Origin of the sequence: Achromobacter sp. D10 (assembly GCF_035282245.1) — a bacterium.
GTDB classification, from domain to species: Bacteria; Pseudomonadota; Gammaproteobacteria; order Burkholderiales; family Burkholderiaceae_B; genus Achromobacter; species Achromobacter insolitus.
The window spans coordinates 112,931-562,402 of the sequence record NZ_JAYJLE010000001.1 but is presented as its reverse complement, the minus strand read 5'-3'; the positions used below and the strand labels follow the sequence as shown (position 1 = coordinate 562,402).

Genomic DNA, 449,472 nt, shown 5'->3' with positions numbered 1-449,472 from the left:
TACGCCGCAGGCAGTTCGTCTGGCGCCATCGGCAGACGCAGCGTGAAGACCGATCCGACGCCCAGCTCGCTGCTGACCTCGACGGATCCGCCGTGGCGTTCGGCCACGGTGCGCACGAAAGCCAATCCCAAGCCAGCCCCGCCAACGTCGCCGCGGGTTTCGACGCCCACCCGCGAGAACGGTTCGAACAGTCGGGCCAGATCTTGCGCTGCGATGCCCTGACCCTGGTCACGGATGTTGACTCGCCAGAAGCCGGGCTCCTCATCGATGCCGCATTCGATCCGGGTATGTGCCGGACTGTATTTGATCGCGTTGTCGATCAGGTTGCACAGCGTGCGCATGAGCAAGGTCTGATCGCCGCGGACATAGGCAGCGGGCAACGGCAACGCCAAGCCCAGCTCGATGCCGCGCTTTTGCGCCGAGGCCCAGAACTCATCCACCGCGTCCTGCAGCAGGCTGCCCAGATCCAGTTCCACCGCACTGATCGTCATTGATTCCGCGCGGGTCAGGTGCACGAAATCGTCGACCAGGCGCAGCGTCCGGTTGGCCAGGGCGGCGATACGGTCCAGGGTTTCGCTCTGTCCTTCGGATGACGCGCTTTCCTGCTTCATCTCAACCAGCGCGAGGATGGAGCTTTGCGGAGCACGCATGTCGTGCGATATGAAGCGCAGCGTTTCTTCGCGCTGGCGCTCCGCCTGGCGAATGCGGGAAATATCAGTCAGCGTTGCGACGGTACCGGCGAAGTTGCCCTCGGCGGTGTGGATGGGGGCGCATTTCAGGATCAGGTCGCGCCCAGCGTGGTCGCGGACTTCCAGGTCCGCGCTCCATGGCGATGACGGCGCTACCTGTTCCTGCCCGCTGAGCGCTTCGGCCACACGCTGGCGCGCGGCGGGGTCGGAGATGGTCTTTTCAAGCAGATGGGTGGCAGGGCGCCCGACACGGGGAGGGCGCATGCCCAGCCGCTGGAAATACATGACGGCGGCCTGGTTGCGGAACTGCATGCGGCCGTCCTGATCGAAAACGAGCGTGGCGTCCGGCATGCCGTCCAGACCGTCCGCCAGGAAGCGGCGCAGGTTGCGCACGCGGGCCAATGCCCGGCGCAGCTCCGCAACGCGGCTTTCCAGCGAGGCGCTGGGGCCCGTGCCCTGGGCGCCGGCCTCGTTCAGCACCGGTGGGTACTCTCGTTGGAGTCGGCGCAGCTCATTGTCCATGTAGCGCAACGCGGCTTCCTGGCTGCGCCAGCTCCAGAGTGGATAACACAGCGCCACGCCCAGCAGCGCGGCAACCGGCGCGAACCAGACGTGGGCATAGGCCAGTAGCAGAAGGGCTGTCAGCAGGATGGCGATGAACAGGGCCAGGCTGACGAGCAGTGCCCGTTTGGGCGACAGGCGCCACAGGGCGAGGCAGGCCAATAGCACGGGCAGGGCCGCGAACAGGGCATTGCACCAGGCGGGCGGCAACCGGTAGGCGATGTCGTCCCGCGCCGCGTGCAGCAGGTTGGCGATGATCTCCACGCCCGACATGCCGCTGACGTCGTGCGACACCGGCGTTGGATAAGCATCGCCCAGGCCCGTGGCCCAGGCGCCGACCAGCACGTACTTGCCGCGCAGGTCCTCGGGCGCCAGGTCGCCGCGCAGCACCGACAGGTACGACACCGTGCGCGTGTGGGCGGTGGGGCCGGCATAGGGGATCAGGATGCTGCCGCCAGGCGAGGCGCGCTTGAGCAGCTTCTGCGCGGCCTCCGCTTCGCCGCCGACATCCAGCATGGCCATGGCCAGATGATTCCAGCGGCGGTCGCCTAGCTGTGCGGTCAGCGTGGCCTCGCGCACGACGCCGTCCGGGTCGATGCGCGCGTTGATGAAGCCCTTCGCGGCCGCAGCTTGCGCTATGCCGGGGATGGGTTCATTGACGGAGGAGGGATGATCGAGCCGGTCCAGCACTACCGGTAGCACCGTACGGCCATGACGCCGGATGCTTTCGGCCAGAAAGCGGTCGTCGTTCGGATTGGCCATGTCCGGTTCGGCGAAGATCAGGTCCAGCGCCACGGCGCGGGCGTCCCGCAAGCGGTCCAGCAGCGCCGCATGAACGGCGCGTCGCCAGGGCCAGTGGCCCAGCGCCTTGACGCTATCGTCGTCGATCGCGACGATCAGGATATCGGGGTCGGCGCCGCGGCCCGTCATCGAGAGCGCGCGATCGTACAGAATCTGGTCGAAGCGGCCCAGGCCATTGAATGAACCCAGGATGGCGGCAAACACCGCCAGCGCCACCGTCAGCCACAGTCCTGAGCGCGAGGTCCGGTCCTGCAGGTCGGTGGCGTCAGGCATGGGGAGGGGGCTAATAGTCGGTCAGCGTGATCAGGCCGCCTGTGCCGCTGGCAACGCCAGAACCATCGGATGTCAGGAGCATGTTGGCGCCTTCGAATGTGGCGATGGCGTCGCGGCCGTTCAGGCCCAGGTCGTCCACTGCGCGCACGGACACGTAATACGTGCCGGGGCCAGGCGCGGTAAAGCGGATGTCGTTGTTGGGGAAGCTCGTTGACGACACGGGCAAAGCGCCTTCGGCGTCGCGCGATACGCGCACCAGATAGCTGCGCGCGCCAGATACCGGCGAGACGTCGGCAGTCCAGGCGCCACCGCCCGCACGCGTGGGCGTGCCCAGTTGGGGCGCGTCCAGCAGTGCGCGCATGCCCGACACCACGCCGTCTGAACCGACGGCGGCGCCATAGCCCTTGGCCACCGCGACCGGTTTGGCCGGGCTGGCGCCGGGGGCGTGCGGCTGCAGGCGCACGCTGCCTTCGAGTACCTCGCTATGCACGCCTTGTGCGCCGCTCTGCACGCGGAAGCGCGTGCCGCGCACGCCTGTGACTGCTACGGGAGTACGGACTTCGAAGCGGCCCACGCCTTGTCCGGCGGGCGCCACCGATGATTCGACGCCGCCGCGCCGCACGAGCACCACGGAGTCCGTCAGGGCCGTGCCTTCGAACTGGCGCAGGCGTGCCATTTCAACCGAGCCGTCAGCCGGCAGCGTCAGCTTGGAGCCGTCAGCCAGTTCCAGCGTGACGAAGCCATTGGCGGCAGTGCCGACGGTGCTGCCTTCGGACACGGTATCGCCAGTCCGCAGCGACTTGCCATCGACATTGGCCTGGCCGCTGACGTGCACGACGCGCGCTTCGGCGGGCCGTACGGGAATCATGGACAGGGGAATGCGCAGTTCAAGTCCGATAGGCAGCGTTTCCGGCGTGACGACTTTGTTCAAGGTCTGCAGCTGGTTCCAGTTGGTCTGCTTCTGCGTGTACCGGGTGGCCAGGTCGATCAGCGTATCGCCTGGGCGCACGCGGTAGATGAAGTCGTCTCCGAGCGCGCCCGCGGGCTGGCTGCGCGCGGGCGCCATCAGCGTCAGGAAGGAAATCAGGGCAAGCAAAGAAAGCGCGCGGTAGCGGCTCATGGCTATCGGTTCTCCAGGGATGCGCGCGTAGGCGCTTACTGCGGGTTGGGTGCGATGTCTTCCGGCGAGCTGATCAGCTCCAGCCGATAGCCCAGCGCATACGAGGATGTAAGCCGCACGCCATGTTCGGGACGCAACTGGAGCTTTTGCCGAATGTTCGACAAGTGGGTGTCCAGGGTGCGGGAGGTGGCGGGAATTTCCCGGTTCCATACGCATTCGGCCAGCACATCGCGCGACATCAGGCGGCCGACATTGCGGAAAAACAGCAAGGCGAGTTCGAACTCTTTCGGGGCGAGCGGCACCACGGCGGAATTCAGGGTGATCGTGCGCGCGGCGGGCTCGATGCGATAGCGCGCCACGTCGAAGACATCGTCCGCGGGCTCGGCGATCTGGCTGCGGCGCAGCAATGCCGCTACCCGCGCGAGCAACTCCAGGGGGCGCAAGGGCTTGACGATGTAATCGTCGGCGCCGGCGCGCAGTCCTTCCACCAGATCGTCCTCGCTGGAACGGTTGGTCAGGAAGATGACCGGAATGCGGGGACCGATATTGGCGCGCAACCACCGCACCACATCGTCACCGTCGATGTCGGGCAGATGCCAGTCCAGCAGCACCAGGTCGAAATGCTCAGTGCGCAGCGCGGCCAGGAGGTCCCGACTTTGCTGGTAACTACTGCAGGCATATCCGGCGGTGGTCAGAACTTGCTGGATCCGAAGCGCTTGATCCAGGTCGTCTTCCAGCGACGCGATTTTCATCAGACGTGTTCTCGCGAAGGTTTGCTACGCAAGCGCGCGCTATGGCGCCCTACTGCAAGATGGGTGAGGAATATATAGGTGTAAACGAATGATAACTCGGGAGGTGGCCCGGCTGGCTACGTTATGGCAAGAACTGTCAAACATTGCAAAGTTGACGAATCTTGACTGGAGTTGTTGCGTAACAACGCGCCACACTGTCTCAATCGTTCTCCTTCTCCGACATGTTTCGGGGACGGAGCCGGTCGAGGTTGTTGGTCGGATGGAACAGATATGAATCAATTGCGCATACTTATGATGTCACCGGACGAGGCCGCTCGCGGCGCGGCCGTGTCTGCATTGCTGCAAGCTGGTATTTCTGCACGCGGTTGCTCGACGTCTCTCGAATTATTTGGATTGCTCAACGGCGGCGGCTACGACGTCGTGGTCCTGGATGTCGGGACCCTGGGCGAAATCGGTTACGCCCTGGTGGCCCGCCTGCACGGCTCGTCGTCCATGGGCATTGTGGTCACCGGCCGCGGCATGTCGGTGGATAGCCGCCTGCGCTGCCTGCAGAGCGGCGCCGACGCCTGTCTGCCGGATCCGCAGGATCCGCGTGAACTGGCCTGCATCCTGCTGTCCCTGGCGCGCCGCCTGCCCACCGGGCAGGACGCGTCCCTGGCCGAGGCGGCACAGACGGGTCAATGGGAGCTGCGCGACCAAGGCTGGACCCTGGCCGCGCCTTCGGGGGCGACCATTTCGCTGTCAGCCAACGAGCGCCTGATCGTGCGATCGCTGCTGGAAGTCGCGGGCAAGGCCGTGGGCCGCTCGGAATTGGGCGATGAGCTCAAGGTGGAAGGGGGCGGAGTGCGCGCCAGCGGTTCCCGCAGTATCGACGTGATCGTCAGCCGGCTGCGGCGCAAGGCCGAGCTGGCCGGCGTGATGTTGCCTATCCGCACGGTCTACGGCAGCGGCTACCTGTTCGCCGACCAGTAGGCGGGCGAGTACACTGGTTGCCATGCGCCGACGCATGCGGCATCCATTCCCTGGTCGGGAACCGCGGGGCCGGCGACGGGCCGGTTGCGCCGGCCGGCATGGCCCCGATTTTTCGCTTATATGGCCCTAATTTTCACGTCTGGCGTCCAACTGACGCTCTTCTGCGTGCAACGGCCATCTTGCCGGGCTTACAATTTTCTTTGACAGCAGCCCTTGATTTCAGTTATGCTAAAGGGCTTACTGCTTTATTTCGCGCGCAAAAACTGGCCGCAATAGGGAAGGAAGCACGGTGTCTTGAAACGGGGTGCGTCACGAGCCTTTCGTTTCACGGCATACGGCTTCGCGATAAAGGGATCATGTCCCGGCATCGTCTCCCCACGGCATCCAGCTTTGTGCGTTTTGTCATAGTTTGTTGGCAAGCCCGCTCTTTTACGTATACGAACGTTTGAGGCGGTTTTGCGCGAACTGCCTTCTCCGAAAGTCACTGCTTGAGGAGACGAGTACGTAAGTACTTACCCAGTGGTACGTAAAAGGGATTTCAAAGGTCATGCCTACCATTAGCCAACTCGTGCGCAAGCCGCGCGAAGTCAGCATCATCAAAAGCAAGAGCCCCGCGCTCGAAAACTGCCCGCAACGCCGCGGCGTGTGCACTCGCGTGTACACCACCACCCCCAAGAAGCCGAACTCCGCTCTGCGTAAGGTTGCCAAAGTGCGTCTGACCAACGGTTACGAAGTCATTTCGTACATCGGCGGTGAAGGCCACAACCTGCAAGAGCACTCGGTGGTTCTGGTGCGTGGCGGTCGTGTGAAGGACTTGCCCGGTGTGCGTTATCACATCGTGCGCGGTTCCCTCGACCTGCAAGGCGTCAAGGATCGTAAGCAAGCCCGCTCGAAGTACGGCGCGAAGCGCCCGAAGAAGGCTTAATAACGAGTCAGCAGTACCCCCCGCGTGGCGGAAGTCCGTCACCAGGGAAGTGCGACCGCGCCATCCAGATGATGGGAGGTGCGCGGCACGTAAGGGGTCGTCTCCATGGACGGCCATGGCCGTGTAATGAAACACGGTTCAACTGAACAGACACAAGGAAGCAACAATGCCCCGTCGTCGCGAAGTACCCAAGCGCGAGATTCTGCCCGATCCCAAGTTCGGCAGCGTCGAACTCGCCAAGTTCATGAACGTCGTCATGCTGGACGGCAAGAAGGCCGTCGCCGAGCGCATCGTCTATGGTGCCCTCGAGCAAGTGCAAACCAAGACCGGCAAAGAGCCGATCGAAGTTTTCAGCCTGGCGATCAACAACATCAAGCCGATCGTCGAAGTGAAGAGCCGCCGCGTTGGCGGTGCCAACTACCAAGTGCCGGTTGAAGTGCGCCCCGTGCGCCGCCTGGCCCTGGCTATGCGTTGGCTCCGTGAAGCCGCCAAGAAGCGTGGCGAGAAGTCGATGGATCTGCGTCTTGCTGGCGAACTGATCGACGCCTCCGAAGGTCGTGGCGCCGCGATGAAGAAGCGCGAAGACACGCACAAGATGGCAGAGGCCAACAAGGCCTTCAGCCATTTCCGCTGGTAATTTAAGGACTAACCCACCATGGCCCGCAAAACCCCGATCGAGCGCTATCGCAACATTGGTATCTCTGCGCACATCGATGCAGGGAAAACCACCACGACCGAACGTATCCTGTTCTACACCGGCGTCAATCACAAGATTGGCGAAGTGCATGATGGCGCAGCCACCATGGACTGGATGGAACAAGAGCAAGAGCGTGGCATCACCATTACGTCGGCTGCTACGACGGCGTTTTGGCGTGGCATGGCTAAGAACTATCCGGAACACCGCATCAACATCATCGACACCCCGGGACACGTGGACTTCACCATCGAGGTGGAACGTTCGATGCGCGTCCTGGACGGTGCTTGCATGGTCTACTGCGCGGTGGGCGGTGTTCAGCCCCAGTCCGAAACCGTGTGGCGTCAAGCCAACAAGTACGGCGTGCCGCGTCTGGCCTTCGTCAACAAGATGGACCGCACCGGCGCCAACTTCTTCAAGGTCTATGACCAGTTGAAGAACCGTCTGCGCGCGAATCCCGTTCCCGTGGTGATCCCCATCGGCGCCGAAGACACGTTCAAGGGCGTGATCGATCTGGTCAAGATGAAAGCGATCATCTGGGACGAAGCCAGCCAGGGCATCAAGTTCGACTACGAAGACATTCCGGCCGAACTGCAAGGCGCGGCTGAAGAATGGCGCGAAAAGCTGGTCGAAGCCGCTGCCGAGTCGTCCGAGGAACTGATGAACAAGTACCTCGAAACCGGCGCGCTGGACGAAGCCGAGATCAACCTGGCCATCCGCCAGCGTACGATCGCCGGCGAAATCCAGCCGATGCTGTGCGGCACCGCCTTCAAGAACAAGGGCGTGCAGCGCATGCTCGACGCCGTCATCGACTACCTGCCGTCGCCCGTGGACATTCCGCCGGTCGAAGGCACCGATGACAACGGCAACGAAGTCAAGCGCCAAGCCGACGACAGCGAGAAGTTCTCGGCCCTGGCGTTCAAGCTGATGACGGACCCGTTCGTCGGCCAGCTGACCTTCGTCCGCGTGTACTCGGGCGTCCTGAAGTCGGGCGACACCGTGTTCAACCCGGTCAAGGGCAAGAAGGAGCGTATCGGCCGCATTCTGCAGATGCACGCGAACAACCGCGAGGAAATCAAGGAAGTTCTGGCAGGCGACATCGCCGCCGTCGTGGGTCTGAAGGACGTGACCACCGGCGAAACGCTGTGCGATGTCGATTCGCACGTGACGCTGGAGCGCATGGAATTCCCCGAGCCCGTGATTTCGCAGGCCGTGGAACCCAAGTCCAAGGCTGACCAGGAAAAGATGGGCCTGGCGCTGTCGCGCCTGGCGCAGGAAGATCCGTCGTTCCGCGTGCGTAGCGACGAAGAATCCGGCCAGACCATCATTTCCGGCATGGGCGAGCTGCACCTGGAAATTCTGGTTGACCGCATGAAGCGCGAATTCGGCGTGGAAGCGAACGTCGGCAAGCCGCAGGTGGCTTACCGCGAAACCATCCGCAAGACCTGCGAAGAAGTCGAAGGCAAGTTCGTCAAGCAGTCGGGCGGTCGCGGTCAGTACGGTCACGTGGTTCTGAAGGTCGAACCGCTGGAGCCGGGCGGTGGCTACGAATTCGTGGACGCCATCAAGGGCGGTGTGGTTCCTCGCGAATTCATCCCCGCGGTGGACAAGGGCATCCAGGAAACGCTGCCGTCGGGCATCCTGGCCGGCTACCCGGTCGTGGACGTCAAGGTCACGCTGTTCTTCGGTTCGTACCACGATGTGGACTCGAACGAAAACGCGTTCAAGATGGCCGGTTCGATGGCCTTCAAGGAAGGCATGCGCAAGGCCAGCCCCGTGCTGCTCGAGCCCATGATGGCCGTTGAAGTCGAAACGCCTGAAGACTACGCTGGTACCGTGATGGGCGATCTGTCCTCGCGTCGCGGCATGGTTCAGGGCATGGACGACATGGTTGGCGGTGGCAAGACCATCAAGGCCGAAGTTCCGCTGGCCGAGATGTTCGGTTACGCCACGAACCTGCGTTCGCTGACGCAAGGCCGTGCGACGTACACGATGGAATTCAAGCATTACTCCGAGGCTCCCAAGAACGTCGCTGACGAAGTCATCGCCGCTCGGGCCAAGTAAATAACCCTCGCCGCGTCCGCCCAAAAGGCGGCGCGGCAAATATCGAAATTTCCTTGAAAGTCAAAGGATAGAGATCATGGCAAAAGGCAAGTTTGAACGTACCAAGCCGCACGTGAACGTCGGCACCATCGGCCACGTTGACCACGGCAAGACCACCCTGACGGCGGCCATCACGACCGTTCTGTCGACCAAGTTCGGCGGCGAAGCCAAGGGCTACGACCAGATCGATGCAGCTCCTGAAGAAAAGGCACGCGGCATCACCATCAACACCGCGCACGTCGAGTACGAAACGGAAACGCGTCACTACGCGCACGTTGACTGCCCGGGCCACGCTGACTACGTCAAGAACATGATCACGGGCGCCGCCCAGATGGACGGCGCGATCCTGGTCGTGTCGGCCGCTGACGGTCCGATGCCGCAAACCCGCGAACACATCCTGCTGTCGCGCCAGGTTGGCGTGCCGTACATCATCGTCTTCCTGAACAAGGCTGACATGGTTGACGACGCCGAGCTGCTCGAGCTGGTGGAAATGGAAGTTCGCGAACTGCTGTCGAAGTACGACTTCCCGGGCGACGACACCCCGATCGTGAAGGGTTCGGCCAAGCTGGCGCTGGAAGGCGACAAGGGCGAACTGGGCGAACAGGCCATCCTGTCGCTGGCCCAAGCTCTGGACACCTACATCCCGACGCCTGAGCGCGCGGTTGACGGCGCGTTCCTGATGCCCGTCGAAGACGTGTTCTCGATCTCGGGTCGCGGCACCGTGGTGACCGGCCGTATCGAACGCGGCGTGATCAAGGTCGGCGAAGAAATCGAAATCGTCGGTATCGCTCCGACGGTCAAGACGACCTGCACCGGCGTGGAAATGTTCCGCAAGCTGCTGGACCAAGGTCAAGCCGGCGACAACGTGGGCATCCTGCTGCGCGGCACCAAGCGTGAAGACGTCCAGCGCGGCCAAGTTCTGGCCAAGCCGGGCTCGATCACCCCGCACACGGACTTCACGTCCGAGGTGTACATCCTGTCCAAGGAAGAAGGCGGCCGCCACACCCCGTTCTTCAACGGCTATCGTCCCCAGTTCTACTTCCGCACGACGGACGTGACGGGCACGATCGACCTGCCGGCCGACAAGGAAATGGTTCTGCCGGGCGACAACGTGACGATGACCGTCAAGCTGCTGGCCCCCATCGCCATGGAAGAAGGTCTGCGTTTCGCCATCCGTGAAGGCGGTCGTACCGTCGGCGCCGGCGTCGTCGCCAAGATCCTGAAGTAATCCGGATCACTTAAGCAGCACACAACCAGCGAGGGCGGCCTCGTCGCCCTCGCCTCTCGTTCTTTAGGAAACGCCATGAAAAACCAAAAGATCCGTATCCGCTTGAAAGCCTTCGATTACAAGCTGATCGATCAGTCGGCCGCTGAAATCGTCGATACCGCCAAGCGTACCGGCGCTGTTGTCCGCGGTCCGGTGCCGCTGCCCACGCGTATCCGTCGCTACGACGTCCTGCGTTCGCCGCACGTCAACAAGACGTCGCGTGACCAGTTCGAAATCCGCACGCACCAGCGCCTGATGGACATCGTTGATCCCACCGACAAGACCGTTGACGCTCTGATGCGTCTGGACCTGCCGGCTGGCGTCGACGTCGAAATCGCGCTGCAGTAAAGCGTATCGGGCCTGCTACCTTCGCCGGCAGGCACGAAAAAATGGCCGCATTCCTTGTGAGTGCGGCCATTTGTTTTTATGTACGTCCTCGGCATCTTTCCTGCGCCAAGTCGGCCCGCGAGGCGGATGAGCCGGGAACGGCGCACATCACTTCAGAATAAGTTAGCAGGCGCTCACTGTCGTCTTTGGCTTCACCTTGCGGGGCCGGTCGCCTTGTGGCGCGCAAAGTGTCGCGAAATCGCCTTGCTCAACGATGCCAAAGCGCGCTAAGTGCTTGTGCTGCCTGAAAAAAACGTGCTAATATGCGAAGCTTGCCATTTTGTGGCAAGAACAACTATGGAAAAGAGAAAGGCAAGTCTCTGGGCTGGCAGTCACTGCATACCAGGGATACGTGCTCAATACGTGCCCGAATCTTGACCAGGTTGAACATAGTCGTAGGGCAAAGGCCGTTACCTTTTGCCTGATTAGCCCCGACCAATCGCAGTCGGGAATGGAGAAAACGATGTCGAATTCGACACCCACGCCCGCCGCTCACCGGCTGGGGCTGGTGGGTCGCAAGGTCGGCATGACCCGCATTTTTACCGAGGAAGGTGAATCCATCCCGGTGACCGTGCTGGACGTGTCGAACAACCGCGTGACCCAGGTTAAGTCGCTGGAAACCGACGGCTACGCCGCGATCCAAGTGGCTTATGGCACTCGTCGTGCCTCGCGTGTGGCGCAGCCGCAAACGGGCCACTACGCCAAAGCCGGCGCTGAAGCCGGTAGCATCCTCAAAGAATTCCGCCTTGATCCCGCCCGTGCCGCCGAGTTTTCGGCCGGTGCCGTGATCGCCGTGGAATCGGTGTTCGAAGCCGGCCAACAGGTCGACGTCACGGGCACCACCATTGGTAAAGGCTTTGCCGGTACCATCAAGCGCCACAATTTCGGTTCGCAACGCGCGTCGCACGGTAACTCCCGTTCGCACCGCGTCCCGGGCTCGATTGGTCAAGCTCAAGATCCGGGCCGTATTTTCCCGGGTAAGCGCATGGCCGGTCACCTGGGTGATGTCACCCGCACCGTTCAAAACCTCGACATCGTTCGCGTTGACGTCGAGCGCGGCCTGCTGCTGGTCAAGGGCGCTGTCCCCGGCCACGCTGGTGCCGATATCGTCGTGCGCCCGGCCATCAAGGCCCCGGCCAAGAAGGGAGCGTAAGTAAATGGATCTCAAGCTCCTGAACGACCAAGGTCAGGCCGCTGCTACGTTCAGCGCTCCCGACACCATCTTCGGCCGTGACTTCAACGAAGCGCTGATTCATCAGATCGTGGTGGCTTTCCAAGCCAACGCCCGTTCCGGCAACCGCGCTCAGAAGGATCGCACTGAAGTCAAGCACTCGACCAAGAAGCCCTGGCGCCAGAAGGGTACCGGCCGCGCTCGCGCCGGTATGACTTCGTCGCCGCTGTGGCGTGGCGGTGGTCGGATTTTCCCGAACTCGCCCGAAGAGAACTTCAGCCAGAAGGTCAACAAGAAGATGTACCGCGCCGGGATCCGTTCGATCCTGTCGCAGCTCGCTCGCGAAGACCGCATCGCCGTCGTCGAATCGTTTGATCTGGAATCGCCCAAGACCAAGGCTGCCGCTGCAAAGCTGAAGAGCCTGGGCCTGGACTCGGTCCTGATCATCACCGACAGCGTTGATGAAAATGTTTACCTCGCCACCCGCAACCTGCCGCACGTTGCTGTTGTCGAGCCCCGTTATGCCGATCCGTTGTCGCTGGTCCACTACAAGAAAGTGCTGATCACCAAGCCGGCCATCGCTCAACTCGAGGAGATGCTGGGATGAACGCTGAACGCTTGATGCAAGTCATTCTGGCCCCGATCGTGACCGAAAAGGCCACCTTCGTTGCCGAGAAGAATCAGCAAGTCGCTTTCCGTGTCGTGGCTGACGCTACCAAGCCGGAAATCAAGGCTGCCGTCGAACTGCTCTTCAAGGTGCAGGTCGAGTCCGTGCAGGTCCTCAACCGTAAGGGCAAAGTCAAGCGCTTTGGCCGATTCGTTGGCCGTCGTCGCAATGAGCGCAAGGCTTACGTTTCGCTCAAGGACGGCCAGGAAATCGACTTTGCGGAGGTGAAGTAAATGGCCCTCGTAAAAGTTAAGCCGACTTCGGCTGGCCGCCGTGGCATGGTGAAGGTTGTTAGCCCGAACCTGCACAAGGGTGAGCCCTACGCGCCGCTGCTCGAAAAGAAGACTCGTGGTTCTGGCCGTAACAACAACGGTCACATCACGATCCGCCACCGTGGCGGTGGTCACAAGCAGCACTACCGTGTCGTCGACTTCCGTCGCGACAAGGATGGCATTCCGGCAAAGGTCGAGCGCCTGGAGTATGACCCCAACCGTACGGCGCACATCGCTCTGCTGTGCTACGCCGACGGCGAACGTCGCTACATCATCGCTCCCCGCGGTCTGGAAGTTGGTGCCACGCTGCTGTCGGGCGCTGAAGCCCCGATCCGCGCCGGCAACACGCTGCCGATCCGCAGCATCCCGGTGGGTACGACGATTCACTGCGTCGAAATGCTGCCTGGCAAGGGTGCCCAGATGGTCCGCTCGGCCGGCGCTTCCGCCGTCCTGCTGGCTCGCGAAGGCATCTACGCTCAAGTGCGTCTGCGCTCCGGTGAAGTCCGCCGTGTGCACATCGAATGCCGCGCCACCATCGGTGAAGTCGGTAACGAAGAACACAGCCTGCGCCAAATCGGCAAGGCCGGTGCAATGCGTTGGCGTGGTGTCCGCCCGACGGTCCGTGGCGTTGCCATGAACCCGGTGGATCACCCGCACGGTGGTGGTGAAGGCCGCACCGGTGAAGCACGCGAACCGGTCAGCCCGTGGGGCACTCCGGCGAAGGGTTACAAGACCCGTCGCAACAAGCGGACGAACAATATGATCGTCCAACGGCGCAAGCGCAAGTAAGAGGCGAACACTATGTCACGTTCGATCAAGAAAGGCCCGTTTGTCGATGCTCACCTGATCAAAAAGGTGGACACGGCCGTCGCGGGCAAAGACAAGAAGCCGATCAAGACCTGGTCGCGTCGCTCCACGATCCTGCCCGAGTTCATCGGTCTGACGATCGCTGTGCACAACGGCAAGCAGCACGTTCCCGTGTACATCAACGAGAACATGGTCGGTCACAAGCTGGGCGAGTTCGCGCTGACCCGTACGTTCAAGGGTCACGCCGCGGACAAGAAGGCGAAGAGGTAAGCGATGGAAACTACTGCCATTATCCGTGGGGTTCACATCTCCGCTCAAAAGACCCGTCTGGTTGCGGACCTGATCCGCGGCCAGAAGGTCGGCCGTGCGCTGGAAATCCTCACCTTCTCGCCGAAGAAGGCGGCCGCCATCCTGAAGAAGGCTGTCGAATCCGCCATCGCCAACGCCGAGCACAACGACGGCGCCGACATCGACGAACTGAAAGTCACCACGATTTTCGTGGACAAGGCTCAGTCGATGAAGCGCTTCTCCGCTCGCGCCAAGGGCCGCGGCAACCGTATCGAGAAGCAGACCTGCCACATCACGGTCAAGGTCGGAGCTTAAGGAGTCACGATGGGTCAGAAAATTCACCCCACTGGGTTCCGTCTCGCGGTCACCCGTAATTGGTCCTCGCGTTGGTTCGCCGACGACAAGGCCTTCGGCTCGATGCTGGCCGAAGACATTCGCGTTCGCGAGTACCTGAAGAAGAAGCTCAAGAGCGCCTCCGTCGGTCGCGTGATCATCGAGCGTCCCGCCAAGAATGCACGCATCACCGTCTACTCGGCTCGTCCGGGCGTGGTGATCGGCAAGCGCGGCGAAGACATCGAAAGCCTGAAGGCTGATCTGCAGCGTCTGATGGGCGTGCCCGTGCACGTCAACATCGAAGAAATCCGCAAGCCGGAAACCGATGCTCAACTGATCGCCGACTCGATCTCGCAACAGCTCGAGAAGCGCATCATGTTCCGTCGCGCCATGAAGCGCGCGATGCAGAACGCCATGCGTCTGGGTGCCCAAGGCATCAAGATCATGAGCTCGGGCCGTCTGAACGGTATCGAAATTGCTCGCACCGAGTGGTATCGCGAAGGCCGTGTGCCGCTGCACACCCTGAAGGCCAACATTGACTACGGCACCTCCGAAGCCCACACGACCTATGGCGTGATCGGCATCAAGGTCTGGGTCTACAAGGGCGACATGCTGGCCAACGGCGAATTGCCGCCGGAAACCGCTGCCCCGCGCGAAGAAGAACGTCGTCCGCGCCGCGCTCCGCGTGGTGATCGTCCGGACGGTGCTCGCACCGGTCGTCCGGGTGGTCGTGGTCGTGGTGGTCCCCGCAAGGCGGACGCTGCTCCGGCGCCTGAAGGAGAATAACCATGCTGCAACCCTCTCGCAGAAAGTATCGCAAAGAGCAGAAGGGCCGCAACACCGGTCTGGCGACCCGTGGTACCCACGTGTCGTTCGGCGAATTCGGTCTGAAGGCCACCGGCCGTGGCCGTCTGACCGCTCGCCAGATCGAAGCTGCTCGTCGTGCCATCAATCGTCACATCAAGCGTGGCGGCCGTATCTGGATTCGCATTTTCCCGGATAAGCCCATCTCGCAGAAGCCTGCCGAAGTCCGTATGGGTAACGGTAAGGGCAACCCGGAGTACTGGGTTGCTGAAATCCAGCCCGGCAAGGTGCTCTACGAAATGGAAGGGGTTAGCGAAGAGCTCGCGCGTGAAGCTTTCCGCCTGGCCGCTGCCAAGCTGCCGATTTCGACCACGTTCGTCGCGCGTCATATCGGTGCTTAAGGAGTACTAACATGAAAGCTAGCGAACTCCGTTCGAAAGATGCCGCCGAGCTCGGCAAAGAGCTCGAAAGCCTGCTGAAGGCACAATTCGGTCTGCGCATGCAGAAGGCCACGCAGCAACTGGCCAACACCAGCCAGCTGCGCAACGTGCGTCGCGATATCGCGCGCGTTCGTACCTTGCTGACCGAGAAGGCAGGGAAATAAAGATGAGCGAAACTCAAAACACCCAAGTGGCCAAGCGCCAGCGCACGCTGGTTGGCAAGGTCGTCAGCAACAAGATGGACAAGACTGTCGTCGTGCTCGTTGAGCGCCGCGTCAAGCACCCCATCTTTGGCAAGATCATCATGCGTTCCGCGAAGTACAAGGCGCACGACGAATCGAACCAGTACAACGAAGGCGATACGGTTGAAATCGCTGAAGGCCGTCCCATCTCGCGCTCGAAGTCGTGGCGCGTGGTGCGTCTGGTTGAAGCCGCACGTATCATCTAAGTAGTACATCGGAACGGCGCGCCGTTCTGATATAAGACGGCAAGGGATCAAACCCTTGCCGTTTTTTTTGCCTCTTTTTTCGCCTTACGAACCCAGGGATCAGGACATCATGCGCGGTTTCATGGATGCGGCCCGGATCGGCCTATGGCTCGCAGGCTGCGGGTGGGGCGCGGCGTTGCCATGGGCGGCGCAGGCGCAACAGGTCCAGACCGTGGCACCGGCCTCAGGGTCGATCCCGCCGTCAACCGAAGCCTCTGCCGGGGCGTTGATCTCCCCGAACGCTACCATCGCGGATCCGCGTGGGTCCGACGCCTCGACCAAGGATCCCGCAGCGCTTGGCCGCGCATTGCTCAATGCGGGGCCGGACGCACGTGTGCGCCTGGACGGGCTGTCGCGCGATCATGCCGCGATCTTTGGGACCGAAGATCAGAATGAGCAGGCATTGATGGAGCAGGAGCGCGCGATCCAGGCGGGACGGGAGCAGATGCGCGTGCTGGAAAAGCTGCTGACGGAGAAGCCGCCGGCGGTTGATCCGCATCCGCCGGCGATGATTCCCCTGAATCACGGTGCCCCCATGGCCATGCCCGGCCTGGCGCCGGTGCCTTCCGGTTCGCAATTGGACCGGGGCGGCATGGATACGCGCCGCAGCCTGGACGACATGCAGCGGCGCGTTGACGGATTGCGACGCGAGGCGGATGCGCTGAGCCAGCGGGGACGCTGAGAAAGTCCTGCCTCAGTGCCGGCGGGCCAGCTCCCGTAACCGTCCCGCGATGCCGGTTGGAAAGTAGTACACGGACACTACGAACAGGATCCCCAGCCACAATAGCCACCGGTCCGGCTCGAACAGCAGCGCCAATGGCGCCACCCCCGCTACCGCATCGTGGATCACATGCAGGCCGTCCTGGAGATAGCTTTGCGCGAAGACGAAGAGGCTGGCGCCCACCACGGCGCCATACATGGTGCCCATGCCGCCGATGACCAGCATCAGCAGGATATTGAGCATGATCTCGAAGGACAGCGAGGTATCCGGACCGTTGTAACGTAGCCAGAGCGCATACATGGCGCCCGCCAGCGTGGCGAACGCGGCAGCCAGCAGATTGGACAAGCTGCGGTAAAGCACGGTGCGATAGCCGATGGCTTCAGCGCGGAACGGATTCTCGCGTATGGCTTGCAGCACGCGGCCGAAGGGCGAATTCACGATCCGCAGCAGCAGCAGGAACAACACCAGGCAGACCGCCGCGATCAGGTAATAGGTGATGACGCGCCCGTCCACCGTGACGCCGAAGATCGGTTCGGAGAAGGGCCGGAAGGCCGGCCGCAGCATTTGCGGCACCTTGAAATTCAGGCCGTCCTCGCCGCCTGTCAGGTCGGACAGCTGGGACACCAGCGTCTGGAACGCCGCGGCCACGGCCAAGGTGATCATGGCGTAGAAGATGGCGCGCACGCGCAGGCTGGCCAGGCCGATCAGCAGCGCGAACGCCAGCGACACCACCAAGCCGCCACCGAGGCCCGCGAACACCGCGGTCCAGCCTGGCTCCATGCGTATGCTGGCAATCGCCACACCATAGGCGCCAATGCCGAAGAACATGGTGTGCGCGAAGCTGACGATGCCGGTGTATCCCAGCAGCAGGTCATAGCTGGCGACCAGGATCACGAATACCAGGATCTTCGCGGCCACGGCCAGGGACTTGGGACCAGGGAAGAGGAAGGGCGCGGCAGCCAGCAGGGCGACGATGAGGATCAGCGCCGCGGCCAGCAGCGCGCTGCGGGGGAGATCGCCGGAAAGCAGGCGTACGGACATGTCGGCGGTTCCTAGCGATTCGTGACCGGGTACACGCCCTGCGGGCGCCAGAGCAGGATGGCGACCATCAGCGCGATGTTCGAGAACAGGGCGGCCTTGGGCAGGAGGAAACCGGTGTAGTTGGCCATCAGGCCGACCAGCAGTGCGCCGATCAGACAGCCCACGGTCGAGCCCAGCCCACCGATCATGATGACAATGAAGATCAGCACGTTCACCTGCGCGCCCAGTTGCGGCACGACGGATTGCTGGTACATGCCCCACAACACGCCGCCCAGTCCCGCCAGCATCGAACCGGCGACGAAGACGCCTACGAAAAGATGGCGGATACGGTAGCCCAGGCTCTCCACCATTTCGCGGTCCTCGACTCCGGCACGGATCAAAAGGCCCAGCTTGGTTCGGTTGAGCAGCCATAGCATGCCGCCCAGGACCAGCAAGCCGGTCAGCAGTGCGACGATGCGGAATTTCTCGATGGCGGCGTCGCCCAGCAGGAATGCGCCGCGCAGCGCTTCGGGCAGCGGCAGGGAAATCGTTTGCGGACCCCACAGCATCTTGATGATCTCTTCGCCGATGATCATCCCGCCCATGGTGATGAGGATCTGCTTCAGATGCTGGCCATAGACAGGCCGCACGATCACGCGTTCGAACGCCAGGCCCACCGCGCCGGCAACCAGCATGCCGACGATCATGGCCGGCAGCACCGCGCCCAGGTTTATCCAGAGACTGCCAGACTGCGTCCAGTCGGCCATGGAGCCCAGTACGGTCGCGGCCATGTAGGCGCCGATGGCAATGAACAGTCCGTGGCCGAAGTTCAATACGTCCATCAGGCCGAACACAAGCGTCATGCCCGAAGCGACGATGAAGATGATCATGCCCATCGCCAGCCCCGCGAGCGTCAGGGTGACCCAGGTAGAGAAAGAGCCCACCAGGGGCAAGGCCAGCGCGGCCAGGGCCAGTACCAGCAGGACAGGGCGCAGGTCCGCGCGCACCCGCGGCAAGGGCGTATCGATTTCGAGCGTGCTCATTGATGGCTTCCCAGCGACAGGCCCAGCAGGCGCGTCTGTAGTTCGTCGTCCTCGGCCAGCTGCGCCATGTGGCCGGCATGGACCACGCGGCCGTTGTCCATCACGGCGACGTGATCGCCCACCAGGCGCGCGAAGTTGAAGTTCTGCTCGACCAGCAGGATGGTGGTGGACGCCTGTTTCAGTTCGAGAAAGGCGTCGATCATGTTCTGGATGATGGCGGGCGCCAGGCCCTTGCTGGGCTCATCCACCAGCAGCAGCCGGCGCGGCTCGATGATGGCGCGCGCCACCGCCAGCATCTGCTTCTGTCCGCCTGATAGTTTGCCGGCCGGATGCAGCCAGAACTTCTTCAGTGCGGGAAAGAAGCCGAAGATCCATTCCAGCCGCGCCGTGTCCAGCTGGCTGGCGTTCCTGGCCTGCCGAGCCGCGAGCAGGATGTTCTCTTTTACGGACAGGTCGGCGAAGATGCCCATATTCTCCGGCACATAGGCCATGCCCATGCGTGCCATGTCGGGCGGCGACATGCGCGTGCCAGGCCCGCCGACGGCTGCGCCGTCGAAGCTCACCTTGCCTTGCGAGGCGCGCCACAATCCCATGATCGTACGCAGCGTGGTGGTCTTGCCGGCGCCGTTGCGGCCCAGCAGCATGGTCACCGCAGCGGGCGGGACGGCGAGGTCCACGCCGTGGAGTATGTGATACGCGCCGATGTGCGTGTGCACGTCCTTCAGTTCGAGCAACGCTTGCGTCATGCCGCCTTCTCCGCCGGACTTATGCCCAGATAGGCCTGTTGCACGATAGGCGAGGCGATCACCGCGGCAGGGTCGCCGTCGGCCATCAGTTGGCCGTTATGCAGAACGACGATGCGGTCTGCCAGCTCGCGCACCACATCCATCTTGTGTTCAACAAGCAGAATCGTTTTGCTTGGGTCGTTCTTGATGTCGCGGATCAGCTCCAGTACGACGGGCACGTCGTCCACGCTCATGCCTGCCGTTGGCTCGTCGAACATGAATACCTGCGGTTCCAGGGCGATTAGCATGGCGATTTCCAGTTTGCGCTGGTCGCCGTGCGGCAGGTCGGCGGCGGACTGGTCGCGACGCGCGGACAGGCGGGTGCGTTCCAGCAGTGCATCAGCACGCGCGATCAGGTCGCGGTCGTCGTTCCAGGTGCGCCAGAACCGGATCTGGCGCCAGCTCATACCTTGCTGGCGCGATTGCAACGCCAGCCGCACGTTTTCATGCACGCTCAGGCGCGGGAACAGCTGAGTCAACTGAAAGGCACGACCCAGGCCCGCATGCATGCGCGCGGGCGCGGCCAGCGGCGTCAGGTCGCGCCCGTTCAGGTGCACCGTCCCCGCGCTGGCGCGCAGCTGGCCGGAGATCAGGTTGAAGTAGGTGGTCTTGCCCGCGCCGTTCGGGCCGACAATGGCGGTCAATGTGCCAGGCGCATAGCGGCAGCTGACGGCATTGACAGCCACGTGCCCGCCGAAACGGATCGTGAGCGATTGGGTCTCCAGCATGGATCGGCCGCGGTCTCAGCGTTTGTTCTGGATCGGCACCGACATCTGGTCCGGCGTGATTTCCTTCACCAGATCTTGCACGGCCCAAGGCACGGACGGATCGTTCTTGATCCGGAAGTGGTACATGGACTGCATGGCCTGGTGGTCCTCGGGACGGAAGGTCATTTTGCCCTTCGGCGTATCGAAGCTCATGCCTTCCATGGCTTTGATCAGAGTGTCGGTGTCGGAATTGCCATTGGTCTTGGCCAGCGCGGTTGCGATCGCGATCCCCGAAGCCATGCCGCCCGCCGTGAAGAAGTCTGGCGGCTGACCATAGCGCTTCTGATGTTCCGCCACCAGCCAGTCGTTGATCGGGTTCTTGGGGATGCCGTAGTAGTAATAGGTGGCGCCTTCCATGCCGGCCAGCGACTTCAGCGGCGTCATGGCGGCCAGCGTATTGCCGCCCGTGGCGATCTCGATGCCGAAGCGTTTGGGGTCCAGGTCGGCGATCTTGAACGGATTGCCTGCGCCGGCCCAGAGAATGAAGATGATCTTGCGGCCCGGCTTGTCCTTCAGCGCATCGAACAGGCGCTGCGCGCCGGCAGTGAAGTCGGTCGCGTTGGCGGGCAGGTATTCCTCATGCACGATCTTGGCGTTCTTTAGCGCGCCCTTGAAGGCCTTGACCCCGTCGCGACCGAAGGCATAGTCCTGCGCCAGCATGGCGATCGAGGTGCCTGCCTGGTCGAAGGCGACCGCGTTGGCGATGGCGTCTTGCGAAGAGTTGCGGCCGGTGCGGAAGATGTACTTGTTCCACTTGTCGCCGGTGATCGAATCCGCCACGGCGGGTTCAACCAGGAGGATCTTCTCGTATTCCTCGGCGATCGGCAGCATGGCTAGCGCGACGCCCGATGAGGTGGGACCCACCGCGATATCGGCGTTGTCGTCGGCATAGGCGGAGGCCAGCTGTGCACGCGCCACGTCGGGCTTGCCCTGGTTGTCCTTTTCAATGACGCGGATCTTGCGGCCTGCCACCGTCATGGTGCTTTGCGTCGCGTACTCCAATCCCAGCATCAGGCCGTTTTGAGTCTGTTTGGCATAGGCTTCCAGCGGGCCGGTCTTGTCATAGACGTGGGCAACGACGAAATCTTTCGCTGCTATCGCAGAGTTCATGCAGAGGCCGGCGAGCGCGGCGAGCAGGACGCGTTTCATGGGAGTCTCCTGTTATTGGTGGCGGACAGCAGCCGTGTGGTCCGGCGTGGCAAGGAAATGTCGGATGGCGTCGATCTGGGGCGCGACGTTCAGGGCGGGGGCGTGGCCGCAGCCGGGGAAGTCGATGCGCTGGGCGCGCGGTCCGCGGCGGGTCATGGCATCGGCGACCTCGGGCAGCAGCAGGTCCGAATCGACGCCGCGCAGCAATAGCAGTGGCATGTTCAGCGAGTCGTAACCGCTCCAGCGATCGTAGTCGTCCGGATGGTTGCTGAACTGGCCGACGATGGCCGGGTCATAGTGCAGCGTAACGCGGCCGTCCGGCAGCCGGCGCACCGAGGTTTCGGCCATCCGGCGCCATTGTTCGTCGCTCTGCCATCCATAGGGCTTGTAGGCGATGCGCAGCCAGGCTTCCAGTTCCGTTACGGTATCGAAGGCCGGCGGCGCGCCCACATACGCGACGATGCGGTCGATGGCGGGTTGCGGAAGCTCGGGCCCGATATCGTTCACGACCAGGTGGGAAATCCGGTTGCGCAAGGTGGTGGCGGCGGCGTGCATGCCGGTGGCCCCGCCCATGGAGGTGCCGACCCAGCGCACGCGTTCCAGCGACAGGCCGTCCACCAGGGCGCGGGCAAGCGTGGCGTAGAAGTCCAGCCGGTACTCGGCGACAGGGTCGGAGCTCCATTGCGAGAGACCGCGGCCAATCGTATCCGGACAGATGACGCGATAGTCGTCTGCAAGCGCCTGTGCCAGGTCGTCGAAGTCCCTGCCCGTGCGGGCCAGGCCGTGCCACATGATGACGGCGGGCGCGTGAGGGGCGCCCCATTCGGTGTAGTGCAGCTCGCGGCCTGCGCAGCGCAGATAGCGCGAAGCGGGCGCGTGGCGGCTGGCCGATGCGGACGCAGGTGCCATGGGTCTCCTCCCGGGTTGTCCAGGTTGTGTGCTTATCGGGCTGAATATAGACTTGCGCCAAGTGCGCCTTCAAGACGCCGGACACCCCGGAGCAGGGTGAGTCAAGAATATGTAGACGCAGGATCACGAGCGCCCGCCTGCGGCGCGGGCGTCCAAGGAGACCGAGCCATGTCCGATACGGAATTCGCCATTTCGGCCAGCGCTGGCGCTGACCGGCGCGACGAATGGCGCGCGGCCCTGTCGGACGCGTTCGGACCGTTCGAGGTGCATGGCGGCCGGCCCGACAATTTCGCCGGCCATGTGCGCTACGCGCGCCGGGGCAGCCTGCAGTTCAACGATCTGCATTACCAGGGGCAGAAGCTGGAACGGACCGCCGGCAACGTGTCGCGTCTGGACCAGGAGTTCTATACCTTCGGCCTGCCATTGGCCGGACCGCTGGCCGTGCAGCAGCAAGGCCGGGAGTTCCAGGTCGAGCCTGGCTGCGTCTATCTGATGAACCAGAGCCTGCCCTATCAGGCGACGGCGCAGGGCGCGGCCGGCTATCGCAGCCTGAGCGTATCGTTCCCGCGCAGCGCGCTGCTGCAGCGTGATTCCCGCATCGGTGCTTTCTACAAGTTGCGGGTCGATGACGGCTCGCCTCGCGGCGCCTTGCTGGCCAGTTACATGGACCATCTGTTCAAGGGCGTGGATGGCTGGTCGGATGTGGAGGTGGCGGAACTCGGCGAGCGCCTGATCGACCTGATCGTGCTGTTCCTGGTGCAGTCAGGGCAGGGGCATGCATCGGAGTCGGACAGCAGCGTCACGCTGGCGCACCGCCAGCGCGTGCTGGCCTACATCCGCCAGCATCTGGCGGATCCGGCGTTGTCGCCGCAGCAGGTGGCGCAAGGCTGCGGCATTTCGGTGGCCTATCTGCACCGTATCCTGCGCGCGGGCGGGCTGTCGGCCGAATCCTTTATTTTTGACCAGCGGCTCGACAAGTGCCGTGAACTGCTCTTGAACCCGCAGCACAGGCATCGCAGCATCGCCGAGTTGGCCTATCAGGTGGGTTTTTCCCATCCCTCGCATTTCAGCCGTTTGTTCAAGCGCCGCTTCGGCATGACGCCGCGCGACTTGCGGGCGAGTTCCTGATCGAACCGCCAAGTCTGCCTGTGCCGCGCGGCAGGGCAAAAAAAAGCCCCGCGGAAAACCGCGGGGCTTTTTCGTGGCGAAAGCGCCAGGTCAGATGTGCGTGATGAACTTCGTGACCAGGTAGCCGTCGAACGTTTCCAGGCCGCCTTCGCTGCCGATGCCGCTGTCCTTGATGCCGCCGAAGGGCGTCTCGGCCAGGGCGCTGCCGAAATGGTTGATGTTGACCATGCCCGCTTCCAGGCCGTTGGAGACCTTGGTGGCGGTCTGCAGCGAGTTGGTGAACACGTAGGACGACAGGCCGAACGGCAGGCTGTTGGCGCGCTTGAGCACTTCATCGGTATCCGTGAAGCGGACCACCGGCGCGACCGGGCCGAAGGGTTCTTCGGTCATCAGCATCGAGTTGTCGGGCAGGTCGGTCACGACCGTGGGGGCGAAGAAGAAGCCCTTGCGGTCCAGCGGGCCGCCGCCGACCACGACCTTGCCGCCATGCTTCTTGGCATCGTCGATGAAAGCGCTCATGGCCGGAACGCGGCGCTCGTGCGCCAGCGGGCCCATGTCGGTGCCGGCTTCCAGGCCGTCGCCTACCTTGATGTTCTTCAGCACTTCGGAGAAGCGCGCGAGGAACTGTTCGTAGGCGCCGTTCTGCACGTAGAAGCGGGTGGGCGACACGCAGACCTGACCGGCGTTGCGGATCTTGAACTTGGCCAGCATGGTGGCGGCGCGGTCGATGTCGGCGTCATCGAACACCAGCACGGGCGAGTGGCCGCCCAGTTCCATGGTGACGCGCTTCATGTGGGCGCCAGCCAGCGCGGCCAGTTGCTTGCCCACCGGCACGGAGCCCGTGAACGACACTTTGCGCACGATCGGCGAACGGATCAGGTAGTCCGAAATCTTGGCGGGTTCGCCCCAGACGATGTTCAGGCAGCCCTTGGGCAGGCCGGCGTCATGGAACATGCGGGCGATTGCCATCACGGCGCTCGGCGAATCTTCCGGACCCTTCAGCACCACGGTGCAGCCTGCGCCGATGGCGGCGGCGATCTTGCGGATGGCCTGGTTGTAGGGGAAATTCCAGGGCGTGAACGCGGCGCAGACGCCGATGGGTTCGCGGACCACGATCTGGCGCACGTCAGGATTGCGCGGCGGGACCACACGGCCGTAGATGCGGCGGCATTCCTCGGCGTGCCAGTCGGCGTGCTCGGCGCAGGAGGTGACCTCGCCTACGGCTTCGGCCAGCGGCTTGCCCTGGTCCAGCGTCATGTTGCGGCCGATTTCCTGGGCGCGCTCGCGCGACAGCGTCGCGACCTTGCGCAGGATGGCCGAACGGTCCATGGGAGAGGATTTCTTCCACGACTCGAACGCGCGCTGGGCGGCGGCTAGCGCGCGATCCAGATCCGCTTCGGTGGCGTGGGGCAGCTGGCCGAGAACTTCCAGCGTGGCCGGGTTGATGACGTCCTGGGTGCGCCTGCCCTCTCCGGCGACGAATTCGCCGTCGATATACAGCGCCAACTGTTCATACATGCCTGTCTTCCCTTGCGAAATAGGAGTGGATAGCGATCACTGTCGCCCACGCCAGTCTAAACCAGCTTGTCCGCGGCGGGGAGGGCCAATGCCGGACGGCGCATTGGAGCCAATATGTGGGCGTCAAGTCTTGCGTGGCGGCCGCTGCATCGACAAAATGGTGCATCTTTGGCTGTCCATCCGGCTACTTATTGTGCAACCCATCGATGCGCGTCCGCCCGGCAAGCCCAGTTTTTACTCGCGCACCTTTTTTCGCTTCATAGACTGGTTGCGCAACCGCATCGCCCAGGCGTCGCTGGTCGGCGACCGGCCGATCTTCGACAACGGCCAGTTCCCATGGGTGACCGTCCTGGAGGCCCAGGCGCCCGCCATCAGGGCGGAACTGTCGAATCTGCTCGCTGAACGCCAGCACCTGCCCGCCTTCCACGAAATCTCCCCCGACGTGGGTCAGATTACCTCGGACGACCAATGGAAGACCTTCGTGTTCATGGGCTACGGCTTGCGCTCTGAACGCAATTTGGCGCGTTGCCCCGCGACCGCCCGCGCGTTGCAGGGGATTCCGGGCCTGCGCACGGCGTTCTTTTCCATCCTGGAGGCAGGCAAGCGCATTCCGCTGCACACGGGTCCGTACAATGGTGTCTTACGCCTGCACCTCGGCCTGGTGGTGCCGGAACCGGCTGAACAATGCTGGATCGAAGTGGGGGGCGAACGCTACAGCTGGCGCGAAGGGCGGGCGGTGGTGTTCGACGACCTGTACCCTCACCAGGTCCATAACGATACATCCGGCCTGCGCGCGGTCCTTTTCGTGGACTTCGAGCGACCCTGCCGGGCACCGATCAAGTGGCTGAACCGCCTGGTGCTCATGGCCGCGCCGTTTACGGACGAAATCCGCCGCGGCAAGGCCAATCACGACGCCTGGGAGAAGGGCTACTACCGCCAGAAATAGGGGGCGGATGGTTCGCGCTCCCCTCTTGACAGCGAAGCGTGGCTTTTGTGCGTTATCCACACAAAGTGCTTGCGCTCAAAAATTAACCACGTTAGAATTATCAGCTTTCCCAGATTGTCGATCGAGTTGGCCCGCGCCTTTGCAGGTTAACCCGACGTGTTGGGGGAATACCCGCAGGATTTCAACCCAGGGTCGTTGCGTTGCCAACCAGTTGCAGGCGTAGGGCGAAAGCGCTAGGCGTGCCAACACTAAAGCAGGGCGGCAGACCTGACGGGACCAAAACTGGCAGGAATTGCAGTGTTCCCTTGTTGGGAAAACCGTATTTCCAGTTAAGTTGGAACAGGAAAAATCATGATCCAAATGCAGACCACGCTGGATGTGGCCGATAACACTGGTGCGCGTCATGTCATGTGCATTAAGGTGCTCGGTGGCTCCAAGCGCCGTTATGCCGGTATCGGCGACATCATCAAGGTGAGCGTCAAAGATGCGGCTCCGCGCGGACGCGTCAAGAAAGGCGAAATTTACAATGCCGTGGTGGTTCGTACCGCCAAGGGCGTGCGCCGTAAAGACGGTTCGCTGATTCGTTTCGGTGGCAATGCCGCCGTGTTGCTCAACGCCAAGCTGGAGCCTATCGGCACCCGCATCTTCGGACCCGTGACGCGTGAACTGCGTACCGAGAAGTTCATGAAGATCGTGTCGCTGGCCCCGGAAGTGCTGTAAGGAGCCCTACGATGAACAACATTCGTAAAGGCGACGAAGTCATCGTCCTGACCGGCCGCGACAAGAAGCGTCGCGGTACCGTGCTGGCCCGCGTTGATGCCGACCACGTCCTGGTCGAAGGCGTCAACGTCGTCAAGAAGCACGTGAAAGCCAACCCGATGGCTAACAACCCGGGCGGGATTGTCGAAAAGACCATGCCGATTCACATCTCGAACGTCGCGCTGTTCAACCCGGCCACCGGCCGTGGCGATCGCGTGGGCGTGCAAGAAGTCGAAGGCCGCAAGGTTCGCGTGTTCCGTTCCAATGGTGCCGTTGTCGGCGCCAAGGCGTAAGGGGCGATAGACATGTCTCGTTTGCAAGATTTCTACAAGAACAAGGTCGCTGCCGACCTGCAGGCCAAGTTTGGCTACAAGAGCACGATGGAAGTGCCGCGCATCACCAAGATCACCCTGAACATGGGTGTGTCGGAAGCGGTGTCGGACAAGAAAGTCATCGAGCACGCTGTTGGCGACCTGACCAAGATCGCCGGGCAAAAGCCCGTCGTGACGAAGACCAAGAAGGCTATCGCCGGGTTCAAGATCCGCGAAAACTACCCGATCGGTTGCATGGTCACGCTGCGTGGTCAACGCATGTACGAATTCCTGGATCGCCTGGTGGCGGTTGCGCTGCCTCGCGTGCGCGACTTCCGCGGTATCTCGGGTCGTGCGTTCGACGGCCGTGGCAACTACAACATCGGGGTGAAAGAGCAGATCATTTTCCCCGAAATCGAGTACGACAAGATCGACGCGCTGCGTGGGCTGAACATCAGCATCACCACCACCGCGAAGACCGACGAAGAAGCCAAGGCGCTGTTGACGGCCTTCAGCTTCCCGTTCCGTAACTAAGGGGCTGATGACGTGGCTAAACTTTCCCTCATCAATCGCGACATCAAGCGTGCCAAGCTGGCTGACAAGTTCGCCGCCAAGCGCGCTGAGTTGAAGGCGATCATCGACGATCAGTCGAAGACCGACGAAGAACGTTACCAAGCTCGGCTCAAGCTGCAACAGCTGCCGCGCAATGCCAACCCGACGCGTCAACGTAACCGTTGCGTGGTCACCGGTCGTCCGCGCGGTGTGTTCCGCAAGTTCGGCCTGACGCGCCACAAACTGCGTGAAATGGCGATGAAGGGTGAAATCCCCGGCATCACCAAGGCCAGCTGGTAGGAGAAACAATATGAGCATGAGCGATCCCATCGCCGATATGCTGACCCGCATTCGCAATGCGCAGCAAGTGGACAAAGTTACGGTGAGCATGCCCTCCTCGAAGCTGAAGGCGGCCATTGCCGCTGTGCTGAAGGACGAAGGCTACATCGACAGCTTTGAAATCAAGGGCACCCAGGCCAAGCCTGAGCTCGAGATCACCCTGAAGTACTACGCTGGTCGTCCGGTCATCGAGCGCATCGAGCGCGTTTCGCGCCCCGGTCTGCGTATCTACAAGGGCCGTACCAGCATTCCTCAGGTCATGAACGGCCTGGGCGTGGCTATCGTTTCGACCTCGCGCGGCGTCATGACCGACCGTAAGGCTCGCGCCAACGGCGTCGGCGGCGAAGTGCTGTGCTACGTGGCCTAAGGAGAAATTCTAATGTCACGTATCGCTAAGTATCCGGTCGAACTGCCCAAGGGTGTTGAAGCCAACATCCAGCAGGATCAGATCACCGTCAAGGGCCCGCTGGGCACCTTGACCCAAGCCCTGACCGGCGACGTCACGATTGCGTTGGACAACGGCAAGCTCACGTTTGTTGCCGCCAACGACAGCCGTCACGCCAACGCCATGTCGGGTACCGTGCGCGCTCTGGTGGCCAATATGGTCACGGGCGTGAGCAAGGGCTTCGAGCGCAAGCTGACCCTGGTCGGCGTGGGTTACCGCGCTTCGATCCAAGGCGACGCCGTTAAGCTGCAGCTCGGTTTCTCGCACGACGTTTTGCACAAGTTGCCGGCTGGTATCAAGGCCGAGTGCCCGACCCAGACGGAAATCGTCATCAAGGGCGCCAACAAGCAAGTCGTCGGTCAGATGGCCGCTGAAATCCGTTCGTACCGCGAACCCGAACCCTACAAGGGCAAGGGCGTGCGTTACTCGGACGAACGCGTCGTCATCAAAGAAACCAAGAAGAAATAACGGCGCACGCAAGGACGAATCATGGACAAAAAAGTTTCCCGTTTGCGTCGTGCGGTTCCGACCCGCCGGAAGATCAACGAGCTGCGCGTTCATCGCCTCTCGATTTTCCGCTCGAACCAGCACATCTACGCCAACATCATTTCGCCGGAAGGCGATCGCGTTCTGGTCAGCGCCTCGACGGTCGAAGCCGAAGTGCGCGCGCAACTGGCCGGCCAAACCGGTCAGGGCGGCAACAAAGCCGCTGCGTCGCTGGTCGGCAAGCGCGTGGCCGAAAAGGCCAAGGCTGCCGGTATCGAACTGGTCGCTTTCGATCGCTCGGGCTTTCGTTACCATGGCCGCGTGAAAGCGCTGGCCGATGCCGCGCGTGAAGCCGGCCTGAAGTTCTAAGCGAGGATCTGTCAAATGGCTAAAGTACAAGGCAAGAACGCCGCGGAAAAAGAGAACGATGACGGCCTCCGCGAAAAGATGATCGCGGTCAACCGCGTGAGCAAAGTGGTCAAGGGTGGTCGCACCATGAGCTTTGCCGCGCTGACCGTGGTTGGCGATGGCGATGGCCGCATCGGCATGGGTAAGGGCAAGGCGCGTGAAGTGCCGGTGTCCGTTCAGAAGGCTATGGAACAAGCCCGTCGCGGCATGTTCAAGGTCGCTCTGAAGAACGGCACGCTGCACCACACCGTGGTTGGCAAGCATGGCGCCGCTACCGTGCTGATTTCGCCCGCTGCTGAAGGTACCGGCGTCATCGCCGGCGGCCCGATGCGCGCTATTTTCGAAGTGATGGGTGTGCGTAACGTGGTTGCCAAGAGCCTGGGCTCGAGCAACCCCTACAACATGGTTCGCGCCACGTTGAATGGCCTGCGCGCTTCCCTGACCCCGGCTGATGTTGCTGCCAAGCGCGGCAAGTCCGTCGAAGAAATCCTGGGGTAAATCATGGCTCAGAAGCAGATCAAAGTGACCCTCGTGCGCTCGGTGATCGGTACCAAGCAATCGCACCGTGATACGGTTCGCGGTTTGGGCTTGGGCCGCATCAACAGCAGCCGCGTGCTGGTCGATACGCCCGAGGTGCGTGGGATGATCCGTAAGGTGGATTATCTCATTTCCGTCTCGGAAGCCTAAGGAATCACCATGTCGGATATGCAACTCAATACGCTGAAGCCCGCTGAGGGCAGCAAGCACGCCAAGCGCCGCGTCGGCCGTGGCATCGGTTCGGGTCTGGGTAAGACCGCCGGCCGTGGTCACAAGGGTCAGAAGTCGCGCTCGGGCGGTTTCCATAAGGTTGGCTTCGAAGGCGGTCAAATGCCGCTGCAGCGTCGTCTGCCCAAGCGTGGTTTCACCCCGCTCGGCCAGCACCTGTTTGCCGAAGTCCGTCTGTCGGACCTGCAAGCCCTGCCCATCGACGAAGTCGACGTGCAAGTGCTGAAGGCCGCTGGCGTGATTGGCCAGGCGGTTCGTTTCGCCAAGGTCATCAAGTCGGGTGAACTCTCGCGCAAGGTCGTGCTCAAGGGCATTACCGCGACGGCCGGCGCTCGCGCCGCCATCGAAGCCGCGGGCGGCTCGCTTGCTTGATCACGAGGTGACGAGTGGCTAACGCGCAGGCATTGGGCAAAACCGGAGCACGGTACGGCGATCTGAAGCGCCGCCTCGTGTTCCTGGTGCTCGCCCTGGTGGTTTACCGTTTGGGTACACACATCCCCGTGCCGGGCATCAACCCGGATGCGCTGGCGGACTTGTTCCGTCAGAACCAGGGCGGGATCCTGGGCCTGTTCAACATGTTCTCGGGCGGGGCGCTCTCGCGCTTCTCGATTTTTGCCCTGGGGATCATGCCGTACATTTCGGCATCCATCATCATGCAGCTGATGTCTGTGGTGGTGCCGTCGCTGGAATCGCTCAAGAAAGAGGGCGAAGCCGGCCGTCGGAAGATCACCCAATACACCCGCTACGGCACAGTCGTGCTGGCGCTGGTGCAGGCTGTGGGCATTTCGGTAGCGTTGGAGTCCCAGCAGGGACTGGTGATCGATCCGGGCATGCTGTTCCGCTTCACGACCGTCGTGACCTTGGTCACTGGCACCATGTTCGTCATGTGGCTGGGTGAGCAAATCACGGAACGTGGTCTGGGCAACGGGATTTCCATCCTGATCTTCGCAGGTATCGTTGCGGGTCTGCCCGCGGCGCTGGCTGCACTGTTGGACCTGGTCCGCACCAACTCGATGTCCGTGCTTTCGGCACTGTTCATCGTGGCTCTGGTGGTGCTGGTTACCGCTTTTGTGGTGTTCGTTGAACGCGGACAGCGCAAGATCACGGTGAACTACGCCAAGCGTCAGGTCGGCAACAAGGTCTACGGTGGTCAAAGCTCGCACTTGCCGCTGAAGCTGAACATGGCTGGGGTGATTCCGCCGATCTTCGCGTCGTCGATCATTCTGTTCCCGGCCACGATCACGAGCTGGTTCTCCAGCAGTGAGAACATGCGCTGGCTTAGCGACCTGGCTGCGGCCCTCTCGCCTCGTCAACCGCTCTACATCACGCTGTACTCGGTCGCGATTATTTTCTTCTGCTTTTTCTACACGGCTCTGGTGTTCAACAGCCGCGAAACGGCGGACAACCTGAAGAAGAGTGGTGCGTTTGTTCCGGGCATCCGTCCGGGCGAACAAACGGCGCGCTACATCGACAAGATCCTGATGCGTTTGACGCTCGCAGGTGCCATCTACATCACGTTGGTGTGCCTGTTGCCGGAATTCTTGGTGATGCGCTGGAACGTCCCCTTCTACTTCGGTGGTACGTCTCTGTTGATTATTGTGGTGGTGACGATGGATTTCATGGCGCAGGTTCAGGCCTACATGATGTCTCACCAGTACGACTCGCTGCTCAAGAAGGCTAACTTCAAGGGTGCGGGTTTGCCGATGCGGTAAGCAAAAGAATGTCCAAGGACGACGTCATTCAGATGCAAGGTGAGGTTCTTGAGAACCTCCCGAACGCGACATTTCGCGTCAAGCTCGAAAACGGCCACGTGGTGTTGGGCCATATTTCCGGCAAGATGCGTATGCATTACATCCGGATCCTGCCGGGTGACAAGGTCACAGTGGAGCTCACGCCCTATGACCTGACGCGAGCCAGGATAGTTTTCCGCTCCAAATGAGCGGAACCGGATTACGGAAAATTAGGAGTCAACCATGAAAGTAATGGCATCGGTTAAGCGGATCTGCCGCAACTGCAAAGTTATCAAACGTCACGGCGTGGTGCGCGTTATCTGCACCGACCCGCGTCACAAGCAGCGTCAAGGCTAACTCGGGTTAGCGACTACGCAACGGATTTATTCAAGGAACAGTCATGGCCCGTATTGCTGGCATTAACATTCCGCCGCATCAGCACGCCGAGATCGGCCTGACCGCCATTTTTGGCATCGGTCGTACGCGCGCTCGCAAGATCTGCGAAGCGGCAAACGTCCCGTTTGACAAAAAGGTCAAGGATCTGAGCGACGCTGAACTGGAACGCGTCCGCGAACACGTTGGTGTGTTCACGGTCGAAGGTGACCTGCGTCGTGAAGTGCAGCTCTCGATCAAGCGTTTGATCGACCTGGGAACCTACCGCGGCATGCGCCACAAGCGCGGCCTGCCCGTGCGCGGCCAGCGCACTCGCACCAACGCCCGCACCCGCAAGGGCCCGCGTCGTGCTGCTGCGTCCCTGAAGAAATAATCGAGGAACTGGATTATGGCGAAAGCTTCCACCAGCGGCGCTTCGCGCGTGCGCAAAAAGGTCAAGAAGAACGTCTCGGACGGCATCGCGCACGTTCACGCTTCGTTCAACAACACCATCATCACCATCACCGACCGTCAGGGCAACGCACTGTCGTGGGCCACGTCGGGCGGTGCGGGCTTCAAGGGTTCGCGCAAGTCGACCCCGTTCGCCGCGCAGGTTGCCGCTGAAACGGCTGGCCGCGTCGCGCTGGAGTACGGCATCAAGACGCTGGAAGTGCGTATCAAGGGCCCCGGCCCCGGCCGCGAGTCGTCGGTCCGCGCTCTGAACGCGCTGGGCATCAAGATTTCGAGCATCGCCGACATCACGCCCGTTCCGCACAACGGCTGCCGTCCGCCGAAGCGTCGTCGTATCTAAAGGGAATCCACATGGCACGTTATATTGGACCCAAATGCAAGCTCTCGCGCCGCGAGGGTACCGATCTGTTCCTGAAGAGCGCCCGCCGCTCGCTGGATTCCAAGTGCAAGCTGGATTCCAAGCCTGGCCAACACGGCCGCACTTCGGGTGCTCGCACTTCCGACTACGGCCTGCAGCTGCGCGAAAAGCAAAAGCTCAAGCGCATGTACGGCGTGCTGGAAAAGCAATTCCGCAAGTACTTCGCTGAAGCCGAGCGTCGCCGTGGCAACACCGGCGAAACGCTGATCCAGCTGCTGGAATCGCGTCTGGACAACGTCGTCTACCGCATGGGCTTCGGCTCGACGCGCGCCGAAGCTCGCCAGCTGGTGAGCCACCGCGCCATCGAACTGAACGGCCACACGGCTGACATCGCTTCGATGCTGGTCAAGGCTGGCGACGTGATCTCGATCCGCGAAAAGGCCAAGAAGCAAGGCCGTATCAAGGAATCGCTCGATCTGGCCACCAGCATCGGCATCCCCCAGTGGGTGGAAGTCGACACGACCAAGATGACCGGTACGTTCAAGTCGGCCCCCGATCGCGCTGACGTCGCTCGCGACATCAACGAATCGATGGTCGTCGAACTGTACTCGCGTTAATCAGGCCTGCCGGCGCTACCTTCGCAATGCGCCGGCGAGCTGGTCTCGCGACCCGTTTGCACGTCCCGCAGCAGCCCGCTTTCCGCTTTTTGGCGGGGCGGGCTTTGCGGTAAGTATCGGCCGGTGTTTTTTGCACCGTCCGCGTTTCAAGTTTCACCCTGTCCATCAGCCTTATCGGTGTAACGAGCCGAGGGTATTGAAAAGGAACACAGTAAATGTCCACTCAAGGTTTCCTGAAGCCGCGCTCCATTGAAGTCGAACCGGTCGGCACGCACCATGCCAAGATCGTGATGGAGCCGTTCGAGCGTGGCTACGGTCATACGCTGGGCAACGCCCTGCGCCGCATCCTGCTGTCTTCGATGACCGGCTATGCGCCGACCGAAGTCCAGATGACGGGCGTGGTGCATGAATACTCGACCATCCCGGGCGTTCGCGAAGATGTCGTCGACATCCTGCTGAACCTGAAGGGCGTGGTCTTCAAGCTGCACAACCGCGACGAAGTGACCCTGGTTCTGCGCAAGACCGGCGCGGGCACCGTGCTGGCCAGCGACATCGAGCTGCCGCACGACGTCGAGATCATCAACCCCGGCCACGCCATCTGCAACCTGACGGATGCAGGCAAGCTGGAAATGCAGATCAAGGTTGAAAAGGGCCGCGGCTATGTGCCGGGCAACGTGCGCGCGCTGTCGGAAGACCGCACCCACACCATCGGCCGCATCGTCCTGGACGCCTCGTTCAGCCCGGTTCGCCGTGTGAGCTACGCTGTTGAAAGCGCCCGCGTGGAACAGCGCACCGACCTGGACAAGCTGGTCCTGGACATCGAAACCAACGGCGTGATCTCGCCCGAGGAAGCGGTGCGCCAGTCGGCTCGCATCCTGATGGACCAGATCTCGGTCTTCGCCGCCCTGGAAGGCGCTGGCGATTCCTACGAAGCCCCGGTCCGCGGCACGCCGCAGATCGATCCGGTGCTGCTGCGCCCGGTCGACGACCTGGAGCTGACCGTGCGTTCGGCCAACTGCCTGAAGGCCGAAAACATCTACTACATCGGCGACCTGATCCAGCGTACCGAGAACGAACTGCTCAAGACCCCGAACCTGGGTCGCAAGTCGCTCAACGAGATCAAGGAAGTGCTGGCCGCACGCGGCCTGACGCTGGGCATGAAGCTCGAAAACTGGCCCCCCCTGGGCCTGGAGCGTCCCTAAGTCTTGAAAAGGGGGCCATCCCTGGAAGGGGGGCTCCCGCTGCCAGCCGGCCTCGTGCCGGCCGGTTTGCGAAATCGTCGTAAAATGCACCGTTTTCTACCGGACCGCGGCCTGATTGCAGGTTGATAGAAGAGCCGGATAACCCGATGGCGGAAACGCCGTCTTTAGATTCAAAGGAAACTTATCATGCGTCACGGTAATGGCTTGCGTAAGCTCAACCGCACCAGCAGTCACCGTCTTGCCATGTTCCGCAACATGGCCGTTTCGTTGATCACCCACGAAGCGATCAAGACCACGCTGCCGAAGGCGAAAGAATTGCGCCGCGTCATCGAACCCCTGATCACGCTGGGCAAGGAGCCCACGCTCGCGAACAAGCGTCTGGCTTTTGCCCGTCTGCGCGATCGCGATGCGGTGGTGAAGCTGTTCGCCGAAATCGGCCCGCGCTACGCGGCCCGCAACGGCGGCTACACCCGCGTGCTGAAGATGGGCTTCCGTCAAGGCGACAACGCTCCCATGGCTTTCATGGAACTGGTTGACCGTCCGGAAGTCGATGAAGCCGCTGAGGACAGCGCCGAGTAATCTCGGTAGCTCGATAAGCGACAAGGGCGGGTCTTCGGACCCGCCCTTGTTTTTTTGGCCGGCCGCCTAGGATCACGAGGCGTGCAGTTCGCCCCGCAATTGCGCGGCAGTCTCGGCCAGCGCCTCTGCTGCAGGCTGGGGCGGCATGGTGAAAGTCAGGTTCTGTTGCTCGATGTACTGGGTGGACGTGACGTCTTGCGGATGATGCATGGGGATGACGTGCGCATGCGCGTGCGCCACGTGGATGCCCGTGAAGCCGAAGCCCACGCGTTCCACGTCATACAGGCGCTTCATGTGGCGCCCGAGCTTCTGCCCCAGATTGAGGATACTGCCCGCCAGATCGGCCGGCATGTCCTCGTAATAGGGATAGTGCTGCTTGGGGATGATGAGCGTGTGTCCGGGGCGCACAGGGTGGATATCGAGAAACGCCAGCAGGCGGTCATCTTCGTGGACCACGTGCGCGGGGATTTCGTGGCGTGCGATACGGCAGAACAGACAGTTATCGGACATGCGTGCCTCGTTGGTAGCGGGTTGCATGGCGGCGCGTGCGGGCCCGGCGAATCCGGACGATGGCCGCAATACCGATAAAATACCCCGAGTTACGTCCCATACGGGTATCCCGAGGAGCCTTCATGTTGCGAGATGACGACGTTGTGCTGGTCATCAGCAATGCGCCCGACCTGCTGTTGGCCAAGCGGATTGCGCATGTCCTGGTCGAAGACGGTCTTGCCGCGTGCGTGAACCTTGGCGCGCCCGGCCTGTCCATCTACATGTGGAAAGGAGAAGTCGAAGGGGCGGAGGAAATCCCCATCCACATCAAGACCACATACGCGCGCCACCAGGCTGTAGTGCAGGCCTTGGCGCAGATGCATCCCTACGATGTGCCCGAGATCATTGTGCTGCCTGTCATCGGCGGCGCGGCGCCCTATCTGGACTGGGTGCGCGAACAGACGGCCGTCACGCAGAACAAGAGAGACTGATGTTGCAACTAGCCGGTATCGGCGCGCTTCGGCGCGAGTCCTGCGCGTCGCGCGCCTTCTTCAGGCAGTGGCTGGCCTTGCTGGCCATGATGCTGCTGTTGTTGGGCTGGCAAACGGCCGCGCGTGCCGAGGCCGAGTTTCTTGAGCCCGAGAAGGCCTTCATATTCAGCGCGGAGATGGTGGCGCCTGAAACGCTGGAATTGCGCTATCGCGTGGCGCCCGGCTACTACATGTACCGGGAACGCTTCGGTATCACCATCAGCCCCATCGGCGCCGCAACTCTGGGCGACGCGATCTATCCCAAGGGCGAGGTCAAGTACGACCCGACCTTCGAGAAGGACATGGAGGTGTTCCACCAGGACGTGGTGATCCGCGTGCCGGTGGCTGCGGGCGGACAGCCCTTCACTTTGACCGTGACGGCACAGGGCTGCGCTGACGCGGGGTTGTGTTATCCACCCATGGACAGTAGCGTGAAACTCACGCCGGTAGCCGGTGGCTATGCCCTCGCCGGACCGGGCGGTGCCGCAGCAGCCGCCACCGGCGCGTCCAGCGCGTCCGGTGGATTCGGCGCGCTGGTCAATGCCGGCGATACTGGACTGGCCGACGCCCTGGGCGGCCTCGGCTGGGTCAAGACCGCGGGTGTGTTCCTGGTGCTGGGCCTGCTACTGGCCTTCACGCCTTGCGTGCTGCCTATGATTCCCATCCTGTCGTCCATTGTGTTGGGCGGCGCCGCGCAGGCCAAGCCGTCCCGCGGCCGCGGCTTGGCGCTGGCCGCCACCTACGTGCTGGGCATGTCTGTTGTCTACACCGCGCTGGGCGTGGCGGCGGGATTGAGCGGGGCCGGGCTGGCCGCCTGGCTGCAGACGCCGTGGATCCTGAGCTTGTTTGCGATCCTGCTGGCGGTGCTGGCACTGGCGATGTTCGATGCCTTCACGTTCCAGATGCCCGCCGGCATCCAGGGCTGGCTATCGCAGCGCTCTGCCCGTATTCCGGGCGGACGCTACACGGGCGCGCTGGTGATGGGCGCCTTGTCTGCGCTGATCGTTGGACCTTGCGTGGCTGCTCCGCTCGCGGGCGCGTTGTTGTATATCTCGCAGACGGGCGATGTGGTGCTGGGTGGATCGGCCCTATTCGCGATGGCATGGGGCATGGGTGTGCCGCTATTGATCGTAGGCGCATCCTCCGGCGCTTTGCTGCCGAAGGCCGGACCCTGGATGGATGGCGTGAAGCGCCTGTTCGGCATGTTGTTGCTGGCCACGGCCTGGTGGATGCTGATTCCGGTGGTGCCGACCTGGGTGCAGATGACGGGTTGGGCATTCCTGGCCGTTGTTGCTGCGGTGATGCTGCGGGCGTTCGATGCCTTGCCGGAAGGCGCAGGTTCGGCGCGCATGTTCGGCAAGGGCGTGGGTCTGTTGCTGGCGCTGGCGGCGGCTGCCTGGCTCATTGGCGCGGCAAGCGGCGGACGCGATGTGTTGCAACCGCTGTCGCATCTGGCCGCGCGCACCGACGCACCTGCAGGCGTGGCAGCCAACAGCGGCGAAGTGCACTTTACCCGCGTGCGCAACAATGCCGAACTGGATGCCTTGCTGGCGCAAAGCCGCCAGCCGGTCATGCTGGATTTCTACGCGGACTGGTGCGTGTCGTGCCGCGAGATGGAGCGGTTTACGTTTACTGATCCCGGCGTCGCTCAACGCATGGCAGGCATGCTGCTGGTACAGGCCGACGTGACCGCGAACAATGCCGATGACCGCGCGCTGCTCAAGCGTTTCCGCCTGTTCGGGCCGCCGGGAATCATGTTTTTCGAACCAGGCGGCAAGGAGCTGCCTGACGCGCGCGTGGTCGGTTTCCAGGACGCCAAGCGCTTTACTGAATCGCTCGACAAGGTGCTGTTGCGCTGATGCGCGGCGGCCTTGCCGCAAGTTGCCCGCCGTGCCCAAAGGCCGCTCCACGGACCCGTCCGTGGAGCGGCCTTTTGCCGTTTGGGGCTGTTTGGTGGATTGGCTTCAGCCCTGGCGCGTCGCGCGTACGTCGCGGTTCTGCCAGCCCAGTTCCGCCGATATGGCATCGGCGCAGCGCTTGAGGTCGTCGATGAGCGGACTGGTCCAGCGCACATCGAACACGCCGGCCGCGCCGATAGCGGTGATCACCAGCACCACGTTGCCGTTGGAGTCGAACACCGGTGCGCTCAGGCCATTGATGCCCGGAATGGGATCGCCGACGGCGCGGGCAATGCCGCGCTGACGGACTTCACGCAGGGTCCGCTCGAATTTTTCCGTCTTGCCCAATGAGGGCACCGAGCCCAGGCGCAGATGGTCTTCGTGCAGCAGGCTTTCTATTTTCTTTGGCGGTAGCAACGCGGCGAATACCTTGCCGGTCGCTGTGTTGGTCAGCGACATGACGGTGCCGGTGCGCATGTTGACGTGGATGGGATAGTTGGATTCGTGCAGATGCACGATGACCGGCCCCAGGTTGCCAAGCACGGCGATGGCGATGGTCTGCCCGGTTCTTTCCGCGAACTCGCGCGTCATGGGCACGGCGATCTTGATGGGGTCCAGCCGATGCAGCGCTGCCAGGCCCAGCTGCAGCGCGAGCGGACCCAGCTCGTATTCGCCGGTGTTGGGGTCTTGCCGTACCAGGCCCAGGTTGCCATAGCTGACGAGATAAGCATGGGCGTTGGCGCCCGACATGCCCGCCGCCTTGGCCAGCGCGCCCAGCGGCAGCGCGGACGAGTGTTCCAGCAACGCCAGCAGGATCTTGCCGCCGACTTCGATGGACTGGATACCGCGCCTGCGGGGCGGCGGAGCTGGGGTGTGGTCGGCATTGCGCTTGCCGGAGCTGGGTCTGGTGGCCATTTTCTTTTATCGAATGAGATTGCCTATGTTAGTACTTTCGCTAATCGTGAACCATATTGACATTATCAAATGCCTTATCTACAGTCGAAAGAATAAGAAGGCCGCCTCGATCCCGCGATCGGGAGCAGGCCGTCAAAGGGTATGGAGACAACGTGGAAGATTCTCGTCAATACGATTGCGACGTGTTGGTGGTCGGGTCGGGCGCGTCGGGCATGGCCGCGGCAATCACTGCGGCCACTGCGGGCCTGAAGGTCCTTATCGTTGAAAAAGAGCCGCGCTTCGGCGGCTCCACCGCGCGCTCGGGGGGCTGGCTCTGGATTCCGGGCACGTCGCTGGCCAAGATGCAGGGCATACATGAAACCCCGGACGAGGGGCGGGCCTATCTGCGCCATGAGGCCGGCGACAGCTACAACGCTGAACGGGTCGACGCGTTTCTCGAGCATGGTCCGCGCGCTGTGGATTTCTTTACGTCGAATACCGAAGTCCAGTTCGACATGCCCTTGGTGTTTCCCGACTATCACGCGGAAGCGCCAGGCGGAAAGCAGGGTGGGCGTTCGATGGTGGCGAGGCCTTATGACGGCCGCAAGCTTGGCGCCCATATCCGCGACCTGGCGCCGGCGCTGCCCGAGCTGACGGTATTCGGCATGATGCTGGGTTCAGGCAAGGAAATCGTGCATTTCATGCGGGCCACGCGCTCCCTGGCTTCGGCCTGGTACGTGGCCAAGCGCCTGTCCCGGCATTTCCTGGATGTGCTCAAGCATGGCCGCGGGATGACTTTGACCAACGGCAATGCGCTGGCCGGCCGCCTGGCCGCGTCGGCATTCAAACTGGGCGTGCCTCTATGGCTGAATGCGCCGGCCAAGTCGCTCATCATCGAGGACGGCACCGTCCATGGCGCGGTGGTGCAGCGTGACGGAGCGACGGTGCGCGTGCGTGCCGCGCGTGCCGTGGTGCTGGCTTCCGGGGGCTTTCCCTATGACATCGAGCGGCGCAAACGCCTGTACGCGCATGCGCCCAACGGCACGGAACACTATTCGCCGTCGCCAGCGGGAAACACCGGGGACGGGCTACGCCTGGCTGAGAGCGCGGGCGGACAGGTCAACACCGATTTGCCCAATGCCGCCGCGTGGGTGCCGGTGTCCGTGGTGACGCGCAAGGATGGCAGTCCGGGCTACATGCCGCACTTCATCGATCGCGCCAAGCCGGGGGTCATCGCCGTCACGCGCAACGGAAAGCGCTTTACCAACGAAGGCAGCTCGTACCATGACTTCGTGCAAGAGATGGTGCGCGCATGTGAAGGGCAGGGCGAGACCTGCGCCTGGCTGATCTGCGACCACAAGACCTTGCGCAAATACGGCCTGGGGAGCGCTGCGCCATTTCCGCTGCCGATCAAGCGCTATCTGGATACCGGCTATCTGACGCGCGGCGCATCGGTCGCGGAACTGGCGCAGAAAACAGGTATCGACGCCGGCAGCTTGCGCCAGACGGTCGAGGCATTCAATCGGGAGGCGGTGCTGGGGCGCGATCCACAGTTCGGCAAGGGCAGCAAAGCCTACAACCGATATCAAGGCGACGCGCTGCACGGTCCGAATCCCTGCGTCGCGCCGATAGTGAAGGGGCCGTATTACGCGATCAAGGTCATGATCGGCGACATTGGTACGTTCGCGGGCCTGAAGGTCGATGGCGAGGGTCGCGTCTTGAATGAACAAGGCGTAGTCGTTCGCGGCCTGTACGCCGTGGGCAATGATGCTTGCAGCATTATGGGCGGCAACTATCCCGGCGCGGGCATCACACTGGGCCCGGCGCTGACCTTTGGCTATATCGCGGGGCAAAGCATTGCTGCCGCCGGCCAGGCTCGGGCGGACGTACCCGCGACGGGCGCTCCCGCGCAGGCCGCCGCATGAGCGCCGCGCCGGCAGGACTGCTGCGGGGCAAGCTAGCCTTGGTAACAGGCGCGGGCCAAGGCAATGGACGGGCATTGGCGCTGGGGCTGGCGGCCGCCGGCGCGCGCGTGGTCGCGACAGACGTGCAGGCCGATAAGGCGAGGCATACCGCGGACGCCATCATCGCCGCGGGCGGGGAGGCCTGGAGCCACGTGCTGGACGTGACGGACTCCGAGGCTTGCGCGGCCGTGGCGGCGCAAGTGCAGCTGGAAGTCGGCCCTATCGACGTACTGGTCAACAACGCGGGCATCCTCATCCGCGAGGGCATCGACAGCCCGCGCGCAGCCGAGAACTGGAAGCGGGTGCTGGACGTGAACCTGAACGGCAGCTTCAACATGATCCATGCCTTTCTGGGGGCGCTGCGTGCCACGCGCGGTGTCATCATCAACGTGGGCTCCATCGCGTCGTTCGCCGGCGTGGGCGCCACGCTGGGGTATTCGCCGTCCAAGGGTGGCGTGAAGATGATGACGCAGGCCATGGCGCGCGACCTTGCGCCCGACGGCATACGAGTCAACGCCATCGCTCCGGGCGTCATCGAAACGCCGATGACGCAGTACACGCGGGACGATCCCGGCCGCCTCGCGAATTTCATGCAGCGCATACCGCTGGGCCGGGTGGGACAGCCCGAAGACTTGGTGGGCCCCGCCGTGTTCCTGGCTTCGCCGATGGCGGAGTACGTGACAGGCGTATCCCTGCCTGTGGATGGCGGCTACCTCGCGGTATAGCCGCAGCCTCCGCGCGCCTGGGGCCGGACGAAGAATCATCGACGTGCAGCACATCTGAAAAACACAGGAGACAACGATGAAAGCAACGGGGATTTTCTCCACCTTGTCCAAGGCGGCCGCCTTATGCGCGCTGGCCCTTGGCGCGCAGGCCTACGCCCAGGACATCAAGATCGGCTTTAACGGCGATCTGTCGGCTTCGCCTTCCGCGCAAAGCGGGCAGGCGGCCGTGCTGGGGCTGCGCACGGCCATCGACGACATCAATGCCGCCGGGGGCCTGTTGGGCCGCAAGGTGGTGCTGGTGGTGCGCGATGACCTTTCGCAGCCGCCCAAGTCGATCCAGAACATGGCGGACTTGATCGATAACGAGAAGGTGGTGGCCATCGTGGGCCCGACCAACTCGGGCAACGCATTGGCCTGGAAGCACATTCCGAACCAGAAGAAGATCCCCGTCATGGGCGCCATCGGCTCCGGCACGGACATCACCAAGCCCATGCGGGCCGGGGCGGACAATTACATGTTCCGCGTCGGCATGGTGGACCGCGAACAGGTGGACGGCGTGATCGGCTACTTGAAGAAGAACCCCAAGGTCAAGAACGTGGGCTTCATGATCGAGACCACCGGCTATGGTCAGAGCGCGCTCAAGGACCTGGAGGAAGTGGGCGCGGCGCAGGGCGTCAAGGCCGTGGCGGTCGAAAAGTTCGGCGTGGCCGACACCGACATGACTTCGCAGCTGAACAAGCTGAAAGCGGCCGGCGTGGACACGGTGGTGATCTGGGCGCAGAGCACGCCGATCGCTCACGTGTTCCGGAGCATGGAGAAGATCAATTGGTTTCCGCTGACGCTGACCTCGTGGGCGGCGGACAACATCGCCTTCTACGATACCGCGGGTAAGACGCTGTCCGAAAAGCCTTTCTTCCTGCGGACCATCACCGACAACCGCACGCCCGCGCAGCAAAAGCTGTATGACCGCGTGTCGGCCAAGATGACTTCGCCCACCGCCTTCGGCTTCCTGGCCCACGCCTACGATGGCATGAACCTGTTGGGCATGGCGATCAAGCAGGCGAACTCCACCGATGGCGACAAAGTGCGTCTGGCACTGGAGAACCTGCAGGGTACCTACGAAGGCGCGATGAAAACCTATACCAAACCGTTCTCGGCCACGGTGCATGACGCGCTGCTGGTCAGCGACTACAAGTGGGCGCATTGGCAGGACGGCAAGCTGGTTCCCTACGCGGACGACGTGACTGTCGCCGTGGCCAAGTAGAAGCAGGAACGCGACAGGGATAAGGGGCCGTCATGTTGGCGACATTGTTGCAGGCGCTCGTCAGCGGGCTAGCCGTGGGGGGCGCGTATGCGCTGGTGGCGCTGGGCTTCAGCATCACGTTCACGACCACCCGTACGCTCAACTTCGGGCATGGGGAGTTCGTGTCCGTGGGTGCGTTCATCGGGGTAGGCGCCTTGTTCCTGTTTGCGGGCAAGCCGATCACCACCGCAGCCTTCACGGGCCTTGCGCTGAACGGCTGGGAATATCTACTGGCCGGGTTGGCGGCAGTCGTAGTGATGGGCTTGCTGGGCGTGCTGCTCTACGTGTTCGGCGTGCGGCCGTTCGCCTCGCGTCCGGGCATGGCATGGGTCATGAGTACGCTCGGGTTCGGCATCCTGCTGCAGAGTGCCGCGTTCGCGGTGTGGGGGCCCGCGCCCGTCACGGTGCCGGCGCCTTTCGGCGACGAGGTGATCCGCGTGTTCGGCGCAGGCGTGCGCAGCCAGGAATTGCTGCTGCTCGCGGTGGCCGTGGCCGTGATGGTGCTGTTCGACCGCGTCATGAACCGGACCGTTCTGGGCAAGGCAATGCGAGCCGTGGCGGCGAACCCCGCCGTGGCCAATCTGATGGGCATCAATGTGAATGCGGTGATGACCGGTGCTTTCTTCGCCAGTTCGGCGCTGGCCGGGCTTGCGGGCTTCCTGGTCGCGCCGATCACGTCGGCTTCGATTTTCATGGGCCTGGCCATCGGTCTTAAAGGCTTTTCGGGCGCGATGATAGGCGGCCTGTCTAATCCGCGCGGCTGCGTGTTGGGCGGCTTCGTGCTGGGGTTGCTGGAGTCCTATGTGAACCTCTGGCAGTCGCAATGGCGCGAAGTGGCGATCTTCGGCCTGGTGATCCTGGTGCTGGCGGTCAAGCCCACTGGCCTGTTCGGCAAGCGCCTGGTGGAGAAGGTATGACGCGGCACGGGCAGACCCTGATTACCGTAGCGTTGGCGGCAGCGCTCGCGGCCTTCGCCGCGCTCGTGGACAACGATTACTACCTTCGCATCGTGTTCATGGCTTGCGTGTATTACTTGTGCGCTGCGGGTGTGAACGTGTTGGTGGGCTATGCGGGCCAGAAGTCGCTGGGACAGGCGGGCCTGTTTGCGGCTGGCGCCTATACCGCAGCTCTGCTGACCTCGCGCTGGCAGGTGGATCCGTGGCTGGCGCTGGCTGCGGCACCGGTGGTGGCGGGCGTGTTCGGTGTGCTGATCGCGTTGCCGTCGTTACGCGTCAAGGGGCCGTATCTGGCCATGGTGACGCTGGCGTTCGGCATCGTCATGGAGAAGATCGTCACCGAATGGGTGGACGTATTCGGCGGCCCGTCGGGTCTGTTCGGCATCATGCCGCTGACCTGGGGAGGGAATGCGTTCACCAACCAGCAGTGGGTGTGGTTCGCGTTGGTGCTGTGCGTGGCGACGCAGCTATTGCTGCGCAACGTGCTGGAAGGGCGCTTCGGCCGGGCGCTGCTGTCGGTGCAGGCCGACGAGATCGCGTCGTCTTCCGTCGGGGTGCGGGTGTATCGCGCCAAGGTCATCGCGTTTGTCGTGGCGGCCGTGACCTGCGGCATTGCCGGTGCGCTGGTGGCGCAACAGAACCAGTACATCAACTCGGATTTCATTGGCTTCAACCTGTCGATCTTCATTCTGTTGCTGGTGTTGTTCGGTGGGGCGGGCTCGAAGGCGGGGCCGGCCGTGGGGGCGATAGCGCTTACCATCATCGATGCGATGCTGGCGCGCTGGCCATCGGTGCAGCACTTCTTTTATGGCGCGTTGTTGCTCTTCGCGCTGTACTTCATGCCGGGTGGCGTGATGGGATTGTTTGCGCGGCGTGCACGCCGCGTCGCGGATGCGCGGCCGCAAGGCGGGGGCGAGGCGGAACCCGCCATGACCAAGCCGGCCGCCCCGGCGCAGGAGGACTTGCTGCTGGTGGTCGAGAGCTTGAGCAAGGCGTATGGCGGCGTAAAGCCGGCGCAGGACATTTCGTTCTGCTTGCGCCGTGGCCACGTGCATGCGCTGATCGGACCGAACGGCGCGGGCAAGAGCACGCTGATCAATATGCTCAGCGGCGTGGTGCTGCCGGACGCGGGCGTGGTCCGCTTCCTGGGCACGGACATCGCGGGCGAGCGGCCGCACGCCATTTGCAAGATGGGTATCGGCCGCAGCTTCCAGAACCTGCGCTTGTTCGGCGACCTGTCGGTGCTGGACAACGTATTGCTGGGTCGCCATAGCCGCATGAAAAACGGTTTCTGGGCGTCGCTGCTGGGACTGCGCGGCGCCCGCGCGGAGGAACGTCGCGCGCGTGAGCACGCATACCGGCTGGTGCGCATGGTGGGCCTGGAGCATCTGGCGGATACGCCAGCGGGCAGCCTGCCTTATGGCCTGCAAAGGCGGGTGGAGCTGGCGCGCGCCTTGGCGACGGAACCGACCTTGCTGCTGCTGGACGAACCGGCGGCGGGCTTGAACCCCCAGGAGACCGCGGAACTCGGGCAGCTGTTGGTGCGCATTGGCGCGTCCTGCGGCATTACGCTGCTGATGGTCGAGCATCACATGGATCTGGTAATGGCAATTTCCGACCACGTGATAGTGCTGGACTACGGCATCAAGATCGCCGAAGGGAAGCCGGCGCAAGTGCAGGCGGACAAACGGGTGATCGAGGCGTATCTCGGGACCGGCATGGCCTGAGCGCCAGGTCATTAGGTATGAACAGGCCGTAGACGATGCTGAAACTAGAATCCGTGCAAATTTCGTATGGCGCCATCCAGGCGGTGCGCGACGTGTCTCTGGAGATCCGCGCGGGCGAGATCGTGACCATCATCGGCGCCAATGGCGCGGGAAAAAGCACCTTGCTTAAGGGGGTGGCAGGGTTGGAGCCCTTGCAGGGTGGGCGCGTGACCTTTGACGGGCGCGACATTACACAGGTGGCGGCGCATCAGCGCGTGGGCCTGGGCCTGGCGCTGTCGCCGGAAGGGCGGGGGGTGTTTGCGGACCAGACGGTCTACGACAACCTGGTGCTGGGCGGCTACATCCGGCGTCGGGACCCGGCGGCGGTGGCCGAAGGCGTGGAGCGCGGATATCGGCTGTTCCCAAGGCTGCGCGAACGGCGCGATCAGCTGGCAGGCACGCTGTCCGGCGGCGAGCAGCAGATGCTGGCGATGGCGCGCGCCCTGATGAGCGAGCCGCGACTCCTGTGCCTGGACGAGCCTTCGCTGGGCCTGGCGCCCCTGATCGTGCAGGACATCTTTGCCGCGATCTGCAAGCTGCGCGACGACGGCCTGACCATCGTGCTGGTGGAGCAAATGGCCAACCAGGCGCTGGGTGTGGCCGATCGGGCGTATGTGCTGGAAACCGGGCGCATTACGTTGAGCGGCTCGGGCGCTGAACTGCTGCGCGATCCGAACGTCCGGGCGGCCTACCTCGGCGCGCATTGAGTCCCGGACCCAGGCGCGATACCATGTCCACGGCGCCGCGTGGGCGGCGCATCCAATCCTCCCTCCAGGCCGGCGCCCGTGACGTCCCCGACAGTTGATGCAAGCCAGGACCGCACAGGTCTTATCTATCTTCAATTGATGTTCGTCATGGCCACATGGGGCCTGAACATCGTGTCGGTCAAGTACCTGACGCTGCATATGGATGTGCAGGCGCTGGCCGCCGTGCGCATCGTCATCGCGTTCATTACCGTCACCCTCATCATCAAGGCGCGCCGTGGCCGCATCCCCCGGCTGGGCGGCGCGGAGCTCGGCTGGGTGGCGTTGGCGGGCTTCCTGGTCGTGTACGCGCACCAAATGGCGCTGGTAACGGGCCTGCGGGTGTCCTCGGCCGCCAACGGTACGCTCATCATGGCGACCAGTCCTTTGCTGTCGGCGTTGCTGGCGGCGATCTTCTATCGCGAGAAACTGACGTTGGTGCGCATTTCCGGCGCCTTGCTGGGTCTCTTGGGCGTAGGCATGGTGGTCGTCGGCAGCGGCGCGCGGATCGGCCTGACGGGCTGGGGCGACGCCATCGTGTTCGTGGCCGTGCTGGTGTTCGTGTGCGGCGGTCTGGTGATCCAGCGCATGTCGCGCAGCATGGATCCGTTGGGCATGCTCTGGTACATGTACCTGGCCGGCGGGTTGATGCTGGTGGTGCATGCGGCCCTGACGCCGGCGTCCTACCAGGGTGATACCTGGCAGATGACGTGGTGGCCGTGGCTGGTGCTGCTGTTCTCGGCCGTGATCGCCTCCGGGGTCAGCAACATTGTCTGGAATGCCGGGATCGCCCGCCTGGGCATCAGCCGCGCCGCCTTGTTCGTGAACTGGCTGCCGATCTTCGGCCTGCTGTTTGCGGCGCTGTTCCTTGACGAGCACGTCACGCTGACGCACGTCGCGGGGTTGGCCTGCGTGCTGGCCGGAACCTGGCTGGGATTACGCCGGGGGGCGCCCGTGGCGGGCCGCAATGCGGCCGCGAAGACTTGATCCACGCTACGCATCGCGGGTGGCCCGTGCCGGCCCGACCCGCGACGCCGCGAACGTTTAGCGCTGGCTCTTCAACAGCTTCGCGGCTTCGATCGCGAAGTAGGTCAGGATGCCATCGGCGCCAGCGCGTTTGAATGCCAGCAGGGCTTCCATCATGACCTTGTCGTGGTCCAGCCAGCCATTGGCGGCAGCGGCCTTGATCATGGCGTATTCGCCGCTGACCTGGTAGGCGAAGGTGGGCACGCGGAACGTGTCCTTGACCCGACGCAGCACGTCCAGGTAGGGCATGCCCGGCTTGACCATGACCATGTCGGCGCCTTCCTGCAGGTCGGCCGCGACTTCGCGCAGGGCTTCGTCGAGGTTGCCCGGGTCCATCTGGTAGGCCATCTTGTTGGACTTGCCCAGGTTGGTGGCCGAGCCCACGGCGTCGCGGAAGGGGCCATAGAAGGCGCTGGCGTATTTGGCTGAGTAAGCCATGATCTGCGTGTGGATATGGCCGTTGGCCTCCAGCGCGCGGCGCACGGCGCCGATGCGACCGTCCATCATGTCGCTGGGGGCGACCATGTCGACGCCGGCGGCGGCTTGAGTGAGCGCCTGCTTGACCAGGATCTCGACGGTGGCTTCGTTGATGACGTAGCCGTTGTCGTCGATGACGCCGTCCTGGCCGTGGCTGGTGTAGGGATCCAGCGCCACGTCGCACAGGATGCCAAGCTCGGGCACATGGGCCTTCAGTTCGCGCACTACGCGGGGGATCAGGCCGTCGGGATTGGTGGCTTCGATGCCGTCGGGCGTCTTGAGCGAGGGATCGATGGCGGGAAAGAGCGCCAGCACGGGAATGCCCAGGTCGACGCATTCCTGCGCCACGGGCAGTAGCGTATCCAGCGAATAGCGCACCACGCTCGGCAGGGACGGCACGGCTTGCTGCAGGCCGGTTCCTTCGGCCACGAACACGGGGTAGATCAGATCGTTGACCGTCAGGGCGTTCTCGCGCACCAGGCGGCGGGTGAAGTCGTCGCGGCGCAGGCGGCGCGGGCGGGATACCGGGAATTCAGGGGAGATGATCTGCGGGTTCATGGTACGACCTTGGGAGAAATCCAGTTTTCTATGTGCGCGCCAGCCTCTTCCAGGCCGATGCGTTCCGGCGCAGAGAAGGGGATGGTGTGCAGGGCGCCAATATCGGCCAGATCCTTGCGCACGGAAAACACCGTGCGCACGCGCTGGCCATAGGGCAGCTTGTCGGCTTTGGTCAGGAGGGCCAGTACCGGGCGTCCGGTGGGCGCGATGAAATTGGCGAGGCGGCGGTCCAGTTCGGTGACGCCGCGGCGGATGTCGATGAGCAGCACGATGCCGGCCAGCGATTCGCGGTCGCGCAGGTAGCCGCCCAGGATGTCGGCCCACTTTTCCTTTTCGTCGCGGGCCACGGAGGCGTAGCCGTAGCCGGGCAGGTCGACGAGATAGCCGATGTGGCCTTCCGGGTCCAGCGGGTCGGGCAGGCTGAACATATTGATCAGGCGCGTGCGGCCTGGCGTCTTGCTCGAAAAGGCAAGGCGGCGCTGGTTGCACAGCACGTTGATGGCCGTGGACTTGCCGGCGTTGGAGCGGCCGACGAAGCAGACCTCGGGAGCGCCGGCGGCCGGCAGCTGGTCGAGGCGAGCCGCGGAAGTGAGGAAAGAGGCGCGATGTAGGAGGGACACGGGTGGCTTTGGATACGGTTGGTTTCGAGCCCTATTGTATAATCCGGCGTTTGCAACAGTGGTCCCCGTGCGCGGAGCCGTCTTTTTTGCTTACTGTTTAGCTTGCTGAACGCTTTATCCGGCAAGTTCGCAGCAACATCGCAGGCAGGAAGGCAAAACAGGTTCGATACGGTATTCCAGGGTGTGCGGGCAGGCGTGGGCGCCTTTTTGCGCCTTGATCGATGCGATCGTCGAGGTCTTCATGAAGCGTGTGCTGTCCCGGATGTTGGTTGCGAGCGGGCTGTTGCTCGGCGCCTCCGCCTTATCTACTACGAGTTTCGCCGCCGAAGGCGCTGCGGGCCCGGTAAAACCTGATGCCGCCAAGGGCGGACAGCTGTTTGACCAGGGTGATGCGGCCAGAGGCATCATCGCCTGTGCGTCCTGTCATGGCGCGGCGGGCAATAGCACCATCCCGGTGAATCCCAACCTGGCCGCGCAGTCCCATGAGTACTTGGCCAAGCAGTTGGCGGACTTCCAGGTCAAGCCCGGCGCCAAGTTGCCGGTGCGCAACGGTGCCGGCGGCAATCCCACCCCGATGACGGCCATGGCGCAGAACCTGACGCCCGCCGACATGCAGAACATCGCGCTGTACCTGGCGCAACAGCCGCTCAAGGAGCCCGCCACGGCCGGCCAGGAGAAGCTTGTTGATCTGGGTCAAAAGATCTGGCGCGGCGGCTTGCCGGATCGCAAGGTTCCGGCATGCGCCTCGTGCCATTCTGCCAATGGCGCTGGCATCCCCAGCCAGTACCCCCGGCTGTCGGGCCAGTTCCCCATGTATATCGAAGAACAGCTGAAGCTGTTCCGCAGTGGCGACCGTAAGAACGACGTGATGTTCGCCATCGCGGACCGCATGTCGGACGCCGACATCAAGGCCGTGTCGGACTACGCCGCCGGCCTGCGGTAGGCGCAAGCCCGCCACGCGCGCGGCTGGTCCGCGTTCTGCAAACTTAGCGCAGCGGAACCTCGTTCCGCCGCGCGCTGTCTATGAGGGGGGTAGCCGATAGCGCGGCCCCCCTTTTTTCATGAATTCGACCCGTACACACTCCCGTCCCTCCTTGCGCAGCTTGCCCGGCGATTTCTTCGAATTGCTGGGTTCGATGCGTTTTGCCGTCAGCCTGCTGATGTTCATCTGCGTGGCGAGCCTGGTAGGAACGGTGTTGCAGCAGAACCGCTCGTCCAACAATTACATCGATCAGTTCGGTCCGTTTTGGTTCGAGGTGTTCGACAAGTTCTCGATCTGGCATGTCTACAACAGCTGGTGGTTCCTGCTGATCATGGGGTTCCTGGTCGTGTCGACTTCGGTCTGCCTGATCCGCAACGCGCCCAAGATGCTGCGCGATGCGCGCTCGTTCCGCGAACATGTGCGCGCCAGCAGCCTGCGCGCCTTCCCGCACCGGGTGGAAACCGACGAGCCCACCGACGTGCCACAGACGGCCGCTGGCCTGAAGTCCCTGCTGGGCCGGCTGGGCTATGCCGTGCGCGAACGCCAGGATGCGGACGGGGTGCTGCTGGCGGCCAAGAAAGGCAGCGCCAACCGGCTGGGCTACGTGTTTGCCCACGCGGCCATGGTCATCATCTGTATTGGGGGCCTGCTGGACAGCGAACTGCCGGTGCGCTTGCAGGTCATGTTCGGCGGTAAGAAGCCCATCGTCGAAAACATGCTGATTTCGGAAGTCCCGGAAAGCGGCCGCCTGTCGGTCGACAATCCGAGCTTCCGCGCCAGTGTGCTGGTGCCTGAGGGCGGGCAGGCCAGCACGGCGGTCGTGATGGTGGGCGACGGCGCGCTGGTCCAGCCGATGCCCTTCACGCTCAAGCTCAAGAAATTCGTGGTGGACTATTACTCCACCGGCATGCCCAGCCGTTTCGCCAGCGAGGTGGAGGTCACTGATCCGGATACGGGCAAGACCTTCGATTCCACCATCGAGGTCAACGAGCCGCTGCGCTTCAAGGGCATGACCGTCTACCAGTCCAGTTTCGACGACGGCGGCAGTACGGTAACGCTGAAAGGCTATCCGCTAGTAGGATCTGAAATCGCTACTTTCGCAGTGGACGGCACCGTGGGCAAGAGCAGCGAAGTAACTGCTCACACCGCGCGCGGGGCGCGCAGCATGGGCGTCGAAATCACGGCGCTGCGCCCCATCAACGTAGAGGATCTCACCGGCGGCGCTCCCAAGGGCGGCAATCAGAGCTTTGCCGAGCATGTCGCTTCCGTCTCCGGCAGCGCCGCAGGCAAGAAGAACGAAAACCTGCGTAATGTCGGTCCCAGTGTCGAATACAAGCTGATCGACGACGCCGGCCAGGCCCATGAATTCCAGAACTACATGCTGCCTGTGGAGCTGGATGGTGCCAGCGTGTTCCTGGCGGGCGTGCGCAACAATGCCTCCGAACCCTTCCGCTATCTACGCATTCCGGCGGACGACGATAGTTCGATTGCCGAATTCATGCGGCTGCGGGCCACCCTGGCCGATCCGGCGGCGCGCCAGGAAGCCGCGCGCCGCTTCGCCGAGCGCAACAGCCCGTCGGGGACGGATCGTCAACCCCTGCAGACGGCCGCGGAGCGCGCGTTGGAAACCTTTGCCTCCGGCGGCTTGCAAGCCGTGGCCTCGTTCCTGCAGGCCAATACGCCGCCGCAAGACCTGGAACGGGCTGCCGACGTCGTGATCCGCCTGATCGGCGCCAGCATGAACGAATTGCGTGCCATCGAGCGCGAGCGCGCCGGCCTGCCCGCCGTGGCGACCGAGGGCCCGGAGGGCGAGCGCGCCGCCGTGTGGTCGCGCCTGGCGGTGGCGGCGCTGTCCGACCTGACCGTCTATCCGGCGCCCGTGTTCCTGTCGCTGGCCGATTTCAAGCACGTGCAAGCCAGCGTATTCCAGGTGAGCCGCACGCCCGGCAAGAACACCGTCTACCTGGGCAGCCTGCTGCTGGTCCTGGGCGTGTTCTCGATGTTCTATATTCGAGACCGCCGCATCTGGATCTGGATCAAGCCGCAAAACGGCGGCAGCAGCGTCCTGGCGGCCATGACGTCCCAGAAGCGTACACTCGACTTCAACCAGGAGTTTGAACGCTTCAAGCAGGCGCTGCTGCGCCAGAAGAGGTCTTAAGGTTTCCTATGTCCACTACGACCACTACGCATCCCTCGTCGCCGCAATCGCTGGCCGCCGCGCCGGATCAGCTCTGGCAGGACGCCCTGTCCGAAACCGGTGACGGCCGCGCGCAGCGCGGCAGGCCCGACTGGACCGACGTTGTCTTCTTCCTGTTGCTGGCAGTGGGCGCGGGCTTCGCCCTGAACCGCTACAGCAACGCGATGGACTATTACGAGAAGATCATCCTGTGCGGCACCGTGCCGGTGCTGGCCTGGATGGGCTGGCTGTGGCGCCCGCTGCGCCGCCTGATGGTTGCCTGTGCCATCGCGGCCGGACTGGCGCTGATGCTGTACGGCAATGATCTGGCCCGGGCCGAGCAGGTTTTCTTCCTGAAATACCTGTTCTCGTCGCAATCGGCCATTCTCTGGATGTGCGCGCTGTTTGCACTGGCCATGGCCTGCTACTGGATCGGCTTCTTCAGCCCCACCGCCGCGTGGCTCGGCACGGCCCTGACCTGGGGCGCGGTGTTTGCCGGCGTTACCGGTCTGCTGGTGCGGTGGCGCGAAGGGCACTTGATGGGGCCGGACCTGGGCCACATCCCGGTCAGTAACCTGTATGAAGTGTTCGTGCTCTTTGCGCTGATCACGGCACTGTTCTATCTCTATTACGAACGCAAGTACGCGACGCGCGCGCTGGGCGGCTTCGTGTTGCTGGTGGTCACGTCGGCGGTGGTTTTCCTGCTGTGGTATTCGTTCACGCGCGACGCCGGGCAGATCCAGCCGTTGGTGCCGGCGCTCAAGAGCTGGTGGATGAAACTGCACGTTCCGGCCAACTTCATCGGCTACGGCACTTTCTCGCTGGCGGCGATGGTGGGCTTTGCCTATCTGATCAAGCAGCACGGGCAGACCACGTCGTGGGCCAAGCTGGCGCCGTTGTTCGTGCTGGGCGTGCTGCTGTGCGCCGAGCCCATGGTGTTTCGCACCGACGGCCTGTCGGCCACCTGGATGCTGTATTTCGGTGTGGGCGCGGTGATCGTCGGCGCGATCCTGCTGGGGCGCCGCCGCATCGCCGCGGCACTGCCCTCGCTGGAAGTGCTGGACGACATCATGTATCGCGCCATCGCGATCGGCTTCGCGTTTTTCACCGTCGCTACGATCCTGGGCGCGCTGTGGGCGGCTGACGCCTGGGGTGCGTACTGGCAATGGGATCCGAAGGAAACCTGGGCGCTGATCGTCTGGCTCAACTACGCGGCCTGGCTGCACATGCGCCTGATCAAGGGCTTGCGCGGCACCATGGCGGCCTACTGGGCACTGATGGGCCTGCTTATCACGGGCTTTGCCTTCCTGGGCGTGAACATGTTCCTGTCGGGGCTGCACTCCTACGGCGAACTGTAGTTGCGCACAGCCTGTTCAGGTCGTCAGGACCACCATGACGGGCTGTGGCGAATAGGCCTTGAAGCCGGGCGCATTGATGGTGTTCTGCAGGGTCAGGCTGGTCATGCGAACGATGGGCGCGCCGCGTACCAGCATGGTGAACGCGCCCGTCATGTAGCGTGACTGGCCCATGAAGGTCTGCGAAATCAGTCCGCCGCCCACGCCGGCAGTATCGCCCAGCGTCACGGGTATCAGCGTTGCCATGTTGTGCACGGGCGCCGCCATCAACCATACGTTCCAGACCACGGGAATGCCCATGGCCGAGGTTGCCGTGTCGATATGCGGGATCGGCGGCACGGGGGTCTTGCAGACGTCTGGAACGCCCACGGCCAGGCTGGGCAACTGGCAGACAGCGAGCATGTTTATCTCCTTGCGCAAAAAGGGGGCGGCGATGCCGCGCGAGGTCAGGTGGGGGCGCGCCCGGCCGACCAGAGTTCGGCCTCAAGCAGGGGGGCGTCGTTTTCGATAATGCCGTGGCGCTGCGTCCAGCGCGTGCCTTGGGTCAATGCGCGATGCATGCGCGTGCGTTGGAAGGTGGCGTCGCGCAGGTCGGCCTGGCCCAGGTCGGCCAGCGAAAAGTCGGCGTCGGTCAGGTTGGCGCCGCGGAAATCGGTGTTGGCGCAACGCGCGCGCTGAAAAATGCACAGCGACAGGCTGGCGCCGCGCAGGGACGCGTCGTCCAGGGTCGCCTCGGCCCAGATGGAGCCGTCGAAGCGGCCGCCCTGCAGGTCGGCGCCGCTCAGATCCGCTTGCGGGAACAGCGCCTGTTGCGCGGAGGCGCCGGCAAACCGCGCGCCGCGCAACGATGCACCCTTGAATCCGGCCTGCCGCAGATCTGCATTGCGGAAGTCCGCCGCATCCAGCTGACAGTCGGCGAAATGGCAGAGCGGGTACGCTTGCGAGGCAAAGTCCTGCGCCGCCAGATTGCATTCGATGAACATGGTGCTCTCCGCGTTGGCGCCTGCCAGCACGACGCTGCGCAGGTCCAACTGGTGAAACAGGGTGAAGCTCATCCACGCCCGAGATAGGTCGGCGCGCGCCAAGGCGCTGCGCGAGAATACCGAGCGCTCCAGGCGCGCAGCTCGAAAGCAGGCTTCTTCGAGCGCGGTGGAGTTGAAGGATGCTTCCCTCAGCTCGGCCTGATCCAGACTGGCCCGGCTCAGATCGCATTCGGTGAAGCTGATGCCATGGGCATGGCTGCCATCCAGCACGGCGCCGCGGGCCTGGCAGCGGAACAACCGCGCCGTGTCCAGGTTGGCGCCCGCGGCGTCCAGGCCGGTCAGCACGCAGTTGAGGAATTGACTGTCCTGCAACTGGCAATCGCTTAGCTTGGCGCCGCTCAAATCCACCTGGTCGAAAAATGCGCCCGCGAGATCCAGTCCGCGCAAGTCTTGGCCGGCCAGGCTGACGTGCGCTATCGGTTCGCCATGGCGTACCTGGTCCAGCAATTGATCCCGCTTCATGAGGCGTTCTCCGGCTGCCGGGCAGGCCAGAGCTTGGCGCCCTGGACGTAGGCGTCGTGCAGCCCGGTGCTGCCGTCCATCTGCGCTTGCGCGACATCCGCGCGAAAGAGGTTGGCGCCCGTCAGGTCGGCGCGCAGCAAGACGGCCTTGCCGAGCAAGCTGTTGATCAAGTTGGCGTTGCGCAGGCGCGCGCCCGAGAAATCGGTGCGCACGAAGTGCGTGTCGGGGGCGGCCGCGCCGGTAAGGTCGGCCTCCCGCAAGCGGCAGTTCGAGAAGTCGCTCGCCGCGAGCTGCGCGCCGCGCATGTCTGCCCGATCGAGCATTGCGCCGCGCATGCTGCCCACTTTGAACTGCATGCCACGCAGGCATGCCCCGGCAAGCTCGACGCGGCCGGCGAAGGCACAGCCATCGAGCGTGGCGTTCTCCAGGCTGAAGCGGCCGGAAAACTCCACATCCATGAAGCTCACGCGCTGCAGGTCCGCGCGGGAAAAGTCGGCGTTCGCGATTGTTCCCTGCATGAACACGCATTGATTCAACCGCGCGTCGTGAAAGCGGCAGTCTTCGAAGACTGCCGTCATCGCGGCCCATTGTTCGAACGATGCGCCGCGCAGATCGCAGCCTCGCAGGCGTGCCTGGTTCAATCGTCCGAGCCGCCACGTGCTGCCGGCAAAGCTGCATGCCTCGCAGCTTGCATGGTCCCAGATGGTCTCCGCAATCCGGCTTTCGCTGAAGTCCGTCTGGAAGCATTGCGTGCGTCCCAGGTTGGCGCGCGACATATTGGCGCCGCGCAGGCTGGCGCGCGTCAGGTCGGCGCCCGCCAGCACGGCATCGGTAAGGTTGCTGCCATCCAGCCGCGCGTCCACAAGCCTGGCGCCCGCCAGAATGGCGCGCTGGAAGTCGGCGCCGGAAAGGTCCAGGCCGCTCAGGTCCGCGCCGGTCAGGTTCATGTCCCGGCAGTCCCGGTTGCCCTTCAGCCGCGCTTCCAGCTTCATGCGGGTGCGCCGCGCACGCAGCGGTGGCATGGGCGGGGGCGGCGCGAACTGGTGCGCCGATTGCTGATAGGCCTGATGCACTTGCGGGGCCAGCGTTTCGCTGAGCGGAGGCGGCGCGCCGTCGCCATTCTGCCCGGCTCGCTTGGCCTGTGTATGAGGATTGGCGTCAAAGTCGGCAATGTGCCGCTTCACCACGCGGGGATCGAAACCCGCCGGAAGTTTGCCGTCATTGTCCAGCTTGCGCAGCGCGTCGATGTCGACACCCGAGACTTCGGCCATGGATGGCAGGTTGGGATCGGCCAGCGCCCTGGCGGCGGTGCCTCCGGACAGGCGCTTGGCCTCCTCCAGTTCCTGTTGCATGCGCTGGATCGTGTTGGGCAGGTCGGACAGCCGTGGCGCTTGAGGCGGCGGTTCTAGCGGCGCCATGTACAAGTCGGGATCCAGGCCCTGGGCGAGCAGGGATTCGCGCTCTCGGGCATGCCGCCGCGCGGCGCCGGCATAAAGGTTGCGCTGCGAGGGGCGCTGGGCAACGGCTTCCATTGCGGCTTGCGGCAGTTCGCCGCAGATGTCTTCCGGCACCAGCTGAGCGTCATGCAGGGCGTAGACGGCGCCGAGATCGGGATCAAGGCGCTGTTCCAGCACCCTTTGATAGTGCGCCGCATCGCGCGCCTGGCCCGCATGTTCCAGTGCCGGCATCATGTAGAGGATGTCGGCTGCATCGTCTTCGAGCACCGGCAGCGCGCCGTGCCAGATCAGCGCGAGCTGATTGCGCTCGGGAAAGAACCAGGCCGTGGTGAGGCGCAATGCGACTTCTTCAAGTGCGCTGCCATCCGCTTGGCGGCTGACGAAACAACGGGCGTGCCAATCGGGCAGACGGCCGCGTTGCAGCGGCTGGTCGGGATGCATGTTCCACAATTCGTATTCCATGCCGCCAGCCAGCGCCGCGTTGGGAGCGCCCCATTGATCGGGGGGCGCGGCATTGAAGAAGCGCCAGTCCATGTCGGACGCGAACCCCGGGAAGTCATGCTCCAGCCATTGCTGGCCATACTGGCGGCCTAGCCGCGCAGCTCGTTGCGGGCTGTCCATGGGCAAGGCCGTGAAGCCGGCGGGAGCCACGCGCTGAGCGGGCGAAGCAATGCGCTCATGCGGGCTTTCGATATTGGGTAGCCGGCGCACGCGCACGCCGTTGATGTCTTCGTCCTGCGCGCCAATGCCTAGCGGATTGTCGGTGCAGCTCGGGCCGCCGTAAGCATGCCGCCAGTCCAGGCGCATGCGATCGAAGGGCTGCGGGTCGGAGGCCTTGCCGTCTACCCAGTAGCGGTCGCCGAATACCAGCAGCGACTTGTCGATTGCGCCGACCTTCAGGCGTACCGCACAGGCGCCGGGGTGGGCCGGATCATGCGGATAAGCGTGGCCCGAGACGAGCACTTCCGGACAAAGCTTGGGCGTGGCCAGGTCCAGCAGACCGCCGGCCTCGGCTCCAGCCAGTTTCCAGAGCTCCTGGTCCATGAGCAGCATGGGCGTGCGGCCAATGTCGACCAGCGCGAACACCGCCACGCCCAACACGTCGCGGCGTTGCCAGCGGTAGGGACGAGTCAGCACTCCCAGGCGGAACGGCTTGATGGTCTTCATGGCTATCCCGTGGCCTGGTCCACGGCGACTTCACGGCTTGCCGGATCGACGCGCACCTGGATGGTCTTGCCTGCGCTGAAATCGGCAAGGTGCAGCGGCGATAGCGGGACGCTGAGCGTGGGTGAGAGAGCGGGCGTGGCGCTGGTTGCAGCGACTTCCAGGTCCAGTTCGACGATGAAGTAGAGCGTATCGCCGATGCGGCGCCGCGTGTCGCGCGCAGCGGTCACGAGCGCCGTGCTGGCGACGCCGTGGGCGCGCACGGCATCCTGCCGCTGCACGTCCCGGCGTCCCGCCGCGCGCCGCTGGCGCTCGCGCCACAACATATACGCTGCCTGCGCCAGGGATAGCAGCAAGCCCAGCCATACCCACTTTGCCCAGCTTGGCCATGCATCGAAGAAGTCGGACATGAGGGTCTCAGATGATGCTCCAGAGGCCAACCATCGACGCACCCAGGCCGACCTTTTCCGCGGCGACGGCGTCGAACTGATAACTGGCGCCCGTGGTGCGGTAGGACACCATCTGGCCGATGCTGCTGACCATGGCGTAGTTGGTGAAGGAGATGTTCAGCATGACCGTCGTGCGGAACAAGGCCAGGCGGTGCATGCCGAACTCCGCTTTGGCCACCGCGAGGCCTATGGAGAACGGCGTGGCCTGCAGCCAGCTTTCCTTGGAAAGATCCTTGACGTTGGCCGCGTCCATCACGACGTCGGCGGGTGTCTTCAACGTTATGTTGCCGTCCGCTTTGACCAGCACGGTGGATCCCACGGACTCCATGTCTATCTTGCCCTTGGCCTTGAGATCCATGGTGGAGGTTTCGGATTCCACCCACATCGCGGTCTTGGCCTTGACGTCCATGTTCGCGTCGGTCGAAAGCAGTTCGACCTTGCCCTTGGCCTTTTCGGTCAGCGCGCCCGTCTTCACGTGGTGCAGCGAATCGCCCTCGTTCACGTAGACCTGTTCGCCGTTCTTCAGCGTTTCCTTGAAGAGGCCGGTGATCTCGCGTTCCTCGCCCTTGGCTGCGACCGTGGTCTTCAAGCCGTTGTCGAACTTCTCATCCATCAGGCCGTCTTTCACATTGACGGTGCGAGATGCCTTGACGGTGTATTCCTCGTGTCCCTTGACGAAGACGTCGCGCCGCTTTTCCACGCGCAGATTGTCGGTGCCGGTGACCTTGATGTCGCGGTTGCCGCCAATCTTGGTAGTGTCGTTGTCGCCGATGGTGGTGGTGCGGTTCTCGTCCGTCGAGTGGAATTCGTTGGCTTCCACTTCGGTGCACAGTTCACGCTCAGCGTGCAGCCAGATGCGTTCACTGCCGCTTTTGTCTTCGAACATGAGCGCATTCGCCGTCGCGGGCGTGCCGCTCTTGGAACGGCTCAGAAAGCCGCTTTGCGTGGCGTTGTCCGGCAGATCCCAAGGTGGCAGATTGTTGGCATTGAAGACACGACCGATCACGATAGGGCGGTCCGGCTGGCCACCGATGAAGTCGACGATCACTTCGTCGCGCACGCGCGGCAGCTGGATGCCGCCAAATCCGCCACCAGCCCACGGGCTGGAAACCCGCACCCAGCACGAGCTGTTCTCATCCTTCTTGCCATAGCGGTCCCAATGGAACTGCACTTTGACGCGCCCCATCTTGTCGGTCCAGATTTCTTCGCCTTCCTTGCCCACCACGGTCGCGGTCTGCGGGCCATGGGTGCGGGGGATGGGGGTAACGCGTGGCGCGCGGAATTGCGTGCTGGATGGCAGCACCACGAACTCCAGGTCGAAATCTCCCGGATCGGGCTGGCCGCTGGCGTAGCCTGTTTCACGGATCCTGTAGTAGGTGCTGACGACGAGATACTCGCGGTTCTCGGCCTGGCGCGGATGATTGCGCAGCGTGAAGAGGTGTCCCGTGGCCAGCCCGCGGGCATTGGAGCCGCCCGTGTTTTGTTCCTTCCTGCATTGCAGGTCCTCGAGCCGCACGCGCGTGTAATGCTCCGCGTCATCGGGGTTGGTGTAGCCGCCTTGCCATTCATACATCTCCAGGTCGCCGTGGTCATGCGCGCCGGGATTGTTGCGGCGCGCTTCCAGGCTGGCCGCGGGCGTGAGCGGGTGGTAGTCGGTGGTGGCGAATGCGCCGGGCGTGATCTGTTCGGCCACTTCCCACTTGTAGACATGGTCTTCGCGCGGGATGGTGATGCGGTCGGGCCCGTAGTAGGGGATCTGCTCGTAGCCGGCGACAGGTTCGTGCTGCGTGATGTCGTCGGTGAGTACCAGCGTGTGCTTGCCTTTATCGTGCTTGAACCAGAAGTAGATGCCTTCATGCTCCATCAAGCGGCTGATGAAGGCATAGTCGGTCTCCTGATACTGAACGCAGTATTCCCAGTTGCGGTAGCTGTCCACCAGCTTGAACTCGACGGGGTAGTTATAGTCCTTCAGCACTTCACGAATGACGTCGGGCACGTTCTTGTTCTGGAATATCTTGTTGTCCGAGGTCTGGGTCAGGTACCAGAGCCAGGGCCGCACCGTGGCGCGGTAGATCGTGTAGCGCGAGGTGTTGTTCTCGCGGCCCACCAGCACGCAGCGCGTAATGTGTCCGCCGAGATAGCGCGGCTTGGCGGCGCCCGTTTCGATCTCCAGCGTCAGCGGCTTTCCCAGCAGGGATTTCATGTCCAGTGAATAGGACTCCGAGACCAATTCGATCTCCAGCTCGAACAGCTGCGAAAGGCTTTCGGCGCCATGCATGGCGCGGAACTTCAGAGCCTCGGGCGGCAGGGGCGTATGCGCCTTGACGACACGTTCGCTCGGCACGTTGCGGTCCATCTCACCGTCTCCTTATGAGAATGCTTCGCCTGTTGCTGCGTGTGCTGCTTTGGATTTCCGCGCGGGCGCGCAGGGCGCGTCGCGATGACTGCAATGGGATGAAAGGCCACGCGATGGGGCCGCTTGCAAAGGGTGGGCAAGGGCTCGTCACGAGCGGGTCTGCCACCGGGGAATTCTGTCTCTGAGTCTGTAGCGCGCCGGTCTGCCGCCAGCGTGAGCGCCGATTTTAGGCAGCGCGCAAAGCGCGCGAGAAGCGCAATCACATGCTTTTGTGTTTTTTACGCTTCGGTAACAGTCCTTCCGTGTCGCGGCCGATTCCGTAAGGTCTGTGTCTAAAAATCAATGCAGCAGGGAGACAAGTGTTCAATTGTTTACTCGGGTGTTAGCTATCTGTAAGAAAAATCTGGAGTTGTTAGGTTGCCGTTGCATGCGGAAAGACATGCCTAGAATTCACCCTTCCGTGAAGCAGCGCGGAGCGTAGTGGTTGTATCCAGGCAGCATCCCAGCAGGCATTTAAGTGATGACTATGGAATTCGCCGACATCCTCAATACACTCGATTCACGTCTGCCCTGCGGGGAAGACCTCGAATACGACGCCGACTTCCTGCAGCTGCAGCAAGCCGCGGCGGGCCGCGACGAACAGCAGTTCGGCTCGACCATCATTGCCGCGCAGCCGCCTGACTGGCGCGAGGTGGAACGCCTGGCGCGCGCGCTGCTGGAGCGCACCCGTGATCTGCGCATCATCGCCCTATTGACCTCGGCCTGGACCGAAATCCGCGGCCTGCCAGGCTACAGCGATGGTCTCGCGCTGGCCGTGGACACCCTGGAGCGCTATTGGGAGCCAGTGCATCCCCGGTTGGACAGCGTCGGCGAAAACGACCCCATGCCCCGCATGAACGCGCTGGCCGCCTTTGGCGACATGCAAGGCTGCGCGCGCAGCGTGCGCTCGGCCAGCCTGGTCAGTGGCGTGCACGGACAACTGAGCCTGCGCGATACCGAAGCTTTGCTCGATGGCAGCCGCCAGGATGCCGATGCCTATCCGGGCGGACGGCCTCGCCTGGTGGAACGCTTGCGCCAGGCCTGGGCGCAAGGCAACACGGATGTGCACGCGTTGCAGTCCGCGGCCGAAGCGCTGCGGCGCATGCAGAAGCTCGTGACGGACAAACTGGGTGCGTCGTGGACGCCGGATTACGCCGCCATGCTGCGCACCCTGGATCTCGTGTTGGACGCGACGCGGGCCTCGCACCCTGCACAGCCCGCGGAACCCCTCGCGGACGAAGCTCGGGCGGAAGACCCGCCCGCAGCGGGCGCGCAGGCCGCTGCAACGGCGGGCGGACCGGGGCGCAGGCAGGACCTGCCCATCCAGTCACGCGACGAGGCCGTGGCGATGCTGTCCAAGGTGTGCGCGTACTTCGAGGCCAATGAGCCCGGCCATCCAGCGCCATATCTCATCCGCCGCGCCCAGCAGCTCATACCGATGAGCTTTCACGACATCATCAGGAATCTGGCGCCCCAAGGCCTGGAGCAGTTCGAGGCGTGGTTGCCGCGGGCGGAAGCAAACCGGCAGGAACCCTGAGGCGGGCCAGCCGCCGCACCAACAAGAGGAGACGACACCATGGCGACCAGCCTGAAGGGAAGCGGCCAGAAGTTCATCGCAAGAAACCGCGCGCCGCGGGTGCAGATCGAGTACGACGTGGAGATCTACGGCGCGGAGCGCAAGATTCAGCTGCCGTTCGTGATGGGCGTGCTGGCGGATCTGGCCGGCAAGTCCGAAACGCCGCAGCCGGACGTGGGCGAGCGCAAGTTCCTGGACATCGATATCGATAACTTCGATGAACGCATGCGCTCCATCCAGCCGCGCGCGGCGTTCCAGGTACCCAACACGCTGACCGGCGAAGGCAATCTGAACGTGGATATCACGTTCGAGAGCATCGACGATTTTTCTCCCGCCACCGTTGCCAGAAAGGTCGGGGCGCTGAATGAACTGCTCAGCGCGCGCACACAGCTGGCCAATCTGCTGACCTACATGGACGGCAAGACCGGGGCCGAGGAACTGATCGGCAGCGTGCTCAAGAATCCGGCGCTGATGAACGCGCTGGCGGCCGCGCCGAAGCCGCAAGAGGAAACGCGGGCATCCGACGCCCCGGATCCGGCCGCCTGATATCCGCTCGAATCGATTTTCGGAGAATGCCATGACCGCAGTGGCCAAACGCGCCGACGCGCGCGCTGTCGAGACCTTGCAGGCGGATGACTTGTCCGCCCTGCTGAAGAAGGAATTCAAGCCCAAGACCGAGCAGGCGCAGGAGGCAGTGGAACATGCCGTGCGCACGCTGGCGCACCAGGCGCTGGAGAACAGCGGCGTCGGCCTGTCCTCGGACGCCTATCGCACCATCCAGGCCATCATCGCCGAGATCGATCGAAAGATGTCGGAGCAGATCAATCGCGTGATGCATCACCCCGATTTCCAGCAGTTGGAGGGGGCGTGGCGCGGCCTGCATTACCTCGTCACCAACACAGAAACCGACGAACTCCTGAAGATCCGCGTGATGTGCATGTCCAAGGCGGAACTGGGCCGCACGCTTAAACGGCACAAGGGCGTGGGCTGGGACCAGAGCCCCATCTTCAAGCGTGTGTATGAGGAAGAGTACGGCCAGTTCGGCGGAGAGCCCATCGGCTGCCTGGTCGGCGATTATTACTTCGATCACAGCCCGCCCGACGTAGAGCTGCTGGGAGAAATTGCCAAGATATCTTCGGCTGCGCATTGCCCCTTCATTGCGGGCGCTTCGCCCAACGTGATGCAGATGGATTCCTGGCAGGAGCTCGCCAACCCGCGCGACTTGACCAAGATATTCACCAACACCGAGTACGCGGCTTGGCGCAGCCTGCGGGAGTCGGAAGATTCCCGCTACATCGGTTTGGCGATGCCGCGATTCCTGGCCCGGCTGCCTTATGGCGCGCGGACCAATCCTGTGGACGAGTTCGACTTCGAGGAAGACACCGACGGCGCGAACCACGATCGCTACACCTGGACCAATTCCGCGTATGCCATGGCGGCCAACGTGAACCGCTCGTTCAAGCTGTACGGTTGGTGCACCTCGATCCGTGGCGTGGAGTCGGGCGGCGCCGTGGAGAACCTGCCGTGCCATAGCTTTCCCACGGATGACGGTGGCGTGGACCTGAAGTGTCCGACCGAGATCGCCATCAGCGACCGGCGCGAAGCCGAGCTGGCCAAGAACGGTTTCATGCCGCTGGTGCACCGGAAGAACTCCGATTTTGCCGCCTTCATCGGCGCGCAGTCGCTGCAAAAACCGCATGACTATTACGAGGCTGATGCCTCGGCCAACGCCAAGCTCGCCGCGCGCCTGCCCTACCTGTTTGCATGCTGCCGCTTCGCCCACTACCTGAAGTGCATCGTGCGCGACAAGATCGGTTCGTTCCGCGAGCGCGACGACATGGAGCGCTGGTTGAACGACTGGATCATGAATTACGTCGACGGCGATCCGGTGAACTCTTCCCAGGAAACCAAGGCGCGCAAGCCGCTGGCCGCCGCCGAGGTGCAGGTGCAGGAGATCGAGGACAACCCGGGCTATTACTCCGCCAAATTTTTCTTGCGGCCGCACTATCAGCTGGAAGGGCTGACGGTGTCGCTGCGGCTGGTTTCCAAGCTGCCCTCGCTCAAACAGAACGAAGGCTGAGTGGAGCTGACAAGTCGGGGTGCGACCGCGCCCCATAACTCCAGGAGACAGATGTGGCAGTGGACATGTTCATGAAAATCGATGGAGCCAATGGCGAATCCAAGGACGCCAACCACAAAGACTGGACCGACATTGTGTCCTTCTCGTGGGGAGCCACTCAGCCAGGCAACCTGGCCAGCGGCGGCGGCCTGGGCGCGGGCAAGGCCAGCTTCAACGACCTGCACGTGGTGGCGCGGATCGACAAGGCTGCGCCGGCCGTGATGAAGCACTGCGCCAGCGGCAAGCATCTCAGCAAGATCGAGTTGTCCATGTGCAAGGCGGGCGGCGAGCAGATCGAGTATTCCAAGATCACGCTGGAGGACGTGCTGGTGTCGTCGGTGCAGATTTCCGGCGACCGCAGCGCCGAAGGCGTGGTGGTGAACTTTGCCTTCCAGGCGGCCAAGGTCAAGCAGCAGTACTGGGAGCAGACCGACAAGGGCGGCAAGGGCGCCGAAAGCCTGGTGGCCTGGGACATCAAGCAGAACAAGGAAGTGGGCTAGGACGGGGCGCCCATGTCCATCGCTGCCGTTCCTTTCGGCGCATTGAGCCTGGCCGGCCAGTTGGACGAGCTGCAGGCGCAGGTGCGCCGGCAGCCCGCCGACGCGGACCTGCGCGCCCAGCTGTTCCAGCTGCTGGCGGTGCAAGGCGATTGGGCGCGCGCGGCCGAGCAACTCAACGTCTGCGGGCATCTCAATGCGCAGGCCCGTCCGACGCAGGTGCTCTACGCCAGCGCCATCGCGGCGGAACGCGAGCGCGAATCCGTGCTTGGCGGACAGGCTGAACCCGCTCTGCTGGACGAACCGTGCGATTGGTTGCGAGCCATGATATCGGCGCTGCGCCTGGATGGGACGTCGCCGGCTCAAGCCGCGGAACTGCGTGGCAAGGCCTTTGAGGACGCCAGTGCGCGGGGGGGTGCGCTGGAGGTGGCTACGCAGGAAGCCGCGCAGCCGTTCCAGTGGATCTGCGATGCGGACAGCCGCCTCGGGCCGGTATTCGAGTTCCTGGCCGGAGGACGTTACGTCTGGCTGCCCTTCGCCGCACTCAAGCGCGTCCGTTTGCTCGCGCCCGAGGGCCTGTGCGACTTGATCTGGGCGCAAGCCGAGATCGAGCTGGATGACGGGCGGGTGCGGCAGGGGCTGGTGCCGGCGCGCTATCCGGCGGCGCCGGGCGCCCGCATGGCCGAACTGCCGGACTCGGCCAAGCTGGGCAGGACGACCGACTGGCGCGCCTTGCATGGCGACACCTATGCGGGCGTGGGGCAGAAAATGTGGCTGACCGATGCCGCGGAAACTGCACTGCTCGAGGTCCGTAGCCTGGAGCTGGCGTAATGGGCCACGCTGATCGTCCCGGCGCTTGGGAGCCGCTGTCGCGTGGCCAGCGCGCCGCGCGGGACCGCCTGCAGCCGTCGCTGCTGGATCGCCTGATGGACAACGATCCCGCCAAGCGCGAGGAGCCGCGGGAAAACGCCATGCTGACGCATGAGGCGCTGCGCGCGGCCGTGCTGCGGGACCTGCGCTGGCTACTCAATACCGTCAACTTGCAGGCGTCCCAGGACCTGTCGGCGCATCGGCCCGTGGCCACCTCGACGCTCAATTTCGGTGTGCGCGCCATGGCGGGCAAGCGCATGTCGGAGATCGACTGGATCGATGTCGAAGAGTCGATCCGCGAAGCGATATCCGCCTTCGAGCCGCGCATCCTGGATTCATCGGTCGAAGTGCGTTGCGTGTCGGATGCGGGCACGCTGGAGCATCACAACGTACTGAGCCTGGAAATACGCGGCATGCTGTGGTGCGTGCCGCAGCCGCTCGAGTTCCTGTTCCGCACGGATATCGACCTGGAGAGCGGCCACATGGATCTGCGCGATCTGGGTGGTGCCTGATGGACGACCGTTTGCTGGATTATTACAACCGGGAGCTGGTCTATCTGCGGGAACTGGGCGCGGAGTTTGCTCAGGCTCATCCCAAGGTGGCGGGCCGATTGGGCATGAACGCCACTGAAGTGGCCGATCCTTACGTCGAGCGCTTGCTCGAGGGCTTCAGCTTTCTGACCGCCCGCATCCACATGAAGATGGATGCCGAGTTTCCGCGTTTTTCGCAGCGGCTGCTGGAGGTGGTGTATCCCAATTACCTGGCGCCCACGCCGGCCATGGCCATCGTGCAGTTCTCCCCCAGCATGAACGAGGGAACACTGGCGGGAGGGTTCGAGCTGCCTCGCGGTACGCTGCTGCGCGGCCGCGTGGCGCGTGGCGAGCAGACGCCCTGCGACTTTACGACTGGCCACGCCGTGCGCCTGTGGCCCCTGCAGGTCACGCAGGCGGAGTTCACTGCGGCGCCGCAGGATCTGCCGCTGGCGCGATTGGGCCTCACGGGGCGGGCCGCGCGCGTGCTGAGCGCGCTGCGCATCCGGATAGAGGTCTGCGGGGGGCAGCGGCTGGAGGACCTGGACCTGGATCAGCTGGTCTTCCACTTGAATGGGCAGGACCTGCAGATGCAGCGCCTATTGGAAGTCGTGATGGGCCACACCGTGGCGGTACTGGGTCACGACACCGCGCGCCCAGTCGGCTGGATCAATAGGCTGGCCGCAAGCGCGGTGCGCCACGAAGGCTTTGCCGATGACCAGGCTCTGTTGCCGGGCGATGCCCGGGTGTTCCAGGGTTATCGCCTGCTGCAGGAGTATTTCGCGTTCGCGCAGCGCTATCTTTTCTTCAGCGTTAACGGGTTGAAGCAAGGCTTGCGCACTCCTGCGATGCCGCAGGGCGCGCAGCGCGAGACCCGCGCGTTCGACCTGACCCTCCTGTTTTCGATGGCGGCGCCGGAACTGGAAGGTGCGATATCGGCCGCCAACCTGGCGCTGCATTGCGCTCCGGTGATTAACCTGTTCGCCAAGCGGGCGGACCGGGTGGCGGTAACGCCCCGGACCGCCGAGTACCACGTGGTAATCGACCGCAGCCGTCCGCTGGACTACGAGGTCTACGGCGTGACGCGCGTCGCGGGACATGCTTCCGCCCAGCGCCAGGAGCAGGAGTTCCGGCCGTTCTACGGGTCGCTGGGCAGCGATCCGGACGAACATGGCGCATATTTTTCCATGCGCCGCGAACCGCGGCTGGTGTCCGACACGGCGCAACGCAACGGTACTCGTAGCAGCTACCTGGGCAGCGAGGTGTTCCTGTCGTTGGTGGACAGGCAGGAGGCACCGTTCTCCGGCGATCTGCGCCACTTGACCTTGGAAACCTTGTGCACGAACCGGGACCTGGCGCTGCTGTTGCCGCTGGGCGGTGATACCGACATGACCTTGCGCGTGTCGGCGCCGGTACGCGCGGTAAAGGTGCTGCATGGGCCTACGCGGCCGCGCGCGGCGCTGGCGGAGAATGCCGCTACCTGGCATCTGATCAGCCACCTGGGGCTGAATTACCTCAGCCTGACCGATCTGGATGCGGAGCAGGGGGCCCAGACCTTGCGCGAAATGCTGCACGTCTACGGCCACTTGGCGGAACCCGCGGTGCGCCGTCATATCTCCGGGCTTCGGCATGTCAGTGCGACGCCCGTGCATCACCGCCTGCCCGTGCCCGGCCCCATCGTTCATGGGCGGGGCGTTCGCATCGCCTTGCAGGTGGACGAGGCCGCTTTTTCGGGCATCAGCCCCTATCTGTTTGGCGCCGTGCTGGAGCAGTTTTTCGCGCGCCATGTATCGATCAACTTGATGTCGGAGCTGGTCCTTTCGACCTTGCAGCGTGGCGAGATAGCCCGCTACCGACCCCGCATGGGGCGTCGGCCCGTGGTCTAGGCCAGCGTTCGCCAAGCACAGGAGCGCATGATGAAGTCCGCCGCACGTTTGAACCGCATGGCCTACGATCCCGTCCATTTGCTGGGCGAGCTGCTGCACCGCGAACCCGACGGCAGCTATGCCGTTGCCTGCGACGGCCGGGTCTGGACCGTGCAGAGAGCGGCCAGCTGCCTGTTGGAGCCTCAGCCCGGGGACGAGGTGCTGATCAGCGGCCCGGATCCCGCGCGGATCTACCTGATCGCCGTAACCGTGCAAGCCGACGCGACGCGCAGCACGATGCAAGCCGAGGGCGACCTGATATTGCGTTCATGCACGGGGGACGTGCTGCTGGAGGGCGGGCGCGCCGTGCGAGTGCGCACACCCGACTATGCGATAGAGGCGGAAGACGAACGCCATACTTGCGGACGCATTCGCATGGTGGCGAAGCAATTGCATGCCACTGTGGGCGAGATGCGACTGGTGGGCCGCAGTTACGAAGCCGTGCTGGACCGCCTGACCGTGATGGCGCGGCTGTCGCTGCGCAGCGTCAGCGAGATGGATCAGGTGCGCGCCGGTGCGATCGATTTCCAGGCCGATCACACGGCGCGGCTGCACGCGGCCTATACGGTGGTGACGGGCGGGGACCTGGTCAAGGTGGACGCCAAGCAGATCCACATGGGGTAGGACGGTGGATATCGCCCAACCCGCCCCTCCTGCCGTCCGCCCGCCCGCTACGCCATCCGACGTGCTGGCGCGGTGGTGGCGCGCGGTGGAGCGCGAACCGCACGCCCACGATCTGTTCCATGCCTTGCGCTGGATAGACGCGCTGTCCGGGGCGCGTAAGCCCCTGGGACGCGACACGGTGGCGCGCCACGAACCCGTCCGGCTGCGGCAGGAGCCGTCGATGGCGTTTGCGCCGTCCACCGTGGCAAGCGCGCGCGCCGCCGAAGGCGGACGGCCCGCGGAGCTGTCGATATACAGTTTCGGCCTGTTCGGCCCGAATGGCCCCTTGCCCCTGCACCTGACCGAGCACGCCCGCGAGCGCATGGCGCATCATGGGGACCGCACGCTGTCGGCATTCGCGGACGTGTTCCATCACCGGCTCATCCTGCTGTTCTACCGCGCCTGGGCAGACGCCCAGAGCACGGTCAGCCTGGACCGAAAGGACGAGCGCTTCACGCGTTACGTGGCCAGCCTGTTGCATATGGGCGAGCCGTCGATGCGGCGCCGCGACGCCGTGCTGGACCATGCCAAGTACTTCATGGCGGGCCATCTGACGCGACAGACCCGAAATCCCGAAGGCCTCAAACACATCCTGCAGTCGTTCTTCGGCCTGCCGGTACGTATCCGCGAGTTCGTGCCGCAGTGGATCCGGCTGGAGCCCGAGCAGCGCTTGGGCCTGGGCGGTTGCTCGGGGCTGGGGCGCGACACGGTACTGGGGGTGGCGGTGCGCGATGCCCAGCACAAGTTCCGCATTGAAATTGGTCCCCTGGCGCTTGAGGATTACCAGAGCTTCCTCCCTGGGGGCACGCGCGCCCGTCAGCTGACACATTGGGTCCGGCACTACATCGGCATGGAGCTGGCCTGGGACCTGAGGCCGGTTTTGCGCGCGCAGGATGCGCGCGGATTGACCCTGGGCGCGCAGCGTCCGCTGGGCCTGGCCTCGTGGCTGGGAAAGCGGCGGCCGGAGCAAGGTGCGGCGCGCGATCTCCTGCTGGACTATGAAAGCCGCGGCAGCGCCCCGCAACGTGGCCGTCCTCGGGCCTCCACCTCAACGACTGCGCGCGCCTGACGCGCCCAATTGCCATGTCGGATATCGGCCGCATCGACCTCTTCGGAAAACTCAATCCACTGCTCTACCAGACGCTGGAGGGCGCCACTGCGTTCTGCAAGCTGCGCGGCAATCCCTATGTCGAGCTGGTGCATTGGATGCATCAGATCCTGCACGCGCAGGACAGCGACCTGCATCGGATCGCTCGCCGCTTCGAACTTGATATGGGTAGATTGCAGGCCGATCTGACGGCGGAACTGGACCGCCTGCCGGCGGGGGCGGGCTCGGTCTCCGACCTGTCCGAACATATTGATCACGCGGTCGAGAGAGCCTGGGTGCTGGGATCGCTGCGCTATGGCTCGGCGCGCATCCGCAGCGCGCATCTCCTGGCGGGCCTGACCCGCACCTATGCGCTGCGCCATGTGCTGGTGGGCATGTCCGGGCAGTTCTCGAAGATTGCGCCGGATACGCTGCTGGAACAACTGGAAGAGATCGTGCAGGGATCCCCGGAGGGCACGGGCCAAACAGAGCCCGCTTCCGCCGCGGCCGGGCCGCCGGACGAGGGCGGGTCTGCGCTTGGGCGATTCGCCGTGGACCTGACCGCCAGGGCGCGCGAGGGCGCGATCGATCCGGTGTCGGGGCGCGACGAGGAAATCCGCCAGCTCATCGACGTGCTGATGCGGCGCCGCCAGAACAATCCGCTGCTGGCCGGAGAAGCCGGTGTGGGCAAGACGGCCGTCGTGGAAGGCCTGGCGCTGCGCTTGGCAGCGGGCGAGGTGCCGCCGCAACTGCGCGACGTCGCGCTGTATCTGCTCGATATAGGCCTGTTGCAGGCGGGCGCGGGTGTGAAGGGCGAGTTCGAGCAACGGTTGCGCAGCGTTATCGACGAGGTGCAGGCCAGCGAGAGGCCCATCGTATTGTTCATCGATGAAATCCACACGCTGGTGGGCGCCGGTGGCGCCGCGGGGACGGGCGACGCGGCCAACCTGTTGAAGCCTGCGCTAGCGCGCGGCGAGCTACGCACCATCGGGGCCACGACCTGGTCGGAATACAAGAAGTACATCGAGAAGGATCCTGCGCTCAGCCGCCGCTTCCAGGTCATACAGGTGCACGAACCCGATGAGGCGCGCGCCTTCGGCATGTTGCGCGGGCTTGCCGAAACGCTACAGGCGCATCATGGCGTGCTGGTGCTGGATGAAGCCATCGTAGCGGCGGTTACGTTGTCGCACCGGTACATTCCCGCGCGGCAACTGCCGGACAAGGCTGTCGCGCTGCTGGACACCGCTTGCGCGCGCGTGGCGGTAAGCCAGCATGCCGTGCCGCCCAGCCTGGAGGACGCGCGCAGGCGAGTGCAGGCGCTGGAGCTGGCCAGGGGCATCGCGGAGCGCGAGCTGCGCCTGGGCGAAGGCGACGCGCAACGGGTCCAGCGGCTGATTGACGAGCAGTCCGACGCCGCGGACTACGAGCGGGTGTTGGCGGTGCGCTGGGAGTCGGAGCGCGCTCTGGCCGGGCGCGTGCTGACGTTGCGCCAGACGCTGGATCTTGCCTCTTCCGACGCGCAGGACGACCAGCGCCGCGCGCTGGCGCAGGCGCGCGAAGCGCTGGCCGCCAGCCAGGATGAGACGGCGATGGTGCATTGCGCGGTCGATGCCGCCGCGGTGGCAGCGGTGGTGGCCGACTGGACGGGCATACCCGTGGGGCGCATGCTGCGCGACGAGGCGCGCGCGGTGCTGGACCTGGCGGACACTCTGGAGAGGCGGGTGATCGGACAGCGTGACGCGCTGGAGGCCGTGGCGCGGCGGATTCAGACTTCACGCGCCGGATTGACAGACCCCGGCAAACCGGTGGGCGTCTTCCTGCTCTGCGGTCCGAGCGGTGTCGGCAAGACGGAGACCGCGTTGGCGCTGGCCGAGGCGTTGTACGGCGGTGAACAGAACCTGATCACCATCAACATGAGCGAGTTCCAGGAGTCGCACACGGTATCCACCCTGAAAGGGGCGCCGCCGGGTTACGTCGGTTATGGCGAGGGCGGTGTGCTGACCGAGGCGGTGCGCAGGCGACCGTACAGCGTGGTGCTGCTGGACGAGGTGGAGAAGGCGCACGCCGACGTGCACGAGATTTTCTTCCAGGTCTTCGACAAGGGCTGGATGGAGGACGGCGAGGGGCGCTATATCGACTTCCGCAATGCGGTCATCATCCTTACGTCTAACGTGGGCGCGGATCGTATTGCGGCGTTGTGCCGCGATCCCGAGTTGTTGCCCGACGCCGCCGCGCTGGCCACGGCCCTGCGCGAGCCGCTGTTGCAGGCCTTTCCCGCGGCGCTGCTGGGCCGGCTGGTGGCGGTGCCTTACCTGCCGCTGCCGGACGCCATGCTGGCGCGCATCGTGGACCTGCAGTTCGAACGCGTGCGCCGCCGCCTCCTTGAGCATCACGGCATTGTGCTGGAGGTGACGCCCGAGGCGATCGCGCTGGTTGTTGCGCGCTGCGCGGAGGTGGAATCGGGCGCCCGCATGGTGGATGCCGTGCTGACCAACACGGTGCTGCCCCGCATCAGCCGGGAGCTGCTGGGCGCGTCGATGCAGGATCGCAGGCTCGCCCGCGTAGGCCTGTCAGCCGCGGAGGGAGAGTTCCGTTATGACTACGCCTGAGACGTCAGCCGGTCTTGTCGCCCGGATCCGGCTTGATGGACGCTGGTCGCATGTAGCCGCCAATTTCCCGCAGGTGATCGGGCGCGCTGTGGCGTTCGCCGGCGTCGCGCGGGCCGCCCAAGGCGTCATCAACGGGATGGGTGCGGTGTTCGGCCAGCGCGTCGTGGGCGGGCAGGGTGGACGGCGTGCCGTCAGAGAAGATGCTGGGCGTGCCGTCTCCCGGCCCGTCGAACAGCGCCAGCGGGTCGGTGGCCGCGCGCGACACCATACCGTCGCCGGGGGGCAGGTGGCGCAGGGGATCCTCCGGGTTGCGCGCCTGCGCGGAGTCCAGATCGAAGGGGTGTGTGGAGACGTCCGGCGCGCTGCCGACGGGCAGGGTACCTGGGCCGATCAGGTCGCTGAAGATGTCTTCGTCGGCCACGGCGGCCAACGAAGCCGGAGCGGCCGGTTCTGCCGCGTGCGGGACCGTTTCGGCACGCAGCCGGTAGTCGCCGATTTCGAGCTCGTCGCCCGGATTCAGCGGGACCTCCTGCTCCCGCGCGAGCGCCCGCCCATTGACGCTGACGGTGCTCATGTCGCTCAGGTTCAGGAGAAAGCCCGCGTCCATGTCGTTGACGCGGATTGCCGCCTGCACGCGGCAGATGCCGCCCGTGGGATCGGCCAGGGTGAGCTGGTTGTCGAAACTGCGGCCTATCGTGCCGCCCGGCGCGGTGAACACGACATGGATAGGTTCGAAGGCCGGATCGCCGGCATGCTGGAACACGGTGAGCTTCACGCCTGTCTCCTGGGCGCCTGCGGCGCGTTAACGGGTCTGGGACGCCTGCGCTGCCTGGAACGCCGGTCCCCACTGGGGGTGCCCGGCCTCATTCGGCGCGAGTTGGAACGAGGGCTGCAACTGCAGGATGCGCACGAAGCTGTCCTCGCACAGCTGACGGTAGTTGGTGACGCAGTAGCTGAAAGCCTGGAGTTTGAGAGCTTCGACCCGCACAGCCGTGGGCGCGGTGGCAAGCGCGTCGGAGGTGGCCACGGTGCGCACGACGGCGCCGAAGCGGCTGGCGGCATATTCGTCGCGGACCTGCTGCAAAGCCTCCACGGCTTGCGGCGAGGGCGTGGAAGCGCAGGCGGCAAGCAGCGCGAGCGTGGACATCAAGCACATGCGTACGGGCTGTTTCATGGCGCGGGCGTGTCGTTTGGGGTGAGTAGGCCTGGTCATTCCGCCGATGATAGCGGCCTGCCGCGCCACGTATGCGTCGCGGCGTAACAGACGTGTGTACTTTTATTTCCGAGGTCTTATGAGCAGTCCATGCCTACGAAGGATTCCCATAGCGAGGCGCCGCAGCGCCGCCATCGTTGCGGGTGTGATGGCGGCGGTGATGCTCGCGGCATGTTCTTCGACCGCCAAGCGCGTGCCTGTGCCGTACGCGATCGAGTTGCGCGCGGATCCGAAAGTTAACCAGAACGCCAGCGGCAGGCCGTCGCCTGTGCAGGTGACGATCTATGAACTGAAGTCCGCCAGCATCTTCGAATCGCGTGATTTCTTTACTTTGCAGGGTGACGCGCACGCGGCGCTGGGCGCGGAATTGCTCAACGTCGACCAGGTGATTCTCAAGCCCGGCGAGACCAAGGTGGTGCAGTACCCCGGCAACGCCGAGGCGCGCGTGGTGGGGGTGGTGGCAGCCTATCGCGAACTGGAGCAAAGCAAGTGGCGGCTGCTGGTGCCGCTGCCCGAAGCGCAGAACACCAACATGTACAAGGTCTGGCAATTTTCGCCCAATGAGGAGACGGTGAAAGTCGCGGTCAAGCGCGATGGACTGGAAGAGGTGGATCGCAGCCGATCGTGGTGGCCTTTTTAGACGCAAAGAGAACCGGACATGGTGAGCAGAGATAAAGTGATCTGGTCGGAGGGCATGTTCCTGCGGCCGCAGCATTTCCAGCAATTTGAACGCCACATGCTGCATGCCGCGCAACAGCGTGCGGCGTCGCTACAGGGCTTTTTCTGGGGATTCGGCCAGCTGTCGCTGGACCGCGACGCGCTGGCGATCGGCAAAGTGGCGCTGAGCCAGGCGCAAGGCGTCATGCCCGATGGCACGCCCTTCGATTTCTCGCACCCCGACACGGCGCCCGCGGCGTTCGAAGTGCCAGTGCAAACCCGTGGCGCTCGCGTCATGTTGGCCTTGCCGCGCATGCGCGCGGGCGCCAGCGATGTGATCTACGAGGGTGAAGAAGATACGCTGGCGCGCTATCTGGTGCACGAGGCCGAGGTGGAGGACAGCGGCTCCGTTGCATTGGAACCCGTCTTGATGCAGCTGGGCCGGTTGCGGCTGCGGCTGATGCTGGAGGACGAGCTGACCGATGACTGGATCGGATTGGGCGTGGCGCGAGTCCTGGAGCGACGTTCGGATAACCGGGTGGTATTGGACGAAGCGTATGTGGCGCCGTGGCTGGCCGCGGGCGAGCACCCCGTTCTGCGCGGTTTCGTCGATGAGCTGCAGGGCTTGCTCGACGCCCGCAGCGAGGCGCTCGCTGCACGCCTGTCGCAGCCCGGCCGTGGAGGCGTGTCCGAAGTATCCGACTTCATGCTGCTGGAGACCGTCAATCGCTACATGGGATCCATCTGGCATGCGCGGCAAAGTCCCTCATTGCATCCGGAGAGGTTATTCCACGATTGGCTGATGCTGGCCTGCGACCTCGCTACCTTTACTGCGGTCACGCGGCGGCCAGGTGTGTTGCCCGGGTATGCGCATGACGATCTGCAGGGCAGCTTTACGCCCTTGATGAACGAGCTGCGCCGATCGCTGTCGGCGGTGCTGGAGCAGCGCGCCTTGCAGATTCCCCTGCAGGACCGGGGCCAGGGCGTGCGCGTGGCGCAGGTCCAGGATGCGGAGCTGTTGCAGTCGGCTGGCTTCGTGCTGGCGGTGCATGCGGACCTGGCGGTGGAGACGGTACGCGCGCGCTTTCCGGCGCAGGTCAAGATCGGGCCCGTGGAACGCATCCGGGATCTGGTGCACCTGCAATTGCCCGGCGTTGCGGTCCGCGCGCTGCCGGTGGCGCCGCGGCAGATTCCCTACAGCGCAGGACACGTTTACTTTGAATTGGATAAGAGCGGCGAATTCTGGAAGCAGCTGGAGCGCACCGGTGCGCTCGCGTTGCATCTGGCGGGCGATTTCCCCGGGCTGACGATGGAGTTCTGGGCGCTGCGCGATTGAGCGCGGCCAACCAGGCGGAGACAATTATGCATGCTTCGGATCACACGCTGGCCGGGCCTCCGGGCGGCATGGGCGAAGGCGCCGCCGGTTCGGCGGGCAGGCTGCGTCCTCACGATTACGTCATCAGCGGTACCAATCCGCTGGTGGCCGCGGCAAACCCGCTGCTGGACCTGATTCCGCAGATCCGCGCCACGGCGACCCACCCGTCGCCCGCGATGCTGCGCGAGCATCTGTTGGACGAGGTGCGTCAGTTCGAACTGCGCGCGCAGCAGGCTGGCATATCGAACGAGACCATACTCGGTGCGCGCTATTGCCTGTGCACGGCGCTGGACGAAGCCGCCGCGCTCACACCTTGGGGCGGCGGTGGCGTGTGGTCCGCGCACAGCCTGCTCGTCACCTTCCACAACGAGACCTGGGGCGGGGAGAAATTTTTCCAGCTGCTGGCCAAGCTGTCGCAGAATCCGGGGCAGCATCTGGACCTGTTGGAACTGTTGTACTACTGCCTGCTGTTGGGCTTTGAAGGCCGTTACCGCGTGATCGACAACGGCCGCTCTCAACTGGAAACGTTGCGCCAGCGGCTGCTCAGGATCTTGCGCGGCGCGCGCGGCGATTATCCCTTGGCGCTGTCGCCCCATTGGCGCGACGAACCGGCGCAGACGCCGTTGCGCAGGCTGCCGGTGCCGCTGTGGGTGTTCGGCGCGCTGGCCGCCGTCCTGGCGCTGGCGCTGTATTGGGGTTTGGGCTGGCGCCTGGGCGGCCAATCCGACGAGGTATTCGCGTCCATCGCAAAACTCCGGCCGCCCACCGTGCAGATCGCGCCGACCGCAGCCAAGCGGCCGGCGCCCGCGCCTCGGCTGGCTGTGTTCCTGGCGCCGGAAATCCGGGACCAACTGGTCAGCGTGCGCGACGAGGTTGACCGCAGCGTGGTGGTGCTGCGCGGGGACGGTGTGTTCGAGTCGGGCGCCAGCTCCGTGCGCGACCAATACCTGCCGGTGCTGTCACGCGTTGCCGACGCTTTGCGTGAGACCCAGGGCAGCATCCTGGTGCGCGGCTATACCGATAACACGCCGATGCGCAGCGCACGTTTCCCGTCGAATTGGCATCTGTCACAGGCGCGTGCGGACGCTGTCAAGGACATGCTGGAGCAACGCCTGGGGCAGACCGCGAGGGTGCGGGCAGAGGGCCGCGGCGACGCCGATCCGGTCGCGCCCAACGATACGGCCGCAGGTCGCGCGCTGAACCGGAGAGTGGAGATTACGGTGCTCGTGCCGCCGGTGGCTCACGAGCAGGGAGGACAGGAATGATCTACAGGCTGTTCGGATGGTTTTTCAGCCGCCGCGTGTGGAACTTCCTGGGCCTGGTGGCCCTGGCGGTGCTGATCTGGATTGCTGGCCCGCTGATCGCGATAGGCACGGTGCGTCCGCTGGAAAGCGAGACGGTGCGCATTGCGGTGATCGTGGCGATGTTCGCGATCTGGCTGCTGCGGCTCTTGTGGCGCAAGTGGCGCGAAGGGCGCTTGAATGCGCAGCTACTGAGTCAGCTGCGCCGTCCGAAGCCGAAAGCGGACAAGCCGCTGGACGAGGCTGCCGGCAATGACGAGATCCGCCAGTTGGAGGCACGATTCCACGAGGCGGTGGAACTGCTGCGCAAGACCCGCTTCGAAAACCGGGGCAAACGCGGCGCGTTGGACCGGTTTTCCAAGCAATACCTGTATCAGCTGCCTTGGTACGTGATCATTGGCGCGCCGGGCGCGGGCAAGACCACCGCGCTCGTCAATTCGGGACTCAATTTCCCGTTGGCGGAGCGCTATGGCAAGGTTGCCTTGCGTGGGGTGGGCGGCACGCGCAATTGCGATTGGTGGTTTACGGATGATGCCGTGCTGCTGGACACTGCGGGACGCTACACCACGCACGAAAGCGATCCGACTGGCGACGAAGAAGAATGGCGCGGCTTTCTCGGCCTGCTGTCCAAGTATCGCGGCCGGCAGCCCATCAATGGAGCGATGCTTACCGTCAGCGTCGAGGACCTGCTGTCGGCGTCCGACGCGGAACGGGCGCAGCACGCCGCGGTATTGCGGCGCCGGCTGCAGGAACTGCGCGAGCAGCTGGGCATCGCGTTTCCGGTCTATGTGCTGGTGACAAAGACCGACCTGCTGTCGGGCTTCGAAGAATACTTTGCGTCGTTCACGCGCGAAGAGCTGGCGCAGATCTGGGGCTTTACGCTGCCGTATGCGCGGGCGCAGGATCCGGGCTTTGATCTGTACGAGGCCTTTCATGAAGAATATGCCTTGTTGCAGCGGCGTCTGGACGACGCCTTGCCCGAGGTGGTGGCCGCGGAACCCGATCCGGCGAGGCGCGCGCTCGCCTACATGTTGCCGCAGCAGTTTGCCGGCCTGCAGGCCATCCTTGGCCACTTCCTGAGCGATGTGTTTGCCACCTCGAAGTTCGAGGCGCGCGTCATTCCTCGCGGGGTCTACTTCACCAGCGGCACGCAGGGCGGAGAGACCTTCGACCAGGTGACCGGCCACTTGAAGCGCTATCTGCGCATAGACGGCGGCGCCGCGCCCGCGGTCAGCGTTCCGGGGGAAGGAGAGGGCCGCAGCTACTTCCTGAAAAACCTGCTGCAGGACGTCATCTTTCGCGAAGCGGGCCTGGCGAGTCGCAACCTGCGCTGGGAGCGCCGCTACCGGCAGCTGCATTGGGCCGGCTACGGCCTGGTAACTGCGGCCTTCGTTGCCTTGATCGCGGGTTGGGCGATGAGCTATCGCAATAACGCCGACTATGTGGAAGAAGTGGCGCGCCGCGTGCCGGCCGTGGAAAAGCTGAGCCGCGATATCAAGATCACGCGCACAGGGGACCTGCTTGGCCTGATGCCCTTCCTGGACAGCCTGTGGTATCTGCCGCAGCATGAGGGCTTCGATATCGATAATCCGCCGCTAAGCTATCGCTATGGGCTCTACCAGGGCATGAAGCTCAAGGCGGCCGCACAGGGCGTGTATGGCAATACGCTGGACCAGGTGCTGCTGCCGCAAGTGGCGCGGCGCGTCGAGACCGCGCTTCGCGACGCTTCGGCCAGCGACCTCGAGTATTCCTACGAGGCACTGCGTGCCTATCTCATGCTGTACGAGGCCGACCGATACGATGCGGAGTTCATGCATGCGTGGCTGCTGTCGGACATGCAGGCCACCCTGCCCGAAGGCTACACACGGCGCCAGTATGAGCAGTTGTCGCTGCATTTGCGCAACCTGACGCAGAGCCACGTGCTGGCTTCGCCCTTTCCCAAGGATGATGCGTTGGTGGCGCAGGCGCGCGAGAAGCTGGCGCGCTATACCCTTGCCCAACGCGCCTATAGCCGCTTGCGCCGCACTCTGGCCAATGCGGATGCGGTGCCCGAGAACACGGTGGTCACGCTGGGCGGCGCCCAGGCGAGCGCCGTGTTCGTGCGCAAGAGCGGCAAGCCGCTGAGCCAGGGAATCCCGGCGCTCTACAGCTATCGCGGCTACTGGGATGTGTTCAACAAGCGTGTGACCGGCGTGGCCGAGGTGCTGCGGTCGGACGATGCATGGATATTGAATATCCCGTTGCGCGGCCCGCTGGACCAGGGCGCGCAACGCCAGCTGGTGGCCGATATCAAGCGGCTGTACATGAACGACTACGTTGCGCAATGGGACGGCTACCTGAATGACCTGCAGCTTGCGCCAAGCAAGTCCCTGCTGCAGAACATCCAGATGGCGCGGACCTTGTCAGCGCCGGAATCACCTTTGGTGCAGCTGGTGCGCGGCGTCGCTCGCGAAACCTCCTTGCTGCGCGATACCGGCAAGGATGACCGGTCGCTGGTGGACCAGGCGCGAGACCGCGTCAGCAGCACGCGCGAGGCGCTGGAACAGATGTTCGGACCCACGGGACCGGGCGCGGCGTTGCGGGCCGACGCATCCGACGAGAAGCTGGAGCGCATCGTGGACCAGCACTTCGAGCCATATCGCCGTTTGGCGCAGGGCGAGGGCGGATCGGGCGGCACCTCCACGCCGATCGCCGCCACCACGGGACTCATTAACGAGCTCTATACCTACCTGACGGCGGCGGACGCGGCCCTGCGCAGCGGCAGCCCCGCACCCAGCTCGGATGCGGTGACCAAGCTGCGCGCCGAGGCGGGACGCTTGCCGGGGCCCTTGCGCGACGTGCTCAACTCGCTGTCCGTGAACGCGTCCGGCGAAGTGTCCGACGTCGCCCGGGCACGCATGGGCGAGACCGTATCCGCCACCATCGGCATGTTCTGCGGTCAGTCCGTGGCGGGACGCTATCCGTTCTCCAGCCGGTCCGCGCGGGACGTGGCGCCTAACGATATGGCCCGGCTGTTCGGCCCCAATGGTCTGATGGACGATTTCTTCCAGAAGAACCTCGCAAACCAGATCGACGTGTCTGGCCAGCGCTGGCGCTTCAAGCCCGGCATAGACGGCAAGTCGGGAGAAAACTCCACCACGCTGGACGCCTTCCAGCGCGCGGGCGTCATCCGCGACGTGTACTTCATGGCGGGCAACCCCATGCCGTCGTACCGGGTGGCCATCAGGCCGGTGGAAATGGACGCGGGCATTACCCAATTCGTGATGGACGTAGACGGACAGGCCGTGCGATATGCGCACGGCCCCCAGGTGGCGACCACGGTGCAATGGCCCGGCCCGCGCGGCAGCAACCAGGTGCGCATCGAACTCACGCCGCAAGAAGGCGCCGCAGGCATGACCACGTCCGGCCCCTGGGCGTTGAACCGCATGCTGGACCGCGCCCAACTGCGGCGCGGGCCGACACCGGAAGTCACGCTGGCCACCTTCGACCTGGGCGGACGCAAGGTGGTGCTGGAAATTACCGCCAGCAGCGTCAAGAGCCCCTTTCATCTGGCCGAGATGCAGGCCTTTGCCTGCCCGGGCGCGTCGTGAACAGGACATGGACATGGAGCTAGGATTGGAGCGTGGGCGTGTGGGCTGGTACGGCAAGATTCCGGCGGCGGGCGACTTCGTGCACCGCCGCCTGCCGCGCGAACTGATCACGTGGTGGGACCGCTGGCTGCAGTTCGGGCTGGCGGCGCTGAAGCAGGCGCCGGACGTCAACGCCGCGCGCGGCTTCGCGTCGGCGCCCATCTGGAATTTCGCGATTCCAGCCGGTCCCGGCGCGGGCGTTGCGCAGTTGGGCTGCATCACGCCCAGCCGCGACCGCGTAGGCCGAGGTTATCCCCTGTGCGTGGTCATGGCCCTGCCGCCCGCGCAATACCACAGCAGCATCCTGGACGGCGCCAGCGACTACTACCGGCAAGTGGGCACCAGCATGCTGGCGGCGGTGCGCCATGGGTGCCCGGCGGAACAGTTCGACCGCAGCCTCCAGCAAGTGCGTACGCCCGCAGTGGCGCCAGGCGCGCCCGCACCACGCGGAGGCAACGACATCATGGACATCCTGAGCGCTGGCCGGGAGCAGGATTCCGTGCCACTGGCGCGCCGCGCGCTGGGCGCCTGGCCTGATCTGCCTTTCTGCTTCAACCCCAGTTCGCACACCAGTTACTGGTGGACCAATCAGGCGGACGGCGCAGCCTTGCAGACCTATGTCCACGGCGGGGCGCTGAACGCCACGCTGTTCGCCAGGTTGTTCTCTTCCTTGCCTACCTGGCATCCCTGAAGCCGCCGGAGGAACGCGCATGCTTCGAACTTCCGCTGTGCCGCCAGAGCCGGGCCTGGCCCGCTCGCCAGCCGCCATGGATGCGGCCCGCCTGGACGAAATCCTGCGCCTGCCGCCCGGGCCACGGCGCGAAGAGAAGATCCTGCGGGTGATGGCCGACCTGACCTTGTCCCTGGCAGCCTGGCACGGGGCCGGCCGGACGCACGGCGGCATATGCCCCGATGCCGTGGTCGATGACACGCACGGATCCGCCAACCTGCGGCCGCCGGCGGCAGCGCCCGATGATGAAGACGCCATCCGGCACCCTGGTTACGCCGCATTCGAGCAGTACACGGATGATCCAGCCTATGCCTGCGGCCCATGGACCGACGTGTATGGATTGGCTGCGCTGACGTATTTCCTGGCGACCGGGTCGGCTCCGCCTGACGCGCTGGCACGCCGCGTGCGCGACGACTACCTGCCGTTGGGCGTATGGGAACCGGGTGCCTATGGTCAGCAGTTCTGTGCTGCGGTCGACGACGGGCTGGCGATGGCGGCACAGGCGCGGCCGCAGACGGTGGCAGAACTGGCGGCGGCAATGGGAGCGTCTTTGCCGCCCGCGGAGGAGTCAGGCCAGGAGTCGGACATGGCCATGCCTACCCTGATAGCGGACGCGCGCGCGGACGAGCCTGCCGCTATGCCACCGCCCGCCGTGCGCCTGACGGCAATGCGGTCGGAACATCCGGCGCGGGCGCGGCGCGTCCTGCCTCTGGCCTTGGCGGTCGTCCTTTTGCTTGCAGCGGGCACGTATGCCTGGCTGAAGCCGGCCCAGGCGCCCGTCGAACTGGCTGGCTCGCCGCAGGCGCAGGCCCGGCCGGAACCTCAGCCTGAACCTCAAGCCCCGGCCCAACCACAGCCGCCGTCCCCCCCGCAGCCCGCGCCGCAGACCGCCCCAGCCCCCGCCGCGGTCGAGCCGGATCCGCCGCCGCAATCAGTCTCCGTCCAACCGGGTGCGCTGCCTGACGAACCAAAACCAGCGACCACCACCGAGCCGCAGGCTGGCGTGGCTCCTGCGGCGTCGGAACCGCCCGCGCCCGCGACCCAGCCGCCACCCCCCGCCGCACCGGTATTGGTGCGTGTGGCGGTGCGTCCCTGGGGCGAGGTGTTGGTCAATGGCCGTTCGCGCGGTGTGAGTCCGCCCTTGCGCGAACTGTCGCTGGCGCCGGGCCGCTATCAGGTGATCGTGCGCAATGCGTCGGCGGGAGACCATCGCATGACGTTGACCGTGGCGCCGGGCCGGCCGGCATCCATCACGCATGAATTCAACTGAGGGACGAGATATCTCGCCCGTATGCGGTTCATGGGTGACGGCGCGGATCGCGGCGGCCGGTCAGGGCAGGGTGGATTCGCCCTTGAGCAGGTCGTCCAGCGTTTCGCGCTGGCGCACAACGTAGTATTTGTCGCCGTCGACCATGGCTTCGGCCGCGCGCGGGCGCGCGTTGTAGTTACTGGCCATGGCCATGCTGTACGCGCCCGCGGATTCCACGGCCAGCAGGTCGCCTTGCTCGATGACCAGCTTGCGTTGCCTGGCGAGCCAGTCGGCGCTTTCGCAGACCGGGCCGACGATGTCGTAGACGGTGTCCTCGCCCGCCCTCGGATGCACGGGGCGCACGCCGTGAAAGGCCTCGTACAGCGCGGGGCGCAGCAGGTCGTTCATGGCGGCGTCGACAACGGCGAAGTTGCGCGCTTCCGAGTGCTTCAGGTATTGGACCCGGGTGAGCAGCACGCCGGCATTGCCCACAAGCGAACGGCCGGGTTCCAGCACCAGGTGCAGATGGCCGAAGCCGCGCGCGTTCAGGCGTTCGAATACGCGGTCCAGCAGGGCCTGGGGCGACGGAGGGATTTCGTCGGTGTAGCGGATGCCCAGGCCGCCGCCCAGGTCCAGGTGCGCGATCCGGATGCCTTCCTGATCCAGTCTTTCGATCAGGTCCAGCAGCTTTTCCAGCGCGTCGAAATAGGGACTGATGTCGGTAAGTTGCGAACCGATGTGGCAGTCCACGCCTACGATTTCCAGGCCTGGCAGCGATTGGGCGCTGCGGTAGACGTCCAGCGCCGACCCGATGGCGATGCCGAACTTGTTTTCCTTCAAGCCGGTGGAAATGTAGGGATGCGTCTGCGCATCCACGTCCGGGTTGACCCGTAGCGAGACGGGCGCGCGCAGGCCCATCCCATGCGCGATTTCCGACAGCCGGCGCAATTCGGCTTCGGATTCGACGTTGAAGCACTTGACCTTGGCCGCGAGCGCGTCGCGCATTTCCCAGGCCTGCTTGCCCACGCCGGAAAACACGATCCGGGACGGGTCCGCGCCGGCCGCCAGGGCGCGCTTGAGCTCGCCGCCGGAAACAATGTCGAAACCCGCGCCCAGCCGCGCGAATTCCTTCAGGACGGCCAGGTTGGAATTGGCCTTCATGCCGTAGCAGACCAGCACGGGGTGCTCGCCGACGGCGTTGCGGTAGGATTCCCAGGCGGCCCTGAGCGCGGCGCGCGAATATACGTACAGCGGGGTGCCGAGCTTTTCGGCCAGGTGATCCAGCGGCACGTCCTCGGCGTACAGGACATTGTTGCGGAACTGGAAGTACGGATGGCCGGCCAGTTCAGGCTGCGCGGGGAATCGGGAAGTCATGGAAGCGAGGGCGTCGGCGGGATGACCGTCGGCTGCGATTGCTGCTGCGTGCGCGCGGGCGGCTTGCCGTCAGGCGTCGGCAAGTACAAGGGACCCTTGTACCCGCAGGCCGCAACCATGCCGGTCGCCATCAGCGTGGCTACAATGCGAAGGACCATGCGGCGAAATGCCAAGTGGAACACTGGGAACTCCTAATTCTTGCAGGCTCGATTATGACCGAAACCGAATTTCTTGCGTTGATCGACCAGGTGCTGAACAGCATCGAAAGCCAGGCCGATGACTGGGCGGCTTCGCTCGACGTCGATGTCGAAACCAGCCGCAGCGGCAATGTGCTGACAATGGTTTTCGAAGACAACACCCATGTGGTGGTGAATAGCCAGGCCGCCATGCAGGAGCTGTGGGTCGCGGCGCGCAGCGGCGGCTTTCACTACCGCTACGATGGCCAGCACTGGAACGATACCCGAGGCGGCCCACAGCTGCCGGACGCCTTGTCTCAGATCTGCTCCGCAGCAGCTGGCGTTCCCGTGACCATACGCCTGTAAAAGGGCAGGCCACGGCGCAAAAAAAGGCCGGCCCATCGGGCCGGCCTTGTCATTTGCGCGTCAGAACGGAATTTTCTGGGACCAGGGCGTGTTGCTTTGCGTGCCCACGCCCGGCGCCACCTTGATCTTGGTTTCCTCGCTGATGCTGCCGTTCAGGCCATTGAGGAATTCGCCCAGCGTGTCGGCCTCGGGCAGGCCCAGGCGGGCCACGGCTTGCCCGGGCGGGAATTCGGAGAAGTAGAACTCGCCGTTTTCCACGAGAAGGCCGTCGGGACGGGGGCGCGGCTTTTCCTCGGGCACGCCCTTGAGGACCGTCTGCATGTAGTCGACCCAGATCGGCATGGCGACGCCGCCGCCGGTTTCACGCGAACCCAGCGATTTCGGCTGGTCAAAACCCAGCCATGCGGTGGCGACCAGCGACGGGGTGTAGCCCGAGAACCAGGCATCGACGGATTCGTTGGTGGTGCCGGTCTTGCCGGCGATGTCGTTGCGCTTGAGCAGGACGCGCGCGCGCGCCGCAGTGCCGTAGGTGGCCACGCCGCGCAGGATGTCGTCCATGACCCAGGCGGTGCGCGGGTCGATGGCGCGGGCCGCGGCGTCGCCGGCAACGACCGGCTTGGACTGCATGATGACCTTGCCGCTGCTGTCGGTGACGCGGTCGATCAGGTAAGGCGTGACACGGTAACCGCCGTTGGCGAACACCGAGAACGCGCCGGCCAGTTGCAGAGGCGTTACCGAGCCCGCGCCCAGCGCCAGCGGCAGCACGGCGGGCTGGCGGGCCTTGTCGAAGCCGAAGCGGGTCAGGTAGTCCTGCGCGTACTGCGGGCCGATCGCCTGCAGGATACGGATCGACACCATGTTCTTGGATTTGTACAGACCCTGGCGCAGCGTCAGCATGGGTTCGTACTGGTTGCCGTAGTTCTTGGGATTCCAGGCCTTGGAACCGGTCTGCGCGGCCGTCAGCTCGAAGGGCTGGTCGGAAATCTGCGTGCCCGGGGTCAGGCCGCGCTCCAGCGAAGCCGCATAGATGAAGGGCTTGATGTTCGAACCGGGCTGGCGCCAGGCCTGCGTGACGCGGTTGAAGTTGCCTCGGTAGAAATCGAAGCCGCCCACCATGGCGCGAATGGCGCCATCTTGCGGCGACAGCGCCACGAAGGCCGCCTGCACCGAGGGCAGGTTGATGATCTCCCAGTTATCGCCGAACTTGCGGATGTAGACGACGGAGCCGCGCTTGATGCGCTGTTCGGGCTTGGCCTTGTCGTTGAGCGCACGCGCCACGACGCCCAGCACCTTCTTGTCCGTGACGGTGATGATCTCCCGCGAGCTGCGAGCCAGCTTCACTTCGGTGGGGCTGGCCGACAGCACCAGCGCCGTCAGCAGGTCGCCGCTGTCGCTGAACTTGTCGAACACGCCGTCCAGGAATTCGTCGAGTGCTTGCGGATTGTTCTCGGTGCCCGGGGGCAGGTCCAGCTGTTCTTCAGGGCCGGGGTAGGGGGCGCGGCGCGTGTATTCGAGCACGCCTTCGCGCACGGCGCGGTAGGCCGCTTCCTGGTCCTTGGACTGCACGGTGGTATAGATATTGATGCCGCGCGAATAGACGTTGTCCTGGTACACGTTGAACAGCAACTGGCGCGCCAGTTCCGCCACGTATTCGCCATGGATGGAATAGCCGCCGGCGGGCGTGCCCTCCGCGGACTTCATGACGATGGGCTGGGCCAGCGCCTGCTGGTATTCAGGCTCGGTCAGGTAGCCCAGCGAGTGCATGCGGCCCAGCACATAGCGCTGGCGCAGCTCGGCGCGCGGACGGTTGGCGATCGGGTTGAAGCGCGACGGCGCCTTGGGGATGCCGGCAAGCATGGCGGCTTCCGCGGGCGTGACTTCGGACAGGGGCTTGCCGAAGTAGGTACGCGAGGCGGCCGCGAAACCATAGGCGCGGTGGCCCAGGTAGATCTGGTTCATGTAGAGCTCGAGGATCTGGTCCTTGGTGAGCTCGGATTCGATCTTGAAGGTCAGCAGCAGCTCGTAGAACTTGCGCGAATAGGTCTTCTCGGACGACAGGTAGAAATTGCGCGCCACCTGCATCGTGATCGTGCTGGCGCCTTGCGACTTCGACATGCTGACCAGGTTGGTCAGGCCCGCCCGCACCACGCCCATCCAGTCGATCCCGCCGTGCTGGTAGAAGCGGTCGTCCTCTGCCGCGAGGACCGCGGATTTCATGACGTCCGGGATCTCGTTGAAGCGCAGCACATTGCGGCGTTCTTCGCCGAATTCGCCGATCAGGACGCGATCCGCCGTATAGACGCGCAGTGGCACCCGCGGGCGGTAATCCGTCATGGCGTTCAGGTCTGGCAGGTTGGGCCAGGCCAGCGCCAACGCCATCCCGGCCAGCAGTACGCCGCACAGGAAGAGGCCGGCGAAAAAAATGCCGGTCTTTACGAAGAATCGCAGTATCGGGGAACCGCTCTTGGCGGGCTTGTCTTTCTTGGAGGAATTCTGGGGCTTGCTCATCGCGGCGATTTTACGGGTATCTCCGGGTCCGTCCCGGCACGGGGAACCGGTTTCTGTAACAAAATCGTTCAGTGTGGTACGCGGGCAACTGGCGGCTGATGTGATAATGCCGTCATGAACTTTTCCGCTAACTCATGTCCGGAGGCTGACCCGGACCCGGCGTCCTCCGGCGAGACGCCCGAAAACCCGCCTTGCGCGATCGAGTGCACAGGCAAGGCCGCCACGCTGCCGCATGACCTGCCGGTTTTCCTGGTCGGGATGATGGGCGCGGGCAAGACGACCATAGGGCGTGGCCTGGCGCGTGCGCTGGGGCGCGAGTTTATGGACTTGGATCATGAGCTCGAGGCGCGTTGCGGCGTGCGGGTGCCGGTAATCTTCGAAATCGAGGGCGAAGCCGGGTTTCGTCGCCGGGAATCTGCCGCCTTGGAAGAGTGTACCCAACGGCGCAACATAATTCTCGCCACCGGCGGCGGAGCGATCCTGGCACCCGAAAACCGCCAGCGCCTGCGCGAGCGTGGCATCGTGGTCTACCTGCGGGCCAGCGTGGACGAATTGTTCCGGCGCACCTGCCGCGACCGCAACCGTCCCCTGTTGGCCACCGCCGATCCGCGCGGCACGCTGCGCGAACTCATGACCCTGCGGGAACCCCTCTATAAGGAAGTGGCCGACCTGGTGGTGGAAACGGGCGCCATGCCCATACACACCCTGGTCAAGGCGCTGCTGCCGCAACTGCAAGCCTTCGAGAAGCGCATATGAACGTTGTACACGTCGACACCCCGGGCGGAAGCTATCCGATCAACATCGGTCCCGGTCGCCTGGACGCCCTGGACCAGAGCATCCCCGCCGACGCCACCGCGATCGCCGTGGTGACCAATCCGACCGTCGCCGCCCTGTACGGCGAGCGCGCCGAGGCGGCGCTGGCCAGGACAGGCAAGCGAGTGCTGCGGATCGAATTGCCCGATGGCGAGGCCTACAAGGACTGGCAGTCGCTGAACCTGATCTTCGATGCGCTGCTGGGCAACCGCCTGGACCGCCGCTGCGTGCTGGTGGCGCTGGGCGGTGGCGTCATCGGCGACATGACGGGTTTCGCGGCCGCGGTCTATATGCGCGGCGTGCGCTTCCTGCAAGTGCCCACGACCTTGTTGTCGCAGGTCGACTCGTCGGTGGGCGGCAAGACCGCCGTCAATCATCCGCTGGGCAAGAACATGATCGGCGCGTTCTACCAGCCGGTCGCCGTCGAGATCGATACCGACGTGCTGAATACGCTGCCGGCCCGCGAGGTGTCCGCCGGCTTGGCGGAAGTGATCAAGTACGGCCTGATCCTGGACCCGGCCTTCTGGTCCTGGTGCGAGGAAAACGCGCAGAAGCTGCGCGCGCTGGACCCGGACGCCGTCGCCTACGCCATCCGCCGGTCCTGCGAGCTGAAGGCGCAGGTGGTGGGCAAGGACGAGCGCGAATCCGGCTTGCGCGCCATCCTGAACCTGGGCCATACCTTTGGCCACGCCATCGAGTCCGGCCTGGGCTACGGCGCCTGGCTGCACGGCGAAGCGGTGGGTTGCGGCATGGTGCAGGCCGCCGAATTGTCGGCGGACGTTGCCGGCTTTGACCGCGCCGACGTGGAGCGCGTGCGCGCGCTGGTAACCGCCATCGGCTGTCCCGCCGTGGCGCCTGACCTGGGCGCGGACCGCTGGCTGGACCTGATGCAGGTGGACAAAAAGACCGAGGGCGGCTCGATCCGCTACGTGCTCATGCCCCGCATCGGTGAAGCCCTGACGCGGGCAGTCCCCGACGACGCCGTGCGCGCCGTCCTGGCCCGCACCACGCAATAGACACGCTGGAGACGGTGTTGCAGATGAAAGAACTGGCTTCCTATGCATCCCACCCGTCTCAATCGCGCGGGCGGGCCTACGCCGAGCCCCCGCCGGAAAATCGGACGGAATTCCAACGCGACCGCGATCGCATCGTCCATTCCGGCGCGTTCCGGCGCCTGGAATACAAAACCCAGGTCTTCGTGAACCATGAAGGCGACCTGTTCCGCACCCGCCTGACCCATAGCCTGGAAGTCGCCCAGATCGCGCGCACGCTGGCGCGCAGCCTGGGGTTGTCCGAAGACCTGACCGAAGCCATCTCGCTGGCGCACGACCTGGGGCATACGCCGTTCGGCCATGCCGGTCAGGACGAACTCAACGCCTGCATGCGCGAACTCGCGCCCGAGGCGGGCGGCTTCGAGCACAACCTGCAAAGCCTGCGCGTGGTGGATGAACTGGAAGAACGCTATGCGGACTTCAATGGCCTGAACCTGTGCTTTGAAACGCGGGAAGGCATCCTGAAGCATTGCTCGGCTGCGCATGCGCGCCAGCTGGGCGACGTGGGCCAGCGCTTCCTGGACCGCACCCAGCCGTCATTGGAAGCGCAGTTGGCCAACCTGGCCGACGAAGTCGCCTATAACAACCACGACATCGACGATGGCTTGCGTTCGGGCCTGATCACGCTGGATCAGTTGAAGGACGTGTCGATCTTCGAGCGGCATCACGCCCACGTGCTGGAAAGCTATCCCGGCCTGGCACCGCGGCGCGCCGTGGCCGAAACCATACGCCGCATGATCAATACCCTGATCGGCGATCTGACGCGCACGTCGCAGGCGCGCATCCGCGAGTTCGCGCCGGCCACCGCCGATGACGTGCGCCGGGCACCGCCGCTGGCGACGTTTTCGCCCGAGATCCGCCGCGAGGCTGACGAACTGAAGAAATTCCTCTTCGACAACCTGTACCGCCATTACCGCGTGCTGCGCATGACGACCAAGGCGCGACGCATTGTGCGCGAACTGTTCGCCGCCTTCCTGGATGATCCGCGCTTGCTGCCGCCCGACTATCGCAGGCCGGCGTTCAATGAGCAGGCCCGCGCCATCGCCGATTACATCGCTGGCATGACCGACCGCTACGCCATCCGCGAGCACAAGCGTCTGTTCGAGATGGCTTGAGGCGCGCGCCCGCCATGTTGTGCGGGCACGCGCCTTGGACGCGCTGTCTCAGCCGGCCAGAAAGCGCTGCGTCAGTAGCACCCAGTAGGCCGCGCCCACCGGCAGGCTGTGGTCGTTGAAGTCGTAGCCCGGGTTGTGCACCATGCAGGCCCCGTGCCCGCTGTTGAAGCCGTCCGCCGAGCCGTCGCCATTGCCCACCAGCAAGTAGGAGCCGGGCACTTCCTCCAGCATGAAGGCGAAGTCCTCGCTGCCCGTCAGCGCACGGGTCTGGAGCTCCACGTTGTCGGCGCCCACCAGTTCCACTGCTACCCGGCGCGCGAAATCGGTTTCTTCCTGCGTGTTCACCAGCACGGGATAGCCGCGGCCGTAGTCGATGGTCGCCCGCACCTGGTAGCTGGCCGCCTGGCTGTGCACCAGCTCGGTGATGCGCGCCTGCAGCGTGTCGCGCACGCCGCGGTCCAGCGCGCGCACGCTGAGCTTGAGCGTGGCGGTCTGCGGAATCACGTTATTGGCGCGGCCGGCGTTGAACGCGCCGACCGTTATCACCGCCATGTGCAGGGGATCGATATTGCGGGCGACGATGCTCTGCAATCCCAGCACGATGGCCGAGCCGGCCACGACCGGATCGGCTGCGCAATGCGGCATGGCGCCATGCCCGCCCACGCCTTCCAGCACGATGGTGACGTTGTCGGAAGAGGCCATGGCGGCGCCGTCGCGCAGCAGCAGGCGGCCTTGCGGGTGACCCGGCATGTTATGCATGGCGAAGATGGCGTCGCAGGGATATTTGCGGAACAGCCCATCTTCCATCATGCGCTTCGCGCCACCCAGGCCTTCCTCGGCGGGCTGGAAGATCAGGTTGAGCGTGCCGTCGAAGTCGCCATGCTTGGCCAGGTGATGCGCGGCCGCCAGCAACATGGCCGTATGGCCGTCATGGCCGCAGGCATGCATCACGCCCTCGTTGCAGCTGGCATGCTCCAGGCCCGTTGCCTCCTGGATGGGCAAGGCGTCCATGTCGGCGCGCAGACCCAGGCGCCTGGCGCCGCTGCCGCGGCGCAGCTGCCCGACCACGCCGGTGCCGCCCAGGCCGCGTTCCACCGCATAACCCCATTGCGTCAGGCATTGCGCCACCAGATCGCTGGTGCGGAACTCCTGGAAGCCAAGCTCGGGATGGCGGTGGATGTCGCGCCGGATCGAGACGAACTCGTCGGCCTGGGCGGTCATGGTCTGCAGGATGGGATGCATGTCGGATCGTTCCTTGAATCGGGTCACTGATTGCCGGCCAGCTTCACGTGGCTGGATATCTCGCGGAAGCGCTCGGTTTCGGCGCGGTACATGGCGTTGGCTTGTTCCGCGCTCATGGGCGCGGAGACTTCGATGTTCTGATGGGCGAGGCTGTCCTTCACCGCGGGATCCTGCATGGCGGTGTTGAGCGCGGCATTCAGGCGCGACACTACGTCTTCCGGCGTGTCGCGCTTGACGAAGTAGCCGGTCCAGGTGGTGAAGTTGAAACCCTTCAGCAGTTGGCCTTCGTTGACCGAGGGCACCGCCTTGAGCGCGGGCAGCTGGCTGCGCTGCGGGTCCAGGCTGGCCAGCAGCTTGATGCGGCCCTGCTCGGCCAACGCCACTTGTTGCTGCGACAGCGGCAGGATGGCCAGGTCGACCTGGCCGCCGCCGATATCCTGCATCAGCGGCGCGCCGCCTTTATAGGGCACGTGCATCATGTTGGCACCGATGGTGCGGGCCATGTGTTCGCCCAGCACGTGGTACAGCGAGCCCACGCCCACGCTGCCGAACGTCAACGGCTGGGACGCCGAGCGCGCTCGCGCCAGCGCGACCAGCTCGTCGGCGCTGTTGGCGGGCAGATCGGCTCGCGCCACGATCACCAGCGGCGCCATGCCTATCATCTGCACCAGGCGGAAGTCTTCGCTCTTGAGCTTCACCGCGGGATTGGCAATGGGCGAAAGAATCAGCTCATTGGGTGATCCCTGGAACAGGTAATAGCCGTCGGCCTTTGCCCCCAGCACCTTCTGTGCGCCCAGCGCGCCGCTGACGCCGCCCAGGTTCTCCACCAGCACGGGCTGGCCAAGCTGCTTGGATACAGGGGTGGCCACGACCCGGGCGATGGAGTCGGACGCGCCGCCGGCCGGGTAGGGCACCATCATCATGACTGGCCGATCGGGATAGTCTGCGGCCCGGGCCCCCTGGCCCAGCAGTGCCGCGCCCAGCGCCAGCGCACAGCCGGCCAGGCGCAGGCTATTGGAAAGCATGCTCACGAATTTCCCCTTGGAATGGATATAGCGTGATCCGCATGCTAGGGACTGGCCTCGCTAGTTGTCTAACGAATTGTTATTCTGGAAGCTAGAAAAAAAACTCATACTTGGATGAGAACTCGGGCATGAACCTCAAACAGCTCGAACATCTGCTGGCGGTGTCCGAGGCAGGCTCGTTCAGCCGAGCGGCCGAACACCTGCATTTGACGCAGTCGGCGCTCAGCCGCAGCATCCGTCTTCTGGAAGAAGACCTGGGGGCGCGGCTGCTGGATCGCATGGGCAAGCGCACGGAGCTGACCCCGCTGGGGCTGACCGTTGCCAGCCGCGCCAGGCGCATCCTGTTTGAATCGGGCGAGTTGCGCCGCAGCGCGGAACTGCTGACACAGGGGGATCGCGGCAGCATCAGCCTCGGCCTGGGATCGGGTCCGGGCGTCATGCTGATGACGCCGCTGCTGGCGCATGTGGCCCAGCGCTATCCGCAGTTGCGGCTGGACGTGATGCGCGGTTCGCTGGAGGCCCATCTGGCGCTGTTGCGCCAGCGGCGCCTGGATGCGCTGATCGTCGATACCCGGGGCATCGTGCCGGCGGCCGATCTGCGCATCGAGCCCACGTCGCAAATGCGGGCCGGGTTCATCTGCCGACGAGGCCACCCGCTGGCCCAACTGGGCAGAGCGGCTCGATTCGCGGAGATCGCCGCGTACCCGCTGGCGTCCACGTTCCTGGCGGCCGACACCGGGCGTATTCTGGTGGAGCATTTCGGCATCGAGGCGGACCCGCAGACCTCGATGCGATTGCGCTGCGACGAAATCGGCAGCCTGCTTGAAGCGGTGCGCGTGTCGGACGCGGTGTTCCTGGGCATCGTGGGCGCGGCGCGCCTGGGCATTGCCGCAGGCGAGCTGACCGAACTGGCCACGGATCCGCCGCTGCGCAGTCACGCGCTATTTGCCATGGTGACCTTGACGGGCCGCACCGAGGCTCCCGCGATGGCCTTGGTGCGCGAATTCGTGGCGCAGCGCCTGCGCGATTGATCGCGGTTCAGCGATGCTTGCGGTAGGGCTCGTCCTCGGGCACGAAGGTGGCTTCCGCAAGCGCGTCCCGGGTCCATTCCTGCATGGCGGGCAACGCCAGCACCGCGTCCATGTAGTCGCGCACGGGGCCCGCGGCCGCAATGCCATAAGTGGTAAAGCGCGAGACCACCGGCGCGAAGAACGCGTCGGCGATCGAGAACCTGCCGAACAGAAACGGGCCGCCCTGGCCGAACTCTGCGCGCGTGTCGTGCCAGATGGCTTGCAGGCGCGAGATGTCCTGTTGCGCGGCCTCGGGAAGCGCAATGCCGGGCAGTTGCGCCTCGACATTCATGGGCAGCGCCTGGCGCATCGCGCCGAAGCCGCTGTGCATCTGCGCGGCGAGCGAGCGCGCGCGGGCGCGAGCCTTGGGGTCTTGCGGCCACAGCCCGGCTTCGGGATGGCTTTCGGCCAGGTACTCGCAGATCGCCAGCGAATCCCAGACGGCGAAGTCGCCGTCCAGCAGCACCGGCACCAGACCCGCGGGCGACACCGCGCTTACGCGGCGCGAGAATTCCTCGGTAAAGAAGCCGAGCTTCTGCTCCGTGAACGGAATGCCCGTCGCGCGCAAGGCGATCCACGGGCGCAGGGACCACGACGAGTAGTTCTTGTTGCCGATGATCAAGGTGTACATATCACGCGCCTTATAGCCGTTGATGTGATGGTTTACGCGTCGGGATTGCGGCGCAGCAGCTTGCCCAGGTAATGCCCGGTGTGGCTGGCGGAGGTCCCGGCCACGTCTTCCGGCGTGCCCTGCGCGACCACGCGGCCGCCGCCGTCGCCGCCTTCCGGGCCCATGTCGACCACCCAGTCCGCCGTCTTGATGACGTCCAGGTTGTGTTCGATGATGAGCACGGTATTGCCGCTGTCGACCAGCTGGTTCAGGACTTGCAGCAGCAGCTCGATGTCGCGGAAATGCAGTCCTGTGGTGGGCTCGTCCAGGATGTAGAGCGTGCGGCCCGTGCTGCGCCGCGACAGTTCCTGCGACAGCTTCACGCGCTGCGCCTCGCCGCCCGACAGGGTGGTCGCGCTTTGGCCCAGCCGGATATAGGACAGGCCCACGTCGATCAGCGTATGCAGCTTGCGCGCGATGGCCGGCACGGACTCGAAGTATTCCAGCGCCTGCTCCACCGTCAGGTCCAGCACTTCGCTGATGTTGCGGCCGCGGTAGCGGATTTCCAGCGTTTCGCGGTTGTAGCGCTTGCCGTGGCAGACGTCGCAAGGCACGTACATGTCGGGCAGGAAGTGCATTTCGACCTTGACCACGCCGTCGCCCTGGCAGGCTTCGCAGCGTCCACCCTTGACGTTGAAACTGAAGCGTCCAGGATCGTAGCCGCGGGTGCGCGCTTCCGGCACGCCCGCGAAGAGTTCGCGGATGGGCGTAAACAGCCCCGTGTAGGTGGCTGGGTTGCTGCGCGGCGTGCGGCCGATGGGGCTCTGGTCCACGCTGATGATCTTGTCGAAGTTCTCCAGCCCCTGCATCGACACATAGGGGGCGGGTTCGCTTTGCGCATGATGCAATTGGCGTGACACCGCCACCGCCAGCGTGTCGTTCACCAGGGTGGATTTGCCCGATCCGGACACGCCGGTCACGCACACCAGGCGACCCGACGGGATGCGCAGGTCCACGTGCTTCAGGTTGTTGCCGCTGGCGCCCGTCAGGGTCAGCCAGGACAGTTCGTCGGTGACGGGACGGCGTTTCGGGATGGCGATGGCGCGAGCGCCGCTCAAGTACTGGCCGGTCAGCGAATTTGGATCGCGCTGCACGGTTTCCGGGTCGCCTTGCGCCACCACCTGGCCGCCATGCTCGCCCGCGCCCGGTCCCATGTCCACGACCCAGTCGGCCATGCGGATCATGTCTTCGTCATGCTCGACGACGATGACGCTATTGCCGAGGTCGCGCAGATGCTGCAGGGTGCCGATCAGGCGGTCGTTGTCGCGCTGGTGCAAGCCGATGGACGGCTCGTCCAGCACGTACATCACGCCGGTCAGGCCGGAGCCGATCTGGCTGGCCAGTCGGATGCGTTGCGCCTCGCCGCCCGAGATGGTGTCGGCGCTGCGGTCCAGCGACAGGTAGTTCAGGCCCACGTTATTCAGGAAGCTCAGGCGCGCCTCGATCTCGCGCACGATGCGTTGCGCGATCTCCTGCTTGGCGCCCGTCAGGCTCAAGTCGCGGAACCAGGTCAGGCACGTCGACAGCGGCATGGCCTCGACCTCGTAGATGGCCTGGCCATGGCGCTCGCCGCCGCGCGGATCCTGGCCGATCAGCACGTTGCGGGCCTCGGGCCGCAGACGCGAGCCGCCGCAGTCCGGGCAGGTCTTGATGTTGCGGTACTTGCCGAGCTCTTCGCGCACTGTGGCCGAATCGGTTTCGCGCCAACGGCGTTCCAGGTTCGGAATCACCCCTTCGAATGTATGGCGCTTGACCGTGCTGCGGCCTTTTTCGTTCAGATAGAGGAACGAGATCTCTTCGTCGCCGGAGCCGTAGAGGACCTTGTCGCGCAGTGCTTCGGGCAGTTCCTCGAAAGGGGCCTCGATGTCGAATTCGTAGTGCGCGGCGAGGCTGGTCAGAAGCGAATGGGTGAACGCGTTGCGGCGGTCCCAGCCACGGATGGCGCCGGCCGCCAGGCTAAGTTCCGGGAAGGCGACCACGCGCTTCGGGTCAAAAAAGCCCACCTGGCCGATGCCGTCGCAGCTGGGGCAGGCGCCCATCGGATTATTGAAGCTGAACAGGCGCGGTTCCAGCTCCGGCAGGCTGTGGCTGCACACCGGGCACGCGTAGCGGCTGGAGAAGACCTGTTCGCGTCCGCTGTCCATGTCCAGGGCCAAGGCGCGGCCTTCGGCCAGCTGCAGGGCCGTCTCGAAGCTTTCCGCCAGGCGTTGCTTGCTTTCGGGCTTGATGCGCAGCCGGTCGATCACGACATCGATGTCGTGCTTTTCGGTCTTCTTCAGCGGCGCCATGCCGTCGATTTCGGTCATCTGCCCATCCACGCGCAGGCGTACGTAGCCCTGCGCTTGCAGGCTGGCGCACTCATCCTCGAAGCTGCCTTTTTTGCCGCGCGCGATCGGGGCCAGCACGGCCAGGCGCGTTTCGGGCGTCCAGGACAGCACCGCGTCCACCATCTGGCTGACGCTTTGGGCCTGCAGCGGCAGGCCATGGTCCGGGCAGTAGGGCGTGCCGACCCGCGCATACAGCAGGCGCAGGTAGTCGTGGATTTCGGTGATGGTACCGACGGTGGAGCGGGGGTTGTGCCCCGCCGCCTTCTGCTCGATGGATATGGCCGGAGACAGGCCTTCGATCAGGTCCACGTCCGGCTTGTCCATCAGTTGCAGGAACTGCCGGGCGTAGGCGGACAGGCTTTCGACATAGCGGCGCTGGCCCTCCGCGTACAGCGTGTCGAAGGCGAGCGAGGATTTGCCCGAGCCGGACAAGCCGGTGACGACCACCAATTTGTGGCGCGGCAGGTCCAGCGAGACGTTCTTGAGATTGTGGGTGCGCGCACCCCGAATGCGTATTGTCACGTCTATCGGGCTCTTTTAAGCGGTTTCAAAGGCCAACTTGGTACTATAGCGCGCCGAATCCCCCTGCGTTCGGGGCAGTTACTTCAGCCTGGATGGCCCCGGGGGTGGCGCCGCACCGCCAGATCAGACCTTGAGCGTGTGACACCCACGCGCGTGAGCAGCCCTAGTCATCGTTGAAACTTCCGCATGCAGGCAGACAAAAAACTGAAATTGACCCCGTCCGAGCGCCGCGCCAGCGTGGCGCTGGCCGGCCTGTTCGCGGCGCGGATGCTGGGGCTGTTCCTGTTGCTGCCCGTTTTTGCCGTGGCCGCCGCCGGCATGCCGGGCGGGGACGATCCTGCCCGGGTGGGCCTGGCGCTGGGCATGTACGGCCTGACGCAGGCCTTCATGCAGATTCCCTTCGGCCTGGCGTCCGACCGCTGGGGGCGCCGCCCGGTCGTGCTGTTCGGCCTGCTGCTGTTCGTGGCGGGCAGTATCGTCTGTGCGTTGGCGTCCGACGTGTACTGGATCACCATCGGCCGCGCCATCCAGGGCGCGGGCGCCATTTCGGCGGCCGTGACCGCCTGGCTCGCGGACTCCACCCGCGACGAGGTCCGCACCCGGGCCATGGCCATGGTGGGCGGTTCGATCGGCCTGTCCTTCGCCGTCTCGCTGGTGCTGTCGCCCGTGCTGGTCGGCTGGTGGGGCCTGTCCGGCCTGTTCTGGACCATTGCCTGCCTGGGCGTGGTCTGCCTGGCCGTAGCGGGCTGGGTGGTGCCCGTGGTGCCCCTGACCCAGGCGCGGACCATGCAGGCGGCCAAGCCGCGCGAAGTCCTCACCCATAGCGATCTGCTGCGCCTGAATTTCGGCGTGTTCGTCCTGCACCTCATCCAGGTTGCGCTGTTCGTCGTGGTGCCGGCGCTGCTGGCCAAGGTGGGCGGCCTGGATGCCCGCGAACTCTGGAAAGTGTATCTGCCGGTCATCCTGGTGTCTTTTGTGTTGATGGTGCCAGTGGTGTTCATCGCGGAAAAGCGCCGTGCCCATCGCGGCGCCCTGCGCGCCGCTGTTGCCGGGCTGGTGCTGGTGTGCGCCTTGTTGCCCGCCGCGAGCCATGGCTTCTACACCCTGGCCGCCGCCCTCACGGGCTTTTTCGTGGCCTTCAACGTGCTGGAAGCCTTGCAGCCGTCGCTGGTATCCCGCGTGGCGCCGCAGGCTTACAAAGGCCTTGCGCTGGGCTTCTACAACACCGCCCAAGCCGCCGGCCTGTTCGCGGGCGGCGCGCTGGGCGGCTGGCTGGCCGCCCATTCCGGTTCCAGCGCCGTTTTCATGGCGGCAGCCGTGTTGTCGGCGGTCTGGCTGGCCGTGACCTGGGCACTGCGGCCGCTGCCCGAACCGGACCGTCAGGCCTCGCCCCGGGCCGGCTGAAAAATGGCGGATCGTGCCCCGAAAAGCGCGTATCCGCCGCCAAAATCGGCTTGCCGGCATGGACGGCTTTGTCACATCCTGGTTTGGCGCGGCAGGCGCTTTTCGTCGATAATACGCATCAAATCAGGGCTTCACTCAGGGTTCAACCCGGCGTCGCCGGTCATCGTTACGGTGACCGGCGTGTTTCATGAAGCCGGTCTTCAACATCATCGCTTTTAATGTTGTTGCCGGCGCGTCCGCGGCAACGCACACGCAGGCTGTCAACAACAGAGGGACAACGGCATGGCATCGGTTAACAAAGTCATACTCGTGGGCAATCTGGGACGCGACCCAGAAGTCCGCTACAGCCCCGAAGGGGCGGCAATCTGCAATATGTCCATTGCCACCACCTCCACCTGGAAAGACAAGGCTTCGGGCGAACGCCGCGAAGAAACGGAATGGCACCGCGTCGTCATGTACAACCGCCTGGCTGAAATCGCCGGCGAGTACCTGAAGAAGGGCCGCTCGGTCTACATCGAAGGCCGCCTGAAGACGCGCAAGTGGCAAGACAAAGACACCGGCGCTGACCGCTACAGCACCGAAATCGTTGCCGACCAGATGCAAATGCTGGGCGGCCGCGAAGACGGCGGCGGCGGTGGCGCAAGCTTCGGCGGCGGTGGCGGCTACGACGACGCCCCGGCGCGCCAGCCGCAGCAACGCGCTCCGGCCCAACGCCCGGCCCCGCAGCAGCGTCCGGCTCCCGCAGCGGCTCCGGCCAGCAGCGGCGCCAACCTGGCGGATATGGACGACGATATTCCGTTCTGATTCCGCTTCATCGGAAGGTTGCAGTTGAAGGGCCTCTACCCGTTCGGGCAGAGGCCTTTTTCTTGCCTGTTTCCAACCAGAAGCGTGCCGTGGACCTGCTATGCGCGGGGCTTGCAGCGCCCCGGGGCTTACCCAGTATTCAGCGCGCCGTCCACGCGCTGGATTTCGCTGCGATGGACGTTCGCCGCCACCGGGCGCAGAGAATTGAATTATTTTGTTTCATAAAAACCCCTTGCGCTGTCTACCTAGTAGTAGATAAGATTCATCCATCGACGCAGCAAACCAACCACCCGCCGCCGTCGAAACCAGAAATACAGTAGGACCGCTTTTTTTATTTCCCTTCTAGTCTACCTATAAGTAGATAGTTTTTTGAACCGCTACGCAATCGTTATCTGGAGATCAACCATGAAGACCCTCGTATCCGCCCTGATCCTGTCCGCCTCCTTTATTGGCGCCGCCCAAGCCGGCGAACTGGACTATCCGCCCGCCCTGAACACCGAAAGCACGGTGACCCGCGCCCAGGTGCAGCAAGAGCTGGCCCAGGCCCGCGCCAATGGCGAACTGGTGTCTGGCGAAGAAGGCTACGCCGCCACGATCTTTGCCGCTTCGGGCGACAAGAGCCGCGCCCAGGTCCAGAAAGAGCTGGCTGCCGCCCGCGCCCAAGGCCTGACCGACAGTGCCGAACTGGCATACCCGCCCGTGCAAGGCTGAGCTTATTTTTCCTCGGGAATCTATCTATAAGTAGATAGCGCTACCGAAACCCCTGACGCAGCACTCGATCCTTATTGGAGATCAACCATGAAAACCCTCGTATCCGCCCTGATCCTGTCCGCTTCCTTCATCGGCGCCGCCCAAGCCGGCGAGCTGGACTACCCGCCTCCCCTGAACACCGAAAGCACGGTGACCCGCGCCCAGGTGCAGCGAGAGTTGGCCCAGGCCCGCGCCAATGGCGAATTGGTGTCCGGCGAAGAAGGCTACGCCGCCACGATCTTTGCTGCTTCGGGTGACAAGAGCCGCGCCCAGGTCCAGAAAGAACTGGCCGCCGCCCGCGCGCATGGCCTGACCGACAGTGGCGAGCTCGACTACCCGCCCGTGCAAGGCTGAAGCTTATGCCGGCACATGCGGATCCCGGGGGGCGGGGTGATACCCGGCCGGGGTCCGCAAGGGTTTTGGAGCAGTGCAAACACTGCCGGAACCGATGACGAATCAACCTATTAGTAGGTAATATTCAGCCATGGACACTCCTACTTCCAACACCACTCGCGAACAGCTTTTGGCCCATGCCGAGAAGCTGATCCGCACGCGCGGATGCAACGGTTTCAGCTACCGCGACCTGGCTGAGCACGTGGGCGTGAAGACGTCCAGCATCCACTATTACTTTCCGGGCAAGGACGACTTGCTCTACGAGGCTGTCGAAGCCTACAGCGCTCGCGCGCTGGCTGCCGTGCGAGGTATCGATACGTCGCTACCGGCGCAAGAGCAGCTCGACCATTATCTGTCGATGATGGAATCGCGTGCCTGCGGGTCGGGCGAACTCTGCCTGGCGGGCATGCTGGCGGCCGAGGTCAACTCGTTGCCCGAGCGCGTGCGGGGCGCATTGCAGGGATTCTTCCGCGCGCATGAAGCCTGGCTGGCCCGTGTGCTGGCCGAAGGCGCGGCGCAAGGCACGATGAAATTCTCCGGCACGCCCGAGGCAGCGGGCCGCGCGGTGTTCGCGACGGTCCAGGGCTGCATACTGATTGCGCGCCTGTTCCAGCAGCCGGCGGCCTTGTGCGAGGCGATTGGCGCCTTGTACGTGCAATGCGAAAACAAGCAAGGCGGCGCCTGAGCGCTTCCTGTCCAACACGTTTCCACGGCCGCCATGCGCAAGCAGGCGGCCGTTGTCTTTTGCGTGGAGAAATCAGGCGGCGAGCAGCGCCCGCGCCATATCGACGCTGGTGCGCGCCTGGATGCCCAGGTCGCGCATGCGCTGCTGAAATGTTGCCTGCGCGTCTTCGAACCCGGCAACGGGACTCATGCAATCCGTCAGCAGCACCAGCCGCGACAGATCGCGGCCGGGCAGGTGCTCCGCCAGATGTTCGACGGTGGCCTTCACGCAATGGCTGCCGGCCTGACCGGCAATAAGAATGAGTTCGGCGCGGTCCAGCGAATCCAGCAGGCTGCGGTTGAGCTGGCTGCGGGGGTCGTCCGCGTCCGGCACTTCGGCCATCAGCGCGCTGTAGTGCTCGGTCCAGGGGTTCATACCCTTGGGTACTTTGCGCACGATGAACTGGCGTTCGTCTTCCCAGCGGCCGTAGGCGGCGCGCACGTCGGCGTGCACGTTGTGGCCCCATGTGCCGATTTCGCAATGCAGCGGCCACACCATCAGCGTGTAGCGGCCGCGCGCTTCCAGTTCGTCCAGGTAGGACATGGTGCGCGGCAGATCATCTGCGTGGCGCGGCCGGAACTCTCCGGCGCGCAGCTGGGCTGCCGTGATCTGCGTGTACGGAGCCACGGGCTGGCCGTCGCCGGTGGACCAGAAGGTCGGGTGGGCAATGTCCAGGCGGTGGTGCGAGTCCAGCGTGACCGTGATCGACGTGAGGACGGGCGCCGTGGCGTCGATGAAGCGCGCCAGCCGCTGCATGTCGGCGTGCGCGCCAGCCACCGGCAGGGCGGGCGCATGTGTGTGGCCAGTCACGGGATCCTTGGGCAGGTAGGGCTCTGGCAGGTCGCAGAAGTCGTTCTGCGGATCGATGATCAATAGATGATTGGAGCGCGGCATGACGACGTTCGGGGGGGGCGAACCTGAAATATAGAAGGCCATGTCATTCTAGAAAAGTACGAGATGTTCGGCGCGGTCGGGCAATTGACGCAGCAGGGCCCGCCATTGCAGCCAGACTCTGGCCCCCGCTGAAACCGCGAGCACTGCAATAACGATCCACATGTCAGGCTCCCGGATAATTTCGCACGATCGTGCGAAATTAAGATAAAGAATTGCCGGCACAGGCCGGCGCGATAAAAGCGCTACTCGAGGTACTTGAAACTGCGGTAAGTGGAAATCAACCGCTCATAGGCCGCCCGCACTCGCTGGGGGGCCTTGGGGTCCCGCAGGAAGCGGGCGTCGTGCATCAATCCGATCATCAGGCTGTAGACCTCGAATACGAGCTGTTCGGGGTCCGTGTCCGGGCGGACATGCCCGGCTTCAAGCGCCTGGTTGACCGTGCGCAGCATGGCGGCGCGCCAGCGCCGCAGATTGTCTTCCAGTACCGACCGCAACGGGGATTCCACGTCGTCGTATTCGAAGGCGCCCGCCACATAGATGCAGCCGGTCAGCGTCTCGACATTGCTGGCGCGTTCGATCCAAAGCGAGACCAGGGCGTTCAGCCGCGGCAGGCCGCGGGGATATGCCATGGCCGGGGTGAACACGGCTTCGATGAAACGGCGGTCATACTCGTCCAGCACTGCCTGTTGCAAGGCTTCCAGCGAACCCACGCGCGAGAACACGCCGCTTTTGCTGATGCCCAGACGCTTGGCGACCTGGCCGAGCGACAGACTTTCCATGCCTTGCGCCGCGGCCATATCCAGGGCCGCGTCCACAATGGCCGCGAAAGTCAGCTCGCTTTTTTCGGTTTTGGCAGTCATGCCAGAAATTTAGCACGACCGTGCGAAACCACCCAAGCTGATTTTTACGGGGTCGCGCCCCAAAAAAAACCGGACAGCAGGGCTGTCCGGTTGCGTTACTGCGAGATTGGCGTGGTCAGGCCTGGGCGGCCTTGAACTCCAGGCGGTACTTGTGCAGCAGGGGCTCGGTGTAACCGTTGGGCTGGGTCAGGCCTTCGAACACCAGCGCGCAGGCAGCCTTGAACGCCAGCGACGTATCGAAGTTGCCTGCCATGGGGCGGTAGAGCGCGTCGCCCGCGTTCTGGCCGTCGACCACCTTGGCCATGCGCTGGAAGGTTTCCATGACCTGCTCGCGGTTGGTCACGCCATGGCGCAGCCAGTTGGCGATGTGCTGGCTGGAGATGCGCAGGGTGGCGCGGTCTTCCATCAGGCCGACGTTGTGGATGTCCGGCACCTTGGAGCAGCCCACGCCCTGGTCGATCCAGCGCACCACATAGCCCAGAATGCCCTGGACGTTGTTGTCGAGTTCTTGTTGGATGTCCTGGGCAGACCACTTGGACGGGTCGCCAACCGGCACGGTCAGCAGGCCGCCCAACAGTTCGTCGCGCACGCTGTCGAGCCTGGTGCGTTCCAGTTCCTGTTGCACCGCCTGCACGTCGACCTGATGGTAGTGCAGCGCATGCAAGGTCGCCGCGGTAGGCGAAGGCACCCAGGCAGTGTTGGCGCCCGCTTTGGGATGGGCAATCTTCTGTTCGAGCATGGCGGCCATCAGGTCCGGCATGGCCCACATGCCCTTGCCGATCTGCGCGCGGCCGCGCAGGCCCGCGTCCAGGCCGACCAGCACGTTGTTGCGTTCGTAGGCGGTGATCCAGGCGGTGGACTTCATGTCGCCTTTGCGCAGCATGGGGCCTGCTTCCATGCTGGAGTGCATTTCGTCGCCCGTGCGGTCCAGGAAGCCGGTGTTGATGAAGGCAACGCGCGCGGCGGCGGCTTCTATGCACGCCTTCAGATTGATGCTGGTGCGGCGCTCTTCGTCCATGATGCCCATTTTCAGGGTATTGCGCGGCAGCTTGAGCAGGTCTTCGACGCGGTCGAACAGCTCGCTGGCGAAGGCGGCTTCGGCTGGACCGTGCATCTTGGGCTTCACGATGTAGACCGAGCCGGTGCGCGAGTTCAGCTTGTGTTTGCGGTCCTGCAGCGCGGCCAGGCTGGTGACGACGGCGTCCAGGATGCCTTCGGGGATTTCGCGGCCGGCGCTGTCCAGCACGGCAGGGTTGGTCATCAGGTGGCCGACGTTGCGCACGAACATGAGCGAGCGGCCGTGCAGGGTCAGCGGCGATCCATCCGGCTGCGTGTAGTTGCGGTCGGCGTTGAGCTTGCGGGTGAAGGTCTTGCCGTTTTTGGTGACTTCTTCGGTCAGGTCGCCCTTCATCAGGCCGAGCCAGTTGCGGTAGATGTGGACTTTGTCCTCGGCATCCACGGCGGCCACGGAGTCTTCGCAGTCCATGATGGTGGTGAGCGCGGCTTCCACCAGCACGTCCTTGACGCCTGCGGCGTCGGTGGCGCCGATGCTGTGGCTGCGGTCGATCTGGATTTCGAAGTGCAGGCCGTTGTTCTTGAGCAGGATGGCCGACGGTGCGGAGGCGTCGCCTTGATAGCCAACGAACTGCGCGGGTTGCTTGAGCTCGGTGGAGCCGCTGGCCAGCGCCACGCGCAGTTTGCCGTTTTCGACGGTGTAGCCGCGGGCGTCGGCGTGCGAGCCTTGGGCCAGCGGGGCGGCGGTGTCGAGGAAGCTGCGGGCGCGTGCGATGACTGCGGCGCCGCGTTCCGGGTTATAGCCGCGACCCGTATCGCCCGGCGTGGCCGGGACGGCGTCCGTGCCATAGAGCGCGTCATACAGGCTGCCCCAGCGCGCATTGGCGGCGTTCAGCGCGTAGCGCGAGTTGGACATCGGCACGACCAGCTGCGGACCGGCCTGCTGCGAGATCTCGGTGTCGACGTTGTCGGTGGTGGCGCGCACGCTGGCCGGCTGGGGCAGCAGATAGCCGATGCCCTCCAGGAACTTGCGATAGGCGGCCGGGTCGGCGATGGGGCCGGGATGGGCGCGATGCCAGGCGTCGAGCTCGGCCTGCAAGCGGTCGCGCTCGGCCAGCAAGGCGCGATTCTTGGGGGCCAGGTCATCCACCAGGGCCGCAAAGCCTTGCCAGAAGCTTTCGGCATCCAGGCCGGTGCCGGGCAGGGCTTCCTGTTCAATGAATTGATTGAGATTGGCCGCCACTTGCAGGCCGTGGTGCTGGATGCGTTGAGTCATGCGGTTCTCTAGCGGTAAGGGACTGGCCGACGCCGCGCGCCGGGCGTATATCTGGTCCCGACATCATCGTTCGCGCCTGTCGCAATGTCCATATCAAAACCCACTGGTCATACCAGTTTGTGCAGTGCCGTATGCGCACAGCCGTATTTTTTATGGTTTTATATCAGCTACTTACAGGGGTGTGGTGGCGGGGTTCCAATCGGGGCTGCACTTGGTCATACCACTGGTGCGGAGAGTGCATGTACGCGGAAACTGAAGAAAAGCCCCGTCAGGTGGCGGACGAGGTCGCCGAGCGGATCGAGCGCCTGATCCTGGACGGGGTGTTGAAGGCCGGCCAGGCGCTGCCTTCCGAGCGGCGGCTGACGGAAAAGCTGGGTGTATCGCGCACGGCGTTGCGCGAAGGGCTGAAGCTCTTGCGCGCGCGCGAGATCATCCATACCGCGCAGGGCAAGGGTTCGTATGTGGCGCACATCTCCAAGGTGGACGCCGGCCCGCTCATGCACTTGTTCAATTCGCAGCCGCGCACGCTCTACGACCTGCTGGAAGTACGTTCCCTGCTGGAGGCCGAGTCGGCCCGATTGGCGGCCATACGTGGCACCGAGGCGGATTTCATCATGATCCGCCGCCGTTATGACGAGATGGTGGCCGCGCAGGGCACAGCCACCGACACGGCGACGCATGCGCACCTGGACCACGCGTTTCACTTGGCCATCTGCGAGGCCTCGCACAATCCCGTGCTGGTGCACACGCTGCAGTCCTTGACGGACTTGCTGCTTGGATCGGTCTTTGCCTGCGTCAACAACCTGTACCACCGCCAGCCCGAGAAGCGCCAGATCGACCGCCAGCACACGCGTCTGTTCAACGCGGTAACCGCGCGCCAGCCCGAGCAGGCGCGCAAGGCAGCCGCGGACCACGTGGATAGCGTGCGCCAAAGCCTGGCCGACATCGAACAGGAAGAGCAGCGCCTGGTGCGCGCGACGCTGCGGCTGGAAGGCTGGAGCTAATTCCCGTCCTGCCCCAGGCCACCGTCCGCCGGCCGGCCTTAACGGTCGGCCATCGCGCCGCTGCTTGCCAGGGCCAGCGGTTTGCCCGCATAGACCCGCCCGAACCGGTTGTTGATAAAAGCGTCGAGGTCTATGGCCTCCTGGCCCACGAATCCGCGTTGCGGCAATGCGCCCTGAGCCACCAGGTCCAGCGCCGCGCAGATGCCCGCAGCGGTGGACAGCTGGATGGCGCTGAGGCGGTGGCCGTCGACCTCCGTGCCGAAGATGCGGATGGGGTAGGACTCTTCTTCCAGGCGTCCATGCCGGTGGCCCGAGGCCGAGGCGTGGATCACGATCACATCCTGTTCGGTGGTGGGGATGGCGGCTTCGAAGATTTCCTTGAGCAGGTCGCGGCGATCGCGCAGGCGCAGGTCATTGAGGAGCAGCTTCATGATGCTGCAGTGACCCGGGTACCGCACGGATTTATAGTCCACGTTACGGGCGCGGCCACGCAGCGTTGCGGGCAGGGTGCCCAGTCCGCCCGAAGTGTTGAAGGCCTCGTACTCCACGCCGTCCAACGCGAAGGTTTCATAGCCTTCCAGGGCGGGCACGCTGGTCAGTTGGCCGTCGACGATGGCCTCGCAGGGATTGCAGTATTCGTTGATGAGCCCCTCGGTGCTCCACGTCAGGTTGTAGCGCAGGCTGTTGGAGGGATAGCGCGGTAGTGCGCCCACGCGCATGCGCAAGTCCAGCAGGGTGTCGAAGCGGCGGGCGAGCGCGTTGCCGACCACGCCGATGAAGCCTGGGGCCAGGCCGCACTGCGGCATCAGCACACTGTCGGCGCTTTCCGCCAGTGCCTGGATTGCGTGCGTGCTGGCCACGTCTTCCGTCAGGTCGAAGTAGTGCACGCCCGCCTTGGCGCACAGCGCGGCTACGGCGGCGGCGCGGTGAAAAGGCAGCGCATTGATCACGGCGTAACACCCTTCGATGCATTGCGCCACGGTCTCGTCATCGGAGACCTGGCGGGTTTCGCAGCCTAGTTCGGCCACGATGCGCAACCGCGCGGGATCCTGGTCAGCGACCACGACCGAATAGGCGCCGCTGCGTTCCAGCATGAGGGCAATGGCGAAACCGATTTTTCCAGCGCCGAGAAGTAGGACGGGCCGGGGAGAGACGGTGGACATGGTGCGGCTCCTGCATCGAAGGGGAGAGGTGAGCTCATCCTATGCGTGGACGCTGTCGATGTGTAGAGACTAAATAGTCGAATCGGCTGTAGGTAACGTTATTTCGACTTAATTAAATGTCGAACCGTCAAAAACAAAGCCCTCCGGTTTGGGGCCGGAGGGCTTCGGGGCGCTGACTGGCCGGGGAGGCCAGGGGGGGGGATCAGCTGCCCAGGGGCGGGTAGTCCAGGTTGCCGAAGGTGACCAGGCCTTCCGACTTGGCTTGAGCCAGTTCGGTGCGGACTTGGGCACGGGTCAGCGACGTGGCTTGTTCAGCGGCGGCGACGGGCGGATAGTCCAGGTTGCCGAAGGTCACTTCGCCGGCATTCTTGGCTTGTTGCAGTTCAGCTTGCACCTGCTGCGAGGTCAGGGTCGACTTCGGAGCGATGGCGGCGGGGTAGCCTTCTTCGCCGAAGGTGTATTGGCCCGAAACCTTGGCTTGTTGCAGTTCGGCCTGGACTTGAGCGCGGGTGGGGCCCTGATCGGCCTCGGCGGCTTGGGCGCCGGCAGCCAGAACGGACATGGACAGCATCAAAGCGGTAGCAAGGGTTTTCATGGCAGACCTCCAATGTCTTGAGCTTGGGAGCCGAACCGCCGGCGTGATTGCCTGGGGTTCGCTTGCTGTGTCCCGATGAGTTGCATTCTGGGCGCAAAACATCTCCGGATAAACCCTGATTCCCTGAAAACATCTTTCCAAAAAGAAGACTAATAGGTTTCCATTTCACCAAATGGCACCATGGGTGGTGGAATTTCCATTTGATGACACCATAGGAGGTGGTCCGCGCGGGGCGGCGGAGCTTCTTTTGGCGGCGGGGGGGCTCAAGCGGGCGCGCAGTCCCGGGCAAGGTGCCGGGACTGGCGGGGAGGAAGGGGGATCAGCGGTTCAGTTCGGCCAGGGCGGCGTTGTATTCCGCCTGGGCCTCGTCCAGCTTGCGCTGGGCCTTTTCGATCTTGTCTTGCTTGCCCTTGGCGCGGGCCTGCTTGAGTTCGCTTTCGCGTTCGGCGACCTTGCTCTGCTTGTCGCGTACGTCTGCTTCGCGTTGCGATTGCAGGCGGCTGTCGGTGCAATGCGCCTTGGCTTCTGCCAAGGCCTTGCGCAGCCCGGCTTCGCGGCGAGTATTGTTCTGCGCCTTGGCGGCCGCGATATCGTTTTCGATTTCGCAGAACTTGGCAGCGCAGCCGCGTTGGGCCGAGCAATCGCTGGCGGCTTGCGCTGGCACCGCCATGAACGCGGCGGCCGCCGCGGCCGTCACGGCCAGGGATTTGAGCAATGAGGGCATGCGTGGTCTCCGTAAAGCGTTTCGGAGGCTACATCATGGGCCCTGTCGGCGCCGCCGGCAATGCGCGGCGTCAACGGGGCGCGGCTGAGGCGCGGACGCGGCCTCAGCGGATCAAGGTGCCGACCAGGGCGGCGGCGACCAGCAGGGCGCCCAACCAGAGGTTGGCGCGAAACAGCATGAAGTTGCGGTCGGGACGCTGGATATCGAACACCTTCAGTTGCCACGCCAGATGCGCGGCAACAGCGACCATGCCGACCTGGTAAGCCCACGACAGGCCGATGGCATAGCCGCCCCAGGCCCATAGAACGATGGTGCCCAGATAGAAGCCGCCGATCCAGAGCTTGCCCTGGTCGCCGAAGCGCATGGCGGTCGAATGCAGGCCCAGGCTGCGGTCGTCGCGCACGTCCACATAGGCATAGATGCTGTCGTAACCCACCTGCCACAACACCGCGCCCGCCCACATGGCGATGGCTGCCAGCGGCACGTGGTTCTGGGTGTCCGACCAAGCCATCAGCATGCCCCAGTTGAAGCAGATGCCCAGCACCACTTGCGGCCAGTAAGTGACGCGCTTGCACAGCGGATAGATGAAGACGAACGGCAGCACGGCCACGGCCAGCCAGCGGCTCATTTCGTTCAGGAAAAACAGCAGCGACCCGCAGACCAGCAACTGTCCAAGCAGGAACCAGACAGCGTTCTTCATGGTGAGCTGGCCGCTGGTCAGCGGACGGAAGCGCGTGCGCTCGACGTGCTTGTCGAAGTTGCGGTCGCACATGTCGTTGACGGTGCAGCCGATGCCGCGCATCAGCAGCGCGCCCAGCGAAAATACGATCAGCCGCTGCAGATCGGGCAGGCCACCCGCGGCCTGGACCAGCGCGGCAATGGCCGGCAGCAGGGTCAGCCAGGTGCCTATGGGACGGTCCAGGCGGCACAGCCGGGCATAGGGCCGCCAGGACTTGGGCAGCCAGCGTTCGACCCAGTCGGTGAAGACGATGTCGCTGAGGTCGACGGGAGTTTGTTGGGGGGCGCTCACTGTCACGGCGAAACGGAATGGGAAAACCAAGAGCATAAAACAACGGCGGCCAGGCATCGCGCCCAGCCGCCGTTCATGTCCTGCAGCCCCTGCGAGGCGCCCGCGTCATATCGCCACTGTCGTGGCGCTAGCGGGGCCGCACGGATCCGGGCTCCGCCGGTCCGTAGCGGCGCCCCCCTGGGGGGAAGCGCCGCAGGCGCTTCGGGGGGTCACGCCTCTTTCAGCAGCTTGCCCAGGATCGCAATGCCGCGGCGGATCTTGTCTTCCGGCACGGTGGCGAAGCTCAGGCGCAGGGTGTTGGTCTTGCCGGCGCCGCAGTAGAACGGCGCGCCAGGCACGAACGCCACGTTTTGCGCGATGGCCTTTTCCAGCAGCTTGGTGGTGTCGATGTGCTCGGGCAGCGTCAGCCAGATGAACATGCCGCCTTCCGGCTTGGTCCAGCGCACGGTGTCCGGGAATTCCTGCTTGATGGCGTCCAGCATGCAGCTGCCTTGGGCGCGGTAGATTTCACGCACGTTGGGCAGGTGTTCATCCAGGAAGCCTTCCTTGACGATCTCGTACACGGCCATCTGCGTCAGCGTGGGCGTGTGCAGGTCGGTGGCCTGCTTGGCTTGCACCAGCTTGTTGATGAGCGGACGCGCGGCGGCGATGTAGCCCAGGCGCAGGCCGGGGGCCAGCACCTTCGAGAACGTACCCAGGCGCACGACGTTGGCACCGTATTCGGCGGCCAGCGCGATCAGGCCGGGCTGCGGCTCGCCCGCGTAGCGCAGTTCACCGTAGGGATCGTCTTCGACGATGGTGAGGTTCAGCTCGGCGGCGCGCTTGACCAGCGCGATGCGGCGTTCCAGGCTGAGCGTGCGGCCAGTAGGATTCTGGAAGTTGGGCAGGGCGTACAGGAAGCGGGCGCCTTCGGCCAGTTCGGGCGTGATGGCTTCGGGGATCAGGCCGCCTTCATCGGTGGGCACCGGCACGAAATTGGGCTGGTACAGGCTGAACGACTGCAGCGCGCCGAGGTAGCTGGGGTCTTCGACCAGCACTTTGCTGTCCTTGTCGATCAGCACCTTGCCCAACAGGTCCAGCGCTTGCTGCGAACCCGATACGATCAGGATCTGGTCGGCGGCGACGCTGGCGCCGGCCTTGTTCAGGTCGTCGGCAACCCATTGGCGCAGGGGCGCAAAGCCTTCCGTGGGGCCGTATTGCAGGGCGGCGCGGCCATTGGTGGACAGTACCTTGTCGAATGCCGCGCGAACTACCTCTACCGGGAAGCCGCCGGGCGCCGGCAGGCCGCCAGCGAACGAGATGACTTCGGGGCGCTCGGTTACCTTGAGGATCTCGCGGATGGCGGAGCTGGTGAGTTGCTGGGCGCGTTCCGAAAAGGAAAACGCAGGTTCGAGAGGCTTGTCCATGGAGTGCTTCTTGATCAAGAAGGGTAGGAAAATACGGGCGGTTGATCCCTTGGGTGGCCCGGCGGAAAAAATATTTCGAAAAACTATTGTCCCACACGGCGGCAGCCTGGCCCCCTTAAAGCAGCCAAGCCCTAAAATCACCTGCATCGATAACCGCCTGTACAGTTACATTTCCCATGTTTGAAGCCGCTCCGATCGTCGCCGATTCCAAGGCCGCCCTGTATGCCGGATTGGCCTCCCAGGCCCGTGCCCTGCTGGATGGCGAGCATGACCGCATTGCCAACGCCGCCAATCTGAGCGCGCTGGCCTACCAGGCCTTGCCCGACCTGAACTGGGCAGGCTTCTATTTCTTCGATGGCACGGAATTGGTGCTGGGTCCTTTCCAGGGCAAGCCGGCCTGCGTGCGCATTGCGCTGAACCGCGGCGTATGCGGCGCGGCCGCCAGCCAGCGCGAGACGCAGCTCGTACCCGACGTGCATGCTTTTCCCGGCCACATCGCATGCGATGCGGCCTCGCGTTCCGAGATCGTCGTGCCGCTGGTGCGTGACGGCCAACTGATTGGCGTCTGGGACGTGGACAGCCCGGTGCCGGACCGCTTCGACGAAGACGACCGCCAGGGCATGGAAGCCCTGTGCGCGGTGTTCCTGGCCAGCCTGGGCTGAGCCGCAGCGTTGACACGGATGCGGGGTCCCGGTAGATTCCCGCATCTGCGCTTGCAAACAACCGCATCCGTTCCATTCATGATTCATCAGGCCATCCAATCCGCTTTCCCGTTCCGCGCCCTGGGCGTGGTGCTGGCTTGCGTCGGCCTGAAATCCAAAAAACAGCCGCTCATCTGACCGGAGCATGCTGTTCCGTCAGATGGGCGACGGAACAGCGGCCTCCTGGCGGCGCATGGCGCCGTCCGCGCACCCCTAGTATCCCGAGCACTTCTGTACGGTCCAACCACGGTCCGCTTACACCGAAGGAGTGTTCACATGCAATCTCATCAATCACCGATCCAGGGCGTCTGGGTGCCTCTCGTCACGCCGTTTTCCGGCGGCGCCGTCGATGGCGGCGCCTTGCGCCGGCTGGTGCGCCACTATGCCGCCGCGGGGGTGGACGGCCTGGTCGTGTGCGGCAGCACCGGCGAGGCCGCGTCGCTGGACGACGCCGAGCAACTTGCCGTGCTTGACGCCGTGCTGACCGAGGCGGGCAGGATGCCCGTCATCATGGGTTTGGCCGGCAATCACCATGGCCACGTGATGCAGCGCCTGGCCGCCTTCGGCACGCGGCCGCTCGCTGGCATCCTGGCGCCCGCGCCGTACTACGTTCGCCCCGGCCAGGAAGGCGCCGCCATGTATTTCCGCTGCCTGGCCGATGCCTCGCGCTTCCCCCTCGTGCTCTACGACATTCCATATCGCACGGGTACCACACTGGATACAGCGACCCTGCTGGCGTTGGCGGCGCATCCCAACATTGCGGCCATCAAGGACTGCGGCGGCTCACTGGAGAAGACGATCGCGCTGATCGCCGATGGCAACATGAACGTGCTTGCGGGCGAGGATCTGCAGGCCCTGTCCGTGATGAGCCTGGGGGGCGCTGGCATGATCGCCGCGGCCGCGCACATCCGCCCCGACCTGTTCGTGGCCATGTACCAGGCCGTGCGGGCACAGCAGCTGGATTTAGCGAGAAAGCTCTTCCACGCGCTGGTTCCCATCATCCAGCTGACATTCGCCGAGCCCAACCCCGGACCCTTGAAGGCGCAGCTCGGGCGTCAAGGCCTGTTGAGCGAAGAGCTGCGCTTGCCCATGCCGCCCGCCAGCATGGGGCTGGCTTCGCGCATGGACGCCGCCGTGGCGGGACTGAATCGCCAGTATCCTTGCCAATAGCCGGAACCTGGTGAGCAGTCCGCCAGCTTTGTGGTCTTCGGATTCATTTTGTAATAAATGTCCTACCTGGAAGCTGACGGATTGCTTATCATGCGCCCATTCTTCGGGTGAAACAGAACGTTCATGGCCCAAGCTTTTGTAGCCTTGTCCGCCTGGCAAGTCATGCTGGCGGGCCTGCTTTTCTTCGGCGGCATCTATCTGGTCTTCGGCGCGGCCACCTGGCTGCTGACGCATTACATCCTGCCTTCGCTGGGCATCGGGCGTCCGCTGGATCCGCGCCCGCTGGCGCCGGGCCAGTTGCGGCGCGAATTCGCCCAATCCGGCCTGTCCATCTTGTTGTTTGGCACCGGCATGATTTTTCCGTGGGGCTTGTTGCAGTTGGGTTGGGCGCATCTGGACCCGGACGCCAGCTGGCAAAAGATCACAGTCGAAATCCTGGTGCTGGTGGCCTGGAACGACGTGCATTTCTGGATCAATCACCGCCTCCTGCACACCAAGCCGCTGCGCCGCTTCCACTTGCCGCACCACCGCTCGGTCGTGACCACGCCGTTTTCAACCTACAGCTTCCATCCTATCGAAGCGCTGATGCTGGGCAACGTGATCATGCTGCCCATGGTGCTGCATGACTTCAGCTTCTGGTCGCTGGCCTCCGTGCCGCTGTTCAGTTTGTTCTTCAACTGCATCGGGCACGCCAACTACGATTTTTTTCCCAAGGTGTCCTATGCGCACTGGTTCGCCGCCAGCCGCCGGCATCATCTGCACCATGCCTGCTACAACGGCAATTACGGCTTCCAGTTCACCTTCATGGACCGTTTGTTCCGCACCCGCCTGAAGGCCGAGGCGGCGCAGCCCCAGCTGAATGCCTACCAACAACGAGAATCGCTTGGCGGGCGCGCTTAAGCGGCAACGCCGGCTGCCGTCGCTGCGCAACCGGCGCGACTGGCAAAGCCTTGTCTACCTGGCCGCGCTGCCCGCCCTGGCGGCCTGGCAATGGGTCCATGGCTTCTGGTGGCCGCTATACGGCCTGATGCTGTTCCTGACCCTGGGCGTGGGCGTCATCCATCATAACCACACGCATATCCGAATGTGGCGCGGGCGCTGGACCAACCGCGCCACCGATTTCTGGATCACGTTGCTGCAAGGGCACCCGACCTTCGTGTTCTACCCGGCGCACGTGGCCAACCACCACCGTTACAAGCACGGCGCGCGCGACGTGGCGCGCACTTACCGTTTTGGCGGCGACACGAACCACCTCTGGGGTTATCTGATCCATCCCTTCCAGGCCGGTTGGGTGCTGTATCCCTTGTTCTTCGCGTGGCTGGGCCGCCTGCGCCGGCACTGGCCGGGCGCCTGGCGCTATTGCATGGCGCAGTACGGTGTGTGGCTGGGCCTCTGGGGCGGGCTGCTGGCCGTGAATCCCATCAAGGCGCTGGTGTTTGTCATCGTGCCGCAGTTGCACGGCCTGCACTGGCTGCTGGCCACCAACTACCTGCAGCATGCCCATGCCGACGGCGGCCCCCGGGCCGTCGCAGGCCTGAACTATGCGCGCAACTTCGAAGGGCTGGTCAATCCGCTGCTCTTCAATATCGGCCTGCACACGGCGCATCACGAGCATCCGCGGGCGCACTGGTCCGAGCTGGTGCGCCTGCACCGGGAGCAATACCGCAACCGCGTGGATCCGGTCCTGAACGAGCCCGGCTTGACGCCCTACATGTTTCGCGTGTTCGTGCTGGGCGCCTTGATGCCGCGCTTTCGCAGCCGCTCATGCATGGCGCCCGAGCATATCCGCTAGCGCCGAACTCCATACATCCACCAGAGGCCTCTCATGCCCATAGCGTTTCATCGTGTCTATCTGGAAAGCGCCGGCTATTTCATGCCGGGCGAACCCGTGTCCAACGATGCCATGGACAGCTACATTGCGCCGCTGAACCGCATGTCCAGCCGCATCAAGAGCCGCATCCTGGCAGAAAACGGCATCAAGCAGCGCTATTACGCGATCGATCCTGAAGGCGCAACGGTGTTTACCAACGCGCAGCTGGCGGCCAACGCCATCCGCGACTGCCTGCGGCGCCACAACAGCGACCTGTCCGCGGTGTCGCTGCTGGCCAGCGGCTCGTCGGGCGGAGACGCGCTGATGCCGGGCTTTTCCAACATGATCCAAGGCGAACTGGCCGCGCATCCGATGGAGACGCTGTCGGTGCATGGCATTTGCGCGGCAGGCGTATCGGCCATCCAGACGGCGGCGCAGGGCGTGGAGCTGGGCGGTCACGGCAGCGCACTGGCCGTGGCCAGCGAGCTGCCGTCGCGGCTGTTCAAGCGTTCACGCTTCGCCGCGCGAGGCTACGACGCTGACTTCGATGCGCATTTCCTGCGGTGGATGCTGTCGGACGGCGCGGGAGCGGTGTTGCTGGGCAATAGCGGCCGGCCCTTGCCGGGGGCCTCGCAAGGCGTGCGCCTGCGGCTGAAGTGGGTGCACCAGCGTTCGTTCTCGGGCGACTACCCGGTGTGCATGCAGCTGGGCTTGTCCGCGGATCGCGCCCGCGGCCATCTGGACTATCCCTCCTGGAACGAAGCCGAAGCGGACGGCGCGCTTTCCTTGCGGCAGGACATCCGCCTGCTGCCGCATCTGTTCGACATCGGCATCCATGAATACGCCAAGCTGGTGCGCGACGGCTGGGTGGATCCCGACCAGGTGGACCACTTCCTGTGCCATTACTCGTCGGAGAAGTTCATCCCGGTTGTAGAAGACCTGATGGAGAAGGCAGGCCTCGTGATCCCGCGTGAGCGCTGGTTCAGCAACCTGGCGTGGCGTGGCAATACCGGCGCGGCGTCCATCCTGATCATGCTGGCCGAGTTCCTGGAGACGCGCGAAGTGAAGCCGGGCGAGCAGATCTTCTGCTACATCCCGGAGTCGGGACGCTTCATGGCGGCCTACATGCTGCTGGAGGCCGAGGCCGTGCATGCGCCGCAGATCGCCGCTGGCGCGCCCGCCGCGGCTGCGCTGCGCGAGGATGCGAACAGCGACGATGCCGCCGCGATCGCGCCGCCGCACGATCCGGACATGGCGCCGCAGGGCCTGGGCCAGCTGCTGACCGAGCTGGCCGCGATCTGGCACGACTACCGCTCGCGTGTGTGGCGCACGCCGGTGGTGCGGCGCCTGCGCAATCGGGAATTCCAGACGGCCGACTATCTGAATTGGATGGAGAACTGGATTCCGCAGGTGCGCGAAGGCAGCAAGTGGATGCGCGAAGGCGCGGCCTCGCTGACGGAGCAATACGCGCCCCTTGCGGCGCTGATCGACACGCATGCGGGCGAGGAACAGAACGACTTCCAGATCCTGTTCCAGGACTACCGCATCGCGGGCGGCGCGGTCGAGGATATCGACGCGCTGCGCCGCAACCCCGGGGGCGAAGCGCTCAACGCCTATCTGCACGGCCTGGCCGCCACGCGCGACCCCATCGGCCTGCTGGGCGCCATCTACATCATTGAAGGCACGGGCCAACGCATCGTGCCGGCGCTGCTGCCGCTGCTCAAGGCCAGTCTGAAGCTGCCGCCGGACGCCTTCCGCTTCCTGGAATATCACGGCCATAACGACGAGCATCACCTGGCGCGCTGGCTGTCGGCGGTGGAGCTGGCGCTGGATTGCGACGAGGACGGCCGCGCCGAGCAGCGCATCGTCGACACGGCGCGCCGCACGGCCGCGCTGTACCTGATGCAGTTTCACCACGTGATGGAAGGCGACGCGTCATGAGCAAAGAGCCTGAATTCCTTGCCAAGCCGCACGATCCGGCAGACCCCAGCCCGTGGCTGGCGCTCTACCTGGATCGCAGCACGCCCTTGCCCGACAAGGTGAAGAAGGCCTGGCTGACGGATTCCAGCTGCGCCTCGCGCCAATACCTGCTGCCGTTCCTGCGGCCGCTCGCGCGGGCCTTTATCATCCTGATCCAGGTCATCAAGACCTTCCTGCCGCGCCGCTGGTCGCACTCGAAGCTGCTGCATCGGATCCTGGCATGGGGCTTGAAGCGTTTCGTATCCCCCGAGGCCAACTGGCTGATCCTGCGCCATTTCCATCTGGGGGCGCAGATCCTGTCCTTCATCGCCGCCAACTCGCCGGTGCCGATCACGACCACGCCGCTGGAGCCGCGCGATATCGATGACCTGAAGGATGAACTCTTCGTCAAGCACGACCTGAACCTGTTCAACTTCGTCATCCGCCTGAACCAGGCGCTGCGCGATGCGGGCGTAGAGATGCACGCGCCGCCACGGGTGGATTTTTCAATGATCCGCGATCCCGATCTGCTGCTCGAAGACATGCCGCAGGGCAAGCTGAATTTTCTGGACCTGCAAAGCGCGATTGAGCTCTTTACGCCGCTGTACCAGCTGATGCTGACCGACAACGACTTCTGGCGCGCAGCCAATTCATTGCAGCTGGACGAGACCATCGGGATCTATGCGGCCAAGCTGCTGGGCGCGCCGCAGCATCTGATCCTGGTGAACAACAACCATCCCCTGGTGCCAATGTCGACCCTGCGCGCGGGCTATCGGCTGGTGCTGCATGGGCTGTCCACGGAGATGCTGCACAGCCTGCTGATGGAAATGAAGGACGCGCAGCAAGGCGGCGAGCCGCCCGCGCCGATCGCCTGATCGTCGAGCCTCAGCGTTTTTCGGCGTACACGCCGAAGCGCTGCAGTTGCGCTTCGCTATTGGCGATTTCGCGCAGGCTTTCCTCGCCGCTGTGCGCGACCAGCATGGCAGTAAGCGTCTGGGCGATGGACAGGGCAGGCACCACGGACGGAAACAGCGAGGGCGTGTCATTGGCCACCAGCAGCAGTGCGCGCGCGCCGGAAGCTATGGGTGAAACCGCGCTGTCGGTGACCGCGACCACGCTGGCGCCGCGCTCCCGCGCGAATTCCACCGCCGCGACCGCCACCTGGGCATAGGGCGCCTGGCTGAACGCGACCAGGGCATCGCGCGGGCCAATGCGGCGCAATTCGTCGGCCAGTGTGCCGCCCACGCCGGTAAGCAGCGTTACGTTGTCCAGGAACATGCCGCAGGCATAGCTGAAGTGATAGGCCGCGGGATACAGGCTGCGCAGGCCTATGACGTAGATGCGGCGCGCGCCGGCCAGCACGCCGTGCGCGGCCTTCAGGGCGGGCAGGGCGGCGGAGCCGAGGCTGCTGCCCAGGTTATGGACTTCGGCATCGAGGATGTCGGCGACCAGCCCGGCATCGGCATCATGCTGTGGACGCTTGCGCAGCGCCGTGGCGCGGCCCGAGAAACTGGAACCGCCCGCGGCCAGCCAGTCGCGATACGGTTGCCGGAACGCCTCGTAGGATTCGAATCCCAGTTGGCGTGCCAGGCGCAGCATGACGCCGGCCTGCACACCCGCATGGCCGGCTGTGGCGCGCATCGATTCCAGGGCGATGTCCTTGGGATGATCGATCGCGTAGCGGGCCGCCTGCCGCAGCTTGGGCGGCAAGGCGGAAAACTGGGTTTCGATCAGTTTGTCGATGGCGGCTTTATCCATCTGCGCTCCGGGTTAGGTGCCGCGTATTATGGCGTATCGTCCTTCAGCGCGAGATCGATGGCGCGGGCCAGCGCGTCCGCGGCGAACCCCAGTTCATCGGCGGTGCTGAGATAGGGCGGCGCCAGCAGCACGTGGTCGCCGTGCGTGCCGTCTATGGTCCCTCCGCCCGGATAGCACAGCAGGCCCAGCTTGCGCGCCTGCGTCTTGATGCGCGCATGGAGGCGGCGCTCTGGCGCATAGGGGCGCAGGCTGCCGGGGTCCTCGGCCAGTTCCACGCTCCAGAACATCCCCCGGCCGCGGATGTCGGCCACATGCGGGTGGCTTCCCAGGCGCGCGGACAGCATGGCGCCGAACTTCCCGCCCATTTCTGCCACGCGGTCCACCAGTTTGTCGCGCAGCACGATGCGCTGCACGGCCAGCGCTGCGGCGCAGGCCACCGGGTGGCCCACATAGGTATAGCCATGCTGGAACGCGCCCGAGCCTGCATTGATGGCGCCAATGACCCGGTCATGCGCCAGCACCGCGCCTATGGGCAGGTAACCGCCGCCCAGGCCCTTGGCCAGCGTCAGCAGGTCCGGCACCACGCCTTCCTGCTCGAAGGCGTGATAGCTGCCCGTGCGGCCCAGCCCGCACATGACCTCGTCCAGGATCAGCAGCACGCCGTGGCGGTCGCACACCTGGCGGATCTTGCGGAAGTAGCCGGGCACGGGCGCGACGGTGCCTGCGGTGGCGCCGACCACGGTTTCGGCGATGAAGGCGGACACCGTGTCCGGACCCAACCGGAGGATCTCGGCGTCCAGCTCCGCGGCCAGGCGGTCGGTGTACTGCTCATCGCTTTCGCCGGCCGCGCGGTAGTGCAGGGGAAAGCAGGGCGAAACGTGGTGACTTTCAATCAGTACGGGCTGGTAGAGCGCGCGCCGGCCGGCATTGCCGCCCACTGACAAGGCCGCAAGCGTGTTGCCGTGATAGCTCTGGCGGCGCGCGATGTAGCGGTAGCGTTCGGGCTCGCCGCGTTCGACGTGATACTGGCGCGCCATTTTCAGGGCCGTTTCGACCGCTTCCGATCCCCCCGAGACGAAGTAGGCGTTACCCAGGCATGCCGGGCTGTTGGCCGCCAGCAGCTCGGCCAGTTCTTCCGCCGCGGGCGTGGTGAAAAAACTGGTGTGCGCGTATTCCAACGCATCCAGTTGCGCCACGGCCGCGGCGCGCACTTCGGGATGCGCATGGCCCAGGCACGAGACCGCCGCGCCGCCCGATGCGTCGAAATAGCGCCGGCCCTCCTGGTCGATGATGAAGCAGCCTTCGCCCTTGATGGCGACGGGAAGGGGGCTGGCGTTGCGATGGATGATGCGGCTCATGGTGTTGTGCGGTATTGGCGGAGGGGGTTGTCGAATAAAACACATGGTATATTTATTGTAAAAATAAACCAAACGGTTTTATTGCCGTATAGGCCATTGCGTCATCATTCGCTCAAGGGGGCGTCATGAACTTTTCCAGTCTGTTGCATCGTTGGACTTTCGGGATTGCGGCGCTCGCCGCGTTGGGCGCGGCCGGGCCGGCCAGTGCTGCCTGGCCGGAGCAGCCGGTGCGGCTGGTGGTGCCGTTCGCAGCCGGCGGCACTACCGATCTGCTGGGCCGCCTGATGGCAGAGGGCCTGGGCGCTGAACTCGGCCAGTCCGTGGTGGTGGTGAACAAGGCCGGCGCGGGCGGCAGTTTGGGAGCGTCCGAGGTGGCACATGCGCAGGCGGACGGCTATACCCTGCTGCTGGGCACGCCCGGCACGCAGATCATCAACGCCTACGTCTACAAGAAGATCGGCTACGACCCCGTCAAGGATTTCGCCCCGGTGGCCTATGTTGCGCAGGTGCCTAACGTGGTGCTGACGCATCCCGGGTCTGGCCTGAAAAACATGGAGGACCTGCTGCGCACCGCGCGTGCGGAGCCCGGGCGTCTGAATTGGGGCTCGCCGGGCGTGGGCAGTTCGGGCCACCTGGCGCTGGAGATGATCAAGCGCATGGGCAAGGTGGACATCCGCCACGTGCCGTACAAGGGGGCAAGCCAGGCCAATAATGACCTGCTTGGCGGGCAGATCGACCTGTCCGCGGACAATCTGCCCACGGCCTTGCCGCTCATCAAGGCGGGCAAGTTGGTTGCGCTGGGCGTGACTTCGGCCCAGCCGGTTCCCGCCGCGCCGGGCGTGGCCGCCATCGCGCAGGCCGTGCCGGGCTTCGAGCTGACTTCGTGGTTCGTGGTGATGGCGCCCGCCGGCACACCGCAGCCGGTCATCGACAAGCTCAACGCCGCCGCGCAGCGGGTGCTGGATTCGCCCGCCACGCGCGAACGGCTGGCCGCGCTTGCGGCGCAACCCATGGGCGGTACGCCGCAGGCGCTGGCGCAGCATCTGCAGACGGAGCGCGAGAAGTACCGCGTCCTGATCGAGGGCACGGACATCCGTCCGGAATAATCGGGAAAGCGCATGGGCAAGAGCATAAAAAAACGGCTTGCAGTGGCGCGCTTCTGGTATGAAGGCAACGCCTTCTGCCCGGTGCCTTGCGCCATGGCGGATTTCGAGCTGCGCGAATGGCGCAAAGGCGGCGACGCCCTGGCCGCCGCCGACGGCACGGCCACTGAACTGGGTGAAGTCGCCGAGTTCCTCCGGACGCATCCTGACTGGGAAGTCGTGGCCCTGCGCTGCGCGTCCGCCCTGCCGGGCGGTCCGATCGAGGATGCCGTGCACCGTGCCTTCACGGAAGAGGTGCTGGCAGACCTGGCGGCGGGCGAGTCCCGCTGGGACGCCGTATACCTGTCGTTGCATGGCGCCGCCATCACGGACCGGCGGCAGTCGCCCGATCTGGATTTCGTGCGCGCGGTGCGGGCATTGCTGCCCGGCGTGCCCCTGGGCGCCAGCTTCGACCTGCATGCCAACCTGTCCCCGGAGCTGGGCGGCCTGCTGGACTGCGCCAGCGGCTACAAGACCTATCCCCACATCGACATGCGCGAGGCGGCGCGGCGGGCGCTCGACATGCTGCTGCGTATGCAGGCCGGCGAGCTGTCGCCCCGCGTGCTCGTGGCCAAACCGGACCTGTTGCTGTCCAGTTTCAACATGCGCACCGATGCAGGTCCGATGCGCGAATTGCAAGATCTTGCCGCAGCCCTGGCGGATGATCGCGTGGCCGAAGTCTCGGTGTTTGGCGGCTTTCCCTATGCCGACACGGTTGATACCGGCGCTTCGGTGCTGGTGGTGGCTGATAAGGTCCGCGACGCTGGCGGCGCGGGGGCGAGCGCCGCGGCCGAGGCCATGATGGCGGCAATGCGGCGCCTGGCGCCCGCGTTCGCGGTCAGCCTGCCGACGCCGCAGGAAGGCTTGGCGTTGGCCGTCGAGGCGGCGCGCTCGGGCGCCGGCCTGGTGGCCGTTACCGATCCTGGCGACAACCCGCTGTCGGGCGGAGTGTGCGATACCCCGGCGCTGTTTCGCGCCTTGCTCGATGCGCAAATCGACCTGCCCTGCGTATTCGCCAGCTTCGCGGACCCTGACGCGGTCCGGCGCGCGCACGAAGCCGGGCAGGGCGGCGATTGCGAACTGGCCCTGGGCGGCCGCGTGAGCGGCGATTTCGGGCCTGCGGTGCGCGCGGCGTTCCGGGTCGAGCGCTATACCGACGGTGAATTCAGCAACATCGGCCCGATGGAAACAGGCGTGCGCACGAGTTGCGGACGCACTGCCTTGCTGTCGCTACGCGATCGGCCGAACGTACAGGTCATCGTGACCGAACGGGTCGCGCCCGCCAACGATCCGGGCTTCTTCGCGCTGCACGGTATCGATCTGGATCATGTGCGCCTGCTGTGCGTGAAGGCCAAGAACCACTTCCGGGCGGCTTTTCTGCCGCTGTGCGCCGCGATCATCGACGTCGACGCGCCGGGGCCCGCGGCCTTGGATCTGCGGCTGCTGCCGTTCCGGCATGCGCGCCAGGGCATGGGCGCAACCGACGCGCAAGACTTGCGGAAATAGGCGCGCGGGCCCGCGCGCCTCGGTGTTGACCCTGCGTTACACGGCAAGGGCCTTGCGCTATATTGCGACCCTTGTCCCGCAGGCCCGCCGGGCGGCGTCCGCGCTGTCGAATCCTTCTTCCGGAAGTCGTTTACATGCCCCAGACACTTGAAGTCATCGCCACCATCCTGTTCGCCGTGGCGGTTCTTCATACCTTCTCGGTTCCCTTTTTCGCGCGGCTTGCGCATCGTGGCGGACCGCACGCGGGCATCTGGCATCTGTTCTCCGAAGTCGAGGCCGTGTTCGGTGTCTGGGCCTTTGTGCTGATCGTCGCGATGGCGGCGCTGTCGGGCCCCTCGCACGCCATCGAGTACATGGACACGCGCAATTTCACCGAGCCGCTGTTCGTCTTCGTCATCATGGTGGTGGCTGCCAGCCGGCCGATCCTGGAGCTGGTAGGCATGCTGGTGCGTCTGGTGGCGCGTGTGCTGCCGCTGCCGCGCGAACTCGCCACCTTTTTCGTCGTTATGTCGCTGGTGCCGCTGGGCGGCTCCTTCATTACCGAACCCGCCGCGATGACGTTGGCCGCCATCCTGCTGCGCGATGCCTATTTCCGCAGCAGCGGACGAGCGGGCTTCAAGTATCTGACCCTCGGGGTGCTGTTCGTCAATGTGTCCATTGGCGGCGTGCTGACCTCCTATGCCGCGCCGCCGGTATTGATGGTGGCTTCCACTTTTGGCTGGGACTCGACCTTCATGGTCCAGCATTTCGGCTGGCGCGCCGCGATCGCCGTCTGCTTGAACGCGGCGCTCTTGACGTTCATCTGCCGCAAGGCGCTGCTGGAGCGCTCGGTGGGCACGGGCGGGGGCGTGGATGCGCCTGAAGGCAGCGACGCGCGCGGGCCTGTGCCGGTGCTGGTCATGCTGGTGCACCTGGGCTTCCTGGTCGCCGTGGTGCTCAGCGCGCATCATCCGGCCATCTTTCTGGGCCTCTTGATGATGTTCATCGGCTTTGCCGAAGCCTATAAGCGTTATCAGAGCCGCCTGATGATCAAAGAAGGCCTGATGGTGGGCTTTTTCCTCGCGGGGCTGGTGGTGCTGGGCGGCCTGCAGAAATGGTGGCTGCAGGATCTGCTGGGTGGCCTGGAGCCCTTTGTGCTGTTCTGGGGCGCGACGGCGCTCACGGCCATTACCGACAACGCCGCGCTGACCTACCTGGGTTCGCTGGTCGAGGGCACCAGCGAGGCCTGGCGCTACATGCTGGTGGCCGGCGCGGTCACCGGCGGGGGGCTGACCGTGATCGCCAACGCGCCCAACCCGGCTGGCTTCGCCATCCTGAAGAACCACTTCCCGGACGGCAGCATTTCGTCGGGGCGGCTGTTCCTGTCTGCCCTCGCGCCGACCCTGGTGGCGGCCGTCATGTTCCTGCTTCCCGTATAGGGCGGCAGCGCCGGCGGAGCCGCTGACGGAGCCCTTGCGGCGCGCCCCAAGGCGGTCCGCGGGGGGCGGACACCGGCCATTCACGAAAAACCGCTAAAATTCAAGACTTTCCCGTATTTTTTCCGGCCTCGCCCACCGGCCGCTTCCGTTCGGACCAGGTCCCCGACCCGATCCGGCCCCGGACCTTGCGTCTGGCGCCAGCGGCTTTTGGATAGCGGCTTTTTGATACGCCGGGCCCCCGCCTGGGAGCTTTAGATGCCCATTTACGCTTACAAGTGCAGCGCCTGCGGCCATGCCAAAGACGTCTTGCAGAAGATTTCCGATGCGCCGCTTTCGGTTTGTCCCGAATGCGGCCAAAGCACGTTCTCCAAGCAGGTGACCGCGGCTGGATTCCAGCTCAAGGGCTCCGGCTGGTATGTCACGGACTTCCGTGGCAACGGCAGCGGCGGCAGCCAGGGCGCGGCCTCGGCCAGTACGCCGGCGTCCGCTGAAAGCGCCGCGCCTGCCGCGGCGCCAGCAGCCCCGGCCGCTCCTGCGGCGCCCGCTGCCGGTAGCGCCGCCTCCTAGAGCACACGCGATGCGTATGCGCGTCATCAAGAAGTACTTCATCACCGGGCTGCTGATCTGGGTTCCCCTGGTCATCACGGTGTGGGTGCTGGGCTTGCTGGTCGCGACCCTGGAAGGGTTCGTGCCCGGCTTCCTGTCGTCCGAATCGCTATTCGGCATCGACATTCCCGGCTTCCGCTTCGTGCTGGTGGTGGTAGTGGTTCTTCTGACGGGCGTTTTCGCGGCCAACCTGATCGGCCGTACCATGGTGGACCAGTGGGAAAGCCTGCTGGGCCGCATTCCCTTGGTGCGTTCCATCTACAACTCGGTCAAGCAGGTCAGCGATACCGTGCTTGCGCCCAACGGCCAGGCGTTTCGCCGGGCGGTATTGGTGCAGTACCCGCGCGCAGGCAGCTGGACCATTGCTTTCGTTACCGGCACGCCCAGCGGCGAAGTGGCCGACCAGCTTCCCGGCGACCACATCAGCGTGTACGTGCCGACCACGCCGAATCCGACGTCCGGCTTCTTCCTGATGGTCCCGCGCGCAGACGCGATGGATCTTCAGATGAGCGTGGACGCGGCTTTGAAGTACATCGTTTCCATGGGCGTTGTCGCCCCGGTCCAGGCGGCGACGCCTGTGTCCCGGCCGGCCGCTCCCGTTCCGGCGCCCGACGTGCAAGACACGCCTCGCGCCGATTCGTAACCCTTACGCTACAACCAAGCACATAAACGGAGTCATCCCGCATGCGTACCTGCTACACCGGCCAGGTTTGCCGTGACCATCTCGGCCAGACCGTCACCCTGTACGGCTGGGTGAACCGCCGCCGCGACCACGGCGGGGTCATCTTCATCGACCTGCGCGACCGCGCGGGCCTGGCGCAGATCGTGTTCGATCCGGACAACGCCGCCTTCGCGACCGCGGAGCGCCTGCGCAACGAGTTCTGCATCCGCGTGACCGGCCTGGTGCGCGAGCGTCCGGCGGGCACCGCCAACGCCGAGCTGGCTTCGGGCGAAGTCGAAGTGCTCTGCAAGGAAGTCGAGATCCTGAACGCGTCGGTCACGCCGCCGTTCCAGCTGGACGACGACAACCTCTCGGAAACGACGCGCCTCACGCATCGCGTACTGGACCTGCGCCGTCCGCAGATGCAGCGCAACCTGATGCTGCGCTATCGCGTGTCCATCGAAGTGCGCAAGTTCCTGGACCAGCTGGGCTTCATCGACATCGAAACCCCGATGCTGACCAAGAGCACGCCTGAAGGCGCGCGCGACTATCTCGTGCCTTCGCGTGTGAACGCTGGCCACTTCTTCGCGCTGCCGCAGTCGCCGCAGCTCTTCAAGCAGATGCTGATGGTGTCCGGTTTCGACCGCTACTACCAGATCACCAAGTGCTTCCGCGACGAAGACCTGCGCGCTGACCGCCAGCCCGAATTCACCCAGATCGACTGCGAAACCTCGTTCCTGAACGAGTTCGAGATCCGTGAAATCTTCGAAAACATGATCCGCCACGTGTTCAAGGTGGTTCAGGACGTCGATCTGCCGACGCCGTTCCCGATCATGACCTGGACGGAAGCCATGCGCCGCTACGGTTCGGACAAGCCGGACCTGCGCGTGAACCTGGAATTCACCGACATGACCGACGTCATGCGCGATGTGGACTTCAAGGTGTTCGCCGCCGCCGCCACGGCGCCTGGCAGCCGCGTGGTCGCCCTGCGCGTGCCCGGTGGCGCCGAGATGTCGCGCAGCGAAATCGACAGCTACACCCAGTTCGTCGGCATTTACGGCGCCAAGGGCCTGGCCTACATCAAGGTCAACGAAGTGGCCAAGGGCCGCGACGGCCTGCAATCGCCCATCGTCAAGAACCTGCATGACGCTGCCCTGGCCGAACTGGTCAAGCGCACCGGCGCGCAGGACGGCGACATCATCTTCTTTGGCGCCGACCGCGAGAAGGTCGTCAACGACGCTATCGGCGCGCTGCGCGTGAAGATCGGCCACAGCGAGTTCGGCAAGAAGGCCGGCCTGTCCACCGCCGGCTGGATGCCGCTGTGGGTCGTCGACTTCCCGATGTTCGAGTACGACGAGGAAGATGGCCGCTACACCGCAGCCCACCACCCCTTCACCAGCCCGAAGGACGGCCACGAAGACTTCCTGGAATCCGATCCCAGCAAGGCTTTCGCGAAGGCCTACGACATGGTGCTCAACGGTTGGGAAATCGGCGGCGGCTCGGTCCGTATCCACCGTGAGGAAGTGCAGAGCAAGGTGTTCCGCGCGCTGAAGATCGGCGCCGAGGAAGCTCGCGAGAAGTTCGGCTTCCTGCTGGACGCGCTGCAATACGGCGCGCCTCCGCACGGCGGCATCGCCTTCGGCCTGGACCGCATCGTCACGATGATGACCGGCGCCGAATCGATCCGCGACGTAATTGCCTTCCCGAAGACCCAGCGCGCCCAGTGTCTCCTGACGCAAGCGCCGTCCGAGGTCGACGAGAAGCAACTGCGCGAGCTGCACATCCGCTTGCGGAACGTAGAGACGAAGTGATCCCCCCCGAAGCGCCGTAGGCGCTTCCCCCCCAGGGGGGCGCCGCTACGGACCGGCGGAGCCGGATCCGTGCGGCCTGGCTTGAGGGGCGTTGTGCGGCTGTGGCGTTCGTGCCTCGATTGGGCAGTTAAAGAAAGTAGTTGTTCCTGGAAAACGGGAGTGCGTCGCAGGCGCAGCAACTGTCTTCTGAATTGGAGTAATCTGGCAAACGCCGCTCGCTTATGGGCGGTGCCGGCCGGGTTTCTTTTTTGCTGCGGCTGGCGGTTCCCCAGCTTTGAAAGGCGCCATTTTCCATGTCGCTCATCCGCGTCGTCAGCTACAACATTCACAAGGGCCGCTCGGCATTGGGCCGGCGCGACTCCCTGAACGAATTGCGCCTGGGCCTGTATGGCCTGCGTCCGGATCTGGTCTTCCTGCAGGAAGTCCAGGGCCGAAATGAGCAGAAATCCCTGCTCGATGCCCAGCATGAGTCCCTGGCCGCCGCGTTGCGGCTGGACGTCGCCTATGGCCGCAACGCCGTCCGTCACGAGACCGACCACGGCAATGCGTTGCTGTCGCGCTTTCCCATTCTTGACCACGAAAACCAGGACATCTCCGATCACCGGCTCGAGCAGCGCGGCTTGCTGCATGCGCGCATCGAGCTCGACGGACGGGCGGTGCATTGCTTCGTCGTGCATCTGGGGTTGTTCGCTACCAGCCGCAGCCGCCAGATACTGGCGCTGACCGAACGCATCCGGCGCATGGTGCCGGACGGCGAGCCTATCCTGATCGCGGGCGACTTCAATGACTGGGGCGATCGCCTGGCGCCTCTGTTCGTGCAGCAGCTGGGTCTGTATGAAGTGTTCTCGCATGCTCCGCGCAGCCATGGCGGCGAACTGCCGCGTCTGCGGGATTCCGTGAAGCGGCTGAGCAACGCGCTGCGCGGGCTGCCCAATAGCGGCGTGTCCATCATGGAGCGCACCAACCAGCTCGGCATGGACGGCAATTCGCGACTGCTGCTGCCGCCGCCGCGCACTTTCCCGGCGGTGTTCCCGTGGTTCCGCCTGGACCGCATCTACCAGCGCGGCTTTGCCGTGCGCAGCGCCCGCGTGCTGCGCGGCCGCGAATGGGCCAGGCTTTCCGATCATTCTCCCTTGCTGGCCGAGCTGGAACTGCCGTGAGGGCTGAGCAGTCCAAGCTGGACTGGACGGAGGGCAACGACGTCCGGTTGCTCCAGAACGGCTCCGACTTCTTTCCCGCGTTGGTCGCGGCCATCGACGCTGCCCAGGTCAGCGTGCACCTGGAAACCTATATCTTCACGCCGGACCGCACCGGCTCCCTGGTATTGGACAGTCTGGAGGCGGCCGCGCGACGCGGGGTCAAGGTTCGCGTCGTGCTCGATGGCTTTGGCAGCGCTGGGTTCGTCGAGCCCTTGCGCACGCGGCTGACCAACGCCGGCGCGCAGTGCCGCATATTCCGTCCTGAGCCTCGCTGGTTCGCGCGCTACATTCCGTCGCGCAGCAGGCTGAGGCGCCTGCATCGCAAGGTTACGGTGGTGGACGGACGCATCGCCTTCATCGGCGGCATCAACATCATCGACGACTACGATGACCGAGACCCCACGGACGGCATTACCGGACCGCGCTTCGACTTCGCGGTGCAGGTGCAGGGACCGCTGGTCACCGAAGCCGCCTATGCCCAGGAACTGCTGTGGGTACGGTTGAACTGGGCGCGTCTGCGCCGCCATCCTCGTGATTGGAACCGCATGCGGCTGCTGAAGCCGCGGCATGCTGCCGTTGCGCCTTGCGGCAACCTGCGCGCCGCGCTGGTGCTGCGTGACAACCTGCGGTACCGCCAGACCTTTGAACGTGCCTACCTTTATGGCATCGCGCATGCCCGCCGCGATATCCTGATCGCCAACGCCTATTTCTTTCCCGGCCGGCAGTTCCGCCGCGCGCTGGCCAAGGCGGCCGCACGCGGCGTGCGCGTGCGCCTGTTGCTGCAGGGCAAGATCGAATACCGCATGCAGTACCACGCCACGCGCTCGCTGTACGACCAGCTGCTGCGTGACGGCATCGAGATCTACGAATACATGCCGAGCTACCTGCACGCAAAGGTGGCTGTCATCGACAACGTCGCGACCGTGGGTTCGTCCAATCTGGACCCGTTCAGCCTGCTGCTGGCGCGCGAAGCCAACGTGGTCGTCGACGACCAGCCGTTTTCCTGGGACCTGCAGGAACGGCTGGAGACCGCCATCCGCGAGGGGGGGCGCTTCATCCGGCCGCTGGAGTATCAGCGCCGGGGATGGTTGCGGCGCTGGGTCGACGCGGTTTCCTATACGTTGTTGCGCATTGGAGTGGCGCTGACGGGAACTTCCGACAAGTACTGAGCGCGGGCGCTGGAGTAGAATTCAGCACAAATTGCGCGAGTCGAGAACAGCTATGTCCGCGGTTGATTTTCGACGATGGGGACAGGGGAACGCGGTCATGAAAACAGTGGCAATCCTGCAGTCGAACTACGTGCCGTGGAAGGGATATTTTGACCTGATCGCGGCGGTGGACGAATTCGTTATTTATGATGAAGTCCAGTTCACCAAGAACGATTGGCGCAACAGGAACCAGATCAAGACGCCGCAGGGCATACAGTGGCTCTCAATTCCAGTTGGCTCGGATATCCAGCGGCGGATTTCCGAAGTGGAACTGCCTGCCGGCCCATGGGCCGAAAAGCACTGGAAAACCCTGGCTGCGAATTACGGACGTGCCCATTGTTTTGAAGACGTGGCGCGTTGGCTGAAGCCCTTGTACCTCGAGGGAGGTTATCAGCGTCTATCTGAATTGAACGTCGCGTTCATCAAGGCCATTTGCGCGTATCTAGGAATCAAAACGAAAATCAGCGATTCGGCGGATTTCGAGTATTCGGCCGGTAAAACCGGAAGGCTGGTCGGCCTATGCCGCCAGACGGGCGCCGACCGCTATCTATCGGGTCCTGCTGCCAAGGCCTATCTCGATGAAGGTGAGTTTGCTGCGGCAGGCGTCAGCGTTGCATGGTTCGATTACGCCGGGTATCCGGAATATCCTCAGTTATGGGGAAAATTCGAACATGGGGTTTCCATATTGGATCTGTTGTTCAACTGCGGCACAGAATCGTCCCAGTACATGAGATACGTGAAATGAAGCTCTCCGTTGTCGCCACCCTGTATCGGTCCGCGCCCTATATCGACGAATTCTGCCGCCGAGTCCGACTGGCTGCGAAAGACCATGCAGGCGATGACTATGAAATCATCCTGGTCAATGACGGCTCGCCTGACGATAGCCTGGAAATCGCCAGGCAGATCGCCTCCCTCGATACCAAGCTCGTGGTTGTGGACCTGTCGCGCAATTTCGGCCATCACAAGGCCATGATGACAGGCTTGGCGCATGCCAGCGGCGACGAGGTCTTTCTTATCGACACCGACCTTGAAGAGGCCCCCGAATGGCTTGCCGAATTTGCCGCCCTGCGCGCCGAGACCGACAGCGACGTGGTGTACGGGGTGCAGCGGCAACGCAAGGGAGCTTGGTTTGAACGGGTAACCGGCCGGCTGTTTTGGTATTCGCTGAAAAAGCTGACCGGCATGCCCTTGCCAGGTAACGTCACCACCGCGCGCCTGATGTCGCGGCGCTATGTGCAGGCCTTGTTGCAGCATCAAGAGCGCGAAGTCTTCATCGCAGGGCTTTGGTTCATCACCGGGTTCAGGCAATCGGCCTGCGAGGTCGACAAGCTGAGCAATTCGACCTCGACCTATACGCTGCGCAAGAAAATGTCCTTGCTCGTGAATTCGGTCACCGCGTTCAGCAACGCACCCCTGATCAGTATCTTCTACCTGGGATTGTTGATTTCCCTGGTGGCGGGGTGCTACATCGTCTTCCTGGTGCTGCGGTGGTGGCTGGAGGATACGTCCATGGCGGGCTGGACTTCGGTCATGGCTTCCATCTGGTTGCTGGGGGGGCTGCTGATGTCGTCACTGGGCGTGCTTGGCATCTACGTGGCCAAGATCTACACGGAAGCGAAGGGACGTCCGTACACGATAGTCCGCGATATCTATCGGAACGGCGCGCCATGAAAAGCGTGGTGTTTCTATGCTCGGGTGGCGGCGGCAACCTCAGGTTCGTGCAGGCGGCCATGCAGCGAGGGTGGTTGCCCGGCGGGCGGATCGTGGGCGTGCTGACCGACCGCGAATGCGGCGCCAGCGAATTTGCGCGCGGCAACGGCTTGTTTACGCGCTGCATGGATTTTTCGCGGTCAGGCCAGGCGGACGTGCAGCTTGAGCTCCGGCGCCTCGCGCCTGATGCGGTGGTGACGAATGTCCACAAGATCCTGACCCCGGATTTTGTCGCGGAATACGAGCACGCCTTGCTCAATCTGCACTATTCCCTGTTGCCGGCCTTTGGGGGGACCATTGGCGTCGAGCCCGTGCGGCGCGCGCTGGAGTACGGCGTCACGCTGCTGGGCGTGACCGCGCATCGGGTCTCGGCCGAAGTCGATGCGGGCCGGCCGCTGGCTCAGGCGGCGATCCCGGTCGAGGCCGGGGATGACGTCGATCACGTCATGGACCTGGTGTTCCGCGCCGGCTGCCTCGCCTTGCTGGAAGCCTTGAGAAGCCAACTGGGTATCGCCGGGCAGCCACGTGCACGCTTGCTGCGCCTGTGCGGCAGGGACGTCATGTTCAATCCCTTCGGGTCCTCCGGGGACGCATGGGCTGACGAAACGTTTTGGCAGGAAGTGAAGGCGCACACCGCAGCGGAACCGCCCTCGTGCTGAATCCGGACCGACGTGCCGGACGATCCGGCTACCGCTTCCAGTTGCTGCGCTATGCCTTGGTCGGGCTGGTGAGCAATGCCCTGGGATATGCGGTCTATCTGCTGGTCACGCACCTGGGTATGGCGCCCAAGATTACGGTGACGCTTCTCTATGCGGTAACGGCGGCATTGGCATTTTTTGGAAACCGTCGCCTGACCTTCCAGAGCAACGGCCGTATCCTGGGGCCCGCACTACGGTATGTGCTGGCCCACGGCGTGGGATACCTGATCAATATTGGCTTGCTGGCGTTTTTTGCCGATCGCCTTGGCATATCGCATCAGTGGGTCCAGTTGGCCGCCGTCTTCATCGTGGCGGGATTCATGTTCTGCGCGCTTCGCTGGTTCGTGTTCGCCGACAAGGCGAAAGGATAGATGGGATGAAGCAATGTCTGACCTGCGGTGCCGCGTTTTCCCGCGATGAACCAGGGTGTCCGTCGTGCCACGCCAAACCCGTAGTGGTGGATGGTTTTGAAGCATACGCGCCGGAGCTCGCCCGCGAGGGCGGAGGCTTCAAGGAAAGCCATTTCGCTGAACTCGCGAGCCTCGAGGAAGGACATTTCTGGTTTGAGGCGCGAAACGAACTGATCGCCTGGGCGATTGAAAAGTACTGCCCGGCGCGAGACAACTTCCTCGAAATCGGATGCGGCACGGGTTTTGTACTGGCCGGCATGGCCAAGCGGTTTGCATTCGGAAAAATGCTTGGTAGCGAGATTTTTTCCCAGGGACTGCATTTCGCTGCACAGCGCGTGCAGCAGGCCGCTTTTATCCAGATGGATGCCCGCAAAATCCCATTTCGCGAGGAATTCGATGTTATCGGCGCGTTCGATGTCCTGGAGCACATCCAGGAAGATGAAGCCGTCCTGCAGCAGATTCGCCAGGCGCTCAAGCCGCAGGGCATGTTATTGCTGACGGTGCCGCAGCACGACTGGCTGTGGAGCCCCAGCGACGATTATGCTTGCCATGTCCGCCGCTACTCATCCAGGGATTGCCATGCCAAGCTGCGTGCCGCAGGATTCCACATCGTGCGCAGCACCTCCTTCGTCTCCTTGTTGTTGCCCTTGATGATGATGTCCCGCCTGAAGAAGCGGAAACAGGGAGGCGAGTTCGACGCTGCCGACGAGTTCAAGCTTTCTCCGGGGTTGAACGCCATGCTGTACCGCGTGATGAAGGGAGAGGCCTCGCTGATCAGGGCGGGTGTCGATTTTGCGGCGGGCGGATCCCGCTTCGTGATTGCTCAACGGATTGAATAGCGATGAAGGCGATTATTCTTGCGGGCGGAACCGGCTCCAGGCTGTATCCGCTGACTCAGGTAACCAGCAAACAGTTGCAGGCGGTCTTCGACAAACCGATGATTTACTACCCCCTGACCGTTCTCATCGCCGCGGGGGTGCGCGAATTCTGTCTAATCTCCACACCGCAGGACCTGCCCAAATTCGAGAATCTTCTTGAAGATGGCCGCAAGTGGGGAATCAGTATCGAATACCGGGAGCAGGCCAGACCGGAAGGCATTGCGCAAGCGTTCCTTATCGCCGAGGATTTCATCGCGGGAGAGGATGTGGTGCTCATGCTGGGCGACAACATCTTTTCCGGAGGCGGCGATTTCCCGCGTGCCATGGCGGAGTTCCGCGATGGCGCCGCGATCTTCGCCTATCACGTGCGAGATCCCGAACGCTATGGAGTCGTGGAATTCGACGCGAAGGGCAACGCTCTTTCGCTCGAGGAAAAGCCCGTGAAGCCTCGTAGCAGCTATGCCGTGCCGGGCGTGTATATCTACGATAAGAACGTCGTGGACATCGCGAGAGGACTGAAGCCATCGCCTCGCGGTGAACTCGAGATCACCGATGTCAATATCGAGTATCTGCGTCGGGGAAAACTCAAGGTGAACCGGCTCAGCCGGGGCTTTGCCTGGCTGGATGCCGGCACCAGTTCTGCGCTGCAGGAAGCGTCCGCCTACATCGAGGCAGTCGAACGCCGCCAGGGCGTCAAGATCGGCTGCCCCGAAGAAGCGGCGCTTGTTCGCGGATTCCTCAGTCTGGCAGCATTTGAAAAATTGGTGAACGAATTGCCCAATTGCCAATATCGGGACTACCTGCGTAGCGTCGCGGACGAAACCAAACGATTTGGAGGCGCACAATGAGCGCGCAGCGGCTTGATTTCAACAAGCCCTACCTGACAGGCAAGGAAGCCGAATACATCGCCCAGGCGCTGGCCAACCAGAAGCTGGCGGGCGATGGCGCATTCACCAAGTTGTGCCACGACTGGTTCGAGCAGCACGTGGGATGCGCCCGAGGCTTGCTGACGCACTCCTGCACCGCCAGCCTGGAAATGTCCGCCATGCTTTGTGACGTGGGGCCGGGCGACGAGGTGATCATGCCCTCGTATACCTTTGCGTCCACGGCGAATGCATTTGCCTTGCGCGGCGCGGTGCCGGTGTTCGTCGACGTGCGCCAGGACACGATGAATCTGGACGAAATGCTCCTGGAGCAAGCCATTACTCCGCGGACGAAGGTGATCGTGCCGGTGCATTACGCCGGCGTCGCCTGCGAAATGGACACACTGCTGGCCATCGCGGCGCAACATGGAATCCGGGTGGTTGAGGATGCGGCGCAGGGCATCATGGCCAGTTACAAAGGTCGTCCACTAGGCAGTCTTGGCGATCTTGGCACGTTCAGTTTCCATGAAACCAAGAACGTGATTTCGGGGGAAGGCGGGGCGCTGCTCGTCAATCATCCCGATCTGGCGCTGCGGGCCGAGATCATCCGTGAAAAAGGGACGGACAGGAGCCGCTTCTTCCGCGGCGAGGTGGACAAATACACTTGGCAGGAAGCGGGCTCTTCCTATCTGCCAAGCGAGCTGATCGCCGCGTTTCTCTGGGCCCAGCTGGAGTCCGCACGGGACATCACGCAACAGCGCTTGGCGATCTGGGACCGCTATCATGCGGCGCTGGCGCCTATGGAGGCCCAGGAACGGTTGCGCCGGCCCATCGTGCCGGAAGGCTGCGAGCACAATGCGCACATGTACTACGTGTTGCTGCCTGCGACCGTCAGCCGCCGCGAGGTGATCGAGGAGTTCCGGGCACGCCAGATCTATCCCGTCTCCCACTACGTTCCTCTGCACTCCGCGCCCGCAGGTCTTCGTTATGGGCGTGCGGCCGGCAGCATGGCGGTCACCGACGATTATTCCGAGCGGCTGCTGCGCTTGCCGTTCTGGGTGGGTTTGACGGCCGCCCAGCAGGATCTGGTGGTCGAGGTGCTGGACGCCGCGTTGCGGAAACGGATCTAACCCGCTCGAGGACGGAAGCGCAATAGGCCCAGCGCCAGCGCGGTGCCTGCCAGGATGATCGCGGCGCCCGCCGCGATGGATGGCGTGATGCGCTCGTCCAGGAACCACGAGCCCCACAGCACCCCGAAGATCGGCACGAGAAACGTCACGCTGACGGCGCCGGTCGGGCCGACGTTGGCGATCAATCGGAAAAAGATGATGTAGGCCGCGCCCGTGCACACCACGGCCAGCAGAATGGTGGCGATCCAGGCTTGCATGGAGGCGGGAGCCTCGGGCCAATGGGTGACCGCCATGGGTAGCAATACCAGCGTCGCGCCTATCATGCTGCCGGTGGCGTTGGCCAGGGCATCCACGCCCGTCAGGAAGCGTTTGGTCCAGTTGGCGGCGATGCCGTAGAACACCGGCGCCGACACGGCGGCCAAGACCGCGGGCCCCGTACCGCCGTCGTTGAAATTCAGCTTGTCCCATACCAGCACTACGATGCCCACCACGCCGATCATCAGGCCCAGGGAGCGGGTCCAGGCAAGCTTGTCCTTGAGCCACAGCCAGCCGATGACCGCGCCCCAGACGGGCGTCACGGCATTGGCTACCGACAGGAACCCGGCGCCCAGCGATTGCGCGGCATAGGCAAACAGCAGGAACGGCACGGCTGCGTTAAGCACGCCCACCATCAGCAAGGCCTTCCAGTGCCGTGCGATGACGGGCAGCTTGCCCCGCCACAGCGCGGCGGGTAGCAAGACCAGTGCCGCCAGGCCAACGCGCAGCTCGATCAGGGCGATCGGCCCGAACTCCGGCACTGCCAGGCGCATGAACAGGAAGGAGCCGCCCCAGACGGCGGCCAGGAGCAGCAGATCCAGCAGGTTACGTTGACGCATGGTCAGTCCCGTCGGGGGCTCATTTGCGGTTTGCGGTCAGGTTTTTCATCTTGACGCGGTGCGCCAGCAGGGCGCAGCTCAGGGACAGGACGATACAGAGCACCAGGCCCGCGCGCACTCCGTTTAGTACCGTGCTATGGGAAATAATGATGCCGACCACGGCCGTTCCCAGCGCGCTGCCGATGGCGCGGGTGGTCTGGACCAGCGCCGAAGCCACGCCCACGTCGCGCCGCTCGCTCAGCATCTGCATGAACAGGGTCAGGTTCGGCAACAGGAAGCCGAGTGCACAGCCGTTGACAAAGAAGGCAGCCAGAATCCACCAGGCGGAGGTGCCCGGCGAGATCAGCAGCACCATCAGCGCGCCGGCCGCCAGCAGGCAGGCGCCGAACACCATCAAGCGCTGCGGTTCGGTCTGCTTGGGGAACAAACGGCCATTGATAATGCTGCCCACAGAAATGGCGGCCACAAGCGGGGTGAGCAAGAGCCCGGCTTCGCTGGGGGTGTAGTTAAGCACCTGTTGCAGCAACAGCGGGCTATAGAAGATCAGGACGAACATGACGGCGCCCACCATCATCGCCGCCAGATTCAACAGCCGGGATTCCGCGCCGCCCAGCACGCGTAGCGGGAAGATGGGGGACTTTACGCGGCGTTCCGTGGGGATGAGGATGGCGATGGCCGCGACGCCGACTATGGCCAGCGCCAATCCGAGCATGGGCTGGGCATGGTCGCCGCTGGCGAAGGCGAGCTCCAGCGCGGCCAGCGGCGCCCCTACTGCGAGGACCAGCAGGATGGCGCCCAGCCAGTCGATCTTGCGGCTGCCATCATGGATGGGCCGGATGCGCGGGAAGTAACGGGCCAGCAGGAAGAACGCGCCCGCCGCCGCGATCGGCGCAATGAAAAAGGCCGCCCGCCAGCCCAGTGCCTGCGTGGCCGCTCCCCCCAGCACCGGGCCAATGCCGCTGGCCATGGCGAACGCCGCCGACACCAGCGCCATCCAGCGCACCCGCTGCTTGGCGTCGGGGAACAAGTCCGCCGGCGCGGCGAATGCGGTCGCGATCATCATGCCGCCGCCTATGCCCTGCAGCGACCGGAAAATGATCAACTGCATCATGCTTTGCGACAGGCCACAGGCGATCGAGCCCAGCGCCACGATCAAAACCGATAGCAACATCAAGGGCTTGCGGCCGAACATGTCGCCCAGGCGGCCGAATATCAGGATGGACGCGGCGGTAGCCAGCAGGTAGCCCGTTCCGACCCAGGCGTAAAGGGCCATGCCATTCAGCGCCTCGGCCACGCGCGGCAGGGTGGTGCTGATGATGGTGGAATCCAGCGCGGCCAGTACAACCGTCGCCGAAACCCCCGCCATGCCCATCAGCAGGTCACGTCGTGTATGGGCGGGGGCGGAGGCGGTTGGCGGGGGTGATTCAGGTGGCGGCGTCATGCCGCAGAGCATATCACCGGCGCGTCAGGGATTTCACTTATAGAAGGTGTGGTAACCCCAGAAAACCGCGATGACCAGAACCACCATGATCCAGGACCAGCGCGAATTGGACAGGCCGCGCGGCTCCGGTTCGGGGGGAGGGGGAGGCGGCGCCAGGCGGGGCTGGGCGGCCATGTAATCGATGAAGGCGGCGAAGAATTTTTCAATGATCTTTTCGCCGGCCTTCAGTACCAGGCCCTCGCCGCATTCGGCCAGCTTGCCGCCGGTCATGCCGGCCACCGTGTAGGCGACGCGGGTGCCCTGATCCTTGGTGCTGAGGTTGACCTGGGCGGTGCCGATGGCCAGGCAGGCGGCGCGGCCCTTGCCCTCGAATACCAGGGTGCAACTGTCGGGGGGATTGACGTCCGAGAGCAGGATTTCGCCCTCGTAGTCGGTGTCCAGGCCGGCAATCTTTGCCCGGAGGGTGACTGCGTACTCCGTGTCGCTGCGCTTGTCGACAGCGATGCATCCGGGAATACATCGCTGCAGCACGGCCGGATCTGTCAGAGCGTCCCAAGTCTGATGCTGGGTTGAAGGAATCCACTGGGCATCTGCAATGCGCATGGCTGTCTCCTTGCTTGGTACAGTCTCGCTTTCATTGTGGACCCAATTCGCGCAAAACGCCAATATCGGCCTTTTTGCCTCTGGACTCTCGTCGAATCCATCAGGGATGCGCAGAGTAGAATCAAGCTCTGTCCGCCATCCACAGCCGGCGCTCCTTTTCCCCTGTAATACCCATGACTATCCTAGTTACCGGAGGTGCTGGCTTTATCGGAGCCAACTTTGTGCTCGATTGGCTGGCCCGCACCGACGAACCCGTAATCAACCTGGACAAGCTTACCTACGCGGGCAACCCGCAGAGCCTGCAGGCGCTGGACGGGGATAAGCGGCATGAGTTGATCGTCGGCGACATATGCGATGCCTCGCTGGTCGGCAGTCTGTTGAAACAGCATCGACCGAGGGCCATCATCAACCTGGCGGCGGAATCCCATGTGGACCGTTCCATACATGGGCCAGAAGCGTTCATCCAGACCAATATCGTCGGCACGTTCCGGTTGCTGGAATCGGTGAGGGCCTACTGGAACGAACTGGATCCGGCAGCGCGCGCCGAATTTCGCTTCCTGCACGTATCTACCGATGAGGTCTATGGTTCGTTGCCGGAGGACGGCAATGGCTTTACTGAAACCCATCGGTACGAGCCCAACAGTCCATATTCGGCAAGCAAGGCTGCCAGCGATCATCTGGTGCGCGCCTATCACCACACCTACGGCCTGCCGCTGCTGACGACTAACTGTTCCAACAACTATGGCCCTTTCCAATTCCCGGAGAAGCTGATTCCCCTGGTGATCGCCAACGCGTTGGCCGGAAAGCCCCTGCCCGTTTATGGCGATGGCCGGCAGGTGCGTGATTGGTTGTACGTGACTGACCATTGCAGCGGCCTGCGCCGTGTGCTCGAAGCGGGCCGTGTTGGGGAAACCTACAACATCGGCGGCGAGAACGAGCATCCCAACCTGGATATCGTCACGGCTGTATGCGCTCTATTGGACGTGTTGCGGCCTCGGGCGGATGGCATTCCGTACAAGCAGCAGATCACCTTCGTGCAGGATCGGCCCGGCCATGACCGCCGTTACGCGATCGATGCCTCCAAAATCAATAAAGAGCTCAACTGGCGGCCGGCGGAAACCTTTGAAACCGGACTGCGCAAGACCGTGCAATGGTATCTGGACCACGAGCAATGGGTGCGGGACATCATCACCGGAGCCCATCATCGCAGCTGGGTCGAGAAGCACTATGCGCGTTAACGGAAACCGGCAAGGCCAAATGTCCCGGCCGGCTGCAATGCAACCATCTCGATAAAGCCGACGATGCTGATAGCCCGTGGCATGCAACTGGGAGCAGGCGCCGTTACGGCGGCATTGCTGGGGTGGGTCCTGTGGGCTTGCGGCCGAGGCTTTGATTTCACGGACGAAAGCCTGTACCTGATCTGGCTGCATAGTCCGCACGCATACGCGGCCTCGGTCACGCAATTCGGTTTTGTGTACCACCCCTTGGACTGGCTGCTCGGGGGAGACATCGCCTTGCTCCGGCGGGCAAACGTGTTGTTGACCTGGGGGCTGGCGTGGGCGGCGGCATACCTGTTTCTGTCGTCGATGTTGAATGAGCAGGCCACCAAAACCACTCGGCTGGTCATCAGTGCCGTATTTGCAGGCTCCAGCCTGATTTTCTTCCAGCTTTGGCTGCCGTCTCCCAGCTACAACAGCTTGACGTTCCAAGCGATTCTGGTGGCGTTCAGCGGCCTTCTGCTGGCCGACCGCAGGCGCGCGCGCACAAGCGACGCGGGATGGCTGCTGGTGGCATTGGGCGGGTGGATGGCATTCATGGCCAAGCCCACCACCGCGCTCGCCCTGGCGGTGCTTTGTGCCGTGTATTTACTGTGCGCTCGCAAATTGAGCCTGCGCGGAGCGATCATCAGCCTGCTCGGCGCCGCGGTGTTGCTCGTCGTGAGCGCTTGGTTGATCGACGGCTCCGTACAGGGCTTCATTCAGCGGATCCGGTCCGGCCTGGCGCTGGCGCAGGCGCTGGGTGGAGGCCATGAATTCGGCAAGATGCTGCGCGTGGATCCCATTTTCCTGCCAGATCCGTTGACCCAGTCCATCTTGGCGGCGGGCGCTGCGGCCGCGATCGTTGCGTTTCTGGTCGGGGCGACGGGGTGGTTCAGCCAAGCGGTGGGCGCGCTGGCGCTGCTGGTGGCTTTGGTCTACGCAGTCGGGCTGGCGTGGGGCTGGCTTCCCGCGCAGGATTTTGGCAAATTCCAGGGCATGGCGGTGCTGGCGGCGCCCTTGTCCGGCCTGGGCGTATTCGCCGCGCGCGGGCTCATGGGCCATTGGCAGGCATTGCAGCTGAAGAAATGGGCATTGCTCTTGCTGTGTGCCATGCTGCCGTTTGCCTATGCGTTCGGAACCAACAACAACTACTGGGTCGGCGCTGCGGCCACCGGCTATTTCTGGCTGTTGGCGGGAGCAGGATTATGGGGCCTGACCAAGCCCAGAGCGGGGGCCTGGGTCAGCCTGTTGCCGATGGGGGCGATTGCGCTGGTTGTAGCGGCCTTGCTGCTGCAACTGGCCATGGACAGGCCTTATCGGCAGCTCGAGGCACTGCGTACGAATGTGCATCCTACCGTGCTGGGACCGGGCGGGGGATCTTCCTTGCTGCTTTCCGAAGCCGACCATCGTTACATAGAACAATTCAAGCAGGCAGCCGCCAAGGCGGGGTTTTCCGCCGGCACGCCGATGATAGATCTGACGGGCCGTGCCCCCGGCGTGCTGTACGCGGGGGGCGCACTCAACGTGGGGCAGCCATGGCTGATCGGCGGATATCCGGGGAGCCTCGGCTTCGTATCGCAGGCCCTGGATTCCGTTTCGTGTGAAGTGCTGGCTTCGTCCTGGTTGCTGCTTGAGCCGGAGTCGCCACGCGCGATTCCACAGGCCGTGCTGGCCCGATATGGCGCCGACGCCGTGATGGACTATGTGCCGGTGGGTGAAATCGTCAGGCAAGCGGACGCTGCGCACGCCGATGAGGCCCGGCGCCAGCAAGTGCTCAAGCCCTCGCGCGACACGGCGGCCGCGGTGCGCGCTTGCGTCGCAGCGAAGGCCGCGCGCTAGGAAGCGCACGGCCGAGACGCGCTATCGGCTTATTGCTGTTTCGAGGGCTCGTATTCGGGCATCCAGCGTTTCAGCTCTGCCCGTACCGCCTCGTCTTCCACCGGGTCCGCGCCTGTGATCCACTCGATGCCCCTTTCGCGGAAGCCTTCGGGCACGGGGCGCGAGCGGGCGATCCGCAGCTTGGGATGCGGGGTCTCCAGCGTCTCTTCGCAATCCGCGAGCAGCTCTTCATAGAGCTTTTCACCCGGACGCAAGCCCGTGAATTCGATGCGGATTTCCTCTTCGGTAAATCCCGAAAGGCGGATCATGTTGCGCGCCAGATCGGCGATCTTGACGGGTTCGCCCATGTCCAGCACGAAGATTTCCCCGCCATTGCCCATGGCGGCGGCCTGCAGCACCAGCCGCGCCGCTTCCGGTATGGACATGAAGTAGCGCGTAATGTCGGGGTGGGTCACCGACACCGGTCCGCCGCGAGCGATCTGCGACTGGAATCGGGGGATGACGCTGCCCGTGCTGCCCAGCACGTTCCCGAAGCGGACGATCTGGAACCGCGTCGTGCCGCCGCGCCCATGCAGCACTTCGCACACCATTTCCGCCATGCGCTTGGTGGCGCCCATCACGTTGGTGGGGTTCACGGCCTTGTCGGTCGAGATCAGGACGAAGCGTTTCGCATGGAAACGCTCGGCGCATTGAGCCACGTTCAGGGTGCCGAGCACGTTGTTGCGCACGGCTTGCCAGGCGTTTCCGATTTCCATGAGCGGCACGTGCTTGTAGGCTGCCGCGTGGAACACGATATCCGGCTTGTAGCGGGTAAAGACCTCTTCCACCCGGATCAGGTCCTTCACGTCGCCTGCCAGCGGGATGACGCGCACGGAAGGCTGGTTGTCGGTGAACCATTGCTCAATGGTGTAGAGGGCGAACTCGCTTGCCTCGTACAGGATGATGGTCGCCGGAGCGAACCGCGCAAGCTGCCGGCAAAGTTCGCTGCCGATAGAGCCGCCAGCGCCGGTCACAAGCACCTGTTTGCCGGCGATCATCTCGTGAATATTGATGTTGTCGATATAGACGGACTCGCGGCCCAGCAGATCCTCGATCTTCACGGGACGCATCATGTTGATGGCGACGCGGCCGCTCATCAGTTCGCTCAGTCCGGGCACGGTGAACAACGATGCGCCCGCGCGGGTCGCGATGTCGGACACGCGGCGCAGGGCCGGTGCCTTGGCCGACGGGATGGCCAGGATCACGTGCTTGGCGCCGTAGTCGTTCAGGATCTCGGGCAGCCTGTTGGTGCCGCCCGCCACGCGGCAGCCGGAGATTTCCAGGCCGCGCTTTGCCGGATCGTCGTCGACCAGCGCCACCACATGCCAATCGGAGCTGCGGCCCAGTTCGCGGACCAGCATGGCGCCGGCAGTGCCCGCGCCGACCACGACTACGGGCGTGCCCCGGCCCAAGCCGGCGCGGTACAGCCAGTGTTCCTTCCACATGCGCCAAGCGGCGCGTCCACCGCCCATGACCAACAGCAGCAAGAGGGGATACAGCACCAGGATGGAGCGCGGCAATGCGGGCTGGCCGCGGTTCAGGAAGGCGAATAGCAGCAGCGCGACCGTGGACGCGAGCACGACGTTCAGGACACGTTTGAGGTCCGGCAGGCTGGCGAAGATCCACATGCCGCGATACAAGCCCGCCCAGCGACAGGCGATGATCTGTACGGGCAGCAGCACGAGCAGCGCCCGGGCAATGGGACCTTCCCAGTCGGTGGGCCAGTCGAAATTGAAACGGATCAGGAACGCGCCAAACCAGGCGATGATGATCGCCGCCAGGTCAAACAGGAACACCAGAGCGGTTCGAAAGCGGGTAGGAATGATCATTTTTCTTTGAGTCTGAAATCAATCCGCGATCAGGCGTGAGCCCGGAGGCAGCACGGCGTCCGCCGGTACACGGACGCGATATCCTGCACAGGAGCCGGCTTGCAGCCACGCGCGGTCTTCGACGACCACCCCGCCGGCCAGCTGAACCCCGACTCCCAGGTGGGCGAAGTCGCCGAGCACCGTGTCGTGGTCCGCAGTGGCGTTGGCATTCACAATGACGCCGCGTCCCAGGCGCGCGCAGGCGCCGACCACCGCGCCCGCCATGATGGCGCTGCCTTGGCCGATCTCGGCCAGTTTGCTGACCCAGGCCCGCGGATGGACGATGGTCGCCAGCGGGATGCCGAGATCCGCCAGGGCATCGGTCAGGCGCTGGCGCACAGCCTGGTTGCCGATGGCGACGAGCGCCGCCTGGCAGGTGCCGGCCAGTTCCGGAAGTTGCGCGGTGGAGCCCGCGATGCGCCACTCGCCCGATTGCTGTTGGGCGGGGTATGCGTCATCGGCGAAGACTATGTCGGTCCACTCGCCCGTCAGCGCGGCGGCTTCGGCGACTGCGCGCCCATGTCCGCCGCTGCCTACGATGAGCAAGATGCCTTTCGAATTCATATTTACGCCATTTTCGCTAATGTCTAGCGGCCGAGCGCACGCTGACAGGATTCTACTCAAGATGTTTCCTGCGCCGGGCTACTAAATGTTCAGTTCTAGCTTTCGTTCAGTTTGAGCCTTCGGGCGTCCCAGCCTTAAGCAGTATTGACAGAGCGATAAGCGGTATATAGGCGCATATCGTTGCGGTGAGGCCTTCGATATATCCGGTCGATATTGCCACTGCCCAGGGAAACAGCCACAGCACGTTTATCGCAAGTACCGTCAGGGTTACCCGGCGGTGGCTGGAATATTTTCGGCTTGCATATTGGTAGGCATGAGTGCGATGCGCCTCGTATACCTTTTCCCCGCGGCACAGGCGGCGGATCAAGGTCACGGTGGCATCGATGATGAATACGCCCAGCAGCACCAGCCAGGCCCACAGCATGGCCGGAGAATGCCAGCCCGCCAGAAGGGAAAGGGCACCGAGAATCAGGCCCAGGAAGCCGCTGCCGCCATCGCCCATGAAGATCTTGGCAGGCGGGAAATTCCAGATCAGGAAGCCCGCCACCGTAGCTGCCAGCAGCGCGCTGGGAGCGGCCGCCAGCGGTTGGCCCGCCAGCACGTACAGGATGCAGCCGCCGACCGTGACGCAGAGCGCCTCGATGCTGGCGATGCCGTCGATGCCATCCATGAAATTGTAGAGATTCAGCATCCAGACCAGGTACAGGGCGCCCAGGATGGAGAGCATCCAGCCGCTTTGCAGCTCCAGGCCCCAGAGCGATACGGACGGAACTCCGCCGATCCAGTAAAGCACCCAGGCCGCCCCGGCGAAGTGGGCGAGCAGTCTCCAGCGGGCCTGAATATGGCCGTGGTCGTCCAGAAAGCCGATGAGTGCAATCCAGGCGCCGGCGCCGCCGAGCGCCAAGGCGTCCACCGGCGCGACGTTTCCGGTTGCCGCCAGGGTCCCCAATCCCACCAGGAAACTGATGACGAACGCGATGCCGCCGCCGCGCGGAGTGGGCGTCTTGTGGGAACTGCGCGCGTTCGGCACATCGATCACATTATGCGTGAGCGCATAGCGGCGCAGCGCGCCGGTCAACAGCCACGCCAGCACTGCGAATACTGCAAATAACCACCAGGGTAACGATATGGCATCCATCGTGTCGTCAAATACGGAAATGGCTGAATTCTGGCCAGTGGAAAATGGATACGTTCCGGGAATCAGAGAACGTCGACGTCGCGCAGGACGAACGGCTGGGGCTTGAAGCCGAAATCCCGCGCCGCATCGTCATGGCTAAATACCATGTCGCGATTCATGCGCTGCACCATGTCGGCATTCCAGTTGCGGTAACGCGGAATCATGCGCAGGAAAAACAGGCCGGTGTTGAACAGCCAGATCGGGACTGTCAGCAGCCGCGGCGTCCTGCCCATGGCTTTGAATATCCGCGCAACCATTTCCCGGTAGCTCAGTACCTCCGCCCCGGAAATGTTGTAGCCCTTGTTGACGGCGCCCGGCGCAAACGCGGAAAGCACAGCGGCTTGCGCCACGTCATCCACATACACAGGCTGGCGTTGTCCGCCCGCGCGTCCGAAGACGGGGAAGACATGGAGCTTGCGGATGAGGCGGACGATCTCCGACAGATTGCGATCGGTGCTGCGCCCATAGATGAGCGTGGGCCGCAGCACGGTCCAGCCGATGCCGGCGCCTTCCGCCCATTGCGCCAGCGCTTGTTCTCCCTGGGACAGACGCTGCACCAGCGCCTCTTCATAGGGATTCTGGGAAGTGACCTTGGTGTAGCGGCTGGTGGACGACAGGCAGACGACCCGCTGGGCGCCCAGTCTGCGCATGAATTCGAAGTGCTCGCCCACGACCCAGATGTGGCAGAGCGCTATCCATACGGTGATGGGGCCTGCCGCGCTGGCGGCATCTTCCGCGTGGGCGTCGGCGAGCGACACCCACTGCACGGCGTCGTTGTCGCCGGCCGGCTGGGGGCTGCGGGAAAAGGCCACCACGCGATGGCCGGCAGCGGTGAGCTTGGCCAGCACCTGCCGGCCGGCCGGGGAAGTCGCGCCCAGGACGCCCACGGTAATTGCATCGCTCATCGTCCACCCCGATCGATGTGTTGCTGCAGCAATTCGGCCAGGCGGGCAGCCTGTTTCTCGAGCTCGAAATGCTCCAGGAAATAGGCGCGCCCGCGTTCGCCCATGGCGGCACGCGCTTGCGCGGACATGCCATGCAGTTGTTCGATATTGCGGGCCAGTTGCACGGCGTCTTCGGCGGGACTGACCAGGCCGGCACCGGCTTCTTCGACGACGCGAGCACCCTCGCCGTCGATCGAGGCGAGTATGGGGCGGCCGGCGCTCAGATAGGACTGGATCTTGGCAGGCACCGTTTGCGCGTAGATTTCGCTGCGCTTGAGCGAAACGATCAGGCCCTGCGCACGCGTCAGGAACTGCGGCATCTCGCTGGACGGATAGCGTCCGGCGAGAGTGAGGTTGTCCAGGTTGCGGGACTGCTTCTGTTCCGCCAGCCAAGGCGACATGCTGCCGCTGCCGACCAGGACGATGCGGACATCGGTCAGATGCTTGATCCGTTCGGCCGCCTCGGCCAGGGTCTCGACAGCTTGCGCCGTGCCGAGATTGCCGGCGAACACGACGCAAAAGCGCGAGTCCAGTTCATCCAGCAGCGCGCGGGGCACCTGCGTATCCGCGGACAGCGTGCTGGGTGTGTCCCGCGAGCAGTTCGGGTAGTAGACGAGCTTGGCGGGGTTGGCGTAGCGCGAGACCGCTGCGATGAACGCCCGCGACTGCACCATGATCAGGCCGGAGCACGCGTAGATGCCACGCACCATCAGGCCGATCGCGCTCAGCACGAACTTGTTCTTGATGAATCCGGTCGCGCTCAGGCTTTCCGGCCACAGGTCCAACACCCACATTGCCATGGGCTTGCGCAGGCGCCACTTCAGATAGATTGCCGGAATGGCGGCAGTGATCGGAGACAGCGAAAAGACGAAGACGATATCGAACGACTTGCCCTTGGCCTGCCGCGGGAAATATCGCAGGCCATTCCAAACGAACGACAGATAGTTGCGCGCAAGATTCGCCGCGCCGCCTGCGCCGCGTGGCCGCAACGGCGCGCGATGCACGGCGACGGAGCCGGCAAACACCTCTTCCGACGCGCCTTCCGCCTGATATCCGGGGAAGATCTTCCCGTCGGGATAGTTCGGCTTCCCTGTGAAGACTTCCACGGTATGGCCTTGGGCGACCAGTGCTTCCACCAGATCGTTGATCGAGAAGGACTCGGGCCAGAAGTACTGGGTGACGAGCGCGATCTTCAATTCGCCTTTTTCCATACGACGCGATTGACGTAGTCGGTGTAGCTATGAATGATGCGCACCACCTTCTCGGACACGTTGGGCATGCTGTAGTCCGCCACCAGCCGGAAGTCGCGCTCGGCGCCGCGCGATTGATGCGCCAGCAGTTCCAGCGCCTGCAGCGCGCGGTCGGATTCCAGGCCGACCATCATCACGGAGGCCTCTTCCATGCCTTCAGGACGTTCGTGCGCTTCGCGGATGTTCAACGCCGGAAAATTCAGGATCGAGGACTCTTCCGTGATCGTGCCGCTGTCGGATAGCACCGCGCGCGAGGACACTTGCAGCTTGTTGTAGTCCTTGAAGCCCAACGGCTTCAGCAGGCGCACGTTGTCATGGAACTTGGCGCCTAGCGCGTCCACGCGCTTCTGCGTGCGCGGATGGGTGGAGACGATCACCGGCAGGCCATAGGTCGACGCTACCGTATTCAGCAGGTTCACCAGCTTGGCGAAGTTATGGTCGGAATCCACATTCTCTTCGCGGTGCGCGCTGACCACGAAAAACTGGCCGGGAGTCAGTCCAAGCCGGTCGAGCACGTCGGACGCTTCGATGCCGTCGCGATAGTGATTCAGCACTTCGAACATCGGGCTGCCGGTCTTGATGATCCGGTCGGCGGGCAGGCCTTCGCGCAGCAGGTATTCGCGCGCGATGTCGCTGTACGTGAGGTTGATGTCCGAAGTGTGATCGACGATGCGGCGGTTGATCTCTTCGGGCACGCGCTGATCAAAGCAGCGGTTGCCGGCTTCCATGTGGAAAGTCGGGATCTTGCGGCGCTTGGCGGGCAGCACAGCCATGCAGCTGTTCGTATCGCCCAGCACCAGGACCGCATCGGGCTGGATGTCGGCCAGCGCCTGGTCGGTGGCGATGATCACCTTGCCGATGGTCTCGGCGCCCGAGGCGCCTGCGGCGTTCAGAAAGTGGTCCGGCTTGCGGATGCCCAGGTCCTGGAAGAAGATCTCGTTGAGTTCGTAGTCGTAGTTCTGCCCGGTGTGGACCAGGACATGGTCGCAATGGCGATCCAGGCTCGCGAGCACGCGTGACAGCCTGATGATTTCCGGCCGGGTACCGACGACGGTGGCGACTTTGAGTTTTTTCATATCAGAGGGGGCGGGCGTAAGTGTCGGGACGGGCGCGGTCGAAGATCTCGTTGGCCCACAGCATGACGACCATTTCGTCGTCGCCGATGTTCGTGATGTCGTGCGTCCAGCCGGGCACGGTTTCCACGATTTCCGGCTTTTCGCCATCCGTGTCCTGTTCATGGAATTCGCCGGTCAGGATATGGCGGAAGCGAAAGCGCGCGCGTCCCTTGATGACCAGGAATTTCTCGGTTTTCGAGTGGTGGTAGTGGCCGCCGCGCGTCACGCCGGGATGGGCGGTGAAGTACGAAAACTGGCCGCTGTCCTGCGTCTTGAGCATTTCGACGAACACGCCTCGCGGGTCGCCGTACTTGGGCACTTCGTAGGAGAAGCGCTCGGGCGGCAGGTAGCTGACATAGGTGGCGTAGAGCGCCCGGGTCAGCCCGGTACCCACGGCCGCGGTGATCAGCGTCTGGCGGCTGTCGCGGAACGTCTCCAGCTGTGCGGCGAGGTCGCCGACCGTGATGCGGTACTGGGGCGCGACGCTGCAGAACCGGTCGTCGGCGACGGCGCCATCCATCAGTTCGACGAAGCGGGCGACGACATCGTCCACATAGACCAGGGTGATCGCGGCGGCCGGATCATTGATCTGGATGGGCAGGCCGCGGTTGATGTTGTGGCAGAACGTGGCCACCGCGGAGTTGTAGTTAGGGCGCGCCCATTTGCCGAATACGTTGGGCAGTCGGAACAGATAGACCGGCGAGCCGTGTTTGTCCGCCAATTGCGATAGCGCGTCCTCTGCTTCTCGCTTGCTCTGGCCATAGGGGTTGTCCTGGCTGGCCTGGGTCGACGAGGAATAGATCACGGGCGCGCGGCGGCCGCTGCGGACGATGCTCTCGCAAAGCTGCTGGGTCAGTCCCGCGTTGCCGCTCTGGAAATCGGCGGGGTCCTTGGGCCGGTTCACGCCGGCCAGATGGAAGATGAAGTCCGCCTGGGCCGTCAGTTCGTCCAGCCGGGAGGCGTTGTCGCCACGCGTGAAGCGCAGGACTTCGACGTCTTTGCGCTCTTCCAGCGTGGCGATGAGATTCTGCGCAACGAATCCGTTGCTGCCGGTAATGAGAACCTTCATGGCTTACTCCTCAGGCGTCACTTGCTCGCCACGCTGGATGGCTTGCATGAACTCCAGCTTGAGCAGCAGTTGCTCCATGCCGTGGGTGTCCAGACGCTGGGTATTGTGCGAGTTGTAGTCTTCGCTGCGCGAGATTTTTTCTTCGCCCTGCTCGACGAACTTCGCGTAGTTCAGGTCGCGCAGATCGGGCGGGATGCGGTAATAGTCGCCCATGTCTTCGGCGCAAGCCATTTCCTCGCGGCTCAGCAGGACTTCATACAGCTTTTCGCCGTGCCGCGTGCCGATGACGTTGATCGGATGCTCGGGCTTGCCGACCATGCGCGCCAGCGTCTTGGCCAGGGTCTGGACGGTGGCCGCGGGCGCCTTCTGCACGAAGAGGTCGCCGTTGTTGCCGTGTTCGAACGCGTACAGCACCAGATCCACCGCGTCCGACAGCGTCATCATGAAGCGGGTCATGTCGGGATCGGTGATGGACAGCGGTATGCCCGCCCGCATCTGTTCGATGAACAGGGGGATCACCGAACCGCGCGATGCCATGACGTTGCCGTAACGGGTTCCGCAGATCACCGTCTCGGTCGCGTCCAGGTCGCGCGATTTCGCGACCATGACCTTCTCCATCATGGCCTTGGAAATGCCCATGGCGTTGATGGGATAGACCGCCTTGTCCGTGCTGAGACAGACGACCTTGCTGACCTTGTTGCGGATGGCGGCCTCCAGGACGTTTTCGGTCCCGAGAATGTTGGTGTAGACCGCTTCCATCGGGTGGAATTCGCAGGAAGGCACCTGCTTGAGCGCCGCCGCGTGAAAAATATAGTCCACGCCGCGCGTGGCGTTCAGCAGGCTCTGGCTGTTGCGAACGTCGCCAATGTAGAACTTAAGCTTCGGATGCGAGTAGCGCTTGCGCATGTCGTCCTGCTTCTTCTCGTCGCGGCTGAAGATGCGGATTTCACCGATGTCGGTCTGCAGGAAACGTTTCAGGACGGCATTGCCGAAGGATCCCGTGCCGCCGGTGATGAGCAGTTTGGCGTTTGGTTTCAACATATTCGCAAGTCTCTTTCTATGGAACGACGCAATGCCGTTCAAGCGCTGCGCAGATGCGCCGCGCGCACCAGCGCTTCGCGATCGGCCAGCGTGGGGTAATTGATCAGCACGGCCTTGTACGCGCCCTTGAATACGAACAGGCTGCCGGCGCCGGCGCCGATGATTCCAAACTGCTTGATGAGTTCGCCGATGTCTGCGACGGAGCCCGCGCCGCCGAGCACTGACATCGGCACGGTCGTCACGTTGCGAATCTGTTCAACGATGCCCAGGTCATAGCCCTTCATGACGCCGTCGTGGTCGATGGAGTTGATGACGATCTCGCCCACGCCGTGCTGTTGCAATAGGGGCGCGAGTTCGACCGGATTCAGGTGCGTGTTCTTGGTGGCATTGTGCGTCCAGACCTCGTAGCGCGAACTGAAGCGCTTTTTCTTGACGTCCAGGACGGCGACAACGCTTTGCCGGCCAAGCTTTTCGGCGATCCGGCTGGCCAGCGTGGGGTCCTCGACCAGCGCGGAGCTGAGCGCGACCTTTTCCACGCCCAGGCTGATGATCGCCTGGGCCTGTTCGACCGTCTTGACGCCGCCACCGTAGCAGAACGGCATACGGCATTCGGCGGCGAGACGTTCGATCATTTTCAGATCGGGGCCGAGGCCCTTGGTCGTGGCGTCGATGTCGACGACGATCAATTCGTCGACTTCCTTTTCATTGAAGATCCGGACCGCATTGATGGGGTCGCCGACGTATTTATCGGACGAGAACTTCACGGTCTTGACCAGACCTTTATCTCGGACGAGGAGGCAGGGAATGATTCTGGGACGAAGCACGTTAGATATCCGCGAAGTTCTTCAGGAGCTGCGCACCGAATTCGTGGCTTTTCTCGGGGTGGAATTGCACGCCATACACGTTCTCGTGATTGACCGCGCAAGCGAATGTGGTGCCGTACTCAGCGCTCGCCAGGACATCGTCCTGGCTCTGGCAATCGAAGTAGTACGAATGCAGGAAGTAGAAGCGCGCATCCGTTTCCAGGCCATTGAACAACGGTGAAGCCTGGCGCGGCCGCACGTCGTTCCAGCCCATGTGAGGCAATTGGGTGCGCTGCGTGAAGTGAGTGGTATCCAGCTTGCGGACCATGCCCGGCACCCAATTCAGGCCAGGCTCCGAGCCTTCCTCGCTACCGCCCGCCAGCATCTGCATGCCGACGCATATGCCCAGCACCGGAACCTTGTCCTGCGTCACGCGCTTGACCGCGATGTCGTACATGCCGGATTCGCGGAACGAATCCATGGCGTAGTCGAAGGCGCCGACGCCAGGCAGGATCAGCTTGGTCGCGCCCGCCAGGTCATCGGCGGTACGCGCGATGGACACGGGCACCGCCATCCGGCGGTACATGTTGGCGAACGCCAGGACGTTGCCCAGGCCGTAGTCAATAATGGCGATCATCGGAAAAGCCTCTTTTCCAGGCCGAGCTTCTGCATGACGTTGGCGCCCAGGCCGATCAGCGCCTTCTTGTTGGCGTAATCGCGGAAGGTCCGGTTCGGGCCTTCGAATATTTCTTGCAGTTCGTCTTCGGTCAGGTCCAGCTTGTGCGCGACGTAACGGAACTCCTGGCGCGCGAAGTGTTCGTCGAGCTCTGGCCGGGAGATGCGGTCCAATGCTTCATCGCGCGTCATCTGGCCGGTCAGGATCAGGCTGGAGAAGTGGGCTCGACGCTTTTCGTAGCCGAACTTGCGCGGCATCCAGTAGTCTTCGTAGAAGCGCGTGAAGCGCGATTCATGGTGCTTGTGCTGGAATTTCTTCCAGCCGAAGCGCGTCTCCAGTTCCTGTTCCGCATCCGCCTTGATGTAGGGCACCAGGTTCAGAGGCTTGAAGACCTGCATGCCCAGCACGTAACGGTAGTAGAGCTTGTAGGTCAGGATGTCGACGATCGGAAAGGTCTTGAGCGGACGCTTGCCGAACTTCTTGTGGATATCCAGGATGAGGCGCTTGTCGATACCCGGATAGCCGCCCCATTCTTCGGGTTCGCGGCAGCATTCGGTCGAGTAGTTGCCGCCCGTGAGCACATACTTGAGCTTGTGCTTGTTGGCGAACTTGTACAGCCCCGAAAAGAATGCGACGTCTTGAGGCAGGTCCTGGTCGGGGATCTGCGACTTCAGGAAAGCGACCTGCAGGTCCTTCATTTCTTCCCAGTTGATGACCTCGGTGTACAGCTCCAGCCCCAGGCCATCGACGAGCTTTTCCACGTTGCCCACGGCCTGGTCGGTGTCCCAACCGGCGTCGACGTGGAACAGCAAGGGGCGCAAGCCCATCTTTTCCTTCGCGATGTAAGCCGTGTACGAGCTGTCCAGACCACCGCTCAGACCGATGATGCAGTCGAAGTCCTTGCCCTTGCCCTGTGCCTTGATCTTTTCGGCCGTGCGCATGAGCTCGGCTTCGCCGCGGGCATCGGTGTGCCAGTTGGGTTTGATCTGCGTGTCGAAATTTGCGCAGTAGTCGGATTCACCGCGTTCATCGAACGTAATGTTCGGATCGCTGGTGTCCATGATGGTGCGTGTGCAGATACGGTAACTTTGGCTCATGTTATTTCGGTACTGGCGTGAGGCTTGCGGCAAGATCCGGCGCCCCGTTCTTTCGGGTTGAACCCGATGTTGATTGACGGCGCGCCGTGAGGCGCTGGCGCGGCAGGCCTGGGCCCGCCGCGCCAGCGCCCCTGGCGGGGGCATCAGGTTCGCGAGTTGCGTTCGATTCCCTGTGCAACGGCTTGAACGATTTGCTGCACGAGATCCGTGGTCAGGTAAGGGTGCATGGGCAGGCTCATGACCTTTTCGGCCAGGCTGTCGCCTACCGGCAGGCTGACCGAGTCGTCGCGCACCGCGGGTTGCTTGTTCAACGGGATCGGGTAGTGCACGGCCGTGGGGATTCCCTGCGCTTTCAGGTGTTCCTGCAGCGCGGCCCGATGAGGCACCAGGATCGTGTATTGCGCCCATGCGCTGACGTTTCCGTCCGCGACATAAGGCGTATCGGTAAACCCGGCGGCATGGAAGGCTGCGGTATAGCTGGCGGCGACTTGATCGCGCAGGGCCAGTTCTTCATCCAGCAGCTCCAGCTTCGGCAGCAGGATGGCAGCTTGCAGCGTGTCCAGTCGGCTGTTCACGCCAATGCGGACATGGTGATAGCGCCGGTCCTGGCCGTGACGAGCGATCTGGCGGATAACGCGCGCCAGATCGGGATCGTTGGTGAAGATTGCGCCGCCATCGCCATAGCAGCCCAACGGCTTGCTCGGGAAAAAGCTGGTGCACGAGATCGCGCTGAGGTTGCAGGACTTGCGGCCCTTGTACGTCGCGCCGTAGCTCTGCGCCGCGTCCTCGATGACGGGAATGCCATGCCGTTCGGCGACGGCGTTGATCGCGTCGAGGTCGGCGCATTGGCCATACAGCGAAACCGGGATGATGGCCTTGGTGCGCGGCGTGATTGCGGCTTCGAGCTTCGCGGGATCGAGGTTGCAGGTCCGCGGGTCGACGTCCACGTAGACCGGTTTGGCGCCCAGCAGGACGACGCTCTCGGCGGTTGCGATGTAATTGAAGCCAGGGGTGATCACTTCATCGCCCGGGCCGATGCCCAGGGCCATCTGCACTATCTGCAAGGCGTCCGTGCCGTTGGCGCAGCTGATGCAGAATTCGGTGCCAGCATAGGCGGCCAGCTTCTGTTCAAGTTCCGCGACTTCCGGTCCCAGGATGAACTGGCCGTGCGCCAGCACGCGTTGGATGCCCGCATCGATCTTGTCCTTGATGCGGTTCTGCTGAGCTTTGAGGTCGACGAAATCGATCATGCTTTGGTATCCGTTTTGGTCACGACGTTGCCATTGAGGACGTATTGGGCATTGGTATGGGGGCAGACCGCGACCCCCGTACCCTCCAACGGCAGATCCAGCTGCTCACCGAATTCGCTCATCCAGCCGATCTGCCGCGCGGGCACGCCGACCATCAATGCGTAGTCGGGAACGTCGCGGTTGATGACCGCGCCGGCGCCGACGAAGGCGAACGCGCCCACGGTGACTCCGCACACCACGGTGCAATTAGCCCCCAGGGTGGCGCCGCGCTTGACCAGCGTGTCGCGATACTGATCCTTGCGTTCGATCAGCGAGCGGGGGTTGTACACGTTCGTGAAGACCATGCTGGGGCCGCAGAACACGCCGTCTTCAAGCGTGACGTTGTCGTAGACCGACACGTTGTTCTGCACCTTGCAATCGTTGCCGATAACGACCTTGTTGCCCACGAAGACGTTCTGGCCCAGCGAAACGCCGGTGCCGATGCGAGCGCCGCCGCACACATGCACGAAATGCCAGACGCGAGAGCCGTCTCCGATTTGGGCGCCGTCGTCGACGATGGCGCTGGGATGCTGGTAGTGGCTCATTTCTTCAGGAACGGGTGATAGTCGCCTGCGAGCGGGGCGATGGGCGCTTGGCGGATCGCGGCAACGGTGCTGATAGCCACTCGGTTTTCTTCCAGGCCGAAACCACGGCCGGCCAGGATTTCCTGGTAGCTGCGCGTATGCAGGTCGGTGAAGCCGCCCGAAAACTCGATTTCCTCGCCGTCCACGGTAATGGAGCGGAACGTGCGCTGCCCGGCCTCGCGCTGCGCTTGCGGGACGTCTTCGACATCCACGGAAAGGAACCACCGCACTCGTGCGTGCTCATATTCCAGGTAGCCGGCGGCCTTGGTGTCTTCGGATTTATGGACAATGTTCTCCTGCAGTGCGCCAAAAATAAAATGGAGCATGTCGAAGAAGTGCACGCCGATATTGGTGGCGATGCCGCCTGATTTCTTCAGGTCGCCCTTCCAGGACTGCAGATACCAGTGGCCGCGCGAAGTAATGTAGGTGAGGTCGACTTCATGCTTGGTCGCCTTTTTCTCTTTTTGCACTTTTTCGCGTAAGGCCATGATTGCCGGGTGCACGCGCAACTGCAGAATGGTATTTACCTTGCGGCCCGTATCACGTTCGATGTCTTGCAGGCCGTCGATATTCCAGGGATTCAATACCAACGGCTTCTCACAGATGGCATCGGCGCCTGAGCGCAATGCAAACCGCATGTGCGAATCATGAAGATAATTAGGCGAGCAGATGGAGACATAATCCACGCGCTTCGAGTCGCCCGCTCGACGCAGTTTATCCAGATGGCGATCAAATCGCTCGAATTCGGTAAAGAAGTCGGCCGTGGGAAAATGGCTGTCGATAATGCCTACGGAATCGTTCGGGTCCAACGCGGCGACCAACTCGTTGCCGGTTTCCTTGATGGCAATCATATGGCGCGGTGCGATGTATCCAGCTGCGCCGATCAGGGCAAAATTCTTCATGGAATTGTCGTGTGTCTAGCGGTAGATTAATGGGCCGGGGGCAAACGCAAAAATGACCAGGAGCAACTATGCCTTGTTGCTCGAATTCGGGTGAAAGTATATGTGCCCGCGCCACGCAATGGTGGGGTCTTTGCAACACACTGACGGCAGGCTTACAGCCTGGCTACTATGCGCTACGAATTGATAAGCGCCATCTTGGTCTGTGACGGCGAGGAGCGAGAACGTAGGGATTCTGGCGTCCCCATTTACGCGGGGGAAGCATGGTAGGCTGTCAGGACGATGGTTCACCTGCCGGCCCGACTTGTCCACCTGAGCTACGTTCTTCATGTTGGCGGCAATAGAGCGAAATAGTAGGCGAGAACGGACCCGATGCCGGGTATTGCTGGTTGGCAGAACTTGCGGCATTCGCAGGTAGCAGAGTCGCGCGCAGCAATCCCAAAGACTATACTATAGCCGTCTGTGTTCTGCCATATGCTCAGCCATTTGTAGTAGAGCTTTCATGCTCAAAATCATACGCATGGAAGCCGTTGAAGATTTTTGCCGCGCCCTTTCGGGTATTTAGCAATTTGCTGCCGAAAAATACAAACGGGAATATTCATATTTCAAGTGGCCCGTCACCGTTTAATTTTCCGATTCAGGCGCAAGTGGCGAGGTGCAATTAGTTGATTTGCACTATGTAAACCATACCTTTTCGTCGATACACTTTATAAATCGAAGCGGCCTGCCCAGAGTTCTATGAGATCTCTTGCATACATATATTCCCGAGTGTTGCGAAAATTGCGTGGCTCCGCCATTCAGAATTCCAATATCCATTCAACCTCCAAGGTCGAGTCCGGCAGCGTCGTCGTCAATTCGAGTTTTGATCGTCATTCATTCTGTGGCTACGACTGCACCTTTCTGAATACCCGCGTTGGCGCGTTTTGTTCGATCGCCAACGGCGTGGTGGTGGGCGGAGCCCGGCACCCAATCGAGTACGTGTCCACCAGCCCCGTGTTCCTGTCGCACAAGGACAGCGTCAAAACCAAGCTTTCGCGTCATGTCTACTCGTGGGAGCCCGAAACACGGATCGGCAACGATGTCTGGATCGGCGAACGGGTGCTGATAAAGGGCGGCGTATCGATCGGCGATGGCGCGGTGATTGGCATGGGCAGCGTCGTAACCAAGGACGTGCCAGCGTATTCGATAGTGGGCGGCAATCCCGCGCGACTGATTCGGCGCCGGTTTCCGGACGACGTGATCGCTGCGCTGGAGCGTTTGCGCTGGTGGTCGTTGACCGACGAAGAAATAACAGAGATGGCGCCGTTGTTTGTGGATCCGGTCGCGCTCCTCAAGAAGAAAGGGCTGCTGTGAAGATTGTCCATTTTTGCGTCTCCTGTTTTTATATCGACGGCTACAGGTACCAAGAGAACGAACTGATCCGCGAGCACGTCAAGGCGGGGCACGAAGTCACTGTGGTCGCGTCCACGGAAACCTTCGTGAACAATATGGACCTTGGCTATACCGAGCCCGGCACTTATGTCGGCGCGGAGGGCGCCAAGGTAATCCGGTTGCCCTATTCAGGACCATTCCCGAGCGCTGTGCGACGCAAGCTGCGGGTGCATCCGGGCATTGACCACATTCTGGAAGAAATCAAGCCGGATGCCATCATGTTCCACGGCCTGTGTGGCTGGGAACTGCTGACGGTGGCCCGATACGTGAAACGGCATCCGGGCGTGATCTTTTATGCCGATAGCCACGAAGACGCCAATAACAGCGCGACGAACTTCATATCTAAGCATCTGCTGCACGGCCAGTATTATCGGCGCATTATTCAGGCATGCCTGCCTTATATCGCGAAGGTGCTCTGCATTTCGCTGGAGACCATGGAATTCTGTCATGCACAGTACGGCATTCCGAGGGAAAAGCTGGAGTTCTTTCCCTTGGGCGGAAATGTGCTGGACGACGCCGCCTATGCGGACGTCCGCCAGCGCACGCGCGAGAAGTACGGGTTCGCCGACGACGAGGTGGTTTTCCTCCAGTCTGGAAAAATAGACGCCAAGAAAAAATTGGCGGACAGTTTGCGGGCGTTTGCCAGGACGTCGGATCCAAAACTGAAGTTTGTCGTGGCCGGAGCCATTTCCGAGACGGTCGCTCCCGAAATAAACCCACTGATGGCGGCCGATTCCAGAGTCAGTTTTCTGGGATGGAAGACGTCCGAGGAGCTGCACGAACTGCTGTGCGCGGCCGACGTCTACGTGCAGCCGGGGAGCCAGTCGGCATCCATGCAGGCCGCGCTGTGCTGCCGGCGTCCGGTCATCGTGGACGATGTGCTCAGCCACCAGCCCTTTGTGGCGGGCAACGGCTGGTTGGTTCGCAATGGCGCCGATCTGCAAGAGGTCTTTCTTGCCATCGAAGCAGACAAATCGCAGCTGGAAGCGATGTCCCAGGGCTCGTTTGAAGTGGCGCGTCGCCTGTTGGACTATTCGCAGATGGCACGCCGCATTCTGCAGTAGCGCATTGTCCGAGCAGTCAGGTTTCCAGGTAATCCGTATTCCTGTCCGAATCTCCGCGCGAAACAGGCTCGCGGGCTCGGCTCATCTCTAAAGCGTGCTGAAAGCCAGTGAAATTACTAAAAAGCGATTTTTCCAAGAACGTACTCACTGTGCTCAGCGGTAGTTCGCTGGCATTGCTCATCGCGCTCCTGCTCAGCCCTCTGTTGTCGCGGTTTTTTTCGCCGGAACAGTTCGGGTACCTTGCCGTTTATGCGTCGCTTGCAGCCATCGGCTCGGTTTTCGCTTCGCTTCGGTTCGAGCTGACCATAGTCTTGGCGCCCACGGACCGGTACGCCTATTATCTGTTGCTCCTGGCCTTTGGGCTGACAGGCATTTTCAGCGCTGGCTTTATCGTTCTGTCGGGGATCGTCGTGATGGCGATCCCCGATCTGATCGCCAGGCATATTCCCCCGTTTGTCATATTTCCGATGTTGACGGTGGGCATCTTCCTGACCACGGCCAACCTGATCCTGACGTCCTGGGGGACTCGCCGCAAGCGCTACAAAGGCATTTCGCAGGCCCGGGTCATTCAGGCGCTGACGCTGTGTTCGGGGCAGGTGGCGCTCGGCGCGCTTTCCCTGAGTGGTTTCGGCTTGATCCTTGGACATGCGCTTGGCGCAGCCTGCATGATGCTCAAGCTCTTGCAAGAGTATGCAGACGAATTTCGCCGGTTCTGGCGTACGGCAAGCCTGAAGCGGGTGGTCGCCGTGGCCAAGCGCTACAAGGACTTTCCGCGTTTCATGGTCATTGGGCAATTGGCGAACGTGGTGTCGGGCCAGGCGCCCGTCATTCTTCTGGCGTTTCTATACGACTCTCACGCCGTTGGCCTCTATTCCCTGCCTGAACGGGTGCTGGTCATGCCATGCGCCTTTATCGCGTCCTCGATCGGAGAGGTGTATCGCCAGGAGGCTGCGGCCACATTCAATCGCATTGGAAACTGCCGTTCCGTATTCCTGAAGACTGCCAAGAAACTGGCGATTCTCGGAGCGGTTCCCGCAGTGGTCACCATGGCCGCCTCTCCGTTCTTTTTTTCCATCGTCTTCGGCGACGCGTGGGCCGAAGCCGGAAAAATAGCGGCAGTCTTGGGAGCCTTGATCTTTTTCCAGACGGTGGTTTCGCCGTTGAGCTACACGGTTCTGCTGACCAAGATGTACCGGCTGGATCTGATCTGGCAAGTGACCCGCCTTGTCTTGGTCGGCGTGGGAATATGGGCAGGATATTATTTCCTGAATTCCCTGTTCTACTCCGTGGTGTTCCTGGTCGCGGCGTACTGCGTCATGTATGCCTTGCACTTCGTCCTGCAGTACAAGGCGGCATGCGGCCAAACCGTCGGAGGCAAACCGGTGTCGGCCTGAGCGCGCGGCGGCGGGAATGCCGCCATCTGGGAAGGTTGCGGTGAAAGGGGCTCAAGCCCGGCGCGCTTGTCCGACCTGATTCGCCGTGATCCAGGTGCCATAGAAGAACAGCAGCCAGATGATGCCCCCGAAAGACGTCAGCATCGTGAAGAACGAGACGTTTACCAGGGCGAGCCCGATAGGCAGCAGCAACGGCAGTACGAGTCGGCGGTTCCAGTCCCGGGTTGCACGATCCAGAAGGATCAACCACGCCGCCAGCAGGATGCTGATGACAATGATGCCGATGGGGCCCAGGGCTGCGGCGCCATCAGTGGCGAAGAGGCTGGCGTTCGAGTTGCTTTCCACATTGAACGAGCGCTCGGCGAGAATCCGCCCGAGCATCGGCCATTTCCTGTCGAAATCGAGCAGGCTGGGCGCGGCAACGAACTTGTTGACACCGGATACGTGGGACCAGTAGGTGTATCCCAGCCGCGAAAACAAGTCGTAATACTGCGCCACAAAGACGCCCGGGTAAGCGATAAGCCGGGTCAGGAAGTAAAAACCGAGCTTCTCGAATATTCCTATGAAGCGCCAGAGAAAGGCGATCAGCAAAGTCAGTGTGGAGAAACCCAGGGTCAGCACCGCCACATGCCGCGCCTCCATCAGGCCGCGCCGCACGATCTGGTAAAGCAGATACATCGCGATGGGAAGCAGGAATACCGTCCGCTCCGCGGTAATCATGTAGGTAATAAGAAAACCGCACAATGCAAACACTATTGCGAGCGGGCGCTTATTTGCCAAGCCGTAGGCAAACAGGAAAGGGCTGAAGAGATAAGCAAAATAGACCTGCGCATAGCCAACGACGAGTGAAGTGGCCGCACCTTTTTCTCGCTGGTCGTAGACGTTTTCCAGGCTCTGGAAGCTCATGCTGTTGTGGTAAATCGCCACGAGCATCAAGCAGCAAAATAACCAGGCCAGGAAGAATATCGAGACAATCCGTTTGCTGGGAATATAGGCCGGAGCGGCTGCCGGTTCCGCGCCGAAGGCTCGCACCGAGGCGAACAGCAAGGTCATGCCGAGCGAAAAGGCTCCCATCAGGTAGCCATATTTATCTATGCTTTCGTCGTGATTTTCCAGATTAATGACGACGGCCGGAACAAAAACGAGCAGAAACAACAGCAGCAGGATGACGGAAGAAGCCCGATTGAATTTGAGCGGCATGGCCAGCGTGGGCATCACCAGCGCAACAATGATCGCGACAATTTTTGCAATGTCGAGCGATGGCTCGAAAAACCCCCAATAGGCCTGCTCCGAACTGAGGTAGAGCGCATGCGATACGGAAATCGAAGCTCCGTAAACCAGCACGGAACACAGCAGTAATAATCTAGCTTTCGAAGCAGTCGGAAGGCGGCGAGCGGGCATATGATCTAGCTGCGTAATCCGTCCCTGGCAGCGGCGGCGCGACCGGCGCGGCCGGAGCAGGGGCGGGTAATGCGGCGGGTGCGTGGCCGGGGCCGGGTTTCAGTTGCGGTTGGGCACAAGCCACGCGCGGAAGGCGAAGAGGGCCACCATGAACGCAAACCCTAACAACGCTCCGACAAAGGCAGCAATGATCTTGCTGGGGCTCCGGGGCGTTTCGGTGACGTAGATCGGCGCTTCGAGGCGGGTGTTATATGTCTTGGCCTCTTGGAGTTGATCTTTCAGGATGGTCTGCTGTTCCACAAACCGCGCATGTTCCACTTCGTTCGCCCGCAACAGATAGGAAACCATGACCGGATCGGGCTGTGATTGCCCGCTTTTCACCGCATTGCTCTCTATGCTGTTGAGTATGGTCTGGCGTTCCTTCAAGTTGCTCTCGATCGAATTCGCCAAACTCGCAAGCCGTTCCTTCTTTTCCTCGACGGCGACATTCAACAGGGCCTGGTGTTCGCGCTGCAGGACGGCGAGAGCGCCCATCAGGAGTTTTTGGGCATCTTCTTTGGTATATCCATCCACCTGCATCTGGAAAAGGCTGGGGCCTCTCTGGATTAGCGTGGTGAGCGTTTTTCTTGCCAGCTTTGCCCTCTCATCGCCGTATATATCGATGGGCATCTCGGCTGCGCGAAGCGCGTCCTGGATGAAGGACGGAAATTGAGTGCGGGCGAGCACAGCCGCAGGATCGGTCACGGGACCCGAGCCGCCAACCTGGCCAATTTTCGCCAGTGCAATGGCTGGCCACAATTTCGGTTGTGCCATAACAATGGCGACTGCAATAACGACGCCCACCAATGCGCCAGCGATGATGGGCAGCCAGTGCGAAATAAGGATTTTCTGCAGGAAGCGATCATTTTCAGAATCGCTGTAAGGAGATGAACTCATAATGGTCTTCGTCGTATCGATATTCGTCGCGTGGCGTCTATGCGCGGCAATATCGCCGCCAGCAGGTTCCTCATAAGCACTCGGTATGAGAGATTTTTGCCCGCCTTGCGCAGGATGAATCTGATTTTTACCGGTGGCGCTTGAGAGGAGTCTGATTTTTGGCATTATGCCGGGCTCCCGCCGTGTCGTCACAATGATGATGCATAAATCTGTTAGAAGATTGTGACCTGATGCGTGGGGCGCGCGATGCTATGCGGGGCCATCAAAATGTGCTAAGTGGCGGGCTATCGGGGACAGCCTCGTCCCTCCCGCAGCGCACAACGTATGTTGTTGTACATTCGCTCTTTCGACCGTATTGCTCATGATTTGATGCCAACCCGCATTCTCATTGTCCGAACCTCGTCCCTGGGCGATCTGGTGCACATGCTGCCGGCAATATCCGACATCGCGCGCCACGTGCCGGACGCCGAAATCGACTGGATAGCAGAAGAAGCATTCGCCGAGATTCCCGGTTGGCATCCCGCAGTCAATGAGGTCATCAAAGTAGCGCACCGACGCTGGCGCAAGGCATGGTGGTCGTCGCAGGTCCGGGCCGAACGGCACGCACTGAAAGAGCGCTTGCGCGCCAAGCAATATGACATCGTGCTCGACATGCAGGCGCTGCTCAAATCCGCCTGGCTGGTTCGCCAGGCGCGAGGCGTGCGGCATGGCTTGGACTGGCGTTCGGCGCGCGAGCCGCTGGCGTCGCTTTTCTATAACGTGCGACACCGGGTCGAGTTCTGGCAACCGGCCGTCATACGTCAGCGCAAGCTCGCCGCGTTGACATTCGGCTACCAATACGCCGGCCAGCCCGATTTCGGGCTGCAGGCGTTTTCGCGCCAGGCAGCGCAGGCCGGGAACGCAGAGGCCATGGCGGAAAACGAGCCGGCCGATCCGCCGCGGTTGCATCATCTGGATACCGACCGGGGTTATGCAGTCATCATGCCGTCGGCCAGCCGCGACGACAAACTCTGGCCGGAAGATGATTGGCGCGCCGTATTCCGCCGCTTGCGCGATGCCGGCTGCACGCTGCGCTTGCTGTGCGGCAACGAAGCGGAGGCCCAGCGCGCCCGTTTGCTGGTGGCCGGCATGGATGGCGCCGAGGTGATGCCCCGCATGGATCTGACTGCCGTGGCGCGCCTTTTGGCCGGTTCGCGCCTGATGGTTGGGCTCGATAGCGGGTTGACCCACCTATCGGCCGCCCTGGGTCGTCCCACTATCGGTATCTACCGCGCTTCCACACCCGTACGCACGCCGCTGGTCGGCTCCAGCTACACCGCCAGCCTGGGCGACCGCGGGGCTTCGCCGTCGCGCGAGGCCGTGATGGCGGCGGTGGAACAGGCTTTGGCCGCCCAGTGACATGAACCGCGGCGTCTACTCGCTGGCGCTCAGGGCATTGTCACCGCTGGTCTGGCTCTGGATGGGCCACCGCGCCAGGCGCGCAGGGGGCCAATGGGAAATCTTTTCCCCGGAACGCTTCGGCCGCGTCGCCGGGGCGCATGCTGCATCTTGGACCGCGCCCGTCTGGGTGCACGCCGTCAGCCTGGGCGAGACCCGCGCGGCGCAGCCCCTGCTGCAGGCGTTGCTGGACCGCGGCTTGCCGGTGTTGCTTACACACATGACGGCCACCGGCCGCGCCGAGGGCGCGCGCCTGTTTGCCGAGGCCATCGCCCGCGGGCAGTTGCGCCAGGCGTGGCTGCCCTACGACTTCCCCGGCGCGGCGCGGCGCTTCATGGCGGCCTATCGGCCCCGCTGCGGGTTGCTCATCGAGCGCGAAATCTGGCCGAACCTGCTGGCCGCGGCCCGGGGGGCAAAAGTACCCATGGCGCTCGTGAGCGCCCGGTTCTCGGCGTCTTCCTTGCGCCAGGCGGGCAGGATGGGCGGCGTGATGCGCGAAGCCCTCGGAGGCCTGGACGCGGTGCTGGCGCAAACCTCGGAGGATGCGGCCAGGCTGGTGCAGGCGGGCGCGCCGCAACCTGTGGTGACGGGGAACCTGAAATTCGATCTCGTCCTGCCTGCGGCGCAAGTCGGCGCGGGGCAGGCCTGGCACGAACGGCTGGGCCGGCGCGTGGTGGCCGTGGCCAGCACGCGCGAGGGCGAGGACGGCGGCTTCATCCAGGCCATCAAAGGCCAATCGGCGCTGCGGGGAGCGCCATTGTTCCTGCTGATTCCGCGGCATCCTCAGCGTTTTGACGAGGCCGCGCGCCTCTTGTCGGAGGCCGGGCTGCCATATGTCCGGCGCTCACAGGGCGCGGAGCCCGGGCCGGATACCGCGGTCATGCTGGGGGATACGCTGGGCGAGATGGCTTTCTACTATGCGGCTGCGGATGTCGCGATCGTGGCAGGGAGCTTTGCGCCGCTGGGCGGCCAGAATCTGATCGAGGCCTGCGCAGCGGGCGTGCCGGTCATCGTGGGTCCGCATACGTTCAATTTCAAGCAGGCAGCGGAAGACGCCATTGCGGCAGGCGCCGCACTGCGCGCGCCCGATACCGGCCAAGCAGTGGAGGCCGCCATGGCGCTGCTGGGCGACGAAGCGCGCCGGCGGCGCGCGGCGCAGGCGGCGCTGGCGTGGTTTCGCATGCATTCCGGCGCCACGGGACGCACGCTCGAGGCATTGGCGCCCTGGCTGGAGACGCAAACTCCGGGATAGCGCTGCGATTCGCCTGCGCCACGGGGCGCCAGCCCGGAATCCTTCATCAAGGCGCGGCGCGAGGGGGCGTAGTCCTGGGAACCAAGGTGACGGCGCCGGGATTCAGTTCCTGGTTGAAGCGCCGCGGATCGCGGCCTTCGTCTTCTGGGCGCACCCCCAGCCAACCCTGACCCAACGCATAGACCCCCAGATTTGCAAGCAGGATGAGGATGAAGAGCACGCGCATGGCCGGGGCTCCGGTTCAGGCTTCGGCGTCCAGGGTGGCGCGGGCGACCGCGGCCAGCCCGTCCAGGACGGGGTGATCCAGATAGATGGGTACGGGCGCGGCGCCGAATGCGCCGCCCGCGTCTGCCAGCAGGCGTTCGATTTCCTGGTGCACTTCAGGCCAGCCACCGCCCGCCGCGTAGATCTGGGGGGTCTGGCCGTAGCGCTGGCGCCCGGCCAGCCATTGGCGCACCACGGCGCCGGCCTGCGCGGCGGCGATGCCGGAGGCGATGGCCTCGTGCGTATCCGTGGGGTAGGCCACGACCTGGCCATTGGCGATGGGAAGGTTTGCGGTGCCGTGGGCCAGCGCGTTGCGCATCATGGCGGGGCCGGGAAGGATCAGGCCGCCGGCGAAGACGTTGTCCGGGCCGACAGTATCGATGGTGGTGGCGGTGCCGAAGCTGGCCAGCACGAAGGGCGGGTGCGCACCGGGCAGGCGCGACAGCACGCCCAGCAAAGATGCCCAGCGGTCGGCGCCCAGCTGCGTGGGCGTCTTGTAGCTATTGACCAGTCCCAACGTAGCCGCCTGCGACGGCGACCAAGTCACCTCGCAGCCGTGCTTCTGCAGAATGGCGGCGATGGCCGCGCCGCGGGCCTCGCCTGCCACGTTCACGCCCAGCGCCCGCGAGGGGCGGCGTGGCAGGGCAGCCAGCCAGCGGTCCAGGGCGTCCAGGTCCAGGCCGTCGAAGGCGACCGCCGCAGGCTCGCGCGGCGTGTCGGGGTTGCTGGCGTCCAGCCAACCCACCTTGAGACGGCTGTTGCCGGAGTCGATGAGAATAATCATGCTTGGCGTCGAATCGAGATTTCACCGACCAGGATCGGTTTGGCGCCCTCGGGCGTTTGCACCAGCAGGCGGCCATGATCGTCCACGCCGCATGCGGTGCCGCTAAGAAGAATAGCGCCCTTGTCCAGGACGTTGACCTTGCGGCCGGCCAGGGCGTCCACCTGGTCGAAACGCCGCTTGAATGCGCCGAACCCCTCGCTCTCCAGGGCCTGGATGGCTTCATGCCAGGCGGTAGCGCTGGCGCAGACCAGATCGGCGGCGGTGGCAATGTGGGAAGCGTGGGCCTGCACCTGGCTCCAGTCGGCGACTTCACGTTCCAGTGCAAGCGACAGCCGGTCCGCATCGATCAGGTTGACGCCCATTCCGATGACGACCGTGTAGCCGGCTTCGGCGCCGCCAGGATTACGGGTGGTTTCCACCAACACGCCGGCGAGCTTGGCATCACGCCATTGCACGTCGTTGGGCCATTTCATGCAGAGTCCTGCCGCGCCCGGCCCGGCGACGGCGCGCAGGGCCTCGCAGGCGGCTACGCCGGCCAGCGGGGACAGCGCGGGCAGTTGCACGGCCGGCAGGTGGACGTCGAAGGCGCACGAGAACATCAAGGTGGAGCCCGAACGGTTCTGCCAGGGCCGACCCGCGCGTCCGCGTCCCGTTTCCTGCAGGTGCGTGCCCAGCAGCCAGGGTTTGCCTACCCCGCGCGCACGGGCGCGTGCCAGCAGGTCGGCGTTGGTCGACCCGGTGCTGCCTGTCCAGGCGATATCTTGGAAGGCGGGCAGGCGAGCGGCCAGTTCCCGGGCCAGGGCTTGCGGCGCGGGCAGGTCGATTGGGCGGACTTGATCGGACATGGCGGCGATTGTAGGGCACACCGCGTGCGGCCGCGCTGGCGGCGCGCCTGCGCGGGGCGCATATCTGCGTATATCATTGACGACACATTTTGCATTGGTAGCCTCTCTGCATGCCGCATTCCGCTTCGTCCGCACCCGCCGCCGCGCCTTTCCGCTTCGAAGGAGGCGTGTGCCATGTGGCCGGCGACTGGAGCGTGCTGGCGCTGGCCGAACCGGGCGAGGTGCAGCGCCGCCGGGAGGCGCTGGCCTGCGCGACCGATGGCGGGGCGCGCTGGGACCTGCATGGCATTGGCCGCCTGGACACGATAGGCGCGCTGTTGATCTGGGAGGCCTGGGGCCACAAGCTGCCCGAACGGGTGCGCTGGTCCGCCGGGCAGCAGGATGTATTCAATGCGTTGGCCATGAACAAGGGCGAAGCCCCGGCCGCGGCTCCCAAACGCGATCCCTGGAGCTGGTTGCGCGCCGTGGGCGAGGCCATATTCAAAGGCCTCGACAACGGGCGCGCTTTGTTGATCATGCTCGGGCAGCTCATCCTGGACCTGGGCGGGATGCTGCGCCGTCCGGGCAGGGGGCCATGGCGCGAGATTTCGGCGCAGGTGTACCGCACCGGAGCGCAAGCGCTCGGCATTACGGCACTGGTCGGCTTCCTGATAGGCGTGGTCCTGTCGTATCTGTCCGCGCAGCAGTTGCAGATGTTCGGTGCCGATCGCTTCATCGTCCGCCTGCTGGGCGTGTCGATCGTGCGCGAATTGGGACCGGTGTTGGCTGCCATCCTGGTTGCTGGCCGCTCGGGTTCGGCCATCACCGCGCAGATTGGCGTCATGCGCGTAACCCAGGAGCTGGACGCGATGCTGGTCATGGGTATTTCCCATGGACAGCGCCTGATCCTGCCGCGTGTGGTGGCACTGGCCGTGACCATGCCGCTGCTGGTGTTGTGGACGGATGCGATGGCGCTTATGGGAGGCATGCTGGCTGCCCAGGCGAAATTGGGCATATCGGCCCAATGGTTCCTGCAGTCGCTGCCGGATGCCATTTCGCTGACCAACTACTGGATCGGCATCCTGAAGGGGGTGACGTTCGGCATACTGATTGCGTTGATCGCTTGCCATTTTGGGCTGTGCATCCAGCCCAACACGGAAAGCCTGGGCCGCGGCACCACCACATCAGTGGTCACTTCCATTACCGGCGTGATCCTGCTGGATGCGCTTTACGCCGTGATCTTCAGTTCGGTGGGCATCTGATGAACAGCGCCACCCAGCACAAGCTGTTCGTGGAGGACGGGGTCACCGTAGAGCCCGTCATCACGGTGCGCGGGTTGCGCACCGCATTCGGCGATCACGTGGTGCACGACAACCTGGACCTGACCGTCTTCCCGGGCGAGATTCTCGTGTTGGTGGGGGGCTCGGGGACGGGCAAGACGGTGCTCCTGCGGCAGATCATCGGGTTGGACCAGCCCGCCGCCGGCACGGTGCGGGTGCTGGGCCATTCGCTGTTCGAGCTGACGCCGGCCGAGCGCCGGCGGCTGTCCTACCGCTGGGGCATGCTGTTCCAGGCGGGGGCGTTGTTTTCCGCGCTGTCGGTGTTCGACAATGTGGCCTTGCCGCTGCGGGAGTTGCGCACGGTGCCGGAAGACCTGGTGCGCGACGTCGTCATGTGCCGACTGGCCATGGTGGGCCTGTCGGCCCGCGACGCCGACAAACGGCCTTCGGATCTGTCGGGCGGCATGGTCAAGCGCGTGGCGCTGGCGCGTGCGCTGTCGCTGGATCCGGAACTGCTGTTCCTGGACGAACCCACGGCCGGCCTGGATCCGCTGCGGTCCGACGAATTCGTGGATCTGGTGCGCAGTCTGCACCGGCAATTGGGATTTACCGTCGTCATGGTGACGCACGACCTGGACACGCTGTTGGCGTTGGCCACGCGCGTCGCCGTGCTCGCGGACAAACGGGTGATCGTGTGTGACACGGTGCCGGAAGTATTGAAGGTCGATCACCCGTTCATTCACACGTTCTTCCTTGGCGAGCGCGGCCTGCGCGCGCTCGGGGATCTGGCGCCGAAGGGATTGCATCATGGAAAACCGTAGTCATGCGCTCATGGCCGGCATCTTCACGCTGGTCCTGCTGGCCGCCGCCGCGCTGGTGGCCGTCTGGATCGGACGGGACCGGACCCAACTGCAGCCATACGAAATCATCTCCGCCACCGCCGTCAGCGGCCTTAATCCGCAGTCCACGGTGCGCTATCAGGGTGTGCCGGTGGGCAAGGTGCAGTCGCTGGCCCTGAACCCGGACAAGCCCGGGCAGGTGCGCATCCGCATCGGCGTTGCGCCGAACACGCCGATCACCGAATCGACCTGGGCCGAGCTGGGCGTGCAGGGTGTGACGGGCATGTCCAACGTGGAATTGCGCGACGACGGCACCTCGACGAAGCGGCTGGCGTCGTCGGCCGCGCACCCCGCCGCCATTCCGCTGCGCCCCGGCTTTCTTGATCGCATCGAGCAGCGCGGCGGCAAGCTGATCTCGAACGTGGAAGAAGTCACCGAACAGCTTCGGCGCGTGCTGAGCGAACAGAACGTGCAGGCGCTTACCGCCAGCCTGCAGAACGCCACCGACATCACCCAATCGCTCAGGGACGCCAGCCGGGATCTGGCGCCCACGCTGGCCAAGCTTGGGCCCCTGATGGATTCGCTGGGCAAGACTTCGCGCCAGGCCGACCGCGCGGCGCGCGAAGTCGCCGACCTGGCCGAGCAGGCCCGCCAGTCGCTGGCGCGGCTGAACGCGCCCGACGGGCCCTTGTCCGCCGCTACCAGCAGCCTCAATGACATCGCCCTGGCCGCCGCGCGGCTGGATGGCGAAACCCTGCCGGCGATCACCAGCATGGCCACCAATGTCAGCGCGGCCGCGCGAGGCGCGACCGTTACCCTGCGCCGTGTGGACAACACGCCGCAATCGTTCCTGTTCGGCCCGGCGCCCCGCGAGCCCGGACCCGGCGAGGCCGGCTTTGCAGGCTTCGGGAGATCGTCCAAATGATGAAGATGCGTAGCGCCGTTCTTATCCTGACGCTGGCTTTGGCCGGTTGCGGCATTGGCCGCGTGGCTGCCCCGCCCTCGGTGTTCGACCTGGGCCTGGATTCCCGTCCGGTGCCGGCCTTGCCTGCCCGCGACACGGTCGCGCTGGTTTTCCACGCCGTGCCCAGCCTGTCCGATACCGGAGTGATCTGGCGCGTGGGCGATAGCGCCGCGCCCAAGGCCTATGCCGGCTATCGCTGGGCGTCGCCGCCGGCGGACCTGGTGCGTCAGAGACTCACGGAGCGGTTGTCGCGCCAGGGGCCCGTGCTGGACGAACGCGTCACCCTCCAGACGCCGCAGCTGCAGGTGTCCCTGTCCCAGTTCGAGCAGGTTTTTGCGCCCGATGGCCAGGCCAGCGAAGGCCGCGTGGTGCTGCAAGCGGTCTTGCTCAGCGGCCGCAACGTGCTGGGCCAGACGCGTATCGCGACGCAGGCGCCCGCTCCCACGCAGGATGCGCAAGGCGGGGTCGCGGCGTTGCGTCAAGCGACGGACGAGGCTGCCGACCAATTGGCACAGTGGCTGGCCACGACCCTCAAGCCCACGCCCCGACCGGGCGGTTAACATCGCTATTTTTCCCGCATTTCGAGTCTCGCCATGTCCGCACGCACTGAAACCCACGCATTCACTGGAGCCGCCGGCCGCATCGATTGCGCCGTGGATTGGCCCGCGGGCACGCCGCGAGGCTGGGCGCTGGTCCTGCATCCGCATCCGCTGCAGGGCGGCGCGCGCGAGAACAAGGTGGTCACGACCTTGTCGCGCGCCTGCGTGCAGCACGGCCTGGTAGCCGTGCGCCCCAATTTCCGCGGGGTCGGACAGTCCGAAGGCACGTTCGACAAGTCCGTGGGCGAGACCCAGGACATGTTGGCGGTGGTGGCGCAGATGCGTGAACTGCACCCCGATCTGGCCCAGGCGCCATGGGTGCTGGCCGGTTTTTCGTTTGGCACGGCGGTTGCGGCGCAAACTTATGCGGCGCTGGCAGAGCAGGGCGACGCCGTCCTGCCTTCCGCCTTGATGCTGATGGGCCCGGCCGTGAACCGTTTCCAGTCGCACGAAGTACAGGTGCCGGACGACACGCTGATGGTGCATGGCGAGGAAGACGAGGTGGTGCCGCTGTCCGAGGCCATGGACTGGGCGCGCCCGCGTTCCATTCCCGTCGTGGTGGTGCCGGGCGCATCGCACTTTTTCCATGGCAAGCTGCTGGTGCTGCGCCAACTGGTGCAGGCGCGGCTGAAGGTCGCGCTGGATTGAAGCGTGAGCGCCGCTGTCGCGGCGCGAGCGGCTTCAGCCGGGCCAGCGCGAGCCGCGGATCACGCTGCAGAAGTTGCCGGGCCTGAAGGCGGGCTCCTTGTCGGCAATGACATCCGCCTTGACGTTGCCGAACGTCGTCTGCGGCTTGTGCTTGATACCGTCGTAGAAAGCCTGAATGATTTCCTCCTTGAAGCGGGGCCCGCGCGGATGCGCCGCCACCACCGCTTCGCGCTGGGCATCGCCGTATTCGCCATAGGTCAAGCCCAGCACGTCCATTTCCACGCCCGCCGTAACCAGCGCGATGACTGGGTGCATGAACTCCGGAATGCCCGGGGTTGTGTGCAGCGCAATGGCAGTCCACACCAGATCGATGTCCTGCTGTGAAATGCCGCGGCTTTTCAGGAAATCGCGGGCGGCGTTCGCGCCGTCCACTTCGAAGCGGCAGCAGTCGCTGCCGTGCAGATGCGTCAGGCCCATGTCGTGGAACATGCAGCCGCAATAAAGCAGTTCCGGGTCGAATGCCAGCCCGCGGCGTTTGCCGGCCAGGGCGCCGAAGTAATAGACCCGGCTGGAATGATGAAAGAGCAGCGGCGTGGCGGTGTCGCGTACCAGCTCTGTGATCTCGCGGGCGAGTTTGCTGTCGGGAATCTGAATGCCGTCGATGACTGGATTCATGGCGGGAGTCCTTGGAAGGGGAGGAGGTCGATAAATTCTCCCGCCGCACTAGAATGGCTTCAATTGTCGTAATACGCCAAATTCCGCCAAAACATGCGATTTCGCGACGCTTGGCGGCAAGGCGCTCCTGTCATGACCAAGACCATTGCCATTCTTGCGCTGCCCGGCGTGCAGATGCTCGACGTCTCCGGACCCCTGGATGTGTTCGCCCAGGCCAATGCCGAGCTTGGACGTGAGCTGTACGCGTTGCGCGTGGTGGGCTACGAGGCCGGTCCCATCCGCTGTTCGTCTGGCGCGCGCCTGTTGCCCGACATGGCGGTGGGCGATCCGGCTCCCCGTTTCGATACCCTGCTTGTGGCCGGCACGCCGCAAGCGGCCGGCGCCGTGCTCAGCAGCTCCGCCTTGCGATGGCTGCGCGCGACGGCCAAAGGCGCCAGGCGCTATGGCTCGGTGTGTACCGGCGCGTTCATGCTGGCTGCGGCAGGCCTGCTGGATGGCCGGCGGGTGACTACCCATTGGAACGCGGCCTCGCGGCTGCGCGCTGCCTATCCCAAGGTGACCGTCGAGGAGGATGCCCTGCATGTGCGCGACGGCAAGGTGCGTACCTCGGCTGGCGTGACGGCGGGCCTGGATCTGGCGTTGTCCTTGGTCGAGGAAGACCTGGGGCGGGAAGTGGCTGCCAGCGTGGCTTCCCAGCTGGTGATGTTCTTCAAGCGGCCAGGCGGACAACTGCAATTCAGCCGCAAGGGACAAGCCGGACCGGTGGGACGCTCGGCGCTGCAGGAAGTCCAGCGCTGGGTCGCCAGCAATCCCGGTATGCCGCTGTCGGTGGAAGCGCTGGCCGATCATGCGGGGCTGAGCTCCAGGCACTTTGCGCGGCTGTTCCATGCCGAGGTGGGCATCACTCCTGCCGCGTGGGTCGAGCTGACCCGCATCGCCGCGGCCCGCGCGTTGCTGGAGGGCGGCGCCGCAACGCCCAAGCAAGTCGCGGCGCAATGCGGCTTCGCCAACGTCGACACCTTGCGTCGCGCCTTCGTCAAGCACGTGGGCGTTTCGCCGGCCGTGTATCGCCGGCATCACGGCGACAATCCCGATTGATGTGATTCACCGCGCCAAGGCCCGAAGGTTGCATCAGGTTGCATGTTTTAGTTGCAGGGGAACCCCGGGCGGGCGGGACCGGTCTGATCGACTGCCTATAATTGTCAGCCACTTGCCCCGCGCCGGCGGGCGTCATTACTGGACCCACGTTGCCGATGAAGAATTTGCCTTACTCCGCTCACTCCCCCGTTGTCTTTACCCGCCGCCTGCTGTCAGGTGCGGTGCTGTCGGCCATGCTGGCAGCTTCGATGCCGGTCTGGGCGCAGCAGGCTCCGGCCGCGGCGCCCGCCGCAGCCGCCGGTGCCGCGGCCCCGGCTCCGAATGCGTCGGCGGTGGTGCCGGTGGGCGACGTATCGGCCGTGCCGGCCCCCACGATCGCGGCCAAGGCCTGGATCGTGATGGACGTGAACAGCGGCCAGACCCTGGCGGCTTCCAACCCGGACATGAAGGTAGAGCCCGCCTCGCTCACCAAGATCATGACGGCCTACGTCGTGTTCAACGCGCTGGATGAAAAGCGCCTGACGCTGGAGCAGACCGTGCCGGTCTCCGAGCGCGCCTGGCGCACGGGCGGTTCGCGCATGTTCATCGAACCGCGCAAGCCGGTCACTGTCGACGAACTGAACCAAGGGATGATCGTGCAGTCCGGCAACGACGCCTCGGTGGCCCTGGCCGAGGCCGTGGGCGGTAGCGAGGCCTCGTTTGCCTCGCTGATGAACCAGGAAGCCGAGCGCCTGGGCATGCGCAACACGCACTTCATGAACGCGACCGGCCTGCCCGATCCGCAGCACATGACCTCCACGCGCGACCTGGCCATCCTGTCTTCGCATCTGATCACCGATCACCCGGACTACTTCCACTACTACAAGCAGAAGAGCTACACCTACAACAAGATCACGCAGCCCAACCGCAATCGCCTGCTGTGGGCCGATCCCTCGGTAGATGGCATGAAGACCGGCCATACCGATTCGGCAGGCTATTGCCTGGTGTCGACCGCGGTGCGCGGCGACCGCCGCATCCTGGTGGTCGTGGTGGGTACCGACAGCGAGGCCACCCGTGCCGAGGAAAGCCTGAAGCTGCTGAACTGGAGCTTCCAGAACTTCGACACGGTGAAGCTGTTCGACAAGAGCCAGCCCGGCATCGATGCCCGCGTCTGGGAAGGCACGGCTGAAAACGTCAAGCTCGGTCCGCCCAACCCGGTGTCGATCGCGGTGCCGCGCGGCAAGGCCGGCGACCTCAAGCCGGTGGCTCAGCGCACGGATCCGCTGATCGCCCCGCTGGCCAAGGGCCAGCAAGTCGGCACGCTGCAGTTCACGCTGGACGGCAAGGTGCTGCGCACCGAACCGTTGGTGGTGCAGGACGCGGTCGAACGCGCTGGCTTCTTTGGCCGCATGGTCGATACCGTCAAGCGCTGGTTCGAATAATCCCGCCGCGCCGCAGGCGCGGTCGCGGGTGTAAGCTAGCAACGGGCGTTTCGCATGAAACGCCCGTGCTCTATTCACGGGACGGGCCGGGCGGTTCGTCCCTATCCATTTCATACTCAGGAGTGCCTCATGATTCCGGGCGTGCCGGGCGAAAGCCAGGTGTATCTCAACGGTGAGTTCCTGCGCGTGGACGAGGCCAAGGTCTCCGTCCTCGACCGCGGCTTCATTTTCGGCGACGGCATCTACGAAGTCGTCCCCGTGTACCAAGGCAATGCATTCCGCATGGCCGAACACCTCAACCGTCTGGACCGCAGCCTGGCTGCCTTGCGGATTGCCCAGCCCTTCGACCGCGAAGGCTGGATCGACCTGATCCAGCAGCTGCTGGCGCGAACCAACCTGGAAACCTGCATCGTCTACCTGCAGGTGACGCGCGGCGTGGCCAAGCGCGACCACCAGTTCCCCTCCACTCCCGTCGCACCGACGGTTTTCGGCATGATCTCGGCCTGGGCGCCGCCGCCTGCCGCGCAGCGCGAGCGTGGCCTCGCCGCCATCAGCATTCCCGACGAACGCTGGCTGCACTGCGAGATCAAGTCGGTTTCCCTGTTGGGCAACGTGCTGGCCAAGCAGCAGGCGGTTGATGCGCAGGTCGACGAAGTGGTGCAGTTCCGCGACGGCTATCTGACGGAAGGCTCGTCCACCAATATCTGGGTGGTTTCCGGCGGCAAGCTATTGGCGCCGCCCAAGAACAACCTGATCCTGGAAGGCATCCGCTACGGCTTGCTGGGCGAGCTGGCCGCCGAGGCCGGCATCCCGTTCGAGTCGCGTCCCATCTCGCGGCAAGAGGTGGAACAGGCGGACGAGCTCATGCTGTCCTCGGCCACCAAGGAAGTGCTGGCCATCGTGTCGCTGGACGGCAAGCCGGTGGGCTCGGGCAAGCCCGGCCCTGTTTTTGCGCAATTGCGGGCGGGTTATGATGCCCGCATCGCCGCGCTTTAAGTCCGGCGTCCCCGGGCGGCTCCCGCGGGGCCGCCCCGGCGGCCTTGCCAGCTGGCGGTTTGCCCCCATATAAACAGGATCTGGCCGCCCCGTGGCAGACACCCTTGGGTGCAATCGAGCGGTGGCCGCGCCCTGGGGGGCAACACCATATAGGCACATCATGCAACAAATCCCGCCCGAAGAATCCCTCATCGAATATCCCAGCGACTTTCCCATCAAGGTCATGGGCAAGCAGCATCCCGAGTTCGCGCAGACGCTGACCGAAGTCGTGCTGCAATTCGATCCCGAATTCGACGCCGCCACGGTGGAGATGCGGCCCAGCAAGGGCGGCAACTACATGGGCCTGACCTTCACGGTGCGCGCGACCTCGCGCGAGCAACTGGACGCGCTCTACCGTGCCCTGCACGGCCACCCGATGGTGTCCATCGTCCTCTAGCGCAAAAGCAGGACTGCTGTGATCAAGTGGCTCGCGCGGCCGGCCGACTACCTGTCGGTCTGGCACGACATGCAGGCGTACACCAATCTGCGCGGCGCCGATACGCCTGACGAGATCTGGCTCTGCGAGCATGCGCCCGTCTATACGCTGGGGCAGGCTGGCCTGCCCCAGCACGTGCTCAACCCCGGCAATATCCCCATCGTCCACTGCGACCGCGGCGGACAGGTGACCTACCACGGTCCAGGCCAGGTCATGGCCTATGCGCTGTTCGACCTGCGCCGCGCCGACATCTACGTCAAGGAATACGTCAATCTGCTCGAGGGTGCGGTCATCGACACGCTGGCCGAGATGGGGGTGGCCGATGCCTGCCGCAAGCCTGGCGCGCCAGGGGTCTATGTGCCCGATCCGGACGGCGGCGAGCTGGCCAAGATCGCAGCTCTTGGCATCAAGATCCGCAATGGCCGGGCCTACCACGGCGTTTCGTTGAACGTGCAGATGGACCTGGCGCCGTTCCTCGGCATCAATCCTTGCGGCTATGCAGGGCTGCGCACCGTGGACATGGCGGCCTGTGGCGTGCGTCGCGAGCCTACCGAGACCGGTGAGGCGCTGGCGCGCAATCTGGCGCAGGCCTGGGACCGGGCAAGGAACAAAACATGAAGACCTACAGCGCAGCCGATGTGGCCGCGACCACCCCCGAGGCATTGGCCCGCTTGCGCGAGCACGGTCCCGCCGAGGACTATGCCGGATGGATTCGCGCCGCGGCCGAACTGGGGCTGATCGAAGCCCAGACCATCTACGGGCAGATGCTGCTGGACGGCGTGGGCGTTGAGCGCGATCCGGAACAGGGGCTGGCCTGGTTCAAGCGCGCCGCCCATGCCGACCATCCCATGGCCGTCAATATGGTGGGCCGCTGCTACGAGAACGGCTGGGGCGTGCCTCGGGACGACACCGTCGCGGCTTACTGGTTCCGGCTGGCCGCGGACCACGGCCTGGACTGGGGCATGTACAACTACGCCCATATGCTGCGCAGCGGCCGCGGCGGCGTAGCGCAGGATTCCGCGGCAGCGCTGGCCCTCTATCAGAAAGCGGCAGACGCCGGCCATGTGAAGTCGATCGGCGTGGTCGGCCGCTACTATGAAGCCGGCGAGGTGGTCGGGCAGGACATGGAGCATGCCTTCGATTGCTATCGGCGCTGCGCCGAGGGGGGCGATTTCCGGGGCATGTTCCATCTCGGGCGGCTGCTGTTGCTGCGCGGGCGCAAGCAAGATGCCGCGCAATGGCTGGTCCGCGTGCCGGAAACGGCCACGCCCGCGTTCCTGCGGGAAGCCAACGCCATGCTGGAGGACTGCGGTTTTCCGGCGCTGTATGAAACGTAGCGCGGGTTGACGGGTTAACTGAGCTAGGTGCTCAGCCGTTCTTCCAGCATCACTTCCACGGTTACACGTTCGCCCGTCCCGCGTTCGCCTTCCAGGCGGTCCAGCAGCAGTTGACCGGCACGCCGGCCCAGGATGGCGGCATCGGCGCCCAGGGTCGTCAAGCCTTGCGCCCATTGCGCGGCGCTGCCGTCGTCCGAATAGCCCAGCACGGCCAGGTCTTGCGGCACGTGCAGGTCGCGGTTATGGGCTTCCGACACCGCGGCTGCCGCCAGCAGGTCCGTCGTGCAGAACACGGCTTCGAAGATCGTGTTGGTGGCCAGCAGGCGCAGGAACGCCATGCGGCCGTCGTTCATGTGCTGGACCTCGGGCTGCACGATGTCCGCAACCAATTCCAGCCCCAGCGCGGCTGCGCTGCTGATGAAGCCTTCGCGCCGGGCGCGTTCCCAGGGATTGTCGGCGCTGATGCAGGCCACGCGCGCGTGGCGCTTGGCGGCCAGGTGCCGCGCTGCCATGCGGCCGGCTTCCTCGTTGTCGATCACAATGGCGCTGTCCAGCGGCTGGGCGGACGCGCTCCAGGTTTCCACGACGGGGATCTCCAGCGCGGCCACGGCGTTGCGCAGGGCGGGATTGTCCAGCGGGCCGATGATCAGGGCGGCGGCCGGATGCAGGTCGCCGAGCCGAGGCAGGGACGCGGCCTCTTGCCAGGGGCCGGCGGCCAGGTAGTAGCCGGCGGGCAACAGCAATTCGGTGCAGGCCTGCATGGCGCGGGCCGCGGGCGCCCAGTCCAGTCGGGGCGCGATCAGGGCGATGGGGCGTGGCAGGGGCAGGGAAGGCATGGGTGAAATCGGCGGGGTCATCAGGCGTGACGATAACCCAGGCCAGCCCCGGCCGCGGGCGCGGGTCGCCCGGGGGGCGGTGCCCCGCCGGGCGGATCCGGGCGGCGGAGGGTAAAATGCCGTTTTTGTCCCAGACCCGGCGTGTCCGCGCGCCGGTCATGAAGGTGTCCCATGTCTACGCTCGCCGAGTCTCCTGTTCCCTCGAACGAATCCACCGCTGCGCCCGCGGACGCGGCTTACGATCCGACGCAAAAGCAGAAATCGCAGGCCAAGACGGCGCGCATTCCCATCAAGATCGTTCCGGCGGAGCGCCTGAAGAAGCCCGAGTGGATCCGCGTGAAGGCCGCCGCGCCCGGCTCGCGCTTCTACGACATCAAGCGCATCCTGCGCGAGCACAACCTGCACACGGTGTGCGAGGAAGCGTCCTGCCCGAACATCGGCGAATGCTTCGGCAAGGGCACGGCCACGTTCATGATCATGGGCGACAAGTGCACGCGCCGCTGCCCCTTCTGTGATGTGGGCCACGGCCGCCCTGATCCACTGGACACCAATGAACCCCTGAACCTGGCGCGCACCATCGCCGCGATGAAGCTGTCGTATGTCGTGATCACCTCGGTGGACCGCGACGACCTGCGCGACGGCGGCGCCGGCCACTTCGTGGATTGCATTACCCATATCCGCGAACTGTCGCCCAACACCCGCATCGAGGTGTTGGTCCCCGACTTCCGCGGCCGCCTGGACCGCGCATTGACCATCCTGAACGCCGGCCCTCCGGACGTCATGAACCACAACCTGGAAACCGTGCCGCGCCTGTACAAGCAGGCGCGTCCGGGTTCGGATTACATGCATTCGCTGAAGCTGCTGGCGGAGTTCAAGAAGCTGCACCCCGAGGTCCCCACCAAGTCCGGCCTGATGCTGGGCCTGGGTGAGACCGACGAGGAAATCCTGCAGGTGATGCGCGACATGCGCGAGCATAACGTGGACATGTTGACCATCGGCCAGTACCTGCAGCCCTCGGAGCACCACCTGCCGGTGTTGCGCTACGTGCATCCGGACACCTTTGCCATGTTTGAGCGCGAAGCCTATGCCATGGGCTTCTCGCATGCTGCGGTGGGCGCGATGGTGCGTTCTTCGTACCACGCCGACGAACAGGCGCACGCCGCTGGCGTGAACTGAATCAGCAGGCCGGCGCGTCGGCGAACGACGCGCCGTTGCGATCCTTCTCGGAAAGCAGCGGCGGCTGCCGGCAGGGCCAGGCGATCGCCAGGTCCGGATCGTCCCACCGGATGCAGCGTTCGTGCTGCGGGGCGTAATAATCCGTGGTTTTGTACAGGACCTCGGCAGCGTCCGACAGCGTCAGGAAGCCGTGGGCGAAGCCCTCGGGAATCCATATTTGGCGCTTGTTCTCCGCGCTGAGCAGCGTGCCTACCCATTTGCCGAATGACGGCGAGCCGCGGCGCAAGTCCACCGCCACGTCGAAGATCTCGCCCGCGCAGACGCGCATGAGCTTGCCCTGAGGTTGTTCGACTTGATAATGCAGCCCGCGTAACACGCCCTGGACCGAGCGTGAGTGGTTGTCCTGCACGAACCGGCGCTGAAGTCCCGTGGCCGCCTCGAACACAGCCTGGTTGAAGCTCTCGAAGAAAAAGCCGCGTTCGTCACCGAATACCTTGGGTTCCAGCAGCAGCACGTCGGGAATGGCGAGAGGAGTGGCTTTCATCAGAATGCGGGTTGTTTGCCAGGTTGGATGAGCTGATCCAGGGTGCGATCCACCTGTTCGGTCCATGATGGCATGCGCAGTTCAAGTGCGCGCGACAGTTTGGTCGTATCCAGCGTGGAGTTGCACGGCCGTTGCGCGGCCGCCGGATAGTCCCGGGCGGCAATCGCATGTATCCGTTCGGGGGGCAAAGCCAGTATGGCGCCGCGCGCAGCGGCCCCGGCAACAATGTATTTTGCATAGGCATGCCAGTTGGTCGAGCCGCCGGCGGCCAAGTGGTAAGTCCCCCCGGGCAACCGACCCGCTTGATGTTGGCGGATCGCCAGGGCAGCAAGGTCCGCGACCAGCTCGGCCGACGTGGGCGTGCCGTGCTGATCGGACACCACCTCCAGGCGTTCCCGTTCCCCCGCCAAACGCAGCATGGTTTTCAGGAAATTCCGGCCATGCGTTGAATAAATCCATCCGATTCTGAACACCAGCGCATCGCAACCGGCGGCCTGGATGGCATGCTCGCCCGCCAGCTTGGTGCTGCCATATACGTTCAAGGGATTGGGGCTGTCGGTTTCCCGATAGGCCCGCTCTTGCGTACCGTCGAACACATAGTCGGTGGAAAAATGGACCAGCAAGGCACCGGCCGTCCGGGCATGGCACGCTAGGGTGGCGACCGCCGCGGCGTTGACCTGGGCGGCGGTATCGCGGTCGGTCTCGGCGGCATCCACTGCCGTATAGGCGGCGGCATTCACGATTGCATCCGGCCGGTGGGACGACAGAAGCGCGAGCAGGGCGTCCTGGTCGCGTAGATCGACGTCGCCGCGCCCCAGCGCCACGAGTTCTCCCTGGGGGAGCAGGGCGCGGCGCAGTTCCTGGCCGACTTGGCCGTCCTTGCCCAGCAATAGAATTTTCACGCCGCCCTTGCCCAATTTATTACGCTTCCCAGGCCCAACCGCGACAGGCGCGGCCGGGCGCGAGACTACTTGCGCGCCTGGGCGCCGGCCCAGAACGTGTCTTTCTGCCCCGCATGCTGGTTTATACAACGCGCCAGCACGAACATCAGGTCCGACAGGCGGTTCAGGTACAGGCGCACCGGCGGGTTTACCGGGTCGACCCGGGCCAGCGCCACGACGGCACGTTCGGCGCGGCGGCAGACCGTTCGTGCCACATGCGCCTGCGCCGAGCCGCGTGAGCCTCCCGGCAGGATGAACTCGCGCAAGGGCGCCAGGGTCTCGTTATAGTGGACCAGGCGGGCGTCCAGACGGGCGATGTGTTCGTCCGTCAGCGCGGTATGGCCAGGGATGCAGAGCTCCGCGCCCATGTCGAACAGATCATGCTGGATGGCCAGCAGGTCGGTGGATATATCGGCGGGCAGGTCTTCCGTCAGCAGAACGCCGATCACGCTGTTCAATTCGTCGACGTCGCCCATGGCTGCGATGCGCGGGGCGTCCTTGGGTGTCCGGGACCCGTCCCCAAGACCCGTGGTGCCGTCGTCTCCCGTGCGGGTGGCAATGACGGATAAGCGGTTGGCCATGGGAGCTCCTGAAATGAGTGACGAAAGGTATAGCTTTTGCGTCCAGCCATGATGCTCGGCGGCGCGGGCCGTGCGTTCAGCAATCAACTGTCAGAATTGTTGCGTCACGGCGGGGGAACTGTTGCACAAGGGCGGTATCCTAGCACTACGGATAGCAGGGGGCGGCGCATGCCGGCTCCACGCTTTTCTTGCAATCGGAGGATATCTGCATGGTTTTTGACCGCAAGTATGCAATACCCATGGCCGCAGCCGCGGTAGTGGCCGTCGTCACGCTGGCAGCGCCGCTGGCGTTCGCCCAGCAGGCAGAGGCCAGCGGGGAAGTGCGGCGCGTGGATCCGGCCGCCGGCAAGGTCACGATCAAGCACGACGCCATCAAACAACTGGACCTGCCCGCCATGACGCTGGTCTATGAAGCGGATCCGGCGTTGCTGGCCAAGATCAAGGCGGGCGACAAGGTGCGCTTCACCGCCGTTCGCAAGGACGGCAAGTACATGGTCACCGCGATCGCGAACTGACGCCGTCCGCTCGCCGCCCAAGAAAACGCCGTCCGTTGCCTCGAGGCGCCGGACGGCGTTTTGTCGTGAGCGCGCGGCGCGCGCCCGCGCTTTACAGCACGTAGCGCGCCAGGTCCTGGCTGCTGGCGGCTTCCGCCAATTGCGCGTTGACGTAGGCGGCGTCGATCTTCACGCTCTTGTCGCTGCTGGAAGTGGCGTCGAAGGACAGTTCGTCCAGCAGCTTTTCCATCACCGTGTACAGGCGACGGGCGCCGATGTTCTCGGTGGTTTCATTGACCTCGTAGGCCAGCTCGGCCAGGCGGCGCACGCCTTCTTCCGTGAATTCCAGCTGCAGGTCTTCGGTCGCCATCAGCGCCGTGTACTGCTTGGTGAGCGACGCGTCCGTGTCGGACAGGATGCGCACGAAGTCTTCGGCGGTCAGCGATTCGAGTTCGACGCGGATCGGGAAGCGGCCCTGCAGTTCGGGGATCAGGTCCGAGGGGCGCGACAGATGGAAAGCGCCGGACGCGATGAACAGGATGTGGTCCGTGCGCACCATGCCGTAGCGGGTGTTGACGGTGGTGCCTTCAACCAGGGGCAGCAGGTCGCGCTGCACGCCTTGGCGCGACACGTCCGCGCCGCCGGATTCCTGGCGGGCCGCGATCTTGTCGATTTCGTCCAGGAAGACGATGCCGTTCTGCTCGACATTGTTGATCGCCACGGTGCGCAGGTCTTCTTCGTTGACGCGCTTGGCGGCCTCTTCGTCGACGATCAGCTTGAAGGCCTCGCGCACCTTCATCTTCTTCGGCTTTTTCTTGTCGCGGGCCAGACCGGCAAACATGCCGCGCAGTTGCTCGGCCATTTCTTCCATGCCCGGGGGCGTCATGACGTCCATCTGCGGCACGGCCTGGGCGACTTCGATCTCGATCTCGAGGTCGTCGATCTTGCCCTCGCGCAGGCGCTTGCGGAAGGTCTGGCGGGCGCTGTTGTCCTCGCCGCGTTCCGGTTCACCGGAGGCGCCGCGCGCGGGCGGGACCAGGGCGTCCAGGATGCGGTCTTCGGCAGCGTCTTCCGCCTGGGTGCGCACGCGGCGCATTTCCAGTTCGCGGGTCTGCTTGATCGAGTATTCGGTCAAATCGCGGATGATGGTGTCGACGTCGCGACCCACGTAGCCCACCTCGGTGAACTTGGTGGCTTCGATCTTGATGAAGGGCGCGTTGGCCAGCTTGGCCAGGCGGCGCGCGATTTCGGTCTTGCCCACGCCGGTGGGGCCGATCATGAGGATGTTCTTGGGGTGGATCTCGTGGCGCAGGGGCTCGGCGACTTGCTGGCGGCGCCAGCGGTTGCGCAGCGCCACGGCCACGGCGCGCTTGGCACGGTTCTGGCCGACGATGTACTTGTCGAGTTCGGAGACGATCTCTCCGGGCGTCATGTTGGATGCGGACATGAGGGCGGATCCTTGAAGCTAGGGCGGGCTGGGGTGGGGCCGCGGCGCGCTGGGCGCCGCCAGCGGACGTCAGTCACCCAGCGTTTCGATGACGTGGTTCTGGTTGGTGTAAATGCAGAGGTCGCCGGCGATTTCCAGCGATTGCTTGACGATGGTCTCGGGCGGCAGCTCGGTATTGCGCAGCAGCGCAAGTGCGGCCGACTGGGCGTAGGCGCCGCCGGAGCCAATGGCCGCCAGGCCGTGTTCCGGTTCGAGCACGTCGCCGTTGCCGGTCAGCACGAGGGTGTGCTCGGCGTCGGCAACGATCAGCATCGCTTCCAGGCGGCGCAGCACGCGGTCGGTGCGCCAGTCGCGGGTCAGTTCGACCGCGGCGCGCATCAGATTGCCCTGGTGTTTTTCCAGCTTGGCTTCGAAGCGTTCCTGCAGGGTGAACGCGTCGGCGGTGGCGCCGGCAAAGCCGGCCAGAATCTTGTCGTGGTACAGGCGGCGGATCTTGCGGGCAGTGCCCTTGATGACGATGTTGCCCAGGGTGACCTGGCCATCGCCGCCCAGTGCGACGCGGTTGCCGCGGCGCACGCACACGATGGTGGTGGCGTGAAATTGTTCCATGCGTTCCTTCCTATGAAGGGATTAGCTGGGGGCGGTTCCGAGGAAATCAAGGCAGGACGATTGCGTCCCCTTTTGGAGCCGGCCTGAAAAAAAGGCCATGCTGGAAACCAGCATAGCCTTTCAGCGCATGGCTTGAATACGGGACGGATCAGTCGCCGTAGAGCTTCTGACGCATCTCGCGGCGTTCCTGCGCTTCGAGCGACAGAGTGGCCGTCGGGCGTGCCAACAGGCGCGGGATGCCGATGGGTTCGCCGGTTTCTTCACACCAGCCGTACTCGCCGCTGTCGATGCGGGCGATGGACTGTTGCACCTTCTTCAGCAGCTTGCGCTCGCGGTCGCGGGTACGCAGCTCCAGGGCGTGTTCTTCCTCGATCGTGGCGCGGTCGGCGGGATCGGGCACGAACTGGGTTTCCCGCAGGTGCTCGGTGGTCTCGCCGGCGTTGGCCAGGATGTCCTGCTCGAGTTGTTTGAGCCGTTCCTTGAAGAATGCCAGCTGGCGTTCGTTCATATAGTCGGACTCGGGCATGGCCAGCAATTCTTTCTCGCTGGGCAGATCAATCGCCGTATCGCTCGTCGACTTGCTTGATTTCTTGGTTGCTGCCTTGGTAGCCATGAAAACACTCCACTATGAATCGATCCTGGCGCGGGCGTCCATTCCCGGTCCGTATTACTTGTTGCCTACGCTATTCGTACCTCACAGTACTGCCTTCGTCGCATCACGTCACGTCAGGAAGGGGGATTACCCCGCCAGGCACTGCTCCAAGCCCCGGGTGAAAATCTCCTGGGGCAGCTTACGGCCGATGAAAACCATCTTCGTGGACGGTTTTTCGGCTGCGGTCCACGGCTTGCCGGGTTCGGCGCCCATCATCATGTGCACACCCTGGAACAACATGCGGCGGTTGATGCCCTTCATGTACAGGATGCCCTTGTAGCGCATCAGGTCGGGACCATAGACCTGCACCACGCCACCCAGGAATTCCTCAAGCCGCGCGGGATCGAACGGCTTGTTGGAACGGAACACGAACGCGCCGATTTCGTCGTCGTGCTGATGATGGTGATGATGATGGGCATGATTGCAATGCGCCCCGCACTCGCCTTCGTGATCATGGTCGTGATCGTGACCGTGGTCATGGCCATGCTCGTGTCCATGGTCGTGATCGTGGGCGGCGTCGGGGTGTTCATCGGCCAGGAAATCCGGGTCGATGTCCAGAATGGAATTCAGGTTGAAGCCGCTGATGTCAATGATGGACTTCAGATCGACTTCGCCGAAGTTGACCGGCGTGATCGGCGCGCGCGGGTTCATGTGAACCAGACGGTGGCGCAGCGCTTCGTAGTCGACTTCGTTGACCAAGTCCCGCTTCGAGATCAGGATGCGGTCGGCGAAACCGACCTGCTTCTGGGCTTCGGGTTGGGCGTCGAGGGTGGCCATGCCGTGCTTGGCGTCGACCACGGTAACCACCGCGTCCAGACGGTAGTACTCGGCGATATCGTCATCCATGAAGAACGTCTGGCAGACGGGGCCGGGGTTGGCCATGCCGGTCGTCTCGATGATGACGCGTTCGAAAGTCAGTTCGCCCGCTTCGCGCTTGGCACGCAGTTCACCCAGGGTGCGCATCAGGTCGCCGCGCACCGTGCAGCAGACGCAGCCGTTGGACAGCTCGATGATTTCTTCGTTGCTGTCCTGCACCAGCAGGTCGTTGTCGATGCTTTCCGGCCCGAACTCGTTTTCGATGACCGCGACGCGGCGGCCATGGTATTCGGTCAGGATGCGTTTGAGCAGGGTGGTCTTGCCCGCACCGAGAAAGCCGGTGAGGATGGTGACGGGAACCATTTTGTCCAAACTGCGCGGGGTGTTCATGGCGAAGCTGCTAGCGTGAAGTCAAGGCGTTAAACAGGAACTCTCGGCGGGGATCGCAACCCTGTTTTGCAACGCCGTCGTGCGACGTGTGAACGGGGTTTCCCAGTCTTTGCCGGAGGATGTTTGCCGCAGGCTGCATGGGCCGCCTGCAGCGGCCGGACGCAGGATTACAGCACAGTCGGGGGCAGGGGGCAAACCCAGGGTCAACCCTGGGGCCGTAGCCATCCAGATGGCGTCCGTACGCCGTCAAGTATCGGGCGATACCACTATTTGGGGGCGGTTTGCCGGATTTCAAGGGCGCGATGCGCACTTCCGGGCGAGCTGCCGCGTGCGGGCTTGCGCCTGAGGGTGGAGAGGCAGGGCAGTGCCTGCCCCGCAGGCACTAATTCTTAATGATGGTGGTGGCCGTGGCCGGCGTCCGCGGCGGGCTGCTTTTGCTGGCACTGGGGACACAGCGCGCGGATTTCGGTTTCATGCGTCGCCAGGACGTAACCGGTCTGGGCCACGCGTTCGGCCAATTGGCGGCTCATGGCGGGGTCGGACACTTCCGCGACTGCACCGCAGCCCGTACAGACCACCAGCAGGTCATGGGGGGCGCCGCCGGCATCGTGGCAGGCGCTCCAGGCGTTGACCGCATCCAGGCGGTGGATCAGGCCCTCGTCCATCAGGAAGTCCAGGGCGCGGTACACGGTCGGGGGCGCGGCTCCTGGATGCACCGCGCGCATCGCGTCCAGCAATTCATAGGCCTTCAGGCTGCGGCCATGCCGCAGCAGCAGTTCCAGCACCTTGCGGCGTATGGGGGTGAGGCGGCGTCCGCGCTGCTCGCATAGCGCTTCGGCGACGCTGAGCTGGGCGCCGACGGTATCGCTGCGAGGGGGGCGGGGCGGTGCGGACATGGCTGGCTTTATCTCTATGGGAAACGCGCGCAATGCGCGCGAGATGCCTGGAAGGTAGCAGAAAACATCCGGCTGCGGGCGAACGCCGAAGAATCAAGCCTTTTAGTTATGATATAACATAATAAAAACGGGCTGCAGCCGAAATTCTCCTCCGCATTCCTTCCATGTCCCATTTCACGCTTTTGCCCCGGCGGCCCGACGCCCCGTTCCGGCAAACCCTTCCACCGCGTTCCGCCTTCCTGGTCTCAGCCTGGCGCCGCATGGGTATCGCCCTGGCCGCCGTGGCCTTGCTTTGGACCTTGACCGGCTGGGCACTGGACTGGTGGCCGCGATGAACGCGCCGGTCACGATCGAGCTGGCAGATGCTTCTTTCGGCTGGCATGGGCACGCGGCGCTCAAGTCCGTGTCGGGACGTTTCGCCGCGGGCGCCATGACCGCCGTGGTGGGGCCCAACGGCGCCGGCAAGTCCACCCTGATCAAGGGCATCATGGGCGTGCTGCGTCCCATGGCCGGCAGTGTGCGCATCAGCGGCGGGGGGCGATCGGAGCTGGCCTGGCTGCCCCAGGCCGCCGAGTTGGACCGTTCATTTCCGGTGTCGGTGCTTGACCTGGTGGCCATGGGCGCGTGGCGTCGCGTGGGGGGATGGCGCCGCTATGCCAATGAAGAGCTGGACCGTTGCATGGACGCGCTGGAAACCGTGGGCATGGCGGACGCGGCAGGACGCGGCGTGGACGCACTGTCGGGTGGACAGATGCAGCGCGCGCTGTTTGCGCGGATGTTGATGCAGGATGCGCCCGTGCTGCTGCTGGACGAACCCTTCGCCGCGGTGGACAGCCATACGGCAGATGACCTGATGGCTTTGCTCTGCGGACTGCATGGACAGGGCCGTACCGTGATCGCGGTGCTGCATGACCTGGACCTCGTGCGCGACCACTTCCCCGAATGCCTGCTGTTGTCCGGTTCGGTGGTGGCCTGGGGCAATACCGATGACACCCTGAATGACGCGCATTTGAAGCGGGCGCGGCAATGGTCGGCGGAGAGCCGCGCATGAGCCTCGCGCAATGGGTGCTTTCGCCCTTCCTCGACTACGGATTCATGCGGCGCGCGCTGGCGGGCGCCTGCGCCCTGTCGCTGGGCGCTGCCCCCCTGGGCGTGTTCCTGGTGCTGCGGCGCATGAGCCTGATGGGCGATGCCATGTCGCACGCCATCCTGCCGGGGGTGGCGGCGGGCTTCTTGCTGGCCGGCCTGTCGCTGGGCGCGATGATGCTGGGCGGCATCGTCACGGGACTGGCCGTGGCCCTGCTGGCGGGGCTCGTGGCGCGCCTGACTCCGTTGCGCGAAGACGCCAGCTTCGCGGCCTTCTACCTGATATCCCTGGGGCTGGGCGTGCTGCTCGTGTCGCTGCGCGGCTCCAACATGGATCTGCTGCATGTGTTGTTCGGCACGGTGCTGGGGCTGGATGACGCGGCGCTGCTGCTGGTTACCGCCACGGCCAGCGTGACGCTGCTGGTGTTGGCCGCGATCTACCGACTGCTGGTGGCCGAATGCCTGGACCCGGGCTTCCTGCGCGCCAGCGGCGGCGGCGGAGGCTGGGTTCACATGGGGTTCCTGGTGCTGGTGGTGGTGAACCTGGTGGCGGGATTCCAGGTGCTGGGCACGCTTATGGTGGTCGGCATGATGATGCTGCCCGCCGCCGCCGCGCGCTTCTGGGTCCGCTCGGCTGCCCGCCAGATTCCGCTGGCCGCGGGATTGGGTGTGGCGGCCTCGGTGGCGGGTCTGCTCATTTCGTACCACTACAACGTGCCCGCCTCGCCCGCCATCATTCTGGCGGCCGGCGCCTGTTATCTGTTTTCCATCGTGGGCGGTCCGCAAGGCGGACTGCTGCCGGCGCGGCGCCGCATGCGCCGGGCCTGACTTATCAATAGGAGATACGCCATGCGTTTCCAACCCCTGGCACGCCGCCGCGCGCTGCTTGCCATGGCAGGCTTGTGCCTGTCCACGCTGTTCGGCGTCGCGCATGCCGCCGAGCCGCTGAAAGCCGTGGCCAGTTTTTCCATCCTGGGCGACATCGTGCGCGAAGTGGGTGGAAAGGATGTCGACGTGGCTACGCTGGTGGGCCCCGACGGCGACGCGCACGAATACGAGCCCACGCCCGGCGATGCCAAGAAACTGGCCGCCGCGCGCGTGCTGTTCGTCAACGGCCTGGATTTCGAGACCTGGATGCCGCGCCTGGCGAAGGCATCCGGCTTTGGCGGCGCCACCGTGGTCGCTTCCCAGGGGGTGAAGGCGCGTAAGTTCGCGGGCGACGGGCATGATGATGACCACGACCACGACCACGACCACGACCACGACCACGACCACGACCACGACCACGACCACGATCAAGAACACCAACATGGTCACGGTCACCATCATGGCGGCGCCGATCCGCACGCATGGCAGGACCTGGCCAATGGCGTGATGTACGCGCGCAATGTGGCGGAGGGTCTCGCCGCCGCCGACCCGGCGCACGCGCAAGCGTACCGCCAGCGCGCCGAGGCCTATGTCGCGCGCCTGCAAGCGCTGGATGCCCAGGTCCGCAAGACCTTTGCCGCAATCCCGGCCGAGCGCCGCAAGATCGTGACTTCGCACGATGCCTTCGGCTACTTTGGCGATGCCTACGGCGTAGCCTTTATCCCCGCGATGGGGGTGTCGACCGATGCGGAGCCCGCCGCAGGCGAGGTGGCCCGCATCATCGAGCAGGTCAAGCGCGAACGCGTGCCGGCGGTCTTCGTGGAAAACATCAGCAGCCCCAGACTGGTCCAGCAGATTTCCCGCGAAACCGGCGCCAAGGTGGGTGGTACGCTTTATTCCGATGCCTTGTCCAAACCTGGACAGCCCGGCGCTACCTATCTGGAAATGTTTGAATGGAACGCAAGTCAGCTCGCCGCGGCCATGCAGCCTTGACCGCGGCGGGGATGCTGCTGGCGGCAGGCGCCGCCAGCGCGCACCCCCATATGTGGATCGATGCCCGCGCGGCCATCGATATCGATGAACAGCAGCGCATCACTGCGGTGCGGCAGGTCTGGCGTTTCGACGACATGTTCGGCGCCTACGCCACGCAGGGTTTGAAGAAGGGCAAGGACGGCTCGTTGTCGCCCGAGATCCTGCAGGGCATGGCGCGGGACTGGATGCAGGCGCTGGGCGAGCCGATCTCGCACTACTTCACCCGCGTTACGGTGGACGGCAAGACGGCCGTGTTTGCGGCCCCGCGCGATGCGCGCGTCGACTGGGATCCGAAGACGACGCGGCTGACGCTGTCCTTCACCCTGCCTCTGGCCACACCCGTGGCGCCAGGCGCCCGCGGCGCGCAGGTGGATATTTACGATCCCACCTATTTCGTGGCCTACGCTTTTGAGGAAAGCGGCGCAGTCTCGCTGGGCGGCCAGGACACCCGTGCCTGTACATCCGCCTACCGCAAGCCCAAGGAACTGGATTGGAAAACCATGCAGCAACTGGCCGCTATCCCGGCCGACCCGGACGCCTTGCCGGACGAGCTATTCGCCATCACCAAAGGACTCACGCATCGCATCGAGGTACGTTGCCCCTAGCGCCGGCCTTGCTGCTATTGACGGTTTTGCTGCTGGGCGGGGCGGGCGCCGCCATGGCCCAGGGCGCGCATCCCTTTGGCGTGCCGGAAAGCGGCGCGGGCATGGGCGGCCCAGGTTGGCTGGCTGGCTTTTTCGGCCAGGTGTCCGTTTGGCAGAGCCATTTTTACCGGCAGTTGACGGGGGCGGTGCGCGCCTGGCAGGCGGACGGTGGCGCAGCCTGGACCTTGATCGGTCTGTCGTTCGCATACGGTGTGTTCCACGCGCTGGGGCCCGGGCATGGCAAGGCGGTGATCTCTTCCTATGTGCTGGCCAATCGCCAGACCGCCCGCAATGGCGCGCTGCTGGCGTTGGTGTCCGCGTTGATCCAGGCCTTGGTGGCGATCGCGCTGGTGGCGGCGTTGGCGCTGGTCTTCAATGCCACGGCTGCAACGATGAACAACGCGACACGCTGGCTTGAGCTGATTTCCTACGCCTTGGTGACGTTGCTTGGGACGTGGCTGGTGTGGGTCAAGGCAATCCGTCCGTTACTGCGGGGGCGGGCCAGGCGCGTGTCCGTTGCTGCCGCCCATGACAGCCATGGCCATTTCCACGGCAGCGGGGATGCGCACGCTCATGGGCACGCCCACGTGGATGCCCACCCGCATGCCCACCCGCACCACAATCTTCACGATCACGGGGCAGATTGCGCCTGCGGCCATTCGCATGCGCCGGCGCCGGAGCAAGTCGCGGGCCCGCTCAACTGGCGCCGCGCATGGGCAGCGGTACTGGCCGTGGGGCTACGTCCATGTAGCGGCGCGCTGATCGTGCTGGTGTTCGCCCTGGCGCAAGGCTTCTTTCTGGCTGGCGTGGCCTCGGCCCTGGCGATGGGACTGGGTACCGGACTGACCGTGGCGGTGCTCGCCTGCCTGGCCGTTGCAGCGGGCGGCGCGGCCGAGCGCATCGGCCACCGCCTGTCCAGCAAAGGCGCGGCGCGTTTGCGCTACGGCGTGGAAGCGCTGGCGGCATTGGCGGTGTTGTTGCTGGGCGTGATGCTGCTGGGCGGCGTGATAGCGGGAGGCGGGTAGTCGCCGCGCCCGCGGGCTTTCTCTACGCGGGCGACATTCAGGGCGTATGCAAGCGGCCTCGGCCGTTCAGGATTTGCGTCCGGCCCGAGGATGCGCCTGGTCGTAGGCGCGGGCCAGATGCTGGAAGTCCAGCCGCGTATAGATCTGGGTGGTGGAGATGTTGGCGTGGCCCAGCATTTCCTGCACCGCGCGCAAATCCTGCGCGGATTGCAGCACATGGCTGGCGAAGCTGTGGCGCAGCACGTGCGGGTGCACATGCGTGGGCACGCCGGCTTGTTGCGCGATGCGGGCCAGCTGCAACTGCACCACGCGTGGCGAGATGCGGCGTCCGCGCGCGCCGAGGAACAACGCGGCCGCGTCCTCGGGCTGTGCCGTGAAGGGGGCCAGTTGCGGGCGAACCGCAATCCATTTGCGCAGGGCCGCCAGGGCGGCTTGGCCCACCGGTACCGAACGGCGCTTGCCGCCCTTGCCCAGCACGACGACCTCGGCCTCTTCGAGGCTTAGCCAGCCGCGCGATTCGTAATCGCCGGAACGCTGGTAGCGCAGGTCCAGCCCGACGAGTTCCGACAGCCGCAGGCCGCTGGAATAAAGCAGTTCGAGCATGGCCTGGTCGCGCAGCGCTGCGGGCTCGGTGGCCACTTGTGCGGGCGGGCGGTCCAGCAGGGCCTGGGTCTGTTCCACGGACAAGGCCTTGGGCAGGCCGCGCGGCGCCTTGGGCGCGCGCACGCCGGCCACGGGATTGCCGGCCAGCTCGATTGCCGGGGCCCACCATTGATAGAAGCCGCGCCATGCCGCCAAGGTGCGCGCCAGGCTGCGCGGCCCGCGGCCCTGGGCATGCAGGCGCGCCACGAACTGACGGATATGGCCGTTGCCGATCTTGTCCAGCGGAAGCTTGGCGTGGTCGGCCAGGTCGCGCAGGAAATGCAGCTCGCGGCGGTAGCCGTCCAGCGTATGAGGGGAATAGCGCCGATTCGTTTCCAGATGGCGCAGCCAGGCGCTCATGGCGTCCGGCAGGGGAGTTTCGGGCGGGGCCGTATCTGGTGTTTTCGACATGGCGTCCGCCCGCGTCCGCTAGGCCTTGGGCGAGGCTGGATTCAGGCGATGCAGTGCCGCCGAAGCCAGCTGGCCGATGGATTCCAGGAACGTGGTGCCCATTTCGGGGTTGAAGCGCTCGGGGTCGTCCGAGCCCAGCACCAGCAGGCCGACGGCGGGGCCGTCCGCTTCCAGGCGTAGCGGCACCAGCGCCAGCGATTTGGGCTTGGCGTCCAGCCAGCCGGCCGCTTCGAATTCGGTATCGGTGCCGCAGTAAGGCGTCTTCAGGCTATCGGTGAAGGTGCGCACATCCTGCGTGACGGGTTCGCCGTAGCCGGTCGCCGGCAGTTCCGACAGGTCCCAAAGGCGCAGCGCCACGTGGTTCAGCTCGAACTGTTCGGCCAGCCCCAGGGCGATTTCGCCGGGCACGTGTTGCGGATCGCATTCGGACAGCAGGCGGCAGCACCATTTGGCCACATGCGTGCCGATGCTTTCATTGGCAGTGGCGTTGCGTACGAGTTCGTTCAGGCGCCATTCCAGTTCGCGGTTGCGCTCGCGCAGCGTGAGGATCTGGCGCTCGCCCAGAGAAATGGCGCGCGAGCCATGCGGATGGGGCACTTGAAGCGTGGCGAAGACATCCGCGTGGTCGTCGAAGAAGCCAGGGTTCTCTTGCAGGAAACCAGCGATATCCTGGGCGGTAAAAGCAGTATCAGTCATGGCTTATCGGTTCAGCCCCATGGAGAAGACGAGCTTGTCGATGTCGACCTGCCCCGTGAAAACGGACTCGGCGGGACCGGTCATGCGCAGTTGCTCGCCATTCCAGGCGACGGTGAGCATGCCGCCGCGAGTTTGCACGCGTACTGGCGAGTCCAGCAGGCCGCGGCGGATGCCGGCAGCGACCGCGGCGCAGGCGCCGGTGCCGCAGGCCAGGGTCTCGCCCGCGCCGCGTTCGAACACCCGCAGGCGGATGTTGTTGCGGTCCACCACCTGCATGAAACCGGCGTTGACGCGGCGCGGGAAGCGAGGATGGGTTTCGATCAGCGGACCGAGGACGGACACGGGCGCGGTGTCGACGTTGTCCACCACCTGCACCGCGTGCGGATTGGAAATGGCCACGGCCGAAACCGCGACCGTGCGCGGCAGGCCCGCAGGGGCGTCCAGTTCCAGTTCCCACAGCGTGTCCTGGCCTTGGGTGCGCGAGGCCAGGCCGGCGGTGTCGAAGGGGAGCGCGGCAGGCTCGAAGCGCGTACTGCCCATGTCGACGGTGACCTGTTCGTCGTCGCCTTCATCCAGGACCAGGATGCCGGTCGCGATCTCGGCGCGCAGCGGGTTGCGGTCGGACAGGCCTTGTTCGTGCACGAAGCGCACGAAGCAGCGCGCGCCGTTGCCGCAATGTTCGACCTCGCTGCCATCGGAATTGAAAATGCGATAGCGGAAGTCCGCGTCCGGGCGGGTCGCGCGTTCGACCAGCAGGATCTGGTCGGCGCCGATGCCGAAATGCCGGTCGCCCAGGGCGCGGGCGCGCTCGGGCGTCATTTCGATGGTCTGGCGGACCCCGTCGAGTACGACGAAATCGTTGCCCGCGCCATGCATTTTGGTGAAGTTCCAGTTCATTACCGGATTATCGCCCATATTGGGGAACGGGCGGCGCGAGCCCGAAATTCAATAGAGCTTGGGTTCGCCGGGCGGACGGGTCTTGAAGCGGCGATGGACCCAGTAGTACTGGCTGGGGCAGCGGCGCACCCAGGATTCGAGCTCGAGGTTCAGGCGGGCCGTGGCGTCTTCCAGCGAGTCCTCCCCCGGGAAGTCGGCCAGCGGCGGCAGAACTTCGACATGATAGCGGCCGGTATCCGGGTTCCAGAAGTCCAGGATCGGCAGCACGGCGGCATCCCATTTCTTGGCCAGTTGGGCGGTGGCCAGCAAGGTGGCCGCCGGCACGCCGAAGAAGGGCGCGAAGGTGGCGCCCTGGCGCCCGAAGTCCATGTCCGGCAGGTAATAGACGGGGCGGCGCTCGCGCAGATGCCGGATCAGGTCGCGCACGCCGTCCTTGCGGCTGACCAGGAACACTTCGTTAAAGCGCTTGCGGCCCGCCGCCACGATGGCGTCGACCTGGGGGTCGCTTTGCGGCGTGTACATGGTGGCGCCGCTGGGCACCTCCATGGTGAGCCGCGTGGCGGCGGCGTCCAGTCCGATGAAATGCGGCGCCAGCAGGATGACTGGGCGGCCTTGCGCGACCAGTTCGTTGATCCGTTCCGCGCCGCTTTGCGTCACCATCTCTTTAATGGCCTCGGGCGTGCCGTACCAGAGCACGCCGCGGTCGACGATGGATTGCGCCAGCGCGCGGAAGTGGTCCGCGACCCATTGTTCGCGGACATGTTCGGGCTGGTCGGGAAAGCACAGTTCGAGATTGCGGCGCACGATGCGCGTGCGCGACTTGGCCAGCCGCGGCGCCAGCCAGCCCAGGCCTGCGCCGATGCGCAATCGCGTCGACGGCTTGATGCGGCCGAACCATTTCAACAGGGATACCAGCGCGCGCGTTTTGAAATCAGTCATGGTGAGCAATATGGAGCGGACGGGGCGCAGCGGTTCAATTCGCCGGGGACGCGGGGTCGACGGCAGGCGCCGCGGGCGCGCCGCGCGGCGTCTTGTAGCGGTTGTAGCTCCAGAGGTATTGCTCCGGGCACCGGCGGATCAGCGTTTCCATGGCTGCGTTGAGCAGCGCTGCCTGCGCTTCGGCGTCCGCAGGCAGAGGCTCGGGCACACGCACATAGTGGATCCGCCAGCCCCGGCCTCCGGGCAACCGTTCGCCCGCGGTCAGGATGATGGGTACGCCCGTCTGCGTGGCCAGCTTGCCGGGCAGCGTCATGGTGTAGGCCATGCGCCCGAAGAACGGCGCCCAGACACCGTCGCCCACGCTGGGTGCCTGGTCGGGCAGCATGCCGACGGATTCGCCGCGGCGCAGGGCGCGGACGAATTCGCGCACGCCTTGCATCGTGGCTGGCACGGCATTGACGGCCGAGGTGTTGCGCGCGGTTTCCAGCAACGGGGCCAGGATATCCTTGCGCGGGGGCCGGAACATGACCGTCATGGGCATCTGGCGGGCCAGGTAGCGGGCCGTGATCTCGAAGCAGCCCAGATGCGGCGTCAGGAACAGGATGCCCCGGTTTTCGGCGCGGGCCGCGCTGACGATGTCGTTGTCGTCCGATACGACCTGGGCCAGGCTTTGCTCGTTGCGGAACCAGACGCGCGGGCTCTCCAGGATCATGGCGCCGATTTCACCCGCTGCGCGCCGCGCGAAAGCAGGATCGGCGTAGCCGGCCTGGATCGCATTGGCCTGCAGCCGCTGGCGGTACTTGCCCGGCCAGGCGTAGATCGCGCGCCCGGCGAGACGCCCCACGGCGTGCGCGACGGAGAGGGGCAGGGCGGCGAATAGTCTGAACAGGAAGAGCAGCATGCGGCAGGAAAGTGGGACGGGCGGAAAGTGCGCCGGGCTCAGGGAGAATATGCATACGCCCCTGGCTTTTGGCGGCAGAACCGCATTTTCGCTTAAAATAGGTCAGTCGCCGAGTTAACCGACAACTTGCGGGGCGACGGCAAGGGTGTAGCGCTTTGCGCGCCTTTTGCCAAATCCGCTAAAGCGTCGCGCCCAGATTAGCGTGTGTCATGCGTCGGGGGTGCAACGCGCCTCGTGAACCTATGCGCCGGCAATGCCGGCCACCAAGGACGCATCTGTGGCCAACAACGACTTTCTCTTTACTTCCGAATCCGTCTCTGAAGGGCATCCTGACAAGGTTGCCGACCAGATCTCCGACTCGATCCTGGACGCCATTTTCACGCAGGACCCGAATGCGCGCGTCGCAGCCGAGACGCTGTGCAACACCGGCCTGGTAGTGCTGGCTGGCGAGATCACCACCACCGCCAACGTCGACTACATCCAGGTCGCGCGCGACACGATCCGCCGCATCGGCTACGACAACACCGAATACGGCATCGACTACAAGGGCTGCGCGGTGCTGGTCGCCTACGACAAGCAGTCGCCGGACATCGCCCAGGGCGTGGACCGCAGCTCCGAAGACTACCTGAACCAGGGCGCGGGCGACCAAGGCCTGATGTTCGGCTATGCCTGCGACGAAACCCCTGACCTGATGCCTGCCCCGATCTGGTACGCGCACCGCCTGGTGCAGCGCCAGAGCGAATTGCGCAAGGATGGTCGCCTGCCGTGGCTGCGTCCGGACGCCAAGTCCCAAGTGACCTTCCGCTACATCGACGGCCGCCCGGCTGAAGTCGACACGGTGGTGCTGTCGACCCAGCACGCGCCCGAGGTTTCGCAAGAGACCATCCGCGAAGCGGTGATCGAAGACATCATCAAGCCCAGCTTCCCGGAAGGCCTGATCACGCCGAAAACGAAGTTCCTGGTCAACCCGACCGGCCGCTTCGTCATTGGCGGCCCGCAAGGCGATTGCGGCCTGACCGGCCGCAAGATCATCGTCGACACGTACGGTGGCGCATGCCCGCACGGCGGTGGCGCGTTCTCGGGCAAGGATCCGTCCAAGGTCGACCGTTCGGCCGCCTACGCCGCCCGCTACGTGGCCAAGAACATCGTGGCCGCAGGCCTGGCGCGCCAGTGCCAGGTGCAGGTCAGCTACGCCATCGGCGTGGCCGAGCCCATCAACATCACGGTCTACACGGAAGGCACCGGCGTCATCCCCGACGACCAGATCGCCAAGCTGGTGCGCGAGCACTTCGACCTGCGCCCGAAGGGCATCGTCAACATGCTGGATCTGCTGCGCCCGATCTACGCCAAGACTGCCGCCTATGGCCACTTCGGCCGTTCCGAGCCGGAATTCTCGTGGGAAGCCACGGACAAGGTTCAGGCGCTGAAAAAGGGTCTGTAAGCCGCCATTCAGGTGCATGAAGGCCCCCGCAATGCGGGGGCTTTTTTGTTGTCGGCGCGGATCTTACAGTCCCCACTCCGACAAATCCGGCCGGCGCGTAGCGGGCGCCAGCACCGGTTCCAGCGCCGCCGCACAGTCCAGCAGGGCGGCGTCGGCGCCAGCGGGCGCCAGCAGTTGCACCGCCATGGGCATGCCTTCCGCGTCAAAGCCCGCCGGCAGCGAGATAGCGGCTGCGCCGAGGAAGTTGGCGGGACGCAGCAACTTGCCCAGGCCGGCGTGGCGCGTATCGTCCGCATCCAGCGCCTGCGCGGCCTGGTCGCAGGCGGGCATCAGCAAGGCGTCGTGGCCCTGCATGGCTTGGGCGAAGGCGGCCATATCGGCGGCGCGGCGTTGCAGCGCGGCTTCATAGTCCGCCTGCGCGATGCGGCCGCCGGCCGCGATGCGTTTGCGGACCACTTCCCACAGCGGCTGGGCCGCGTCTTCCGCCAGCGTGCCGTAATAACGGTACGCCTCGTAGGCCAGCACCAGTGAGTTGTCGTCGGCCATGCGGGCGAACGAAAGCGTCGCGGGCGGATGCCAGGGCGTGGGCGTGTAGCCCGCCCGTGCCAGGGCTTCTTCGGCTTCGTGCCAGGCTCGCTGGCCGGCGTCCGCCAGGGATGCGGGCCACGCTTCGGGCGCCAGTACCGCGATCGGGCCCGGGGTGCGCACGGCGGGTCGGCGCAAGGCGGCGATGGCGCCTGCCGGCAGATCCAGCGTGGCGGTGTCGTCGATATCCGGTCCAGCCAGCAGTTGCGTCAGCAGACGGGCGTCCGCCACGTTGCGCGTGATTGGGCCCAGCACGTCCAGCGTGTCCGACAGCGGCAGGCAGCCAGCGCGGCTGATGACGCCGCTGGATGGTTTGTAGCCGACCACGCCGTTCAGCGCGGCGGGCGCGCGCACCGAGCCGCCGGTGTCGCCGCCCAGCGCCAGTGGCGCCAAGCCCGCGGCCACGGCTACGCCCGCGCCGCTGGACGAGCCGCCCGGCGCGCGCGCGAGCCGGGCGTCCCAGGGGTTGCGCGCCGTGCCCTGCGTGGGGTTCTGGCCCGACAGGCCGAACGCGAACTCGGTCATGCGGGTCTTGCCCAGCACCACCATGCCCCGCGCGGCCAGCATGCGCAGCGGCGCCGCCGTCTCGCTGCTGATCCGTCCCTGCAGGGCGCGCGAGCCAAGGCTCGCACTGACGCCTTCCCATTGGACGCTGTCCTTCACCGCCACGGGCACGCCATGCAAGGGGCCCAGCAGAATGCCCGCGTCGCGCAGGCGGTCGGCGGCATCCGCCTGGGCCAGCGCGCGCTCGGCCGTGACTTCGCTGTAGGCGGCCAGCGCAGGCGCGCGTTCGATGCGGTCCAGGAAGTGCGTGGTGACCTGGCGCGAACTGAGTTCGCGCCGGCGGATGGCGCTGGCAAGGGCCAGGGCGTCTTGGAAATGCAGGGCGTTGTCTTGTGCTGGCATGGGTCTCATCGAAAAAGAAAAGGCTTTCCGGCCCTTGCGGGAACCGGAAAGCGCTAGTGCGTGACGCTCGTTCTCTCTAGTTATTTCAGGCTCTGGCCCTTGGTCTCAGGCATGCGGATGAAGGTGATCAGCGTGATCACGGCGCCCGCAAGCACGTAGTAGAAGAACCAGCGTTCCATGCCTTTGCTTTGCAGCCAGGTCAGCAGATAAGGCGTCGTGCCGCCCAGCAGCGCCACGACCAGGTTGTAAGGGGTACCGATGCCCACGGCGCGCACGCTGGTGGGAAACTGCTCGGACATGATGGCCGGCGCAATGGAGGTGTACATGGCGTACAGCACCAGGCCGAACAGCTCCACCGCCAGGATCGAACCGAACGAGGGGCCCAGCGTGGTCATCAGCGGGTAGAAGAAAACCAGGTAGCCCGCGGCGAAGAAGATCAGCTGCGGCTTGCGTCCGATGCGGTCGGACAGGATGCCGAACAGGGGCTGCACCAGCATGAACACGACCAGCGCAACGGTGTTGGCGGCGAACGCGGTCTTCGGATCCGCGTGCACCTGGCGGATGGCGTAGGTGGGCACATAAGCCACGAAGATGTAGAACGCGAAGGTGGTCAGGATGGAAAAGCCCACGATGCGCAGCACTTCGCGCGGGTGGTCGCGCAGCAGGGTGCGCAGCGGCTGCTTTTCCACGCCAGCCTTCTTGGCGTGCGAAAACGCCTCGGTTTCGGGGATCGAGCGGCGGATCCACATGCCCGCCAGGCCGCCCAGGGCGCCCAGCAGGAACGGAATGCGCCAGCCCCAGGCCGCCATGTCGGCCTTGGTCAGCGTCGACGTCAGCACCCAGCCGATGGCCGAGGCGGCCAGAATGCCGACGGCGGCGCTGAAGAACACGAAGCTGGAGTAGAAGCCGCGCTTGTTGGGCGGCGCCATTTCTGCCAGGAAGGTCGTGGCCGATGCATACTCTCCGCCCAGCGACAACCCTTGCAGAAGGCGCGCGGCGGTCAGCAGCAGCGGCGCGGCCAGGCCGATGGTGGCGTAGGTAGGGGTGATGGCAATGATCAGCGAGCCGCCGGCCATCATCAGGATCGTCAGGCCCAACGCGGCCTTGCGACCGTAGCGGTCCGAAAAGATGCCCAGCAGCCAGCCGCCCACCGGGCGCATGAAGAAGCCCACCGCGAAAATGCCGAACGTCGCCAGCAGGGCGGCGGTTTCGTTGCCTTCGGGGAAGAACTGGCTGGAAAAGAATATGGCGAAGGAAGCGTAGATGGTCCAATCGAACCATTCCACAGCATTGCCTACACTACCGGCCAGAATGGTGCGCGAGCGGGAAACGGGCGCGGTGCCGGCCGAGGCGGCTGCCCCCTGCTGCTTGCGCAGGGGCGCTGAAGTGCTGCTCATGAAAACCTCAAATAAGAATTTATTTTTGGTCAAAAAGACCGTTTAATTTTGTGTTTTTATCAATGCGCGAACGTTAATTTAATGAATATGGACACGTCAAGTAAGGGTAAGCCCCTAGCCCCAGGGCTGGACGACACCGATCTCGCCTGCCTGATCGCGCTGCAGGCGGACCCCCGCGCGTCCTGGCGCGAGCTGGGCGCGGCCACAGGCATTGCCGAGCGCACGGTCGCGCGCCGCATCAAGCGCCTGATGGATGCGGACGCCTTGCGTGTCATTGCCGAACCCGATCCGTTGGCCACTGGCCGGGGCGTGGTGCTGCATGCCTGGGTGCGCTGCCGCTCGGGCCGTGTGCCGGAGGTAGCGGACCAGCTCGCGCGCCTGGACATCAGTCAACTGGTGGTCACGCTTGCCGGCTCGGCCGACCTGATGGCCGAACTGACGTTGGCGGATGCCGCCGACATGCCGGACGTGGTAACGCGAGTGCTGCCATCCATCGACGGCGTGGAACACGTGGAGGCGCGGCTGGTGCTGCGGCCGTTCCGACGCGCGGGGCAGTGGCGCATCCAGGCTCAGGCCGATGCCGCTGCCGAATCCGCCCTTGCGCAACCGCCCGCCGCCCTGACGGACTCCGAACAGCGCATGGTGGCCTATTTGATGCGCGACGGCCGCGCCAGCCTGGCCGAACTGGCCGAGCACGCCGGCGTCAGCGAACCCACCGCGCAGCGCCTGCTGCACAACATGGTGGAGCGCCGCGCGCTGAGCTTCCGCGTCGAGGTAGAGCCAGCGCTGGTGGGCTTCCCGGTAGAGGCGGTGATTTCCGTGCAGGTGCGCCCGCAAGCCGTGGACGCGCTGGCCGCCCATTTGGCGCTGGACCCCAATACGCGGTGCCTCTTCGGCACCAGCGGAGCATCCCAGCTGTTCTGGCACGTGTTGTGCCGTGACAGCCTGCATTTATGGGACGTGGTGACGCGCCGCCTGGGCGAGCTGGACGGCGTGCTGAACAGCGAAGTCGGCGTGGTGATGCGGGCGCACAAGCGCTGCGGCATCGTACGAGCCGGCGCGCGGCTGGCGGCCGAGGCGGGGTAGCGTTGCCGGTTTCAAGGGCAATGCTCCCGCGCATGTCGGCGATTGCCTCGGCGGATCTAGCCGCCCAGGTACGCGCGGGCGAGGGTTCCGTCCCGCGCGATATCCTGGGCCGTGCCGTGCGCGGCCACCCGGCCTGAATCGAGCACGTAGGCGCGGTCAGCCAGGGCCAGCGCCAGCGGGGCCATCTGATCCACCAGCAGGATCGTCATGGATTCCGAACGCAGGCGGTCCAGGGAGTCGAACAGCTCATCGATGATTCGGGGAGCCAGACCCAGCGACGGCTCGTCCAGCAGCAGGATGACAGGCTTGGACATCAGTCCGCGCGCGATCGCCAGCATCTGTTGTTCGCCGCCGGACAACAGCCCGGCGCGTTGATGCAGGCGTTCGCGCAGCCGCGGAAAGCGCGTCAGCATTTCTTCCACGCGCGCCTCGCGGTCCTGCGGATGCAGGAACGCGCCGAGGCGGATATTGTCCAGCACGCTCAGGCCAGGAAAGACCTGGCGACCCTCGGGCACGAGCACCAGGCCGCGCGCCACGATGCGATCGGCGGAGAGTCCGTTCAGCTCCAGCCCCTGCAGATGCATGCCGCCTTGCACAGGCCGGTGCAGCCCGGCCAGGGTGCGCATCAACGTTGACTTGCCGGCGCCATTGGCGCCCAGCAGCGCAACCATTTCACCCTGACGCACTTGCAGATCGATGCCATGCAGCACCGGATTGGCGCCGTAGCCGGTGACCAGATTGCCCACGCCCAGCACTTCCGGAGCCATGGGAGCGCCTTCGGGCCTGTGGCGGGTCTCCCGTTCCTTGCGGGCGGCTTCATCGCCCAGATAGGCCTGGCGCACGGCGGGCGATTGCTGGATGTCGGTCGGGCAGCCCTGCGCCAGTTCCCGGCCCGCGTCTATGGCGACGATGTGATCCGACACCCCCATGACCAGCGCCATGTCATGCTCTACCAGCAGGACGCCGGTGCCGGCCTGGGCGATGCGGCGCAGCAGCGTGGCCAGGCGCGTCTTGTCCTCGCGTGACAGGCCCGCGGCGGGTTCGTCCATCAGCAGGATGTCGGCGTCCGTGGCCAGCGCCCGAGCGATTTCCACCAATCGCCGGTCCACGTGCGGCAGGTCGGCCGCAGGCGCGTCCAGCGCGCCTTCGTAGCCGCAGAATGCCAGCAGCGAGCGAGCTCGTTCGCGCACGTCCGGCGCCAGGTAGCGGCGCGATGCGAGCAGGCCGCCCAGCCGGCCGCGCGCCATGCCTAGCGCTACGTTGTCTTCCACGGTCAGCGTGTCGAACAATTGCGACGTCTGGTAGGTGCGGCCTATGCCATGGCGCGCAACGCCGTACGCGGGCAAACCGGCCAATGGCGCGTCTCCCAGCGCGACTGCGCCGCTGGTTGGCTGGTAGTAGCCGCTGAGCATGTTGATGACGGTGGACTTGCCCGCGCCATTCGGTCCGATCAGCGCGGTCACCGCGCCCGGCTGCACGACGAAGGAAACTGCCTGGACGGCGCGCACGCCGCCGAATGTCATGGTCAGCATCTCCGCGCGCAACGGGCGCCGCAGACGGTTCCCGCTGAAAATGACGCCGCCCGTGCGGGGCGTCAGCGCATGGGCCCGCGCATGGCGCCGCCAGCGCGACAGGAGTCCGACCATGCCTTCGGGCGCCGCCCACAGCACAACAAGCAGAAAGGCCCCAAAGAACAGCAGGCGGTATTCCTCTAGGCCGGATAGCAGTTCCGGCAGCAGTCCCACGACGACCGCGCCCAGCAAGGGTCCCGCCAGCGAGCCCGCGCCGCCCAGCGTTACCGCGAGCACGAACAGGATCGATTGCATGAAGTTGAAGTTGTGCGGCGTGATCATGCCGGCTTGGGGCGCGTAGAGTCCGCCCGCCAGGCCCACTAGTGCGGCTGAAACCATGAACGCTACGGTTTTGACTGCCAGAGGATTGATGCCGATGGATTCGCTGGCCGTTTCGCTGTCCTTGACCGCGCGCATCGCCGCGCCCCACGTGCCGCGCGACAGCAGCGCATAGGCAGCCAGCGCCGCGAACACCGTCACGATGGCCAGCATGGCGACGCCGCGATCTCCGCCGATGCCGCCCAGCGAGGGCTGCGCGATTCCCATCAAGCCGTTCTGGCCGCCGGTGACCTCTCCGCCTTCGATCAACGCGTGTTCCACGATGAATCCGAAGGCGATAGTGATCATTGCCAGGTAAGGGCCCTTCACGCGCAGCGCGGGTAGAGCCAGCAATAGCCCAAAGGCGCCGGCGACGAGCGCCGCCGCCGGCCAGGCCAGCCAGAAGCTCCAGCCCGCCTGGCCGGTCAGGATGGCGACGGTATACGCGCCAATGGCGTAAAAGCCAGCATGGCCGAACGACATTTGTCCGGTCAAACCCAGCAAAACGTTCAGTCCAATGCCGGCAAGCGCCAGCAGCGCCATGTTGCCCAGCACGAAAACGTAATAACCGTTGACCGTTGCCGCCATGGCCAGGGCTGCCGCGGCCAGGAGGGCATAAAGCGCCAGCGCCGCATGGCGCGATGCGAGTTTGTTTTCCATCAGACCTTCCTGAGGTCGGCGCGTCCGAACAGTCCGTTGGGAAGCAGGGCCAGTATGACGATCACCAGGGTGAAGCTGATGATCTGGGTGTATCCGGAACCGAGAACCACGGTGATCAGCGCTTCGGCCACGCCGAACAGCAGCCCGGCGAGCATTACTCCCCAGGCGCTGGTGATGCCGCCCAGGATCGCGACCACATAGGCTTTCAGGCCGAAGAGGGTGCCCATATCCGCCTGTACGTTGAAAAGCGGCGCGACCAGTGCGCCGGCAACGCCGGCGAACAGCGTCGACGCCGCGAACGCGGCCATGATCGCGTGGCGCACTGGAATACCCATCAGCCGCGCCGCGCTGGGGTTTTGCACCACCGCCAGCAGCGCCACGCCCCAGCGCGTGCGATGCGAAAAGGTGTGCAGCGCTGCGGCCAACGCTAGGCCGACCACCGGGATGAGCAATTGCAGCGGGTAGATGCCCAGGCTCAGTCCACTGATCTCCAGCGGCGCTTGCGCCAGCGGCGAGGGCAGGCTGCGCGGCTCTTTGCCGAAGGTGAACATCACGATATTGTCCAGGACGATGCCGAGCGCCACGGTGGACATCAGCCAGGCATTGGAGCCGCGGCTTGCGAACGGCCGCACGGCCAGGCGTTCGACCACCAGGCCGTACAGCGCGCAAAGCGCCAATGCGACCAGCAGGGCGGCTGTCAGAGGCCAACCCAGTGTCTGCGCGAACGTGTAGGTCAGCACGGCGCCCAGCATCATGGAACTGCCCTGGGCAAAGTTCACCGTGCCCGACACGGCGTAGGTCAGGTAAAAGCCCAGGGCCATGAGTCCATACATGCTACCCAGCCCCAGGCCGCTGACGATGGCGGACATCAACAACATGCGTGTCTCCCGCGAGGCCGCGCCGGTTTACTGCACGCCCTTGACGGGCAGGATGCGGTTGTCGATGAACTGCGTCCAGACGTAGTCGTCTTCGCGCAGGGCATCGTGCGACGCGGGCGTGAAAGGCTGTTCATACGTCTTGATCAAGCCCTCGTACTTGCCGATCTTGTAGAAGCCCTGGCGCACCGCGTCGCCATCGGTCGAGCCCGCCTGGGCGATGGCTAGCGCGGCCAGTTGCATGCCGTCATAGGCATTGGCCACGCCCACGGCGGGCATAATGTCCTGGGGACCCTTGATGTCGGAGTACTTGGCCTTCAAGGCTTGCATCACCTTCTCGCCCACGGGCCCCTGCTTGCCGAAGAAGCTGTAGGTCTGCACGAAGTGCACGTTCTTGGCGTTGGGGCCGGCCAGCTCGGTGAATCGGCCACCCGCCGGGCCCCAATGCGACACGATGGGCACCTTCCAGCCCATGCGGTCCAGCGACTTCACGACTTGCGCCGACGGTCCCACGTTGCCCACAAGAAACAGCGTGTCCGCGCCTTCGGCCTTCAGGCGGCTCAGCTGCGGCACCACGTCCAGGTCATTGGGCTGGAACTTCTCGATGCCGGCGGGCGTGACCTTGGCCGTGGCCAGCGCGGCGTTCAGGCCTTTTTCATTGGATTCGCCCCAGGGGTTGTTCACCAGGATCATGCCCGGCTTGGCGCTCTTGAACGTCTTCTGCGCGTACTGGACCATGGCGCTGTCCACGATTTCATCCATGGCCGAGACGCGGAACACGAAATTCGGATTGCCCTTGTTCTGCGTGATGGCCGTTCCGGCGGCCCACGGCCCCATGAACGGCACTTTTTCCTGATTCACGATTGGCACGATCGCCATGGAAACTGGCGTGTCCAGGCCGCCGAACAGCACCGTGACCTTTTCCTTGAAGATCAGCTCGCGCGCCGCGGCCATGCCCTTGGCGGGATTGCCCTCGTCGTCGCGGCGCACCAGCACGATCTGACGGCCGCCCAGCAGGCCGCCCTTCGCGTTGATCTCGTCGATGGCGATCGCCATGCCGCGGGTCAGCGCTTCGCCAGCGCGCGCTGACTCCCCGGACAGCGCCGTGATCAGGCCGATCTTGATGGGATCGGCAGCCAACGCAGGTTGCAAGCCGAGGCCGGTCGCGAAGAGGGCTGCGGCGGTGGCGCAAAGCAGAAAGGAACGGCGGGTCTGGCTCATCGGGCACTCCTGGAAAAGTGGAACGGATCTTGCATGGGGTTAAGTGCTGCTTCGCTTTCCCATGCAAGATCCATGCCATCTGATTCGGCCCGGTTCGCCGCGGCGCCGATGGCGCGGCCAGCAAGGGGATGCCCGCGGATGTGGCGCGGTCGCCAGCGCTTTTGTCCGCGCCAGCTGCCCATTTTGTTTTCAAAGAGCCAGAGGTTTTGTGAACAATCATGCATCAGGATTTGCACCAAAATGAATCCATCCTTGCTTTCAAGCACTAGTCCGGGGCGTGACCAATCGGCCGGATGGGCGCCCGCGCCGCTCGCTTGCCATGGCCGGTTCGCTTACCAAGCGATAGCCGGGCGCAAGGACTACACCTGGCCCAATGGCGCGCGCCTGGCCGTGTATATCGGCTTCAATATCGAGCACTTCGCGTTTGGCGAAGGGCTGGGTGCGGAACTAGGCCCGGCATCGCCCCATCCCGACGTGTTGAACTACGCCTGGCGCGAATACGGCAACCGGGTGGGCGCGTGGCGCTGCCTGGAACTGTTCGACGATCTGAGGCTGCCGGCCGGCGCGCTGATCAATACCGCCCTGTATGAGCACTGCCCCGATTTGATGGATGCGCTTGTTGCGCGCGGAGACGAATTGATAGGGCATGGCTACAGCAATGCACATCGGCAGGGCGGCTTGACGGAAGCCGACGAAGGCGCCTTGCTGGGTCACTGCCGCGACCGCATCCGGCGCCACACGGGACACGCGCCCGCAGGCTGGCTATCCCCGTGGATCTCGGAAAGTCGGACCACTCCCGACCTGCTGGCGGAAGCGGGCTACCGCTATACGCTGAATTGGTGCCATGACGATCAGCCCATGCGCATGCGGACCCGAAGTGGAGAACTATGGGCGATCCCGTATCCGCAGGAACTCAACGACATCCCAATGATCATGGCGCGCAAGATGGACGCGCGCGATTTTGCGGACATGATTCTCGACCAGTTCGAGGAAATGCGCGCGCAGGCCAGCCGCCAGCCCCTGGTCATGGGTATTGCGCTGCATCCCTACATCGTGGGCCAGCCATACCGGCTGCGGCATCTTCGGCGCGCGCTGGCACCGCTCGCCGCCGCGCGCGATCGCGGCGAAATCTGGTTCACCACGCCTGGAGAGATCTGCCGGCATGTGGACAGCCTGCCGCCCGGCGTGATTGCCGCGCCCTGATATTCCGATCCATCCGCCCGCAAGACGAGGCCAGCATGTCCCTACGCAGTTCCGCTACAACCCGAGCCAAGCCTGCCATTCGCGGCAAGACCGTTGCCGATACAGCGTCCACATCCACGTCCACGGCCGCGACCGCGACCGCGACCGCGGCCGGATCCCAGGAGGGCGACATGGAGCGTCGCATTTGCGAGGCAGTGTATGAAAGCGTGATGAGCCAGCGGCTGACGCCCGGAACCAAATTGCCCGAGGCGGCCATCTGCGAACTGTTCGGAGTGCCGCGCTCGGTGGCGCGCAAGGCCTTGCAGCGATTGGCGCACGAGCACGTCGTGGAATTGCATCACAATCGGGGCGCCGTGGTGGCAGAACCGACCCCGGAAGACACACGACAAATCTTCCAGGCGCGACGCGCGCTGGAAGCGGCGCTTGTCCCCCTTGCTGCCGCTCGCGCCTCCAAGACCGACTATGCGTCGTTGCGCAAGCAATTGCGGGAGGAACATGCCTTGCTGCACCGCGTGGGCCAGCCGGCTTGGGCACGCCAGGCCAGCGCCTTCCACCTGCGGTTGGGCGAGCTGTCCGGCAACGCCATCCTGCAAGGCTACCTGGCGGAGCTTGTGTCGCGGTGTTCGCTCATCGTGGCGTTGTACGAGCCGCCCGGCAATGCCGCGTGCGAACATGGCGAGCACGTACAGATCGTGGATCTGATGGAGAGCGGCGCCGTCGCCGAGGCGGTAAAGATCAATGACATCCACCTGGTGGACTTGGAACGGCGCATCAGCCTGGAGCGTCCCCAACCCGCGCAAACCCTCGCCCAGATGCTGGGACTGGCCTGATATGGAAATCGATTTCGACGCAATAACCGAATACCAGCGCTACAAGCTCATGGCCAGCCTGATCGTGCCCAGGCCAATCGCGCTGATTACGACCCTGTCCGAAACCGGGGTGGTCAACGCGGCGCCATTCAGCATGTTCAATATGCTGGGCGAGGATCCGCCCATCGTCATGGTCAGCATCAACCGTCTGGAGGACGGTGGCCTGAAGGATACGGCGCGCAATATCGCCCGCGACAAGGAATTCGTCGTGCACCTGACCGACGAGGCGATGGCCGAAAAAATGCACCGCTGTGGCGACCGCCTTCCGGCGGACATCAGCGAGCTGGCTCATGCCGGACTGGATGCCGCGCCCAGCCATCGCGTCAGGCCGCCCCGCATTCTGCAGGCGCCGGTGGCATTCGAGTGCACGCTGTACGAAACGATGGAAACCGCCAGCCGGCAGATTTTTATCGGACAGGTGCGCTGGTTGCATGCGCGTGACGGCCTCGTCGACACGGTGTCGTGGCGGGTGCGCTTGCAGGACTACTTTCCCGTGGGACGTTTTGGCGCGAGCTTCTATGTCACCACGCGCGACCGCTATGCCATCGGCGAAAACGGCGCGCAGCCGGGAACGGTGGCCAGCACTGCCATCGACGAGATCTGAGGCGGCGTTTTCACCACACCGAGTCCTGTTCGCCCGGCGCGCGCAGATGGCGCGCGAAGCGTTGCGACAGGAATTCCACGAACGCCAGCGTCTTGGCTGGCAGGTTCAGGCGTTCGGGGTAGAGCGCGTGGATATCGGCGGCAGGCGTGCGCCAATCGGCCAGCACCACGCGCAAGCGTCCGGCGCGCAGGTGCTCGGCCGTTTCCCATTCCGATCGCATGACGATGCCGTGGCCGTCCAATGCCCATTCCAGGGCGCTCTGGCCGTCGTTGGAGCTGACCGGGCCCCGCACTTTCACGGTTTCCGCGCGCGAGCCTGATTCCAGGCGCCAGGTACCGTAGGCCACGTCGTTCTCGCGCACTACGATGCAGCGGTGGCGTTGCAGGTCGCCCGGCGCGCGGGGTTCGCCATGGGTTTCCAGATATCGCGGCGATGCGCACAACACCCGGCGGTTGGAGGCGATCTTGCGCGCGGTCAGGCGCGCGTCGGGCAGGTCGCCAAAGCGGACTGCCACGTCGAACCCTTCCTCGATCAGGTTCAACGGCCTGTCGGTCAGCCGCATCTGCACCTCTACTTCTGGATACTGGCGGACGAAGTCCGACACCGCGGGCACGATGTGGGCGCGGCCGAAACCGAAGGTTGCGTTCAGCCTCAGCAGCCCTTGGGGGCGAGCGCGGGCGCTCGACACCGAGCGTTCCAGCGCTTCCAGGTCAGCCAGGATGCGCCCGCCCTCGGCCAGGTACAGCTCGCCTTCCTGCGTGACGCTGACCCGGCGCGTAGTGCGGTTCAACAGGCGCACGCCCAGGCGCTGCTCCAGCTTGGCCAGCCGCGTGCTTACCGCGGGCGGTGTCAGCCCCAGTTCCCGGGCGGCGGCCGACAGATTGCCGTGCTTGACCACCAGCGAGAAAAAGGCGAGATCGGATAGGGCGTCCATGCGCTTATTTATAAACTGAATTTAATAAAGCTTTATTTCGATCATTAATTATAAGAACGGGATAGGCTTATACACTGGCCTCACCACTAAAGAGCCGCCTGGCGCGGCCAAACGAGGAGACCAGGAATGAAGATCAACAAAGCGGCCGGCGCCTTGTGCGCAGCCATCGCCGCATCCTGTTGGACCCAGCCGGCCGCCGCCGACGCCTTTCCCCAGCGCGCCGTGACGCTCATCGTGCCATTCGCGCCCGGCGGCAGCGTGGACATCGCCGCGCGCCTGATTTCGGATGCCTGGGGCCGCGCCCTGGGCCAGAGCGTGGTGGTGGAAAACCGCGCTGGCGCGTCCGGCAACATCGGCATGGCCGCAGTGGCACGGGCCGAGCCCAACGGTTACACGCTGGCCGTGAACACCATGTCGCTGGCCATCAACCCCGCGTTGTTCCAGAACATGCCGTTCGACACCCGGAAGGATTTGCGTTCGGTTGGCACCATCGGGACGTCGCAGCACGTGCTCACGGTCACCAACAGCCTGCCGGTGGCCAATGTGAGCGAACTATTGGCTTATGTGCGCGCGCGCCCCGCCAACGACCTGAGCTTTGGATCCGCGGGCACGGGCAGCACCTTCCACATGGCCGCCGAGCTGTTCAAGTCGGTGTCCAAGACGCAGATTCTGCACGTGCCCTACAAGGGCGGTGGCCCGGCCATGGTGGATACGATCAGCGGCCAGGTGCAGATGAGCTTTCCGGTGCTGTCGGCGGCCAAGCCGCAAGTGGACGGCAAGAAGCTCAAGGCCTTGGGCGTGACGGGCACGACGCGTTCGCCGTTGCTGCCCGACGTGCCCACGATCGCCGAGTCCGGCCTGCCGGGCTATGAGTTCAACACCTGGTTCGTCATCAGCGCGCCGGCAGGCACGCCCCAGCCCGTGATCGACACCTTGAACGCCAAGCTCGAACAGGCCTTGCGTTCGCCGGAACTCGCGCAGCGCATGGGCAAGGAAGGTTTTGACCCGCTGATTACTTCGCCCGCCAAGACCGACGCCATGGTCGCCGACGAGATGACGCGTTGGGCGGGCATCGTCAAAGATGCCGGCATCCAGGCCAACTGATCCACAATCGAAGGACGCAAGACATGCCCGGCATGACGTTGTACGACAAACTGGTGGCCAGCCATGAGGTGGCCCGGATCGACGAGGAACACATCCTGCTGTACGTCGACCTGCACATCATGAACGAATACACCAGCCCGCAGGCCTTCAGCGGCCTGGCTGCGCGTGGACGCGGCGTGCTGCGTCCCGGGCAGCAGATGGCGGTGGTGGACCACATCATTCCCACGCATCCAGTGCCGGCGGCGCTGCGCGTGATCGCCGACGACGCGTCCTCGCGCCAGGCGCTCAATCTCAAGCGCAACTGCGACGAACAGGGCATTGCGCTGTTCGACACCACCGACCCGCTGCAAGGCATCGAGCATGTGATCGCGCCCGAGCATGGCATGGTGCTGCCGGGCATGGTGGTGCTGTGCGGCGATAGCCACACCACGACCTATGGCGCGCTGGGTGCTTTGGGCTTTGGCATCGGAACGTCCGAAGTCGAGCACATCCTGGCCACGCAGACGCTCGTGTACCGGGTGGCGCGCAATATGCGTATCCGCGTGGACGGCAGGCTTCCGGCAGGCGTGACGGCCAAGGACCTGGTGATCTGCATCGTGCATCGCATCGGCGCGCAGGGCGCGCGCGGACACGCGGTGGAGTTCTGCGGCGAAGCGATAGCGGCGCTGTCCGCCGAGGCCCGCATGACCCTGTGCAACATGACAGTGGAGGCGGGCGCGCGCGCCGCGCTGATCGCGCCGGACGCCACTACCGAAGCCTATGTCGCCGCGCATGCGCCGGAACTGCGTGGCGAGATGCTGGAGCAGGCGCGCGCCTATTGGGCCACGCTGCGGTCGGACGAGAATGCCGTGTTCGACGCCGAACACGTGTTGGACGCCGCCGCGATGGCGCCTTTCGTCACCTGGGGCACCAGCCCGGACCAGGCCATGCCGGTGGACGGCGTGGTGCCGGATCCGCAGGCCGAGCCCGATGCACTGGCTCGCCTGGCGCTTGAAAAAGCCATGGACTACATCGGCCTGGTGCCCGGCATGCCGATAGCCGGGCTGCCGATAGACCGCGTGTTCATCGGCTCGTGCACCAACGGGCGCATCGAGGACCTGCGCGCGGTGGCGGCGGTGGTGCGCGGGCGCAAGGTCGCCGCGGGCGTTCGGGCCATGGTGGTGCCGGGGTCGGGGGCGGTGCGCGCACAGGCTGAGGCCGAGGGCGTCGCGGCGACCCTGATCGAGGCGGGTTTTGAATGGCGCCAGCCGGGCTGTTCCATGTGTCTGGCCATGAACGACGACGTCCTGAGTCCGGGCGAGCGCTGCGCCTCGACCACCAACCGCAATTTTGAAGGCCGGCAGGGGCGGGCGGGCCGTACCCACCTGATGTCGCCGGCCATGGCCGCCGCCGCCGCGCTAACTGGCCGCATCGTCGACGTCCGCGCCTTGGAGCAATACGCATGACCGCAACGATTGATGGCGTCGCCGCGCCGCTGCCTTTTTCCAATCTGGACACCGACCAGATCATGCCCAAGCAGTTCCTGCGCATCGTCGACAAGGCGGGGCTGGACCGCGGCCTGCTGCATGATCTGCGCTTTGACGAGGGGGGCATGCCCAGGCCCGATTTCGTGCTGAACCAGCCCGCCTATGCCGGCGCATCCATCGTGGTGGCGGGTCCGAACTTCGGCTGCGGCTCCAGCCGCGAGCATGCGGTGTGGGGTCTGCAGCAATTCGGCATCCGCGCGGTGATCGCGCCCAGTTTCGGCGAGATCTTCTACTTCAATGCGGTCAACAATGGCCTGCTGTTGATCAGCCTGGCGCCGGCGGAGATCGACGCCCTGCTCGCCAGGGTGTCCAATACGGCCACCCACCGCGTCAGCATCGACGTGGCCGCCGGGCGCGTCGTTGCCGCGGACGGCTGGGAGGCGGGGTTCACGCTGCCTGAGCGGCACCGCCGCATGTATATGCAAGGGCAAGACATGGTGGGCGCATCATTGCAGCAGCTGGACGAGGTGGAGCGTTTCGAGGCCCGCCATTGGGCGCGGCATCCCTGGATGAAAGACTTGGCGCGGCGCGTGCGCGACCGCCTGGACCGAGAGACCCTATGACCGCATTCTTCGACTTGCCCGTGCGCCGCTTCAAAGCCAACGGCATAGAGATCGCCGCGCGCGTCGGCGGTTCGGGCCCGCCGCTCCTGTTGCTGCACGGCCATCCCCAGACCCACGCCATCTGGCACCGGGTCTGGCCGGCGTTGACGCGCCACCGCACCTGCGTGGCAGCGGACCTGCGCGGCTACGGAGACAGCGACAAGCCGGCCGCGTCGGCGGACCATGCGGCCCATTCCAAGCGCGAGATGGCGGCCGACATGGTCGGACTGATGCGCGCCCTGGGACACGAGCGTTTCGAGGTGCTGGCTCATGACCGCGGCGCGCGGGTGGCGCACCGGCTGGCGCTGGATCATCCCGCAGCCGTCAGCCGCATGATGCTGCTGGATATCGCGCCCACGCTGGATATGTACGAAGGCACCACGCGCGCCTTCGCGCAGGCGTATTTCCACTGGTTCTGGCTGATCCAGCCTGCGCCGCTGCCCGAAACCATGATCGAGCGCGACCCGGTGTTCTACCTGCGATCCGTGATGGGCGGGCGGCCTGGCGGACTGGCGCATTTTTCCGCCGAAGCCATGGCGGAGTACGAACGCACCGCGCGCCTGCCCGGCTGGGCCACCGGCATCTGCGAAGACTATCGCGCTTCCGCCACCCTGGACCTGGAGCACGACCGAGCCGGCCGGGCGGCAGGCGAGCGTCTGCGCCTGCCGTTGCGCGTCTTGTGGGGCGAGCGGGGGGCGGTAGGCCGGAATTTCGATGTGCTGGAATTGTGGCGGCGGATTGCCGATGAGGTTTCCGGCGGGCCGCTGCCGGGCGCGCACTATCTGGCGGAAGAATGTCCCGACGCATTGCTGGAACAGGCCGGGGAGTTCTTCGGCTGGCGCCAGGAGCCGCGAGATCCGCCTATGCGGCTTTTCCCGGGGTAACGGCGGCGTCTAGCATCCCGGACGCGGGCAGGCGGCCAAGTCCGGGCGAGACATAGGGCTTTCCAAAAGGGGACATACCGCGGGTGTTACTCTTCACCCGATGAATCAGTACCATGTCGACCTTTCCAAACTGCCCGAAGCCGAAGACGCGCAACGCGCCTTCAAGGCGTCCGATTCGCCTTGCGTGGCGGTTTGTTCCACGCTGTTTGACGATATCTGCCGCGGCTGCGGCCGTACGGCCATGGAAGTCGCCAACTGGGTATTCATGACGGAAGCGGAAAAGCGCGAGGTCTGGGTGCGCATCACGGCGCAAGGGTATCCCCGCCGCAACAATTAGGGCCAGGGCGTATAGGGCGAGCCCGACACGGGCCGTCGTCTTGGGCATGTCACATAGCGCGGGCTAAATCGCGCTTGTCGCCCACTTCCGGCTCCATCATGCGCATCGTCCTCGTCACGGATGCCTGGCATCCGCAAGTCAATGGCGTCGTCCGCACCTGGACGACCATGCAGCAGATCCTTGGCGAATGGGGCCACGAGCTGATCGTGGTGAACCCGCAGGGCAGCCGCACCGTTCCCGCGCCCTCCGAACCGGACCTGCGCCTGTGCTTGCAGCCCGGAAGGCAATTGCGCCGCATCCTGGGCGACATCGTGCCCGACGCCCTGCATATCGCCACCGAGGGCCCGCTGGGGCTGGCCGCGCGCCGCATGGCGCTGGCGCGCGGCTGGCGCTTCACGACCTCGTTTCACACCATGTTTCCCGACTACCTGCAGGCGCGCATGGGCATCCCGGCGGCCTTGCCCTGGCGCTACCTGCGCTGGTTCCACCGGCCTTCGCAACGCGTGCTCGTGCCTACTCCCACGGTGCGCGACGTGCTCGCGCGGCGCGGATTGGCGAACCTGCGGATCTGGTCGCGCGGCGTGGACCCGCGCAAGTTCCAGCCGGGCGCCGGCCAGGCCTTTCCGGACTTGCCACGTCCTGTGTTCTTGAGCGTGGGGCGCGTAGCGCGCGAAAAGAACCTGGACGCCTTTCTGTCGCTGGACCTGCCGGGCAGCAAGGTGGTGGTCGGCGCCGGGCCGGATGAAGCGCGGCTGAAGAAGCGCTTTCCAGGCGCCATCTTCCTGGGCATGCGACACGACGAGGCCCTGCCTGCGCTCTACGGATCCGCCGACGCTTTTGTATTTCCCAGCCTGACGGACACTTTCGGACTGGTCATGCTGGAGGCCATGGCCTGCGGCACGCCGGTGGCGGCCTTCCGCAGCGAGGCGCCCCTGGCGGTGGTTACCCAGGGCGTCACCGGTTTCCTGGACGAGGACCTGGCCCATGCCTGCCGCGCGGCCTTGTCGCTGGACAGGCACGCGGTGCGTGAGCTTGCACTGACCCGCAGCTGGGACTCGGTTGCGTCCGGGCTGCTGGCTGCACTGGTGCCCTTGGACGGGAGCGCTCGTGGCGCCGGGCACGACGAGGTGCCAAGCGCACCGGGAGGGGGCGGGCTGCCGGGACGCCCGCCGGCCGAAATGCCCGCCAGGGAGCCAGGGGTTTGATCCCTGAGGCGCGGTTCCCGGGTACAATGCTCGGCAATCCTGAGGAGCGTTGCGACGACCCTGCGGTTCCCGCCAGCCAGCCTGGCATGCGGAACCAGGCTCGCCAGGCTCAGGAATCCTTGTTCAAGCGGCGCGCCTTGCGCGGCGCTACAGCAACGGCGCTCACCTTTGTCGCATATGGCGGGAAAGGCGAGCACTCGACTGTCGTGGTGTCTTCGCGTGTCCGGCCATATCCTGCGCCGTTCGTATTTCACGTGGAGCCTACACACCATGAACGCTGTGACCGATAAATCCTTCTCCGACTACCTCGTCGCCGATATGTCGCTGGCCGGCTGGGGCCGCCGCGAACTCGCCATCGCCGAAACCGAAATGCCCGGCCTGATGGCCATCCGCGAGGAATTCGCCGCCAAGCAGCCGCTCAAGGGCGCGCGCATCGCCGGCAGCCTGCACATGACCATCCAGACCGGCGTGCTGATCGAAACGCTGGTGGCGCTGGGCGCTGAAGTGCGCTGGGCCTCGTGCAACATCTTCTCCACGCAGGACCACGCCGCCGCGGCCATCGCCGCGTCGGGCACGCCGGTCTTCGCCGTCAAGGGCGAGACGCTGGAAGAATACTGGCAGTACACCCACAAGATCTTCGAATGGCCCAATGGCGAAAACGCCAACATGATCCTCGACGACGGCGGCGATGCCACCTTGATGCTGCACCTGGGCACCAAGGCCGAGAAGGACATCTCGGTGCTGGCCAACCCGGGCAGCGACGAAGAGCGCATCCTGTTTGCCACCATCAAGGAAACGCTCAAGCGCGATCCCAAGTGGTATTCGACCCGCCTGGCCCTGATCAAGGGCGTGACGGAAGAAACCACCACCGGCGTGCATCGCCTCTACCAGATGTCGCAAAAGGGTGAGCTGGCCTTTGCCGCCATCAACGTCAACGACTCGGTCACCAAGTCCAAGTTCGACAACCTGTACGGCTGCCGCGAATCGCTGGTTGACGGCATCAAGCGCGCCACCGACGTGATGGTCGCTGGCAAGATCGCCGTGGTGGCCGGATACGGCGACGTGGGCAAAGGCTGCGCCCAGGCGCTGGCCGCGTTGCGCGCCCAAGTCTGGGTCACCGAAGTCGATCCGATCTGCGCCCTGCAGGCCGCCATGGAAGGCTTCAAGGTCGTGACCATGGAAGACGCCGCCGCGCATGGCGATATCTTCGTCACCGCTACCGGCAACTACCACGTCATCACGCGCGAGCACATGAACGCCATGAAGGACCAGGCCATCGTGTGCAACATCGGCCACTTCGACAACGAAATCGACGTCGCCAGCCTGGCCGACTGCAAGTGGGAAGAGATCAAGCCGCAAGTCGACCACGTCATCTTCCCGGACGGCAAGCGCATCATCCTGCTGGCCCAGGGCCGCCTGGTGAACCTGGGTTGCGCCACCGGCCACCCGTCGTTCGTGATGTCGTCGTCGTTCGCCAACCAGACGATCGCCCAGATCGAGCTGTTCACGCGCAATGAAGCGTACACGTCCGGCCAGGTCTACGTGCTGCCCAAGCACCTGGACGAGAAGGTCGCCCGCCTGCACTTGAAGAAGCTGGGCGTCAAGCTGACGACCCTGCGCAAGGATCAGGCCGACTACATCAACGTGCCCGTGGAAGGCCCCTACAAGCCCGAACACTACCGCTATTGATGGTTGTAGCAAAATAGGGAGGTGCCGCGCCATGTCGGCGCGGGCTTTCCGGTCTGCGGGATCCCTGTCGCGATTGCATCGCCGCGGCAGGGCCGACGGACTCACAACAGGAGGTCGAACATGGCATTGATACTCGTCTGGATCCTGAACGCGGTGGCCTTGCTGGCCGTTGCCTACCTGCTGCCCGGCATTACCGTGGCCAGCTTCGGATCGGCGCTCATCGCCGCGCTGGTGCTGGGCTTGGTGAACATGCTGGTCAAGCCGGTGCTGGTGCTGCTGACGCTGCCCATCACGATCGTCACTCTCGGTCTCTTCCTCATCGTCATCAACGCTTTGTTGTTCTGGTTCGTCGGCTCCGTGCTGAAGGGCTTCCAGGTCAACGGGTTCTGGTGGGCCGTGGGTGGTGCGATCCTGTACAGCATCATCTCTGGCCTGCTGACCAAGCTGATTCCCTGAATGTAGTTAGGGCTCCCCCCGAAGCGCTGCGCGCTCCCCCTCCAGGGGGCATGCCAGCGGACCGGCAAAGCCGGCTCCGCGGCATCCCGATGGGGAGGAGCCCGTTACATGCGATGCGCGTAGCGCCATGGATAACTGATAATGTCCGATTCGATTTCTCCAGCATTCAGTCTGGAATTCTTTCCCCCGCGCGACCTGGCCGGCCAAGAGCGGCTGGTGCGAGCAGCCAAGCAGATGCTGGCCATCCAGCCCAAGTACGTCAGCGTGACCTTCGGCGCGGGCGGTTCCACCCGTGCCGGCACCGCGGATGCCGTGCGCACGCTGCGCAACCTGGGCTGCGAGGCGGCGCCGCACCTGTCATGCGTGGGCGCCAGCCGCCAGGACCTGCGGGATATCCTCCAAGCCTATAAGAACGATGGCGTGCGGCGCGTGGTGGCCCTGCGCGGCGACCTGCCCTCGGGCATGGGCGGCGATGCCGGGGAACTGCGCTACGCCAATGAACTGGTGTCGTTCATCCGCGAGGAAACGGGCGATTGGTTCCACATCGAAGTGGCGGCCTATCCCGAGATGCATCCCCAGGCGCTGAATCCCTCGGCGGACCTGGACCATTTCGTGAACAAGGTGAAGGCTGGCGCCGACGCTGCGATCACGCAGTACTTTTTCAATGCCGACGCCTATTTCGACTTTGTCGACCGGGCGCAGGCCAAGGGCGTGAACGTGCCTATCGTGCCGGGCATCATGCCCATCACGAATCACACGCAGTTGCTGCGCTTCTCTGAAATGTGCGGCGCGGAAGTGCCGCGCTGGATCCGTCTGCGCCTGGCCGAATTCGGCGACGACAAGGCCTCCATCCGCGCCTTCGGGGTGGATGTGGTGACCGAGCTGTGCCAGACGCTGCTGGACAACGGCGCGCCGGGCCTGCACTTCTACACCTTGAACCACGCGGAAGCGCCGATGGCCGTGTGGAAGGAACTGTCGTTGCAAGCCTGACGGCAACGCGCCTGCATGGCGCGGTAGCTGCCAAGCCCACCCTTGCGGGTGGGCTTTTCTTTGGATCCGCCCCGGCCGTTTATTCCGGCTGGATACCGGCTTGGCGGATCTGCTGGCCCCAGGCGTCATACTGGGCGCGCACGAATTGCTGCAAAGGGTCTCCCGTGGCCAGATCAGGCTCCATGCCCATGGCCCGCAGCTTTTCCTGGACGGCGGGCTCACGCATCGTCGCGGTCAGCTGTTCCGACCACCATCTTGCGGCTTCGGGAGCGAGGCCCGCGGGGCCGGCCACGCCGATCCATCCGGTCAGGTCCAGGCTGCCCATGCCCAGCTCCTGGGCTGTCGGGACGGCGGGCAGGATGGTGGAGCGCTTGCTGGATACCAGGGCTACGGCGTTCAAGTTACCCGCGCGGATCTGCGGAAGTACGGCGCCGAGATCGGCGGCCACGAAATCGATGCGTCCGCCCAGCAGGTCGGTCACTGCGGCCGGCTGGCCCTTGTAGGGCACGCCCAGCACGTCCGCACCCGCGGCGCGGCTGAAGGCCGCGGCCACGACCTGGCCCGTGCCCGAACCGTAGCCGCTGGTGACCGCGTTAGGCTTGGCCTTGGCCGCCGCCACCAATTGGCGCGCATCTCCATGCTGGCCGGCGGCGCGCGTAACGATGACCACGTCGAAGCGGACCACGCGTCCAACCTGGGTGAAATCCTTCATCGCGTCGTAGCGCTGGAAAGCTTTGGACAGATACGGACCGGACGAACTGGTGGCGCTGGAGCTCGGCATCATGGTGTAGCCGTCTGGCGCGGCCCGCGCCACGGTGTCCACGCCCAGCACGCCGAGCGCGCCGGGCTTGTTTTCGACGATGATCTGCGCGCCGCTGCGGGCGCGGATATCGTCGAGCACCACGCGCGAAACGTTGTCGATGGTGCTGCCGGCGGGAAAGCCGACGACGAAGTGGATGGGCTTATCCGCCTGCGGGTAGCTCGACGCGCCCGAGCTGGCTGCGCCGGCCAGCGCGGGCAGACAGAGCGTAGCGGCGATCAAGGCGGATTGGATATTGTTTTTCATGGTTGTCTCCTCGTGCTTGGAACCGGGACTCAGGACGCCCGGCCGGCCTGGGCTTCCGCCAGGATCTCGGCCGTGTGTTCGCCCAGTCCGGGCGGGTGCCGCCGGATTTCGGCGGGCGTGCGGCTGAAGCTGACGGGCAGGCCCGCCTGGATCAGGCGCCCTTCGGTGGGGTGCTCGGATTCATGCCAAAAGCCCGTGGCGCGCAAGTGCGGGTCGGCCAGCAACTCCTCGAAGTCATTGACCGGCGCATACGGAATGTCGACGGTAGCCAGCAGCTCGGTCCATTCTGCGGTGGTGCGCTCGCGCAGCACGCTTTCCACGTAGCTGTACAGCTCGGGGAAATGCTTGCTGCGGCTGTTGAGCGTCAGGTAGCGCGGATCCTGTGTCATCTCGGGATTGCCGGCCAGTGCAAAGAAGCGTTGCCACTGCGGCGTGGTGTAGGGCACCACGCTCATGTAGCCGTCGCGCGTGCGGAAAGGGCGCCGGTACTCATTGAGCAGGCGCGAGTAACCCGCCGGGCCTTCAGGCGGCACGAAGGTCAGTCCGGCCAGGTGCTCCGGCGCCAGGAAGGCCACCATGCATTCAAACATCGGCACTTCCACGGCCTGGCCGCCCGCGCCGCGTTCGCGGGCCAGCAGGGCGCTGGTGACGGCGTTGGCGACGTACAGCGCCACCACCTTGTCGGCAACCACGGAGTTGACGTAGCGCGGCGCGTCCGCACCCGCGCCGCCCTGCAGCCATGCCATGCCGGAGGCCGCCTGGATGGTGTCGTCGATGGCGGCGCGTCCGGCATAGGGGCCTTGCTCCGAATAGCCATAGCAGGCGCAATAGACCAGCTGCGGAAAGCGCGGCTGCAGCGTCGCGTAATCCAGGCCCAGGCGGCGCATCGCCGGGGCGCGCATGTTGGAAATAAAGACATCGGCGCCGCCGATCAGCGCGTCCAGCTGGGTGCGGCCTTCGGTGGTCTTGGCGTCGATCACCGCGCTGCGCTTGTTGCGGTTCAGGTTCAGATGGGTATGGCTCATGGCGGCGTGGCGCTGGGGCGTGACGTGGCGGAACACGTCGCCCTCGGCGGATTCCACCTTGATCACGTCGGCGCCCATATCGCCCAGCATCTGGGTGGCCATGGGCCCCATGCCGACGCTGGTCATGTCGACGACGCGTATGCCGTGCAGTGGTCCGGGCATGGTCAATCCTCCCCCAGCAGGCGGCGCGCCAGGCGCAGATGCGGCCGGTCGATCATCTTGCCGTCCAGCCGCAAGGTGCCCGCGCCTGGGTTGGCGGCGAATGCGGCGATGACCGCGTGGGCCCACTGCAACTGGCCGTCGTCCGGACTCAGCGCCGAGTTGACGGCGTCGACGTGGCGCGGATGGATGGCCATCTTGCCGACGAAGCCGTCGCGGAAGGCTTCGCCGGCCTCGGCCGCCAAAACCTCCGGCGCGTCTAGGTCGACGCAGACCGTGTCGATGGCGCGCACGCCGGCCGCCGCGGCTGACATCAGGCACAGCGATCGCGCCAGTCGGAAAGGTTCGGTGTAGCGGCCTGCGTCGCGGTTGCGCAGCGCGCCGACGTCGGCGGCCAGGTCTTCCGCGCCCCAGGACAGTCCCCACAGCCGCGGCGTGGCGTCGCGGTAGTCGTGCAGGCCGAAGAGGGAGTGGGCGGTCTCGGTGACGATGGCGAGGATGCGCGTGGCGCCTGGGGCCGTGCCGGCCGCTGCCTCGAAGGCGTCCAGGTAGTGCGATAACTGCAGCAGGCCAGCGCGGCCCGCACACTTGGGCAGCACGATGCCGTAGGGGGCGGCGGGCATCACGGCCGCCAGATCGGCCAGGGCGTCGTCGCCCTCCAGCGCGTTGATGCGCACCCATAGCTGCTTGCCTGCCGAGCCCCGTTCCAGCATGGAGCGGACTTCCTTGCGTGCCGCGGCTTTCTGGTCGGGAGCGACGGAGTCTTCCAAGTCCAGGATCAGGGCATCGGCGGCGCTGGCGGCCGCATGATCGAATTTGCGCCCGGAATCGCCGGGCACGAACAGCAGAGAGCGAGTCATCGTGATCCTCCTGAGCGGCGCCGGGCTCAGGCCGGGCGCTTGCGCATCAGCGCCGAACGCTTGCACGTGGCCACGACTTCATCACGATGGTTGAGCGCGGTGTGCTCGAACTCGACGATGCCGGCGTTGGGACGGGATTTGCTTTCGCGCACTGACAGCACGCGAGTGCGCACGTGAAGGGTGTCGCCCGCGAAGACGGGTTTCGGGAAGTTCACGTCGGTCATGCCAAGGTTGGCGACCGTGGTGCCTAGCGTGGTGTCGTTGACCGTCATGCCGATCAGCAGGCCCAAGGTGAACAGGCTGTTGACCAGAGGCTTGCCGAACTCCGTCTGCGCCGCGAAATGCGCGTCCAGGTGCAGCGGCTGCACGTTCATCGTCAGGGAGCTGAACAGCACGTTGTCCATTTCGGTCAGGGTGCGGGTCCAGGCATGTTCGAACGCCTGCCCGGGCGAAAACTGTTCGTAATAAAGGCCAGCCATGTTCCTTCCTTCAAGAAGTGAGCGCCGGGCAGTCGCCCGGTTGTCGAGCGCCCGCAATCGGGGATCCGGCTTGCGTTCTTGCCCTTGAACAAAAGTTTATAGATATGAACTCAAGCGAGCAATGGATTTTGCTTTGGCGTAAACCCGCAGCAAACGGGGGCGCGGCATTGCGCCCCGCGGCATGAGCCGCAGGGCGAATGAGACAAAGGGGGACATGGCAGGCGCCTGCATGAAGCGCCTGGGGAGGGGATGGGCCTTAGTACGCCGGCACGGCGGGGGCTTGGCTGTCGATGCGCTGAGTCAGGTCGCGGCTGGCGGCGAGCAGAGTCTGGCCGATGAGGTCGGCGCGGGCGGCGGAACGGTCCAGGGGTGCGCCGACCACCAGCGCCAGCACGGCGCCGTACAGGACCAGGGGTGCGGCGACCGACAGGGTGTCAGCCTGGTGTTCCGCAAGATTGACGTGCCAGCCCCGGTTGGCTTCGGCGTCGATAAGTTGCAGCAGCTGCTTGTGGGTCTTGACCGTCTTGCTGGTATAGCGATCCAGGGTCAGGCGAGCGGCCAGCGCTTCGCGGTCGGCGGCCGGCATGGCGCCCAACAAGGCGCGTCCGGAGGCGGACGCATGCAGCGGCTTCAATTGGCCGACCCTGGCGGTGAAGCGCACGATGCGTTCGGGCTCGGCGACGTCCAGGTAGACCACGTGGTCGCCGGACCGTTGCGCCAGGATCAGGGTCTCGCCCAGTTCGTCGCGCAGCGCTTCCAGCGTGGGCCGGATGCGGGTGGTCAGTTGGTCGTGTTCGGCGACGGTCCGGGCTTCGTTCAGCCAGCGGCGGGTCAGGTAATAGCGGCCTGCCGTCAGGTGCGCGTAGCCGTCGCCTTCCAGGGTGTCGAGCAAGGCCAGGCAGCTGGACTTGGGGATGCCCAGCCCGGCTGCAATCTGCGACAGCGTGGCAGGCGCCCGCGTCGCAGCGAAGAATTGCAGAATGTCCAGGACGCGCCTGGCGCTTTTTACGTCGTTCGTGCTCATGCACGGGAATATATATTCATGAACGGGCAGCGGCAACCGCCGCTGCCCCCCTCGCAATCAGTCCGCGTATACACCCGCCTTGCGGATGATGCCGCCCCATTTGTCGACCTCGGATTGCAGCCAGGTCTGCAGGCCCTGCGGAGTCTGTTTGGATTCCGGCACGATCTCGGCGCCCAGCTCCGCCATCTTTTGCGTGAAGGCGGGATCCTTCAGCGCGGCGCGCAAGGCTTCGTTGAACTTGGCGACGGCCTCGGGCGGCGTGCCCTTGGGCGCGTACACGCCATGCCACACCTTGACCTCGAAGCCCTTCAGGCCGTTCTCCTGCAGGGTCGGCGCATCGGGCAGCGTCTCGATGCGTTCGAGCGTGGTGACGCCGTAGAGCTTCACGCGATCCGCCTTGATCTGGGGAATGGTCTGGGTGGTCTGGTCGCACAGCACGTCCACCTGGCCTCCGAGCAGCGCGGTCATGGCTGGCGCCGTGCCGGCATAAGGCACGGTGGTGAACTGCACGCCCAGCGATTCCTGCAGCAGCATGCCGCACAGCTGTGACACCGCGCCCAGGCCGGCGTTTGCCAGGTTGATCTTGTTGCCGTTTTCCTTGGCGTACTTGATGAAGTCTTTCATGCCGTCCGCGGGCAGGTCCTTGCGGCCCAGCAGCGTCATCGGCACGTCGGCTACCTGGCCCACGTAGGCGAAGTCCGTCAACGGATTGAACGACAGCTTGCGGTATAGCGCAGGCGCGGTGGCCATGCCGTTATGGTGGATCAGGAAGGTATAGCCATCTGGCGCGGCGCGCGCCACGTGCTGCGAGGCGAGCGTGCCGCCGGCGCCGGTGCGGTTTTCGATGATGATGCTCTGGCCCAGCGTTTTGGACATGGACGCGCCCAGGCTGCGCGCCACGACGTCCGTGGGGCCGCCCGCCGCGAACGGCACGACCAGCGAGATGGGATGGTTGGGATAGGCGCCTTGGGCGCCGGCGTTGCCAGAGGCAAGGCAGGACAGGGCCAGCAGGGGCCAGGCCGCGCGCTTGAGCGCGCGCGCATAGATAGGGGGCATGTCTCGCTCCTTGTGGTTCTGTGAGGGCCCCCAAGGCAAAGCATGACGGCCGGGCACCAGTTTGGCGCGCTGGCGCCCGGATGAGAATTCGCAGTTCCGCAAGCCTGGTTTCGGTTGCTGGAAAGGAGGGTTTACGCGCAATGGCGATCGCGCAAGAACAAACGCCCGCAGCAACCTGGCAGTTGCCTGCGGGCGTTTGGCGCTGACGGCGAGGCCGCGTCCCTAATTTGCCTGGTCTTTGCCCGGGTCTTGCGCCAGCACCTGCGGCGCGCTATAGCTGGGCGCGGGCGCGTCCACGGGCTCGGCGCGCAGCGGCTGGTGCACGCGGCTGGGCGGTACCAGCGAGTCCGGGGCGTCGGGATTGGTCCACAGCGGATCCGGAATCTCGGCGAAGACCTGGCGCAGCCGTTCGCCCCAGGTGCCGCGGATCATGCGGAAGTATTCGTTGTGCTCATCGATGCTGGCGAAGTGCGTGACGCGCAGCGAATGAGTGTCGTAGACCAGCAGATCCAGCGGCAGTCCCACCGAGATGTTCGAGCGCAGCGTGGAATCCATGGAGATCAGGGCGCACTTGGCGGCTTCGTCCAGCGAGGTATCGGGACGGAGCACGCGGTCCAGGATGGGCTTGCCGTACTTGGCCTCGCCGATCTGGAAGTAGGGGCATTCCTGGCTGGCTTCGATGAAGTTGCCGGCCGAATACACCTGGAAGAGCCGGCAGCGTTCGGCGCCGATCTGGCCGCCGAAGATCAGGTTGACGTTGAAGTCCACGCCCTGCTCGCGCAAGGCCGGGGCTTCGTGGTGATAGACGTCGCGCACCGCAGCGCCGACACGGCGGGTGGCCTCGAACATATCGGGCGCGTTCCAGACGGTTTCGCCGCCTTCGTCGTGCTGGCGCGCCAGCGCATTCAGCACGGCCTGGCTTACTGCCAGGTTGCCCGAGCTCATCAGCACCATCACGCGGTCGCCCGGACGCTCGAAGACGGTCATTTTGCGGAAGACGCTGATCTGGTCGACCCCCGCATTGGTGCGGGAGTCGGACAGGAAGACCAGGCCGGAATCAAGGCGGGCTGCGACGCAGTAGGTCATGATCGGAAATAGGGAAAACCACGCCGCATTGTATTGCGGCGCGGCAGACCGGATGTTACTGCTGGGCGGCGGTCTGGACCTGCACGCTGACCTCCATGGATTCCTGGCCGCCGCCGCTGCGCACGCCGCGCACCGGCGAGGCCGAGTCATAGTCCCGCGCCACAGCCAGCCGGCAATGGCAGTCGGAGGCGAACTGGCGGTTGGTGATGTCCACGCTGGTCCAGCCCACGTCGGGCAGCCAAACGTCCGCCCAGGCATGGCTGGCGGCGTGCTCGGCGGTGGTGTACAGGTAGCCGCTGACGTAGCGGGCGGGCACGCCCAGGCCGCGCACGCAGGCAAGGAACAGGTGGGCGTGGTCCTGGCAGACGCCATGGCCCATTGCCAGCACCTGGTTGGCGGCGGTGGTGACGTCGGTGGTGCCGGGTTCGTACGCGACGCGGTCGCTGACCGCCGTAGCCAGGGCCAGGATGTCGTCGGGCGTATGCAGGCCGTTGGGCAGCGCCTCGCGCACAAAGGCCATGATGGTGTCGTCGGCCTGGGTCAGCGGCGTCTGCACGCAATAGGCGTGCACCGGCAGGCGGCTGTCCTCGCTGCCCAGCAGGCCGCGGTCCAGCGGCGCCACCAGCACCTGTCCGGCTACGCGCAGTTCGATGTCGGTGTGAGGTTGGTTCAGGGTCAGCGTATGCGTGATGTTGCCGTAGGCGTCCACCTGCTTGTCCAGTTCGCCGGGCGCTTCGATGTGCCAGCGCAGCACGCGCTGGTGTTCGTCGTCGCGCGGGGTCAGGCGCAGGGTCTGGATGCTGTAGGCGACCGGCGAGGTGTAGCGGTAATGCGTAACGTGCGTGATGATCTGTTTCATTCCGGTCTCCAGGCTATGACAGCGGCACCAGGAAGTCCTGGCTGATCCGGTTGCCCAGATCGTTGATGCGGTCGAGGAAGTGCTCCAGGTACTGGTGCAGGCCGCTGTCCAGGATGTCTTCGACGCGGCCGTATTGCAGTTCGGCGCACAGCATGCCGGCGCGCCTCTCGGTTTCGGTCGAGCGCTGGTTGGATACGCGCGCCAGGTCGTCGGCAACGGCGCGCATCGAGGCCAGCAGCGAACGCGGCATGTCGCCGTGCAGGATCAGCAGCTCGGCGACGCGGTCGGGGGTGATGACGTCACGGTACACCTTGCGGTAGATCTCCAGCCCCGAGACCGAGCTGAGCAGCGCCGACCAGCGGTAGAACTCGCTTTGCAGGGCTGCCGCGCCGGCGGGGTCGGCGCGGCCGTCATTGCTGTTGGCGCCGCGTTCGTGGAACTTCACGTCCAGCATGCGCGCGGTGTTGTCGGCGCGTTCCAGGTGCATGCCGATGCGAAGGAAGTACAGCGCCTCGTCTTCCAGCATGGTGCCGATCGTGACGCCGCGGGCCAGGTGCGAACGGAACTTCACCCATTCGAAGAACTCGCCCGGATTGCGTTCCAGCAAGCCGGTATGCAGATGCTTCAGCAGTTCCAGCCAGGTGGTGTTGTAGGTCTCCCAGACCTCCGTGGTGAGGCTGCCGCGCACGGCGCGCGCATTCTCGCGGGCCGCGCGCATGCAGGAATAGATCGACGAGGGGTTCTCGGGGTCGCGCACCATGTACTGCAGCACGTCGTGCGGCGAGATGGACGCGTACTTGCTCTGGTACAGGCCCTGGAGCTCGGAGATGCGCAGCACGCCCAGCCACGAGCCCTCGCGCGTTTGCGCATCTTGCGGCAGCAGCGACATCTGCAGGTTCACGTCGAGCATGCGGGCGGTGTTTTCAGCGCGCTCGGTATAGCGGCACATCCAGAACAGGTTGTCGGCGGTTCGGCTCAGCATGTTCAGTCCTCCTCCAGCACCCAGGTGTCTTTGGTGCCGCCGCCCTGGCTGCTGTTGACCACCAGCGAGCCCTCGGTCAGCGCCACGCGGCACAGGCCGCCCGGCACGGTGCGGATGTCCTTGCCGCACAGCACATAGGGACGCAGGTCCACGTGGCGCGGCGCCACGCCCGATTCCACATAGGTCGGGACAGTGGACAGCGCCAGCGTCGGCTGCGCGATGTAGTTGGCGGGGTTGGCGCGCACGCGCGCCTTGAACGCCTCGACTTCGGCGCGCGAAGCCGACGGGCCCACCAGCATGCCGTAGCCGCCTGAACCGTGCACTTCCTTCACTACCAGTTCGTGCATGTGTGCCAGCACGTGCGACAGTTCGTCGGGCCGGCTGCACCGCCAGGTGGGGACGTTGGACAGCACCGGTTCCTCGTTCAGGTAGAAGCGGATCATGTCCGGCACGTACAGATACGTGGACTTGTCGTCGGCGATGCCGGTGCCGATGGCGTTGGCCAGCGTGACGCGGCCGGCGCGGTAAACCGACAGCAGGCCGGGCACGCCCAGTGCGGAGTCGGCGCGAAACGACAGCGGGTCGAGGAAGTCATCGTCCAGCCGGCGGTAGATGACGTCCACCTTGCGCGGGCCTTGCGTGGTGCGCATGTAGACGGTGTTCTGTTCGACGAACAGGTCCTGGCCCTCGACCAGTTCCACCCCCATCTGCTGCGCCAGGAAGGCGTGTTCGAAGTACGCGGAGTTGTACATGCCCGGTGTCAGCACCACCACGGTAGGGGCGTCCGCGCCATGCGGCGCCACTTCGCGCAGATTGTCCAGCAGCAGATCGGGGTAATGCGCCACCGGCTCCACCTTGATGCGGCTGAAGGCGTCCGGCATCAGCCGCATCGACATCTTGCGGTTCTCCAGCATGTAGGACACGCCCGACGGAACGCGCAAATTGTCTTCCAGTACGTAGAACTCGCCTGCGCCGGCGCGCACGATGTCCACGCCGGCGATGTGGCAGTAGATGTCCTCCGCCACGTCCACGTCCTGCATCTCGGGACGGTACTGGGCGTTCAGGAACACCTGTTCGGCGGGGATGACCCCCGCTCGCACGATGTCGTGCCCGTGATAGATGTCGTGGATGAACATATTGAGCGCGCGCACCCGCTGTTTCAGGCCGGCTTCCAGCAGGCGCCACTCGTCGGCGGGGATGATGCGTGGGATCAGGTCGAAGGGGATGAGGCGTTCGGTACCTGCGGCGTCGCCCGCCACCGAGAATGTGATGCCCACCCTGCGAAAGCTCAGGTCCGCCTCCAGGCGGCGCGCGGCCATGGCCTGCGCGGACTGCTCGTCGTGCCAGTGCTCGAAAGCCTGGTAGTGGGAGCGTATGCCGCCAGCGCTGTCGCGCATTTCGTCATAGGCGGCGGGACGGGATGATCTGTCCTTCATGGCTCCTCCGGTACTGGTGCCGGCGGCTGGCTTGCGCGCGACCGCCGTCCGGCCGATATCCGGCCGGTGTAATGGATTAAGCAACCCGCATGCCAGCCTGGCTGGCACGGGCGGGGGCGCCCCTCGGGATCAATATCCTCCGAAGGGCGTTACGGCGCCATCGCCGCAGCGGTTGAGGTCGGGGATGGCGAGCACGCCACGCGCGGACTGGCCGGGGCTGGCGGGTTGAACGGGGTCAGTCGGACTGGCGCGGAAAAGCCTGGCCAGGAGAAGTGGGCAGCGCCTGCGGCGCTGTCGAGGGGAGGCGCGCAACGATGCGCGGGTGCTGCGTGATGGGGCCGGGCCGAAGCCCGGCGGCCTTGCTTATGTTAGGACTTGCACTGTTTTGGTGCAAGCCGGCGGGCAAAGCTGGTGCGTCAGTTCATGCGGAAGCTGTGCAGCGTGGTGCCGCCGGTGCCGCCTTGTTCCAGCGGCGCCTGGGGCACCCAGCCATCCTGGGTCAGCACCGCGTCCAGCGGGTAGTCGTGGGCGGCGGGTTCATAGCCGGCGTCCAGTTCGCCGCAGCTCCAGGCGATGCCGATGGTAATGAAGGGGTGGCCGCGCTCGCGCAGCGCAGCCAGGGTGCGGTCGTAATAGCCGCCGCCATAGCCTAGGCGGTCGCCCTGTTCGGTGTAACCCAGGGTGGGCACCAGTACGACGTCGGGCAGCAGTTCGGCACCCGCGACCGGTTCCTGGATGCCGTAGGGACCGGCCCGCAATTCGGCCTCTGGCGTCCAGGGCAGGAAGGCCAGGGGCGCGTTGCGTTCGCGCACCACGGGCAGCGCCACCGCCACGCCGTTTTCAACCCACTGCTGGAGCAGGGGGCGCAAGTCGGGTTCGTCGGCCATGGGCCAGAACGCGGCCACGGTGGCCGGCGCGGGACGGCCCGCGCGCACGGCCTCGTCACGGGCGACGTTCAGCCAGGTGAACAGCCGGGCGCGCATGAGCAGGCCGCCGCGGCTACGCTGGTCTTCCGGCAGTTCTGCACGCAGTTTTCGCAATCGCGCGCGTAGCTGTACTGCGGTATCCTCTGGAGTATTTTGCGTAGTCATGCTGTGGCGGTAAGAGGGATGGAAAAATGATGGCGAACGTGCGGACGCATGCGGATGAACATGTGGATTGCCGGCATGCTGGCGTACGGCAAGGCCAGTGTATGAGGGACAGGGCATGACACAGACTCTGCAACCCGGACGGTATCAGAAAACCGCGCGGAAATCCGGGGCCGCCACCACTCTGGAAGCCGCTCCCGGCCTGCGCCGCTGGCTGCCGCTCCTGGCACTGTTCACCGCGGCCTGTGCGCCGGTGGACGCGCAACAGCGCAGCGCGGCGGTCAACACCCAGCCCCAGCCTCAGCCGACCGTACAGGCTGCGCAACCCGCCATTTCCGTGCCGCCTGCGGTGCTGGCTGGCCTGCCGCCGACTTCCCAGACGCCCGCGTTGGCCGCCGTGGTCGCCGCCCGCGAAGCCATGAATCGCAAGCAGTGGTCCGTACTGGGTGCGCTGGTGCCTCAGGCCAAGCCGGATCCGCTCGGCATGTATCCCGAATATTGGCTGCTGCGCTACCAATTATGGACCCCGCCCGCCACGGGCCGGCCCACTGCCGAGCTGCAGAAATTCATCAGCGGCAATTCCGACGCCTATCTGGCCGACCGCCTGCGCGGCGACTGGTTGCTGGCCGCGGCCCGCAGCGGGGACTTCGAAACCGTGCGCAAGCTCGCGCCGGTGAAGAACAGCAATGCGCAGATCGAATGCGCCATCCTCGATGCCAAGCACATGACCGGGCAGCGGGCCACGGCGGCGCAGGCCGCGGCCGTGTTCGCGCCGGGCGGCGCCTGCTGGGCGCTGTACGACCAACTGGTCGCCGACGGCATCATGGGCTGGGAACAGCTGGAGCCCCAGCTGCGCGACGCCATCGAGGCCAACAAGACCGCCGACGCGCGCAAGTTCGCGCAGTACATGTTCGAGCCGGCCGACCTGAAAACCTATGACTTGCTCATGAAGGATCCCATGAAGTGGCTGACGCGCCAGAGCCGTCAGCCCGTGGGCCGCAACGAGAAGGAACTGGTGACCATCGCCTTGGCGCGCCTGGCGCGTTCCGACGTCAGCGTGGCTGATTCCTATCTGCGCCGCGAATGGGGCAAGTCCGGCGACTGGTCCAAGTCCATGGCCAAGTCGAACCTGGCCTGGGTGCGCGGCCAGTACGCGCTGGTGGCCGCGCTGAACCTGGATAGCCGCGCCGACGACTGGTACCACGAGGCCGGCCACATCCGCATGACGGAGTACAACGCCGCCTGGAAGGTGCGCGCTGCCTTGCGCCAGCCCAAGATCGACTGGAAGTGGGTCATCGAATCCATCGACCAGATGCCCGCCTCGCAGCAGGCCGATTCGTCCTGGATCTACTGGAAGGCGCGCGGCCAGGCGGCACGCGGCAACAAGGAACAAGCTGCCGCCGCCTACGCTAGCATTGCTGACCGCTTCGACTTCTACGGCCAGCTCGCGGCCGAGGAACTGGGCCGGCGCATTACCGTGCCGCCGCGCCCGGCGCCTATCAGCGACCAGGAAATCACCGAGGCCCGCGCCAACCCCGGCTTGCGCCGCGCGATCCAGCTCTTCCGCCTCGGCTGGCGCGCCGAGGCCGTGCCGGAATGGAACTTCTCGCTGCGCGGCATGAGCGACCGCCAACTGATGGCCGCCGCCGAGCTGGCGCGCGCCGAGAACATCTACGACCGCGTGGTCAACACCTCCGACCGCACGGAAAAAGAGTTCGACTTCAGTCAGCGCTTCATTGCGCCCTTCGAGGGCCGCGTCACCGCCAAGGCCAACGCCATCGCGCTGGACCCGGCCTGGGTGTACGGCCTGATCCGCCAGGAATCCCGCTTCATCATGGACGCGCGCTCGCACGTGGGCGCCTCCGGCCTGATGCAGTTGATGCCGGCTACGGCCAAGTGGGTCGCGGGCAAGATCGGCATGAGCAATTTCACGCCCGACAGCGTCAACGATTTCGACACCAATACCGAACTCGGCACCAACTACCTGAATATGGTCCTGCGCGACCTGAACGGTTCGCAAATGCTGGCCAGCGCCGGCTACAACGCCGGTCCGCGCCGTCCGCACAACTGGCGCTCGACGTTCTCGCATCCAGTGGAAGGCGCCATCTTCGCCGAGACCATCCCGTTCAACGAAACGCGGACCTACGTGAAGAACGTCATGTCCAATTCGGTGTATTACGCGGCGATGTTCACCGGCCAGCCCCAGTCCCTTAAAGAGCGCCTGGGCAACGTCGTGCCGCTGGGCGCGGAAAGCACGTCGATCCCATGACGCGGGATCCGGCCACTGACGGCTTGCAGGTCTATGTCGTGGGTGGAGCAGTGCGGGACGCGCTGCTCGGCCTGCCGCCCGGCGACCACGACTGGGTGGTGGTGGGGGCCACGCCCGAGGACATGGCGCGGCGCGGCTTCGTGCCCGTGGGCGGCGACTTTCCCGTCTTCCTGCATCCGCGCAGCAAAGAGGAATACGCGCTGGCACGCACCGAGCGCAAGTCGGGGCGCGGCTACAAGGGCTTCACCTTCTACACGGGCGCGGATGTCACGCTCGAAGAGGATCTGCGCCGCCGCGACCTCACCGTAAATGCCATTGCGCAGACGCAAGATGGCGAGCTGGTTGATCCCCTGGGCGGCGCGGCTGACGTGCGGGACCGCATTTTCCGCCACGTCGGCGAGGCCTTCGAAGAAGACCCGGTGCGCATCCTGCGGCTGGCCCGTTTTGCGGCGCGCTTTGTCGATTTTTCCGTGGCGCCCGAGACCCTGGAACTATGCCGACGCATGGTCGAGGCTGGCGAGGCCGATGCGCTTGTGGCCGAACGGGTCTGGAAGGAATTGTCGCGCGGCCTGATGGCGGCCGCGCCCTCCCGCATGCTGGGCGTCCTGCAGCAATGCGGTGCGTTGGCGCGGGTGATGCCCGAACTGCAGGGCGTGGACGAATCCGCGGCCGAGGTGGACCGCGCCGCCGCACAGGGCCTGGCGCTGCCGGGCCGCTACGCATTGCTGTGCCGGCTGACGCCTGAGCGCGACGCCATGGGCCGCCGCCTGCGCGTGCCTACCGAGTGCAATGATTATGCGCGGCTGTTGCCGGAAGTGCTGACGGGGCTGGATGCGGCGGAACAGGGTTCGGACCCCGCCGATGCGCAACTGGCGCTGATGGAGCGCGCCGATGCGCTGCGCAAGCCGGAACGCTTTCTGGACTTGTTGGATACGGCCTCCGTGCTGCGCCCTGTGGACCGCGAGGCCTGGCAGGCGCGCGTGGCCGCGGTGCGTGGCGTGGATGCCGGAGCCATCGCCCGGGCATGCGCCGGGGAGCCGGCGCGCATTAAAGAGCAGGTGCGCGCCGCGCGCCTGCAGCGCCTGCGGGCGCGGTAGCGCAGAACGGCCGGCGGTCGCCTTACAGCTTGCCCAGCCGGTCGCCGCGCGAAAATCCCGCCAGCGGTTCGGTAATGCCGCGCCCCACCGCAAGCACCTTGAACAATTCGCCCATTTCCGATTCGGACAGCAGCTTTTGCACCGGCGCGACGGCCTGCGCGTATTGCTGCACGTCGCCAGGGTCCAGTTGCGCCAGCAAATCCATCAGCCCCGCGTTCATCAGGAAGCGGGCCTGCGAGGTGTAGCCGAGGACTTGCAGGCCGGCAGCAAGCGCAGCGTCCGCCATGGCGGTGAAGTCGACGTGAGCGGTGATGTCCTGCAGGCCGGGCGCGGTGAACGGATCGCCATGGGCGTGATGGCGCAGATGACACATGAGCGTGCCGCCGGCCCGCTGCGGATGGTAGTACTCGCTGCGCGGAAAGCCGTAGTCCACCAGCAGCGCCGCGCCACGCTCCAGCCATTCGCCCATCGCGGCAATCCAGGCTTCGCCTTGCAAGTTGATCTCGGACACATAGCCCGGCAGGGCCGGCATGCGGGCGGCGACGGCGTCCGCCAGCGCTGGCGGCGCCGGCCGGTCCACCCAAACGAAGGCCTGGGACGCGTCGACCGCCACGCCGCGTTCCAGCACTTCGCCCGTGTCGCTCCAGCGAAAAAGCGATACCGGCATTGCGTCCAGGACCTCATTGGCCAGCACGCAGCCCGCGAAGGTCCGGGGCAGGGCGTCCAGCCACTGCACGCGGTCACCGAAGGCCGCCAGCCTTTCAGCCTGGCGGGCACGCAGGTCTGCCGAGACTTCCAGGATCACATAGCGGGTCTGGCCCAGGCCCATCGAGTCCAGCTCGCGCAGCACGCCTTCAGCCAGCGCGCCCGTGCCCGCGCCGAACTCCAGCACGGCGTCGGTCTGCGTTTGGCGCAGCACCTGGGCGGCCTGGCGGGCCAGCGTGCGGGCGAATAGCGGGGTCAGCTGCGGGGCGGTGACGAAGTCGCCGGCGGGCGCGCGGACGTCGCCGTCCGTGTCGGCCAGCTTGACGTTGCCGGCCGCGTAGTAACCCAGTCCTGGCGCATAGAGCGCTTGCGTCATCCAATGGTCGAACGACAGCCAACCGCCATGGGCGGCGATCGTGGCGCGCAGGTGAGCGGCAGCGGCTGCGCTGTGTTCCTGGGCGGCAGGGGAGAGGGCGGGCAGGTTGGCGGGGGCGGATCGTTGCATGGTCGGGTGATGCGTGGACAAGCGGACATTTTCCCAAAAAACAAACCCCGCGGCAGGCGCGGGGTTTGTCGTGGGTTCAAGCGGGGCTATCAGCCGCGGCGATCGGCCGACTTGCCGAAGCGCTTGGCGGGGCCGCCGGGACGCTTGTCGAACGAGGGCTTGCCACGGAAACCGCCTTCCGGACGGTCGCCGCCACGGAAGCCGCCTTCGCGTTGCGGACGATCACCGAAGCTCGGACGGTCGCCGAAGCTGGCGCGGTCGTTGAAGCCGGGACGCGAATCACGGTCGCCGCCACGGAAACCGCCTTCACGCGGGCCGCGCTCGCTGAACGGGCGGGCGTCGCGCTGAGGGCGGTCGCCATAGCTGGGACGGTCGCCGAAGCTGGGACGCGAATCGCGGTCGCCGCCACGGAAGCCGCCTTCGCGCTGGGGGCGGTCACCGAAGGGACGGTTGCCCTGGTAGCCGCCTTCACGCTGCGGACGGTCGCCGAAGCTGGGGCGATCGCTGAAGGAGCGTGCCGGGCGATCGCCGAACGGGCGATTGCCTTGGTAGCCGCCTTCGCGAGGAGCGCCGTCGCGGTTGCCTTGGTAACCGCCTTCACGCGGCTTGAACTCGCCACGCGGGCCGCCGAAGGAACGACCCTCGCGGTTGCCCTGGTAGCCGCCGCCAGGACGCTTGCCGAACGGCTTGCCGCCACGCGGACCGGCGCCAGTCGAGGGACGCGGGGTGCGCTTGGGCTCCAGCCCAGCGATCACTTCAGGGGTGATCGATTGGCCGATGTAGTGTTCGATGCGGCGCACCTTGTGGCGCTCGGAGTGGGTGGCCAGCGTGAAGGCCAGGCCATTGCGGCCGGCGCGGCCGGTGCGGCCGATACGGTGCACGTAGTCTTCAGCCTGCATCGGCAGGTCGAAGTTGACGGCGTGGCTGATGCCTTGCACGTCGATGCCGCGTGCGGCCACGTCGGTGGCGACCAGAATACGCAGTTGGCCGCGCTGCAGTTGCGACAGCGTGCGGGTGCGCTGGCGCTGGTTCATGTCGCCATGCAGGGCGGCGGCGGCAAAGCCCTGGTCGGCCAGGCGGTCGGCCAGATCGTCGGCGCCGCGCTTGGTCGACGTGAAGACGATGGCCTGGTCCAGCGAGGCGTCGCGCAAGACGTGGTCCAGCAATTGCATCTTGTGGCTGGCGTCGTCCGCGTACAGCAGGCTTTGCGTGATGTTGGTGTGCTTTTCCTTGTGGCCGGCGATCTCGATGCGCTGCGGTTCGCGCATCATGCGCGAGGCCAGCTTGGCGACGGTGCCGTCCAGCGTGGCCGAGAACAGCAGCGTCTGGCGGCCTTCGGGCAGGCGGCTGACGATGGTCTCGATATCTTCGATGAAGCCCATGTCCAGCATGCGATCGGCTTCGTCGAGCACCAGCGTGTGCACGGTGTTCAGCTTGACGCGGCCCGAGTTCAGGTGGTCGATCAGGCGCCCCGGGGTGGCGACCAGCACGTCCACGCGGCGCGACAGCGCCTTGAGCTGCGCGCCGTAGGGCATGCCGCCCACAACGGTGGCGGTGCGCAGATCGGCCAGCTTGCGGCCGTAGGTGGCGGTTGCGTCGGTGACTTGCAGGGCCAGTTCGCGGGTCGGGGTCAGCACCAGGACCTGCACGCCGACGCCCTTGTTGGCGGGCATCTGGGCAATGCGGTGCAGCGCCGGCAGCATGAAGGCGGCGGTCTTGCCGCTACCCGTCTGCGAGGACACCATCAGGTCGTGACCAGCCAGGGCCTGCGGAATGGCGGCGGCCTGGACGGTGGTGGGGGTGGAGAAGCCAGCGTCTTGGAGGGCCGACAACAGAGCGGGCGCAAGACCCAGGTTTTCGAAAGACATTACTTTCCCTTGCCGCGATCAATGCGGCGCAGTGCTTGGTCGGGCCAGGGGATTAGGCGGCCGGATCCAGGCGACGGTTGATGGAGCATCGTGCCGACCGAATCAACCGTGCGCGTGGCGCGTTCTCGTATACCGACTGGAACGCAGGGCGAAAGGAAAGGAGGTCAGGAATCGATGATGTTCGGCATGGGGCCGGGGCTGTTTGCCCGGCAGACTGCGAAAACTTCCGCTAAATCAAGGCGGTAAATGCCGAACTCGTTTTGTGCAGTGCGGCGATCATAACCTGAATTCGCCCTGCATGGGAATTATTTTTTTGTCCAGCCCCCAATCAATAGGGTTTTTCCCTTGGTCGGCCAGCCATTGGTTGGTAGCCAGGAAGTGGCCGCAGCCCAGGAAAGGCACCGGCGGCCTCCGCGCGGACAGTGGCGACGGGTGGTTGGACATCAGGACCAGATGACCACTGTTGTTCGGCAGCAACGCCCGCTTGGCCTGGGCATGGGCGCCCCAGAGCATGAAAACCTTCGGGGAGGCGTCCCGGGCCACCAGGGAGATCAGGGCGTCCGTCACCGTTTCCCAGCCCCGCTTGGCGTGGGATGCGGGCTGGCCGTCTTCCACCGTCAGCGCAGTGTTCAGCAGCAGCACGCCTTGATCGGCCCAGCTGGCAAGGTCATTGCCGGCGGGCACGGCGGTGCCCGGAAACTCCTGGGCGATCTCATTGAAGATGTTGCGCAGGCTGGGCGGACGTTTGCAGTCGTCCGGCACCGAGAAGGCCAGGCCCTGCGCCTGGCCGGGGCCATGGTAGGGATCCTGGCCCAGGATCACCACGCGCACGTCGGAGGGCGCCAGGCCCTGCAAGGCGCGGAAAGGCGTCGCGGGATAGACGGTCGCGCCTTCGCTCAGGCGTTTTTCGACATGGGCGGTCACGGCGGCCAGGGCGTCGGCCACCGGCTTGGCAGTGAAAGCCTCCTGCCAGGGGGCGGGCAGTTGCGCCGTCTGGGCGGCGAGGGCGTGGGGTGTCAGTCGGTTATCGGTCGGCATGGGCGGGATTTTGGCATAGGGCGGGCGGCAGGCCGGAGGCGCGCCGCCCGCTCCCGGATCACACCGGCCAGCCGTCCTGGCGATAGGCGGAATCCCAGAACATCCATTCCAGCTGCGCGGCGCGCGTGTAGGCCGCGTGCATCTGTTCGAGCGTGTCGGGCGATGCCTTTTCGGCGACGCGGTCGACCGCCGTGATGACCTTGCGCACGAGCGTGTGGAAGTCCTCGCACGCGTAGGCCTCGATCCAGGCAGCATAGGGGTTGGGTTGTGCCGCCCGCGCATGGATCTCGCGGCCGATTTCCGCGTAGATCCAGAAGCACGGCAGCAGGGCGGCCAATGCGACCGGGTAGGGGGCGCTCCAGGCAGTGGCGATCAGGAAACTGGTGTAGTGGTGGCAGGCGGGCGTGAGCGGGGTGGCTTCGAAAGTCGCGGCATCGACGCCGAACTGCTGCAGAAAGCCCGCATGCAGGGTGCGTTCCGCCACGACGGCGCCCTTGGCGGCATCCGCGAATTGCACTACGCCGTCGGCGTCGTCGGCCTTGCCGGCCGCGATGGCCAGCGCGCGCCCGAACGCCACCAGGTAGTGCGCGTCCTGGATCATGTAGTGCTTGAACGCGTTCTCGTCGAGCTGGCCGCTGGCCAATTCCCGGTTGAACGGCATGTCGCGCGTTTTCTCGTACAGGGCGGCATTGCGCGCCCAGGCGTCGGAGCTGAAAGACATGGGGTTCCTCTAGGCAGACTGCCGGCGCGCGGCCGCGCGCCGGTCCACAAAGAGGGCTAGGGTATCAAAGACCGCGCGAGTAAAGGCACCGCGTCTGGCATTACTGCATGTACCAGCCGTGGCTGACCACGAAGGACTGGCCGGTAAAGGCGGCGCTGGGGAAGGTGGACAGGAACAGGGCGGTCTGCGCCACGTCCTCGACCGTCGTGAACACGCCGTCGACCGTGTCGCCCAGCATCACCTTCTTGACCACTTCCTCTTCGCTGATACCCAGTTCCTTGGCCTGTTCGGGGATCTGCTTTTCCACCAGCGGCGTGCGTACGAAACCCGGGCAGATGACATGCGAGCGCACGTTGTGCGCCGCGCCTTCCTTGGCCAGCACGCGTGCCAGGCCAAGCAGGGCGTGCTTGGCGGCTACGTAGGCGGACTTCAGCGGCGAGGCTTCATGAGAATGGACCGAGCCCATGTAGATGACCACGCCGCCGCGGTCGTCCTTGTACATATGCTTGAGCGCCGCCTTGGTGGTCAGGAAGGCGCCGTCCACGTGGATCGCCTGCATTTTCTTCCAGTCCGAGTAGGAGAAGTTCTCGATCGGATTGACGATCTGGATGCCCGCGTTGGAGATCAGGATGTCGATACTGCCGTAGGCGGCGGCGACGCGGTCGATGCCCTGGTTCACGGCTTCTTCGCTGGTGACGTCCATGGCGACGCCCATGGCCTTGCCGCCGGCTTGTTCGATTTCGCGAGCGACGGCGTCGGCGCCCGCCTGGTTCAGGTCCGCGATGGCCACGGCTGCGCCGGCGCGCGCCAGCGTGAGGGCGATTTCCTTGCCGATGCCGCTGGCCGCGCCGGTGACGACGGCGACTTTTCCATTCAGGTTGTGCATGCTGGAACCTCCGGTTGGATTGCCGGTGGGCCGGGCCGCGCCCTGTCGCCCACGGATGCGGGGAGCATGGACTGATGGTAGCGCCGCAGGATGAGAGCTGGCTGAACGCGCCGCGCGGATGTCAGGTCTTGCGCTTGCGGTGATGTCGGACGTAGTCCTGCAGGGCGTCGCGCAGCACGACGGCCTGGTTGTGTTCCGTGTTGCGGGCGCCGTAAAGCAGGGTCAGCGGGCGGTCGCCGGCCGCGTCCAGCAGGGCGGCCATGCGGGCTTGTTGCTCGGGTGCGGCGAGTTCGGCCTGGTAGCGCGCGCGGAATTCATCCCAGCGCTCTTCGATGTGGCTGAACCATTTGCACAATTCCTGGGTGGGCGCAATATCGCGGGCCCATTCGTCCAGGTGCAGGTCGGCCCGCCGCAGCCCGCGCGGCCACATGCGGTCCACCAGCGCCCGGTAGCTGCCGTCCGGGCCGATGCCTTCATAGACGCGTTGCACGGAAATGGCGGACGGTTTCATGGCGCTTCCCGGAATCGTGGCGGATCCCGCTACTTTAGCGCCCGCCGCCCGCCTTCAGGCCGCGCCGCTTGCGTTCAAGGATTTTCCGCTGCGTTGGCGCGCGTCCCGCAGGCGCGCAGTAACAGGAAACCGACGACGGCGGACGCCAGCGAGCCCGTCAGGACGCCGATCTTGGTGGCGTCGATGGCGGCCGGCTCCGTGAACGCCAGCGCGCCGATGAATAGACTCATCGTGAAGCCTATGCCGCATAGCAGCGACACACCATACAACTGCGCGAAGCTGGCGTGGCGCGGCAGGGCGGCCATGCCGCTCTTGATGGCCAGCCAGGCAAAGCCGAACACACCCAGCTGTTTGCCCAGGAACAGGCCCAGCGCCACGCCCATCGGCACGGGTTGCGCCAGGCTGCCCAGCCCCATGCCGGCGAACGATACGCCGGCATTGGCGAAGCCGAACACCGGGACGATCAGCAAGGCCACGGGCTTGTGCAGCACGTGTTCCAGTTCATGCAGGGGCGAATGCGCGCCCGGATGCCCCTGGTTTTGCGGACGCAGTGGAATGGTCAGCGCCAACGCCACGCCAGCCAGCGTGGCGTGCACGCCCGACTTCAGGACGAAATACCACAGCACGGCGCCGATCAGCAGGTAGGGCGTCAGCCGCAGCACGCCAGCGCGGTTCAGGCAGACCAGGCAGGCCAGCAAGGCGCCCGCCATGCTCAGCGCGAACACGTTGAGCTCGGCGGTGTAGAACAAGGCAATGATGACGATGGCGCCCAGATCGTCCAGGATGGCCAGCGCGGTCAGGAAGATCTTCAGGGAAGTCGGTACCCGGCTGCCCAGCAGGGCCAGGATGCCCAGCGCGAAGGCGATGTCGGTGGCGGCCGGAATCGCCCAGCCGCGCAGCGTGTCGGGGCTGCCGAAGTTGATCAGCACGTAGATCAGCGCCGGCAGCAGCATGCCGCCCAGGGCGGCGATGCCGGGCAGGACGATCCGGGCAGCGCCGCGCAACTGGCCGTCCAGCACTTCGCGCTTGATTTCCAGGCCGACCAGCAGGAAGAACACGGCCATCAGGCCGTCATTGATCCAGTGCAGCACGGTTTCCTTGAGCACCACCGGACCCGCCTGGAAACCCAGTTTGGTTTCCAGCACGCTGAAATACGCGGGCGCCGCCGGACTATTGGCGACCACCAGCGCGATCAGCGCGGCCAGCATCAGGACATAACCGCCCAACGCTTCGGAACGCAGGAACGATTGCAGGAAGGAAGGCGGCTTGTGGGCAGGTACTCCCTGTAAGTTCATGCAGTACCGCCCGTGTTTACGTTTTGATAAGATGCGCGTTTCATTCCTGAATTTTACCTGAATTCATAGTCCGGAATTCTTCTACTTCGTCGAACGTCTTTCATTTTGTAGAAAAAGCAGGCTATCAGCGTCAAATTCAGGCGTTGCTCCCCCGGCGACAAACTCCTTCCCCGAATCCCGACCAGTCTGTGGCTAGCAACGCCGCCTGGCGACTCTTGCTAGCTAAATGCCATTACCCCCTCTTACGGTATTGACCTACACGCCCGGGAAGCCCGGCGCCGCGAGCCGCCTGGTGGATGTCGGCGATACGCTGGCCGCGCCGGCGGCTCCCTGCCCGCACGGCGTATACCAGACGCGGCAATTGACTCCCAGCGCGCGCCTGCTGGGTTGGGCCCGCGAGGGGGCGCGTTTCGAGTTGTCCCGCACGGGCGCGGCCCGCGTCTGGGCCGAAGGCCGGCTCCAGGCTTCCGAGTGTCCGCGCGATTGCGCCAGCGCGGGCGCGGCCGCGCTGGACCGCGAAGACATCGCCTATCTCGAAGCCTACCTGCTGTCGCAGGGCCGAAGCTGGAACGACACCGATACCACCCAAGGCGGCCGCCCCTGATCATGCCGACCCCCATTGAAATGCCTGAGCGCCGGTCCGCCAAGCCCGCGCGCCTGCGCATCCTGCATACCGAAGCCGCCACCTCCTTCGGTGGCCAGGAATTCTGCATCTACAAAGAGATGATCGCCATGCGCGAGCGCGGCCATCATCTGGAGGCAGTCTGCCAGCCCGACGCGGAATTGGGCAAGCGCCTGCGCGAGGCGGGCTTCACGGTGCACCTGGTTTCCATGGACGGCCCGCTCAACTTCGTCCGTTGCGTCGCTTTGCTGCGCCGCCTGCTGCGCAGCCGGCGGTTCGACGTGGTCAATACGCACAGCCGCCGCGACACGGTCCTGGGCGCGATCGCTGCCCGCCTGGCCGGCACGCCGCTTATCGTGCGCACGCGCCATTTGGCCAAGCCCATCAATTCCCTCTATGCCTATACCTGGTTGGCGCATCGCGTCATCGCCGTCAGCCGCTACGTGCGCGGCCAGTTGCTGGACGGCGGCGCGCGGGCGGAAGCCATCGCCACCATCCATTCGCCGGTGGTGCTGCCTCAGGTGAGCAGCGGCGTCTGCGTCAGGCGTGAGCTCGGCTTGCCGGACGATGCGCTGGTGATCGGTTGCGTGGCCGTCATGCGGGCGGACAAGGGCCATCGCGACCTGATCGACGCCTTCCACCGAATTGCCGCCACCTTCCCGAACGCTCACCTGGTGTTGGTGGGCGAAGGCCAGCCATTGGCCGGGCAGTTGCAGGCGCAGGCGCAAGCGCTGGGCCTGGCGCCGCGCGTGCATTTCACCGGCCGACGCGACGACATCGGCAATGTCTTGATGGCCTTCGATGTGTTTGCGCTGCCCACACTGCGCGAAGCCTTGGGCACCGTCTTCATAGAGGCCGCGGCCATGGGGCTGCCGGTTGTCGGCACGAATGTGGGCGGGGTGCCTGAAACCATGCAGGCCGGCGTGACCGGCTTGCTTGTGCCGCCCGCGGATCCCGAGGCGTTGGCGGGGGCCCTGGAAGGCCTGCTGGCCGATCCGGCGCTGCGCCGCCGCATGGGCGAAGCGGGCCGTGAATTGATCCGCGGCCAGGGCCAGTTTTCCGCCGAGCGGACGGCGGCCCTGGTGGAGCAGGCCTATACCGGGTGGCTGGCCGAATTGCGGGACGGTGCCCGCGCGGCCTGATGCACGCGGTTTGATCAGTGCCAGAGCAGGGCGTTCATGGCTTCGACCAGCCGGTCGCGGTAGCGCGGCAACAGGGCCTGGACGCGCGTCTGGCGTTCGTGCCATTCGGCGGATTCCGTGCCGGCCGCGATGCGCGGCTGCGCCCAGATCGGATCGGGAAAGTGGCGGTCGCCGCGCCAGCGCGGGATCACATGCCAATGCAGATGCGGCACCATGTTGCCCAGGGAGGCCAGGTTGATCTTGTCGGGCCCCAGCACCGATTGCTGCGTTTCCTCCACCACATACACGGCGCGCATCAGCAGATCGCGGCCATGGGTGGACAGGCTGGTCATTTCGGCCAGGTGGCCGTTCCAGACGACCCGCGTGAAGCCGGGATAGTCGGCGTCATCCACTTCGATGATGCGCAGGTGCGGTCCGCGCCACAGCACCGTGCCGCCGTCTTCCTGGCACAGCGGACAGTTGGGGTCGCGCGCGCTCACGGCATCACCTTGCGGTACTGGATGAAGCCGGAACGGTCGGCGATGCGGTCGTAGAGCTGGATGGCGGTGGCGTTGGTTTCGTGGGTCAGCCAGTACACGCGCGAGCAATTGGCCGCCGCCGCCTGCGCATACACATGTTCAATCAGCTTGCGGCCCGCGCCGGTGCCACGCACGTCCGGATCCACGTATAGGTCTTGCAGATAGCAGTAGTCGCCCGCGGTCCAGGTGGAGCGGTGGAAAATCCAGTGCACCATGCCGATGGCCCGGCCGCTTTCGTAGGCCAGCGCCGCGTGCATGGGTTCGGCGGGGTCCAGGAAACGCGCCCAGGTATTGCGCGTCACCGCGTCGTCGATGTTGACGCGGTAGAAGTCCTGGTAGCCTTTCCATAGCGGCAACCAGGCTTCGAAGTCGGCTGCGACGATGGGTCGGATTTCTGCTGTACTCATGGCTTGCGGCCTCCAGGCGGGATTCAGAGTTGGTCTTCCATGGCTTCGACGATGTGTCGCAGCACTTGCAATCGAGCGTAGCGCTTGTCATTGGCCGACACCAGATGCCACGGCGCGTGGGCGACGTCCGTGCGGGCCAGCATCTCGTTGGCGGCGGCCGCGTAGTCCTTCCATTTGTCGCGGTTGCGCCAGTCGTCGGCGGTGATCTTGAAATTCTTGAAGGGCGAACTCTCGCGTTCCTTGAAGCGTTCAAGCTGCACGTCGGGCGTGACCGCCAGCCAGAATTTCAGCACCATCGCGCCGCTCGCGGCGAGCTGTCCCTCGAAGTCGTTGATTTCGGCATAGGCGCGGCGCCAATTGGCCGGCGCGGTCAGCTTCTCGACCCGTTCGACCAGCACCCGGCCATACCAGGAACGGTCGAAGATCGCGATACGGCCGTGGCGCGGCACATGGCGCCAGAAGCGCCACAGGTAGGGGCGCGCCAGTTCCTCGCTGTTGGGTGCCGACACGGGTGTGATGTCGAACTGCCGGGCGTCCAGCGCATGCGTCACGCGGCGGATCGCGCCGCCTTTGCCGGCCGCGTCCTGGCCTTCGAACACCAGTACCAGCGAACGGTCCTGGAACTTCTTGGACCGCGCCGCTCGCGCCAGCCGGCCTTGCAGCAGGCCCAGTTCGGATTCGTAATCGTCTTTGTCGACCTTGGCGTCGTAGTCCAGTGCGCCCAGACGGTCGACGATGCGCGTGGACCGGGCATGCGCCACGAAGGCGGAGGGGATGCGTGGCACCCCGCGCTGGCGCATGGCGGCCAGCACCGCTTCGGCGGTGCGCGCGGCGCGCATGTCTTCGTCGGCGCTGGGTATTACGACCCAGGGGGCATGGCCGCTGTCCGTGAGGTTCAAGACTACTTGGCCGGCGTTGCAGATACGGTCGTATTTCTTATAGACCTTCAAGTCGATGGGGCTGACCTGCCAGGAAGTTTCAGGGCTGGCCAGCAGGCGCTCGGCTCGGGCCTTCTGGGCCTGGGCCGACAAATGGAACCAGAGCTTGACGATCTGCACACCCTCGGAGGCCAGCATGGCCTCGAAGTGGCGGATCGCCGCGGCCTGTGCCTCGATGCTGTTCTGGTCGGGGCGCTTGCGCGTGGCTTCGAGCACCAGCGGCGCGTACCAGGATCCGAAGACGATGCCCGTGCTGCCCTTGGGCGGCAGGTCGTTCCAGTAGCGCCAGAAGGGCGGACGCTCCAGCTCTGCGCCCTCGCGCGGCCCGTAGGCGAGCGTCTTGATGTGGCGCGGGTCCATCCATTCGTTGAGCAGGTTGACGGTGGCGCCCTTGCCGGCGCCGTCTATGCCCGCGATGACGACCAGCAGCGTCTTGTCTGCCTTCTGCAGGCGTTGGTACTGCGCATTCAGCAGGGCGACGCGCAGCTTTGCTTCCAGCGGTTTGAATTCTTCCTTGGACAGGCTGGGGTCGGCTTCGGCTTCTGCAAACATGGGAGATCCGTCTGATCGGCAATTTTGCGATCGGACGATCTTGCTGGATAAGCCCCGGGGGCGCAAGCCCGGATCGCGCCGTCCCGGCGGCCGTGGTCAGAGCGCGTCGACCGGTATCTTCAGATAGCGCACGCCGTTGTCTTCGGCTGGCGGGAAGTGGCCAGCGCGGATGTTGACCTGGATGGCGGGCAGGATGAGGGTGGGCATGGAGAGCGTGGCGTCGCGCCGCGTGCGCATGGCGACGAAATCGTCTTCGCCGATGCCGTCGCGCACATGGATGTTGGCGCGGCGTTGTTCGGCCACCGTGGTCTGCCACGAGGCGTCGCGGCCGGCGGGCGGGTAGTCGTGGCACATGTACAGCTTCGTGTCGGCGGGCAGGCCCAGCAGGCGCTGGATCGAACGGTACAGCTGATGGGCGTCGCCGCCGGGGAAGTCGCAGCGCGCGGTGCCCACGTCCGGCATGAACAGGGTGTCGCCGACGAACACGGAGTCGCCGATCAGGTAGGCCATGTCAGCCGGCGTGTGTCCGGGCACATGGATGGCCTGCGCCGTCAGCGCGCCAATGCGGAAGGTTTCGCCGTCGGCGAACAGGTGGCCGAACTGCGAGCCGTCCAGCTGGAACTCTGGCTCCAGGTTGAAGATCTTCTTGAACACGCCCTGTACGGCCTGGATGCTCTGGCCGATGGCGATGACCCCGCCGAGCTGCCGCTGCAGGTAGGGCGCCGCGGAAAGGTGATCCGCGTGGGCATGGGTTTCCAGCAGCCATTCGGTCTTGAGGTCATGCTGGCGCACGTAATCGGCTACCCGGTCGGCGCTGGCGGTGCTGCTGCGGCCGGACTTGGGATCGTAATCCAGCACCGAATCGATGATGGCGCAGGCGCCGCCCGGCGCAGGCTCATGCACGACATAGGTGACGGTGGCGGTGACGGGATCGAAGAAGGCCTGGATCTGGGGAGACATGGTCGCTCGCGTTGCAGCGAGTCGCTGCACGATGAAACACTATATATATTTCAATAATATTGTTGAATATTATATTGGTCAATATAATGATCAAACCCCGTTACGCCGATTGATACGCATCAAATGAACGACGCCCTGACCGAGTGCGAAGTCGCCGCCTTGCGCGAATCCGCCTCCCAGGCCTGCGCCTTGCTCAAGGCCCTGGCCAACGAAGACCGCCTCCTGCTGCTGTGCCAGCTGGTCCAGAACGAACGCAATGTCGGTGAACTCGAATCGCTGACCGGCATTCGCCAGCCCACCTTGTCCCAGCAACTGGGCGTGCTACGCGACGAAGGCTTGGTCGCGACCCGGCGCGAAGGCAAGTATGTCTACTACCAGATGGCCAGTTTCGAGGTCAGTCAGGTCATGAAAACGCTATCGAGTTTGTACTGCGGCCGCGCGATGGAGTCACTCAAGTGAATCTGGACTGGTCCGCCTTCACTCCCGGCTCCGCCAGTGCGGGCGGGTTGCTCATCGGCGCCGCGGCCGTGCTCTTGATGGCGGGCGCCGGCCGCATTGCCGGCATCAGCGGCATCCTGGGCGGTCTGCTACGACCCGAACGCGGCGGCATGTGGCGGCTAGCGTTCCTGCTGGGATTGTTCGCCGCGCCCTGGCTGTACCGCCTGGGCAGCGCTTTGCCTCCCATCATGGCGGAGGCCAGCGTGCCGCGCCTGATCGTGGCGGGCCTGCTGGTCGGTATCGGCACGCGCTATGCGTCGGGATGCACCAGCGGCCACGGCGTCTGCGGCGTGTCGCGCGGATCGCGCCGTTCGCTGACGGCCACCGTTCTGTTCATGGCGGCGGGCTTCGCTACGGTCTACCTCGTCCGCCACCTGGGAGGGCTCTGACATGGTTGCACTGATTGCTTTCGTGTCGGGCCTGGTATTCGGCCTGGGCCTCATCATTTCCGGCATGGCCAATCCGGCCAAGGTGCTGGGTTTTCTCGACGTGGCTGGCGCCTGGGACCCGTCGCTGGCGTTTGTGATGGGAGGCGCGGTGCTGGTTACGGCGGTGGGGTTTGCGCTTTTGCGCCGCCGCCGCGCCAGTCTGTCGGGCGAGCCGCTGCGCTGGCCCACGGCCACGCGCGTGGATGTGCGCCTGGCCGTCGGCAGTCTGACATTCGGCGTGGGTTGGGGGCTGGCGGGTTTTTGTCCGGGGCCGGCCCTGGTGGCGGCGTCGGCCGGCGTGCCCGAGGCGCTGATTTTCGTGGCCGCCATGGTGGCGGGCATGGCGATATTTTCCGTGCTGGAAAAATTCAAAAGCCGGTAGACCGGCAAGGAGACAGGCATGCCTACAACAGAGACGCAGCGTGATTTCGATGTAGTGGTGGTAGGCGGCGGATCGGCGGGCATAGGCGTCACCGCCAGCCTGTTGCGCCGGCGTCCGGACCTGCGGATCGGCGTCATCGAACCCAGCGACAAGCACTATTACCAGCCCGCCTGGACGCTGGTGGGCGGGGGCGCCTTCGACGTCGCGAAGACCGTGCGGCCGACGCGCGCCGTCATGCCTCGTCGCGCTACCTGGTTGCAGGCCGCGGCGGCGGGATTCGAGCCGCAAGCCAACCGAGTGCGTCTGGCCGACGGCAGCGCCGTGAGCTATCAGCAATTGATCGTCTGCCCCGGTCTGCGGCTGGCCTGGGACAAGGTAGACGGCCTGGCCGATACGCTGGGCAAGAACGGCGTCAGTTCCAACTACCGCTATGACCTGGCGCCCTACACCTGGGAACTGGTGCGCGGGCTGCGGGGTGGGCAGGCGCTCTTCACGCAGCCGGCCATGCCCATCAAATGCGCGGGCGCGCCGCAGAAGGCGATGTATCTGGCCTGCGACCACTGGAAACGCGCGGGGGTGCTGGACCGCATCGAAGTCGAATTCGACCTGGCCGGCGCGGCACTGTTCGGCGTGCCGACCTTCGTGCCGCCGCTGATGCGTTACGTGGAAAGCTATGGCATCGCGTTGGCGTTCAATTCGGCGCTGGTGGCGGTGGACGGCGCCGCGCGCAAAGCCTGGTTCGACGTCAAGGACGCCGAGGGCACGGTGATGCGCGTGGAAAAGTCCTTCGACATGCTGCACGCTGTGCCGCCCCAGGTACCGCACGACTTCCTGAAGAACAGTCCGCTGGCGGACGCAGCCGGCTGGTGCGAAGTCGATCCGGCCACGCTGCTGCACGTGCGTTACGGCAATGTATTCGGGCTGGGAGACGGCATCTGCACCAGCAATGCCAAGACCGCGGCGGCGGCGCGCAAGCAGATCGTTACGGTGGCGGAAAATCTGCTGGCGCTGCGCGAGGGCCATGGCATGCCGGTGAAGTACGACGGCTACGGTTCCTGCCCATTGACGGTGGAGCGCGGCCGCATCGTGCTGGCCGAATTCGGCTATGGCGGCAAGCTGCTGCCCACCTTTCCGCTGGACCCGACGGTGCCGCGCAAGAGCGCCTGGTTCCTCAAGGCGACCCTGCTGCCGTGGATCTACTGGAACGGCATGCTCAAGGGTCGCGAATGGCTGGCTCGTCCGTTGGGCAACTGAGCGACGGTCATGATCGATACGCTGTTGGCCGCCAGCGCGGCGCTGGGGGCGTGCGTGGGCCTGATCCTCGGGCTCACGGGCGCGGGCGGCGCCATCATGGCGGTGCCCCTGCTGGTCTTCGGCCTGCACCTGCAGGTATCGCAGGCTGCGCCCATTGCCTTGCTGGCGGTCGGACTGTCCGCCGCGCTGGGCGCGGTGCTGGGATTGCGCAAGGGCCAGGTCCGCTACCGGGCAGCGGGGTTCATGGCCTTCACCGGCATACTCGTGTCGCCATTGGGCCTGTGGGCGGCGCGCCGCCTGCCCAACGCGCCGCTGGCCATCATCTTTGCCGGTGTGCTGGGCACGGTGGCGTGGCGCATGTGGACCCAGGGCACCAGGCCCGCGGCAAACGCGCAGTCCGCGCCACGCACTCCACCCTGCCAGATCAATGCCAGCACCGGCCGCTTGCGCTGGACCGCGCCGTGCGCGCGCGCCTTGACGGGCGCGGGCGTGATCGCGGGATTCCTTTCCGGGTTGCTGGGGGTAGGGGGCGGCTTCGTCATCGTGCCGGCGCTGCGGCGCGCGACGGACTTGGCCATGCAGGCCATCGTGGGCACATCGTTGGCGGTGATCGCGCTGGTGTCCGCCAGCGGCGTCGCGGCCGCTGCGGCGGGCGGGCACCTGCAATGGAACATCGCGGCGCCGTTCACGGCGGCGGCAGTGCTGGGCATGCTGGCGGGCCGCGCGGTGGCCGACCGATTTCCGCCCCGGCGCCTGCAGCAGAGTTTTGCGCTGTTCGCCGGCCTGGTGGCGGCCGCCATGCTTGCCAAGGGCGTGCTGGCGCTGATCGCGGCCGTATAAGGCCGCGACGGGCGCCGCCTACTCGTACGTGCGGATGTCGTCGATGACCTTGCCGTCGTTGGGCAGCCCGCCCGCATCCACCCACTCCACGTCGCTGCGCAGCTTGGTCACGTCGCGCACTGAGTCCGCGATGCGCTTGCCGAGATCTTCGCCACGGACCCTGGATTCCACCTTTAGCACCATGCGGTCGGAACCGGTGCTGCCGCTGATCACCAACCGCGCGCGCAGGATTTCCGGGTGGCGCCGCGCCACGTCGGCGACTTGCGAAGGATGCACGAACATACCGCGCACCTTGGTGGTCTGGTCCGCGCGTCCCATCCAGCCTTTGATGCGGGTGTTGGTGCGCCCGCAAGGCGAGATGCCGGGCATGACGGCGGACAGGTCGCCTGTCCCGAAGCGCACCAGCGGGTAGTCGGGATTCAGGGTAGTGACCACGACTTCGCCGACCTCGCCCTCGGGCACGGGCTCGCCGGTGCCGGGTCGCACGATTTCGACGATGATGTCTTCGCCCAGCACCAGGCCTTCACGCGCCGGTGTTTCGAAGGCGACCATGCCCAGGTCGGCGCTGCCGTAGGCCTGGTAGCCGTCGATGCCGCGCGCCGCCAGCCAGTCGCGCAGCGAAGGCGGAAAGGCTTCGCCGGACACCAGGGCGCGACGCAGCGAATCCAGTTTCACGCCCAGCTCGTCGGCCTTTTCCAGGATGATCTTGAGGAAGCTCGGCGTGCCGGTGTAACCGGTGGGAGCCAGGTCCTGGATCGCGCGTACCTGCTGCTCGGTCTGGCCGGTGCCGCCTGGAAACACCGTGCAACCAACGGCGTGCGCCGCGGTTTCCATCATGGAGCCGGCGGGCGTGAAATGGTAGGAAAAGCAGTTGTAGGCCAGTTCACCCGCGCGGAACCCCGCGGCATGCAGGGCGCGGGCAAAGCGCCAGTAATCGGCGCGCGCGCTCTCGGGCTCGTAGATGGGGCCGGGAGATGCAAACACACGCATCGCTTCGCCCCAGCCGATGGCGGAGAAGCCGCCGAAGGCTTTCTGCGGCCCGGCAGGCGCGGCCGCGTCGGCGCGGCTGTGCTGCTGGCGTTCCAGCAATTCATGCTTGCGCAGCACCGGCAGGCTCGCCAGCGCCGCGCGCGACGTGATGGTGGCGGGGTCGATGCCGCGCAACTGCTCGGCGATGGCCGGCGCGCGCGCAATGGCCCGGGCGATCGCGCCGGGCAGGGCGGCCATCAGCTCGCGCTCGCGTTGCTCGGGCGCTCTGGTTTCCAGAACATCGAAAAACTGGGACATGGGATCACACCCTCTCGTATGCGAGGAATCACGCCAGCCAGCGCTTGCGCCGGCGGTAGAACTTGTTGTCGCGGAAACTCTTGCGTTCGCCGCTGGATATGCCCAGGTAGAACTCCTTCACGTCCTCGTTCTGGGCCAGGTCGGCCGCCGCCCCGTCCATCATTACGCGGCCGTTTTCGAGGATGTAGCCGTAGTCGGCGTAGCGCAGCGCAATGTTGGTGTTCTGCTCCGCGAGCAGGAAGCTGACGCGTTCGCGCTGGTTCAGGTCGCGCACGATCTCGAAGATCTCTTCAACGATCTGCGGCGCCAGACCCATGGAAGGTTCGTCCAGCAGGATCATGTTGGGATTGGCCATCAGTGCGCGGCCGATGGCCGTCATCTGCTGTTCGCCGCCCGAGGTGTAGCCGGACTGGCTGGTGCGGCGCTGCTTCAGGCGCGGGAAATACTGGTAGACGCGGTCCAGCGCTGCCGCGGTGTCGCTGCGGCTCATGCTGCGCGTGTAGGCACCCGTCAGCAAATTCTCTTCGATGGTCAGGTGGGCAAAGCAATGCCGGCCCTCCATCACCTGTACCACGCCGCGCTTGACCAGTTCCGCCGGCGACAGCTTTTCGATGCGCTGGTCGCGGTACTGGATATGGCCCTTGGTGACGTCGCCGCGCTCGCCCTTGAGCAGGTTCGAGATGGCGCGCAAGGTGGTGGTCTTGCCTGCGCCGTTGGCGCCCAGCAAGGCCACGATCTTGCCTTCCGGCACTTGAAGGGAAACGCCCTTGAGCACCAGGATCACGTGGTTGTAGATCACCTCGATGCCGTTCACGTCGAGCAGCACCTTGGGGGTGTCTGTCGCAGCAGCAATATTGGCGTCGTTCATAAAGGTTCCTGCGGTGTGGCGACTGCCAGTCCCAAGGGACGGCAGCCGGTTCGTATCAACATCCTTTGCATCAGCGGTACCCGCGCCGCATGCCGCGGGCGCGGCTCAAGCGGGGCCGCCGCGGAGCCGGCTTTGCCGGTCCGCGTGCGGCGCCCCTTGGACGGAGGCACCGCAGGTGCTTCGGGGGGACTACTCACACTTGCGGGGCGTGATGTTCTTTTCCTTGGCGTACTTCGCTGCGCCTTCCTGCACCATCGGGTCCAGGATGGTCTTGTCCGACTGATACCAGTCGGAGACCACCTTGAACTTCGCGCCGTCCCACTGCACGATGCGGGCCCAGTCGTCGCCCTTGTGGTTGCTGCACGAGGTCTTGACCGGACGCATGATCTGGCCGAAGCCCAGCTTGTCCAGTTTTTCTTGCGTCAGGTTCAGGTTCTCGAAGCCCCAGCGCACCTGCTCGGGCGTCAGGGCCTTGCCCTTGCCGAACTTTTCCTGCGCGGTGCGAATCGCTTCCACCTGCAGCATCGAAATCATCATGCCGCGGGTATGGGCGATGGTGCCCAGCGTGGTCTTGCCGGTCTTGTCCGAACCCTGGCCCTTGTCGTAGACGAACTTCTTCAGGTCGTCGTAGACCTTGTCGTGTTCGGCGCCGCTATTGTGGATGGTGATGGCGTTGTAGCCCTTGGCGACATCGCCCAGGTCCTTCACGTCGCCTTCGGACCCGGCCCACCAGATGGCGTACATCTTGTCCCGCGGATAGCCGCTGGCCTGGGCTTCGCGGATGGCGGTCGGCGTCATGATGCCGGCGCTCCACAGCAGCACGTAATTAGGACGGGCCTGGCGGATCTGCAGCCAGGTGGACTTCTGTTCCACGCCGGGGGCGGTCACCGGATAGAGCACCAGCTCGAAGCCTTCCTTGGCCGCGCGCTTCTGCAGCAGGGGGATGGGCTCCTTGCCATATGGCGAGTCGTGGTAGACCAGGGCGATCTTCTTGCCCTTGAGCTTGTCCATGCCGCCTTCTTTCTTGGCGATGTCCTGGATCATCACGTCGGCCGCGGTCCAGTAGGTGCCAAGCAGCGGGAAGTTCCATTCGAACACGCTGCCGTCGACCGACTGCGACAAGCCATAGCCCATTGTCTCGACCGGAACCTTGTCGACCATGGCCTTGTCGCTGACGGCGAAGGTGATGCCGGTGGACTGGGTGTCGAAGCCCGACGCGCCGGTGCCCTTGCCCTTCAAGCGTTCGTAGCATTCAACGCCGCGGTCGGTGGCATAGGCGGTTTCGCATTCCTCATACGTGATCTTGACGCCGTTGACGCCGCCATCGCGTTCGTTGACCAGCTTCAGGTAGTCCAGCTTGCCGTCGGCCCAGGGAATGCCCAGGGGCGCGAAGGACCCGGTGCGATACACCAGCAACGGAACGAACTGCTCTTCCGCCGCCATTGCCGGCGTGGCCACGGCGCCTGCGGCGCCGGCTGCGGCCATCAAAGCTGCCGCCAACTTCAGGTTAAGACGCTTCATCTCCATTTACCTCCTGCGTGGTGTTTGGGTCAGTAAACCCTGGGACACCGGGATTGGCCCGGTCTTGAGCCGGGTATTCAGGATGCCGGTTGCAGCGCTCATGCCGCTACTGCCGACGGTGATCAAAACTTAGGCCACTCCATCCGGGCCGCGGCGGATCCGGCTTTGCCGGTCCCCAGCGGCGCCCCCTTGAGGGGGAAGCGCCGAAGGCGCTTCGGGGGTGGGTCTTATCCTTAATGTGGGAAGGGCCAGATGCGCAGCTTCTCCTTGCCGATGCTCCACAGCCTTGCCAGCCCGTGCGGTTCGGCGATCAGGAAGAACACGATCAGCGCGCCGAACACCATGTGTTCGATGTGCGCCGCCGTGTCCACCGACAGCGGAATGCCCAGCGCATGCGGGATGTTGGACAGGGCCACCGGCACCAGCACGATGAAGGCCGCGCCGAAGAAGCTGCCGATGATCGAACCCAGCCCGCCGATGATGACCATGAACAGCAGCTGGAACGAACGCGTCAGGTCGAACGCCAGCGGCTCCCAGGAACCCAGGTGGATGTAGCCCCACAAGGCCCCGGCCACGCCGACGATGAACGAGCTGACCGCGAAGGCCGTGAGCTTGGCGTACATGGGGCGGATGCCGATGACGGATGCGGCCACGTCCATGTCGCGGATCGCCATCCACTGGCGGCCGATGGCGCCGCGCACCAGGTTCTTGGCCAGCAGGCTGAAGATGACGACCAGGATCAGCACGAACAAGTACTTCTCCAGCGCGCTCTGCACCGGCAGGCCGAAGGCCGTCAGCGGCGGCACCGAGACGTTCCCCGATGACGAGTAGTTCGTGAAGAAAGGGATGCGCAGGAATGCCCAGTCCACGAAGAACTGTGCGGCCAGCGTCGCCACCGCCAGGTACAGGCCGCGGATGCGCAGGCTGGGTATGCCGAAGATCACGCCCACGATGGTGGCGAAGAAGCCGCCCAGCAGGATCTGGATAATCAGCGGCATGCCGGGAAAGCGCACGCCGAAGTTCCAGGCGGCATAGGCGCCCACCGCCATGAAGGCGCCCGTGCCCAGCGAGATCTGGCCGCAATAGCCCACCAGGATGTTCAGGCCCACGGCGGCCAGCGCCAGGATCAGGAACGGGATCAGGATGGCGCGCAGCAGGTAGTCGCTCGCCATGGCCGGGATGGCGACAAATGCCACCGCCAGCAGCAGCCAGATGAAGATGCGGTCCTGGCGGATCGGGAAGATCTGCTGGTCAGCGCGATAGCTGGTCTTGAATTGGCCGTTTTCGCGATAGAACATGTTTTTATCCTAGAGGGCCTGTGGGCTCAGACACGGTCGATGATCTTCTCGCCGAACAGCCCTTGCGGACGGAACAGCAGGAACACCAGCGCCAGCACATAGGCGAACCAGATTTCGATACCGCCGCCCACCAGCGACCCCAGATACACCTCGGACAGCTTTTCCCCCACGCCGATGATCAGGCCGCCCAGGATGGCGCCCGGCACCGAGGTCAGGCCGCCCAGGATCACCACCGGCAGCGCCCGCAGCGCAGCGGTGGACAGGGTGAACTGCACGCCGAATTTCGAGCCCCAGATGATCCCGGCCACCAGCGCCACCAGCCCGGCCACGCTCCAGACGATCACCCAGATGCGGTTCAGCGGAATGCCGATGGACTGCGCGGCCTGGTGATCGTCGGCCACCGCGCGCAGGGCGCGGCCGGTCGAGGTGTACTGGAAGAACAGGGCCAGCGCGGCCACCAGCAGGGCGGCGATCACCGCCGCCGTGAGGTCTTCCAGGTTGATCAACAGCCCGCCCTCGAAGACCGAGTCCAGGATCATCAGCGGATCCTTGGGCATGCCCACGTTGATGGAGTACACCGAGCTGCCGAACGTGATCTGGCCCAGGCCGTCCAGGAAGTAGCTGATGCCCAGCGTGGCCATCAGCAGGGTGGTGGCTTCCTGGTTGACCAGGTGGCGCAGCACGAAGCGTTCGATGGCGACTGCCAGCAGGAACATCACGATGGCGCTGACGATGAAGGCCAGCACGTTGGCCAGGATCATGTTGTCAAAGCCAAACCAGCGCGGCAGCCACTCGGAGAAGCGGGCCATGGACAGCGCGGCGACCAGCACCATCGCGCCCTGCGCAAAGTTGAAGACGCCGGATGCCTTGAAGATCAGCACAAAGCCCAGGCCGATCAGCGCATACAGCATGCCGCTCATCAGGCCGCCGAGTAAGGTCTCTAGAAAAAATCCCATGTCCGCTTCCTAGTTCAGCGTTGCCGGCTTGCTTTCTCCCTCCCCCATGGGGGGAGGGTTAGGGGAGGGAGCTCCCTCCCGCGCAGGCGCGTCCTTGGCGACGGCGGCTTCGCCGCCGACGCCGAGGTAAGCGCGGATGACGTCTTCGTTTGCACGGACCTCGTCCGGCTTGCCATCGCCGATCTTCTTGCCGTAGTCCAGCACCACCACGCGGTCCGAGATGTCCATGACCACGCCCATGTCGTGCTCGATCAGCACGATGGTGGTTCCGAACTCGTCGTTCACATCCAGGATGAAGCGGCTCATGTCCTGCTTCTCTTCAATGTTCATGCCGGCCATGGGCTCGTCCAGCAGCAACAGGCGCGGTTCCATCGCCAGCGCGCGGCCGAGGTCCACGCGCTTTTGCAGGCCGTAGGGCAGGCGGCCCACAGGTGTCTTGCGGTAGGCCTGGATTTCCAGGAAGTCGACGATGTTCTCGACGAACTCGCGGTGCTTGATTTCTTCGCGCTCGGCCGGGCCCAGGCGGAAGGCTTGGGCCAGCAACCCGCACTTCATGCGCAGGTTGCGGCCGGTCATGATGTTGTCCAGCACGCTCATGCCCTTGAACAGCGCCAGGTTCTGGAACGTGCGCGCGATGCCCATTTCGGCGGCGCGGCGCGGGTTCATGCGCGAGAAGCGCTCGCCGCGGAATTCGATGCCGCCTTGCTGCGGGGTGTAGACGCCGTTGATGACGTTGAGCATCGAGCTTTTGCCGGCGCCGTTGGGGCCGATGATCGCGCGGATCTCGTGCTCGCGCACATTGAAGGAAATGTCCGTCAGCGCTTTCACGCCGCCAAAGGACAAGGAGATGTTCTGCATGTCCAGCATAACGTCGCCGATGCGCTGGTCGCGGTCGTTGTTGCTCATGATCTCTACGCGGCTCGGGCGGTTATGGCGGGAAAGGTCTTGACCGGGCGGATCTTTAGGTCCGCCGAGATCTTGCCGGATCGTCCGTCTTCGAATTTCACCTCGGTCTCGATGAACTGCGACTGCTTGCCGCTGAAGAGCGCGTCGATCAGCACGCCATACTTCTGGGCGATGAAGGCGCGGCGGACCTTGCGCGTGCGGGTCAATTCGTCGTCATCCGGATCCAGTTCCTTATGCAGGATGAGGAAGCGGCTGATCTGCGACGCGGCCAGCTTGGGATCGGTGGCCAGATCGGCGTTGACCTGCTCCACGCAGTCGGCGATCAGTTGGTAGACCTCGTCCTTGGATGCCAGGTCCGTGTAGCCGGCATAGGGCATGCCACGGCGCTCGGCCCAGTTGCCCACGGCTTCGAGATCGATATTGATGAAGGCGCAGACATCCTCGCGGTTCGCGCCGAACGCGACCGCTTCCTTGATGTGCTGGAAGAACTTGAGCTTGTTCTCGATGTACTTCGGCGCGAACAGGCTGCCGTTGGCGAGCTTGCCGACGTCCTTGGCGCGGTCGATGATCTTCAGTTGGCCGTCGGTGTCGAGATATCCCGCGTCGCCCGTGTGGAACCAGCCGTCAGCGCTGCGCGCCTCGGCGGTCGCCTCGGGGTTGCGGTAGTACTCCTTGAACAGGCCAGGGCTCTTGACCAGGATCTCGCCGTTGTCGGCCACGCGGATCTCCACGCCGTCCACGGGCGGGCCCACGGTGTCGTCGCGCACCTGACCGTCGGGCTGCACGCAGACGAACACCGAGGTTTCGGTCGAGCCGTAGAGCTGCTTGAGGTTGATGCCGATGGACCGGTAGAACACGAACAGGTCGGGGCCGATGGCCTCGCCCGCGGTGTAGGCCACGCGCACGCGGCTCATGCCCAAGGCATTGCGCAGCGGGCCATAGATCATCACGTTGCCCAGCGCGTAGCGCAGGCGGTCCCAGGCGCCGACCTGCTCGCCGTCCAGAATCCGGGCGCCGACGCGGCGCGCAAGTTTCATGCAGGCCGCGAACAGCTTGCGCTTGATCAGTCCCGCGTCTTCCATGCGGATCATGACGTGCGTCAGCAGGCCTTCGAGCACGCGCGGCGGCGCAAAGTAATAGGTGGGTCCGATGTCGCGCATGTCGATCGACACGGTGTCGGGCGATTCGGGATGGTTCACGGTGAAGCCGGTCACCAGCAGCTGCGTGTACGAGAACATGTTCTGGCCGATCCAGGCGGGCGGCAGGTAGGCCAGCACGTCTTCCTGGTCGGTCAGCTTTTCCATCTCGGAAACGGCGCGCGCGCGGTCGATCAGCGCATGGTGCGTGAGCACCACGCCCTTGGGCTTGCCCGTGGTGCCCGACGTATAGAACATGGCAGCCGGGTCTTGCGGCTGCACGGCGGCGACGGCCTGGTCGAAGAAGCCCGGATGCTGCTTGGCGTATTCGCGGCCCAGTTCTTCCAGTTGGTCGTACGAACGCAGCATGGGGTCGGAGTAATGGCGCAGGCCGCGCGGATCGTCGTACACCACATGTTTGAGCGCCGGACATTGCTCATGGACCTCGAGCATCTTGTCGACCTGTTCCTGGTCTTCGACGATGGCTACGCTGATCTCGGCGTCTTGCAGCACATAGACCATTTCCTGGGCGACGGCGTCCTGGTAGAGCGGAACGGGTATCGCGCCCAGCGATTGCGCGGCCATCATGGCCATGTACAGACGCGGGCGGTTCTCGCCGACCACCGCTACGTGCATGCCGGGCTTGATGCCCAATGCGGCCAGGCCATGAGCGACGTGCCGGACATGTTCCGCCACTTCGGACCACGTAAGGGTTTGCCAGATCCCCAGATCTTTTTCGCGCATGGCGGGCCGCGACCCGCGAACGCTGGCATGCGTGAACAGCAGCGCCGGAAAGGTGTCCGGCGCCGCCGGCATCCGTGCGGATGCGGGCGGTGTATGTGCCACGATGTCTCCTCCGGTTTGGGCGCATCGGGCCAGGAGTCCGCATGGGCGGCAGTGGCGATGGAGCGCTTGACCAGTTGGTTTTAGATTTACGGCAGGAGTTAAGGTATAAGGTTGGGTTGCTACCAACTGTCACCATCGCGACATTCAAGGAACTTTTAGGGTATTCCCGATGCAGCTATCCGACTCCCTGCAACTCGCCGCGGCCTGGTTTCGCGTGCTCAGCCGCGATCAGCAAGAGCGCGTCGAGCGGGACCTTTCCGTGCAGCAGGTCGTTGCCGGGTCGATCATAGAGCGCAAAGGTGAACTCGCACAGGCTTGGATTGGTGTTCTGGCGGGACTGGTCAAGGTTTCGGTGGGCAACGCCGAGGGCAAGGTGGCGTCGCTGACCGGCGTGCCGGCGGGCGGCTGGATAGGCGAGGGCTCACTGCTAAAGCGCGAGATCCGCAAGTACGACATCGTTGCACTGCGGGATTCGGTGGTGGCGCGCCTGCCGGCCCCCACGTTCGACTGGCTGCTGGACACCAGCATCCCGTTCAACCGTTATCTGCTGCATCAATTGAACGAGCGCGTGGCGCAATTCATCGGCAAGGCGGAGTACGACCGCCTGCTGGATCCCGACGCGCGCGTGGCCCGTTGCCTGGCCGAACTCTTCAACCCTTTGCTGTATCCCGGAATGGGCATGCGCCTGACGATTACGCAGGAAGAGGTAGGCTATCTGGCCCGGGTGTCGCGCCAGCGCGCGAACCAGGCACTGCGCAAGCTGGAAGAGGCCGGCCTGCTCAATGTGGAGTACGGCGCGGTCCGGGTGCTGGATCTGGACGGTCTGAAACAATACGGGTCGGACCGCGCCGCGGCCGAAGGGGAGCCGGCGTAGACGCCGGCGGTTGCGTCGAAAAAAACGCTTGACGATAAATAGCGCACTATTTAATATTGCGCAATGAAACCCAGATCCAAAGCCAAAGCCGCATTCAATCCGCTGCTGCTGGACAGCCAACTGTGCTTCGCCTTGTACTCGACCTCGCTGGCGATGAACAAGGTGTACCGCAAGTTGCTGCGCGGGCTGGACCTGACCTACCCGCAGTACCTGGTGATGCTGGTGCTGTGGGAGGGCGACGAGATTACGGTGACGGATATCGGCGATCGCTTGTTCCTGGATTCCGCCACGTTGACGCCGTTGCTCAAGCGGCTGGAAGCGGCGGGCCTGGTGACCCGCAAGCGGGCGGTGAATGACGAGCGCCAGGTGATTGTGGGGCTGACCCGCCAGGGGCGCGAACTGCGCGCGCAGGCGCAGGCCGTTCCGCATTCCATCGCGAACGCTGCGCAGTGTTCGCTCGAAGAGGCGCAGGGCATGATGAAAACACTGCACGCGTTGCGGGAGAAGCTGACCGCAAGTCTTTGACGGGTGACGTGGCGGGCAATGCCCGCTATTGTTAGATCATATAAGTAGTGCGCTATTCAATATTGCACTATTTAATTAGTAAGGGTCGCAGCGGGATGGTCCCGCCGGGCCTGGCAGTCCAACCTCCACTTTCCCTTGAAGGAAACGCATCATGTCTATCGAAAAAGTGCTGTACCGCGCCCATGCGCACGTTACTGGCGGCCGTGAAGGCACGGGAGCCTCGGACGACGGCAACCTGAACGTCAAGCTGACCACACCGAAAGAGCTGGGCGGCGCGGGCGCGGCAGGCACCAATCCGGAGCAATTGTTCGCGGTGGGCTATTCCGCGTGCTTCATGGGCGCCATGAAATTCGTCGCCGGTCGCGACAAGATCGCCATGCCGTCGAATGCGACGATCGACGGCGCTGTCGGCATCGGTCCGATTCCTACGGGGTTCGGGATCGAAGTCGAATTGAAGATTTCGTTGCCGGGGATGGAGCGAGCCGAAGCGGAAAAGCTGGTCGCTGCGGCGCATATCGTTTGCCCTTATTCGAATGCTACGCGGGGCAATATTGACGTGACGTTGACGATTGTTTGATCGTTGATGGGTTGTTGATGTTCTGGTGGCGGGTGAGCTGCATAGGCCGCCCGTCGGCGCGGGCGCTGTGGTGACGGGCGCCCACGATTGCGGTCCGGCGCGCAGGCGCCGGACTACCCCTTTCTCATCCTCGTCCAGGCCTTCGGCCTTCCCTTCGGATTCCGTCGGGCGCATCGAGGTTGCTCGCCGCCACAGCGCCCGCGCCGACGGGCTACGTACGTCTTGGTTCGCTGCACTGCTAGATTCGTGGTCAGTGCCGAGGCTTGTCCTGCCCGTACTTTACGGCCGCGCGGGCGGCCGTAAAGTACATACGCAAACTTTTGAATTTCGATGGTAGTCGCTGGCGCGAATGCAGGCAGCCGCTTGCTGATGGCATCGCCGTCCGGTGGGTGGGGCGGTGATGGGCGGCGCGCGGTGGGCGGTGGCTTGCTTATGCAGCGCGTCTTGCGCGAGCCGCCCATCCGACAACCCTGACACCGCAGCCACTGCGCGCAGCGCCATCCCGCGACGCAAGACACCGCGTAAGCCCCAGAAGGCCGCCCGCGCGGCCGGCCTGGGGCGGGCCCCGCAAGACACGCCACCACACCCCGATGCGGAAAAAAACGCCAAGCACACAGCTCGCCCCAGCGCCCGTGAAGATTCAGACAGCGCAGCCTGCCGCGTCGGGGACTCGCGCTGCGCGGGGCGTCGATAAGCCCGAGGGAATCCGAAGGCAGTCGCCGGAGGCGACAACGAGGATGACAAAGGGGAAGTCCGGAGCGAAGGCTCCGGACCGCAATCGTTGCCCCGCGCAGCGCGAGTCCCCGACGTGGCAGGCGTCAAAAGAACGCCAACAACGCCATCCCTCTAATGCGACCCCCCCAAGTAAGCCGCAACAACAGCCGGATCATGCTTCAACTTCTCCGCACTCCCATGCACCGAAATCCGCCCGTTCTCCAACACATACCCATAATCCGCCACATTCAACGCAGCAGCAGCAAACTGCTCCACCAGCAGCATCGTCACCCCTTCTTCCTTGAGCCGCGCAATGATCCGGAACACTTCTTCCACAAGGATCGGCGCCAGCCCCATTGAGGGCTCGTCCAGCAGCACCAGTTCCGGATTCAGCATCACCGCACGCGCCATGGCCAGCATCTGCTGTTCGCCTCCGGACAGCGTGCCGGCGAGCTGATCGCGCCGTTCCTTCAGGCGCGGAAACAGATCCATGGCGCGGCCCAGGTCGGACTGCACGTCGCCTTTCGGCCGGCTGCCGGTCAGGCGCGGGAATGCGCCCAGCAGCAGGTTGTCGGTGACCGACAGCGTCGGGAAAACGCGCCGGCCTTCGGGCGAATGCGCCAGGCCCAGCCGCGCGATGCGATGGGACTCCAGGCCGTCGATGCGCTTGCCGCTCAGCGTGACTTCACCCGCGGTGGGACGGATCATGCCCGAGAGCGCCCGCATCGTGGTGGTCTTGCCGGCGCCGTTGGAGCCGATCAGCGTCACCACCTTGGCCTTGGGCACCTCCATGCTGATGCCATGCAGCACCTTTACCTTGCCGTAGCCTGCTTCCAGATTCTTGATCGATAGCATCTCTATGTCCCCTTGGCGTCAGGCGGGCGCGCCGCCCAGATACGCCTCGATGACCTTGGCGTTGCTTTGCACTTCATTGGGCAGGCCCTCGGCGATCTTCTGGCCGAAGTCCAGCACGGACACGGTGTCGCACACCCCCATCACCACGTCCATATGGTGCTCGATGAGTATCAGCGTGATGCCGTGGTCGCGCACCTTGCGGATGATGGCCAGTAGCTCGACGATGTCGGGTGCCGTCAGGCCGGCCGCGGGTTCGTCCAGCAGCAGCAATTGCGGGTCCAGCGCCAGCGCGCGGGCGATTTCCAGCAGGCGCTGCTTGCCATAGGGCAGGTTGCGTGCTTCCTCGCTGGCCAGGGACTCCAGGCCGACGAACTCCAGCAACGCCATGGCGCGGGCACGAGCACCTTGTTCCTCGCCCTTCCACTTGGACGTGCGCAGCGCGATGCCGGCCAGGCCGGTCGTGAAGGTATGGTGCAGGCCGACCAGGACGTTCTCCAACGCCGTCATTTCGCCAAACAACTGCACGTTCTGGAAGGTGCGCGCGATGCCGTTCTCGGCGATGTCGGCCGGGGTCAGGCCGACCAGCGATTTGCCTGAGAACTCCACGGCGCCGGCGGTCGGTACGTAGATGCCCGTCAGCACGTTCATCATGGTGCTCTTGCCGGATCCGTTGGGGCCGATCAAGCCATGGATGGTGCCGCGCTTGACGGTCAGGTCCACCTGGTTCAGCGCTTTCAGGCCGCCGAACTGCATCAGCACCCCCTTGGCCGCCAGCAGCGTGTCGCCGTTGCCCTTGGCCGCGTCGGGTACCGCTTCCTGCGCCTTGACCAGATCCGATTTGACCGAAAGCGCGGCGCGGCGATTGGAGAAGAACAGGTTGCGCACGAAGCCCACGATACCGTCGGGCAGGTAATACACCACGAACAGGATCATGGCGCCGAAGATGGTCAGGCGCCAGTCGGTAACTGCGTCCAGCCAGTAGGAGAACACCGCCAGCAGGATGGTGCCGATGACCGGCACGGCGACCCGGCGCGGTTCGGTGCGGCCCTTGGAGATGGCGATTGCGCTGCCCACCGTGACCAGGATGGCCACGCCCAGCGCGATCAGCCTGAAGGTCGAAATGTCGTCCAGCATCTTGGGCAGCAGCACGATGATGGAAGCGCCCAGCAGCGCGCCGGTGCGGCTCTTGCGGCCGCCCATGATGATGGCCAGCAGGAACAGGATGGTCAGTTCGAAGTTGTAGGTGTTGGGCGAGATGTACTGTTCCGAATACGAGTACAGCGCCCCGGCCAGGCCGGCGAAGCCGGCGCTGATGACGAAGGCGAATACCTTGTGCCGGTAGACCGATACACCCATGCAGTCCGACGCGATCGGACTGTCGCGCAGCGCCTCGAACGAGCGGCCCAGGTGCGACTTCAGGATGCGGTGCACGACGATCAATGACAGCACCAGCAACGCGGCGACCAGCCAGAAGTATTCGCTCTTGGTCAGCACGTGCCCGGCAATGGCCGGCTTGGAAATCTTGATGCCCAGAGGGCCTTCGGTGAGGAAGGTCATCTCGTTGATCAGGATCTGGATGATCGTGCCAAACGCCAACGTCACCATGGCCAGGTACGGCCCGGTGACCCGCAGCGCCGGTAACGCCAGCACAGCGCCGAAGGCGGCCGCGATCAGGATGGCGGCGGGCAGGATGACCCAGATAGGCATCTGCAGGTGGAAGAACAGCACGCCAGCGACATACGAGCCGATGCCGAAGAGGCCGGCATGGCCCAGGGACACCTGGCCTGTATAGCCCACCACGATGTCGAGCCCGAACAGCAGGATCGAATAGATCATGATGGTTTCGATGAGGTGCAGGTAGTACGTGTTGGTCACGCCCAGCGGCACGGCGGCCAGGCAGGCCACGGCTACGATGGATAGGAAAAGGTGCAAGGGTTTCATCGCTTACACCTTCTTGATCGCGGTCTTGCCGAACAGGCCGGCGGGCTTGAAGGTCAGAACGAGCAGCAGCAACACCAATCCCGGCACGTCTTTGTACCCCGTCGAAAGATAAAAACCGGTGGTTGTTTCGGCGATCCCCAGGATCAGCCCGCCCACCACCACGCCCATCCCGCTGGACAGGCCGCCGATGATCGCCACGGCGAAGGCCTTCAGGCCCAGCACGGCGCCCATGGTGGCGCCGGTCAGCGTCAAGGGCGCGACCAGCACGCCGGCGAACGCCGCCGTCAGCGAGGACAGCGCGTAGGAAAACGTGATCACCATGCCCGTGTTGATGCCCATCAGACCGGCGGCGTCGCGGTCGTTGGACGTGGCGACGAACGCTTTGCCGTAGATGGACTTGCGATTGAAGATTTCCACCAACAGCATCATCGCCAGCGCGCCGAACACCACCAGAAGCTCCATCGGCAGCACGTTGGCGCCCAGCACCTGAATGGGCGCTTCGGGCAGCGGCGAGGGAAAGCGCAGGTCGTCGCGGCCCCAGATATTTTCGGCCACGTTCTTGAAGATGATGCCCAGCGCGATGGTGGCCATGATCCAGCCGAACTCCGAACGGGTCTTGATGGCGGGCCTGACGCCCACGCGTTCGACCAGCGCGCCTTGCGCGAATCCGAAGATGCAGACGATAGGTATCATCACCCAGTAGTTCACGCCCAGGCCGACCAGTGTCAGGCCGACCAGCGCGCCCAGCATCAGGGCTTCGCCCTGGCCGAAATTCAAGGTGCCTGACGTGGCGAACGTGAGCTGGTATCCGAACGCGATGACGGCATAGATCATGCCCAGCGCGATACCGCTATAGATGAGCTGTAGAAGAATCATGGTGTGTGTTCGTAGCGCCGGCGTTTCGGCCCAGGCTACATGGGCAGAACGCGGTGTTTAGTTGTCCAGGCCGCGCGGAGCCGGCTATGCCGGTCCGCTGCGGCGCCCCCTCGAGGGGGAAGCGCTCCAAGGCGCTTCGGGGGTGGAACGCTTCGTCAGTTGGCCTTGACCACGCGGCCGCCCTTGACCTCGCCGATCACCACTTCCTTCGCGGTAATCGCGTCGTGGTTGTCCGCGCTGAACGGTTTGGTGTAGGTCATTACCACGCCCTCGACGGGCGTCTGCAGGTTTTCGAGGGCCTCGCGGACCTTCGGGCCGTCGGTGGAATTGGCCTGCTTGAAGGCCGCGGCCAGCAGATAGATGGAGTCATAGCCCTGGGCAGCCGACACCGGCGAATCGATGCGGTTGTTCTTGGGCTTGAACTTGGCCAGGTAGGCGTCGATGAAAGCCTTGCGCTTGGGCGTGTCCGGATCCTGGATGAAGGTCTGCGGCATGCGCGCGCCTTCGCCGTTGGCGCCGGAGTTGTCGATGTAGTTGGCCATGGACAGGGTCCAGCTGCCGATGATCGGCACCTTCCAGCCCAGCTTGGTCATGCCGTTGGCGATCTGCGCCAACTCGGGGCCGATGCCGTAGGTCAGCACCGCTTCAGCGCCGGCGGCCTTCGCCTTCAGCAGCTGGGCCGTCATGTCGACGTCCTTGATGTTGAATTTTTCCACGGCCACCGGCTTGATGCCCTTGGAATCCAGGGCCTTTTCCAGGTCCTCGCGGCCGAGCTGGCCGTAGTTGGTGGAGTCGGCCAGGATCGCGACCTTCTTGAAGCCGCGGCGGGTCACCGCTTCTTCGACGATCATCGGGGCCTGGATGCTGTCGTGCGCGGCGTTGCGGAACACATAGTTGTTCGGGTATTCCGGCGCCTTGAACTGGTGCGTGATCACGCTGCCCGTGGCCACGTTGTTGAACACGGGGATCTTGGCATCCTGGTAGAAGCGCTGGGAGGCCAGCGCCACGCCGGTATTGATGTACCCGACGGTGGCTGCCACCTGTTCCTTATTGATCAGCTCCTGCGCGATCTGCACGCCGCGCTCGTTCTTGGCTTCGTCGTCGCGTTCCACGGCGACCAGCTGGCGTCCCAGCACACCGCCGTTCTTGTTGATTTCTTCAATGGCCAGGCGCACGCCGTCGCGCATGCTCACGCCCATGGAGGACGAACCGCCGGTGTAGGGGCCGGCTACGCCGATCTTGATGGGGTCGGCGGCGTGGGACGCGGCCGTTGCGGCAAGTGCAAGGGTTCCTGCTAGCAGCTTCAAACGAAAATCCATGAATGTCTCCGTTGTAATTGGTAGAACTGCGTGGAAAACCGTGTGCCGGCGCCGGGCGGCGGAAATCAGATGCTGCGGCGCTCTCCTGTGTGGCGTGTCGTGACTGTCTGCCTAATCACTTACGCGAAACTGACCCGGCGGGGTTTTTCCGCGTAAATACCTAGTACGGACGCACAGGCGCACCTGCCATGCGCCAAGGCGCAGCCTGAAATGGGGAAGGGGAAAGGCGGCGGCGTGCCGTGGCGGGCATGGACGGGACGTTGCATTGGCCGCATCCTAGCCAGCGCTGCGCCGGGTTGCGCGGAATTTCATTCCGCCCTGGACTGGAAATTTATTCCTGGCTGGCCTGCGGGCCGCGTGGCCATTGGGCCACCTGTTTGCACACGCCTTCCAACCATAGGGAAAACGCTTGGACCGCGTTGCCGGGTGGGCGCGAGCTTTCGGTGCACAGGTAATACTGGGATTCCCCGGGAATCTCGATGTCCAGGACGCGCACCAGCTTGCCTTCGTCTAGCCATTCCGCGGCCAGCGCGCGTCGCGTGAGCGCAAGACCCTGACCGGCGCGCGCAGCGGCCAGCATGATGCCCAGGTCCACCAGCCAGACGCCGCGCGTAGGCTCGGGCCAGTCGAGGCCGGCGGCGGCGAGCCAAGGCCGCCATGGCTCCATGGGACAGCGCAGCAACTGCGCCCGCGCCAGATCCGCGGGCCGCTCAAAGGGACCGTGCCGGTCGCGGTAGTCCGGCGCGCAGACGGCGAACACCGGATCCGCGGTCAATTGGCGCGCATTCAAGCCGGGATACTTGCCACTGCCGAAGCGCACCCAGACATCGGCATTGGGCGGCATGATGTCCAGGTAAGGTATGGACAACATGATTTCCAGTTCCACCTCGGGATGCGCGGCGGTGAAGCCGGGCAGGGCAGGGATCAGCACCTGGCGGGCGAAAGTGGGGGTGGACACGACCCGCAGGGGCTCGAGTTTGGGTTCGCCGCGTTTGTGCAGGGAGGCGTCCGACAGCAGGTCCAGCGCCGTGCGGACCTGATCCAGGTACTCCCGGCCGGCAGAGCTCAGCGTGGCGCCGCGGCTGCTGCGTATGAAGAGGGTGACGTCCAGCAAGGCCTCCAGCGCGGCAATGCGCTTGCCGATGGCGCTGGCGGTGACGAAGAGCTCCTCGCTGGCGCGTTCGAAAGAGCCCAGGCGTGCGGCAGCTTCGAAAGCCTGGATGGCGGCCAGGGGTGGCAGGCGCACATCTTTGGAGGGGGAGGGACCGCGCATGATCGTCTGGCGGGCCGGTGCTGCGCCCGACGAAAAAGTGGCAACCGCGAGATTATAAGGACGGCGGCGGCAGCCCTTCGCCATAGCGCCGGAGCACTTGGGCGATTTCCACGCGATAGCCGTCCAGCCAGCGCGCTTGCCCGGCCTTGGCGCGCAGGTGCTCCGGATGGCGGATCAGTTGCTCCAGGGCGTCCATCGATTCCCAGTAATAGACGTTGCAGACCAGTCCCCGCGCCGGGTCCTCCCAGCTCTCTTCTCCCAGATAGCCGGGGATGGCGCGCGCGGCGGCGGCAATGGCCTGGTCAAGGCGGTGGAAGTCATCGTCGAACTGCTTCTTGGCGAAGATGAACGTGGAGCTGTACATGGGGAGGGTCCGGCGAGTCAGACGACAACGTCGCTTATACGCCCTTGAGCGCCAGGCTGATCGCCAGCGCCGCCATGACGACCGCGATAAGGCCGTCCAGGATGCGCCAGGCGGAAGCACTGGCGAAGAACGGGGCGAACAGGCGGGATCCGATGCCCAGCACGGCGAGCCACAACAGGCTGGCGGTGAAGGCGCCGGCGGCGAACGCCATGCGGGCGTCCTCGAAACCATGCGCCAGCGAACCGACCACAACCATGTCCAGCCAGAAGTGCGGATTCAGCAGCGAGAAACCCAGCGCGCCCAGCATGGCCGCACGGCGCGACGGAACCACGTCGCGAGCTGCGGCCAGGCCCCCGGTGGCGGTCCAGGCGCGGCGCGCGGACTGCAGCGCATACCAGGACAGGAAGGCTACGCCGAACCACAGCACGGCGGTCGTCAGCCAGGGAAACCAGGAGGTGAGAGCCTGCAGGCCGGAGACGCTGGCGAAGATGAAGATGGCGTCGATCAGCGCGCAGATGGCGACCACGCTCAAGAGGTGCGCGCGCATCAGCCCCTGGCGCAGGATGAACGCGCTTTGCGCGCCCACGACCGCGAACAGGCCCAGCCCGGTGGCCGTGCCGCTGGCCCAGGCAGTGAAGAAGAGGGGGGATGACAACGTGGCGAACATGACCTGCACCTGTGCTGCTACGCCTGTGGCGGCGCTTGGATGACAACGCCGGGCGCCGGGAAGCGCTCCGGTAATGCGTCATTTTCGCTTGCATGGCATATGAAATAAAGCTAATTTTCCTTCACTATCTTAAGCAAAACTAATCTCATGAAAATCGATCACGGCAACCTGCGGGCCTTGGCCGCGGTAGTGCGGGAAGGCAGTTTCGAACGGGCAGCGCTGTCGCTGAGCGTCACGCCCTCGGCGGTGTCGCAGCGGATCAAGGCGCTGGAGGACCGCATGGGGCGTTTGCTGGTCCAGCGCACCGTGCCGGCTGTGGCAACTGCCGACGGGCAGGTGCTGGTGCGGCTGGCCGAGCAGACGGCGCTGCTGGAGCATGACGCGCTCGATCGCCTGGGGGTGGCGGATGACGACGTGCCGTACGCCAGCATCCCGGTCGCGGTCAATCACGACAGCCTGGAGACGTGGTTCGTCGATGCGGCCGTGCAGTTCTCGGCCCGCACGCGGGCCACGCTGGATATGCAGTCCGAAGACCAGGATCACACCGCCACGCTGCTGCGCAATGGCTCGGTGCTGGGCGCGGTCACCGCGCTGGCCGAACCGGTGCAGGGGTGCCGCATCCATGCGCTGGGCAGCATGCGCTATGTGGCGACCTGCACGCCTGAATTCCACAAGCGCTATTTTTCGCAAGGCGTTAACGCCCAGACGCTGGCGCAGGCGCCCGTGCTGGTGTTCAACCGCAAGGACGCATTGCAGGCCCGCTTCGCGCACAAGATCGCCGATCCCGCGCCTTGGCAGCCGCCGGTCTGGTGGGTGCCTTCCACGCGCGCGTTTGTGCAGGCCACGCTTGGCGGGCTGGGCTGGACCATGAATCCCTTGCCGCTGGTGCAGGAACACCTTGATGCAGGTCAGCTGATGCTGCTTCGGGGCCGCGCCTGGGAGGACGTGCCGCTGTATTGGCAGCATTGGCGGGTAAACTCCGAAGCAATGGAAGCCCTGACCGATTCGGTCCTTTCAGCCGCCCGCAGCCTGGTCAGGCGACGTTAACCCACTAGGAGAACACCCCATGAACATCCGCAAGTTCGCTGTCATTGCCGCCCTGGGCCTGTGCACGGCCGGTTCGGCGTGGGCAAAGGACTACAAGGTTGGCCAGATCGAGGTCGATGACCTCTGGGTGCGCGCGTCCGCGCCGGGCCAGTCCAACGGCGCGGGGTATATGGATATCGACAACGACGCGAAGACCCCGGACCGCCTGCTGTCGGTGTCTTCCGATGCCGCGGAACGCGTCGAACTGCACACGGTGCAGACCGAGAACGGCGTGTCGAAGATGCGTCAGGTGGAAGGCGGCATCGCGTTGCCGGCCGATACCGAGGTCAAGCTCAGCCCGGGCGGCTACCACGTCATGTTCATCAAGCTGAAGGCCCCGTTCGCCGAAGGCGGCACGGTCCCGGCCACGCTGAAATTCGAAAAGGCCGGCGAAGTCGCCGTGCAGTTCAAGGTCAAGCCGGCCTCGCACAACCCCGGCATGAACCACGGCGGCATGAACCACGGCACGATGAAACACTAAGCGCTCCGCGCTGCCCGCGCTTGATGGCGCGGGTGTGGTTCACCAGAAAGACCCAACAAGTCAGTTAGTCAGCCAGCTGGCTCGGGCGACTCCCCGCCAACGAGGCGGGTCCGTCCTGATAAAGCAGATCTGCCCCAATCGCGGCCGCGCGGAGCCGGCTTTGCCGGTCCGCAGCGGCGCCCCCTTGAGGGGGAAGCGCGTAGCGCTTCGGGGTGGACCCTCTCAGCCGGTCCGCAGCGGCGCCCCTTGAGGGGGGAAGCGCGTAGCGCTTCGGGGTGGGCCCTCTCAGCCGGTCCGCAGCGGGCCCGTCCTGGGGGGGAGCGCGCAGCGCTGCGGGGGGTCAGTACAAGCCTTGCTGACGCATTGCGTCAGCCACCTTCACGAAGCCGGCGATGTTGGCGCCGTCCAGGTAGTTGACGTACTCGCGTTCGCTGTGGCCGTGGCGCACGCAGTTTTCATGGATGTCGCGCATGATGGCGTGCAGGCGGGCGTCGACTTCATCGCGCGTCCAGGCCAGGCGAGCCGAGTTCTGCGCCATTTCCAGGCCGGAGACGGCCACGCCGCCGGCATTGCTGGCCTTGCCGGGCGCGTAGAGCACGCGCGCGGCGATGAAGGCCTTGGCGGCTTCCAGCGTGGCAGGCATGTTGGCGCCTTCGGCAACGCAGAGCACGCCGTTTTTGATCAGCGTTTGCGCGTCGGCCAGTTCCAGCTCGTTCTGGGTGGCGCAGGGCAGGGCCACGTCCACCGGCACGTGCCACGGGCGCTTGCCGGATTCATAGGTCAGGCCGAATTGGCGGGCATAGGTGTCCAGGCGGCCGCGCAGATCGTTCTTGATGTGCATCAGCGCCACCAGCTTTTCGTGCGTGAAGCCGGCTTCGTCCACCACGGTGCCGTTCGAATCCGAAACGGTCACGACCTTGGCGCCCAGCGCCATGGCCTTTTCGATGGCGTACTGGGCAACGTTGCCCGAGCCCGACACGGACACGCGCAGGCCGTCGAAGGAGCGGCCGACGCGCTTGAGCATTTCTTCGGCGAAGTACACCGTGCCGTAGCCGGTGGCTTCGGGGCGGATCAGGCTGCCGCCGAAGGTCAGGCCCTTGCCGGTGAACACGCTGGCGGTCGAGTTGGACAGCTTCTTCATCATGCCGGCCATGAAGCCGACTTCGCGCGCGCCCACGCCGATGTCGCCAGCCGGCACGTCAGTGTCCGGACCCAGGTGGCGGTACAGCTCGATCATGAGGGCTTGGCAGAAACGCATGACTTCGGCGTCGGACTTGCCCTTGGGATCGAAGTCGGAGCCGCCCTTGCCGCCGCCCATGGGCAGAGTGGTCAGCGAGTTCTTCAGGGTCTGTTCGAAAGCCAGGAACTTCAGGATCGACAGGTTCACCGAAGGATGGAACCGCATGCCGCCCTTGAAGGGGCCGATGGCCGAGCTGTGCTGGATGCGGAAAGCGCGGTTGACTTGAGCCTGGCCCCGGTCGTCGGTCCAGCACACGCGGAACTGGATCACGCGTTCCGGCTCCACCAGGCGTTCCAGCACGGCGTGCTCGGCATAGTGGGGGTGCTTTTCGATGAAGGGCCACAGGCTCAGCATCACCTCCTGGACGGCTTGCATGAACTCAGGCTGCTGCGGGTCGCGCGCGGCGACGCCACACAGGAAGTCGTCCAGACTCTGCACTTTCAACATGATCTCCTTGGGGGTGCTTCGAATAGGTGCGGACTGCGCCGGATTGGGGCGCGAAAAATTCTTTTTGGTGCACGGTCGCACCGGTATGGTGCGGAATTGTAGGGGCAAAATGTTGCCCTGCGCAAAGTCGAAAATTCCGCCATCACCTTGATATCAAAGCGCTTTTTTTGTCCCAATAATTGGGGACATATAAAAATCGAAATTGACTGAAAAGCAGCGGAAATACCGGATTTTTGAGAGAAGCGGTTGAATTCCCTGGGGAAAATAATATGTCCCCAATTTTAGGTATTGATGGGGCAAGGCTCTGGACCTAGGCGAGCGCAGAGTATCGACGGCTCATTTCGGTTATCTGCCAGGGGTAGAAACGGTGAACGTCATCAATGCGTCCCCGTTATTTATTTGCGAAAGATCACATCACGGCTGCGGGATTACAACTGCGCGGCCGCCAGCGCCGCGCCCAAGGCCATCAGGATTGCACCGACCACTCGGTCGGCCGCGAGCTGATGGTCCAGCAGCGCGCCGCGCAGGACCGGCGACGACACCGACCACGCCACCACGCCGAACCATATGGCGTGCGCCAGCGACATGAACAGACCGTAGCCAAACTGCCATGGCAGCGGCGTACCGGGCGACACGACCTGGGTATAGGTACTCACCACGAACAGTGTGGTCTTGGGGTTGAGTGCATTGGTCAGAAAGCCGTTGCTCAGCGCCTGCCAGGACGAAAGCGGCGGCCGCGCGGACAGGTCGCGGCTGACCGGCGTGCGGTTGAAGAAGGTCTTCCAGCCCATGTAGACCAGATAGCAGGCGCCCGCCAGCTTGATGCCCTGCAGCACGGGCTGCGCGTAATGCGCCAGCAAGCTGACGCCAAACATCGTGTAGAAGACATGCACCTGCACGCCCAGGGCAATCCCCAGCGCGCAGATCAGGCCGGTGCGCCGTCCGAATAGATAGCTGTTGCGCATGACCATGGCGAAGTCCGGGCCGGGACTGATGACTGCAAGTATCGTGATGAGGGCGACGGCGAACAATTCGGTCATGGCGAAAGCGGCGGAGGGTGATACGGAACCGGCATTGTCGGGCGCTGGCGCGGGGTGGAAAAACGATTTCTAATGCCCGATATCCGTGAGAAAAATTCACCTTTCCCCATGAAATTGCCGCCCCTCAATACCCTGCGGGTCTTCGATGCCGCCGCCCGCCATCAGGCCTTCGGAAAGGCGGCCGAAGAGCTGCACGTGACGCATGGCGCCGTTAGCCGGCAGGTTCGGCTCTTGGAAGAGGCCCTGGGACTGGCCTTGTTCGAGCGTCGCAACCGGGCGGTTTTCCTGACCGATGCAGGCAGGCAGCTGTTCGAGGTGACTCGCGGCTTGTTCGAGCAGTTGACGGCAGGCCTGGCCAAGCTGCGTCAGCCGTCGGTGGACGCGCCGCTGGTGCTGTCGTGCGAACCCACCATCGCCATGATGTGGCTGATCCCGCGCCTGCCGGATTTCCAGCGCGCTCACCCGGGCGTGCAGGTGCATCTGTACGCGGCGGGAGGTCCGGTGGATTTCGCTGCCCAGGGCGTGGACGTGGCACTACGCCGCAACGATTTCGATTGGGATCCTGCTTTGCATGTCGAGCGGGTGTGCGAGGAATGGACGGGGCCGGTGCGCCGGCCAGGGCTGGCAGGCGCGGCGCGCGCAGAGCCGGCCGAAAGCGTCTGGGCCGGCGCGCCCGCGCTCGGCAGCGCGACCCGCCCTCAAGCCTGGCGGCAATGGTCGCGCGCCGCAGGCGTGAAGCCGCCGCGCCGTGCTGGACCCGCCTACGAGCATTTCTATTTGAGTTTGCAGGCGGCCGCGGCCGGGCTCGGAGTGGCAATAGGCTCCGCGTTGATGGTCTGCGACGCCTTGCGGGACCGCCGGCTCGAGGCGCCTTGCGGCTTCGCCCGGGATGGCTCGGCCTACGTCCTGTTATCGCCCCGGCCTTGCGCGGACGACCCGCGCGCCGGGATCTTCCTGGAATGGCTGCGCCGGGAGGCCGCCGCGTCGCTGCAGGAGGCGGCGGTGGGCCCGGTGGACGCCGCTCAGAGCGTGGCGTCGTAGTCGATCGTCAACGGGGCGTGGTCCGAGAAGCGCTCGTCCTTATAGATAGCGACATTGCGTGCACGCGCGGCGATGCCGGGCGTCGCGATCTGGTAATCGATACGCCACCCGACGTTCTTGGCCCAGGCCTGGCCGCGGTTGCTCCACCAGGTGTATTGGTCAGGGCGGTCGTCGATGGTGCGGAACACGTCGACAAAGCCGCGCTTGTCGAACACATCGGTCAGCCAGGCGCGTTCTTCGGGCAGGAAGCCCGAATTCTTCATGTTGCCCTTCCAGTTCTTGAGGTCGATTTCCTTGTGCGCGATGTTCCAGTCGCCGCAGATGACGAACTCGCGGCCGGTCGTCTTATGTTCGTGCATCAGGGCATCGATCCAGGGGCCAAAGCGGTCCAGGAAACGATACTTGGCCTGCTGGCGCTCGTCGCCGCTGGAGCCCGAGGGCAGGTAGGCGCTGATGACCGACAGGTTCTTCCAGTCGGCGCGGATGATGCGGCCTTCGGGATCGAACTCCTCGCAGCCCAGGCCGATGTTGACGCGCTCGGCCGCGTCTCGTAAGTAGATGCCGACGCCGCTATAGCCCTTTTTGACGGCATGGTGGAAATGGCCGGTGTAGCCGGGCGGATTGCGCAGGTCGTCGGTCAAGTCATCGTGAGACACCTTGATTTCCTGCAGGCAGAGCACGTCGGCGGAATGCTTTTCCATCCACGGTTGCAGGCCCTTGCGGAAGGCGGACCGGATGCCATTGAGATTGATCGACGTGATGCGCAGCAAAGCAAAACTCCTGTTGAGCGGCCGCGAAGGCCGGGGCAATGCCAGCAATTTAACCGACTCGGCGCGGATGCCCAGGAATAGCCCCGACAGCGGATAAAATGCCTGCGTTTGCCATCTACCGGACCTTTACGCATGCCCGCCGCCAATTCCTCCGCCACCACTGCCCTTGATTTCGTCCGCTTCGCCTTGAACGAGGGCGTGCTGCGCTTTGGCAGCTTCAAGGTCAAATCGGGCCGTATCAGTCCCTATTTTTTCAACGCCGGACTGTTCAACAGCGGGCGTTCGGTCGGCAAGCTGGCTCAGTTCTATGCCCAGGCGTTGCTGGATTCGGGCGTGAAATTCGACATGCTTTTCGGGCCGGCCTACAAGGGTATTCCGCTCGGCACGGCGACCGCCATCGCACTGGCGGGCCATGCCGGCATGAACGGCGCTGACGTGCCTTTCGCGTACAACCGCAAGGAAGCCAAGGACCACGGCGAAGGCGGCACCCTGGTAGGTGCGCCCCTCAAGGGCAAGGTCGTCATCATTGACGACGTGATCACCGCCGGGACGTCCGTGCGTGAATCGGTGGAAATCATCCGCGCGGCTGGCGCCGAGCCCGCCGCCGTGCTCATCGCCATGGATCGCATGGAACGCGCGGGCCCGGACGACGCGCTGTCGGCGCATTCCGCCGTGCAGGACGTCGCTAAGACCTACGGCATTCCTGTGGTGTCGATTGCTTCGCTGGCAGACATCCTGGCCCTGCTGCAGGACGACGCGTCGTTTGCCGAGCACCGCGAGGCGGTGTTGGCTTATCGGACGAAGTACGGGGTGAAGTAAACCCTGTTTTCAGTGAGCGCAGATATTGGGCGGCCAGGCGTCGCCCTTCATCCGTAGCTTGCCGCAGGCTCGGCGAGGCCGTGGGGTTGGCCGAAGACGACTTCGATTCGCCAAATGGGCGGCACCGTGTTTTTGGCTCCATGGGCGACTTCCAGCAGGTGCTGAGCCAGCAGTGATTCACGGGCATCGGTGCGACTTATCAGCCAGGCCAGGGCGAGTGATGCGTCCGGTATCGAGCGGATCGGATTCATTCCCGGCCTTCCTCGGTCCAGGAGCGGATGATGGATAAACGAAGGGCCGCGGCAATATGCCGCGGCCCTTCGTTTCGTCTGATACGTCGGGAGTGCGCCCGTTGCCGGGGCGCCCCGCGCGGTCAGCTATCCAGCTTCTGCTTCAATAGATCGTTCACCTGCTGCGGGTTGGCCTTGCCGCGCGCGGCCTTCATGATCTGGCCCACCAGCGAGTTGAACGCCTTCTGCTTGCCGGCCCGGTACTCTTCCACGATGGCGGGATTGGCGGCCAGCACTTCGTCGATCATGGCGCCGATGGCGCCGGTGTCGCTGATCTGCTTGAGGCCGCGCGCCTCGATGATGGCGTCCGCTTGGCCGCCGTTCTCACCGGCCCACATGGCGCCGAAGACTTCGCGGGCGATCTTGTTGGAGATCGTGCCGTCGATGATGCGGCCGATCAGGGCGGCCAGCGCCGGCGCCTGGACCGGAGACTCGGCGATGCTCTTTTCGTCCTTGTTCAGGGCGGCGGAGACCTCACCCATGACCCAGTTGGCGGCCAGCTTGGCCTGGCCGGCGGGCAGCGCGTCCGCCACCGCCTGGAAGTAGGCGGCCAGGTCGCGGCTGACGGTGAGCTGGGCTGCGTCGTAGGCGGGCAGGCCGTACTCGGACTCGAAGCGGGCGCGTTGGGCGGCCGGCAATTCGGGCATGGCGGCCCGGACTTCGTCCACCCATTCGCGCGAGATGACCAGCGTGGGCAGGTCGGGGTCGGGGAAGTAGCGGTAGTCGTGCGCGTCTTCCTTGCTGCGCATGCTGCGGGTTTCGTCGCGGTCGGCATCGTACAGGCGGGTTTCCTGCACCACGGTGCCGCCGTCTTCGATCAGTTCGATCTGGCGCCGCGCTTCATAGGTGATGGCGCGCTCCAGGAAGCGGAACGAGTTGACGTTCTTGATCTCGGTGCGGGTGCCGAATTCCTTCTGGCCCACGGGGCGCACGGACACGTTGGCGTCGCAGCGGAACGAGCCTTCCTGCATGTTGCCGTCGCAAATGCCCAGCCACACGACCAGGCTGTGCAGGGCGCGGGCGTAGGCCACGGCCTCGGCGGCCGAGCGCATTTCCGGTTCCGTCACGATTTCCAACAGAGGCGTGCCCGCGCGGTTCAGGTCGATGCCGCTGCCGGGGGCGCCATTGGCCAGGCTGAAGTCGTCGTGCAGGGACTTGCCGGCGTCTTCTTCCAAGTGGGCGCGCGTCAGGTTGACGGTTTTTTCTTCCTCGCCCACGAAGAACGACAGCGAACCGCCCACGACCACAGGCAGCTCGTACTGGCTGATCTGGTAGCCCTTGGGCAGGTCGGGATAGAAGTAGTTCTTGCGCGCGAAAACGGAGCGCGGCGCGATGGTGGCGCCCACGGCCAGGCCGAAGCGGATGGCGCGTTCGGCCGCGCCGCGGTTCATGACCGGCAGGCTGCCCGGCAGCGCCAGGTCGACCACGTTGGCGTGAGTGTTGGGCGCGGCGCCGAATTGGGTGCTGCTACCCGAAAAAATCTTGGAGTCCGTGGAAAGCTGCGTGTGCGTTTCCAGGCCGATGACGATTTCCCAGTTCATGTTCTCAGCCTTGCTGGACAGGGGCACGCGTATGCCAGTCCGTCACTTGTTGGTAGCGGTCGGCGATGGCCAGCAGGCGGCCTTCGTCGAAGTAGTTGCCGATGATTTGGAGACCGACGGGGCGCGGACGGGCGCCAGCGCCGCCGGGCCGCCCCAAGGCGCTGGCAGCCCCCTCGGGGGGCAGTCCCCCGCCGAAGCCGCAAGGTATGGACATGGCCGGCAGGCCGGCCAGGCTCACGCCCAGCGTGTAGACGTCGGCCAGCCAGTCGGCGGTGGGATCGTCGCGGTTGTCGCCGATGTTCTTGGCCACGGTGGGGGTCACCGGGCCCATGATCACGTCGCACTGGTCGGCATAGGCGCGCTGGAAATCCTGCGCGATCATCCGGCGCAAGCGCTGCGCCTGCAGGTAATAGGCGTCGTAGTAGCCATGGGAAAGCACGTAGGTGCCGATCAGGATGCGGCGCTTGACCTCGTCGCCGAAGCCTTCGGCGCGCGAACGGCTGATCATCTCGTTCAAGTCGTCGTATTGGGCGGCGCGGTGGCCATAGCGCACGCCGTCGTAGCGCGCCAGGTTGCTGGAGGCTTCGGCGGGCGCGATGACGTAGTAGGCGGGAATGGCCAGTTCGGTGCGCGGCAGCGAGACCGGCACGCGCACGGCGCCCAGGGTCTCGAACTGGGTCAGCGCGGCCTCGACCGCGGCAGCCACGTCGGGTGCCAGGCCCGCGCCGAAGTACTCGGCGGGCACGCCGATGCGTAGGCCCTTGAGCGGCTGGCTGCCGGCGGCGTCGAACCGGCTCTGGGCGGCCTCGAAGTCGCGCCGGACGCGGCCGGGCTCGTTCGTGGCGGCATCGCATTTTTCCAGGCTGGTGGCGTCGCGCGGGTCAAAGCCGCTGATGACGTCCAGCAGCTCGAGCAGATCGCGGGCGCTTTCGGCAAGGGGGCCGGCCTGGTCCAGGCTGGAGCCGAAGGCCACCATGCCATAGCGGGAGACGGTGCCGTAGGTGGGCTTGATGCCGCTGACGCCGCACAGGGCGGCGGGCTGGCGCACCGAGCCGCCGGTGTCGGTGCCGGTGGCGGCGGCAACCAGGCGGGCGGCCACGGCGGCGGCCGATCCGCCCGAAGAGCCGCCGGGCACGGCGGCGTGGTCCCAGGGGTTCTTCACGGCCCCGTAGGCGGAATTTTCATTGCCGGAACCCATGGCGAATTCGTCGCAGTTCAGCTTGCCCAGCGACACGGCGCCGGCCTCGCCCAGGCGCTCGACGACAGTGGCGTCGAACGGGCTGACGTAGCCCTCGAGCATCTTGCTGCCGGCGGTGGTGCGCCAGCCGCGGGTGACGAAGGCGTCCTTGTGGGCGATCGGGATCCCCGCCAGCGGGCCGGCCGAGCCCGAGGCCAGGGCGGCGTCCGCGGCGCGGGCCTGGGCCAGCGTCAATTCGGCGTCAATATGTAAAAAGCAATTCAGGCCGCTGGCCGCTTCGGCGGCCGTCAAGGCGCTTTGAGCGAGTTCGACGGCGCTGACCTCGCGTTGCGCAAGGGCCGCGCGCAGGGCGGCGATCCCCTTGAATTGGGTGTGCAGAGCGGGTTTCGTCATGACTTAATCCAGAACCTTGGGAACCAGGAACAGGCCTTCCTGGGCATCGGGGGCGTTGGCCAGCAGCTCCTGCCGCCGGGCTTCCGAGCTGGGTTCGGTCACGACATCTTCACGCAGGCGCAGCACGATATCCTCGTGGGCGGACAGCGGGTGGGCCAGGGGTTCGACCCCCTGCGTGTCGACGGACTGGAGCCGTTCGATCAGGTGGAGGATGCCGTTGAGTTCGGCCTGCGCAACGGTGCGCTGGTCGGGGGTCAGTTCGATTCTGGCCAGCCGGGCAATGCGGGCCACATCTGTGTCATTGAGCGCCATGGGGGATTGCAAATCGATAAGCGAAGGCCGAGGGGCGGGACAGGGCAGTATGCATACGCCGAACCCGTTACAAAGCTTGAATAGCCTGCATTTATGCGCTATTTCCGGGGAAATTATAAGTTATGATTCACGGTTTAATCGCCGTGATGACAGGCGGACCCGTTGTTTTACGGGCCCTACGCCCCGCGGCATGTACCTAATTCCCCCCAGAATTTAGCTGAGCTCCCATGTTCGGATTCCTGCGCAGTTATTTTTCCAGCGATATGGCGATTGACCTCGGTACCGCCAATACGCTGATCTACGTCCGCGGCAAGGGCATCGTGCTCGATGAACCGTCCGTGGTCGCAATCCGTCATGAAGGCGGTCCTCACGGCAAGAAGATCATCCAGGCCGTCGGCCACGAAGCCAAGCAGATGCTCGGCCGCGTTCCCGGCAATATAGAGGCCATCCGGCCCATGAAGGACGGCGTCATCGCCGACTTCACGGTCACCGAACAGATGCTCAAGCAGTTCATCCGCATGGTGCACCCCCGCAACATGCTGGCGCCCAGCCCGCGCATCATCGTCTGCGTGCCCTGCGGCTCCACCCAGGTTGAACGCCGCGCCATCCGTGAGTCGGCCTTGGGCGCGGGCGCGTCCCACGTCTTCCTGATCGAAGAACCCATGGCCGCGGCCATCGGCGCCGGCCTGGCCGTGTCCGATGCCAGCGGCTCCATGGTCGTCGACATCGGCGGCGGCACCACCGAAGTGGCGGTCATCTCCCTGGGTGGCATGGTCTACAAGGGTTCGGTGCGCGTCGGCGGCGACAAGTTCGACGAAGCCATCGTCAACTACATCCGCCGCAACTACGGCATGCTGATTGGCGAACCCACCGCCGAACTGATCAAGAAGGAAATCGGCTCGGCGTTCCCGGGATCCGAAGTCCGCGAGATCGAGGTCAAGGGCCGCAACCTGGCCGAAGGCGTGCCGCGCAGCTTCACCGTCTCGTCCAACGAGATCCTGGAATCGCTGACCGATCCGCTGAACCAGATCGTTTCGGCCGTGAAGATCGCCCTGGAACAGACGCCGCCCGAACTGGGCGCCGACATCACCGACAAGGGCATTGCCCTGACCGGCGGCGGCGCGTTGCTGCGCGACCTGGACCGTCTGCTGCAGGAAGAGACCGGCCTGCCCGTCGTGGTGGCGGACGATCCGCTGACCTGCGTCGTGCGCGGCTGCGGCGAGGCGCTGGAACACCTTGAGAAACTGGGCGCCATCTTCATCAACGACTAATTTTGCCCGCCAGCCCGGAGCCCAGCTTTTTCACGGCTCCGGCCGCTGCCGGAGCGACGGACGCGGGCGTCCGGGCTGAGATTCATGCAACGACAAGGGACTCCTCCCCTATTCAGGCGCGGCCCACCTGCGGAGGTGCGGCTGGTCGTTCTGGTCGTCCTTGCTTTGGCCCTGATCGTCATGGATTCGCAATGGCGCATGCTGGAACCGGCGCGCCGGGCGATGTCCGTGGCCCTTTACCCCTTCCAGCGCGCCGTCATGGCGCCGCGCGACCTCGTCCAGCAAGTGAACGAATGGGTCAATGCGGCCAATCTCATCCGTAGCGAAAACGAAGCCTTGCAACGCCAGCGCATCGAGCTGGCGCAGGTGACCACGCATGGTGCCCAGCTGGCCGCTGAAAACTCGCAGTTGCGCCGGCTGCTGGGCGTGACCGACACCGTGGCGCAGTCGGCCGTGGTGGTCGAGGTCATGTACGAGCCCACCAATGCGTTCACGCAGCGTCTGGTGTTCAACAAGGGCAGCAAGGCCGGGCTGGCTCCCGGCATGCCGGTGATCGACGAAGGCGGCGTGGTCGGGCAGATCGTGCGCGTCACGCCGATGACGGCCGAGGCGGCGCTGGTCACCGACGAACAGGTCTCCATCCCTGTGCAACTGCTGCGCAACGGCTTGCGCCTGATCGCGTTCGGTGGCAACTCGCCGGGCAAGATGGAGGTCCGTTACCTCGCCGCCAATGCCGACATCAAGGAAGGCGATACTATTGTCACCAGCGGCGTTGGCGGCCTGTTTCCCGCCGGCCTGCCCGTGGCCAAGGTAACCTCGGTCGAACGCGATACCGCCTCGGGCTTCGCGCGCGCCGTGTGCGAACCGCTGGCCCACCCCGAACGCTACCGCCACTTCCTGGTCCTGCAGGTCGATGTGGAGCGCGCCGAGTCCAACCGTCAGGAGGTCGATTCCGGTGGATCGGACTAACCAATCCTCTGGGCAGGCCGCGCGCCGCCTCGGCACCCCCAGCAATGTGCAGCCCGACCGGCTTTCCGGTCCGGCGCATGGCGTATTCGTATGGGGCACGGTGCTGGTGGCATGGCTGGTATCCCTGCTGCCGTGGCGCCTGTGGCAGGGCGCGCCTGACATCCTGCTGCTGATCATCGCCTTCTGGTGCGTGCACGAGCCGCGCCGCGTCGGCCTGTTCACCGCTTTCTTCTTTGGCCTGCTGATGGACGTGCACGACGCCGGCCTGCTGGGCGAACACGCGCTGTCATACACGCTGGTCGCGTATGGCGCCGTGGCGTTGCACCGCCGGCTGCAGCGGTTCGACCTCTGGAGCCAGGCCATGCACATGTTGCCTGTGTTCTTCATTGCCCGCTTCGTGACCCAGATCATCCATGCGTGGCTGGCAGGCAAGTGGCCGGGTTGGGATTGGGGCATCAGCGTGCTTCTGACCACCGCCTTGTGGCCGTTGGCCGGTTGGGTCCTGCACTTGCCGCAGCGCGGTGTCGACGACGCCGAATCTTCCTCCGCCTGACGGCGGCGCCGCGTCATGTTCGAATTCAAGAAAACCGGCCAGCAGCAGAAGCAGCGTTTCCGCCTGCGCGCCTGGGTGGGCGGGCTGTTTGCGCTGGCCTGCTTCGGCGTGCTGGTCGGCCGGTTCTGGTATCTGCAGGTGGACCGTTACGAAGGCCTGTCCGAACGCGCTGACCGCAATCGCATCGCGGTCGTGCCCATCCCGCCGCGCCGCGGCGAGATCCTGGACCGCAACGGCGAGGTGCTGGCGCGCAATTACCGCACCTATACGCTGGAGGTTGTGCCGGCGCATGCGGGGAACCTCGGAGAGCTGTTCGAGCGCCTGACCGAAGTCGTGTACATCAGCCCGGCCGATCAGCGGCGCTTCAAGCGCCGGGCCGCCGAATCCAGCCGCTACGCCAGCCTGCAGCTGCGCAACAATCTCAACGAAACCGAAGCTGCCTGGTTCGCTGCGCATTCCTTCCAGTTTCCGGGCGTGGAGCTGCGCGCGCGCTGGGTGCGCGAGTACCCGCAGGGCCTGTCGGCGGCGCACGTGGTGGGCTATATCGGCCGCATCGCCGAGGGCGACATCGAAGAACTGGACCGCGCCGGCCAACTGGGCAATTACCGCGGCACCGATGTCATCGGCAAGAAGGGCATCGAGAAGACCTGGGAAGAACAACTGCATGGCCGCACCGGCCTGGAAGAGGTCGAAGTCACCGCCGGCGGTCGGCCGATGCGCACGCTGCGCCGGATCGACCCGGTGCCCGGGTCCGACATCATGCTGTCCATCGACCTGGGGCTGCAGAAGGTGGCTGAAGCGGCCTTCGAGGGACAGCGCGGAGCACTGGTCGCCATCGACCCCGACACGGGCGAGGTGCTGGCCTTCGTCTCGCAGCCGTCGTTCGATCCGAACCTGTTCGTGGACGGTATCGACGTGGACAACTGGCGCATGCTGAACGAATCGCCCGATCATCCACTGATCAACCGGCCGCTATACGGCACCTATCCCATCGGTTCGACCTATAAGCCCTTCGTAGGCCTGGCCGCCCTGGAGCTGGGCAAGCGCCGCGCCACCGACCGCATCTCGGACCCGGGCTATTACGAGTTCGGCGGCCAGAAATTCCGCAATGCCGGAGGCGCTGCCTACGGCATGACCGATATGCACAAGGCTATCGTCGTATCGTCGGATACGTACTTCTACTCGCTGGGCCCCGAGATCGGCGTGAACGCGCTGCACGATTTCACCAAGCAGTTCGGCTTTGGCCAGATCACCGGCATCGACCTGGAAGGCGAAAAGCGCGGCGTATTGCCATCGACCGACTGGAAGCGATCGGCCTACAAAGACAAGGAGCGCCAGCGCTGGTACGCCGGCGAGACGATCTCCGTGGCGGTGGGCCAGGGCTACAACGCCTTCACGCTGCTGCAACTGGCGCAAGGCACGTCGACCCTGGCCAACAATGGCCTGTATCGTCGGCCGCATCTGGTGCATGCCGTGCGCGATCCGCGCAGCGGCGTGGCCAAGGCGACCGAGTCCACACCCGACTACCGCATTCCGCTCAAGCAAGCCAACGTGGACGTGATCAAGAACGCCATGGCGGACGTGGTGCGCGCGGGCACGGCGCGGCGCGCGTTCGCCAACACCGCCTACCAGGCAGCGGGCAAGACCGGCACCGCGCAGGTGTTCAGCCTGCGTGGCGGCCATTACCGAGCCAGCGCCATCGACGAGCGCCTGCGGGACCACGCGCTGTTCATGGGTTTCGCACCGCTTGAACATCCCCGTATCGCCGTGGCGCTCATCGTCGAGAACGCCGGCTGGGGCGCCAGCGTTGCCGCACCGGTCGCGCGCAAGGTGTTCGACTATTGGCTGGCCAAGGAACGCCAGGACAAAATCGTGCGGCCGGAGCGCGCCGACCCCCTGGCCTCGGTCGAGGCCATTGCTTCTGACGTGGTGCGCCAATAATGAAACGCCTGGGCCTTATCCTGCTGCGCGTATTCACGGCCTTCGATTGGCCGTTGCTGGCGATCCTGTTGATGTTCGCCGCGCTTGGCCTGACGGTCATGCACTCCGCGGTGGGCGGGACCGATTGGCGCTTCGCCGAGCAATCGCGCAATTTCATCATCGCCTTTTTCGCGATGTGGACCATGGCGTTGATTCCTCCCAAGTGGCTGATGAAGCTGGCCTTGCCCTTTTACGTGGTGGGGGTGGTGCTGTTGCTGGGCGTGGAGTTCTTCGGCGAAACCAGCAAGGGCGCGACCCGCTGGCTGAACCTGGGCGTGACCCGCATCCAGCCGTCCGAAATGATGAAGATCGCCGTGCCCATGATGCTGGCCTGGTACTTCCAGCGCCATGAAGGCGCGGTCCGCATCCGCGACTTCCTGGCCGCAGCCGCCATGCTGGCCGCACCCTTCGGCCTGATCGTGCTGCAACCTGACCTGGGTACCGCGCTGCTGGTGTTCGGCGCAGGCTTTTTCGTCATCTATTTCGCGGGGCTCTCCTTCAAGCTGCTTGTCCCTGTCATGCTGGCCGGCATCATCGCCATCGGCACACTGGTCTATTACGAGGACCAGTTATGCGAGCCTGACGTGGACTGGGTCGTGCTGCACGATTACCAGAAGCACCGCGTGTGCACCCTGCTCAATCCGAGCTCCGATCCGCTGGGCAAGGGCTTCCATACGATTCAGTCGATGATCGCGGTGGGCTCGGGCGGGGTGTACGGCAAGGGTTACATGAAGGGCACGCAGACCCACCTGGATTTCATCCCCGAACGCACCACCGATTTTATCTTCGCGGTCTACGCCGAAGAGTTCGGCCTGTATGGCGGCATAGCCATTTTGGTGCTGTACGGCCTGATGATGGCGCGCGGCCTGACTATCGCATCGCGGGCGTCATCGCAGTTCGGCAGGCTGCTGGTGGGGGCGCTGACGATGATGCTGTTCATCTACGTGTTCGTGAACGTGGGGATGGTGACAGGGATCCTGCCTGTGGTGGGGGTACCGTTGCCGTTCATGAGCTATGGGGGGACTGCGTTGTTCACCATGGGGATTGCGTTTGGGATCATGATGAGTGTTAGTCGGCATCGGTCGGTTAAGACTTGATCTTTTTGGCGGCTGCGCGTTCTTCGTAGGTCGCCCGTAGGCGCGGGCGGCCGTAAGCTACATACGTGGTTTTGGGCGTCGTGGCGATGGTCGCTTGCGCGTTTGCGGAGCGTGGTTTGCTAGTGGCCGCTCATCATTGGGGTGGGGCGGTGATGGGTGGTGCGCGGCAGGCAGCGGCTTGCGCTTGAGGATTTTCTCGCGCGCACCACCCATCCGGCACCGTGGCTTAGCGGTCGGTGATGATCAACGGCCTGGTGACGTTCGGTGATGAGCAGCACCCTTGAGGCGTTAACGCTGATGGGTGTCTCACACGCGCGCAGCGTCATCCTCAACCGTAAGACACCGCGGAAGCCTCGGAAGGCCGCCCGGGCGGCCGGCCCGAGGCGAGCCCCGCAAGATCCACCGCCATACCCCACCCGTTGCTAGAAAGCCAAGCACACCGCTCGCCCCAGCTGAGGCCGAATTGCAGTTGAACGAGCCCGTCGCGTCGGCGGCCCGCCATGCGCGGGGCGTCGATAAGCCCGACGGAATCCGAAGGAACCGCCCCAGGCGGTGACGAGGATGAGGATGGGGCAGTCCGGAGCGAAGGCTCCGGACCGCAATCGTTGCCCCGCGCATGGCGGGCCGCCGATGCGACGGGCGTCTTAAGAACCCAAGACGCCCGAAAGCAAGCAAACAAACGTTACCCGCAAGAACCGCCTACAACCTCAAGCAGGCAACGCCTCAGGCACCCCAAGGTCGACGGCCAGCTTGGTCAAGCCGTCCCAGATCCGGCTGTCGAACGTCAGCGAATCCGCGTTCAGCGCCCGATTGCGAGCTTCGTACTCGCCCGGGTACTGCACGCCTTCGACGCCGGGTTGGGGCTTGCAGGCGTGCAGGTAATCGATGAACGCGCCCACCTCCATCGACCGCCAATCCGTATTGAAGTCCACTTGCGGATCCAGCAGCAGCGCGAACATATTGTTCGTGGCTACTCCCGTGCGAGGGTGTTCGGGCTGGATCGTGCCGCCGCCGGACAGGACGCCGGCCAGCAGTTCGGCCACCAGGCCCAGGGCGTAACCCTTGTGCCCACCGAACGGCAGCAGGGCGCCGGGTGGGTCGGTGAACAACGCGTTGGGATCGGTGGTGGGATTGCCCTGGGCGTCGATCAGCGATCCCGCAGGCGCTTGCTCGCCTTTGGCCGCCAGCACGCGCGCCTTGTTGACGGCGATGGAGCTGGTGGCCATGTCCACGATGAAGGGCGGGCGTCCACCCGGCAACGGGCCGGCGAAGCACAGCGGGTTCGTGGTCAGGCACGCCTGCGCGCCGCCGAAAGGCGCCACGGTCGGCGAGCGGTTGATCACGTTGGTGAAGGCCAGCAGGATCAGACCCTTGGCGGCAACCATTTCCCCGTAGTGGCCCATGCGGCCCAGGTGGTGGCTGTGGCGCAGGGTCAGGATGCACTGGCCGTGCTCCTGAGTGCGCTCGATGGCCTTCTCGATGACGACCTTGCCGACGTACTGGCCCAGACCGTGGTGGCCGTCGTAGGCCAGCATCGCGCCGCGATCGTTGACCAGCTCGGGGCGGCCGTCGGCCTGGGCCAGGCCTTCAGACAGGACACGCCGGTAGTTGGTGAGGATGGACAATCCATGGCTGGTATAGCCCACCCGGTCCGACTCGACCAGGTGTTCGGCCACGTCGCGGGCGATGTCCTCGGGCACGCCCTGGGCCATCAGTACGCGGCGGCCGTATTCATTGGCTTGGGCGATCGAAATCTTCATGACGCGATCTCCTTACAGCCAGCCCAGCCAACGCCAGTAGGTCATGCCCATCAGCAGCATCAGCAGGTAGCCGACGATGGTGACGATAATGCCGACCTTGGCGAACTGCTTGGCGTTGAAGGTTTCCGTACCCAGGCAGACCATGTTCTGCGGTGCGTTGATCGGCAGGATGAAGCCGTAGCTGACGACGAAGCCCAGCAGCATGGTCATGCCCAGCCGGCTGAAATCGCCCGGCAGCGTGGCCAGCACCGAGATCAGGATCGGCAGCATCGCCGAGGTCAGCGCGGTGGCGCTGGCGAAGCCCAGGTGGATGACGATGAGGAAGGCGGCGAGGATGGCGAAGATGGCCAGCGGACCCAGATGGTCCAGGCCGGTGTGTGCCACAACCTGGTTGCCCAGCCACTGTCCCGCTTGGGTCGTCAGCAGGGCGGTGCCCAGGCTGATGCCGACGCCGAACACGATCACGGTGCCCCATGGGATACGCGTCTGCACGTCTTTCCAGGTCATCACGCCAAAGCGCGGCAGCAGCAGCAGGACCAGGCCGAAGTAGGTGGTGGAAGTGGTGTCGAACTTGTGCAGCTTGCCTTCGGTCGACCAGAACAGCAGCAGCATGAGCGACACGGCCATCAGGCGCTTTTGCGCGCCTGTCATGGGGCCCAGCTCAAGCAGCGACTTCTCGACGGCTTCTTTGCCTCCCGCGATGCTGTCGCTTTCCGGCGGCAGCAGCTTGAGCACGATGACGATCAGCACGGCCGACATGATCAGCGACCAGGGGGCGCCGGCGATCAGCCAGTCCGACCATGCCACGCGTTCGCCCAGCATTTTTTCCATGAAGCCCACGGTCAGCAGGTTCTGCGCGGCGGCGGTCTGGATGCCGACGTTCCAGATGCTGGTGGCTTGCGCCACGATGATCATGATGCCGGCGGCGATATTGGAGCGCTTGTCCACGCCGAAGGCCGCGATGACGCCCATCATGATGGGCACCACGGCCGCGCTGCGGGCGGTGGCGCTGGGCACCACCAGGCTCAGCACGATGGTCACCGCGATACATCCGATCAGGATGCGGCGCGTGCTGGTGCCTACCTTGGCCAGGGTCACGAGCGCGATGCGCCGGTCCAGCCCGGTGAAGGTCATGGCGGCGGCAATGAACAAGGCGCCGGTCACCAGCGCCAGCGCCGAATTGGAGAAGCCGGTCAGCGCCATGCTGATCGCGGCCGACGTGCCATAGACCACTTGCGGGTCTTTGATTGTCGGAGCCGTGCCCAGCAGGAAGGCCATCAGCGTCGTGATCATGATCGCGCTGGCCTCGTAGGACACGGCTTCGGTAATCCAGACCACCACTGCGAATGCGAGGATGGCGAGCATCCGATGGCCCGCGACGGGCAGGTCGGCAGGCAGCGGCATCATCAGCACGCCGATCATCACTAGGATGCCGGCGACCAGTCCGATGGGAATTTTGGTTTTCTTTGGGGCTTGCGAGGCAGGGACGGCGGCTTGCGCGGTCATATCCATCTCCGGTTGAGGTCAAACTGCCGACACACCGCCCCGCGAGCAACGGGATAGGTCAAATCGGTGTGTCGACGCTACAGCATGATCGTGACGGCATTGCGGAAAACCCGTATTGATACTGATCAAGCCTGTGGAGATTTGGGCTTGTGGAAAACCTCTGACGGGCATTATGCTCGTCGCCCCGCACCGCCGGCAAGGGGAGATTGTTGCATGAAGTTATACAAATCGACCGTAAAAAAGCCGGAAGCGAAATTAATTAGATCGTGCCACGATGCTAATCAAGATCAGGCCGATCGGCCGTTACAGCAAGCTCAACCCAAGGCCAGGCGCAGTTGTTCGTCCAGGTGCAAGGTAGGCGCGACGCGCCAGCCGCTCTGCGCATAACGTAGCCAGCGGCCCAGCACCAGATGTGTCAGCAGGCTGGCGTGCGCCGCGACATTGGCTTGCGGCGGCAGGCCGCCATCCGTGACCGCGATGCGCAGCGATTGCTTCAACGACGCCTCGATGCGGTCGTTGATGTGGTTGATGCGTTCCTGCAGGCGGTTGTCTTCGGTGACCAGCGCGTCGCCTGTCAGCACCCGCGTCATGCCCTTGTTGCGTTCCGAGAAGGTCAGCAGCATGGACACGGTCTTGTGGGCCTGGGACAGGCCCTCGGGTTCGGCGATGGCGATCTGATTCACCAGCGTGAAGATGCTGGTTTCGATGAATTCGATCAGCCCTTCGAACATCTGCGCCTTGCTGGCGAAGTGGCGGTACAGCGCGGCCTCAGAGACTTCCAGGCGCGCGGCAAGCGCGGCCGTGGTGATGCGGGAGGCGTGTGGTTGCTCCAGCATTTCGGCCAGGGTTTGCAGAATCTGGGTCTTGCGCTCGCCGGTTTTGCTCGCCATGGAAGGGTCTGCTCTCGCGCAGGCTTGACGGTGAAGGGGGAGGGAGGAGCGCGCCGCTACCCCCGCAAGGGGCGTCGGCGTAATAGCAAATCACTGACGGAGTTTACTCGCAAGTCGACGTAAGCCGGCCGCTGTGAACGGCCGCGGGCAAACGGCGTGCCGGGGTGAAAGACGTGGACCGTGCGCAGGCCCACCTGGCGCGCGCCGCGCAGATTGGCCAGCGTGTCTTCCACCAGCACGGCGTTGCGCGCCGCCACGCCTTCGCGCGCCAGCACATGCCGCAGCAGCGCGGGAGAGGGCTTGGGCCGGAACTCGCCATGCAGACGCATGTGTTCGATGGCCCACAGGCTGTCGAACTGGCGCAGGATGCCAAGTCGCGCGAGCACGGCGCGGGCATAGTGCAACGGCGCGTTGGTCAGCAGCACCTTGCGGCCGGGCAGCCGGGCGAGCTTGTAGGCCAGGGCGCTTTCCGAGCGCACCAGCGGGCCGACGTCGAAATCGTGGCTGCGGTGCAGAAAATCATGGGGATCCACGCCGTGATGCCGGACCATGCCTATCATGGTGGCGCCATAGCGCTTCCAGTACTGCGAGCGCACGCGGTTGGCGGTGTCGATGTCGACGTTCAGCGCCTCGGCCACGGCCATGGTCATGCCGTGGTCGATCTTGGGGAAGATGGCGTGCGAAGTGTCGTGGAGCGTATTGTCCAGGTCGAACAGCCACAGGCGCTCGGAAGCGCCTTCGGCCGTTCGCCGGGAGCGGCGCAACCGCAGCGCGGGCCGCAGCAATTGACGATCGATTCGCATCAGTTGTCCATGGCGCCGCCGGCCATCCCCGATAAACCGACCGAAGCACGCCCCGCCGCCGGTGCGGCAAGACCTTCCCGATCGGGGCCGCGCGGATCCGGCTCCGCCGGTCCGCAGCGGCGCCCCCCCGGGGGGGAGGCGCGCAGCGCTGCGGGGGGGTACCCCATCAGTGCGAGCTGATCATCGTGCCCACGCCCTGGTCGGTCAGGATTTCCAGCAGCAGGCAGTGCGGCACGCGGCCATCGACGATGTGCACCGAGTTCACGCCGTTCTTGGCGGCGTCCAGCGCGGACGAGATCTTGGGCAGCATGCCGCCGGAGATCGTGCCGTCGGCGAAGAGTTCGTCGATGGTTTGCGCCGAGAGGCTGCGCAGCAGCTTGCCGCTCTTGTCCAGCACGCCCGGGGTGTTGGTCAGCATCAGCAGTTTTTCGGCGCCCAGCACTTCCGCCATCTTGCCGGCGACGACGTCGGCGTTGATGTTGTAGGCCGTGCCGTCTTCGCCATAGCCGATGGGGGAGATGACGGGGATGAACTGGTCGTCCTGCAGCGCCTTGACCACGGCCGGCTCGACCATGGTGATGTCGCCGACGAAGCCGATGTCGATGGGTTCGGACGGGTTGTCCTTGTTGGCCATCAGCTTCTTCTGGGCCTGGATAAGTCCGCCGTCCTTGCCGGTCAGGCCCACGGCCTTGCCGCCGACCTCGTTGATCATCATGACGATGTCCTGCTGGACCTGGCCGCCCAGCACCCATTCGACCACTTCCATGGTCTCGGCGTCGGTGACGCGCATGCCCTGGATGAACGTGCCCTGTTTGCCGATGCGGCGCAGCGCGTCGTCGATCTGCGGACCGCCGCCGTGCACCACTACCGGGTTCAGACCCACCAGCTTCAGCAGCACGACGTCGTGCGCGAAGCTGCGCTGCAGACGCTCTTCCGTCATGGCGTTGCCGCCGTACTTGACCACGATGGTCTTGCCGTGAAATCGTCGGATATACGGCAGTGCTTCAGACAGCACAGCAGCTTTGACAGCAGGAGACGAAACGGCAGCAGGGTCGGGGGTGTCGGTCATGGCAGCTAAGTCGGCAAATATACGTATGAGTGGTTAGAAAAAATGCCTGCACAAAAACGCGTTCGGAACGCGGTAGCGCAAGCATACGACGGATTGTAGTACCCACAGGTTTCTTATGCTTTAAACCCATGTTGATATGCCCGACAAATAACCGGCATTCAGGTAAATTGGGGGCGTTTTCGCAACGGCGCGCCCCGCAAAAGGGGGCGCAGCCAGACCGGCAGGGCATCGGCCCCCAATTTTTTACCCATAAAAGAGGCAACACATGCGTTTGAACTTTGTCCGGTCCGCCCTGGTGGCGTCGGCCTTCCTGGTGGCGGCGAACGCCGCCCATGCCGAAAAAGTGGTCGTAGGCGCGACCCAGGTCCCCCATGCCGAGATCCTGGAAGTGGTGAAGCCGCAACTGGCCAAGGAAGGTGTCGAGCTCGACATCAAGGTGTTCAGCGACTACGTACAGCCCAACCTGCAACTGGCGGACAAGCAGCTGGACGCCAACTTCTTCCAGCACAAGCCCTATCTGGATTCCTTCAACAAGGACCGCAAGGCCACCTTGGTGCCGGTGGCCCTGGTGCACGTCGAGCCGTTCGGTGGCTATTCCAAGAAAATCAAGAATCTGTCCGAGCTCAAGGATGGCGCCACGGTCGCTATCCCGAACGATCCATCCAACGGCGGCCGCGCACTGGTATTGCTGCAGAAGCAAGGCGTGATCAAGCTGAAGGACCCGTCCAACATCCTGGCCACGGCCGCGGACGTGGTCGAGAACCCCAAGAAGCTGAAGTTCCGCGAACTGGAAGCCGCCATGCTGCCGCGTTCGCTCGATGACGTCGATCTGGCGCTGATCAACACCAATTACGCGCTGGAAGCTGGCCTGGTCCCGACCAAGGACGCCTTGTTCATCGAAGGTTCGGATTCGCCGTACGCCAACATCCTGGTGACCCGCACGGACAACAAGGACGCGCCGGGAATCAAGAAGCTTGTCCAGGCCCTGCATACCCCCGAGGTGAAGAAGTTCATCCAGGACAAGTACAAGGGCGCCGTGGTTCCCGCCTTCTAAGCCCGGCCTGCCGTGGCCTGATCTGGAAGCCGCCCGTCGATCGGGCGGTTTTTCTTTTGGGCACGCGCGGGCGGCATCCTGTCCAGGCGAAAAAAAACCGCCCTGATGAGGGCGGTCTGCGTGGCACGGGGTGGGCTCAGCCCGCGGCCAGGGCCTTTTCCACGGTGGCGTGGAATTCCGCCACATCGTACTCGCCCAGATAGCGTTTGATGATGCGTCCTTGCTTGTCGATCAGGAAGGCGGTGGGCGTCAGGCGGATGTCGCCGAAGGCGCGCGCGATGTCGCCCTTGGTATCCAGCGCGACCGGGAACGGCAGCTTGCGGGTTTCGGTGAAATTCAGCACGTAGTTGGGCGGGTCGTAGTTCATGGCGACCGCCACCGCCTCGTAGCCCTTGGCGGCATACTCGTTATAGGCCGAGATGGTTTCCGGCATCTGCTTCACGCAGGTCACGCAGCTGGTGGCCCAGAACTTGACCAGCACGACCTTGCCGCGCAGGTCCTGCATGGAGAAGGTCTTGCCTTCCAGCGTGGTGAACGTGACGTCGGGCGCGGTCTGGACAGGGCGCATGACGAACCAGGCGCCGATGCCGACCGCCACCAGGACGGCCAGAGCGATGATGGCTTTTTTCATTTGATGGGCATGGCCTCTACGCCGTTGCTGGTGCCGGACGCGTTATCGCTGGCAGCGCCGGCGCCGCTTTCGATGGGCGCTTTGGTTTCCGTGGATGTGGTGGAACTGGAACCGCTGTTGGACAGCCGGATCGCTTCTTCGCGGCTGATCGTCTCGAACAGTTTAACCACCTTGGCCACGCCGCCGACGTCGGCGGTCGCGTTGGCGGCGTATTCGCCTTCGGCCTGCGTCACCTTGCCCATCAGGTAGACGACGCTGTGATCGGTCGTGACCGCAATGGTGCCGGATGGCACGTACTTGGTATTCAGCAGGGCGGTCTTGACCTTGGAGGTAAGCCAGGTGTCGTTGGAGCGCGTGCCGAACGAGGCGATGGGGCCCACGTTCAACTGGTTGATGACCTGCTTGACGTTTTCCACGCCCTGGGCGATGGAGGTAGCCTGGTTCTTGGCTTCTTCGGTGGGTACGTCGCCGGTCAACAGCAGGTGGCCACCGTAGGCCATGGCATTGACGCGGGCCGTGTCGCCCAGCTTCTGCGAGATCTGGCTTTGCGCCTTGAACGCCATGTTCTGGTCTTCGAGCTGGACGCCGGAGGTGCGGCGGTCCGTGACGACGACGGCTGTGGTGGCGGCCGCGCCGCCCACGATCAGGGGCGCGCAGGCCGACAGCGAGAGCGCGGCGGTGGATAGCGCCGCGGCAAGCATCAACGGGCGGACTGCGGTACGGACGTCAGAAATCATTCGGTGTCTCCAAGCAGAAGAGCGTCAATGCCGTCGCACAGCGCGTGCAGCAGCAGAATATGGACTTCCTGGATGCGCATCGTGCGATCGCTGGGAACACATAGATGGACGTCCATCGGCGTAATGAGTTCCCCCATGACGCCGCCGCCCTTGCCCGTCAGGGCAAGCACGTGCATTTCGCGGGCGCTGGCGGCTTCCATGGCGCGCACCACGTTGGGGGAATTGCCGCTGGTGGATATTGCCACCAGCACGTCGCCAGCCTGGCCGAAGGCGTTGACCTGGCGTTCGTAGATCTCGTCGAACCCGTAGTCGTTGCCCACCGCGGTGAGGATCGAGGTATCGGTGTTGAGCGCGATGCCGGCCAGGGGCAGGCGTTCGCGTTCAAAGCGGCCCACCAGTTCGGCGATGAAATGCTGCGCGTCGGCGGCAGAGCCGCCATTGCCGCAAGCCAGAATCTTGCCGTTGTTTGCCAGGGCGCCGAAAAGCACGTCCACCGCCACGGCCAACGGCTCGGCCAGGACGTTCATGCTTTGTTCGCACGCAGCCATGGCGTCGCGAAAGTGCGACGTCATACGAGAGGTCATATCCATGGGCGCGATTATCTCACGGGGCCATGGCGCGGTTCTGTCCAGGCGTAACGACAGTTGGGGTTGCGGTTACCGGTACGGGCGGGGGTCAGGGCTGCCAGAATGCGCCGCGCAGCCACGCCGGAGCGCCGGCGTCAAACACGACCGCGTCAAAACGCGCTGCCGGCAGTGTGCCGTGCCAGTGGCGGCGGGCCAGCTCGGGCAGCCAGAATGCCGCGGCGCGGGCCAGCCTGGCCTGCTTGTCCCGGCCGATGCTTGCCGCGGCGCCACCATAGCGGGTCGGGGCCCGGGAACGGACCTCGACGAACACCAGGGTGTCGCCGTCGCGCATCGCCAGGTCGATCTCGCCCGCGCGGGTGTGCAGGTTGCGCGCCAGCAGGATCAGCCCCTGTGCCAGCAGCAGCCGCAACGCGGCCTCCTCGTGGCGGTCGCCTTTGCGTTGGCTGGGTGAGCGCTGCGGGGCAGGCCGGTCCACGGGCGTGGCGCGCGTGGCTCGGCGCCGGCGCCGGGCGGCGCGGCGGCGGGCCGCCAGGGCCAGCTCGCAGGCCAGGCGCAAAGTGTCATCCGTCATGGGCGCTCCAGAGGGGGCGGGCATAGACGGCTACACTGACATGGTTTTCCGTGTCAGTAGGTTGCAATGAATCAAAATGTCTCACCTCCCCCAGCCGGAGATGCCTGGTCCCGCGTTGCCGAACGCGTGGCGGGGCAGCATTGGCCCGCTTCGACGCTGTATGTCGTGGCTACGCCGATCGGCAATCTGGGCGACCTGGGGCTGCGCGCCTGGCACGCCTTGCAGCGGGCCGACGTGATCGCAGCCGAAGACACGCGGGCCAGCCGGGCGTTGCTGGACGCCTGGGGCGTGAGCACGCCGCTCATGGCGGCCCACCGCCACAATGAAGCCGCCGCGGCCCAGGCCATCTGCGAACGTTTGGCGCAGGGCCAGCGCGTGGCCCTGGTGTCCGATGCCGGCGCTCCCGCCGTCAGCGATCCCGGCGCGCGCATTGTGCGCGCCGTGCGCGCTGCCGGTTTCGGCGTGGTGCCAGTACCGGGGCCCAGCGCGGTCATTGCCGCGCTGATGGGCAGCGGCGTCACCACGGACGAAAACCCGGGTTTTGCCTTCGCCGGCTTTCCGCCACCCAAGGCTGTGGCGCGCCAGCGCTGGCTGCGCACCTGGTGCGCCGTGCCCGCGCCCGTCGTAATGTTCGAATCGCCGCACCGGTTGGCGGCCACGCTGGCCGATCTGCTGGAGGTCTGCGGCCCGGATCGCCTGCTGACCGTGGCGCGTGAACTGACCAAGCGCTTTGAAGAGATCGCCACGTTTCCCATGGGCGAGGGCGCGGCATGGCTGGCCGCGGACGCGCACCGCGAGCAGGGTGAATTCGTGCTGATTGCGCATGCGCCCGAGGAGCAAGCGGCCGACGACGAAGCCGATCCGCGCACCGATGCGTTGCTGGATGCGCTGTTGGAGTCTTTGTCCTTGCGTGATGCCGCGCGGGTGGCTGCCAAGGTGTCCGGCCTGCCGCGGGACGTGTTGTACAACCGGGCCCTGTCCCGCAAGAAATCGGCGGAGTAAGACATGGTGTATTCCACAGTCGTGTCGAACAAACCCGCGGATCCCGACGAACGCCTGGTCTACCGCGACATCCCCACTCCGCTGGGCGACATGCGCCTGGTCGCCAGCCCGAAGGGGCTGCGGGGGGCCTGGTTCACCGACCAGGAGCTGCTGCCTTCGGCCGAAGGCTGGATCCTTATGGAATCCGATCCCATCCTGGAACAGGCGCGCCGCGAACTGGACGAATGGTTCGCCGGCCAGCGCCGCGTCTTCGATGTGCCGCTGGACCCCGTAGGCACGACATTCCAGCACCAGGTCTGGCATGCCTTGTGCGATCTCGACTTCGGTGTGCTGGCCAGTTATGGCGATCTGGCGCGCACCGTCGGGCGGCCCAAGGGCGCCCAGGCGGTTGGCGGAGCGGTGGGGCGTAATCCGATCAGCATCATCATTCCGTGCCACCGGGTGATCGGCGCGGACACCTCGCTGACCGGCTTTGGCGGCGGCCTGCCGCGCAAGCAGGCCCTGCTGGCGCACGAAGGCAACCTTTACCGCAGCCGCAGCGCAAGCGCGCGCCGGGTCTGCGACGGGCAGGCGGAACTGCCCTGGTAGGCGGGTGTTGCGGCCGGCCTGGGCCGGCCGGGATTATTGCGAGGCGATGCTCGGCAGGATGCCAATGCGGTCAGACACCATCGGCACGGCGTTCAGCGCGCTTTGCCGATCTGGGTAGGGCCCGATCTTGACCCGGTAGAGATTGTTGGATTGTTCGACCGAGGCAGGCGGCGCGCCTTCCGCGCCCAGCTGCGTGTTGATGCGGCTGACCAGCGATTGCGCGTTGGCGGATTGACTGAACGCGCCCACCTGGAGGTAGACATTGCCGATGCCGGCCGCTGCCGGTTGGCGCACCGGCGCCGAACCGGGCGCAGGTCCCGGCAGGGGTTCCGCCGCGAGCGCCACGGGCACGGCGGCGATCGGCGCCGCCACGGGCGTGGAACCCATCGCCGAAACGGGTTCGGGCGCGGCTGCAGCGGGCGCCCCTTGCGAGGCAAGCCGCCGGATTTCCTCCTGCGGTATGGCTTCCACCACTACCTGGCCGCTGCCTGGCCCGATGAGGCCCAGCTTGTACGCCGCCACGTAGGACAGGTCCATGATGCGGTCGCTGTGGAAGGGACCGCGGTCGTTCACCCGCACGACGATCGTCTTGCCGTTGACCAGGCTGGTGACGCGGGCGTAGCTGGGCAGCGGCAGCGTGGTGTGGGCGGCCGTCATGGCGTACATGTCGTAGGACTCGCCGATGGACGTGGAATTGCCGTGGAACTTCTTGCCGTACCACGAGGCGATGCCGCGTTTCTTGTAAGGCTGGCCGCTGGTGTCTGGCACATAGCGCTGGCCGAAGACCACGTACGGGCGGTTCGCGCCGCTGGCATAGGGTTCGATCCGCGGCACCGCGTCGGGCACCTGGTCCAGGTTCGAAGGCGGGTTCGCGTCCGGCCCGTCGTCCTTGTAGTACCCGCCGCCCTTCTTGCGTCCGCCGGTGGAGGAACAGCCGGCCACGGCTATGGCCAGCAGCAACATCATGAACAGGCGGGTCGGGCGGGACAGGGTCATGCGGATTCGTCGGGCAGTTGGGTGCGATGGCGCACCAGCAGCGGGTCGTGGTCGGAAAACCGCAACGCCAGTTGTTCGACCACGTAGACCGAACGGTGCTGGCCTCCGGTGCAGCCGATGGCGACCGTGAGGTAGTTGCGGGTGTCTTGGGTGTATTGCGGCAGCCAGCGGTTCAGGAAGCCGGCGATGTCGTCGATCATCTGCCCGACCAGATCGAAGCCCGCCAGCCAGGCGGCCACGGGCTCGTCGCGTCCGGTCAGCGGCCGCAGGTTGCGGTCATAGTAGGGGTTGGGCAGGCAGCGCACGTCGAACACCAGGTCCGCATCGCGCGGCACGCCGCGCTTGTAGGCGAAGGACTCGAACGTCAGCACGAGCGGCGCGCGATCGGCCTTGATCAGGTCGCGGATCCAGACACGCAACTGGCCGGGCGTCAGGTCCGAGGTGTCGATGACGTGTTCCTGTTCGCGCAGCGGCGCGAGCAGTTCGCGTTCCAGCGCGATGCATTCGGTCAGTGTCGGGGCCGTGCCGCCGCGCTGCAGCCGGTCGGTCAATGGGTGGCGGCGGCGAGACTCGGAATAGCGCTGCACCAGCGTCGCCGTGCTCGCGTCCAGGAAGACCACGCGCAGGCTGGTGCCCATGGCGCGCAGCGCGGTGACCACATCGGGGAGTTCGGCGAGTTCCCCGGGGGAACGGACGTCGATGGCGACCGCAACCCGCTCCATGCCGTCATCCCGGGCGTTCGCGATGAACTCGGTCAGGAACCGCACAGGCAGGTTGTCGACACAGGTATAGCTGGCGTCCTCAAGCATGCGCAGGGCGACGGACTTGCCTGAGCCTGAGATGCCGGTGACGAGGACGACTTTCAACATGGACATGATTGTGGCACGCTTTTCGAGGACGATGCCGGCGGGATGACATCTGATATGGCCGTAAACTGCCAATCTGCGCCTGTACCGGTTCGGCCCCCCTGGCGTAAGCTTGGGGCCGGATACTCGACAGATTCACATACGCGCCCCGCCGTCATGCGTTTCGGGGGAATGGAATTCGACCTAGATGTTAGCCTTCATTTCCTTTCGTAGTGTTTCACTGCCGCGTTTTTGGGCAATTTCCGTACTCGGGGCCGCTGCCGCCGTCTTTATGGCGAGGCCCGCACAGGCCCAGCAGCCACCTGAAACCTTGCGCCCGGACACCATGGCGGCCCGCGTGGCCGCCTGTACGGCCTGTCATGGCGCGCAGGGCAGGGCGGGCGCCGATGGCTACTATCCGCGCCTGGCCGGCAAGCCGCAGGAATACCTGTATCACCAGTTGCTCAACTTCCGCGACGACCGGCGCCAGTACCGACCGATGACGCACCTGCTGACAGGCCTGCCCGACGACTATCTGCGCGAGATGGCCGCCTATTTCTCCGATCAGCAAGTGCCCTATCCGCCGCCGACGCGGGCGGAGGTCTCCGCCGCCACGCTGCAAGCCGGACGCAAGCTGGCCCTGGATGGGGACTCCGCGCGCGGCCTGCCCGCCTGTGCCGCCTGTCATGGCGCCGCCTTGGGCGGCGTGCTGCCCGCCATCCCGGGCCTCCTGGGCTTGCCGCGTGACTACATCGGCTCGCAGATCGGCAGCTGGAAAAACGGCTTGCGCCGCGCGGCTGAACCGGACTGCATGGCGGACATCTCCAACAAACTCACTCCCGAGGATATCGGCGCATTGGCCGCATGGCTGTCCTCGCAACCCGTCGTCGAACCCTACGCGCCCCAAGCGGCGGATTCGATACGCCTGCCCGTCCAGTGCGGCAGTCAGGCACAACGGTAAGGGAGAGGACGGATGTCGCTCATGAAGAAAGTCCTGTCGGTCCTATTGCTGCTTGTCGTCGCCGCCATTGGGGGGCTGTATTGGCTGGGCACGCGCGACGATGCCAGCACCGGTCCCGCCGCAGCGGCGGCCGACGCCGCGACGCTGGTCGAGCGCGGACGCTATCTCGCCTTGGCGGGCAACTGCATGGCCTGCCATACCAGCCGGGGAGGCAAGACGTTGGCAGGCGGCACGCCCATCCCCACGCCTTTTGGCACGGTGTACGGCCCGAACATCACGCCCGACGAGAAGACCGGCATTGGCGCGTGGACGGCCGATGATTTCTGGCAGGCGCTGCACAACGGCAAGTCGCGCGACGGCACACTGCTGTATCCCGCCTTCCCCTACACGGAGTACACACGCGTGACCCGCGCCGATTCCGACGCGCTGTATGCCTATCTGCGCACGGTGGCGCCCATCAGCCAGCCCAACCGGCCGCCCGAGCTGGAGTTCCCCTACGACCAGCGGGCGTTGCTGGCGGCCTGGCGCGCGCTGTATTTCAAGCCGGGCGTGCAGGAAGCGGACGCGGGCAAATCCGTGCAATGGAATCGCGGGCGCTATTTGGTGGAAGGGCTGGGGCATTGCGCCGCTTGCCATACGCCCCGCAACAGCCTGGGGGCGCTGCGGTCGGCCGACACGCTGGCCGGGGGCGTGATCCCGGTGCTGGACTGGTACGCGCCGCCACTCACCAATGATGTCGAAACCGGCATGGGGCGTTGGTCCGCCGAGGACATCGCCGCCTTGCTCAAGACCGGTATTTCCAAGCATTCCAGCGTCAGCGGGCCGATGGCAGAGGTGGTGCTGGGCAGCACGCAGCACCTCACCGATGCGGATGCGCTGGCCATTGGCGTCTACATCAAGTCCTTGCCCGCCACGGCGGCCTCGACGGAGCGCTCGCGCGCGGCCGTCGCGCCGGCGGCCATGGAACTGGGCGGCAAGATCTATCGGCAGCAATGCGTGCAATGCCATCAGCCAGCGGGCGAAGGCAGCGGCACGGCGTGGCCCGCGCTTGCCGGCAACCCGACCGTGACGGCGCCATCGCCCGTCAATGCCATCCGCATGGTGCTGGACGGCGGCTACGCCCCGGCCACGGCGGCGAATCCGCGGCCCCATGGCATGCCGCCATTCGGCCAGTTGCTGAACGATAGCGATATTGCGATGCTGGTCACCTACATCCGCAATAGCTGGGGCAATGAGGCTGGGGGGGTGACGGCGTTGGAGGTCAAGCGGGCTCGCGCCGCGTCCACGCTGAACTAGCGCGCTTTCAAGGCCTGCGCGCACGCCTCGCGCGCCAATTCGCCCAGCACGCGGATGGCGTCTTGCGTGGCGGCGTTCCAGGGGTGTCCGTAGTTCAGGCGCAGCGCGCTGCCGAACTGTCCGCTGGCCGAAAAAATCGGTCCCGGCGCTACGCTGATGCCGCGCGCCAGCGCCGCCCGGTGCAGCGCCAGCGCATCCACGGCGGCCGGCAGTTCCAGCCAGAGAAAGAATCCGCCCTGCGGCCGCGTCAGGCGGGTGCCGGCTGGAAACTCCTGGGCGATCGCCTCGGCCATGCGCTGTTGCTGGGTCTGCAGCGTTTCGCGCAGGCGGCGCAGATGGCGGTCATAGCCGCCTTGCTCCAGGTACTCGGCGATTGCGCCCTGGGCGGGGCCGGACGCCGACAGCGTCGACGCCAGCTTCAGGCGCTGCACGCGTTGCGTGTAGCGGCCGGCCGAGGCCCAGCCGATGCGGTAGCCCGGCGCCAGGCACTTCGAAAATGACGAGCAATGCAACACCAATCCCTGTGTGTCATGGGCCTTTGCCGGCACGGGCCGCGCGGTCCCGAAGTACAGCTCGCCGTACACGTCGTCCTCGATCAGCGGGATCGAGTGGCGCGCAAGCAATTGCACCAGCTGCCGCTTCTTTTCGTCGGGCATCAGAGTGCCCAGTGGATTCTGGAATTGCGTCATCAGCCAGCAAGCCTTGGGCGCATGGCGCTCGATGGCGATTTCCATGGCGTCCAGGTCGATGCCGGTGCGTGGGTGGGTGGGCACTTCAAGCGCCTTCAGGCCATGGCGTTCGAGCGCCTGCAGCGCGCCATAGAAAGTGGGGGCCTCGACCATGACCGTATCGCCGGGCTGCGTGACCGCTTGCAGGCAAAGGTTCAGAGCTTCCAGCGCACCATTGGTGACGACGATGTCGCTGGCCGGGACATTGATTCCGCCGATCAGGTAGCGCAGCGCAATCTGGCGGCGCAGGCCGGGATTACCAGGCGCCAGGTCTTCCACGGTGTCCAGCGGGTCTTGGCGCTTGAGGTGCGCGGCCATGGCCTGGGCCAATCGCGGCAACGGGAATAGCAGCGGGGAGGGGAAGGCGGAGCCCAGCGGCGTCACGTCGCGGTTGCGCACCGAGCCGAGGATATCGAAGATGCGTTCGCTGATTGCCAGCTCGGTCGATTCGCCGTCCGGGCTGGACGCGCCGGGCTCCGGAGGCAGGGAAGCTGCCGGCGTGTTGACGTAGTAGCCGGAACGCGGCTGCGCGCGGATCAGGCCGCGCGCTTCCAGCAGGTAATAGGCCTGGAACACCGTCGACGGGCTGAGCCCGCGCGCGGCGCACGCATCCCGCACCGAGGGGAGTTTGTCGCCTGCGCGCAGCACGCCGTCGCGGATCGACTTGGCGATCTCGGCGGCCAGGGTTTCATACAGGCTCAAGGTGCCGCCGGGCGACGCGCGCCTACTTGCTGCTTTGCAGGATCGCCATGGCCTGGCGTTCCATGAATTCACCCAGCGTATCGATACCGCGCAGCTTGAGGATCGTGTTGCGCACGGCGGCTTCCACCAGCACCGCCAGATTGCGGCCCGCAGCCACCTGCAGCATGACCTTGCGCACGGGCAGGCCAAGCATGTCCTGGGTGATGTCCTGCAGCGGCAGGCGTTCGAACTTGTCCTGCGCGGTGGCACGCACCAGGTGCACGATGAGCTTGAGGCGCATTTTTCGGCGCACCGAGGTTTCGCCGAAGATGGTGCGGATATCGAGCAAGCCCAGGCCGCGCACTTCCAGCAGGTTTTGCAGCAGCTGCGGACAGTGGCCTTCGATCATGTTCGGGGCGGTGCGCGAGAACTCCACGGCGTCGTCGGCCACCAGGCCGTGTCCGCGCGAGATCAGTTCCAGCGCGAGTTCGCTCTTGCCCAGGCCGGATTCGCCCGTGATCAGCACGCCCAGTCCCAGCACGTCCAGGAATACACCGTGCACGGTGGTGGTGGGCGCGAGCTTCTTGCCCAGGTAGATACGCAACAGGTCGATGAGCTGCGCGGCTGCCACCGGCGTGGACAGCAACGGCACCTGATGCTGGTCGCATTGGTCGATGAGGTCTTGCGGCGGCGTCAGGCCGTCGGCAAGCAGGATCGCGGGCACGCCGCCGATCAGCAGCTCGTCCATGTGGTGCATGCGCCGGCGCAGGTCGAAGCGCGTGTAGTACGCCAGTTCTTCCTGGCCGAACACCTGGATGCGGGACGGGTGGATCAGGTTCAAGTGGCCGACCAGATCCGCGGCCGACATGCCGTCATCGGGAATCGCGCGGTCCGCGGCGCCTTGGCCGGAAATCCAGTTAAAGGGGATTTTGTCGGCGTTGTCGTCGACGAGTTCCTGCACCGTGAGCATGGCAGCGATTCCGCGGAGGGGTCAGAGTTGGCCGGTCGTGAGCATCTTGTGGACGACGGCCGGATCGGGCTCTGTGGCCAGGGCTTCGCGCAATGCCTTGTTCGACATGAGCTGCGCCAGTTCGGCCAGGATGTCCAGGTGCTGCTGCGTGGCCGTTTCCGGCACCAGCAGGCAAAGCAGCATCGAGACAGGCTGTCCGTCCGGCGCATCGAAGGTGATGGGTTGGGCCAGGCGGATGAAGGCCGCCAGGGCCTGCTCCAGGCCCTTCACCCGGCCATGCGGGACGGCAACGCCCTGTCCCAGCGCGGTGGAACCCAGGCGCTCTCGGGCAAACAGGCTGTCGAACACGAGCGCGCGTGCCAAGCCATGGTTGTTTTCGAATAGAAGGCCGGCTTGTTCGAACGCACGTTTCTTGCTCGTTGCGAGCATATCGAGCACGACGTTGCCGGCGGGTAGGATGCGCGACAAATGATTCATCGGATCATTATATGGGTATATGACGCACTGCAATAATCGGCCTCGGGGATGCGCGCGCAGGGGCGGTCGCATCAAGGGGCGGCAAGAGCGACAGCATAGACCGATAGCGGGGGATTGTGGGCATTCTTGCGGCCCGCTGCGGACGGCTGCAGCGCGAAATGGCGGGAATCAGGAAAAAACGGGCTCGCCAGCGGAACGCCGGGAATGGGGGACGAAATGGGGGAGTGCTACAGGAGGGAAGTTTGCCGATGCCCCGGCTGGACGTTGCGTCTAGCGGGACACCGGGACTCAGGCAGGATTTCTAGAATCGCTGTTTAGCTAGTCTCGCAGTGCGAGTGCTCATGAAGCGCGTTACTGCTGGGGTGGCGTTAGGTTCGCCGCTTGCCGCTTCACGGACTCCGCCGTGTGACTTCGTACCTTGTCCTTGTGCTTGATGACCTGACGGTCGACTTTGTCAGCAAGAAGGTCTATGGCTGCATAGAGGTTTTCATCGGTTGCTTCACAATGAATGTCCTTACCGCTTAGACGCATGGTGATTTCGGCTCTATGCCGCAGGGGCTCTACCGAGAGCATGACCTGGGTATCGATGACGTGATCGAAATGCCGCAGCACTCGCGCCAGTTTGTTCATGACATATTCCCGGATGGCCGGGGTGACGTCGAGGTGACGACCGCAGATGCTCAGGTTCATAGTGTGCTCTCCTTCTAAAAGAGGAAAAAAAGGTGCGCAAAAAGCGCGGCTGATTCGTTAGGCGTTCTCCTTGATTGAGCAGGTTCGTTTAGTACTAGTGTATAGACTCGGGCCGATAAAACAAGCTGACCTAGCGCAAGAACATGGCATTTTTATGGCTGAGCCCCTAGGGTGCATGCGTGCTTGCGCGAGCAGCGCCTAGGGGTCTTCCCCAGGGCCGCATTACATGCGGAAATGCTCTCCCAGATAGACCCGGCGGACGGCGGGGTCGCCCACGATTTCATCGGGGTGGCCGTCGGTCAGCACCTTGCCTTCGCTGATGATGTAGGCGCGGTCGCAGATGCCGAGGGTTTCGCGCACGTTGTGGTCGGTGATCAGTACGCCGATGCCGCGTCCCTTCAGGAATCGCACGATGCGCTGGATCTCGATGACCGCAATGGGATCCACCCCGGCAAACGGTTCGTCCAGCAGGATGAAGCGCGGGCTGGTGGCCAGCGCGCGCGCGATTTCCACGCGGCGGCGTTCACCGCCCGACAGGGAGATGGCCGCGTTGCTGCGGATGTGGCCGATCTGCAGTTCTTCGAGCAGCGATTCCATCTGCTCGTTGATCTTGGGCGTGGACAGCGGGCGACCATCCGGCCCCAATTGCAGCTCCAGGACGGCGCGGATGTTCTGCTCGACCGTCAGGCGCCGAAACACGGAGGCGTCCTGCGGCAGGTACGACAGGCCCATGTGCGCGCGCTTATGGATCGGCATGGCCGTGATGACCGAACCGTCGATCTCGATGCGGCCGGCGTCGGCGGGCACCAGGCCCACGATCATGTAGAAGCTGGTGGTCTTGCCTGCGCCGTTGGGACCGAGCAATCCGACGACTTCGCCACTGACCACGGACAGGGAAACATCCTGTACCACGGTCCGGCCGTTATAGGTCTTGCGCAAACCGGTTGCGCGCAGGCTGCCCTGCTTGACGCCCGAAGGGGCGGAGGTTACCGGAGTCGGCACTGAAGGTTGGTTCATCGTGGCTGCGAGTGGTGTTGCATGGGAGACGTTCAACGTCCCTTCTTGGCGGCCTGTTGCTTGCGGCATTCGGCGATGGCGGCATCCGATTTGGCGCGTGGCTCAGCCACCGAGCGAACCCGGCCGCCCGCGGCGGCGGAGTTGGGGCCGCCGTGAGCTTCGTAAGTGCCGGTCTTCTCGTTGTAGCGTACCCGCTCGCCGCGAATGGTGTCGAACGGTTTCCCACAGACGTAGCGGATCACGACCGCTTGTCCGATCAGGTCGAACGTGCTCTTGGATCCGTCGTACTCGGCGCGCAGGCCGGTACCTTCGATGAGTTCGAAAGTTTCCGGGCGTTCCTGGCGGATGGTCACGATCTTGCCTTTGTTGGCGGTGGCCGTGCCGAACTGGTTGCCTTGCGCGTCTTCGTTCATTTCCAGCACGTCGGACGTCAGGGTCATGAGGCCGCGCGTCATGTTGACGTTGCCCGTGAAGACGCTTTTCTTCTTCACGTCGTCGTAATGCAGGGTGTCCGACAGGATCAGCGTGCTGGGCTCTTCGGCCGGCGCCGCCGCCTTGGGCGCCGGATCCGCGGCATGGGCCGCGGCGGACGCCGTCAGCAGGAGGGCGCCGAGCAAACGAGTCGTCGGAGCAAGGAGAATCCGGAGGTCGGTCATGGTTTTTTCTGATCAGTGTTGTTGGCGGGAATTTCGGTCCGGCGTTGCTGTTTGCCTTCGGAACCGGCAATTTCCACATCGGTCGATGCCGAAACCTGCAGTTGGCGCGTCTTGTTGTTGTAGTGCATGCCCGTGCCGTTCATGCGCGAACGGCCCTTGATGACTTCCGCCGGCAGGTCGGTGTAGACCACGTCGTCGTCGGGCAGGATGATCAACTGCTGGCTGCGCACGTCCAGCAGGTCGTTATTGGCGTCGGGCTGGCGCCGCACGTGGGCGTCGCCGTTCATGATGATGCGCTTGCCGCCTTGTTCCATGACGGCAGTCTTGGAGACGGCGACGGTGATGGGGTTGTTCTCATGTTGCCCCACGGCGCGCGGAGTCGTCACGTGGTAGGAGTCGTCATCGGGGAAATGTTCCGCGTATACGCCTTCCAGCCGGTTGATGGGACGCCCGTTGGGATCCGTGCGCAGCATGACGAAGTCGCGCGACCAGGCGTCCATCTCGTGGGTGATGCGGCGCGGCGGATCCGTCTGGATGGCCCGCTGCGCATAATCGGCCGCCCACCATGAGCCGGTGACCAGCACCAGCAGCAGGAACAGCGCGATCAGGGAGGGAAAGCGTTCTTTCATCGGGTTTGCCACAAGGGCTTAGGGGTTGCGGCGGCGGTCATTGGATGGCGCCGGGGCCGAGCAGGCCCGGCGCCGCCAGGAAGGCGCCGAGACGCCCCTGGGCCGCCAGCAGCAGATCGCAGCATTCGCGCACGGCGCCGTTGCCGCCGGTATGCGTGGCCACCCAATGCGCGGCCTGGCTGACATAGCCGGGTGCGTTCGGCACGCTGGCGGCGAAGCCGGCGCGCTGCAGGGCCGGCAGGTCGATGACGTCATCGCCCATGTAACCGGTCTGGTTAAGTTGGACACCGGATCGCTGCGCAAGTTCGGCCAGGGCGCCGCCCTTGTCCCGAACGCCCTGGATGACCTCGGCGATGCCGAGCTCGGCCGCGCGGCGCGCCACGATGGGGCCGGAGCGGCCCGTGATCAGCGCGACCTTCAGGCCGCCTTCCATCAGCAGGCGCAGCCCGTGGCCGTCCAGCGCGTTGAAGCGTTTTTGCAGCTCGCCGTTTTCTCCGTAGTAGAGGCTGCCGTCGGTCAGCACGCCGTCCACGTCGAACACCATCAGACGCACGGCGGCGGCGCGTTCGCGCACGCCGGCCGGGATGCGGGCCAGGACCAGCGCTTCGGCCGGATGAGTCACGGGAGCAGAAAGAGTCATAGTCATACCACTTTAGCGGCCATCAGGTCATGCATGTGCAGGGCGCCGAGCAGAACGCCGTCGTCATCCAGCACCAGCATGTGGTTGAGCCGTAGTTTGTCCATTTGCTGGGCGGCCTCGACGGCCAGCGCGTCGGGGGTGATGCTGCGCGGCGAGCGCGTCATGCCGGATTCGACGGTCAGGCTGCGAATGTCGCCGTGCCGGGCGATCAGGCGTCGCAAGTCGCCGTCGGTGAAGATGCCTACGGGGCGGTGTTGCGGGTCGGTCACGACGGTCATGCCCATACCCTTGGCGGACATGACTTCCAGCGCCTGCGATACCGGCGTGCCGGCGATTACGATGGGCAGGGCGTCGCCTTCGCGCATGACGTCGCGCACGTGGGTCAGCAGGCGGCGGCCGAGCGCGCCGCCGGGATGTGAGCGGGCGAAGTCCTGCGGTCCGAAGCCGCGGGCTTCCAGACAGGCGACGGCCAGCGCGTCGCCCAGGGCCAGTGCCGCCGTCGTGCTGGCCGTGGGGGCCAGGTTCAGCGGGCAGGCCTCCTGGGCCACGCTGGCGTCCAGGTGGATGTCGGCCAGATTGGCCAGTTCGGACTGCGGATTGCCGGTGATGGCGACGAGCTTGGCGCCCATGCGGCGCGCCACCGGGAGGATGGTCAGCAGTTCCTGGCCGGAGCCCGAATAGGAAATCGCGATGAGGACATCGTCCTGGGTGATCATGCCCAGATCGCCATGGACCGCCTCGGCGGCGTGCACGAAAAAGGCCGGCGTGCCGGTCGAAGCCAGGGTCGCCGCGATCTTGCGGGCGATGTGGCCGGTCTTGCCGATGCCGCTGACGACCACGCGGCCGCGGCAGGCCAGCAGCATCGCGACGGTTTGCGTGAAGCTGTCGTCCAGCCTGGCCGACAGGTCCAGCAGGCCCTGGCATTCAATCTGCAGCGTTCTACGCGCAGATGCCAGCGCGGTCTCGGACGATGTTGTGGGATGGTCAGTCATACGTGGATTTTAATATCAGTATGCGGGTTTGCCCCGGGAAGGGGGCTATGGCATCCTGGCGGCTCATTTCAACGGCTTTCAATCCTTCTTTCCAGGCCCGCTCCATGTCCAGCATTTCCAGCCCCGTCCTTGGCACGCCCCTGTCTCCCCTGGCCACCCGAGTCATGCTGCTCGGCTCGGGCGAATTGGGCAAAGAGGTCATCATTGCCCTGCAGCGGCTGGGCGTGGAAGTCATTGCCGTGGATCGGTATGCCGATGCTCCGGGCCACCAGGTGGCGCACCGGGCGCATGTGGTCTCGATGACGGACCCGCAGGCCCTGCGGAAGGTCATCGAACAGGAACGGCCCCACGTTATTGTCCCCGAAATCGAAGCCATTGCCACCAATTTGCTGGTGGAACTCGAGGCGGCCGGAGTGGCCCGGGTGACGCCGACCGCCCGCGCCGCCCAATTGACCATGAATCGCGAGGGCATACGCCGCCTGGCGGCCGAAACCCTGGGGCTGCCCACGTCGCCTTACCGCTTCGTCGACACGGAAGAAGAACTGCGCCAGGCCATTGACGGGGGCATCGGCTATCCCTGCGTCATCAAGCCGGTCATGTCGTCCTCGGGCAAGGGCCAGTCCGTCATCAAGAGCGCCGATGACGTCGAATCCGCCTGGCGCTACGCCCAGGAGGGCGGCCGGGTGGGCGGCGGACGCGCCATCGTCGAGGGCTTTATCCGTTTCGACTACGAAATCACCTTGCTGACCGTGCGCGCCCGCGGCGCCGATGGCCAGGTCGAGACCCGCTACTGCGACCCCATCGGCCACAAGCAAGTCGACGGCGACTACGTGGAAAGCTGGCAGCCGCATCCGATGTCTCCCGCCGCGCTGGAACGCTCCCGGGAAATCGCGCTGGCGGTTACCTCCAACCTGGGCGGCCTGGGCATTTTCGGTGTGGAACTGTTCGTGGCCGGCGACCAGGTCTGGTTCTCGGAAGTCAGCCCGCGTCCGCACGATACCGGCATGGTCACGATGATCACCCAGGTCCAGAACGAATTCGAACTGCATGCCCGGGCACTGTTGGGCCTGCCCGTGGATACCAGCCTGCGCCAGCCCGGCGCCAGCAGCGTCATCTATGGCGGGGTCGATGCTGGCGCGGTTTCGTTCCACAACGTGGCCGAAGCACTGACCGAGCCCGGCACCGATATCCGTCTCTTCGGCAAGCCTGAATCCTTCGTCAAGCGTCGCATGGGCGTGGGGCTGGCCGTGGCCGAGGACGTGGCGGCGGCCCGGGCCAAGGCCAAGCGGGTGTCGGCCGCGGTGTCCGTCAAGGCCGGCTAACGCATCCCGCTTCCCCTTTTTCAGCAGCGGCCACCAGCTCCAGGGCAGGTGGCCGCTACCGTTTGGGCGCAGCAAATCGGCGCGGCAAACCCGCGCGGCGGCGGCTGCGCCTCGGGCGGCTCAAGCCTTGCGGCCATACCCCTTCCCATAGTGTGGTTTGCGCTTTCGCATAGTTTGTTCGATAATTTCAGAAATTTCTGAAAGCGGTGTAACTGCATTTATCAGCCGGGCCGAAGGCCCTGGCTTCTGCCGGTGTAGGTCGATCCATGGCTCTGTCCCCCCAAAACGAACGCTTCGTCCTGCATTTCGGCGAGATGGGTAGCCGCTGGGGCGTGAATCGCACGGTCGGCCAGATCTACGCCTTGTTGTTCCTGTCGCCCAAGCCATTGAACGCCGACGACATAGCCGAAACGCTCGGCTTTTCGCGCTCCAACGTCAGCCTGGGGCTGAAGGAGCTGCAGTCCTGGCGCCTGGTCAAGCTCATCCACCAGGTCGGCGACCGCCGCGACTACTTCGAAACTCCCAAGGACGTCTGGGAGATCTTCCGCATCCTGATGGAAGAAAAGCGCAAGCGCGAAATCGATCCCACGCTCACCCTGCTACGGGACACCTTGCTGGAGCCCCCATCGGGTCCCGATGAGGCCTACGCGCAACAACGCATGAACGAAATGCTGGAGCTCATCGAACTGTCCACCGGATGGTTCGATGAGGTTCAACGACTGCCGCCGGAAACCCTGCAGAACCTGATGAAGCTCGGTTCGAAAGTACAGAAGGTGCTGGGTTTCGCCGGCAAATTGCGGGGCAAGGGCTGACCTTGATCCGCCTCGATTTTTCAGGGAACCTCTATGAAGTTGTATGCAACGCTCGTAACATGGCGCGAGAGACGGCCTGGGAACCATGCCGGTTGCCGCGGCACCTCAACTGCTTGGGAGCGACCCAATGATTGATCTCGACGTCGTAAATCTGTCGCGATTCCAGTTTGCCGCGACCGCGCTCTACCACTTCCTCTTCGTCCCCCTCACGCTCGGCCTGTCGTTCATCCTGGCCATCATGGAAAGCGTGTACGTCATGACCGGCCGCGCCATCTGGAAGCGGATGACCATGTTCTGGGGCACGCTCTTTGGCATCAACTTCGCTCTGGGCGTCGCCACCGGCGTCGTGATGGAGTTCCAGTTCGGCATGAACTGGTCGTACTACAGCCATTACGTGGGCGATATCTTCGGCGCGCCGCTGGCGCTCGAAGGCTTGATGGCCTTTTTCCTCGAAGCCACCTTCGTCGGTCTCTTCTTCTTCGGCTGGAACCGCATGTCCAAGGTCAGCCACCTGGTGGTGACCTGGCTGGTGGCGTTCGGCACCAACTTCTCGGCGTTGTGGATCCTGATCGCCAACGGCTGGATGCAGAATCCGGTCGGTTCGATCTTCAATCCCGACACGATGCGCATGGAGATGACCGACTTCGCGGCGGTGATCTTCAATCCGGTGGCTCAGGCCAAGTTCGTGCACACGGTCAGCGCGGGTTACGTCGCTGGCGCCATGTTCGTCATGTCGATCAGCGCCTGGTATCTGCTGAAGGGCCGTCACATCGACCTGGCCAAACGCTCGATGGCGGTCGCCGCCAGCTTTGGCCTGGCTTCGGCGCTGTCGGTCGTGGTGCTGGGAGACGAAAGCGGCTACCTCACCACTGAACATCAAAAGATGAAGATCGCGGCGATCGAGTCCATGTGGCACACCGAGCCGGCGCCCGCGTCCTTCAACCTGATCGCCATCCCCAATCAGGCGGAGCGCAAGAACGACTTTGCGATCGAGATTCCCTACGTCATGGGCATCATCGGCACGCGTTCGCTCACCACGCCGCTGCTGGGCATCGACGACCTGATCCGGCGTGCCGAAAACCGCATCCGCGATGGCATGGTGGCTTATGACGCGTTGCAAAAGATCCGTGCCAATCCCAAGGACGTGGACGCGCGCATGGTCTTCGACAAGACCTGGCCCGACCTGGGTTACGCGCTGCTGGTCAAGCGCTACCAACCCGACATGAGCAAAGTCACCGAAGACGACATCAAGAAGGCGGCGGTCGACACCGTGCCGAATGTCGCGCCGCTGTTCTGGGCGTTCCGCATCATGGTGGCGGTGGGCATGTACCTGATCCTGTTCTTCGGCGTGGCGTTCTGGCTGGCCTCGCGCGGGCGGCTGGACAGCCGGCGCGGCCTGCTCAAGGTGGCGCTGTGGAGTTTGCCGCTGCCCTGGGTAGCCATAGAAAGCGGCTGGTTCGTGGCCGAATACGGCCGCCAACCGTGGGTGATCGAAGGCGTGTTGCCGACTTATTACGCGGCTTCCGGCCTGACCATCGCTGACCTGGCCATCAGCCTGACGATCTTCCTGGTGCTGTACACGGTGCTGCTGATCATTGGCGTGAAGGTGATGCTGCACGCCGTGAAGGCTGGACCGAAATCCGATGGGCCGGCGCCCGGCACTGCCGCCGCCGATCCTGTTCGCGCCGCCGTGCGGGCCTGAAGGAGAAGACAGCGATGGATACTCTTATTCCTTTCGACTACGGCACGCTGCGCGTGGTCTGGTGGGTGCTGCTGGGCGCGTTGCTCATCGGCTTTGCCGTCATGGACGGCTTTGACCTGGGCGTGGCCGCGCTGCTGCCCGTGGTCGCCAAGACCGACGTCGAGCGCCGGGTGGTGATCAACGTAGTGGGGCCGGTCTGGGAAGGCAACCAGGTCTGGCTCATCACGGCCGGCGGCGCCATTTTCGCTGCATGGCCTTTGCTGTATGCCGCTTCGTTCTCCGGGTTCTACCTGGCAATGATGCTGGTGCTGATCGCGCTGATCCTGCGGCCCGTGGGCTTCAAGTACCGCAGCAAGATGGAAGGCACGAGCTGGCGCAACCGCTGGGACGGCGTGCTGTGCTTCTCGGGCGTGGTGGCGTCGCTGGTGTTCGGCGTGGCCATGGGCAACATCATCCTGGGCGTGCCGTTCACGTTCGATCCGGTCACGCTGCGTCCGGTCTACGAAGGGCACTTCTATCAGTTGTTCATGCCCTTCGCGCTGCTGGCCGGCGTGCTCAGCGTGGTGATGCTGGCCATGCACGGCGCCGTGCTGCTGGCCTGGCGCACGGAAGATCCGGTCTCGTCGCGGGCCCGCAACTGGGGCAGGCTGTGCGCCTTGCTCACGGCCGCGTTGTTCGTGGCGGGCGGCTTCTGGGTGGCGGGCGGCGTCCCGGGCCATGTCATCACCAGCACGGTGGACATGGCTGGTCCGTCGGATCCGATGCTCAAGGCCGTGACGGTGCAAAACGGCGCCTGGATGGCCAATTACGCGAAATGGCCGTTGATGTGGATCGCGCCCGCGCTGGGCGTGGGTGGCGCACTGCTGGTGGCGCTGCTATTGAGCGCGCGCGCCAACGTGCTGGCGTTCCTGGCGTCGTCGGTGTCGATCGCAGGCGTGATCCTGACGGTGGGCTTTTCGCTCTTCCCGTTCATCATGCCTTCGTCGACGAAGCCCCAGGCAGGCCTGACCATCTGGGACGGTTCGTCCAGCCACCTGACGCTGTGGATCATGGTGATCGCCGTCGCCGTGTTCCTGCCCATCGTGACCGTCTACACCGCCTGGGTCTACCGCGTCATGCGCGGCAAGGTCACCCAGGAATCGGTGGGCGACACGCCCAACTCATACTGAAAAAGGAGCCTCCACCATGTGGTATTTCTCGTGGATACTCGGTCTGGGCCTGGCGTGCGCCTTCGCCATCCTCAATGCAATGTGGTTCGAGCTGCGCGAGGGTCATACCCATGATCCGCGCGCCAGCCGTAACGACGAGTGAGCGGCGGTACTAGCAGCCTCGAGCACGATCCCTCGGCAACCCTGAACAAACCGCCGCGCGCTCAGTCGCGGTGGTTGATGGCGCTCGCCAAGGCGGCCAGGCTGCCGCTGATGCTGGCGGGCGCCGCGCCCCTGGTGAGTGGCGCACTGTTGGTCGTGCAGGCCTGGTTGCTGGCCAGCGTGCTCGACGCGGCCATCGTCCGGGACGTGCCCCGGCAGGATCTGCTGAGTGACATCTTGGCCATCGCGGGGCTCATGCTGCTGCGAGCCTGCATTACCTGGGCGGGGGAACGCGCGGGGGCGGACGCGGCCGAACGCATCAAGCGCCACGTGCGCCAGTCGCTGTTCAATCGCCTGGTGCGGAAGGGACCTTACTGGAGCCGGGGCCAGGCATCCGGTGAACTGGCCAGCGCGGTGGTGGACCAGGTCGAAGCCCTGGACGGATTCTTCGCCAAATACCTGCCCGCCATGGCTGCGGCCGCCATGCTGCCCGTCGCCTTCTCCGTCGTGCTGCTGCCGATGGATGTGATCGCCGGACTGGTTCTTCTGATCACGGCGCCCTTGATTCCTTTATTCATGGCGCTGGTGGGCTGGGGGGCCCAAGGCGCGAGCCGCCGGCATTTGCGCGCCTTCGCACGCCTGTCGGGTTTCTTTGCCGACAGGTTGCGGGGCCTGTCCACTTTGAAGCTTCACGGCCGGGCCGAGGCCGAAGCGGCGTCCGTCGTCGCGGCCAGCGATGCCCTGCGCCAGCGCACGATGTCGGTGTTGCGCATTGCTTTCCTATCGTCGGCGGTGCTGGAGTTCTTTGCGGCGCTGGGCGTGGCCGGGGTGGCCGTCTACATCGGTTTGACCTATCTGGGATTCCTGGACCTGCGCTGGTCGCCGCTGACGTTGCAGGCGGGGCTGTTCTGTTTGTTGATGGCGCCCGAGGTTTACGCGCCGCTACGCCAGTTTGCGGCGCATTATCACGACCGCGCGGCCGCGCTGGCGGCCGTTTCGCAGATCTCTTTACTGTTCGACGGCTTGCCGCAAGAGGGCGATGTCTCGGCCGAGGCCGTTTCGGACGGCCGCCAGCCCGCGCGCCAGGGCGGAGGCGCCGCTCTCGCCATTGCCGGCCTGCACCTGGATGCTCCAGGCCGCAGCCAGGCGGTACTGTCGGACGCAGGGCTGACCTTGGCCGTGGGCGAGCACGCCGCGCTGATGGGACCCAGCGGCATCGGCAAGTCCTCGCTTATCGAGGCGATTGCGCGGCTGCGCCCGTTTGAGGGAGACATACGCATCGATGGCTTGCGCTTGCCCGAATGGGACGAAGCGGCGCTGCGTGAGCGGGTGGCGCTAATCGGGCAGAAGCCGCAGTTGCTGGCGGGGTCCATCGCCGACAACATACGCCTGGGACGCCCGGATGCCTCCGATGCCGAGGTGCAGGCCGCCGCGCGCCGCGCCTGTGTGCTGGAGTTCGCAGACGCCTTGCCGCAGGGGCTGGCGACGCCGCTGGGCGGGCGCGGACATGGCCTGTCCGGCGGCCAGGCGCAGCGCGTTGCGCTGGCGCGGCTGTTCCTGCGCGATCCGGGCCTGATCCTGCTGGATGAACCCACGGCGCATCTGGACGAGGCCACGCAGGCGCGCGTGCTGGACGCGATCCTGGAATTTTCGGCCGGGCGCACCTTGCTGTTGGCGACGCACGCGCCCGCGGTGGCGGCCCGGTTGGGCCGGACCCTGCGCGTAGCCGCCGGGAAAGTGGAAGACGCATGAAGAACCTGTTGCTGCTCCTGCCGCTGTATGCGCGCCGAAAAAGCGCGCTTTTACTCGCATTGTTCTGTGCGCTGGCTACCGTGGCTGCCGGCGTGGGCCTGTTGGGCGTTTCGGGTTGGTTCCTGACGGGCGCTGCCCTGGCGGGGGCGGGCGGCGCCTTCAATCTGTTCGCGCCATCTGCGCTTGTGCGCGGCTTGTCGTTTCTGCGCATCGTGGCGCGCTATGCGGACCGCGTTGTCGGCCATTCCGCCACGCTGCGCCTCTTGGCGGACCTGCGCGCCAAGGTGTTCTCGGCGCTGATCCGGCTGACGCCGCGGCAGCTGGCGCGCTACCGCGATGGCGACCTGGTGGCGCGTATGACGGGTGACGTCGACGCCCTCGACACAGTGTTTCTGTTCGTGCTTGCGCCGCTGGCCACCGCCGTGCTGGCGGGCGCGGTACTGACCGCGGTATTGGGACTTTGGGTGCCCGCCGCCGCGCTGGCCTTGGCGCTGGCTTTGCTGGTGGCTTGCGTGCTGGTGCCTTTGTGGCTGCTGCGCGCGGCGCGCAAGCCCGGCGCCGCCGCTCAGGAAAGCGCGGCAGGCTTGCGCGCCGCAACGCTGGACGCGGTGGACGGGCATGCGGACATGGTGGCCTTGCATGCACAGGCGCAGACGGCGGCGCATTTCGAGCGCTTGTGCGAGGCCAGCGCACTGGCGCGCCGCAGCCAGGCACGGGTTGCCGCCCGCGGACAGTTCTTCCTGCAGGCCGCCGCTGGCGCCGCTGTGCTGGCCTTGCTTTGGTTCGGACTGGAGACGCTGGAGTCGGGACGGATCGAGGGCCCGGCTTTGGCTGGCCTGCTGCTCGCGGTTATCGGTATTTTCGAGGTTGCGGGCCCTATCATGCGGGGGGCATCGCGCATGGGTTCGGCAATGTCGGCGGCGGGACGCATTCGTGAAGTAACGCAAAGCGAGCCGGACATGCAGGATCCGCCCGCGCCGCGGGCATTGCCCGACACCGGCGCGCTGGAACTGGATGGCGTGCGCTTTGCCTACACCCCTCGAGACACGGCTGCGAGTCCGGCCGTGCTTGACGGCGCCAGCCTCCGTGTTGAGCCGGGTGAGCGAATTGCCATCCTGGGGCCCAGCGGCGCCGGCAAGTCGACCCTGCTGCACTTGCTCTTGCGCCTGGAGGATCCCCAGGCGGGGCAGGTGCGTTTTGGCGGCTGCGACGCGCGCGACTGCACACAAGCCGACTGGCACCGGCGCATCGCGCTGCTGTCACAGGACGCTCCGGTTTTCCTGGGAACCTTGCGCACGAACTTGCTCATCGGCGACCCCGAGGCGGACGATGCCGCCTTGTGGCGCGCATTGGACGCCGCAAGGTTGGGCGATTTCGTGCGCGGCTTGCCCGAGGGGCTGGATACCTGGGCCGGCGAGACGGGGTCGCAGCTGTCGGCCGGGCAGGCGCGCCGCCTGTGCCTGGCGCGGGTGCTGCTGTCGCCCGCGGCGGTCATCGTGCTGGATGAGCCCACTGCCGGGCTGGATGGCGAGGCCGAGGCGGCATTCTTCAGCGATCTGGCAGGCGCCGTGCGGGGACGCACCGTGGTGCTCGCCACCCATGCGGTCTTGCCTCCAGGGGCTGTCGACCGGCGCTATATCCTGCGGGCTGGCCGGCTACATGAATATGAATTGTCATCGGGGACGGCAATCCTGGCTTAAGCTCGGTTGCGAGGTTATAGTTCGCCTTGCTTCAATTCTTCAGGGCCGTCTTCCATGCAGACCGACAACGCCGAGTACATCCGGCGCACCATCCGCAGCGTTCCAGACTGGCCCCAACCCGGTGTCATTTTTCGCGACATCACGCCCGTGCTGCAGGATCCTCGCGCATTTCGGGTGCTCATCGATCTCTTCGTCTATCGCTACATGCGCCAGCGCCTGGATCTGGTTGCCGGCGTCGATGCCCGCGGCTTCATCATAGGCAGCGTGTTGGCCTATGAACTCAACCTGGGCTTCGTGCCCGTGCGCAAGAAGGGCAAGCTGCCGTTCCGCACCGTGGCCGAGGAATATTCCCTCGAGTACGGCAATGCGTCGGTCGAAATGCACACGGATTCGGTGCGCACCGGCCAGCGCGTTCTGCTGGTGGACGACCTGATCGCCACCGGCGGCACCATGCTGGCCGCCATCAAGTTGCTGCAGCGCCTGGGCGCCAATGTGGTCGAGGCTGCCGCCATCATCGACCTGCCAGACCTCGGCGGTTCGGCCCGCGTTGCCGCCACGGGCACCCCGCTGTACACAGTCTGTCAATACGGCGCTGACTCCCCGGCGTAGGAATCACGCGTCCGACAAGCGCGGCTGGATGAAGTCCAGGAAAGCCTTGGTCTTCGCCGGCAGCATGCGCGAAGGCAGCAGTGCAAAGAGCGGCAGGGGAGTCAGGCTCCATTCCGGCAGCACCCGCACCAGGCCGGCCTGCTTGATGGCGCGCTCCATGGCATCGAAGACCAGCAGGGGAGTGATGCCCAGGCCTTGTCCGGCCAGCCGTCCGAGCATGCCGACATTGTTGGCCGACAGGCGCCCCGACACCTGGACCCGCTCTACCTTGTCGCCCGAATGCAGCATCCAGAAGGAGGATTCCTCGCGCATGGTGGGGCGCAGGCATTCGTGGTGGCTCAGATCCGCCGGTACCCGCGGTTCGCCATGGCGGGCCAGGTATTCGGGCGAGGCATACAGCTGATGGGCCATCAGCACGATCTTGCGCGAGATCAGGCTGGAGTCCGGCTGTTGGCCAAAGCGCAGGATCAGGTCGAAGGGATTGCTGATCGGATCGATCGGACGCATGCTCAGGTCGAAGTCGCACTCGATGTCCGGATGCTGCTCGCGGAATTCGCTGATGACGGCGGGAAGGAAAAGTTGCGCCAGGCTGGTGGGCAGGGAGATGCGCAGGCGACCCTTGGGCTGCACCGCCATGTCCAGTAGTTGATCGTGCGCGATACGCGCTTCTTCCACGATATGCCGGCAGCGCTCGAAGTAGATGGCGCCCGCCTCGGTCAGGTCGATCTTGCGCGTGCTGCGGTTCAGCAGGCGCATGCCGATGCTGCGTTCGAGTTCGCTGACTCGGCGCGAGAGCGTGGATGTCGGAATATTCAAGGCTTCGGCCGCGTGGCTGAAGTTCTTGCGCTTGGCGACTTCGACAAATAGGGCGATGTCGTTAAGCTGGATATCCATGGGGCCCTCGATGTTCAAAATTCCATTTCTGGGGGATTTGTATGATAAATGGAATAATTGTCCCGCCAGCAGAAATGTCTATTTCCCCAAGCTGGATGGCGCGCCCGCCACATCGCCTGCGGATGTTTCGTTACCGAGCTTGCTGGTGGCTGAACGCTGGCAAGGCTTGTCGTTGCTTGATCCGGCCCGGGAGTGTGCAGAAAATGCGCAGATTTGGGCGGTAGCAACCCGTAATTGTCCCATCTGTGCAAATATGTTCACCAAAATAAGGGTTTTTACTAGGCTGCAATCGCCAGATACTTCGTCCCAGCAATCAAATTGTCACATCGCACCTGCCAGCCTGGCAGAAGACGGTGTGCAAGGTTTAGGATGGAGTCATCTCAATGAAAGCCCTAGCTACCGCACTCATGGTTACCGCAACGCTGGTGGGTATGTCCGCCGCTCACGCCGATGGCAAGACGCGTGAACAGGTCCAGCAGGAACTGCAAGCCGCCAAGGCCGCCGGCCAGGTCACGTTTGGTGAACTGGACTACCCGCCCGCCACTGTCCAACGCACCAGCCTGTCGCGCGAGCAGGTTCAGCAGGAACTGCAAAGCGCCAAGGCTGCTGGTCAAGTGACCTCCGCCGAACTGGACTACCCGCCCAAAGCCGCGGTGTCGCAATCCGGTGGCAAGACCCGCGAGCAAGTGCGCCAGGAACTGGCCGACGCCAAGGCACGCGGCGAATACACCTTCGGCGAACTGGATTACCCGCCCCTGGGCCAATAAGTCGTCCCGCCCGCAAGAAAAGCCCCTCATGACGCCGAGGGGCTTTTTTCATGGCGGCACGCCGTGGCCGGAACCTGCCTGCAATAGTGTCGCGTTTCCGCATCAAAACTATTCGCCGCCCACAACAACTGTTGTTGGTCTTTCAAGCGCGGCAGGAGAATATCCAAGGCCCGCGGGATGTTTTGCGAGCCTTAATTCGCATTTGATATCAACACGTTAACGCAGGTTTCCAAAGAGAGCAGCTTGTAAGAAGGCCGTCATTATCCCAACCATGGAAAGTAGTTCTTCGAAATCCGGGTTACTTCGAATTGGCGCAGGCTGGACACTGATTCCAGTGCATGCGCCGCTAACTTGTTCGCAGCGGCACGCAGATTCCCGGCCCTGTGCGCGGTGGGTTTGCGGTTTGCCTTTCATCTCGCCATTTTGGGGACTTATATGAAGAAGACGCTATTGGCTGTCGCGCTGCTGGCTGGTTTTGCCGGCGCCGCGCAAGCCGCAGACTCCGTGACGCTGTACGGCTTGATCGACGCCGGTATCGGCTACGAGAAAGTGAAGTTCGACGGCAATTCTCAAAGCCGTTTTGGCGGCGTCCAGGGCGTGAGCAGCGGCTCGCGTTTCGGGCTGCGCGGCACTGAAGATCTGGGCGACGGCCTGCGAGCCGTGTTCACCTTGGAAGGCGGCTTCGGTCCCATGAACGGCAAGTCGTTGCAAAACGGCCGCCTGTGGGGCCGTCAGGCCACCGTGGGCCTGGACAGCGATACCTGGGGCCGCCTGGAATTCGGCCGCCAGACCAACCTGGCTTCCAAGTACTTCGGCTCGATCGATCCGTTCTCGATCAGCTACAACACCGCCAACATGGGTACCACGTTCGGTAGCGCCAACACGATGCGCCTGGACAACATGGTCCTGTACCAAACCCCCAGCATGGGCGGCTTCAAGCTGGGCGTGGGCTACTCGTTCAGCGCCGACGACGCGGTCAGCGACACGTCGCAGACCGGCTTCCAGACGGGCGACAACAACCGTGTGCTGACGGCGGGCGTGCAATACGTCAACGGCCCGCTGAACCTGGCCGCGGCGTATGACCGCTTCAACCCGTCCAATGGTCAAACCGGCGGCAAGTCCGAAGCGCGCATCCAGGAATACATCGTTGGCGGTTCGTATGACTTCGAAGTCGTGAAGGTCGCGGCGGCGTTCGGCCAGACCCGCGACGGCTGGTTCGTCGGCCAGAACATGGGCACCACGCCCGCCGGCATGCAGAACCTGGGCACGTTCAAGCTGGCCGATGGCTTCCGCGCCAACTCGTACATGATCGGCGCGACCGTGCCGCTGGGCCGCCACGCGGTCTTCGGTTCGTGGCAGCGCGCGACCGCGAGCAACGACAAGCTGACGGGCGACGATGCAACGTTCAATGTCTACAGCTTGGGCTACACCTACGACTTCACCAAGCGCACCAACCTGTACGCGTACGCCTCTTACGGCGACAACTACGCGTTCCAGCGCGATGCGACCGACACGGCTGTCGCCGTGGGTGTGCGTCACCGTTTCTAAGCCATAGGACGTCCGGCAAGACCTTGCTGAATGCGCGGCTCATCTCCGTGGGCCGCCGAGTGACAGCGAACCCCCCTACTGGTTGCCGCCGGACGTTTCTAGAGCTGGGAAGGGAAGGGCCTCCGCAAGGAGGCCCTCTCGTTTTGGCGAGGCGTGGAAGCGCTTTACAGGAACAGCTTGTAGGCCGGGTTTTCGGTTTCGTTCCAGTGGGGATAGCCCAGTTCCGCCACAAAGCTGCGGAACTGTTTTTTGTCCGCGGGCGGGACCTGGATGCCGATCAGGATGCGGCCATAGTCCGCGCCCTGGTTGCGGTAATGGAAAAGGCTGATGTTCCAGTCCGGATTCATGGCGTTCAGGAAGCGCATCAGAGCGCCCGGGCGCTCCGGAAATTCGAAGCGGTACAGCAGTTCGTTGCGTGCCAGCGCCGAGCGCCCGCCCACCATGTGGCGCAAATGGGTCTTGGCCATTTCATCGTGGGTCAGGTCCAGCGTGTCAAAGCCATGGCGGCGGAAGTTCGCGGCTATCTTGTCGGGCTCGGACGCCGATGACACCTGGATGCCGACAAACACGTGGGCGCGATCCGCATCGGAGATGCGGTAGTTGAACTCGGTCACGCTGCGCTCGCCCACCAGTTCGCAGAAGCGGCGGAAGCTGCCGCGCTGCTCCGGCATGGTGACGGCGAATACGGCTTCGCGCATTTCCCCGACCTCGGCGCGCTCGGACACGAAGCGCAGGCGGTCGAAGTTCATGTTGGCGCCGCAGGCAATCGCCACCAGCGTCTTGCCCTTCAGATTATGTTCGGCCGCATATTGCTTGGCGCCCGCGACCGCCATCGCGCCGGCAGGCTCCAGCACGCTGCGGGTGTCCTGGAAGACGTCTTTGATGGCCGCGCAGATCGCGTCGGTGTTGACGACCACGAAGTCGTCCACATACTGGCGCGTGAGCTTGAAGGTTTCGGCGCCCACCATCTTGACGGCCGTGCCGTCCGAGAACAGGCCCACGTCGTTCAGCTGCACGCGGCGGCCCGCGCGCACACTGCGCAGCATGGCGTCGGAGTCTTCCGTCTGCACGCCAATGATCTTGATTTCCGGACGCAGCTGTTTGATGTAGGCGGCCACGCCCGCGATCAGCCCGCCACCGCCGATGGCGACGAAGATGGCGTCTATCGGGCCGGGGTGCTGGCGCAGTATCTCCATGCCCACAGTGCCCTGGCCGGCGATGACGTCGGGATCGTCGAAGGGGTGGACAAAGGTCAGCTTTTCTTTCTTTTCCAGGATCTGCGCGTGGGCGTAGGCGTCGGAGAAGCTCTCGCCGGCCAGTACCACTTCGCCGCCCAGGCGGCGGACCGCGTCGATCTTCACCTGCGGGCTGGTGGTGGGCATGACGATGACGGCGCGGCAGCCGAGCCGGCTGGCCGCCAGCGCGACGCCTTGGGCGTGGTTGCCGGCGGACGCCGCGATGACGCCGCGGTTGCGCGCGGCGGGGGTCAAGTTGGCCATCTTGTTGTACGCCCCGCGCAGCTTGAAGCTGAACACCGCCTGGGTATCTTCGCGCTTGAGCAGCACCGTGTTCGAAATCCGTTGAGACAGCAGAGGCGCCGCTTCCAGCGGTGATTCGACCGCGACGTCGTAAACCTTGGAAGTCAGGATGCGTTTCAGATAATCAGTTGACATGGACTGCGGCTGGCGGCAAGAGTGGGGGGTGGACCAGATTATTGCACCCGCGCGCGGCTACACTCGCCCCACTATGGAAGAAAGTCTGTTATCCGCTGTGCATTGGATGCTGGGGGTGCTGGCGCTGCCCTCGGTGGGCCTGTCCGCGATCTTCACGGTCTCACTGGTGTCCGCCACCTTGCTGCCCATGGGCTCAGAGCCGGCCGTTTTCGGCTACATCAAGCTGGCGCCGGACATGTTCTGGCCGGCCATCCTGGTGGCGACCCTGGGCAATACCGTGGGCGGAGCCATCAGCTACGCCATGGGCCTGGCGGCCGAACGCGCCGTGCAACGCTGGAAGGAACATCATCCCCATCCGCATCCCGATTCGACCGAAGGCGGCCGCATGCGCGGGCGCTGGAACGAGCGCGCCCATGACTGGATCCACCGCATGGGGCCGCCGGCCTTGCTGCTGTCCTGGCTGCCGGCCGTAGGCGATCCCCTGTGCGCCGTAGCGGGGTGGCTGAGGCTGTCATTCTGGCCTTGCGTGCTCTACATGGCCATCGGCAAATTCCTGCGCTATCTGGTCATGACCGCCAGCCTGCTGTGGTTTTTTCCAGGCCAGGTCTAGCGCTGACATCATGTTTAATTGGGGACATATAGTCCTCGCCATTCCCGGGTTTTGAGCGCGTCCTTAGGGGTATTAGGGGCCGGACTCCGCCAATGGCATAAAATAATTTTTTAAGGGCCCCCTCTTGCAGCCATGAACGCCCCACTCGCTAGCCACATCTTGAACGGGGCGATGCCGCCCGCAGCACCCGCGCGCTTGCGCGAAATCCCGTACAACTACACGTCGTTCTCCGACCGCGAGATTGTCGGCCGGTTACTGGGCGAAGACGCCTGGAGCCTGCTGAGCGATCTGCGCGGCGAACGCCGCACCGGCCGTTCCGCCCGGATGCTGTACGAAGTGCTGGGCGACATCTGGGTGGTGCGCCGCAATCCCTATCTGCAGGACGACCTGCTCGACAACCCCAAGCGCCGCAAGCAGCTTATCGAAGCCTTGCATCACCGCCTGGGCGAGATCGACCGCCGCCGCGAGCCCGACGTGCCCGCCGAAGCCGGCCATGATCCGCACCGCGATGAGAAGGTTGTCGGCCTGCTGGCGCGGGCGCGTTCCGCCATTGCCGCATTCGAGGGCGAGTTCGACCAGACCGCCATGATGCGCAAGCAGGCCCAGAAGGTGCTGGGTCGCATCACCGCGCGCGACAACATCAAGTTCGATGGCCTGTCGCGCGTGTCGCACGTGACCGACGCCACCGACTGGCGGGTGGAGTATCCCTTCGTGGTGCTGACGCCGGACTCGGAGGACGAGGTCGCCGCGCTGGTTACCGCCTGTATCGAGCTGGGACTGACGATCATTCCCCGAGGGGGCGGCACCGGTTATACCGGTGGCGCTATCCCGCTGACCTGGAAGTCGGCGGTGATCAACACCGAGAAATTCGACAAGCTGGGCAAGGTCGAGTCCTGTCTGCTGCCCGGGCTGACCGAGCCCGTGGCGGTCATCCATGCCGGCGCCGGCGTGGTGACCAAGCGCGTGTCCGAGGCCGCCGAAGCGGCAGGCTTCGTGTTCGCGGTCGACCCGACCTCGGCCGAAGCCTCCTGCGTGGGCGGCAACATCGCCATGAACGCGGGCGGCAAGAAGGCCGTGCTGTGGGGCACCGCGCTGGACAACCTGGCCTGGTGGCGCATGGTCGACCCGAACGGCAACTGGCTGGAAGTCAGCCGCCTGGACCACAACATGGGCAAGATCCATGACGTGGAAGTGGCGCGCTTCGAGCTCAAGTGGTTCGACGGCCGCGGCAAGCCGGGCGAACGCCTGCTCAAGACCGAAACGCTGGAAATCCAGGGCCGCGTGTTCCGCAAGGAAGGCCTGGGCAAGGACGTGACGGACAAGTTCCTGGCGGGCCTGCCGGGCATCCAGAAGGAAGGCTGCGATGGCCTGATCACTTCGGCGCGCTGGGTCCTGCACCGCATGCCCCGCCACACGCGCACCGTCTGTATGGAATTCTTCGGCCAGGCGCGCGATGCGATCCCGTCGATCGTCGAGGTCAAGGGCTACCTGGACGGCGAAGGCCGTGCCCGGGGTGCCATCCTGGCAGGCCTTGAGCACCTGGACGAACGCTATCTGCGCGCGGTTGGCTACGCCACCAAGAGCAAACGCGGCGTGCTGCCCAAGATGGTCCTGATCGGCGACATCGTCGGCGACGACGAGGACGCCGTGGCCGCGGCATCCAGCGAAGTGGTGCGCCTGGCCAACACCCGCCATGGCGAAGGCTTCGTGGCCGTGAGCCCCGAAGCGCGCAAGAAGTTCTGGCTCGACCGTTCGCGCACCGCTGCGATCGCGCGCCACACCAACGCCTTCAAGATCAACGAAGACGTGGTGATCCCGTTGCCCCGCATGGGCGAATATACGGATCACATCGAACGCATCAACATCGAACTCTCGACCCGCAACAAGCTCAAGCTGCTGGGCGAGCTGGACGCGTATCTGTGCACGCCGCTGCCGGTCGGCAAGATCGATGACGCGGACATCGAAACCACCCGCGCGGAAGTGCTGGCCGAGCGTACCCGCGAGGCGCTGGAACTCCTGGCCGCGGTCAGGCAGCGCTGGCAGTGGCTGCTGGACAATCTGGACCTGCCGCTCTTGCAGGCGCTGCCCGAGCTGCATGGCCTGGGCCTGGGCGACCTGCAGCCGGCCTTGTCGGACCGCCTGGCGGCGCAGCCTGGCGCGCGGGTCTTCGACGTGGTGCAGGATCGCACCATCCGCCTGTCGTGGAAGACCGAGGTACTGGCCGGACTGCAGCGCACGTTCTCCGGCGCGGCCTACAAGAAGATCGTCGACGAGATGATCGCCATCCATGGCCGCGTGCTCAAGAGCCGCGTGTTCGTGGCGCTGCACATGCACGCCGGCGACGGCAACGTGCACACCAATATCCCGGTCAACTCGGACGACTACGAGATGCTGCAGGAGGCCCATCAGGCCGTCGAACGCATCATGCAGATTGCCCGTGACCTGGACGGCGTGATCTCGGGCGAGCACGGGATCGGCCTGACCAAGTACGAATTCCTGACCGAGGCCGAACTGGCGCCGTTCCAGGACTACAAGCGCCGCGTCGACCCCAACGGCCACTTCAATGCCGGCAAGCTGATGCCCGGCGCGGATTTGCGCCACGCCTGGACCCCCAGTTTCAACCTGATGGGCCACGAGTCGCTGATCATGCAGCAAAGCGACATCGGCGCTATCTCGGAATCCATCAAGGACTGCCTGCGTTGCGGCAAGTGCAAACCGGTGTGCGCTACCCACGTGCCGCGTGCCAACCTGCTGTATTCGCCGCGCAACAAGATCCTGGCCACCTCGCTGCTGGTGGAAGCCTTCCTGTACGAAGAACAGACTCGGCGCGGCGTGAGCCTCAAGCACTGGGAAGAGTTCGAAGACGTGGCCGACCATTGCACGGTCTGCCATAAGTGCTACAACCCCTGTCCGGTCGACATTGACTTCGGCGACGTGTCCATGAACATGCGCGCCGTTCTGCGCCGCATGGGCCGGAAGTCGTTCAATCCGGGCACGGCCAGCGCCATGTTCTTCCTGAACGCCAAGGATCCGGCCACCATCAACGCCACCCGCAAGGCAATGGTGGGCGTGGGCTACAAGGTCCAGCGCGCCGCGCACGACCTGCTGTCCGGCCTGGTGAAGAAACAGACTTCCGCCCCGCCGGCGACGGTGGGCAAGCCGCCGTTGCGCGAGCAGGTGGTGCACTTCGTGAATAAGAAGATGCCTGGCGGACTGCCCAAGCAGGCGGCGCGCAAGCTCTTGGACATCGAGGACGCGAACTACGTGCCCATCATCCGCGATCCCAAGGCCACCACGGCCGACACGGAAGCGGTGTTCTATTTCCCGGGCTGCGGCTCCGAGCGCCTGTTCTCGCAAGTGGGTCTGGCCACGCAAGCCATGCTGTGGCACGCTGGGGTGCAGACCGTGCTGCCGCCAGGCTATCTGTGCTGCGGCTATCCTCAGCGCGGCAATGGCATGACGGACAAGGCCGAACAGATCATCACCGATAACCGGGTGCTGTTCCACCGTGTCGCCAACACGCTGAACTACCTGGATATCAAGACGGTCGTGGTCAGCTGCGGCACTTGCTACGACCAATTGGCGGGCTACGAGTTCGACAAGATCTTCCCGGGCTGCCGCCTGATCGATATCCACGAGTACCTGCTGGAAAAAGGCATCAAGCTCGAAGGGGCCAAGGGCGTGCGCTACATGTACCACGACCCCTGCCACACGCCCATGAAGCTGCAGGAGCCCATGAAGACCGTGCGCGCCCTGGTCGGCGATGACGCCATCAAGAGCGACCGCTGCTGCGGTGAATCGGGCACGCTGGCCGTCAGCCGCCCCGACATTTCCACGCAGGTGCGCTTCCGCAAGCAGGAAGAGCTGCTCAAGGGAGATGCCGCATTGCGCAGCGATGGCTTTACCGGCGATGTGAAGGTACTGACCTCCTGCCCGTCGTGCCTGCAAGGCCTGTCGCGCTATGAAGGCGATACCGGCATGGACGCGGATTACATCGTGGTCGAGATGGCGCGCCACATCCTGGGTGAGGGCTGGATGGAAGAGTACGTGCGCCGCGCCAATGCGGGCGGCATCGAGCGCGTGCTGGTCTAGGTCCAGGCGCAAGCACACGCAAGCAGCGCGCAAGAAAAAAACCGCGGCCAGCAATGGCCGCGTTTTTTTTTATCGCTGTGGCAACGCGCGAGGAAGGTTATTCCAGCTTGATGCCGGCCTTCTTGATCACGTCAGCCCACGTGCTGCGTTCCTGTTCGGCGTAGGCCTTGAACTCCTGCGAGGACAGCGGCATCGGGATAACGCCCATGTCCAGCATCTTCTGCGACACGGCGGGCGACTTCAGCGTGGCGTCCAATTCCGCCGCCAGCTTCTTGACGACCGGCTCCGGCAGTCCGCCCGGGCCGACCAGACCCTGCCAGGCATAGGCAGTGAAGTTGGGCACGCCTTGTTCGGCCATGGTGGGCGCGTCCGGCAGCGCGGCGACGCGTTCCGGGGTAGCCGCGGCCAGGACGCGGAGCTTGCCGGCCTTGACGTTGGGCAGGCCTGCGGCCAAGTCGATGAACATCACGTCGACTTGTCCACCCAGCAGGTCCTGGATGGCGGGCGCGGCGCCCTTGTAGGGCACGTGCAGCAGGTTGGCGCCGGTGCGTTGCTTGAACAGTTCCAATGCCAAGTGGTGCGGCGAACCCGCGCCGGCGGATGCCGCCGAGAGCTTGCCGGGTTCTTTCTTGGCGGCCTGGATCACGTCGTCCACCGTCTTGAACGGCGAGTTGACGTTCACGGCCAGGAGCAACGGGAACTTGGCGATGCCGCCGATGTAGGTGAACTTGGACGGATCGTAGGAAAGCTTGGCGTATAGCGACGGGTTGAAGGCCAGCGTGCCCGAATCGGCCGTGCCGATCATGTATCCGGTGGGCTCCGACTGCGCGATGGCGGTGGCGCCGATGATGGTGGCGGCGCCGGGGCGGTTCTCGACCACGATGGTCTGGCCCAGCGGTTTTTCCATGCCGCCCGCCACCGTGCGTGCCACGACGTCGGCGCCACCGCCGGCCGGGTAGGGCACGATCCAGCGGATCGGCTGGGCAGGCCAGGATTGGGCGGAGGCCGTGCTGGCGGCCAGGGACAGGGCGGCAAGCGCCAACAGGCGCTTTGCGTGCTTGTGCATGGGGTTGTCTCCTAGTGCGGACTGAATATGGGCCGGCGCCGCAGAGCGCGCGGGGGGCCTGTTATGCGCCGATATTATGCCTTGCGTCCCCGGCAATCGGCGGATGTTTTGTGCCCTGTTTTCAGCGGCTTATTGCGGATCGGGGTAGTGGCGGGCCCCGAAAATCGCCGAGCCTATGCGCACCTCGGTCGACCCTTCTTCGATGGCCAGCTCGAAATCTCCGCTCATTCCCATGGACAGGCGGTCCAGCGATACGCCGGGCAGGTTCTCCTGGCGCAGGCGGTCGCGCAACTCGCGCAGGGCGCGGAAGCACGCGCGCACTTCGGCGGGGTCGGGTGAATTCACGGCCAACGTCATCAGACCTTGCACGCGCAGCGTCGGGAAATCGGTGGCGACGCGGCGCAGAAAGCCGGCAACGTCGGCCGGATCCATGCCGTACTTGCTGGGCTCGGAGGATGTCTTTACCTGCACCAGCACGTCCAGGGTCCGGCCCTCGTTCGTCAGGCGGCGATGCAGGGCTTCGGCAAGCTCCACGCGGTCCAGCGACTGGACCTCGGCAGCGTCGCGCGCGGCGTCGCGAGCCTTGTTGGTCTGCAGATGGCCGATCAGCACCCATTGCAGGCCCACGCCGGCCAGGGCCGTGGCTTTCTGGCGGATTTCCTGCGTCTTGTTCTCGCCGTAGCGGGTCAGCCCCAGCGCCATGGCTTCGCGGATGGCGTCTTCGCCGAACGTCTTGCTGACGGGCAGCAGCGTCACGCTGTCAGGGCTGCGCCCGGCGCGCTCGCAGGCGCTGGCGATGCGTTGCTGGATCTGGGCAAGGCGCCCGGCCATGGTGTCTACAGCGGTCATTCAGCTCTCGGGTAGATACGGGATGTCCCATAGTGTAGGACTGTGCCGGATCGTTTCGCCACAACGCTCGGGCGCATCGTTGACCCTGTGCAATCGGCAGGCTTAGAATTTGAGGATATTTGTTTATATTTCAATGTTCTATGCCGTCCGGCGCCGCCCCAGCGGGCGACACGGTTTCCCACCTCCATAGTCTCCCGCCATGTCCACCGCAGCGCCTGAATACGCTTTTGCCACGCCTTTCCTGAATCCCCCCGCTTCTCCCATCCGATCGCTCATGCCGTATGCCATGCGGCCGGGCACCATTTCGCTGGCGGGCGGCTATCCCGCCCAGGAACTGTTCGACGTGGAAGGACTGTCGGTTGCAAGCACCCAGGTCCTGGCCCGCCTCGGCGCATGCTTGCAGTACTCCAATATCGACGGCCAGGCCAGCCTGCGCCACGAACTGGCGCGCCTGTCCGCCGAGCGCGGCCTTATCTGCAATGCCGATACCGAGCTGGTCGTGACCGGCGGTTCGCAGCAGGCTCTGGCGCTCCTGACCCGCGTCATGTTGCAGCCCGGGGACCACGCAATCATCGAGTCGCCGGCGTTTCCCAATTCCGTGCAGGCGCTGCGCTACACCGGCGCAACCGTGCATACGGTGCAATCCGGCCCCGAGGGCATCGACGTGGACGCGTTGGATGAACTGGCCGGTCGCATCAAGCCCAAGATGGTTTGCGTCGTCGCCTCGTTCTCCAACCCCTGCGGCGCGACCCTCACGCGCGAGCGCCGCTTGCGGCTGCTGGAACTGGCGGTCAAGCATCGTTTCCTGATCGTCGAGGACGATCCCTACAGCGAGCTGCGTTTTGCAGGCGAGGCGGTTCCGCCGATCGCTGCGCTGGCGCAAGGCGAGGCCCGCCATTGGGCCGTGTACCTGGCAAGCATGTCCAAGACGATGGCGCCGGCGTTGCGCATCGGCTGGCTGGTGGCTCCGCCCGAAGTCCGCCGCCGCTGTGTCAGCGCCAAGGCGGCCGACGACATGGCTTCGTCCGCCTGGATCCAGGAGGTCGTGGCCCAGTACCTGGCCAACGGCCGCTACGGCGAACACGTGCCGCGCATCCGTGCTGCCTACGGCCTGCGTTGCGACGCCATGGCTGAATCGCTGGCCCGCGAACTCAATGGCCGCGTCACCTTCAGCAAGCCCGAAGGCGGCATGTTCTTCTGGGCTCGCCTGACCGGCGAGATCGATGCCACGCGCCTGTTGCCCTATGCCATCGAGCACGAGGTCGTCTACGTACCGGGCAAGGCGTTCTATGCGGACGCGGCGCAGGCAGACCTGCATGCCATGCGCATGTCGTTCGCCACCATGAACGAAAGCCAGATCGCGCAGGGCATGGTGCGATTGGGCCGCGCGCTGGACGCCTGCGAAGCCAACGAGCCGGTATCGATCTCGCTGGCGGCCTGAACCCGGCTTGACGGCGCGCATCCGCCGCCGTCTTGCCTGTTGCTATGCTTTCTTGCCTGTCCGTCCCCGCGCTGGCGCGCAGGGACGCGCATACCTAAATAAGCGCTTGTTATTTGGTTTGGGCGCTTCATGTCTATAAGCTTCTTGCCTCGGCGCGTTATGGCGCCCGCAAAGCAGAACAGGAAACGAGGTCATGAACATTGCAAAAGGGTTGATCGGCGCGGCGTTGTTGGCGGCTGCGGCGCAGGGCGCGCAGGCGGCGACGCTGGACGTGGTGCGCCAGCGCGGCGCGGTGGCTTGCGGCACGACCACGGGCTTCGCGGGCTTTTCCGCGCCCGACGCGCAAGGCAAGTGGCAGGGGCTGGATGTGGACCTGTGCCGCGCCATCGCCGCCGCGGTGTTCGGCGACGCCAACAAGATCAAGGTAGTGCCGCTGAACTCGCAGCAGCGCTTTACCGCCCTGCAGTCCGGTGAGGTGGACGTATTGACGCGCAACACCACCGTGACGCAGCAGCGCGACACCGCCTTGGGCATCATCCACGCCGGCATCAACTTCTATGACGGCCAGGGATTCCTGGTGCCGAAGTCCCTGGGCGTAAAGAGCGCCAAGGAAATCAACGGCGCCACCATCTGCCTGCAAACCGGCACGTCCAACGAAAATACGCTTGCCGACTGGGCGCGCGCCAACAACGTGAGCTACAAGCCCGTCGTGATCGAGACCTTCAACGAAGTGGTCAACGCCTTCGCTGCCGGCCGTTGCGACGTGTTCAGCACGGACGCATCGGGCCTGGCCTCGATCCGCATCTCCAAGCTGCAGAACCCCGACGACTACGTGGTGCTGCCCGAGATCATCTCCAAGGAGCCGCTGGGTCCGTTCGTGCGGCAGGGCGACGACGCCTGGTTGAACATCGTGCGCTGGTCGCTGTCGGCCATGATCGAGGCCGAGGAATACGGCGTGTCGTCCGTCAATGTGGATGAACAGACCAAGAGCGCCAACCCCAACATCAAGCGCATCCTGGGCGTTACGCCCGGCAGCGGCGCCAACCTGGGACTGGACGAGAAGTGGGCCTATAACATCGTCAAGCAGGTGGGCAACTACGGCGAGAGCTTCGAGCGCAACGTCGGCCAGGGGAGTCCCCTGAAGATCAAGCGCGGCCTGAATGCGCAATGGACGCAGGGCGGCCTGATGTATGCGTTGCCGATACGGTAATGGTGAGGGGGCTGCGCGCGCTGGGCATCGATTGCCCTGCGTGTAGCCCCGGAGGCTTTACCCGCGCCGGTAGAGTTCGGCGATCTTCACGAAGGCGGCGCGCAATTCCCGCGTGCCGCCCTGGAAGATCATCGGCCGGCCGCGATGCGTGAACACCACCAGCCGCTTGGAAAACAGCATAGGAACAAAGCGCGCGTAGCGCACGTCTTCCCAGGCGACCTCGCGGCGCGTGAACCAGGTTTGGCGCAGGCCGCGTTCGTCGATGGTGGTGATGGACGTCTGCATGTGCCACGACACGAAGAGCAGCCCGAGGAAGCACACCGCCACCACGGCGGCCAAGAGCGTATCGAAGGGTTGCGAGGGCGCGCGGATGGCCGTGGTGACCACCTGCACGCCGAGTACCGCCAGGATGACCCACGTCAGGATGCGGACCCAGTCGGGCCAGGCCTGGCCCGACAAGGGCAGGGGGCCGATGGCCCGCAGCAGCGCCGCGTGGTCCTCGGCGGAGGGCGTGCTGGCGGAAGCGCTCATGCGGTCCGTCATGCCGCCCGTTTGGCGGCAATGGCGTTGCCGGCGCGGCTGGAACCCTTGCGGTTCAGGTGAGCCGACATCCACTGGCCGATGTCGACCACGGCGTCGAAGTCCACGCCGGTATCGATGTCCAGGCCGCGCAACATATACAGCACGTCTTCGGTGGCGACGTTGCCGGTGGCGCCCTTGGCATAGGGGCAGCCGCCCAGGCCGGCCACCGAGGTGTGGAAAATCGAGATGCCGGTTTCCAGCGCCGCCAGGATATTGGCCAGAGCCTGTCCGTAGGTGTCGTGGAAATGGCCGGAGATGCGCGCCGGATCAGCGACTCGGGTTACTGCCGTCATGACTTCGCGCACGCGCTTGGGCGTGCCCACGCCGATGGTGTCGGCCACGTCGATTTCATCCACCTGCATCGCCAGGTAGCGCTGCGCCACGTCCACCACCGCTTCCACCGGCACTTCACCCTGGTAGGGGCAGCCCAGCGCGCAGCTGATGCTGCCGCGCACGCGGATGCCGGCCGCCCGCGCGGCTTGCACCACGGGTTCAAAGCGGGCGATCGATTCGGCGATGGAACAGTTGATGTTCTTCTGCGAGAAAGCCTCGCTGGCGGCGCCGAAGATCACGATCTCGTCGGCGCCGGCGGTCAGCGCGCCCTCGAAGCCCTTCATGTTGGGTGTCAACACGGAATAGATGGTGCCGGGGCGGCGGTCGATGCGCGCCATGACTTCGGCGCCGTCGGCCATTTGGGGCACCCATTTGGGCGACACGAACGAGGCGGCTTCCACGTTGGGAAAGCCCGCGGCGGCCAGACGGTTGACCAGTTCCACCTTGATGTCGGTGGGCACGAATTCCTTTTCGTTCTGCAGGCCATCGCGGGGCGACACCTCGACGATCTTCACGCGGGAGGGCAAAGCCATGTCTATTCCTGTCTCGGGATGGGAAGCGCGCCACGGCAATGCGGCGACGCAATCTGCACAATATTAGCGCCATAGGGCAGACGCTGTTTTGCGGGATCGGCAAAGGCCAATGGCCTTGGGAGAGTCCCCTAATTCAGGCGTTGGTACCGGCCGTCGTCCAACCGGACGATACGGCCTTGCAACTCGAGTTCGACCAGTTGCGCCTGCAGGCTGGCGGTGTCCATCCCGCTGCGCGCCTGGACCGCGTCCAGGTGCAGCGGATCGTAGCCCAGCGCATCGAGCACGGGGTGGTCAGGCAAGGGGTCGGCAGCGGGTTGGGCGCGTGTGGCGGGAGTCGGGTTGCCGCCCAGTTCGTCCGTGATGTCGCGGGCGGTTTCGACCAGCTTCGCGCCCTGGCGGATCAGGGCGTGGCAGCCGCGCGATAGCGGCGAATGTATGGATCCGGGAATGGCGAAGACCTCGCGCCCGCCTTCGGCGGCAAGGCGGGCGGTGATCAGCGATCCGCTCTGGCGGGCGGCTTCCACCACCAGCACGCCGCGCGCCAGCCCCGCCACGATGCGGTTGCGCTTCGGAAAGTGTTGCGGCAGCGCGCCGGTGCCCAGCGGTAGTTCCGAGACCAGCGCGCCGTGCGCGGTAATGCGGTGCGCCAGGTCGCGGTGGCGGGCGGGGTAAATCCTGTCGATGCCGGTGCCCATGACCGCCACGGTGCCGGCGCCTTCGGGGCCGGCGTCCAGCGCGCCTTCATGAGCCGCGCCGTCGATGCCCAGGGCCAGGCCGCTGACGACACGCCAGCCGTGCCCGGCCAGATGCCGCGCAAAAGCCCGGGCGTTCTCCTGGCCGCCAGGGGTGGCGTTGCGCGCGCCCACCACGGCAAGCGACGGTCCCTGCAGGAATGCCGGATCGCCCGCGACATAGAGCAGGATGGGCGGATCGGCAATGGTCAGCAGGCTTTGCGGATACGTCGGGTCCGCCAGCGTCAGGACGTGCCGTCCCGGCGCAGCCGCCCATTCCAGCGCGCGCTCGACCTGCTCAGCCATCTCTGGCGGCATGGGCGCGGCCAGCTGCCGCGCCAGCGCCTCGGGCAGATGACGCGACAGTGCCGTGGCGCGCTGCGCGTAGATCTGTTCCGGCAGGCCCAGGGCACCCAGCAGCGTGCAAGCGGTGGCGGAACCGATATTCGGCTCCAGGGACAGGCGCAGCCAGGCGGCGAGTTCAGAAGGGGATTGCGTAAGCGGCATGGGGCGGGCGCGTAAGAGCGTCGATGGGGCGAGAGTGTCGCATGCGGGGCGCGCGGGCGCCGGGCCGGGGGGACTGATTTGCGCCTCAGGAAGGCAGGAATACGCGGGTCTGCGCAATGCCGCCAATCCCGAAATTAGCCGAAAACTATTAGAAATCAAGAGTCTAATGAATTAAACTCTTATGTAAACCTGACTACCGGCAATTCCCCCGCAATGGCTTTACTTCCTATTCTCCGCTACCCGGACCCGCGCCTGCATAAAAAGGCCAAGCCGGTCGCCGAGGTCGACGACCGCATCCGTCAACTGGTGCGCGACATGGCCGAAACCATGTATGACGCTCCGGGTGTAGGCCTGGCCGCGACCCAGGTCGACGTGCACGAGCGTGTCGTCGTGATCGACGTCTCCGAGGAAAGCAATCAGCTACTCGTGTTGATCAATCCCGAGATCACCTGGCGCAGCGACGACTACAAAATCTACGAAGAAGGGTGCCTGTCGGTGCCTGGCATCTACGACGAAGTCGAGCGCGCATCCCGCATCCGCTGCAAGGCGCTGGATATCGACGGCAAACCGTTCGAATTCGACGCCGACGGGCTGCTGGCCGTGTGCGTGCAGCACGAACTGGACCATCTGGAAGGCAAGGTGTTCGTGGAATACCTGTCCAACCTGAAGCAGAACCGCATCAAGACCAAGCTGAAGAAAGCCGAGCGCGAAGCGCTGCGCGCATAGGGGGCCCATCCCCCCAACCCGCTGCGCGGGCCCCTTCAAGGGGGCCGCGCTGGCGGACCGGCGAAGCCGGATCCGCGGCGCCCCGGATCGGTCAGAGTTCCTGGCTGCGGGAAAGCCCTTCTTTGAACATCTGTTCCATTCTTTGTTCTCCATCCCATGCGCCTAGTCTTTGCCGGCACGCCGGAATTCGCCCGTATCGCCTTCGACGCCTTGCGCGCCGCCGGCCATGAAATTCCCTTGGTGATGACCCAGCCCGACCGCCCGGCCGGGCGCGGGTTGAAACTGACGCCCAGTCCCGTCAAGCAGGCGGCGCTGGAAGCGGGCATCGAGGTCGCCCAGCCGCGCAGCCTGCGCCTGGACGGCCGCTATCCCGAAGAGGCCAGCGAGGCCCAGGCCCTGCTGCAGCGCGTGGCACCCGATGTCATGGTGGTGGCCGCCTATGGCCTGATCCTGCCGCAATGGGTGCTGGACCTGCCGCGCCTGGGGTGCCTGAATATCCATGCCAGCCTGCTGCCGCGCTGGCGCGGCGCCGCGCCCATCCAGCGCGCCATCGAGGCTGGCGACGCGCAGACTGGCGTGACCATCATGCAGATGGACCAAGGCCTGGACACTGGCGACATGCTGCTGGAACGCGTCGTGCCCATAGCAGGCGACACCACCGCGGCCGAATTGCATGACATGCTGGCGGTTGCCGGCGGCGAGGCCATCGTCGAAGCATTGGCCGCCCTGTCGCAGGGCGGCCTGACTCCGCGCAAGCAGCCCGAGGCCGGTGTCACCTATGCGGCCAAGCTCGACAAGGCGGAAGGGGCGCTGGATTGCACCCAGCCGGCCGAGTTGCTGGCCCGCCGCGTGCGCGCTTTCAATCCCGTGCCGGGCGCGAGCATCCGTCTGCCAGGCCTGGCTGATCCGGTGAAGGTCTGGCGCGCGCAGGCGCTGGACCAGGCTACCTCGGCCGAACCCGGCAGCGTCTTGCGGGCCGATGCCTCAGGCATCGATATCGCTACGGGCAACGGCGTGCTGCGCCTGCTGGAACTGCAGAAGGCTGGCGGCAAGCGCCAGCCGGTGGACGTGTTTGCGCGCGGCTGGCAGCCCGCCTGAACGATGCCGCAGCCGGGCGGCTCCGGGGCCCGATTTCAATACAGGGTGCTGGCCACGCGAGCGGGCAGTTCGCGGTCGTAGGTGACGCCGTCGAAAGTGCCCGCCGTCAGGTCCGACAGGATGCGGCCGACGCTGGGCAGTGCGTCGCGCGGCACCTGCGTTGCGGGGTCCCACAGCTTGGAGCGCAGCAAGGCTCGCGAGCATTGGAAATACACCGTGTGCACGTCCACGATCAGCACTGACCGCGGCAGCTTGCCATCCATTTCGAAGCGCGCCAGAAACGCGGGGTCGACGCTGATCCGCGCCGCGCCGTTGACCCGCAAGGTCTCGCCCACGCCGGGTACCAGGAACAGCAGAGCGACTCGCGGATCCGCCAGGATGTTGCGCAGGCTGTCGATGCGGTTGTTGCCGCGGCGGTCCGGCAGCAGCAGCGTCTTGTCGTCCTCGACCACCACGAAGCCGGCGGGGTCGCCGCGTGGCGAGGCGTCCAGTCCGTCGGGCCCCGCGGTTGCCAGCACGGCGAACGGCGCGGCTTCGATGAAGGCGCGGTAGTGCGGATGCACGTGATCCACTTCCTTCTTGAGAGAGGCTTCACCTGAGGCGCCATACAGCGCTTGCAGGGCGTCTGCGTCGGTGACCAGATGGGCGGGATCAATGTGCATGGCTCGGGTTCCAGGTTCAGGCCAGCGCGGCTGGCAGGTCGGCAACGGTCAGAAAGAGTTCATCGGGGCCGCGCCCGCGCAGGGCCTCGACATGGTTGTAGCCCCAGGCGACGGAGCCGACGCGCACGCCGGCCTTGCGGGCGGCGTCGATGTCGCGCATTTCATCGCCTACCAGCAGGAAGCGTTCAGGGGCGGTACCGTGCTGCTTGAGCAGGCGGTCGATCTTGGCGGACTTGCCGAATAGATCGGTGCCGCATTCGTAGTCGTCGAACAGGGCGGCGGTTTCCGGGCCCAGCACGCGTTGCACGTTTTCGATGGAATTCGAGCTGACCACCGCCAGGCGCAGCCCGGCCCCCTTCAGGCGCGCCAGCGCGTCCGGAATGCCGTCGAACATATGCACGCTGGGATCGATTTCCTGCATCAGCGTGCGCACGTGGGCCATGATGGCTGGCAGCTTCCACAGCGGTATGCCCAGGAATTTGAGGATCTCCGCGGCATCGCGATGCCGCAGCTGGTCGCGTTCCGACGCGTCGATCTTGCGGAAACCGTACTTGTCGGCGACGGTGTTCAGGATGGAGTTGAACCAGGGCATGGTGTCCGCCAAGGTTCCATCGAAGTCGAAAGCGGCAATGTCGTATTTCAAATCGCGGATCTCTAGATGCCGTTGGGATGCAGCAGATAGTGGACAACGGGCGCCAGCGCCTCGAGCGGCGGCGCGCTGGACACGACGCGGGCGGCGTTGGTCCAGGGATAGTCCAGCCCCAGCAGCCAGCCGAACACCGCTTCCATGTCGTGGGCGGGCAATGACACCATGGTCTCGATGGTGATGACGAGATGAGTGGCGCGATAGGGCTCCGCCTGGAACTCCCAGTCGTAGCGGCCACAGCCCACGCGCACATTGCCGGTGGCCTTTTCCGTCATGCCGACGATCCAGTCGCACTGGTAGGTAGGCAGCCGGGATCCCGCCTCGGGGCGCGCCAGGTAGAACGTGTAGACGTTGTCGTAGGTCTGGCCGAACTTGCGCACCAGCGTGTCGGTTATTGCGGCCAGGCCATGGGACTCGGGCGGAAAAGCGATGGCCTGCGTGCGCAAGGCCATCTTCAGCACCGCATCCGGGGCGAACGCGCGGGCCATGTAGTGCGGGCGGTTCTCGTCCTTGGCGTGAAAGTAGTCGCGCAGTACGGACTCGGTGCTCGCGGGAGTCAACGCATGGGTAGACATTGCGGGGCTTCCGTTGGGGTCTGGTTAGGGGAGGGCTTCAGGCCTTGATCTGTTCGAACCATTTCGAGACATTGGGCGGTTCGTACATGGCGTAGCGGTCCAGCAGCAAGGCGGGATCCTCCTCCACGACCAGCATATCGCGATGCTGGGGGCGGATGAATTCTTCCTCGACCGCGTGGTCCACGAACTGGACCAGCGCATCGTAGTAGCCGGCGATGTTCAGCAGGCCGCAGGGTTTCTGGTGCATATTCAGTTGCGCCCAGGTCCAGACTTCGAAGAACTCTTCCAGGGTGCCCGCGCCGCCCGGCAACGCGATGAATCCGTCGGCCTTTTCCATCATCATGGCCTTGCGCTCGTGCATGTTCTGCACCAGGTGCAGTTCGGTCAGGCCACGGTGCGCCTGCTCTTTCTTCATCAGCAGCTCGGGGATCACGCCGATCACGCGGCCGCCGCCAGCCAGCACCTCATTGGCCACCACGCCCATGATGCCTACGACCGAACCGCCATACACCAATCCCAGATCGCGCCGCACCAGTTCCCGGGCCAGCACGCGGGCCTGTTCGATGTAGTCCGGCCGGGCGCCCGGGTTCGAGCCGCAATACACGCAGATGTTCTTCAGAGTCATAGATATTGGGTGATGCCTATCCCGTTACAGATTGCGTCACGGGTTTTGGGAAGCCCATAGTTTACGCAAGGTTCGAAAACCGTTTTGACCACCCCAATTTAGGGGCCGGAGGCAATGTTTGGACACAGCATGTTCCGCCACGATCGGTAGACTGGGTTGTTCGGAGAGACTGGAAATCCAGTGTCGCAGTGCTTTCACTTAACCAAGAGGAGCCACGATATGGAACAAGCAACCCGTACCCCCCAACAGGCCGGCCGCCCGTTCGAGATGGACGTCAAGGCGATACGCGCCAAGGCGCGCCAGGACATCGAGTCCGGTGCCGTGACCGACACCTATCGCGCCGATCGCCAGACCGTGCTGAAGCTGCTGAACGAGGCCTTGGCCACGGAGATCGTCTGTGTGCTGCGCTACAAGCGCCATTACTTCATGGCGCGCGGACTGAACGCCGAGCCCGTGGCCGCGGAATTCGCGGAGCATGCCACGCAGGAACAGGATCATGCCGACAGGCTGTCGGAACGCATCGTGCAGTTGGGCGGCGAGCCCAATCTGTCGCCCAAGGGCCTGCTGGAGCGCAGCCACTCCGAGTACGTCGAAGGAACGTCGCTGGAGGACATGATCAAGGAAAACCTGATCGCCGAGCGTATCGCCATCGATAGCTATCGCCAGATGATCGAATACATCGGTGAGCAGGACTCCACCACCCGCCGCCTGCTGGAAGACATCTTGGCCGTGGAAGAAGAGCACGCCGACGACATGTCGGACTTCCTGGCCAAGCGTTAGCGCGCGCGCTGCGCTGCCGCGGCGCGCGCGTCGTGGTGGCGCGCCGCCGCGTCGAGCGCCGCATGATGCGCTTCGGCCCAGCGGTCCAATGCGATCAAGGCCACGTTCAGGGACTGGCCCAGCTCGCTCAGCCGGTAGCTCACATGCGGCGGCACGGTGCCCAGGTCTTCGCGCAGCACCAGGCCATGGCGCTCCAGCTCCCTGAGCGTCTGCGTCATGACCTTTTGCGAAATTCCATCCAGCCGGCGCAGCAGCTCGTTGTTGCGCAGAGGACCTTGCTCCAGCGCGGGCAGGATCAGCGGCACCCATTTCCCGGCGATCAATTCCAGCGCGCGCCGCGACGGGCATGATGCGTCGAAGACGTCGCCTGCGGACGGGGATATCGAGGGCTTTTTCATGGTTACCAAAAGGTGCGTACTTGTCCTTTGGTAACTATAGTCTCTAAGCTAGCGGTTCCCTAATCCTGGCAGGAGGCCGTGATGGCCTGGTTGATTCTGGTCGCCGCGAGCGCGGTGGAAATCGTGATGGCGCTGGCATTGAAGTATGCGGACGGGTGGACGCGTTTCTGGCCCAGCGTGATCGGCATTGCCGCCGCGCTCGGCAGCGTGTTCCTGCTTACGTTGGCCATGAAGCAGCTGCCCGCGGGCACGGCCTATGCCATCTGGACGGGCATCGGGTCCGTGGGCATTACCGTGCTGGGGATCATGCTGTTCGGGGATTCGCCATCGGCCGCGCGCCTGCTTTGCATCGCGATGATCGTGGGCGGGGTGGCGGGGCTCAAACTGCTGGAAGCCTGAGCCCCGGGGACCGAGTTCAGATCGTGTCGGCCCAGAGGTCGTACTCGTCGGAATCGGTGACGCGGGCGCGCACCAGATCGCCCGCCTTCAGGGGCTTGTCCGAACTGACATAGACGCAGCCGTCGATCTCGGGCGCGTCAGCGCTGCTGCGGCCCACGGCGCCATCTTCGTCCACTTCGTCGATCAGCACGTCGATCTCGCGGCCCACTTTCTTTTCCAGGCGCGCGGTGGAGATCGATTGCTGCAGCTCCATGAAGCGTTCCCAGCGATCTTGCTTGACTTCGTCCGGCACGGGATTATCCAGCAGGTTCGCGGGCGCGCCTTCCACCGGCGAATATTGGAAACAGCCCACACGGTCCAGTTGCGCTTCCTGCATCCAGTCCAGCAGGTACTGGAAGTCTTCCTCGGTTTCGCCGGGGAAGCCAACGATAAAGGTGGAGCGTATCGTCAGGTCCGGGCAGATCTCGCGCCAGCGCTTGATGCGGGCCAGGGTCTTGTCCTCGAAGGCCGGGCGCTTCATGGCCTTCAGGATGCGCGGGCTGGCGTGCTGGAACGGGATGTCCAGGTAGGGCAGGATCTTGCCCTCGGCCATCAGTGGAATCACCTCGTCCACGTGGGGATACGGATACACGTAATGCAGGCGTGTCCAGACGCCCATATCGGACAAGGCCGTACAGAGTTCGGTCATGCGCGTCTTCACCGGACGGCCATTCCAGAAACCGCTGCGGTACTTGACGTCCACGCCATAGGCGCTGGTGTCCTGCGAGATCACCAGCAGTTCCTTCACGCCAGCCTTGACGAGGCGCTCGGCTTCGCTCAGCACGTCGCCCACCGGCCGGCTGACGAGGTCGCCGCGCATGGAGGGGATGATGCAGAAGCTGCAGCGGTGATTACAGCCTTCCGAGATCTTCAGATAGGCATAGTGGCGCGGCGTGAGCTTGATGCCTTGCGGCGGCACCAGGTCCAGATACGGATTGTGGTCCTTCTTGGGGGGCGCGGCCTGATGCACGGCGCGCACCACTTCTTCATATTGTTGCGGGCCGGTCACCGCCAGCACGCTGGGGTGCACGTCGCGGATCACCGATTCCTCGACGCCCATGCACCCGGTCACGATGACCTTGCCGTTCTCGGCGAGGGCTTCGCCAATGGCTTCCAGCGATTCCGCCTTGGCGCTGTCGATGAAACCACAGGTATTGACGACGACCACGTCCGCGTCGTTGTATTCGGGCGTGACGACGTACCCTTCGGTGCGCAGTTGGGTCAGGATGCGTTCGGAGTCGACCAGGGCCTTGGGACATCCCAGGGAAACGAATCCCACCCGTGGGGTTCGGCCGTCGGCGTTGGCGGCGGCGATGGTGTCGGCCAGGGCGGAGGTGGCGGACGCGTTCGCGTCAGCGTTGTTGGCCTTGCCGGGGCCCTTGCCAGGCCGGGAAGTTTCGAGGATTTCCAATGTAGTTCACCAAAAAATCGCGCGGCGAGCAGGTGGCGCGGCGGATGTGTTGTTCGTGTTAAGCGAGGCCGGGCGGCGGGCCTCAAATAGGTTCAGCGTGTTCGTTGGCGGGCCACGGGGGCAGCTCTCGCAGGGTCTCGGGATGCAACATGGCTACTTGCAGCAGGGTTTTCGCCGCGCCCGAGGGAGTGCGCCGCCCTTGCTCCCAATCCTGCAGGGTGCGTACGCTCACGCCCAGCAATTCAGCGAAATCTGTTTGCGGCAGGCCCACGCGGCTGCGTGCTTCGCTGATATGCGACGCCTGCCACGGTGCGCTGGACGCAGTCGGGGCTGCATTCTTCATGGATCTTCAAAAGTCGGGTGGCGCCTGTGTGATGTCCCGGGTTCAGGGCGTTGCGCCGTGATGGCGGCGTAGGCGAATTTTGAATTATACGGCATTGCCGTAGTCCCGAGGGCGGGAGTCCATGCGGAATGGGAACTGCCGGTGGATTGACGGGCCTTGGAATGCTTTCTGCCCGGCAGTGCACGCCTTCCCACTATGAGAAGTTCAAGAGAGCGGCGTACTGCGCCGGTATAGCGCCAGCGTTCCCGCCAGTCCGATCAGCAAGCCGCCGCACACTCGGTTCAGCCAACGCAGGCCGGCGCCCTGGAAGGCGCGCACCATTTGCGCGCCCAGCGTCGCGTAGGCCAGCATCACGGCGACATTCATCAGCGCCATGACGCTGGCCAGCACGGCGTACTGCGCGAGCAGGGGCGCGGCCGGATTGATGAACTGGGGCAGGAAGGCTGACATGAACAGCAGCGCCTTCGGGTTGGTCAGGGCCACCGCGAAGCTGCGCAGGCCCAACGCCAGGCCGGCGGGGCGCCGGATTTCCGCTTGCGCGGCCGGCATGACCAGCGCCGCGTCCGAGCGCAGCATCTTCCAGCCCAGGTAGGCGAGGTAGGCCGCGCCCACCCATTTGATGAGCTGGAAGGCGATTTCGGACGCCGCCAGCACTACGCCCAGGCCTGAAGCGACCGCGCCGATCAGGACCAGGTCGGCCAGCACCGCGCCGCCCATGCCCCAGCAGGCAGCGCGCACGCCATGACGCGACCCGTTGCTCATCGCGAGCAGGACGGTGGGACCCGGGGTGATGATGGTGACGGCCGAGGCCAGGATGAACAGCAGCAGGGTGGCAAGGGTCATTGGGTGGCTCCGTGGCTGGGGCCAGTGTGCCGCGACGGCCGCCGTTCGTCCAGGTCCGGCTACCATAGCGGTCTTATCTCCTGAATTCGCATCATGTCCACCCGTCCCGACTCCCCCAATCTGGCCCCTCCGCTGTCTTCCGTCCTGCTTTCCAGCGCGGAGGTGGTCGAAGGCGTGCTGGACGGCCGTTCGCTGACGGACGCGCTGGCCGACGTGGAGTCGTCCCTGCGGCCCGCCACGCAGGCCTTGTCGTTCCATGCCATGCGCTACCTGGGCTGGGCCGACGCCGTAGGCCGCGAGATGGTGCAGCGCTATCCCAGCGTGCTGTTCGAATCCTTGCTGCTGGTGGCGCTGACCCTGTTGAAGGAAGAAGGCGAGGCCGCCTCGGCCCTGCCGGGCATGCCGGTCTACGCCGCGCACACGGTAGTGGATCAGGCGGTGACCGCCGCGTCCCGCACCCGCGCCCTGGCTTCCTATAAAGGCATGCTCAACGCCTGCCTGCGCCGTTTCCTGCGGGAGCGCGCGGCCCTGGGAGCCGCCGTTGCCGACAGCCCTGAGGCGCAATGGAATCACCCCGGCTGGTGGGTCAAGCAGCTCAGCGTGGCCTACCCGCAGCAATGGCGCGAGATCCTGGCTGCGGCCAATCTGCCCGCTCCGCTGACCTTGCGCGTCAACCGGCGCCGCGCCAGCCGCGAGCAGGTACTGGCGGCCTTCCAGGCTGCCGGCCTTGCCGCCGAAGCCGTCGGACAGGCCGGCCTGGTGCTGGCCACCCCCAAGCCGGTGACGCAATTGCCCGGTTTCGCCGAAGGCTGGTGGTCGGTGCAGGACGCCGGCGCGCAGCTGGCGGCCGAATTGCTGGCGCCCGCGGATGGCATGCGCGTGCTGGATGCCTGCTCGGCGCCGGGCGGCAAGACCGCACATCTGCTGGAGCTGGCCGATATCGACCTGCTGGCCCTGGACGCCGACGCCAGCCGGCTGGACCGCGTCGGGCAGAACCTGGACCGGCTGGGCCTGGCAAGCAACCGTGTCCAGTTGAAAGCGGCTGATGCCGCCGATCTGGACGCCTGGTGGGACGGCAAGCCGTTTGATGCCGTGTTGGCCGATGTGCCCTGCACGGCGTCGGGCATCGTGCGGCGCCATCCGGACATCCGCTGGCTGCGGCGCGAGAACGACGTGCGTCGCACGGCCACGCTGCAGGCCAGGATCCTGGATGCGCTCTGGCGCACCGTGGCGCCCGGGGGGCGGCTGCTCTACGTGACCTGCTCGATCTTCCCTATCGAGGGAACCCGCCAGGCACTGGAGTTCATGCAGCGGCACCCCGAGGCGCTGCGGCTGGATGCGCCCGGCCAGTTGCTCCCCGTTGCTGTCGATGCAACACCCGCGGCCCAGCATGACGGGTTTTTCTATGCCTTGTTTGCCAAGCAGTCCTGAATCGCCAAGAATAGGGGCATGACGTAGTTCCGGTGCCGTATGTCCATTATTCCGCGCTTATTTCTCGGGTTGTTGCTCGTATCTGCCTTGCTTTCCTTTGTGCCGGGCGGCGAGGCGCATGGGGCCGAACCCAAGGTCACCGAGGTTCGCCCGGCGGTGCGCGACGGTAAGCTCGAAATCGACGCGGACATCGAGTTCGAATTGAACTCCCAGTTGCGGGAAGCGGCCCAGCGTGGGGTGCCGCTGTATCTCACCGCCGATCTCACCATCACGCGTGAACGCTGGTGGTGGTTCGACAAGTCCCTAGTTGACACTTCCCGTACGTGGCGCATCATCTACAACGCCCTGACCCGGCAGTGGCGCGTGGGCGTGGGCGAGCTGACCTTCCCGGTCGCCTCGCTGGATGACGCCATGGGCGTCATCCGCCACATCCGCAACTGGCCGGTGGCGGACGCCGGCGACTTCGACGCCGACGTCCTGTACGGCGGCCAACTGCGCCTGCGCCTGGATACCTCGCTGCTGCCGCGGCCCTTCCAGGTCAACGCCCTGAACAGCAGTTCTTGGGTGCAGGCCACTCCCTGGATGGACTTCACGTTCGTGCTCAGCGACAAGGAGAAAGACCCATCATGAGGCTTTTGCTTCGGCTGGCCCTGATGGTAGGCGCGGTAAGCGGCCTGGCGCTGCTGGGGTTGCTGGCGTGGTCCACCGGAAACGCCTCGCGCTTTGCGCGCTATTACGACACGTTGCTGGTGCTGAACGGCATTTTTGCGCTGGCACTCTTCATCTGGGTGGTCGCGCTGACCGTGCGGTTAGCCCGGCAGATTCGCAGGCGGCAGTTCGGCGCTCGCTTGACGGCCCGTTTTTCGCTGGCGTTCGCGTTGATCGGCGTGGTGCCCGGCGCGCTGATCTACACCGTGTCGGTGCAGTTCATGTCGCGCTCGATCGAATCCTGGTTCAACGTGCGCGTGGACACGGCCCTGGAAGCCGGCCTGAACCTGGGCCGCGCCGCGCTGGATTCGCTGCTGGCGGATCTGGACGCCCGCGCGCGCTCCATGGCCATGGAATTGAACCGCAGCTCCGACAGCGGCGTGACGCTGGCCTTGACGCGCTTGCGCGAGGCCAATGGCGTGCAGGAAGCCATGGTGTTCACGGGCAGCGGGCGCATGATCGCGTTCTCGACCAGCCAGTACGGCCAGTTGCTGCCGGCCACGCCGCCATCCACCGTCATGAACCAGCTGCGGCTGGCGCGCGGCTACTCGGCCGCTGAAGCCGACGACCCCGTGGCGCCTGGCGCCGAAGGCGGCCTGCATTTGCGCGTGGTGATTCCGCTTACCGGTCCGGACCGCTACGACAACCTGCTGGGACCGGCCTCCGAACCTCGCTGGCTGCAGCTGCTGCAGCCGGTGCCCGAGCAGATCGCCCATAACGCCAACCTGGTGCAGCAGGGCTTTCGCGACTACCAAGAGCTGGCGCTGTCGCGGCTGGGCCTGCGCAAACTCTATGGCATCACCCTGACCCTGGCCCTGTTGCTGGCGGCGTTTGGCGCCATCGCCGTGGCGCTGTCGTTGTCCAAGCGGTTGGTGCGGCCGCTGCTCAGCCTGGCCGGCGGCACGCAGGCCGTTGGGGTGGGCGACTACCGGCCGCTGCCCGAACCGCCGGAACGCGACGAAGTCGGCCAGCTCACGCGGTCCTTCAATGCCATGACGCGCCAGCTCGACGAGGCCCGCCGCATGGTCGAGAGCAACCGCCAGCAGCTGGAGCGTTCCAATGTCTATCTGGAAAGCGTGCTGTCGAACCTGTCCTCCGGGGTGCTGGTGTTTGACGAATCTTTCCGCGTCACCACCGTCAACCAGGGCGCCCAGACCATATTGGGCGCGGACCTGCGCTCGGTGATCGGCCGTCCGCTGGAGACGGTGAGCGGCATGCTGGAGTTCGCCAACATCGTGCGGCAGGCATTTTCCGCCCATGCCGCGGTGGGCTCCGAACGCCAACATTGGCAGCAGCAATTTGAAATCGCCCCGGGCCAGGGCGACGCGCCCGCCGCGGCGCAACCCCTGACCCTGCTTGCGCGCGGCACCCACCTGCGCGTGGATGGGCGCGGCAACGGCTATCTGGTGGTGTTCGACGATATCACCGAAGTGATCTCGGCCAACCGGACCGTGGCCTGGGGCGAGGTCGCCCGCCGCCTGGCGCACGAGATCAAGAACCCGCTGACGCCGATCCAGCTGTCGGCTGAACGCCTGGCCATGAAGCTGGAGGGCAAGCTGCCCCCCGCCGAGGCGCAGATTGTCGAGCGTTCCACCAATACCATCGTCAATCAGGTGGCGTCGCTCAAGCAGATGGTGGACGACTTCCGCGAATACGCCCGCACGCCGCCCGCCGTGATGCAGCGGATCGATTTCAACGCCCTGGTGGCCGACGTGCTGTCGCTGTACGGGTGGGACCCCGAAGGCGGTTCGCCGCGCCTGGCTGCCGAGAAGGCCCTGAACCTGGACGTGACGCTGGCGCCGGACCTCCCGCCCATCGAGGGCGATCCCACCCAGTTGCGCCAGGTGATCCACAATCTGATGTCCAACGCCCGCGACGCGATCGCCGAGCAGGGCGGGCAAGGCCGGGTCAGCGTGACCACGCAGCTCATGCGCAGCGAACAGCCCGACCGGGCGGCCCATCAGGCGCTCAGGTTCACCGTCGCCGACACGGGACCGGGCTTTCCGCCCCAGGTCATGCAGCGCGCGTTCGAGCCCTACGTCACCACCAAGTCCCACGGGACTGGGTTAGGATTGGCTATCGTACGCAAGATCGTGGAAGAACACGGCGGCCGTATAGACCTTGCCAACCGCAAGGAAGGGGGCGCGCGGATCTCCATATTGTTGACCCGGCTGGCGTCCGAGGCCGATACTATGGACGCGACCGCGCAAGAAAAGGATAATGCGGCTACGCAATAGGTGGATGCTTTATGGCCAGAATTCTGGTGGTTGACGACGAAGTCGGTATACGCGAGCTTTTGTCGGAAATCCTATACGACGAAGGACACACGGTCGAGCTGGCTGAAAACGCGGCGCAAGCGCGCGCCGCACGCTTGCGCATGCGTCCAGACCTGGTGTTGCTGGACATCTGGATGCCCGACACGGACGGCGTCAGCCTGCTCAAGGAGTGGGGCTCACAAGGCCTGCTCGACATGCCCGTGATCATGATGAGCGGTCACGCCACCATCGATACGGCAGTCGAAGCCACGCGCATCGGCGCCATGGATTTCCTCGAAAAGCCGATCACGCTGCAGCGCCTGTTGAAAACCGTCGCCGCCGGCTTGGCGCGCGGCCGCGCGCCGCACCCGGCGCCCGCCGCTGCGCATCCGGCAGTCGCCAGCGCCGCCGTCGCGCTGGAAGACGAACTGGATCCTCCGGTCCTGGCCGCCGCTCCCGCCAACGAAGTTCCGGTCACCTCCAATGGCCAACTGGGCAGCATCTCGCTGGACCAGCCGCTGCGCGAAGCGCGCGATGAATTCGAGCGCATCTATTTCGAATACCACCTGGTTCGCGAAAGCCACAGCATGACCCGGGTGTCGGAACGCACCGGGCTGGAACGTACCCATCTGTACCGCAAGCTCAAGCAATTGGGCATCGAGTCCGCCCGCAAGCGGAGCTCATGAAGATCCTGATCATGGGCGCTGGTCGCGTAGGCACCAGCGTGGCCGAGAACCTGGTGTCCGAAGAGAACGACATCACGGTGATCGATTCGGATCCCGTCCAATTGCAATACCTGCAAGAACACTTTGACCTGCGGGTCGTCCACGGCGACGGCTCGCAGGTATCGGTGCTGGAAGCCGCCGGCGCCGCCGACACCGACCTGCTGATCGCCTGTGCCGCGTCCGATTCGGCCAACATGGTGGCCTGCAAGATCGCGCGCCAGTTGTTCAATATTCCCCGCCGCATTGCCCGCATCCGCTCGGTCGAGTTCGCCGAACACCCGGAACTCATGAGCGAAGAGGGCTTTTGCATCGATGCGCTGATCAGCCCCGAGCGTAGCGTTACCACGTATCTGCACAGCCTGATCGAGTTTCCAGAGGCGCTGCAGGTGGTGGAGTTCGCCGAAGGCCGGGTCAGCGTCGTGACGGTGCGGGTCGGGGCGGGCAGCCCCATGGCCCATTCCCCCGTCGACAAGCTGCGCGATGTCTGGCCCGACGTCAAAGCGCGCGTGATCGATGTGCTGCGCGGCGGCCGGCCGCTGAGGGCTGGCAGTGGCACGGTGGTCGCCCCGGGCGACGAAGTGGTGCTGGTGGTGGATTCGCGCGATGCGCGCCGCGCGGTGCGGCAGCTGCGTGAAGCCGAACGCGCCGTGCGCCGCGTGATGATCGCGGGCGGGGGCAATATCGGCCTGCGCCTGGCGCGCCAACTGGCCGAGGAAAAATACAGCGTCCGCATCATCGAACGCGACCAGAAGCGCTGCGAGTACCTGGCGACCCAGTTGCCCGACAGTGTGCTGGTCCTGCACGGCAGCGGCACGGACGAAGCGCTGCTGGAACGCGAGAACATCGAAGACATGGACACGTGGCTGGCGCTGACCAGCGACGACGAAGACAACATCATGTCCTCCCTGCTTGCCAAGCGGCTGGGTGCGCGCAAGGTGATCGCGCTGATCAACCGCCAGGCCTACGGCGAATTGATGCAGGGCAGCCATATCGATATCGCGGTGTCGCCGTCCCAGGCCACCATGAGCGAACTCCTGCGCCACGTGCGCCGCGGCGACGTGGCCGCCGTGCACCGGCTGCGCCAGGGCGTGGCGGAAGCGCTGGAGGCCATCGCCCATGGCGACCGCTCCACTTCCAAGGTGGTCGGGCGCGCGGTCGGCCAGATCAGCCTGCCCAAGGGCGCCAGCATCGGCGCGCTGGTGCGCGAGGACGAGATCATCCTGCCGGACGCCGATACCGTGATCGAATCCGACGACCACGTCATTGTCTTCGTGCCCTCGCGCCGGCAGATGCCGCGCGTGGAAAAGCTGTTCCAAGTTTCGGCGTCCTTCTTCTGATGCGCGCCGCTTCCTTCCTTCTGCGCGAGCCGCGCGCGGCCGGATAGCTCCATGAAGCGCGTCCTGGGCACCCTCTATATCCTGGGTCTGACGATGGTGATGTTCGCCCTCACCATGCTGATCCCCTTGACCGTCGCCTATGTCGGGGGCGATGCGGCGCGCGAGGCGTTCCTGGACGGCTTCCTGATCTCGGTGGGCATCGGCGGGGGGCTGGCGGCCGTGACGCGTCGCGCCCGTTGCGAGCTGCGGGCGCGGGACGGTTTCGTGCTGGTGTCGGCCGTGTGGGCGGGCCTGCCCCTGCTGGCTGCCATTCCGCTGCTGCTCTACTTCCACGGCGCCGGCTTGCCGCTGTCGTTCACCGGCGCCTACTTCGAGGCCATGTCGGGCCTGACCACTACCGGCGCCACGGTCCTGACCAACCTGGACACGCTGCCCGCCTCGATCAACCTGTGGCGCGCCACGCTGATCTGGATCGGCGGCATGGGCATCCTGGTGCTGGCCGTGGCCATCCTGCCCCTGCTCGGAGTGGGCGGGCATCAGGTGGTGCGGGCGGAAACGCCCGGCCCGATGAAGGACGAACGGCTCACGCCTCGCATCGCCAGCACCGCCAAGGCGTTGTACGCGGTCTATTTCGTCTTTTCCATCCTGTGCTTCCTGGCCTATCGGGCGGTGGGGTTATCGTGGTTTGAAGCCTGGTGTCACATGGCCACTACCATGGGTCTGGGAGGCTTTTCCACTTGGGACGACGGTTTCGCCCATTTCGATTCCGTGGCGGTGGAAATGGTGGCAATGGTGTTCATGCTGATTGCCGGCATCAACTTCGCCACCCACTTCAACGCCTTCCGCCAGCGCAGCGGGCGTGCCTATCTGCGGTGTCCGGAGGCGATTCCCTACCTGGTCGTGGTGCTGGGGGTTGGCCTCGTCATCTCCGTGTTCCTGTTCCTGAAAGGGGTCTATACCGATCCGCTGCAGGCGCTGCGCTACGGCATGTTCAACACGATTTCCATGGCTACCACCACGGGCTACGCCAATACCGACTTCGCGCAGTGGCCGCTGTTCGCCCCGTTGACCATGTTGCTGCTGTCGGGTTTTGCCACGTCGGCGGGGTCCACCGGGGGCGGCATCAAGATGATCCGGGCGATCCTCCTGGTCAAACAGGCCCGCAACGAGCTGGTAACAATGTTGCATCCACACGCCGTGAGTCCGGTGCGCATCAATGGCCGGGCGGTCGAGACCCGCACCATGTCCTCCGTACTGGCGTTCATGCTGTTCTACGGCCTTTCCATTGCGGTTTTCACGAGCCTGCTGCTGCTCTCCGGCCTGGACCCGATCACGGCTTTCTCGGCCGTTTTCGCCAGCGTCAACAACACCGGTCCCGGGCTCGGCCCGGTAGGCCCCATGGGCAATTTTGCCGTGCTCTCCGATTTCCAGATCTGGGTCTGCACCTTCGCGATGCTGATCGGGCGCCTGGAGCTGCTGACAGTGCTGGTGCTCTTCACCCCGATCTTCTGGCGGAAATAGGCGGCGGCGCGGCCCGCACGCTGCGCACGCTACGCGCGCTTGCTGCCCCGACGAAGCCGCGGATTTCTTAGGTAATAACCCTAAAAAGGGTTTTCCCACCCCCTCCCGAAAGCCCCGTCCTGGCTACCTATGCGGGCATCGCGGGCCGGGAGGCCGCGCCATTTCTACGCCGTGAGCACTCGCTCACTTTCCTTCACAGGGAAAAACCGATTGCTTCGTGATGTTGCACATAAATGTCACGATTTTCCATCTTTTTGCCATAAAACAGCGGCTATCATGCGTGCACAAGCTGCCGTCTAGTGCCCCCCGGGAAGTTTCCGGGCTTCAAGGTCGAACGGCGCATACCCTCATCAAACATTCAGAAAGGAGTCCGAGATGGAACAGATCCCGTTCATTTCGTCGGCCCCCAACACCCTGGGCATCGAGCTCGAGCTGCAACTGATAGACCCCCGCAGTTTTGACCTGACCGCAGCCTCGGACGAGCTGCTGGCCCAAATGGCCAACCATCCCATCGCCGACCGCGTTAAACCGGAAATCACGCGGTCCATGATCGAACTGAACTCCTCGGTGCATGAGCACCCCATGGGCCTCTTGGCCGAGATGCGCGAAATGCGCGATGCGCTGATCGAAGCGGCGGACGCCGTGGGCGTGTCGGTTGCCGGCGGCGGCGCACATCCTTTCATGCGCTGGCAAGAGCGCTCTATTTCGGACACCCCGCGCTTCCAGTACCTGGCCGAAATGTACGGTTACCTGGCGCGTCAATTTACGGTTTTCGGCCAGCACATCCACCTGGGCGTCAAAAGTGGCGACGATTCCATCAAACTGTTGCGCCGCCTGTCGCCCTATGTGCCGCATTTCATCGCGCTGTCGGCCTCGTCGCCGTATTGCGAGGGCGTGGATACGCTGTTCTCGTGCTCGCGCCTGAACGCGGTCAACAGCTTCCCGCTGGCCGGGCACATGCCGCCCGAAGTGAAGGATTGGTACCAGTTCGAGGCGCATCTGGCGCAGCTGCGAGCCTACGGCCTGGCGGAAAGCATCAAGGACCTGTACTGGGACATCCGTCCGAAGCCGGAATTCGGCACCGTCGAGATCCGCGTTTGCGATACGCCGCTGACAGTCGAGCGCGCCTGCCAGATCGCGGCCTTTGCCCAAGCCCTGGCAGTGCTGCTGATGCGCGAGGGCGATCCCGGCGACGGCGCCTGGCTGTCCTATCGCAGCAACCACTTCCAGGCCTGCCGCTTTGGCCTGCAAGGCAGTTACGTGACGCCTGACGGCCAGCGCCTGCGGCTGATGGACCACCTGCGCAACCTGTTCCAGCGTCTGATGCCGGTGGCCGAGGAACTGGGCACGGGCGACATGATCGCCGCCTTGCGCGATGAATCCATGCGCAGCGGCAACGATTCCCGCTGGCTGCGCAGCCAGTTCCATCGCTTGCGCGATCTGCCGCTGGTGGTGGAAGCCATGTCCAGTGCATGGCGGGGCATTGCTTCGCCCGGGGTAGGACCGGCCGAGCCCACGGCAGTCCTGAGAAGGCGCATCCGCGCGACCTCCGAGCCCATGTCGTCGCTGCCGGCTTCCGAGCCGGGGGTCAGCGTGCCCATTCCGGAACGTCTGCACTGACAAGGCGGCCGGCAGGCGAAAGCGTGCCGGCCATGCCCGCTGAGCGCGGCGTGGCCGGGTTCAGGGAGCCCGGTGCCGGCCGCCGATGGCGCTGACCGACAGCCGGGTTTCGCCGGCCGTGGTGCGATGCGCGGCCGCGCGCCAGGCATGACCGTAAGCCACCTCGATGCTCAGGACGATCAGGCCGTCCGGCCGGCGCTGCGCTTCCAATGCGCCGCAAAGACGGTCGCGCCAGTCCCGGCCCACCAATCCGCCGCGCCGGCCTTCGGCAGGGTTGCCGCCCAGCGCGCGCACGTCCTGCAGCAGCTTTTCGGGGCTGCGGTAGGTCAGGGTCAGGATCTCCTGGTCCATGACCGGGTCCGCGAAGCCGTTTTCCACCAGCAAGTCGCCGAAGTCATGCATGTCCACGAAGGATGGCGTGGCTGTGCGCAGGCCGGCGTCGTCCAGGGCCTGCCGCAGCTCGCGCAGCGTGGCCGGTCCCAGACAGGAAAACATGGCCAATCCGCCCACTTTCAGGATACGCCGCCATTCCGCCAGCACGGCGTGGGGGGCGCGGTGCCAGTGCATGGCCAGGTTGGACCAGACCAATTCCAGCGATTCGGGCGCCAGGCCCGTGCCCGCCAGGTCGGCGTTGACGAAGGCCGGAGCGGCCGGACCGCGCCGCGCCAGCTTGCCGATCCAGGCCGACAGACCGGCCGGCGCATGGCGCTTGCGCGCCTGCTCCAGCAGCGGTTCACAGTTGTCCAGGCCGGTATAGGCGGCGTCGGGATAGCGTTCGCGCAGCAGCGGCAGGTTGTCGCCCGCGCCGCAGCCTGCGTCCAGCATCGCCTGGGGCTGGACACGAATGTATTGCAGGCGCCCCAGCATGCGGCGGGCGACTTCCCCATAGAGAAACTGGGCGTCGGACAGGTCGCCGCGGCGGGCGAACTGCCTGGGGACGTCGGCGCTGACGATGGGCAGGGTGGGGAGCGTTGCGGATTCTGGCAGGGACATTTCGGTCGCGTCCGCGTCTTCGTCGCGGGCGGATCATGGTTTCATGAGGGATGGCATCCATTATTGCGCATCCCGGCCGCGGCTTCCGATTGCCCCTACGGGCAATGGGGCGGTGGCTGTTGTCGCGGGTAGGCTGTGATTGCCCGTTGTGCGGCGCCCGCGTGGCCGGCGCGCGCCTTTGCGAGGGGTGCGAGGCGGATATCCGCGGGGGGCCGCCGCCGCGTTGCCCTCGTTGCGCCTTGGCGCAGCGGCCGGACACGCCGCATTGTGCCGCCTGCCTGGGCACGCCCTGGGCGTTTTCGCGCACGGTCGCGGCCTTTGACTATGCGCCGCCCGCCGATACGCTGATCCTGATGCTCAAGACCCGGCTACGGCTCAGCATGGCGCCCGTGCTTGCCCGGCTGATCGCTGCGGCGGCGGCTCGCGACGCTCCCTTGCCGGACGGCGCCTTGCTGGTGGCCATACCGGCCAGCCGTGCGTCGCTGCGCCAACGCGGCATGAATCCGGCCGCCGAAATCGCCCGCAGCCTCGCGGCCGAGCTCAACCTGCAGGTGGCGCGCGGGCTATTGCGGCGCGGGCGCGAAGCCCCCCGGCAGACCGGACAGGGCCGCCGCGCCCGCCGGCTTGGGGCGCAAAACGTGTTTTATTGCGTGGGCGACGTCCGCGGACGGCACGTGCTTGTCGTGGACGACGTCATGACCACGGGCAGCACGGCCAATGATGCGGCTTCGGCGCTACTGGCCGCCGGAGCGGCGAGCGTCACGATGCTGGTGGCCGCGCGCACCCCCTGAGTCCGTCCCCGGGTAAATCGGCGACAATTCCGGGTGTGCGGCATCTCCAGCCGCAAGCCGTCTTGAGTTCCTAGCGCCATGTTCCACGTCATCCTCGTCTGTCCCGAAATTCCCCCCAATACCGGCAACGCCATCCGCTTGTGCGCCAATACGGGCGCGCAGCTGCACCTGGTGCGCCCCTTGGGGTTTGAGCTCGACGATGCCCGCATGCGCCGCGCGGGGCTGGACTACCACGAATGGCAGCCTGTCCGCGTGCATGACTCGCTGCAGGAGGCCTTGGCCGACACGGGCGCCGCGCCATCCAGCATCTACGCACTGACCACGCATGCGCAGCGCAGCGTGGCGGATATCGGCTTCAAGCCGGGCGATGTGTTCGTGTTTGGGCGGGAAACGGCGGGCTTGTCGGAAGAACATCAGGCGATGTTTCCGCCCCAGCAGCGCCTGCGGCTGCCGATGCGTGCCGGCCAGCGCAGTCTGAACCTGTCCAATGCCGTCGCGGTGACGGTGTTCGAGGCCTGGCGCCAGCAGGGGTATGAAGGGGGAGTGTGATGGGGGCGCGTTGCATCCAACGCGCATGACCCATCAACGTGGCGCCGGAATCAATCCAGCGACAGATTCAGCTTTTCGATCACCTGGTCCCAGCGCGCCTTTTCGTTCTTGATACGCGCGGTGAGGGCTTCGGGCGTGGACGGCGCGGGCGTGAAGTACTGCAGTGCCAGCTGTTTGCGCACCGCTTCGCTGTCGATGATGCGCGCCAGTTCGCTGTTGAGCCGTTCGACGATAGGCGTGGGCGTGCCGGCCGGAACCAGTACGGCGTTCCAGGAAATGGCTTCGAAATCGGGATAGCCCTGGGATGCCATCGTAGGCACGCCCGGCAGTGCTTCGCTGGGCTGCAGGCTGGTCACTGCCAGCAGCTTCACCTTGCCGTCACGCGCCTGGGGCACGGCGATGGCAGGCACCATGAAACCGGCCTGAACGTCGCCACCGATGATGGCCGAGATGACCTGCGGAAAACCGGAATACGGAATATGGGCCAGGTCCACGCCGGCGCTTTCCTTGAACATTTCCATCGCCAGGTGAGCCGAGCTGCCCGGGCCGACGGAACCGTAGTTCAGCGAATTACCGCGGCCCTTCACCAGCGTGACGAAGTCCTTGACGTTATCGACCTTCAAGCTGCTGGGCACCACCAGCACATTGGGGCTGGTGCCCACCAGCGAGACCGGTTGCAGGTCGCGCAGCGGGTCGTAGCCCAGCGTCTTCTTGTACAGCGTGGGCGCCGTGACCAGAGGGCCGTTGATCGTGTAGAGCAGGGTGTAACCGTCCGGTTTGGCCTGGGACACGATGCGGGTGCCGATGTTGCCGCCGGCGCCCGGCTTGTTGTCGATCACGATGGGCTGGCCCAGCGCCTGGGACAGCGGTTCCGAAATCGTGCGCGCCAGGATGTCGGGCGACGAGCCGGGCGGGAAGGGGACGACCATGTGGATCGGACGGTCGGGCCAGTCGGCGTGGGCGGCAGCCGGCAGGATGGCGGCCAGGCTGAGGCACAGGCCGCGTAGCAGCGGGCCGACCCGGAACTTGCGGGTTTGCGTCATGAAGGATGTCTCCTCGGGGTTGTGCGGGGTGTTTGTTTTTTTGGGCGGGTCAGTGGGGCCCGGGGGCCGTCGCTGCGCCCGGTTGGCCGTCAGTCGCGCCGCTTTCGTAGCGGGCATCGCGCGCCAGCAAGGCGGACACGGCCGTCATGGGAGCCACGCCGTCGAACAGCACGGCGCAGACGGCTTCGGTGATTGGCAATTCGACGCCGATGGCGCGGGCGCGCTCCAGCGCGGCGCGGGCGCAGCGCACGCCTTCGGCCGTGATGCCGCTGGCCAGGATGTCGGCCAGTTTGCGACCGGCGCCGATTTCCAGGCCGACGCGGCGGTTGCGCGACAGCTCGCCAGTCGCGGTAAGCACCAGGTCGCCCAGGCCGGTCAGCCCGGCGAAGGTCTCGGCTTGCGCGCCCAGCGCCACCCCGAAGCGGGTCATCTCGGCCAAGCCGCGCGTGATCAGCGCCGCGCGGGCGTTCGTGCCCAGGGCCAGGCCGTCACAGATGCCGCAGGCGACGGCGATGACATTCTTCAGCGCGCCGCCGACTTCCACGCCGACCAGGTCGGTGCTGGCGTACACGCGCAGGGCCGCGCCATGGAAGGCGGCGGTTGTGGCTTCGCGCAAGGCGGGGCTATCGCTGGCCACGGTCAGCGCCACGGGCAGGCCCTGGGCGACTTCACGCGCGAACGAGGGGCCCGACAGTGCGCCACCCACGGCGCCGGGCAGTGCCTCGCGCATGATTTCGTGGGGCAGCCTGGCCGTGTCGGCTTCGAAGCCCTTGCACGTCCAGACGATCGGGGTGTCCTGCAATCCCAGCGCGGGCAGCCGGCGGGAAAGCTCGTCACAGATGGCGGTCAGCCCCGCCACCGGTACGCCGAGCACGATCAGGCGGCGCGCCCCGGGCTCCTGGAGGCTGCGCAACGTGGCGTCGAGGTCTGAGGAAACATTCAGTGCCTGGGGCAGGGAAATGCCAGGCAGGTAGCGCGCGTTCTCGTGCGTGGCGGCCATGCCGGCCGCCTGCGCGGCGTCGCGCGCCCAGAGTACGGTGGCGTGGCGGCGGCTAGCTGCCGCCGCCAGCGCGGTGCCCCAACTTCCCGCACCCAGGACGGCGACGCGCAGGCGTGGCGGATCGGGATTTTTCATCGCCGAGCCGCCTCAAGATGAAAAGCGCCCCCACGGGGGGCAGCAAGCCGAAGGCGCAGCGTGGGGGCTCTTTTCATGGGACGCCGGGGCCTGCTTACTGGCGGGTCGCGCCGGGAGGCAGGATGATGCCCGAGTCGCTACCGTTGCCGTTGGCGGCGCCTTGTTGTTGTTGCAGCTCGGCCAGGCGCTGTTCGTACAGGGCCTGGAAATTCACTTCGGTCAGGTGCAGCGGCGGCATCGAGGTGCGGGTGATCGCATCGGCGATATTGGCGCGCAGGTAGGGGTACAGCATGGTCGGGCAGACGATGCCCAGCAGCGGATCGAGCTGTTCCGCGGGGATGTTGGCGGCCTCGAAGATGCCCGCTTGCGTGCCTTCGACCAGGTACACGACCTTTTCATTGACGCGGGTGGTGACCGTGACGGTGACCGTGGTTTCGAACACGGTTTCGGCCAGGCGCTGACCGCCCACGGTGATGCTCACCTCGACCTGGGGCGCTTCTTGCTCCAGGAAGACGTGGGGGGCATTCGGCATTTCCAGCGAAAGGTCTTTCAGGTAGACGCGCTGCAGATTGAACGAGGGCGCGTCGTTGCCGCCTTCTTGCTGGGAGTTTTGGTCTTGATCAGCCATGAGTGTTTCCGTTGGTGGGAGGGGCAAAAAGGGGAGGTACAGCCTGTGTGTCAGCCGTTGAGCATGGGGGCCAGGCCGCCCGAGCGGTCCAGGGCCATCAAGTCGTCGCAACCGCCGACATGGGTATCGCCGATGAAGATCTGCGGCACGGTGCGCCGGCCGGTGCGTTCGATCATGACCTCGCGCTGGGACGGATCCCGATCGATCTGGATGATTTCCAGGTCCGTCACGCCGCGCTGCTCCAGCAAGGCCTTGGCGCGGGCGCAATAGGGACAATAGTCCTTGCTGTACATGACGACTTTGTTCATAGGCGCTCCTGTGGGTACAAGAATAGGTAGATGGGGGCGCGGCCCCTGGCTTCAACCCTTCTGGGTCACCGGCAGGCTGGCGGCCGACCAGGCGCGCATGCCGCCTTCCAGCGGCACCACGTCGGCGAATCCCTGGGCGCGCAGCTTGGCGGCGGCGCGGGCCGAGTCGCGGCCATTGTCGCAAACCACGACCAGCGGCTTGTTCTTGGGCAGCGAAGCGGCCTTTTGCTCCAGGTCGGCTGCCGGCACGTTGCGTGCCTGGGCGATGTGGCCGGCCTGGAACTGTTCGGCGGGGCGCACGTCGACCCAGACCGCCTGGCGCTGGTTGACCATCTGGATGGCCTCGGTCGTGCTCACTGCCGACCCGGTGCGGCCTTTGCGCAGGGCCGGGATGGCCAGCATGATGCCGGAGATCACGGCAACGGCGACAATGAAGATGTTGTTTTTATCGAGCAAGAATTGCAAAAGGTCCACGGGGCATCCTGAAGTGCGGCGACTAGCCTGGTATAGGCGAACCCTGATGCGCCGCGCCGCGGAAATGGGCGGGTGCGCCGGGGCAAAATCAAGGGCAAAATCGCTCAATTATAAAATGAGCGCATTCCTTCACTTTAACCCGCGTTACAAGCGTCCCAAATCATGCACAAACTCGTTCTGATGCGCCACGGCGAAAGCCAGTGGAATCTGGAAAACCGCTTCACCGGTTGGACCGACGTCGACCTGACCGAGACCGGCCGCGAACAGGCCCGCAAGGCCGGCGAGCTGCTCAAGAAAGAAGGCTACACCTTCGACCTGGCTTACTCCTCGCTGCTCAAGCGCGCCATCCGCACCCTGTGGATCGCCCTGGACGCCATGGATGCCATGTACACCCCGGTCGGCGTGACCTGGCGCCTGAACGAACGCCACTACGGCGCGCTGCAAGGCCTGAACAAGGCTGAAACGGCGGCCAAGTACGGCGACGAGCAAGTGCTGATCTGGCGCCGCGCCTATGCCATCGCCCCGGAGCCGCTGGCGCTGGACGATGAACGCCACCCGCGTTTCGACAAGCGCTACGCCAAGGTGCCCGCAGACCAGCTGCCCGCCACCGAATGCCTGAAGGACACCGTGGCCCGCGTGCTGCCGTTCTGGAACGAATCGATTGCCCCGGCCATCCGCGCCGGCCGCAACGTCCTGATCGCCGCCCATGGCAACAGCCTGCGCGCCCTGATCAAGCACCTGGACAACGTCTCGGACGACGACATCGTCAATCTGAACATCCCCACGGGCCAGCCGCTGGTCTATGAATTGGATGATGACCTGCGCCCGATCCGCCACTATTATCTGGGCGATGCCGCCGAGATCGAGGCGGCCATGGCCGCCGTGGCGGCCCAGGGTAAGGCTAAGAAGGACTGATATTCCTATGCGTCGCGCGGCAGGGTTGTTGTTGGCGGTCATGCTGACCGGTGGGGCGCTGTCGGCTCGCGCCGCGCCCAACGACCTCGCCGGCCGCCAGTCGGACGCGGAAAAGCAGCAGGCCGCCTTGCGCGATCGCATCGAGAACCTGCAAAAGGATATCGACGACCGCGAGGCTGCCCGCAAGGAAGCGGCCGACGCGCTCAAGCAGTCCGAATCGGCCATTTCCAAGATCAATCTGCGTCTGCGGGAACTGGCCGAGGCCAACCGCCAGGCGCAGGCAGACCTGACTAGCCTGGAAAAGCAGATCGGCGCGCAACAGGTCGTGCTGGCCAAGCGCCGCACGGAACTGGCCGAGCAACTGCGCACTCAATACACCAGCGGCTTGTCGCCCTGGACGGCCCTGCTGTCCGGTGACGATCCCCAGGTGTTGGGGCGCAACCTGGGCTATCTGGATTACGTGTCTCAGGCCCGCGCCAGCGCCGTGCAGGCCTTGCGCGCCGATATCGAGCGCCTGGCTGCCCTGCAGGAGCGCGCCGACGCCCGCCGGGCCGAGATCGAAAAGGTCGTGGCGGAAACCTCCGAGCAAAAGACCGCGCTCGTCGGTCAGCAGAAGGAGCGGGCCACGCTGCTGGCGCAGTTGGAAGGGCAGATTGCCGCCCAGCGCGCAGAAGCCAACAAGCTGGGACGCGACGACCAGCGTCTGTCGCGGCTCATCACCGATCTGGACGCGGCCATCGCCAAGCAGATCGAGGAGGCCCGCCGCCTCGAGGAAGCCCGCAAGCGGGCCGAGGAAGTCCGCCGGGCGGAAGAGGCGCGCCGCGCCGCCGAAGAAGCCAAAAAGCGCGCCGACGCCGAGCGCCGCGCCGCCGAGGATGCCCGCAAGAAAGCCGAGGCCGACCGCAAGCTTGCCGCCGACAACGCCAAGCGCGAGCGGGATGCCCGCGAGGCCCGCGATGCCGCTCAGGCGCGTGAGCAGGTCGAGGCCGCCAGCCGCCAGAACCGCGGCCCGGTCGCGGTGGCCGACCCGGATGCCGCCGGACTGCGTCCGGCCGAGCAGAAGCAGTCCCGGTTGACCACGCCCGAACCGCCGCCTGCGGCCAAACCCGCGGAACCGCCCAAAAAGGCGGAACCTGTCCAGGAGAATCCCGCTCCAACCCGTATCGAGCCTGCCCAGCAGACCCAGAGCGCGCGCGCCGCGCCGGCGGTGGGCGGCGGCAACGGCTTGCGCCACGGACTTTCCATGCCGGTGCGCGGACAGATACAGGGGCGTTTCGGGGTCGATCGTCCGGATGGCGGCGTATGGCGCGGCGTGGTGCTGCGCGCGCCCGAGGGCACGCCGGTCAAGGTGGTGGCCCCGGGCACGGTGGTCTACGCCGATTGGCTGCGTGGTTTTGGCAACCTCATCATTGTGGATCATGGGCAGCAGTACCTGACCGTCTATGCTTACAACCAAAGTCTGCTCAAACGGGTGGGAGATTCGGTGACGGGTGGCGATACTATTGCTACGGTAGGAGCAACCGGCGGCCAAGTGGAATCCGGCCTATACTTTGAAATTCGCCATCGTGGCGCTCCTGTGGATCCGGCACAATGGCTGGCGCAGTAGATTGATGTCGTTGGTAATTACCAAACCCCATCGGCGAAAACAAAATTCGGGAAGTGTGCATGGGCACTCGTAAGTTTCGCGGTTTCGGTCTGATTGCCATCGGTGCGGTGGCTGGTGTTTTGCTCAGCGTAGGGGTGACGGCCGTCGCCCAGCGCGGCAGCCCCTTGCCCCTGGACGAGCTCAGGCAGCTGAGCAACGTGTTCGCCGCCATCAAGAACAACTACGTCGAGGCAGTCGACGACAAGACCCTGATCGACAACGCCATTTCCGGCATGGTGTCGAACCTGGATCCGCACTCCGCCTACCTGGATGCCGACGCGTTCCGCGAAATGCAGACGGCCACTCAAGGCGAGTTCGGCGGCCTGGGTATCGAGGTCGGCGCGGAAGACGGCTTCGTGAAGGTGATCTCGCCCATCGAAGACACGCCTGCCGCCCGCGCGGGCGTCATGGCCGGCGACCTCATCATCAAGATCGACGACACGCCCACCAAGGGCATGACGCTCAACGACGCGGTCAAGCTCATGCGTGGCGCGCCCAAGTCGCCGATCACGCTGACCATCATGCGCGCCGACCGTCCCCAGCCCATCGTGCTGAAGATCGTGCGCGACATCATCAAGGTGCGCAGCGTGCGCAGCAAGATGCTGGACAACGGCATCGGCTACGTCCGCGTCGCCCAGTTCCAGGAAAAGACGGGCTCCGACCTGGCCAAGCAATTGAAGGACCTGGGCGCCAAGGAAGCTCCCAAGGGCCTGGTGCTGGACCTGCGCAACGACCCGGGCGGCCTGCTGACCAGCGCCATCGGCGTGTCCGGCGCGTTCCTGCCGCCCGACTCGGTGGTGGTGACCACCGACGGCCGTACCCCGGACGCCCGCCACAAGTACCTGGCCACGCCGTCGGAGTACGCACGCGGCGAAAGCAACTACCTTGCCGGCCTGCCGGCCTGGACCAAGACGGTGCCGATGGTGGTGCTGGTGAACGTGGGCTCTGCCTCGGCCTCCGAGATCGTGGCCGGAGCCTTGCAGGACCACAAACGCGCCAAGGTCCTGGGCAACCGCACTTTCGGCAAGGGCTCGGTGCAGGTGATCCTGCCCTTGTCCGAAACCACCGCGGTCAAGCTCACCACCTCGCGCTACTTCACGCCCAGCGGCCGCTCCATTCAGGCCACCGGCATCGAGCCTGACTACGTCGTGGCCGACACGGCCGAAGGCGATCTGTTCCGCCTGCCGCGCGAAGCCGACCTGCAGCGCCACCTGTCCAACCAGCAGACGGCCAACGAAGTGAAGTCCAGCGCTGGCGAAGACAACGTCGACGTGCCGGCCAAGGTGTTTGAATTCGGCGGCAAGGATGACTTCCAGCTGCAACAGGCCTTGAACGTGCTGGCTGGCAAGCCGGTGCAGAAGGGTTCGGCCCGCGCCCAGGCCAAGGCGGATGCCAAGGCCGGCGGCGGTGTGCCCCAGCGCATGAAGATCACGCCGACCGGAGTCGAGCCCAACAAGGACAAATGAACGACGAGCAACTGCTGCGCTACGCCCGCCACATCCTGCTCGACGAGCTGGGAATCGAAGGGCAGGAAAAACTGCTGGCGGCGCGTGTGCTCATCGTGGGGGCGGGTGGACTGGGTTCTCCCGCCGCGCTCTACCTGGCCACCGCCGGCGTGGGCGACATCACCCTGGCCGACGACGACGTCGTCGAGCTGAGCAACCTCCAACGCCAGATCCTGCACACTAGCGCCAGCGTCGGCCGTCACAAGGCGGAATCCGGACGCGATATGTTGGCGGCCTTCAATCCACAAACGCGGGTCCATGCCCGGGTTGAACGGCTTGAAGGCCAGGCGCTGTCCGACGCCGTCGCGCAGGCGGACCTGGTGCTGGACTGCACCGATAACTTCGCCACCCGTCACGCCATCAACCGCGCCTGCGTGCAGCACCGCAAGCCGCTGGTTTCCGGCGCCGCGATCCGCTTCGACGGCCAGGTCAGCGTCTATGACCTGCGTGACGATAACGCGCCCTGTTACCACTGCCTGTTTCCGGAAGGCGACGACGTCGAGCAAGCCAATTGCGCGACGATGGGCGTCTTCGCTCCGGTCGTCGGCATCATCGGCAGCATGCAGGCCGCCGAGGCCCTCAAGCTGCTGTCCGGCGTGGGCGAAAGCCTGTCGGGCCGCCTGCTTTGGCTGGACGTGCGCACCATGCAATGGCGCAGCGTCAACGTCCAGCGCGATCCCGAATGCGCGGTCTGCGGCCATCGCGGACACTGATCCAGCGCCCGGGATTGGCCCCGCGGACAATATTAAAGGCTTGAAATACCTGCTATAACGCCAGCCAGCCTACCCGAAAGCGGGTAGATGGCCAGGGACGTGACCGCGTGGATACAGCACTGAAGTTCAGTTTGCCCAAATGGCGCCTGACGCGTTGGCTGACGCATTCCGGGCACGATACCCCTGCGGACATCCGCTCGGCGCTGATCGCCAGCTTGTTCGGCACGCTGCCTATTTTTGCCGGCGGCGTCATCAATACCCTCATGATCGCCGGCGTGGTCGCCTGGCGCCGTCCCGAACCGCTCTACCTGTCATGGCTGGCGATGGAGGTGCTGTTGGCGGTGGTGCGCGTTCTGATCCTGCGGTCCGCCCTGCGCGCCGCGCCCAGGGGCGGGAACACCCATACCGATATCTATATCCTGCTGGCATTGCTGTGGGCGTTCAGCGTGGGCTATGGGGTCTTCGTCACATTCATCAATGGCGACTGGCTGGCTGCCACACTGGCCGGCGTGTCCTGCGGCGCCATGGCGGGCGGCATCTGCTTTCGCAACTATGGCGCGCCGCGGCTGGTCGGCGCCATGATCTTCCTGAGCCTGGGGCCCATGTGCCTGGGCGCGGCTTTCACGGGCGAATACGTCACCGCCATCGTCTTCATCCAGATTCCGTTCTATCTGGTCAGCATGAGCATTGCTTCGCACCGGCTCAATCGCATCCTGGTGTCCACCATGCTGGCCGAACGCGACAGCGAACGCCGCGCCAGCCAGGACGCGCTGACCGGCCTGGCCAACCGTGCCGGCCTGCAGGCCGCGCTGGAGCGCGTCTGCACCAGCGCGCGCGGCCAGGACAGCTCCGCGGCCCTGCTCTATATGGACATGGATGACTTCAAGCTCATCAACGACACCTATGGCCATGCCGCCGGCGACCAGGTGCTGACAACCATCGCCCAACGCATGCGGTCCATGCTCCGGGTGGACGACGTGGCGGCGCGGATCGGCGGCGACGAATTCATCGTGCTGGTGACCGGCATCGACGCCACGGCCGCCCTGCGTTTGGGCGAACATCTGCTGCACGATGTCTCGCAGCCGATCACGCTGATGGACGGCACGCGGGTCAACGTGGGGCTGTCCATCGGTATTTCCATCGTTTCGGGTGCCAATCGCAGTCCCGAGGCGGCGCTGCATTCCGCCGATGCCGCGCTCTATCGCGCCAAGGCGCAGGGCGGACGCTGCTGCGCCGTGGCCGGGGTCGAAGAGGTCGAGAAGATCGTGCCCGGCGGCGAACCCGCCGTGGCCTGAGCAACCCCCAGCGGGACCGCGCAGCCTTCTTGTTCCACTCGAAAGCAATGTAATTCGCAGCCAAAAAGTTATCAGATAACCTGAAAAGTATGTCTATAATGCGCCAATGTTGACCAAGAGCCTCACGCTGACCGAACAGGTCGCCCGCCAGATAGCCGCCGATATCGCTGGCGGCGCCTATCCCGTCGGCGCCAAGCTGCCTGCGGGGCGCGTCCTGGCCGAGCAATACGGCGTCAGTGCCGCGGTCATCCGCGAGGCTACCGAGCGCTTGCGCGCCCAGGGTTTGATCCAGAGCCGGCAGGGATCTGGCAGCACCGTGCTGTCGCGCACGGGCGCGCAGGGCTTCCAGCTGTCCGCAGGCATCGCCGTGGACCGCAAGCAACTGGCCGGCGTGTACGAATTGCGCATGGAACTGGAAGGCGGCGCGGCCGCGCTGGCGGCGCAACGGCGCGACGACGCGGACCTGACTGCCATGGCGCGCGCCTTGGCGGACCTGGAGTCGCACCTGGAAGATCCGGAGCGGGGCGTGGAACACGACATCGCCTTTCACCGCGCCATTGCCGCCGCTACCCACAACAGCTGCTACCAAGACTTGTTGCAGTACCTGAACCTGCAACTCCGCCTGGCCGTCAGCACCGCGCGCAGCAATAGCCGCCTGCAGGCGGGCCTGACGGCTGCCGTGCACCAGGAACACGTGGCCGTCTTCGAGGCCATTCGCGCGCGCGATCCCGAACGGGCTCGGCATGCCGCCGCCCGCCACTTACAGCAGGCGGCCAGCCGCCTGCAACTCGATCTACTCTCTCCCGCCGCAAGGCAGACATCATGAGCGCATCCGACTTTACGCAACGCCTGGTCCAGGCCCTGGGTCCCGACACCGTCATTACCGCCGAAGCGGACATCGCGCCCTGGCTGTCCGATTGGCGCGGTCTGTACAAGGGCAATGCCCAGGCGGTGGTGCGTCCGCGCACGACCGCCGAGGTCGCCACCTGCCTGGCGCTCTGCCAGGAGGCCGGCGTGCCGGTGGTCCCGCGCGGCGGCAACACCGGCCTGTGCGGCGGCGCCACGCCGGATGGCGGCGTAGCCAATGTGGTGCTGAGCCTGGACCGCATGAACGCGGTGCGTTCCATCGATACCATCGCCAACACCATGGTGGCCGAAGCCGGCGCCATCCTGGGCAACCTGCGCCGCGCCGCGCAAGACGCCGGCCGCCTGCTGCCGCTGAGCCTTGCGGCGGAAGACTCCAGCCAGATCGGCGGTAACGTGGCCACGAACGCGGGCGGCGTGAACGTGGTCCGCTATGGCATGGCGCGTGAGCTGGTGTTGGGCCTGGAGGCCGTATTGCCCACGGGCGAGATTTTTCACGGCCTGCGCACCCTGCGCAAAGACAACACCGGCTACGACCTCAAGCAATTGCTGATCGGCTCCGAAGGCACGCTGGGCGTCATTACCGCAGTCGCCCTGCGTCTGTTCCCGCGCACTGACGTGCGCTCGGTGGTGCTGGCGGCCGTCGAGTCGCCGGCGCAGGCGCTGCAATTGTTCGAAATCCTGTTCGAACAATGCGGTGCGCGCCTGCAGGCATTCGAGTATTTCTCGGGGGATTGCCTGGATCTGGTGCTGGCGCACGCCGCAGGGGTGCAGGAACCGTTCGGGCAGCGCTACCCCGCCTATGTGCTGGTGGAGTTGGCGGACACTGCGGACGAAGCGGCGCTGAACGGTCTGGTGGAGAACGTCATCGGCACGGCGCTGGAACGCGGTCTGTGCCTGGACGCGGCGGTGTCCGCGTCGCTGGCCCAGTTGCAGGCGCTGTGGAAGCTGCGTGAGGAAATCTCGGAGGCGCAACGCGCCGACGGTCCCCACCTGAAGCACGACGTGTCATTGCCGATCGAGCGCATCCCCGACTTCATGGAGTCCGCCGAAGCGCGCGTGCGCGCGCTGTACCCGGACATCCGCCCCTTCATCTTCGGCCATTTCGGCGACGGCAACCTGCACTACAACCTGTCGCGCCCGGCCGGCGCGGACCGCGATTGGGTCGCTGTGCATGGGGAGGCGATCACGGACGCGGTGTTGGATGAGGTAAATCGTTACGGCGGGAGTATTTCTGCCGAGCACGGGATCGGGCAGTTGAAGCGGGACCATTTCCTGCACAGCAAGGATGCGCTGGAGCTGCGGTTGATGCGGGAAATCAAGGCTGTGTTGGATCCTGCGGGGATTATGAATCCTGGGAAATTGCTGTAGTTTTTTGGGACGTTTTTGAGCGTAGCCTTGTGGGGTGCCGCTCGGTTTGTATGAGCGAAGCTTCGTAGGCCGCACGGCGGCGCGGGCGGCATGGCGGCGAGCGCCCACGATTGCGGTCCGGAGCGTTCGCTCCGGACTGCCCCGTCGTCATCTTCGTCACCGCCTTCGGCGGTTCCTTCAGATTCCCTCGGGCGCATCGAGGTTGCTCGCCGCCATGCCGCCCGCACCGCCGTGCTATCTGCGTCTTGGCTTGTTGCGGCGCCAGAGCCGTGTTCAATGGCGAGTCTTGCGGGGCCCGCTCATTGCGGCCGCCCGGGCGGCCGTAATGAGCATGCGCGCTCGCGTGCGTCGTGATGGATGCGCTGGCGCGAATGCGACGAGCGGTTTGCTAGTGGTTGTCGCCGTTTTTTTGGGGGCGGTGATGGGTGGCGCGCGTTGGACGGAAGCTTGCGCACGCAGTCCTCTCGCGCGCCGCCCATCGGGTGGTGGAGTTGAAATGGCGAACGTTTGGCGCCTCACGACGCTTCCGTGGGATGGGTAGGCTCCGAGCAAGAACCCCAGCGTCCAGCACAAGTAGCCCACGACCGGACCCTTACACGCTCCCCCTTCCTGTCCGCCTCCACGCACTCTCCACCAGCGCGCAGCGTCATCATCCGACGCGAGACACCGCGTAAGCCCCCAAAGGCCGCCCGGGCGGCCGGCCGGGGGCGGGCCCCGCAAGATCCTCGCCCACCCCCACCGGTGGCGAGAACGCCAAGCACACCGTTCGCCCCAGCGTCCGTGAAGATTCAATAGCAGAGCCTGTCGCGTCGGAGGCCTGCCATGCGCGGGGCGTCGATAAGCCCGAGGGAATCCGTAGGAGTCGCCGAAGGCGAGGACGAGGATGACGATGGGGCAGTCCGGAGCGAAGGCTCCGGACCGCAATCGTTGCCCCGCGCATGGCAGGCCCTCGACGTGACGGGCGTCTTAAGAACCAACACCCGTCACAAGAACAACATCACTGCCGATGATAAACCTCGGCCCCCTTCTTAACGAACTCGATGGACTTCTCCTCCATCCCCTTCCGCAGCGCATCCTTCTCACTGACCCCCTGAGCCGCCGCATAATCCCGTACATCCTGCGTGATCTTCATCGAGCAGAAGTGCGGGCCGCACATCGAGCAGAAGTGCGCCACCTTCATCGAGTCCTTCGGCAGCGTCTCGTCGTGGAATTCCTTGGCGGTGTCCGGGTCCAGGCCGAGGTTGAACTGGTCGTCCCAGCGGAACTCGAAGCGTGCCTTGGACAGGGCGTTGTCGCGGATCGCCGCGCCCGGATGGCCCTTGGCGAGGTCGGCCGCATGGGCTGCGATCTTGTAGGTGATGATGCCGTCCTTCACGTCCTTCTTGTTTGGCAGGCCCAGGTGTTCCTTGGGGGTCACGTAACAGAGCATCGCCGTGCCGTACCAGCCGATCAGCGCGGCGCCGATGCCGGAGGTGATGTGATCGTAGCCGGGCGCGATGTCGGTGGTCAGCGGGCCCAGCGTGTAGAACGGCGCCTCGTGGCAGTGTTCCAGCTGCAGCTCCATGTTTTCCTTGATCATCTGCATCGGTACATGGCCCGGGCCTTCGATCATGACCTGCACGTCATGCTTCCATGCCACTTGAGTCAGTTCGCCCAGTGTCTTCAGCTCGGCGAACTGCGCCTCGTCATTGGCGTCGTAGCCCGAGCCCGGGCGCAGGCCGTCGCCCAGCGAGAAGCTGACGTCGTAGGCCTTCATGATTTCGCAGATTTCCTCGAAGCGTTCGTAGAGGAAGCTCTCCTTGTGATGCGCCAGACACCACTTGGCCATGATGGAGCCGCCGCGCGAGACGATGCCCGTCATGCGGTCGGCGGTCATCGGGATGAAGGGCAGGCGCACGCCGGCGTGGATGGTGAAGTAGTCCACGCCTTGCTGGGCCTGCTCGATCAGCGTGTCGCGGAAGATCTCCCAGGTCAGTTCCTCGGCCTTGCCGTCCACTTTCTCCAGCGCCTGGTAGATCGGCACGGTGCCGATGGGCACGGGCGAGTTGCGGATGATCCATTCGCGCGTTTCGTGGATGTGCTTGCCGGTGGACAAGTCCATGACCGTGTCGCCGCCCCAGCGGATCGCCCACGTCATCTTTTCCACTTCCTCGCCTATGCTGGAACTGACGGCGGAGTTGCCGATGTTGGCATTGATCTTCACCAGGAAATTGCGGCCGATGGCCATCGGTTCCACTTCCGGGTGGTTGATGTTGGCGGGAATGATGGCGCGGCCGCGCGCGATCTCGTCACGCACGAACTCGGGAGTGATGGCGGCGGGAATCGAAGCGCCGAACGATTGGCCGGGGTGCTGGCGCAGCAGCCGCTTGACCATTTTCTCGCCGTCGGGGCCGCTGTCGCGCAACGTCTGCAGATAGTGCTCGCGGCGCAGGCTTTCGCGGATCGCCACAAATTCCATTTCCGGCGTGATGATGCCGCGACGGGCGTAATGCATCTGCGACACGTTGGCGCCGGACTTGGCGCGGCGCGGCGGGCGCTGCAGGTCGAAGCGCATGGCCGTCAGCTTGGGATCGGTCAGGCGTTCCTTGCCGTAGTCGCTGGTCGGGCCCGACAGCACTTCCGTGTCGCCGCGCTCTTCGATCCAGGCGCGGCGCAGTTCGGGCAGGCCGCGGCGGATGTCGATCTTGGCTTCGGGGTCGGTGTAGGGGCCGCTGCAGTCGTAGACCGTCAAGGGCGGGTTTTTCTCGCCGCCGAACATCGTCGGGGTGTCGTCCTGTTCGATTTCACGGAACGGCACGCGGATGTCGGGGCGCGAGCCCACTTCATAGACCCGGCGGGATTTGGGCAACGGCGCGACGGCCGCGGCGTCGACTTCGGCGGTGGCGGCCAGGAATTTGGGATTGGCGTTCATGGAAAGCTCCAAGCGAGTGGTTGGAGCCGATCGGGAAGGAATTCCCGCCGCGCGCGCAAGGACGCATGGCGGGAATACGGCTCCCAGCATCGGCATTATCCGTACTGGTACGAAGGGACTCTCTCAACACGTCCGGCCATGTAGGCGGGACGAGTACCCCTGCGCGAAAGCGAAGTATAGAGGCTGGCGCGCGTTCCGACGAATCGCCCGGCTGCTGCGCCGCGTCAGCCAGTGCAGGCGGGAGCTGGTATTACAGCTTTACAATTGGATTCAGACTGGGGCGACACTGTCATTCAGGTTCTGTACACTTTTCCCAGTACCGGGGATGAAGTCGCATCGCCTGGTCTTAGTCCACTTAAGAAGGAATCGAGCATGCAACTGAACCTACGCAAATTGGCGCCCGCCCTTGTAGTCGTGACGTTGGCGCTAGCGGGTTGCAAGACCGCCCCGACTAAGACGTCCGGCGACACGGCCACGCCGCAAGCTGGCCAAGAGGCCACCAAGCCTGCCGCCACCGCGGCATCGGTGGACTTCTATCTGGCGCAGAAGCAGCCCGCCGCGGGCCTGCGCGAAATCGCCTTGCCCGATGGCAAGCTGTACATGCAAACCGTGCCCGTCCTGACGCGTGCCGACCTGACCGACGCCGCCGCGCTGGTGGACCGTCAGGGCCAGAACTTCGTCGGCCTGCGCTTCTCGGAAGCCGGCGCCCGCAAGCTCAATGACGTCAGCTCCAAGAACGTCGGCAACATGCTGGCGCTCGTCATCGACCAGGAACTGGTCGCCGCTCCGCTCATCGGTGAGCCGTTGAACCGCGGCGTGCTGGCCTTTGGCGTGCAGTCGGCCCAAGCCGCTTCGGAAATTGCCGCCAAGATCCGTGGCGACGCAGCCGTGCCGCCAGCGGGCGGAGCTGCTCCGGCCCCCGCTGCCAAGCCCTGAGTTGGTACAGCGATAAAGAAAGCCCGGCATGCCGGGCTTTTTTTCGTCTGCACTATGGGGCAGGCCGCGATCAGCCCAGCTTGCGCCCGCGCGTCTTCGCGCCGCGGCGGACCAGTATCGTCTTTTCGATGAAGGCCTGCGTAATGGATTCGAGCACCAGGCGGTCTTCAGGCGTAAGCGACTCGAACTGCGAGGGCGAAATGTTCGGGAAGGGCCAGGGCGCCATGGGGCGCGGCCGCATGCCGGGGCGTGGCTGGGGTTCCGCCACACCCGGTGAGGGAAGCGTATTGCTGAGGTCGTAGCCTTCCACGGGCAGTTCCATGGGGCCCTTGCCGGTTTCCAGCCATTCGGCCTCGACTTTCAGGACTTGCGCCAGCTTGCGGGCCGAGCGGCTTGAATGCCGCAGGCCGCTTTCGTAGCTGCCGATAGCGCTTTGCGAGATGCGCGCCAGACGCGCGAGAGCCTTTTGCGTGTGGCCACGCAGCAAGCGGGCATGCTTCAGCCGGTCTGAGAATGTTTTCACAGGGCGATTGAAGCTTGCTGGTTACATTCTTTGGTGGTTATAAATATTACATAAGTGATATTTATGGGGGGGTAGGAGCATGGAGAAACGGGGCAGCGTGCTCGTCCTGCGGTTTGACGACACGGCGACCGAGGATCTCGCCAAGGCGTTACGCCTAATGTGTTGGCAGGTCCGCGTCTTCGATTCTTGCGCGGTCTTGCTTGACGATCTGCGTGCCCACGGCGCCGACGTGCTGGTGCTGGACGGGGCCGCGCAGGGCGTGTCGGATACCATCTCGATGCTGCGTGGCGCAGCACCGTCCGTGGCGCTAGTCTGGCGGGCGGTGGCTGCCAATACGTCCGAACGTATTGCCGCACTGGATGCCGGCGCGGACGTGTGCGTGTCGGCCGGCATGGATCCTTTGGAATGGGACGCCATGCTGCGTAACCTGTACCGTCGCTCGTCGCCTGCCGCCTTGCCTTGGCGGGTCGATTCCAGCGCGAGCGCGCTGTCCGGACCTGCCGGAGAGAGACTGCCGTTAACGGCGGCGGAGCGTGCTTTTTTTGTCCGCTTGTTGAACGCACCCGGCTACTGTTTGCGCCGGGAATGCTTCATGCCGGTCGGCGCGCGCGCCTCCCAGGACGGGGCGCGGCGAGTGGATGTGTTGTTGTCGCGGCTGCGCAGCAAGGCGCGCAGCCTCAATATCGAATTGCCCGTACTGGCCGTGCGCGGATGGGGCTACATCCTGCTACCGGAAGGCCGGGCAAGCGGCCTCAGAGCACGACCAGGTTGTCTCGATGCATGAGCTCGGGCTCAGTCATGCTGCCCAGGATGCGCGCGATCTGCGACGAAGGTTGGCGCAGAATGCGGCGGGTGTCGGCCGATGAGTAATTGATCAAGCCCCGAGCGCATTCGCGCCCTTGGCTGTCGACGCAAGCGACCACGTCGCCGCGGCCGAACTCGCCGTCCACTTCGGTCACGCCGATGGGCAGCAGGCTCTTGCCTTCGCGCAGCAGGGCCTGCACGGCGCCGTCGTCCAGCACCACGCGGCCACGCAGTCGCAGATGGTCGGCCAGCCATTGCTTGCGTGCAGACCACACCGGCAGCACGGCGCGCAATTCGCTGCCTATGCATTCGCCTTGGGCCAGGCGCGTGAGCACGTTGCGCTCGCGGCCGGATGCGATCACGGTATGGGCGCCGCTGTGCGCGGCGCGCTTGGCCGCGAGCACCTTGGTCAGCATGCCGCCGGTGCCGATGCCGCTGCCGGCGCCGCCGGCCATGGCTTCCAGGGCGGGGTCGCCGGCCTGTGCGTGCGACATGAACTTGGCGTCGGGATTCTTGCGCGGGTCGGAGTCGTACAGGCCGCGTTGATCCGTCAGGATGATCAGCGTGTCGGCTTCGATCAGGTTGGTGACGAGTGCGCCCAGCGTGTCGTTGTCGCCCAGCCGGATTTCGTCGGTGACCACCGTGTCATTTTCGTTCACGATCGGCACCACACCCAGGCGCAGCAGCGCGAACAGCGTGCTGCGCGCGTTCAGGTAGCGGTGGCGGTCGGCCAGGTCTTCGTGCGTCAGCAGGATCTGGGCGGTGCGCAGGCCGTACTCGGCAAAGGCCGCCTCATAGGCCTGGCAAAGACCCATCTGGCCCACTGCTGCTGCGGCCTGCAATTCGTGCATGACCGAAGGGCGCTTGCGCCAGCCAAGGCGGGCCATGCCTTCGGCGATGGCGCCGCTGGAGACCAGCACGATCTGCTTGCCTTGCTTGTGCAGGGCGGCGATCTGCGCGGCCCAATGCGCCACGGCGGCGCGGTCCAGGCCTCGGCCTTCGTTGGTGACCAGCGACGAGCCGACTTTGGCGACGAGGCGCTGGGCGTTGGTGACGACGGAAACGGCGGTTGTTTCAGCTGACATGATGGAAGCCGGCTGCGGCGAGAATAAAGACGTAATCGTAAGGACTGCGATTATGGCTTATTCGTCGTTGCCGCGCGGCGCGGGCCGCTGGTCGGCATCCGAGCGCTTGTCGTCGAAGCGCGGGTCGGGGGCGACATAATTGTCGTCCGCCTTGTCTTGCGACAGGTGTTCCTTTTCGCGTTCGGCGTCCAGGTAATCCTGCAGTGCGTAGATCAGGTCCTGCGTGCCTTCGCCCGACAGGCCGGAAATGCCGAACACCGGGCCCTTCCAGTCGTAGAGTTCAAGGAAGCGGCGCTTGGTGTCTTCGGGATCGGGCACCATGTCCAGCTTGTTCAGCACCAGCCAGCGCGGCTTGGCGGCCAGTTCGGGGTCGTAGCGGCGCAGTTCCTCGACGATGGCGCGCGCATCCACCACGGCCTGCTCGACCGGATCGGCATCCGGATCGGGCGTGGACACGTCCACCAGGTGCAGCAGCACACGGGTACGCGCCAGGTGGCGCAGGAACAGGTGGCCCAGGCCGGCGCCTTCGGAGGCGCCTTCGATCAGGCCGGGGATGTCGGCCACGACGAAGCTGCGCGACGGCGAGGTACGCACCACGCCCAGGTTCGGGTGCAGGGTGGTGAACGGGTAGTCCGCGATCTTGGGTTTGGCGTTGGAAATACGGGTGATCAGCGTGGACTTGCCGGCGTTGGGCAGACCGAGCAGGCCCACGTCCGCCAGTACCTTCAATTCCATGCGCAGGTAGCGGTGCTCGCCTTCCTTGCCGGGCGTCCATTGGCGGGGTGCACGGTTCACGCTGGATTTGAAGTGAATGTTGCCCATGCCGCCCTGGCCGCCAGCGGCCAGCACCACCTTCTGGTCGTGCTGGTTCAGGTCGAACAGGACTTCGCCGGTGTCGGCGTCATGGATGATGGTGCCGACCGGCACGCGCAGCGTGATGTCGGGAGCAGCGGCGCCATACTGGTCCGAGCCGCGGCCGTTTTCGCCGTTCTTGGCGCGATGCAGGCGCGCGTAGCGGAAGTCGATCAGCGTGTTGATGTTGCGGTCGGCAACCGCATAGATCGAGCCGCCGCGGCCGCCGTCGCCGCCATCCGGGCCGCCCTTGGGGATGAATTTTTCGCGGCGAAAGCTCGCCACGCCATTGCCGCCTTTGCCGGCGACGACTTCGATGGTGGCTTCGTCTACGAATTTCATGATGTCCGCGCGTGTAGTAAGTAGTGGGGCCCAGGCCCGTCATCGGGCAAGGCCAGGAGGCAGGGGCCGGAACCTTCCGGCAGCTGCCTTAAAACAAAAAAAGCTTAAAACAAAAAAGCCCTGCCGCATGCGACAGGGCTTTTGCCGTTCTGGAACGCGGCAAGCCGCGTTACTGACCGTGCTTGTCCGATTACTCGGCAGCGACGATCGAAACGGTCTGCTTGTTCAATGCGCCCTTGAAGCCGAATTGAACCTTGCCGTCGACCAGCGCGAACAGGGTGTGGTCCTTGCCCATGCCGACGTTCACGCCAGCGTGGAAGCGCGTACCGCGCTGACGCACGATGATCGAACCAGCGGGAATCAATTCACCGCCAAATGCCTTGACGCCCAGACGCTTCGATTCTGAGTCGCGTCCGTTCCGCGTAGAGCCGCCGCCCTTTTTCTGTGCCATGTTTAGCTCCTGCTAAGTGGTACCGAGTCGCTTCTTAAGCCGTGATGGCTTCGATGCGGATTTCGGTGTAGTTCTGACGGTGGCCCTGACGCTTCTGGTAGTGCTTGCGACGGCGCATCTTGAAGATCTTGACCTTGTCGTGGCGGCCTTGCGCAAGAACCGTTGCCTTGACCACGGCGCCGGAGACGAGGGGCGTGCCAACTTTCAGTTGGTCGCCTTCGCCCACGGACAGCACTTGGTCCAGGGTGATTTCTTGCCCAATGTCAGCCGGTATCTGTTCTATCTTGAGTTTTTCGCCAGCGGCAACGCGATACTGCTTGCCACCGGTTTTTACGACCGCGTACATGGGGTATTCCTTAAATAGGTAAATGGGTTCATCCGCGCTGTCCGCCCTGCTGGGCGGGTTGCCGCTCCGGCAGGACGCTTTCGTCTCTTGGCGCCAGAGCCTGGCAAGAGAGAAAAGGTCTTGATGCTAGGAAGGTTCAAAACCGGGGTTTAAAGCCGGGGCTGAAGCCTGCTCTTGCACCCAGAGGGGTGGCGCAAATGCAACCGACGTAATTCGGGCATTGCTGACCGAATCTGCGATATTAGCCCGGGACTTTCAGAAAGTCAAAAAGCTGTTGCAGGTTAAGGGCTTAGGTGTCGCGTGCACGCTTCAAGCGCCGGGGATCACCCGCAAGGCGATGTCCCGTGCCACGAGCCGGATGCCTTCCATGGCGTCGCGGCGATGGGCTTCGTCCAGGCGATCGGTGGGGATGGACGTGCTGACGGCTATCCGCTTGCCCAGGGGCGTCACGCCTACGTACGCGGCGAAGCAGACCAGCCCTGTCGCCACTTCTTCGAGATCCTGCGCCAGCCCGGTGTTGCGCACCTGCGCCAATTCCTGGTCGAGCGCGGCGCGGGTGGCGAGACTGCGCTCGGTGACGCGCGGCAGCGTATCCGGCACGCGGGCGGCCAGGTCCTCGAGCGACAGGCTGGCCAGCAGCGCCTTCCCCAGCGCGCAGGCGCTTGCGGGCAGCCGCAGGCCCAGGTCCGACACCAGGCGTACCGGGCGGCGCGCGTCTTCGCGGGCCAGATAGACCACGTCGAAGCCGTCCAGCGTCGCGAGCTGCACCACTTCGTTGTGCCGCGCCACGAAGGCGCCCGCGGCCGCCTGGAAAGCGGTCTGCAACCCATCCTGGCGCAGGTAGGCGGAACCCAGCGCCATCAGTTCGATGCCCATGACGTAGCCGCCATCGCGCCGTTCGATCCAGCGCCGCTGTTCCAGGCAATCCAGCAGCAGGTACAGGGTGCTGCGGGCGAGCTTGCAGGCTTCGGCCAATTCCGAGGCTTTGACGGGCCCGCGGCGGCTGGCAAGCACCCGCAGGATGTCGTGCGTGCGCCGAATGGCGGGGACGTCATATTCCGAGGTCATAGTCAGATTGTCCAATATATTGGACATTAATTCATGATGTTGGACATGATAATGGAAGTCTCCTAGACTGCCTCGCAAACCATTCCAACCGAGGCGATACATGGACCAAGCAAGGATGCTGCCTGTCGATCTGGAACAGGCACTGCTAGTGGGGCGGGTGTGGCGGCCGGGAGCCGTGAATGGCCCTAGCGTGGTGGCGGTGCGCCGGGGCGAAGTCATCGACATCACCGCAACCGTGTCCACCATGGCCGACCTCCTGGACCGTCCCGACCGCGTGGCCCTGGCGGGCAGCGCGGCGGGCGAGTCGCTGGGCGATGCGCAGGCCCTGGTGGCCGCCAGCACGGAGGGGCAGAACGGGTTGCGCCTGTTGGCGCCTTGCGACCTGCAACCCGTCAAGGCGGCGGGTGTCACCTTTGCCATCAGCCTGCTGGAACGGATGATCGAGGAAGAGGCGGGCGGGGATGCCAGCCGCGCCGAGGAAATCCGCGTCCGCATGCAGGCGCTGATCGGTTCCGACCTGTCCCGGCTGCGTCCGGGGTCCCCGGAAGCGCTCAAGCTGAAGGCCGAGCTGATCGAACGCGGCCAGTGGTCGCAATACCTGGAGGTGGGCATCGGTCCGGACGCCGAGATCTTCTCCAAGGCGCCGCCCATGGCGTCGGTGGGGACCGGCGCGCAGATCGGCGTGCTGCCCGAATCCCGCTGGAACAATCCCGAACCCGAGATCGTGCTGGCGGTGGACAGCCGCGGCGAAGTCGTCGGCGCCACCCTGGGCAACGACGTCAACCTGCGCGACATCGAAGGCCGCAGCGCCTTGCTGCTGACCAAGGCCAAGGACAACAACGGTTCATGCGCCATCGGGCCGTTCATCCGCTTGTTCGACGGCGGCTTCACGATGGACAGCATCCGCCAGGCCGATGTGTCCCTGCGCATCGAGGGCCTGGACGGCTTCGTGCTGGACGGCGTGAGCCACATGCGCGAGATCAGCCGCGATCCGCTGGACCTGGTGCGGCAGGCCTGCGGCAGCCATCACCAGTACCCGGACGGCTTCATGCTGTTCCTGGGCACCATGTTCTCGCCGACCCAGGACCGCATGGGGCCGGGCACGGGCTTTACCCATAAGCTGGGCGACCGCGTCGTGATCGCCTCCGAGCGCCTGGGCGCGCTGGTCAACGAAGTGCGGCTGGCCACGGAGATCGCGCCCTGGAATTTCGGGGTGCGCGCGCTGTATGCCAATCTGGCCGCCCGGGGTCTGCAGGGATCCTGACCGACCGAATACGGCATAGCCGCCGGGGAGGGCGCGCGCCGGGCGCCGCCTGGCCCGGCGATTCCACCAAGGGGCGGCCCGCGCCCGTCACACCCCGTATAATCCTTGGTCGAATCCTCCCGCCGCCTCCGGCGGGCCCAGCGGTAAGAGCCGGTCTGCGTCCGCGCCACGGCTCGTTTCACTCTCCCGGATACGTCTTGAATCTCCCCGAGCTTGTTGCCCCCATTGCAGACGATATGAAAGCCGTCGATGCGGTTATCCGCGAGCGGCTGAACTCCGACGTGGTCCTGATCCGCACGATCGGCGACTACATCATTGGAGCGGGCGGCAAGCGCATGCGTCCGGCCATGGTGCTGATGGTGGCGCGTGCCCTGGGTTATGAAGGCACGCATCACCAGTTGCTGGCAGCCGTGGTGGAGTTCATCCACACGGCCACGCTGCTGCACGACGACGTGGTGGATGAATCCGACCTGCGCCGCGGCCGCGAAACCGCCAACGCCGTCTTTGGCAACGCCGCCAGCGTGCTGGTGGGGGACTACCTGTATTCGCGCTCGTTCGAGATGATGGTGGAAGCGGATTCGATGCGCGTCATGAGCATCCTGTCCGAAGCCACGACGGTGATCGCCGAGGGCGAGGTGCTGCAACTGCTGAACGTGCACGACCCGGACGTTTCCCAGGAACGCTACCTGCAGGTGGTGCGCTACAAGACCGCCAAGCTGTTCGAGGCCGCCGCCCAGGTGGGGGCCGTGCTGGCCGGCGCCACTCCCGAACAGGAAGCCGCCGCAGCCGCCTACGGCCGCCACGTGGGCACTGCCTTCCAGCTGGTTGATGACGTGCTGGACTACAGTGGCGACGCCGCTGCCCTGGGCAAGAACGTGGGTGACGACCTGCGCGAAGGCAAGCCCACGCTGCCGCTCATCCGCGTGATGGAAGTGGGCACCCCGGAACAGCAGCAACTGATCCGTGACGCCATCAAGACGGGCGACGCCGACTTCGCCGCCGTGGCCGCCGCCATCCAGGCGACGGATGCCCTGGAACACGCGCGCCAGGCCGCCATCGCCGAGGCCGACCTGGCCCGTCAGGCACTTTCTGGCTACCCCATTTCCCCTTTTCAAAAATCTCTGTTAGAATTCTGCGCTTTCGCGGTGAACAGAGATCGCTAAGCGAATTAGGCAAAATTTTTGGGAAACCCGATTGGAAAACCTGATTTGGGGAACCCAGTAGCCTGAAGCGTAGCGGTACCGTCAAAGCGAAAGATGATCTGGTTGCACTGAGCGCAGCCAAATCAAGAAAGTTGAAGTACCGGGGCGTAGCTCAGCCTGGTAGAGTACTGCGTTCGGGACGCAGGAGTCGGAGGTTCGAATCCTCTCGCCCCGACCACTGATTAGTGGTCACACCCGACAGAAGACCCTTTAGCCGCATGGCCATCGGGTCTTTTTTGTTGCCCGTCGTTATTGTTGACTATGTGGCTTGGCTGTGTAGCACCACCGTGTTGCATGACTGTGGCAACGCGTGCTTGCGTACCGGCATTCTTGCATTCGCATGTCGGACTTGGTCATCCCCTCGTCATCGCGCCTCTCTAGACTCCCGCCTTTTTTGAACAGGCAGCAGAGATGACGAAGCACGGCAAGAACGGACAGATCGGTACGCAAGACGTGGAGCAGGTGGCGGAAACATCGCTGCTCGTACCGGATGACCGGAGGCGTAGCTTGCTGCGCGCCGGCCTGGGGGTGACGCTTTTGCCCATGGGCGGCTTCCTGCTCAGCGGCTGCAACAGCGGTGGCGATGACGACGATGCCGAGGGCGGCGATGGCGGTACCGGCAAGCCCCAGCCGGCTCTGGTGTCGAGTTTCGCGCTGGCGGTGTTGCCCGACACGCAGTTCTATTCGCGTTACGCCACGGACGCCGAAAACCAGCAGTTCATGCGCAAGTACGGCAGCGAACCCTTCCAGGCCCAGACGCGCTGGGTGGCCGAGCACGCGCGGGCGCTCAATATTCCCTTCCTGGTTCATCTGGGCGACGTGGTCGACCAGCAGGGCAAGCCTGATCAATGGAAGGTGGCGAGCGCCGCGATGAAGGTGCTGGAAGATGCCAAGGTGCCGTACTCGATCCTGGCGGGCAATCACGATGTGATCGTCGATCGCGACTACGTGGACGAGAGCAGCCAGTCGGCCAACACGGACGCGCAGCGCGATCTGGCCAAGGAACCGTATCTCCAGCATTTCAGCGCCACCCGCGCCAGGCAACAGGCCACCTTCGGCGGTCGCGACGCCAGCGGCTTCCACGAGTATCACGTGTTCGAGGCCGAAGGGCAGAAGTTCCTGGTGCTGTCTCTGTCTTGGCGCGTGTCGAACGACGCGCTGGCCTGGGCCAACCAGGTGCTGCGCGCCAATCCCACCTTGCCCGCCATCCTGATCAACCACCAGCTGCTCAATATCGACAAGGACGGCATCAGTCCTCTGGAAGTCCCCTACGGCAAGATGCTGTGGGAGAAGCTGATCCGCGACAACGATCAGATCTTCATGACGCTCAATGGCCATTACCACGGCGCGACGCGGCTGACCAAGACCAACGCGTACGGCAATGCGGTGGAGGAAATGGTGGTGGACTACCAAATGGCTTATCAGGGCGGAAACGGCCTGATGCGTCTGTACGAATTCGACCTGGGCAACAACGAGATCCGGGTGCTGTCGTTTTCGCCGTGGGTGCCGCAAAAGCCCAAGGACACGCTCAATGCCTTCGATCAGGCAGTGCTGACCACGCCCAACGAGCAATTCACGATCAAGATGGACTTCGCCAGCCGGTTCTCCGGTTTCAACAAGACGTTCAAGGCCGCGAAGCCCTCGCATACCTCGCTGGTCGAACAGGCGACGGCGCTGATCCTGGCCAACTACACGGATCCCGCCACCGTCGAGCAGAAGCCCGCCGCCAATGCCGATGACTACCCGCTGGTGGCCGGAACCCTGGCGCATTGGCGCTTCTTCGGCGGCAAGGCAGGACAGCCCGTCAAAGTGGGCGAAACCGTCGCGGACGTGACAGGCCTGAACCCGATACGCCGCGCGGCGCTCAATGTGGATGGCGTGGCTGGCGCACAGGAAGGCGACCTGCTTTGGTCGGACGATCATCACTATCTGTCCGCCGCGCCGGGTTCGGTGCGCTTCCTGAACACAGACAAGAACACGGCGCGCATGAGCTATTTCACCACCGATGCCGCCGCTGCGATCAACAGCGCCACGGTGCCTGGCGGCTATACGGTCGAGGCTTTCCTCAAGATCGACAAGGACTGGAGCGCCCAGAAGCATGCCTGGATGAACGTGATGACGCGCGACGGCAAGCGCGGCGACCTGGCGGGCTTCAATGGCGGCGATCCGGAATCCCCGCCCCTGATCTTCGCGTTGTCGAGCCTGCGCGAGATCCAGTGGGAGGTCGTGCCGGTCGTGGCGGGCGAGCGCGGCGGGAAGACGAATTGGTCCGGTGAAATCATCGCGGACAAGTGGCTGCACGTCGCGGTGGTGAACGACGACGCCACGCACGAGACCATCCTCTACATCGAGGGCGCGCCGGTACTGCGCAACGTCAGCAACGCGCCCGGTCTGGCAACGCTGGCCGCGGACATGCCTTGGGTCATCGGGGCAGGTTCGTGGGATGGCGAGCGCGCCGATGGCTTCTTCGGCAGCATTGGCGAGATCCGCATAGTCGACAAGGCGCTCAAGCCGGCGCAATGGCTGACCGCTCGCCGCGCCACGGCATAGCGATCAAGGCGGAATGCGCGAGTGCGTGTTCCGCCTGCGTTCAACGCGTCATGGGGGCGGCCGCTGCCTCGGCCGCTTCCGCGCGCAGGCATTCGATCAAATCCAGCATGCGCGGCGACAGATCCAGACTATGGTGCCGCACGATGCCTAAAGGGCCGAACACGGGCGGCAGTTCGATGTCCAGGATGGCCAGCTCACGTCCGCTGGCGGGGTGGCGGGCGACGCAGCGGGGCAATAGCGATAACAGGTCGCTGCTGGCCATCAGCATCATGTTGTTCAACGCCGAAGCCGATTCGATGCGCGACGGCGGGTACTGGCCATGGCGCTGCAGCAGCATGTCCAGGCCAATGCGCGCGGGGCTGCCGCGCGGCGGCATGATCCACGGGTAGGCGGCCAGTTGCGTCCACGAGACCTGTGCCACGTCCGCCAGCGGATGCCCGTTGCGCGCGCACACGCACATCGGTTCCTCGTACAGCACTTGCGCCATGGTGTCGGGCGTGCGCACGGCTGCGCCCATGCGCGCGACCAGCAGGTCGAGCTTGCGGGTGTGCAGGTCGGGCACCAAGGCTTCCAGCGAACCCTCGCGCACCAACACATTGACATTGGCGGCTTGCCGTTCGAAGCGCAGCAGCGCGCGCGGCACCAGGTAGGCGGCCGCCGCGGAGTTGACCCCGAGATGAATGGTCTCCACGTCCAGGTCGGGCGCGCCGGACCATTCGCCGCTCATGCGTTCCAGATCGCCCAGGACCCAGCGGGCATGCCGGATCAGGGAGTCGCCGTGGGGAGTGGGGAAAGTGCCTTTTGGCGTCCGGTCGAACAGCCGCGCGCCGAGCATGTCTTCCAGTTCGGCGATCATGCGCGACACCGCGGGCTGGGTGGTGGCCATGCGTTGCGCCGCCGCGCCGACGTTGTGGACTTCGTCCAGCAGCAGCATGAGCTGCAGATGGCGCAGGCGTAGCCGGCCGCGCAGATACCAGCCAGGCTGCAGGGTGGGCACGGCGCTGGGAGGATTCATTCTACATACCAAGTCTGATATGGAAAGGCAAAAATATATCATTGGACTGGAATGATGGGCTGGCAGATGATCCTTGCCAGCGAGCTCCCCGGAACGAGGCGAGCCGCAGGATGGAGACAATCATGCTGAAACGTGTGCGCGGCGCGCTGGCCGCCTTGAGCCTCGCGGTGCCCTTGGTGGCCTGCGCGGCCTATCCGGACCGTCCGGTTACGCTGGTCGTGCCGTCTGTACCCGGGGGCGCTGCCGATAACGTGGGACGCCTGGTCGCGGCGGAGATGTCCCGGCAATGGGGCGTTCCCGTCATCGTGGAAAACCGCGCGGGAGGAGCCGGCGTCATCGGCACCCAGGCGGTGGCTCGGGCCAAGCCCGACGGCTATACCTTGCTGCTGGGGCCGGACGCCTCGTTTACGGCGGTGCCGTATCTGATGCAGGACGTGCCGTACCGAACCGAGGACTTCGCGCCGATCGCCACGCTATCGACCCTGCAATACGTGCTGGTCGCCTCGCCTGCCGCGCCGTTCAAGTCCTTGCGCGAACTGCTGGACCAGGCGCGAGCCCGGCCCGACGTTATTACGTATGCCAGCGGCGGCCCGGGTTCGACCCACCACCTGGCAATGGCGCTGTTCGAACACGCTGCCGGCATTTCTCTCAAGCACGTGCCGTACAAGGCCGCGCCCCAGGGGTTCGTGGGCGTCATGGGCAACCAGGTCGATCTGATGTTCATCGTTGCCAGCACGGCCGTGCCGCAGATCAAGGCGGGCAAGGTGCAGGGCCTTGCCAACGCCGGCGCGGCGCCCATCGCGGGCGCGCCCGATTTGCCGATGGTGAAAGACGAGGTGAAGGACTTCACCTTCTACAGCTGGTTCGGCCTGTTCGCGCCGGCGCAGACGCCGCAGCCGGTGCTTGCCGAACTGCGGCGCTCCATCGCAGCCGTCCTTAAGAGCCCGGAGGTCCGGGACAAGATGCAAGCCCAGGGCATGATCGTGGGCGACGAGGACGGGCAGGGCCTGCGCGACCGTATCGCCCACGACATCCGCCTTCTCGCGCCCGTGCTTTCCGACATCAAAACCGCCACCAGCAAGCAGCAATGAAACGTCCCAACATCCTGCTCATCACGACCGACCAGCATCGCGGCGATTGCCTGGGCTTTGCCGGGCGGCGGGTCAAGACGCCGCATATCGACCATCTGGCGCGCAGCGGCACGCATTTTGCGGCCTGCATCACGCCCAATGTCGTCTGCCAGCCTTCGCGCGCCTCCATGCTGACAGGCCTGCTGCCGCTGACGCATGGCGTCTGCGACAACGGCATAGACCTGGACTTGCGCACCGGCGAGGCGGGCTTTGCCGGCAGCCTTGCCGCCGCGGGCTACGACACGGGCTTCATCGGCAAGGCGCATTTCTCCACCCACCACACGTTCCAGGCCACGGGACGGCCCGAGTGCCAGTACAGCGAGGCAGGCATGGGCCCGGGCTGGGCGGGACCGTATATGGGATTCGAGCACGTAGAGCTGGTGGTCGAGGGCCATAACTACTGGCTGCCCACGCCGTTGCCGGGAGGCTTGAACCATTCGCGCTGGCACTATGGCGACGGACTGGGAGAGTTGCGCAACCAGCTGTACCAGACCGATCTGGGGCCGGCCAGCGGCGCGCCGCAAACCTTCCATTCCGCATTGCCGGTGGCTTGGCACAATTCGACCTGGATCGGCGACCGGACCATCGACTATCTGCGGGAGCACCGAGACAGCCCGTTCTGCCTGTGGGCTTCGTTTCCAGATCCGCATCACCCTTTCGATTGTCCTGAACCTTGGTCGCGCCTGCATCATCCCGACGAAGTGGATCTGCCGCGGCATCGCGTCACCGACTACGACCGCCGGCCCTGGTGGCACAGGGCCAGCATGGAGAGCAAGCCCATGGGCAACGCGGAGGTGCAGGCGGTGCGCCAGAACTTCTCGCGGATGCCGACCCAGTCCGACGAGGCGCTGCGCCAAATCATCGCCAACTACTACGGCATGATTTCGCTGGTGGACCACCAGATCGGGCGGGTCATGAAGGCCCTGAGCGAGTATGGCCTGGACAAGAACACCCTGGTGATCTTTACGTCCGACCATGGTGAATGGCTGGGCGACCATGGGCTGATGCTGAAGGGGCCCATGCCGTACGAGGGCCTGCTGCGCGTGGCCATGGTGGCCAGCGGGCCCGGCGTCGTGGCCGGGCAGCGGGTGGAAGACCCTGTGTCCACGCTGGACCTGGCAGCGACCTTTTACGACTACGGCGGCGCGTCCGCCCTGGGGCCGGTACATGGCCGCAGCCTGCGTGCGCTGCTTGAAGGCCGGGATGCCGGCCGTGAGTTCGCGCTGAGCGAATGGGACGTGGCGGCATCGCGCTGCGGCGTGGAGCTGAAGTTGCGCACGGTGCGCACGCGCGACTGGAAACTGACCATGGAACTGGGAAGCGGCGCGGGCGAGATGTATTGCCTGTCCGAAGATCCGGACGAGATGGACAATCTTTTCGATGATCCGGGCTACGCCGCCCAGCGGCGGGAACTGACGGACATGCTCGAAAGCCGGCCCGCCGACCAACTGCCGGTCCGCGTTCCGGCGTCCGGCATCGCCTGAGCGCGTTGCATTGATCGAATCTGTGAAAATACCAACTTCCAGGGATATGCCATGCTGCCGGCCTGAGACATAGTTCAGTCTGGGCAATTCCGCCCGCTCTCATCCGATGACTGCCCATATGCTTGCTTCCGAGTCGACGCTGCCTGCCCCGGTGCTGCTGGTGGAGGACGAACCCCTGATCTGCCGCCGGCTGGAAGGCTTGCTGCTGCAGCTCGGCTATGCGCCGGAAGCGCTGGTGTTCGCGGCTACGCTGGCGCAAGCGCGCGAGAGGCTCGCCAGCCAGCCGTTTGCGCTGGCGCTGGTCGATCTGGGTCTGCCCGACGGCAATGGCACGGAGCTGATTGCAGAGATGCACGCGGAAGATCCCAGCCTGGCGATCCTGGTCATTTCTGCCTGGAGCACCGAAGACGCGATTCTTGCCGCGTTGCGCGCAGGCGCGACGGGCTACGTGCTCAAGGAGCGGGACGACCTGGAGGTGTCCCTGTCGATACGCAGTGTGTTGCGGGGAGGCGCTCCCATCGACCCCTTCGTGGCGCGCCGCATCATCGAAGAGCTGCGCCCCAGGCCGGCGAGCCCGGCCAATGCCGGGGGCCCGGAAGCGGGCGATTCCGCCAATCCGGGCGAAACACTGAGCCCGCGTGAAAGCCAGATACTGCGCCTGGTGTCCGAGGGACTGGGCAACCGCGAGATCGCCGAGGAGCTGTTCTTGTCGCGTTACACCGTGGAATGCCACGTGAAGCACATTTATCGCAAGCTCGCCGTTTCTTCCCGGACTCGGGCGATACACGCGGCGCGCACGCGCGGCCTGCTCGATTGAAGTGGCTGGCCGTCCTGTGGCTGGCATTATGGCTGGCGCCGGCCTGGGCGCAGGAGCCGGCGGGCGCCTGCACGGCGCAGGTCTCGTCCGTACAGGTTGCCAAGGGTAGCGATGACGGCCGGCGACCGGATGCGGCCCAGTGGCAGGCCGTGCAGCTGCCGGATGACTGGAGCGCCCGTTGGCCGGGGTACAGCGGCACGGCCTGGTACCGGATAGGCTGGCGCCATGACTGCCATGGCACAGGGCAGGTTGCGCTGGCGCTGGAATCCGTCGTCATGGCGGGCGAGGTCTACATCAATGACCAGCGGATCTGGAGCGATGCGCATCTGACCGAGCCGCTTTCGCGCAGCTGGAACATGCCGCGGTATTGGCTCATCCCCGATGCCCTGGTGGGTCCTGGCGAGAATACGTTGTGGATCCGGGTGGTCGGTGTGGCGGGTCAGTCGCCTGGCCTGGGGCCGGTTCACCTGGGCGGGCAATGGACGGTGCTGCAGTTGTATGAGGACCTGTGGTGGCGCCATCGCACGCTGTTCACGTTGAATCTGATCGTGTCGGCCGTCCTGGGCGGGCTGTGCTTCTGCATCTGGCTCATGCGCCGAGAGCAGCGCGTTTACGGCTGGTATGCGCTGATGGCCCTGTTCTGGGTGCTGTTCATCGCCAACGTCCTGATGACCAGTCCCTGGCCTTTCCCGAACAGTCTCATGGCGGCACGCGCCAACATCATGGTGCTGGTGCTTTATGTCGCCTGTTTCTGCATCTTCACCTGGCGCTTTGGTGGGCAGTCCCTGCCGCGCGTGGAAAAGGCGCTGTGGGTGCTTACAGCCGCGTTGCTGGCGCTGGAGGCTTTCGTGCCGCAGGGACAGCTGGCCAGGGTGCAGTTGGGCATCGTGTTGATCGTGTCAGGGATTTTCTTCGCCAATTGCCTGCAATTCCCCCTGCACGCGCTGCGTACGCGCAAGCCGGAGCACGGAATGCTGGCGGTGTGTCTGCTTGTCTTTCTGGCGGCCAGCGCGCACGACCTGCTGCGGGTGCTTAAGCTCATCTATACCGAAAGCACCTACACGCCGTTTACCAGCGTGGTGGTCACGCTGTGCATGTCTGCCGTGCTGGGGCTGCGTCACGCGCGCAATGTGCGCCGTATCGAACGCTTCAACCAGGAGCTGGCGGACGGCATCGACCAGGCGCGCACGGAGCTGGCCACGACCCTGGAGCGCGAACACACGCTGGCGCTGGCCAACGCCAGGCTGCAGGACAGGCTGCAGATCGCCCATGATCTGCACGACGGCCTGGGCGGCTCGCTGGTGCGCATGATGGCGATGGTGGAGCAGGCCAGCACGCCGGTGCACAGCCAGCAATTCCTTTCCATGCTCAAGCTGCTGCGCGACGACCTGCGGCAGACCATCGACAGCGGATCGAGCGCAGGCATCAAGGTGCCGGCCACGCCACGTGAGTGGATAGCGCCTTTGCGCCATCGCTTCATGCAGCTGTTTGACGAGCTGGACCTGCAGGCCAACTGGCGGGTTCCCGAGCAGTGGCTCGCGCCGCCCAGTGCCCTGCAATGCATGGCGCTGACCAGGCTGGTGGAAGAGTCGCTGGCAAACGTGCTGAAACACAGCCGCGCTCGGCGTGTGGAGGTAGCGCTGCGCCAGTCCGACCCGGATAGCCTGGAGCTGCGTATCGAAGATGACGGTGCCGGTTTCGATGTGGCGGCGGTGCTGCGGGCTGGCATCAGCGTCGGCATGCGCAGTATGCATACCCGTATCGCCCGGGTGGGAGGCCAGCTCAATGTCGCGTCGCGGCCAGGACAGACGGTGCTGACGGCCACGCTGGCGCTGAGGGCGCCCCAGGGCCAGGCCCTGGCTTGAGGCAGCTACTTGGCGGTGTTTTCGTCGTCCACCGTCAGACCGCCGCTTTTCATGATGCCCTGGGCGATTTCCTCGGCGGATTTCCCGCCAAAGCCATGTTCGCCCGCGGTGATGCGGAAGCTGTCGCCTTCGAGCGGGCTTTGGAGCGTGGCGGATGACAGCAGCACGCCAGCCGAACGCAGCTGGATGCGTTTACCGACGCGATCGCGAGTGAAATCGGCCAGGGCCTGGCGGCTTTCCGGCTTCAGTTCGACGTCCACCATCCTGGCGGAAGTGTGCGGATCGACGCCGGCGGTGGCCCGCTCGACGTGCAGCACGACGGTTTCGGCGTATGCCGCGCAGGGCAGCAGCATGGCAAGGGCCGCGGCGCGGGCGAGTTGTCTCATTGAGGGCATGGCAGACTCCTTCTGGCGCAAGCCCGGGCCCTGCTCCAAGCAGCGTCCGGACGACTCCTCCATCCTAGCCTATGTCGCGCAAGGCCATGGCCTTGCGAGAGAGGGCGCCGCGGGCGTCGTGGCAGACGGGGCAAGCGCGCGTCGGCAATGAGCGCTATGCTTCGCGGCGCGAAATCCGGCCCGGCAAATCCGTCGCAGCGCCGGCGAGGCACCGCTGGACGCAGGCGTGCCCGAGCACGCGGATGGGAACGCGCTCCGATTTGCGCCTCGGCCCAAGAGCAAGGCTGATGTTTACCAAGGAGAGTCTTATGGCAGTCGTACGGGGTATCTGGCTTTTGTCTGGTCTGCTGCTGGCCGGCGTCGCACATGCGGGTTCGGCGCCGGCGGAACTGAATTGCGTGTCGGAAAGCGGCAAGGTGGCGCTGGAAGGCGTGATCCCGTCGCCGTCTTCGGAAGAGCTGACGCTTAAGCTGCGCTACGCCGACGGCGGCCTGGCATTCAATTCGGACGCGAATGCCAGCTATGTGGTGACGGATTTTCCGCAGTCAGTGTTCACACTGGTAGTGGCGACGCTGGCACAGCCATTGACGCTGTATGCGCTGCCGTCCAGCGTCGCGGTAAAGAAGAGCGAGAACGGCGATGCCGCGGGCAAGTTCCAAGCCAAGCTGACGGCTCCGCGCCCGCAGAGCGTATCGGGCGTGCAGGCCACCACGCCGCTCAAAGCCACGCTGAACTGCGAGTACCGGTATTCGCTGTAAGGCGGTGCAGCGCTGACGCCGGCTGACCGATGGCGGGCCCGCCAGCCCCTTTTCTCCCGAGGATGCGGCCTCTGGTGGAAAAGGGGATTTTTCTCGTCAGAAGCCGGCGGATGCGCGTTGATGTGCGCATGCTATGAGCACGTTGATGCGTCCGGCTGTTGTTATTGCGCCGCATTTTTCCCCATTCTGGGCTGTGAGACCCCTCAAAATTGACAGTTTTCTGAATAAAAGCTGACTATTTGTTGAATGTAAAAATAAGAATACATATCATTGGCGCTCTTAAAAAACCAAAGATCGCGCTGATAGCGCACCCGCCGCGGGGCGGTTTCTGAAAGAGTCCAATGAGCAAAGCAGATCGATCGACGGCCTATGCCAAGGCCGGTGGCAACACTACGGCGTCCATTTATGCGGCGGTATGCGGCGCACTGGTGTCGCCGGGCCTGGCGCTGGCCCAAGGAAGCCTGGCGCCCGGCGCCGTGCACGAATTGTCGCCCGTCCACGTGCAGGGGCAGGCAGTCAGCGATGGCTACGAAGCCAACATCGCTTCCTCCCCGAAAATGACGGCGCCGCTGCTGGACACGCCGCGTTCGGTCACGGTGATCACGGAACAACTGATGCGCGATCGCGCGGCCACGTCACTGATGGACGTGCTGCGCACCGCGCCGGGCATCACTTTCGGCGCAGGCGAAGGCGGCACACCCACTGGCGACCGGCCATTCGTGCGCGGCTACGAGGCCAGCACCGACATGATGGTCGACGGTATGCGCGACCTGGGCCGCTTCTCGCACGAAACCTTCAACCTGGAGTCGGTCGAAATCCTGAAGGGGCCGAGCTCCGCCTATTCAGGCCGCGGTTCGACCGGCGGCAGCATCAACCTGGTCAGCAAGAGCCCCAAGCTCGAGAATTTCGCGGAAGGCACGGTCGGTGTGGGCACCGACGACAACTGGCGGCTGACGGGCGACGGCAACTGGGCCTTGGGGGAAAGTTCGGCCTTCCGCCTGAATTTCATGAAGCAGGGCGGCGACATCCCGGGCCGCGATCACGTCGAAACCGACCGCTGGGGCGTCGCACCCTCGTTCTCCTGGGGCCTGGGCACGCCCACGCAGGTGACCCTCAGCTACTACCATCTGCAGAATGACGACACGCCGGACCTGGGCATTCCGTTCAAGAATGAATCGCGCCCTGGCCGCGTCACCCCGCCCAAGGTGGACCGCGACAATTACTACGGCCTGATCGGACGCGACTACCGCAAGAACCAGGCCGACATGACCACCTTGATGGTCGAGCACAAGTTCAGCGACAAGTTGAAGCTGCGTAACGGCACGCGCTACAGCGAATCGACCAACGAATATGTGATGACACGCCCGTCCTTCGACAATTGCGCGGCGCGCGTGGGCGGCCGGCCCAACCCCGCCTACGGCGTGGCGCCATGCTCGAACGAGGCGGAGGGCGTGCAGATGAGCAAGGCCCTGCGCAGCCTGAACCAGACCAATCGGTCCTTCATCAATCAGACCGACATCTTCGGCGAGTTCACTGCGGGCGGCCTGCGGCACAGCTATGTGGCCGGCCTGGAGTTCAGCACCGAGACGATCAGCAAGCGCGACGGCGTGCCTGCGGGCGGTTTCGACAAGACCCTGCTGGACGATCTGTACAACCCGAACCCGCATCAACCGCATACCGGAAGCCTCAGTTGGGGGCCGCGTTACGACGCTGCCAAGACCATCACGCGCGCTGCCTACGTGTTCGACACGGTCAAGTTCAGCGAGCAATGGGAAGCCAATGCCGGCCTGCGCTATGACAACTACCGTGTGACCAGCGGCAATGTCGAGCGCACCGACAATATGTGGAACTACCAGTTGGGCCTGGTATATAAGCCCGCACCCAACGGCAGCATCTATGTGTCCTACGGCACTTCGTCCAACCCCTCCGGCGAAACGGCGGGCCAGTCTGGCGGCGCGGATGGCGCGGCAGGCGGCCGCCTGACCGCGGGTACCGCGGCATTGGCGCCCGAGAAGAGCCGCAGCATCGAAGTCGGCACCAAGTGGGACGTGTTTGACGAGCGCCTGTCCTTGACGGCTGCCGTATTCGAAACCCGCAAGACCGACGCCCGCAGCTCCGATCCCATCACGGGCGACGTGACGTTGTCAGGCAGCAACCGGGTGCGCGGCATTGAACTGGGCGCGGCGGGATCCATCACGCCCAAGTGGCAGGTGTGGGGCGGGTACAGCTACATGGACCCGAAGGTCACCAACTACCAGAGCGGCGGCACCGACTACAGCGGCAAGCAGATGAAATTCATCGCGCGCCAGAGCGCCAGCCTGTGGACCACCTACAAGTTCATGCCCGAACTGACGGTGGGAGCGGGCGCCACCTACACGGGCAAGCGCTACGTGGATGATGCCAACGTCTACCAGTTGCCGTCCTATTGGCGCTACGACGCGATGGCGGCTTATCAGTTCAACAAGAACTTCGGCCTGCAGCTGAACCTGAACAACCTGACCGACGAAACCATCTACGAGGCGTCGCATGTGGGCTTGTTCAGCTACGTGGCGCCTGGCCGTTCGGCGATGCTGACCGCCACGTTCCGCTACAACTGAGGGACAGCGCGCCGGCGCCGCAGCCGCGGCGCCGGCTTGTCGCATTTGACGCTTAGTCGATGCGCGCGCCGGAGATCTTGACGGCCTGCGCCCACTTCGCGATTTCCTGCTGCACGAAGGCCTGGAACTGTTCAGGCGTGGAAGGCGTGAACTCGCTGCCGGAGGCGGCGAGCTTTTCCTTCGTCTTCGGATCGGCCATGACGCCGCGCATGTCAGCCGAGATTTTCTCCACCAGCGGCTTGGGCGTGCCCTTGGGGGCGAAAAAGCCCGACCATGGCGGCGCAGCATAGCCAGGGAAGCCCTGCTCGGCCACCGTGGGATAGTCGGGCGCGCTGGCAAAGCGTTCGCCCGTGGTCAGCGCCACGATCTTCAGTTTGCCGCTCTTGGCATACGCCTGGACAGCGGGCAGGCCAGTAATGCCCACCTGGATCTGGCCGCCCAGCAGGTCGGTCACCATCGGCGAGCTGCCACGGTAAGGAATGTGCGAGATCTCGAACTTGCCTTGGTTCTTGATCAATTCCATGCCCAGGTGCGACGCCGTGCCGTTGCCGTCCGAACCATATGAGTAATGGGCGTCGGGCTTCTTCAGCAGGGCGATAAGCTCCTGCAGGTTGTTGGCCGGCACGTCGTTGTTGACGATGATGGCATTCGGATAAAGCGTGGCTTGCGTGATGGCCTCGAAATCCTTGACGGGGTCATAGCGCATGTTCTTGTAAAGCGAGGTGTTGATGCCGTGCGAGCCCGTCACGCCCAGCACCAGGGTGTAGCCGTCCGGCGCGGCGCGCGCCACGTATTCCGAACCGACGTTGCCGCCAGCGCCGGGCTTGTTCTCGACGACTACCGGTTGTCCCCACTTCTTGGAGAGGCCTTCCGCGACCAGGCGCGCGGTGATGTCAGTGGCGCCGCCCGCAGGGAAGGGCACGACGATGGTGACGGCGCGGTTGGGGAAATTGTCCACGCCTTGCGCAAAGGCTGGCGCAGCGGCCAGGCCGACAGCGCCGGCGAGGAGCGCCAGCAGCGTGCGGCGGATGGCGGGGCGCGCGGGGCGCCCGTGTGTTGCGGAGGTAGTCGTGTACTTCATGGTTCAAGCCCCTTGTGTGATGTAAGCCTTGCGTGAAGTGGCTGGCGGTGGCCGCTGCTTTACAGCGCGGTGTATCCGCCGTCCGCGCGTATGTCCGTGCCCGTAATGAACGAGGCGGCATCGCTGATCAGGAAAATTGCCGTCTGCGCGATTTCGTCGACGGTGCCCAGGCGCCCCGCCGGATACTTGGGCGCCAGTGTGGCTGCCGCGGCCTGGGCGCTGCCGTAGCGCGCGACCAGCCTGCCTGTCAGTACCGCGCCGGGAGACAGGCTCAAGGCGCGGATGCCGTCGGCCGCGTGGTCCACTGCGATGGCACGCGCCAGCGCAATCAGGCCAGCCTTGCTGGCGCCATAGGCGCCGCGGCCCGGCGCGGCCACGCTGCCCAGTTGTGACGCGATGTTCAGCACCACGCCGCCACCTGCGCGCGTCATGTGGGGGATGGCGTATTTGCTCATCAGCCATGCGCCGGTCAGGTTCACGTCCAGGGCCTGGCGCCACTGCTCCAGGGTCAGGTCCGCGACTTTGTTGCCCGGCGTGGCGACGGCGGCGTTGTTCACCAGCGCGTGCATGGCGCCCCAATGCGCTGCTGTTTTTTCGATGGCGTCGCGAGCGTCGTCCGGGTTGCTCACGTCGCAAGCCAGCGTCAATACGCGGGCGCCCGTCGGATCCAATGTCTGGCCGCATTGCGCGAGCAGCGCCGGGTCCCGGTCCAGCAGGGCCACGCGGGCGCCGGCGCGAAGGCAGTGCGCCGCGATTGCCTGGCCCAGCCCGCCGGCGGCGCCGGTCACGATTACTGTCTTGCCGTGCAATGCGGTGATGTCCGTCGTCATAGCGGCACCGTTCCCAGCGAAGCGCCGCCACAGACGTAAAGTGTCTGCCCGGTGATGGCGCCGGCCTGCTCGCCGAGGAAGAAGGCGATGGTTGCCGCGACTTCGCGAGCGTCGATCAGGCGCCCCAGCGGCAGGTCCACCCGTGGCGGCGCGCCGCGTTTGGGATCGTGCAGCATGGGCGTATCGACTGCGCCGGGCGCGACCACGTTGACGGTAATGCCGCGGCCGATGAGCTCGGCCGCCAAGCTGCGCGCCAGCCCGATCTGCGCCGATTTCGTCGCGGCATAGGCGAGACGGTGTGCGCGCCCCAGCACGGCGCGGCTGGACACCAGTACGATGCGGCCGCGCCTGTCGGGCAATTGGGGAGCCAAGACGCGCGCAAGCGCCATCGGCGCGGCTCCATGAAGCTTCCACAGAAGGTCCGCGTCTTCCAGGCGTGTGTCCAGCGCGCCGCCGGTGCGGACCACGCCGGCGCAATGTGCCAACGCGGTCGGGGCGCAGTCTTGCAGCTGGGCGCCCAGGTCATGCAAGGCGCGGTCATCGGCCAGGTCGCAATCGAGGTGGCGATACTGCGCGTGTCCGTGGATGGCGGCGGGAGCGATGTCCACGCCGGTCACCTGCCAGCCAGATGCCAGCAGGCTTTCCGCCAACGCCAGTCCGATGCCCGAGGACGAGCCTGTCAGGACGCAATGCGCCTGCGCATTCCGCTCAGTCATGACAGTACGCTCAGTCGGCGAGGGTCGTCAGGCGTTTTTCCATGGCGCGCATCTGCTCGTAGCCCATCAATTGCATGATGTCTTCGATGCCCACCAGCAGGTCGGGGCGGTCTGCGGGCACGCCACTGGCGATCACGCCCTGCATCACCTGCAGCGCCTCGCGCATGCCATGTATGGCGGCGGCGGGAAGCATGCGCGGCAGGCTGATACGCTTGACGCCGATTTCCTTCAGGCGCGGCAGCGGAATTAGCGGCGTGGTCGGACGGTTGCGGATGCCGAAGCCCATGTTGATGCTGACCGGAATGCCGGCGGCGTCGACCAGGCGCTTGATGTCGTCCTCGGTGCGGACCGCGTCGGGAAACAGCATGTCGGCGCCGGCCCGGGCGTATGCGCGGGCGCGTTTGACCGCTCCTTCGATGCCTTCGATGGCCAGCGAGTCCGTGCGGGCAATGATGACGAAGTCATCGTCGCGTCGCGCCAGGCAGGCGGCCTCGATCTTCTTGACCATTTCAGCTTCGCTCACCACATCCTTGCCAGGCATGTGGCCGCAGCGCTTGGGGCTGACCTGGTCTTCGAGGTTGATGCCGGCGACGCCGGCTTCCTCGAACATCTGTACCGTGTGATAGACGTTCACGGGATTGCCGTAGCCGGTGTCGGCGTCGGCCGTGAGCGGGATGGAGACCGAACGCGCCAGGTGGCGGCAATGGGTCACGTTCTCCGACAGGCCCATGACGCCGATGTCGGCGATGCCCAGCAGCGCGTTCGACACGGCCGCGCCGCTGGTGCAGGCGGTTTTGAAACCCGCGGCTTCGACCAGGCGGATGCTGTATCCATCGTACACACCGGGCGAGACGATGAAGGGTTCGTTCTTCAGCAATTGCCGGAACTGGTGGCGCGGGTTGTTCATGTCGTACTGCTCCAAAGGGCGTTAGGCGGCCGAGACGGGGTGTCCGGCAATGCCGGACGCCCCTTCCGCCAGATGATCAAAAAGATGTTGCGCCGCGCGTTCGATGTGCGAGCGCATGAGCGATTCCGCCAGCTCGGCGTCGCGCGCGCGGATGGCGCGCAGGATCTGCCAGTGCTCGGCGTAGGCGTCGTCCTTGCGCTCCAGCACGGTGCCGGAGTGCCGGCGATAGACGCGCAGCAGGTGATAGAGGTCGCCGCAAAGGGCGTTGATGATGCGGTTGTTGCCGCTGGCCCGCACGATGCGTTCGTGGAAGTCGAAGACACGCGGCGCGGGCGAGCCGCCATTGGACGCGTCCAGGCGGCGCTGGCGGTCCTGTTCCAGCTCGGCCAGCAACTGCGCGATTTCCTCGTCGCTCATGCGGCGGGTGGCCAGATTGCAGGCGACGCCTTCCAGCGCCATGCGCATCTGGAAGAGTTCCAGCGCGGATTCCGCCGAGAGGGTCACCACGCGCGCCTTGATGTAGGGCTCGCGCGTGATGAGCTGGATGCCCTGCAGGCGGCGCACGGCCTCCCGCACCGGGCCGCGGCTGACGCCGAATTCTTGTGCCAGCGCGACTTCATTAATGACGCTACCTGGGGCCAGCCGGCCTTGGTAGATCGCATCCAGCACCTGGTCGAACACCACGTCGGCCAGGGGGCCGGAGGCGTCTTCCTTGGTGGCGATGGAGGTCGTGGCGGTGTTCATAGTGTTGACAGCCTATCAAAGGGATCTTAAAAGTGTCAACTCTTTTGAAGATGACATTGTTTGGGTCTGGATGCCTGCCTGCAGGCAGTCGCATGGATATTTTGTCTATTTTACAGATGGTTATCGGGGTATTCCCTAGCGCTATAGGGCGGGCTTATCTATCTACACTTTCAATGCGGTGGCGGTAATCTGTATTTTTGCCATATGAAGCCTCTGGCGGTCTTGGCAATAGTGTTGACACTATTGTTTTGTAAGCCGTAAGATGGCCTCAGTTGAGATTTTCCTTATTACCGCTGCCATGATCCAGTCTTTCCCCTGTTGCGGCAGGACGCTACGCTACGCGGACCTGTCCGCCGCGGCCCATGCCGCTGGCCGGGACATCCGCGACTATCCCTATGTCATCCGCGTGCTGCTGGAGAACCTCTTGCGGCACCGCGCATGGGGGGCTGCCGTTACGGCAGAGGAAATCGGCAGGCTCTGGGTGTGGCGTGAGCACCCCGGCGCTGATCTGCCTTTGCATGTGGCCCGGGTGATCCTGCCTGATTCCAGCGGCCTGCCGGTGCTTCAGGACCTGGCGGCGTTGCGCGACGCCGTGGCGCAGGCCGGGGGAGATGCCGCGCGGGTGGATACCAGGATTCCCGTGGACCTGATCGTCGATCACTCCTTGCAGGTCGATTATTGGGGCGACACGGGGGCGGTGCAGCGCAACCTGCGCCGTGAATTCGAACGGAACGACGAGCGCTACCGATTCCTGAAATGGGCGCAGCAGGCTTTCAAGGGCTTGCGCGTGATTACGCCCGGCATAGGCATCATCCATCAGGTCAACCTGGAATACCTGGCGCCCGTGGTCGCGCGCCAATCGCGGCCGGACGCCGAATGGGCCTATCCCGATTTCGTCATCGGCGGCGATTCCCATACGCCCATGATCAACGCGCTGGGCGTCCTGGGCTGGGGAGTGGGCGGCATCGATGCCGAAGCGGCGCTGCTGGGCCATGCCTACACGTTCCCGATACCGGAAGTCGTAGGGGTGCGCTTGCATGGCGCCATCACGGCTCCCGCGCTCACCACCGATGCCGCCTTGCTGATTACGCAACGGCTGCGCGGGGAAGGCGTGGTGGGCTGCATGGTGGAGTTCTTTGGACCGGCCGCCGAAACGCTCAGCGTGCCGGAACGCGCGACCATCGCCAACATGGCGCCCGAGTACGGCGCCACTTGCGGCTTTTTCCCCATCGACGAACGTACGTTGGACTATGCCCGGATGACCGGGCGCGATGCCGAGCAACTTGCGCTGATCGAAGCCTATGCGCGGAGCAACAGCCTGTGGCGCGCAGCCGGTGAAACCGCGCCGGCTTACAGCCGCGTGATAGAAATCGATCTGTCGGCGGCGAGGCCCAGCATGGCCGGCCCTCGCCGACCGCAGGATCGGATGGACGTCGCTGAGGTCGCAGCGGATTTCCGCCGGCGCCTGACCATGTCCTTGCCCGACGGCGGATTCGGCGTGGACGGGACCGCGCGTCCGCCCAGCCGCGAAGTCCTGGGCCACGGATCCGTGGCGCTGGCCGCCATTACCTCTTGCACCAACACCTCCAACCCCAGCGTGATGCTGGCCGCCGGCCTGGTTGCGCAGAAGGCGCTGGCGCGAGGCCTGACACCGCCCGCCTGGGTCAAGCGGTCGCTGGCACCCGGTTCGCGCGCGGTCACGCGTTACCTGGAATCGGCGGGCCTGCTGCAGGCTTTGCAGGCGCAGGGCTTTCATGTCATCGGGTACGGATGCACCACTTGCGGCGGTAAATCCGGTCCTCTGGATACGGCTGCCGCGGATGCCATCACGCAAGGCGGGCTGGTGGCGGCCGCGGTGCTGTCGGGCAATCGCAATTTCGAAGGACGTATCCATAAGCTGCTGCGCGCCAACTACATCGGGTCGCCTGCGATGGTGGTCCTATACGCATTGGCGGGCAGAATCGATCTGGACTTCGAGCATGAGCCATTGGGGCCGGGCGCCGACGGCGCGCCCGTCTATCTGCGGGATGTGTGGCCCAGCCAGGAAGAGATCGCCGCGTTGCTGCCATTGGCCGCGGCCCCCGGATTGTTCGCCGACGTGTATGACCCCGCCAGTCTGGACAGCACCATCTGGCGCGATCTGAAAGCGCCTTCCGGCCTGCGCTTTCCCTGGGATCCGCAGTCGCAGTACCTGGTCGAGCCGCCGTTCTTCAAGACCGAGCCGGGCCGCGATGCGTTGGCGGATCTGGAAGCCAGCCTGACGCGCGGGCGCGTGCTGGCGGCGTTCGGCGACTCGCTGACGACCGACCATATCTCGCCCAGCGGCGAGATTCCGGCCGACACGCCCGCCGGCATGTACCTGATTGCCAACGGCGTGGCGCCGCGCGACTTCAACACTTATGTGGCGCGCCGCTGCAATCACCATGTGATGACCCGCGCCACCTTTGCCAATATCCGCATCAAGAACGCATTGGTGCCGGGCGTGGAAGGCGGCGTGACATGCCATTTTCCCAGCGGTCAGCGCATGGCAGTGGTGGATGCCGCGGAGGCGTACCGCGCCGCGGGCGATGCCAGCGTGATCCTGGGAGGCAAGGACTACGGCATGGGCAGCAGCCGCGACTGGGCCGCCAAGGGGTCGGCGCTGCTGGGCGTGCGCGCCGTGATCGCGGAATCCTTTGAACGCATCCACCGCGCCAACCTGGTGGGCATGGGTGTGCTGCCGCTTGCGTTCGCGCCCGGCGAGGGCTGGCGCCAACTGGGTTTGACCGGCGCCGAAACGCTGCGTTTCGGAAACGTGGCTAACGGCGTGCTCAAGGGCGAACCTATAGACGTCGTCGCCGAGGACGGTGCACGACGCATCCGCTTCCTGGTCTACGCCCAGGTGTTAACGCGGGCCGAACGCAAACTCATGGCTGAAGGCGGCATTCCCGCCAGCGTTCTCAATGGCTTCTTGAATGACACGGAGGCCGCGGGCGCGGCCCATTGCTGAAAAAACGCATTACTCGGGAAACAAGACATCATGCTGGATCTGTTACTCACCAATGCAAGACTGTATTTGCCGCAGCAGGGACTGACCGAAGGCGTGCTCGGCGTCATTGACGGCCGCATCGCGATCATTGCCGAGCCAGGCACGCCACTAGAGGCCCGCGAAACCATAGACTGCCAAGGGCTGTGGGTGCTGCCGGGGCTGATAGATCCGCACGTGCATTTCGGCTTCGGCTCGCCCGAAACGGACTTCGAAACGGAATCGCGCTTCGCCGCGTTGGGCGGCACCACTACCGTACTGTCGTTCCATCGCTCGGCGGACATCCGGGATTCCTTCGAAAAGGTGCGCGACCGCGCTTTGTCGCAAAGCTGCGTGGACTTCGGCTTTCACTTCGGCATCACCAGCAATCTGCACGTGGAAACGCTGGAGGAGATCTCGCGGCGCTTCAACGTGAATTCGTACAAGCTCTACATGATGTACAAGGGCGCGGCGGGGCTGTCCAAGGGCTTTACGGATATCGACGACGGCCTGCTGTATTCGGCGCTGCGCGCCACCGCCGCGATTCCAGGCGCCATCATGGGGGTGCACTGCGAGAACGTCGAGGTGATTCCGGTGCTGAGGGATCCGCTACGCGCGGCGGGCCGCGACGATCTGAAGGCCTGGAACGAACAAAGCCCGGACTTCCTGGAAGCCGAAAACGTGCACCGCGTTTGCTATTTCGCGGCGAAGACGGGCGCTGCGGTCAATATCGTGCACCTGAGCAGCCGCGAAGCGCTGGACGAGGCGCGGCGCCATCGCCGTACGGCGGATGCACCGCCCATCTACGTCGAGACCTGCCCGCACTACCTGTTTTTGAACGACGAGTCGCCCGCCGGCACCTACGCCAAGGTCAACCCGCCGGTGCGTGGGCAAAGCGATGTGGACGCCATGTGGGAAGGCGTGCTGGACGGGTCCATCACCACCATAGGCACCGACCACGTGCCGCGCAAGCGCGCCACCAAGGATACGGACATCTGGGCCGCCAGCAACGGCTTTCCGGGAACCGGCCTGATGTTGCCGATCCTGCTGCATGAGGGCTATCACCGCCGCGGCGTGCCGCTGGAAATCCTGATGAAGGTTGCCGCCGAGAACTCCGCGCGCATCTATCGCATGCCCGGCAAGGGCAGCATCGAGATCGGCAAGGACGCCGACCTGGTGCTGGTCGACCCGGACCTGGAGCGCACTGTCGATCCCGCCACGCTGGAGTCGAATTCCGATTATTCGCCCTACGAGGGCATGACCCTGAAGGGCTGGCCCGTGCGCACTTTGGTGCGCGGCCGCACCGTGGCACTGGACGGCCGCATCACCGATGCGGCGCGCAGCAATCCTGGCGGCCGCTACCTCAAGCGTCTTTGAACTGAACCCACTCTTTTTCTGGCAGGCATTACCATGAGCGAAACCAAGCGAATCTGGGACGACTTTCTGACCGAGCGCGACAAGCAGGTCCTGGCGCAAGCCGGCTATGGCAAGCGCGGCGGCTTCGGCAAGCGTCCGGCTCTGTTCATCATCGACGTTCAATACAACTTCTGCGGCGATACGCCCCAGGACATCCTGGAAGGCCTGAAGCAGTACCGTACCCACTGCGGCCGCGAGGCCTGGGACGCGGTGGCGCACATCGTCCCGCTGCTGGAACTGGCGCGCGACAAGAACATTCCTGTTTTCTACACCGAAAGCGGCCGCCGCGCCGATTTGCTGGATAGCGGCGTGCAGGTGGGCAAGAACCACCGTGGCGGCGAAAAGACCGTGCTGGCCAACACCCATGCCACCCAGACCGTGGAGCCTCTGGCGCCGCGTCCGCAGGACATCCGCATCACCAAGCAGAAGCCGTCGTGCTTCTTCGGCACCATCTTCATGAGCCACCTGAACTTCCTTGATGTGGACACGCTGATACTGGTGGGGTGCACATCCTCGGGATGCCTGCGGGCCACGACGGTGGACGCATACTCGTACAACTTCAAGGTCATCATTCCCGAAGAGGCGGCGTTCGACCGTTTCCAGGCCAGCCATGCGATGAGCCTGTTCGACCTTAATTGCAAGTACGCGGACGTGATTCCGTCGCGTGAAGTGCAGGATTACCTGCGCAACCTGCCGGCGCCCGACGCCGCCAACCAGGGCTGAGCAACGCCATGCCGGTTGCCGCCGAGCCATTGCCGGTCTATCTGCTGACGGGATTCCTGGGCAGCGGCAAGACCACGCTGCTGTCCCGCCTGGTGCGCAGCCCGCGCTTTGCCGACACGGCCGTGGTCATCAATGAGTTCGGCGAGATCGGCCTTGACCATATGCTGGTGGGCAAGGCCGATGACACGGACGTGGTGCTGTTGGATTCGGGCTGCCTGTGTTGCGCGGCCACCAGTTCGTTGCAGGACACGCTGGAATCGCTTTATTACCGGCGCCAGCGAGGGGAAATTCCGCCATACACCCGCGTCGTGGTGGAGACATCCGGCTTGGCAGACCCCTGTCCGGTGATCAACACGCTGTCGGCAGACCCGCTGATCGCCCGTCATTACCGTTTCGGCGGCGTGGTGGCGACGGCGGATGCGCTGCACGGCGCCTCCACGCTGGACGCATACCGCGAAGCCAGCACCCAGGTCGCCATTGCCGACCGTATTGCGCTGACCAAGGTCGATCTGGCCGATGAGGCAGCCATCCAAACGCTGCTGGCCACGCTGCGCGGCTACAACGCCAGCGCGGAAATCCGCCGGGTGTCGCCCGATACCGTGGGCGAGGACGCGCCGGCGCTGTTCGATGGATTGCGCGCCGAACACCTGGACGCGGCCATCCTGCAGGCGGGCGCGCCGCCGGTCGCGGGTCCGCTCGCGCACGTGCTGCGCTACGGCATCGTGTCCTACGCCTACCCGCAAGGCCGTCCGGTGGGCTGGGAGGATTACGCGCGCTGGACCCGGCATATGCAGAGGCAGGTCGGCGATCGCCTGCTGCGCGCCAAAGGCCTGTTGCGCTGGATGGATGGAACCCTGCGCGCCGTGCACGGGGTGCGGCATGTCTTCGCCACGCCCGAACCCGTCGCCGTGCCGCAAGGCGCGGCGCAGGCAGGCGCCATGGTCCTGATCGTGCAGGATCTGTCGGCCGAGGAAGTGGACGAGGCGATCCGGCCGTTGGGATTGTGACGCCGCAAAGCGTCGCTGCTCTCAGGAACGGGCGCCCTTGTCCAGGTGCAGCGCCACCACGTCGGTGTCCGCGCCGGCCAGGGCGGGATATCGCATCCTGACCAGCGGATCGTGTCCGGGCACGATGTGGTCGGGAGATTCCGCGAATTTCAGCAAGATCTCGTAGCCCGCCAGCATGTCGGCCACGTTGTCGACGATGGGGAAGGGCGCGTCCCGTTCCATATTGTCGTAGTAGTGGCTGGCATCCGAGGCCAGCACCATCCAGCCGCGGGCGGTGTGCACGCGCACGGCCTGCAGTCCGCGGGTATGGCCGCCGATGTGCAGCAGCTGCAGGCCGGGCGCGATCTCGTCGTGGCCGTGGTAGAAGGCCACTCGCTTGTCATAGACGCCTCGCACCACGTCGATCACGTCCTCCACGGCATAGGCGTGGCGCAGCATGTCGAAACGCATGTTGCAACCGCAGGCATAGTGCAGTTCGCTTTCCTGTAGATGCAGCCGGGCCTGCGGCAGCTTGCGGATATTGCCGGCGTGATCGTAGTGCAGATGCGTGACGATGATGTCGCGGATGTCGGCGGGCGAGATGCCCAGTTTCGCCAGGGCCTCGATCGGGCAACGCAGGAACTCGCGGCCGCGCGCGCGGGCGGCGTCCTCGTTGAATCCCGTGTCGACGAGGTAGACGCGCGTGCCGTTGCGTATGACCCAGACGAAATAGTCCATCGGCATCGGGCCGTCATGCGGATCCGGTGGGGTGATGAAGTTCTGGCTTTTCCGGCGCGCCACCGTGGCGTAGCGCAGGGCATAGATTTCATAATCGGGCAGCGTCATGCGATGGCTCCGGTTGTGCGCAGGTGGTCCAGTTCGGGCCGCAGATACTCCAGCAGGCGTCGAGGGTTCTCTACCATGGGGAAGTGTCCCAGGTCCGGCATGGCCTGAAAGCGCGCACCCGGAATCAGGGCGGCCACCCGGCGGGAATCCTCGGGGCTGGCTGAATAGTCGTACGCGCCGGTCAGCAGCGATATGCCGAAGGCGTCGGCGTTCAGGCCAGCCAGGTGCGTGGCGGCGTCGAAGTCTTCGCTATAGAACCAGAGATCGTTGGCGTAGACGTTGAAACCGCCCTGCGAGTAGATCCAGGCCGCTTCGCGGCGGGCCTGCAAGGTGGCGGCCGGCCCCATCAGACCGCGCACGTAGGCGGGGTTGTGCGCCGCCTGGTTCACCTGGGGATGGCAAAGCATGGGAGTGCGGCGTCCGGCCGCCCTGTAGGGCGCCTCCAGCGCGACGACGCCGGTCACGTCGGCGGGGCTGCGCGCCGCGACCAGCAGCGCCATCGCCGCGCCCATCGAACAGCCCAGCAATGCCGCTGGCGCGCGCGCGACCTGGCGGATCACCGCCAGGCAGGTCTGGAGATAGGCGTCGCGGGTGAGGCCGGCTTCGGTCCAGGCCTGGCCGGGCAGCGGCATGCTGCGTCCGTGGCCAGGCATATCGAATGCGATCATGCGCCATTGCTCGCGCAACCCGGGGTCGGCCATCAGTGCATGGTACTGGCGGGAGTCCGCGCCGGCCGTGTGCAGCATCAACAGCGGCGGCCCGGCGTCGAGCCCGCTGGTTTCATAGTAGAGGGAGGTCTGGGAAGGCCCGATGTCTATCGTGGCGTAGGCGCCGGAAATCGGGCTGCGGTCCAGCAGTTCGGGCGCCGCGGCGAGCTGGCCGCGAAGGATCTCGAACAGCCGCTCCAGCGCGTGCAGGGCCTGCGCGATGGCCAGTGCATCGCCGCTGATGCGCAGGCCCTGCGCCTGGCGACGGGCTGCGGTAAAGGAGTGGTAGCCGGGGGGCGGGGTGTCGTTGAGCAACTTGTGCCACGTGTCGGGCGGCGCGCTGACGACGATGCATTGCGAGGGGGCGGCGGGTTGGCCGGCCCACACCGCTATCCTTTCCTCCGGCCCGGGCCCCGCCTGCAGCCAGATGGCGCAGGGCAGGCCGCGGGCGGCCAGGATGAATTCGCTATCCTGCTGAGCCAGGGCTGCCCCGGCCTTTAGTTTCTGGGCGATCGCCTTCACTGTCGGATGTCTCCTGTTGCTGGCGCTTGAGCACTTCGAGCGCAGTGCGTTCCGCGTTCACGATGTGGCTTTGCGCCGCGCTTTGCGCGCCTTGCGGATCCCGAGCCCGGATGCGCTCGAAGATCAGGTCGATTTCAGCCATGCTTTCCGGCAGCCGGTCGGCGCGCGCGAAGGAGGTGGCGCGCAGCAGATTGATCCGCGACAGCAGGCCCGGAAGCATGTCCTTGATCAGGTCGTTGTCACAGCCGCTTAGCAACACGTCGTAGAAGTCGCGCTTGGCCGCCAGCAGGGCCGATTTGTTGTTGCCCTTGGCCTGGCGGTGCAGGGCGTCGACCGCCTTGCGCAGGCGCTCCACGTCGGCATCGCTCGCAAGCCTGGCGAATTCATGCGCGGCAAAGCCCTCAAGCAGGGCGCGTAACGCATAGAGGTCGCGGGCGGCTTTTTCCGTGATGCGCACCACCGTGGGGCCACGGTGCGGCTCGATGGAAATCAGGCGTTCGGCTTCCAGGGTGCGCAGCGCCTCGCGCAGCGTGCTGCGGCTGATGCTGAGTTGATCGCACAGTTCCTGTTCGCGCAGGCGTTCCCCGCCCTTGATCCGCCCGTCCATGATGGATGTGCGCAGGAATTCCTCTACGCGGGTGCGCAGGGTGCCGGGTTTCTCGAATACCGCGCCTGTCGGGGTGGCCATGGCTGTCTCTCGCTTATGCTGGCGGCAAGCCCGCGCGCTGGCGCCGGCTCATCGCCGCGCCGCGGCGAACCGCCGTGTCTACGTAAAGACGCAATATATCCCGTCGGCGGGCCATGGTTACAGCCCGAGGTAGGCCGCGCGCACGCGGCTGTCTTCCAGCAATTCGGCGCTGGGCCCGGACAGCACCAGGGAACCCGACTGGAGCACGTAGGCGTACTCCGCCACCGATAGCGCCAGGCGCGTGTTCTGCTCCACCAGCAATATGGTCAGGCCGCTGCGATGGATGTCTATCATCGCCTGGTGCATTTCTTCGACGATCTTGGGCGCCAGGCCATGGCTGGGCTCGTCCAGCAGCAACAGCCGGGGTTCCAGCATCAGCGCGCGGCCAAAGGCCACCATCTGCTGCTCGCCACCCGACAGCGTGCCGGCCTGCTGGCGGCGTCGTTCGCGCAGCCGCGGGAACAGCGCGTAGATCCTGTCGCAGCCGCGCTTGATCCCCGCCATGTCGCGGCGGCGGGTATAGCCGCCCAGGTAAAGATTCTCTTCGACCGTCATTTCCGGAAAGACATGGCGACCCTCCGGCACGTGGGCGATACCCAGTTCGGGGATGCGATGCGGGGGCAGGCGCAGGATCTCCTGTCCGTCGAACTTGACGCTGCCGCCGACCTTGTCCAGCAGGCCGGAGATGCAGCGCAGCAGCGTGCTCTTGCCGGCCGTGTTGGCGCCGACCACGGCGATGAAGCCGCCTGCGGGCACGTCCAGCGTGATGTCGCGCAGCACCGGACTGCGGTCGTAGGCGGCGGTCAGCCCCTGGATCTGCAACAGGCTCATGCCGGCACCTCCAGCTGTTCCAGCGATTTGCCCAGGTAGACCTCGATTACCGTGGGATCGGCCGCGATCTGCGCCGGGCTGCCCTCTGCGATCTTCTGGCCGAACGACAGCACCAGAATCCGGTTGCACAGGCGCATGATGGCGCGCATATGGTGTTCCACCACGATGAAGGTGATGCCCGATTCGTCGCGCAGGGTGCGGATCAGGTCCAGCAGGGCGTCCATCTCGGATTCATTCAGCGCCGCCATCACCTCGTCCAGCAGGAAGACCTTGGGGTCGGTGCACAGCGCGCGCGCCAGCTCCACGCGCGCCTGTTCCGGAAACGAAAGCTCGCCGGCCGGCTTGCGCGCGATGCTGGACAGGCCGACGCGGTCCAGGTTGTCGAGCGCAAGCGCCCGGGCGCGGCTCACGTCATGGCGCAGCAATCCGCCGACCAGCACGTTGTCCAGCACCGTCATTTCGGGGAACAGTGCCACGTTCTGGAAGGTCTTGGTCATGCCCAGCGCCGCGATCTGGTGGGGCCGCAGGCCGCTGATGTCGCGTCCCTCCAGTTCGATGCGGCCGCCGTTGCCGCGGTACAGCCCGACCAGCAGGTTGAACAGTGTGGTCTTGCCCGCCCCGTTGGGGCCGATGAGGCCGAGGATGTCTCCGCGGGCCACATTGAACGACACGTCGTCCACGGCCTTCAGGCCCCCGAAGCGGCGCTGGATGTTGGACACCTTTAGGATGTCAGGCATGTTGGCCTCGCGTCAGGTTGCGCAACCGGGTCCACAGCGCCGACAGGCCGCGCGGCTCGATCAGGATGATGGCGATGAGGATCAGCCCGAAAGCCAGCTGCGATACGCCCGCCGTGTGGCCAGACAGCCAGTCGTTGAACACTTCTTCCAGCGGGATGATGACCAGCGCACCGATCAGCGGGCCGGCCACGGTGCCCACGCCGCCGATGATGCAGATCAGCGCCACGCGCACCGAGACGCCGACCAGCGAGAAGACCGTGTCCGGATCGAAGAAATAGATGAACTGCGCGTACAGCGTGCCGCAGGCGCCCATGAGCGCGGCGGAGATGACGGCGGCAAGGATGCGGGTACGGGCGGTGTCCACGCCGATCACCTCGGCCGCCTGCGGATTGGCCTTGACCGCGCGCAGGCGGTAGCCCAGGCGCGAATGGCTGATCAGCGCAAAGACCACCGACGTGATGACCGCGGCCCCCAGCATCAGGTAGTAGTAGGGGATGCTGGATTTGAACTGCATCTGGGCCAGGCCTTCCGAGAACGGAATCGAGACGCCTACCGGCCCGCCCGTCACGGAGGCCCAGGTGTTGGCGATTGCGCGCAGCACCTCGCCGAAGGCCAGCGTGGCCAGCGCGAAATAGTGTCCGCGCAGGCGCATGGTGGGCAGGCTGAGCAATGCGCCCGCAACCGCGGCTACCGCCATGGCGGCGACGATACCCAGCCAGGGCGAAATGCCGTAGCGCATCAGCAGCAGCGTCGACGTATAGGCGCCCAGCCCGAAGAAGGCCGCGTGCCCCAGCGAGATCTGGTTGGCCAGGCCACCCACGATATTCCACGACTGACCCATGGCCGCGAACAGCAGCACCAGCGTCAGGACCCGGATGCCGTAGCCCTGGTCTTCCATCAGCCATGGCACGATAAGGGCGGCCGCCAGCGGCAGCGCCCACAGCAGGAGTTGTCGGTTCTTGGCCATCAGCCCGCCCTTTTCAAAAGACCTTCCGGGCGCACGGCCAGCACCAGGATGAAGATGGCGAACAACGCCAGGTTCTGAAGTTGCATCGGCAGTACCAGCGAGGACAGCGACTGGATCACGCCGACCGCCACGCCGCCCACCACCGCGCCTATCACGCTGCCCAGCCCGCCCAACACTACGGCGGTGAACATCAGCACGCTGAACTGCGCGCCGACGGTGGTGGAGGCGGTCAGGTAGGGCAGGATGATGCCGCCGCCCAGCGCCGTCATGCCCACGCCCAGCCCGAACGCCAACTGATGCACGCGGTGCGTGGAGATGCCGGACAGCCTGGCGGCCATGGGATCCTGGGCGGTGGCGCGCACCGCCATGCCCCACCAGGTTTTCTTCAGCACCCACCAAAGCGCCAGCCCGGCCACGGACGCGACCGCGAAAGCCAGCAGGTAGGGCGCGCTGAGCAGGATGGGTCCCACGGCCAGCGCCGTCATCTGGTAGGGCGTCTGCACCGAGCGGAACTCGGAGCCGAAGAGGATCAAGGCCAGATTCTCCATGACGATGAGCAGGCCCACCGTCAGGAAAATCTGCGCCACCGCCGGCGCCTTCAGTACCCGGTTGATCAGGTACTTCTGCGTCAGTACGCCCAGCACGAAGGCCACCGCGAACGACAGCAGCGACCCCAGCAGCGGGTCCAGACCGAGCAGTTTCCAGGCGAAATACGCCACGAACATGCCCACCATCAGGAATTCGGCCTGGGCGAAGTTGACGATGGACACCACCCCGAAGACGAGCGTGAGCCCGATGGAGATGACCGCGTAGACCCCGCCCAGCAGAATGCCGTCCACCAGTGCCTGCAGGAATTGCATGACTGTTCTCCGCGCCCGGGGCTCAGGAGGCCGTGATGATGCGGCCCTTGGCCAGCGCCTGTGGCCAGACCGACACCAGTTCGCCCTTCTGCCACTGGACCATGATGGGTTGCGCCATGGTGTTCAGGCCATTGGCATCGAAGTGCACGCCACCGCCCGACATCACGCCTGCCCAGCCCTGGTCGTACTTTTTCGCTCGCAAGGCCTGGGAGACAGCTTCCGGCTTATCGGAGGCGGCGACTTCCAAGGCCTGGGCCAGCACGCCCGCGCATACGGCATGTTCCAGCGCCTCGTGCGGCATGAAGGTGCCGAAGCGCTTGCGGTAGCGTTCGGTGTATTCGGGCGCCTGGTCGTAGTTGGCCGGGGCGATCGACAGCACGGCTTCCGAGTACTGGCCGAGTGCCTTGGCGAAATCGGGAATGACATAGCCCGCCGCTCCGCCCACGATGGGCACGGTCAGGCGCTGTTGCCGCATGACGCGGATGATCAGCAGGCTGTCGTTCAGGTAAGAGATGGGAAAGACGATCTGGGCGTCCGATCCCCGCAGCTTGCTGATCAGCGGGGTGACGTCGGTGATGCCCAAGGGATAGGCCTCGTCCAGCACGATCTGCGTGCCTGCCGCCTTTGCGGCATTGCGCACGCCGACTGCCTGCGAGGTGCCGTAGGCCGTGTCTTCGTACAGCAAGGCGATTTTCTTGATGTCCGAGGCGCCCGCCACGACCGAGGCGGCGTAGTCGTATTGCGCGCGGCCCAACACCGAACCTTTGGAAACCACCTGGAAGATGTGCTTGAAGCCGCGCTCGGTGAGCACGTCGGAGAACGACATGGTGAGCAGGGGAATGCCGCGACGCTCGGTCACTTCCGATACCGCCAGCGTCAAGGACGACGCGTAGGCGCCAATGATGGCGACGCAGCGGTTCTGCGTGATCAGCCGCTGCGCCACCGTCGCCGCGGTGGTGGGTTGGGAGGTAGCGTCGGCGATGATGAGCTTGAGCTTGGCGCCGCCCATGGCCTTGATGCCGCCGGCCGCGTTGATCTCGTCGGCGGCAAGCTCCAGCCCCTGGCGCGAGTTGATGCCGAATTGGGCGTTGGCGCCCGACAGCGGCAAGATCACGCCCACGTTGATTTCCGACGGCGCGGCCAGCGCCCGTCCGGGCAAGCTGGCTGCCAGCGCGGCTGCGCCCAATCCAGCGACGAATTCCCTGCGCCCGGGCCGCATGGCCTGTTGGGGTTTTGTCATGTCTGTCTCCTGGCTTTTTCGTGTGCGGCGCAAGGCTGCCGGCCCTGCGCTCTGCGGCACATTATTGTGCTCAAATTTTAAGCAGTCAAGAAGATTGTCTGACAATCTGACTATTGACGATGTTTGGATAATTGACTGACAATCAGACAAAACAGATTGGGCAGACGCCTGATCCGCCGCCCGCCACACCACCACGAAAAGAGGAACTCATGGCAGACATCAAATCCGAAACCCAGGCCCTGTTCGACCAAGGCCTGAACCTGCGCCGCGAGGTGCTGGGCACCGAATACGTGGACGGCTCCCTGGCCCGCGCCAACGAATTCATGATGGCCTTCCAGCACATCACCACCGAATGGTGCTGGGGCTACACCTGGGGCCGCCCGGGCCTGGAAAAGAAGACGCGCAGCATGCTCAACCTGGCCATGCTGACGGCGCTGAACCGTCCCGCCGAGATCAAGCTGCACGTCAAGGGCGCGCTGAACAATGGCGTGACGGTCGAGGAAATCAAGGAAATCCTGCTGCAGGCCACGGTCTATTGCGGCATCCCGGCAGGGCTGGATGCGTTCAAGGTCGCCAACCAGGTGCTGGAAGAAGAGGGCGCCTTCAAGGAGTCCAAGGCATGAGCGCCCCGCAAGAGCGCGTGGGCCTGATCGGCATCGGCAGCATGGGTTGGCCGATGGCCGCCCGCCTGGTGCAGGCCGGCTTTTCAGTCACGGTGTTTGACGCCGTGCCGGGCCAGGCCGCGAAGTTCGCGCAGGAAGTAGGCGGCCAGGCCGCCGTTACCTGCGCCGAACTGGCAGCACAGTCGGACATTATCTTCACGATGCTGCCCACCAGTGCGATCGTCGAGCAGGTGCTCAACGGTGAGCAAGGCGTGCTGGCGGGTCTGCGCCCGGATAGCGTCGTCGTGGACATGAGTTCCGGCGTGCCGGCGCACACGCAGCGCCTGGCGCAGGCCGTGGCCGCGGCAGGCGGCGTCATGGTCGACGCGCCGGTGTCAGGCGGAGTGCCGCGCGCCCGTACGGGCGAGCTGGCCATCATGTACGGCGGCCCCGCGGCGACGCTGGAGCGCGTTCGCCCGGCGCTGTCCAGCATGGGCACGTCGATCACGGCGGTGGGCGAGGTGGGCAGCGCCCACGCCATGAAGGCCTTGAACAACCTGGTGTCCGCGGGCGGCTTCCTGATCGGCGTCGAGGCGATGCTGATCGGACAGCAGTTCGGCCTGGATCCGAACGTGATCGTCGACGTGCTCAACGCGTCGACCGGCATGAACAACTCCACCCAGAAAAAGTTCAAGCAATTCGTGCTGTCGCGCCAATTCAATTCCGGGTTCGGCCTGGACTTGATGGTCAAGGACTTGGGTATCGCGCTGGGCATCGCAACCGATACCGGCACGCCCACGCCGTTCGCCTCGCTTTGCCGCGAGTTGTGGGCCTCGGCCGGCAAGACGCTGGGCAAGGGGCAGGACCACACCGCCGTCGCGCGCCTGTCCGAGCAACTGGCCGGCGTGGAGCTGGGCGCCAAGCCCAAGGACTGACCAAAGCCGCGGCCGGGCGATACGCCCGTGCCGCTCCCATGCCAACGAAGCACAAGTATCCGCCGGAACAAGGCGGAGGGCCGGCTGTTGCCGGCGCAAATGAAAACCGAGGAGCAAAACCATGAGAAAGACCTTACTGGCGTCCGCTGGCGCCTGCCTGTTCGTGTTCAGCGCCCTGGCGGGTGCGCAGACCTACCCCACCCGCGCTATCTCGATGGTGGTGCCCTATGCGCCCGGCGGTTCCACGGACGGCCTCGCTCGCATTGTGGCGCAGGCCATGGGCGAGAATCTGGGGCAGCCCGTCGTGGTCGAAAACCAGGGCGGAGGAGGCACCATGATTGGCAACCAGCGCGTCGTGCGCGCCGCGCCGGATGGCTACACCATCACTTTCGGCAATATGGGGTCGCTGGCAATTGCGCCGTCGCTCTACCCCGCCAGCAAGTTCGACCCGCGCCGCGATATGACCGCGATCGGACTGGTGGCTACCGTGCCCATGGTGCTTTCCGTCAGCAAGGCCAGCGGCATTACCAAGCTGTCCGACTTCGTCGAGCGCTTGCGCAAGCAAGGCAAGGACGTGAACTTCGGCAATGCTGGTTCGGGCTCGACCAATCACATCGCGGCGGCCTACTTCCTGCACGTCACCGGAACGCAAGGCATGCAGATCCCATACCGGGGAGCGGGACCCGCGATCAGCGACCTGATGGCCGGCACGGTTGATGCCGTCATCGACCAGACGGTCACGATGATTCCTATCCACGAGGGCAAGCGCGTTACCGCCCTGGCGGTGGCCAGCGCGAGCCGGTTGCCACAGATTCCCGACGTGCCCACCTTTGCGGAGGCGGGCGTGCCCGACTTCAACATGAGCGTATGGAACGGCATTGCAGCGCCCGCCGCTACTCCGCCCGAGGTGGTTGCCCGACTGGAGCAGGCGTTGGCGGCGGCGCTGAAAAATCCGGGCGTGCGCGAGTCGCTGGGCAAGCTCGCCGCCCAGGCGCCCGGAGAAAAGGAGCAGGGGGCCGCCGCCTTTCAGGCGCTCATTGCTCGCGATGTGCCGCGCTTTGCCACGCTGATTAAGGAGGCCGGCATTACGGTCAACTGACCGCCGGCACACATGGGATAGGGCTGGCTTTCAGTCTGCAAGATGGGCGTGCGTCCGATAAAGCGTGCCCTGCTTGCCGGATGTCTATGCTTTCCTGGCATAGTCTGCTCAGTCCAGCGCGACCGGCTTGCGCAGCCAAAGCAGTATGCCCTCCCCATCCCAGTTTCCCGTTCCTGCAAATGTCATCGCGGCCTTCGACTTCGACGGCACCCTGACCCATCGCGACACCCTCATTCCCTTCCTGGCCCATCTTTCGTGGGGCAGGCTGCTTGCGGCGCTACTGTGCGCCGCGCCCGCGCTGGCCGGGTTTGTGCTGCGCATGCGCAGCAATGAGGAGGCCAAGGCGGCGCTTTGCCGAGGTGCCCTCAAGGGCCGCTCGCATTCCGAACTGGCTCGCATCGCGCGCGCATGGGTGCCCGCCATTCCCTTGCGCCGCGCGCTGGTGGAGCGGCTGCGCTGGCATCAGCAGCGTGGCGACCATTGCGTCCTGGTGAGCGCCTCGCCGGACATCTACCTGGAAGCGGTCTCGCGGCATCTGTGCTTCGATGACCTGATCTGCACCCGGATGACAGTGGACGAAAAGGGGAGGCTCTCGGGCGACTTCGACGGACCGAATTGCTGGGGGGCCGAAAAAATGCGCCGCCTGATCGAGCGATTCGGTCCCCCGGAACGGTATGAGCTGTACGCCTATGGTGACAGCCGCGGCGACCAATGGATGATCGATGCCGCCCAGCACGCCTGGTATCGCGGCCAGGCGGTCAAGCCATGAGCGCCGTCCTTGCGCTGCTGCGTCCGCAGCAATGGCTGAAGAACGCCTTCGTGCTGATGGGATTGATTTTTGGCCACGGGTGGACGGACTCCGAACTGGTATTCGGTGTCGGCCTGGGATTCGTGGCATTCTGCCTGGCCTCCAGCGCGATTTATGCGTTGAACGACTATCACGATTGCGCCGCCGACGCCGCCCATCCCACCAAGCGTCATCGCCCCATCGCCAGCGGGCAGGTCGGGCTGCCGACCGCGCGCGCCCTGATCGCGGTGTTGGCAGGCGCGGCGCTGGGACTGCCGCTGGCTTGCGGGCAATGGCCAGTGGCGCTGGCGGTGGCCGCCTATCTGCTTTTGAACATCGCCTACACGCTGCGCCTGAAGCACAAGGTCCTGGTCGACGTGTTCTGTATCGCCGCCGGCTTCATGCTGCGGCTGGCCTGTGGCACCTATGCGGTAGGCATCACGCCATCCCGTTGGATGCTCTTGTGCAGTTTCATGCTGACCTTGTTCCTGGGCTTCGCCAAGCGGCGCGCGGAAATCGTCGCGTTGCCAGGTGGCGCCCTCGCCATGCAGGGCAGCACGCGTATCGTGCTGCGTCATTACAGCCCGCAACTGCTGGACAATCTGGTGGCCATCACGGCCGGCGCCAGCCTGCTCACTTACGGCCTGTATTCGGTCGACCCCGAGACCGCGGCGTTGCATGGCACCGCGCATTTCGTCCTTACGCTCCCGATCGTGACGTTTGGCGTCTTCCGCTACCTGCATCTGCTGTACAACGGCGGCTCGGGCGAGGAGCCGGGCCGCGACCTGCTGGCCGACAACCAGATACGCATCGCGGTCGCGGCCTGGGCAGTGGTGGTGCTCCTGCTCGTGGGAACCTGACGGTGGCATATCTTTGGCTGATTCTCAGCGGGGCCTGCAGCGTGGCCGCGAGCGCGGCGCTCAAGGTGGCGGGGTCGGGCTCCTCGAGTGCGGCGTCGGCTTCGCTCCTGGCGCAGACATTGCCTTACGTGATGGCCGTCGGCGCCTATGGCCTGGGTTTTGGCTTCTACGCGCTCGCGCTGCGCCAGCTGGACCTGGCCCAGGCCTACCCGCTGATGGTCGCATGCGCCATCGTTGGCGTGTTTGGCTACGGCCTTCTGTCCGGTGCCGAGTCCATTTCCGTAATGCGCATGGCCGGCGCGTCCTGCATCGCCGTCGGCGTCTTCCTGATGTCGAAATAGGCGCCAGAGCATTCCATGAGACAGTTTTTCGATAGTCCGGCCTACCGCGGGTTTCTATTGTCCTGTGCCTACGTCGTCATTGCGGCCGCTGTCATCAATGGCTTCTACACAAAGTGGAGACTGGGCGATGGACACCCGTCATTCGGCTTGTCGCAGATGGTGGAGGGAACGGCGCATCGTCCGTACGTGTATCGGCAGTTCGTGCCCGCACTAGCCAATGGCATCCAGAACTTGCTGCCGCCGGCGACCGTTGCGCGCCTTTCCGAGCGCCTCGCGGAACCTCGCAGGCTGAACAGCCGTTCGGGGCTGGCGATGCGTTACCCAGCGTCCGAAGCGCTGGTGCCGGCCTTTACCTTGCGCTATCACCTCGTTTACTACCTGACGTTCTTCGCGCTCCTGGCAGCGCTGTTCGTCATGCGGCGGGTATGCCTGGCGGTGGGGGCGGACGCGGTGGCCGCGACGCTCGCGCCGGCCGCAGTCGCGCTGATGCTGCCGTTCTTCCTGACCGAAGGGGGCTATTTCTACGACTTCTTTGAATTGCTCTTCATGATGAGCGCCATGCTGCTGGCAATGGGCGCGTCCCCAGGCAAGCCGCTGCGGCTGATCGCCCTGCTGCTATTGGCGGGCGTGGCCACCTGGAACAAAGAGGCGTTTTTCTTCTTTGCCCCCGCCCTGTATCCGTTGCTGCGGCGCAATCTCTCGCGCGCGCAGGCGACGGCGCTGGCGGCGGGCCTGGTCTTCGTGTGCGGTTGCGTCTATCTGGCCCTGCGTATGCGGTTTACGGGGAATCCGGGTTCGACGGTGGACTTCCAGTTGTGGGACAACTTGCGCTTCTACGTCGCCCCGGGCAATTGGCTGCGTACGGAGAGCACCTACGGCGTGCTGCTGCCGCGCGGCTTCGGAATCGTCAGCCTGCTGGCATGCACGGGTATTGCCGTCTGCGGCTGGGCGCGCCTGCCGCGAACCATGCGCCGGCATGCATTGCTGGCCTTATCCATCAACCTCCCGTTGTTCCTGCTGTTTTGCTCGCCAGGCGAAATGCGCAACCTCAGCATGCTGTATCCCTCGCTGCTGGGCTTGCTGGCGCTGGCGACGATGGCCTGGATACGCCCGGCAGCCGCGTGTCGGCCAGAGGGCGACACCGCCTGAACGCTTCATTCTTGTTACACGAATAACGGGTTTACCCTATGTTCCTGTGCACCTCAAATTTGTATGATGACCCGATAACTTGAACTCAAGAGACACGTCATCATGCTGGCCCCGCAGCCGTCTGTACCGCAAGTCCGCCCCTGCCTCCCAGGGGCTTTCCATGACTGACGAAACCCGCATCCGCGAAGAAATCTGCACCGTCGGCGCCAGCTTGTACAACCGCGGCTATACCGTCGGCGCGGCCGGCAACATCAGCGCCAGGCTGGACGACGGCTGGCTGATCACGCCAACGGACGCCTGCCTCGGACGCCTGGATCCCGCTGACTTGGCCAAGGTCGATCTGGCCGGCAACTGGGTATCTGGCGCCAAGCCCTCCAAGACCCTGGTGCTGCACCAGGGCATCTATCGCGCCAGCCCCGAGTCGCGCGGCGTGGTCCATACGCATTCCACCCACCTGGTCGCGCTGACGCTGGCGGGCGTGTGGCGACAGGACGAGGTGCTGCCGCCCATCACCCCATACCAGGTCATGAAGGTGGGCCGGATTCCGCTGATCGGCTATCGCCGCCCAGGAGACGCGCAAGCCGCGGCCGAGGTGGCCGCTGTCGCGGCGCAGGTGCGCGGCGCGCTGTTCGAACGACTGGGTCCCGTCGTGTGGGAGCGCTCGGTGTCGCATGCCTCTTATGCGCTCGAAGAACTGGAAGAAACCGCGCGGCTGTGGCTGATGAGCGATCCCCGCCCCGAGCCGCTCGGGCCCGAGGCCATCGAAGAATTGCGTGCCGTCTTCGGCGCGCGTTACTGATCCATTTATTCAGAAAGCCCTCCCGCCGCTTGCCTGCGGACTGGAAAGGCGCATCCTCTTGGAGACTTGCATGCCCCCGATGGAAACCACGCTCGGCGCGCAGCCCGTGCCGCCGAAGCAGGCAGATTCCCGCGAAACCGCGCGGGCCTACGCCAAAGTGTTCTGGCGGCTCGTGCCGTTTCTCATGCTTTGCTACGTGATCGCCTACCTCGATCGGGTGAACGTCGGCTTTGCCAAGCTGCAGATGTCGCAAGATCTGGGCTTCAGCGAAACCGTGTTCGGCCTGGGCGCCGGTGTTTTCTTCATCGGTTACTTCCTCTTCGAAGTGCCCAGCAACCTGTTCATGCACAAGCTGGGCGCGCGCATCTGGATCGCCCGCATCATGATTACGTGGGGGATTCTGTCGGGTCTCTTCATGTTCGTCGAAACGCCCACCGGCTTCTACATCCTGCGTTTTCTGCTGGGCCTGGCCGAAGCCGGCTTCTATCCGGGCGTGATCCTGTACCTGACCTACTGGTATCCGGCTCATCGCCGCGCCAAGATCATCGCGCTGTTCATGTCAGCCATCCCCGTGGCCGGGATTTTCGGCAATCCGCTGTCCGGCTGGATCATGGAAGCGTTTCATGGCACGCACGGCCTGCAGGGCTGGCAATGGATGTTCCTGATCGAAGCCATTCCCGCCTTGGTCATCGGCGTGGTGACCATCATGTACCTGGACAACGGCATCGCCAGCGCCAAATGGCTTACCGCCGAAGAGAAGCAGATACTGACCCGGGAAATCGAACAGGACCAGAAGCAGACCGGCACGCAAAAGCATTCGGTGCGCGCGGTGTTCGCCGACAAGCGCGTGTGGTGGATGTGCCTGATCTACTTCGCCTTTGTCGCGGGCCAGTACGGCCTGACGTTCTGGATGCCTACCCTGATCAAATCCACTGGTGTCACCGGCGCCTTCAACATCGGCCTGCTCAGCGCCATCCCGTTCATCTGCGCCATTGTCGTGATGAACCTGCTGGGCCATTCCGCCGACAAGCGCCGCGAGCGCCGCTGGCACTTGATCGTGCCGGCGCTGCTTGGCGCCGTGGGCTTTTCCGTCGCGGCGTCCTTCGCCGACAACACCGTCGTATCGCTGGTCTTTCTGTCGATGGCGGCCGCTGGCGTGTTGACCTGCGCGCCCCTGTTCTGGTCGCTGCCGACGGCCTTCCTGTCGGGCACCGCAGCGGCTGCGGGTATCGCCATCGTCAACTCGGTAGGTAATCTGGCGGGCTTCGCCAGCCCCTACATGATCGGCTATCTCAAGGATCTGACCAGTTCCACCGCGTCCGGCATGTACGTGTTGGCGGGCGTGCTGGTCGTTGGCGCCATCGCGGTCTGGTTTACGCCGGCCAAGCTGGTCAATCGCTGACGCGCCGTTTTCGTTCACAAGGAATTGCAATGCCACGCCTGGCCGCCAACCTCACCATGATGTACACCGAGCACCCCTTCCTGGACCGCTTCAAGGCGGCGGCAGGGGATGGCTTCACCGGAGTGGAGTTTCTGTTTCCGTACGAGTTCACCGCCGCCGAGCTCAAGTCGCGACTGGATGGCAGTGGCCTGGAGCAGGCCCTGTTCAATGCGCCGCCCGGAGATTGGGCCGCCGGCGAACGCGGCATTGCTTCCCTGCCGGGCCGTGAAGGCGAATTCGAGCGCGGCTTCGACCAGGCGCTGGAGTACGCCGCGGTGCTCGGCAACCGCAAGCTGCATGTGATGGCGGGCCTGATCCGCCCGGAACAGGACCGCTCGGCGCACCGCGAGGTCTACCTCAAGAACCTGGCATCGGCTGCGCGCGCGGCGGCGTCGGCCGGGGTCACCGTCGTGATTGAACCCATCAACACGCGCGACATTCCCGGCTTCTTCCTGAACCGCCAGGATGAGGCCCAGGCCATCTGCGCCGAGGTCGGCGCGGACAACCTGAAGGTGCAGTTCGATATCTACCACTGCCAGATCGTCGAAGGCGATATCGCGATGAAGCTGCAGCGCGATATCGCCGGCATCGGCCACATCCAGATCGCTGGGGTGCCCGACCGGCACGAACCCGACCTGGGCGAGCTGAACTATCCCTACCTGTTCGAGCGCATCGACGCGCTCGGCTATACGGGCTGGATCGGCTGCGAGTACCGTCCCAGGGCCGGCACGTCCGCGGGTCTGGGCTGGGCCCAACCCTATCTTGCCAATCACTGAGCATTCCACCATGAAAATCCTGATCACCGGCGGCGCCGGATTCCTGGGCCAGCGCCTGGCCCGCAAGTTGCTGGAACAAGGCTCCCTCTCGCTGGACGGCGCGCCACAGGCGATTACACAGATCGACCTGCTGGACGTCGCCAAGACCGACGCGCTGGCGGACCCCCGCGTGCGTTCCATCGTGGGCGATATCGCCGACCCCGCCGTGCTGCGGCAAGCCATAGGCACGGATACGCGCGCGATCTTCCATCTGGCCGCCATCGTCAGCGGCCAGGCCGAGGCGGACTTCGACCTGGGCATGCGGATCAACCTGGACGCGTCGCGGGCGTTGCTGGAAACCTGCCGCGCACTGGGCCACAAGCCCCGCGCGATTTTCACCAGCTCGGTGGCTGTGTACGGCGGCGTCTTGCCTGAAACCGTGCGCGACGACACCGCGCTCAATCCCCAGTCGTCCTATGGCACGCAAAAGGCGATCGCCGAATTGTTGCTGGCCGACTACACGCGCCGCGGCTTTGTCGACGGCCGCGTGCTGCGCTTGCCCACCATCAGCGTGCGTCCCGGCCGCCCGAATGCGGCGGCCTCGTCGTTCGCCAGCGGCATCATCCGCGAGCCCCTCAACGGCGAGGCCGCGGTGTGCCCGGTCGGCGCTGACACGCGCCTGTGGCTGCTGTCCCCGCGCGGCGCCATCCAGGCACTGATTGCCGGCTGCGAACTGCCGGCGCAAGCGGTGGCCGACCGCGCTCCCATCAATCTGCCGGGCGTGTCCGTCACCGTGGCCGAGATGGTGCAGGCCTTGCGCGAGGTGGCCGGCGACGAGGTCGCCGATCGCATCACATGGCAGGCGGACGAACGCGTCGAGCGCATCGTGGGTAGCTGGCCGGGCCGGTGGGACACGGCCCGCGCGACCCGGCTGGGCCTGAAGGGTGACGGCGACTTCGCCGAGATCATCCGTGCCTACATCGCCGACGACCTGCCGCGCTGAGTGCGCGACGTCCTGCTTCCCAGTTTTTCTATGGACGATGTAACCATGAGCCATCCGCAAACTACCCCGCGCCGCGTCGGCGTCATCGGCCTGGGCGCAATGGGCGCCGGCATTGCGCAAAGCCTGCGCCGCGCTGGCCACGAGGTGCACGCCTACGACATCAGGCCCGGCGTCGCCGCCGCCTTTGCCGCTGAGGGCGGGGTGGCGTGCACCACGCTGGCCGACATGGCCGCCGCCTGCGACATCGTCATCAGCGTGGTCGTCAATGCGGAACAGACCGAAGCGGTGCTGTACGGCGATGCAGGCATCGCCGCCTCGCTACGCCCGGGCGCCGTATTCGTGATGTGTTCCACCGTGGATCCCAACTGGTCGATCGCGCTGGAAGCGCGGCTGGCGGAGCAGGGCATCCTGTATGTGGACGCTCCCATTTCCGGCGGCGCGGCCAAAGCTGCCTCTGGTCAGATGACCATGATGACCGCGGCCCGGCCGGCCGCCTACGAGGCCTGCGGCGCCGTTCTGGATTCGATGGCCGGCAAGGTCTATCGCCTGGGTGACCGCGCGGGCGCGGGCAGCAAGGTCAAGATCATCAACCAGTTGCTGGCGGGCGTGCACATCGCGGCCGCGGCGGAAGCCATGGCGCTGGGCCTGCGCGAAGGCGTGGACGCCGATGCGCTGTACGAAGTGATCACGCACAGCGCGGGCAATAGCTGGATGTTCGAAAACCGCATGGCCCACGTCCTGGCGGGTGATTACACGCCATTGTCGGCGGTGGACATATTCGTGAAGGACCTGGGCCTGGTGCTGGACACCGCCCGGCATACCAAGTTTCCCCTGCCGCTGGCGTCGACCGCGCATCAGATGTTCATGCAGGCCTCCACGGCCGGGCATGGCCGCGAGGACGACAGCGCGGTGATCAAGATTTTCCCGGGTATTTCCCTGCCGGAGGCGAAATGAGCATCAAACTGGGGTGTATCGCCGACGATTTCACCGGCGCCACCGACCTGGCCAACAATCTGGTGCGCGCCGGCATGCGCGCCGTGCAGACCATCGGCGTGCCTGGAACGCCGCTGCGCGGGGACGCGGACGCGGTGGTCGTGGCACTGAAAACCCGTACCTTGCCCGCCGCCGAAGCCGTGGCGCAGTCGCTGGCGGCGCTGGAATGGCTGCAGGCGCAGGGTGCCGAGCAGATCTATTTCAAGTATTGCTCCACCTTCGACAGCACGCCGCAAGGCAACATCGGCCCCGTTACCGACGCGCTCATGTCGCGGCTGGGCACGGCCTTTACCATCGCGACGCCAGCGTTTCCGGATAACAAGCGCACCGTATTCAAGGGCTATCTGTTTGCGGGCGATGTGTTGCTGAACGAATCTGGCATGCAGCACCACCCGCTGACGCCCATGACCGATCCCAACCTGGTCCGGGTGCTGTCCGCGCAGACCTCGCGCAAGGTCGGGCTGGTCGACTACAGCGTCGTCGCGCGCGGCAGCGACGCGATCCGCGCGCGCATGCAGGAACTGGCGTCCCAGGGCATCGAGATCGCCATCGTGGACGCCGTGTCCAACGAGGATCTGCTGGTGCTGGGACCGGCCTTGCGCGGCATGCCTTTGGTGACGGCGGGTTCGGGCGTGGCCATCGGCCTGCCGGCCAATTGGGGCTTGTCCGCCGGCCAGACCGCGAGCCTGCCACGAACCCCGGGGCTGCAGGCGGTGGTGGCCGGCAGTTGCTCCGCGGCCACCAACGGGCAGGTCGCCGCGTTCATCGAAAGCGGACGCCCGGCATTGGCGCTGGATCCGTTGCGCCTGGCGGCGGGTGAGGACGTCGTGGGCGAGGCGCTGGCCTGGGCCGAGTCGCGCATGCTGGACGGGCCCGTGCTGGTCTATTCGACCGCGCAGCCCGATCAGGTGAAGCAGGCCCAGGGCGCGCTGGGCGTCGAGCGCGCTGGATCGCTGATCGAGGCCGCCATCGCGCGCATTTCAGTCGGGTTGGTCGAACGCGGCGTACGCCAGTTGATCGTCGCGGGCGGCGAGACTTCCGGCGCCGTGGTGCAGGCGCTGGGACTGGAACAGATGGCCATCGGCGAACAGATCGATCCGGGCGTGCCCTGGTGCTCGGGCTACGCGCCGGCGGCGCAGGGCGATGTCAGCATCGCGCTGAAGTCCGGAAACTTCGGCGTCCGGGATTTCTTCACCAAGGCGTTCAATATGCCTTGACGCCCGGCGGCTAGCGGTGCGCCTGCCGCAGGCGCTTGGCCGCGTTCACCATGTGGATGCGCGCGGCTTCGCGCGCACCGTCCACGTCCTTCTTGCGGATCGCCTCGACGATGGCGATGTGTTCCTGCAGCACGTCGCGCATCAGGCTCGCGTGGCGGGCCTCATTGCCGCGCGTCACACGCGTGGCCGCTTCCATGAACTGGCTGACGAAGGCCAGTGTCGTCATGAAATAGGGATTTCCTGTGGCGCGCGCGATGCTGCGGTGGAACGCCACGTCTTCCTTCACGCCGTCGCCGCCGTTTTCGACTGCCTGCGAAATGGCGGCCAGCGCTGCGTCGATGTCGACCATGTCCTGCTTCTTGCGCACCGCGGCGGCCTGGGCCGCAATCTCTGTTTCCAGCGCGCGGCGCAGGTCCACGATGTGCAGCACGGCGTCCAGCGTAGACAGTTCGGCCGCGTCGATGCGCAGCGCCCGGTTGCCACTGGGGCCGGTGACGTACACGCCGCTGCCTTGCCGGGCTTCCACCACGCCATCTTGGCGCAGCCGCGAGACCGCTTCGCGGATGACGGTGCGGCTGACGCCGAATTGTTCGGCCAGTGCGCTCTCGGTCGGAAGCTTGGCGCCGGGCAGCACTCGACCTTCGTCGATTTCGGCGCGCAGGCGCTTGGCGACGGTATCGGTCAGCGTGGGCGGGGAGGGTAGTCGGGGAAACGCCATTGATGGGGAGGACAGGAAAGGCCGGCCTCCGCTATGGCGGCCAGGGCAGGAGCAGCGTCGATGATAACCGGTAGCCGTCGTGGCCCGGCACACACGCGCTTGGCCCGAGGCCGTGGCGCCGTCAGCGTGGCGTCGGCGGCGCGCTGCCGCCCGATTTTGCACGCGCTTCCAGCAGGCAATCGATGAAGCACTGCGCGGCTGGTGTCGGCGGAGAGTCCGCGCGGGTCAGGATCGATACCCGGGCGGCCGGCAGGTCGTGCGCCAAGGGCAACATGCGCAGGCCGCGCGGCAGCAGGCTGTGGTCGAACAGGTTGCGCACGAAGATGCCCAATGCATCGCTTTCGGCAATGATGGCCAACGCAACCGCGATGGATTGGCAGGGGATGACGTCGCGGGGCGCCGGCAGCTTGTGGGCAGCGAAGGCCAGCCGCAGCAGGTTGGCGGGCGCCTGGATATTGCCGGGCAGCAGCCACAGGGCATCGTGCAGTTCGGCCAGGCTGGTGGCCCGGCGCAGCGGATGGCCGGCACGCGCCCCGACCGCGAGCGGCAGCGTGAAGAGCGGGCTGCGCGCGAAGCCGTCGTCGATGTCGCCGTCGTACTCCGTCTGCACCAGGAAATCGTAGCGGCCCGATTCCAGCTGTTCATGGCTATAAGGCGGCGCGACCTCGTTGAATGTCACGGCCACGCGCGGCATGCGCGCGCGGAAGGCGCCCAGCGCGGCCGGCAGGATCGTCAGCGCGGCCGAACTGAAGGCGAGATTCAGCGTGCCGCCTTCGCCATCGCGCATCTGGCCGATCTCTTCCTGCGCCTTGCGCGCTTCCTGCAGGATAAGGATGGCGCGTTTGTACAGGGCTTGGCCGTAGCTCGTCAGTTCCACGCCCCGGGCGCTGCGCCGCACCAGTTCGGCGCCCACGCTCTGTTCCAGCTCGCGCAGGCTGCGCGTCGCCGCGGGCTGGGTGACGAACAGCGCGCGTGCTGCAGCGCGGATGCTGCCGTGTTCGGCAATCAGTACGAAGGCGCGCAATTGGCGCAAGTTCATGGGACGCGCTCCGGATCCGGCGGATCGATTTTCGCCATCGTATAAGAAAAAGTATGCACTGGAACAAAAATGCTGTCTTTTCCTTATCGTCTGTCGTCCGTATATTCGTGTCCACGGGGCAGGCGCAGCGTCCGGATTCACGGGCCGGCCGCCACCGGAACGGACATCAAGGGGAAAAAATGTCTATCGCTATCGCCGCCGCGCCGGGGCGGCAGGACCTTCATACGCCGACCATGCGCCGGCGGGTCATCGCCGGCACCACCATCGGCAACGCGCTGGAGTTCTTCGACTTCACCGTCTTCACATTCCTGATGCTGGTCATCGGGCCGCTGTTTTTCCCGGCCGCCTCGGGCTACGGGCAATTGCTCTTGACCACCGCCACCTTCGGCGTCGGCTTCCTGATGCGGCCGGTAGGCGGCATGCTGATCGGATCCTATGCGGACCGCCACGGACGGCGCGCGGCCATGACGCTGACCCTGTGGTTGATGGGTCTGGGCTGCGCACTGATCGCGGCTGCGCCGACCTACGCGCAAATGGGAGTGGTGGGGCCGGTGCTGATGGTGCTGGCGCGGTTGATCCAGGGATTTGCAGCAGGCGGGGAAGTGGGCGCATCGACCACGCTCTTGGTCGAGCACGCGCCGCCCGAGAAGCGCGGCTTCTACTCCAGCTGGCAGTTCGGCAGCCAGTCGCTCGGTGTGATGCTGGGGGCGCTGACGGTGGCCTTGCTGACCGCGGCGCTGAGCAAGGAGCAGATGCAGGCCTGGGGCTGGCGCGTGCCTTTCGTCATCGGCATCCTGACCGTGCCCGTAGGCGCCTACATCCGCCGTAATCTTGAGGAAACGCTGGAGCAGCCCGCCCGTACCGCCGCAGACCAACCGCGGGCCGCGACTGGCCATCAGCCCCTGCGCCGCGTGTTTGCCGATCACAAGGCGCCAGTGGCCAAGGGCATCCTGCTGGTGATCGGAGGCATGGTGTGCGCGCAGATTATCGGGTTCTACATGCCGGCCTACGCCAACAAGGAGCTGGGCCTGCCTGCCACCTCCACCCTGTTCGCCAGCGTGGTGCTGGGTGCCATCGGCTTCCTGCTCGCGCCGTTTGTCGGCATGCTGGCCGACCGGGTCGGGCGCAAGCGGGTGATCTTCTGGTCCCGCGCGGCCACCGTGGCTGCCTTGCTGCCATGCTTCCAATGGCTGGTGTCCGCGCCCAGCACCGGGCGCCTGATGACGGTGATTGCCTTGCTGGCGGTGCTGCTGGCGTTGCAGACCGCGCCTGTCATCACAATGCTGCCGGAACTGTTTCCGAAGGCGGTGCGCACGACCGGAATGTCGGTCGTGTATGGGCTGGGAATATCCGTGTTCGGCGGCTTTGCCCAGTTCTTCGTGACCTGGCTGCTGCACGTCACCGGAAATCCGATGGCGCCGGCCTGGTACCTGATGGTGACCGTGACGCTTTCCACCGTGGTGCTGTTCTGGATCCAGGACCGTACCGGCCATGAAATCGACAACCGCGAGGCATGAGCATGCAGTCCATCACACGCTATTTCTCATCCAGCTACGCGCAGGCCCGCGACCGCTTCCTGTCCGCCGCGGCGCCCTTGGCCGCGCACGTCCAGTCTTACGCGATCGAGCCGCTGGGCAGCGAAGGCGAACCCCTGGCGACAGACGTGGCACTGATCGGTGACGAGAACGCCGAGCGGCTGCTGATCATGACGTCGGCCACGCACGGCGTGGAGGGCTTTTGCGGCTCGGGCTGCCAGCTCGCGCTGCTGGATGACGCGCCCATGCTGGAGCGGGCGAGGCGCGCGGGCGTGGCGTTGCTGCTGGTGCACGCCGTCAACCCGTACGGTTTTTCGTGGGTCGCGCGCACGGATGAAGGCAACGTGGACCTGAACCGCAATGCGCAACCCTTCGGCAGCCAGGCATTGCCGGCCAACCCCGGCTATGGCCTGGTTCATGGCCTGCTGCTGCCGCAAGAATGGCCGCCCACGGATCAGAACCGGCAGGATCTCGCGCGCCATATCGAGCAGCACGGCCTGCCCGCCGTGACCCAGGCCGTTTCGCAGGGACAGTACACCCATGCCGACGGCCTGTTCTATGGCGGGGATCGTCCCGCGGCGTCGCTTGTGAACCTGCGCGACATTCTGCAAACCCATGCCAGCCGTTATGCACGCATCGGCTGGATCGACGTGCACACCGGCCTGGGACCGCGGGGCCATGGCGAGAAGATCTATGCGGGCCGCCGCGACGAGGCCGAGGTGGCGCGGGCGCGGCGCTGGTGGGGCGCCGATATCGCCGTGCCATACCAGGGCAGTTCCGCCTCGGTGGACATCACCGGCCATCTGGCAGGTCTGATTTACCAGGCCTGCCCCGATTCCGAACCCACGCTGATGGCTTTGGAGTTCGGCACCCAGCCGTGGGCCGACGTGGTTCTCGCGCTGCGCGGGCGCAATTGGCTGCGTGCCCATCCCGAAGCCGGCGATGCGTTGCGGCGCGAGATCCTGCAGGCGACGCTGGACGCGTTCTATTGCGGCCAGGAAGATTGGCAGGGCATGGTGCTGGGACAAAGCCGGGTGGCGGTGCTTCAGGCGCTGTGCGGGCTGCAAGCGTAAGCCCGGAGCAAAACGGCGGCAGCGCTTTTCGGCGGACGTGCTTGGCGCCGGCTGCCTGAGCCGGATGGGGCGTCGGTTGGATGAGTGTCCAAACGGCGCCCTTTTTCTTGCCTTGCAATTGAAATGTTATATCATTTGCTCCTTGTTTGTAATGATATAACATTTAAGAGGGCAAGAATGAACGGCAAGAAGCAGGGGCGGGTGCGGGAAATTGGCGCAAGAGGCGGTCGGCGGGTACGTTTCACGGGCGGCCTCAAGCCCTTGGCCTGCGCACTGATGCTGGCCGCGCCGGCGGCTCAGGCCCAGACGGCGCCGGATGCCGCTGGAGCCAGGACGCTGGCTCCCATCACGGTCTCGGCCAATCCGTTGGGGTTGGACCTGAACAGCACCACGTTGCCGGCATCGGTGCTGGAAGGCGACGAGTTGATCGAGCAGCGCAATGGCACCCTGGGCGACACGCTCAAGAACCTGCCCGGCGTCAATAGCGATACCTTTGGCGGCGGAGCCAGCCGTCCGGTGATCCGAGGCCAGACGGCGCCCCGTGTAAAGGTGCTGTCCGACGGTTCCGAGGTGATGGACGCGTCCGGCATTTCTCCTGACCATGCCGTGACGGTGGAACCGCTGCTGGCCGAGCGCATCGAGGTACTGCGCGGCCCTGCCACGCTGTTGTACGGCGGCGGCGCGATCGGCGGTGTGGTCAATGTCGTGGACAAGAAAATCCCGACGGCGGTACCCGAAAAAGGCATCGAAGCCGAAGCCGAATTGCGCGGCGCCACCGGCACCAAGGAGCGTGCGGGCGCGGTAGGCATCACCGCGGGCGAAGGCCAGTTCGCGGTACGCGTCGAAGGCCTGAAGCGCCGCACCAGCGACTATGACGTGCCGGATTGGCCCGGCGGAAAGCTGGAAGGCTCATACAGCGAATCGTCACAGGGCACGGTGGGCATGTCATGGATTACGCCGCGCGGCTACGTGGGCCTGGCGTTCACGCATCTGGAAAGCAAATACGGGCTGCCTGGGCATAACCACGAATACGAAGGCTGCCATCCCCACGGCACCCATCTGCACTGCGGCGGCCACGACCATGATCACGAAGAAGAGGGGCACGATCACGACCATGATCACGAACACGGTGGCGTGCCCTACGTTAAGCTGCGCAGCAACCGCCTCGATCTGCGCGCCGAATACCAGGATCCTTTCGCGGGCTTCGAAAAAATCCGCGTGCGCGGAGGGTTGACGGATTACCAGCACGACGAGATCGAAGGCGGCGAGGTGGGCACACGTTTCAAGAACAAGGGCTACGACCTGCGGGTGGAAATGCAGCACAAGCCAGTTGCAGGCTGGCGCGGCGTGGTGGGCGTGCAGAATGCCTACAGCGATTTCCGCGCAGATGGCGAAGAAGCTTTCCTGCCGCGCAGCAAGACGCGCTCCTATGGCCTGTTCGTGCTCGAGGAATACCAGCTGAACGATTGGCGCTTCGAACTGGGCGCGCGCCAGGACTGGCAGCGCATCTCGCCCACTGGAGGCGCGCAGCGCAGCAGCCTGTCTGGCACCTCTTTGTCGGCCGCGGCCATCTGGGATTTCGCGCCGCAGTATTCGGTGGCGCTTTCCCTGTCGCGCTCGCAGCGCCTGCCCACCGCGCAGGAGCTGTATGCCGACGGGGTGCACCTGGCTACCAATACGTATGAGCTGGGCAATCCGGACCTGAGCCGCGAGACTTCGCACAACATCGACCTGACCTTGCGCAAGCACGCCGGCGACACGACGTTCTCGGCCAGCGTGTTCCACAACCGGGTGAAAAACTACATCTACGCCAACACGCTGGACCGCTACGAGGATTTCCGTCTGATCGAATACTCGCAGCGCGATGCGGAGTTCACGGGCGTGGAAGGCGAGCTGCGTCACCAGTTCACGCCGGTGTTTTCGGCTGCCGTATTTGGCGACTACGTGCGCGGCAAACTGACCGGCGGCGATGGCAACCTGCCGCGCATTCCGGCGGCGCGCGCCGGCGTGCGCGCCAACATGAAATGGCAGCAGTGGTCGGGCGGCGTCGAGTATGCGCGCGTGTTCGCCCAGAAGGACATCGCCGCGTACGAGGACAGCACGCCCGGCTACAACATGGTCAACGCAGTGGTCGCGTATCGCGGCCAGTACGGCGCCACGGGCTATGAAGTCTACCTGCGCGGCACCAACCTGCTGAACAAGCTGGCATACAACCACGCGTCCTTCATCTCCACGGTGGCCCCGCTGCCCGGACGCAGCGTGCTGCTGGGCGTGCGCATGACTTACTGACGAATCCATCCCAAGCAGCTAATGCGCCATGGCGGAACGGGTAGATCCCGTTCCGCCATTTTTTCGTTCTACGGGTAGACCCCGATACGCTCCCCGTTGACGGCTCCCGGGCCGGGTTCCTAGAATCAAATTTGTGATCACATATCAAAAATAGCATTCAGGGGACGCAGCATGGCCCAACACGATCTCTTCGATCTCCAAGGCAAGGTTGTCTTGATCACCGGCGCGGCAGGCGGTATTGGCGCTGCGCTCAGCCGGGCATATGCCCGGGCGGGCGCGACGCTGGTGCTGACCGACCTGGCGGGGGAAAAGCTCGACGCGCTGGCGTCCGAGTTGCGCGGATCCGGCGCCAAGACCGGAAGCTACGCGCTGCAAGTGGAAGACCGCGCGGCGTGCTCGGCAGTCGTGGCCGAGGCGGTGGCGGCCTTCGGCGGGGTCGACGTGCTGGTGAACTGCGCCGGGGTCAACACCCGCATGCGGCCAGAGCAGTACGCCGAAGACGTCTGGGACCGCATCATCGGCATCAACCTGAAGGGCAGCTTCAACATGTGCCAGGCCGTGCACGCCCAGATGCAGGCGCGCGGCAAGGGCAAGATCATCAATATCGGTTCCATCCTGGCGCTGGCCTCCAATGCCATGACGGCAGCCTACTCAGCCAGCAAGGGCGGGGTACTGCAATTGACCCGTTCCCTGGCCTGCGCCTGGGCCGCCGACGGCATCAGCGTCAACGTTATCCAGCCGGGCTGGATCGACACCGCCTTGTCGCGCCAGGCGCGCGTGGACATTCCCGGACACGCCGAGCGCGTCGTCGCCACCACGCCGATGGGCCGCTGGGGCGAACCCGAAGACCTAGTCGGCCCGGCCCTGTTCCTGGCCAGCGCCGCGTCCGACTTCATGACGGGGGCGAGCGTGGTGGTGGACGGCGGCGTGACGGCGCACATCTGAACGCCTTGCGGCGGCCCGAAAGAACAACGAGGGAACGGCATGCGATTCGAGGAACTCCGGCAGAAGACGCCTGTGCACGAACTGGTGGTGGAAGAAAGCGACTGGGCGCAACTGACGCGCGCCGAGGCGCTGCGCCTGACGACGCTGTTCCTGGCGGCGCGCCGCTTCGAGGAAAAAATCCTGCAGCTGGACAAGCTGAACCTGGTGCACGGACCGGCGCACTCCAGCATCGGCCAGGAAGGCGCCGCCGCGGGCTGCCTTGCGGCCTTGCCGCCGGATACGCTGATGAACGGCACCCATCGCGCCCATCACCAGTGCATCGCCAAGGCCATCAATGCCTTGTACGGCGAGGACCTGGATCCATCCGCGGCGGGCCTGACCCTGGGCATGCGCCAGGAAATCCAGGGGATGATGCATGAGATCCTGGGCCTGAAGGACGGCTGGACCGGGGGGCGCGGCGGCTCCATGCATTTGCGCCGCGCCGAACTCGGCATCATGGGCACCAACGCCATCGTGGCCGGGGGCATCCCGATTGCCTGTGGCCATGCCTATGCGGAAAAGCAGCGCGGCTCGGGCAAGACCATGGTGACCTTCTTCGGAGACGGCGCCGTGCACCAGGGCGCCACCCATGAAGCGATGAACCTGGCGGCGCTTTACGGCCTGCCCATGATCTTCTTCCTGGAGAACAACAAGTACGCGGTGTCCATGAGCGTGGAGCAGTCCACCTACGAAACCGAGCTGCTGACGCGGCCCCAGGGCCACGGCATCGCGGGGGTCAAGGTGGATGGCATGAATCCCTTTGCCACCTGGCTTGCGACGCGTTGGGCGCATGAGCATATTGCCCGCGCGGGTCGGCCGGCCTTCATCCTGGCCGAGGTCTATCGCTACTATCACCAGAGTTCGTCGATTCCAGGCAGCGCGTTCGGCTACCGCACGCGCGAAGAAGAAAACGCCTGGAAGGCGCGCGACCCCTGGCTGTTCCTGCAACAGGAGCTGAAGGCTCGCGGCATCCTGCGCGAGAACGAACTCGCGGCTGTCGACGCCACCGTGACCGACGCCGTGGAGGCTGCCGCCGCGTCCTGCATCGAAGGCACCGGTTCGTCGGCGCGCATAAAGGCCAGCCTGTGGCCCGCCGCGGCCAGCGTGGACGAGAACCTCAATAGCGACATGTCGGAGTTCGAGGGCGTGCGCTATGCCGAGGCCGAGGACTATGCGCCCGAGGACATGGAACCTCTGTCCTATATCGAGGCGATGTCCCGGGCCATGGGGGCGCGCATGGCCGAGGACGACAGCATCCATGTGTTCGGCGAGGACGTGGCGAACATGGGCGGCGGCACGGTCGGCGCCACGCGTGGGCTGACCGAGAAGTTCGCCGGCCGGCTCGTCAACACGCCCATTACCGAAAACGGATTCTGCGGCCTGGCCACCGGCGCGGCCCTGTCGGGGCTGAAACCCGTGGTCGAACTGATGTACAGCGACTTCTTCCTGGTGGCGGGCGACCAGTTGCTGAACCAGGCGGGCAAGATCCGCCATCTGTTCAATGGCACGGCTGCAGTGCCGCTGGTACTGCGCGCCCGCATCCCCGGGCCCGAAGGCTACGGCTCGCAGCATTCCATGGACCCGGCTGGGGTATTCGCCCTGTTCCCGGGCTGGCGCATCCTGGCGCCTTCCAACGCCTTCGACTACGTCGGCCTGATGAACTCGGCACTGCGTTGCAAGGACCCCGTGCTGGTGATCGAGCCGCAGCAACTGCACAAGCGCAAGACACTGGTGCCCAAGGACCTGGACTATTACATCCCGATCGGCCGCGCCAAGCGCGTGCGCGAGGGTGACCAGATCACGCTGCTGACCACCCTGACCATGGTGGAAGAATGCTGCCGCATGGTGGACGAGACGGGCATCCGCGCGGATGTCATCGATCTGCGCACGCTATCGCAACGCGATATCGATTACGACACTATTGGCCGTTCGGTCATGAAGACGGGCCGCGTCGCCATTGTCGAACAGACCACGCGGGGCGCCAGCCTGGGCGCGCTGATCGCGGATGAGATCCAGCGCCGCTATTTCGATTATCTGGATCAACCGGTCAAGCGCGTCACCGGCCGCTGGGCGCCGCCCGTGGTTTCGCAGGCGCTGGAGCGCGCCGCGCTGGCAGGCGAGGACGACATCCGTTCCCTTATCGAGGAAATGCAGGCCGACAGCGCGCTGTCGGCGGCCCATTCGGAGAGCGTTCATGCCGCGCGCGCTTGAGGGCAAGACCATACTGATAACGGGCGCGGCTGGTGGAATCGGCCAGGCGACCGCGGAGGTGTGCGCGGAGCAGGGCGCTTCGCTGGTGCTGGCGGACCGCGAGGCCCCGCAGGAACTGGCCGAGCGTTTGGCACGCGACGGCGCGCAGGCACGCGCCATCGCGTTCGACGTGACCGACCGGGCCGCGGCCGAGGCCGCCGTGGCGGCTATTCCGCGCCTGGATGCATTGGTGGCCAACGCGGGCTATTGCCCCTGGGACGATTGGAACGAGACAGGCTGGGACGAGGTTTTCCACCAGGTCATCGATATCAACCTGCTGGGGCTGATGCACTTGACGCGCGCCGCGTTGGCAAAGATGAGCGCGCAGCGCGCCGGCCGCATGGTGCTGGTGTCTTCCGTGGCGGCGCGCATGGGCGGGCTGGCCGCCAGCCCGCATTACGTTGCGGCCAAGGGCGGCACGCACGCCTTCGTCAAATGGCTGGCCCGCAAGGCGGCCAATTCCGGGGTTACCGTCAACAGCGTCGCGCCCGGCGCGACCGAGACGGGCATGACCCGGGGGCAGACTTTCGATGCGAATAGAATTCCGCTGCGGCGCATCGCCCGGCCTCGCGAAATCGCCTTGCCCATCGCCTTTCTCTGTTCCGATGGCGCGAGCTACATCTGCGGCGCCACCCTGGACGTGAACGGTGGCGTCTACATGAATTGAGACGACATGGACAACAGCACACTGGAAGGCCTGCTCGACAAGCAGGAACGCATCACCGTCGCGGACCAGATCTACCAGCGGACCCGCGAGCTTTTGATGAGCGGCGCCGTGCCGCCAGGAGAAAAAGTCACGTTGCGCGGCCTGGCTTCGGTACTGAATACCAGCCCTATGCCGGTGCGCGAAGCCGTCAACAAGCTGGTCGCCGAAGGCGCGCTCGAAATGTTGCCCAGCCGTGGGTTGCGCGTGCCCAAGCCGGGTTTGACCAAGTTCCGCGAGATCGTGCGCATCCGCTGCTGCATGGAGGGCTTTGCTGCGGCCGAGGCCACCAAGATCATGACGGATGCGACGGTTGCGCGTATCCAGCGCCACGCCGACGAGTTCGACAAGCTCGGGCATCAGCGCAAGATCGATACCTTGAAGACCATCGAGGCTAACCGCAACCTGCATTTCACGCTGTACGAGGCCGCGGGCATGCCGCTGCTGGTGACCATGATCGAGAACATCTGGCTGCAGATCGCGCCGCTGTTTTCGCTAAGCATGGGCAGCAAGGACCGCAAGTCGGAAAGTTGGGAGTCCTTCAGCCATCACACCGCCCTGCTGGATGCACTGAAACGCCGCGACGCCGAAGGCGCGCGCGCGGCGATCGTGGCGGACATTTCGGACGCTGCCCTGTACATCGAGAAGACAGGCAATCTGGCCAACACTTAGAGCGAGTAAGACATGGATATCGAGGTCGTGATGCCCGCCATCGGCGCGGGCACAACGCAGGGCAAGATACTGCAATGGTTGAAGCAGTCCGGCGACACGGTCAAGGTAGGCGATATCCTGGCCGAGATCGAAACCGACAAGGCCGTCATAGAACTGGAAGCCCTGGATGACGGCGTGCTGGACCGCATCCACGTGCCCGCAGGCGATACCGAGGTGCCGGTGGGGGACGTCATTGCGACGCTGATGCGCAAGGGGGCCGGGGCGCAGCCACCCGCCAACCCGCCGCCCGCCGCCGCGCCGGTCAGCGCGCCCATTGCGGCGCCCGCCCCGGTTGCCGCTGTCGCCGCGCCTGCCGACGCCCGCTCCGGCCTCGCCGAGCATCGCCTGTTCGCCAGCCCTTCGGCGCGGCGCCTGGCGCGGGCGCTGGGCGTGGACTTGCATGCGCTGGCAGGTAGCGGCCCGAATGGCCGTATCGTCAGGGTAGATATCGAGAACGCCGCGGCCGCGCGGCCCGCGCAGTCCGCGCCTGCCGTTGCGGTTCCTGCCGGCGCCGCGCTGCAGCCGCATACGCCCATGCGGGCCACCATTGCGCGCCGCCTGGTCCAGTCCAAGCAGCAGGTGCCGCACTTCTACCTGACGGTCGATTGCCGCATGGATGCAATGATGGCCGCCCGCGCCGCGCTCAATGCGCGTGGCCAGGCCGCGCCGGAGCCCGTGCGTCATTCCCTGAACGACCTGCTGGCGATGGCAGTAGCGCGGGCGGTGGCACGGGTGCCGGCCATCAATGCGCAATGGACGGACGAAGGCATTGCGCGGCTTGCCCAGGTGGACCTGAGCATAGCCGTGGCGCTGGATTCCGGACTTATCACGCCCATCGTGCGCAATGCCGACCGCAAGTCCTTGAGCGAGATCTCCGCCGAGATCGCGCAACTGGCCGAGCAGGCGCGCCGAGGCCGGCTGCGGCCCGAACAATACGAAGGCGGCAGCCTGACGCTGTCGAACCTGGGCATGCATGGCGTGCGCGAATTCGCCGCCATCATCAATCCGCCGCAAAGCGTCATCCTGGCCGCGGGCGCCGTGGTCAGACAGCCCGTAGTCGACGGCGACGACATCCGCGTGGGCCATGTCATGAGCCTGACGCTGTCGGCGGATCACCGGGTGGTTGATGGCGCCTTGGGCGCGCGCTTCCTCGGCGCGGTAAAGCAGTTGCTGGAGAATCCGATCGAATTGATTCTCTAGCGTCCTGGGCGGGACCTGGACGATTTCCACGGCATCAGCGCGCAGGGTGGACCGCGAACGGCACACAGACCGAGGGCGGAAGCAAGTCGAAGCAGCATTACAAAACGTCTGGAGACAAGGTAATGAAAAAGCAGAAGCAGCTATTCCACATCGCTTGCGCGGCCGCCTTCATGGCCATTGCGCCGGGTGCGTGGGCACAGGCCGACATCAAGATCGGCTACAACAGCGACATGTCGGCCAGCGGCTCGGCCGACTTCGGCGTGTCGGCCCTGTCGGGCGCGCGCCAGGCCGCCGAAGAGATCAACGCGGCTGGAGGCGTGCTGGGGCGCAAGCTGGTCATCGTGCCGCGCGATGACGTGGGTTCGCCGCCCAAATCGATCCAGAATGCCAACGAACTCGTGGACAACGAGAAGGTCGTGGCGATGCTGGGTGGCGTGAACTCCGGCAATATGCTGGCGTGGTTGCATATCGTGCAGCAAAAGAAGGTCCCGACGATTTCGCCGTCGGCCACGGCCACCGAAATCACCAACCGCTATAGCAAGGAACCGGCGAACTACATCTTCCGCGTCTCGATGCGCGACCTGGACCAGATTACGCTCCTGGCCGCCTATGCGGCCAAGGCCACCAAGAACAAGAAGATCGCCATCATCGCGGATACCACCGGCTACGGCCAACAGGGCGCCAAGGACGCGGCGCACGTGCTGGGCCTGTACGGCATCACTCCGGTCGCCAACGAGAAGTTCGGTCCCAAGGACACGGACATGTCGTCGCAGCTGAACAAGATCAAGGCCGCGGGCGCGGATACCGTGATTGTCTATGCGCTGGCGGACGCCAATGGGCACCTGATGCGCAGCCAGGAAAAGATCAACTACTTCCCGGTGACACTGGGTTCCTGGGCCAACCTCAGCCCTCCGTTCCTGCGCATCGCGGGACCGGAACTGGCCAAGAAGATGATCTTCACCGCGTCGATCACCGAGGACTCCACCCCGCAATCCCGCGCCCTTTACGACGCCATCATCAAGAAGGAAGGCAAGCTGCCGACCTATGTTTTCGCCGCCCATGCCTATGACTCGGTCAAGATCCTGGCCGCCGCGATGACCCAGGCCAATTCGACGGACGGCGAAAAGGTGCAGCAGGCGCTGGACAAGCTGGGCAAGGTCGATGGCGTGATCAAGACCTACGCGCCGGCCTTCACCAAGGAAAACCACGAAGCGTTGTCCTACCGCGATTTCCGCCTGGTGCGCTGGATCGACGGCAAGGTGGTGACCGTGGATGACGAGGTCAGCCGCAGCATCAAGCCGGAAGAGCTCAAGCAGTAAGGCGGGTGTCAGCGCCGGCTCCTGCGTTCAGGGCTGGCGCTTGCTCAGGTGGTTGACGAAGAGCTTGGCGGCGGTGGGCAGGGCGTCGAAAGAGCGCACGCAGATCTGGATCTGGCGCCGTGCCCACGGCTCGGTCAGCGGAATGATGCGGATGTCGAACATGACCGAGTAGCGGCGGGCGATGTCCAGCGGCAGCACGCCGATGCCCAGCCCCGAGTTCACCATGAAGCACAGCGCGTCGAAGCCGGTGACCTGCACCTTGAGCTGGATATTGCGCTTTTCGTCGCTGGCCGCGTTGGACAGGATGCGGTTGATCGCGCTGCCGCGATGCAGGCCCACAAAGTCGTGTTCCAGCGCATCGGCGAAGCGGAATCCCGGTTTGTCCTGCAAGGGATGGTCGGCGGGCACCACCAGCGCCAGCGTGTCTTCGCGGTAGGGATGGATCTCCACGTCGTGGTCTGGCGCGGTGCCGGAGAAGATGCCCACGTCGGCCGCGTTTTCGGCGACCGACTTGATGATCGTGGAGGTGATTTTCTCTTCCAGGTCGACCTGTACGTTGGGATAGTCGTTCAGGAAGAGCTTGATGTCCTGGGGCAGGAACTGGGTGATCGCGGAAATATTCGCATGCACTCGGATGAAGCCGCGCAGGCCGCGCGAGTAATCCCGCATGTGCACGGAGATTTCGTCCAGCTCATGCAGGGCGCGCCGCGCCATGGTGGACAGCGCGATGCCGGCCGGGGTGGGGCGGATGCCTTTGTTGGTGCGGATGAGCAGCCGGATCTTGAGGTTCTCTTCCAGCTCGCTGATCCGCTTGCTGATCGCCGCCGCGGCGATGTGTTCGTGCTCGGCCGCCGCGGCGATGGTGCCTTGCTCGACCACGCTGATGAAGAGCTTGAGGGAGGTGGGATCGAGACGCATGGCAAGGCGGGCGGGAAGGCGGACGAGACGGTCCATTGTAGCCATGCCGGGTTTTGTCATCGCGGATGGCGATGGCGGCATCGCTAATCACTGCTGTTGCGGAGGCCGCCGCCAGGGCTATCCTCCCCAAAAAATTTCGCCCGGCCCCAAGCGCGGACCGTGCGGAGCATGACGGATGGAGCGCGAGACAAATGAATCTGCAGAATAGCCAGCTGCTGCGGCAGCAGGCCTACATCGGCGGCGCCTGGTGCGACGCCGACAATGGCGCCACCATCACGGTGCGCAATCCCTTCGACGCCAGCGTGCTGGGCACGGTGCCCAACCTGGGGCAGGCCGAGACCGCCCGTGCCATCGCGGCAGCCGATGACGCCCTGCCGGCCTGGCGGGCCAGGACAGGCAAAGAGCGTGGCGCCATCCTGCGCAAATGGCATGCGCTCATCGAGGCGAACGCCGACGACCTGGCCCTGCTGCTGACGCTGGAGCAGGGCAAGCCGCTGGCCGAGGCCAGGGGCGAACTCAACTACGCGCTTTCCTTCGTGGAATGGTTTGCGGAAGAGGCCAAGCGCGTCTACGGCGATGTGCTGCCCCACACCCGCGGCGATCAGCGCATGCTGGCCATCCGCCAGCCCGTGGGCGTGTGCGCGGCGATCATCGCCTGGAACTTTCCCTCGGCCTTGGTGACCCGCAAGGTCAGCCCTGCATTGGCCGCCGGCTGCACCGTGGTGCTCAAGCCGTCCGAGCTGACCCCCTTTACGGCGCTGGCGCTGGCCTGGCTGGGCGAGCAGGCCGGCATACCGCCGGGCGTGCTCAACGTGGTCATCGGCGACCCCGCGCCCATCGGCACGGAGCTGACGCAGAACCCCACGGTGCGCAAGCTGACCTTTACCGGCTCCACGCAGACGGGCCGGCTGCTGATGCAGCAAAGCGCATCCAACATCAAGAAGCTGTCGCTGGAGCTGGGCGGCAACGCTCCCTTCATCGTGTTCGAAGATGCCGACCTGGAGGAAGCCGTGCAGGGCCTGGTGCTGTCCAAGTTCCGCAATGCCGGCCAGACCTGCGTCTGCGCCAACCGCGTCTACGTGCACGCCAGCGTCGCCGATGCCTTCAATGAAAAATTATTGGCGGAGATACGCCGCATGAAGGTAGGCGGAGGCCTGGAAGACGGTGTCACGCAGGGACCGCTGATCGACCGGCGCGCCGTGGACAAGGTGACCCGCCTGGTGGACGACGCTACCGCGCGGGGCGCGCGCCTGCTGGCTGGCGGCAAGCTGCGCGAGCCCGGTACCCTGCTGTACGAGCCGACGTTGCTCACAGGTATTACGGATGTCATGGAACTTGCGCACGAAGAAATCTTCGGGCCGGTGGTGGGCATCAGCACCTTCGAATCCGAAGCGGCCGTGCTGGCGCGCGCCAACGACAGCGCCTCGGGCCTGGCAGCCTATTTCTATACCGCCAACCTGGAACGGGTCTGGCGCATGATGGAGGGGCTGGAGTACGGCATCGTCGGTGTGAACACCGGCGCCGTGTCCAACGAGGTGGGCCCGTTTGGCGGCATCAAGGAGTCGGGCGTGGGCCGCGAAGGCTCCAAGTACGGCATCGAAGAGTTCCTGGAAATCAAGTACGTCTGCCTTGCCGGCAAGTCGTTCAACGCGATTCCCTGACGCCCGCGGATCCAGACATGAGCCAAGCACAGCCCTCCCTCCGCGATGCGGATCAGTTCGATTATGTGATCGTGGGGTCCGGCGCGGCCGGTTCCATCCTGGCCAACCGCCTGAGCGCGGACGGTTCCACCGTTTGTGTGCTGGAGGCGGGTCCGCCGGACCGCAGTCCCTATCTGCACATTCCCGCCGGCTTTATCAAGGCGGTGTTCAATAAGAAGTACGCCTGGCAGTTCAGCAGCGAAGGCACGGCGCAGACCAACGGGCGGCGAGTGCCGATTCCGCAGGGGCGCACCCTGGGCGGTTCGACTTCCATCAACGGCCTGGTCTACAACCGCGGCCAGGCGGCGGATTTCGATCATTGGGCGGCGCTGGGCAACGCCGGCTGGTCCTATGACGAGGTGCTGCCGTACTTCAAGTCCATGGAACGGCGCGTGGGCGGCGAGGACCGCTACCGCGGCCGCAAGGGCGAGCTGCCGGTTACGGACATAGACTGGATCCATCCGCTGTGCGAGGCCTTCATTGCCGGGGCGGTGGAGCAGGGCATTCCCCGCAATCCCGACTACAACGGCGCGGAACAGGCCGGTGTGGGTTACTTCCAGCGCACTATCGACCGCGGCTGGCGCATGAGCACGGCCAAATGCTTCCTCAAGCCCGCCATGGGCCGAAAAAACCTGGAAGTGCGGACCTACGCGCAGGCAACGCGCATTCTGTTCGACGGCGGCAAGGCGGCGGGCGTCGCCTACTGCCATCCGGCGCATCCTTCGCAAGTCCGCGCGGTGCGCGCGCGCCGCGAGGTGATCGTGTCCTGCGGCGCGATCAACACGCCGAAACTGCTGCAGCTATCCGGCCTGGGGCCGGCAGAGCTGCTGCGCCAGCACAACATCGACGTGGTCTGCGACCTGCCCGGCGTGGGCGAGAACCTGAGCGACCATTATTCGGTGCGCGTCGTTGCGCGCGTGAAGAACAGCCAGACCATGAACCAGCTGGTCAAGGGACTGAGCCTGGCCGGCCAGATCAGCCGCTGGCTGATGAAGCGTCCCAGCATCATGGCGTTGAGCCCGTCGCTGCTGCACTACTTCTGGAAGTCCACGCCGGACTTGGCGCTGCCCGACCTGCAAGGCGTTTTCACGCCCGCCAGCTACAAGGAAGGCTATGTGGGCATGCTGGACGACTTCCCCGGCATGACCGCGGGCGTCTGGCAGCACCGGCCGGAAAGCCGTGGGCAGGTGCGCATCCGCTCGGCGGACCCGCTGCAGGATCCCGTGATCCTGGCCAACTACCTGGAGAACGAGCGCGACCAGATGACGCTGGTGCGGGGCATCCGGCTGGCGCGCCAGCTGCTGCGTTCGCAGGCCCTGTCGCCGTACTTCGAAAGCGAGGTATTGCCCGGCCCAATGTGCGAATCCGATTCCGAACTGCTGGATTTCGCGCGCCGCTATGGCGTGTCGTCCTATCACGTCAACGGCACGGCCCGCATGGGGCAGGCCGATGACAAGTACGCGGTGGTCGATCCACAGCTGCGGGTGCACGGCGTTGGCAACCTGCGCGTCATCGATTCCTCGGTGATGCCGGCCATGCCTTCGGCCAATATCTGCGCGGCCACCATGATGATCGGCAACAAGGCAGCCGACCTCATCAAACAATCCTGAATTGCCAATCAGCGGTCACCAGAGTGATCCAGAAGGAGACAAGATGTACCTCAAGCATTTCCCCAAGACGATGAAATCCCTGCTGCTGGCGGCGGCGCTTGCAGGCGTCAGCGGCGCCGCCTTGGCCGACGACATCAAGATCGGCTTCAACAGCGATATGTCGGCCACCGGTTCGGCGGACTTCGGCATTTCCGCGCTGGCGGGCGCGCGCCAGGCGGCCGACGAACTGAACGCGGCCGGCGGCGTGCTGGGCAAGAAGGTCGTCATCGTCGAGCGCGATGACGTGGGCGCGCCTCCGAAGGCCATCCAGAATACGAACGAGCTGGTCGACAACGTCAAGGTCAACGCCATGCTGGGCGGCGTCAACTCCGGCAACATGCTGGCCTGGCTGCATCTGGTGCAGCAGAAGAAGATCCCGACGATTTCGCCGGTGGCCACCGCCACCGACATCACCGGCCGCTACGCCAAGTCGCCGGCCAACTACGTGTTCCGCGTGTCCATGCGCGACCGCGACCAGATCGCGCTCCTGGCGGCCTACGCCGCCCGCGCCAGCAAGACCGGCAAGGTCGCCATCATCGCCGACACCACGGGCTACGGCCAGCAAGGCGCCAAGGATGCGGTCGAGATCCTGGCCCTGCACAAGATCACGCCCGTGGCCAACGAGAAGTTCGGTCCCAAGGACACGGACATGTCGTCGCAGTTGAACAAGATCAAGAGCTCGGGCGCCGATACGCTGATCGTCTACGCCTTGGCGGATTCCAATGCGCACGTCATGCGCAGCCTGGAAAAGATCAACTACTTCCCGACCACGCTGGCCTCCTGGGCCAACCTGAGCTCGCCGTTCCTGCGCATCGCCGGTCCCGAGCTGGCCAGCAAGATGATCTTCACGGCGTCGATCACGGAAGACTCCTCGCCGGAATCCAAGGCGCTGTACGACACGCTGATGAAGCGCGATGGCCGGGTCCCGACCTACGTTATGGCCGCGCAGGCTTATGACTCGGTCAAGCTCATTGCCGCGGCCATGGAGCAGGCTAAATCGGCCGAAGGCGAGGCGGTGCAGGCGGCGCTGCAGAACCTGGCGCAGGCCAAGGGCGTCATCAAGACCTACGAAAAGCCGTTCACCGCGGAAAACCACGAAGCGCTGTCCGTGAAGGACTTCCGCCTGGTGCGCTGGATCGACGGCAAGGTGGTGACGGTCGATGACGAGTACACCCGCGCCATCAAGCCGGAAGACCTGAAGCTGTAAGGCGGCGCGGCAACGATAAGGATCTCTCCCCGGGGCGCGGAAACGTCCCGGGGAGTCGTCAATAGGGGGGCATCCAGCATGCAAATACTACAAGCCATCTTGAGCGGGCTGGCCATGGGCAGCGTCTATGCCCTGGTCGCGTTCGGGTTCAGCATCACGTACACCACGACCAAGACCTTCAACTTCGGACAGGGCGCATTCCTTGCGCTGGCGGGCCTGATCGGCATCAGCGCCATTCTGCTGGTCAGCCAGGGCAAGCTGATCGGCTTTCCGAATCCGGAAGACGTGACCTGGGGGACATTCCTGTTCGCCCTGCTGGCCGCCATGCTGGTACTCAGCTTGCTGGGCTACGTGCTCTACGTCACCGCCATCCGCCACTTCGTGGGCGAGGCGGGGCTGTCTTGGGTGATGAGCACAATCGGTTTCGGCATCATCATCCAGAACCTGGCGTTGCTGATCTGGGGCCCGGCCCCCATTGCGGTGGCTTCGCCCCTGGGCGAGGGCATTATCACCGTCCTGGGCACCGGCGTGCGTCCGCAGGAGATCCTGGTGTTCGGCACCACGCTGGTGCTGATGATCGTGTTCGACTGGGCCTTGCACAAGACCAAGATGGGCAAGGCGGTGCGGGCGGTGGCTTTCAGCAAGACCGCCGCCAGCCTGATGGGCATCAATGCCAATGCGGTGGCGGTCGCCGTGTTTGCAATCAGTTCCGCGCTGGCCGCGATCGCGGGCGTGATGGTTGCGCCGATTGCGACGGCCTCGGTCTTCGTGGGCACGCTGCTGTCGCTGAAAGCCTTTTCGGCCGCGATCCTGGGCGGCCTCGAGAATCCTCGCGGCTGCATCTTCGGCGGCTTCCTGATCGGGCTGCTGGAGTCGCTGATCGGCCTCTGGTATTCGAACCTGCGCGAGATCGCGGTGTTTGCGCTGATCATCGTGGTGCTGTATTTCCGCCCGGCTGGCATTCTCGGCCGCGTGCATGCGGAGAAAGTATGAAGCTCTCCAAAATCCTCATCCCCCTGGTCATTGCGGCGCTCGCCATCGGGTATGCCTATTCGGGCCTGAATGACTTCTATCTGCTGATCCTGTTCAACATCGGGGTCTATTACATTGCCGCCACCGGCTTCAATATCCTGGTCGGCCAGACCGGACAGAAGTCCTTGGGCCATGCCGGCCTGTTCGGCGTGGGCGCCTACACGGTGGCGCTCCTGACCGTGAATTATCAGGTCGACCCCTGGTTGGCGCTTGCCTGCGCCGCGGTCGTGTCCGCGATTTTTGGCGTGGTGATCGCGATTCCCGCGCTGAAGGTCAAGGGCCCCAGCCTGGCCATGGTCACCATCGCCTTCGGCCTTCTGATCGAGAAAATCGTGTCCGAATGGACCGACGTGTTCAAGGGGCAGGAAGGTTTTTATGGCATTACTGGCCTGACGTTCGGCGGTGCCACGCTGGACAGCCGCCAGTGGGTAGTGGTGGTCGTGGTGCTCGGCCTGGCGCTGCACGCCATGACCTCGCTGCTGCTGAACGGACGTTTCGGACGCGGCTTTGCCGCCGTGCGTACCTCCGAAATCGCGGCCGAGAGCGTGGGCATCAGCGTGTACCGCTTCAAGATCCTGGCTTTCGCCATCAGCGCGATCACCTGCGGCATCGCGGGCGGGCTGGTGGCGCAGCAGAACCAGTACATCAACTCCGACTTCGTCAATTTCAACCTGTCGGTGTTCTTCCTGGTGCTGGTGCTGTTCGGCGGTCGCACCCCGGGCGGATCCTTCCTGGGCGCGGTCGTGTTGACGGTGATCGACGCCATGCTGGCGCGTTGGCCGGAAGTGCAGCATTTTGCCTACGGCCTCATCCTGCTGTTCGCGCTCTACGCCATGCCTGAAGGGTTGGCCGGCCTGCTGGCGAAAGTGCTGCCCAAGCGCGGCCAGCGCGAGGCGCTGGCGGCCCGGGCGGGCGATGCCGACTGGACTCCGGCGCCGCCGGCCTCCCGCGGCGGCGAGGCGTCCAGCTTCCTGGAAGTGAAGGATCTGTACAAGGCGTTCGGCGGCGTCGTGCCGACCAACAAGGTGTCGTTCACGCTGGAGCAAGGCGCCGTGGTGTCGTTGATCGGCCCCAATGGCGCCGGCAAGACCACCACGCTGAACCTGTTGTCGGGCCTGGTGGTGCCGGACGCTGGCAGCATTCGGTTCAAGAACCGTCAGATGGTCGGCCTGTCGCCCAATGAGATCGCCGCATCGGGTATTGGCCGCACGTTCCAGAACCTGAAGCTGTTCGACGGGCTGAGCGCCCTGGAGAACGTGATGGTGGGTTTCTACCGCGTGCAGAAATCCAGCTTCTTCTCCAATCTGCTGGGCCTGCCCGCGAGCCTGGCTGAAGAGCGGCGCATCCGCCAGCAGGCGTATGCCATCCTCAAGTTCTTCGAGCTGGATCGTTATGCGGACGAGCCCGCCAATAGCTTGCCCTACGGCTTGCAGCGGCGCCTGGAAATCGCCCGCGCGGTCGCGGCGATGCCGGACCTGCTGCTGCTGGACGAGCCGGCCGCGGGCCTGAATCCAGCGGAAACGGAGCAACTGACCGAACTCATCGTGAAGCTCAAGAACATGGGCCTGACCATTCTGCTGATCGAGCATCACATGGACCTGGTCATGGCCATTTCCGACCACATCGTCGTGCTGGACTACGGCGTGAAGATCGCCTCGGGACTGCCGAACCACATCCAGGAGAATCCGAAAGTCATCGAAGCCTACCTGGGCGCGCCGGCATAGGAGACCGCAATGAGCCGTTTACTGGATATCAAGAACCTGGCGGTGAGCTATGGCGCCGTCAATGCCCTGAAGCAGGTGTCGCTGCATGTGGACACGAACGAGATCGTGACCATCATCGGTGGCAATGGCGCAGGCAAGAGCACCATGATGCGCGCCTTGTCGGGCATCGAGAAATCCACCGGCGACATCGCGTTCGCCGGGCAGGACCTGGGCGGAGTCAGCGCACACAAGCGCGTCGGGCTGGGCATTGCCCATGTGCCCGAAGGCCGCCAGGTGTTCCCTGACCAGACCGTCCACGACAACCTGATGCTGGGCGCCTTCCTGCGCAAGGAGTCACCCGCCGAACTGGCCGCGGAAATCGAAAACTGCTTCGCGATGTTCCCGCGCCTGAAAGAACGGCGCGACCAGTACGCGGGCACGCTGTCGGGCGGCGAACAGCAGATGCTGGCGATCTGCCGCGCGCTGATGAGCAAGCCGCGCATCCTGATGCTGGACGAGCCTTCGCTCGGCCTGGCGCCGCTGATCGTGGCCGAGATTTTCAAGATCATCAAGTCGCTGAAAGAGCGCGGCATGACGATTCTGCTGGTCGAGCAGATGGCCAATCAGGCGTTGGCGATTTCCGACCGCGCATATGTCCTGGAAGTGGGCTCCATCGTGATGGAGGGCACGGGCCAGGAGTTGTTGGCCAGCGAGCGCGTGCGCGAGGCCTATCTGGGCAAACACAAGAGCTGACGAGGCAATCATGTCATCCAAACCATTGAGCGGAATCCGAGTGCTGGAGTTGGGCCAGCTGATCGCCGGACCGTTCGCCGCCAAGATGCTGGGCGAATTCGGCGCCGAGGTCATCAAGATCGAGCCGCCCGGCAAGGGCGATCCGCTGCGCAACTGGCGCCTGATCCACGACGGTACGTCCGTCTGGTGGCAGGTTCAGTCGCGCAACAAGAAGTCGGTCAGCCTGGACCTGCGCAAGCCCGAGGCGCAGGATCTGATCCGGACGCTGGTCAAGGACATCGACGTGGTGGTCGAGAACTTCAAGCCCGGCACCATGGAAGGCTGGGGACTGGGGTGGGAGGAACTGCGCGCCATTAATCCGCGCCTGGTGATGCTGCGCGTGTCGGGCTATGGCCAGACCGGCCCGTACCGTGATCTGCCCGGTTTCGGCGCAATCGGTGAAGCCATGGGCGGCTTGCGCCACCTGAGCGGCGAGCCGGACCGCACCCCGGTTCGCGTCGGGGTGTCCATCGGCGATTCGCTGTCGGCGTTGCACGGGGTCATCGGCATCCTGCTGGCGCTGCGCGCCCGCGACCAGAACGGCACCGGCCAGATGATCGACGTGGCGCTGTACGAATCCGTATTCAACATGATGGAAAGCTTGCTGCCGGAATACTCGGTGTTCGGAGAGATCCGCCAACCCGCCGGCAGCAGCCTGCCGGGCATCGCGCCCAGCAATGCCTACCGCTGCCAGGACAACAAATATGTGCTGATCGCCGGTAACGGCGACAGTATCTTCAAGCGGCTGATGGGTGTGATCGGCAGGCTTGACCTGGCCGAGGCCCCCGAGCTGGCGAACAACGCCGGCCGCGTGAAGCACGTGGTCATGCTGGATGACGCGATCTCGCAATGGACGGGCCAGCATCCGCTGGACGAGGTGCTGGCGCGCTTGAACGATGGGCAGATCCCGGCCGGGAAGATCTATGACGTGGCCGACATCGCGGCCGACCCGCATTACCGGGCGCGCGGCATGATCCTGGATGGCGCGCTGCCCGACGGCACGCCGGTGCAGGTGCCGGGCATCGTGCCCAAATTGTCGGAAACCCCGGGCGAAGTGCGCAGCTCGGCGCCGGCGCTGGGCCAGGACACCGACGAGGTACTGGGCGGCCTGGGCATAGACGAGGCGCAACGCCAGGACTGGCGCGCGCGCGGCATCATCTGAGGAAAGCGGCCATGAATATGACCAACCCCGGAACCAACGCCAGCCGCCAGCGGCTGTACATCCAGGAGGTCGCGCCCCGCGACGGCTTCCAGAACGAAAAGCAGTTCATCGAAACGCAGGACAAGATCGCATTCATCAACCGGCTGTCCACCAGTGGTTTCGCCAAGATCGAGGCGACATCCTTCACCTCGCCCAAGGCGATCCCGGCCTTGCGCGATGCCGAAGTCGTGATGCACGAAATCGAGCGTCATCCGGACGTCGTCTATACGGTGCTGGTGCCGAACGTGCGCGGCGCGCAGCGGGCGCTTGAGTGCAAGGTGGACGAGGTCAACCTGGTGATGTCGGTCAGCGAGACCCACAATCGCGCCAACCTGCGCATGACGCGCGAGCAGTCATTCGAACAATTGAGCGATGTGGTCAACGCGGTCCGCGGCAGCCGGGTCGCCATCAATGTGTCTCTGTCCACGGTATTCGGCTGCCCCATGGAAGGCGACATCAACGCCTTCGAGGTATTCGAACTGGTGGGACGCTTTGCCGCGCTGGGCGTGGACGGCGTGACGCTGTGCGACACCACCGGCATGGCCTATCCCACGCAGGTCGGCAAGATCGGCCGCGAGGTCCGCAAGCTGTTCCCCAGCCTGACCACGACCATGCATTTCCACAATACGCGCGGCATGGCGCTGGCCAACACCCTGATGGCCATCGAAGCCGGTATCGACCGCTTCGACGCGTCGCTGGGCGGCCTGGGCGGTTGCCCCTATGCACCCGGTGCCAGCGGCAATGTCTGCACGGAAGAGCTGGTGCACATGCTTGAGTTGATGGGCTACGACACTGGCGTGGACCTGGACGCCATACTGGGTATCTCGGCGACCTTGCCCGCGCTGGTGGGGCATGACATCCCCAGCCAGCTGCTCAAGGCGGGGCCGCGCCTGACCCTGCACCCGGCGCCAGACTTTGGCGCTTGAATTCGGCGCCCGATCTGGGCGCTTGATATGACGGCGAGGGCAGGCCGGGCGCGTGTGCTAATTTCCATGCATGCCGCCTGGTCCGGAGCCCGCCATGTTGAAGTTCGCCGCCAATCTTTCGATGATGTACACGGAACACGCGTTCCTGGATCGCTACGCGGCCGCTGCGGCGGACGGGTACACCGGGGTGGAATGCATGTTTCCCTACGAGGCGCCCGCCGCCTTCGTGCGCGAGCGCATGGACGCGGCGGGCGTCACCCAGGTGCTCTTCAATGCGCCGCCCGGCGTTGCCGCGCGCGGCGAACGCGGCCTGGCTGCCTTGCCGGGTCGGCAGGAGGAGTTCCAGGCGGGCATTGAGCAGGCGCTGTGCTATGCCACGGCGCTGGCTTGTCAGAACATCCATGTGATGGCGGGCCTGGTCCCACCCGATGCGTCGCGCGAGGCCATGCTGGATTGCTACCGCGAGAACCTGGATTGGGCGGCGCGCCAGGCGCGCTCGGCCGGGGTCACCGTGCTGATCGAGCCGATCAATACCCGCGATATTCCCGGCTATTTCCTGAACCGCCAGGACGACGCGCACGCCGTTGTGCAAGCCGTCAACGCGCCCAATCTGAAAGTGCAGATGGATCTCTACCACTGCCAGATCGTCGAGGGCGACGTCACTATGAAGTTGCGCGAATACTTGCCCACCGGGCGGGTCGGCCATCTGCAGATCGCCGGGGTGCCGCTGCGCCAGGAGCCCGATCGCGGCGAACTGGACTATGGCTGGGTGTTCGACGTGCTGCGCGAACTGCGGTACAGCGGCTGGATAGGCTGCGAGTACCGTCCTGCCGCCGGCACCTCGGCCGGCCTGCGCTGGTTGTCCGCCGCCCGTACCTGAGGTCCGCGGGACTTCGGGTTTTTCCGGTGATGTGCGCGGACGCTTCGGGTCGGATAATAAATCATTAATATGTTAAATAAATGGGCAGGCGAGGAGAGCGCGACATGTTCAAAGGCGTAGTGCGGCGGGCCTTGCTCGCGGCGGCGTTGACCGGGTTTTCAGCCATTGCCGGCCAGGCCGCGGCCGCCGGGTTTCCGGACCATCCAATCCGCTGGCTGGTGCCATTCAGCGCGGGCGGCGGCAGCGACATCGCGACCCGCATCGTCGCCAAGCACGTGGGCGATGCGCTGGGACAACCGGTTGTCGTGGAAAACCGGCCGGGCGCTGCCACGATCGTCGCCGCGCAGGAAACCGCTCGTGCCGCGCCCGACGGCTACACGCTGTTGACCGCAGGAATGAGCACGCTGGCACTGAATCCCTGGCTATACCAGAAGCTGCCCTACGACCCGGGAAAGGATCTGACGCCGGTTTCCACGCTGGTATCGCTGCCCATCGTGCTGGTCGTGTCGCCGGATTCTTCGATGCATACGCTGGCAGACGTGAAGGCTTATCTGAAGGGCGACAAGCCGGGCAGCTATGCGTCGCTGGGCGTGGGCAGCCCTCATCACCTTGCCATGGAGCTTTTTCTGGATACCATCCAGGGCCGGGCCACGGCCATTCCGTACAAGGGCACGCCGCCCGCCCTGCAGGACGTGGCTGCTGGCGTGGTGCCGATGATGATGGCCGACCTGGCCGCCGCCCGTCCGCTGATCCAGGCGGGCAAGTTGCGTGCCATCGCGGTGCCGGCCGCGCAGCGTTCCGGGCAATTGCCGCAAGTGCCCACATTCGCCGAGGCGGGTGGCCCGGCCTTTGAGGCGGCCGCCTGGCAGGGCGTGGTTGCGCCTGCCGGCACGCCCGCTCCGGTGGTCGAAAAACTAAGCGGGGCAATCGCGCAGGCCTTGCGTTCGCCTGAGGTGGCCGAACAGCTCAAGCTGCAGGGCATGGAGCCCACGGGAAGCACTCCGCAGGCCTTCGCGGATTACGCGCGCAAGGAATACGAGCGTTGGGGCGCGGTGATCCGGAGCAAGAACATTTCCGCTCAATGACGGCGGACGGTAACAGCCGCCGCAAGGTGTAACCGGCGCGCGCGCGAGCGCGGCGCGGGCGTACGATAAAGGCACGTACATCCTGCCCGGCAGCCCGGGCAAGGAGCACATCATGTCTCTGATCGTAGCAGCCCGGTTCGAAGGTTTCGAGGCGGCGCAGGCCGCGGCCGAGCGTCTCTCGGCCAGTGGCTTTCCCCACTGGGACATCAACACCTTCTACGTGAATCCGGCGGGCGAGCATGGCCGCTATCCCTTGGGTGGCGACCGCCGTTCCGACCCGGACTCGGGGCGCGCCGACATCGGGGCGTTCCTGGGCGCCGGCGCCGTAGGGGCCGGCTTTGCGGTGTTTGGCGGGTTCGTGATGTCCGAGATCAGCGACTCCACGCCGCTGATCCTGGCCGCCGCCGGGGTGGGCGCCTATCTGGGATCGCTGTTCGGCGCTTTGTGGGTGACGGGCCACGGCAGCACCCAGCATGGCCACTTCAACCCCGATTCGCATGCCGAGATCCGCCAGGCCGGGGTGATGGTTGCCGTGCGCACACGGCCGCAGCGTGAAATGCTGGCGTGCCGCATCCTGCGTGACGCCGGCGGCGCGGACGTGGAACATGCCAACGGCCGCTGGCGCAACAACCACTGGGAAGACTTCGACCCGTTGGCGCCGCCCCAGCGCGAGATCGGATTCGGCTGAAGCGGCATCGGACCGCGGCGGCGACGCGCGTCCGCGCTCAATCCGGCGCGGGCGTGGGGGCGGTATTTTGCCGTCGGGCCGTGGCGGCGCAGCCCGCGGAAGCCACGATGATGCCGCAGATGGCCAGCCATTGCGTTTGCGACAGCTGTTCGTTCAGTACGATTACACCTGCCAGCGCACCCATGGCGGGCTCCATGCTCAGCAGCACGCCGAAAGTCTTTTGCGGCAGGCGCCGCAACGCCACCATTTCCAGCGAATAAGGCAAGGCACTAGACAGCACGCCCACCGCAATGCCGGCCAGGATCAAGGTCGGATCCAGCAGGGCCGTGCCGGCATGCGCCGCGCCGATGGGCAGCGCCACCAGCGTCGCCGCCGTCAGCCCGAGCGACGTGGCCTGTCCGCCATGCACGTTGCCGGCCATCTTGCCGAAGATGATGTAGAGCGCCCAGCACACCGCCGCGCCCAGTGCAAAGGCGATGCCGACGGGATCCAGGTCATGCACCGATTGCCCCGTGGGAATCAGCAGCACCAGGCCGGCGATGGCGCAGCCGATCCAGACGAAGTCGATGGCGCGACGTGACAGTGCCACCGCCAGGGTCAACGGGCCGATGAACTCGATGGCAATGGCCACGCCCAGCGGCAGCGTGCGCAGGGCCATGTAGAACAGCAGGTTCATGCAGGCCAGCGTCACGCCATACAGCGCGATCTTGGCCGCCGCCTGGCGCGTCAGCGGAAAGCGCCACGGGCGCCAGATCGCCACCAGGATCAGCGCGCCGATGGCGATCCGGTAGGCGGTCGTGCCTTGGGCGCCCACCATGGGAAAGAGCGACTTGGCAAACGAGGTGCCCACGCACAGCGAGGCCATCGCGCCGATCAGCGACAACACGGGGAGCAGGGTGGAAGAAGACGCGTTGCGTCCGGTGTTCAGGGTGGCGGCGGTCATGGCAAGGGTGGAAAAGCTCGCTACGTATCGGGACGGCAGGGGACTATAGGGACGGCAGGGGGCGTCAGGCGTTTCAGGGCGTCAGGTGTTCGGCGGTGGAGTAGAGCACATACAGGGCCAGGCCGAGCATGACGGCACCGAGCAGGCCCTGCTGCATCCGCAGGAACCAGGGGTTGCGGCCTACCCAGCCACGGATGCGCGAGGCGCCGTAGGCGAAGAAGCTGCCATAGGGCAGGCTGAGTACCTTCATCGTCACGCCCAGCACCAGCATCTGTATCCACACCGGGCCGTTGTCGGGCGTGGTGAACTGCGGCAGGAACGCGATCATGAACAGCAGCACCTTGGGATTCAGCAGGTTTGTCGTGAATCCCTGCCAGAAGGCGTCGCCCGCGTCCCCGGGCCGCGCCGCCAGCGACACGTCGGCCGAGCGCGCGCAGCGGATGATGGCCTTGATGCCCAGATAGCCCAGGTACAGGCCTCCGGCCGCCTTGATGCCCATGAACAGCGACGGAAATGCCTGCAGCACCGAAGCCAGGCCCAGCACCACCGCCGGCACCTGGATGAATCCGGCGGCGACATTGCCCAGGACACTGTGGAAGGCAGGGCGGAAGCCCTGCGTCATGCCCCGGGAGAGCGTCAGCGCCATGTCGGGGCCGGGCGTGAGTTTGAGCGCCGCGTCGGCGGCGAGGAACAGCAGAAAAAGCTGGAGTGACGGCATGATACGGGGGTGGGACGTACCCGCGGCGCGGGCAGAGGGCTTCCAGTGTAAGCAAGCCGGAAGATAAATTCCTGCATCCCGGCGGGCGGAAATGAAGTTTCCCTTCAAAATGGGGTCGGATTCCGTCGCGGCCGGGCTTAGAATCTATCCGCGGGCGTTTCCCGGCCTGCTTCCAGCCGTTCCGAGACCCGTTCCGAGGCCCTTATGGAACTAGACGATTTCGACCTCCAGATCCTGCAAAGCATGCAGGAAGACAATCAGCGCACCAGCCAGGAAGTTGCGCAGCGCGTGAACCTGTCGCCGGTGTCGTGCCTGCGCCGGATGAAACGCCTGCGCGAGTCCAAAATCGTGCTGGGCGACGTTTCCGTGGTCGACCCCGCCGCAGTGGGCCGGGCGATCATGATGGTCGTGCTGGTGACGCTGGAGAGCGAGCGCGCCGACAAACTCGACCAATTCAAGCGCGCGATGCAGTCCGCGCCGGAAATCATGCAGTGCCTGTCCGTCACGGGCGAGGTGGACTTCGTGCTGACCATCACCATGCGCGACATGGCTGAGTACGAGGCCTTTGCCCAACGCAATTTCTGGGGCAACCCCAACGTCAAGCGCTTTTCCACCCTGGTGGTATTGAATCGAGCCAAGTACGGGATGACGGTGCCGGTGGGCTGATTCTCGGGCGCTGCCTTGCGCCGGAACGCGGCGCGTTTTCGCGACATCCAACCCCATATGCAAGCAAGACGCCACGCCATCCCGGCGAGGGCTTCGCGCCTGCATCCATCGTATCGGGGGCGGAGATGAAAGCGATTCATGCAAGATGGTTCTACGCGCTGGCCTTGGTCAGCTGCAGCGTGTTTGCCCACGGCAATGGGCCGACGGATCCGCAGATCGCGGCCATTGTCGTGGTGGCCAATCAGGTCGACATCGACGCCGGCAAGCTGGCGCGGGACAAGACCGGCAACAAGGATGTCCACGAGTTCGCCACGTTGATGGTGACGGATCATTCCGCCGTCAACAAGTCGGCTAGCGAACTGGTGCAGAAGCTCAAAGTCGCGCCTGAACCGAACGCGACCAGCGACAGCCTGCAACAAGGCGGCGACAAGAACCTGGCCGCGCTCAAGGGGTTGAATGGCGCCGCCTTCGACAAGGCCTATGTCGACCACGAAGTGGCCTATCACGAGGCCGTAATTCAGGCGCTGGACACGACCCTGATTCCCGGCGCGCACAATGCGGAACTGAAAGCCTTGCTGGTCAAGGTGCGGCCCGCCTTCCTCGCACACCTGGAACACGCCAGATCCCTGCAAAAGAGGCTCAACGGTGGCTGATCCTTCCTCACTCGCGGCGAGAGGGCGCGCCGCCGTGGCCGCCCTGTGCGCGGGGTTGGCGCTGGCTGGCGGGCCCGCAAGCGCCCAACAGGCCCCGTCCGGCACCCAGCTGGCCGAGCATGTCGTAACCATAGAAGGGATGCA

At 64.9% G+C, this 449,472-nt stretch carries 440 protein-coding genes, 1 tRNA gene and 1 riboswitch (2 of these 442 only partly in view); of the genes, 248 read left to right on the top strand and 193 right to left on the bottom strand.

Annotated elements, in window-relative coordinates; all coding sequences use genetic code 11:
• The 3 genes in view from VCS63_RS02720 to VCS63_RS02710 are tightly spaced (at most 35 nt apart) and all read right to left on the bottom strand, a layout consistent with a single transcriptional unit that may run on beyond the window.
• A protein-coding gene (locus tag VCS63_RS02720) for a CHASE2 domain-containing protein (RefSeq protein WP_104653927.1) crosses the window boundary here: on the bottom strand, positions 1-2,324 show its 5' portion. 1 nt of this gene lie to the left of the window's left edge; 2,324 of the gene's 2,325 nt are visible here — the first part of the coding sequence; its start codon is at positions 2,322-2,324; the stop codon is cut by the window's left edge — 2 of its three bases fall inside, at positions 1-2.
• 10 nt (positions 2,325-2,334) lie between these two features.
• Positions 2,335-3,444: a FecR domain-containing protein gene (locus VCS63_RS02715; RefSeq protein ID WP_042795898.1), complete on the bottom strand. Its 1,110-nt coding sequence runs from the start codon at positions 3,442-3,444 to the stop codon at positions 2,335-2,337.
• Positions 3,445-3,479: 35 nt separating this feature from the next.
• Positions 3,480-4,196, bottom strand: coding sequence for a response regulator transcription factor (locus VCS63_RS02710; RefSeq protein WP_042795899.1), 717 nt, complete (start codon positions 4,194-4,196; stop codon positions 3,480-3,482).
• Positions 4,197-4,466: 270 nt separating this feature from the next.
• Here VCS63_RS02710 and VCS63_RS02705 point away from each other — a divergent pair, with 270 nt between their 5' ends.
• The 17 genes from VCS63_RS02705 (at position 4,467) to VCS63_RS02625 (ending at position 16,495) form a co-directional block, all read left to right on the top strand.
• Positions 4,467-5,168, top strand: coding sequence for a response regulator transcription factor (locus tag VCS63_RS02705; protein WP_042795900.1), 702 nt, complete (start codon positions 4,467-4,469; stop codon positions 5,166-5,168).
• A 547-nt stretch (positions 5,169-5,715) separates the two neighbouring features.
• Complete coding sequence (gene rpsL / locus VCS63_RS02700; RefSeq protein WP_005017264.1) at positions 5,716-6,093, top strand: 30S ribosomal protein S12; 378 nt, start codon at positions 5,716-5,718, stop codon at positions 6,091-6,093.
• Between the two features lie 166 nt (positions 6,094-6,259).
• Positions 6,260-6,730, top strand: coding sequence for a 30S ribosomal protein S7 (gene rpsG / locus VCS63_RS02695; RefSeq protein ID WP_006216561.1), 471 nt, complete (start codon positions 6,260-6,262; stop codon positions 6,728-6,730).
• A gap of 18 nt (positions 6,731-6,748) precedes the next feature.
• A complete protein-coding gene (gene fusA / locus VCS63_RS02690; RefSeq protein WP_042795902.1) occupies positions 6,749-8,851 on the top strand; it encodes an elongation factor G in 2,103 nt (700 codons plus the stop codon).
• A gap of 76 nt (positions 8,852-8,927) precedes the next feature.
• Positions 8,928-10,118: an elongation factor Tu gene (gene tuf, locus VCS63_RS02685; RefSeq protein WP_042795889.1), complete on the top strand. Its 1,191-nt coding sequence runs from the start codon at positions 8,928-8,930 to the stop codon at positions 10,116-10,118.
• Positions 10,119-10,193: 75 nt separating this feature from the next.
• Entirely contained in the window at positions 10,194-10,505 is a 312-nt protein-coding gene (gene rpsJ / locus VCS63_RS02680; protein WP_003806903.1) for a 30S ribosomal protein S10, read from the top strand.
• Between the two features lie 502 nt (positions 10,506-11,007).
• A complete protein-coding gene (gene rplC / locus VCS63_RS02675; protein ID WP_042795903.1) occupies positions 11,008-11,697 on the top strand; it encodes a 50S ribosomal protein L3 in 690 nt (229 codons plus the stop codon).
• A 4-nt stretch (positions 11,698-11,701) separates the two neighbouring features.
• Entirely contained in the window at positions 11,702-12,322 is a 621-nt protein-coding gene (rplD, locus tag VCS63_RS02670) for a 50S ribosomal protein L4 (protein ID WP_042795904.1), read from the top strand.
• Entirely contained in the window at positions 12,319-12,615 is a 297-nt protein-coding gene (gene rplW, locus VCS63_RS02665) for a 50S ribosomal protein L23 (protein ID WP_006216557.1), read from the top strand. Before rplD ends, rplW begins: the two co-directional genes overlap by 4 nt.
• Positions 12,616-13,443 (top strand): 50S ribosomal protein L2, encoded by an 828-nt coding sequence (rplB, locus tag VCS63_RS02660; RefSeq protein ID WP_042795905.1) that lies wholly within the window; start codon positions 12,616-12,618, stop codon positions 13,441-13,443.
• 12 nt (positions 13,444-13,455) lie between these two features.
• On the top strand, positions 13,456-13,731 hold the full coding sequence (gene rpsS / locus VCS63_RS02655; RefSeq protein WP_006216555.1) for a 30S ribosomal protein S19: 276 nt from the start codon (positions 13,456-13,458) through the stop codon (positions 13,729-13,731).
• A gap of 3 nt (positions 13,732-13,734) precedes the next feature.
• Complete coding sequence (rplV, locus tag VCS63_RS02650; RefSeq protein ID WP_006389608.1) at positions 13,735-14,064, top strand: 50S ribosomal protein L22; 330 nt, start codon at positions 13,735-13,737, stop codon at positions 14,062-14,064.
• 9 nt (positions 14,065-14,073) lie between these two features.
• Complete coding sequence (gene rpsC, locus VCS63_RS02645; RefSeq protein WP_042795906.1) at positions 14,074-14,868, top strand: 30S ribosomal protein S3; 795 nt, start codon at positions 14,074-14,076, stop codon at positions 14,866-14,868.
• A 2-nt stretch (positions 14,869-14,870) separates the two neighbouring features.
• Positions 14,871-15,287, top strand: coding sequence for a 50S ribosomal protein L16 (rplP, locus tag VCS63_RS02640; RefSeq protein ID WP_006389610.1), 417 nt, complete (start codon positions 14,871-14,873; stop codon positions 15,285-15,287).
• An 11-nt stretch (positions 15,288-15,298) separates the two neighbouring features.
• Positions 15,299-15,490 (top strand): 50S ribosomal protein L29, encoded by a 192-nt coding sequence (gene rpmC / locus VCS63_RS02635; RefSeq protein ID WP_003806912.1) that lies wholly within the window; start codon positions 15,299-15,301, stop codon positions 15,488-15,490.
• A gap of 2 nt (positions 15,491-15,492) precedes the next feature.
• Positions 15,493-15,774, top strand: coding sequence for a 30S ribosomal protein S17 (gene rpsQ, locus VCS63_RS02630; RefSeq protein WP_006216549.1), 282 nt, complete (start codon positions 15,493-15,495; stop codon positions 15,772-15,774).
• A gap of 109 nt (positions 15,775-15,883) precedes the next feature.
• A complete protein-coding gene (locus VCS63_RS02625; RefSeq protein WP_323878264.1) occupies positions 15,884-16,495 on the top strand; it encodes a hypothetical protein in 612 nt (203 codons plus the stop codon).
• Between the two features lie 12 nt (positions 16,496-16,507).
• On the opposite strand, the gene VCS63_RS02620 is transcribed toward VCS63_RS02625, so the two are convergent.
• The 6 genes from VCS63_RS02620 to VCS63_RS02595 are packed head-to-tail and all read right to left on the bottom strand — an operon-like array spanning position 16,508 to position 22,207.
• Entirely contained in the window at positions 16,508-17,575 is a 1,068-nt protein-coding gene (locus VCS63_RS02620; protein ID WP_323878262.1) for a branched-chain amino acid ABC transporter permease, read from the bottom strand.
• A gap of 11 nt (positions 17,576-17,586) precedes the next feature.
• Entirely contained in the window at positions 17,587-18,597 is a 1,011-nt protein-coding gene (locus VCS63_RS02615) for a branched-chain amino acid ABC transporter permease (RefSeq protein WP_063641552.1), read from the bottom strand.
• Complete coding sequence (locus VCS63_RS02610; protein WP_323878259.1) at positions 18,594-19,343, bottom strand: ABC transporter ATP-binding protein; 750 nt, start codon at positions 19,341-19,343, stop codon at positions 18,594-18,596. Before VCS63_RS02610 ends, VCS63_RS02615 begins: the two co-directional genes overlap by 4 nt.
• Positions 19,340-20,110 carry an ABC transporter ATP-binding protein gene (locus VCS63_RS02605; protein ID WP_063641551.1) on the bottom strand — a complete coding sequence of 257 codons (771 nt, stop codon included), beginning with the start codon at positions 20,108-20,110 and terminating at the stop codon, positions 19,340-19,342. Before VCS63_RS02605 ends, VCS63_RS02610 begins: the two co-directional genes overlap by 4 nt.
• 15 nt (positions 20,111-20,125) lie before the next feature.
• Entirely contained in the window at positions 20,126-21,298 is a 1,173-nt protein-coding gene (locus tag VCS63_RS02600; RefSeq protein ID WP_323878256.1) for a substrate-binding domain-containing protein, read from the bottom strand.
• 12 nt (positions 21,299-21,310) lie between these two features.
• A complete protein-coding gene (locus VCS63_RS02595; protein ID WP_323878254.1) occupies positions 21,311-22,207 on the bottom strand; it encodes an alpha/beta hydrolase in 897 nt (298 codons plus the stop codon).
• 168 nt (positions 22,208-22,375) lie between these two features.
• Between VCS63_RS02595 and VCS63_RS02590 the strand changes: the two genes are divergently transcribed.
• Positions 22,376-23,335 (top strand): helix-turn-helix domain-containing protein, encoded by a 960-nt coding sequence (locus VCS63_RS02590; RefSeq protein ID WP_063641549.1) that lies wholly within the window; start codon positions 22,376-22,378, stop codon positions 23,333-23,335.
• A 90-nt stretch (positions 23,336-23,425) separates the two neighbouring features.
• Here VCS63_RS02590 and VCS63_RS02585 read toward each other — a convergent pair whose 3' ends face one another.
• The gene (locus VCS63_RS02585; RefSeq protein ID WP_042795914.1) at positions 23,426-24,853 is read right to left on the bottom strand and encodes an NAD-dependent succinate-semialdehyde dehydrogenase; all 1,428 of its coding nucleotides are present in this window, start codon (positions 24,851-24,853) and stop codon (positions 23,426-23,428) included.
• A 157-nt stretch (positions 24,854-25,010) separates the two neighbouring features.
• Here VCS63_RS02585 and VCS63_RS02580 point away from each other — a divergent pair, with 157 nt between their 5' ends.
• The 19 genes from VCS63_RS02580 (at position 25,011) to rplQ (ending at position 35,193) form a co-directional block, all read left to right on the top strand.
• Positions 25,011-25,799, top strand: a complete 789-nt coding sequence (locus tag VCS63_RS02580; protein WP_063961661.1) for an aspartyl/asparaginyl beta-hydroxylase domain-containing protein — start codon at positions 25,011-25,013, stop codon at positions 25,797-25,799.
• Between the two features lie 351 nt (positions 25,800-26,150).
• The gene (gene rplN / locus VCS63_RS02575; protein ID WP_006216531.1) at positions 26,151-26,519 is read left to right on the top strand and encodes a 50S ribosomal protein L14; all 369 of its coding nucleotides are present in this window, start codon (positions 26,151-26,153) and stop codon (positions 26,517-26,519) included.
• Positions 26,520-26,530: 11 nt separating this feature from the next.
• The gene (gene rplX, locus VCS63_RS02570) at positions 26,531-26,851 is read left to right on the top strand and encodes a 50S ribosomal protein L24 (protein WP_006389623.1); all 321 of its coding nucleotides are present in this window, start codon (positions 26,531-26,533) and stop codon (positions 26,849-26,851) included.
• Positions 26,852-26,863: 12 nt separating this feature from the next.
• A complete protein-coding gene (rplE, locus tag VCS63_RS02565) occupies positions 26,864-27,403 on the top strand; it encodes a 50S ribosomal protein L5 (RefSeq protein WP_042795915.1) in 540 nt (179 codons plus the stop codon).
• A gap of 12 nt (positions 27,404-27,415) precedes the next feature.
• On the top strand, positions 27,416-27,721 hold the full coding sequence (rpsN, locus tag VCS63_RS02560; RefSeq protein ID WP_006216527.1) for a 30S ribosomal protein S14: 306 nt from the start codon (positions 27,416-27,418) through the stop codon (positions 27,719-27,721).
• Positions 27,722-27,731: 10 nt separating this feature from the next.
• Complete coding sequence (rpsH, locus tag VCS63_RS02555; protein ID WP_006216525.1) at positions 27,732-28,127, top strand: 30S ribosomal protein S8; 396 nt, start codon at positions 27,732-27,734, stop codon at positions 28,125-28,127.
• A gap of 12 nt (positions 28,128-28,139) precedes the next feature.
• Entirely contained in the window at positions 28,140-28,673 is a 534-nt protein-coding gene (gene rplF, locus VCS63_RS02550; RefSeq protein WP_042795916.1) for a 50S ribosomal protein L6, read from the top strand.
• Between the two features lie 21 nt (positions 28,674-28,694).
• The gene (gene rplR / locus VCS63_RS02545; RefSeq protein WP_013397004.1) at positions 28,695-29,060 is read left to right on the top strand and encodes a 50S ribosomal protein L18; all 366 of its coding nucleotides are present in this window, start codon (positions 28,695-28,697) and stop codon (positions 29,058-29,060) included.
• Between the two features lie 15 nt (positions 29,061-29,075).
• Entirely contained in the window at positions 29,076-29,597 is a 522-nt protein-coding gene (gene rpsE, locus VCS63_RS02540; RefSeq protein WP_042795917.1) for a 30S ribosomal protein S5, read from the top strand.
• Positions 29,598-29,600: 3 nt separating this feature from the next.
• Positions 29,601-29,786 carry a 50S ribosomal protein L30 gene (gene rpmD / locus VCS63_RS02535; protein ID WP_042795919.1) on the top strand — a complete coding sequence of 62 codons (186 nt, stop codon included), beginning with the start codon at positions 29,601-29,603 and terminating at the stop codon, positions 29,784-29,786.
• Between the two features lie 9 nt (positions 29,787-29,795).
• A complete protein-coding gene (gene rplO, locus VCS63_RS02530; RefSeq protein WP_042795920.1) occupies positions 29,796-30,236 on the top strand; it encodes a 50S ribosomal protein L15 in 441 nt (146 codons plus the stop codon).
• Between the two features lie 14 nt (positions 30,237-30,250).
• Positions 30,251-31,576, top strand: coding sequence for a preprotein translocase subunit SecY (gene secY, locus VCS63_RS02525; protein WP_013397001.1), 1,326 nt, complete (start codon positions 30,251-30,253; stop codon positions 31,574-31,576).
• A gap of 8 nt (positions 31,577-31,584) precedes the next feature.
• Positions 31,585-31,803, top strand: coding sequence for a translation initiation factor IF-1 (gene infA, locus VCS63_RS02520; RefSeq protein ID WP_003806927.1), 219 nt, complete (start codon positions 31,585-31,587; stop codon positions 31,801-31,803).
• 34 nt (positions 31,804-31,837) lie between these two features.
• A complete protein-coding gene (gene rpmJ / locus VCS63_RS02515; RefSeq protein WP_003806928.1) occupies positions 31,838-31,951 on the top strand; it encodes a 50S ribosomal protein L36 in 114 nt (37 codons plus the stop codon).
• Between the two features lie 43 nt (positions 31,952-31,994).
• Entirely contained in the window at positions 31,995-32,360 is a 366-nt protein-coding gene (rpsM, locus tag VCS63_RS02510) for a 30S ribosomal protein S13 (protein ID WP_006389632.1), read from the top strand.
• A gap of 15 nt (positions 32,361-32,375) precedes the next feature.
• Positions 32,376-32,777, top strand: coding sequence for a 30S ribosomal protein S11 (gene rpsK / locus VCS63_RS02505; protein WP_006216516.1), 402 nt, complete (start codon positions 32,376-32,378; stop codon positions 32,775-32,777).
• Between the two features lie 11 nt (positions 32,778-32,788).
• Positions 32,789-33,412: a 30S ribosomal protein S4 gene (rpsD, locus tag VCS63_RS02500; RefSeq protein WP_042795921.1), complete on the top strand. Its 624-nt coding sequence runs from the start codon at positions 32,789-32,791 to the stop codon at positions 33,410-33,412.
• Positions 33,413-33,627: 215 nt separating this feature from the next.
• A complete protein-coding gene (locus VCS63_RS02495; RefSeq protein WP_006216514.1) occupies positions 33,628-34,614 on the top strand; it encodes a DNA-directed RNA polymerase subunit alpha in 987 nt (328 codons plus the stop codon).
• A gap of 186 nt (positions 34,615-34,800) precedes the next feature.
• A complete protein-coding gene (gene rplQ / locus VCS63_RS02490) occupies positions 34,801-35,193 on the top strand; it encodes a 50S ribosomal protein L17 (protein WP_006389635.1) in 393 nt (130 codons plus the stop codon).
• Positions 35,194-35,265: 72 nt separating this feature from the next.
• Here the strand turns inward: rplQ and VCS63_RS02485 are convergent, their stop codons facing one another.
• Positions 35,266-35,703 (bottom strand): HIT family protein, encoded by a 438-nt coding sequence (locus VCS63_RS02485; RefSeq protein ID WP_323878161.1) that lies wholly within the window; start codon positions 35,701-35,703, stop codon positions 35,266-35,268.
• Between the two features lie 122 nt (positions 35,704-35,825).
• On the opposite strand from VCS63_RS02485, the gene cutA reads away from it, so the two are divergent.
• Positions 35,826-36,173: a divalent-cation tolerance protein CutA gene (gene cutA / locus VCS63_RS02480; protein ID WP_054457254.1), complete on the top strand. Its 348-nt coding sequence runs from the start codon at positions 35,826-35,828 to the stop codon at positions 36,171-36,173.
• Positions 36,173-38,071 carry a protein-disulfide reductase DsbD gene (gene dsbD / locus VCS63_RS02475; RefSeq protein WP_175198684.1) on the top strand — a complete coding sequence of 633 codons (1,899 nt, stop codon included), beginning with the start codon at positions 36,173-36,175 and terminating at the stop codon, positions 38,069-38,071. The genes cutA and dsbD overlap by 1 nt, the downstream gene beginning before the upstream one ends.
• A 105-nt stretch (positions 38,072-38,176) precedes the next feature.
• Here dsbD and VCS63_RS02470 read toward each other — a convergent pair whose 3' ends face one another.
• Positions 38,177-39,025 (bottom strand): IclR family transcriptional regulator, encoded by an 849-nt coding sequence (locus VCS63_RS02470; protein WP_082884676.1) that lies wholly within the window; start codon positions 39,023-39,025, stop codon positions 38,177-38,179.
• Positions 39,026-39,177: 152 nt separating this feature from the next.
• Here VCS63_RS02470 and VCS63_RS02465 point away from each other — a divergent pair, with 152 nt between their 5' ends.
• The 7 genes from VCS63_RS02465 to VCS63_RS02435 all read left to right on the top strand — a co-directional run bounded on the left by VCS63_RS02465 (position 39,178) and on the right by VCS63_RS02435 (position 47,448).
• Positions 39,178-40,929 carry an FAD-dependent oxidoreductase gene (locus VCS63_RS02465; RefSeq protein ID WP_063961637.1) on the top strand — a complete coding sequence of 584 codons (1,752 nt, stop codon included), beginning with the start codon at positions 39,178-39,180 and terminating at the stop codon, positions 40,927-40,929.
• Positions 40,926-41,693 carry an SDR family NAD(P)-dependent oxidoreductase gene (locus tag VCS63_RS02460; protein WP_063641547.1) on the top strand — a complete coding sequence of 256 codons (768 nt, stop codon included), beginning with the start codon at positions 40,926-40,928 and terminating at the stop codon, positions 41,691-41,693. Before VCS63_RS02465 ends, VCS63_RS02460 begins: the two co-directional genes overlap by 4 nt.
• A gap of 76 nt (positions 41,694-41,769) precedes the next feature.
• Positions 41,770-42,957, top strand: coding sequence for an ABC transporter substrate-binding protein (locus VCS63_RS02455; protein ID WP_112966784.1), 1,188 nt, complete (start codon positions 41,770-41,772; stop codon positions 42,955-42,957).
• A 32-nt stretch (positions 42,958-42,989) separates the two neighbouring features.
• Positions 42,990-43,913: a branched-chain amino acid ABC transporter permease gene (locus tag VCS63_RS02450; protein ID WP_042795927.1), complete on the top strand. Its 924-nt coding sequence runs from the start codon at positions 42,990-42,992 to the stop codon at positions 43,911-43,913.
• Complete coding sequence (locus tag VCS63_RS02445; protein ID WP_063961640.1) at positions 43,910-45,679, top strand: ABC transporter permease subunit; 1,770 nt, start codon at positions 43,910-43,912, stop codon at positions 45,677-45,679. The genes VCS63_RS02450 and VCS63_RS02445 overlap by 4 nt, the downstream gene beginning before the upstream one ends.
• A gap of 35 nt (positions 45,680-45,714) precedes the next feature.
• Positions 45,715-46,425 (top strand): ABC transporter ATP-binding protein, encoded by a 711-nt coding sequence (locus VCS63_RS02440; RefSeq protein ID WP_063641544.1) that lies wholly within the window; start codon positions 45,715-45,717, stop codon positions 46,423-46,425.
• A gap of 138 nt (positions 46,426-46,563) precedes the next feature.
• Complete coding sequence (locus tag VCS63_RS02435; protein ID WP_042797482.1) at positions 46,564-47,448, top strand: DMT family transporter; 885 nt, start codon at positions 46,564-46,566, stop codon at positions 47,446-47,448.
• Positions 47,449-47,505: 57 nt separating this feature from the next.
• Here VCS63_RS02435 and hemB read toward each other — a convergent pair whose 3' ends face one another.
• Together hemB and yihA are read right to left on the bottom strand one after the other, a co-directional pair.
• Positions 47,506-48,522: a porphobilinogen synthase gene (hemB, locus tag VCS63_RS02430; protein ID WP_323878157.1), complete on the bottom strand. Its 1,017-nt coding sequence runs from the start codon at positions 48,520-48,522 to the stop codon at positions 47,506-47,508.
• Entirely contained in the window at positions 48,519-49,142 is a 624-nt protein-coding gene (gene yihA, locus VCS63_RS02425) for a ribosome biogenesis GTP-binding protein YihA/YsxC (RefSeq protein WP_042795930.1), read from the bottom strand. The genes hemB and yihA overlap by 4 nt, the downstream gene beginning before the upstream one ends.
• Positions 49,143-49,383: 241 nt before the next feature.
• Between yihA and VCS63_RS02420 the strand changes: the two genes are divergently transcribed.
• The 3 genes from VCS63_RS02420 to ccsB all read left to right on the top strand — a co-directional run bounded on the left by VCS63_RS02420 (position 49,384) and on the right by ccsB (position 53,658).
• Positions 49,384-50,085 carry a c-type cytochrome gene (locus VCS63_RS02420; RefSeq protein WP_042797483.1) on the top strand — a complete coding sequence of 234 codons (702 nt, stop codon included), beginning with the start codon at positions 49,384-49,386 and terminating at the stop codon, positions 50,083-50,085.
• 118 nt (positions 50,086-50,203) lie between these two features.
• The gene (locus tag VCS63_RS02415) at positions 50,204-52,282 is read left to right on the top strand and encodes a cytochrome c biogenesis protein ResB (RefSeq protein ID WP_323878155.1); all 2,079 of its coding nucleotides are present in this window, start codon (positions 50,204-50,206) and stop codon (positions 52,280-52,282) included.
• Between the two features lie 8 nt (positions 52,283-52,290).
• Positions 52,291-53,658 carry a c-type cytochrome biogenesis protein CcsB gene (ccsB, locus tag VCS63_RS02410; protein WP_042795932.1) on the top strand — a complete coding sequence of 456 codons (1,368 nt, stop codon included), beginning with the start codon at positions 52,291-52,293 and terminating at the stop codon, positions 53,656-53,658.
• Positions 53,659-53,673: 15 nt separating this feature from the next.
• Here the strand turns inward: ccsB and VCS63_RS02405 are convergent, their stop codons facing one another.
• From VCS63_RS02405 to VCS63_RS02385, 5 genes are read right to left on the bottom strand one after another with little or no spacing between them, the layout of a single operon-like run.
• Positions 53,674-54,057 carry a DUF4150 domain-containing protein gene (locus VCS63_RS02405; RefSeq protein ID WP_042795933.1) on the bottom strand — a complete coding sequence of 128 codons (384 nt, stop codon included), beginning with the start codon at positions 54,055-54,057 and terminating at the stop codon, positions 53,674-53,676.
• A 44-nt stretch (positions 54,058-54,101) separates the two neighbouring features.
• Positions 54,102-55,160 carry a pentapeptide repeat-containing protein gene (locus VCS63_RS02400; protein WP_323878153.1) on the bottom strand — a complete coding sequence of 353 codons (1,059 nt, stop codon included), beginning with the start codon at positions 55,158-55,160 and terminating at the stop codon, positions 54,102-54,104.
• The gene (locus VCS63_RS02395) at positions 55,157-57,784 is read right to left on the bottom strand and encodes a DUF2169 family type VI secretion system accessory protein (protein ID WP_323878152.1); all 2,628 of its coding nucleotides are present in this window, start codon (positions 57,782-57,784) and stop codon (positions 55,157-55,159) included. Before VCS63_RS02395 ends, VCS63_RS02400 begins: the two co-directional genes overlap by 4 nt.
• 2 nt (positions 57,785-57,786) lie before the next feature.
• Entirely contained in the window at positions 57,787-58,191 is a 405-nt protein-coding gene (locus VCS63_RS02390; RefSeq protein WP_301879107.1) for a hypothetical protein, read from the bottom strand.
• Positions 58,192-58,198: 7 nt separating this feature from the next.
• Entirely contained in the window at positions 58,199-60,586 is a 2,388-nt protein-coding gene (locus VCS63_RS02385) for a type VI secretion system Vgr family protein (protein ID WP_323878150.1), read from the bottom strand.
• A gap of 526 nt (positions 60,587-61,112) precedes the next feature.
• On the opposite strand from VCS63_RS02385, the gene tssA reads away from it, so the two are divergent.
• The 10 genes from tssA (at position 61,113) to tssH (ending at position 72,501) form a co-directional block, all read left to right on the top strand.
• Positions 61,113-62,162, top strand: a complete 1,050-nt coding sequence (gene tssA / locus VCS63_RS02380) for a type VI secretion system protein TssA (protein WP_416379182.1) — start codon at positions 61,113-61,115, stop codon at positions 62,160-62,162.
• 39 nt (positions 62,163-62,201) lie between these two features.
• Positions 62,202-62,747, top strand: coding sequence for a type VI secretion system contractile sheath small subunit (gene tssB / locus VCS63_RS02375; RefSeq protein ID WP_042795939.1), 546 nt, complete (start codon positions 62,202-62,204; stop codon positions 62,745-62,747).
• Positions 62,748-62,778: 31 nt separating this feature from the next.
• Positions 62,779-64,281 (top strand): type VI secretion system contractile sheath large subunit, encoded by a 1,503-nt coding sequence (gene tssC / locus VCS63_RS02370; protein ID WP_042795940.1) that lies wholly within the window; start codon positions 62,779-62,781, stop codon positions 64,279-64,281.
• A gap of 71 nt (positions 64,282-64,352) precedes the next feature.
• On the top strand, positions 64,353-64,820 hold the full coding sequence (locus tag VCS63_RS02365) for an Hcp family type VI secretion system effector (protein WP_088607795.1): 468 nt from the start codon (positions 64,353-64,355) through the stop codon (positions 64,818-64,820).
• A 12-nt stretch (positions 64,821-64,832) separates the two neighbouring features.
• Entirely contained in the window at positions 64,833-65,648 is an 816-nt protein-coding gene (locus VCS63_RS02360; RefSeq protein ID WP_063641537.1) for a type VI secretion system accessory protein TagJ, read from the top strand.
• A complete protein-coding gene (tssE, locus tag VCS63_RS02355; protein ID WP_063641536.1) occupies positions 65,648-66,199 on the top strand; it encodes a type VI secretion system baseplate subunit TssE in 552 nt (183 codons plus the stop codon). Before VCS63_RS02360 ends, tssE begins: the two co-directional genes overlap by 1 nt.
• A complete protein-coding gene (tssF, locus tag VCS63_RS02350; protein WP_308022051.1) occupies positions 66,199-68,103 on the top strand; it encodes a type VI secretion system baseplate subunit TssF in 1,905 nt (634 codons plus the stop codon). Before tssE ends, tssF begins: the two co-directional genes overlap by 1 nt.
• 27 nt (positions 68,104-68,130) lie before the next feature.
• The gene (locus VCS63_RS02345) at positions 68,131-68,766 is read left to right on the top strand and encodes a DUF3540 domain-containing protein (protein ID WP_233461688.1); all 636 of its coding nucleotides are present in this window, start codon (positions 68,131-68,133) and stop codon (positions 68,764-68,766) included.
• A gap of 4 nt (positions 68,767-68,770) precedes the next feature.
• Positions 68,771-69,874, top strand: a complete 1,104-nt coding sequence (tssG, locus tag VCS63_RS02340) for a type VI secretion system baseplate subunit TssG (protein WP_063961649.1) — start codon at positions 68,771-68,773, stop codon at positions 69,872-69,874.
• A gap of 14 nt (positions 69,875-69,888) precedes the next feature.
• Positions 69,889-72,501: a type VI secretion system ATPase TssH gene (gene tssH / locus VCS63_RS02335; protein ID WP_323878146.1), complete on the top strand. Its 2,613-nt coding sequence runs from the start codon at positions 69,889-69,891 to the stop codon at positions 72,499-72,501.
• 4 nt (positions 72,502-72,505) lie between these two features.
• On the opposite strand, the gene VCS63_RS02330 is transcribed toward tssH, so the two are convergent.
• Both VCS63_RS02330 and VCS63_RS02325 read right to left on the bottom strand, forming a co-directional pair.
• A complete protein-coding gene (locus VCS63_RS02330) occupies positions 72,506-73,276 on the bottom strand; it encodes an FHA domain-containing protein (RefSeq protein ID WP_323878145.1) in 771 nt (256 codons plus the stop codon).
• Between the two features lie 27 nt (positions 73,277-73,303).
• Positions 73,304-73,657, bottom strand: a complete 354-nt coding sequence (locus VCS63_RS02325) for a TssQ family T6SS-associated lipoprotein (protein ID WP_223306561.1) — start codon at positions 73,655-73,657, stop codon at positions 73,304-73,306.
• Between the two features lie 136 nt (positions 73,658-73,793).
• Here VCS63_RS02325 and tssJ point away from each other — a divergent pair, with 136 nt between their 5' ends.
• The 6 genes from tssJ to VCS63_RS02295 are packed head-to-tail and all read left to right on the top strand — an operon-like array spanning position 73,794 to position 82,676.
• The gene (gene tssJ / locus VCS63_RS02320; RefSeq protein WP_238913728.1) at positions 73,794-74,354 is read left to right on the top strand and encodes a type VI secretion system lipoprotein TssJ; all 561 of its coding nucleotides are present in this window, start codon (positions 73,794-73,796) and stop codon (positions 74,352-74,354) included.
• A gap of 18 nt (positions 74,355-74,372) precedes the next feature.
• The gene (gene tssK, locus VCS63_RS02315) at positions 74,373-75,707 is read left to right on the top strand and encodes a type VI secretion system baseplate subunit TssK (RefSeq protein ID WP_323878144.1); all 1,335 of its coding nucleotides are present in this window, start codon (positions 74,373-74,375) and stop codon (positions 75,705-75,707) included.
• Positions 75,708-75,733: 26 nt separating this feature from the next.
• Positions 75,734-77,011, top strand: coding sequence for a DotU family type VI secretion system protein (locus tag VCS63_RS02310; protein ID WP_063961652.1), 1,278 nt, complete (start codon positions 75,734-75,736; stop codon positions 77,009-77,011).
• On the top strand, positions 77,008-80,637 hold the full coding sequence (tssM, locus tag VCS63_RS02305) for a type VI secretion system membrane subunit TssM (RefSeq protein WP_238913727.1): 3,630 nt from the start codon (positions 77,008-77,010) through the stop codon (positions 80,635-80,637). Before VCS63_RS02310 ends, tssM begins: the two co-directional genes overlap by 4 nt.
• A gap of 13 nt (positions 80,638-80,650) precedes the next feature.
• Positions 80,651-81,367: a type VI secretion system-associated protein TagF gene (gene tagF, locus VCS63_RS02300; RefSeq protein WP_042797487.1), complete on the top strand. Its 717-nt coding sequence runs from the start codon at positions 80,651-80,653 to the stop codon at positions 81,365-81,367.
• A 19-nt stretch (positions 81,368-81,386) separates the two neighbouring features.
• Positions 81,387-82,676, top strand: coding sequence for a hypothetical protein (locus tag VCS63_RS02295; RefSeq protein WP_323878141.1), 1,290 nt, complete (start codon positions 81,387-81,389; stop codon positions 82,674-82,676).
• Between the two features lie 60 nt (positions 82,677-82,736).
• On the opposite strand, the gene lysA is transcribed toward VCS63_RS02295, so the two are convergent.
• Positions 82,737-84,029 carry a diaminopimelate decarboxylase gene (gene lysA / locus VCS63_RS02290; protein WP_063961434.1) on the bottom strand — a complete coding sequence of 431 codons (1,293 nt, stop codon included), beginning with the start codon at positions 84,027-84,029 and terminating at the stop codon, positions 82,737-82,739.
• On the bottom strand, positions 84,026-84,187 hold the full coding sequence (lptM, locus tag VCS63_RS02285) for an LPS translocon maturation chaperone LptM (protein ID WP_232033770.1): 162 nt from the start codon (positions 84,185-84,187) through the stop codon (positions 84,026-84,028). Before lptM ends, lysA begins: the two co-directional genes overlap by 4 nt.
• Before the next feature lie 54 nt (positions 84,188-84,241).
• Here lptM and cyaY point away from each other — a divergent pair, with 54 nt between their 5' ends.
• Positions 84,242-84,571, top strand: coding sequence for an iron donor protein CyaY (gene cyaY, locus VCS63_RS02280; RefSeq protein ID WP_013396958.1), 330 nt, complete (start codon positions 84,242-84,244; stop codon positions 84,569-84,571).
• Between the two features lie 60 nt (positions 84,572-84,631).
• Here cyaY and VCS63_RS02275 read toward each other — a convergent pair whose 3' ends face one another.
• Positions 84,632-87,079 carry a penicillin-binding protein 1A gene (locus VCS63_RS02275; protein WP_175198697.1) on the bottom strand — a complete coding sequence of 816 codons (2,448 nt, stop codon included), beginning with the start codon at positions 87,077-87,079 and terminating at the stop codon, positions 84,632-84,634.
• A 114-nt stretch (positions 87,080-87,193) separates the two neighbouring features.
• Here VCS63_RS02275 and VCS63_RS02270 point away from each other — a divergent pair, with 114 nt between their 5' ends.
• The 3 genes from VCS63_RS02270 to VCS63_RS02260 are packed head-to-tail and all read left to right on the top strand — an operon-like array spanning position 87,194 to position 90,059.
• Entirely contained in the window at positions 87,194-87,835 is a 642-nt protein-coding gene (locus VCS63_RS02270) for a shikimate kinase (protein ID WP_042795950.1), read from the top strand.
• Positions 87,832-88,908, top strand: coding sequence for a 3-dehydroquinate synthase (gene aroB / locus VCS63_RS02265; protein ID WP_063641524.1), 1,077 nt, complete (start codon positions 87,832-87,834; stop codon positions 88,906-88,908). The genes VCS63_RS02270 and aroB overlap by 4 nt, the downstream gene beginning before the upstream one ends.
• A gap of 23 nt (positions 88,909-88,931) precedes the next feature.
• Positions 88,932-90,059 (top strand): deoxyguanosinetriphosphate triphosphohydrolase, encoded by a 1,128-nt coding sequence (locus VCS63_RS02260; protein ID WP_042797488.1) that lies wholly within the window; start codon positions 88,932-88,934, stop codon positions 90,057-90,059.
• Between the two features lie 48 nt (positions 90,060-90,107).
• On the opposite strand, the gene VCS63_RS02255 is transcribed toward VCS63_RS02260, so the two are convergent.
• Positions 90,108-91,301 carry a M20 aminoacylase family protein gene (locus VCS63_RS02255; RefSeq protein ID WP_063641523.1) on the bottom strand — a complete coding sequence of 398 codons (1,194 nt, stop codon included), beginning with the start codon at positions 91,299-91,301 and terminating at the stop codon, positions 90,108-90,110.
• Positions 91,302-91,324: 23 nt separating this feature from the next.
• Positions 91,325-92,326: a tripartite tricarboxylate transporter substrate binding protein gene (locus tag VCS63_RS02250; RefSeq protein ID WP_042795951.1), complete on the bottom strand. Its 1,002-nt coding sequence runs from the start codon at positions 92,324-92,326 to the stop codon at positions 91,325-91,327.
• A gap of 128 nt (positions 92,327-92,454) precedes the next feature.
• Here VCS63_RS02250 and VCS63_RS02245 point away from each other — a divergent pair, with 128 nt between their 5' ends.
• On the top strand, positions 92,455-93,357 hold the full coding sequence (locus tag VCS63_RS02245; protein ID WP_042795952.1) for a LysR family transcriptional regulator: 903 nt from the start codon (positions 92,455-92,457) through the stop codon (positions 93,355-93,357).
• A gap of 7 nt (positions 93,358-93,364) precedes the next feature.
• On the opposite strand, the gene VCS63_RS02240 is transcribed toward VCS63_RS02245, so the two are convergent.
• Both VCS63_RS02240 and uvrA read right to left on the bottom strand, forming a co-directional pair.
• Entirely contained in the window at positions 93,365-94,027 is a 663-nt protein-coding gene (locus VCS63_RS02240; protein WP_076816784.1) for a glutathione S-transferase family protein, read from the bottom strand.
• Positions 94,028-94,059: 32 nt separating this feature from the next.
• Entirely contained in the window at positions 94,060-96,915 is a 2,856-nt protein-coding gene (gene uvrA, locus VCS63_RS02235) for an excinuclease ABC subunit UvrA (protein ID WP_372341594.1), read from the bottom strand.
• A gap of 186 nt (positions 96,916-97,101) precedes the next feature.
• Between uvrA and VCS63_RS02230 the strand changes: the two genes are divergently transcribed.
• The 5 genes from VCS63_RS02230 (at position 97,102) to VCS63_RS02210 (ending at position 100,951) form a co-directional block, all read left to right on the top strand.
• Positions 97,102-98,319: an MFS transporter gene (locus VCS63_RS02230; protein WP_042795955.1), complete on the top strand. Its 1,218-nt coding sequence runs from the start codon at positions 97,102-97,104 to the stop codon at positions 98,317-98,319.
• Between the two features lie 282 nt (positions 98,320-98,601).
• The gene (gene ssb, locus VCS63_RS02225) at positions 98,602-99,123 is read left to right on the top strand and encodes a single-stranded DNA-binding protein (RefSeq protein ID WP_042795956.1); all 522 of its coding nucleotides are present in this window, start codon (positions 98,602-98,604) and stop codon (positions 99,121-99,123) included.
• Between the two features lie 405 nt (positions 99,124-99,528).
• Positions 99,529-99,834, top strand: coding sequence for a DUF4148 domain-containing protein (locus tag VCS63_RS02220; protein WP_042795957.1), 306 nt, complete (start codon positions 99,529-99,531; stop codon positions 99,832-99,834).
• An 87-nt stretch (positions 99,835-99,921) separates the two neighbouring features.
• The gene (locus tag VCS63_RS02215) at positions 99,922-100,227 is read left to right on the top strand and encodes a DUF4148 domain-containing protein (protein ID WP_323878138.1); all 306 of its coding nucleotides are present in this window, start codon (positions 99,922-99,924) and stop codon (positions 100,225-100,227) included.
• A gap of 130 nt (positions 100,228-100,357) precedes the next feature.
• On the top strand, positions 100,358-100,951 hold the full coding sequence (locus tag VCS63_RS02210; protein ID WP_063641517.1) for a TetR/AcrR family transcriptional regulator: 594 nt from the start codon (positions 100,358-100,360) through the stop codon (positions 100,949-100,951).
• 72 nt (positions 100,952-101,023) lie between these two features.
• Here the strand turns inward: VCS63_RS02210 and VCS63_RS02205 are convergent, their stop codons facing one another.
• The 3 genes from VCS63_RS02205 to VCS63_RS02195 form a co-directional block, all read right to left on the bottom strand.
• The gene (locus tag VCS63_RS02205; protein ID WP_323878136.1) at positions 101,024-101,884 is read right to left on the bottom strand and encodes a cysteine hydrolase; all 861 of its coding nucleotides are present in this window, start codon (positions 101,882-101,884) and stop codon (positions 101,024-101,026) included.
• A 242-nt stretch (positions 101,885-102,126) separates the two neighbouring features.
• Positions 102,127-102,744, bottom strand: coding sequence for a TetR/AcrR family transcriptional regulator (locus VCS63_RS02200; RefSeq protein WP_042795960.1), 618 nt, complete (start codon positions 102,742-102,744; stop codon positions 102,127-102,129).
• Between the two features lie 115 nt (positions 102,745-102,859).
• Entirely contained in the window at positions 102,860-105,034 is a 2,175-nt protein-coding gene (locus tag VCS63_RS02195; protein ID WP_063641516.1) for a malate synthase G, read from the bottom strand.
• Between the two features lie 239 nt (positions 105,035-105,273).
• Between VCS63_RS02195 and glcC the strand changes: the two genes are divergently transcribed.
• Positions 105,274-106,038: a transcriptional regulator GlcC gene (gene glcC / locus VCS63_RS02190; RefSeq protein WP_013396917.1), complete on the top strand. Its 765-nt coding sequence runs from the start codon at positions 105,274-105,276 to the stop codon at positions 106,036-106,038.
• Positions 106,039-106,076: 38 nt separating this feature from the next.
• On the opposite strand, the gene VCS63_RS02185 is transcribed toward glcC, so the two are convergent.
• The 5 genes from VCS63_RS02185 to VCS63_RS02165 form a co-directional block, all read right to left on the bottom strand.
• A complete protein-coding gene (locus tag VCS63_RS02185; RefSeq protein ID WP_042795962.1) occupies positions 106,077-107,201 on the bottom strand; it encodes a saccharopine dehydrogenase family protein in 1,125 nt (374 codons plus the stop codon).
• A 202-nt stretch (positions 107,202-107,403) separates the two neighbouring features.
• Complete coding sequence (locus VCS63_RS02180) at positions 107,404-107,796, bottom strand: DUF4148 domain-containing protein (RefSeq protein WP_063641514.1); 393 nt, start codon at positions 107,794-107,796, stop codon at positions 107,404-107,406.
• Positions 107,797-108,115: 319 nt separating this feature from the next.
• On the bottom strand, positions 108,116-108,520 hold the full coding sequence (locus VCS63_RS02175) for a DUF1090 domain-containing protein (RefSeq protein WP_042795964.1): 405 nt from the start codon (positions 108,518-108,520) through the stop codon (positions 108,116-108,118).
• 103 nt (positions 108,521-108,623) lie between these two features.
• Positions 108,624-109,550, bottom strand: coding sequence for a 4-hydroxybenzoate octaprenyltransferase (gene ubiA, locus VCS63_RS02170; RefSeq protein WP_323878133.1), 927 nt, complete (start codon positions 109,548-109,550; stop codon positions 108,624-108,626).
• A gap of 209 nt (positions 109,551-109,759) precedes the next feature.
• Positions 109,760-110,956: a PLP-dependent aminotransferase family protein gene (locus VCS63_RS02165; RefSeq protein ID WP_063641513.1), complete on the bottom strand. Its 1,197-nt coding sequence runs from the start codon at positions 110,954-110,956 to the stop codon at positions 109,760-109,762.
• 176 nt (positions 110,957-111,132) lie between these two features.
• On the opposite strand from VCS63_RS02165, the gene VCS63_RS02160 reads away from it, so the two are divergent.
• The 6 genes from VCS63_RS02160 to VCS63_RS02135 all read left to right on the top strand — a co-directional run bounded on the left by VCS63_RS02160 (position 111,133) and on the right by VCS63_RS02135 (position 117,471).
• Entirely contained in the window at positions 111,133-111,618 is a 486-nt protein-coding gene (locus VCS63_RS02160; RefSeq protein WP_063961427.1) for a GAF domain-containing protein, read from the top strand.
• A 315-nt stretch (positions 111,619-111,933) separates the two neighbouring features.
• Entirely contained in the window at positions 111,934-112,827 is an 894-nt protein-coding gene (dapA, locus tag VCS63_RS02155) for a 4-hydroxy-tetrahydrodipicolinate synthase (RefSeq protein WP_042795966.1), read from the top strand.
• Between the two features lie 123 nt (positions 112,828-112,950).
• Complete coding sequence (locus VCS63_RS02150; RefSeq protein WP_042795967.1) at positions 112,951-113,727, top strand: sterol desaturase family protein; 777 nt, start codon at positions 112,951-112,953, stop codon at positions 113,725-113,727.
• Entirely contained in the window at positions 113,687-114,619 is a 933-nt protein-coding gene (locus VCS63_RS02145; protein ID WP_233461686.1) for a fatty acid desaturase, read from the top strand. The genes VCS63_RS02150 and VCS63_RS02145 overlap by 41 nt, the downstream gene beginning before the upstream one ends.
• A 33-nt stretch (positions 114,620-114,652) precedes the next feature.
• Positions 114,653-116,578: an iron-containing redox enzyme family protein gene (locus VCS63_RS02140; protein WP_323878131.1), complete on the top strand. Its 1,926-nt coding sequence runs from the start codon at positions 114,653-114,655 to the stop codon at positions 116,576-116,578.
• Positions 116,575-117,471 (top strand): DUF6999 family protein, encoded by an 897-nt coding sequence (locus tag VCS63_RS02135; RefSeq protein ID WP_042795970.1) that lies wholly within the window; start codon positions 116,575-116,577, stop codon positions 117,469-117,471. Before VCS63_RS02140 ends, VCS63_RS02135 begins: the two co-directional genes overlap by 4 nt.
• A gap of 10 nt (positions 117,472-117,481) precedes the next feature.
• Here VCS63_RS02135 and VCS63_RS02130 read toward each other — a convergent pair whose 3' ends face one another.
• On the bottom strand, positions 117,482-118,354 hold the full coding sequence (locus VCS63_RS02130) for a MurR/RpiR family transcriptional regulator (RefSeq protein WP_323878129.1): 873 nt from the start codon (positions 118,352-118,354) through the stop codon (positions 117,482-117,484).
• Positions 118,355-118,380: 26 nt separating this feature from the next.
• Positions 118,381-119,712, bottom strand: coding sequence for an aspartate aminotransferase family protein (locus VCS63_RS02125; RefSeq protein ID WP_323878127.1), 1,332 nt, complete (start codon positions 119,710-119,712; stop codon positions 118,381-118,383).
• A gap of 125 nt (positions 119,713-119,837) precedes the next feature.
• Between VCS63_RS02125 and VCS63_RS02120 the strand changes: the two genes are divergently transcribed.
• From VCS63_RS02120 to rffA, 15 genes are all read left to right on the top strand, one after another.
• Positions 119,838-120,818 carry a Bug family tripartite tricarboxylate transporter substrate binding protein gene (locus tag VCS63_RS02120; protein ID WP_175198708.1) on the top strand — a complete coding sequence of 327 codons (981 nt, stop codon included), beginning with the start codon at positions 119,838-119,840 and terminating at the stop codon, positions 120,816-120,818.
• Positions 120,819-120,830: 12 nt separating this feature from the next.
• Positions 120,831-122,360: a M81 family metallopeptidase gene (locus VCS63_RS02115; RefSeq protein ID WP_323878125.1), complete on the top strand. Its 1,530-nt coding sequence runs from the start codon at positions 120,831-120,833 to the stop codon at positions 122,358-122,360.
• 134 nt (positions 122,361-122,494) lie between these two features.
• Positions 122,495-123,778, top strand: coding sequence for a putative Na+/H+ antiporter (locus VCS63_RS02110; RefSeq protein WP_042795975.1), 1,284 nt, complete (start codon positions 122,495-122,497; stop codon positions 123,776-123,778).
• A gap of 255 nt (positions 123,779-124,033) precedes the next feature.
• On the top strand, positions 124,034-124,345 hold the full coding sequence (locus VCS63_RS02105) for an FmdB family zinc ribbon protein (RefSeq protein WP_042795976.1): 312 nt from the start codon (positions 124,034-124,036) through the stop codon (positions 124,343-124,345).
• A gap of 16 nt (positions 124,346-124,361) precedes the next feature.
• A complete protein-coding gene (locus VCS63_RS02100; protein WP_042795977.1) occupies positions 124,362-125,027 on the top strand; it encodes a DUF502 domain-containing protein in 666 nt (221 codons plus the stop codon).
• Between the two features lie 41 nt (positions 125,028-125,068).
• A complete protein-coding gene (gene aspS / locus VCS63_RS02095) occupies positions 125,069-126,856 on the top strand; it encodes an aspartate--tRNA ligase (protein ID WP_042795978.1) in 1,788 nt (595 codons plus the stop codon).
• 293 nt (positions 126,857-127,149) lie between these two features.
• Positions 127,150-128,016 (top strand): endonuclease/exonuclease/phosphatase family protein, encoded by an 867-nt coding sequence (locus tag VCS63_RS02090; RefSeq protein WP_042795979.1) that lies wholly within the window; start codon positions 127,150-127,152, stop codon positions 128,014-128,016.
• Positions 128,013-129,224, top strand: coding sequence for a cardiolipin synthase ClsB (gene clsB, locus VCS63_RS02085; RefSeq protein ID WP_063641503.1), 1,212 nt, complete (start codon positions 128,013-128,015; stop codon positions 129,222-129,224). Before VCS63_RS02090 ends, clsB begins: the two co-directional genes overlap by 4 nt.
• A gap of 97 nt (positions 129,225-129,321) precedes the next feature.
• Positions 129,322-130,008 (top strand): WbqC family protein, encoded by a 687-nt coding sequence (locus VCS63_RS02080; protein WP_042795980.1) that lies wholly within the window; start codon positions 129,322-129,324, stop codon positions 130,006-130,008.
• Entirely contained in the window at positions 130,005-130,934 is a 930-nt protein-coding gene (locus VCS63_RS02075; protein WP_063641502.1) for a glycosyltransferase family 2 protein, read from the top strand. Before VCS63_RS02080 ends, VCS63_RS02075 begins: the two co-directional genes overlap by 4 nt.
• Positions 130,931-131,632, top strand: a complete 702-nt coding sequence (gene purN, locus VCS63_RS02070) for a phosphoribosylglycinamide formyltransferase (RefSeq protein WP_063961417.1) — start codon at positions 130,931-130,933, stop codon at positions 131,630-131,632. Before VCS63_RS02075 ends, purN begins: the two co-directional genes overlap by 4 nt.
• Positions 131,626-132,042 (top strand): GtrA family protein, encoded by a 417-nt coding sequence (locus VCS63_RS02065; protein ID WP_063961416.1) that lies wholly within the window; start codon positions 131,626-131,628, stop codon positions 132,040-132,042. The genes purN and VCS63_RS02065 overlap by 7 nt, the downstream gene beginning before the upstream one ends.
• 5 nt (positions 132,043-132,047) lie before the next feature.
• Positions 132,048-132,920, top strand: a complete 873-nt coding sequence (locus tag VCS63_RS02060; RefSeq protein WP_082900633.1) for a class I SAM-dependent methyltransferase — start codon at positions 132,048-132,050, stop codon at positions 132,918-132,920.
• Between the two features lie 2 nt (positions 132,921-132,922).
• Positions 132,923-133,807 carry a glucose-1-phosphate thymidylyltransferase RfbA gene (gene rfbA / locus VCS63_RS02055; protein ID WP_042795982.1) on the top strand — a complete coding sequence of 295 codons (885 nt, stop codon included), beginning with the start codon at positions 132,923-132,925 and terminating at the stop codon, positions 133,805-133,807.
• Positions 133,804-134,952 carry a dTDP-4-amino-4,6-dideoxygalactose transaminase gene (gene rffA / locus VCS63_RS02050; RefSeq protein WP_175198712.1) on the top strand — a complete coding sequence of 383 codons (1,149 nt, stop codon included), beginning with the start codon at positions 133,804-133,806 and terminating at the stop codon, positions 134,950-134,952. The genes rfbA and rffA overlap by 4 nt, the downstream gene beginning before the upstream one ends.
• On the opposite strand, the gene VCS63_RS02045 is transcribed toward rffA, so the two are convergent.
• From VCS63_RS02045 to VCS63_RS02035, 3 genes are all read right to left on the bottom strand, one after another.
• Complete coding sequence (locus VCS63_RS02045) at positions 134,949-135,827, bottom strand: DMT family transporter (RefSeq protein ID WP_042795984.1); 879 nt, start codon at positions 135,825-135,827, stop codon at positions 134,949-134,951. The two genes, rffA and VCS63_RS02045, sit on opposite strands and share 4 nt — an antisense overlap.
• Positions 135,828-135,846: 19 nt before the next feature.
• Positions 135,847-137,199 (bottom strand): MFS transporter, encoded by a 1,353-nt coding sequence (locus VCS63_RS02040; protein WP_042795985.1) that lies wholly within the window; start codon positions 137,197-137,199, stop codon positions 135,847-135,849.
• Between the two features lie 102 nt (positions 137,200-137,301).
• Positions 137,302-137,871, bottom strand: a complete 570-nt coding sequence (locus tag VCS63_RS02035) for an SRPBCC family protein (RefSeq protein WP_063641497.1) — start codon at positions 137,869-137,871, stop codon at positions 137,302-137,304.
• A gap of 173 nt (positions 137,872-138,044) precedes the next feature.
• On the opposite strand from VCS63_RS02035, the gene rfbB reads away from it, so the two are divergent.
• Positions 138,045-139,109: a dTDP-glucose 4,6-dehydratase gene (gene rfbB, locus VCS63_RS02030; protein WP_042795986.1), complete on the top strand. Its 1,065-nt coding sequence runs from the start codon at positions 138,045-138,047 to the stop codon at positions 139,107-139,109.
• 63 nt (positions 139,110-139,172) lie between these two features.
• On the top strand, positions 139,173-140,969 hold the full coding sequence (locus VCS63_RS02025; RefSeq protein WP_323878123.1) for a hypothetical protein: 1,797 nt from the start codon (positions 139,173-139,175) through the stop codon (positions 140,967-140,969).
• Between the two features lie 29 nt (positions 140,970-140,998).
• On the opposite strand, the gene VCS63_RS02020 is transcribed toward VCS63_RS02025, so the two are convergent.
• The 14 genes from VCS63_RS02020 to VCS63_RS01955 all read right to left on the bottom strand — a co-directional run bounded on the left by VCS63_RS02020 (position 140,999) and on the right by VCS63_RS01955 (position 155,387).
• Positions 140,999-142,837 (bottom strand): polysaccharide biosynthesis protein, encoded by a 1,839-nt coding sequence (locus VCS63_RS02020; RefSeq protein ID WP_063641494.1) that lies wholly within the window; start codon positions 142,835-142,837, stop codon positions 140,999-141,001.
• Between the two features lie 18 nt (positions 142,838-142,855).
• On the bottom strand, positions 142,856-143,440 hold the full coding sequence (locus VCS63_RS02015; RefSeq protein WP_063641493.1) for an acetyltransferase: 585 nt from the start codon (positions 143,438-143,440) through the stop codon (positions 142,856-142,858).
• A gap of 106 nt (positions 143,441-143,546) precedes the next feature.
• On the bottom strand, positions 143,547-144,533 hold the full coding sequence (locus VCS63_RS02010; protein ID WP_238913714.1) for an MraY family glycosyltransferase: 987 nt from the start codon (positions 144,531-144,533) through the stop codon (positions 143,547-143,549).
• A 107-nt stretch (positions 144,534-144,640) separates the two neighbouring features.
• A complete protein-coding gene (locus VCS63_RS02005; protein WP_063961787.1) occupies positions 144,641-145,522 on the bottom strand; it encodes an NAD-dependent epimerase/dehydratase family protein in 882 nt (293 codons plus the stop codon).
• Positions 145,519-146,757 carry a glycosyltransferase family 4 protein gene (locus VCS63_RS02000; protein ID WP_164793560.1) on the bottom strand — a complete coding sequence of 413 codons (1,239 nt, stop codon included), beginning with the start codon at positions 146,755-146,757 and terminating at the stop codon, positions 145,519-145,521. The genes VCS63_RS02005 and VCS63_RS02000 overlap by 4 nt, the downstream gene beginning before the upstream one ends.
• A complete protein-coding gene (wecB, locus tag VCS63_RS01995) occupies positions 146,754-147,887 on the bottom strand; it encodes a non-hydrolyzing UDP-N-acetylglucosamine 2-epimerase (protein ID WP_063641489.1) in 1,134 nt (377 codons plus the stop codon). The genes VCS63_RS02000 and wecB overlap by 4 nt, the downstream gene beginning before the upstream one ends.
• 1 nt (position 147,888) lies before the next feature.
• The gene (gene wbjC, locus VCS63_RS01990; RefSeq protein WP_063641488.1) at positions 147,889-148,995 is read right to left on the bottom strand and encodes a UDP-2-acetamido-2,6-beta-L-arabino-hexul-4-ose reductase; all 1,107 of its coding nucleotides are present in this window, start codon (positions 148,993-148,995) and stop codon (positions 147,889-147,891) included.
• Positions 148,996-148,998: 3 nt separating this feature from the next.
• Positions 148,999-150,036: a polysaccharide biosynthesis protein gene (locus tag VCS63_RS01985; RefSeq protein WP_063641487.1), complete on the bottom strand. Its 1,038-nt coding sequence runs from the start codon at positions 150,034-150,036 to the stop codon at positions 148,999-149,001.
• A gap of 38 nt (positions 150,037-150,074) precedes the next feature.
• Complete coding sequence (locus VCS63_RS01980) at positions 150,075-150,860, bottom strand: AglZ/HisF2 family acetamidino modification protein (RefSeq protein WP_063641486.1); 786 nt, start codon at positions 150,858-150,860, stop codon at positions 150,075-150,077.
• A 1-nt stretch (position 150,861) separates the two neighbouring features.
• On the bottom strand, positions 150,862-151,476 hold the full coding sequence (gene hisH, locus VCS63_RS01975) for an imidazole glycerol phosphate synthase subunit HisH (RefSeq protein ID WP_063641485.1): 615 nt from the start codon (positions 151,474-151,476) through the stop codon (positions 150,862-150,864).
• Complete coding sequence (locus tag VCS63_RS01970; protein ID WP_063641484.1) at positions 151,473-152,612, bottom strand: N-acetyl sugar amidotransferase; 1,140 nt, start codon at positions 152,610-152,612, stop codon at positions 151,473-151,475. The genes hisH and VCS63_RS01970 overlap by 4 nt, the downstream gene beginning before the upstream one ends.
• 143 nt (positions 152,613-152,755) lie before the next feature.
• Positions 152,756-153,862 carry a DegT/DnrJ/EryC1/StrS family aminotransferase gene (locus tag VCS63_RS01965; RefSeq protein WP_063641483.1) on the bottom strand — a complete coding sequence of 369 codons (1,107 nt, stop codon included), beginning with the start codon at positions 153,860-153,862 and terminating at the stop codon, positions 152,756-152,758.
• Entirely contained in the window at positions 153,859-154,446 is a 588-nt protein-coding gene (gene wbpD, locus VCS63_RS01960) for a UDP-2-acetamido-3-amino-2,3-dideoxy-D-glucuronate N-acetyltransferase (protein ID WP_063641482.1), read from the bottom strand. Before wbpD ends, VCS63_RS01965 begins: the two co-directional genes overlap by 4 nt.
• A complete protein-coding gene (locus VCS63_RS01955; RefSeq protein WP_063641481.1) occupies positions 154,443-155,387 on the bottom strand; it encodes a Gfo/Idh/MocA family oxidoreductase in 945 nt (314 codons plus the stop codon). The genes wbpD and VCS63_RS01955 overlap by 4 nt, the downstream gene beginning before the upstream one ends.
• Positions 155,388-156,152: 765 nt before the next feature.
• Between VCS63_RS01955 and VCS63_RS01950 the strand changes: the two genes are divergently transcribed.
• From VCS63_RS01950 to VCS63_RS01940, 3 genes are all read left to right on the top strand, one after another.
• Positions 156,153-156,737 (top strand): CatB-related O-acetyltransferase, encoded by a 585-nt coding sequence (locus VCS63_RS01950; RefSeq protein ID WP_232033767.1) that lies wholly within the window; start codon positions 156,153-156,155, stop codon positions 156,735-156,737.
• A complete protein-coding gene (locus tag VCS63_RS01945; RefSeq protein WP_238913712.1) occupies positions 156,734-157,879 on the top strand; it encodes a glycosyltransferase family 4 protein in 1,146 nt (381 codons plus the stop codon). The genes VCS63_RS01950 and VCS63_RS01945 overlap by 4 nt, the downstream gene beginning before the upstream one ends.
• A gap of 107 nt (positions 157,880-157,986) precedes the next feature.
• A complete protein-coding gene (locus VCS63_RS01940; protein ID WP_063961789.1) occupies positions 157,987-159,273 on the top strand; it encodes a lipopolysaccharide biosynthesis protein in 1,287 nt (428 codons plus the stop codon).
• Between the two features lie 51 nt (positions 159,274-159,324).
• On the opposite strand, the gene VCS63_RS01935 is transcribed toward VCS63_RS01940, so the two are convergent.
• Both VCS63_RS01935 and VCS63_RS01930 read right to left on the bottom strand, forming a co-directional pair.
• On the bottom strand, positions 159,325-160,674 hold the full coding sequence (locus tag VCS63_RS01935) for a hypothetical protein (protein ID WP_063641478.1): 1,350 nt from the start codon (positions 160,672-160,674) through the stop codon (positions 159,325-159,327).
• Between the two features lie 99 nt (positions 160,675-160,773).
• Positions 160,774-161,775: a hypothetical protein gene (locus VCS63_RS01930; protein ID WP_323878119.1), complete on the bottom strand. Its 1,002-nt coding sequence runs from the start codon at positions 161,773-161,775 to the stop codon at positions 160,774-160,776.
• Between the two features lie 204 nt (positions 161,776-161,979).
• Between VCS63_RS01930 and waaC the strand changes: the two genes are divergently transcribed.
• Both waaC and VCS63_RS01920 read left to right on the top strand, forming a co-directional pair.
• Positions 161,980-163,008 (top strand): lipopolysaccharide heptosyltransferase I, encoded by a 1,029-nt coding sequence (gene waaC / locus VCS63_RS01925; protein ID WP_042796000.1) that lies wholly within the window; start codon positions 161,980-161,982, stop codon positions 163,006-163,008.
• Position 163,009: 1 nt separating this feature from the next.
• Positions 163,010-164,299, top strand: coding sequence for a 3-deoxy-D-manno-octulosonic acid transferase (locus VCS63_RS01920; RefSeq protein ID WP_112966758.1), 1,290 nt, complete (start codon positions 163,010-163,012; stop codon positions 164,297-164,299).
• Between the two features lie 46 nt (positions 164,300-164,345).
• Here the strand turns inward: VCS63_RS01920 and VCS63_RS01915 are convergent, their stop codons facing one another.
• Genes VCS63_RS01915 through VCS63_RS01905 form a run of 3 tightly spaced genes read right to left on the bottom strand, consistent with a single transcriptional unit; the run spans position 164,346 to position 166,192 of the window.
• Entirely contained in the window at positions 164,346-164,525 is a 180-nt protein-coding gene (locus VCS63_RS01915; protein WP_042796002.1) for a hypothetical protein, read from the bottom strand.
• Positions 164,526-164,540: 15 nt separating this feature from the next.
• Positions 164,541-165,347, bottom strand: coding sequence for a type III pantothenate kinase (locus tag VCS63_RS01910; RefSeq protein WP_112966757.1), 807 nt, complete (start codon positions 165,345-165,347; stop codon positions 164,541-164,543).
• The gene (locus VCS63_RS01905) at positions 165,344-166,192 is read right to left on the bottom strand and encodes a biotin--[acetyl-CoA-carboxylase] ligase (RefSeq protein ID WP_042796003.1); all 849 of its coding nucleotides are present in this window, start codon (positions 166,190-166,192) and stop codon (positions 165,344-165,346) included. The genes VCS63_RS01910 and VCS63_RS01905 overlap by 4 nt, the downstream gene beginning before the upstream one ends.
• A gap of 110 nt (positions 166,193-166,302) precedes the next feature.
• Here VCS63_RS01905 and VCS63_RS01900 point away from each other — a divergent pair, with 110 nt between their 5' ends.
• The 5 genes from VCS63_RS01900 to VCS63_RS01880 are packed head-to-tail and all read left to right on the top strand — an operon-like array spanning position 166,303 to position 170,501.
• Positions 166,303-167,433, top strand: coding sequence for an MlaE family ABC transporter permease (locus VCS63_RS01900; RefSeq protein WP_063641472.1), 1,131 nt, complete (start codon positions 166,303-166,305; stop codon positions 167,431-167,433).
• Complete coding sequence (locus VCS63_RS01895; RefSeq protein WP_042796005.1) at positions 167,433-168,272, top strand: ABC transporter ATP-binding protein; 840 nt, start codon at positions 167,433-167,435, stop codon at positions 168,270-168,272. The genes VCS63_RS01900 and VCS63_RS01895 overlap by 1 nt, the downstream gene beginning before the upstream one ends.
• A complete protein-coding gene (locus VCS63_RS01890) occupies positions 168,259-169,215 on the top strand; it encodes an MlaD family protein (protein WP_063961793.1) in 957 nt (318 codons plus the stop codon). Before VCS63_RS01895 ends, VCS63_RS01890 begins: the two co-directional genes overlap by 14 nt.
• Positions 169,215-169,814 carry an ABC-type transport auxiliary lipoprotein family protein gene (locus VCS63_RS01885; protein WP_042797497.1) on the top strand — a complete coding sequence of 200 codons (600 nt, stop codon included), beginning with the start codon at positions 169,215-169,217 and terminating at the stop codon, positions 169,812-169,814. Before VCS63_RS01890 ends, VCS63_RS01885 begins: the two co-directional genes overlap by 1 nt.
• 33 nt (positions 169,815-169,847) lie before the next feature.
• Positions 169,848-170,501: an alpha/beta hydrolase gene (locus VCS63_RS01880; protein WP_042796006.1), complete on the top strand. Its 654-nt coding sequence runs from the start codon at positions 169,848-169,850 to the stop codon at positions 170,499-170,501.
• Positions 170,502-170,534: 33 nt separating this feature from the next.
• Here VCS63_RS01880 and VCS63_RS01875 read toward each other — a convergent pair whose 3' ends face one another.
• Entirely contained in the window at positions 170,535-171,176 is a 642-nt protein-coding gene (locus VCS63_RS01875) for an HD domain-containing protein (protein ID WP_323878117.1), read from the bottom strand.
• Between the two features lie 132 nt (positions 171,177-171,308).
• On the opposite strand from VCS63_RS01875, the gene VCS63_RS01870 reads away from it, so the two are divergent.
• From VCS63_RS01870 to VCS63_RS01845, 6 genes are all read left to right on the top strand, one after another.
• Positions 171,309-172,274, top strand: coding sequence for a GlxA family transcriptional regulator (locus tag VCS63_RS01870; RefSeq protein ID WP_323878115.1), 966 nt, complete (start codon positions 171,309-171,311; stop codon positions 172,272-172,274).
• Positions 172,275-172,429: 155 nt separating this feature from the next.
• Positions 172,430-173,695, top strand: a complete 1,266-nt coding sequence (locus VCS63_RS01865; protein WP_108913178.1) for a D-alanyl-D-alanine carboxypeptidase family protein — start codon at positions 172,430-172,432, stop codon at positions 173,693-173,695.
• A gap of 129 nt (positions 173,696-173,824) precedes the next feature.
• Positions 173,825-174,691, top strand: a complete 867-nt coding sequence (locus VCS63_RS01860) for a D-amino acid aminotransferase (RefSeq protein ID WP_042796009.1) — start codon at positions 173,825-173,827, stop codon at positions 174,689-174,691.
• 160 nt (positions 174,692-174,851) lie between these two features.
• On the top strand, positions 174,852-175,127 hold the full coding sequence (locus tag VCS63_RS01855) for a YbeD family protein (RefSeq protein WP_042796010.1): 276 nt from the start codon (positions 174,852-174,854) through the stop codon (positions 175,125-175,127).
• Between the two features lie 18 nt (positions 175,128-175,145).
• Entirely contained in the window at positions 175,146-175,784 is a 639-nt protein-coding gene (gene lipB, locus VCS63_RS01850; RefSeq protein WP_042796011.1) for a lipoyl(octanoyl) transferase LipB, read from the top strand.
• Entirely contained in the window at positions 175,781-176,503 is a 723-nt protein-coding gene (locus VCS63_RS01845) for a tetratricopeptide repeat protein (protein WP_323878112.1), read from the top strand. Before lipB ends, VCS63_RS01845 begins: the two co-directional genes overlap by 4 nt.
• A 23-nt stretch (positions 176,504-176,526) precedes the next feature.
• Here the strand turns inward: VCS63_RS01845 and VCS63_RS01840 are convergent, their stop codons facing one another.
• Positions 176,527-177,339 carry a LacI family DNA-binding transcriptional regulator gene (locus VCS63_RS01840; RefSeq protein ID WP_175200377.1) on the bottom strand — a complete coding sequence of 271 codons (813 nt, stop codon included), beginning with the start codon at positions 177,337-177,339 and terminating at the stop codon, positions 176,527-176,529.
• A 171-nt stretch (positions 177,340-177,510) separates the two neighbouring features.
• Here VCS63_RS01840 and lipA point away from each other — a divergent pair, with 171 nt between their 5' ends.
• Positions 177,511-178,515: a lipoyl synthase gene (gene lipA, locus VCS63_RS01835; protein ID WP_042796014.1), complete on the top strand. Its 1,005-nt coding sequence runs from the start codon at positions 177,511-177,513 to the stop codon at positions 178,513-178,515.
• A gap of 1 nt (position 178,516) precedes the next feature.
• Here lipA and rfbC read toward each other — a convergent pair whose 3' ends face one another.
• The 3 genes from rfbC to VCS63_RS01820 all read right to left on the bottom strand — a co-directional run bounded on the left by rfbC (position 178,517) and on the right by VCS63_RS01820 (position 180,581).
• Positions 178,517-179,059: a dTDP-4-dehydrorhamnose 3,5-epimerase gene (gene rfbC / locus VCS63_RS01830; RefSeq protein WP_042796015.1), complete on the bottom strand. Its 543-nt coding sequence runs from the start codon at positions 179,057-179,059 to the stop codon at positions 178,517-178,519.
• Positions 179,059-179,961, bottom strand: coding sequence for a dTDP-4-dehydrorhamnose reductase (rfbD, locus tag VCS63_RS01825; RefSeq protein ID WP_323878110.1), 903 nt, complete (start codon positions 179,959-179,961; stop codon positions 179,059-179,061). Before rfbD ends, rfbC begins: the two co-directional genes overlap by 1 nt.
• Before the next feature lie 65 nt (positions 179,962-180,026).
• Positions 180,027-180,581, bottom strand: a complete 555-nt coding sequence (locus VCS63_RS01820; protein ID WP_042796016.1) for a cob(I)yrinic acid a,c-diamide adenosyltransferase — start codon at positions 180,579-180,581, stop codon at positions 180,027-180,029.
• 209 nt (positions 180,582-180,790) lie between these two features.
• Between VCS63_RS01820 and VCS63_RS01815 the strand changes: the two genes are divergently transcribed.
• Entirely contained in the window at positions 180,791-181,096 is a 306-nt protein-coding gene (locus tag VCS63_RS01815) for a copper-binding protein (protein WP_042796017.1), read from the top strand.
• A gap of 91 nt (positions 181,097-181,187) precedes the next feature.
• Here VCS63_RS01815 and hslU read toward each other — a convergent pair whose 3' ends face one another.
• From hslU to VCS63_RS01790, 5 genes are all read right to left on the bottom strand, one after another.
• Positions 181,188-182,522: an ATP-dependent protease ATPase subunit HslU gene (gene hslU, locus VCS63_RS01810; RefSeq protein ID WP_042796018.1), complete on the bottom strand. Its 1,335-nt coding sequence runs from the start codon at positions 182,520-182,522 to the stop codon at positions 181,188-181,190.
• 69 nt (positions 182,523-182,591) lie between these two features.
• Entirely contained in the window at positions 182,592-183,131 is a 540-nt protein-coding gene (gene hslV, locus VCS63_RS01805; RefSeq protein ID WP_008160807.1) for an ATP-dependent protease subunit HslV, read from the bottom strand.
• Between the two features lie 148 nt (positions 183,132-183,279).
• A complete protein-coding gene (gene dksA, locus VCS63_RS01800; RefSeq protein WP_006389752.1) occupies positions 183,280-183,744 on the bottom strand; it encodes an RNA polymerase-binding protein DksA in 465 nt (154 codons plus the stop codon).
• Between the two features lie 126 nt (positions 183,745-183,870).
• The gene (locus tag VCS63_RS01795; protein WP_042796019.1) at positions 183,871-184,989 is read right to left on the bottom strand and encodes a CobW family GTP-binding protein; all 1,119 of its coding nucleotides are present in this window, start codon (positions 184,987-184,989) and stop codon (positions 183,871-183,873) included.
• A 389-nt stretch (positions 184,990-185,378) separates the two neighbouring features.
• The gene (locus tag VCS63_RS01790) at positions 185,379-185,885 is read right to left on the bottom strand and encodes a Fur family transcriptional regulator (protein ID WP_042796020.1); all 507 of its coding nucleotides are present in this window, start codon (positions 185,883-185,885) and stop codon (positions 185,379-185,381) included.
• A gap of 331 nt (positions 185,886-186,216) precedes the next feature.
• Between VCS63_RS01790 and VCS63_RS01785 the strand changes: the two genes are divergently transcribed.
• Genes VCS63_RS01785 through VCS63_RS01765 form a run of 5 tightly spaced genes read left to right on the top strand, consistent with a single transcriptional unit; the run spans position 186,217 to position 190,539 of the window.
• A complete protein-coding gene (locus VCS63_RS01785; RefSeq protein ID WP_063961474.1) occupies positions 186,217-186,936 on the top strand; it encodes a metal ABC transporter ATP-binding protein in 720 nt (239 codons plus the stop codon).
• Positions 186,933-187,799 (top strand): metal ABC transporter permease, encoded by an 867-nt coding sequence (locus tag VCS63_RS01780; RefSeq protein WP_063641464.1) that lies wholly within the window; start codon positions 186,933-186,935, stop codon positions 187,797-187,799. The genes VCS63_RS01785 and VCS63_RS01780 overlap by 4 nt, the downstream gene beginning before the upstream one ends.
• Before the next feature lie 21 nt (positions 187,800-187,820).
• Positions 187,821-188,831 carry a metal ABC transporter substrate-binding protein gene (locus tag VCS63_RS01775; RefSeq protein WP_323878106.1) on the top strand — a complete coding sequence of 337 codons (1,011 nt, stop codon included), beginning with the start codon at positions 187,821-187,823 and terminating at the stop codon, positions 188,829-188,831.
• Positions 188,792-189,475 carry a DUF1007 family protein gene (locus tag VCS63_RS01770; protein ID WP_275300879.1) on the top strand — a complete coding sequence of 228 codons (684 nt, stop codon included), beginning with the start codon at positions 188,792-188,794 and terminating at the stop codon, positions 189,473-189,475. Before VCS63_RS01775 ends, VCS63_RS01770 begins: the two co-directional genes overlap by 40 nt.
• Before the next feature lie 53 nt (positions 189,476-189,528).
• Positions 189,529-190,539 (top strand): nickel/cobalt transporter, encoded by a 1,011-nt coding sequence (locus VCS63_RS01765; RefSeq protein WP_323879038.1) that lies wholly within the window; start codon positions 189,529-189,531, stop codon positions 190,537-190,539.
• Positions 190,540-190,605: 66 nt separating this feature from the next.
• On the opposite strand, the gene xerC is transcribed toward VCS63_RS01765, so the two are convergent.
• From xerC to VCS63_RS01740, 5 genes are read right to left on the bottom strand one after another with little or no spacing between them, the layout of a single operon-like run.
• On the bottom strand, positions 190,606-191,592 hold the full coding sequence (xerC, locus tag VCS63_RS01760; RefSeq protein WP_063641461.1) for a tyrosine recombinase XerC: 987 nt from the start codon (positions 191,590-191,592) through the stop codon (positions 190,606-190,608).
• Positions 191,593-191,610: 18 nt separating this feature from the next.
• Positions 191,611-192,288, bottom strand: a complete 678-nt coding sequence (locus VCS63_RS01755) for a DUF484 family protein (RefSeq protein ID WP_063641460.1) — start codon at positions 192,286-192,288, stop codon at positions 191,611-191,613.
• Between the two features lie 3 nt (positions 192,289-192,291).
• Positions 192,292-193,203 (bottom strand): diaminopimelate epimerase, encoded by a 912-nt coding sequence (dapF, locus tag VCS63_RS01750; protein WP_042796024.1) that lies wholly within the window; start codon positions 193,201-193,203, stop codon positions 192,292-192,294.
• Positions 193,204-193,233: 30 nt separating this feature from the next.
• Positions 193,234-194,124 (bottom strand): lysophospholipid acyltransferase family protein, encoded by an 891-nt coding sequence (locus VCS63_RS01745; RefSeq protein WP_063641459.1) that lies wholly within the window; start codon positions 194,122-194,124, stop codon positions 193,234-193,236.
• Positions 194,125-194,158: 34 nt separating this feature from the next.
• Positions 194,159-195,025 carry a lysophospholipid acyltransferase family protein gene (locus VCS63_RS01740; RefSeq protein ID WP_063641458.1) on the bottom strand — a complete coding sequence of 289 codons (867 nt, stop codon included), beginning with the start codon at positions 195,023-195,025 and terminating at the stop codon, positions 194,159-194,161.
• Between the two features lie 277 nt (positions 195,026-195,302).
• Between VCS63_RS01740 and metK the strand changes: the two genes are divergently transcribed.
• Positions 195,303-196,466: a methionine adenosyltransferase gene (gene metK / locus VCS63_RS01735; RefSeq protein ID WP_042797501.1), complete on the top strand. Its 1,164-nt coding sequence runs from the start codon at positions 195,303-195,305 to the stop codon at positions 196,464-196,466.
• Between the two features lie 63 nt (positions 196,467-196,529).
• Here metK and VCS63_RS01730 read toward each other — a convergent pair whose 3' ends face one another.
• Together VCS63_RS01730 and VCS63_RS01725 are read right to left on the bottom strand one after the other, a co-directional pair.
• On the bottom strand, positions 196,530-197,957 hold the full coding sequence (locus VCS63_RS01730) for an amidase (RefSeq protein WP_042796025.1): 1,428 nt from the start codon (positions 197,955-197,957) through the stop codon (positions 196,530-196,532).
• 80 nt (positions 197,958-198,037) lie between these two features.
• Positions 198,038-199,354 (bottom strand): MFS transporter, encoded by a 1,317-nt coding sequence (locus tag VCS63_RS01725; RefSeq protein ID WP_042796026.1) that lies wholly within the window; start codon positions 199,352-199,354, stop codon positions 198,038-198,040.
• An 81-nt stretch (positions 199,355-199,435) separates the two neighbouring features.
• On the opposite strand from VCS63_RS01725, the gene VCS63_RS01720 reads away from it, so the two are divergent.
• On the top strand, positions 199,436-200,440 hold the full coding sequence (locus VCS63_RS01720; protein ID WP_063641456.1) for an Lrp/AsnC family transcriptional regulator: 1,005 nt from the start codon (positions 199,436-199,438) through the stop codon (positions 200,438-200,440).
• Positions 200,441-200,496: 56 nt separating this feature from the next.
• On the opposite strand, the gene VCS63_RS01715 is transcribed toward VCS63_RS01720, so the two are convergent.
• The 4 genes from VCS63_RS01715 to VCS63_RS01700 are packed head-to-tail and all read right to left on the bottom strand — an operon-like array spanning position 200,497 to position 205,321.
• Positions 200,497-202,989 (bottom strand): branched-chain amino acid ABC transporter ATP-binding protein/permease, encoded by a 2,493-nt coding sequence (locus VCS63_RS01715; RefSeq protein WP_175198729.1) that lies wholly within the window; start codon positions 202,987-202,989, stop codon positions 200,497-200,499.
• Positions 202,989-203,867: a branched-chain amino acid ABC transporter permease gene (locus tag VCS63_RS01710; RefSeq protein WP_164793546.1), complete on the bottom strand. Its 879-nt coding sequence runs from the start codon at positions 203,865-203,867 to the stop codon at positions 202,989-202,991. The genes VCS63_RS01715 and VCS63_RS01710 overlap by 1 nt, the downstream gene beginning before the upstream one ends.
• A 27-nt stretch (positions 203,868-203,894) precedes the next feature.
• A complete protein-coding gene (locus tag VCS63_RS01705; protein WP_323878101.1) occupies positions 203,895-205,085 on the bottom strand; it encodes an ABC transporter substrate-binding protein in 1,191 nt (396 codons plus the stop codon).
• On the bottom strand, positions 205,082-205,321 hold the full coding sequence (locus tag VCS63_RS01700; protein WP_126389676.1) for a hypothetical protein: 240 nt from the start codon (positions 205,319-205,321) through the stop codon (positions 205,082-205,084). Before VCS63_RS01700 ends, VCS63_RS01705 begins: the two co-directional genes overlap by 4 nt.
• 4 nt (positions 205,322-205,325) lie before the next feature.
• Here VCS63_RS01700 and VCS63_RS01695 point away from each other — a divergent pair, with 4 nt between their 5' ends.
• From VCS63_RS01695 to VCS63_RS01685, 3 genes are read left to right on the top strand one after another with little or no spacing between them, the layout of a single operon-like run.
• Positions 205,326-206,288, top strand: coding sequence for a polysaccharide deacetylase family protein (locus VCS63_RS01695; RefSeq protein WP_063961465.1), 963 nt, complete (start codon positions 205,326-205,328; stop codon positions 206,286-206,288).
• A gap of 35 nt (positions 206,289-206,323) precedes the next feature.
• Positions 206,324-207,118, top strand: coding sequence for a GntR family transcriptional regulator (locus VCS63_RS01690; RefSeq protein WP_323878099.1), 795 nt, complete (start codon positions 206,324-206,326; stop codon positions 207,116-207,118).
• Position 207,119: 1 nt separating this feature from the next.
• Positions 207,120-207,761 (top strand): flavin reductase family protein, encoded by a 642-nt coding sequence (locus VCS63_RS01685; protein WP_042796031.1) that lies wholly within the window; start codon positions 207,120-207,122, stop codon positions 207,759-207,761.
• A gap of 10 nt (positions 207,762-207,771) precedes the next feature.
• Here VCS63_RS01685 and VCS63_RS01680 read toward each other — a convergent pair whose 3' ends face one another.
• Positions 207,772-208,695 carry a LysR family transcriptional regulator gene (locus VCS63_RS01680; protein WP_042796033.1) on the bottom strand — a complete coding sequence of 308 codons (924 nt, stop codon included), beginning with the start codon at positions 208,693-208,695 and terminating at the stop codon, positions 207,772-207,774.
• 126 nt (positions 208,696-208,821) lie between these two features.
• Between VCS63_RS01680 and VCS63_RS01675 the strand changes: the two genes are divergently transcribed.
• From VCS63_RS01675 to metF, 9 genes are all read left to right on the top strand, one after another.
• Positions 208,822-209,799: a tripartite tricarboxylate transporter substrate binding protein gene (locus VCS63_RS01675; RefSeq protein ID WP_253636309.1), complete on the top strand. Its 978-nt coding sequence runs from the start codon at positions 208,822-208,824 to the stop codon at positions 209,797-209,799.
• A 23-nt stretch (positions 209,800-209,822) separates the two neighbouring features.
• Positions 209,823-211,244, top strand: coding sequence for a 3-isopropylmalate dehydratase large subunit (gene leuC / locus VCS63_RS01670; RefSeq protein ID WP_063641450.1), 1,422 nt, complete (start codon positions 209,823-209,825; stop codon positions 211,242-211,244).
• Positions 211,241-211,888 carry a 3-isopropylmalate dehydratase small subunit gene (gene leuD, locus VCS63_RS01665; RefSeq protein WP_063641449.1) on the top strand — a complete coding sequence of 216 codons (648 nt, stop codon included), beginning with the start codon at positions 211,241-211,243 and terminating at the stop codon, positions 211,886-211,888. Before leuC ends, leuD begins: the two co-directional genes overlap by 4 nt.
• Positions 211,885-212,811 carry an alpha/beta fold hydrolase gene (locus VCS63_RS01660; RefSeq protein WP_280134885.1) on the top strand — a complete coding sequence of 309 codons (927 nt, stop codon included), beginning with the start codon at positions 211,885-211,887 and terminating at the stop codon, positions 212,809-212,811. Before leuD ends, VCS63_RS01660 begins: the two co-directional genes overlap by 4 nt.
• A gap of 100 nt (positions 212,812-212,911) precedes the next feature.
• A complete protein-coding gene (locus tag VCS63_RS01655; protein ID WP_042796035.1) occupies positions 212,912-213,148 on the top strand; it encodes a DUF1289 domain-containing protein in 237 nt (78 codons plus the stop codon).
• Between the two features lie 98 nt (positions 213,149-213,246).
• Entirely contained in the window at positions 213,247-214,353 is a 1,107-nt protein-coding gene (locus tag VCS63_RS01650) for a glycosyltransferase family 4 protein (protein ID WP_149065309.1), read from the top strand.
• Positions 214,354-214,388: 35 nt separating this feature from the next.
• Positions 214,389-214,524, top strand: a riboswitch (S-adenosyl-L-homocysteine riboswitch).
• 99 nt (positions 214,525-214,623) lie between these two features.
• Positions 214,624-216,042, top strand: a complete 1,419-nt coding sequence (ahcY, locus tag VCS63_RS01645) for an adenosylhomocysteinase (protein WP_042796036.1) — start codon at positions 214,624-214,626, stop codon at positions 216,040-216,042.
• A 120-nt stretch (positions 216,043-216,162) separates the two neighbouring features.
• A complete protein-coding gene (locus VCS63_RS01640) occupies positions 216,163-216,498 on the top strand; it encodes a phage holin family protein (RefSeq protein WP_006389784.1) in 336 nt (111 codons plus the stop codon).
• A gap of 141 nt (positions 216,499-216,639) precedes the next feature.
• A complete protein-coding gene (gene metF / locus VCS63_RS01635) occupies positions 216,640-217,488 on the top strand; it encodes a methylenetetrahydrofolate reductase [NAD(P)H] (protein ID WP_042796037.1) in 849 nt (282 codons plus the stop codon).
• A gap of 79 nt (positions 217,489-217,567) precedes the next feature.
• Here the strand turns inward: metF and VCS63_RS01630 are convergent, their stop codons facing one another.
• The 11 genes from VCS63_RS01630 to VCS63_RS01580 form a co-directional block, all read right to left on the bottom strand.
• On the bottom strand, positions 217,568-218,554 hold the full coding sequence (locus VCS63_RS01630) for a Bug family tripartite tricarboxylate transporter substrate binding protein (RefSeq protein ID WP_042796038.1): 987 nt from the start codon (positions 218,552-218,554) through the stop codon (positions 217,568-217,570).
• Positions 218,555-218,583: 29 nt separating this feature from the next.
• Positions 218,584-219,741, bottom strand: coding sequence for a CoA transferase (locus VCS63_RS01625; protein ID WP_323878094.1), 1,158 nt, complete (start codon positions 219,739-219,741; stop codon positions 218,584-218,586).
• Between the two features lie 2 nt (positions 219,742-219,743).
• Positions 219,744-220,598, bottom strand: coding sequence for a CoA ester lyase (locus VCS63_RS01620; protein ID WP_323878092.1), 855 nt, complete (start codon positions 220,596-220,598; stop codon positions 219,744-219,746).
• A 26-nt stretch (positions 220,599-220,624) separates the two neighbouring features.
• Entirely contained in the window at positions 220,625-221,077 is a 453-nt protein-coding gene (locus VCS63_RS01615) for a MaoC family dehydratase (RefSeq protein ID WP_042796041.1), read from the bottom strand.
• A 256-nt stretch (positions 221,078-221,333) separates the two neighbouring features.
• Positions 221,334-222,101, bottom strand: coding sequence for an IclR family transcriptional regulator (locus tag VCS63_RS01610; protein ID WP_063641444.1), 768 nt, complete (start codon positions 222,099-222,101; stop codon positions 221,334-221,336).
• 57 nt (positions 222,102-222,158) lie between these two features.
• Complete coding sequence (locus VCS63_RS01605; protein WP_323878090.1) at positions 222,159-223,157, bottom strand: tripartite tricarboxylate transporter substrate-binding protein; 999 nt, start codon at positions 223,155-223,157, stop codon at positions 222,159-222,161.
• Positions 223,158-223,379: 222 nt separating this feature from the next.
• On the bottom strand, positions 223,380-224,243 hold the full coding sequence (locus VCS63_RS01600) for a proteasome-type protease (protein ID WP_323878088.1): 864 nt from the start codon (positions 224,241-224,243) through the stop codon (positions 223,380-223,382).
• A 55-nt stretch (positions 224,244-224,298) separates the two neighbouring features.
• Positions 224,299-225,102 carry a transglutaminase family protein gene (locus VCS63_RS01595; protein ID WP_063641443.1) on the bottom strand — a complete coding sequence of 268 codons (804 nt, stop codon included), beginning with the start codon at positions 225,100-225,102 and terminating at the stop codon, positions 224,299-224,301.
• Positions 225,103-225,115: 13 nt separating this feature from the next.
• A complete protein-coding gene (locus VCS63_RS01590) occupies positions 225,116-226,084 on the bottom strand; it encodes an alpha-E domain-containing protein (protein ID WP_042796045.1) in 969 nt (322 codons plus the stop codon).
• 2 nt (positions 226,085-226,086) lie between these two features.
• Complete coding sequence (locus VCS63_RS01585) at positions 226,087-227,520, bottom strand: circularly permuted type 2 ATP-grasp protein (RefSeq protein ID WP_042796046.1); 1,434 nt, start codon at positions 227,518-227,520, stop codon at positions 226,087-226,089.
• A gap of 416 nt (positions 227,521-227,936) precedes the next feature.
• Entirely contained in the window at positions 227,937-228,611 is a 675-nt protein-coding gene (locus tag VCS63_RS01580) for a 5-formyltetrahydrofolate cyclo-ligase (RefSeq protein ID WP_063961455.1), read from the bottom strand.
• 115 nt (positions 228,612-228,726) lie between these two features.
• Between VCS63_RS01580 and VCS63_RS01575 the strand changes: the two genes are divergently transcribed.
• Together VCS63_RS01575 and VCS63_RS01570 are read left to right on the top strand one after the other, a co-directional pair.
• The gene (locus tag VCS63_RS01575; protein WP_042796048.1) at positions 228,727-230,877 is read left to right on the top strand and encodes a lytic transglycosylase domain-containing protein; all 2,151 of its coding nucleotides are present in this window, start codon (positions 228,727-228,729) and stop codon (positions 230,875-230,877) included.
• Entirely contained in the window at positions 230,874-231,974 is a 1,101-nt protein-coding gene (locus VCS63_RS01570; RefSeq protein WP_323878087.1) for a CCA tRNA nucleotidyltransferase, read from the top strand. Before VCS63_RS01575 ends, VCS63_RS01570 begins: the two co-directional genes overlap by 4 nt.
• Before the next feature lie 22 nt (positions 231,975-231,996).
• On the opposite strand, the gene VCS63_RS01565 is transcribed toward VCS63_RS01570, so the two are convergent.
• From VCS63_RS01565 to nhaA, 7 genes are all read right to left on the bottom strand, one after another.
• Entirely contained in the window at positions 231,997-233,184 is a 1,188-nt protein-coding gene (locus VCS63_RS01565) for a class I SAM-dependent methyltransferase (RefSeq protein WP_323878085.1), read from the bottom strand.
• Between the two features lie 89 nt (positions 233,185-233,273).
• Positions 233,274-235,052 (bottom strand): DEAD/DEAH box helicase, encoded by a 1,779-nt coding sequence (locus VCS63_RS01560; RefSeq protein WP_253636302.1) that lies wholly within the window; start codon positions 235,050-235,052, stop codon positions 233,274-233,276.
• Positions 235,053-235,328: 276 nt separating this feature from the next.
• Entirely contained in the window at positions 235,329-236,090 is a 762-nt protein-coding gene (locus VCS63_RS01555) for a uracil-DNA glycosylase (protein WP_112966744.1), read from the bottom strand.
• 58 nt (positions 236,091-236,148) lie between these two features.
• Positions 236,149-236,811: a thiaminase II gene (gene tenA / locus VCS63_RS01550; RefSeq protein WP_063962556.1), complete on the bottom strand. Its 663-nt coding sequence runs from the start codon at positions 236,809-236,811 to the stop codon at positions 236,149-236,151.
• A gap of 100 nt (positions 236,812-236,911) precedes the next feature.
• A complete protein-coding gene (locus tag VCS63_RS01545; protein WP_323878083.1) occupies positions 236,912-237,697 on the bottom strand; it encodes a 3-hydroxybutyrate dehydrogenase in 786 nt (261 codons plus the stop codon).
• 121 nt (positions 237,698-237,818) lie between these two features.
• Entirely contained in the window at positions 237,819-238,208 is a 390-nt protein-coding gene (locus VCS63_RS01540) for a DUF488 domain-containing protein (RefSeq protein ID WP_042796052.1), read from the bottom strand.
• A gap of 74 nt (positions 238,209-238,282) precedes the next feature.
• The gene (gene nhaA / locus VCS63_RS01535; RefSeq protein ID WP_042796053.1) at positions 238,283-239,503 is read right to left on the bottom strand and encodes a Na+/H+ antiporter NhaA; all 1,221 of its coding nucleotides are present in this window, start codon (positions 239,501-239,503) and stop codon (positions 238,283-238,285) included.
• Positions 239,504-239,729: 226 nt separating this feature from the next.
• Here nhaA and VCS63_RS01530 point away from each other — a divergent pair, with 226 nt between their 5' ends.
• Positions 239,730-240,107, top strand: coding sequence for a hypothetical protein (locus tag VCS63_RS01530; RefSeq protein WP_063641433.1), 378 nt, complete (start codon positions 239,730-239,732; stop codon positions 240,105-240,107).
• A gap of 2 nt (positions 240,108-240,109) precedes the next feature.
• The gene (locus VCS63_RS01525; RefSeq protein WP_323878081.1) at positions 240,110-241,267 is read left to right on the top strand and encodes a glycosyltransferase family 4 protein; all 1,158 of its coding nucleotides are present in this window, start codon (positions 240,110-240,112) and stop codon (positions 241,265-241,267) included.
• Positions 241,268-241,281: 14 nt separating this feature from the next.
• Here the strand turns inward: VCS63_RS01525 and VCS63_RS01520 are convergent, their stop codons facing one another.
• The 4 genes from VCS63_RS01520 to VCS63_RS01505 all read right to left on the bottom strand — a co-directional run bounded on the left by VCS63_RS01520 (position 241,282) and on the right by VCS63_RS01505 (position 244,642).
• Complete coding sequence (locus VCS63_RS01520) at positions 241,282-241,746, bottom strand: HIT family protein (RefSeq protein ID WP_063641432.1); 465 nt, start codon at positions 241,744-241,746, stop codon at positions 241,282-241,284.
• Positions 241,743-242,192: a GNAT family N-acetyltransferase gene (locus VCS63_RS01515; RefSeq protein WP_063641431.1), complete on the bottom strand. Its 450-nt coding sequence runs from the start codon at positions 242,190-242,192 to the stop codon at positions 241,743-241,745. Before VCS63_RS01515 ends, VCS63_RS01520 begins: the two co-directional genes overlap by 4 nt.
• Positions 242,193-242,215: 23 nt before the next feature.
• A complete protein-coding gene (pap, locus tag VCS63_RS01510) occupies positions 242,216-243,682 on the bottom strand; it encodes a polyphosphate:AMP phosphotransferase (RefSeq protein WP_063641430.1) in 1,467 nt (488 codons plus the stop codon).
• Between the two features lie 96 nt (positions 243,683-243,778).
• On the bottom strand, positions 243,779-244,642 hold the full coding sequence (locus VCS63_RS01505) for an MBL fold metallo-hydrolase (RefSeq protein ID WP_063962558.1): 864 nt from the start codon (positions 244,640-244,642) through the stop codon (positions 243,779-243,781).
• A 123-nt stretch (positions 244,643-244,765) separates the two neighbouring features.
• Between VCS63_RS01505 and VCS63_RS01500 the strand changes: the two genes are divergently transcribed.
• The 5 genes from VCS63_RS01500 to VCS63_RS01480 are packed head-to-tail and all read left to right on the top strand — an operon-like array spanning position 244,766 to position 248,044.
• Entirely contained in the window at positions 244,766-245,101 is a 336-nt protein-coding gene (locus tag VCS63_RS01500) for an ArsR/SmtB family transcription factor (protein WP_042796059.1), read from the top strand.
• On the top strand, positions 245,098-245,529 hold the full coding sequence (locus tag VCS63_RS01495) for a YeeE/YedE family protein (RefSeq protein WP_042796060.1): 432 nt from the start codon (positions 245,098-245,100) through the stop codon (positions 245,527-245,529). The genes VCS63_RS01500 and VCS63_RS01495 overlap by 4 nt, the downstream gene beginning before the upstream one ends.
• 1 nt (position 245,530) lies before the next feature.
• Positions 245,531-245,950, top strand: coding sequence for a YeeE/YedE family protein (locus VCS63_RS01490; protein ID WP_323878078.1), 420 nt, complete (start codon positions 245,531-245,533; stop codon positions 245,948-245,950).
• Between the two features lie 18 nt (positions 245,951-245,968).
• Positions 245,969-247,204: an FAD/NAD(P)-binding oxidoreductase gene (locus VCS63_RS01485; RefSeq protein WP_323878076.1), complete on the top strand. Its 1,236-nt coding sequence runs from the start codon at positions 245,969-245,971 to the stop codon at positions 247,202-247,204.
• Between the two features lie 9 nt (positions 247,205-247,213).
• Positions 247,214-248,044, top strand: a complete 831-nt coding sequence (locus tag VCS63_RS01480; protein ID WP_104653957.1) for a sulfite exporter TauE/SafE family protein — start codon at positions 247,214-247,216, stop codon at positions 248,042-248,044.
• 18 nt (positions 248,045-248,062) lie between these two features.
• Here the strand turns inward: VCS63_RS01480 and VCS63_RS01475 are convergent, their stop codons facing one another.
• The 7 genes from VCS63_RS01475 to VCS63_RS01445 all read right to left on the bottom strand — a co-directional run bounded on the left by VCS63_RS01475 (position 248,063) and on the right by VCS63_RS01445 (position 256,862).
• The gene (locus VCS63_RS01475) at positions 248,063-249,331 is read right to left on the bottom strand and encodes a phenylacetate--CoA ligase family protein (RefSeq protein WP_042796062.1); all 1,269 of its coding nucleotides are present in this window, start codon (positions 249,329-249,331) and stop codon (positions 248,063-248,065) included.
• Positions 249,332-249,359: 28 nt separating this feature from the next.
• Positions 249,360-250,199 (bottom strand): ABC transporter ATP-binding protein, encoded by an 840-nt coding sequence (locus VCS63_RS01470; RefSeq protein WP_042796063.1) that lies wholly within the window; start codon positions 250,197-250,199, stop codon positions 249,360-249,362.
• 189 nt (positions 250,200-250,388) lie between these two features.
• Positions 250,389-251,726: an ABC transporter substrate-binding protein gene (locus VCS63_RS01465; RefSeq protein ID WP_084738636.1), complete on the bottom strand. Its 1,338-nt coding sequence runs from the start codon at positions 251,724-251,726 to the stop codon at positions 250,389-250,391.
• Between the two features lie 227 nt (positions 251,727-251,953).
• Complete coding sequence (locus VCS63_RS01460; RefSeq protein WP_042796064.1) at positions 251,954-253,018, bottom strand: branched-chain amino acid ABC transporter permease; 1,065 nt, start codon at positions 253,016-253,018, stop codon at positions 251,954-251,956.
• A 26-nt stretch (positions 253,019-253,044) separates the two neighbouring features.
• A complete protein-coding gene (locus tag VCS63_RS01455; protein ID WP_042796065.1) occupies positions 253,045-253,974 on the bottom strand; it encodes a branched-chain amino acid ABC transporter permease in 930 nt (309 codons plus the stop codon).
• A 9-nt stretch (positions 253,975-253,983) separates the two neighbouring features.
• Positions 253,984-254,880 (bottom strand): ABC transporter ATP-binding protein, encoded by an 897-nt coding sequence (locus VCS63_RS01450; RefSeq protein ID WP_042796066.1) that lies wholly within the window; start codon positions 254,878-254,880, stop codon positions 253,984-253,986.
• 5 nt (positions 254,881-254,885) lie between these two features.
• Positions 254,886-256,862: an AMP-dependent synthetase/ligase gene (locus VCS63_RS01445; RefSeq protein WP_042796067.1), complete on the bottom strand. Its 1,977-nt coding sequence runs from the start codon at positions 256,860-256,862 to the stop codon at positions 254,886-254,888.
• A 169-nt stretch (positions 256,863-257,031) separates the two neighbouring features.
• Between VCS63_RS01445 and VCS63_RS01440 the strand changes: the two genes are divergently transcribed.
• The 3 genes from VCS63_RS01440 to VCS63_RS01430 all read left to right on the top strand — a co-directional run bounded on the left by VCS63_RS01440 (position 257,032) and on the right by VCS63_RS01430 (position 258,838).
• Positions 257,032-257,736, top strand: coding sequence for a Crp/Fnr family transcriptional regulator (locus tag VCS63_RS01440; RefSeq protein WP_175200351.1), 705 nt, complete (start codon positions 257,032-257,034; stop codon positions 257,734-257,736).
• Positions 257,737-257,799: 63 nt separating this feature from the next.
• Complete coding sequence (locus VCS63_RS01435) at positions 257,800-258,261, top strand: MarR family winged helix-turn-helix transcriptional regulator (RefSeq protein ID WP_063641424.1); 462 nt, start codon at positions 257,800-257,802, stop codon at positions 258,259-258,261.
• Positions 258,262-258,412: 151 nt separating this feature from the next.
• Complete coding sequence (locus VCS63_RS01430; protein ID WP_042796070.1) at positions 258,413-258,838, top strand: organic hydroperoxide resistance protein; 426 nt, start codon at positions 258,413-258,415, stop codon at positions 258,836-258,838.
• Positions 258,839-259,684: 846 nt separating this feature from the next.
• Here VCS63_RS01430 and VCS63_RS01425 read toward each other — a convergent pair.
• From VCS63_RS01425 to VCS63_RS01395, 7 genes are all read right to left on the bottom strand, one after another.
• Positions 259,685-260,407 (bottom strand): ABC transporter ATP-binding protein, encoded by a 723-nt coding sequence (locus VCS63_RS01425; protein ID WP_042796071.1) that lies wholly within the window; start codon positions 260,405-260,407, stop codon positions 259,685-259,687.
• Positions 260,408-260,425: 18 nt separating this feature from the next.
• Positions 260,426-262,348: a branched-chain amino acid ABC transporter ATP-binding protein/permease gene (locus VCS63_RS01420; protein ID WP_042796074.1), complete on the bottom strand. Its 1,923-nt coding sequence runs from the start codon at positions 262,346-262,348 to the stop codon at positions 260,426-260,428.
• Positions 262,349-262,351: 3 nt separating this feature from the next.
• A complete protein-coding gene (locus VCS63_RS01415) occupies positions 262,352-263,224 on the bottom strand; it encodes a branched-chain amino acid ABC transporter permease (protein ID WP_013396765.1) in 873 nt (290 codons plus the stop codon).
• Positions 263,225-263,379: 155 nt separating this feature from the next.
• Positions 263,380-264,543 carry an ABC transporter substrate-binding protein gene (locus VCS63_RS01410; protein ID WP_042796075.1) on the bottom strand — a complete coding sequence of 388 codons (1,164 nt, stop codon included), beginning with the start codon at positions 264,541-264,543 and terminating at the stop codon, positions 263,380-263,382.
• A gap of 331 nt (positions 264,544-264,874) precedes the next feature.
• A complete protein-coding gene (locus VCS63_RS01405; protein ID WP_164793530.1) occupies positions 264,875-265,816 on the bottom strand; it encodes a LysR substrate-binding domain-containing protein in 942 nt (313 codons plus the stop codon).
• Positions 265,817-265,868: 52 nt separating this feature from the next.
• Complete coding sequence (locus VCS63_RS01400; RefSeq protein ID WP_112966738.1) at positions 265,869-266,180, bottom strand: antibiotic biosynthesis monooxygenase family protein; 312 nt, start codon at positions 266,178-266,180, stop codon at positions 265,869-265,871.
• Between the two features lie 34 nt (positions 266,181-266,214).
• Positions 266,215-266,847 (bottom strand): LysE/ArgO family amino acid transporter, encoded by a 633-nt coding sequence (locus VCS63_RS01395; RefSeq protein ID WP_042797509.1) that lies wholly within the window; start codon positions 266,845-266,847, stop codon positions 266,215-266,217.
• 147 nt (positions 266,848-266,994) lie between these two features.
• Between VCS63_RS01395 and VCS63_RS01390 the strand changes: the two genes are divergently transcribed.
• Both VCS63_RS01390 and VCS63_RS01385 read left to right on the top strand, forming a co-directional pair.
• Positions 266,995-267,894: a LysR family transcriptional regulator ArgP gene (locus VCS63_RS01390; RefSeq protein WP_042796077.1), complete on the top strand. Its 900-nt coding sequence runs from the start codon at positions 266,995-266,997 to the stop codon at positions 267,892-267,894.
• 19 nt (positions 267,895-267,913) lie between these two features.
• The gene (locus VCS63_RS01385; RefSeq protein ID WP_063959567.1) at positions 267,914-268,414 is read left to right on the top strand and encodes a copper chaperone PCu(A)C; all 501 of its coding nucleotides are present in this window, start codon (positions 267,914-267,916) and stop codon (positions 268,412-268,414) included.
• Between the two features lie 340 nt (positions 268,415-268,754).
• On the opposite strand, the gene gdhA is transcribed toward VCS63_RS01385, so the two are convergent.
• Positions 268,755-270,101 (bottom strand): NADP-specific glutamate dehydrogenase, encoded by a 1,347-nt coding sequence (gdhA, locus tag VCS63_RS01380; protein ID WP_164793529.1) that lies wholly within the window; start codon positions 270,099-270,101, stop codon positions 268,755-268,757.
• 428 nt (positions 270,102-270,529) lie between these two features.
• Complete coding sequence (locus VCS63_RS01375; protein WP_042796082.1) at positions 270,530-271,141, bottom strand: LysE family translocator; 612 nt, start codon at positions 271,139-271,141, stop codon at positions 270,530-270,532.
• 108 nt (positions 271,142-271,249) lie between these two features.
• Between VCS63_RS01375 and VCS63_RS01370 the strand changes: the two genes are divergently transcribed.
• Positions 271,250-272,182: a LysR substrate-binding domain-containing protein gene (locus tag VCS63_RS01370; protein ID WP_164793528.1), complete on the top strand. Its 933-nt coding sequence runs from the start codon at positions 271,250-271,252 to the stop codon at positions 272,180-272,182.
• Here the strand turns inward: VCS63_RS01370 and VCS63_RS01365 are convergent.
• Entirely contained in the window at positions 272,164-272,952 is a 789-nt protein-coding gene (locus VCS63_RS01365; RefSeq protein WP_042796083.1) for an exodeoxyribonuclease III, read from the bottom strand. The two genes, VCS63_RS01370 and VCS63_RS01365, sit on opposite strands and share 19 nt — an antisense overlap.
• Positions 272,953-273,084: 132 nt before the next feature.
• Between VCS63_RS01365 and pyrE the strand changes: the two genes are divergently transcribed.
• The gene (gene pyrE, locus VCS63_RS01360) at positions 273,085-273,771 is read left to right on the top strand and encodes an orotate phosphoribosyltransferase (RefSeq protein WP_042796084.1); all 687 of its coding nucleotides are present in this window, start codon (positions 273,085-273,087) and stop codon (positions 273,769-273,771) included.
• A 47-nt stretch (positions 273,772-273,818) separates the two neighbouring features.
• Here the strand turns inward: pyrE and VCS63_RS01355 are convergent, their stop codons facing one another.
• The 4 genes from VCS63_RS01355 to gatC form a co-directional block, all read right to left on the bottom strand.
• On the bottom strand, positions 273,819-274,022 hold the full coding sequence (locus tag VCS63_RS01355) for a hypothetical protein (protein ID WP_243759363.1): 204 nt from the start codon (positions 274,020-274,022) through the stop codon (positions 273,819-273,821).
• Positions 274,023-274,144: 122 nt separating this feature from the next.
• Positions 274,145-275,602 carry an Asp-tRNA(Asn)/Glu-tRNA(Gln) amidotransferase subunit GatB gene (gene gatB, locus VCS63_RS01350; protein WP_063641568.1) on the bottom strand — a complete coding sequence of 486 codons (1,458 nt, stop codon included), beginning with the start codon at positions 275,600-275,602 and terminating at the stop codon, positions 274,145-274,147.
• Between the two features lie 4 nt (positions 275,603-275,606).
• The gene (gatA, locus tag VCS63_RS01345) at positions 275,607-277,193 is read right to left on the bottom strand and encodes an Asp-tRNA(Asn)/Glu-tRNA(Gln) amidotransferase subunit GatA (RefSeq protein ID WP_164793527.1); all 1,587 of its coding nucleotides are present in this window, start codon (positions 277,191-277,193) and stop codon (positions 275,607-275,609) included.
• A gap of 3 nt (positions 277,194-277,196) precedes the next feature.
• Positions 277,197-277,505, bottom strand: coding sequence for an Asp-tRNA(Asn)/Glu-tRNA(Gln) amidotransferase subunit GatC (gatC, locus tag VCS63_RS01340; RefSeq protein ID WP_063959569.1), 309 nt, complete (start codon positions 277,503-277,505; stop codon positions 277,197-277,199).
• A 227-nt stretch (positions 277,506-277,732) separates the two neighbouring features.
• On the opposite strand from gatC, the gene VCS63_RS01335 reads away from it, so the two are divergent.
• From VCS63_RS01335 to rodA, 5 genes are all read left to right on the top strand, one after another.
• A complete protein-coding gene (locus VCS63_RS01335) occupies positions 277,733-278,776 on the top strand; it encodes a rod shape-determining protein (RefSeq protein WP_006216320.1) in 1,044 nt (347 codons plus the stop codon).
• 84 nt (positions 278,777-278,860) lie between these two features.
• Positions 278,861-279,745, top strand: a complete 885-nt coding sequence (gene mreC, locus VCS63_RS01330; protein WP_042796087.1) for a rod shape-determining protein MreC — start codon at positions 278,861-278,863, stop codon at positions 279,743-279,745.
• On the top strand, positions 279,732-280,298 hold the full coding sequence (gene mreD, locus VCS63_RS01325) for a rod shape-determining protein MreD (RefSeq protein ID WP_042796088.1): 567 nt from the start codon (positions 279,732-279,734) through the stop codon (positions 280,296-280,298). The genes mreC and mreD overlap by 14 nt, the downstream gene beginning before the upstream one ends.
• 15 nt (positions 280,299-280,313) lie before the next feature.
• Positions 280,314-282,239 carry a penicillin-binding protein 2 gene (gene mrdA, locus VCS63_RS01320; RefSeq protein ID WP_042796089.1) on the top strand — a complete coding sequence of 642 codons (1,926 nt, stop codon included), beginning with the start codon at positions 280,314-280,316 and terminating at the stop codon, positions 282,237-282,239.
• Positions 282,239-283,375 carry a rod shape-determining protein RodA gene (rodA, locus tag VCS63_RS01315; protein WP_042796090.1) on the top strand — a complete coding sequence of 379 codons (1,137 nt, stop codon included), beginning with the start codon at positions 282,239-282,241 and terminating at the stop codon, positions 283,373-283,375. The genes mrdA and rodA overlap by 1 nt, the downstream gene beginning before the upstream one ends.
• A 707-nt stretch (positions 283,376-284,082) precedes the next feature.
• Here the strand turns inward: rodA and VCS63_RS01310 are convergent.
• The 5 genes from VCS63_RS01310 to argB form a co-directional block, all read right to left on the bottom strand.
• Positions 284,083-285,135, bottom strand: coding sequence for an Ldh family oxidoreductase (locus VCS63_RS01310; protein WP_042796091.1), 1,053 nt, complete (start codon positions 285,133-285,135; stop codon positions 284,083-284,085).
• Between the two features lie 12 nt (positions 285,136-285,147).
• Positions 285,148-286,641, bottom strand: coding sequence for a DASS family sodium-coupled anion symporter (locus VCS63_RS01305; RefSeq protein ID WP_042796092.1), 1,494 nt, complete (start codon positions 286,639-286,641; stop codon positions 285,148-285,150).
• A gap of 314 nt (positions 286,642-286,955) precedes the next feature.
• A complete protein-coding gene (gene slmA, locus VCS63_RS01300; protein ID WP_042796094.1) occupies positions 286,956-287,531 on the bottom strand; it encodes a nucleoid occlusion factor SlmA in 576 nt (191 codons plus the stop codon).
• 56 nt (positions 287,532-287,587) lie between these two features.
• Entirely contained in the window at positions 287,588-288,334 is a 747-nt protein-coding gene (locus VCS63_RS01295) for a pyrimidine 5'-nucleotidase (RefSeq protein WP_323878066.1), read from the bottom strand.
• A 166-nt stretch (positions 288,335-288,500) separates the two neighbouring features.
• A complete protein-coding gene (gene argB / locus VCS63_RS01290; protein ID WP_042796096.1) occupies positions 288,501-289,403 on the bottom strand; it encodes an acetylglutamate kinase in 903 nt (300 codons plus the stop codon).
• Between the two features lie 265 nt (positions 289,404-289,668).
• On the opposite strand from argB, the gene VCS63_RS01285 reads away from it, so the two are divergent.
• Positions 289,669-290,457, top strand: coding sequence for a MetQ/NlpA family ABC transporter substrate-binding protein (locus VCS63_RS01285; RefSeq protein ID WP_042796097.1), 789 nt, complete (start codon positions 289,669-289,671; stop codon positions 290,455-290,457).
• A gap of 136 nt (positions 290,458-290,593) precedes the next feature.
• Here the strand turns inward: VCS63_RS01285 and VCS63_RS01280 are convergent, their stop codons facing one another.
• From VCS63_RS01280 to VCS63_RS01265, 4 genes are all read right to left on the bottom strand, one after another.
• Positions 290,594-291,088, bottom strand: a complete 495-nt coding sequence (locus VCS63_RS01280; RefSeq protein ID WP_042796098.1) for a peroxiredoxin family protein — start codon at positions 291,086-291,088, stop codon at positions 290,594-290,596.
• Positions 291,085-291,825, bottom strand: a complete 741-nt coding sequence (locus VCS63_RS01275) for a BON domain-containing protein (protein WP_164793526.1) — start codon at positions 291,823-291,825, stop codon at positions 291,085-291,087. The genes VCS63_RS01280 and VCS63_RS01275 overlap by 4 nt, the downstream gene beginning before the upstream one ends.
• A complete protein-coding gene (locus tag VCS63_RS01270) occupies positions 291,822-292,415 on the bottom strand; it encodes a phosphoheptose isomerase (RefSeq protein ID WP_013396736.1) in 594 nt (197 codons plus the stop codon). Before VCS63_RS01270 ends, VCS63_RS01275 begins: the two co-directional genes overlap by 4 nt.
• Positions 292,416-292,500: 85 nt before the next feature.
• Positions 292,501-292,983 carry a YraN family protein gene (locus VCS63_RS01265; protein WP_104653959.1) on the bottom strand — a complete coding sequence of 161 codons (483 nt, stop codon included), beginning with the start codon at positions 292,981-292,983 and terminating at the stop codon, positions 292,501-292,503.
• A 66-nt stretch (positions 292,984-293,049) separates the two neighbouring features.
• Between VCS63_RS01265 and rsmI the strand changes: the two genes are divergently transcribed.
• Together rsmI and VCS63_RS01255 are read left to right on the top strand one after the other, a co-directional pair.
• Complete coding sequence (rsmI, locus tag VCS63_RS01260; protein WP_164793525.1) at positions 293,050-293,985, top strand: 16S rRNA (cytidine(1402)-2'-O)-methyltransferase; 936 nt, start codon at positions 293,050-293,052, stop codon at positions 293,983-293,985.
• A gap of 3 nt (positions 293,986-293,988) precedes the next feature.
• The gene (locus VCS63_RS01255; RefSeq protein ID WP_042796102.1) at positions 293,989-294,573 is read left to right on the top strand and encodes a methylated-DNA--[protein]-cysteine S-methyltransferase; all 585 of its coding nucleotides are present in this window, start codon (positions 293,989-293,991) and stop codon (positions 294,571-294,573) included.
• 33 nt (positions 294,574-294,606) lie between these two features.
• Here the strand turns inward: VCS63_RS01255 and VCS63_RS01250 are convergent, their stop codons facing one another.
• Both VCS63_RS01250 and rapZ read right to left on the bottom strand, forming a co-directional pair.
• Positions 294,607-295,569 carry a septal ring lytic transglycosylase RlpA family protein gene (locus VCS63_RS01250; RefSeq protein ID WP_323878061.1) on the bottom strand — a complete coding sequence of 321 codons (963 nt, stop codon included), beginning with the start codon at positions 295,567-295,569 and terminating at the stop codon, positions 294,607-294,609.
• Positions 295,566-296,438, bottom strand: coding sequence for an RNase adapter RapZ (gene rapZ, locus VCS63_RS01245; RefSeq protein ID WP_042797512.1), 873 nt, complete (start codon positions 296,436-296,438; stop codon positions 295,566-295,568). The genes VCS63_RS01250 and rapZ overlap by 4 nt, the downstream gene beginning before the upstream one ends.
• Before the next feature lie 184 nt (positions 296,439-296,622).
• Here rapZ and VCS63_RS01240 point away from each other — a divergent pair, with 184 nt between their 5' ends.
• Positions 296,623-297,375, top strand: coding sequence for a c-type cytochrome (locus VCS63_RS01240; protein ID WP_104653960.1), 753 nt, complete (start codon positions 296,623-296,625; stop codon positions 297,373-297,375).
• Positions 297,376-297,387: 12 nt separating this feature from the next.
• Complete coding sequence (locus VCS63_RS01235) at positions 297,388-298,671, top strand: c-type cytochrome (RefSeq protein ID WP_112966735.1); 1,284 nt, start codon at positions 297,388-297,390, stop codon at positions 298,669-298,671.
• Here the strand turns inward: VCS63_RS01235 and VCS63_RS01230 are convergent.
• From VCS63_RS01230 to VCS63_RS01190, 9 genes are all read right to left on the bottom strand, one after another.
• Complete coding sequence (locus VCS63_RS01230; protein WP_280134830.1) at positions 298,668-300,101, bottom strand: PLP-dependent aminotransferase family protein; 1,434 nt, start codon at positions 300,099-300,101, stop codon at positions 298,668-298,670. The genes VCS63_RS01235 and VCS63_RS01230 overlap by 4 nt on opposite strands.
• Positions 300,102-300,123: 22 nt before the next feature.
• On the bottom strand, positions 300,124-301,050 hold the full coding sequence (gene hprK / locus VCS63_RS01225) for an HPr(Ser) kinase/phosphatase (protein WP_013396727.1): 927 nt from the start codon (positions 301,048-301,050) through the stop codon (positions 300,124-300,126).
• Between the two features lie 21 nt (positions 301,051-301,071).
• On the bottom strand, positions 301,072-301,527 hold the full coding sequence (locus VCS63_RS01220; RefSeq protein WP_006389881.1) for a PTS sugar transporter subunit IIA: 456 nt from the start codon (positions 301,525-301,527) through the stop codon (positions 301,072-301,074).
• A gap of 351 nt (positions 301,528-301,878) precedes the next feature.
• The gene (hpf, locus tag VCS63_RS01215; RefSeq protein WP_013396726.1) at positions 301,879-302,217 is read right to left on the bottom strand and encodes a ribosome hibernation-promoting factor, HPF/YfiA family; all 339 of its coding nucleotides are present in this window, start codon (positions 302,215-302,217) and stop codon (positions 301,879-301,881) included.
• 222 nt (positions 302,218-302,439) lie between these two features.
• Entirely contained in the window at positions 302,440-303,234 is a 795-nt protein-coding gene (gene lptB / locus VCS63_RS01210; protein WP_042796108.1) for an LPS export ABC transporter ATP-binding protein, read from the bottom strand.
• A gap of 32 nt (positions 303,235-303,266) precedes the next feature.
• On the bottom strand, positions 303,267-303,890 hold the full coding sequence (gene lptA / locus VCS63_RS01205) for a lipopolysaccharide transport periplasmic protein LptA (protein WP_042796109.1): 624 nt from the start codon (positions 303,888-303,890) through the stop codon (positions 303,267-303,269).
• Positions 303,887-304,519, bottom strand: a complete 633-nt coding sequence (gene lptC / locus VCS63_RS01200) for an LPS export ABC transporter periplasmic protein LptC (RefSeq protein WP_063641413.1) — start codon at positions 304,517-304,519, stop codon at positions 303,887-303,889. The genes lptA and lptC overlap by 4 nt, the downstream gene beginning before the upstream one ends.
• Before the next feature lie 37 nt (positions 304,520-304,556).
• Positions 304,557-305,159, bottom strand: coding sequence for a KdsC family phosphatase (locus tag VCS63_RS01195; protein ID WP_042796111.1), 603 nt, complete (start codon positions 305,157-305,159; stop codon positions 304,557-304,559).
• A 2-nt stretch (positions 305,160-305,161) separates the two neighbouring features.
• Positions 305,162-306,151 (bottom strand): KpsF/GutQ family sugar-phosphate isomerase, encoded by a 990-nt coding sequence (locus VCS63_RS01190; protein ID WP_042796112.1) that lies wholly within the window; start codon positions 306,149-306,151, stop codon positions 305,162-305,164.
• Positions 306,152-306,255: 104 nt separating this feature from the next.
• On the opposite strand from VCS63_RS01190, the gene purT reads away from it, so the two are divergent.
• The 8 genes from purT to VCS63_RS01150 all read left to right on the top strand — a co-directional run bounded on the left by purT (position 306,256) and on the right by VCS63_RS01150 (position 315,358).
• Positions 306,256-307,473 carry a formate-dependent phosphoribosylglycinamide formyltransferase gene (gene purT / locus VCS63_RS01185; protein WP_042797513.1) on the top strand — a complete coding sequence of 406 codons (1,218 nt, stop codon included), beginning with the start codon at positions 306,256-306,258 and terminating at the stop codon, positions 307,471-307,473.
• 266 nt (positions 307,474-307,739) lie between these two features.
• Positions 307,740-308,285 (top strand): GbsR/MarR family transcriptional regulator, encoded by a 546-nt coding sequence (locus VCS63_RS01180; protein WP_042796113.1) that lies wholly within the window; start codon positions 307,740-307,742, stop codon positions 308,283-308,285.
• Positions 308,286-308,412: 127 nt separating this feature from the next.
• Positions 308,413-309,987 (top strand): cytochrome ubiquinol oxidase subunit I, encoded by a 1,575-nt coding sequence (locus tag VCS63_RS01175; protein WP_042796114.1) that lies wholly within the window; start codon positions 308,413-308,415, stop codon positions 309,985-309,987.
• A 14-nt stretch (positions 309,988-310,001) separates the two neighbouring features.
• Positions 310,002-311,156 carry a cytochrome d ubiquinol oxidase subunit II gene (gene cydB / locus VCS63_RS01170; protein WP_063641412.1) on the top strand — a complete coding sequence of 385 codons (1,155 nt, stop codon included), beginning with the start codon at positions 310,002-310,004 and terminating at the stop codon, positions 311,154-311,156.
• Positions 311,157-311,172: 16 nt separating this feature from the next.
• On the top strand, positions 311,173-311,298 hold the full coding sequence (gene cydX, locus VCS63_RS01165) for a cytochrome bd-I oxidase subunit CydX (protein WP_042796116.1): 126 nt from the start codon (positions 311,173-311,175) through the stop codon (positions 311,296-311,298).
• Positions 311,299-311,375: 77 nt separating this feature from the next.
• Complete coding sequence (gene cydD, locus VCS63_RS01160) at positions 311,376-313,049, top strand: thiol reductant ABC exporter subunit CydD (protein ID WP_323879034.1); 1,674 nt, start codon at positions 311,376-311,378, stop codon at positions 313,047-313,049.
• Complete coding sequence (gene cydC / locus VCS63_RS01155) at positions 313,046-314,749, top strand: thiol reductant ABC exporter subunit CydC (RefSeq protein WP_323878058.1); 1,704 nt, start codon at positions 313,046-313,048, stop codon at positions 314,747-314,749. Before cydD ends, cydC begins: the two co-directional genes overlap by 4 nt.
• A 54-nt stretch (positions 314,750-314,803) precedes the next feature.
• Positions 314,804-315,358: an adenine phosphoribosyltransferase gene (locus VCS63_RS01150; protein WP_042796119.1), complete on the top strand. Its 555-nt coding sequence runs from the start codon at positions 314,804-314,806 to the stop codon at positions 315,356-315,358.
• 3 nt (positions 315,359-315,361) lie between these two features.
• On the opposite strand, the gene VCS63_RS01145 is transcribed toward VCS63_RS01150, so the two are convergent.
• The gene (locus VCS63_RS01145) at positions 315,362-316,252 is read right to left on the bottom strand and encodes a LysR family transcriptional regulator (protein WP_013396712.1); all 891 of its coding nucleotides are present in this window, start codon (positions 316,250-316,252) and stop codon (positions 315,362-315,364) included.
• Between the two features lie 383 nt (positions 316,253-316,635).
• Between VCS63_RS01145 and VCS63_RS01140 the strand changes: the two genes are divergently transcribed.
• The gene (locus tag VCS63_RS01140; RefSeq protein ID WP_175198757.1) at positions 316,636-317,019 is read left to right on the top strand and encodes a DUF4148 domain-containing protein; all 384 of its coding nucleotides are present in this window, start codon (positions 316,636-316,638) and stop codon (positions 317,017-317,019) included.
• Between the two features lie 435 nt (positions 317,020-317,454).
• Complete coding sequence (locus tag VCS63_RS01135; RefSeq protein ID WP_042796121.1) at positions 317,455-318,567, top strand: porin; 1,113 nt, start codon at positions 317,455-317,457, stop codon at positions 318,565-318,567.
• 164 nt (positions 318,568-318,731) lie between these two features.
• On the opposite strand, the gene ilvA is transcribed toward VCS63_RS01135, so the two are convergent.
• Positions 318,732-320,279, bottom strand: a complete 1,548-nt coding sequence (gene ilvA, locus VCS63_RS01130; protein WP_223306564.1) for a threonine ammonia-lyase, biosynthetic — start codon at positions 320,277-320,279, stop codon at positions 318,732-318,734.
• A 34-nt stretch (positions 320,280-320,313) separates the two neighbouring features.
• Between ilvA and VCS63_RS01125 the strand changes: the two genes are divergently transcribed.
• Positions 320,314-320,850 (top strand): YqaA family protein, encoded by a 537-nt coding sequence (locus VCS63_RS01125; RefSeq protein WP_042796123.1) that lies wholly within the window; start codon positions 320,314-320,316, stop codon positions 320,848-320,850.
• A 132-nt stretch (positions 320,851-320,982) separates the two neighbouring features.
• Positions 320,983-324,942, top strand: coding sequence for a DUF3683 domain-containing protein (locus tag VCS63_RS01120; protein ID WP_063959574.1), 3,960 nt, complete (start codon positions 320,983-320,985; stop codon positions 324,940-324,942).
• A 97-nt stretch (positions 324,943-325,039) separates the two neighbouring features.
• Here VCS63_RS01120 and VCS63_RS01115 read toward each other — a convergent pair whose 3' ends face one another.
• Both VCS63_RS01115 and VCS63_RS01110 read right to left on the bottom strand, forming a co-directional pair.
• Positions 325,040-326,008, bottom strand: coding sequence for a Bug family tripartite tricarboxylate transporter substrate binding protein (locus tag VCS63_RS01115; RefSeq protein ID WP_063641406.1), 969 nt, complete (start codon positions 326,006-326,008; stop codon positions 325,040-325,042).
• A gap of 129 nt (positions 326,009-326,137) precedes the next feature.
• Positions 326,138-326,857: a YggS family pyridoxal phosphate-dependent enzyme gene (locus tag VCS63_RS01110; RefSeq protein WP_323878056.1), complete on the bottom strand. Its 720-nt coding sequence runs from the start codon at positions 326,855-326,857 to the stop codon at positions 326,138-326,140.
• A 199-nt stretch (positions 326,858-327,056) separates the two neighbouring features.
• Between VCS63_RS01110 and VCS63_RS01105 the strand changes: the two genes are divergently transcribed.
• Positions 327,057-328,298 carry a PLP-dependent aminotransferase family protein gene (locus VCS63_RS01105; protein ID WP_063641404.1) on the top strand — a complete coding sequence of 414 codons (1,242 nt, stop codon included), beginning with the start codon at positions 327,057-327,059 and terminating at the stop codon, positions 328,296-328,298.
• A 193-nt stretch (positions 328,299-328,491) separates the two neighbouring features.
• Positions 328,492-329,508 carry an amino acid ABC transporter substrate-binding protein gene (locus tag VCS63_RS01100; protein WP_042796126.1) on the top strand — a complete coding sequence of 339 codons (1,017 nt, stop codon included), beginning with the start codon at positions 328,492-328,494 and terminating at the stop codon, positions 329,506-329,508.
• 57 nt (positions 329,509-329,565) lie between these two features.
• Here VCS63_RS01100 and VCS63_RS01095 read toward each other — a convergent pair whose 3' ends face one another.
• From VCS63_RS01095 to dprA, 3 genes are all read right to left on the bottom strand, one after another.
• Complete coding sequence (locus tag VCS63_RS01095; RefSeq protein ID WP_042797515.1) at positions 329,566-330,039, bottom strand: membrane protein; 474 nt, start codon at positions 330,037-330,039, stop codon at positions 329,566-329,568.
• Positions 330,040-330,047: 8 nt separating this feature from the next.
• Positions 330,048-330,956, bottom strand: a complete 909-nt coding sequence (locus VCS63_RS01090; RefSeq protein ID WP_042796127.1) for a hydroxymethylglutaryl-CoA lyase — start codon at positions 330,954-330,956, stop codon at positions 330,048-330,050.
• 128 nt (positions 330,957-331,084) lie between these two features.
• Positions 331,085-332,194, bottom strand: a complete 1,110-nt coding sequence (gene dprA, locus VCS63_RS01085; RefSeq protein ID WP_063959575.1) for a DNA-processing protein DprA — start codon at positions 332,192-332,194, stop codon at positions 331,085-331,087.
• A 213-nt stretch (positions 332,195-332,407) separates the two neighbouring features.
• Between dprA and def the strand changes: the two genes are divergently transcribed.
• Positions 332,408-332,920, top strand: a complete 513-nt coding sequence (gene def, locus VCS63_RS01080; protein ID WP_006389914.1) for a peptide deformylase — start codon at positions 332,408-332,410, stop codon at positions 332,918-332,920.
• Positions 332,921-333,076: 156 nt separating this feature from the next.
• On the top strand, positions 333,077-334,018 hold the full coding sequence (gene fmt / locus VCS63_RS01075) for a methionyl-tRNA formyltransferase (RefSeq protein WP_063959576.1): 942 nt from the start codon (positions 333,077-333,079) through the stop codon (positions 334,016-334,018).
• A 35-nt stretch (positions 334,019-334,053) separates the two neighbouring features.
• Here the strand turns inward: fmt and VCS63_RS01070 are convergent, their stop codons facing one another.
• From VCS63_RS01070 to VCS63_RS01055, 4 genes are read right to left on the bottom strand one after another with little or no spacing between them, the layout of a single operon-like run.
• On the bottom strand, positions 334,054-334,680 hold the full coding sequence (locus VCS63_RS01070) for a pyridoxamine 5'-phosphate oxidase family protein (RefSeq protein WP_323878051.1): 627 nt from the start codon (positions 334,678-334,680) through the stop codon (positions 334,054-334,056).
• A 16-nt stretch (positions 334,681-334,696) separates the two neighbouring features.
• The gene (locus tag VCS63_RS01065; RefSeq protein ID WP_042796130.1) at positions 334,697-335,323 is read right to left on the bottom strand and encodes an HAD hydrolase-like protein; all 627 of its coding nucleotides are present in this window, start codon (positions 335,321-335,323) and stop codon (positions 334,697-334,699) included.
• An 11-nt stretch (positions 335,324-335,334) separates the two neighbouring features.
• Entirely contained in the window at positions 335,335-335,901 is a 567-nt protein-coding gene (locus VCS63_RS01060; RefSeq protein WP_042796131.1) for a hypothetical protein, read from the bottom strand.
• Between the two features lie 37 nt (positions 335,902-335,938).
• A complete protein-coding gene (locus VCS63_RS01055) occupies positions 335,939-336,526 on the bottom strand; it encodes a TIGR00730 family Rossman fold protein (protein WP_042796132.1) in 588 nt (195 codons plus the stop codon).
• Positions 336,527-336,745: 219 nt separating this feature from the next.
• Here VCS63_RS01055 and VCS63_RS01050 point away from each other — a divergent pair, with 219 nt between their 5' ends.
• Entirely contained in the window at positions 336,746-337,306 is a 561-nt protein-coding gene (locus VCS63_RS01050; RefSeq protein ID WP_042796133.1) for a ferritin-like domain-containing protein, read from the top strand.
• On the opposite strand, the gene VCS63_RS01045 is transcribed toward VCS63_RS01050, so the two are convergent.
• Entirely contained in the window at positions 337,303-337,704 is a 402-nt protein-coding gene (locus VCS63_RS01045; protein WP_323878049.1) for a helix-turn-helix domain-containing protein, read from the bottom strand. The two genes, VCS63_RS01050 and VCS63_RS01045, sit on opposite strands and share 4 nt — an antisense overlap.
• A gap of 81 nt (positions 337,705-337,785) precedes the next feature.
• Here VCS63_RS01045 and VCS63_RS01040 point away from each other — a divergent pair, with 81 nt between their 5' ends.
• Positions 337,786-338,103: a DMT family transporter gene (locus VCS63_RS01040; RefSeq protein ID WP_042796135.1), complete on the top strand. Its 318-nt coding sequence runs from the start codon at positions 337,786-337,788 to the stop codon at positions 338,101-338,103.
• Between the two features lie 16 nt (positions 338,104-338,119).
• On the opposite strand, the gene rimO is transcribed toward VCS63_RS01040, so the two are convergent.
• The 3 genes from rimO to VCS63_RS01025 all read right to left on the bottom strand — a co-directional run bounded on the left by rimO (position 338,120) and on the right by VCS63_RS01025 (position 340,739).
• Complete coding sequence (gene rimO, locus VCS63_RS01035) at positions 338,120-339,457, bottom strand: 30S ribosomal protein S12 methylthiotransferase RimO (protein ID WP_042797516.1); 1,338 nt, start codon at positions 339,455-339,457, stop codon at positions 338,120-338,122.
• Positions 339,458-339,635: 178 nt separating this feature from the next.
• A complete protein-coding gene (locus VCS63_RS01030) occupies positions 339,636-339,896 on the bottom strand; it encodes a helix-turn-helix domain-containing protein (RefSeq protein WP_042796137.1) in 261 nt (86 codons plus the stop codon).
• Between the two features lie 204 nt (positions 339,897-340,100).
• Positions 340,101-340,739: a LysE family translocator gene (locus VCS63_RS01025; protein WP_042796138.1), complete on the bottom strand. Its 639-nt coding sequence runs from the start codon at positions 340,737-340,739 to the stop codon at positions 340,101-340,103.
• 93 nt (positions 340,740-340,832) lie between these two features.
• Between VCS63_RS01025 and rsmB the strand changes: the two genes are divergently transcribed.
• From rsmB to VCS63_RS00990, 7 genes are all read left to right on the top strand, one after another.
• Complete coding sequence (gene rsmB / locus VCS63_RS01020; protein WP_063960171.1) at positions 340,833-342,170, top strand: 16S rRNA (cytosine(967)-C(5))-methyltransferase RsmB; 1,338 nt, start codon at positions 340,833-340,835, stop codon at positions 342,168-342,170.
• A 39-nt stretch (positions 342,171-342,209) separates the two neighbouring features.
• Positions 342,210-342,800 carry a DUF4390 domain-containing protein gene (locus VCS63_RS01015; protein ID WP_082884668.1) on the top strand — a complete coding sequence of 197 codons (591 nt, stop codon included), beginning with the start codon at positions 342,210-342,212 and terminating at the stop codon, positions 342,798-342,800.
• Positions 342,797-345,115: a sensor histidine kinase gene (locus VCS63_RS01010; protein ID WP_042796139.1), complete on the top strand. Its 2,319-nt coding sequence runs from the start codon at positions 342,797-342,799 to the stop codon at positions 345,113-345,115. The genes VCS63_RS01015 and VCS63_RS01010 overlap by 4 nt, the downstream gene beginning before the upstream one ends.
• A gap of 11 nt (positions 345,116-345,126) precedes the next feature.
• Positions 345,127-345,819, top strand: coding sequence for a response regulator (locus VCS63_RS01005; RefSeq protein WP_042796140.1), 693 nt, complete (start codon positions 345,127-345,129; stop codon positions 345,817-345,819).
• Complete coding sequence (trkA, locus tag VCS63_RS01000; RefSeq protein WP_054457730.1) at positions 345,816-347,195, top strand: Trk system potassium transporter TrkA; 1,380 nt, start codon at positions 345,816-345,818, stop codon at positions 347,193-347,195. Before VCS63_RS01005 ends, trkA begins: the two co-directional genes overlap by 4 nt.
• Before the next feature lie 51 nt (positions 347,196-347,246).
• Positions 347,247-348,716: a TrkH family potassium uptake protein gene (locus VCS63_RS00995; protein ID WP_063641397.1), complete on the top strand. Its 1,470-nt coding sequence runs from the start codon at positions 347,247-347,249 to the stop codon at positions 348,714-348,716.
• Between the two features lie 375 nt (positions 348,717-349,091).
• On the top strand, positions 349,092-350,336 hold the full coding sequence (locus tag VCS63_RS00990) for a YbdK family carboxylate-amine ligase (RefSeq protein ID WP_042796141.1): 1,245 nt from the start codon (positions 349,092-349,094) through the stop codon (positions 350,334-350,336).
• 60 nt (positions 350,337-350,396) lie between these two features.
• On the opposite strand, the gene VCS63_RS00985 is transcribed toward VCS63_RS00990, so the two are convergent.
• Positions 350,397-351,329 (bottom strand): methyltransferase domain-containing protein, encoded by a 933-nt coding sequence (locus VCS63_RS00985; RefSeq protein WP_042796142.1) that lies wholly within the window; start codon positions 351,327-351,329, stop codon positions 350,397-350,399.
• A gap of 239 nt (positions 351,330-351,568) precedes the next feature.
• Here VCS63_RS00985 and VCS63_RS00980 point away from each other — a divergent pair, with 239 nt between their 5' ends.
• Both VCS63_RS00980 and VCS63_RS00975 read left to right on the top strand, forming a co-directional pair.
• Positions 351,569-352,120, top strand: coding sequence for a ComF family protein (locus tag VCS63_RS00980; protein WP_416379177.1), 552 nt, complete (start codon positions 351,569-351,571; stop codon positions 352,118-352,120).
• A 78-nt stretch (positions 352,121-352,198) separates the two neighbouring features.
• Positions 352,199-352,669 (top strand): tRNA (cytidine(34)-2'-O)-methyltransferase, encoded by a 471-nt coding sequence (locus VCS63_RS00975; protein ID WP_042796144.1) that lies wholly within the window; start codon positions 352,199-352,201, stop codon positions 352,667-352,669.
• A gap of 50 nt (positions 352,670-352,719) precedes the next feature.
• On the opposite strand, the gene VCS63_RS00970 is transcribed toward VCS63_RS00975, so the two are convergent.
• The 5 genes from VCS63_RS00970 to VCS63_RS00950 form a co-directional block, all read right to left on the bottom strand.
• A complete protein-coding gene (locus VCS63_RS00970) occupies positions 352,720-353,712 on the bottom strand; it encodes a Bug family tripartite tricarboxylate transporter substrate binding protein (protein WP_042796145.1) in 993 nt (330 codons plus the stop codon).
• Positions 353,713-353,761: 49 nt separating this feature from the next.
• Positions 353,762-354,847, bottom strand: a complete 1,086-nt coding sequence (locus VCS63_RS00965) for an NAD(P)H-dependent glycerol-3-phosphate dehydrogenase (protein WP_076816623.1) — start codon at positions 354,845-354,847, stop codon at positions 353,762-353,764.
• 94 nt (positions 354,848-354,941) lie between these two features.
• Complete coding sequence (secB, locus tag VCS63_RS00960; protein WP_063641392.1) at positions 354,942-355,475, bottom strand: protein-export chaperone SecB; 534 nt, start codon at positions 355,473-355,475, stop codon at positions 354,942-354,944.
• A gap of 50 nt (positions 355,476-355,525) precedes the next feature.
• The gene (grxC, locus tag VCS63_RS00955; RefSeq protein WP_042796147.1) at positions 355,526-355,783 is read right to left on the bottom strand and encodes a glutaredoxin 3; all 258 of its coding nucleotides are present in this window, start codon (positions 355,781-355,783) and stop codon (positions 355,526-355,528) included.
• A gap of 51 nt (positions 355,784-355,834) precedes the next feature.
• Positions 355,835-356,257 (bottom strand): rhodanese-like domain-containing protein, encoded by a 423-nt coding sequence (locus tag VCS63_RS00950; protein WP_042796148.1) that lies wholly within the window; start codon positions 356,255-356,257, stop codon positions 355,835-355,837.
• A 162-nt stretch (positions 356,258-356,419) separates the two neighbouring features.
• Here VCS63_RS00950 and gpmA point away from each other — a divergent pair, with 162 nt between their 5' ends.
• The 7 genes from gpmA (at position 356,420) to VCS63_RS00915 (ending at position 364,565) form a co-directional block, all read left to right on the top strand.
• On the top strand, positions 356,420-357,172 hold the full coding sequence (gene gpmA, locus VCS63_RS00945) for a 2,3-diphosphoglycerate-dependent phosphoglycerate mutase (protein ID WP_063641391.1): 753 nt from the start codon (positions 356,420-356,422) through the stop codon (positions 357,170-357,172).
• 7 nt (positions 357,173-357,179) lie between these two features.
• Complete coding sequence (locus tag VCS63_RS00940) at positions 357,180-358,778, top strand: peptidoglycan DD-metalloendopeptidase family protein (RefSeq protein ID WP_063641390.1); 1,599 nt, start codon at positions 357,180-357,182, stop codon at positions 358,776-358,778.
• A 59-nt stretch (positions 358,779-358,837) separates the two neighbouring features.
• The gene (locus VCS63_RS00935) at positions 358,838-360,283 is read left to right on the top strand and encodes a S41 family peptidase (RefSeq protein ID WP_042796151.1); all 1,446 of its coding nucleotides are present in this window, start codon (positions 358,838-358,840) and stop codon (positions 360,281-360,283) included.
• Positions 360,280-361,035, top strand: coding sequence for a HesA/MoeB/ThiF family protein (locus VCS63_RS00930; RefSeq protein WP_042796152.1), 756 nt, complete (start codon positions 360,280-360,282; stop codon positions 361,033-361,035). Before VCS63_RS00935 ends, VCS63_RS00930 begins: the two co-directional genes overlap by 4 nt.
• 107 nt (positions 361,036-361,142) lie before the next feature.
• Entirely contained in the window at positions 361,143-362,330 is a 1,188-nt protein-coding gene (locus VCS63_RS00925; protein ID WP_042796153.1) for a GGDEF domain-containing protein, read from the top strand.
• Between the two features lie 106 nt (positions 362,331-362,436).
• Positions 362,437-363,156: a FadR/GntR family transcriptional regulator gene (locus tag VCS63_RS00920; protein ID WP_042796154.1), complete on the top strand. Its 720-nt coding sequence runs from the start codon at positions 362,437-362,439 to the stop codon at positions 363,154-363,156.
• On the top strand, positions 363,153-364,565 hold the full coding sequence (locus tag VCS63_RS00915) for an FAD-binding oxidoreductase (protein WP_042796155.1): 1,413 nt from the start codon (positions 363,153-363,155) through the stop codon (positions 364,563-364,565). The genes VCS63_RS00920 and VCS63_RS00915 overlap by 4 nt, the downstream gene beginning before the upstream one ends.
• A gap of 997 nt (positions 364,566-365,562) precedes the next feature.
• Here VCS63_RS00915 and thiC read toward each other — a convergent pair.
• Positions 365,563-367,476: a phosphomethylpyrimidine synthase ThiC gene (gene thiC / locus VCS63_RS00910; RefSeq protein ID WP_323878045.1), complete on the bottom strand. Its 1,914-nt coding sequence runs from the start codon at positions 367,474-367,476 to the stop codon at positions 365,563-365,565.
• A 372-nt stretch (positions 367,477-367,848) separates the two neighbouring features.
• Between thiC and VCS63_RS00905 the strand changes: the two genes are divergently transcribed.
• Positions 367,849-368,412, top strand: a complete 564-nt coding sequence (locus VCS63_RS00905; RefSeq protein WP_063641385.1) for a SecDF P1 head subdomain-containing protein — start codon at positions 367,849-367,851, stop codon at positions 368,410-368,412.
• A 70-nt stretch (positions 368,413-368,482) separates the two neighbouring features.
• Here VCS63_RS00905 and VCS63_RS00900 read toward each other — a convergent pair whose 3' ends face one another.
• Positions 368,483-368,935 (bottom strand): helix-turn-helix domain-containing protein, encoded by a 453-nt coding sequence (locus VCS63_RS00900; protein ID WP_063641384.1) that lies wholly within the window; start codon positions 368,933-368,935, stop codon positions 368,483-368,485.
• Between the two features lie 79 nt (positions 368,936-369,014).
• On the opposite strand from VCS63_RS00900, the gene VCS63_RS00895 reads away from it, so the two are divergent.
• Positions 369,015-369,719, top strand: coding sequence for a transcriptional regulator (locus VCS63_RS00895; RefSeq protein ID WP_112966730.1), 705 nt, complete (start codon positions 369,015-369,017; stop codon positions 369,717-369,719).
• Here VCS63_RS00895 and proB read toward each other — a convergent pair.
• The 5 genes from proB to VCS63_RS00870 all read right to left on the bottom strand — a co-directional run bounded on the left by proB (position 369,688) and on the right by VCS63_RS00870 (position 373,883).
• Positions 369,688-370,824 (bottom strand): glutamate 5-kinase, encoded by a 1,137-nt coding sequence (proB, locus tag VCS63_RS00890; protein ID WP_042796159.1) that lies wholly within the window; start codon positions 370,822-370,824, stop codon positions 369,688-369,690. The genes VCS63_RS00895 and proB overlap by 32 nt on opposite strands.
• 57 nt (positions 370,825-370,881) lie before the next feature.
• Complete coding sequence (gene obgE, locus VCS63_RS00885) at positions 370,882-372,018, bottom strand: GTPase ObgE (protein WP_042796160.1); 1,137 nt, start codon at positions 372,016-372,018, stop codon at positions 370,882-370,884.
• A gap of 190 nt (positions 372,019-372,208) precedes the next feature.
• Positions 372,209-372,469: a 50S ribosomal protein L27 gene (gene rpmA, locus VCS63_RS00880; protein ID WP_006389959.1), complete on the bottom strand. Its 261-nt coding sequence runs from the start codon at positions 372,467-372,469 to the stop codon at positions 372,209-372,211.
• Positions 372,470-372,503: 34 nt separating this feature from the next.
• Positions 372,504-372,815: a 50S ribosomal protein L21 gene (gene rplU / locus VCS63_RS00875; RefSeq protein ID WP_006216228.1), complete on the bottom strand. Its 312-nt coding sequence runs from the start codon at positions 372,813-372,815 to the stop codon at positions 372,504-372,506.
• A 309-nt stretch (positions 372,816-373,124) separates the two neighbouring features.
• Positions 373,125-373,883, bottom strand: a complete 759-nt coding sequence (locus VCS63_RS00870) for an IclR family transcriptional regulator (protein ID WP_323878041.1) — start codon at positions 373,881-373,883, stop codon at positions 373,125-373,127.
• A 100-nt stretch (positions 373,884-373,983) separates the two neighbouring features.
• Here VCS63_RS00870 and VCS63_RS00865 point away from each other — a divergent pair, with 100 nt between their 5' ends.
• The 4 genes from VCS63_RS00865 to VCS63_RS00850 all read left to right on the top strand — a co-directional run bounded on the left by VCS63_RS00865 (position 373,984) and on the right by VCS63_RS00850 (position 378,899).
• A complete protein-coding gene (locus VCS63_RS00865; RefSeq protein WP_164793513.1) occupies positions 373,984-375,147 on the top strand; it encodes a fumarylacetoacetate hydrolase family protein in 1,164 nt (387 codons plus the stop codon).
• 197 nt (positions 375,148-375,344) lie between these two features.
• Positions 375,345-376,310, top strand: a complete 966-nt coding sequence (ispB, locus tag VCS63_RS00860; protein WP_042796162.1) for an octaprenyl diphosphate synthase — start codon at positions 375,345-375,347, stop codon at positions 376,308-376,310.
• A gap of 140 nt (positions 376,311-376,450) precedes the next feature.
• A tRNA-Pro gene (locus VCS63_RS00855) sits at positions 376,451-376,527 on the top strand.
• A gap of 233 nt (positions 376,528-376,760) precedes the next feature.
• The gene (locus VCS63_RS00850; protein ID WP_323878039.1) at positions 376,761-378,899 is read left to right on the top strand and encodes a LamG-like jellyroll fold domain-containing protein; all 2,139 of its coding nucleotides are present in this window, start codon (positions 376,761-376,763) and stop codon (positions 378,897-378,899) included.
• A gap of 40 nt (positions 378,900-378,939) precedes the next feature.
• Here VCS63_RS00850 and VCS63_RS00845 read toward each other — a convergent pair whose 3' ends face one another.
• Positions 378,940-379,914 (bottom strand): LysR family transcriptional regulator, encoded by a 975-nt coding sequence (locus tag VCS63_RS00845; protein ID WP_042796164.1) that lies wholly within the window; start codon positions 379,912-379,914, stop codon positions 378,940-378,942.
• Between the two features lie 122 nt (positions 379,915-380,036).
• Here VCS63_RS00845 and VCS63_RS00840 point away from each other — a divergent pair, with 122 nt between their 5' ends.
• From VCS63_RS00840 to VCS63_RS00825, 4 genes are all read left to right on the top strand, one after another.
• Positions 380,037-381,005 (top strand): tripartite tricarboxylate transporter substrate binding protein, encoded by a 969-nt coding sequence (locus tag VCS63_RS00840; protein WP_323878037.1) that lies wholly within the window; start codon positions 380,037-380,039, stop codon positions 381,003-381,005.
• Positions 381,002-382,528: a sulfatase-like hydrolase/transferase gene (locus VCS63_RS00835; RefSeq protein WP_323878035.1), complete on the top strand. Its 1,527-nt coding sequence runs from the start codon at positions 381,002-381,004 to the stop codon at positions 382,526-382,528. The genes VCS63_RS00840 and VCS63_RS00835 overlap by 4 nt, the downstream gene beginning before the upstream one ends.
• A 106-nt stretch (positions 382,529-382,634) precedes the next feature.
• On the top strand, positions 382,635-383,345 hold the full coding sequence (locus VCS63_RS00830) for a response regulator transcription factor (protein WP_323878033.1): 711 nt from the start codon (positions 382,635-382,637) through the stop codon (positions 383,343-383,345).
• Positions 383,342-385,210, top strand: a complete 1,869-nt coding sequence (locus VCS63_RS00825; RefSeq protein WP_323878032.1) for a 7TM diverse intracellular signaling domain-containing protein — start codon at positions 383,342-383,344, stop codon at positions 385,208-385,210. The genes VCS63_RS00830 and VCS63_RS00825 overlap by 4 nt, the downstream gene beginning before the upstream one ends.
• A 5-nt stretch (positions 385,211-385,215) precedes the next feature.
• On the opposite strand, the gene VCS63_RS00820 is transcribed toward VCS63_RS00825, so the two are convergent.
• Positions 385,216-385,605 carry a SecDF P1 head subdomain-containing protein gene (locus VCS63_RS00820; RefSeq protein ID WP_042796168.1) on the bottom strand — a complete coding sequence of 130 codons (390 nt, stop codon included), beginning with the start codon at positions 385,603-385,605 and terminating at the stop codon, positions 385,216-385,218.
• A gap of 308 nt (positions 385,606-385,913) precedes the next feature.
• Between VCS63_RS00820 and VCS63_RS00815 the strand changes: the two genes are divergently transcribed.
• Positions 385,914-386,363, top strand: a complete 450-nt coding sequence (locus VCS63_RS00815) for a hypothetical protein (RefSeq protein ID WP_323878031.1) — start codon at positions 385,914-385,916, stop codon at positions 386,361-386,363.
• Between the two features lie 341 nt (positions 386,364-386,704).
• Entirely contained in the window at positions 386,705-388,960 is a 2,256-nt protein-coding gene (locus VCS63_RS00810; protein WP_323878030.1) for a TonB-dependent siderophore receptor, read from the top strand.
• Positions 388,961-389,012: 52 nt separating this feature from the next.
• Here the strand turns inward: VCS63_RS00810 and VCS63_RS00805 are convergent, their stop codons facing one another.
• From VCS63_RS00805 to VCS63_RS00785, 5 genes are read right to left on the bottom strand one after another with little or no spacing between them, the layout of a single operon-like run.
• A complete protein-coding gene (locus tag VCS63_RS00805) occupies positions 389,013-390,041 on the bottom strand; it encodes a tripartite tricarboxylate transporter substrate binding protein (protein ID WP_323878028.1) in 1,029 nt (342 codons plus the stop codon).
• A gap of 59 nt (positions 390,042-390,100) precedes the next feature.
• Positions 390,101-390,871, bottom strand: a complete 771-nt coding sequence (locus VCS63_RS00800) for an SDR family NAD(P)-dependent oxidoreductase (protein ID WP_164793505.1) — start codon at positions 390,869-390,871, stop codon at positions 390,101-390,103.
• Entirely contained in the window at positions 390,868-391,587 is a 720-nt protein-coding gene (locus VCS63_RS00795; RefSeq protein ID WP_323878026.1) for an SDR family NAD(P)-dependent oxidoreductase, read from the bottom strand. Before VCS63_RS00795 ends, VCS63_RS00800 begins: the two co-directional genes overlap by 4 nt.
• A 10-nt stretch (positions 391,588-391,597) precedes the next feature.
• Entirely contained in the window at positions 391,598-392,494 is an 897-nt protein-coding gene (locus tag VCS63_RS00790) for an isocitrate lyase/PEP mutase family protein (protein ID WP_063641375.1), read from the bottom strand.
• Between the two features lie 21 nt (positions 392,495-392,515).
• Entirely contained in the window at positions 392,516-393,238 is a 723-nt protein-coding gene (locus VCS63_RS00785) for a GntR family transcriptional regulator (RefSeq protein WP_042796173.1), read from the bottom strand.
• A gap of 298 nt (positions 393,239-393,536) precedes the next feature.
• On the opposite strand from VCS63_RS00785, the gene acnA reads away from it, so the two are divergent.
• From acnA to VCS63_RS00765, 4 genes are read left to right on the top strand one after another with little or no spacing between them, the layout of a single operon-like run.
• Positions 393,537-396,227 (top strand): aconitate hydratase AcnA, encoded by a 2,691-nt coding sequence (gene acnA, locus VCS63_RS00780; RefSeq protein WP_323878024.1) that lies wholly within the window; start codon positions 393,537-393,539, stop codon positions 396,225-396,227.
• Positions 396,228-396,257: 30 nt separating this feature from the next.
• Positions 396,258-397,619, top strand: coding sequence for a dihydroorotase (locus VCS63_RS00775; RefSeq protein ID WP_063641373.1), 1,362 nt, complete (start codon positions 396,258-396,260; stop codon positions 397,617-397,619).
• A gap of 33 nt (positions 397,620-397,652) precedes the next feature.
• Positions 397,653-398,381 (top strand): isochorismatase family protein, encoded by a 729-nt coding sequence (locus tag VCS63_RS00770; RefSeq protein WP_042796175.1) that lies wholly within the window; start codon positions 397,653-397,655, stop codon positions 398,379-398,381.
• A gap of 8 nt (positions 398,382-398,389) precedes the next feature.
• Entirely contained in the window at positions 398,390-399,388 is a 999-nt protein-coding gene (locus tag VCS63_RS00765; RefSeq protein ID WP_323878023.1) for a GTP-binding protein, read from the top strand.
• 21 nt (positions 399,389-399,409) lie between these two features.
• On the opposite strand, the gene VCS63_RS00760 is transcribed toward VCS63_RS00765, so the two are convergent.
• From VCS63_RS00760 to VCS63_RS00725, 8 genes are all read right to left on the bottom strand, one after another.
• A complete protein-coding gene (locus tag VCS63_RS00760; RefSeq protein WP_323878021.1) occupies positions 399,410-400,213 on the bottom strand; it encodes an N-acyl homoserine lactonase family protein in 804 nt (267 codons plus the stop codon).
• The gene (locus VCS63_RS00755) at positions 400,210-401,442 is read right to left on the bottom strand and encodes an alpha/beta hydrolase (protein ID WP_323878019.1); all 1,233 of its coding nucleotides are present in this window, start codon (positions 401,440-401,442) and stop codon (positions 400,210-400,212) included. Before VCS63_RS00755 ends, VCS63_RS00760 begins: the two co-directional genes overlap by 4 nt.
• Positions 401,387-402,130: a GntR family transcriptional regulator gene (locus VCS63_RS00750; protein WP_042796179.1), complete on the bottom strand. Its 744-nt coding sequence runs from the start codon at positions 402,128-402,130 to the stop codon at positions 401,387-401,389. The genes VCS63_RS00755 and VCS63_RS00750 overlap by 56 nt, the downstream gene beginning before the upstream one ends.
• Before the next feature lie 117 nt (positions 402,131-402,247).
• Entirely contained in the window at positions 402,248-402,961 is a 714-nt protein-coding gene (locus VCS63_RS00745; protein ID WP_042796180.1) for an ABC transporter ATP-binding protein, read from the bottom strand.
• Positions 402,958-403,698, bottom strand: coding sequence for an ABC transporter ATP-binding protein (locus VCS63_RS00740; RefSeq protein ID WP_112966715.1), 741 nt, complete (start codon positions 403,696-403,698; stop codon positions 402,958-402,960). Before VCS63_RS00740 ends, VCS63_RS00745 begins: the two co-directional genes overlap by 4 nt.
• Complete coding sequence (locus VCS63_RS00735; protein WP_042796182.1) at positions 403,691-404,665, bottom strand: branched-chain amino acid ABC transporter permease; 975 nt, start codon at positions 404,663-404,665, stop codon at positions 403,691-403,693. The genes VCS63_RS00740 and VCS63_RS00735 overlap by 8 nt, the downstream gene beginning before the upstream one ends.
• Positions 404,665-405,525, bottom strand: a complete 861-nt coding sequence (locus VCS63_RS00730; protein ID WP_042796183.1) for a branched-chain amino acid ABC transporter permease — start codon at positions 405,523-405,525, stop codon at positions 404,665-404,667. The genes VCS63_RS00735 and VCS63_RS00730 overlap by 1 nt, the downstream gene beginning before the upstream one ends.
• Positions 405,526-405,547: 22 nt before the next feature.
• On the bottom strand, positions 405,548-406,765 hold the full coding sequence (locus VCS63_RS00725; RefSeq protein WP_042796184.1) for an ABC transporter substrate-binding protein: 1,218 nt from the start codon (positions 406,763-406,765) through the stop codon (positions 405,548-405,550).
• A 209-nt stretch (positions 406,766-406,974) separates the two neighbouring features.
• On the opposite strand from VCS63_RS00725, the gene VCS63_RS00720 reads away from it, so the two are divergent.
• From VCS63_RS00720 to otnK, 13 genes are all read left to right on the top strand, one after another.
• Complete coding sequence (locus VCS63_RS00720; RefSeq protein WP_042796185.1) at positions 406,975-407,388, top strand: carboxymuconolactone decarboxylase family protein; 414 nt, start codon at positions 406,975-406,977, stop codon at positions 407,386-407,388.
• A complete protein-coding gene (locus tag VCS63_RS00715) occupies positions 407,385-408,302 on the top strand; it encodes an NAD(P)-dependent oxidoreductase (protein WP_042796186.1) in 918 nt (305 codons plus the stop codon). The genes VCS63_RS00720 and VCS63_RS00715 overlap by 4 nt, the downstream gene beginning before the upstream one ends.
• Positions 408,303-408,423: 121 nt before the next feature.
• Positions 408,424-409,401, top strand: coding sequence for a tripartite tricarboxylate transporter substrate binding protein (locus VCS63_RS00710; RefSeq protein ID WP_323878014.1), 978 nt, complete (start codon positions 408,424-408,426; stop codon positions 409,399-409,401).
• A 145-nt stretch (positions 409,402-409,546) separates the two neighbouring features.
• Complete coding sequence (locus tag VCS63_RS00705; RefSeq protein ID WP_063960212.1) at positions 409,547-410,170, top strand: HAD-IB family hydrolase; 624 nt, start codon at positions 409,547-409,549, stop codon at positions 410,168-410,170.
• Complete coding sequence (locus VCS63_RS00700) at positions 410,167-411,048, top strand: decaprenyl-phosphate phosphoribosyltransferase (protein ID WP_042796188.1); 882 nt, start codon at positions 410,167-410,169, stop codon at positions 411,046-411,048. The genes VCS63_RS00705 and VCS63_RS00700 overlap by 4 nt, the downstream gene beginning before the upstream one ends.
• Positions 411,049-411,050: 2 nt before the next feature.
• Complete coding sequence (locus VCS63_RS00695; protein WP_063960213.1) at positions 411,051-411,389, top strand: DMT family transporter; 339 nt, start codon at positions 411,051-411,053, stop codon at positions 411,387-411,389.
• A 15-nt stretch (positions 411,390-411,404) separates the two neighbouring features.
• Positions 411,405-412,538 (top strand): hypothetical protein, encoded by a 1,134-nt coding sequence (locus tag VCS63_RS00690; protein ID WP_323878013.1) that lies wholly within the window; start codon positions 411,405-411,407, stop codon positions 412,536-412,538.
• A 160-nt stretch (positions 412,539-412,698) separates the two neighbouring features.
• Positions 412,699-413,337, top strand: a complete 639-nt coding sequence (locus VCS63_RS00685; protein ID WP_112966710.1) for an aldolase — start codon at positions 412,699-412,701, stop codon at positions 413,335-413,337.
• A 79-nt stretch (positions 413,338-413,416) separates the two neighbouring features.
• A complete protein-coding gene (locus VCS63_RS00680; RefSeq protein WP_042796192.1) occupies positions 413,417-414,739 on the top strand; it encodes an MFS transporter in 1,323 nt (440 codons plus the stop codon).
• 29 nt (positions 414,740-414,768) lie between these two features.
• Positions 414,769-415,554 (top strand): 2-oxo-tetronate isomerase, encoded by a 786-nt coding sequence (otnI, locus tag VCS63_RS00675; protein WP_042796194.1) that lies wholly within the window; start codon positions 414,769-414,771, stop codon positions 415,552-415,554.
• 10 nt (positions 415,555-415,564) lie between these two features.
• A complete protein-coding gene (denD, locus tag VCS63_RS00670; RefSeq protein WP_112966709.1) occupies positions 415,565-416,536 on the top strand; it encodes a D-erythronate dehydrogenase in 972 nt (323 codons plus the stop codon).
• A gap of 45 nt (positions 416,537-416,581) precedes the next feature.
• A complete protein-coding gene (ltnD, locus tag VCS63_RS00665) occupies positions 416,582-417,490 on the top strand; it encodes an L-threonate dehydrogenase (protein ID WP_063641564.1) in 909 nt (302 codons plus the stop codon).
• On the top strand, positions 417,487-418,746 hold the full coding sequence (gene otnK, locus VCS63_RS00660) for a 3-oxo-tetronate kinase (protein WP_063641363.1): 1,260 nt from the start codon (positions 417,487-417,489) through the stop codon (positions 418,744-418,746). Before ltnD ends, otnK begins: the two co-directional genes overlap by 4 nt.
• 10 nt (positions 418,747-418,756) lie before the next feature.
• On the opposite strand, the gene VCS63_RS00655 is transcribed toward otnK, so the two are convergent.
• Together VCS63_RS00655 and VCS63_RS00650 are read right to left on the bottom strand one after the other, a co-directional pair.
• Positions 418,757-419,464: a FadR/GntR family transcriptional regulator gene (locus VCS63_RS00655; protein ID WP_042796197.1), complete on the bottom strand. Its 708-nt coding sequence runs from the start codon at positions 419,462-419,464 to the stop codon at positions 418,757-418,759.
• A 121-nt stretch (positions 419,465-419,585) separates the two neighbouring features.
• A complete protein-coding gene (locus tag VCS63_RS00650) occupies positions 419,586-420,503 on the bottom strand; it encodes a LysR substrate-binding domain-containing protein (RefSeq protein WP_323878011.1) in 918 nt (305 codons plus the stop codon).
• Positions 420,504-420,682: 179 nt separating this feature from the next.
• On the opposite strand from VCS63_RS00650, the gene VCS63_RS00645 reads away from it, so the two are divergent.
• The 9 genes from VCS63_RS00645 (at position 420,683) to VCS63_RS00605 (ending at position 432,567) form a co-directional block, all read left to right on the top strand.
• Positions 420,683-422,020 carry an MFS transporter gene (locus tag VCS63_RS00645; RefSeq protein WP_323878009.1) on the top strand — a complete coding sequence of 446 codons (1,338 nt, stop codon included), beginning with the start codon at positions 420,683-420,685 and terminating at the stop codon, positions 422,018-422,020.
• Positions 422,021-422,022: 2 nt separating this feature from the next.
• A complete protein-coding gene (locus tag VCS63_RS00640; protein ID WP_149065248.1) occupies positions 422,023-423,111 on the top strand; it encodes a M14 family metallopeptidase in 1,089 nt (362 codons plus the stop codon).
• Positions 423,112-423,387: 276 nt separating this feature from the next.
• Positions 423,388-425,400 carry a TonB-dependent receptor domain-containing protein gene (locus tag VCS63_RS00635; protein WP_104654151.1) on the top strand — a complete coding sequence of 671 codons (2,013 nt, stop codon included), beginning with the start codon at positions 423,388-423,390 and terminating at the stop codon, positions 425,398-425,400.
• Between the two features lie 171 nt (positions 425,401-425,571).
• Positions 425,572-426,345 (top strand): SDR family NAD(P)-dependent oxidoreductase, encoded by a 774-nt coding sequence (locus VCS63_RS00630; RefSeq protein ID WP_063960218.1) that lies wholly within the window; start codon positions 425,572-425,574, stop codon positions 426,343-426,345.
• Positions 426,346-426,384: 39 nt separating this feature from the next.
• Positions 426,385-428,595 carry an alpha-ketoacid dehydrogenase subunit alpha/beta gene (locus tag VCS63_RS00625; protein ID WP_323878008.1) on the top strand — a complete coding sequence of 737 codons (2,211 nt, stop codon included), beginning with the start codon at positions 426,385-426,387 and terminating at the stop codon, positions 428,593-428,595.
• Positions 428,579-429,301 carry an SDR family NAD(P)-dependent oxidoreductase gene (locus tag VCS63_RS00620; RefSeq protein WP_323878006.1) on the top strand — a complete coding sequence of 241 codons (723 nt, stop codon included), beginning with the start codon at positions 428,579-428,581 and terminating at the stop codon, positions 429,299-429,301. The genes VCS63_RS00625 and VCS63_RS00620 overlap by 17 nt, the downstream gene beginning before the upstream one ends.
• A gap of 6 nt (positions 429,302-429,307) precedes the next feature.
• On the top strand, positions 429,308-430,009 hold the full coding sequence (locus VCS63_RS00615; protein WP_042796204.1) for a GntR family transcriptional regulator: 702 nt from the start codon (positions 429,308-429,310) through the stop codon (positions 430,007-430,009).
• Between the two features lie 12 nt (positions 430,010-430,021).
• Positions 430,022-431,248 (top strand): dihydrolipoamide acetyltransferase family protein, encoded by a 1,227-nt coding sequence (locus tag VCS63_RS00610; protein WP_042796205.1) that lies wholly within the window; start codon positions 430,022-430,024, stop codon positions 431,246-431,248.
• Positions 431,249-431,370: 122 nt separating this feature from the next.
• The gene (locus VCS63_RS00605) at positions 431,371-432,567 is read left to right on the top strand and encodes an ABC transporter substrate-binding protein (protein ID WP_042796206.1); all 1,197 of its coding nucleotides are present in this window, start codon (positions 431,371-431,373) and stop codon (positions 432,565-432,567) included.
• 27 nt (positions 432,568-432,594) lie between these two features.
• Here VCS63_RS00605 and VCS63_RS00600 read toward each other — a convergent pair whose 3' ends face one another.
• Positions 432,595-433,485 carry a LysR substrate-binding domain-containing protein gene (locus VCS63_RS00600; protein ID WP_042797523.1) on the bottom strand — a complete coding sequence of 297 codons (891 nt, stop codon included), beginning with the start codon at positions 433,483-433,485 and terminating at the stop codon, positions 432,595-432,597.
• A 191-nt stretch (positions 433,486-433,676) separates the two neighbouring features.
• Here VCS63_RS00600 and VCS63_RS00595 point away from each other — a divergent pair, with 191 nt between their 5' ends.
• The 11 genes from VCS63_RS00595 (at position 433,677) to VCS63_RS00545 (ending at position 446,348) form a co-directional block, all read left to right on the top strand.
• Positions 433,677-435,146, top strand: coding sequence for an NAD-dependent succinate-semialdehyde dehydrogenase (locus VCS63_RS00595; RefSeq protein ID WP_301878623.1), 1,470 nt, complete (start codon positions 433,677-433,679; stop codon positions 435,144-435,146).
• Between the two features lie 17 nt (positions 435,147-435,163).
• A complete protein-coding gene (locus tag VCS63_RS00590) occupies positions 435,164-436,795 on the top strand; it encodes a GMC family oxidoreductase (protein ID WP_323878004.1) in 1,632 nt (543 codons plus the stop codon).
• A 43-nt stretch (positions 436,796-436,838) separates the two neighbouring features.
• Positions 436,839-438,041 carry an ABC transporter substrate-binding protein gene (locus VCS63_RS00585; protein ID WP_323878003.1) on the top strand — a complete coding sequence of 401 codons (1,203 nt, stop codon included), beginning with the start codon at positions 436,839-436,841 and terminating at the stop codon, positions 438,039-438,041.
• A gap of 78 nt (positions 438,042-438,119) precedes the next feature.
• On the top strand, positions 438,120-439,034 hold the full coding sequence (locus VCS63_RS00580) for a branched-chain amino acid ABC transporter permease (protein WP_082884663.1): 915 nt from the start codon (positions 438,120-438,122) through the stop codon (positions 439,032-439,034).
• Positions 439,031-440,797 carry an ABC transporter permease subunit gene (locus VCS63_RS00575; protein ID WP_042796210.1) on the top strand — a complete coding sequence of 589 codons (1,767 nt, stop codon included), beginning with the start codon at positions 439,031-439,033 and terminating at the stop codon, positions 440,795-440,797. The genes VCS63_RS00580 and VCS63_RS00575 overlap by 4 nt, the downstream gene beginning before the upstream one ends.
• Positions 440,798-440,806: 9 nt before the next feature.
• Positions 440,807-441,529 (top strand): ABC transporter ATP-binding protein, encoded by a 723-nt coding sequence (locus tag VCS63_RS00570; protein WP_042796211.1) that lies wholly within the window; start codon positions 440,807-440,809, stop codon positions 441,527-441,529.
• A 10-nt stretch (positions 441,530-441,539) separates the two neighbouring features.
• Positions 441,540-442,730: a CaiB/BaiF CoA transferase family protein gene (locus VCS63_RS00565; protein WP_063641353.1), complete on the top strand. Its 1,191-nt coding sequence runs from the start codon at positions 441,540-441,542 to the stop codon at positions 442,728-442,730.
• Positions 442,731-442,741: 11 nt separating this feature from the next.
• Positions 442,742-443,695 (top strand): hydroxymethylglutaryl-CoA lyase, encoded by a 954-nt coding sequence (locus tag VCS63_RS00560; RefSeq protein WP_323878000.1) that lies wholly within the window; start codon positions 442,742-442,744, stop codon positions 443,693-443,695.
• A gap of 94 nt (positions 443,696-443,789) precedes the next feature.
• Entirely contained in the window at positions 443,790-444,575 is a 786-nt protein-coding gene (otnI, locus tag VCS63_RS00555; RefSeq protein WP_076816543.1) for a 2-oxo-tetronate isomerase, read from the top strand.
• A gap of 104 nt (positions 444,576-444,679) precedes the next feature.
• Complete coding sequence (locus tag VCS63_RS00550; RefSeq protein WP_042796213.1) at positions 444,680-445,660, top strand: Bug family tripartite tricarboxylate transporter substrate binding protein; 981 nt, start codon at positions 444,680-444,682, stop codon at positions 445,658-445,660.
• Between the two features lie 112 nt (positions 445,661-445,772).
• Entirely contained in the window at positions 445,773-446,348 is a 576-nt protein-coding gene (locus tag VCS63_RS00545; RefSeq protein WP_042796214.1) for a hypothetical protein, read from the top strand.
• A 37-nt stretch (positions 446,349-446,385) separates the two neighbouring features.
• On the opposite strand, the gene VCS63_RS00540 is transcribed toward VCS63_RS00545, so the two are convergent.
• Together VCS63_RS00540 and VCS63_RS00535 are read right to left on the bottom strand one after the other, a co-directional pair.
• Positions 446,386-447,291: an EamA family transporter gene (locus VCS63_RS00540; protein WP_076816538.1), complete on the bottom strand. Its 906-nt coding sequence runs from the start codon at positions 447,289-447,291 to the stop codon at positions 446,386-446,388.
• A 73-nt stretch (positions 447,292-447,364) separates the two neighbouring features.
• Complete coding sequence (locus VCS63_RS00535) at positions 447,365-448,009, bottom strand: LysE family translocator (RefSeq protein WP_323877998.1); 645 nt, start codon at positions 448,007-448,009, stop codon at positions 447,365-447,367.
• 204 nt (positions 448,010-448,213) lie between these two features.
• On the opposite strand from VCS63_RS00535, the gene VCS63_RS00530 reads away from it, so the two are divergent.
• From VCS63_RS00530 to VCS63_RS00520, 3 genes are all read left to right on the top strand, one after another.
• Positions 448,214-448,675 (top strand): Lrp/AsnC family transcriptional regulator, encoded by a 462-nt coding sequence (locus VCS63_RS00530; RefSeq protein ID WP_042796215.1) that lies wholly within the window; start codon positions 448,214-448,216, stop codon positions 448,673-448,675.
• 125 nt (positions 448,676-448,800) lie between these two features.
• On the top strand, positions 448,801-449,328 hold the full coding sequence (locus tag VCS63_RS00525; RefSeq protein WP_323877997.1) for a DUF4142 domain-containing protein: 528 nt from the start codon (positions 448,801-448,803) through the stop codon (positions 449,326-449,328).
• Positions 449,321-449,472, top strand: partial view of a cupredoxin family copper-binding protein gene (locus VCS63_RS00520; RefSeq protein WP_323877995.1) — the start only. It continues 217 nt past the right edge of the window; 152 of the gene's 369 nt are visible here — the first part of the coding sequence; the start codon lies at positions 449,321-449,323; the stop codon falls past the right edge of the window. Before VCS63_RS00525 ends, VCS63_RS00520 begins: the two co-directional genes overlap by 8 nt.

Bases quoted from the DNA above. Each gene is read 5' to 3' on its own strand.
- VCS63_RS02715 (WP_042795898.1), bottom strand. From the start codon at position 3,444: ATGAGCCGCTACCGCGCGCTTTCTTTGCTTGCCCTGATTTCCTTCCTG.
- VCS63_RS02710 (WP_042795899.1), bottom strand. From the start codon at position 4,196: ATGAAAATCGCGTCGCTGGAAGACGACCTGGATCAAGCGCTTCGGATC.
- VCS63_RS02705 (WP_042795900.1), top strand. From the start codon at position 4,467: ATGAATCAATTGCGCATACTTATGATGTCACCGGACGAGGCCGCTCGC.
- rpsL (WP_005017264.1), top strand. From the start codon at position 5,716: ATGCCTACCATTAGCCAACTCGTGCGCAAGCCGCGCGAAGTCAGCATC.
- rpsG (WP_006216561.1), top strand. From the start codon at position 6,260: ATGCCCCGTCGTCGCGAAGTACCCAAGCGCGAGATTCTGCCCGATCCC.
- fusA (WP_042795902.1), top strand. From the start codon at position 6,749: ATGGCCCGCAAAACCCCGATCGAGCGCTATCGCAACATTGGTATCTCT.
- tuf (WP_042795889.1), top strand. From the start codon at position 8,928: ATGGCAAAAGGCAAGTTTGAACGTACCAAGCCGCACGTGAACGTCGGC.
- rpsJ (WP_003806903.1), top strand. From the start codon at position 10,194: ATGAAAAACCAAAAGATCCGTATCCGCTTGAAAGCCTTCGATTACAAG.
- rplC (WP_042795903.1), top strand. From the start codon at position 11,008: ATGTCGAATTCGACACCCACGCCCGCCGCTCACCGGCTGGGGCTGGTG.
- rplD (WP_042795904.1), top strand. From the start codon at position 11,702: ATGGATCTCAAGCTCCTGAACGACCAAGGTCAGGCCGCTGCTACGTTC.
- rplW (WP_006216557.1), top strand. From the start codon at position 12,319: ATGAACGCTGAACGCTTGATGCAAGTCATTCTGGCCCCGATCGTGACC.
- rplB (WP_042795905.1), top strand. From the start codon at position 12,616: ATGGCCCTCGTAAAAGTTAAGCCGACTTCGGCTGGCCGCCGTGGCATG.
- rpsS (WP_006216555.1), top strand. From the start codon at position 13,456: ATGTCACGTTCGATCAAGAAAGGCCCGTTTGTCGATGCTCACCTGATC.
- rplV (WP_006389608.1), top strand. From the start codon at position 13,735: ATGGAAACTACTGCCATTATCCGTGGGGTTCACATCTCCGCTCAAAAG.
- rpsC (WP_042795906.1), top strand. From the start codon at position 14,074: ATGGGTCAGAAAATTCACCCCACTGGGTTCCGTCTCGCGGTCACCCGT.
- rplP (WP_006389610.1), top strand. From the start codon at position 14,871: ATGCTGCAACCCTCTCGCAGAAAGTATCGCAAAGAGCAGAAGGGCCGC.
- rpmC (WP_003806912.1), top strand. From the start codon at position 15,299: ATGAAAGCTAGCGAACTCCGTTCGAAAGATGCCGCCGAGCTCGGCAAA.
- rpsQ (WP_006216549.1), top strand. From the start codon at position 15,493: ATGAGCGAAACTCAAAACACCCAAGTGGCCAAGCGCCAGCGCACGCTG.
- VCS63_RS02625 (WP_323878264.1), top strand. From the start codon at position 15,884: ATGCGCGGTTTCATGGATGCGGCCCGGATCGGCCTATGGCTCGCAGGC.
- VCS63_RS02620 (WP_323878262.1), bottom strand. From the start codon at position 17,575: ATGTCCGTACGCCTGCTTTCCGGCGATCTCCCCCGCAGCGCGCTGCTG.
- VCS63_RS02615 (WP_063641552.1), bottom strand. From the start codon at position 18,597: ATGAGCACGCTCGAAATCGATACGCCCTTGCCGCGGGTGCGCGCGGAC.
- VCS63_RS02610 (WP_323878259.1), bottom strand. From the start codon at position 19,343: ATGACGCAAGCGTTGCTCGAACTGAAGGACGTGCACACGCACATCGGC.
- VCS63_RS02605 (WP_063641551.1), bottom strand. From the start codon at position 20,110: ATGCTGGAGACCCAATCGCTCACGATCCGTTTCGGCGGGCACGTGGCT.
- VCS63_RS02600 (WP_323878256.1), bottom strand. From the start codon at position 21,298: ATGAAACGCGTCCTGCTCGCCGCGCTCGCCGGCCTCTGCATGAACTCT.
- VCS63_RS02595 (WP_323878254.1), bottom strand. From the start codon at position 22,207: ATGGCACCTGCGTCCGCATCGGCCAGCCGCCACGCGCCCGCTTCGCGC.
- VCS63_RS02590 (WP_063641549.1), top strand. From the start codon at position 22,376: ATGTCCGATACGGAATTCGCCATTTCGGCCAGCGCTGGCGCTGACCGG.
- VCS63_RS02585 (WP_042795914.1), bottom strand. From the start codon at position 24,853: ATGTATGAACAGTTGGCGCTGTATATCGACGGCGAATTCGTCGCCGGA.
- VCS63_RS02580 (WP_063961661.1), top strand. From the start codon at position 25,011: ATGGTGCATCTTTGGCTGTCCATCCGGCTACTTATTGTGCAACCCATC.
- rplN (WP_006216531.1), top strand. From the start codon at position 26,151: ATGATCCAAATGCAGACCACGCTGGATGTGGCCGATAACACTGGTGCG.
- rplX (WP_006389623.1), top strand. From the start codon at position 26,531: ATGAACAACATTCGTAAAGGCGACGAAGTCATCGTCCTGACCGGCCGC.
- rplE (WP_042795915.1), top strand. From the start codon at position 26,864: ATGTCTCGTTTGCAAGATTTCTACAAGAACAAGGTCGCTGCCGACCTG.
- rpsH (WP_006216525.1), top strand. From the start codon at position 27,732: ATGAGCATGAGCGATCCCATCGCCGATATGCTGACCCGCATTCGCAAT.
- rplF (WP_042795916.1), top strand. From the start codon at position 28,140: ATGTCACGTATCGCTAAGTATCCGGTCGAACTGCCCAAGGGTGTTGAA.
- rplR (WP_013397004.1), top strand. From the start codon at position 28,695: ATGGACAAAAAAGTTTCCCGTTTGCGTCGTGCGGTTCCGACCCGCCGG.
- rpsE (WP_042795917.1), top strand. From the start codon at position 29,076: ATGGCTAAAGTACAAGGCAAGAACGCCGCGGAAAAAGAGAACGATGAC.
- rpmD (WP_042795919.1), top strand. From the start codon at position 29,601: ATGGCTCAGAAGCAGATCAAAGTGACCCTCGTGCGCTCGGTGATCGGT.
- rplO (WP_042795920.1), top strand. From the start codon at position 29,796: ATGTCGGATATGCAACTCAATACGCTGAAGCCCGCTGAGGGCAGCAAG.
- infA (WP_003806927.1), top strand. From the start codon at position 31,585: ATGTCCAAGGACGACGTCATTCAGATGCAAGGTGAGGTTCTTGAGAAC.
- rpmJ (WP_003806928.1), top strand. From the start codon at position 31,838: ATGAAAGTAATGGCATCGGTTAAGCGGATCTGCCGCAACTGCAAAGTT.
- rpsM (WP_006389632.1), top strand. From the start codon at position 31,995: ATGGCCCGTATTGCTGGCATTAACATTCCGCCGCATCAGCACGCCGAG.
- rpsK (WP_006216516.1), top strand. From the start codon at position 32,376: ATGGCGAAAGCTTCCACCAGCGGCGCTTCGCGCGTGCGCAAAAAGGTC.
- rpsD (WP_042795921.1), top strand. From the start codon at position 32,789: ATGGCACGTTATATTGGACCCAAATGCAAGCTCTCGCGCCGCGAGGGT.
- VCS63_RS02495 (WP_006216514.1), top strand. From the start codon at position 33,628: ATGTCCACTCAAGGTTTCCTGAAGCCGCGCTCCATTGAAGTCGAACCG.
- rplQ (WP_006389635.1), top strand. From the start codon at position 34,801: ATGCGTCACGGTAATGGCTTGCGTAAGCTCAACCGCACCAGCAGTCAC.
- VCS63_RS02485 (WP_323878161.1), bottom strand. From the start codon at position 35,703: ATGTCCGATAACTGTCTGTTCTGCCGTATCGCACGCCACGAAATCCCC.
- cutA (WP_054457254.1), top strand. From the start codon at position 35,826: ATGTTGCGAGATGACGACGTTGTGCTGGTCATCAGCAATGCGCCCGAC.
- dsbD (WP_175198684.1), top strand. From the start codon at position 36,173: ATGTTGCAACTAGCCGGTATCGGCGCGCTTCGGCGCGAGTCCTGCGCG.
- VCS63_RS02470 (WP_082884676.1), bottom strand. From the start codon at position 39,025: ATGGCCACCAGACCCAGCTCCGGCAAGCGCAATGCCGACCACACCCCA.
- VCS63_RS02460 (WP_063641547.1), top strand. From the start codon at position 40,926: ATGAGCGCCGCGCCGGCAGGACTGCTGCGGGGCAAGCTAGCCTTGGTA.
- VCS63_RS02455 (WP_112966784.1), top strand. From the start codon at position 41,770: ATGAAAGCAACGGGGATTTTCTCCACCTTGTCCAAGGCGGCCGCCTTA.
- VCS63_RS02450 (WP_042795927.1), top strand. From the start codon at position 42,990: ATGTTGGCGACATTGTTGCAGGCGCTCGTCAGCGGGCTAGCCGTGGGG.
- VCS63_RS02445 (WP_063961640.1), top strand. From the start codon at position 43,910: ATGACGCGGCACGGGCAGACCCTGATTACCGTAGCGTTGGCGGCAGCG.
- VCS63_RS02440 (WP_063641544.1), top strand. From the start codon at position 45,715: ATGCTGAAACTAGAATCCGTGCAAATTTCGTATGGCGCCATCCAGGCG.
- VCS63_RS02435 (WP_042797482.1), top strand. From the start codon at position 46,564: ATGTTCGTCATGGCCACATGGGGCCTGAACATCGTGTCGGTCAAGTAC.
- hemB (WP_323878157.1), bottom strand. From the start codon at position 48,522: ATGAACCCGCAGATCATCTCCCCTGAATTCCCGGTATCCCGCCCGCGC.
- VCS63_RS02420 (WP_042797483.1), top strand. From the start codon at position 49,384: ATGAAGCGTGTGCTGTCCCGGATGTTGGTTGCGAGCGGGCTGTTGCTC.
- VCS63_RS02415 (WP_323878155.1), top strand. From the start codon at position 50,204: ATGAATTCGACCCGTACACACTCCCGTCCCTCCTTGCGCAGCTTGCCC.
- ccsB (WP_042795932.1), top strand. From the start codon at position 52,291: ATGTCCACTACGACCACTACGCATCCCTCGTCGCCGCAATCGCTGGCC.
- VCS63_RS02405 (WP_042795933.1), bottom strand. From the start codon at position 54,057: ATGCTCGCTGTCTGCCAGTTGCCCAGCCTGGCCGTGGGCGTTCCAGAC.
- VCS63_RS02400 (WP_323878153.1), bottom strand. From the start codon at position 55,160: ATGAAGCGGGATCAATTGCTGGACCAGGTACGCCATGGCGAACCGATA.
- VCS63_RS02395 (WP_323878152.1), bottom strand. From the start codon at position 57,784: ATGAAGACCATCAAGCCGTTCCGCCTGGGAGTGCTGACTCGTCCCTAC.
- VCS63_RS02390 (WP_301879107.1), bottom strand. From the start codon at position 58,191: ATGTCCGACTTCTTCGATGCATGGCCAAGCTGGGCAAAGTGGGTATGG.
- VCS63_RS02385 (WP_323878150.1), bottom strand. From the start codon at position 60,586: ATGGACCGCAACGTGCCGAGCGAACGTGTCGTCAAGGCGCATACGCCC.
- tssA (WP_416379182.1), top strand. From the start codon at position 61,113: ATGGAATTCGCCGACATCCTCAATACACTCGATTCACGTCTGCCCTGC.
- tssB (WP_042795939.1), top strand. From the start codon at position 62,202: ATGGCGACCAGCCTGAAGGGAAGCGGCCAGAAGTTCATCGCAAGAAAC.
- tssC (WP_042795940.1), top strand. From the start codon at position 62,779: ATGACCGCAGTGGCCAAACGCGCCGACGCGCGCGCTGTCGAGACCTTG.
- VCS63_RS02365 (WP_088607795.1), top strand. From the start codon at position 64,353: ATGAAAATCGATGGAGCCAATGGCGAATCCAAGGACGCCAACCACAAA.
- VCS63_RS02360 (WP_063641537.1), top strand. From the start codon at position 64,833: ATGTCCATCGCTGCCGTTCCTTTCGGCGCATTGAGCCTGGCCGGCCAG.
- tssE (WP_063641536.1), top strand. From the start codon at position 65,648: ATGGGCCACGCTGATCGTCCCGGCGCTTGGGAGCCGCTGTCGCGTGGC.
- tssF (WP_308022051.1), top strand. From the start codon at position 66,199: ATGGACGACCGTTTGCTGGATTATTACAACCGGGAGCTGGTCTATCTG.
- VCS63_RS02345 (WP_233461688.1), top strand. From the start codon at position 68,131: ATGATGAAGTCCGCCGCACGTTTGAACCGCATGGCCTACGATCCCGTC.
- tssH (WP_323878146.1), top strand. From the start codon at position 69,889: ATGTCGGATATCGGCCGCATCGACCTCTTCGGAAAACTCAATCCACTG.
- VCS63_RS02325 (WP_223306561.1), bottom strand. From the start codon at position 73,657: ATGTGCTTGATGTCCACGCTCGCGCTGCTTGCCGCCTGCGCTTCCACG.
- tssJ (WP_238913728.1), top strand. From the start codon at position 73,794: ATGAGCAGTCCATGCCTACGAAGGATTCCCATAGCGAGGCGCCGCAGC.
- tssK (WP_323878144.1), top strand. From the start codon at position 74,373: ATGGTGAGCAGAGATAAAGTGATCTGGTCGGAGGGCATGTTCCTGCGG.
- VCS63_RS02310 (WP_063961652.1), top strand. From the start codon at position 75,734: ATGCATGCTTCGGATCACACGCTGGCCGGGCCTCCGGGCGGCATGGGC.
- tssM (WP_238913727.1), top strand. From the start codon at position 77,008: ATGATCTACAGGCTGTTCGGATGGTTTTTCAGCCGCCGCGTGTGGAAC.
- tagF (WP_042797487.1), top strand. From the start codon at position 80,651: ATGGAGCTAGGATTGGAGCGTGGGCGTGTGGGCTGGTACGGCAAGATT.
- VCS63_RS02295 (WP_323878141.1), top strand. From the start codon at position 81,387: ATGCTTCGAACTTCCGCTGTGCCGCCAGAGCCGGGCCTGGCCCGCTCG.
- lysA (WP_063961434.1), bottom strand. From the start codon at position 84,029: ATGACTTCCCGATTCCCCGCGCAGCCTGAACTGGCCGGCCATCCGTAC.
- lptM (WP_232033770.1), bottom strand. From the start codon at position 84,187: ATGGTCCTTCGCATTGTAGCCACGCTGATGGCGACCGGCATGGTTGCG.
- cyaY (WP_013396958.1), top strand. From the start codon at position 84,242: ATGACCGAAACCGAATTTCTTGCGTTGATCGACCAGGTGCTGAACAGC.
- VCS63_RS02275 (WP_175198697.1), bottom strand. From the start codon at position 87,079: ATGAGCAAGCCCCAGAATTCCTCCAAGAAAGACAAGCCCGCCAAGAGC.
- VCS63_RS02270 (WP_042795950.1), top strand. From the start codon at position 87,194: ATGAACTTTTCCGCTAACTCATGTCCGGAGGCTGACCCGGACCCGGCG.
- aroB (WP_063641524.1), top strand. From the start codon at position 87,832: ATGAACGTTGTACACGTCGACACCCCGGGCGGAAGCTATCCGATCAAC.
- VCS63_RS02260 (WP_042797488.1), top strand. From the start codon at position 88,932: ATGAAAGAACTGGCTTCCTATGCATCCCACCCGTCTCAATCGCGCGGG.
- VCS63_RS02255 (WP_063641523.1), bottom strand. From the start codon at position 91,301: ATGCATCCCATCCTGCAGACCATGACCGCCCAGGCCGACGAGTTCGTC.
- VCS63_RS02250 (WP_042795951.1), bottom strand. From the start codon at position 92,326: ATGCTTTCCAATAGCCTGCGCCTGGCCGGCTGTGCGCTGGCGCTGGGC.
- VCS63_RS02245 (WP_042795952.1), top strand. From the start codon at position 92,455: ATGAACCTCAAACAGCTCGAACATCTGCTGGCGGTGTCCGAGGCAGGC.
- VCS63_RS02240 (WP_076816784.1), bottom strand. From the start codon at position 94,027: ATGTACACCTTGATCATCGGCAACAAGAACTACTCGTCGTGGTCCCTG.
- VCS63_RS02230 (WP_042795955.1), top strand. From the start codon at position 97,102: ATGCAGGCAGACAAAAAACTGAAATTGACCCCGTCCGAGCGCCGCGCC.
- ssb (WP_042795956.1), top strand. From the start codon at position 98,602: ATGGCATCGGTTAACAAAGTCATACTCGTGGGCAATCTGGGACGCGAC.
- VCS63_RS02220 (WP_042795957.1), top strand. From the start codon at position 99,529: ATGAAGACCCTCGTATCCGCCCTGATCCTGTCCGCCTCCTTTATTGGC.
- VCS63_RS02215 (WP_323878138.1), top strand. From the start codon at position 99,922: ATGAAAACCCTCGTATCCGCCCTGATCCTGTCCGCTTCCTTCATCGGC.
- VCS63_RS02210 (WP_063641517.1), top strand. From the start codon at position 100,358: ATGGACACTCCTACTTCCAACACCACTCGCGAACAGCTTTTGGCCCAT.
- VCS63_RS02205 (WP_323878136.1), bottom strand. From the start codon at position 101,884: ATGCCGCGCTCCAATCATCTATTGATCATCGATCCGCAGAACGACTTC.
- VCS63_RS02200 (WP_042795960.1), bottom strand. From the start codon at position 102,744: ATGACTGCCAAAACCGAAAAAAGCGAGCTGACTTTCGCGGCCATTGTG.
- VCS63_RS02195 (WP_063641516.1), bottom strand. From the start codon at position 105,034: ATGACTCAACGCATCCAGCACCACGGCCTGCAAGTGGCGGCCAATCTC.
- glcC (WP_013396917.1), top strand. From the start codon at position 105,274: ATGTACGCGGAAACTGAAGAAAAGCCCCGTCAGGTGGCGGACGAGGTC.
- VCS63_RS02185 (WP_042795962.1), bottom strand. From the start codon at position 107,201: ATGTCCACCGTCTCTCCCCGGCCCGTCCTACTTCTCGGCGCTGGAAAA.
- VCS63_RS02180 (WP_063641514.1), bottom strand. From the start codon at position 107,796: ATGAAAACCCTTGCTACCGCTTTGATGCTGTCCATGTCCGTTCTGGCT.
- VCS63_RS02175 (WP_042795964.1), bottom strand. From the start codon at position 108,520: ATGCCCTCATTGCTCAAATCCCTGGCCGTGACGGCCGCGGCGGCCGCC.
- VCS63_RS02165 (WP_063641513.1), bottom strand. From the start codon at position 110,956: ATGGACAAGCCTCTCGAACCTGCGTTTTCCTTTTCGGAACGCGCCCAG.
- VCS63_RS02160 (WP_063961427.1), top strand. From the start codon at position 111,133: ATGTTTGAAGCCGCTCCGATCGTCGCCGATTCCAAGGCCGCCCTGTAT.
- dapA (WP_042795966.1), top strand. From the start codon at position 111,934: ATGCAATCTCATCAATCACCGATCCAGGGCGTCTGGGTGCCTCTCGTC.
- VCS63_RS02150 (WP_042795967.1), top strand. From the start codon at position 112,951: ATGGCCCAAGCTTTTGTAGCCTTGTCCGCCTGGCAAGTCATGCTGGCG.
- VCS63_RS02145 (WP_233461686.1), top strand. From the start codon at position 113,687: ATGCCTACCAACAACGAGAATCGCTTGGCGGGCGCGCTTAAGCGGCAA.
- VCS63_RS02140 (WP_323878131.1), top strand. From the start codon at position 114,653: ATGCCCATAGCGTTTCATCGTGTCTATCTGGAAAGCGCCGGCTATTTC.
- VCS63_RS02135 (WP_042795970.1), top strand. From the start codon at position 116,575: ATGAGCAAAGAGCCTGAATTCCTTGCCAAGCCGCACGATCCGGCAGAC.
- VCS63_RS02130 (WP_323878129.1), bottom strand. From the start codon at position 118,354: ATGGATAAAGCCGCCATCGACAAACTGATCGAAACCCAGTTTTCCGCC.
- VCS63_RS02125 (WP_323878127.1), bottom strand. From the start codon at position 119,712: ATGAGCCGCATCATCCATCGCAACGCCAGCCCCCTTCCCGTCGCCATC.
- VCS63_RS02120 (WP_175198708.1), top strand. From the start codon at position 119,838: ATGAACTTTTCCAGTCTGTTGCATCGTTGGACTTTCGGGATTGCGGCG.
- VCS63_RS02115 (WP_323878125.1), top strand. From the start codon at position 120,831: ATGGGCAAGAGCATAAAAAAACGGCTTGCAGTGGCGCGCTTCTGGTAT.
- VCS63_RS02110 (WP_042795975.1), top strand. From the start codon at position 122,495: ATGCCCCAGACACTTGAAGTCATCGCCACCATCCTGTTCGCCGTGGCG.
- VCS63_RS02105 (WP_042795976.1), top strand. From the start codon at position 124,034: ATGCCCATTTACGCTTACAAGTGCAGCGCCTGCGGCCATGCCAAAGAC.
- VCS63_RS02100 (WP_042795977.1), top strand. From the start codon at position 124,362: ATGCGCGTCATCAAGAAGTACTTCATCACCGGGCTGCTGATCTGGGTT.
- aspS (WP_042795978.1), top strand. From the start codon at position 125,069: ATGCGTACCTGCTACACCGGCCAGGTTTGCCGTGACCATCTCGGCCAG.
- VCS63_RS02090 (WP_042795979.1), top strand. From the start codon at position 127,150: ATGTCGCTCATCCGCGTCGTCAGCTACAACATTCACAAGGGCCGCTCG.
- VCS63_RS02080 (WP_042795980.1), top strand. From the start codon at position 129,322: ATGAAAACAGTGGCAATCCTGCAGTCGAACTACGTGCCGTGGAAGGGA.
- VCS63_RS02075 (WP_063641502.1), top strand. From the start codon at position 130,005: ATGAAGCTCTCCGTTGTCGCCACCCTGTATCGGTCCGCGCCCTATATC.
- purN (WP_063961417.1), top strand. From the start codon at position 130,931: ATGAAAAGCGTGGTGTTTCTATGCTCGGGTGGCGGCGGCAACCTCAGG.
- VCS63_RS02060 (WP_082900633.1), top strand. From the start codon at position 132,048: ATGAAGCAATGTCTGACCTGCGGTGCCGCGTTTTCCCGCGATGAACCA.
- rfbA (WP_042795982.1), top strand. From the start codon at position 132,923: ATGAAGGCGATTATTCTTGCGGGCGGAACCGGCTCCAGGCTGTATCCG.
- rffA (WP_175198712.1), top strand. From the start codon at position 133,804: ATGAGCGCGCAGCGGCTTGATTTCAACAAGCCCTACCTGACAGGCAAG.
- VCS63_RS02045 (WP_042795984.1), bottom strand. From the start codon at position 135,827: ATGCGTCAACGTAACCTGCTGGATCTGCTGCTCCTGGCCGCCGTCTGG.
- VCS63_RS02040 (WP_042795985.1), bottom strand. From the start codon at position 137,199: ATGGGCATGGCGGGGGTTTCGGCGACGGTTGTACTGGCCGCGCTGGAT.
- VCS63_RS02035 (WP_063641497.1), bottom strand. From the start codon at position 137,871: ATGCGCATTGCAGATGCCCAGTGGATTCCTTCAACCCAGCATCAGACT.
- rfbB (WP_042795986.1), top strand. From the start codon at position 138,045: ATGACTATCCTAGTTACCGGAGGTGCTGGCTTTATCGGAGCCAACTTT.
- VCS63_RS02025 (WP_323878123.1), top strand. From the start codon at position 139,173: ATGCTGATAGCCCGTGGCATGCAACTGGGAGCAGGCGCCGTTACGGCG.
- VCS63_RS02020 (WP_063641494.1), bottom strand. From the start codon at position 142,837: ATGATCATTCCTACCCGCTTTCGAACCGCTCTGGTGTTCCTGTTTGAC.
- VCS63_RS02015 (WP_063641493.1), bottom strand. From the start codon at position 143,440: ATGAATTCGAAAGGCATCTTGCTCATCGTAGGCAGCGGCGGACATGGG.
- VCS63_RS02005 (WP_063961787.1), bottom strand. From the start codon at position 145,522: ATGAGCGATGCAATTACCGTGGGCGTCCTGGGCGCGACTTCCCCGGCC.
- wecB (WP_063641489.1), bottom strand. From the start codon at position 147,887: ATGAAAAAACTCAAAGTCGCCACCGTCGTCGGTACCCGGCCGGAAATC.
- wbjC (WP_063641488.1), bottom strand. From the start codon at position 148,995: ATGAAGGTTCTCATTACCGGCAGCAACGGATTCGTTGCGCAGAATCTC.
- VCS63_RS01985 (WP_063641487.1), bottom strand. From the start codon at position 150,036: ATGTTGAAACCAAACGCCAAACTGCTCATCACCGGCGGCACGGGATCC.
- hisH (WP_063641485.1), bottom strand. From the start codon at position 151,476: ATGATCGCCATTATTGACTACGGCCTGGGCAACGTCCTGGCGTTCGCC.
- VCS63_RS01970 (WP_063641484.1), bottom strand. From the start codon at position 152,612: ATGAGCCAAAGTTACCGTATCTGCACACGCACCATCATGGACACCAGC.
- VCS63_RS01965 (WP_063641483.1), bottom strand. From the start codon at position 153,862: ATGATCGATTTCGTCGACCTCAAAGCTCAGCAGAACCGCATCAAGGAC.
- wbpD (WP_063641482.1), bottom strand. From the start codon at position 154,446: ATGAGCCACTACCAGCATCCCAGCGCCATCGTCGACGACGGCGCCCAA.
- VCS63_RS01955 (WP_063641481.1), bottom strand. From the start codon at position 155,387: ATGAAGAATTTTGCCCTGATCGGCGCAGCTGGATACATCGCACCGCGC.
- VCS63_RS01935 (WP_063641478.1), bottom strand. From the start codon at position 160,674: ATGCCCGCTCGCCGCCTTCCGACTGCTTCGAAAGCTAGATTATTACTG.
- VCS63_RS01930 (WP_323878119.1), bottom strand. From the start codon at position 161,775: ATGCCAAAAATCAGACTCCTCTCAAGCGCCACCGGTAAAAATCAGATT.
- waaC (WP_042796000.1), top strand. From the start codon at position 161,980: ATGCCAACCCGCATTCTCATTGTCCGAACCTCGTCCCTGGGCGATCTG.
- VCS63_RS01920 (WP_112966758.1), top strand. From the start codon at position 163,010: ATGAACCGCGGCGTCTACTCGCTGGCGCTCAGGGCATTGTCACCGCTG.
- VCS63_RS01915 (WP_042796002.1), bottom strand. From the start codon at position 164,525: ATGCGCGTGCTCTTCATCCTCATCCTGCTTGCAAATCTGGGGGTCTAT.
- VCS63_RS01910 (WP_112966757.1), bottom strand. From the start codon at position 165,347: ATGATTATTCTCATCGACTCCGGCAACAGCCGTCTCAAGGTGGGTTGG.
- VCS63_RS01905 (WP_042796003.1), bottom strand. From the start codon at position 166,192: ATGTCCGATCAAGTCCGCCCAATCGACCTGCCCGCGCCGCAAGCCCTG.
- VCS63_RS01900 (WP_063641472.1), top strand. From the start codon at position 166,303: ATGCCGCATTCCGCTTCGTCCGCACCCGCCGCCGCGCCTTTCCGCTTC.
- VCS63_RS01895 (WP_042796005.1), top strand. From the start codon at position 167,433: ATGAACAGCGCCACCCAGCACAAGCTGTTCGTGGAGGACGGGGTCACC.
- VCS63_RS01890 (WP_063961793.1), top strand. From the start codon at position 168,259: ATGGAAAACCGTAGTCATGCGCTCATGGCCGGCATCTTCACGCTGGTC.
- VCS63_RS01885 (WP_042797497.1), top strand. From the start codon at position 169,215: ATGAAGATGCGTAGCGCCGTTCTTATCCTGACGCTGGCTTTGGCCGGT.
- VCS63_RS01880 (WP_042796006.1), top strand. From the start codon at position 169,848: ATGTCCGCACGCACTGAAACCCACGCATTCACTGGAGCCGCCGGCCGC.
- VCS63_RS01875 (WP_323878117.1), bottom strand. From the start codon at position 171,176: ATGAATCCAGTCATCGACGGCATTCAGATTCCCGACAGCAAACTCGCC.
- VCS63_RS01870 (WP_323878115.1), top strand. From the start codon at position 171,309: ATGACCAAGACCATTGCCATTCTTGCGCTGCCCGGCGTGCAGATGCTC.
- VCS63_RS01865 (WP_108913178.1), top strand. From the start codon at position 172,430: ATGAAGAATTTGCCTTACTCCGCTCACTCCCCCGTTGTCTTTACCCGC.
- VCS63_RS01860 (WP_042796009.1), top strand. From the start codon at position 173,825: ATGATTCCGGGCGTGCCGGGCGAAAGCCAGGTGTATCTCAACGGTGAG.
- VCS63_RS01855 (WP_042796010.1), top strand. From the start codon at position 174,852: ATGCAACAAATCCCGCCCGAAGAATCCCTCATCGAATATCCCAGCGAC.
- VCS63_RS01845 (WP_323878112.1), top strand. From the start codon at position 175,781: ATGAAGACCTACAGCGCAGCCGATGTGGCCGCGACCACCCCCGAGGCA.
- VCS63_RS01840 (WP_175200377.1), bottom strand. From the start codon at position 177,339: ATGCCTTCCCTGCCCCTGCCACGCCCCATCGCCCTGATCGCGCCCCGA.
- lipA (WP_042796014.1), top strand. From the start codon at position 177,511: ATGTCTACGCTCGCCGAGTCTCCTGTTCCCTCGAACGAATCCACCGCT.
- rfbC (WP_042796015.1), bottom strand. From the start codon at position 179,059: ATGAAAGCCACTCCTCTCGCCATTCCCGACGTGCTGCTGCTGGAACCC.
- VCS63_RS01820 (WP_042796016.1), bottom strand. From the start codon at position 180,581: ATGGCCAACCGCTTATCCGTCATTGCCACCCGCACGGGAGACGACGGC.
- VCS63_RS01815 (WP_042796017.1), top strand. From the start codon at position 180,791: ATGGTTTTTGACCGCAAGTATGCAATACCCATGGCCGCAGCCGCGGTA.
- hslU (WP_042796018.1), bottom strand. From the start codon at position 182,522: ATGTCCGCATCCAACATGACGCCCGGAGAGATCGTCTCCGAACTCGAC.
- hslV (WP_008160807.1), bottom strand. From the start codon at position 183,131: ATGGAACAATTTCACGCCACCACCATCGTGTGCGTGCGCCGCGGCAAC.
- dksA (WP_006389752.1), bottom strand. From the start codon at position 183,744: ATGGCTACCAAGGCAGCAACCAAGAAATCAAGCAAGTCGACGAGCGAT.
- VCS63_RS01795 (WP_042796019.1), bottom strand. From the start codon at position 184,989: ATGAACACCCCGCGCAGTTTGGACAAAATGGTTCCCGTCACCATCCTC.
- VCS63_RS01790 (WP_042796020.1), bottom strand. From the start codon at position 185,885: ATGTCCGCACCGCCCCGCCCCCCTCGCAGCGATACCGTCGGCGCCCAG.
- VCS63_RS01785 (WP_063961474.1), top strand. From the start codon at position 186,217: ATGAACGCGCCGGTCACGATCGAGCTGGCAGATGCTTCTTTCGGCTGG.
- VCS63_RS01780 (WP_063641464.1), top strand. From the start codon at position 186,933: ATGAGCCTCGCGCAATGGGTGCTTTCGCCCTTCCTCGACTACGGATTC.
- VCS63_RS01775 (WP_323878106.1), top strand. From the start codon at position 187,821: ATGCGTTTCCAACCCCTGGCACGCCGCCGCGCGCTGCTTGCCATGGCA.
- VCS63_RS01770 (WP_275300879.1), top strand. From the start codon at position 188,792: ATGGAACGCAAGTCAGCTCGCCGCGGCCATGCAGCCTTGACCGCGGCG.
- VCS63_RS01765 (WP_323879038.1), top strand. From the start codon at position 189,529: ATGGCCCAGGGCGCGCATCCCTTTGGCGTGCCGGAAAGCGGCGCGGGC.
- xerC (WP_063641461.1), bottom strand. From the start codon at position 191,592: ATGTCGAAAACACCAGATACGGCCCCGCCCGAAACTCCCCTGCCGGAC.
- VCS63_RS01755 (WP_063641460.1), bottom strand. From the start codon at position 192,288: ATGACTGATACTGCTTTTACCGCCCAGGATATCGCTGGTTTCCTGCAA.
- dapF (WP_042796024.1), bottom strand. From the start codon at position 193,203: ATGGGCGATAATCCGGTAATGAACTGGAACTTCACCAAAATGCATGGC.
- VCS63_RS01745 (WP_063641459.1), bottom strand. From the start codon at position 194,124: ATGACTGATTTCAAAACGCGCGCGCTGGTATCCCTGTTGAAATGGTTC.
- VCS63_RS01740 (WP_063641458.1), bottom strand. From the start codon at position 195,025: ATGCTGCTCTTCCTGTTCAGACTATTCGCCGCCCTGCCCCTCTCCGTC.
- VCS63_RS01730 (WP_042796025.1), bottom strand. From the start codon at position 197,957: ATGCCAGCACAAGACAACGCCCTGCATTTCCAAGACGCCCTGGCCCTT.
- VCS63_RS01725 (WP_042796026.1), bottom strand. From the start codon at position 199,354: ATGAGCAGCACTTCAGCGCCCCTGCGCAAGCAGCAGGGGGCAGCCGCC.
- VCS63_RS01720 (WP_063641456.1), top strand. From the start codon at position 199,436: ATGAATATGGACACGTCAAGTAAGGGTAAGCCCCTAGCCCCAGGGCTG.
- VCS63_RS01715 (WP_175198729.1), bottom strand. From the start codon at position 202,989: ATGGAAAACAAACTCGCATCGCGCCATGCGGCGCTGGCGCTTTATGCC.
- VCS63_RS01710 (WP_164793546.1), bottom strand. From the start codon at position 203,867: ATGTTGTTGATGTCCGCCATCGTCAGCGGCCTGGGGCTGGGTAGCATG.
- VCS63_RS01705 (WP_323878101.1), bottom strand. From the start codon at position 205,085: ATGAGCCAGACCCGCCGTTCCTTTCTGCTTTGCGCCACCGCCGCAGCC.
- VCS63_RS01695 (WP_063961465.1), top strand. From the start codon at position 205,326: ATGAATCCATCCTTGCTTTCAAGCACTAGTCCGGGGCGTGACCAATCG.
- VCS63_RS01690 (WP_323878099.1), top strand. From the start codon at position 206,324: ATGTCCCTACGCAGTTCCGCTACAACCCGAGCCAAGCCTGCCATTCGC.
- VCS63_RS01685 (WP_042796031.1), top strand. From the start codon at position 207,120: ATGGAAATCGATTTCGACGCAATAACCGAATACCAGCGCTACAAGCTC.
- VCS63_RS01680 (WP_042796033.1), bottom strand. From the start codon at position 208,695: ATGGACGCCCTATCCGATCTCGCCTTTTTCTCGCTGGTGGTCAAGCAC.
- VCS63_RS01675 (WP_253636309.1), top strand. From the start codon at position 208,822: ATGAAGATCAACAAAGCGGCCGGCGCCTTGTGCGCAGCCATCGCCGCA.
- leuC (WP_063641450.1), top strand. From the start codon at position 209,823: ATGCCCGGCATGACGTTGTACGACAAACTGGTGGCCAGCCATGAGGTG.
- leuD (WP_063641449.1), top strand. From the start codon at position 211,241: ATGACCGCAACGATTGATGGCGTCGCCGCGCCGCTGCCTTTTTCCAAT.
- VCS63_RS01660 (WP_280134885.1), top strand. From the start codon at position 211,885: ATGACCGCATTCTTCGACTTGCCCGTGCGCCGCTTCAAAGCCAACGGC.
- VCS63_RS01655 (WP_042796035.1), top strand. From the start codon at position 212,912: ATGAATCAGTACCATGTCGACCTTTCCAAACTGCCCGAAGCCGAAGAC.
- VCS63_RS01650 (WP_149065309.1), top strand. From the start codon at position 213,247: ATGCGCATCGTCCTCGTCACGGATGCCTGGCATCCGCAAGTCAATGGC.
- ahcY (WP_042796036.1), top strand. From the start codon at position 214,624: ATGAACGCTGTGACCGATAAATCCTTCTCCGACTACCTCGTCGCCGAT.
- VCS63_RS01640 (WP_006389784.1), top strand. From the start codon at position 216,163: ATGGCATTGATACTCGTCTGGATCCTGAACGCGGTGGCCTTGCTGGCC.
- metF (WP_042796037.1), top strand. From the start codon at position 216,640: ATGTCCGATTCGATTTCTCCAGCATTCAGTCTGGAATTCTTTCCCCCG.
- VCS63_RS01630 (WP_042796038.1), bottom strand. From the start codon at position 218,554: ATGAAAAACAATATCCAATCCGCCTTGATCGCCGCTACGCTCTGTCTG.
- VCS63_RS01625 (WP_323878094.1), bottom strand. From the start codon at position 219,741: ATGCCCGGACCACTGCACGGCATACGCGTCGTCGACATGACCAGCGTC.
- VCS63_RS01620 (WP_323878092.1), bottom strand. From the start codon at position 220,598: ATGACTCGCTCTCTGCTGTTCGTGCCCGGCGATTCCGGGCGCAAATTC.
- VCS63_RS01615 (WP_042796041.1), bottom strand. From the start codon at position 221,077: ATGGCTGGCCTTTATTACGAACAGTTTTCGCCCGGGCAGGCGTTCGAA.
- VCS63_RS01610 (WP_063641444.1), bottom strand. From the start codon at position 222,101: ATGAGCACGAACGACGTAAAAAGCGCCAGGCGCGTCCTGGACATTCTG.
- VCS63_RS01605 (WP_323878090.1), bottom strand. From the start codon at position 223,157: ATGCCCCCTATCTATGCGCGCGCGCTCAAGCGCGCGGCCTGGCCCCTG.
- VCS63_RS01600 (WP_323878088.1), bottom strand. From the start codon at position 224,243: ATGACCTACTGCGTCGCAGCCCGCCTTGATTCCGGCCTGGTCTTCCTG.
- VCS63_RS01595 (WP_063641443.1), bottom strand. From the start codon at position 225,102: ATGAAACAGATCATCACGCACGTTACGCATTACCGCTACACCTCGCCG.
- VCS63_RS01590 (WP_042796045.1), bottom strand. From the start codon at position 226,084: ATGCTGAGCCGAACCGCCGACAACCTGTTCTGGATGTGCCGCTATACC.
- VCS63_RS01585 (WP_042796046.1), bottom strand. From the start codon at position 227,520: ATGAAGGACAGATCATCCCGTCCCGCCGCCTATGACGAAATGCGCGAC.
- VCS63_RS01580 (WP_063961455.1), bottom strand. From the start codon at position 228,611: ATGACTACGCAAAATACTCCAGAGGATACCGCAGTACAGCTACGCGCG.
- VCS63_RS01575 (WP_042796048.1), top strand. From the start codon at position 228,727: ATGACACAGACTCTGCAACCCGGACGGTATCAGAAAACCGCGCGGAAA.
- VCS63_RS01570 (WP_323878087.1), top strand. From the start codon at position 230,874: ATGACGCGGGATCCGGCCACTGACGGCTTGCAGGTCTATGTCGTGGGT.
- VCS63_RS01565 (WP_323878085.1), bottom strand. From the start codon at position 233,184: ATGCAACGATCCGCCCCCGCCAACCTGCCCGCCCTCTCCCCTGCCGCC.
- VCS63_RS01560 (WP_253636302.1), bottom strand. From the start codon at position 235,052: ATGTCTTTCGAAAACCTGGGTCTTGCGCCCGCTCTGTTGTCGGCCCTC.
- VCS63_RS01555 (WP_112966744.1), bottom strand. From the start codon at position 236,090: ATGCCGACCGATAACCGACTGACACCCCACGCCCTCGCCGCCCAGACG.
- tenA (WP_063962556.1), bottom strand. From the start codon at position 236,811: ATGTCTTTCAGCTCCGACGCCTGGGCGCGCAATGCCGCCCTGTACGAG.
- VCS63_RS01545 (WP_323878083.1), bottom strand. From the start codon at position 237,697: ATGCACAACCTGAATGGAAAAGTCGCCGTCGTCACCGGCGCGGCCAGC.
- VCS63_RS01540 (WP_042796052.1), bottom strand. From the start codon at position 238,208: ATGAAACCGTCCGCCATTTCCGTGCAACGCGTCTATGAAGGCATCGGC.
- nhaA (WP_042796053.1), bottom strand. From the start codon at position 239,503: ATGAACTTACAGGGAGTACCTGCCCACAAGCCGCCTTCCTTCCTGCAA.
- VCS63_RS01530 (WP_063641433.1), top strand. From the start codon at position 239,730: ATGCCATTACCCCCTCTTACGGTATTGACCTACACGCCCGGGAAGCCC.
- VCS63_RS01525 (WP_323878081.1), top strand. From the start codon at position 240,110: ATGCCGACCCCCATTGAAATGCCTGAGCGCCGGTCCGCCAAGCCCGCG.
- VCS63_RS01515 (WP_063641431.1), bottom strand. From the start codon at position 242,192: ATGAGTACAGCAGAAATCCGACCCATCGTCGCAGCCGACTTCGAAGCC.
- pap (WP_063641430.1), bottom strand. From the start codon at position 243,682: ATGTTTGCAGAAGCCGAAGCCGACCCCAGCCTGTCCAAGGAAGAATTC.
- VCS63_RS01505 (WP_063962558.1), bottom strand. From the start codon at position 244,642: ATGTCTCCCCAGATCCAGGCCTTCTTCGATCCCGTCACCGCCACCGTC.
- VCS63_RS01500 (WP_042796059.1), top strand. From the start codon at position 244,766: ATGAACGACGCCCTGACCGAGTGCGAAGTCGCCGCCTTGCGCGAATCC.
- VCS63_RS01490 (WP_323878078.1), top strand. From the start codon at position 245,531: ATGGTTGCACTGATTGCTTTCGTGTCGGGCCTGGTATTCGGCCTGGGC.
- VCS63_RS01485 (WP_323878076.1), top strand. From the start codon at position 245,969: ATGCCTACAACAGAGACGCAGCGTGATTTCGATGTAGTGGTGGTAGGC.
- VCS63_RS01480 (WP_104653957.1), top strand. From the start codon at position 247,214: ATGATCGATACGCTGTTGGCCGCCAGCGCGGCGCTGGGGGCGTGCGTG.
- VCS63_RS01475 (WP_042796062.1), bottom strand. From the start codon at position 249,331: ATGTCCCAGTTTTTCGATGTTCTGGAAACCAGAGCGCCCGAGCAACGC.
- VCS63_RS01470 (WP_042796063.1), bottom strand. From the start codon at position 250,199: ATGAACGACGCCAATATTGCTGCTGCGACAGACACCCCCAAGGTGCTG.
- VCS63_RS01465 (WP_084738636.1), bottom strand. From the start codon at position 251,726: ATGGAGATGAAGCGTCTTAACCTGAAGTTGGCGGCAGCTTTGATGGCC.
- VCS63_RS01460 (WP_042796064.1), bottom strand. From the start codon at position 253,018: ATGTTCTATCGCGAAAACGGCCAATTCAAGACCAGCTATCGCGCTGAC.
- VCS63_RS01455 (WP_042796065.1), bottom strand. From the start codon at position 253,974: ATGGGATTTTTTCTAGAGACCTTACTCGGCGGCCTGATGAGCGGCATG.
- VCS63_RS01450 (WP_042796066.1), bottom strand. From the start codon at position 254,880: ATGAGCAACAACGACCGCGACCAGCGCATCGGCGACGTTATGCTGGAC.
- VCS63_RS01440 (WP_175200351.1), top strand. From the start codon at position 257,032: ATGCAGCTATCCGACTCCCTGCAACTCGCCGCGGCCTGGTTTCGCGTG.
- VCS63_RS01435 (WP_063641424.1), top strand. From the start codon at position 257,800: ATGAAACCCAGATCCAAAGCCAAAGCCGCATTCAATCCGCTGCTGCTG.
- VCS63_RS01430 (WP_042796070.1), top strand. From the start codon at position 258,413: ATGTCTATCGAAAAAGTGCTGTACCGCGCCCATGCGCACGTTACTGGC.
- VCS63_RS01425 (WP_042796071.1), bottom strand. From the start codon at position 260,407: ATGCTATCGATCAAGAATCTGGAAGCAGGCTACGGCAAGGTAAAGGTG.
- VCS63_RS01420 (WP_042796074.1), bottom strand. From the start codon at position 262,348: ATGAAACCCTTGCACCTTTTCCTATCCATCGTAGCCGTGGCCTGCCTG.
- VCS63_RS01415 (WP_013396765.1), bottom strand. From the start codon at position 263,224: ATGATTCTTCTACAGCTCATCTATAGCGGTATCGCGCTGGGCATGATC.
- VCS63_RS01410 (WP_042796075.1), bottom strand. From the start codon at position 264,543: ATGGATTTTCGTTTGAAGCTGCTAGCAGGAACCCTTGCACTTGCCGCA.
- VCS63_RS01405 (WP_164793530.1), bottom strand. From the start codon at position 265,816: ATGCGCGGTCCCTCCCCCTCCAAAGATGTGCGCCTGCCACCCCTGGCC.
- VCS63_RS01400 (WP_112966738.1), bottom strand. From the start codon at position 266,180: ATGTACAGCTCCACGTTCATCTTCGCCAAGAAGCAGTTCGACGATGAC.
- VCS63_RS01395 (WP_042797509.1), bottom strand. From the start codon at position 266,847: ATGTTCGCCACGTTGTCATCCCCCCTCTTCTTCACTGCCTGGGCCAGC.
- VCS63_RS01390 (WP_042796077.1), top strand. From the start codon at position 266,995: ATGAAAATCGATCACGGCAACCTGCGGGCCTTGGCCGCGGTAGTGCGG.
- VCS63_RS01385 (WP_063959567.1), top strand. From the start codon at position 267,914: ATGAACATCCGCAAGTTCGCTGTCATTGCCGCCCTGGGCCTGTGCACG.
- gdhA (WP_164793529.1), bottom strand. From the start codon at position 270,101: ATGTTGAAAGTGCAGAGTCTGGACGACTTCCTGTGTGGCGTCGCCGCG.
- VCS63_RS01375 (WP_042796082.1), bottom strand. From the start codon at position 271,141: ATGACCGAATTGTTCGCCGTCGCCCTCATCACGATACTTGCAGTCATC.
- VCS63_RS01370 (WP_164793528.1), top strand. From the start codon at position 271,250: ATGAAATTGCCGCCCCTCAATACCCTGCGGGTCTTCGATGCCGCCGCC.
- pyrE (WP_042796084.1), top strand. From the start codon at position 273,085: ATGCCCGCCGCCAATTCCTCCGCCACCACTGCCCTTGATTTCGTCCGC.
- VCS63_RS01355 (WP_243759363.1), bottom strand. From the start codon at position 274,022: ATGAATCCGATCCGCTCGATACCGGACGCATCACTCGCCCTGGCCTGG.
- gatB (WP_063641568.1), bottom strand. From the start codon at position 275,602: ATGAACTGGGAAATCGTCATCGGCCTGGAAACGCACACGCAGCTTTCC.
- gatA (WP_164793527.1), bottom strand. From the start codon at position 277,193: ATGACGAAACCCGCTCTGCACACCCAATTCAAGGGGATCGCCGCCCTG.
- gatC (WP_063959569.1), bottom strand. From the start codon at position 277,505: ATGGCGCTCAATGACACAGATGTGGCCCGCATTGCCCGGCTGGCCAGA.
- VCS63_RS01335 (WP_006216320.1), top strand. From the start codon at position 277,733: ATGTTCGGATTCCTGCGCAGTTATTTTTCCAGCGATATGGCGATTGAC.
- mreC (WP_042796087.1), top strand. From the start codon at position 278,861: ATGCAACGACAAGGGACTCCTCCCCTATTCAGGCGCGGCCCACCTGCG.
- mrdA (WP_042796089.1), top strand. From the start codon at position 280,314: ATGTTCGAATTCAAGAAAACCGGCCAGCAGCAGAAGCAGCGTTTCCGC.
- rodA (WP_042796090.1), top strand. From the start codon at position 282,239: ATGAAACGCCTGGGCCTTATCCTGCTGCGCGTATTCACGGCCTTCGAT.
- VCS63_RS01310 (WP_042796091.1), bottom strand. From the start codon at position 285,135: ATGAAGATTTCGATCGCCCAAGCCAATGAATACGGCCGCCGCGTACTG.
- VCS63_RS01305 (WP_042796092.1), bottom strand. From the start codon at position 286,641: ATGACCGCGCAAGCCGCCGTCCCTGCCTCGCAAGCCCCAAAGAAAACC.
- slmA (WP_042796094.1), bottom strand. From the start codon at position 287,531: ATGGCGAGCAAAACCGGCGAGCGCAAGACCCAGATTCTGCAAACCCTG.
- VCS63_RS01295 (WP_323878066.1), bottom strand. From the start codon at position 288,334: ATGCGAATCGATCGTCAATTGCTGCGGCCCGCGCTGCGGTTGCGCCGC.
- argB (WP_042796096.1), bottom strand. From the start codon at position 289,403: ATGACCGACACCCCCGACCCTGCTGCCGTTTCGTCTCCTGCTGTCAAA.
- VCS63_RS01285 (WP_042796097.1), top strand. From the start codon at position 289,669: ATGCGTTTGAACTTTGTCCGGTCCGCCCTGGTGGCGTCGGCCTTCCTG.
- VCS63_RS01280 (WP_042796098.1), bottom strand. From the start codon at position 291,088: ATGAAAAAAGCCATCATCGCTCTGGCCGTCCTGGTGGCGGTCGGCATC.
- VCS63_RS01275 (WP_164793526.1), bottom strand. From the start codon at position 291,825: ATGATTTCTGACGTCCGTACCGCAGTCCGCCCGTTGATGCTTGCCGCG.
- VCS63_RS01270 (WP_013396736.1), bottom strand. From the start codon at position 292,415: ATGGATATGACCTCTCGTATGACGTCGCACTTTCGCGACGCCATGGCT.
- VCS63_RS01265 (WP_104653959.1), bottom strand. From the start codon at position 292,983: ATGACGGATGACACTTTGCGCCTGGCCTGCGAGCTGGCCCTGGCGGCC.
- rsmI (WP_164793525.1), top strand. From the start codon at position 293,050: ATGAATCAAAATGTCTCACCTCCCCCAGCCGGAGATGCCTGGTCCCGC.
- VCS63_RS01255 (WP_042796102.1), top strand. From the start codon at position 293,989: ATGGTGTATTCCACAGTCGTGTCGAACAAACCCGCGGATCCCGACGAA.
- VCS63_RS01250 (WP_323878061.1), bottom strand. From the start codon at position 295,569: ATGACCCTGTCCCGCCCGACCCGCCTGTTCATGATGTTGCTGCTGGCC.
- rapZ (WP_042797512.1), bottom strand. From the start codon at position 296,438: ATGTTGAAAGTCGTCCTCGTCACCGGCATCTCAGGCTCAGGCAAGTCC.
- VCS63_RS01240 (WP_104653960.1), top strand. From the start codon at position 296,623: ATGTTAGCCTTCATTTCCTTTCGTAGTGTTTCACTGCCGCGTTTTTGG.
- VCS63_RS01235 (WP_112966735.1), top strand. From the start codon at position 297,388: ATGTCGCTCATGAAGAAAGTCCTGTCGGTCCTATTGCTGCTTGTCGTC.
- hprK (WP_013396727.1), bottom strand. From the start codon at position 301,050: ATGCTCACGGTGCAGGAACTCGTCGACGACAACGCCGACAAAATCCCC.
- VCS63_RS01220 (WP_006389881.1), bottom strand. From the start codon at position 301,527: ATGAATCATTTGTCGCGCATCCTACCCGCCGGCAACGTCGTGCTCGAT.
- hpf (WP_013396726.1), bottom strand. From the start codon at position 302,217: ATGAACCTGAGCATCTGCGGTCGTCACCTCGACGTCACCCCGGCCATC.
- lptB (WP_042796108.1), bottom strand. From the start codon at position 303,234: ATGAACCAACCTTCAGTGCCGACTCCGGTAACCTCCGCCCCTTCGGGC.
- lptA (WP_042796109.1), bottom strand. From the start codon at position 303,890: ATGACCGACCTCCGGATTCTCCTTGCTCCGACGACTCGTTTGCTCGGC.
- lptC (WP_063641413.1), bottom strand. From the start codon at position 304,519: ATGAAAGAACGCTTTCCCTCCCTGATCGCGCTGTTCCTGCTGCTGGTG.
- VCS63_RS01195 (WP_042796111.1), bottom strand. From the start codon at position 305,159: ATGACTCTTTCTGCTCCCGTGACTCATCCGGCCGAAGCGCTGGTCCTG.
- VCS63_RS01190 (WP_042796112.1), bottom strand. From the start codon at position 306,151: ATGACTGACCATCCCACAACATCGTCCGAGACCGCGCTGGCATCTGCG.
- purT (WP_042797513.1), top strand. From the start codon at position 306,256: ATGTCCAGCATTTCCAGCCCCGTCCTTGGCACGCCCCTGTCTCCCCTG.
- VCS63_RS01180 (WP_042796113.1), top strand. From the start codon at position 307,740: ATGGCTCTGTCCCCCCAAAACGAACGCTTCGTCCTGCATTTCGGCGAG.
- VCS63_RS01175 (WP_042796114.1), top strand. From the start codon at position 308,413: ATGATTGATCTCGACGTCGTAAATCTGTCGCGATTCCAGTTTGCCGCG.
- cydB (WP_063641412.1), top strand. From the start codon at position 310,002: ATGGATACTCTTATTCCTTTCGACTACGGCACGCTGCGCGTGGTCTGG.
- cydX (WP_042796116.1), top strand. From the start codon at position 311,173: ATGTGGTATTTCTCGTGGATACTCGGTCTGGGCCTGGCGTGCGCCTTC.
- cydD (WP_323879034.1), top strand. From the start codon at position 311,376: ATGGCGCTCGCCAAGGCGGCCAGGCTGCCGCTGATGCTGGCGGGCGCC.
- cydC (WP_323878058.1), top strand. From the start codon at position 313,046: ATGAAGAACCTGTTGCTGCTCCTGCCGCTGTATGCGCGCCGAAAAAGC.
- VCS63_RS01150 (WP_042796119.1), top strand. From the start codon at position 314,804: ATGCAGACCGACAACGCCGAGTACATCCGGCGCACCATCCGCAGCGTT.
- VCS63_RS01145 (WP_013396712.1), bottom strand. From the start codon at position 316,252: ATGGATATCCAGCTTAACGACATCGCCCTATTTGTCGAAGTCGCCAAG.
- VCS63_RS01140 (WP_175198757.1), top strand. From the start codon at position 316,636: ATGAAAGCCCTAGCTACCGCACTCATGGTTACCGCAACGCTGGTGGGT.
- VCS63_RS01135 (WP_042796121.1), top strand. From the start codon at position 317,455: ATGAAGAAGACGCTATTGGCTGTCGCGCTGCTGGCTGGTTTTGCCGGC.
- VCS63_RS01125 (WP_042796123.1), top strand. From the start codon at position 320,314: ATGGAAGAAAGTCTGTTATCCGCTGTGCATTGGATGCTGGGGGTGCTG.
- VCS63_RS01120 (WP_063959574.1), top strand. From the start codon at position 320,983: ATGAACGCCCCACTCGCTAGCCACATCTTGAACGGGGCGATGCCGCCC.
- VCS63_RS01115 (WP_063641406.1), bottom strand. From the start codon at position 326,008: ATGCACAAGCACGCAAAGCGCCTGTTGGCGCTTGCCGCCCTGTCCCTG.
- VCS63_RS01110 (WP_323878056.1), bottom strand. From the start codon at position 326,857: ATGACCGCTGTAGACACCATGGCCGGGCGCCTTGCCCAGATCCAGCAA.
- VCS63_RS01105 (WP_063641404.1), top strand. From the start codon at position 327,057: ATGTCCACCGCAGCGCCTGAATACGCTTTTGCCACGCCTTTCCTGAAT.
- VCS63_RS01100 (WP_042796126.1), top strand. From the start codon at position 328,492: ATGAACATTGCAAAAGGGTTGATCGGCGCGGCGTTGTTGGCGGCTGCG.
- VCS63_RS01095 (WP_042797515.1), bottom strand. From the start codon at position 330,039: ATGAGCGCTTCCGCCAGCACGCCCTCCGCCGAGGACCACGCGGCGCTG.
- VCS63_RS01090 (WP_042796127.1), bottom strand. From the start codon at position 330,956: ATGGCTTTGCCCTCCCGCGTGAAGATCGTCGAGGTGTCGCCCCGCGAT.
- dprA (WP_063959575.1), bottom strand. From the start codon at position 332,194: ATGCCGCTTACGCAATCCCCTTCTGAACTCGCCGCCTGGCTGCGCCTG.
- def (WP_006389914.1), top strand. From the start codon at position 332,408: ATGGCTTTACTTCCTATTCTCCGCTACCCGGACCCGCGCCTGCATAAA.
- fmt (WP_063959576.1), top strand. From the start codon at position 333,077: ATGCGCCTAGTCTTTGCCGGCACGCCGGAATTCGCCCGTATCGCCTTC.
- VCS63_RS01070 (WP_323878051.1), bottom strand. From the start codon at position 334,680: ATGCACATTGATCCCGCCCATCTGGTCACCGACGCAGACGCCCTGCAA.
- VCS63_RS01060 (WP_042796131.1), bottom strand. From the start codon at position 335,901: ATGTCTACCCATGCGTTGACTCCCGCGAGCACCGAGTCCGTACTGCGC.
- VCS63_RS01055 (WP_042796132.1), bottom strand. From the start codon at position 336,526: ATGACTCTGAAGAACATCTGCGTGTATTGCGGCTCGAACCCGGGCGCC.
- VCS63_RS01050 (WP_042796133.1), top strand. From the start codon at position 336,746: ATGGAACAAGCAACCCGTACCCCCCAACAGGCCGGCCGCCCGTTCGAG.
- VCS63_RS01045 (WP_323878049.1), bottom strand. From the start codon at position 337,704: ATGAAAAAGCCCTCGATATCCCCGTCCGCAGGCGACGTCTTCGACGCA.
- VCS63_RS01040 (WP_042796135.1), top strand. From the start codon at position 337,786: ATGGCCTGGTTGATTCTGGTCGCCGCGAGCGCGGTGGAAATCGTGATG.
- VCS63_RS01030 (WP_042796137.1), bottom strand. From the start codon at position 339,896: ATGAAGAATGCAGCCCCGACTGCGTCCAGCGCACCGTGGCAGGCGTCG.
- VCS63_RS01025 (WP_042796138.1), bottom strand. From the start codon at position 340,739: ATGACCCTTGCCACCCTGCTGCTGTTCATCCTGGCCTCGGCCGTCACC.
- rsmB (WP_063960171.1), top strand. From the start codon at position 340,833: ATGTCCACCCGTCCCGACTCCCCCAATCTGGCCCCTCCGCTGTCTTCC.
- VCS63_RS01015 (WP_082884668.1), top strand. From the start codon at position 342,210: ATGTCCATTATTCCGCGCTTATTTCTCGGGTTGTTGCTCGTATCTGCC.
- VCS63_RS01010 (WP_042796139.1), top strand. From the start codon at position 342,797: ATGAGGCTTTTGCTTCGGCTGGCCCTGATGGTAGGCGCGGTAAGCGGC.
- VCS63_RS01005 (WP_042796140.1), top strand. From the start codon at position 345,127: ATGGCCAGAATTCTGGTGGTTGACGACGAAGTCGGTATACGCGAGCTT.
- trkA (WP_054457730.1), top strand. From the start codon at position 345,816: ATGAAGATCCTGATCATGGGCGCTGGTCGCGTAGGCACCAGCGTGGCC.
- VCS63_RS00995 (WP_063641397.1), top strand. From the start codon at position 347,247: ATGAAGCGCGTCCTGGGCACCCTCTATATCCTGGGTCTGACGATGGTG.
- VCS63_RS00990 (WP_042796141.1), top strand. From the start codon at position 349,092: ATGGAACAGATCCCGTTCATTTCGTCGGCCCCCAACACCCTGGGCATC.
- VCS63_RS00985 (WP_042796142.1), bottom strand. From the start codon at position 351,329: ATGTCCCTGCCAGAATCCGCAACGCTCCCCACCCTGCCCATCGTCAGC.
- VCS63_RS00975 (WP_042796144.1), top strand. From the start codon at position 352,199: ATGTTCCACGTCATCCTCGTCTGTCCCGAAATTCCCCCCAATACCGGC.
- VCS63_RS00970 (WP_042796145.1), bottom strand. From the start codon at position 353,712: ATGACGCAAACCCGCAAGTTCCGGGTCGGCCCGCTGCTACGCGGCCTG.
- VCS63_RS00965 (WP_076816623.1), bottom strand. From the start codon at position 354,847: ATGAAAAATCCCGATCCGCCACGCCTGCGCGTCGCCGTCCTGGGTGCG.
- secB (WP_063641392.1), bottom strand. From the start codon at position 355,475: ATGGCTGATCAAGACCAAAACTCCCAGCAAGAAGGCGGCAACGACGCG.
- grxC (WP_042796147.1), bottom strand. From the start codon at position 355,783: ATGAACAAAGTCGTCATGTACAGCAAGGACTATTGTCCCTATTGCGCC.
- gpmA (WP_063641391.1), top strand. From the start codon at position 356,420: ATGCACAAACTCGTTCTGATGCGCCACGGCGAAAGCCAGTGGAATCTG.
- VCS63_RS00940 (WP_063641390.1), top strand. From the start codon at position 357,180: ATGCGTCGCGCGGCAGGGTTGTTGTTGGCGGTCATGCTGACCGGTGGG.
- VCS63_RS00935 (WP_042796151.1), top strand. From the start codon at position 358,838: ATGGGCACTCGTAAGTTTCGCGGTTTCGGTCTGATTGCCATCGGTGCG.
- VCS63_RS00930 (WP_042796152.1), top strand. From the start codon at position 360,280: ATGAACGACGAGCAACTGCTGCGCTACGCCCGCCACATCCTGCTCGAC.
- VCS63_RS00920 (WP_042796154.1), top strand. From the start codon at position 362,437: ATGTTGACCAAGAGCCTCACGCTGACCGAACAGGTCGCCCGCCAGATA.
- VCS63_RS00915 (WP_042796155.1), top strand. From the start codon at position 363,153: ATGAGCGCATCCGACTTTACGCAACGCCTGGTCCAGGCCCTGGGTCCC.
- thiC (WP_323878045.1), bottom strand. From the start codon at position 367,476: ATGAACGCCAATCCCAAATTCCTGGCCGCCACCGCCGAAGTCGACGCC.
- VCS63_RS00905 (WP_063641385.1), top strand. From the start codon at position 367,849: ATGCAACTGAACCTACGCAAATTGGCGCCCGCCCTTGTAGTCGTGACG.
- VCS63_RS00895 (WP_112966730.1), top strand. From the start codon at position 369,015: ATGGAGAAACGGGGCAGCGTGCTCGTCCTGCGGTTTGACGACACGGCG.
- proB (WP_042796159.1), bottom strand. From the start codon at position 370,824: ATGTCAGCTGAAACAACCGCCGTTTCCGTCGTCACCAACGCCCAGCGC.
- obgE (WP_042796160.1), bottom strand. From the start codon at position 372,018: ATGAAATTCGTAGACGAAGCCACCATCGAAGTCGTCGCCGGCAAAGGC.
- rpmA (WP_006389959.1), bottom strand. From the start codon at position 372,469: ATGGCACAGAAAAAGGGCGGCGGCTCTACGCGGAACGGACGCGACTCA.
- rplU (WP_006216228.1), bottom strand. From the start codon at position 372,815: ATGTACGCGGTCGTAAAAACCGGTGGCAAGCAGTATCGCGTTGCCGCT.
- VCS63_RS00870 (WP_323878041.1), bottom strand. From the start codon at position 373,883: ATGACCTCGGAATATGACGTCCCCGCCATTCGGCGCACGCACGACATC.
- VCS63_RS00865 (WP_164793513.1), top strand. From the start codon at position 373,984: ATGGACCAAGCAAGGATGCTGCCTGTCGATCTGGAACAGGCACTGCTA.
- VCS63_RS00850 (WP_323878039.1), top strand. From the start codon at position 376,761: ATGACGAAGCACGGCAAGAACGGACAGATCGGTACGCAAGACGTGGAG.
- VCS63_RS00845 (WP_042796164.1), bottom strand. From the start codon at position 379,914: ATGAATCCTCCCAGCGCCGTGCCCACCCTGCAGCCTGGCTGGTATCTG.
- VCS63_RS00840 (WP_323878037.1), top strand. From the start codon at position 380,037: ATGCTGAAACGTGTGCGCGGCGCGCTGGCCGCCTTGAGCCTCGCGGTG.
- VCS63_RS00835 (WP_323878035.1), top strand. From the start codon at position 381,002: ATGAAACGTCCCAACATCCTGCTCATCACGACCGACCAGCATCGCGGC.
- VCS63_RS00830 (WP_323878033.1), top strand. From the start codon at position 382,635: ATGACTGCCCATATGCTTGCTTCCGAGTCGACGCTGCCTGCCCCGGTG.
- VCS63_RS00820 (WP_042796168.1), bottom strand. From the start codon at position 385,605: ATGCCCTCAATGAGACAACTCGCCCGCGCCGCGGCCCTTGCCATGCTG.
- VCS63_RS00815 (WP_323878031.1), top strand. From the start codon at position 385,914: ATGGCAGTCGTACGGGGTATCTGGCTTTTGTCTGGTCTGCTGCTGGCC.
- VCS63_RS00810 (WP_323878030.1), top strand. From the start codon at position 386,705: ATGAGCAAAGCAGATCGATCGACGGCCTATGCCAAGGCCGGTGGCAAC.
- VCS63_RS00805 (WP_323878028.1), bottom strand. From the start codon at position 390,041: ATGAAGTACACGACTACCTCCGCAACACACGGGCGCCCCGCGCGCCCC.
- VCS63_RS00800 (WP_164793505.1), bottom strand. From the start codon at position 390,871: ATGACGACGGACATCACCGCATTGCACGGCAAGACAGTAATCGTGACC.
- VCS63_RS00795 (WP_323878026.1), bottom strand. From the start codon at position 391,587: ATGACTGAGCGGAATGCGCAGGCGCATTGCGTCCTGACAGGCTCGTCC.
- VCS63_RS00790 (WP_063641375.1), bottom strand. From the start codon at position 392,494: ATGAACAACCCGCGCCACCAGTTCCGGCAATTGCTGAAGAACGAACCC.
- VCS63_RS00785 (WP_042796173.1), bottom strand. From the start codon at position 393,238: ATGAACACCGCCACGACCTCCATCGCCACCAAGGAAGACGCCTCCGGC.
- acnA (WP_323878024.1), top strand. From the start codon at position 393,537: ATGATCCAGTCTTTCCCCTGTTGCGGCAGGACGCTACGCTACGCGGAC.
- VCS63_RS00775 (WP_063641373.1), top strand. From the start codon at position 396,258: ATGCTGGATCTGTTACTCACCAATGCAAGACTGTATTTGCCGCAGCAG.
- VCS63_RS00770 (WP_042796175.1), top strand. From the start codon at position 397,653: ATGAGCGAAACCAAGCGAATCTGGGACGACTTTCTGACCGAGCGCGAC.
- VCS63_RS00765 (WP_323878023.1), top strand. From the start codon at position 398,390: ATGCCGGTTGCCGCCGAGCCATTGCCGGTCTATCTGCTGACGGGATTC.
- VCS63_RS00760 (WP_323878021.1), bottom strand. From the start codon at position 400,213: ATGACGCTGCCCGATTATGAAATCTATGCCCTGCGCTACGCCACGGTG.
- VCS63_RS00750 (WP_042796179.1), bottom strand. From the start codon at position 402,130: ATGGCCACCCCGACAGGCGCGGTATTCGAGAAACCCGGCACCCTGCGC.
- VCS63_RS00745 (WP_042796180.1), bottom strand. From the start codon at position 402,961: ATGAGCCTGTTGCAGATCCAGGGGCTGACCGCCGCCTACGACCGCAGT.
- VCS63_RS00740 (WP_112966715.1), bottom strand. From the start codon at position 403,698: ATGCCTGACATCCTAAAGGTGTCCAACATCCAGCGCCGCTTCGGGGGC.
- VCS63_RS00735 (WP_042796182.1), bottom strand. From the start codon at position 404,665: ATGGCCAAGAACCGACAACTCCTGCTGTGGGCGCTGCCGCTGGCGGCC.
- VCS63_RS00730 (WP_042796183.1), bottom strand. From the start codon at position 405,525: ATGCAATTCCTGCAGGCACTGGTGGACGGCATTCTGCTGGGCGGGGTC.
- VCS63_RS00725 (WP_042796184.1), bottom strand. From the start codon at position 406,765: ATGACAAAACCCCAACAGGCCATGCGGCCCGGGCGCAGGGAATTCGTC.
- VCS63_RS00720 (WP_042796185.1), top strand. From the start codon at position 406,975: ATGGCAGACATCAAATCCGAAACCCAGGCCCTGTTCGACCAAGGCCTG.
- VCS63_RS00715 (WP_042796186.1), top strand. From the start codon at position 407,385: ATGAGCGCCCCGCAAGAGCGCGTGGGCCTGATCGGCATCGGCAGCATG.
- VCS63_RS00710 (WP_323878014.1), top strand. From the start codon at position 408,424: ATGAGAAAGACCTTACTGGCGTCCGCTGGCGCCTGCCTGTTCGTGTTC.
- VCS63_RS00705 (WP_063960212.1), top strand. From the start codon at position 409,547: ATGCCCTCCCCATCCCAGTTTCCCGTTCCTGCAAATGTCATCGCGGCC.
- VCS63_RS00700 (WP_042796188.1), top strand. From the start codon at position 410,167: ATGAGCGCCGTCCTTGCGCTGCTGCGTCCGCAGCAATGGCTGAAGAAC.
- VCS63_RS00690 (WP_323878013.1), top strand. From the start codon at position 411,405: ATGAGACAGTTTTTCGATAGTCCGGCCTACCGCGGGTTTCTATTGTCC.
- VCS63_RS00685 (WP_112966710.1), top strand. From the start codon at position 412,699: ATGACTGACGAAACCCGCATCCGCGAAGAAATCTGCACCGTCGGCGCC.
- VCS63_RS00680 (WP_042796192.1), top strand. From the start codon at position 413,417: ATGGAAACCACGCTCGGCGCGCAGCCCGTGCCGCCGAAGCAGGCAGAT.
- otnI (WP_042796194.1), top strand. From the start codon at position 414,769: ATGCCACGCCTGGCCGCCAACCTCACCATGATGTACACCGAGCACCCC.
- denD (WP_112966709.1), top strand. From the start codon at position 415,565: ATGAAAATCCTGATCACCGGCGGCGCCGGATTCCTGGGCCAGCGCCTG.
- ltnD (WP_063641564.1), top strand. From the start codon at position 416,582: ATGAGCCATCCGCAAACTACCCCGCGCCGCGTCGGCGTCATCGGCCTG.
- otnK (WP_063641363.1), top strand. From the start codon at position 417,487: ATGAGCATCAAACTGGGGTGTATCGCCGACGATTTCACCGGCGCCACC.
- VCS63_RS00655 (WP_042796197.1), bottom strand. From the start codon at position 419,464: ATGGCGTTTCCCCGACTACCCTCCCCGCCCACGCTGACCGATACCGTC.
- VCS63_RS00650 (WP_323878011.1), bottom strand. From the start codon at position 420,503: ATGAACTTGCGCCAATTGCGCGCCTTCGTACTGATTGCCGAACACGGC.
- VCS63_RS00645 (WP_323878009.1), top strand. From the start codon at position 420,683: ATGTCTATCGCTATCGCCGCCGCGCCGGGGCGGCAGGACCTTCATACG.
- VCS63_RS00640 (WP_149065248.1), top strand. From the start codon at position 422,023: ATGCAGTCCATCACACGCTATTTCTCATCCAGCTACGCGCAGGCCCGC.
- VCS63_RS00635 (WP_104654151.1), top strand. From the start codon at position 423,388: ATGCTGGCCGCGCCGGCGGCTCAGGCCCAGACGGCGCCGGATGCCGCT.
- VCS63_RS00630 (WP_063960218.1), top strand. From the start codon at position 425,572: ATGGCCCAACACGATCTCTTCGATCTCCAAGGCAAGGTTGTCTTGATC.
- VCS63_RS00625 (WP_323878008.1), top strand. From the start codon at position 426,385: ATGCGATTCGAGGAACTCCGGCAGAAGACGCCTGTGCACGAACTGGTG.
- VCS63_RS00620 (WP_323878006.1), top strand. From the start codon at position 428,579: ATGCCGCGCGCGCTTGAGGGCAAGACCATACTGATAACGGGCGCGGCT.
- VCS63_RS00615 (WP_042796204.1), top strand. From the start codon at position 429,308: ATGGACAACAGCACACTGGAAGGCCTGCTCGACAAGCAGGAACGCATC.
- VCS63_RS00610 (WP_042796205.1), top strand. From the start codon at position 430,022: ATGGATATCGAGGTCGTGATGCCCGCCATCGGCGCGGGCACAACGCAG.
- VCS63_RS00605 (WP_042796206.1), top strand. From the start codon at position 431,371: ATGAAAAAGCAGAAGCAGCTATTCCACATCGCTTGCGCGGCCGCCTTC.
- VCS63_RS00600 (WP_042797523.1), bottom strand. From the start codon at position 433,485: ATGCGTCTCGATCCCACCTCCCTCAAGCTCTTCATCAGCGTGGTCGAG.
- VCS63_RS00595 (WP_301878623.1), top strand. From the start codon at position 433,677: ATGAATCTGCAGAATAGCCAGCTGCTGCGGCAGCAGGCCTACATCGGC.
- VCS63_RS00590 (WP_323878004.1), top strand. From the start codon at position 435,164: ATGAGCCAAGCACAGCCCTCCCTCCGCGATGCGGATCAGTTCGATTAT.
- VCS63_RS00585 (WP_323878003.1), top strand. From the start codon at position 436,839: ATGTACCTCAAGCATTTCCCCAAGACGATGAAATCCCTGCTGCTGGCG.
- VCS63_RS00580 (WP_082884663.1), top strand. From the start codon at position 438,120: ATGCAAATACTACAAGCCATCTTGAGCGGGCTGGCCATGGGCAGCGTC.
- VCS63_RS00575 (WP_042796210.1), top strand. From the start codon at position 439,031: ATGAAGCTCTCCAAAATCCTCATCCCCCTGGTCATTGCGGCGCTCGCC.
- VCS63_RS00570 (WP_042796211.1), top strand. From the start codon at position 440,807: ATGAGCCGTTTACTGGATATCAAGAACCTGGCGGTGAGCTATGGCGCC.
- VCS63_RS00565 (WP_063641353.1), top strand. From the start codon at position 441,540: ATGTCATCCAAACCATTGAGCGGAATCCGAGTGCTGGAGTTGGGCCAG.
- VCS63_RS00560 (WP_323878000.1), top strand. From the start codon at position 442,742: ATGAATATGACCAACCCCGGAACCAACGCCAGCCGCCAGCGGCTGTAC.
- otnI (WP_076816543.1), top strand. From the start codon at position 443,790: ATGTTGAAGTTCGCCGCCAATCTTTCGATGATGTACACGGAACACGCG.
- VCS63_RS00550 (WP_042796213.1), top strand. From the start codon at position 444,680: ATGTTCAAAGGCGTAGTGCGGCGGGCCTTGCTCGCGGCGGCGTTGACC.
- VCS63_RS00545 (WP_042796214.1), top strand. From the start codon at position 445,773: ATGTCTCTGATCGTAGCAGCCCGGTTCGAAGGTTTCGAGGCGGCGCAG.
- VCS63_RS00540 (WP_076816538.1), bottom strand. From the start codon at position 447,291: ATGACCGCCGCCACCCTGAACACCGGACGCAACGCGTCTTCTTCCACC.
- VCS63_RS00535 (WP_323877998.1), bottom strand. From the start codon at position 448,009: ATGCCGTCACTCCAGCTTTTTCTGCTGTTCCTCGCCGCCGACGCGGCG.
- VCS63_RS00530 (WP_042796215.1), top strand. From the start codon at position 448,214: ATGGAACTAGACGATTTCGACCTCCAGATCCTGCAAAGCATGCAGGAA.
- VCS63_RS00525 (WP_323877997.1), top strand. From the start codon at position 448,801: ATGAAAGCGATTCATGCAAGATGGTTCTACGCGCTGGCCTTGGTCAGC.